Annotated in this window: 446 protein-coding genes, 3 tRNA genes, 3 pseudogenes and 3 riboswitches (2 of these 455 only partly in view); of the genes and pseudogenes, 237 read left to right on the top strand and 215 right to left on the bottom strand. The window is 66.8% G+C overall.

Annotation, left to right across the window (positions count from 1 at the left end; all coding sequences use genetic code 11):
- The 12 genes from ACQY78_RS18205 to leuD (ACQY78_RS18260) form a co-directional block, all read left to right on the top strand.
- Positions 1 to 453: the 3' portion of a DNA translocase FtsK gene (locus ACQY78_RS18205; protein WP_428677341.1), read on the top strand. The gene continues 2421 nt to the left of window position 1, outside the view; only the last 453 of its 2874 coding nucleotides appear in the window; the start codon falls outside the window, past its left edge; it ends in the stop codon at positions 451 to 453.
- A 93-nt stretch (positions 454 to 546) separates the two neighbouring features.
- Positions 547 to 2223, top strand: a complete 1677-nt coding sequence (locus tag ACQY78_RS18210) for an intermembrane transport protein PqiB (protein WP_428677343.1) — start codon at positions 547 to 549, stop codon at positions 2221 to 2223.
- Positions 2220 to 2810 carry a PqiC family protein gene (locus ACQY78_RS18215; RefSeq protein WP_428677345.1) on the top strand — a complete coding sequence of 197 codons (591 nt, stop codon included), beginning with the start codon at positions 2220 to 2222 and terminating at the stop codon, positions 2808 to 2810. The genes ACQY78_RS18210 and ACQY78_RS18215 overlap by 4 nt, the downstream gene beginning before the upstream one ends.
- A 4-nt stretch (positions 2811 to 2814) precedes the next feature.
- Positions 2815 to 4179: a paraquat-inducible protein A gene (locus ACQY78_RS18220; RefSeq protein ID WP_428677347.1), complete on the top strand. Its 1365-nt coding sequence runs from the start codon at positions 2815 to 2817 to the stop codon at positions 4177 to 4179.
- 153 nt (positions 4180 to 4332) lie between these two features.
- Positions 4333 to 5319, top strand: coding sequence for an ABC transporter substrate-binding protein (locus tag ACQY78_RS18225; RefSeq protein WP_428677348.1), 987 nt, complete (start codon positions 4333 to 4335; stop codon positions 5317 to 5319).
- Positions 5316 to 6167 (top strand): ABC transporter ATP-binding protein, encoded by an 852-nt coding sequence (locus ACQY78_RS18230; protein ID WP_428677350.1) that lies wholly within the window; start codon positions 5316 to 5318, stop codon positions 6165 to 6167. Before ACQY78_RS18225 ends, ACQY78_RS18230 begins: the two co-directional genes overlap by 4 nt.
- Entirely contained in the window at positions 6164 to 6913 is a 750-nt protein-coding gene (locus ACQY78_RS18235) for an ABC transporter permease (protein WP_428677352.1), read from the top strand. Before ACQY78_RS18230 ends, ACQY78_RS18235 begins: the two co-directional genes overlap by 4 nt.
- A complete protein-coding gene (locus ACQY78_RS18240; protein ID WP_428677353.1) occupies positions 6910 to 7680 on the top strand; it encodes an ABC transporter permease in 771 nt (256 codons plus the stop codon). Before ACQY78_RS18235 ends, ACQY78_RS18240 begins: the two co-directional genes overlap by 4 nt.
- On the top strand, positions 7677 to 8462 hold the full coding sequence (locus ACQY78_RS18245; protein ID WP_428677355.1) for a GntR family transcriptional regulator: 786 nt from the start codon (positions 7677 to 7679) through the stop codon (positions 8460 to 8462). Before ACQY78_RS18240 ends, ACQY78_RS18245 begins: the two co-directional genes overlap by 4 nt.
- A gap of 9 nt (positions 8463 to 8471) precedes the next feature.
- Entirely contained in the window at positions 8472 to 9341 is an 870-nt protein-coding gene (locus ACQY78_RS18250) for an isocitrate lyase/PEP mutase family protein (protein ID WP_428677357.1), read from the top strand.
- 63 nt (positions 9342 to 9404) lie between these two features.
- A complete protein-coding gene (gene leuC, locus ACQY78_RS18255; protein ID WP_428677358.1) occupies positions 9405 to 10805 on the top strand; it encodes a 3-isopropylmalate dehydratase large subunit in 1401 nt (466 codons plus the stop codon).
- 13 nt (positions 10806 to 10818) lie between these two features.
- Positions 10819 to 11421: a 3-isopropylmalate dehydratase small subunit gene (leuD, locus tag ACQY78_RS18260; protein ID WP_428677360.1), complete on the top strand. Its 603-nt coding sequence runs from the start codon at positions 10819 to 10821 to the stop codon at positions 11419 to 11421.
- 10 nt (positions 11422 to 11431) lie between these two features.
- Here the strand turns inward: leuD (ACQY78_RS18260) and ACQY78_RS18265 are convergent, their stop codons facing one another.
- From ACQY78_RS18265 to ACQY78_RS18305, 9 genes and pseudogenes are all read right to left on the bottom strand, one after another.
- Positions 11432 to 12256 (bottom strand): hypothetical protein, encoded by an 825-nt coding sequence (locus ACQY78_RS18265; RefSeq protein WP_428677361.1) that lies wholly within the window; start codon positions 12254 to 12256, stop codon positions 11432 to 11434.
- Between the two features lie 24 nt (positions 12257 to 12280).
- Positions 12281 to 12922, bottom strand: a complete 642-nt coding sequence (gene hisH, locus ACQY78_RS18270; protein WP_428677363.1) for an imidazole glycerol phosphate synthase subunit HisH — start codon at positions 12920 to 12922, stop codon at positions 12281 to 12283.
- Positions 12923 to 12930: 8 nt separating this feature from the next.
- A complete protein-coding gene (hisB, locus tag ACQY78_RS18275; protein WP_428677365.1) occupies positions 12931 to 13560 on the bottom strand; it encodes an imidazoleglycerol-phosphate dehydratase HisB in 630 nt (209 codons plus the stop codon).
- 8 nt (positions 13561 to 13568) lie between these two features.
- The gene (locus ACQY78_RS18280) at positions 13569 to 14489 is read right to left on the bottom strand and encodes a DMT family transporter (protein WP_428677367.1); all 921 of its coding nucleotides are present in this window, start codon (positions 14487 to 14489) and stop codon (positions 13569 to 13571) included.
- A gap of 144 nt (positions 14490 to 14633) precedes the next feature.
- The gene (locus tag ACQY78_RS18285) at positions 14634 to 15905 is read right to left on the bottom strand and encodes an acyl-CoA dehydrogenase family protein (protein WP_428677369.1); all 1272 of its coding nucleotides are present in this window, start codon (positions 15903 to 15905) and stop codon (positions 14634 to 14636) included.
- A gap of 46 nt (positions 15906 to 15951) precedes the next feature.
- A pseudogene (locus ACQY78_RS18290) lies at positions 15952 to 16203 on the bottom strand (hypothetical protein).
- Position 16204: 1 nt separating this feature from the next.
- Positions 16205 to 17470, bottom strand: a complete 1266-nt coding sequence (locus tag ACQY78_RS18295) for a sensor histidine kinase (protein WP_428677371.1) — start codon at positions 17468 to 17470, stop codon at positions 16205 to 16207.
- A gap of 115 nt (positions 17471 to 17585) precedes the next feature.
- A complete protein-coding gene (locus ACQY78_RS18300) occupies positions 17586 to 18278 on the bottom strand; it encodes a response regulator (protein ID WP_428677373.1) in 693 nt (230 codons plus the stop codon).
- A gap of 70 nt (positions 18279 to 18348) precedes the next feature.
- Entirely contained in the window at positions 18349 to 18816 is a 468-nt protein-coding gene (locus ACQY78_RS18305) for a Spy/CpxP family protein refolding chaperone (protein ID WP_428677375.1), read from the bottom strand.
- 103 nt (positions 18817 to 18919) lie between these two features.
- Between ACQY78_RS18305 and ACQY78_RS18310 the strand changes: the two genes are divergently transcribed.
- On the top strand, positions 18920 to 19468 hold the full coding sequence (locus ACQY78_RS18310) for a GNAT family N-acetyltransferase (RefSeq protein WP_428677377.1): 549 nt from the start codon (positions 18920 to 18922) through the stop codon (positions 19466 to 19468).
- On the opposite strand, the gene hisN is transcribed toward ACQY78_RS18310, so the two are convergent.
- Both hisN and ACQY78_RS18320 read right to left on the bottom strand, forming a co-directional pair.
- Entirely contained in the window at positions 19435 to 20205 is a 771-nt protein-coding gene (gene hisN / locus ACQY78_RS18315) for a histidinol-phosphatase (protein ID WP_428677379.1), read from the bottom strand. The two genes, ACQY78_RS18310 and hisN, sit on opposite strands and share 34 nt — an antisense overlap.
- On the bottom strand, positions 20206 to 20736 hold the full coding sequence (locus ACQY78_RS18320; RefSeq protein WP_428677381.1) for a c-type cytochrome: 531 nt from the start codon (positions 20734 to 20736) through the stop codon (positions 20206 to 20208). It abuts the gene before it with no gap.
- A gap of 174 nt (positions 20737 to 20910) precedes the next feature.
- On the opposite strand from ACQY78_RS18320, the gene ACQY78_RS18325 reads away from it, so the two are divergent.
- The 3 genes from ACQY78_RS18325 to ACQY78_RS18335 are packed head-to-tail and all read left to right on the top strand — an operon-like array spanning position 20911 to position 23412.
- Entirely contained in the window at positions 20911 to 21819 is a 909-nt protein-coding gene (locus tag ACQY78_RS18325; protein ID WP_428677383.1) for a prephenate dehydratase, read from the top strand.
- Between the two features lie 10 nt (positions 21820 to 21829).
- Complete coding sequence (rpe, locus tag ACQY78_RS18330; protein WP_428677385.1) at positions 21830 to 22492, top strand: ribulose-phosphate 3-epimerase; 663 nt, start codon at positions 21830 to 21832, stop codon at positions 22490 to 22492.
- Complete coding sequence (locus ACQY78_RS18335) at positions 22489 to 23412, top strand: glutathione S-transferase family protein (RefSeq protein ID WP_428677387.1); 924 nt, start codon at positions 22489 to 22491, stop codon at positions 23410 to 23412. The genes rpe and ACQY78_RS18335 overlap by 4 nt, the downstream gene beginning before the upstream one ends.
- A gap of 155 nt (positions 23413 to 23567) precedes the next feature.
- Here ACQY78_RS18335 and ACQY78_RS18340 read toward each other — a convergent pair whose 3' ends face one another.
- The gene (locus tag ACQY78_RS18340; protein ID WP_428677389.1) at positions 23568 to 24461 is read right to left on the bottom strand and encodes a sugar phosphate isomerase/epimerase family protein; all 894 of its coding nucleotides are present in this window, start codon (positions 24459 to 24461) and stop codon (positions 23568 to 23570) included.
- Between the two features lie 62 nt (positions 24462 to 24523).
- Between ACQY78_RS18340 and ACQY78_RS18345 the strand changes: the two genes are divergently transcribed.
- A complete protein-coding gene (locus tag ACQY78_RS18345; protein WP_428677391.1) occupies positions 24524 to 26206 on the top strand; it encodes a helicase HerA-like domain-containing protein in 1683 nt (560 codons plus the stop codon).
- 16 nt (positions 26207 to 26222) lie between these two features.
- Here the strand turns inward: ACQY78_RS18345 and ACQY78_RS18350 are convergent, their stop codons facing one another.
- Together ACQY78_RS18350 and ACQY78_RS18355 are read right to left on the bottom strand one after the other, a co-directional pair.
- The gene (locus ACQY78_RS18350) at positions 26223 to 26570 is read right to left on the bottom strand and encodes a cupredoxin domain-containing protein (RefSeq protein ID WP_428677392.1); all 348 of its coding nucleotides are present in this window, start codon (positions 26568 to 26570) and stop codon (positions 26223 to 26225) included.
- 4 nt (positions 26571 to 26574) lie between these two features.
- Positions 26575 to 27447, bottom strand: coding sequence for a metallophosphoesterase family protein (locus ACQY78_RS18355; RefSeq protein ID WP_428677394.1), 873 nt, complete (start codon positions 27445 to 27447; stop codon positions 26575 to 26577).
- Between the two features lie 126 nt (positions 27448 to 27573).
- Here ACQY78_RS18355 and ACQY78_RS18360 point away from each other — a divergent pair, with 126 nt between their 5' ends.
- Together ACQY78_RS18360 and ACQY78_RS18365 are read left to right on the top strand one after the other, a co-directional pair.
- Positions 27574 to 28125, top strand: coding sequence for a sigma-70 family RNA polymerase sigma factor (locus ACQY78_RS18360; RefSeq protein WP_428677395.1), 552 nt, complete (start codon positions 27574 to 27576; stop codon positions 28123 to 28125).
- Positions 28106 to 28864: an anti-sigma factor family protein gene (locus ACQY78_RS18365; protein ID WP_428677397.1), complete on the top strand. Its 759-nt coding sequence runs from the start codon at positions 28106 to 28108 to the stop codon at positions 28862 to 28864. The genes ACQY78_RS18360 and ACQY78_RS18365 overlap by 20 nt, the downstream gene beginning before the upstream one ends.
- A gap of 75 nt (positions 28865 to 28939) precedes the next feature.
- On the opposite strand, the gene leuB is transcribed toward ACQY78_RS18365, so the two are convergent.
- From leuB to ffh, 9 genes are all read right to left on the bottom strand, one after another.
- A complete protein-coding gene (gene leuB, locus ACQY78_RS18370) occupies positions 28940 to 30058 on the bottom strand; it encodes a 3-isopropylmalate dehydrogenase (protein WP_428677399.1) in 1119 nt (372 codons plus the stop codon).
- Positions 30059 to 30092: 34 nt separating this feature from the next.
- Positions 30093 to 30707 (bottom strand): 3-isopropylmalate dehydratase small subunit, encoded by a 615-nt coding sequence (gene leuD / locus ACQY78_RS18375; protein ID WP_428677401.1) that lies wholly within the window; start codon positions 30705 to 30707, stop codon positions 30093 to 30095.
- 61 nt (positions 30708 to 30768) lie between these two features.
- Positions 30769 to 31263, bottom strand: coding sequence for an RDD family protein (locus tag ACQY78_RS18380; protein ID WP_428677403.1), 495 nt, complete (start codon positions 31261 to 31263; stop codon positions 30769 to 30771).
- 124 nt (positions 31264 to 31387) lie between these two features.
- A complete protein-coding gene (gene leuC, locus ACQY78_RS18385; RefSeq protein ID WP_428677405.1) occupies positions 31388 to 32833 on the bottom strand; it encodes a 3-isopropylmalate dehydratase large subunit in 1446 nt (481 codons plus the stop codon).
- Between the two features lie 7 nt (positions 32834 to 32840).
- Positions 32841 to 33326, bottom strand: coding sequence for a 50S ribosomal protein L19 (gene rplS / locus ACQY78_RS18390; protein WP_425069122.1), 486 nt, complete (start codon positions 33324 to 33326; stop codon positions 32841 to 32843).
- A 16-nt stretch (positions 33327 to 33342) separates the two neighbouring features.
- The gene (gene trmD, locus ACQY78_RS18395; RefSeq protein ID WP_428677407.1) at positions 33343 to 34074 is read right to left on the bottom strand and encodes a tRNA (guanosine(37)-N1)-methyltransferase TrmD; all 732 of its coding nucleotides are present in this window, start codon (positions 34072 to 34074) and stop codon (positions 33343 to 33345) included.
- A 1-nt stretch (position 34075) separates the two neighbouring features.
- Entirely contained in the window at positions 34076 to 34615 is a 540-nt protein-coding gene (gene rimM, locus ACQY78_RS18400) for a ribosome maturation factor RimM (RefSeq protein WP_428677409.1), read from the bottom strand.
- A gap of 16 nt (positions 34616 to 34631) precedes the next feature.
- Positions 34632 to 35003 (bottom strand): 30S ribosomal protein S16, encoded by a 372-nt coding sequence (gene rpsP, locus ACQY78_RS18405; RefSeq protein WP_428677411.1) that lies wholly within the window; start codon positions 35001 to 35003, stop codon positions 34632 to 34634.
- 72 nt (positions 35004 to 35075) lie between these two features.
- A complete protein-coding gene (ffh, locus tag ACQY78_RS18410; RefSeq protein WP_298310934.1) occupies positions 35076 to 36479 on the bottom strand; it encodes a signal recognition particle protein in 1404 nt (467 codons plus the stop codon).
- A gap of 167 nt (positions 36480 to 36646) precedes the next feature.
- On the opposite strand from ffh, the gene ACQY78_RS18415 reads away from it, so the two are divergent.
- Positions 36647 to 37282 carry a lysostaphin resistance A-like protein gene (locus tag ACQY78_RS18415; RefSeq protein ID WP_428677412.1) on the top strand — a complete coding sequence of 212 codons (636 nt, stop codon included), beginning with the start codon at positions 36647 to 36649 and terminating at the stop codon, positions 37280 to 37282.
- Positions 37283 to 37294: 12 nt separating this feature from the next.
- On the opposite strand, the gene ACQY78_RS18420 is transcribed toward ACQY78_RS18415, so the two are convergent.
- Entirely contained in the window at positions 37295 to 37897 is a 603-nt protein-coding gene (locus tag ACQY78_RS18420) for a 2-hydroxychromene-2-carboxylate isomerase (RefSeq protein WP_428677414.1), read from the bottom strand.
- Between the two features lie 71 nt (positions 37898 to 37968).
- On the opposite strand from ACQY78_RS18420, the gene ACQY78_RS18425 reads away from it, so the two are divergent.
- From ACQY78_RS18425 to ACQY78_RS18440, 4 genes are read left to right on the top strand one after another with little or no spacing between them, the layout of a single operon-like run.
- Positions 37969 to 38868 (top strand): hypothetical protein, encoded by a 900-nt coding sequence (locus ACQY78_RS18425; protein ID WP_428677416.1) that lies wholly within the window; start codon positions 37969 to 37971, stop codon positions 38866 to 38868.
- A gap of 6 nt (positions 38869 to 38874) precedes the next feature.
- Positions 38875 to 39723, top strand: coding sequence for a diaminopimelate epimerase (dapF, locus tag ACQY78_RS18430; RefSeq protein WP_428677417.1), 849 nt, complete (start codon positions 38875 to 38877; stop codon positions 39721 to 39723).
- A 9-nt stretch (positions 39724 to 39732) separates the two neighbouring features.
- The gene (gene ftsY, locus ACQY78_RS18435; protein WP_428677419.1) at positions 39733 to 40953 is read left to right on the top strand and encodes a signal recognition particle-docking protein FtsY; all 1221 of its coding nucleotides are present in this window, start codon (positions 39733 to 39735) and stop codon (positions 40951 to 40953) included.
- A complete protein-coding gene (locus ACQY78_RS18440) occupies positions 40950 to 41552 on the top strand; it encodes a septation protein A (protein WP_428677420.1) in 603 nt (200 codons plus the stop codon). The genes ftsY and ACQY78_RS18440 overlap by 4 nt, the downstream gene beginning before the upstream one ends.
- Positions 41553 to 41633: 81 nt before the next feature.
- Here the strand turns inward: ACQY78_RS18440 and ACQY78_RS18445 are convergent, their stop codons facing one another.
- Genes ACQY78_RS18445 through hemC form a run of 5 tightly spaced genes read right to left on the bottom strand, consistent with a single transcriptional unit; the run spans position 41634 to position 45499 of the window.
- Positions 41634 to 42248 carry an NUDIX hydrolase gene (locus tag ACQY78_RS18445; protein WP_428677422.1) on the bottom strand — a complete coding sequence of 205 codons (615 nt, stop codon included), beginning with the start codon at positions 42246 to 42248 and terminating at the stop codon, positions 41634 to 41636.
- A gap of 9 nt (positions 42249 to 42257) precedes the next feature.
- Entirely contained in the window at positions 42258 to 43463 is a 1206-nt protein-coding gene (locus ACQY78_RS18450) for a phosphoglycerate kinase (protein ID WP_428677424.1), read from the bottom strand.
- Between the two features lie 29 nt (positions 43464 to 43492).
- Positions 43493 to 43720: a sulfurtransferase TusA family protein gene (locus ACQY78_RS18455; RefSeq protein ID WP_428677426.1), complete on the bottom strand. Its 228-nt coding sequence runs from the start codon at positions 43718 to 43720 to the stop codon at positions 43493 to 43495.
- Positions 43717 to 44529, bottom strand: coding sequence for a M48 family metallopeptidase (locus ACQY78_RS18460; protein WP_428677428.1), 813 nt, complete (start codon positions 44527 to 44529; stop codon positions 43717 to 43719). Before ACQY78_RS18460 ends, ACQY78_RS18455 begins: the two co-directional genes overlap by 4 nt.
- A 43-nt stretch (positions 44530 to 44572) precedes the next feature.
- Positions 44573 to 45499 carry a hydroxymethylbilane synthase gene (gene hemC, locus ACQY78_RS18465; RefSeq protein WP_428677430.1) on the bottom strand — a complete coding sequence of 309 codons (927 nt, stop codon included), beginning with the start codon at positions 45497 to 45499 and terminating at the stop codon, positions 44573 to 44575.
- A gap of 122 nt (positions 45500 to 45621) precedes the next feature.
- On the opposite strand from hemC, the gene ACQY78_RS18470 reads away from it, so the two are divergent.
- From ACQY78_RS18470 to ACQY78_RS18495, 6 genes are all read left to right on the top strand, one after another.
- Positions 45622 to 46269, top strand: a complete 648-nt coding sequence (locus ACQY78_RS18470; RefSeq protein WP_428677431.1) for a TIGR02466 family protein — start codon at positions 45622 to 45624, stop codon at positions 46267 to 46269.
- 189 nt (positions 46270 to 46458) lie between these two features.
- Positions 46459 to 47496, top strand: coding sequence for a tRNA (adenosine(37)-N6)-threonylcarbamoyltransferase complex transferase subunit TsaD (gene tsaD, locus ACQY78_RS18475; RefSeq protein WP_428677433.1), 1038 nt, complete (start codon positions 46459 to 46461; stop codon positions 47494 to 47496).
- Positions 47497 to 47505: 9 nt separating this feature from the next.
- Complete coding sequence (locus tag ACQY78_RS18480) at positions 47506 to 48141, top strand: TIGR02466 family protein (protein WP_428677435.1); 636 nt, start codon at positions 47506 to 47508, stop codon at positions 48139 to 48141.
- A 10-nt stretch (positions 48142 to 48151) separates the two neighbouring features.
- Positions 48152 to 49141: an NAD(P)H-dependent glycerol-3-phosphate dehydrogenase gene (locus tag ACQY78_RS18485; RefSeq protein ID WP_428677437.1), complete on the top strand. Its 990-nt coding sequence runs from the start codon at positions 48152 to 48154 to the stop codon at positions 49139 to 49141.
- Between the two features lie 17 nt (positions 49142 to 49158).
- The gene (locus ACQY78_RS18490) at positions 49159 to 49563 is read left to right on the top strand and encodes an EVE domain-containing protein (protein WP_422033416.1); all 405 of its coding nucleotides are present in this window, start codon (positions 49159 to 49161) and stop codon (positions 49561 to 49563) included.
- Between the two features lie 22 nt (positions 49564 to 49585).
- Positions 49586 to 50446: a DMT family transporter gene (locus ACQY78_RS18495; protein WP_428677440.1), complete on the top strand. Its 861-nt coding sequence runs from the start codon at positions 49586 to 49588 to the stop codon at positions 50444 to 50446.
- Between the two features lie 196 nt (positions 50447 to 50642).
- On the opposite strand, the gene ACQY78_RS18500 is transcribed toward ACQY78_RS18495, so the two are convergent.
- The 4 genes from ACQY78_RS18500 to ACQY78_RS18515 all read right to left on the bottom strand — a co-directional run bounded on the left by ACQY78_RS18500 (position 50643) and on the right by ACQY78_RS18515 (position 53784).
- Positions 50643 to 51386, bottom strand: coding sequence for a creatininase family protein (locus tag ACQY78_RS18500; protein WP_428677442.1), 744 nt, complete (start codon positions 51384 to 51386; stop codon positions 50643 to 50645).
- A gap of 75 nt (positions 51387 to 51461) precedes the next feature.
- Entirely contained in the window at positions 51462 to 52082 is a 621-nt protein-coding gene (locus ACQY78_RS18505; protein ID WP_428677444.1) for a hypothetical protein, read from the bottom strand.
- 81 nt (positions 52083 to 52163) lie between these two features.
- On the bottom strand, positions 52164 to 52586 hold the full coding sequence (locus ACQY78_RS18510; protein ID WP_428677446.1) for a DUF2267 domain-containing protein: 423 nt from the start codon (positions 52584 to 52586) through the stop codon (positions 52164 to 52166).
- A 22-nt stretch (positions 52587 to 52608) separates the two neighbouring features.
- The gene (locus ACQY78_RS18515; RefSeq protein ID WP_428677448.1) at positions 52609 to 53784 is read right to left on the bottom strand and encodes a diaminopropionate ammonia-lyase; all 1176 of its coding nucleotides are present in this window, start codon (positions 53782 to 53784) and stop codon (positions 52609 to 52611) included.
- A 46-nt stretch (positions 53785 to 53830) separates the two neighbouring features.
- On the opposite strand from ACQY78_RS18515, the gene ACQY78_RS18520 reads away from it, so the two are divergent.
- Together ACQY78_RS18520 and ACQY78_RS18525 are read left to right on the top strand one after the other, a co-directional pair.
- On the top strand, positions 53831 to 54097 hold the full coding sequence (locus ACQY78_RS18520) for a DUF6489 family protein (RefSeq protein WP_428677450.1): 267 nt from the start codon (positions 53831 to 53833) through the stop codon (positions 54095 to 54097).
- Positions 54098 to 54104: 7 nt separating this feature from the next.
- Positions 54105 to 54455, top strand: a complete 351-nt coding sequence (locus ACQY78_RS18525) for a (2Fe-2S) ferredoxin domain-containing protein (RefSeq protein ID WP_428677452.1) — start codon at positions 54105 to 54107, stop codon at positions 54453 to 54455.
- 414 nt (positions 54456 to 54869) lie between these two features.
- Here the strand turns inward: ACQY78_RS18525 and ACQY78_RS18530 are convergent, their stop codons facing one another.
- Positions 54870 to 55169, bottom strand: a complete 300-nt coding sequence (locus ACQY78_RS18530; RefSeq protein ID WP_428677454.1) for a hypothetical protein — start codon at positions 55167 to 55169, stop codon at positions 54870 to 54872.
- A gap of 8 nt (positions 55170 to 55177) precedes the next feature.
- A complete protein-coding gene (locus ACQY78_RS18535) occupies positions 55178 to 56068 on the bottom strand; it encodes a class I SAM-dependent methyltransferase (protein WP_428677456.1) in 891 nt (296 codons plus the stop codon).
- Positions 56069 to 56269: 201 nt separating this feature from the next.
- Here ACQY78_RS18535 and ACQY78_RS18540 point away from each other — a divergent pair, with 201 nt between their 5' ends.
- Positions 56270 to 57055 carry an aspartyl/asparaginyl beta-hydroxylase domain-containing protein gene (locus ACQY78_RS18540; protein ID WP_428677458.1) on the top strand — a complete coding sequence of 262 codons (786 nt, stop codon included), beginning with the start codon at positions 56270 to 56272 and terminating at the stop codon, positions 57053 to 57055.
- 55 nt (positions 57056 to 57110) lie between these two features.
- Here the strand turns inward: ACQY78_RS18540 and ACQY78_RS18545 are convergent, their stop codons facing one another.
- Positions 57111 to 57848, bottom strand: a complete 738-nt coding sequence (locus tag ACQY78_RS18545) for an HAD family hydrolase (protein WP_428677460.1) — start codon at positions 57846 to 57848, stop codon at positions 57111 to 57113.
- A gap of 1 nt (position 57849) precedes the next feature.
- Entirely contained in the window at positions 57850 to 58932 is a 1083-nt protein-coding gene (locus ACQY78_RS18550) for a penicillin-binding protein activator (RefSeq protein WP_428677461.1), read from the bottom strand.
- 122 nt (positions 58933 to 59054) lie between these two features.
- On the opposite strand from ACQY78_RS18550, the gene rsmI reads away from it, so the two are divergent.
- The 7 genes from rsmI to fumC are packed head-to-tail and all read left to right on the top strand — an operon-like array spanning position 59055 to position 64605.
- A complete protein-coding gene (gene rsmI / locus ACQY78_RS18555; RefSeq protein WP_428677463.1) occupies positions 59055 to 59948 on the top strand; it encodes a 16S rRNA (cytidine(1402)-2'-O)-methyltransferase in 894 nt (297 codons plus the stop codon).
- The gene (locus ACQY78_RS18560; protein WP_425069155.1) at positions 59945 to 60310 is read left to right on the top strand and encodes a YraN family protein; all 366 of its coding nucleotides are present in this window, start codon (positions 59945 to 59947) and stop codon (positions 60308 to 60310) included. The genes rsmI and ACQY78_RS18560 overlap by 4 nt, the downstream gene beginning before the upstream one ends.
- A gap of 3 nt (positions 60311 to 60313) precedes the next feature.
- Positions 60314 to 61141 (top strand): SirB1 family protein, encoded by an 828-nt coding sequence (locus tag ACQY78_RS18565; protein ID WP_428677465.1) that lies wholly within the window; start codon positions 60314 to 60316, stop codon positions 61139 to 61141.
- Between the two features lie 44 nt (positions 61142 to 61185).
- Complete coding sequence (gshB, locus tag ACQY78_RS18570) at positions 61186 to 62148, top strand: glutathione synthase (protein ID WP_428677467.1); 963 nt, start codon at positions 61186 to 61188, stop codon at positions 62146 to 62148.
- Positions 62145 to 62708: an ankyrin repeat domain-containing protein gene (locus tag ACQY78_RS18575; protein ID WP_428677468.1), complete on the top strand. Its 564-nt coding sequence runs from the start codon at positions 62145 to 62147 to the stop codon at positions 62706 to 62708. Before gshB ends, ACQY78_RS18575 begins: the two co-directional genes overlap by 4 nt.
- Positions 62705 to 63148, top strand: coding sequence for an alternative ribosome rescue aminoacyl-tRNA hydrolase ArfB (gene arfB / locus ACQY78_RS18580; RefSeq protein WP_428677470.1), 444 nt, complete (start codon positions 62705 to 62707; stop codon positions 63146 to 63148). The genes ACQY78_RS18575 and arfB overlap by 4 nt, the downstream gene beginning before the upstream one ends.
- 53 nt (positions 63149 to 63201) lie before the next feature.
- Complete coding sequence (gene fumC, locus ACQY78_RS18585) at positions 63202 to 64605, top strand: class II fumarate hydratase (RefSeq protein WP_428677472.1); 1404 nt, start codon at positions 63202 to 63204, stop codon at positions 64603 to 64605.
- A gap of 319 nt (positions 64606 to 64924) precedes the next feature.
- Here the strand turns inward: fumC and ACQY78_RS18590 are convergent, their stop codons facing one another.
- From ACQY78_RS18590 to ACQY78_RS18600, 3 genes are read right to left on the bottom strand one after another with little or no spacing between them, the layout of a single operon-like run.
- Positions 64925 to 66172 (bottom strand): threonine/serine ThrE exporter family protein, encoded by a 1248-nt coding sequence (locus tag ACQY78_RS18590; RefSeq protein ID WP_428677474.1) that lies wholly within the window; start codon positions 66170 to 66172, stop codon positions 64925 to 64927.
- The gene (gene mqo / locus ACQY78_RS18595; protein ID WP_428677476.1) at positions 66172 to 67665 is read right to left on the bottom strand and encodes a malate dehydrogenase (quinone); all 1494 of its coding nucleotides are present in this window, start codon (positions 67663 to 67665) and stop codon (positions 66172 to 66174) included. Before mqo ends, ACQY78_RS18590 begins: the two co-directional genes overlap by 1 nt.
- A 9-nt stretch (positions 67666 to 67674) precedes the next feature.
- Positions 67675 to 68064 carry a hypothetical protein gene (locus ACQY78_RS18600; RefSeq protein ID WP_428677478.1) on the bottom strand — a complete coding sequence of 130 codons (390 nt, stop codon included), beginning with the start codon at positions 68062 to 68064 and terminating at the stop codon, positions 67675 to 67677.
- Between the two features lie 249 nt (positions 68065 to 68313).
- Between ACQY78_RS18600 and ACQY78_RS18605 the strand changes: the two genes are divergently transcribed.
- From ACQY78_RS18605 to ACQY78_RS18620, 4 genes are all read left to right on the top strand, one after another.
- Positions 68314 to 68901, top strand: a complete 588-nt coding sequence (locus ACQY78_RS18605) for a hemerythrin domain-containing protein (RefSeq protein WP_428677480.1) — start codon at positions 68314 to 68316, stop codon at positions 68899 to 68901.
- 2 nt (positions 68902 to 68903) lie between these two features.
- Entirely contained in the window at positions 68904 to 69944 is a 1041-nt protein-coding gene (locus tag ACQY78_RS18610; RefSeq protein WP_428677482.1) for a patatin-like phospholipase family protein, read from the top strand.
- A gap of 72 nt (positions 69945 to 70016) precedes the next feature.
- Complete coding sequence (locus tag ACQY78_RS18615; protein WP_428677484.1) at positions 70017 to 71186, top strand: zinc-dependent alcohol dehydrogenase; 1170 nt, start codon at positions 70017 to 70019, stop codon at positions 71184 to 71186.
- The gene (locus ACQY78_RS18620; RefSeq protein WP_428677485.1) at positions 71183 to 72016 is read left to right on the top strand and encodes an SDR family NAD(P)-dependent oxidoreductase; all 834 of its coding nucleotides are present in this window, start codon (positions 71183 to 71185) and stop codon (positions 72014 to 72016) included. The genes ACQY78_RS18615 and ACQY78_RS18620 overlap by 4 nt, the downstream gene beginning before the upstream one ends.
- Positions 72017 to 72064: 48 nt before the next feature.
- Here the strand turns inward: ACQY78_RS18620 and ACQY78_RS18625 are convergent, their stop codons facing one another.
- The 3 genes from ACQY78_RS18625 to glgX form a co-directional block, all read right to left on the bottom strand.
- Positions 72065 to 72613: a DUF4142 domain-containing protein gene (locus ACQY78_RS18625; RefSeq protein WP_428677486.1), complete on the bottom strand. Its 549-nt coding sequence runs from the start codon at positions 72611 to 72613 to the stop codon at positions 72065 to 72067.
- Between the two features lie 98 nt (positions 72614 to 72711).
- Positions 72712 to 72909 (bottom strand): hypothetical protein, encoded by a 198-nt coding sequence (locus ACQY78_RS18630; protein ID WP_428677487.1) that lies wholly within the window; start codon positions 72907 to 72909, stop codon positions 72712 to 72714.
- Between the two features lie 87 nt (positions 72910 to 72996).
- Positions 72997 to 75213: a glycogen debranching protein GlgX gene (gene glgX / locus ACQY78_RS18635; protein WP_428677489.1), complete on the bottom strand. Its 2217-nt coding sequence runs from the start codon at positions 75211 to 75213 to the stop codon at positions 72997 to 72999.
- 343 nt (positions 75214 to 75556) lie between these two features.
- Between glgX and ACQY78_RS18640 the strand changes: the two genes are divergently transcribed.
- Positions 75557 to 75877: an alkylphosphonate utilization protein gene (locus ACQY78_RS18640; RefSeq protein ID WP_428677491.1), complete on the top strand. Its 321-nt coding sequence runs from the start codon at positions 75557 to 75559 to the stop codon at positions 75875 to 75877.
- A gap of 714 nt (positions 75878 to 76591) precedes the next feature.
- On the opposite strand, the gene ACQY78_RS18645 is transcribed toward ACQY78_RS18640, so the two are convergent.
- Both ACQY78_RS18645 and ACQY78_RS18650 read right to left on the bottom strand, forming a co-directional pair.
- Positions 76592 to 76795, bottom strand: coding sequence for a cold-shock protein (locus ACQY78_RS18645; RefSeq protein ID WP_428686433.1), 204 nt, complete (start codon positions 76793 to 76795; stop codon positions 76592 to 76594).
- 1407 nt (positions 76796 to 78202) lie between these two features.
- A pseudogene (locus tag ACQY78_RS18650) lies at positions 78203 to 78469 on the bottom strand (glycogen debranching protein GlgX); the annotation flags it as partial.
- Here ACQY78_RS18650 and ACQY78_RS18655 point away from each other — a divergent pair.
- From ACQY78_RS18655 to ACQY78_RS18690, 8 genes are all read left to right on the top strand, one after another.
- Positions 78468 to 78770, top strand: coding sequence for an alkylphosphonate utilization protein (locus ACQY78_RS18655; RefSeq protein ID WP_428677493.1), 303 nt, complete (start codon positions 78468 to 78470; stop codon positions 78768 to 78770). The pseudogene ACQY78_RS18650 and the gene ACQY78_RS18655 sit on opposite strands and share 2 nt — an antisense overlap.
- Positions 78771 to 79054: 284 nt before the next feature.
- Positions 79055 to 79438 carry a hypothetical protein gene (locus tag ACQY78_RS18660; protein ID WP_428677495.1) on the top strand — a complete coding sequence of 128 codons (384 nt, stop codon included), beginning with the start codon at positions 79055 to 79057 and terminating at the stop codon, positions 79436 to 79438.
- Between the two features lie 948 nt (positions 79439 to 80386).
- On the top strand, positions 80387 to 80791 hold the full coding sequence (locus ACQY78_RS18665; protein WP_428677496.1) for a hypothetical protein: 405 nt from the start codon (positions 80387 to 80389) through the stop codon (positions 80789 to 80791).
- Between the two features lie 154 nt (positions 80792 to 80945).
- A tRNA-Arg gene (locus ACQY78_RS18670) sits at positions 80946 to 81022 on the top strand.
- A 263-nt stretch (positions 81023 to 81285) separates the two neighbouring features.
- On the top strand, positions 81286 to 84465 hold the full coding sequence (locus ACQY78_RS18675; RefSeq protein ID WP_428677498.1) for an AsmA family protein: 3180 nt from the start codon (positions 81286 to 81288) through the stop codon (positions 84463 to 84465).
- A 351-nt stretch (positions 84466 to 84816) separates the two neighbouring features.
- Positions 84817 to 85194 carry a response regulator gene (locus tag ACQY78_RS18680; RefSeq protein WP_428677500.1) on the top strand — a complete coding sequence of 126 codons (378 nt, stop codon included), beginning with the start codon at positions 84817 to 84819 and terminating at the stop codon, positions 85192 to 85194.
- Between the two features lie 90 nt (positions 85195 to 85284).
- On the top strand, positions 85285 to 85782 hold the full coding sequence (locus tag ACQY78_RS18685; protein ID WP_428677502.1) for a pyridoxamine 5'-phosphate oxidase family protein: 498 nt from the start codon (positions 85285 to 85287) through the stop codon (positions 85780 to 85782).
- A 2-nt stretch (positions 85783 to 85784) separates the two neighbouring features.
- Positions 85785 to 86237, top strand: a complete 453-nt coding sequence (locus ACQY78_RS18690) for a hypothetical protein (protein WP_428677504.1) — start codon at positions 85785 to 85787, stop codon at positions 86235 to 86237.
- 22 nt (positions 86238 to 86259) lie between these two features.
- On the opposite strand, the gene ACQY78_RS18695 is transcribed toward ACQY78_RS18690, so the two are convergent.
- From ACQY78_RS18695 to ACQY78_RS18715, 5 genes are all read right to left on the bottom strand, one after another.
- Positions 86260 to 89436, bottom strand: a complete 3177-nt coding sequence (locus tag ACQY78_RS18695) for an efflux RND transporter permease subunit (protein ID WP_428677506.1) — start codon at positions 89434 to 89436, stop codon at positions 86260 to 86262.
- A 19-nt stretch (positions 89437 to 89455) separates the two neighbouring features.
- Positions 89456 to 90637: an efflux RND transporter periplasmic adaptor subunit gene (locus ACQY78_RS18700; protein WP_428677507.1), complete on the bottom strand. Its 1182-nt coding sequence runs from the start codon at positions 90635 to 90637 to the stop codon at positions 89456 to 89458.
- Between the two features lie 132 nt (positions 90638 to 90769).
- Positions 90770 to 91363 carry a DUF938 domain-containing protein gene (locus ACQY78_RS18705; RefSeq protein WP_428677509.1) on the bottom strand — a complete coding sequence of 198 codons (594 nt, stop codon included), beginning with the start codon at positions 91361 to 91363 and terminating at the stop codon, positions 90770 to 90772.
- Positions 91360 to 93660, bottom strand: coding sequence for a xanthine dehydrogenase family protein molybdopterin-binding subunit (locus ACQY78_RS18710; protein ID WP_428677511.1), 2301 nt, complete (start codon positions 93658 to 93660; stop codon positions 91360 to 91362). Before ACQY78_RS18710 ends, ACQY78_RS18705 begins: the two co-directional genes overlap by 4 nt.
- Positions 93657 to 94970: an NAD(P)/FAD-dependent oxidoreductase gene (locus ACQY78_RS18715; RefSeq protein WP_428677513.1), complete on the bottom strand. Its 1314-nt coding sequence runs from the start codon at positions 94968 to 94970 to the stop codon at positions 93657 to 93659. The genes ACQY78_RS18710 and ACQY78_RS18715 overlap by 4 nt, the downstream gene beginning before the upstream one ends.
- A 112-nt stretch (positions 94971 to 95082) precedes the next feature.
- Here ACQY78_RS18715 and ACQY78_RS18720 point away from each other — a divergent pair, with 112 nt between their 5' ends.
- The 4 genes from ACQY78_RS18720 (at position 95083) to ACQY78_RS18735 (ending at position 98467) form a co-directional block, all read left to right on the top strand.
- On the top strand, positions 95083 to 96684 hold the full coding sequence (locus ACQY78_RS18720; RefSeq protein WP_428677515.1) for a flavin-containing monooxygenase: 1602 nt from the start codon (positions 95083 to 95085) through the stop codon (positions 96682 to 96684).
- 154 nt (positions 96685 to 96838) lie between these two features.
- Positions 96839 to 97375, top strand: a complete 537-nt coding sequence (locus ACQY78_RS18725) for an SRPBCC family protein (protein ID WP_428677517.1) — start codon at positions 96839 to 96841, stop codon at positions 97373 to 97375.
- Between the two features lie 25 nt (positions 97376 to 97400).
- Positions 97401 to 98033: a YceI family protein gene (locus ACQY78_RS18730; protein WP_428677519.1), complete on the top strand. Its 633-nt coding sequence runs from the start codon at positions 97401 to 97403 to the stop codon at positions 98031 to 98033.
- 14 nt (positions 98034 to 98047) lie between these two features.
- Positions 98048 to 98467, top strand: a complete 420-nt coding sequence (locus ACQY78_RS18735; RefSeq protein ID WP_428677521.1) for a VOC family protein — start codon at positions 98048 to 98050, stop codon at positions 98465 to 98467.
- A 120-nt stretch (positions 98468 to 98587) separates the two neighbouring features.
- On the opposite strand, the gene ACQY78_RS18740 is transcribed toward ACQY78_RS18735, so the two are convergent.
- The 6 genes from ACQY78_RS18740 to ACQY78_RS18765 all read right to left on the bottom strand — a co-directional run bounded on the left by ACQY78_RS18740 (position 98588) and on the right by ACQY78_RS18765 (position 104903).
- On the bottom strand, positions 98588 to 99817 hold the full coding sequence (locus ACQY78_RS18740; protein WP_428677523.1) for a PLP-dependent aminotransferase family protein: 1230 nt from the start codon (positions 99815 to 99817) through the stop codon (positions 98588 to 98590).
- Positions 99818 to 99887: 70 nt separating this feature from the next.
- On the bottom strand, positions 99888 to 101510 hold the full coding sequence (locus ACQY78_RS18745; protein WP_428677525.1) for an FMN-binding glutamate synthase family protein: 1623 nt from the start codon (positions 101508 to 101510) through the stop codon (positions 99888 to 99890).
- A 55-nt stretch (positions 101511 to 101565) separates the two neighbouring features.
- Positions 101566 to 102627, bottom strand: coding sequence for a molybdenum ABC transporter ATP-binding protein (modC, locus tag ACQY78_RS18750; protein ID WP_428677527.1), 1062 nt, complete (start codon positions 102625 to 102627; stop codon positions 101566 to 101568).
- Positions 102624 to 103310 carry a molybdate ABC transporter permease subunit gene (gene modB / locus ACQY78_RS18755; protein ID WP_428677528.1) on the bottom strand — a complete coding sequence of 229 codons (687 nt, stop codon included), beginning with the start codon at positions 103308 to 103310 and terminating at the stop codon, positions 102624 to 102626. The genes modC and modB overlap by 4 nt, the downstream gene beginning before the upstream one ends.
- A 12-nt stretch (positions 103311 to 103322) precedes the next feature.
- The gene (locus ACQY78_RS18760) at positions 103323 to 104174 is read right to left on the bottom strand and encodes a sulfite oxidase heme-binding subunit YedZ (RefSeq protein ID WP_428677530.1); all 852 of its coding nucleotides are present in this window, start codon (positions 104172 to 104174) and stop codon (positions 103323 to 103325) included.
- 48 nt (positions 104175 to 104222) lie between these two features.
- Positions 104223 to 104903 carry a hypothetical protein gene (locus tag ACQY78_RS18765; protein ID WP_428677532.1) on the bottom strand — a complete coding sequence of 227 codons (681 nt, stop codon included), beginning with the start codon at positions 104901 to 104903 and terminating at the stop codon, positions 104223 to 104225.
- Between the two features lie 514 nt (positions 104904 to 105417).
- On the opposite strand from ACQY78_RS18765, the gene ACQY78_RS18770 reads away from it, so the two are divergent.
- A complete protein-coding gene (locus ACQY78_RS18770) occupies positions 105418 to 105702 on the top strand; it encodes an acyl carrier protein (protein ID WP_428677534.1) in 285 nt (94 codons plus the stop codon).
- A 29-nt stretch (positions 105703 to 105731) separates the two neighbouring features.
- Here ACQY78_RS18770 and ACQY78_RS18775 read toward each other — a convergent pair whose 3' ends face one another.
- The gene (locus ACQY78_RS18775) at positions 105732 to 106145 is read right to left on the bottom strand and encodes a hypothetical protein (RefSeq protein ID WP_428677536.1); all 414 of its coding nucleotides are present in this window, start codon (positions 106143 to 106145) and stop codon (positions 105732 to 105734) included.
- Between the two features lie 149 nt (positions 106146 to 106294).
- Here ACQY78_RS18775 and ACQY78_RS18780 point away from each other — a divergent pair, with 149 nt between their 5' ends.
- Together ACQY78_RS18780 and ACQY78_RS18785 are read left to right on the top strand one after the other, a co-directional pair.
- A complete protein-coding gene (locus ACQY78_RS18780) occupies positions 106295 to 106702 on the top strand; it encodes a CopG family transcriptional regulator (RefSeq protein WP_428677538.1) in 408 nt (135 codons plus the stop codon).
- A gap of 54 nt (positions 106703 to 106756) precedes the next feature.
- Entirely contained in the window at positions 106757 to 107860 is a 1104-nt protein-coding gene (locus tag ACQY78_RS18785; RefSeq protein WP_428677540.1) for an extracellular catalytic domain type 1 short-chain-length polyhydroxyalkanoate depolymerase, read from the top strand.
- Positions 107861 to 107881: 21 nt separating this feature from the next.
- Here ACQY78_RS18785 and ACQY78_RS18790 read toward each other — a convergent pair whose 3' ends face one another.
- Both ACQY78_RS18790 and groL read right to left on the bottom strand, forming a co-directional pair.
- Positions 107882 to 108421, bottom strand: coding sequence for a hypothetical protein (locus ACQY78_RS18790; protein ID WP_428677542.1), 540 nt, complete (start codon positions 108419 to 108421; stop codon positions 107882 to 107884).
- Positions 108422 to 108469: 48 nt separating this feature from the next.
- Entirely contained in the window at positions 108470 to 110131 is a 1662-nt protein-coding gene (gene groL / locus ACQY78_RS18795) for a chaperonin GroEL (protein ID WP_428677543.1), read from the bottom strand.
- Positions 110132 to 110310: 179 nt separating this feature from the next.
- On the opposite strand from groL, the gene ACQY78_RS18800 reads away from it, so the two are divergent.
- The 3 genes from ACQY78_RS18800 (at position 110311) to ACQY78_RS18810 (ending at position 113058) form a co-directional block, all read left to right on the top strand.
- Positions 110311 to 110964 carry a Crp/Fnr family transcriptional regulator gene (locus tag ACQY78_RS18800; protein ID WP_428677545.1) on the top strand — a complete coding sequence of 218 codons (654 nt, stop codon included), beginning with the start codon at positions 110311 to 110313 and terminating at the stop codon, positions 110962 to 110964.
- A gap of 124 nt (positions 110965 to 111088) precedes the next feature.
- Complete coding sequence (locus tag ACQY78_RS18805) at positions 111089 to 112183, top strand: sensor histidine kinase (protein ID WP_428677547.1); 1095 nt, start codon at positions 111089 to 111091, stop codon at positions 112181 to 112183.
- Positions 112184 to 112194: 11 nt separating this feature from the next.
- Entirely contained in the window at positions 112195 to 113058 is an 864-nt protein-coding gene (locus ACQY78_RS18810; protein WP_428677549.1) for a transglutaminase family protein, read from the top strand.
- A 24-nt stretch (positions 113059 to 113082) separates the two neighbouring features.
- Here the strand turns inward: ACQY78_RS18810 and ACQY78_RS18815 are convergent, their stop codons facing one another.
- Together ACQY78_RS18815 and ACQY78_RS18820 are read right to left on the bottom strand one after the other, a co-directional pair.
- On the bottom strand, positions 113083 to 114063 hold the full coding sequence (locus ACQY78_RS18815) for a hypothetical protein (RefSeq protein WP_428677550.1): 981 nt from the start codon (positions 114061 to 114063) through the stop codon (positions 113083 to 113085).
- Between the two features lie 173 nt (positions 114064 to 114236).
- Positions 114237 to 114488, bottom strand: coding sequence for a hypothetical protein (locus ACQY78_RS18820; RefSeq protein WP_428677552.1), 252 nt, complete (start codon positions 114486 to 114488; stop codon positions 114237 to 114239).
- 257 nt (positions 114489 to 114745) lie between these two features.
- Here ACQY78_RS18820 and ACQY78_RS18825 point away from each other — a divergent pair, with 257 nt between their 5' ends.
- The 4 genes from ACQY78_RS18825 (at position 114746) to ACQY78_RS18840 (ending at position 120386) form a co-directional block, all read left to right on the top strand.
- Complete coding sequence (locus ACQY78_RS18825) at positions 114746 to 115930, top strand: mandelate racemase/muconate lactonizing enzyme family protein (RefSeq protein WP_428677553.1); 1185 nt, start codon at positions 114746 to 114748, stop codon at positions 115928 to 115930.
- Positions 115931 to 115943: 13 nt separating this feature from the next.
- The gene (locus ACQY78_RS18830) at positions 115944 to 116582 is read left to right on the top strand and encodes an NIPSNAP family protein (RefSeq protein WP_428677555.1); all 639 of its coding nucleotides are present in this window, start codon (positions 115944 to 115946) and stop codon (positions 116580 to 116582) included.
- A gap of 82 nt (positions 116583 to 116664) precedes the next feature.
- Positions 116665 to 118995, top strand: coding sequence for a xanthine dehydrogenase family protein molybdopterin-binding subunit (locus ACQY78_RS18835; protein WP_428677557.1), 2331 nt, complete (start codon positions 116665 to 116667; stop codon positions 118993 to 118995).
- A 107-nt stretch (positions 118996 to 119102) separates the two neighbouring features.
- Positions 119103 to 120386, top strand: coding sequence for an IS1182 family transposase (locus ACQY78_RS18840; protein WP_428677558.1), 1284 nt, complete (start codon positions 119103 to 119105; stop codon positions 120384 to 120386).
- Between the two features lie 153 nt (positions 120387 to 120539).
- Here ACQY78_RS18840 and ACQY78_RS18845 read toward each other — a convergent pair whose 3' ends face one another.
- Entirely contained in the window at positions 120540 to 121106 is a 567-nt protein-coding gene (locus ACQY78_RS18845; RefSeq protein WP_428677560.1) for a glutathione S-transferase family protein, read from the bottom strand.
- A gap of 53 nt (positions 121107 to 121159) precedes the next feature.
- Between ACQY78_RS18845 and ACQY78_RS18850 the strand changes: the two genes are divergently transcribed.
- On the top strand, positions 121160 to 122158 hold the full coding sequence (locus ACQY78_RS18850; RefSeq protein ID WP_428677562.1) for a D-2-hydroxyacid dehydrogenase: 999 nt from the start codon (positions 121160 to 121162) through the stop codon (positions 122156 to 122158).
- On the opposite strand, the gene ACQY78_RS18855 is transcribed toward ACQY78_RS18850, so the two are convergent.
- The 5 genes from ACQY78_RS18855 to ACQY78_RS18875 form a co-directional block, all read right to left on the bottom strand.
- On the bottom strand, positions 122122 to 123081 hold the full coding sequence (locus tag ACQY78_RS18855) for a CobW family GTP-binding protein (protein WP_428677564.1): 960 nt from the start codon (positions 123079 to 123081) through the stop codon (positions 122122 to 122124). The two genes, ACQY78_RS18850 and ACQY78_RS18855, sit on opposite strands and share 37 nt — an antisense overlap.
- Positions 123078 to 124727, bottom strand: coding sequence for an amidohydrolase (locus ACQY78_RS18860; protein WP_428677566.1), 1650 nt, complete (start codon positions 124725 to 124727; stop codon positions 123078 to 123080). The genes ACQY78_RS18855 and ACQY78_RS18860 overlap by 4 nt, the downstream gene beginning before the upstream one ends.
- 88 nt (positions 124728 to 124815) lie before the next feature.
- Positions 124816 to 126072 (bottom strand): acyl-CoA dehydrogenase family protein, encoded by a 1257-nt coding sequence (locus ACQY78_RS18865; RefSeq protein WP_428677568.1) that lies wholly within the window; start codon positions 126070 to 126072, stop codon positions 124816 to 124818.
- 11 nt (positions 126073 to 126083) lie between these two features.
- Positions 126084 to 127214, bottom strand: a complete 1131-nt coding sequence (locus ACQY78_RS18870; RefSeq protein ID WP_428677570.1) for an acyl-CoA dehydrogenase family protein — start codon at positions 127212 to 127214, stop codon at positions 126084 to 126086.
- A gap of 303 nt (positions 127215 to 127517) precedes the next feature.
- On the bottom strand, positions 127518 to 130661 hold the full coding sequence (locus ACQY78_RS18875; RefSeq protein WP_428677572.1) for a Calx-beta domain-containing protein: 3144 nt from the start codon (positions 130659 to 130661) through the stop codon (positions 127518 to 127520).
- A 203-nt stretch (positions 130662 to 130864) separates the two neighbouring features.
- Between ACQY78_RS18875 and ACQY78_RS18880 the strand changes: the two genes are divergently transcribed.
- From ACQY78_RS18880 to ACQY78_RS18890, 3 genes are all read left to right on the top strand, one after another.
- On the top strand, positions 130865 to 131953 hold the full coding sequence (locus ACQY78_RS18880) for a sensor histidine kinase (protein WP_428677574.1): 1089 nt from the start codon (positions 130865 to 130867) through the stop codon (positions 131951 to 131953).
- Complete coding sequence (locus ACQY78_RS18885) at positions 131941 to 132654, top strand: LytR/AlgR family response regulator transcription factor (protein ID WP_428677576.1); 714 nt, start codon at positions 131941 to 131943, stop codon at positions 132652 to 132654. The genes ACQY78_RS18880 and ACQY78_RS18885 overlap by 13 nt, the downstream gene beginning before the upstream one ends.
- A 63-nt stretch (positions 132655 to 132717) precedes the next feature.
- The gene (locus ACQY78_RS18890) at positions 132718 to 133701 is read left to right on the top strand and encodes a quinone oxidoreductase family protein (protein ID WP_428677578.1); all 984 of its coding nucleotides are present in this window, start codon (positions 132718 to 132720) and stop codon (positions 133699 to 133701) included.
- A 40-nt stretch (positions 133702 to 133741) separates the two neighbouring features.
- Here ACQY78_RS18890 and ACQY78_RS18895 read toward each other — a convergent pair whose 3' ends face one another.
- A complete protein-coding gene (locus ACQY78_RS18895; protein WP_428677580.1) occupies positions 133742 to 135331 on the bottom strand; it encodes an ABC transporter substrate-binding protein in 1590 nt (529 codons plus the stop codon).
- Between the two features lie 159 nt (positions 135332 to 135490).
- Between ACQY78_RS18895 and ACQY78_RS18900 the strand changes: the two genes are divergently transcribed.
- From ACQY78_RS18900 to ACQY78_RS18910, 3 genes are all read left to right on the top strand, one after another.
- Positions 135491 to 136357 (top strand): isocitrate lyase/PEP mutase family protein, encoded by an 867-nt coding sequence (locus tag ACQY78_RS18900; RefSeq protein ID WP_428677582.1) that lies wholly within the window; start codon positions 135491 to 135493, stop codon positions 136355 to 136357.
- Positions 136358 to 136432: 75 nt separating this feature from the next.
- Positions 136433 to 136873: an SET domain-containing protein gene (locus ACQY78_RS18905; protein ID WP_428677584.1), complete on the top strand. Its 441-nt coding sequence runs from the start codon at positions 136433 to 136435 to the stop codon at positions 136871 to 136873.
- A 76-nt stretch (positions 136874 to 136949) separates the two neighbouring features.
- Positions 136950 to 137129, top strand: coding sequence for a hypothetical protein (locus ACQY78_RS18910; RefSeq protein WP_428677585.1), 180 nt, complete (start codon positions 136950 to 136952; stop codon positions 137127 to 137129).
- A gap of 102 nt (positions 137130 to 137231) precedes the next feature.
- Here ACQY78_RS18910 and ACQY78_RS18915 read toward each other — a convergent pair whose 3' ends face one another.
- Both ACQY78_RS18915 and ACQY78_RS18920 read right to left on the bottom strand, forming a co-directional pair.
- Complete coding sequence (locus ACQY78_RS18915) at positions 137232 to 137663, bottom strand: DUF3775 domain-containing protein (RefSeq protein ID WP_428677587.1); 432 nt, start codon at positions 137661 to 137663, stop codon at positions 137232 to 137234.
- 83 nt (positions 137664 to 137746) lie between these two features.
- Entirely contained in the window at positions 137747 to 139201 is a 1455-nt protein-coding gene (locus ACQY78_RS18920; RefSeq protein WP_428677589.1) for an FAD-dependent monooxygenase, read from the bottom strand.
- Positions 139202 to 139473: 272 nt separating this feature from the next.
- Between ACQY78_RS18920 and ACQY78_RS18925 the strand changes: the two genes are divergently transcribed.
- A complete protein-coding gene (locus ACQY78_RS18925; protein ID WP_425069255.1) occupies positions 139474 to 139686 on the top strand; it encodes a cold-shock protein in 213 nt (70 codons plus the stop codon).
- 192 nt (positions 139687 to 139878) lie between these two features.
- Positions 139879 to 140094 carry a hypothetical protein gene (locus ACQY78_RS18930; RefSeq protein ID WP_425069256.1) on the top strand — a complete coding sequence of 72 codons (216 nt, stop codon included), beginning with the start codon at positions 139879 to 139881 and terminating at the stop codon, positions 140092 to 140094.
- Positions 140095 to 140114: 20 nt separating this feature from the next.
- On the opposite strand, the gene ACQY78_RS18935 is transcribed toward ACQY78_RS18930, so the two are convergent.
- Entirely contained in the window at positions 140115 to 140792 is a 678-nt protein-coding gene (locus tag ACQY78_RS18935; protein ID WP_428677591.1) for a haloacid dehalogenase type II, read from the bottom strand.
- A gap of 56 nt (positions 140793 to 140848) precedes the next feature.
- Positions 140849 to 141457: a TetR/AcrR family transcriptional regulator gene (locus ACQY78_RS18940; RefSeq protein WP_428677593.1), complete on the bottom strand. Its 609-nt coding sequence runs from the start codon at positions 141455 to 141457 to the stop codon at positions 140849 to 140851.
- 187 nt (positions 141458 to 141644) lie between these two features.
- On the opposite strand from ACQY78_RS18940, the gene ACQY78_RS18945 reads away from it, so the two are divergent.
- Both ACQY78_RS18945 and ACQY78_RS18950 read left to right on the top strand, forming a co-directional pair.
- Positions 141645 to 141797 (top strand): hypothetical protein, encoded by a 153-nt coding sequence (locus ACQY78_RS18945; protein ID WP_298311609.1) that lies wholly within the window; start codon positions 141645 to 141647, stop codon positions 141795 to 141797.
- 30 nt (positions 141798 to 141827) lie between these two features.
- Positions 141828 to 142832: a 2-hydroxyacid dehydrogenase gene (locus ACQY78_RS18950; protein WP_428677595.1), complete on the top strand. Its 1005-nt coding sequence runs from the start codon at positions 141828 to 141830 to the stop codon at positions 142830 to 142832.
- A gap of 43 nt (positions 142833 to 142875) precedes the next feature.
- On the opposite strand, the gene ACQY78_RS18955 is transcribed toward ACQY78_RS18950, so the two are convergent.
- Positions 142876 to 143142, bottom strand: a complete 267-nt coding sequence (locus tag ACQY78_RS18955) for a GlsB/YeaQ/YmgE family stress response membrane protein (RefSeq protein WP_428677597.1) — start codon at positions 143140 to 143142, stop codon at positions 142876 to 142878.
- Between the two features lie 183 nt (positions 143143 to 143325).
- On the opposite strand from ACQY78_RS18955, the gene ACQY78_RS18960 reads away from it, so the two are divergent.
- Positions 143326 to 143601 carry a hypothetical protein gene (locus ACQY78_RS18960; protein ID WP_428677598.1) on the top strand — a complete coding sequence of 92 codons (276 nt, stop codon included), beginning with the start codon at positions 143326 to 143328 and terminating at the stop codon, positions 143599 to 143601.
- Between the two features lie 21 nt (positions 143602 to 143622).
- On the opposite strand, the gene ACQY78_RS18965 is transcribed toward ACQY78_RS18960, so the two are convergent.
- A complete protein-coding gene (locus tag ACQY78_RS18965; RefSeq protein WP_428686435.1) occupies positions 143623 to 144837 on the bottom strand; it encodes an MFS transporter in 1215 nt (404 codons plus the stop codon).
- 52 nt (positions 144838 to 144889) lie between these two features.
- Positions 144890 to 146254 carry an MFS transporter gene (locus tag ACQY78_RS18970; RefSeq protein ID WP_428677600.1) on the bottom strand — a complete coding sequence of 455 codons (1365 nt, stop codon included), beginning with the start codon at positions 146252 to 146254 and terminating at the stop codon, positions 144890 to 144892.
- Between the two features lie 156 nt (positions 146255 to 146410).
- On the opposite strand from ACQY78_RS18970, the gene ACQY78_RS18975 reads away from it, so the two are divergent.
- Both ACQY78_RS18975 and ACQY78_RS18980 read left to right on the top strand, forming a co-directional pair.
- Positions 146411 to 147388 carry a Bug family tripartite tricarboxylate transporter substrate binding protein gene (locus tag ACQY78_RS18975; RefSeq protein ID WP_428677602.1) on the top strand — a complete coding sequence of 326 codons (978 nt, stop codon included), beginning with the start codon at positions 146411 to 146413 and terminating at the stop codon, positions 147386 to 147388.
- Between the two features lie 21 nt (positions 147389 to 147409).
- Positions 147410 to 149170: a flavin-containing monooxygenase gene (locus ACQY78_RS18980; protein ID WP_428677603.1), complete on the top strand. Its 1761-nt coding sequence runs from the start codon at positions 147410 to 147412 to the stop codon at positions 149168 to 149170.
- A gap of 144 nt (positions 149171 to 149314) precedes the next feature.
- Here ACQY78_RS18980 and ACQY78_RS18985 read toward each other — a convergent pair whose 3' ends face one another.
- Both ACQY78_RS18985 and ACQY78_RS18990 read right to left on the bottom strand, forming a co-directional pair.
- Positions 149315 to 150247, bottom strand: a complete 933-nt coding sequence (locus tag ACQY78_RS18985; protein WP_428676352.1) for an IS110 family transposase — start codon at positions 150245 to 150247, stop codon at positions 149315 to 149317.
- 217 nt (positions 150248 to 150464) lie between these two features.
- Positions 150465 to 151655, bottom strand: coding sequence for a hypothetical protein (locus ACQY78_RS18990; RefSeq protein WP_428677604.1), 1191 nt, complete (start codon positions 151653 to 151655; stop codon positions 150465 to 150467).
- On the opposite strand from ACQY78_RS18990, the gene ACQY78_RS18995 reads away from it, so the two are divergent.
- On the top strand, positions 151654 to 152880 hold the full coding sequence (locus ACQY78_RS18995) for a glycoside hydrolase family 5 protein (protein WP_428677606.1): 1227 nt from the start codon (positions 151654 to 151656) through the stop codon (positions 152878 to 152880). The two genes, ACQY78_RS18990 and ACQY78_RS18995, sit on opposite strands and share 2 nt — an antisense overlap.
- Here the strand turns inward: ACQY78_RS18995 and ACQY78_RS19000 are convergent.
- The 3 genes from ACQY78_RS19000 to ACQY78_RS19010 are packed head-to-tail and all read right to left on the bottom strand — an operon-like array spanning position 152863 to position 156042.
- Positions 152863 to 154095 (bottom strand): hypothetical protein, encoded by a 1233-nt coding sequence (locus ACQY78_RS19000; protein WP_428677608.1) that lies wholly within the window; start codon positions 154093 to 154095, stop codon positions 152863 to 152865. The genes ACQY78_RS18995 and ACQY78_RS19000 overlap by 18 nt on opposite strands.
- A complete protein-coding gene (locus ACQY78_RS19005) occupies positions 154092 to 154985 on the bottom strand; it encodes a hypothetical protein (RefSeq protein WP_428677609.1) in 894 nt (297 codons plus the stop codon). Before ACQY78_RS19005 ends, ACQY78_RS19000 begins: the two co-directional genes overlap by 4 nt.
- 22 nt (positions 154986 to 155007) lie before the next feature.
- Positions 155008 to 156042: a glycosyltransferase family 2 protein gene (locus tag ACQY78_RS19010; RefSeq protein ID WP_428677611.1), complete on the bottom strand. Its 1035-nt coding sequence runs from the start codon at positions 156040 to 156042 to the stop codon at positions 155008 to 155010.
- A gap of 279 nt (positions 156043 to 156321) precedes the next feature.
- Here ACQY78_RS19010 and ACQY78_RS19015 point away from each other — a divergent pair, with 279 nt between their 5' ends.
- Together ACQY78_RS19015 and ACQY78_RS19020 are read left to right on the top strand one after the other, a co-directional pair.
- Entirely contained in the window at positions 156322 to 158094 is a 1773-nt protein-coding gene (locus ACQY78_RS19015) for a type I secretion system permease/ATPase (protein ID WP_428677613.1), read from the top strand.
- Positions 158091 to 159401 carry an HlyD family type I secretion periplasmic adaptor subunit gene (locus ACQY78_RS19020; protein WP_428677615.1) on the top strand — a complete coding sequence of 437 codons (1311 nt, stop codon included), beginning with the start codon at positions 158091 to 158093 and terminating at the stop codon, positions 159399 to 159401. Before ACQY78_RS19015 ends, ACQY78_RS19020 begins: the two co-directional genes overlap by 4 nt.
- A gap of 133 nt (positions 159402 to 159534) precedes the next feature.
- Here ACQY78_RS19020 and ACQY78_RS19025 read toward each other — a convergent pair whose 3' ends face one another.
- Positions 159535 to 161124, bottom strand: coding sequence for a GMC family oxidoreductase (locus tag ACQY78_RS19025; RefSeq protein WP_428677617.1), 1590 nt, complete (start codon positions 161122 to 161124; stop codon positions 159535 to 159537).
- Positions 161125 to 161240: 116 nt separating this feature from the next.
- On the opposite strand from ACQY78_RS19025, the gene ACQY78_RS19030 reads away from it, so the two are divergent.
- Positions 161241 to 161684 (top strand): hypothetical protein, encoded by a 444-nt coding sequence (locus ACQY78_RS19030; RefSeq protein ID WP_428677619.1) that lies wholly within the window; start codon positions 161241 to 161243, stop codon positions 161682 to 161684.
- A gap of 11 nt (positions 161685 to 161695) precedes the next feature.
- Entirely contained in the window at positions 161696 to 162499 is an 804-nt protein-coding gene (locus ACQY78_RS19035; RefSeq protein ID WP_428677620.1) for a glycoside hydrolase family 25 protein, read from the top strand.
- A gap of 168 nt (positions 162500 to 162667) precedes the next feature.
- Here the strand turns inward: ACQY78_RS19035 and ACQY78_RS19040 are convergent, their stop codons facing one another.
- Complete coding sequence (locus tag ACQY78_RS19040) at positions 162668 to 163885, bottom strand: aspartate aminotransferase family protein (protein ID WP_428677621.1); 1218 nt, start codon at positions 163883 to 163885, stop codon at positions 162668 to 162670.
- Positions 163886 to 163982: 97 nt separating this feature from the next.
- Here ACQY78_RS19040 and ACQY78_RS19045 point away from each other — a divergent pair, with 97 nt between their 5' ends.
- Complete coding sequence (locus tag ACQY78_RS19045) at positions 163983 to 164732, top strand: SDR family NAD(P)-dependent oxidoreductase (protein WP_428677622.1); 750 nt, start codon at positions 163983 to 163985, stop codon at positions 164730 to 164732.
- Positions 164733 to 164889: 157 nt separating this feature from the next.
- Here ACQY78_RS19045 and ggt read toward each other — a convergent pair whose 3' ends face one another.
- The 6 genes from ggt to ACQY78_RS19075 all read right to left on the bottom strand — a co-directional run bounded on the left by ggt (position 164890) and on the right by ACQY78_RS19075 (position 170179).
- A complete protein-coding gene (gene ggt / locus ACQY78_RS19050; protein ID WP_428677624.1) occupies positions 164890 to 166575 on the bottom strand; it encodes a gamma-glutamyltransferase in 1686 nt (561 codons plus the stop codon).
- Positions 166576 to 166628: 53 nt separating this feature from the next.
- Positions 166629 to 167069 carry a hypothetical protein gene (locus tag ACQY78_RS19055; RefSeq protein WP_428677626.1) on the bottom strand — a complete coding sequence of 147 codons (441 nt, stop codon included), beginning with the start codon at positions 167067 to 167069 and terminating at the stop codon, positions 166629 to 166631.
- A 4-nt stretch (positions 167070 to 167073) separates the two neighbouring features.
- The gene (locus ACQY78_RS19060) at positions 167074 to 168237 is read right to left on the bottom strand and encodes a phytanoyl-CoA dioxygenase family protein (protein ID WP_428677628.1); all 1164 of its coding nucleotides are present in this window, start codon (positions 168235 to 168237) and stop codon (positions 167074 to 167076) included.
- A gap of 204 nt (positions 168238 to 168441) precedes the next feature.
- On the bottom strand, positions 168442 to 168741 hold the full coding sequence (locus ACQY78_RS19065; protein WP_428677630.1) for a GIY-YIG nuclease family protein: 300 nt from the start codon (positions 168739 to 168741) through the stop codon (positions 168442 to 168444).
- Between the two features lie 138 nt (positions 168742 to 168879).
- On the bottom strand, positions 168880 to 169446 hold the full coding sequence (locus ACQY78_RS19070) for a glutathione peroxidase (RefSeq protein ID WP_428677632.1): 567 nt from the start codon (positions 169444 to 169446) through the stop codon (positions 168880 to 168882).
- 25 nt (positions 169447 to 169471) lie between these two features.
- Entirely contained in the window at positions 169472 to 170179 is a 708-nt protein-coding gene (locus ACQY78_RS19075) for a ribonuclease activity regulator RraA (RefSeq protein ID WP_428677633.1), read from the bottom strand.
- A gap of 238 nt (positions 170180 to 170417) precedes the next feature.
- On the opposite strand from ACQY78_RS19075, the gene ACQY78_RS19080 reads away from it, so the two are divergent.
- Positions 170418 to 170960 carry a 6-pyruvoyl trahydropterin synthase family protein gene (locus ACQY78_RS19080; RefSeq protein WP_428677635.1) on the top strand — a complete coding sequence of 181 codons (543 nt, stop codon included), beginning with the start codon at positions 170418 to 170420 and terminating at the stop codon, positions 170958 to 170960.
- The gene (gene queE, locus ACQY78_RS19085; RefSeq protein ID WP_428677637.1) at positions 170957 to 171682 is read left to right on the top strand and encodes a 7-carboxy-7-deazaguanine synthase QueE; all 726 of its coding nucleotides are present in this window, start codon (positions 170957 to 170959) and stop codon (positions 171680 to 171682) included. The genes ACQY78_RS19080 and queE overlap by 4 nt, the downstream gene beginning before the upstream one ends.
- 109 nt (positions 171683 to 171791) lie before the next feature.
- Here the strand turns inward: queE and ACQY78_RS19090 are convergent, their stop codons facing one another.
- Positions 171792 to 172256, bottom strand: a complete 465-nt coding sequence (locus ACQY78_RS19090; RefSeq protein ID WP_428677638.1) for an SRPBCC family protein — start codon at positions 172254 to 172256, stop codon at positions 171792 to 171794.
- A gap of 88 nt (positions 172257 to 172344) precedes the next feature.
- Between ACQY78_RS19090 and ACQY78_RS19095 the strand changes: the two genes are divergently transcribed.
- Positions 172345 to 172536, top strand: a complete 192-nt coding sequence (locus ACQY78_RS19095; RefSeq protein WP_428677640.1) for a hypothetical protein — start codon at positions 172345 to 172347, stop codon at positions 172534 to 172536.
- Here the strand turns inward: ACQY78_RS19095 and ACQY78_RS19100 are convergent.
- The 15 genes from ACQY78_RS19100 to ACQY78_RS19170 all read right to left on the bottom strand — a co-directional run bounded on the left by ACQY78_RS19100 (position 172533) and on the right by ACQY78_RS19170 (position 187265).
- Entirely contained in the window at positions 172533 to 172931 is a 399-nt protein-coding gene (locus ACQY78_RS19100; RefSeq protein ID WP_428677642.1) for a globin family protein, read from the bottom strand. The genes ACQY78_RS19095 and ACQY78_RS19100 overlap by 4 nt on opposite strands.
- A gap of 16 nt (positions 172932 to 172947) precedes the next feature.
- Positions 172948 to 173793, bottom strand: coding sequence for an ABC transporter permease (locus ACQY78_RS19105; RefSeq protein WP_428677644.1), 846 nt, complete (start codon positions 173791 to 173793; stop codon positions 172948 to 172950).
- A complete protein-coding gene (locus tag ACQY78_RS19110; protein WP_428677646.1) occupies positions 173790 to 174542 on the bottom strand; it encodes an ABC transporter permease in 753 nt (250 codons plus the stop codon). Before ACQY78_RS19110 ends, ACQY78_RS19105 begins: the two co-directional genes overlap by 4 nt.
- 22 nt (positions 174543 to 174564) lie before the next feature.
- Positions 174565 to 175434 carry an ABC transporter ATP-binding protein gene (locus ACQY78_RS19115; RefSeq protein WP_428677647.1) on the bottom strand — a complete coding sequence of 290 codons (870 nt, stop codon included), beginning with the start codon at positions 175432 to 175434 and terminating at the stop codon, positions 174565 to 174567.
- A gap of 5 nt (positions 175435 to 175439) precedes the next feature.
- Positions 175440 to 176540, bottom strand: coding sequence for an ABC transporter substrate-binding protein (locus ACQY78_RS19120; RefSeq protein ID WP_428677649.1), 1101 nt, complete (start codon positions 176538 to 176540; stop codon positions 175440 to 175442).
- 21 nt (positions 176541 to 176561) lie between these two features.
- Positions 176562 to 177755, bottom strand: a complete 1194-nt coding sequence (locus tag ACQY78_RS19125; protein WP_428677651.1) for a Rieske 2Fe-2S domain-containing protein — start codon at positions 177753 to 177755, stop codon at positions 176562 to 176564.
- Between the two features lie 14 nt (positions 177756 to 177769).
- Positions 177770 to 179002: an aromatic ring-hydroxylating oxygenase subunit alpha gene (locus tag ACQY78_RS19130; protein ID WP_428677653.1), complete on the bottom strand. Its 1233-nt coding sequence runs from the start codon at positions 179000 to 179002 to the stop codon at positions 177770 to 177772.
- A gap of 354 nt (positions 179003 to 179356) precedes the next feature.
- Positions 179357 to 180094: a GntR family transcriptional regulator gene (locus ACQY78_RS19135; RefSeq protein ID WP_428677655.1), complete on the bottom strand. Its 738-nt coding sequence runs from the start codon at positions 180092 to 180094 to the stop codon at positions 179357 to 179359.
- 142 nt (positions 180095 to 180236) lie between these two features.
- Positions 180237 to 181202, bottom strand: coding sequence for an aldo/keto reductase (locus ACQY78_RS19140; RefSeq protein ID WP_428677657.1), 966 nt, complete (start codon positions 181200 to 181202; stop codon positions 180237 to 180239).
- Between the two features lie 51 nt (positions 181203 to 181253).
- Positions 181254 to 182291, bottom strand: coding sequence for a PIN domain-containing protein (locus ACQY78_RS19145; protein ID WP_428677659.1), 1038 nt, complete (start codon positions 182289 to 182291; stop codon positions 181254 to 181256).
- A gap of 47 nt (positions 182292 to 182338) precedes the next feature.
- The gene (locus ACQY78_RS19150) at positions 182339 to 183052 is read right to left on the bottom strand and encodes an MBL fold metallo-hydrolase (protein ID WP_428677661.1); all 714 of its coding nucleotides are present in this window, start codon (positions 183050 to 183052) and stop codon (positions 182339 to 182341) included.
- A 300-nt stretch (positions 183053 to 183352) separates the two neighbouring features.
- Positions 183353 to 184336, bottom strand: a complete 984-nt coding sequence (locus tag ACQY78_RS19155) for a WD40/YVTN/BNR-like repeat-containing protein (RefSeq protein WP_428677663.1) — start codon at positions 184334 to 184336, stop codon at positions 183353 to 183355.
- Positions 184337 to 184549: 213 nt separating this feature from the next.
- Complete coding sequence (locus ACQY78_RS19160) at positions 184550 to 185314, bottom strand: hypothetical protein (RefSeq protein ID WP_428677665.1); 765 nt, start codon at positions 185312 to 185314, stop codon at positions 184550 to 184552.
- Positions 185311 to 186213: an alpha/beta fold hydrolase gene (locus ACQY78_RS19165; RefSeq protein WP_428677667.1), complete on the bottom strand. Its 903-nt coding sequence runs from the start codon at positions 186211 to 186213 to the stop codon at positions 185311 to 185313. Before ACQY78_RS19165 ends, ACQY78_RS19160 begins: the two co-directional genes overlap by 4 nt.
- Positions 186210 to 187265, bottom strand: a complete 1056-nt coding sequence (locus ACQY78_RS19170) for a serine hydrolase domain-containing protein (protein WP_428677668.1) — start codon at positions 187263 to 187265, stop codon at positions 186210 to 186212. Before ACQY78_RS19170 ends, ACQY78_RS19165 begins: the two co-directional genes overlap by 4 nt.
- 51 nt (positions 187266 to 187316) lie before the next feature.
- Between ACQY78_RS19170 and pyrC the strand changes: the two genes are divergently transcribed.
- The 4 genes from pyrC to ACQY78_RS19190 all read left to right on the top strand — a co-directional run bounded on the left by pyrC (position 187317) and on the right by ACQY78_RS19190 (position 191338).
- The gene (gene pyrC, locus ACQY78_RS19175) at positions 187317 to 188387 is read left to right on the top strand and encodes a dihydroorotase (RefSeq protein ID WP_428677670.1); all 1071 of its coding nucleotides are present in this window, start codon (positions 187317 to 187319) and stop codon (positions 188385 to 188387) included.
- Between the two features lie 188 nt (positions 188388 to 188575).
- A complete protein-coding gene (locus ACQY78_RS19180) occupies positions 188576 to 189373 on the top strand; it encodes an NUDIX hydrolase (RefSeq protein ID WP_428677672.1) in 798 nt (265 codons plus the stop codon).
- Between the two features lie 4 nt (positions 189374 to 189377).
- Positions 189378 to 190724 (top strand): ActS/PrrB/RegB family redox-sensitive histidine kinase, encoded by a 1347-nt coding sequence (locus ACQY78_RS19185; protein ID WP_428677674.1) that lies wholly within the window; start codon positions 189378 to 189380, stop codon positions 190722 to 190724.
- Positions 190725 to 190747: 23 nt separating this feature from the next.
- Positions 190748 to 191338, top strand: a complete 591-nt coding sequence (locus ACQY78_RS19190; protein WP_295133027.1) for an ActR/PrrA/RegA family redox response regulator transcription factor — start codon at positions 190748 to 190750, stop codon at positions 191336 to 191338.
- A 153-nt stretch (positions 191339 to 191491) separates the two neighbouring features.
- On the opposite strand, the gene ACQY78_RS19195 is transcribed toward ACQY78_RS19190, so the two are convergent.
- Together ACQY78_RS19195 and ACQY78_RS19200 are read right to left on the bottom strand one after the other, a co-directional pair.
- Positions 191492 to 192832 (bottom strand): enoyl-CoA hydratase/isomerase family protein, encoded by a 1341-nt coding sequence (locus ACQY78_RS19195; RefSeq protein ID WP_428677677.1) that lies wholly within the window; start codon positions 192830 to 192832, stop codon positions 191492 to 191494.
- Positions 192833 to 192857: 25 nt separating this feature from the next.
- Positions 192858 to 192932: transfer RNA gene (locus ACQY78_RS19200), tRNA-Gly, on the bottom strand.
- Positions 192933 to 192974: 42 nt separating this feature from the next.
- Between ACQY78_RS19200 and ACQY78_RS19205 the strand changes: the two genes are divergently transcribed.
- Complete coding sequence (locus tag ACQY78_RS19205; RefSeq protein ID WP_428677679.1) at positions 192975 to 194150, top strand: acyl-CoA dehydrogenase family protein; 1176 nt, start codon at positions 192975 to 192977, stop codon at positions 194148 to 194150.
- A 102-nt stretch (positions 194151 to 194252) separates the two neighbouring features.
- On the opposite strand, the gene ACQY78_RS19210 is transcribed toward ACQY78_RS19205, so the two are convergent.
- Positions 194253 to 195407, bottom strand: coding sequence for a trans-sulfuration enzyme family protein (locus tag ACQY78_RS19210; protein ID WP_428677681.1), 1155 nt, complete (start codon positions 195405 to 195407; stop codon positions 194253 to 194255).
- A gap of 170 nt (positions 195408 to 195577) precedes the next feature.
- Here ACQY78_RS19210 and ACQY78_RS19215 point away from each other — a divergent pair, with 170 nt between their 5' ends.
- Complete coding sequence (locus ACQY78_RS19215; RefSeq protein WP_428677683.1) at positions 195578 to 196204, top strand: TetR/AcrR family transcriptional regulator; 627 nt, start codon at positions 195578 to 195580, stop codon at positions 196202 to 196204.
- Here the strand turns inward: ACQY78_RS19215 and ACQY78_RS19220 are convergent.
- From ACQY78_RS19220 to ACQY78_RS19235, 4 genes are read right to left on the bottom strand one after another with little or no spacing between them, the layout of a single operon-like run.
- Complete coding sequence (locus ACQY78_RS19220; protein WP_428677685.1) at positions 196201 to 196770, bottom strand: gamma-glutamylcyclotransferase; 570 nt, start codon at positions 196768 to 196770, stop codon at positions 196201 to 196203. The two genes, ACQY78_RS19215 and ACQY78_RS19220, sit on opposite strands and share 4 nt — an antisense overlap.
- 1 nt (position 196771) lies before the next feature.
- Positions 196772 to 197656 carry a prephenate/arogenate dehydrogenase family protein gene (locus ACQY78_RS19225; RefSeq protein ID WP_428677687.1) on the bottom strand — a complete coding sequence of 295 codons (885 nt, stop codon included), beginning with the start codon at positions 197654 to 197656 and terminating at the stop codon, positions 196772 to 196774.
- Complete coding sequence (hisC, locus tag ACQY78_RS19230; protein WP_428677689.1) at positions 197653 to 198741, bottom strand: histidinol-phosphate transaminase; 1089 nt, start codon at positions 198739 to 198741, stop codon at positions 197653 to 197655. Before hisC ends, ACQY78_RS19225 begins: the two co-directional genes overlap by 4 nt.
- Before the next feature lie 24 nt (positions 198742 to 198765).
- Positions 198766 to 199617, bottom strand: coding sequence for a chorismate mutase (locus ACQY78_RS19235; protein ID WP_428677691.1), 852 nt, complete (start codon positions 199615 to 199617; stop codon positions 198766 to 198768).
- Between the two features lie 104 nt (positions 199618 to 199721).
- Positions 199722 to 199797, top strand: a riboswitch (SAM riboswitch).
- Positions 199798 to 199898: 101 nt separating this feature from the next.
- Here ACQY78_RS19235 and metX point away from each other — a divergent pair.
- Positions 199899 to 201011 carry a homoserine O-acetyltransferase MetX gene (gene metX, locus ACQY78_RS19240; RefSeq protein ID WP_428686437.1) on the top strand — a complete coding sequence of 371 codons (1113 nt, stop codon included), beginning with the start codon at positions 199899 to 199901 and terminating at the stop codon, positions 201009 to 201011.
- Positions 201011 to 201616: a methionine biosynthesis protein MetW gene (gene metW, locus ACQY78_RS19245; protein ID WP_422033677.1), complete on the top strand. Its 606-nt coding sequence runs from the start codon at positions 201011 to 201013 to the stop codon at positions 201614 to 201616. Before metX ends, metW begins: the two co-directional genes overlap by 1 nt.
- On the opposite strand, the gene ACQY78_RS19250 is transcribed toward metW, so the two are convergent.
- The 5 genes from ACQY78_RS19250 to ACQY78_RS19270 all read right to left on the bottom strand — a co-directional run bounded on the left by ACQY78_RS19250 (position 201602) and on the right by ACQY78_RS19270 (position 206438).
- Positions 201602 to 202300 carry a hypothetical protein gene (locus ACQY78_RS19250; protein ID WP_428677693.1) on the bottom strand — a complete coding sequence of 233 codons (699 nt, stop codon included), beginning with the start codon at positions 202298 to 202300 and terminating at the stop codon, positions 201602 to 201604. The two genes, metW and ACQY78_RS19250, sit on opposite strands and share 15 nt — an antisense overlap.
- Positions 202301 to 202435: 135 nt before the next feature.
- On the bottom strand, positions 202436 to 204214 hold the full coding sequence (locus ACQY78_RS19255) for a GNAT family N-acetyltransferase (protein WP_428677695.1): 1779 nt from the start codon (positions 204212 to 204214) through the stop codon (positions 202436 to 202438).
- Entirely contained in the window at positions 204207 to 204710 is a 504-nt protein-coding gene (locus ACQY78_RS19260; RefSeq protein WP_428677697.1) for a YbaK/EbsC family protein, read from the bottom strand. The genes ACQY78_RS19255 and ACQY78_RS19260 overlap by 8 nt, the downstream gene beginning before the upstream one ends.
- Complete coding sequence (locus tag ACQY78_RS19265) at positions 204700 to 205632, bottom strand: DUF1932 domain-containing protein (protein ID WP_428677700.1); 933 nt, start codon at positions 205630 to 205632, stop codon at positions 204700 to 204702. The genes ACQY78_RS19260 and ACQY78_RS19265 overlap by 11 nt, the downstream gene beginning before the upstream one ends.
- A gap of 20 nt (positions 205633 to 205652) precedes the next feature.
- A complete protein-coding gene (locus ACQY78_RS19270; RefSeq protein WP_425069313.1) occupies positions 205653 to 206438 on the bottom strand; it encodes a class I SAM-dependent methyltransferase in 786 nt (261 codons plus the stop codon).
- 72 nt (positions 206439 to 206510) lie between these two features.
- Between ACQY78_RS19270 and gloB the strand changes: the two genes are divergently transcribed.
- Positions 206511 to 207287: a hydroxyacylglutathione hydrolase gene (gene gloB, locus ACQY78_RS19275; protein WP_428677702.1), complete on the top strand. Its 777-nt coding sequence runs from the start codon at positions 206511 to 206513 to the stop codon at positions 207285 to 207287.
- Here the strand turns inward: gloB and ACQY78_RS19280 are convergent.
- Genes ACQY78_RS19280 through ACQY78_RS19295 form a run of 4 tightly spaced genes read right to left on the bottom strand, consistent with a single transcriptional unit; the run spans position 207284 to position 210370 of the window.
- Positions 207284 to 207778: an AAA family ATPase gene (locus ACQY78_RS19280; protein ID WP_428677704.1), complete on the bottom strand. Its 495-nt coding sequence runs from the start codon at positions 207776 to 207778 to the stop codon at positions 207284 to 207286. The two genes, gloB and ACQY78_RS19280, sit on opposite strands and share 4 nt — an antisense overlap.
- Positions 207775 to 208221 (bottom strand): MarR family winged helix-turn-helix transcriptional regulator, encoded by a 447-nt coding sequence (locus ACQY78_RS19285; protein ID WP_428677706.1) that lies wholly within the window; start codon positions 208219 to 208221, stop codon positions 207775 to 207777. Before ACQY78_RS19285 ends, ACQY78_RS19280 begins: the two co-directional genes overlap by 4 nt.
- A 60-nt stretch (positions 208222 to 208281) precedes the next feature.
- Entirely contained in the window at positions 208282 to 209406 is a 1125-nt protein-coding gene (locus ACQY78_RS19290; protein WP_428677708.1) for an MFS transporter, read from the bottom strand.
- Between the two features lie 10 nt (positions 209407 to 209416).
- Positions 209417 to 210370: an alpha/beta hydrolase gene (locus ACQY78_RS19295; protein ID WP_428677710.1), complete on the bottom strand. Its 954-nt coding sequence runs from the start codon at positions 210368 to 210370 to the stop codon at positions 209417 to 209419.
- Between the two features lie 83 nt (positions 210371 to 210453).
- On the opposite strand from ACQY78_RS19295, the gene ACQY78_RS19300 reads away from it, so the two are divergent.
- The 6 genes from ACQY78_RS19300 to ACQY78_RS19325 all read left to right on the top strand — a co-directional run bounded on the left by ACQY78_RS19300 (position 210454) and on the right by ACQY78_RS19325 (position 215812).
- Positions 210454 to 211485, top strand: a complete 1032-nt coding sequence (locus ACQY78_RS19300; protein WP_428677712.1) for a DUF2333 family protein — start codon at positions 210454 to 210456, stop codon at positions 211483 to 211485.
- Positions 211486 to 211493: 8 nt separating this feature from the next.
- Positions 211494 to 212420: a sulfite exporter TauE/SafE family protein gene (locus ACQY78_RS19305; RefSeq protein ID WP_428677714.1), complete on the top strand. Its 927-nt coding sequence runs from the start codon at positions 211494 to 211496 to the stop codon at positions 212418 to 212420.
- Complete coding sequence (locus tag ACQY78_RS19310) at positions 212417 to 213262, top strand: TIGR02186 family protein (RefSeq protein WP_428677716.1); 846 nt, start codon at positions 212417 to 212419, stop codon at positions 213260 to 213262. The genes ACQY78_RS19305 and ACQY78_RS19310 overlap by 4 nt, the downstream gene beginning before the upstream one ends.
- An 18-nt stretch (positions 213263 to 213280) precedes the next feature.
- Positions 213281 to 213763, top strand: a complete 483-nt coding sequence (locus ACQY78_RS19315; RefSeq protein WP_428677718.1) for a universal stress protein — start codon at positions 213281 to 213283, stop codon at positions 213761 to 213763.
- A gap of 290 nt (positions 213764 to 214053) precedes the next feature.
- Positions 214054 to 214602, top strand: a complete 549-nt coding sequence (locus ACQY78_RS19320; protein WP_428677720.1) for a NifU family protein — start codon at positions 214054 to 214056, stop codon at positions 214600 to 214602.
- Positions 214603 to 214702: 100 nt separating this feature from the next.
- Positions 214703 to 215812, top strand: a complete 1110-nt coding sequence (locus ACQY78_RS19325; protein WP_428677722.1) for a glucosaminidase domain-containing protein — start codon at positions 214703 to 214705, stop codon at positions 215810 to 215812.
- A 13-nt stretch (positions 215813 to 215825) separates the two neighbouring features.
- Here ACQY78_RS19325 and ddpX read toward each other — a convergent pair whose 3' ends face one another.
- Positions 215826 to 216383 (bottom strand): D-alanyl-D-alanine dipeptidase, encoded by a 558-nt coding sequence (ddpX, locus tag ACQY78_RS19330; protein WP_428677724.1) that lies wholly within the window; start codon positions 216381 to 216383, stop codon positions 215826 to 215828.
- Between the two features lie 57 nt (positions 216384 to 216440).
- Here ddpX and tsaB point away from each other — a divergent pair, with 57 nt between their 5' ends.
- Positions 216441 to 217115: a tRNA (adenosine(37)-N6)-threonylcarbamoyltransferase complex dimerization subunit type 1 TsaB gene (tsaB, locus tag ACQY78_RS19335; protein ID WP_428677726.1), complete on the top strand. Its 675-nt coding sequence runs from the start codon at positions 216441 to 216443 to the stop codon at positions 217113 to 217115.
- Positions 217116 to 217586, top strand: coding sequence for a GNAT family N-acetyltransferase (locus tag ACQY78_RS19340; RefSeq protein WP_428677728.1), 471 nt, complete (start codon positions 217116 to 217118; stop codon positions 217584 to 217586). It abuts the gene before it with no gap.
- Here ACQY78_RS19340 and ACQY78_RS19345 read toward each other — a convergent pair whose 3' ends face one another.
- On the bottom strand, positions 217587 to 217820 hold the full coding sequence (locus ACQY78_RS19345; protein ID WP_428677730.1) for a sulfurtransferase TusA family protein: 234 nt from the start codon (positions 217818 to 217820) through the stop codon (positions 217587 to 217589).
- A 44-nt stretch (positions 217821 to 217864) separates the two neighbouring features.
- Here ACQY78_RS19345 and ACQY78_RS19350 point away from each other — a divergent pair, with 44 nt between their 5' ends.
- The 6 genes from ACQY78_RS19350 (at position 217865) to ybeY (ending at position 223044) form a co-directional block, all read left to right on the top strand.
- Positions 217865 to 218302 carry a Fur family transcriptional regulator gene (locus ACQY78_RS19350; RefSeq protein WP_298314641.1) on the top strand — a complete coding sequence of 146 codons (438 nt, stop codon included), beginning with the start codon at positions 217865 to 217867 and terminating at the stop codon, positions 218300 to 218302.
- A 66-nt stretch (positions 218303 to 218368) separates the two neighbouring features.
- Positions 218369 to 219211: a GNAT family N-acetyltransferase gene (locus ACQY78_RS19355; RefSeq protein ID WP_428677733.1), complete on the top strand. Its 843-nt coding sequence runs from the start codon at positions 218369 to 218371 to the stop codon at positions 219209 to 219211.
- Positions 219212 to 219275: 64 nt separating this feature from the next.
- On the top strand, positions 219276 to 220073 hold the full coding sequence (locus tag ACQY78_RS19360) for a lysophospholipid acyltransferase family protein (protein ID WP_428677735.1): 798 nt from the start codon (positions 219276 to 219278) through the stop codon (positions 220071 to 220073).
- Between the two features lie 61 nt (positions 220074 to 220134).
- Positions 220135 to 221547: a tRNA (N6-isopentenyl adenosine(37)-C2)-methylthiotransferase MiaB gene (gene miaB, locus ACQY78_RS19365; protein WP_428677737.1), complete on the top strand. Its 1413-nt coding sequence runs from the start codon at positions 220135 to 220137 to the stop codon at positions 221545 to 221547.
- A 41-nt stretch (positions 221548 to 221588) separates the two neighbouring features.
- Positions 221589 to 222518 (top strand): PhoH family protein, encoded by a 930-nt coding sequence (locus ACQY78_RS19370; RefSeq protein WP_428686439.1) that lies wholly within the window; start codon positions 221589 to 221591, stop codon positions 222516 to 222518.
- Between the two features lie 25 nt (positions 222519 to 222543).
- The gene (gene ybeY, locus ACQY78_RS19375) at positions 222544 to 223044 is read left to right on the top strand and encodes an rRNA maturation RNase YbeY (protein WP_428677739.1); all 501 of its coding nucleotides are present in this window, start codon (positions 222544 to 222546) and stop codon (positions 223042 to 223044) included.
- A 95-nt stretch (positions 223045 to 223139) separates the two neighbouring features.
- Here ybeY and ACQY78_RS19380 read toward each other — a convergent pair whose 3' ends face one another.
- Positions 223140 to 223970: an aldo/keto reductase gene (locus ACQY78_RS19380; protein ID WP_428677741.1), complete on the bottom strand. Its 831-nt coding sequence runs from the start codon at positions 223968 to 223970 to the stop codon at positions 223140 to 223142.
- 126 nt (positions 223971 to 224096) lie between these two features.
- Here ACQY78_RS19380 and ACQY78_RS19385 point away from each other — a divergent pair, with 126 nt between their 5' ends.
- The 5 genes from ACQY78_RS19385 to ACQY78_RS19405 all read left to right on the top strand — a co-directional run bounded on the left by ACQY78_RS19385 (position 224097) and on the right by ACQY78_RS19405 (position 230936).
- On the top strand, positions 224097 to 224972 hold the full coding sequence (locus tag ACQY78_RS19385) for a hemolysin family protein (RefSeq protein WP_428677743.1): 876 nt from the start codon (positions 224097 to 224099) through the stop codon (positions 224970 to 224972).
- Positions 224973 to 224985: 13 nt separating this feature from the next.
- Positions 224986 to 226506 (top strand): apolipoprotein N-acyltransferase, encoded by a 1521-nt coding sequence (gene lnt / locus ACQY78_RS19390; protein ID WP_428677745.1) that lies wholly within the window; start codon positions 224986 to 224988, stop codon positions 226504 to 226506.
- A 176-nt stretch (positions 226507 to 226682) separates the two neighbouring features.
- Positions 226683 to 227138 (top strand): helix-turn-helix domain-containing protein, encoded by a 456-nt coding sequence (locus ACQY78_RS19395; protein WP_428677747.1) that lies wholly within the window; start codon positions 226683 to 226685, stop codon positions 227136 to 227138.
- Between the two features lie 203 nt (positions 227139 to 227341).
- Positions 227342 to 228628 carry a methionine adenosyltransferase gene (metK, locus tag ACQY78_RS19400; RefSeq protein WP_428677749.1) on the top strand — a complete coding sequence of 429 codons (1287 nt, stop codon included), beginning with the start codon at positions 227342 to 227344 and terminating at the stop codon, positions 228626 to 228628.
- Between the two features lie 187 nt (positions 228629 to 228815).
- The gene (locus ACQY78_RS19405) at positions 228816 to 230936 is read left to right on the top strand and encodes a peptidase domain-containing ABC transporter (protein ID WP_428677751.1); all 2121 of its coding nucleotides are present in this window, start codon (positions 228816 to 228818) and stop codon (positions 230934 to 230936) included.
- Positions 230937 to 230940: 4 nt separating this feature from the next.
- Here ACQY78_RS19405 and ACQY78_RS19410 read toward each other — a convergent pair whose 3' ends face one another.
- The 3 genes from ACQY78_RS19410 to ACQY78_RS19420 are packed head-to-tail and all read right to left on the bottom strand — an operon-like array spanning position 230941 to position 233117.
- Positions 230941 to 231405, bottom strand: a complete 465-nt coding sequence (locus ACQY78_RS19410; RefSeq protein ID WP_428677753.1) for an MmcB family DNA repair protein — start codon at positions 231403 to 231405, stop codon at positions 230941 to 230943.
- 12 nt (positions 231406 to 231417) lie between these two features.
- The gene (locus tag ACQY78_RS19415) at positions 231418 to 232623 is read right to left on the bottom strand and encodes a tetratricopeptide repeat protein (protein WP_428677755.1); all 1206 of its coding nucleotides are present in this window, start codon (positions 232621 to 232623) and stop codon (positions 231418 to 231420) included.
- On the bottom strand, positions 232620 to 233117 hold the full coding sequence (locus tag ACQY78_RS19420) for a hypothetical protein (protein WP_428677756.1): 498 nt from the start codon (positions 233115 to 233117) through the stop codon (positions 232620 to 232622). Before ACQY78_RS19420 ends, ACQY78_RS19415 begins: the two co-directional genes overlap by 4 nt.
- 106 nt (positions 233118 to 233223) lie before the next feature.
- Here ACQY78_RS19420 and ACQY78_RS19425 point away from each other — a divergent pair, with 106 nt between their 5' ends.
- The 3 genes from ACQY78_RS19425 (at position 233224) to ACQY78_RS19435 (ending at position 235636) form a co-directional block, all read left to right on the top strand.
- Positions 233224 to 233604, top strand: coding sequence for a hypothetical protein (locus tag ACQY78_RS19425; RefSeq protein WP_428677758.1), 381 nt, complete (start codon positions 233224 to 233226; stop codon positions 233602 to 233604).
- Complete coding sequence (locus tag ACQY78_RS19430; protein WP_428677760.1) at positions 233601 to 234470, top strand: alpha/beta fold hydrolase; 870 nt, start codon at positions 233601 to 233603, stop codon at positions 234468 to 234470. The genes ACQY78_RS19425 and ACQY78_RS19430 overlap by 4 nt, the downstream gene beginning before the upstream one ends.
- 443 nt (positions 234471 to 234913) lie before the next feature.
- Positions 234914 to 235636, top strand: coding sequence for a TetR/AcrR family transcriptional regulator (locus tag ACQY78_RS19435; protein WP_428677761.1), 723 nt, complete (start codon positions 234914 to 234916; stop codon positions 235634 to 235636).
- Between the two features lie 54 nt (positions 235637 to 235690).
- Here ACQY78_RS19435 and ACQY78_RS19440 read toward each other — a convergent pair whose 3' ends face one another.
- Entirely contained in the window at positions 235691 to 236146 is a 456-nt protein-coding gene (locus ACQY78_RS19440) for a c-type cytochrome (protein WP_428677763.1), read from the bottom strand.
- Positions 236147 to 236342: 196 nt separating this feature from the next.
- On the opposite strand from ACQY78_RS19440, the gene ACQY78_RS19445 reads away from it, so the two are divergent.
- The 18 genes and pseudogenes from ACQY78_RS19445 (at position 236343) to ACQY78_RS19530 (ending at position 250543) form a co-directional block, all read left to right on the top strand.
- The gene (locus tag ACQY78_RS19445; protein ID WP_428677764.1) at positions 236343 to 237038 is read left to right on the top strand and encodes a cytochrome b/b6 domain-containing protein; all 696 of its coding nucleotides are present in this window, start codon (positions 236343 to 236345) and stop codon (positions 237036 to 237038) included.
- 78 nt (positions 237039 to 237116) lie between these two features.
- Entirely contained in the window at positions 237117 to 237965 is an 849-nt protein-coding gene (locus ACQY78_RS19450; protein WP_428677766.1) for an AAA family ATPase, read from the top strand.
- A gap of 22 nt (positions 237966 to 237987) precedes the next feature.
- Positions 237988 to 239169, top strand: coding sequence for a vWA domain-containing protein (locus ACQY78_RS19455; protein ID WP_425069349.1), 1182 nt, complete (start codon positions 237988 to 237990; stop codon positions 239167 to 239169).
- Between the two features lie 109 nt (positions 239170 to 239278).
- Positions 239279 to 240913 carry a thiamine pyrophosphate-requiring protein gene (locus ACQY78_RS19460; protein WP_428677768.1) on the top strand — a complete coding sequence of 545 codons (1635 nt, stop codon included), beginning with the start codon at positions 239279 to 239281 and terminating at the stop codon, positions 240911 to 240913.
- Between the two features lie 19 nt (positions 240914 to 240932).
- Positions 240933 to 241991: a redoxin domain-containing protein gene (locus ACQY78_RS19465; RefSeq protein ID WP_428677769.1), complete on the top strand. Its 1059-nt coding sequence runs from the start codon at positions 240933 to 240935 to the stop codon at positions 241989 to 241991.
- Positions 241992 to 241999: 8 nt separating this feature from the next.
- Positions 242000 to 242419: a hypothetical protein gene (locus tag ACQY78_RS19470; protein WP_428677770.1), complete on the top strand. Its 420-nt coding sequence runs from the start codon at positions 242000 to 242002 to the stop codon at positions 242417 to 242419.
- A gap of 47 nt (positions 242420 to 242466) precedes the next feature.
- Positions 242467 to 242739 (top strand): annotated as a pseudogene (locus ACQY78_RS19475) (dipeptidase); the annotation flags it as partial.
- 103 nt (positions 242740 to 242842) lie between these two features.
- The gene (locus ACQY78_RS19480; RefSeq protein WP_428677771.1) at positions 242843 to 243331 is read left to right on the top strand and encodes a membrane dipeptidase; all 489 of its coding nucleotides are present in this window, start codon (positions 242843 to 242845) and stop codon (positions 243329 to 243331) included.
- Positions 243332 to 243428: 97 nt separating this feature from the next.
- Positions 243429 to 243878: a (2Fe-2S)-binding protein gene (locus ACQY78_RS19485; RefSeq protein WP_428677772.1), complete on the top strand. Its 450-nt coding sequence runs from the start codon at positions 243429 to 243431 to the stop codon at positions 243876 to 243878.
- An 11-nt stretch (positions 243879 to 243889) separates the two neighbouring features.
- A complete protein-coding gene (locus tag ACQY78_RS19490; protein ID WP_428677774.1) occupies positions 243890 to 246061 on the top strand; it encodes a molybdopterin cofactor-binding domain-containing protein in 2172 nt (723 codons plus the stop codon).
- Positions 246061 to 246354 (top strand): c-type cytochrome, encoded by a 294-nt coding sequence (locus tag ACQY78_RS19495; RefSeq protein WP_428677776.1) that lies wholly within the window; start codon positions 246061 to 246063, stop codon positions 246352 to 246354. Before ACQY78_RS19490 ends, ACQY78_RS19495 begins: the two co-directional genes overlap by 1 nt.
- A 13-nt stretch (positions 246355 to 246367) precedes the next feature.
- Positions 246368 to 247624 (top strand): FCSD flavin-binding domain-containing protein, encoded by a 1257-nt coding sequence (locus tag ACQY78_RS19500; RefSeq protein WP_428677777.1) that lies wholly within the window; start codon positions 246368 to 246370, stop codon positions 247622 to 247624.
- A 4-nt stretch (positions 247625 to 247628) separates the two neighbouring features.
- Entirely contained in the window at positions 247629 to 248063 is a 435-nt protein-coding gene (gene soxX, locus ACQY78_RS19505) for a sulfur oxidation c-type cytochrome SoxX (protein WP_428677778.1), read from the top strand.
- Positions 248064 to 248519, top strand: coding sequence for a SoxY-related AACIE arm protein (locus tag ACQY78_RS19510; protein ID WP_428677780.1), 456 nt, complete (start codon positions 248064 to 248066; stop codon positions 248517 to 248519).
- Positions 248519 to 248839: a thiosulfate oxidation carrier complex protein SoxZ gene (gene soxZ, locus ACQY78_RS19515; RefSeq protein WP_428677782.1), complete on the top strand. Its 321-nt coding sequence runs from the start codon at positions 248519 to 248521 to the stop codon at positions 248837 to 248839. The genes ACQY78_RS19510 and soxZ overlap by 1 nt, the downstream gene beginning before the upstream one ends.
- Complete coding sequence (soxA, locus tag ACQY78_RS19520) at positions 248836 to 249612, top strand: sulfur oxidation c-type cytochrome SoxA (protein WP_428677784.1); 777 nt, start codon at positions 248836 to 248838, stop codon at positions 249610 to 249612. The genes soxZ and soxA overlap by 4 nt, the downstream gene beginning before the upstream one ends.
- A gap of 125 nt (positions 249613 to 249737) precedes the next feature.
- Positions 249738 to 250016: a hypothetical protein gene (locus ACQY78_RS19525; protein WP_428677786.1), complete on the top strand. Its 279-nt coding sequence runs from the start codon at positions 249738 to 249740 to the stop codon at positions 250014 to 250016.
- Positions 250017 to 250063: 47 nt separating this feature from the next.
- The gene (locus tag ACQY78_RS19530) at positions 250064 to 250543 is read left to right on the top strand and encodes an Lrp/AsnC family transcriptional regulator (protein WP_428677787.1); all 480 of its coding nucleotides are present in this window, start codon (positions 250064 to 250066) and stop codon (positions 250541 to 250543) included.
- On the opposite strand, the gene ACQY78_RS19535 is transcribed toward ACQY78_RS19530, so the two are convergent.
- Genes ACQY78_RS19535 through ACQY78_RS19550 form a run of 4 tightly spaced genes read right to left on the bottom strand, consistent with a single transcriptional unit; the run spans position 250521 to position 252895 of the window.
- Positions 250521 to 250970 carry a DoxX family protein gene (locus ACQY78_RS19535; RefSeq protein WP_428677788.1) on the bottom strand — a complete coding sequence of 150 codons (450 nt, stop codon included), beginning with the start codon at positions 250968 to 250970 and terminating at the stop codon, positions 250521 to 250523. The two genes, ACQY78_RS19530 and ACQY78_RS19535, sit on opposite strands and share 23 nt — an antisense overlap.
- Positions 250967 to 251737 (bottom strand): DNA-binding domain-containing protein, encoded by a 771-nt coding sequence (locus ACQY78_RS19540; protein ID WP_428677790.1) that lies wholly within the window; start codon positions 251735 to 251737, stop codon positions 250967 to 250969. The genes ACQY78_RS19535 and ACQY78_RS19540 overlap by 4 nt, the downstream gene beginning before the upstream one ends.
- Position 251738: 1 nt before the next feature.
- Positions 251739 to 252593 (bottom strand): DUF692 domain-containing protein, encoded by an 855-nt coding sequence (locus ACQY78_RS19545; RefSeq protein ID WP_428677791.1) that lies wholly within the window; start codon positions 252591 to 252593, stop codon positions 251739 to 251741.
- Between the two features lie 11 nt (positions 252594 to 252604).
- Complete coding sequence (locus ACQY78_RS19550; RefSeq protein WP_428677792.1) at positions 252605 to 252895, bottom strand: DUF2282 domain-containing protein; 291 nt, start codon at positions 252893 to 252895, stop codon at positions 252605 to 252607.
- Between the two features lie 154 nt (positions 252896 to 253049).
- On the opposite strand from ACQY78_RS19550, the gene ACQY78_RS19555 reads away from it, so the two are divergent.
- Positions 253050 to 253598: a sigma-70 family RNA polymerase sigma factor gene (locus ACQY78_RS19555; RefSeq protein ID WP_428677793.1), complete on the top strand. Its 549-nt coding sequence runs from the start codon at positions 253050 to 253052 to the stop codon at positions 253596 to 253598.
- Complete coding sequence (locus ACQY78_RS19560; RefSeq protein WP_428677794.1) at positions 253595 to 254230, top strand: NrsF family protein; 636 nt, start codon at positions 253595 to 253597, stop codon at positions 254228 to 254230. The genes ACQY78_RS19555 and ACQY78_RS19560 overlap by 4 nt, the downstream gene beginning before the upstream one ends.
- Positions 254231 to 254238: 8 nt before the next feature.
- On the opposite strand, the gene ACQY78_RS19565 is transcribed toward ACQY78_RS19560, so the two are convergent.
- Positions 254239 to 255126 carry a LysR substrate-binding domain-containing protein gene (locus tag ACQY78_RS19565; RefSeq protein WP_428677795.1) on the bottom strand — a complete coding sequence of 296 codons (888 nt, stop codon included), beginning with the start codon at positions 255124 to 255126 and terminating at the stop codon, positions 254239 to 254241.
- 89 nt (positions 255127 to 255215) lie between these two features.
- Here ACQY78_RS19565 and ACQY78_RS19570 point away from each other — a divergent pair, with 89 nt between their 5' ends.
- From ACQY78_RS19570 to ACQY78_RS19580, 3 genes are all read left to right on the top strand, one after another.
- Positions 255216 to 255956: a sulfite exporter TauE/SafE family protein gene (locus ACQY78_RS19570; protein WP_428677796.1), complete on the top strand. Its 741-nt coding sequence runs from the start codon at positions 255216 to 255218 to the stop codon at positions 255954 to 255956.
- A gap of 67 nt (positions 255957 to 256023) precedes the next feature.
- Positions 256024 to 256821 (top strand): class II aldolase/adducin family protein, encoded by a 798-nt coding sequence (locus ACQY78_RS19575; protein ID WP_428677798.1) that lies wholly within the window; start codon positions 256024 to 256026, stop codon positions 256819 to 256821.
- Positions 256822 to 258669, top strand: a complete 1848-nt coding sequence (locus ACQY78_RS19580; RefSeq protein WP_428677799.1) for an ABC transporter ATP-binding protein/permease — start codon at positions 256822 to 256824, stop codon at positions 258667 to 258669.
- A 14-nt stretch (positions 258670 to 258683) separates the two neighbouring features.
- On the opposite strand, the gene ACQY78_RS19585 is transcribed toward ACQY78_RS19580, so the two are convergent.
- The 3 genes from ACQY78_RS19585 to ACQY78_RS19595 form a co-directional block, all read right to left on the bottom strand.
- Entirely contained in the window at positions 258684 to 259166 is a 483-nt protein-coding gene (locus ACQY78_RS19585; RefSeq protein ID WP_428677801.1) for a DUF3237 domain-containing protein, read from the bottom strand.
- 4 nt (positions 259167 to 259170) lie between these two features.
- The gene (locus ACQY78_RS19590; protein ID WP_428677803.1) at positions 259171 to 260133 is read right to left on the bottom strand and encodes a hypothetical protein; all 963 of its coding nucleotides are present in this window, start codon (positions 260131 to 260133) and stop codon (positions 259171 to 259173) included.
- A gap of 121 nt (positions 260134 to 260254) precedes the next feature.
- Entirely contained in the window at positions 260255 to 261421 is a 1167-nt protein-coding gene (locus tag ACQY78_RS19595) for an acyl-CoA dehydrogenase family protein (RefSeq protein WP_428677804.1), read from the bottom strand.
- Positions 261422 to 261474: 53 nt separating this feature from the next.
- On the opposite strand from ACQY78_RS19595, the gene ACQY78_RS19600 reads away from it, so the two are divergent.
- Both ACQY78_RS19600 and ACQY78_RS19605 read left to right on the top strand, forming a co-directional pair.
- On the top strand, positions 261475 to 262452 hold the full coding sequence (locus tag ACQY78_RS19600) for a Bug family tripartite tricarboxylate transporter substrate binding protein (protein WP_428677806.1): 978 nt from the start codon (positions 261475 to 261477) through the stop codon (positions 262450 to 262452).
- Between the two features lie 22 nt (positions 262453 to 262474).
- Complete coding sequence (locus tag ACQY78_RS19605; RefSeq protein ID WP_428677808.1) at positions 262475 to 263500, top strand: amino acid ABC transporter substrate-binding protein; 1026 nt, start codon at positions 262475 to 262477, stop codon at positions 263498 to 263500.
- 103 nt (positions 263501 to 263603) lie between these two features.
- Here the strand turns inward: ACQY78_RS19605 and ACQY78_RS19610 are convergent, their stop codons facing one another.
- Positions 263604 to 265196: a GMC family oxidoreductase gene (locus tag ACQY78_RS19610; protein ID WP_428677810.1), complete on the bottom strand. Its 1593-nt coding sequence runs from the start codon at positions 265194 to 265196 to the stop codon at positions 263604 to 263606.
- A 13-nt stretch (positions 265197 to 265209) separates the two neighbouring features.
- A complete protein-coding gene (locus tag ACQY78_RS19615) occupies positions 265210 to 266679 on the bottom strand; it encodes an FAD/NAD(P)-binding protein (RefSeq protein WP_428677811.1) in 1470 nt (489 codons plus the stop codon).
- A gap of 223 nt (positions 266680 to 266902) precedes the next feature.
- Here ACQY78_RS19615 and ACQY78_RS19620 point away from each other — a divergent pair, with 223 nt between their 5' ends.
- Positions 266903 to 268555, top strand: coding sequence for a thiamine pyrophosphate-binding protein (locus ACQY78_RS19620; RefSeq protein WP_428677813.1), 1653 nt, complete (start codon positions 266903 to 266905; stop codon positions 268553 to 268555).
- Positions 268556 to 268619: 64 nt separating this feature from the next.
- Here the strand turns inward: ACQY78_RS19620 and ACQY78_RS19625 are convergent, their stop codons facing one another.
- Entirely contained in the window at positions 268620 to 269405 is a 786-nt protein-coding gene (locus tag ACQY78_RS19625; RefSeq protein ID WP_428677814.1) for an HpcH/HpaI aldolase family protein, read from the bottom strand.
- A 47-nt stretch (positions 269406 to 269452) separates the two neighbouring features.
- On the opposite strand from ACQY78_RS19625, the gene ACQY78_RS19630 reads away from it, so the two are divergent.
- The 8 genes from ACQY78_RS19630 (at position 269453) to ACQY78_RS19665 (ending at position 277521) form a co-directional block, all read left to right on the top strand.
- The gene (locus ACQY78_RS19630) at positions 269453 to 269830 is read left to right on the top strand and encodes a VOC family protein (protein ID WP_428677815.1); all 378 of its coding nucleotides are present in this window, start codon (positions 269453 to 269455) and stop codon (positions 269828 to 269830) included.
- An 87-nt stretch (positions 269831 to 269917) separates the two neighbouring features.
- On the top strand, positions 269918 to 271513 hold the full coding sequence (locus ACQY78_RS19635; protein ID WP_428677817.1) for an ABC transporter substrate-binding protein: 1596 nt from the start codon (positions 269918 to 269920) through the stop codon (positions 271511 to 271513).
- A gap of 29 nt (positions 271514 to 271542) precedes the next feature.
- The gene (locus tag ACQY78_RS19640) at positions 271543 to 272490 is read left to right on the top strand and encodes an ABC transporter permease (RefSeq protein ID WP_425069384.1); all 948 of its coding nucleotides are present in this window, start codon (positions 271543 to 271545) and stop codon (positions 272488 to 272490) included.
- An 8-nt stretch (positions 272491 to 272498) separates the two neighbouring features.
- Positions 272499 to 273392: an ABC transporter permease gene (locus ACQY78_RS19645; protein ID WP_428677819.1), complete on the top strand. Its 894-nt coding sequence runs from the start codon at positions 272499 to 272501 to the stop codon at positions 273390 to 273392.
- The gene (locus ACQY78_RS19650; protein ID WP_428677821.1) at positions 273389 to 274378 is read left to right on the top strand and encodes an ABC transporter ATP-binding protein; all 990 of its coding nucleotides are present in this window, start codon (positions 273389 to 273391) and stop codon (positions 274376 to 274378) included. The genes ACQY78_RS19645 and ACQY78_RS19650 overlap by 4 nt, the downstream gene beginning before the upstream one ends.
- Positions 274371 to 275345: an ABC transporter ATP-binding protein gene (locus tag ACQY78_RS19655; RefSeq protein WP_428677822.1), complete on the top strand. Its 975-nt coding sequence runs from the start codon at positions 274371 to 274373 to the stop codon at positions 275343 to 275345. Before ACQY78_RS19650 ends, ACQY78_RS19655 begins: the two co-directional genes overlap by 8 nt.
- A 104-nt stretch (positions 275346 to 275449) precedes the next feature.
- Positions 275450 to 277066, top strand: coding sequence for a GMC family oxidoreductase (locus ACQY78_RS19660; protein WP_428677823.1), 1617 nt, complete (start codon positions 275450 to 275452; stop codon positions 277064 to 277066).
- Positions 277067 to 277086: 20 nt separating this feature from the next.
- Positions 277087 to 277521 carry a hypothetical protein gene (locus ACQY78_RS19665; RefSeq protein WP_428677825.1) on the top strand — a complete coding sequence of 145 codons (435 nt, stop codon included), beginning with the start codon at positions 277087 to 277089 and terminating at the stop codon, positions 277519 to 277521.
- A gap of 106 nt (positions 277522 to 277627) precedes the next feature.
- Here the strand turns inward: ACQY78_RS19665 and ACQY78_RS19670 are convergent, their stop codons facing one another.
- From ACQY78_RS19670 to ACQY78_RS19725, 12 genes are all read right to left on the bottom strand, one after another.
- The gene (locus ACQY78_RS19670) at positions 277628 to 278236 is read right to left on the bottom strand and encodes an alkylhydroperoxidase domain protein (protein WP_428677827.1); all 609 of its coding nucleotides are present in this window, start codon (positions 278234 to 278236) and stop codon (positions 277628 to 277630) included.
- The gene (locus tag ACQY78_RS19675) at positions 278233 to 278808 is read right to left on the bottom strand and encodes a CMD domain protein (protein WP_428677829.1); all 576 of its coding nucleotides are present in this window, start codon (positions 278806 to 278808) and stop codon (positions 278233 to 278235) included. The genes ACQY78_RS19670 and ACQY78_RS19675 overlap by 4 nt, the downstream gene beginning before the upstream one ends.
- Positions 278805 to 279839 carry a putative FMN-dependent luciferase-like monooxygenase gene (locus ACQY78_RS19680; protein ID WP_428677830.1) on the bottom strand — a complete coding sequence of 345 codons (1035 nt, stop codon included), beginning with the start codon at positions 279837 to 279839 and terminating at the stop codon, positions 278805 to 278807. The genes ACQY78_RS19675 and ACQY78_RS19680 overlap by 4 nt, the downstream gene beginning before the upstream one ends.
- Positions 279836 to 281500: a dipeptide ABC transporter ATP-binding protein gene (locus tag ACQY78_RS19685; protein ID WP_428677832.1), complete on the bottom strand. Its 1665-nt coding sequence runs from the start codon at positions 281498 to 281500 to the stop codon at positions 279836 to 279838. The genes ACQY78_RS19680 and ACQY78_RS19685 overlap by 4 nt, the downstream gene beginning before the upstream one ends.
- On the bottom strand, positions 281497 to 282354 hold the full coding sequence (locus ACQY78_RS19690) for an ABC transporter permease (protein ID WP_428677833.1): 858 nt from the start codon (positions 282352 to 282354) through the stop codon (positions 281497 to 281499). The genes ACQY78_RS19685 and ACQY78_RS19690 overlap by 4 nt, the downstream gene beginning before the upstream one ends.
- A complete protein-coding gene (locus tag ACQY78_RS19695) occupies positions 282351 to 283295 on the bottom strand; it encodes an ABC transporter permease (RefSeq protein WP_428677834.1) in 945 nt (314 codons plus the stop codon). Before ACQY78_RS19695 ends, ACQY78_RS19690 begins: the two co-directional genes overlap by 4 nt.
- A gap of 14 nt (positions 283296 to 283309) precedes the next feature.
- Positions 283310 to 284902 carry a TIGR04028 family ABC transporter substrate-binding protein gene (locus ACQY78_RS19700; RefSeq protein WP_428686441.1) on the bottom strand — a complete coding sequence of 531 codons (1593 nt, stop codon included), beginning with the start codon at positions 284900 to 284902 and terminating at the stop codon, positions 283310 to 283312.
- 223 nt (positions 284903 to 285125) lie between these two features.
- Positions 285126 to 286190, bottom strand: a complete 1065-nt coding sequence (locus tag ACQY78_RS19705) for a ketopantoate reductase family protein (RefSeq protein ID WP_428677836.1) — start codon at positions 286188 to 286190, stop codon at positions 285126 to 285128.
- A gap of 24 nt (positions 286191 to 286214) precedes the next feature.
- Entirely contained in the window at positions 286215 to 288098 is a 1884-nt protein-coding gene (locus ACQY78_RS19710; protein ID WP_428677838.1) for an alpha/beta hydrolase domain-containing protein, read from the bottom strand.
- Positions 288098 to 288523, bottom strand: coding sequence for a VOC family protein (locus tag ACQY78_RS19715; RefSeq protein ID WP_428677840.1), 426 nt, complete (start codon positions 288521 to 288523; stop codon positions 288098 to 288100). The genes ACQY78_RS19710 and ACQY78_RS19715 overlap by 1 nt, the downstream gene beginning before the upstream one ends.
- A gap of 21 nt (positions 288524 to 288544) precedes the next feature.
- Positions 288545 to 289744 carry an acyl-CoA dehydrogenase family protein gene (locus ACQY78_RS19720; protein ID WP_428677842.1) on the bottom strand — a complete coding sequence of 400 codons (1200 nt, stop codon included), beginning with the start codon at positions 289742 to 289744 and terminating at the stop codon, positions 288545 to 288547.
- 28 nt (positions 289745 to 289772) lie between these two features.
- Entirely contained in the window at positions 289773 to 291140 is a 1368-nt protein-coding gene (locus tag ACQY78_RS19725) for an MFS transporter (RefSeq protein WP_428677844.1), read from the bottom strand.
- Between the two features lie 190 nt (positions 291141 to 291330).
- Between ACQY78_RS19725 and ACQY78_RS19730 the strand changes: the two genes are divergently transcribed.
- Positions 291331 to 292191, top strand: a complete 861-nt coding sequence (locus ACQY78_RS19730) for an isocitrate lyase/PEP mutase family protein (RefSeq protein WP_428677846.1) — start codon at positions 291331 to 291333, stop codon at positions 292189 to 292191.
- An 11-nt stretch (positions 292192 to 292202) separates the two neighbouring features.
- On the opposite strand, the gene ACQY78_RS19735 is transcribed toward ACQY78_RS19730, so the two are convergent.
- Genes ACQY78_RS19735 through ACQY78_RS19745 form a run of 3 tightly spaced genes read right to left on the bottom strand, consistent with a single transcriptional unit; the run spans position 292203 to position 299035 of the window.
- Positions 292203 to 293090, bottom strand: a complete 888-nt coding sequence (locus ACQY78_RS19735) for a transglutaminase family protein (RefSeq protein ID WP_428677848.1) — start codon at positions 293088 to 293090, stop codon at positions 292203 to 292205.
- Positions 293091 to 293106: 16 nt separating this feature from the next.
- The gene (locus ACQY78_RS19740; protein ID WP_428677850.1) at positions 293107 to 295605 is read right to left on the bottom strand and encodes a circularly permuted type 2 ATP-grasp protein; all 2499 of its coding nucleotides are present in this window, start codon (positions 295603 to 295605) and stop codon (positions 293107 to 293109) included.
- Between the two features lie 55 nt (positions 295606 to 295660).
- Entirely contained in the window at positions 295661 to 299035 is a 3375-nt protein-coding gene (locus tag ACQY78_RS19745) for a DUF2126 domain-containing protein (RefSeq protein WP_428677852.1), read from the bottom strand.
- Between the two features lie 109 nt (positions 299036 to 299144).
- Here ACQY78_RS19745 and ACQY78_RS19750 point away from each other — a divergent pair, with 109 nt between their 5' ends.
- The 3 genes from ACQY78_RS19750 to ACQY78_RS19760 are packed head-to-tail and all read left to right on the top strand — an operon-like array spanning position 299145 to position 301535.
- Positions 299145 to 299888 carry an SDR family NAD(P)-dependent oxidoreductase gene (locus ACQY78_RS19750; protein ID WP_428677854.1) on the top strand — a complete coding sequence of 248 codons (744 nt, stop codon included), beginning with the start codon at positions 299145 to 299147 and terminating at the stop codon, positions 299886 to 299888.
- A complete protein-coding gene (locus ACQY78_RS19755; protein WP_428677856.1) occupies positions 299885 to 301015 on the top strand; it encodes a zinc-binding dehydrogenase in 1131 nt (376 codons plus the stop codon). The genes ACQY78_RS19750 and ACQY78_RS19755 overlap by 4 nt, the downstream gene beginning before the upstream one ends.
- 31 nt (positions 301016 to 301046) lie before the next feature.
- Positions 301047 to 301535 carry a GNAT family N-acetyltransferase gene (locus tag ACQY78_RS19760; RefSeq protein WP_428677858.1) on the top strand — a complete coding sequence of 163 codons (489 nt, stop codon included), beginning with the start codon at positions 301047 to 301049 and terminating at the stop codon, positions 301533 to 301535.
- Here the strand turns inward: ACQY78_RS19760 and ACQY78_RS19765 are convergent.
- Genes ACQY78_RS19765 through ACQY78_RS19775 form a run of 3 tightly spaced genes read right to left on the bottom strand, consistent with a single transcriptional unit; the run spans position 301484 to position 304589 of the window.
- Entirely contained in the window at positions 301484 to 302491 is a 1008-nt protein-coding gene (locus ACQY78_RS19765) for an Hsp33 family molecular chaperone HslO (RefSeq protein ID WP_428677860.1), read from the bottom strand. The two genes, ACQY78_RS19760 and ACQY78_RS19765, sit on opposite strands and share 52 nt — an antisense overlap.
- Complete coding sequence (gene argF / locus ACQY78_RS19770; RefSeq protein WP_428677862.1) at positions 302479 to 303405, bottom strand: ornithine carbamoyltransferase; 927 nt, start codon at positions 303403 to 303405, stop codon at positions 302479 to 302481. The genes ACQY78_RS19765 and argF overlap by 13 nt, the downstream gene beginning before the upstream one ends.
- 2 nt (positions 303406 to 303407) lie before the next feature.
- Complete coding sequence (locus ACQY78_RS19775; RefSeq protein WP_428677864.1) at positions 303408 to 304589, bottom strand: aspartate aminotransferase family protein; 1182 nt, start codon at positions 304587 to 304589, stop codon at positions 303408 to 303410.
- 197 nt (positions 304590 to 304786) lie between these two features.
- Between ACQY78_RS19775 and ACQY78_RS19780 the strand changes: the two genes are divergently transcribed.
- The 11 genes from ACQY78_RS19780 to ACQY78_RS19830 all read left to right on the top strand — a co-directional run bounded on the left by ACQY78_RS19780 (position 304787) and on the right by ACQY78_RS19830 (position 317846).
- Positions 304787 to 306526 carry a fatty acyl-AMP ligase gene (locus ACQY78_RS19780; protein ID WP_428677866.1) on the top strand — a complete coding sequence of 580 codons (1740 nt, stop codon included), beginning with the start codon at positions 304787 to 304789 and terminating at the stop codon, positions 306524 to 306526.
- A 9-nt stretch (positions 306527 to 306535) separates the two neighbouring features.
- Entirely contained in the window at positions 306536 to 307456 is a 921-nt protein-coding gene (locus tag ACQY78_RS19785) for an NAD-dependent epimerase/dehydratase family protein (protein ID WP_428677868.1), read from the top strand.
- A 134-nt stretch (positions 307457 to 307590) separates the two neighbouring features.
- Positions 307591 to 307872, top strand: coding sequence for an acyl carrier protein (locus ACQY78_RS19790; RefSeq protein ID WP_428677870.1), 282 nt, complete (start codon positions 307591 to 307593; stop codon positions 307870 to 307872).
- A gap of 2 nt (positions 307873 to 307874) precedes the next feature.
- Complete coding sequence (gene spt, locus ACQY78_RS19795) at positions 307875 to 309101, top strand: serine palmitoyltransferase (protein WP_428677872.1); 1227 nt, start codon at positions 307875 to 307877, stop codon at positions 309099 to 309101.
- Between the two features lie 12 nt (positions 309102 to 309113).
- Positions 309114 to 310034 carry a metallophosphoesterase family protein gene (locus ACQY78_RS19800; protein WP_428677875.1) on the top strand — a complete coding sequence of 307 codons (921 nt, stop codon included), beginning with the start codon at positions 309114 to 309116 and terminating at the stop codon, positions 310032 to 310034.
- Between the two features lie 7 nt (positions 310035 to 310041).
- Positions 310042 to 311193 carry a dATP pyrophosphohydrolase gene (locus ACQY78_RS19805; protein WP_428677877.1) on the top strand — a complete coding sequence of 384 codons (1152 nt, stop codon included), beginning with the start codon at positions 310042 to 310044 and terminating at the stop codon, positions 311191 to 311193.
- Positions 311190 to 312440 carry an MFS transporter gene (locus ACQY78_RS19810; protein WP_428677879.1) on the top strand — a complete coding sequence of 417 codons (1251 nt, stop codon included), beginning with the start codon at positions 311190 to 311192 and terminating at the stop codon, positions 312438 to 312440. Before ACQY78_RS19805 ends, ACQY78_RS19810 begins: the two co-directional genes overlap by 4 nt.
- 410 nt (positions 312441 to 312850) lie before the next feature.
- Positions 312851 to 313981, top strand: coding sequence for a type III PLP-dependent enzyme (locus ACQY78_RS19815; RefSeq protein ID WP_428677880.1), 1131 nt, complete (start codon positions 312851 to 312853; stop codon positions 313979 to 313981).
- A 95-nt stretch (positions 313982 to 314076) separates the two neighbouring features.
- Positions 314077 to 315519 (top strand): homospermidine synthase, encoded by a 1443-nt coding sequence (locus tag ACQY78_RS19820; protein WP_428677882.1) that lies wholly within the window; start codon positions 314077 to 314079, stop codon positions 315517 to 315519.
- A gap of 154 nt (positions 315520 to 315673) precedes the next feature.
- Positions 315674 to 316054: a nuclear transport factor 2 family protein gene (locus ACQY78_RS19825; protein WP_428677884.1), complete on the top strand. Its 381-nt coding sequence runs from the start codon at positions 315674 to 315676 to the stop codon at positions 316052 to 316054.
- A 277-nt stretch (positions 316055 to 316331) separates the two neighbouring features.
- A complete protein-coding gene (locus tag ACQY78_RS19830) occupies positions 316332 to 317846 on the top strand; it encodes an ABC transporter substrate-binding protein (RefSeq protein ID WP_428677885.1) in 1515 nt (504 codons plus the stop codon).
- Positions 317847 to 317874: 28 nt separating this feature from the next.
- Here ACQY78_RS19830 and ACQY78_RS19835 read toward each other — a convergent pair whose 3' ends face one another.
- The 3 genes from ACQY78_RS19835 to ACQY78_RS19845 all read right to left on the bottom strand — a co-directional run bounded on the left by ACQY78_RS19835 (position 317875) and on the right by ACQY78_RS19845 (position 321335).
- Positions 317875 to 318972: a TonB family protein gene (locus ACQY78_RS19835; protein ID WP_428677887.1), complete on the bottom strand. Its 1098-nt coding sequence runs from the start codon at positions 318970 to 318972 to the stop codon at positions 317875 to 317877.
- Between the two features lie 180 nt (positions 318973 to 319152).
- Positions 319153 to 320571, bottom strand: a complete 1419-nt coding sequence (locus tag ACQY78_RS19840; protein ID WP_428677889.1) for a sodium:proton antiporter — start codon at positions 320569 to 320571, stop codon at positions 319153 to 319155.
- Positions 320571 to 321335, bottom strand: a complete 765-nt coding sequence (locus tag ACQY78_RS19845; protein WP_428677891.1) for an SDR family oxidoreductase — start codon at positions 321333 to 321335, stop codon at positions 320571 to 320573. Before ACQY78_RS19845 ends, ACQY78_RS19840 begins: the two co-directional genes overlap by 1 nt.
- A gap of 51 nt (positions 321336 to 321386) precedes the next feature.
- On the opposite strand from ACQY78_RS19845, the gene ACQY78_RS19850 reads away from it, so the two are divergent.
- From ACQY78_RS19850 to can, 7 genes are all read left to right on the top strand, one after another.
- On the top strand, positions 321387 to 322079 hold the full coding sequence (locus tag ACQY78_RS19850; RefSeq protein WP_428677893.1) for a glycerophosphodiester phosphodiesterase family protein: 693 nt from the start codon (positions 321387 to 321389) through the stop codon (positions 322077 to 322079).
- A gap of 133 nt (positions 322080 to 322212) precedes the next feature.
- Complete coding sequence (gene ugpB / locus ACQY78_RS19855; protein WP_428677895.1) at positions 322213 to 323532, top strand: sn-glycerol-3-phosphate ABC transporter substrate-binding protein UgpB; 1320 nt, start codon at positions 322213 to 322215, stop codon at positions 323530 to 323532.
- A 92-nt stretch (positions 323533 to 323624) separates the two neighbouring features.
- Positions 323625 to 324506, top strand: coding sequence for a sn-glycerol-3-phosphate ABC transporter permease UgpA (ugpA, locus tag ACQY78_RS19860; protein ID WP_428677897.1), 882 nt, complete (start codon positions 323625 to 323627; stop codon positions 324504 to 324506).
- Positions 324506 to 325354: a sn-glycerol-3-phosphate ABC transporter permease UgpE gene (gene ugpE, locus ACQY78_RS19865; protein ID WP_428677898.1), complete on the top strand. Its 849-nt coding sequence runs from the start codon at positions 324506 to 324508 to the stop codon at positions 325352 to 325354. Before ugpA ends, ugpE begins: the two co-directional genes overlap by 1 nt.
- 21 nt (positions 325355 to 325375) lie before the next feature.
- Positions 325376 to 326467, top strand: coding sequence for a sn-glycerol-3-phosphate import ATP-binding protein UgpC (locus ACQY78_RS19870; RefSeq protein ID WP_428677900.1), 1092 nt, complete (start codon positions 325376 to 325378; stop codon positions 326465 to 326467).
- Positions 326468 to 326475: 8 nt separating this feature from the next.
- A complete protein-coding gene (locus ACQY78_RS19875) occupies positions 326476 to 327243 on the top strand; it encodes a fumarylacetoacetate hydrolase family protein (protein WP_428677901.1) in 768 nt (255 codons plus the stop codon).
- Positions 327244 to 327254: 11 nt separating this feature from the next.
- Positions 327255 to 327935 carry a carbonate dehydratase gene (gene can / locus ACQY78_RS19880; protein WP_428677903.1) on the top strand — a complete coding sequence of 227 codons (681 nt, stop codon included), beginning with the start codon at positions 327255 to 327257 and terminating at the stop codon, positions 327933 to 327935.
- Positions 327936 to 327958: 23 nt separating this feature from the next.
- On the opposite strand, the gene ACQY78_RS19885 is transcribed toward can, so the two are convergent.
- The gene (locus ACQY78_RS19885; RefSeq protein ID WP_422017797.1) at positions 327959 to 328195 is read right to left on the bottom strand and encodes a hypothetical protein; all 237 of its coding nucleotides are present in this window, start codon (positions 328193 to 328195) and stop codon (positions 327959 to 327961) included.
- Between the two features lie 132 nt (positions 328196 to 328327).
- Between ACQY78_RS19885 and ACQY78_RS19890 the strand changes: the two genes are divergently transcribed.
- Positions 328328 to 329179 carry an endonuclease/exonuclease/phosphatase family protein gene (locus ACQY78_RS19890; RefSeq protein WP_428677905.1) on the top strand — a complete coding sequence of 284 codons (852 nt, stop codon included), beginning with the start codon at positions 328328 to 328330 and terminating at the stop codon, positions 329177 to 329179.
- 52 nt (positions 329180 to 329231) lie between these two features.
- Here the strand turns inward: ACQY78_RS19890 and ACQY78_RS19895 are convergent, their stop codons facing one another.
- The gene (locus ACQY78_RS19895) at positions 329232 to 330233 is read right to left on the bottom strand and encodes an HAD family hydrolase (RefSeq protein WP_428677906.1); all 1002 of its coding nucleotides are present in this window, start codon (positions 330231 to 330233) and stop codon (positions 329232 to 329234) included.
- 94 nt (positions 330234 to 330327) lie between these two features.
- On the opposite strand from ACQY78_RS19895, the gene ACQY78_RS19900 reads away from it, so the two are divergent.
- Positions 330328 to 331404, top strand: coding sequence for a PLP-dependent cysteine synthase family protein (locus ACQY78_RS19900; protein WP_428677908.1), 1077 nt, complete (start codon positions 330328 to 330330; stop codon positions 331402 to 331404).
- Positions 331405 to 331536: 132 nt separating this feature from the next.
- On the opposite strand, the gene ACQY78_RS19905 is transcribed toward ACQY78_RS19900, so the two are convergent.
- Entirely contained in the window at positions 331537 to 332625 is a 1089-nt protein-coding gene (locus ACQY78_RS19905) for an ROK family protein (protein ID WP_428677910.1), read from the bottom strand.
- 151 nt (positions 332626 to 332776) lie between these two features.
- Here ACQY78_RS19905 and ACQY78_RS19910 point away from each other — a divergent pair, with 151 nt between their 5' ends.
- Positions 332777 to 333832 (top strand): zinc-binding metallopeptidase family protein, encoded by a 1056-nt coding sequence (locus tag ACQY78_RS19910; protein ID WP_428677912.1) that lies wholly within the window; start codon positions 332777 to 332779, stop codon positions 333830 to 333832.
- A gap of 12 nt (positions 333833 to 333844) precedes the next feature.
- Here ACQY78_RS19910 and ACQY78_RS19915 read toward each other — a convergent pair whose 3' ends face one another.
- Genes ACQY78_RS19915 through ACQY78_RS19930 form a run of 4 tightly spaced genes read right to left on the bottom strand, consistent with a single transcriptional unit; the run spans position 333845 to position 337742 of the window.
- Entirely contained in the window at positions 333845 to 334669 is an 825-nt protein-coding gene (locus ACQY78_RS19915) for a DUF3500 domain-containing protein (protein ID WP_428686443.1), read from the bottom strand.
- Complete coding sequence (locus ACQY78_RS19920) at positions 334670 to 334915, bottom strand: hypothetical protein (protein ID WP_428677913.1); 246 nt, start codon at positions 334913 to 334915, stop codon at positions 334670 to 334672.
- 10 nt (positions 334916 to 334925) lie between these two features.
- Positions 334926 to 335567 carry a redoxin domain-containing protein gene (locus ACQY78_RS19925; RefSeq protein ID WP_428677915.1) on the bottom strand — a complete coding sequence of 214 codons (642 nt, stop codon included), beginning with the start codon at positions 335565 to 335567 and terminating at the stop codon, positions 334926 to 334928.
- A 9-nt stretch (positions 335568 to 335576) separates the two neighbouring features.
- A complete protein-coding gene (locus ACQY78_RS19930; protein ID WP_428677917.1) occupies positions 335577 to 337742 on the bottom strand; it encodes a protein-disulfide reductase DsbD family protein in 2166 nt (721 codons plus the stop codon).
- Positions 337743 to 337858: 116 nt separating this feature from the next.
- Between ACQY78_RS19930 and ACQY78_RS19935 the strand changes: the two genes are divergently transcribed.
- The 5 genes from ACQY78_RS19935 to sugE all read left to right on the top strand — a co-directional run bounded on the left by ACQY78_RS19935 (position 337859) and on the right by sugE (position 342166).
- Positions 337859 to 339091, top strand: coding sequence for a Zn-dependent hydrolase (locus ACQY78_RS19935; RefSeq protein WP_428677919.1), 1233 nt, complete (start codon positions 337859 to 337861; stop codon positions 339089 to 339091).
- 59 nt (positions 339092 to 339150) lie between these two features.
- Positions 339151 to 339876, top strand: coding sequence for a FadR/GntR family transcriptional regulator (locus ACQY78_RS19940; RefSeq protein WP_428677921.1), 726 nt, complete (start codon positions 339151 to 339153; stop codon positions 339874 to 339876).
- The gene (locus tag ACQY78_RS19945; RefSeq protein ID WP_428677923.1) at positions 339863 to 340693 is read left to right on the top strand and encodes an NAD-dependent epimerase/dehydratase family protein; all 831 of its coding nucleotides are present in this window, start codon (positions 339863 to 339865) and stop codon (positions 340691 to 340693) included. Before ACQY78_RS19940 ends, ACQY78_RS19945 begins: the two co-directional genes overlap by 14 nt.
- Positions 340694 to 340721: 28 nt before the next feature.
- Positions 340722 to 341657 (top strand): N-carbamoyl-D-amino-acid hydrolase, encoded by a 936-nt coding sequence (locus ACQY78_RS19950; protein WP_428677924.1) that lies wholly within the window; start codon positions 340722 to 340724, stop codon positions 341655 to 341657.
- 188 nt (positions 341658 to 341845) lie between these two features.
- Positions 341846 to 342166, top strand: a complete 321-nt coding sequence (gene sugE, locus ACQY78_RS19955; RefSeq protein ID WP_428677926.1) for a quaternary ammonium compound efflux SMR transporter SugE — start codon at positions 341846 to 341848, stop codon at positions 342164 to 342166.
- 3 nt (positions 342167 to 342169) lie between these two features.
- On the opposite strand, the gene ACQY78_RS19960 is transcribed toward sugE, so the two are convergent.
- Genes ACQY78_RS19960 through ACQY78_RS19970 form a run of 3 tightly spaced genes read right to left on the bottom strand, consistent with a single transcriptional unit; the run spans position 342170 to position 344240 of the window.
- Complete coding sequence (locus ACQY78_RS19960; protein ID WP_428677928.1) at positions 342170 to 342637, bottom strand: YybH family protein; 468 nt, start codon at positions 342635 to 342637, stop codon at positions 342170 to 342172.
- 12 nt (positions 342638 to 342649) lie between these two features.
- On the bottom strand, positions 342650 to 343537 hold the full coding sequence (locus tag ACQY78_RS19965; RefSeq protein ID WP_428677929.1) for a S49 family peptidase: 888 nt from the start codon (positions 343535 to 343537) through the stop codon (positions 342650 to 342652).
- On the bottom strand, positions 343515 to 344240 hold the full coding sequence (locus ACQY78_RS19970) for a tRNA1(Val) (adenine(37)-N6)-methyltransferase (RefSeq protein ID WP_428677931.1): 726 nt from the start codon (positions 344238 to 344240) through the stop codon (positions 343515 to 343517). The genes ACQY78_RS19965 and ACQY78_RS19970 overlap by 23 nt, the downstream gene beginning before the upstream one ends.
- A gap of 64 nt (positions 344241 to 344304) precedes the next feature.
- On the opposite strand from ACQY78_RS19970, the gene ACQY78_RS19975 reads away from it, so the two are divergent.
- From ACQY78_RS19975 to trpA, 7 genes are all read left to right on the top strand, one after another.
- Positions 344305 to 345324 carry a polyprenyl synthetase family protein gene (locus tag ACQY78_RS19975; RefSeq protein WP_428677933.1) on the top strand — a complete coding sequence of 340 codons (1020 nt, stop codon included), beginning with the start codon at positions 344305 to 344307 and terminating at the stop codon, positions 345322 to 345324.
- 79 nt (positions 345325 to 345403) lie between these two features.
- A complete protein-coding gene (gene glpK / locus ACQY78_RS19980) occupies positions 345404 to 346888 on the top strand; it encodes a glycerol kinase GlpK (RefSeq protein WP_428677935.1) in 1485 nt (494 codons plus the stop codon).
- Between the two features lie 38 nt (positions 346889 to 346926).
- Positions 346927 to 347679 carry an orotidine-5'-phosphate decarboxylase gene (gene pyrF, locus ACQY78_RS19985; RefSeq protein WP_428677937.1) on the top strand — a complete coding sequence of 251 codons (753 nt, stop codon included), beginning with the start codon at positions 346927 to 346929 and terminating at the stop codon, positions 347677 to 347679.
- Positions 347676 to 348314: a phosphoribosylanthranilate isomerase gene (locus ACQY78_RS19990; protein ID WP_428677939.1), complete on the top strand. Its 639-nt coding sequence runs from the start codon at positions 347676 to 347678 to the stop codon at positions 348312 to 348314. Before pyrF ends, ACQY78_RS19990 begins: the two co-directional genes overlap by 4 nt.
- Positions 348315 to 348326: 12 nt before the next feature.
- Positions 348327 to 348902 (top strand): RidA family protein, encoded by a 576-nt coding sequence (locus ACQY78_RS19995; RefSeq protein ID WP_428677940.1) that lies wholly within the window; start codon positions 348327 to 348329, stop codon positions 348900 to 348902.
- Between the two features lie 58 nt (positions 348903 to 348960).
- A complete protein-coding gene (gene trpB, locus ACQY78_RS20000; protein WP_428677942.1) occupies positions 348961 to 350175 on the top strand; it encodes a tryptophan synthase subunit beta in 1215 nt (404 codons plus the stop codon).
- Positions 350176 to 350177: 2 nt separating this feature from the next.
- On the top strand, positions 350178 to 351011 hold the full coding sequence (gene trpA, locus ACQY78_RS20005) for a tryptophan synthase subunit alpha (RefSeq protein ID WP_428677944.1): 834 nt from the start codon (positions 350178 to 350180) through the stop codon (positions 351009 to 351011).
- Between the two features lie 140 nt (positions 351012 to 351151).
- Here trpA and ACQY78_RS20010 read toward each other — a convergent pair whose 3' ends face one another.
- Positions 351152 to 351790 carry an MBL fold metallo-hydrolase gene (locus ACQY78_RS20010; protein ID WP_428677946.1) on the bottom strand — a complete coding sequence of 213 codons (639 nt, stop codon included), beginning with the start codon at positions 351788 to 351790 and terminating at the stop codon, positions 351152 to 351154.
- A gap of 53 nt (positions 351791 to 351843) precedes the next feature.
- Here ACQY78_RS20010 and ACQY78_RS20015 point away from each other — a divergent pair, with 53 nt between their 5' ends.
- Genes ACQY78_RS20015 through ACQY78_RS20025 form a run of 3 tightly spaced genes read left to right on the top strand, consistent with a single transcriptional unit; the run spans position 351844 to position 355316 of the window.
- On the top strand, positions 351844 to 353088 hold the full coding sequence (locus ACQY78_RS20015; RefSeq protein WP_428677948.1) for a D-alanyl-D-alanine carboxypeptidase family protein: 1245 nt from the start codon (positions 351844 to 351846) through the stop codon (positions 353086 to 353088).
- 37 nt (positions 353089 to 353125) lie between these two features.
- The gene (accD, locus tag ACQY78_RS20020; RefSeq protein ID WP_428677949.1) at positions 353126 to 354016 is read left to right on the top strand and encodes an acetyl-CoA carboxylase, carboxyltransferase subunit beta; all 891 of its coding nucleotides are present in this window, start codon (positions 353126 to 353128) and stop codon (positions 354014 to 354016) included.
- A gap of 1 nt (position 354017) precedes the next feature.
- A complete protein-coding gene (locus tag ACQY78_RS20025; protein WP_428677951.1) occupies positions 354018 to 355316 on the top strand; it encodes a bifunctional folylpolyglutamate synthase/dihydrofolate synthase in 1299 nt (432 codons plus the stop codon).
- A gap of 12 nt (positions 355317 to 355328) precedes the next feature.
- Here the strand turns inward: ACQY78_RS20025 and trxA are convergent, their stop codons facing one another.
- The 13 genes from trxA to ACQY78_RS20090 all read right to left on the bottom strand — a co-directional run bounded on the left by trxA (position 355329) and on the right by ACQY78_RS20090 (position 370441).
- Complete coding sequence (gene trxA / locus ACQY78_RS20030) at positions 355329 to 355646, bottom strand: thioredoxin (protein ID WP_295132524.1); 318 nt, start codon at positions 355644 to 355646, stop codon at positions 355329 to 355331.
- Positions 355647 to 355733: 87 nt separating this feature from the next.
- Positions 355734 to 359195 (bottom strand): double-strand break repair helicase AddA, encoded by a 3462-nt coding sequence (addA, locus tag ACQY78_RS20035; RefSeq protein WP_428677953.1) that lies wholly within the window; start codon positions 359193 to 359195, stop codon positions 355734 to 355736.
- Positions 359192 to 362140 carry a double-strand break repair protein AddB gene (gene addB / locus ACQY78_RS20040; protein ID WP_428677955.1) on the bottom strand — a complete coding sequence of 983 codons (2949 nt, stop codon included), beginning with the start codon at positions 362138 to 362140 and terminating at the stop codon, positions 359192 to 359194. Before addB ends, addA begins: the two co-directional genes overlap by 4 nt.
- Entirely contained in the window at positions 362137 to 362829 is a 693-nt protein-coding gene (locus ACQY78_RS20045; protein ID WP_428677957.1) for a nucleotidyltransferase family protein, read from the bottom strand. The genes addB and ACQY78_RS20045 overlap by 4 nt, the downstream gene beginning before the upstream one ends.
- Positions 362826 to 363833 (bottom strand): aminoglycoside phosphotransferase family protein, encoded by a 1008-nt coding sequence (locus tag ACQY78_RS20050; RefSeq protein ID WP_428677959.1) that lies wholly within the window; start codon positions 363831 to 363833, stop codon positions 362826 to 362828. Before ACQY78_RS20050 ends, ACQY78_RS20045 begins: the two co-directional genes overlap by 4 nt.
- Positions 363820 to 364263 carry a tRNA (adenosine(37)-N6)-threonylcarbamoyltransferase complex ATPase subunit type 1 TsaE gene (gene tsaE / locus ACQY78_RS20055; RefSeq protein ID WP_428677961.1) on the bottom strand — a complete coding sequence of 148 codons (444 nt, stop codon included), beginning with the start codon at positions 364261 to 364263 and terminating at the stop codon, positions 363820 to 363822. The genes ACQY78_RS20050 and tsaE overlap by 14 nt, the downstream gene beginning before the upstream one ends.
- A gap of 39 nt (positions 364264 to 364302) precedes the next feature.
- Positions 364303 to 365694: an adenosylhomocysteinase gene (gene ahcY / locus ACQY78_RS20060; protein ID WP_422033817.1), complete on the bottom strand. Its 1392-nt coding sequence runs from the start codon at positions 365692 to 365694 to the stop codon at positions 364303 to 364305.
- A 156-nt stretch (positions 365695 to 365850) separates the two neighbouring features.
- Entirely contained in the window at positions 365851 to 366162 is a 312-nt protein-coding gene (locus ACQY78_RS20065) for an HPr family phosphocarrier protein (RefSeq protein WP_428677964.1), read from the bottom strand.
- Positions 366159 to 366563: a PTS sugar transporter subunit IIA gene (locus tag ACQY78_RS20070; protein WP_295132495.1), complete on the bottom strand. Its 405-nt coding sequence runs from the start codon at positions 366561 to 366563 to the stop codon at positions 366159 to 366161. The genes ACQY78_RS20065 and ACQY78_RS20070 overlap by 4 nt, the downstream gene beginning before the upstream one ends.
- Positions 366564 to 366572: 9 nt before the next feature.
- A complete protein-coding gene (rapZ, locus tag ACQY78_RS20075; RefSeq protein WP_428677965.1) occupies positions 366573 to 367529 on the bottom strand; it encodes an RNase adapter RapZ in 957 nt (318 codons plus the stop codon).
- Positions 367526 to 367981, bottom strand: coding sequence for an HPr kinase/phosphorylase (locus ACQY78_RS20080; RefSeq protein WP_428677967.1), 456 nt, complete (start codon positions 367979 to 367981; stop codon positions 367526 to 367528). The genes rapZ and ACQY78_RS20080 overlap by 4 nt, the downstream gene beginning before the upstream one ends.
- A gap of 8 nt (positions 367982 to 367989) precedes the next feature.
- Positions 367990 to 369777: a stimulus-sensing domain-containing protein gene (locus ACQY78_RS20085; protein ID WP_428677969.1), complete on the bottom strand. Its 1788-nt coding sequence runs from the start codon at positions 369775 to 369777 to the stop codon at positions 367990 to 367992.
- A complete protein-coding gene (locus ACQY78_RS20090; protein ID WP_428677971.1) occupies positions 369746 to 370441 on the bottom strand; it encodes a response regulator transcription factor in 696 nt (231 codons plus the stop codon). Before ACQY78_RS20090 ends, ACQY78_RS20085 begins: the two co-directional genes overlap by 32 nt.
- Before the next feature lie 120 nt (positions 370442 to 370561).
- Between ACQY78_RS20090 and ACQY78_RS20095 the strand changes: the two genes are divergently transcribed.
- From ACQY78_RS20095 to ACQY78_RS20125, 7 genes are all read left to right on the top strand, one after another.
- A complete protein-coding gene (locus ACQY78_RS20095; protein WP_428677973.1) occupies positions 370562 to 371281 on the top strand; it encodes a HugZ family protein in 720 nt (239 codons plus the stop codon).
- Positions 371282 to 371456: 175 nt separating this feature from the next.
- On the top strand, positions 371457 to 373064 hold the full coding sequence (locus tag ACQY78_RS20100; RefSeq protein WP_428677976.1) for a phosphoenolpyruvate carboxykinase: 1608 nt from the start codon (positions 371457 to 371459) through the stop codon (positions 373062 to 373064).
- Between the two features lie 50 nt (positions 373065 to 373114).
- Entirely contained in the window at positions 373115 to 374962 is a 1848-nt protein-coding gene (locus ACQY78_RS20105; protein WP_428677978.1) for an adenylate/guanylate cyclase domain-containing protein, read from the top strand.
- Between the two features lie 134 nt (positions 374963 to 375096).
- Positions 375097 to 376266 carry a DUF3300 domain-containing protein gene (locus ACQY78_RS20110; RefSeq protein WP_428677980.1) on the top strand — a complete coding sequence of 390 codons (1170 nt, stop codon included), beginning with the start codon at positions 375097 to 375099 and terminating at the stop codon, positions 376264 to 376266.
- Positions 376263 to 377180 carry a DUF2950 domain-containing protein gene (locus ACQY78_RS20115; RefSeq protein ID WP_428677982.1) on the top strand — a complete coding sequence of 306 codons (918 nt, stop codon included), beginning with the start codon at positions 376263 to 376265 and terminating at the stop codon, positions 377178 to 377180. The genes ACQY78_RS20110 and ACQY78_RS20115 overlap by 4 nt, the downstream gene beginning before the upstream one ends.
- Before the next feature lie 31 nt (positions 377181 to 377211).
- Entirely contained in the window at positions 377212 to 377433 is a 222-nt protein-coding gene (locus ACQY78_RS20120) for a bacteriocin (protein WP_298309171.1), read from the top strand.
- A gap of 12 nt (positions 377434 to 377445) precedes the next feature.
- On the top strand, positions 377446 to 377796 hold the full coding sequence (locus tag ACQY78_RS20125; RefSeq protein WP_428677984.1) for an HdeA/HdeB family chaperone: 351 nt from the start codon (positions 377446 to 377448) through the stop codon (positions 377794 to 377796).
- A gap of 6 nt (positions 377797 to 377802) precedes the next feature.
- On the opposite strand, the gene ACQY78_RS20130 is transcribed toward ACQY78_RS20125, so the two are convergent.
- Together ACQY78_RS20130 and polA are read right to left on the bottom strand one after the other, a co-directional pair.
- Complete coding sequence (locus tag ACQY78_RS20130; protein ID WP_428677986.1) at positions 377803 to 378420, bottom strand: glutathione S-transferase family protein; 618 nt, start codon at positions 378418 to 378420, stop codon at positions 377803 to 377805.
- Between the two features lie 49 nt (positions 378421 to 378469).
- Positions 378470 to 381388 carry a DNA polymerase I gene (polA, locus tag ACQY78_RS20135; protein WP_428677988.1) on the bottom strand — a complete coding sequence of 973 codons (2919 nt, stop codon included), beginning with the start codon at positions 381386 to 381388 and terminating at the stop codon, positions 378470 to 378472.
- A gap of 58 nt (positions 381389 to 381446) precedes the next feature.
- On the opposite strand from polA, the gene ACQY78_RS20140 reads away from it, so the two are divergent.
- Positions 381447 to 382352, top strand: a complete 906-nt coding sequence (locus ACQY78_RS20140; protein ID WP_428677990.1) for an ABC transporter substrate-binding protein — start codon at positions 381447 to 381449, stop codon at positions 382350 to 382352.
- Positions 382353 to 382362: 10 nt separating this feature from the next.
- Here ACQY78_RS20140 and ACQY78_RS20145 read toward each other — a convergent pair whose 3' ends face one another.
- Positions 382363 to 382902 carry a hypothetical protein gene (locus tag ACQY78_RS20145; RefSeq protein ID WP_428677991.1) on the bottom strand — a complete coding sequence of 180 codons (540 nt, stop codon included), beginning with the start codon at positions 382900 to 382902 and terminating at the stop codon, positions 382363 to 382365.
- A gap of 70 nt (positions 382903 to 382972) precedes the next feature.
- Between ACQY78_RS20145 and ACQY78_RS20150 the strand changes: the two genes are divergently transcribed.
- The 4 genes from ACQY78_RS20150 to ACQY78_RS20165 all read left to right on the top strand — a co-directional run bounded on the left by ACQY78_RS20150 (position 382973) and on the right by ACQY78_RS20165 (position 388765).
- Positions 382973 to 383299, top strand: a complete 327-nt coding sequence (locus ACQY78_RS20150; RefSeq protein WP_428677992.1) for an NIPSNAP family protein — start codon at positions 382973 to 382975, stop codon at positions 383297 to 383299.
- 74 nt (positions 383300 to 383373) lie between these two features.
- A riboswitch (yybP-ykoY riboswitch) is annotated at positions 383374 to 383476 on the top strand.
- A gap of 106 nt (positions 383477 to 383582) precedes the next feature.
- Positions 383583 to 384161, top strand: coding sequence for a TMEM165/GDT1 family protein (locus ACQY78_RS20155; protein ID WP_428677994.1), 579 nt, complete (start codon positions 383583 to 383585; stop codon positions 384159 to 384161).
- Between the two features lie 253 nt (positions 384162 to 384414).
- Complete coding sequence (locus ACQY78_RS20160; protein ID WP_428677996.1) at positions 384415 to 385605, top strand: efflux RND transporter periplasmic adaptor subunit; 1191 nt, start codon at positions 384415 to 384417, stop codon at positions 385603 to 385605.
- Between the two features lie 10 nt (positions 385606 to 385615).
- The gene (locus tag ACQY78_RS20165; protein ID WP_428677998.1) at positions 385616 to 388765 is read left to right on the top strand and encodes a multidrug efflux RND transporter permease subunit; all 3150 of its coding nucleotides are present in this window, start codon (positions 385616 to 385618) and stop codon (positions 388763 to 388765) included.
- Positions 388766 to 388855: 90 nt separating this feature from the next.
- Here the strand turns inward: ACQY78_RS20165 and ACQY78_RS20170 are convergent, their stop codons facing one another.
- Genes ACQY78_RS20170 through ACQY78_RS20180 form a run of 3 tightly spaced genes read right to left on the bottom strand, consistent with a single transcriptional unit; the run spans position 388856 to position 391746 of the window.
- A complete protein-coding gene (locus ACQY78_RS20170; protein ID WP_428678000.1) occupies positions 388856 to 389737 on the bottom strand; it encodes a fumarylacetoacetate hydrolase family protein in 882 nt (293 codons plus the stop codon).
- Positions 389734 to 390900: a CobW family GTP-binding protein gene (locus ACQY78_RS20175; protein ID WP_428678001.1), complete on the bottom strand. Its 1167-nt coding sequence runs from the start codon at positions 390898 to 390900 to the stop codon at positions 389734 to 389736. Before ACQY78_RS20175 ends, ACQY78_RS20170 begins: the two co-directional genes overlap by 4 nt.
- A 21-nt stretch (positions 390901 to 390921) precedes the next feature.
- Positions 390922 to 391746, bottom strand: a complete 825-nt coding sequence (locus ACQY78_RS20180; RefSeq protein WP_428678002.1) for a CHAD domain-containing protein — start codon at positions 391744 to 391746, stop codon at positions 390922 to 390924.
- 238 nt (positions 391747 to 391984) lie between these two features.
- Between ACQY78_RS20180 and ACQY78_RS20185 the strand changes: the two genes are divergently transcribed.
- The 4 genes from ACQY78_RS20185 (at position 391985) to ACQY78_RS20200 (ending at position 395242) form a co-directional block, all read left to right on the top strand.
- A complete protein-coding gene (locus tag ACQY78_RS20185) occupies positions 391985 to 392500 on the top strand; it encodes a flavin reductase family protein (RefSeq protein WP_428678004.1) in 516 nt (171 codons plus the stop codon).
- Positions 392501 to 392563: 63 nt separating this feature from the next.
- Positions 392564 to 392638 (top strand) — tRNA-Gln (locus ACQY78_RS20190).
- A gap of 82 nt (positions 392639 to 392720) precedes the next feature.
- Positions 392721 to 393725, top strand: coding sequence for an SGNH/GDSL hydrolase family protein (locus ACQY78_RS20195; protein ID WP_428678006.1), 1005 nt, complete (start codon positions 392721 to 392723; stop codon positions 393723 to 393725).
- A complete protein-coding gene (locus tag ACQY78_RS20200; RefSeq protein ID WP_428678008.1) occupies positions 393725 to 395242 on the top strand; it encodes a hypothetical protein in 1518 nt (505 codons plus the stop codon). Before ACQY78_RS20195 ends, ACQY78_RS20200 begins: the two co-directional genes overlap by 1 nt.
- A 3-nt stretch (positions 395243 to 395245) precedes the next feature.
- On the opposite strand, the gene ACQY78_RS20205 is transcribed toward ACQY78_RS20200, so the two are convergent.
- Genes ACQY78_RS20205 through ACQY78_RS20215 form a run of 3 tightly spaced genes read right to left on the bottom strand, consistent with a single transcriptional unit; the run spans position 395246 to position 397553 of the window.
- On the bottom strand, positions 395246 to 396109 hold the full coding sequence (locus ACQY78_RS20205) for an alpha/beta fold hydrolase (RefSeq protein ID WP_428678010.1): 864 nt from the start codon (positions 396107 to 396109) through the stop codon (positions 395246 to 395248).
- On the bottom strand, positions 396106 to 396669 hold the full coding sequence (locus ACQY78_RS20210) for a DUF488 family protein (RefSeq protein WP_428678012.1): 564 nt from the start codon (positions 396667 to 396669) through the stop codon (positions 396106 to 396108). Before ACQY78_RS20210 ends, ACQY78_RS20205 begins: the two co-directional genes overlap by 4 nt.
- Complete coding sequence (locus ACQY78_RS20215) at positions 396666 to 397553, bottom strand: LysR family transcriptional regulator (protein WP_428678014.1); 888 nt, start codon at positions 397551 to 397553, stop codon at positions 396666 to 396668. The genes ACQY78_RS20210 and ACQY78_RS20215 overlap by 4 nt, the downstream gene beginning before the upstream one ends.
- 117 nt (positions 397554 to 397670) lie before the next feature.
- On the opposite strand from ACQY78_RS20215, the gene ACQY78_RS20220 reads away from it, so the two are divergent.
- From ACQY78_RS20220 to ACQY78_RS20230, 3 genes are read left to right on the top strand one after another with little or no spacing between them, the layout of a single operon-like run.
- Positions 397671 to 398417, top strand: coding sequence for a TSUP family transporter (locus tag ACQY78_RS20220; protein ID WP_428678016.1), 747 nt, complete (start codon positions 397671 to 397673; stop codon positions 398415 to 398417).
- A gap of 8 nt (positions 398418 to 398425) precedes the next feature.
- Entirely contained in the window at positions 398426 to 398848 is a 423-nt protein-coding gene (locus ACQY78_RS20225; protein ID WP_428678017.1) for a PaaI family thioesterase, read from the top strand.
- 1 nt (position 398849) lies between these two features.
- Positions 398850 to 399353 carry a PaaI family thioesterase gene (locus ACQY78_RS20230; protein ID WP_428678019.1) on the top strand — a complete coding sequence of 168 codons (504 nt, stop codon included), beginning with the start codon at positions 398850 to 398852 and terminating at the stop codon, positions 399351 to 399353.
- Here the strand turns inward: ACQY78_RS20230 and ACQY78_RS20235 are convergent.
- Positions 399328 to 400227, bottom strand: a complete 900-nt coding sequence (locus ACQY78_RS20235) for a LysR family transcriptional regulator (RefSeq protein ID WP_428678021.1) — start codon at positions 400225 to 400227, stop codon at positions 399328 to 399330. The genes ACQY78_RS20230 and ACQY78_RS20235 overlap by 26 nt on opposite strands.
- 70 nt (positions 400228 to 400297) lie before the next feature.
- Here ACQY78_RS20235 and ACQY78_RS20240 point away from each other — a divergent pair, with 70 nt between their 5' ends.
- From ACQY78_RS20240 to ACQY78_RS20250, 3 genes are read left to right on the top strand one after another with little or no spacing between them, the layout of a single operon-like run.
- Positions 400298 to 400936, top strand: a complete 639-nt coding sequence (locus ACQY78_RS20240) for an HAD-IA family hydrolase (protein WP_428678023.1) — start codon at positions 400298 to 400300, stop codon at positions 400934 to 400936.
- Positions 400933 to 401907, top strand: coding sequence for a tripartite tricarboxylate transporter substrate-binding protein (locus ACQY78_RS20245; RefSeq protein WP_428678025.1), 975 nt, complete (start codon positions 400933 to 400935; stop codon positions 401905 to 401907). Before ACQY78_RS20240 ends, ACQY78_RS20245 begins: the two co-directional genes overlap by 4 nt.
- A gap of 20 nt (positions 401908 to 401927) precedes the next feature.
- Positions 401928 to 403052: a DSD1 family PLP-dependent enzyme gene (locus ACQY78_RS20250; RefSeq protein ID WP_428686445.1), complete on the top strand. Its 1125-nt coding sequence runs from the start codon at positions 401928 to 401930 to the stop codon at positions 403050 to 403052.
- A 149-nt stretch (positions 403053 to 403201) separates the two neighbouring features.
- Here the strand turns inward: ACQY78_RS20250 and ACQY78_RS20255 are convergent, their stop codons facing one another.
- The 4 genes from ACQY78_RS20255 to ACQY78_RS20270 all read right to left on the bottom strand — a co-directional run bounded on the left by ACQY78_RS20255 (position 403202) and on the right by ACQY78_RS20270 (position 406825).
- The gene (locus tag ACQY78_RS20255) at positions 403202 to 404485 is read right to left on the bottom strand and encodes an IS1182 family transposase (protein ID WP_428677558.1); all 1284 of its coding nucleotides are present in this window, start codon (positions 404483 to 404485) and stop codon (positions 403202 to 403204) included.
- A gap of 144 nt (positions 404486 to 404629) precedes the next feature.
- Positions 404630 to 405328 (bottom strand): ArsR/SmtB family transcription factor, encoded by a 699-nt coding sequence (locus ACQY78_RS20260; RefSeq protein WP_428678027.1) that lies wholly within the window; start codon positions 405326 to 405328, stop codon positions 404630 to 404632.
- A 109-nt stretch (positions 405329 to 405437) separates the two neighbouring features.
- Positions 405438 to 405797, bottom strand: a complete 360-nt coding sequence (locus ACQY78_RS20265) for a DUF6285 domain-containing protein (protein WP_428678030.1) — start codon at positions 405795 to 405797, stop codon at positions 405438 to 405440.
- A 2-nt stretch (positions 405798 to 405799) separates the two neighbouring features.
- Positions 405800 to 406825 carry a phosphotransferase family protein gene (locus ACQY78_RS20270; RefSeq protein ID WP_428678032.1) on the bottom strand — a complete coding sequence of 342 codons (1026 nt, stop codon included), beginning with the start codon at positions 406823 to 406825 and terminating at the stop codon, positions 405800 to 405802.
- Positions 406826 to 406893: 68 nt separating this feature from the next.
- Here ACQY78_RS20270 and ACQY78_RS20275 point away from each other — a divergent pair, with 68 nt between their 5' ends.
- Both ACQY78_RS20275 and ACQY78_RS20280 read left to right on the top strand, forming a co-directional pair.
- The gene (locus tag ACQY78_RS20275; RefSeq protein WP_298318575.1) at positions 406894 to 407340 is read left to right on the top strand and encodes a MaoC family dehydratase; all 447 of its coding nucleotides are present in this window, start codon (positions 406894 to 406896) and stop codon (positions 407338 to 407340) included.
- A 9-nt stretch (positions 407341 to 407349) separates the two neighbouring features.
- On the top strand, positions 407350 to 408276 hold the full coding sequence (locus ACQY78_RS20280; RefSeq protein WP_428678034.1) for a bifunctional riboflavin kinase/FAD synthetase: 927 nt from the start codon (positions 407350 to 407352) through the stop codon (positions 408274 to 408276).
- Here the strand turns inward: ACQY78_RS20280 and ACQY78_RS20285 are convergent.
- The gene (locus ACQY78_RS20285; RefSeq protein WP_428678036.1) at positions 408260 to 408892 is read right to left on the bottom strand and encodes a TetR/AcrR family transcriptional regulator; all 633 of its coding nucleotides are present in this window, start codon (positions 408890 to 408892) and stop codon (positions 408260 to 408262) included. The two genes, ACQY78_RS20280 and ACQY78_RS20285, sit on opposite strands and share 17 nt — an antisense overlap.
- A 108-nt stretch (positions 408893 to 409000) precedes the next feature.
- On the opposite strand from ACQY78_RS20285, the gene ACQY78_RS20290 reads away from it, so the two are divergent.
- The 11 genes from ACQY78_RS20290 (at position 409001) to ACQY78_RS20340 (ending at position 421419) form a co-directional block, all read left to right on the top strand.
- Positions 409001 to 409612, top strand: a complete 612-nt coding sequence (locus ACQY78_RS20290; RefSeq protein ID WP_428678038.1) for a hypothetical protein — start codon at positions 409001 to 409003, stop codon at positions 409610 to 409612.
- A 70-nt stretch (positions 409613 to 409682) separates the two neighbouring features.
- Positions 409683 to 410489 (top strand): class I SAM-dependent methyltransferase, encoded by an 807-nt coding sequence (locus tag ACQY78_RS20295; RefSeq protein WP_428678040.1) that lies wholly within the window; start codon positions 409683 to 409685, stop codon positions 410487 to 410489.
- A 211-nt stretch (positions 410490 to 410700) separates the two neighbouring features.
- Positions 410701 to 413499, top strand: coding sequence for an isoleucine--tRNA ligase (gene ileS / locus ACQY78_RS20300; RefSeq protein WP_428678042.1), 2799 nt, complete (start codon positions 410701 to 410703; stop codon positions 413497 to 413499).
- On the top strand, positions 413496 to 413978 hold the full coding sequence (gene lspA / locus ACQY78_RS20305; RefSeq protein WP_428678044.1) for a signal peptidase II: 483 nt from the start codon (positions 413496 to 413498) through the stop codon (positions 413976 to 413978). The genes ileS and lspA overlap by 4 nt, the downstream gene beginning before the upstream one ends.
- 45 nt (positions 413979 to 414023) lie before the next feature.
- Positions 414024 to 414608: a DUF3035 domain-containing protein gene (locus tag ACQY78_RS20310; protein ID WP_428678046.1), complete on the top strand. Its 585-nt coding sequence runs from the start codon at positions 414024 to 414026 to the stop codon at positions 414606 to 414608.
- A gap of 128 nt (positions 414609 to 414736) precedes the next feature.
- The gene (locus tag ACQY78_RS20315; RefSeq protein WP_428678048.1) at positions 414737 to 415984 is read left to right on the top strand and encodes a M16 family metallopeptidase; all 1248 of its coding nucleotides are present in this window, start codon (positions 414737 to 414739) and stop codon (positions 415982 to 415984) included.
- Positions 415981 to 417306, top strand: coding sequence for a M16 family metallopeptidase (locus ACQY78_RS20320; protein ID WP_428678050.1), 1326 nt, complete (start codon positions 415981 to 415983; stop codon positions 417304 to 417306). Before ACQY78_RS20315 ends, ACQY78_RS20320 begins: the two co-directional genes overlap by 4 nt.
- Before the next feature lie 16 nt (positions 417307 to 417322).
- Positions 417323 to 418645, top strand: a complete 1323-nt coding sequence (locus ACQY78_RS20325) for a glucose-6-phosphate isomerase (RefSeq protein WP_428678052.1) — start codon at positions 417323 to 417325, stop codon at positions 418643 to 418645.
- Between the two features lie 12 nt (positions 418646 to 418657).
- The gene (gene mutL / locus ACQY78_RS20330; protein WP_428678054.1) at positions 418658 to 420481 is read left to right on the top strand and encodes a DNA mismatch repair endonuclease MutL; all 1824 of its coding nucleotides are present in this window, start codon (positions 418658 to 418660) and stop codon (positions 420479 to 420481) included.
- On the top strand, positions 420478 to 420951 hold the full coding sequence (locus tag ACQY78_RS20335) for a hypothetical protein (protein ID WP_428678056.1): 474 nt from the start codon (positions 420478 to 420480) through the stop codon (positions 420949 to 420951). Before mutL ends, ACQY78_RS20335 begins: the two co-directional genes overlap by 4 nt.
- Before the next feature lie 12 nt (positions 420952 to 420963).
- Entirely contained in the window at positions 420964 to 421419 is a 456-nt protein-coding gene (locus tag ACQY78_RS20340; RefSeq protein ID WP_428678058.1) for an N-acetyltransferase family protein, read from the top strand.
- A 10-nt stretch (positions 421420 to 421429) separates the two neighbouring features.
- Here the strand turns inward: ACQY78_RS20340 and ACQY78_RS20345 are convergent, their stop codons facing one another.
- From ACQY78_RS20345 to ACQY78_RS20355, 3 genes are all read right to left on the bottom strand, one after another.
- Complete coding sequence (locus ACQY78_RS20345) at positions 421430 to 423562, bottom strand: acetate--CoA ligase family protein (protein ID WP_428678060.1); 2133 nt, start codon at positions 423560 to 423562, stop codon at positions 421430 to 421432.
- A 10-nt stretch (positions 423563 to 423572) separates the two neighbouring features.
- Positions 423573 to 425210 (bottom strand): thiamine pyrophosphate-binding protein, encoded by a 1638-nt coding sequence (locus ACQY78_RS20350; protein WP_428686447.1) that lies wholly within the window; start codon positions 425208 to 425210, stop codon positions 423573 to 423575.
- 76 nt (positions 425211 to 425286) lie between these two features.
- On the bottom strand, positions 425287 to 426252 hold the full coding sequence (locus ACQY78_RS20355) for a Bug family tripartite tricarboxylate transporter substrate binding protein (RefSeq protein WP_428678062.1): 966 nt from the start codon (positions 426250 to 426252) through the stop codon (positions 425287 to 425289).
- A gap of 129 nt (positions 426253 to 426381) precedes the next feature.
- On the opposite strand from ACQY78_RS20355, the gene ACQY78_RS20360 reads away from it, so the two are divergent.
- Positions 426382 to 427332, top strand: coding sequence for a LysR family transcriptional regulator (locus ACQY78_RS20360; protein ID WP_428678064.1), 951 nt, complete (start codon positions 426382 to 426384; stop codon positions 427330 to 427332).
- Here the strand turns inward: ACQY78_RS20360 and ACQY78_RS20365 are convergent.
- The 5 genes from ACQY78_RS20365 to ACQY78_RS20385 are packed head-to-tail and all read right to left on the bottom strand — an operon-like array spanning position 427329 to position 431469.
- On the bottom strand, positions 427329 to 428729 hold the full coding sequence (locus ACQY78_RS20365) for an MATE family efflux transporter (RefSeq protein WP_428678066.1): 1401 nt from the start codon (positions 428727 to 428729) through the stop codon (positions 427329 to 427331). The genes ACQY78_RS20360 and ACQY78_RS20365 overlap by 4 nt on opposite strands.
- A gap of 31 nt (positions 428730 to 428760) precedes the next feature.
- Positions 428761 to 429372, bottom strand: coding sequence for a histidine phosphatase family protein (locus ACQY78_RS20370; protein ID WP_428678068.1), 612 nt, complete (start codon positions 429370 to 429372; stop codon positions 428761 to 428763).
- Positions 429369 to 429947 carry a 16S rRNA (guanine(966)-N(2))-methyltransferase RsmD gene (gene rsmD / locus ACQY78_RS20375; RefSeq protein WP_428678070.1) on the bottom strand — a complete coding sequence of 193 codons (579 nt, stop codon included), beginning with the start codon at positions 429945 to 429947 and terminating at the stop codon, positions 429369 to 429371. The genes ACQY78_RS20370 and rsmD overlap by 4 nt, the downstream gene beginning before the upstream one ends.
- A complete protein-coding gene (locus tag ACQY78_RS20380; RefSeq protein WP_428678072.1) occupies positions 429947 to 430756 on the bottom strand; it encodes a pseudouridine synthase in 810 nt (269 codons plus the stop codon). The genes rsmD and ACQY78_RS20380 overlap by 1 nt, the downstream gene beginning before the upstream one ends.
- On the bottom strand, positions 430753 to 431469 hold the full coding sequence (locus ACQY78_RS20385; RefSeq protein ID WP_428678074.1) for a gamma-glutamyl-gamma-aminobutyrate hydrolase family protein: 717 nt from the start codon (positions 431467 to 431469) through the stop codon (positions 430753 to 430755). Before ACQY78_RS20385 ends, ACQY78_RS20380 begins: the two co-directional genes overlap by 4 nt.
- Positions 431470 to 431545: 76 nt before the next feature.
- On the opposite strand from ACQY78_RS20385, the gene ACQY78_RS20390 reads away from it, so the two are divergent.
- Complete coding sequence (locus ACQY78_RS20390; protein ID WP_428686448.1) at positions 431546 to 431977, top strand: nucleoside deaminase; 432 nt, start codon at positions 431546 to 431548, stop codon at positions 431975 to 431977.
- A gap of 94 nt (positions 431978 to 432071) precedes the next feature.
- On the opposite strand, the gene ACQY78_RS20395 is transcribed toward ACQY78_RS20390, so the two are convergent.
- From ACQY78_RS20395 to queF, 3 genes are read right to left on the bottom strand one after another with little or no spacing between them, the layout of a single operon-like run.
- Entirely contained in the window at positions 432072 to 432926 is an 855-nt protein-coding gene (locus ACQY78_RS20395) for a class I SAM-dependent methyltransferase (RefSeq protein WP_428678076.1), read from the bottom strand.
- Positions 432923 to 434110 carry a tRNA epoxyqueuosine(34) reductase QueG gene (gene queG / locus ACQY78_RS20400; RefSeq protein WP_428678078.1) on the bottom strand — a complete coding sequence of 396 codons (1188 nt, stop codon included), beginning with the start codon at positions 434108 to 434110 and terminating at the stop codon, positions 432923 to 432925. Before queG ends, ACQY78_RS20395 begins: the two co-directional genes overlap by 4 nt.
- Entirely contained in the window at positions 434110 to 434568 is a 459-nt protein-coding gene (gene queF / locus ACQY78_RS20405) for a preQ(1) synthase (protein WP_428678080.1), read from the bottom strand. Before queF ends, queG begins: the two co-directional genes overlap by 1 nt.
- 28 nt (positions 434569 to 434596) lie before the next feature.
- On the opposite strand from queF, the gene ACQY78_RS20410 reads away from it, so the two are divergent.
- The 3 genes from ACQY78_RS20410 to ACQY78_RS20420 all read left to right on the top strand — a co-directional run bounded on the left by ACQY78_RS20410 (position 434597) and on the right by ACQY78_RS20420 (position 438196).
- Positions 434597 to 435793: an FAD-dependent oxidoreductase gene (locus tag ACQY78_RS20410; protein ID WP_428678082.1), complete on the top strand. Its 1197-nt coding sequence runs from the start codon at positions 434597 to 434599 to the stop codon at positions 435791 to 435793.
- Positions 435794 to 435893: 100 nt separating this feature from the next.
- A complete protein-coding gene (locus tag ACQY78_RS20415) occupies positions 435894 to 437489 on the top strand; it encodes an ABC transporter substrate-binding protein (RefSeq protein WP_428678084.1) in 1596 nt (531 codons plus the stop codon).
- Between the two features lie 49 nt (positions 437490 to 437538).
- Positions 437539 to 437683, top strand: a riboswitch (FMN riboswitch).
- A 78-nt stretch (positions 437684 to 437761) separates the two neighbouring features.
- Positions 437762 to 438196: a 6,7-dimethyl-8-ribityllumazine synthase gene (locus ACQY78_RS20420; protein WP_428678086.1), complete on the top strand. Its 435-nt coding sequence runs from the start codon at positions 437762 to 437764 to the stop codon at positions 438194 to 438196.
- 227 nt (positions 438197 to 438423) lie between these two features.
- Here the strand turns inward: ACQY78_RS20420 and ACQY78_RS20425 are convergent, their stop codons facing one another.
- The 3 genes from ACQY78_RS20425 to ACQY78_RS20435 form a co-directional block, all read right to left on the bottom strand.
- Positions 438424 to 439512: a TRAP transporter substrate-binding protein gene (locus tag ACQY78_RS20425; RefSeq protein WP_428678088.1), complete on the bottom strand. Its 1089-nt coding sequence runs from the start codon at positions 439510 to 439512 to the stop codon at positions 438424 to 438426.
- 82 nt (positions 439513 to 439594) lie between these two features.
- Positions 439595 to 440377: an SDR family NAD(P)-dependent oxidoreductase gene (locus ACQY78_RS20430; protein ID WP_428678090.1), complete on the bottom strand. Its 783-nt coding sequence runs from the start codon at positions 440375 to 440377 to the stop codon at positions 439595 to 439597.
- Between the two features lie 10 nt (positions 440378 to 440387).
- Positions 440388 to 441413 (bottom strand): LacI family DNA-binding transcriptional regulator, encoded by a 1026-nt coding sequence (locus ACQY78_RS20435; RefSeq protein WP_428678092.1) that lies wholly within the window; start codon positions 441411 to 441413, stop codon positions 440388 to 440390.
- A 106-nt stretch (positions 441414 to 441519) separates the two neighbouring features.
- Between ACQY78_RS20435 and ACQY78_RS20440 the strand changes: the two genes are divergently transcribed.
- Positions 441520 to 442416 (top strand): NAD(P)-dependent oxidoreductase, encoded by an 897-nt coding sequence (locus tag ACQY78_RS20440; protein WP_428678094.1) that lies wholly within the window; start codon positions 441520 to 441522, stop codon positions 442414 to 442416.
- A gap of 15 nt (positions 442417 to 442431) precedes the next feature.
- Here the strand turns inward: ACQY78_RS20440 and ACQY78_RS20445 are convergent, their stop codons facing one another.
- Both ACQY78_RS20445 and ACQY78_RS20450 read right to left on the bottom strand, forming a co-directional pair.
- Positions 442432 to 442968 (bottom strand): dihydrofolate reductase family protein, encoded by a 537-nt coding sequence (locus ACQY78_RS20445; RefSeq protein ID WP_428678096.1) that lies wholly within the window; start codon positions 442966 to 442968, stop codon positions 442432 to 442434.
- 29 nt (positions 442969 to 442997) lie between these two features.
- Positions 442998 to 443813, bottom strand: coding sequence for an N-acyl homoserine lactonase family protein (locus ACQY78_RS20450; RefSeq protein ID WP_422033879.1), 816 nt, complete (start codon positions 443811 to 443813; stop codon positions 442998 to 443000).
- Between the two features lie 176 nt (positions 443814 to 443989).
- On the opposite strand from ACQY78_RS20450, the gene ACQY78_RS20455 reads away from it, so the two are divergent.
- Positions 443990 to 444244 (top strand): hypothetical protein, encoded by a 255-nt coding sequence (locus tag ACQY78_RS20455; protein WP_296332466.1) that lies wholly within the window; start codon positions 443990 to 443992, stop codon positions 444242 to 444244.
- A 111-nt stretch (positions 444245 to 444355) separates the two neighbouring features.
- Here ACQY78_RS20455 and ACQY78_RS20460 read toward each other — a convergent pair whose 3' ends face one another.
- Positions 444356 to 444991 carry the 3' portion of a Bug family tripartite tricarboxylate transporter substrate binding protein gene (locus ACQY78_RS20460; protein WP_428678099.1) on the bottom strand. Its footprint extends 369 nt past the window's final position, so only the last 636 of its 1005 coding nucleotides appear in the window; its start codon lies beyond the right edge, outside the window — the gene reads right to left on this strand; the stop codon is at positions 444356 to 444358.

The raw sequence follows: 444991 nt of genomic DNA on the forward strand, positions 1-444991 counted from the left end.
GACAGCCGCACCATCCTGGGCGAGCAGGGCGGCGAGCAGCTGCTGGGCCAGGGCGACATGCTGTACATGGCCGGCGGCGGCAAGATTGCCCGTGTCCACGGCCCGTTCGTGAGCGACGGCGAGGTCGAGGAGGTGGTCCGCCACCTGCGGGCCCAGAGCGCGCCGGCCTATATCGAATCGGTCACCGACGATCCCGACGGCGAGGGCTCGGGCACCGGGTTGCCCGGCGACGCCGAGGAGGTCGAGAGCGACCAGCTCTACGATCAGGCCATCGCGCTGGTGGCGCGCGAGCGCAAATGCAGCACGTCTTTCATCCAACGTTACCTCCAGATCGGCTATAACAGGGCTGCCCGCATCGTCGAGCGCATGGAGCGCGAGGGCGTGGTCAGCTCCGCCAACCATGTCGGTAAGCGCGAGGTCCTGGCCCGCGACATCGACGACCGGGAGCGCTGAACGGCCGTCTGACCGACGGGCGAACGAGGTACGATGACAGATCAAGCCCCGCCCGGACCGGTTTCCGGGACCCCGGCCGCAAGGAATACTGGCGTGCAAGGCACCGTCGGGGCGGCTTCGGTTCGACGTCGCCGCCGTTTTCCGCTGGTCTGGCTGGTGCCCATCGCAACGGCGCTGATCGCCGGATGGCTGGCCTGGGACGCCTTCTCCAAGCGCGGCCCCCTGATCACCGTGTCGTTCGACACGGCTGCGGGTCTCACGGCCGGTCAGTCCCAGCTCAAGTACCGCAACGTCGTCATGGGGACGGTCAAGACCATCACCATCCCGCCCGACCTGTCGAAGGTGCTGGTCACGATCGAGACGGTGAAGGAAGCCGAGTCGCTGCTCACTGACAAGACGATCTTCTGGGTGGTGAAGCCGCAGCTCTTTGCCGGCAATATCTCCGGCCTCGAGACCATTCTGTCGGGCTCCTATATCGGCATGCGGCCGTCATCCGAGTCGGGCGCCACAAAACGCGATTTCGTCGGCCAGGAGGACCCGCCCATCCTCCAGGCCTCGGTCAAGGGAACGACCTTTCGTCTCGACTCCCGGCGGCTGGGGTCGATCAGCCTCGGCGCACCGATCTTTTTCCGCGACATCGAGGTCGGCACGGTGCTGGGATGGGACCTGCACGATCTCGCAAGCCGGGTCGCCATTCATGCCTTCGTTCGCGCACCGTACGACCGCTACGTGCGCGACGATTCAAACTTCTGGAACGCGTCCGGCCTGTCGATCTCGCTCGGCGCCAACGGCGTCAACATCGAGATGGAATCGCTGCGCGCCATCCTGCTGGGCGGCATCGCCTTCGATACCGCACACGATTCGACCGCCCCGATCAGCCAGGCCGATCATCGCTTCAAGCTCTACGCCAACCTCGAAGAGGCCAAGTCCGCGGGCTTCGGCCAGCAGATCAAACTGATCTCCTATTTCCCGGGTTCGGTCGCCGGCGTGACCGAGGGTTCCGAAGTCAGGTTCCACGGCCTCAAGATCGGCGAGGTGACCCGTGTCGGACTGGTCTACGATCCGAAGAGCGACCGCGTCGTCGCGCCGATCCATTATCGGGTCGAGTCCGGCAGGGTCAGCAATCTCGCAAAGACTCGGGGAATGGAGCCCATCAACGTTGCCGAGGAAATGATCAAGCGCGGGCTGCGCGCGACGCTGCAGGCGCCGAGCCTGATCAGCCCGCAGAAGGTCATATCGCTGGAAGTCTTGCCCGATGCCAAACCGGGCGAGCTCACCGAGGAAGACGGCCACTATGTGATCCCGGCTGCCGAGGTCGGCGGTTTCGACAGCATCACCGCGTCGGCCAGCGAACTGTTGAGCAAGATCAACCGCATCGACTTCGACAAGATCGGCAACAGCCTGGTCAGCGCCGCCGTCGGAATCGACAAGACGGTGAACGGGCCGCAGATCAAGGCGACCCTGGTGGCTCTCGAAAAGGCGATGATCGATGTGCAGGACATCGCCCGCAAGCTCGACGTCGATGGAACGCCCGCCCTGAAACGGCTGCCCGACATCGCGCAGCAGCTGCAGGAGGCCGTCACCAAGGCCAACCGTCTGATCGGCTCGGTCGACAAGGGCTACGGCGACACGTCGAAGTTCAACCGGGAGCTCGATCGCCTGCTCCCGCAGCTCACAGACGCGGCACGCTCGATCCGCTCCCTGGCCGACCTTCTGACGCGTCACCCCGAAGCCCTGATCAAGGGCCGCACCAACACAGGCAAGGAATGACCTCAATTCGTTTCGGCCGCCGCCAGTTCGGCCTCCTCGCCCTCCCGGTGCTTGCTGCACCGGCGCTCCAGGCCTGCAGTTCCTCGCCGGAACCCGTCCTCTACACGCTCGCCGTGCGGCCGGGTCCGGTGCTCGCGCGGGGGCCGCGCATCGTGCAGGTGCGCGATATCGGCCTGCCCGGCTATCTCGACCGCAAGGAGATCGTCCGCTCGACGGACGACTCCAAGCTCGACGTGCGCGCGAACTCCTGGTGGGGCGAGCCGGTCGGCGGAATGCTGGGGCGGACGATCGTCATCGAGCTGTCGCAGCGCCTGCCCAACAGCCAGGTCTACAGCGAGGCCGGCTCGATCACGGCGGATCCCTACGCCACGGTTGGCATCGATTTCCAGCGCTTCGATGCCGACAAGGCCGGCAACGTCATCCTGCTGGCGCAGGTCGCCATCGGGTTCAACCGGCCGACCCGAACCGCCGCGCGCAACTTCTCGATTTCGAAGCCTGTACCGACTCAGGACACGCCGGGCCACGTCGCCGCCATGAGCGACGCGCTCGGCGAGTTGTCGGACGGCATCGCTGCGCTTCTTCAGTAGCGCCATGCTGCGGGCCTTCGCCGTGCGGCGCGACGCGGGGCCTCTGGTGACGCCGCCGCAGCTCCGGGAATGTCACGGCTGCGGCCTGTTCCAGATCGTGCCGGCGATGGCGGCCAACATGCGCTCCGACTGCGAGCGTTGCGGCACGCCGCTGCGGGCCACGCGCGCCGACCCGACCGGCCGTTGCCTGGCGCTCACCTTTGCCTCGCTGGTGCTGTTCGCCATCCTGTGGCTTTCGATGCTGATGAAGGTCTCGACCGCCGGCATCGTGCACGAGACCACCATCCTTTCCGGCCCGTCCGAGCTGGTGCGTCACGGCCTGTGGCCTCTGGCCCTCGCCGTCTCCTTCACCACGGCGTTCGCGCCGCTCATCAAGTTCGCCGGCACGCTCTACGTCCTGGTCGGGCTGCGCATGCGGACCCTGCCGCCCAATCTGCGCGGCATCTTCCTGATCTCCCGGCGCATGGGCACCTGGGCGATGCTCGAGGTGCTGCTGCTGGGCGTGTTTGTGGCCTACACCAAGCTGGGCGATCTCGTGACGATCGAGCTGGGGCCGGCGGTCTATGCGCTGGGCATCCTCACCATTGTGATCGTCTGGGCCGAGTTGTCACTCGACCCGCAGGCGGTATGGGAGGAGATCGAGCGTCGCGGCCAGACCCATGCTCCGATGCCACCGCTCGCGCCGCTCGAATACCGGCCGGGCGCGGCCGGCTGCGAGGACTGCAAGCTCGTCTGCGTGCCCGCCGAACATGACGGGCGTTGTCCACGCTGCGGCTCGCGCGTCCACGAGCGCAAGCCCGACAGCCTCAACCGCACCCTCTCCCTCGCCCTTGCCGGCGCCGTCCTCTACATCCCGGCCAACGTCTATCCGGTGCTGACGGTGATCCAGCTCGGCTCCGGCGCCCCCAGCACCATCATGGGCGGTGTCGAGGAACTGGTCTCGTCCAAGATGTATCCGCTGGCCCTGCTGGTGTTCTTCGCCAGCGTGCTGGTGCCGCTGTTCAAGCTCATCGGGCTGCTCGGCATGATTTCGGTCACGTCGCTGCCTGCCACGGCGGAAACGGCCGGCGTGTTCCTGCGCCAGCGCACGAAGCTCTACTTTATCGTCGCCTGGATCGGCCGCTGGTCGATGGTCGATATCTTCATGGAGTCGTTGCTGGGAGCGCTCGTGCAGTTCGGGCGCGCCGTGACCATCGATCCCGGCATGGGCGCGCTGGCTTTCTGTGCCGTGGTGATCGTCACCATCTTTGCGGCGGAAGCCTTCGATCCGCGGCTCATGTGGGACGCCGCCGCGCGCAATCCCCATCGACAGGGCCGACCGTCCGCAGCCCAACGCGGTGCAGCGGCCGGGGCGCTCCCTGCGGGCTGAACGTCCGGCCAAGGTTCGATTGAGGATTTTTCTGCCCAGCGAATAGCGTCGCAGCCGCCGGATTGACTCGCTCCGGCTCGAATGTCCTAATGTCATAACAATAGAAGAGCCGGTGCCATAAGGTATTGGCCGCAACATCCCTGGGAGGGAACGATGAGGGCTTTCAAGGCCGCCATCCGCGCGTTTGCGTCCGCATCTCTCGGTTTGCTGTCGATCGCGACGGCGCGCGCCGAGGATATCGTCGTCACCCATTACGGCTCGCTGCTCTATGGCGTGCCCTACGCCATCGCGATGGAGAAGGGCTACTTCAAGGAGGCCGGCGTCGACGTCACCGGTATCCTGACCTCGAAAGGCGGCGGGACCAGTGTCCGCAACATGATGGCGGGCGACACGCTGTTCGCCGAAGTGGCCCTGCCGGCGGCGCTGGCCGCCATCAAGGAAGGCTTCAACATCAAGATCATCAGCGGCGGCACCAACGGCCGCAGCTCGTTCTGGGTCACCCGCGTGGGCGAGGCGATCGACAAGCCGGCCGACCTCAAGGGCAAGCGCTTCGTCTATTCGCGGCCGAAGTCGGTGAGCGAGGCGATCACGCTTTCCGCGCTGAAGTCCTGGGACGTCACGGCGGCCGACGTGAAGATGGTCGCCATCGGCGATTTCGGCGCGGGCCTGACGGCGCTCGAACACAACAAGGTCGACGTCGCCATCATTCCCGAGCCGATCTACTCCCAGAAGGAGAAGGCCGGCACGAAGTACAAGACGCTGGGCTGGCTCGACGAGAAGCTGCCGGCCTATGCGCAGACGGTCGGCATCGCGACCGACGAGGCCATCGCCAAGAACGGGCCCAAGCTGAAGGCGGTGATCGAGGCGCGGCGCAAGGGTGTCGAGTTCCTTCATGCCAATCCCAAGGAAGCCGCGCAGATCGTCGCCAAGGCCTACAATCTGCCGCTCGACGTCGTGACCAACGCGATTGCCAACGTCACGAAGATGAACCCGACCTGGTGGAGCCAGGGCGAACTCGCGATGCCGCTGATGCAATCGATGGCCGACGCGCTGGGATCGGTCGGCGCGCTGCAGCTGCCGGTCGACTGGAAGGCCGCCACTGACCCGCAGTTCGCCCCTGCGGCGGCGAAGACCCAATGATCGCGGAGGCGCCGCGTCTGGCGGCGGTCGAAAACGAAGTCGCTCACAAGGTCCATGCGCGTCTCGAGGGCGTGACGCGTGTCTACCCGCCGCGCGCGGGCCATGGCGAAGTCCATGCGCTGGGACCGATTTCCTTCGACCTCAGGGCCGGCGAGTTCTTCAGCGTCGTCGGACCGTCCGGTTGCGGCAAGTCCACCCTTCTCGACGTGCTGTCGGGCCTGGCCGTGCCGTCGGCCGGCACGGTCGAGTTCGAGGGCAAGCCGGTGCGCGGCGAGGTGCCGGACGGCGTCGGGGTCGTATTCCAGGAGGATGCGAGCTTTCCCTGGCTCACCGTCGAGGACAATGTCGCTTTCGGCCTGCGGCGCGCCGGCGTCGACGCGGTGGAGAGCAAGCGGCGCGTCGATTTTGCGGTGGGTTTCATGGGGCTGCGCGACTTTCGCCGCGCCTATCCCAGCCAGCTCTCCGGCGGCATGCGCCAGCGCGTCTGCATCGCGCGCACGCTGGTGCTGCAGCCGCGGCTGATCCTGCTCGACGAGCCGTTCGGCGCGCTCGACCAGCAGACGCGCCTGTTGATGGGCGACGAGTTGCTGCGCCTGTGGCGCGAAACCTCGGCCACTGTGCTGCTGATCACCCATGCGCTCGACGAGGCCAACCTGTTGTCGGACCGTATCGGCGTGATGTCGGCGCGGCCCGGGCGCTTCCTCGACATCGTCGAGACCGGCTGGCCGCGCGACCGCGATTCGCGCCTCGCCGAGCGGGCGGATTTCGGCGCGGTGACCTCGCGCCTCTGGTCCTATCTGAGGGCTGAATCGCTGCGCGCCATGGGGCAAGGGACGGCAGCGCGATGAGCAAGGCGGGCTGGATCCGCACCATTCTTCTGGTCGGCGCCGTCGGCGCCCTCGAGCTGGCCTGCCGGACCGGCGCGATCGCACCGACCATGGTGACCGCGCCGTCGAAGATGGTGACGACGCTCGTCGAGACCCTGCGGTCGGACGAGATCGGCATGCATCTGCGGCACACGCTGTCGGCCGTGGCGATCGCCATGAGCATCGCCATCGTCGGCGGCTTCGTGATCGGCTTCATCCTCAACTGGGTGCCGTTCCTGCGCCGCGCCTTCAGCCCGTTCCTGGCGGCCTACTATGCCATCCCGCACTTTGCCTTCTACCCTCTGCTGATCGTCATCTTCGGTCTCGGCCCGGTGCCGCTGATCGTGCTGGCGACCCTGTTCGCCATGGTCGCGATGATCCTCGCCACGATGGCGGGTCTCGACCGCGTGCCGCGCGTGCTGCTCAGGACGGCGCGCATCCATCGCCTGTCGTTGATCGAGGAGATCTGGCGGGTGCGCCTGCCGGCGGCGGCGCCGCACATCCTGTCGGGCCTCAAGCTCGCCGTCGCCTATTCCTTCATCGGCGTGATCGCCGGCGAGTTCATCTTGTCGACCAGCGGCATCGGCCACGAGATCGCCTTCGCCTACGACAATTTCGACAATCCGCGCATGTACGCACTGATCCTGTTCGTGCTGGGGATCGTCACCCTGTTCAACATGGCGGTGTTCGCCTGGGAGCGTCGCATGCTGCGCCGGCGTGGCGCATGAGCCGCGGCCTGCTTTCGCTGCGCGCCTGGCGCGATCCCATCCTCGTCGCCCTCTCGCTGGTCGCGCTCTGGCAGGTCCTGCATGAGATCGCAGGCGACTCGGCCGTGACGGCGCCGGCCCCGACGCTCGCCCATCTCTGGGAGATGATCGGGCAGGCGCGCTTCCTGCCGCATTTGCGCGAGACGGGCCTCGCCTTCCTGCAGGCGCTGGCCATCGCCTGCGGCGGCGGCGTCCTCATCGGCGTCGTGCTGGGCGGGCACAAGCTCACCGGCGAGGTCGCGGAGCCGATCCTCGTCGCCCTCTACTCGGTGCCGAAGATCACGCTCTATCCCGTGATCCTCCTTCTGTTCGGCCTCGGCATGCCGGCCAAGGTCGCCTTCGGCGCCCTGCACGGCATCATCCCGGTCGTGCTCTTCACCATGAACGCGGTGCGCAACGTCAATCGCACCTATCTGCGGGCGGGCCGCGCCATGCGGCTGACGCCGGCGCAGACCGGCTGGTACGTGCTCGTTCCGGCCACCTTGCCGGAGATCTTCTCGGGCCTGCGCATCGGCTTTTCGCTTACCCTGCTCGGCACGATGCTGGGCGAACTCTTCGCCTCACAGCGCGGGCTGGGCTTCCTGTTGATGACGGCCATCGACCTGCACGATGTGAAGACGATCCTGTCGATCGCGGTGCTGATCTCGACCTTCGCCATTGCGTCCAACGCAGCCCTTCTGGCGATCGACAAGCACCTGCATCGCGGAGAGGCTTCCGAGAAATCATGAACAGGATCGCCGTGGCCCGCGAGATGGGCTCGCCCCTGCATCACCAGATCTATCTGGTGCTGGCCGACGGCATTTCGACCGGGCGCTACGCCGAAGGCGAACCGCTGCCGACCGAGGAACAGCTCACCCGCATGTTCAGCGTATCGCGCATCACAGTCCGTCGCGCGATGGCCAGTCTGCACGACGCCGGCCTGATCGAGCGCGGCGCCGGGCGGCGCACGATCGTGCGGTCCCACATCGGCCAGCCGATGCGCATGCCGGTCTCCTCGGTGATCGAGAACATCTTGTCCTATGGCGCGGAGACCGTCGCGGAGGTCTTCGAGTTCGGCTACGTCGAGGCTCGCGGCTTCGCGCGCGACCGGCTGTGGGGGGCCGACGAGAATCCGGTCCAGCGCGCGGTACGTGTGCGCTCGCAGGACGGCACGCCGGTCATGCATCTGACGAGCTACGTACCCGCGGCGCTTGGCCAGACCTTCACCCGGGCCGACCTCAACAGCATCCCGATGTTCCAGCTCCTGGGGCGGGCGGGCGCCCATATCTGTGGCGCCGAACAGCTCGTCTCGGCGGTGCTGGCCGAACCGCTGGTGGCATCGCGCCTCGGCGTCAAGGTGGGCGCCGCCCTCATCGACCTGCGCAGCCTGATGATCGACCAGAAGGGGCGAGCGGTCGAGTACGTCGAGATGCTGGCCGTTCCGGAGCACCTGAAGCTGCGCTTCACCGTGCATCCAGAGACTCTCAAGCCGCTTCAGCGGCCGTCGTCCACCGAGAAACGCAAACGCTAGAGGAAGAGCATGTCCAACGCAGCCAATCTCCGCAAACTTCTGTCGTCCAGGAAGATGATCGTCGCCCCCGGCGCCATCGACTGCATCACCGGCCGCGCCATCGCCCAGGCGGGCTTCTCCGCCGCCTACATGACGGGCGCCGGCACCTCGGCGACTCTCGGCTATCCGGACTATGGCCTGATCACCATGAGCGAGATGGTGGGCAATGCCAGCCGGATCGCAAACTCGATCGACATCCCGCTGATCAGCGACAGCGACACCGGTTTCGGCAACGAGCTGAACGTGTTCCGCACGGTACAGGAGTTCGAGCGCGCCGGCGTCGCCGCGATCCATATCGAAGATCAGGTGTTTCCGAAGAAGTGCGGCCATCTCGACAACAAGGAACTGGTCAGCCGCGAGGACTTCATCGCCAAGATCCGCGCCGCTGCGGCCGCCCGCAAGTCGAAGGACTTCTGCATCATCGCGCGCACCGACTCGCGCGCCGTCGCAGGCCTCGAGGAGGCAATCGAGCGCGCCAACGCGGCCCTGGCCAACGGCGCCGACGTGGCCTTCGTCGAGGCGCCGCAGACCATGGAAGAGATCGAATCCGTGCCGAAGCGGGTCAACGGCCCGTGCCTGTTGAACGTGGTGCGCGGCGGCAAAACGCCGGAGATCGATCTCGATGTCGCCGAACGCATGGGATACGCCATCGCGATCGTTCCCGGCCTGCTGCTGGGCGGCATCATCCAGACCTGCGATCGCCTGCTGGGCGACCTGAAGCAGGGCAAGTTTCCGCCGGTCACCGGCTCGCCCGGCAAGACCTTCGCCCGCTTCGGCGCCGCCGAATGGGACGAGCGCCGCACGGCGTTCCGAGATCAGGTCAAAGCCGCCGCTGAGTAACACAAACTCATATCCCTCTCCCCCGCTTGGGGGAGAGGAGTATGAACTGAATGGAGGAAGTGCATGGCCGCCGCGCGCACGATGTTCGAGAAGATCTGGCAGCGTCACGTCGTCGTCGATCGCGACGACGGCTACACGCTGCTCTACATCGATCGTCACCTGATGCATGACGGGTCGGCCGCGGGCTTCGCCAAGCTGCGCGAACGCAACATGAAGCTGCGCCGGCCCGATCGCGGCTTCGCGACGCCGGATCACTATGTGCGAAGCGACAGCCGCGACGTGGCGGACATCGTCGATCCGCATCATCGCAAGCTGGTCGAGGTGATCCGCACCAACACCGCCGAAAGCGGCGTCACCCTGTTCGACCTGGGCGACGAGCGCCAGGGCATCGCCCATGTCGTCGGCCCCGAACAGGGAGTCACCCAGCCGGGCCTCACGCTGGTCTGCGGCGACTCGCACACCTCCACGCACGGCGCACTGGGCGCGCTGGCCTTCGGCATCGGCTCGTCCGAGGTGGCGCACGTCATGGCCACGCAATGCCTGTGGCAGCGCAAGCCCAAGGCGATGCGCATCAGCGTCGACGGCACCTTGGGCGCCGGCATTACCGGCAAGGATGTCATCCTGGCCATCATCGCCAGGATCGGCACCGCCGGTGCGGTCGGCCATGTGATCGAATATGCGGGCAGCGCGATCCGCGGCCTGTCGATCGAGGGCCGCCTCACCGTCTGCAACATGTCGATCGAGGCCGGCGGCAAGGCCGGCATGGTGGCGCCCGACGACACCACCATTGCCTATCTGAAGGACCGGCCCTTCGCGCCGAAGGAGGCCGAATGGGACAAGGCGGTTGCCTTCTGGCGCACCGTGCCGAGCGACGAGGGCGCCACCTTCGACCGCGAGGTCAGCCTCGATGCGGCCTCCATCGCGCCGATGGTGACCTGGGGCACCAGCCCCGAGGATGCGCTGTCGATCACTGGCCGTATCCCGGAACCCTCGACGGCTCCGGATGCTGCCAAGAAGGACAGCATGAAGCGCGCGCTCGACTATATGGGCCTGGTGCCCGGCACGCCGCTCGAGCAGGTGCCCGTCGATCGTGTGTTCATCGGCTCCTGCACCAACAGCCGCATCGAGGATCTGCGCGCCGCCGCCAAGGTCGCCAAGGGCCGCAAGGTCGTGATCCCGTCCTGGGTGGTCGCGGGATCGGGCCTGGTAAAGAAGCAGGCCGAGGCGGAGGGGCTGGACAGGATCTTCGTCGAGGCGGGATTCGAATGGCGGGAGCCGGGCTGCTCGATGTGCGTCGGCATGAACGGCGATACCGGCAAGCCGCAGCAGCGCATCGCCTCGACCTCGAACCGCAACTTCATCGGTCGGCAGGGACCGGGGGTGCGGACGCATCTGCTCAGCCCGGCGATGGCCGTGGCCGCCGCCGTCTCCGGCCATTTCGCCGACGTCCGCAAGCTGGCCTAAGGGAGGCATCGCCATGGAAGCTTTCACCACGCTCGACGCGGTCGCCCTGCCGATCGACCAGCCGAACCTCGACACCGACCAGATCATTCCGGCGCGCTTTCTCGGCAAGCCGCGTGACATGCAGGTCAGCGCCCTGTTCCACGACCTGCGCTATGCCCCCGACAAGACGCCACGGGCCGACTTCGTCACCAACATACCGGCCTTTGCCGGCGCGAAGATCGTCGTGGCCGAGCGAAACTTCGCCTGCGGCTCCTCGCGCGAGAACGCCGTGACAGTGATGGTCGACAACGGCCTACGCGCCTTCATTGCGCCGAGCTTCGGCGACATCTTCTTCAACAACTGCTTCCAGAACGGCGCCCTGCCGATCCGCCTCGATGCCGCGCGGGCGGCGGAGCTTCGGGCCATGCTGCATGCTTCGCCGGGCGGGCGGATCAGGATCGATCTGGCGAGCCAGACCGTCGTCGGACCCGACGGCAAGACCGATCGCTTCGAGATCGATTCCTTCCGCAAGGATTGCCTGCTGAAGGGCGCCGACGAGGTCAGCCTGACGCTGAGTTACGACAAGGACATCAAGGCCTTCGAGGCGAAGCAGCGTCAGGAGCTGAGCTGGCTGTAGCGCGGAAGCGCTACTTCGCGGGACCGAACCCCTGCAACGTCCAGACGAGCGGGGCGGGGTCTATGCGGACCTCGCCGCTCTGCGGCCGGTCGATGTCGATGATCAGCACGATGGCGAGTGTCCAGACGCCGAGCAGCAGCACCGAGAGTCCCGGCTGGCGGCTGCCGACCAGGCCGAATCCGTAACCCACGGCGCCTACGGCGAAAATCGAGACTGTCAGCAGGAGCCGCAGGATGTAGGGCGGCACATGACTGGTGAAGTTGCGCCGGTTGGTGAGCGACAGGTCGATCATGTCGTTGAGCGAGGAGAGCAGCAGGCCGGAGATCGGCGTCGGCGAGCGCTCGGCGACGGTGCGCGCCAGCTGCCAGAGTTCGTTCTGGATGGTGTTGGTCCGCTGGTTGAGCCGGTCGACTTCCGCCTGATCGGAACTGCCTCGGACCACGGCGATGCGCGTCTCGGTATAGTCGCGCAGCAGGCGCCGCATCGCGTCGCCCTCTGCGCCGGTCGACACTGTCGCACGCAGCCAGACCGTCCCTATGGCATTGGCTTCGGCCAGGACGGAATCGCGACGCTGCTGGTAACGGTCGGAGGCCATGGAAAGAGAGACCCCCAGCAGGAAGGCCAGCAAGCCCATCATGCCCGCCGTCGCGAAATTGACCGATGATTTCTGGCCGTCGGTGGGAGGGTGACGGCGAGCAATGAACCTGCCGAGCTGGACGCCGATTTCGAGCGACACCATCAGCAGCAGCAGGACGTAGAAGCCGGCGAGGTGGAGGTTGCCCTTGGAGAGACCCTGAAGGGAGTGGAACAGCGCGTCGAAGGGGCCGAGGGACATGCTTCGATGATTCCGGCTTGGCGCTCAGGGCTTCCAGCGCAGGAAATTGGCGATCAGCCGCAATCCAGTCGCCTGGCTCTTCTCGGGATGGAACTGCGTGCCCGCGATATTGTCGCGGCCGACGATCGCGGTGATCGGCCCGCCATAGTCTGTCAGCGCCAGAACCGTCTCCGGCTTGCTGGCCGAGAGCTGGTAGGAGTGCACGAAATAGGCATGGGCGCGCGGGGCGATGCCGTCGAGCAGGGCATGCGGCTTGAGGTCCGTCAGCTCGTTCCAGCCCATGTGCGGGATCTTGAGATGGTCCTTGCCGGGTTCGATGCGCACCACGTCGCCGGCGATCCAGTCGAGGCCGGCATGGATGCCGTATTCGACGCCCCGCGTCGCCATGAGCTGCATGCCGACGCAGATGCCGAGGAAGGGCTTGCCGCGCTCGATGACCTCGCGCTGAAGCGTGTCGACCATGCCCGGCACGCCGTAGAGCCCGGCGCGGCAGTCGGCGAAGGCGCCGACGCCCGGCAGCACGATGCGGTCGGCGGCGGCGACCTCGGCCGGTGACGAGGTCACCAGGACGCGCTCGTCCGTGCCCGCCTCGCGCGCAGCGCGCTCGAAGGCCTTGGCGGCGGAGCGCAGGTTGCCCGACCCGTAATCGACGATGGCGACGGTCATGTTCGAGCCTAGAGCACGCCTTTGGTGCTGGGCACGGCCGTCGTCTGGCGCGGGTCGATCTCGACCGCGACCCTCAGCGCCCGGGCGATGCCCTTGAAGCAGGTCTCGACGATGTGGTGGTTGTTCTCGCCGTAGTGGTTCCACACATGCAGGGTCAGCCCGCCGAGCTGGGCGAAGGCCTGGAACCATTCCTTGAACAGCTCCGTGTCCATGGTGCCGAGCTTGTCCCGGGTGAAATTCACCTTCCAGATCAGGTACGGGCGGTTCGACACGTCGAGCGCAACCTGGGTCAGCGTCTCGTCCATCGGGATGGTGGCGCTGCCGTAACGGCGGATGCCCTTGCGGTCGCCCAGCGCCTTCGACAGGCACTCGCCCAGCACGATGCCGGTGTCTTCCGTCGTGTGGTGGTAGTCGATGTGCAGGTCGCCCTCGGCGCGCAGCGTGATGTCGATCAGGCTGTGGCGCGAGAGCTGCTCGAGCATATGGTCGAGGAAGCCGATGCCGGTCTTGATGTCGTAGACGCCGGTGCCGTCCAGGTTGATGGCGGCGGAGATGCGGGTTTCCTTGGTCGCGCGGTCCACGGACGCGCGTCGTCCGCCGGTGCCGGGCGTTGTCAGGGAGGGCTGGGTCGTTGCCATGGGGAGGTTCATACAGGAACGCGGGCGGCCCGGTCGAGCGCCACACGCGTCAGAATGACGCCGGCCAGCACGACCAGCCCGCCCAGTACGCGGGCCGCGGTCAGCGGATCGCCGAAGAAGGCGGCCGACAGGCCCACGCCGGCGACCGGGATCAGGTACATGTAGATCATGACCCGGCTGACCCCCAGCCGGTCGAGCCCCGCCGTCAGGCCGAGGAAGGCGACGCCCACCGGAAAGATGGCGGTGTAGAGCCAGAAGCCCAGCAGCCGGTCGTCGAGCCGTGCGAATTCACCGAGCGACTCGAAGACGAGGGCGACCGGCACCAGCACCAGCGAGCCGAACAGCGTCGTCCAGGCCATCACCGGGAGCGCCCCCAGCCGCTGATTGTAGGGCGCACAGCGCTCGACATAGAGCGCCCAGGCGAAGGCCGAGAGCATCCAGAGCAGCGTGCCGTCGAGGCTGCCGAAGGACAGGGTGATGGCGTCGAGACTGTTGTTCACCACCAGCAGAACGCCTGCAAAGGCCAGCACGATGCCGGCCCAGCCCAGCGCCGGCAGCCGCCGCCCGCCGAACCAGGCGAGGATCGCGGAGAACGCGGTGGTCGTGGTCATCACGATCGAGCCGACGCTCGGCGCCGTGCGCGTCATGGCGAGGCCCCAGCAGGCCTGGAAGAGCGTGACGCCGATCAGCGACAGCAGGAACAGCGGCAGCCAGTCGCGCCGCGCCAGCCCCAGCGGCCGGCCCATCAGCCTCATCGCGGCGAACAGGAAGAGGCTGGCGACCAGGTAGCGCGAGCCGCTGTAAAGCAGCGGGCTCATGACCTGCAGTACGTCCTTGGCGAAGGGATAGCTCGATCCCATCAGCATGGCCGTGCCGAACATGATGAGGTCGCCGGTGTAGCGGCGTTCCTTGGTCCCCGCCCCCGTCATCCGGGGGAGGGCCCGGGAGGGAGTAAGCAGCGCGCGCGCTCGTCGAACATCTTCATGCTCTCTTAAACCGACAGACGCTTCGACTGTAGCCTTCCCCCTCCGGCCTTTGCAGGCCACCTCCCCCGTATGACGGGGGAGGAGCGATCAGGACTTCGCCACCGCCGACGTTTTCTGCGCGCCCCAGAAGCCGAGCAGGGCGCCGGCGACGCGGCGGATCTGGATCTCCTCCGAACCTTCGGTGATGCGGTAGCGGCGGTGGTGGCGGTAGATGTGCTCGAACGGCGTGTGGCGCGAATAGCCGATGCCGCCATGGACCTGCATGGCGCGGTCGGCGGCGTCGCACACCAGCCGGTTGGCGCGGTAGTTCGACATCGCCACCCATTCGCTGACGTTCATGTGGTGCTCGCGATCGAGATGCCACGCCGTCTTGCGCACCAGGCCGCGCGTCATCTCGGCCTCGGTGTGCAGCTCGGCCAGCGGGAACTGGATCGCCTGGTTGGTCGCCAGCGCCTTGCCGAACACCTTGCGGTTCTTGGCATAGGCCACCGACAGGTCGATGCAGTACTGCGCGGCGCCCAGGCTCGAGGCGGCCTGGCGGATGCGATTCTCGTGCACGAAGGTCTGCGCCACGTCGAGGCCGCGGCCCTCCTCGCCCAGCATGGTCGAGCCCGGCACGGTGACGTTGCTCAGCGACACCTCGGCATGGTCGGACGGCATGTTGAAGGTCCACCACATGTACTCGATCTTGAAGCCGGGGCTCTTCACCGGCACCAGGAAGGCCGAGATGCCGCGCGCGTCGCCGGCCTTGCCGGAAGTGCGCGCGAAGACGAGGTCGACCGTGGCCGTGTGCATGCCGGTGTTGAACCGCTTCATGCCGTTGATCACCCAGTCGGAGCCCTGCTTGACCGCCGTGGTCTCCATGAAGGTGGCGTCGGAGCCGTGCAGCGGTTCGGTGAGGCCGAAGCCGATGCGCTCGGTGCCCTTGAACATGCCCTCGATGTAGCGGTCCTTCTGCTCCTGCGTGCCGAAGCGATGCAGCAGCAGGGCCACCGGGAAGTTGCCGACGATCGAGCTCTCGTTCTGCAGGTCGTTGTGCAGGCCAAGCCCCTTGTGGGCCAGATGCTCGCGGATGATGGCCATGGCGAGGTTGGACCCGTCCTTGCCGCCCAGCGCCTTCGGTAGTCCGAAGCGCAGGTGGCCGGCCTTGTCGGCGCGGCGCTTCATCTCCGCCAGCAGCTCCTCCCACTCATGCCGCGGCTGGCCGTCATTGTCCCAGTCGGTGCGCGCATGCTCGCGGCGATGGTCGAAGAAGCGGATATTGTCGTTCTCGCGCTCCAGCGGCCGGATCTCGCGCTCGATGAACTCGTCGAGCTCAGCGATGTAGGCCGCGATGTCCGCGGGAATGTTGAAATCCATGAATTGTTCCTCCGGTAAACGGCCGTTTACCGAGCATTATTAGCGGTCAGCGACGCGGCAGGTAAGGCCCGACTTTCGCTCCGAGGAGCCGGACCAGCGCCGGGTCCATGAACGTGTACTTGTCGGGAATATCGAGGCAGACGATGCGCTTGCCTTTCAGGTGCGCGCGGAAGCGTTTGGTCATTCGTGTCCTGTGGACACGTTCCATGACAAACACGATGTCGGCTCATTCCAGCAACTCGCCGCTCAGCGGGCCGCGCAGGCGGTTCTGGGAGCAAACGAAGAGCAGGCGTGTCACGTCAGGCGGCCGGCAGGTCGACCCGGAAGCGGCTGCCGCCGCCTTCCGCCGCAAGGCAAACGGCGTCGCCTCCGTGACGGCGCGCGATGTCGAGTACGAGCGCGAGCCCCAAGCCGCTGCCGCGGCCGGTCTCGGCGCCGCCGGCCAGCCGGTAGAAAGGCTCGAAGATGCGCTGCCGTTCGGCCTCGGGCACGCCGGGGCCGCGGTCCGTTACTTCGAGCACGGCACGGTTGCCTGCACGGGTGACCGACACGGAGATCGAGTCCTCGTCCTCCTTGCTGCCACCATAACGCTGCGCATTCTCGACGAGATTGCGCACCAGGCGGCGCAGCAGGGTGCGGTCGCCCGAGACGGTCACCGGCTCCCCGGTCACCTCGACGTCGTAGTGGGAGGCTTCCTCGGCAGCGAGCGCCAGCAGGTCGACCGGCTCGTGCCGCTCCAGCTCGGGGATGGCTTCGAGCCGGCTCGCCAGCAGGATCTGCTCGATGAGCTGGTCGAGTTCGGCCACGTCGCGCTTCAGCGATTCGCGGGTCCTGGGATCGGCGGCGTCGCCCAGCAGCGAGGCGGCGACGGAGATGCGCGTGAGCGGCGTGCGCAGCTCGTGGCTGGCATTGGCCAGCAGCAGCCGATGTGCCGCCACCAACTCCTCGATGCGCTCGGCCGAGCGGTTGAAGCTCGCGGCAAGGGCTGCCAGCTCGTCGCGCCCCTCGACCTTCACGCGCGCACCGAGATCGCCGCCGCCCAGCCGGTCGACGCCGGCCTTTAGCCGCTCCAGCCGCCGGCCGAGTCCCCGCACCACGGGAAACGACCCGACGGCGACGGCGATGGCCACCAGCCCGAGCGCTGCGGCGATCCAGAAGATCGGGTTGGGCCGCTCGCGGACCTGGCGCGCCACCAGCCAGCGGCCATCGGGAAGTTGCAGCACGAAGTTCGGCCCGCCCGGCCCGCGCCGCCAGCCGGTGCGCGCGCGTTTGGGCTCGAAGCGCGGCGGCGGCTTGCCGGCCATGGCGATCATGTCGCCATCGGGTTCGTAGAGCGCGATGTCGAAGCGCAGCTTGCGCTGCAGCCCCTCGATCGCGCGCTGCTGATCGGGCTGCGGCGCCGTCGCGTCCGGCAGCAGCGCGCCGGTCAGTTCGGCGGCGACGTCGAGATATTGCGGGGTGCGATTGTCGTCGTCGGCCACCCGCCACAGCAGCACCGCCGCGCCGACGAACACCGCCAGCACGATGAGGATGGTGACGTAGAACTGCAGGTAGAGGCGCTGCATGGCTATCGGTCGAGGCTGGGGGCGCGCCACTCCGGTGGCGCGTCATGCTGAATGTCGACAGATGATGATCGCGCCACTGGAGTGGCGCGCCCCCAGCGAAGAACAGGCCTCGATCTCATCGATCCTGGTCCTTGGCGAAGACGTAACCCGTGCCGCGCAGGGTGAGGATGCGGCGCGGCTTCTTGGGGTCGTCCTCGATGGCGGCGCGGATGCGGCTGACATGGACGTCGACCGAGCGGTCGAAGGCTTCGAGTTTCTCGCCCTTCAGCACATCCATCAGCGCGTCGCGCGAGAGCACGCGGCCGGCCCGCTCGGCCAGCGCCAGCAGCAGCGCGAACTGGTAGGAGGTGATGGGGCGCTCCTCGCCGTCGACCCGGACGACCCGGGCGCCCTTGTCGATCTCGAGGCGGCCGAAGCGCAGCACGTCCGATTTCGGCCCCGCCGTGCCCTTGCGGCGCAGGATGGCGCGCAGGCGGGCCTGCAGCTCGCGCGGCTCGAACGGCTTGGAGAGATAGTCGTCGGCGCCGAGCTCGAGGCCGACCACGCGATCCATCGGTTCGCCGCGCGCCGTCAACATCAGGATCGGCACGTCGCTCGTGCTGCGCAGGCGGCGGCAGAGATCGAGTCCGTCGGCATCGGGCAGCATCAGGTCGAGGATCACCGCGTCGAAGGTCTCGCGCTTCAGCTGGGCCTCGCCGTCACGGCCGGTGTTGGCCACGGTCACGCGAAAGCCCGCCCCGCCGAGATAGTCGGAAACCATCCCGGCGAGGCGGTCGTCGTCGTCGATCATCAGGATGCGCTCGGCCATTGGCTCAGTATCGGACCGGCGCGGCCCCGATGTCATCTTTCGTCAGCCCTTGTCGCTCAGCCCTTGTCGCTCAGCCCTTCTTGGGGCCGTGCGTGTGATCGCTCCAGGTCTTGAAGAAGGCCTGGCGCTGGTTGGCGTTCAGCACGTTGCCCGCATCCGTCAGCGCCTTGGTGAAGCGCTTGGAGCTCGCGTCCGCGATCTTCATCTGGTCGGCGCGGATCTGCTCGATCTTCGCCGGGTCGATGGTCGGGGCCTCGAGCGCCGCGCGCATGGCGGCACGGTTCTCGGTGCGCTGGGCGTGCAGGGGCTTCATGTCGGCGAAGGCGGCCTGCAGGATGCCGACGATCTGCTTCTTCTGGTCCTGCGTCGCGTCGGTGCCGTTCAGCGCCTTGTCGACGCGCTTCTCGATACCCTGCTGGAACTTGGCCGGATCGACCGACCCGCCGTCCGCCCGGGCAAAAGCCGGCATGCCGGCAGTCGCCGCGAGGCTGCCCGCGAGGAGGGCGGCCATTACCGTCTTGATGCTGAGGTTCGTCATGTCTGTCTCCATCTGGTTCGGGTGCTGTCCCCGTGAAGCCAAGATGGAGGGTCCCGGTTTCGCGCCCATCTCGCGCCGGTAAAGTTGTGTAAAGTGCATCACCATGACGATCGTGACGACCGAGCGCCTCTCGCTCAGGCCCCTGCTGCCGGCCGACGCCGAAGATTACGCGGCCATGCGCTTTCATCCAGAGGTGGCCAAGTGGCTGCCGCCAGCGCCGGGCAAGGTGCAGGAAGGCGATTTCGTGGCGGCAGCCCATGCCGCGATCGAGCGCTTCGCCGTGTCCTGGCAGGAGCGCCGGCTTGGCCCGTGGGGCGTGTTCTGCGAGGGCAGGCTGATCGGCCATGCCGGGCTGAATTTCATCGAGCAGTTCGACGGCGTCGAGGTGCTGTGGTCGCTGCATCCCGATGCCTGGGGCCGAGGCTTTGCAACGGAAGCGGCACGCGCCGCGCTCGCCTACGGCTTCGACACGCTGGAACTCGATTCGATCTTCGCGATCACACTGGAGGAGAACCGCGCGTCGCGCTCGGTGATGGAGCGGATCGGGCTCACCTACCGCAAGAACGTCGACTACAAGGGCTTCACCGACATCGTCTGGTACGACGTCGATCGCGCGACCTATGCGGAGAGGATGTCCAGCGCGGCGCGGTGAACCCCGGGGTCGCCGGCAGCGACGACGGCGCCGTCGGAATGCATGTCGAGGGCGTTGCCCTTCCAGTCCGTGATCGTGCCGCCGGCTCCCGTGATGACCGGGATGAGAGCGGCATAGTCGTAGAGCTTGAGGTCGGCTTCGACGACGAGGTCGACATGACCCGCCGCCAGGAGGCCGTAAGCGTAACAGTCGCCGCCCCAGCGGAAGAGCTTCACCTTCTCGGTGAGCGCCTGATGCGGCTGGGCGTGGCCGCCGGCAAACATGCCCGGCGCCGTCGAGTACATGTAGGCGTTGGCGAGGCTCGCGCAGGCGCGCACCGAGATCGGCTTGCCGTTCAGCGTGGAGCGCTCGCCTTCGACACCCAGCCAGCGTTCCTGCAGGATCGGCTGGTCGATGATGCCGAGCACCGGCTTGCCGCGATGGAAGAGGCCGATCAGCGTGCCGAACAGCGGCAGGCCGGTGATGAAGGCCTTGGTGCCGTCGATCGGATCGAGCACCCAGACATAGTCGGCATCGGTGCGGACCGCGCCATGCTCCTCGCCGAACACGCCATGGTCAGGGACTTCGCGTGTCAGCAAGTCGCGCATCGCCGTCTCCGCTTCGCGGTCGGCGATGGTGACGGGGCTCAGGTCGGACTTGTCGTCGACCGTGACGCCGGTGCGGAAGTAGCGGGCCGCGATCGGCCGGGCAGCGTCGGCCAGCCGATGGGCCAACGCGACGAGATTTGACGGAACCACTTAGGGAAGAGGTGCCGGCGTGTCGGCCATGGTGCGCAGATACGCGATGATGTCGGCGCGATCCTGTTCCTTGGGAAGGCCGGCGAACGCCATCTTCGTGCCGCGCACATAGGCGTTCGGCTTGAACACCATGTGGTCGATGTCCTCGTAGGTCCAGTCGCCGCCCTTGCCGCTCAGCGCCGAGGAGTAGGAGAAGCCGGCATGGCTTGCCTTGGGACGGTTGACCACGCCCCAAAGGTTCGGGCCAACCTTGTTGGCGCCGCCCTTGTCCACCGTATGGCAGGAGAAGCACTGCTTCTGGAACAGGGCCTTGCCGGCATCGACGTTGGCGCTGGCGAGCTTCGGACCGATCGGCGGAATTTCGACGGCGGCCGGCGCGGCGGCTGTCGCCGCCGGCGCCTCGTCGCTGACCGCGAGCGCCGGCTTGTCCAGCTTGTGCGGATGCACGACGGCATTGGAGACCTTGCCGACCACCATCGCGAAGAGGGCGGAAGCCAAAACGCAGCCTGCGATCGTGTTGAAACTGGCCATGTCAAATCCCGAAGCGGCAAATTCTACGGACGCTGCTGTAGCATGCCCGCACCGCCGCCAGTAGTATTCCATCACGTCCGGAGGATCGCGCGGCGGAACGTCGCAAGTGCCGGATATTACGAGGTTTTTCGCCTATCGGTGGGCCTCGGAAAGCGGCACGGGAGAGTTGGGAAAATGGCAAAAGGTCGGGGCGATAAGCGGCAGGGCAAGGCCGCCGCCAGCAATATAATCGCCTTCCAGGGCGAGCCCGGCGCCAATTCCGACATGGCCTGCCGCGCGGCCTTTCCCTACATGACGACCCTGCCCTGTCCGACCTTCGATGCCGCCATGGGCGCCGTCCAGGCCGGCAAGGCGGAGCTCGCCATCATCCCGGTCGAAAATTCGATCGCCGGTCGCGTCGCCGACCTGCACAGCCTGCTGCCGCACACGAAGCTGAAGATCGTGGCCGAGCATTTCCAGCGGGTCGAGCATTGCCTGGTGGCCCTGCCGGGGGCGTCGCTGAAGTCCATCCGGACGGTGAAGAGCCACGTCCAGGCGCTGGCGCAGTGCCGCAACTTCCTGAAGAAGAACAAACTGCAGCCGGTGGTCCATGCCGATACCGCTGGCGCGGCCCGCGAGATCGCCGAGATCGGCGATGCGAGCGTCGGCGCCATTGCCTCTTCGCTGGCCGCCCGGATCTACGATCTCAAGGTGCTTGCCAAGAACATCGAGGACGCCGACCACAATACGACGCGCATGCTGGTCTTCTCGCGCGAGGAGGCCCATCCCGACTGGCGCACGGTGCAGTGCATGACGGCCTTCCTGTTCCGGGTGAAGAGCCGCCCGGCAGCGCTCTACAAGGCGCTGGGCGGGTTCGCGACCAACGGGGTCAACATGGTGAAGCTGGAAAGCTATCTTTCCGGCGCGCGCTTCGAGCAGGCGCTGTTCTATGCCGAGGTCGAAGGCCATCCCGAGCAGCGCAACGTCCTGCTGGCGCTCGAGGAGCTGGGGTTCTTCTCCGACGAGCTGAAGATGCTGGGCTCCTTCCCGACCAATCCCTTCCGGCGCAAGGGCTGGGAAGCCCCGACCCGCCCCGGCACCTGAGGATTATTCCATGCCGCAACAACCCGTCCGCATCGCCCCCTCCATCCTGTCGGCGGATTTCGCCGCCCTGGGACAGGAGATCGACGCCATCACCCGGGCCGGCGCCGACTGGATCCATGTCGACGTGATGGACGGGCATTTCGTGCCCAACCTCACGATCGGCCCGATGGTGGTGAAGGCGCTGCGCAAGCACAGCAAGCAGCCCTTCGACGTCCATCTCATGATCTCGCCGGTCGATCCGCTGGTGCCGGCCTATGTCGAGGCTGGCGCCGACGTGATCTCGTTCCATCCCGAGGCCGGCCCGCACGTCCACCGCACCATCCAGCTCATCAAGAGCCTCGGCCGCAAGGCAGGCGTCGTGCTCAATCCGGCGACGCCGCTCAGCGCCATCGAGCACGTGCTGGGCGACCTCGACCTCGTGCTGGTGATGAGCGTCAATCCGGGATTCGGCGGACAGGCCTTCATCGAGAGCCAGCTCGCCAAGATCGCCGCCCTGCGCAAGGCGATCGACGCGCTGGGCAAGCCGATCGACCTCGAGGTCGATGGCGGCGTCAATGTCGAGACGGCGAAGCGCTGCATCCAGGCCGGTGCAGACGTGCTCGTTGCCGGTACCGCCGTGTTCTCGGGCGGGCCCGACCGCTACGCGGCCAACATCGCGGCGCTGCGCTCATGAGGGACATGATCCTGCACCACTATCCGAACTCGCCCTTTTCGGAGAAGGTGCGCATCGCGTTCGGCCTCAAGCAGGTCGCGTGGAAGTCGGTCGTGATCCCAAACGTGCTGCCCAAGCCGGACCTGATGCCGCTGACCGGCGGCTATCGCAAGACTCCGGTGATGCAGGTCGGCGCCGACATCTACTGCGACACGCAGTTGATCATGCTGGAGATCGAGAAGCGCGCGCCGACGCCGCCGCTCCTGCCCAAGGGCAAGGAAGGCGAGGCGCGGGCGCTCGCCATGTGGATCGACCGCAACATCTTCTGGGCGGCGGTGGGTGTCGTCATGGGCGCGCTCGGCGACGAGCTGCCTGAAGCCTTCCTCAAGGATCGCAGCGCCTTCTCAGGCCGCTCCTTTGATGCGGCCGCGCTGAAGGCCGCCGCACCGATGGCGCTGCAGCAGACCTACGCCCAGCTCGTCATCGCCGAGCAGATGCTGGCCGACGGCCGGCCCTACCTGCTCGGTGCCGCGCCGTGCCTGGCCGATTGCGCGCTCTACAATCCCGTGTGGTTCATCAAGGAACGGCTGGGCGGCGGAAAGCCGGTGCCGCCGTTCGACAGGCTGCCGCTCCTCACGGCCTGGTCCGAACGCCTGAAGGCGGCCGGCAGTGGCAATCCGATGGAGATGACGGCCGCCGATGCGATCGCCGTCGCGAAGGCCGCGACGCCCGAAGCGACGAGCGTCGATGCCGCTGATCCCAGTGGGCTGAAGGCCGGTCAGGCGATCAGCGTCACGCCCGACGACACCGGCAAGGTGCCGGTGAGCGGCGCGTTGGTTGGTCTCACGAGCGACCGCGTGTCGATCAAGCGCCATGACGAGCAGGTCGGCGACGTGGTGGTCCACTTCCCCCGCGCCGGATTCATCATCGCGCCGGTTTGAACTCAAGATTTTGAATCGACCATAACCAGCACCTCATCCTGAGGAGCACGCCAAAGGCGTGCGTCTCGAAGGATGGGCAACAGGTGTGGTGCGCGTGCCCACCCTTCGAGACGCGGTCCTGCGGACCGCTCCTCATGGTGAGGTCGGTGTTGACGCTAAACGACCTCGACGCCGATCTCAGACGCGATCCGGCGCAGCGCGGCGACGGAGCGCGCCGTCGCGTTGCGCGCGTCCTGCGGACAGTGCGTCTCGATGCTGGCGTGGATCTGCGCGATTGGCCTGGGAGCCTTGGCCACCTCGGTCAGCAGCCGTGTGAGTTCCTTGGCCCACGGAATATCGCCGTCGCCCAGGGGCACGGTACGCTTGGCCGACAGGTCGCGATCCTTGAGATGGATGAGGTCGACCAGCGGCGCCAGTACGACGATCTCGGCGTCGGTTGGCGGCGCGCCCATCGACCAGGCATTTCCGATGTCGACCAGAGGCCGCAACTGGCCGGACAAGGGATTGGACTCCAGGGCTTCCTCTAGCGCGGTGAAGAAATCGGCGAGTTCGGCAAGCGAGCCGATGTTGCAGACCGGCTCGTTCTCGATTTCGACGGTCACGGAATAGGTCAGGCTGAGATCGGCCAGGCGCTCGAATCGCCCGATCAGATCGGCCGGCTTGTAGCCGGGATAGCGCAGATGGCTGAACACACGAATCCGTTCGGCGCCCAGCACGGTGGCCATGTCGAAGGCATGCACCAACGGGTCGTCGGCCGGACACTCGGCAGGATCGAAGGCGAAGTCGACCTTGCCGTCGGCGGCTTCTTTGCCGGGGGCCGGCCATTTGAGGAGTGGCGAGACGAAGGTCGGCACGCTGAGCCCTGCGGCCTCGATCCGGCGGGCGATGCTGCCGCCTTCCTGGAGCGACATGCCGAGCAGGTTCCTGCCATCGACCGTGCGCATGTCGAGGCGTCGCACCTGATGCTCGGTGCAGAACGAGATCATTTCGTCGAGAGAGGGGCTGATTTCGTCACCGATGACGGCGAGCGCGAGACGGGGAAGGGACATGCCGCTAACCTACTATGGACGGACTTCTTTGGCTAAAGTCTGGGACGAGCAAGGGAGACGGCATGAGCGACGACGCGGCGATCTTCGTGGGGGCCAGTGCTGCCGACCAGTATCTCCCTCTGAAATATGCCAACCGCCACGGCCTGATCGCCGGCGCGACCGGCACCGGCAAGACCGTCACCCTGCAGACCATCGCCGAAGGCTTCTCGGCCTACGGCGTGCCGGTGTTCATGGCGGATGTGAAGGGCGACCTGTCCGGCGTGAGCCAGGCCGGCGGCAACAATCCACGGGCAGTCGAGCGTGCGCGGCAGCTCGGCATCGACGGCTATACCGGGCGCGCCTTTCCGACGATCTTCTGGGACCTGTTCGGCGAGAAGGGCCATCCCATCCGCACGACGGTGAGCGAAGTTGGGCCGGTGCTGATGGCCCGCCTGCTGCAGCTCAACGAGACGCAGGAAGGCGTGCTCAACATCGTCTTCAGGATCGCCGACCAGCAGGGCCTGCTGCTGCTCGACTTCAAGGACCTGCAGGCGCTGCTGCAATGGGTCGCCGAGAATGCCGGCACGCTGACGACGGAGTTCGGCAATGTCAGCAAGGCGTCGGTCGGCACCATTCAGCGCCAGCTCCTGACGCTCAGCCAGCAGGGCGGCGAGGGATTTTTCGGCGAGCCGGCGCTCGATCTCCACGACATGATGCGCTGCGATCCTGCGGGCTACGGCGCCATCAACATCTTGGCGGCCGACCGGCTGATGCAGAGCCCGCGCCTCTACGCGACCTTTCTGCTGTGGCTGCTGTCGGAGCTGTTCGAATCGTTGCCCGAGGTGGGCGATCTCGACAAGCCGAAGTTCGTCTTCTTCTTTGACGAGGCGCATCTCCTGTTCGACGACGCGCCCAAGGCGCTGCTGTCACGGATCGAGCAGGTCGTGCGCCTGATCCGCTCCAAGGGCGTCGGAGTCTACTTCATCACCCAGAACCCGCTCGACGTGCCGGAGACCGTGCTGGGGCAGCTCGGCAACCGCGTGCAGCATGCGCTCAGGGCCTTCACGCCGCGCGACCAGCGGGCCGTGAAGGTGGCGGCCGAGACGTTCCGGCCGAACAAGGCGTTCGATGCCGCGCAAGCCATCACCGAGTTGGGCGTCGGCGAGGCGCTGCTGTCGTTCCTCGACGCCAAGGGTGTGCCGTTTCCGGTCGAACGCTGCTTCATCGCCCCGCCGCAGGGCCGCCTCGGTCCAGTGACGCCCCAGGAGCGCGCGGCCGTCATGGCGGGGAGCCCGCTGGCCGGCAAATACGACAAGGCCGTCGATCGCCAATCGGCCTATGAAGTTCTCACCGGTCGCGTGACCGCGTCGGCCCATCCTGAAGCGGCTCCGCCGCGCCGTCGCGGTCAGTATGGATCGGTGCCGCCCACCGTTCCGGCGACGACGGGTCCGTGGGGGCCTCGCCCGGCCGAGCCGCCGCCGCCGCAAGTCGAGCAGCCGGTCCCGCCCGAGCCACGTCCTCAACCGCGTCTCAAGACGGCGCAGCCCCAGCCGCAAGCGCCCACGCCCGAGCCGAAGAGGGCGCCCGCCGGCCGCCAGCGCGATTCGGTGGGCGTCGCCGTCGCCAAGGCAGCCGGCCGCAGCATGGCGACCGTCGCCGCGCGCGAGGCGGCGAAGGCCGTGTTCGGCAAGGGCAAGGCCGCGAACATCGGTGCCACCATCGGCGGCGCCGTGTTGCGCGGCGTGCTGGGAAACCTTCTTCGGTAAGATCCGCCGTCGCTGTTCAGGCTTCGACCGTCACGGTGCCGTCCATGTCTTCGTGGCCGTCGCCGCAGAACACGTCGCAGAAGAAGGAGAAGCTGCCGGCTCTCTGCGGCGTCAGTGCCACGCGTGTCTCCTGTCCCGGCACGATGTCGGTGCGGATGCCGAGGTCCGGCATCTTGAAGCCGTGGATGCGGTCTTCCGAGATGAGCACCAGTACCACCGGCTGACCGAGCTTCATCGTCACCTTGTTGGGATGGAACTCGAACTTCCTGGCGCCGATGCGCACCTCCGGCGGCGTCTCGGCCGCAAGGCGTGGCGCTGTGAGGGCCAGCGGCACGCCCAGCATCATCAGGAACCTGCGTTTCATGAGTTCAGCTCCGGGTGACCGGCAGTTCGACGAGGCTCACTTTCGTGCCCACCGTCACGTCGCGGGTCCCGAGATCGGGATGGGCCGGATCGTAGGGCTTGGGCGCGCGCTTGGCCTGCGAGCCCGGCGCCACGATCGGAAAGATCAGCGACTTGGCCGCGTGATGGGCGATGTGGCCCGTCATGTGGTGATGCTCCTGGTGGATGTGGCCATAGAGCACCACGACGTTGCTGTAGGGCATCAGCAGCTCGATCGCCCGGGCGCCGTCGGCCGTCGTCCAGTCCCAGTCGGGCTTCAGGTCGAACAGCGGGCGATGGGTCAGCACGACGATGCGATCGTCGGGTTTGCGCTGCTTCAGATCAGCGGCCAGCCACGAGAGCTGCGCATCGCCCAGCCTGGCGCCGGGATCGCTGACATTGTCGAGGGCGATGAAGTGCACGCCCTTGTGGTCGAACGTGTAGTGCGGCGCGCCAAAGAATTCCCTGTAGGCCTCGCCGGCGTCGAGCGAGGCATCGTGCTCGCCGGGCATGAAGCGCACGTCCTTGACCCGCAGCGCGCCGACGATCTCGCGGAAGCGCTGCATGCGGGCGCGCCGCTCCTTCGGGTCGTCGGTCGTGTGCGTGAGGTCGCCGGTGAAGACGATGAAGTCGGGGGGATTGGCGAGACCGTTCACGGTGACCACCGCCTTGGCCAGCGTGTTCTCGGCATCGGGATTGGCGGCGCCCTTGAAGCCCCAATGCGTGTCCGAGAACTGGACGAAGTGGAAATCGCCTCCCGCCTGCGCCGAAGCCGGTCCGCCCGGGAACAGGCCCGCCGTGAAGGTGACGCCGGCCAATCCGGCGAGCTTGAGAAATTCGCGACGATCCCGTTGCAACATGATCTGCTCCCATCGTTCCGGAGGCGGAACTGCCGGGGACTACCGGGACAAGGGGGTGTCTATTCCCCGGATTCGGGCCCTGGAATAAAATCGACCCTCGACCGGTATTGCTGTCCTATGGGGTGCATGTCCGACGCGCCGAAGCCCGATGGCCGCACGCTCGAGCGTTTTCGCGTCATCGTGCTGCCGCATCTCGATTCCGCCTACGGCTTCGCCCGCTGGCTGACGCGCGATCCCGTGGCGGCCCAGGACCTCGCGCAGGAATCGCTCCTGCGGGCGTTGCGCTACTTCCATGCGTTCCGCGGCGAGGAGGCGCGGCCCTGGTTGCTGCGCATCGTGCGCAACACTTGGACTGATACGCGAGCCGGCAAGGGCGGCGATCCTGTTTCGCTGGTGGCTGCCGACGAACGCGCCACCGAAGCTCCCGATCCGGAGCAGAGTGCGCTGGCAGGGGACCGGCGGCGCCACGTCGCGGCGGCGCTGGCGGCCCTGCCGGTCGATGTCCGCGAGGTCCTCGTACTGCGCGAGATCGAGGACCTTTCCTACAAGCAGATCGCTGCGGTGCTGGATCTTCCGATCGGCACCGTCATGTCCCGCCTAGCGCGGGCGCGCGAGAAACTGGCGGCCGAACTGCGCGGCCGCCTCGGAGGGAGCGAGCATGGACTGCCCGACCTGTGAAGCGTCGGTAGACGCCTATGTCGACGGCGAGCTGTCGGCGCGGGAAAGCGCTGCGTTCGAACAGGCGCTGACTGCCTGCCCGGAGTGCCGTCGCCGGCTGCAGACGGCGCGGACGATCGGTGGCCTGCTGCGCGACCTGCCAGCCGAGCGGGCGCCCGACCTGCTGCGCGCGCGCCTCGAGCGCGACCTGCGCGCGAGCGCAAGCGAGCCTCTGGCGCAGGTGCATCGCTGGAGGCGGCGGTCGGCGATGGCGGCCAGCCTGATCGTGGCGGTGGGCGTCGGTTGGCTGGCGGGAACGCTGACCAGCCAGGGCGGGCGTCAGTCGGACGAGATGATCGCCAGCTACCTGCGCGTCGCGATGGCCGAGACGCCGGTCGAGGTCGCCTCGTCGGACCGCCATACGGTGAAGCCATGGTTCGCCGGTCGCATCGACTATGCGCCGCCGGTCCACGACCTGACCGCGGACGGATTTCCCCTGATGGGCGGGCGGCTCGACGTCGTGGCGGGCCGCAAGGTCGCGGTGCTGGTCTATCGCCGCAACCAGCATCGCGTGGTGCTGAGCCTGTGGCCCGCGAGTGCCGGCGACAATGTCTCGCCGACGGTCACGCAACGCGATGGATTTGCCTTGGCGGAATGGCGCCATGCCGGCTTCGGCATGCGCGCCGTATCGGACATCTCGCCCGGTGAGATGTCCTCGTTTGCGGCGGCGCTGGATCGCGCCGTCGATACCGATCGCTAAGGCTGAGCGTAGCTCAGCCCGTTGAGCGACAGGACATTGCTGGCAATGTCCGGAGCGCCGAAGAACGAGTGAACTCTAGGCGAGGCGGTCGAGTTCCTTGACGATGGCGTCGCCCATTTCCTGGGTGCCGACCTTCTTCACGCCGTCGGTGTTGCCCACCAGAAGATCGCCGGTGCGGTAGCCCGCCTTCAGCACGTTCTCGACGGCCAGCTCGACCATGTCGGCGTCCTTGCCGAGATCGAACGAATAGCGAAGCATCATCGCGTAGCTGAGCGTCTGTGCGATCGGATTGGCCAGGCCCTTGCCCGCGATGTCGGGCGCGCTGCCGTGGATCGGCTCGTACAGCGCCTTGCGGCGGCCGGTCGCGTCGGGGGCACCGAGCGAGGCCGACGGCAGCAGGCCGAGCGAGCCGGTCAGCATCGAGGCTTCGTCGGACAGGATGTCGCCGAACAGGTTGTCGGTGACGATCACATCGAATTCCTTGGGCGCGCGCAGGAGCTGCATGGCGAGCGCGTCGGCATACATGTGATCGAGCTTCACGTCGGAGTACTTCTCATTGTGCAGCTTGGTCGCTTCCTCGCGCCACAGCACGCCGGTGTGCATCACGTTGGCCTTCTCCGAGGAGAGGACCTTGTTCTTGCGCTTGCGGGCCAGCTCGAAGGCGACGGCGCAGACCCGGCGGATCTCGGGGGCCGTGTAACGCTGCGTGTCGTAGGCCTCGACCTCGCCGGCGGCGTTGACGTGGCGGCCGCGCGGCTCGCCGAAATACACGCCGCTGGTCAGCTCGCGGATGATCATGATGTCGAGACCCTTGACGATCTCGGGCTTGAGCGACGAGGCGTCGACCAGCGCGTCGAACACCTTGGCCGGGCGCAGGTTGGCGAAGAGGTCCATCTCCTTGCGCAGGCGCAGCAGGCCGCGCTCGGGCTTCTTGCTGAAGTCGGCGGTATCCCACTTCGGGCCGCCGACCGAGCCGAACAGCACGGCATCGGCTTCCAGCGCGGTCTTCATGGCGTCGTCGCTGAGCGGCACGCCGTGCTTGTCGAGGGCGGCGCCGCCGACGAGGTCTTCCTTGATATCGAAGCCGATCGCGCGCTTCTTGCCCATCCAGGCAATGATCTTGCGGACTTCGTTCATCACCTCGGGGCCGATGCCGTCGCCGGGCAGCACGAGCAGATTGCGATTGGACGCCATTGTCTTGCTTCTCTTCAGGTCGTTGTCGGTGTGATCAGGAGGCGCCGTGCAGCCAGGGCTGCGACTCGCTCTGGCGGCGCTCGAAGTCGTCGATGTCCGACTTCTTCTCCATCGTGAGGCCGATATCGTCGAGGCCTTCCATCAGGCACTTCTTGCGGAAGGGGTCGATCTCGAAGTGGACGGTGCCGCCGTCGGGACCCTTGATCTCCTGCTTCTCTAGATCGACCTCGAGGATGGCGTTGGAGCCGCGGCTGGCATCGTCCATCAGCTTGGCGATGATCTCCTTCGGCATCCTGATCGGCAGGATGCCGTTCTTGAAGCAGTTGTTGTAGAAGATGTCGGCGAAGTCTTCGGAGATGATGCAGCGGATGCCGAAATCCAGCAGCGCCCAGGGCGCATGCTCGCGGCTTGAGCCGCAGCCAAAGTTGGGACCCGCCACGATGATCTTGGCGTTCTGGTAGGCCGGCTGGTCGAGGACGAAGTCCTTCTTCTGGCCGTCTGCCGTCCAGCGCATCTCGTAGAACAGGCCCTCCTTCAGGCCCGTGCGCTTGATGGTCTTGAGGAACTGCTTCGGAATGATCATGTCAGTATCGACATTGACCATGGGCAGCGGCGCAGCGACGCCGCTCAGCGTCGTGAATTTCTCCATGAGACCTCCCGGAAAGGCCGGAATAAACGGGCTTTCCGGGCCGGGGTCAAGCCACCCGATTCTACCGGGTCTTGATGACCAGGGTGTTGGCGATCATGTCGTGCAGGCCGCGCTTGCGATCGGTGAAGGCGACCATGATGTAGCCGATGCAGAAGATCATCCCGGAGAGGATCTTGGCGAAATACCGCCCTGTGGCATTGAGGAAGCTGATTCTCCTGCCGTCGTTGCTCACCACCCGCAGTCCCATCGCCATCTTGCCGACCGTCGCGCCTCTTTCGGAGCTCTCCAGCAGGGCGAAATAGAGCCAGAAGACGAGGATCGAAAGAAGGTTCACCGTCGGGTCATAGTCGCTGAGATCGTCCAGGTTCATGTACTTGAGGCCGAAGACCGACATGATGACGCCGAGGACGAGGCTGACCAGGATGGCATCGATGATGTAGGCCACGACGCGGATCCAGAACCCGCCATAGCCAACCGGCGCGGTGCCCGGCGGCGTCGCATCCCAGACGGGCGGCGGCGGCGGGGCGGCGGGACCTGAATTCGGAACGCTGGCCATGTGTCTCTCCCACGAGGGTCGGCGAAAACGACGCCTCTACATTGGCCATGCCCGTCTTCCACTGCAAATAGAAACGGGCGGCGCCTCGCGGCGCCGCCCGTCATCATCCGCCGGAGGCGGATGTCTACTGGAAGTCGCGAACGTCGGCGAGCGTGCCCCGGATGGCCGCCGCGGCCGCCATGGCCGGGCTCACCAGATGGGTGCGACCGCCGCGGCCCTGACGGCCCTCGAAGTTGCGGTTCGAGGTCGAGGCGCAGCGCTGGCCGGGTTCGATGCGATCGGCGTTCATCGCCAGGCACATCGAGCAGCCCTGCAGGCGCCATTCGAAACCGGCCTCGAGGAAGATCTTGTCGAGACCTTCCTTCTCGGCCTGGGCCTTCACCAGGCCGGAGCCCGGAACGACCATCGCCGACACGGTCGAGGCGACCTTGCGGCCGCGCGCGATCTCGGCAGCGGCGCGCAGGTCTTCGATGCGGCCGTTGGTGCACGAGCCGATGAACACACGGTCGATCGGCACGTCGACGAGGCGCGTGCCCGGCGTCAGGCCCATATAGGCGAGCGACCGGGTCCAGGCCTCGCGGCGGTTCTCGTCCGGCGCATTGGCCGGGTCGGGAACAACGTCGGTGATCGGCAGAGCGTCCTGCGGGCTCGTTCCCCAGGTCACCATCGGCGGAATGTCCGCGGCGTTGAGGTCGAGCTGCACGTCGAAGTGTGCGTCCTTGTCCGACGGCAGGCGGCGCCACTGGCTGAGCGCCAGGTCCCACGCCCCGCCCTTCGGCGCGTACGGACGACCCTGGAGATACTGGAAGGTCGTCTCGTCGGGCGCGATCAGGCCGGCGCGGGCGCCCGCCTCGATCGACATGTTGCAGACCGTCATGCGGCCTTCCATCGTGAGCTCACGGATGGCGCGGCCGGCATACTCGATCACGTAGCCGGTGCCGCCGGCGGTGCCGAGCTTGCCGATGATGGCCAGGATGACGTCCTTGGCGGTCACGCCGAGCGGCAGGCTGCCCTCGACCGAGACGCGCATGTTCTTGGCCGGCTTCTGGATCAGCGTCTGGGTGGCGAGCACGTGCTCGACCTCGGAGGTGCCGATGCCGAAGGCCAGCGCGCCGAACGCGCCGTGCGTCGAGGTGTGGCTGTCGCCGCACACGATCGTCATGCCGGGCAGGGTGAGGCCCTGCTCGGGGCCGATCACGTGCACGATGCCGCGCCGCGGATCGTTCAGGTCGAAGTACGGCACATGGAAGTCGGCGACGTTCTTCTCCAGCGTCTCGACCTGGATGCGCGACTCGTCATCCTCGATGCCCTGGCTGAAGTCCGTCGTCGGCGTGTTGTGGTCGGCGACCGCGATCGTGGCGTCGGGCCGGCGCACCGGCCGTCCCGCCATCCGCAGGCCCTCGAAGGCCTGCGGGCTGGTCACCTCGTGGACGAGATGACGGTCGATGTAGATGACGCACGTCCCGTCGTCCTGGCGATGGACGACGTGACTGTCCCAGATCTTCTCGAACAGGGTCCGCGGAGGCGGCGGCGGGGCCGGCGGGGTGGCCGACTTTTTGCGGAACGCCATGTTGGACCTACTTCTTTCCGCCGCCCTTGGCGTTGCGGACGGACTTCTCTTCCTTGGGCTTTTCCTTCTTGAGCTTCTCGCGGCGCGGACGCTTGAGAGCCTCCTCCGCCTGCACGGCGAGCAGCTCGCGCTGGGCCTCGGTGTCCTCGGCGATACGGCTCGCCTTGCCGCGCAGCTCGCGCAGGTAATACAGCTTGGCGCGCCGCACGATGCCCTTACGGACGACCTCGATCTCCCAGATGCTCGGGCTGTAGAGCGGGAACACGCGCTCCACGCCTTCGCCGAAGCTGATCTTGCGCACGGTGAACGAGGAGTTCACGCCGGCGTTCTTGCGGGCGATGCAGAGGCCTTCGTAGACCTGAAGGCGCTCGCGGCTGCCTTCCTGCACCTTGACGTGCACCTTGAGCGTGTCGCCCGATTCGAAATACGGCACCGGCCGCTCGGCCTGCACCTTGTCGATCGTCGTCTGGCCGATCGCGTCGAGAATATCCATCGTGTCTATCCTTTCGTCACTTCTTATCGTTTCCCGCCGCGGTCCGGCGAGTGGCCCAAAGATCGGGCCGTCGCCTCCGCGTGATCTCTTCCCGCTGCTTCATCCGCCACTCGGCGACCTTGCCGTGATGGCCCGAGACCAGAACCTCCGGCACGCGCCGTTCGATTCCGTCGGGCCCTGCCCAGGTCGCGGGCCGGGTGTAGTGCGGGTACTCCAACAATCCGTCCTCGAAACTCTCCTCGTTCGCCGAATCGGCCGCGCCCATCACCCCGGGCAGCAGCCGCACGCAACAATCCATCATCGCCATGGCCGCGATCTCGCCGCCCGAAAGCACGAAATCGCCGACCGAAATCTCCTCCAGCGCCTGGGCCTCGATGACCCTCTCGTCGACGCCCTCGAACCGCCCGCACACCAGCAACACGCCCGGTCCCGCCGCCAGCTCCCGCCCGCGCGCCTGACTGAACGGCGCGCCGCGCGGCGAGAGCAGAACCTTCGGCACCTCTGCCATCCCCGGCGCCTGCATGACCGCCTCGATCGCGGCCGACAGAACGTCGGGCTTCATCACCATGCCGGCGCCGCCTCCGAAGGGCGCATCGTCCACCGTGCGATGCCGGTCTCCGGCGAACCGCCTGATGTCGACGGCCTCCAGCGACCACACGCCTTCCCTGAGCGCCCGGCCGGCCAGGCTCTCGCCCAGCGGGCCCGGAAACATCTCCGGGAACAGCGTCAGCGCGGTCGCGCGCCACACGTTAGCCCTCCGCCTCCTTCGCCGGTTCGCCCGTCAGCAAACCTGCCGGCGGATTGACCGTAACCTTGCCGCCCTCGACGTCGATCTCGGGCACCGACTCGTCGGTGAAAGGCAGCATCACCGAGTGTCTCGATGCGCTGCCTCCCGACACTTCCATCGTCCGCCCGGCGCCGAAATCGTGGAAGGCCATGACCTTCCCCCAATCCCGGCCGTCCCGGTCGAACGCGGCGAGCCCGATCAGGTCCGCCTCGTACCACTCCCGCTCGCCCGTCTCCGGCAGGCGCTCGCGCTCCACATAGAGCCGCAAACCCCGTACTGCCTCGGCCGCCGTGCGATCGGCTACACCCTCGATCCGGGCAAGGACCGCTCCCTTTACGGAGCTGAGCGCCTCGACCCGGTACTCTTTCGTTCCCTTCTCGTCCGACAGCGCGCCGTAGGAGGCGATCGCCATCGGATCCTCGGTGTAGCTCCTGATGCGCACCAGGCCGCGGACCCCATGAGGTGCCGCAACGACGCCCAGCAGGACGCGGCCCTTGCTCATCGGAACACCTTACCGATCAGGTGGCCGCAGCCTCCGGCGCGGGCGCCGCGGCGGCGGCTGCCGCAGCCTCGGCCTTCATGCGCTCCTGCGCCTTGGCGCGCGGCAGCGGCTTCTTGGTCTGGTCGCGGCGCTCGCGCGGCTTCATCAGCTCGGCCTGCGACAGGAACTTCGCGACGCGATCGGACGGCTGCGCGCCGACCTTCAGCCAGTGCGCGATGCGCTCCTTGTCGAGCGTCAGGCGCTGGGCATGATCGCGCGGCAGAAGCGGGTTGTAGGTGCCGAGCTTCTCGATGAAGCGGCCGTCGCGCGGGCTGCGCGAATCGGCCACGACGATGTGGAAGAACGGGCGCTTCTTGGCACCGTGCCGGGTCATGCGGATTGCGATCATTCTCTCAAGTCCTCTCTTCGATATCGATTCGCGTGATTGTCTGACGTTGATCTTGCTGACTTTGTTGAAACTTCAGCGCGGAAAACCCGGCGGGCCACCCATGCCGCCGAGGCTGCGCATGAATCCCTTCTCACCGAGCTTGTTCACCCGCTTCATCATCTTGAGCATGTCGGCATGCTGCTTGAGCAGCTTGTTGACATCCTGCACCTGCACGCCCGAGCCCTTGGCGATGCGCTTCTTGCGCGAGGCGTGGATCAGGTCGGGGTTGCGGCGCTCCTTCGGCGTCATCGACAGGATGACGGCCTCCTGGCGCTTGAGCTGGCCCTCGTCGATCTTGGCCTTGGACATCGCGGCCTTGGCCTGCATGGCGCCCGGCAGCATGCCCATCAATCCCGACAGGCCGCCCATCTTGCGCAGCTGGCGCAGCTGGTTGAGCAGGTCGTCCATGTCGAACTGGCCCTTGCGGACCTTGGCCGCCAGCTTCTCGGCATCTTCCTTGTCGATCGTCTCGGCGGCGCGCTCGACCAGCGAGACGATGTCGCCCATGCCGAGGATGCGCGACGCAATACGATCGGGATGGAAAGGCTCCAGCGCGTCGAATTTCTCGCCGACGCCGATCAGCTTGACCGGGCGGCCGGTGACGGCGCGCATCGAGAGCGCCGCGCCACCGCGCGCGTCGCCGTCGACGCGGGTCAGCACGATGCCGGTGACGGCCAGCCGCTCGTTGAAGGCCTTGGCCACGTTCACGGCGTCCTGGCCGGTCATGGCGTCGGCGACGAGCAGCGTCTCCTTCGGCTTGGCGAGGTCGCTGATGTCGGCGACCTCCTTCATCAGCTCTTCGTCGATCGAGAGCCGGCCCGCCGTGTCGAGGATGAGGACGTCGAAGCCCTCGCGCTTGGCCGTCTCGAGGGCACGCCGGGTGATGGCGAGCGGCATCTCGAGCGGGACGATCGGCAGCGTCGGAACGCCGGTCTGCTCGCCCAGCACCTTGAGCTGGTGCTGCGCGGCCGGGCGACGCGTGTCGAGCGAGGCCATCATGACCTTGCGACGGGTCGAGAAGCTGCCGCCGAACATTTCGGCCGCCATGCCCTGCGGGCCCTGGCTCAGGCGATAGGCGATTTTGGCCGAGGAGGTGGTCTTGCCCGAACCCTGCAGGCCGACCATCAGGATGACGACCGGCGGGATGGCCCCGAGGTCGAGGTCCGAGACGGTGCCGCCCAGCATCTCGACCAGGTGGTCGTTGACGATCTTGACGACCATCTGGCCCGGCGTGACCGAGCGGATGACATCGGCGCCGATCGCCTTCGGCCGGACCTCGTCGATGAACTGGCGGACGACGGGCAGGGCGACGTCGGCCTCGAGCAGCGCGGTCCGCACCTCGCGCAGGGCCGCGTCGACATCGGCTTCGGAAAGCGCACCACGCCCCCGCAGCTTGTCGAAAACATCGCCCAGACGCTTGCTAAGACCCTCGAACATCGTGCTCCCGTTCGCTCAAAGACGTATCGCGCCGATGCGCGAACCTTCGCGGATCAGCGGAGCTCCCCGAAGGGGGAACCTAGTAAATCGGCACGACCGATTGAGCCGGCGGGGTATAAGGCTTGCCGCGTCAGGAGTCAAAACGCTTGAACGAGCCGGCTAACCCCTTGAACCAACAAGATTCCCGGCGCCTTCCGGGTTGGTCGATGCTGGCCTTCGTGGTCGCGGCGCCGCTGATCGGCCTGCTGGTTTTCTGGCTTTTGCCCGAACGAAGCAACTTGTTGGTGCTCAGCGCCTTCTTCGGAACCTGCCTGCTCGCCCTTTTTGTCGCCGTCCTGCCGCTCGGCCGAAATGCACCGGCGGCCCTGGGCCTGCGCCCGGTGGGCTGGCGGCCCGTGGTCTTCGCGGTCCTCGGCACGACGGTGCTTTCGTTCGCCGTCAGCCAGCTCGGCCCGCAGCCCGAGGGGGTTAAGCAGGTGACGGAGGGCATCCAGGGCACGGCGCGGATCCTGCAGACCCTGGCCGTTCTGGGCCTGCTGGCGCCGATCGTCGAGGAACTCGTCTTCCGCGGGTTGCTCTATGGCTGGCTGGCGGGACGCTGGAGCAATCTGGTGGCCTTCGTGCTCAGCTCGCTGGCCTTCGCCGCCGCCCATACAGAGCCCCTGCACATTCTCTTGGTGCTGCCGCTCGGCTTCTGGTTCGGCTGGCTGCGCTGGCGCACCGGCTCGGTGGTCCCGACGATCGTGGCGCACATCATCAACAACACGATCGCGGTGGCGGCGGCGGCGTTCCTGAGCCCCTGAGCAGGGTCGGCGTCAGGCGGCGAGCTTGCGCTCGACGAAGTCGAGCCGGTCCTGGCCCCAGAAGATCTCGCCGTCGATGACGAAGGAAGGCGCGCCGAACACGCCCTGCGAAATGGCGTGCTTGGTGTAGGCCTCGCGCTTCTCGGCAATGCCCGGCGCTTCGCTGGCCTTCAGGACGGCGGCGCCGTCGAGGCCGCAACCGTCGATGATCGCCTTCAGCGTGTCCAGGTCGCCGCTGTTCTTCTCCTCGGCCCACAGGCCGGTCAGCACCGCGTGCGCGACCTTGATGGCGTCTTCCATGCGGCCCTCTTCGCGCAGCGCGATCACGCACTTGGCGGCCGGCACCTCGTTGGCGGGAAAGAACTTGGGCTCGAGCGTGGTCTTCACGCCGAGATGGTCGCGCCAGCGCTTCAGCTCCATCATGCGATAGGCCTGACGCTGCGGCGCGCGCTTGGGCAGAGGCAAGCCGCCCGAGACCGCGAAGACCGAGCCGAAATCGACCGGCCAGATCGTGACCGTCGCGCCGTGCTTCTTCACCATGGCGTCGAAGCGCCCGGACCCGAGATAGGTCCACGGCGAATTCAGCGAAACGTAGTAGTCGACATGCTTGCCCATGAGTTCCCCCGGAATGGCGTTCGTTGGCGCGGACTGTGGCGCAAAGCCTGTCGATACGCCATCTTCGCGAGGTGAGCAGAAACCCCGATTCTGAACGAGCCATCGCCATCACCGGCGGCGATGCCGCCTATTTCGACCTGATGCGCGACTGCATCGAGTCCTTGCAGGCGACCGAGCAGGGCCGGGCACTGGCGCTGGGTGTCCTGGATTGCGGGCTGACCGAAGAGCAGCGCGACTGGTGCCGCGAACGGGGCGCTACGCTGGTGGTGCCGCAATGGGATTTCGACTTTCCCGGCCGCGACTCGTTGAAGGACGGTTACAAGGCGCTGACGGCGCGGCCGTTCCTGCCGCGCTATTTCCCGGGCTTCGACCTCTATCTCTGGATCGACGGCGATTGCTGGGTGCAGCAGGGCGACGCGGTCGCCTTGTTCCTCGCGGCCGCCCGGACAGGCGCGCTGGCCGTGGCGCCCGAGATCCACCGCTCGATGCGTCACTATCGCCATGCCTGGCAGGAATTCTCGTCGATCAACGGCGCGGCGTTCGAAGCCTGTTTCGACAAGGAAACGGCCGAGCGGCTGATCCGCTATCCGCTCATCAACGCCGGCGTCTTCGCGCTCGCCGCCGATGCGCCCCACTGGCAGGGCTGGGCCGGGCTGCTGGGCGAGGCGCTGCAGCGCTCGACCAACATGACGGACCAGGTCGCCCTCAACGTATTGGTCTACGACCGCGGCTTCTCCTGCGAGCCGCTGCCCAGCCGCTGCAACTGGCCGGTCCATCACGCCACCCCGGCCTGGGATGCGGCCCGCGGCCTGTTCGTCGAGCCGGCCATGCCCTACGAGGCGCTCGGCATCCTGCATCTCACCATCTACACCAAGCGTCTGCCGACCCTCGACGTGCGCGAAATCGCCGGAGCGCAGGCCGGGCAGGTCCGGGCGCGCTCGTTGCGCTGGCCCGGCCGAACCGCCATATAGCGCCGCATGGCCGGAACGCCTTTCCTCAAGATGCACGGGCTGGGCAACGACTTCGTCGTGCTCGACGCGCGCGCGCATGCGCTCGATCTGACGCCGCTGCGCCGCCGCGCCATCGCCGACCGCCGCCTGGGCGTGGGCTGCGACCAGCTCATCGTGCTCGAGCCGCCGACCGAGGCCGACGCCGACATCTTCATGCGCATCTACAATCCCGACGGCAGCGAGGCGCAGGCCTGCGGCAACGCCACGCGCTGCGTCGCCTCGGTGGTGATGGATGAACTCGAGGCCGAGGAAGCGACGATCCAGACGGTCGCCGGCCTGCTCGAATCGCAGAAGGTCGGCCGTGGGTCGAACGGCCTGCCCGTGATCTCCGTCGACATGGGGCTGGTGCGCATGGACTGGCGCGAGATCCCGGTCGCGAAGGCCTGCGACACCCGGCACATGCCGGTCGGACTTGGACCGCTGCAGGATCCGGTCGGCACAAACGTCGGCAATCCGCACGCCACCTTCTTCGTCGACGATCTCGCCGCGATCCCGATCACCGAACTGGGGCCGAAGCTGGAGCACGATCCGTTCTTCCCCGAGCGTGTGAATGTCGGCGTTGCGCAGATCATCGGTGAGAACAAGCTGAAGCTCAGCGTCTGGGAACGCGGCGCGGGGCTGACGCTGGCCTGCGGGTCGGGTGCCTGTGCGGCCGGCGTCGCCGCGGCGCGGCGCGGTCTCACGGGCCGCAAGGTCGACGTCGTGGTCGAGCACGGCACGCTCACCATCGAATGGCTGCGCGACGATCACGTTTCGATGACCGGCGGCATCGCGCTCGCCTACAAGGGCGAACTCGACCGTTCGCTGCTGTCCTGAGGTGGCACGGTGAGCGAGACGGAACCCGAGAAGAAGGGCTGGTTTGCGCGGCTGCGCTCTCGGGTGGCGCCGACCGTCGAGCCGCCGAAGCCGGCCGAACCTGAGGTCGCGCAACCCGAACCGGTAGAGCAGGCCGTCGTAGCCGAGCCCGAGACGCGGGTCGATCCGCCGCCCAGCGAGCCGGTGAGCGAGCCGGTGGCGGTGCCGATGGCGCCCGAGCTGGAGCCCGCGCCGGTCCCTGTCACCGCCCCCGTCGAAGCGGTGGCCGAGAACGAACCGGAGCCCGAGCCCGAGAAGCCCGAGCCCGAGAAGAAAGGCTGGCTGTCGCGTCTGCGCGAGGGCCTCTCGAAGTCGACCAAGAAGGTCGCCGAGAGCATTACCGGCCTCTTCACCAAGAAGAAGCTCGACCAGCAGACGCTCGACGATCTCGAGGATGCGCTGATCCAGGCCGATCTCGGCGTCGCCGTCGCCGCCCGGCTGGTCGGCAAGCTGAGCAAGGAACGCTTCGGCAAGGAAGTCACCGAAGAGGAAGTCCGCGCGGCCTTCGCCGACGACATCGCCGAGATCCTGCAGCCCGTCGCCGTCCCCTTGGTCATCGACGCCGCGCGCAAGCCGCATGTCGTGCTGGTGATCGGCGTGAACGGCAGCGGCAAGACCACGACCATCGCCAAGCTGGCCGGCCGCTACAAGGGCGAGGGCCGCTCGGTGATGCTGGCCGCGGGCGATACGTTCCGCGCCGCCGCCGTCGAACAGCTCAAGGTCTGGGGCGACCGTGCCGGCGTGCCGGTCGTGTCGAAGGCGACCGGCGCCGATGCCGCGGGCCTCGCCTACGAGGCGCTGGAGCGGGCGCGCGCCGAGAAGACCGATGTGCTGCTGATCGACACGGCAGGCCGCCTGCACAACAAGACCAACCTGATGGAAGAGCTTGCCAAGATCGTGCGCGTCATCCGAAAGCTCGATCCCGAGGCGCCGCATTCGTGCCTGCTGGTGCTCGACGCGACCACCGGCCAGAACGCCCATGCCCAGGTCGAGACCTTCAAGACCATGTCGCCGGTCGACGCGCTCGTCCTCACCAAGCTCGATGGCAGTGCCAAGGGCGGCGTGCTGGTGGCGCTGGCCGAGAAGTTCAAGTTGCCGGTCGTGGCCATCGGTGTCGGTGAAGGCATCGACGACCTGCGGCCGTTCGAGGCTCGCGCCTTCGCGCGTGGTTTGATGGGATTGCCGGCATGAGCAGTGAGCGGGACGCAGGCGGCGACAACGGCATGCGCCGGCTCTATGCCACGGCGCTCGAACTAGGGCCGCTGGTCCTGTTCTTCGCAGCCAACGGGCGCTGGGGCATCTACTGGGGCACCGGCATCTTCATCGTCGCCACGGCGATCGCGCTGCCCTGCTATCGCTGGCTTGAGAAGCGCTGGCCGATCATGCCGCTGGTCGGCGGCTTCTTCGTGCTGGTGTTCGGCGGCCTCACCATCTGGCTGCAGGACGATACCTTCATCAAGCTGAAGCCGACCATCGTGAACTGCCTGTTCGGGGTCATCCTGGGCGGCGGCCTCGTGCTGTTCAAGAAGCCGCTGCTGAAGCCTCTGTTCGGCGCGGCCTTCAAGCTGACCGATGAAGGCTGGTCTCAGCTCACGATGCGCTGGACGGTGTTCTTCTTCGTACTGGCCATCGTCAACGAAGTGATGTGGCGCAACTTCACGACCGACACGTGGATCGCCAGCAAGATGTTCCTGAGCTTCCCGCTGACCCTCGTCTTCGCCTTCCTGCAGATCCCGCTGCTCCGGCGCTACTGGGACGGCGACGACAACCCCTTCGCGCGCGGAAGCTGACGTCTTTGGAGCGCGCCACTCCAGTGGCGCTCATGTTCATGATGCGCCACTGGAGTGGCGCGCTCCATTGTGGACGCCTCGTCAAACCCCCTCGGGCTTGCGCGGCGGCCACATGCGGGCAAGGTCGCCGGTCGGGTTGGAGTAGGTCGCGAAGTCGACCTTGTCGCGCGACTCATGGAAGTGGGCGAGCGCCCAGACCACGGTCGGGAAGGCGAGCTGGTCCCACGGGATGTCGGCCCAGTCGACCAGCGCCACTTCCTCGCTTTCGATGCCGCAGGCGATGTCGGCCGTGACCAGCTTCGCGCGATACATGATCTGCACCTGGCCGATGCGCGCCACGCTGTACATGGCGAGCAGCCGGTCGATCTCGATGGTGGCGCAGGCCTCTTCCAGCGCTTCGCGCTGGGCGGCCTGCTCGGTCGTCTCGCCGAGTTCCATGTAGCCGGCCGGCAGGGTCCAGAAGCCCTTGCGCGGCTCGATGGCACGCTTTGCCAGCAGGATCTTGTCCTGCCCCTTGTCATCGCGCCATGTGCACACGGCACCGGCGACGACCTTGGGGTTCTGGTAGTGGATGAATTCGCAGCGCCCGCAGACCAGCCGCTCGCGATTGTCGCCGTCGGGGACCCGCTTCTCGAAATGCTCGGGCGGATCCCACGGCAGGCGCGGGCGATCGGGTGGTGTGGAGGGGGCGCTCATGCGCCGACGCTACGCCGCCCGTATCAGCGCTGCAACGCCGGGCAGCGTCTTGCCTTCCATCCATTCGAGGAAGGCGCCGCCCGCGGTCGAGACGTAGGAGAATTTTTCCTCGACGCCGGCCGCGGCCAGGGCGGCCACCGTGTCGCCGCCGCCGGCCACCGACAGCAGCTTGCCCGTGCCGGTGAGGCGCGCGACTTCCAGCGCCAGCGCCACGGTGCCGGTGTCGAACGGCTTGATCTCGAAGGCGCCGAGCGGGCCGTTCCACACCACGGTCGAGCACTCGGCCAATTCCTTCTGATACAGCGCGATCGTCTTCGGGCCGACATCGAGGATCATCTTGTCGTCGGGACAGGCGTTCGCATCGACCACGACGTGGGCTGCGCCGGCCTTGAACTCGTCCGCCGCCATGACGTCGACCGGCAGCAGCACCTTGCACTTGGCGGCCTTCGCCTTCTCCAGGATATCGAGGGCCATCGGGGCGAGATCTTTCTCGCACAGCGACTTGCCGACAGGGATCCCCTGGGCGTGCATGAACGTATTGGCCATGCCGCCGCCGATGATCAGCTTGTCGACCTTGCCCACCAGATGGCCGAGCAGCTCGAGCTTGGTCGAGACCTTGGCGCCGCCGACGATGGCGCAGACCGGGCGCTTCGGGTTGCCCAGCGCCTTGTCGAGCGCCTCGAGCTCCTCCTGCATCAGGCGGCCCGCGACGGCCGGCAGGCGATTGGCGAGGCCTTCGGTCGAGGCATGCGCGCGGTGCGCGGTCGAGAAGGCGTCGTTCACGTAGACGTCGCCCAGCAGCGACAGCTTGTCGATGAAGCCGGCGTCGTTGGCCTCTTCTTCCTTATGAAAGCGCAGGTTCTCCAGAAGCAGCATGTCGCCTGGCTTCATGTTGCGCACGGCAGCCTCGGCGAGCGGTCCGACGCAGTCCTCGGCGAAGGCGACCGGCTTGCCCAGAACCTTCTCCAGCGGCTCGACCAGCGGGCGCAGCGTCATCTCCGGCACACGCTTGCCGTCGGGCCGGCCGAAATGGCTGAGCACGATCACCTTGGCGCCCTTGGCGGCCAGTTCCTTGATCGTGGGCGCCGCGCGCTCGATACGCGTGGCATCGGTGACCACGCCGTTCTTCATCGGCACGTTGAGATCGACGCGCACCAGCACGCGCTTGCCCGACATGTCCATGGAATCGATCGTCTTGAAGGTCGTTTGCGGCATGATCTCTCTCTTGTCTGTCGGACGGGCGTCTAGCGTTTCCGAATCACGAATACCAGCACCTCGCCCTCGCGCGTGGCGGAGACCAGTTCGTGTCCGGTCTGCCGGCAAAAGGCCGGGAAGTCAGCCTCGGCGGCGGGATCGGTGGCGCGCACCGTGAGCAGCCCGCCGGGCGCCAGTTCGCGCAGCTTGCGATTGGCGCGCAGCACGGGCAGGGGGCAGAGCAGCCCGGTGGCGTCGTATTCCAACGTATCGGTCATCGTGGTTTGTAATACTGCATGGCTTCCGGCAGCCAGCGTCTGATGTCGGCAATGCGCGTGGTGTCCGCAGGATGCGTGCTGAGCCATTCCGCCTGCCGCTTGCCGGAACTGGCGGCGCGCATGCGTTCCCACAGGCCTACTGCTTCGCGTGGATCGTAGCCGGCCATCGCCATCAGCACGAGCCCAATACGGTCGGCCTCCGATTCCTGGGCTCGCGACATCGGCAGGATATAGCCCACCGTGGCGCCGGCGCCGACCGCGGCCATCATGGCCGGCAGATAGGTCCTGCTGCGGCCACTCACCGTCGCCGCCAGGGCTACGGACGCGGCGGCGGTGCCGACCGACGCCACCATCTGGTCGCTCATGCGCTCCGCACCGTGGCGCGCCAGCGCATGCGCAACCTCATGGGCGATCACGACGGCCAGGCCGGCCTCGGTCTTGGTGATCGGCAACAGACCTGTGTAGACCACGATCTTGCCGCCGGGCAGGCAGAAGGCATTCGGCTCGTTCTTGTCGACGGTCTTGAATTCCCAGCGGAAGTGCGGCGCGCGCCACAGTTCCTGCGGCGGCCGCTCGGCGGCGGCGGCGATCCGGCGGCCGACCTTCTCGACCAGCGCGTTGGTCTGCGCGTCCCGCGACAGCGGCTCCTTGTTCAGCACCTCACGATAGGCCTGCACGCCCATCTCGCGCTCCTCGTTCTCGCTCACCAGCATCATCTGCGACCGGCCGGACACCGGCGCCGTCTCGCAGGCAGCGAGCAGGGACGCGAGGCCGCACACGATCAGCAGGGAGCGCAGGATGGAGTGCATGGGCCGAAGTCTAGGGGCCGACCCCGGTGCGGTCGAGTGTGCGTCAGTCGGCGAAGAAGCCGGGTCCGCCACGGCGCTTGAGTTCTTCGCCCGCATCGCGGCCGAGGGCGGCTGCGTCAGCGATCGAACCACGACGCTCCGTCGCGATCACTTCCGATCCGTCGGGCCGGGCGATCAAGCCGCGCAGATGCAGGTCACCGCCCTTCAGGATCGCGTGGCCCGCGATGGGAGTGCGGCAGGATCCGTCGAGCACGACCAGCATCGCATGCTCGGCGCGCACGCAGACCGCGGTGGGCTCGTGATCGATCGCGGCGAGCCAACCACGCGTCTGCGCGTCACTCTCTCGCGCCTCGATGCACACTGCACCCTGGCCGACTGCCGGCAGCATCTCGGCTTCCGGAATAGGGGTGCCGACGCCGGTCTTGCCAAGCCGCTTCAGGCCGGCGAGCGCCAGGATCGTCGCCTGCACGGTGCCGTCGGCGCGCTTGGCGAGGCGCGTGTCGACATTGCCGCGCAGCGTGACGATCCGCAGGTCCGGCCGACAGTGAAGCAGCAGTGCCTTGCGACGCAGCGCCGACGTGCCGACGATGGCGCCCTGCGGCAAATCGTCGATGCGGGCGAGGTCGCCTGCGATCAGTACATCGCGCGCGTCTTCGCGCGGCAGGAACGCTGCAATCGCCAGGCCGGGCGGCTGCGCCGTCGGCATGTCCTTCATGCTGTGGACGGCGGCGTCGATGCGACCCCGCAGCAGGGCTTCCTCGATCTCCTTGACGAACAGCCCCTTGCCGCCGGCTTCGGAGAGCGGCCGGTCCTGGATCACGTCACCCGTGGTCTTGATGGCCACGATCTCGATGGCGCCGGGCGCCGCGAGCGCCGGGACTGCCTTGGCGAGCGCATCGCGCACCAGGCCGGTCTGGGTGAGGGCGAGAGGGCTGCCGCGGGTGCCGAGCCGGAGGAGGGGGGCCGTCATGGCCGCTGCTCTAGCGCAGGGCGCTCCGTCACGCCAGAAGGTGTGGTGCCGACAGGTCGCGCCCGGCGGCAGTTGCGGGACCGGGGGGCCGGAGGCAAGAAGGCGGCGAACAGAGGCCGACCATGAGCCAGGATCTCGAAATCGTACCGTTGTTTGCCACGCCGCTCGTCGTCCACGACGTGCCGGACGCGGCCGCGCTGAATGCTGACCTGCGACGGGTCATCGAGGAGCGCGAGAAGTCCCACCCCGGCACACAGGCTTCCAACGAAGGCGGCTGGCAGTCGACCTGGGACATGGAACGCTGGGGCGGCGTGCCGGCGCTGAAGCTGCTGGCCATCGCCCGCAACACCGCCAATCGCGTGACGATCGACCGGTCGGGCAATGCCGGCGGCCCCCATCCCGGCGTGTTCGCCGTGACGTGGCGCGCCAACATGTGGGCGAACATCAATCGCAGCGGCCATGGCAACCTGCCCCACACCCATCCCGGCGCCTTCTGGTCCGGTGTCTATTACGTCGAGGATGGCGGCATCCCGGCCGATCCCTCGCTGGGCGGCGCGCTGGAATTCCTCGATCCGCGTGGCGCGGCCCCGGTGATGTATGCGCCGCATCTCGGCTTCGCGATGAAGGGCGGCCTGTCGGGCGGCGCCAACGAGGTCCTGCAGCCCAAGGCCGGCCGGATGGTCCTGTTCCCGTCCTGGCTGCTCCACCAGGTCCGCCACTATCGCGGCACGGTCGAACGCATCTCGATCGCGTTCAATCTGAACCTTTAGAGTCGTCCCAACACTATTGCCTCACCCTGAGGAGCGCTCCGCAGGAGCGCGTCTCGAAAGGTGGGAACGCGCAACTTGTCTGTTGCCCATCCTTCGAGACGCGCCGCTTCGCGGCGCTCCTCAGGATGAGGTGGTGCGTCGGCGAGGTGTCGTCTGGCGCCCCGGCGCGTGGGCCGCTAGAAGTCCCGCATGCGTGTGCTGGGCATTGAAACGAGCTGCGACGAGACCGCCGTCGCCGTGGTCGAGGGCGCGGCCGGGACGCAGCCGGTCGGCCGGATTCTGTCCAACACTGTCTACAGCCAGCTCACCGAGCATCGGCGTTTCGGCGGCGTGGTGCCGGAGATCGCGGCGCGTGCGCATCTCGAGCGCATCGACGGGCTGGTCGCCCAGGCGCTCGACGAAGCGGGCGTCGGGCTGGCCGATCTCGACGCCATCGCCGCGACCGGCGGGCCCGGGCTGATCGGCGGCGTGATGGTCGGCGTCATGACCGCCAAGGCGCTCGCCTTCGCGCACGACAAGCCCTTCATCGCGGTCAATCATCTCGAAGGCCACGCTTTGTCGGTGCGCCTGACCGAGCCCGTTTCCTTTCCCTATCTGCTGCTGCTGGTGTCGGGCGGCCATTGCCAGCTCCTCACGGTGCGCGGTCCCGGCGACTTCACGCGGCTCGGGACGACCATCGACGATGCCGCAGGAGAATGTTTCGACAAGACCGCCAAGCTGCTGGGCCTGGGCTTTCCCGGCGGGCCCGCGGTCGAGCGGGCGGCCGAGGGCGGCGACCCGCGCCGCTTCGCGCTGCCGCGCCCGATGTGGCGCAAGCCCGGCTGCGACTTCTCCTTCTCGGGCCTTAAGACCGCGGTGCGCCAGACGGTCGAGAAGCTGCCCGCCGACGATCCGCGCGCCGTCGCCGATCTCTGCGCTTCCTTCCAGCGCACGGTGGGCGACGTCTTCGCCGACCGCTGCGCCAACGCGCTGGCCCGGGCTCCCTCGTCGACGCTCGTGGTGGCCGGCGGCGTTGCGGCCAACGTCTATCTGCGCGGACGGCTCGAAGAAGTCGCGGCGGCGCATGGCGCGAAGCTGGTCGCCCCGCCGGTCAGGCTCTGCACCGACAACGGCGCCATGATCGCCTGGGCGGGCGTCGAACGGCTGCGTCTCGGCCAGGTCGATGCGCTCGATTTCCGGCCCCGGCCGCGCTGGCCGCTCGATCCCGCGGCTGCCAATCGGGTGTAGACTGTCGCCATGAGCCAGGCCCTGCCCGCCTTCGAAACCGTTGCCGCCTTCGCGACACCGATCCTGATCGCCGATCTGCCCGACGGTCCGCAGCTCAATGCCGCGCTGATTCCGGTCCTGGCGAAGCGCGAGGCCGAACAGGCGAACGAGCCGCACAGCACGCTGGGCGGCTGGCAGTCGACCTGGGACCTCGACAAATGGGCGGGCGTTCCGGCGATCAAGCTGCTGGCGAACGCGCGCAACATCGCCAACCGCAGCACCAGCGATCGCCAGGGCAATGCGGTCACGATCGCGTGGAAGTCCAACATCTGGGCCAACATCAACCGCGGCGGCCACGGCAACGAATTCCATTCCCATCCCGGCAGTTACTGGTCGGGCGTCTACTATGTCGACGATGGCGGCATCTCGGCCGATCCGTCGCTGGGCGGCGAACTCGAATTCATGGATCCGCGGGGCCCGGCGCCGGCGATGTATGCGCCCTATCTCGCCTTCAGCCTGCCGGGCGGCCTGTCGGTGGGCACCAACCAGACGATCTCGCCCCGGGCCGGGCGGCTGGTGATGTTCCCGTCCTGGGTGCTGCATCAGGTGCGGCCCTATCGCGGCACCGCGCAACGCATCTCCATCGCCTTCAATCTCAGCCTGTGACGGGGATCGCGTGACGGGCATCGCGCATATCGGCGTCGTCGGCGGCGGCGCCTGGGGAACGGCGCTGGCCTGTCTCGCACGCCGGGCCGGTCGCAAGGTCACGCTCTGGTCGCGCGATCGCAGTGTATCGGCCGCGATCGCGCACGACCGTCGCAATGAGATCTATCTGCCGGGACAATCGCTCGACGCCGGCATCGAAGCGGCAACGGACCTCGCCCAGCTCGCCGACTGCGATGCGATCCTCCTCGTCTGTCCGGCCCAGGCGTTGCGCGTCGTGGCGCACGACCTGCCCGGCAGCGGTCCCGTCGTGATCTGCGCCAAGGGCATCGAAGCCACGAGCGGCCTGCTGATGCCCGAGGTGCTGGCCGAGGTGCTGCCCGACCGGGCCATCGCCATGCTCTCGGGCCCGAGCTTCGCGGAGGAGGCGGTGCAGGGCCTGCCGACGGCGGTCAGCATCGCCACCGCCGATGCCGCCCTCGGCCGCGACCTCGCAGCCTCGCTCGCCGCCGGCATGTTCCGGCCCTACTGGACCGACGATGTCGTGGGCGTGTCGCTGGGCGGCGCGGTGAAGAACGTGCTGGCGATCGCCGCCGGTATCGTCGAGGGCCGCGGCCTCGGCCACAACGCCGCCGCCGCGCTCATCACGCGCGGCTTCGCCGAGATGGCGCGGCTGGGTCTCGCCATGGGTGCCAATCTCGAGACGCTGACGGGCCTGAGCGGGCTCGGCGATCTGGTGCTCACCTGTCAGGGGCCGTTGTCGCGCAATCGCTCGCTCGGTGCCGCGCTCGGCAAGGGCATGTCGTACGACACCTACATGCAGGGCCGGCGGCAGGTGGTCGAAGGCGCGGCGACGGCGCCGGCGGTCCTCGAACGCGCCGCGAAGCTCGGCATCGAGATGCCGATATGCACCGCCGTCGATGCTATCCTGCATCGCGGGGCTGATCTCGACGATTCGATTCGCGCCCTGTTGGCGCGGCCGCTGCGGCGCGAAGGCAAGTAGGAGCAGGGGGAAACGAAATGGCGTACTGGCTCATCAAGTCCGAGCCTTCGGTCTATTCCTGGGCGCAGTTCGTGAAGGACGGCGAGACCTCGTGGACGGGCGTGCGCAACGCCCAGGCTGCGATCAATCTCAAGGCGATGAAGCCCGGCGACCGCTGCTTCTTCTACCATTCCAACGAGGGCAAGGAGATCGTGGGCATCGCCGAGGTCGTGAAGCCCGCCTATCCCGATCCCACCGATGCGGCGGGCAAGGCCGTCACCGTCGACGTGAAGCCGGTCGCGCCGGTGAAGAACTCGGTGACGCTGGCGGCCATCAAGGCCGATCCGAAGCTCGCGGATTTCGGCCTGGTGCGCCAGTCGCGCCTGTCGGTGGTGCCGGTCTCCGCCGAGCAGTGGAAGATGATCGAGAAGATGGCGAAGTAGTCGCTTCGTCAGCAGCCCGGTCATGATCGACAATACCCGCGGCATCGTGGCGATGCTGGCGTCGGTCGTCGTCTTCATCTTCAACGATGCGCTGATCAAGCTCGCCGCCGAGACCGTACCGTCGGTCCAGTCGATCGGCGTGCGCGGCCTCTTCGCCACGCTGTGGTGCGGGCTGGCGCTGCTGGCGACGGGCGCCTGGCGCAAGATGGCCTACGCGGTCCATCCCAAGGTCATGCTGCGCGGCGGGCTGGAAGCGGGCGCGGCCATCATCTACCTGATCGCGCTGTTCCAGATCCCCTTCGCAATCGCCACCGCCGTCAACCTCTCGACGCCGCTCATCCTGACGGTGCTCGCCGTGCTTCTCCTCAAGGAGGATGTCCGCTGGCGGCGATGGACCGCGGTGGGCGTAGGCTTCGCGGGTGTGCTGCTGGTCATCCAGCCGCGGCCCGGCGACATCAACGGCTGGACCTGGGTGGCGCTCACCGGCACCTTTCTCGGCGCCTTTCGCGACGTCATCGCGCGCCACCTGCCGCCGGCCGTGCCGACGCTCGTCGTCTCCTTCACCACGGCGATCACCGTCGCCGTCGTCGGCTGCGCCTGGGCGCTGGTCGAGGGCTGGCAGCCGATCGATGCGCGCGCCCTGGGCTACATCGTGGCCTCGTCGCTGCTGCTCGCGATCGGCTATCAGTTCCTCGTGATCGCGCTGCGCTCGGGCGGCGAGATCTCGGTCATGGGATCGTTCCGCTATTCCTCGATCCTGTGGGCGCTCGCCATCGGCTACGTCGTGTGGGGCGAGGTCCCCAACACCCTGGCGCTTGCCGGCATCGCCGTGATCGTGGGCTCAGGCCTCTACATCCTGCATCGTGAACGGGTATCGCGGTAGCGATCGACCAGGATCATTCCGCTTGAGGTTCGCCCACTAAACCTCATCCTGAGGAGCCGTGCGAAGCGCGGCGTCTCGAAGGATGGGCAACAGGCAAGGTGCGCGTTCCCACCCTTCGAGACGCATCGCTGCGCGATGCTCCTCAGGGTGAGGTGGTTCTTGTGAAGGCCGATGTGATCGTGCCTCAGCCAGAACCCTACCGCGCCACCCAGGCCTCGTAGTCGCGCGCCACGTCCTCGACCGCCTGGTCGTAGAAGCGCTTGCCGTGTTCGGGCGTCGCCTGGCTCGGGTCGGAGCCGATGCGGCCATCCGGGAAGGCGCGGCGATAGTCCTCGGAGTCGGCGAAGGAGCCGTTCGGCGCGATGCGCGGCTCGAGCACGCGGCGGTCCATCGTCTCGGGGTATTTGTACCAGGTCAGCGCCACTTCCGAGGCCGTGGCGTGGCTGCCTTCGCCGGTCGGATAGAGTTCGGCGCTGAGGCGCTTGATGCCCGGGCTGTCCCACCAGTTGCGAAGGGCGCACTTGATCGAGGGTTGGTTGCTCATGCGCTCCATCGAGCGCTCGGCATAGATCTCGGAGAAGGCCGCGGTCACCGTGGCGATGTTGCCGCCGTGGCCGTTCACGAAGAAGAAGCGCGTGAAGCCGTGCTTGGCCAGCGACAGCACGTTGTCGCGCACGACGGCGATCAGGGTCGTGGGCTTGAGCGTGATCGAGCCCGCGAAGTCGAGGTGATGCTGCGCCATGCCGACCGAGATGGTCGGCGCCACCAGCGCGCCCACCTTCTCGCCGACGCCGCGGCCCACCATCTCGGCGGTAAGGGCGTCGGTGCCGATCAGGCCGGTCGGGCCGTGCTGTTCGGTCGAGCCGATGGGGATGATGATGCCCGTCTTGGACTTGAGATAGTCTTCGACGAACTGCCAGGTCTTGAGCTGAAGCTGCACGAACCGAAACTCCTGTGATGTGGCCGCAGGATGCGTCGCTTCGTGCAGCGAGACAAGAACGTCAGCGAATTGACGTCAGGCCGGCACCACCTTCGCGGCCAGCCGGCGGCGGTCGAGATCGGCCAGTGCCTTGTCGCGGGCGTCGGCGATCTGCTTGGCCTCGATCGTGCAGAGTTCGCGGTTCGTCGAGCTGCAGCGAGTGTTTACGAGGTCGATTTCGGCCTTGGCGCCGGCTTCGATGCGCTGGCGGATGCCGGCATAGTGGTCATCCCGCGCGTCGTCGCTCGGGAAACTCGCGGGTGTCAGGATGACCATCACGCGCTCGGGGTACTTGTTGTTGGCGCCGGAGGCCGCATCGATGGCGACGCCGACCAGTCCGCCCAGCAGGATGTTGCCCACCGTGGCACCGGTGAAGCTGGCGACCAGGACCTCGTTCGACTGCTCGTAGCCGTCGAGGGCGCAGCTCAGGATGACGGTTTCCTTGGAACGCGAGAGGGCCACCTTGCCCGGTGTCGGCTTGATGAAGCCGACGGTGGCGCCCTGGCGATTGACCGTGCAGGTGGCACCCTTCGGCTCGCTATCGACGTAGACGTCCTGGGTGGTGCCGCCGACCACCGTCGCACAAGCCGCAGAAGTCGACAGCAGGCCGACAGCAATCATCAGGCGGCCAAGGCCCGCCAGTTTCCCCACGTTCATTCTCTCGTATCTCCCCCTGCCGGATGGTTCGGCGCGATTTGCTACCACAGCGAGCAGAGGGAAGGAAAGGACAACTGCCGGTCAATCGACCTGCCAGAATGCCAAGGCACCGGACGGCAGGCTTGCCAGGACGCGGTCCAGTTCGGCCTGGTCGATGTTCTTGCGGAGCGCGGCGGCAACGTCGTGGATCGAGGTGTGCGGCGCGAAATTGTGGTCAGGGCGCAGCGTCTGCACTTCGCGGGTCATGGTCGCGCGATCCTCGAACGGCCGGCGTGGCTCGTTGAGATCCCAGTCGGCAACGAAGAGCGCCCGCAGCACCGGCGGCAGCACGTTGGCGAACCGGATCGCCTCCTTCACGTCGAGGCGTCGGCGGAAGGCCTGAAACACCCCCTGCACCATCGTGTAGGTCTGGTGCGTTGTCGCGAGGCCGGAAATATCCCGCGCGTCGATCATGAACCGGTCGAAGTCCATCGACGCGCGCTTGTATTCGACGGGGACCGGCATCGTCGTCACTCCACGGGCGGGCTCAGGTCGGCAATGGCTCGCCCAGATTGCCTTCGCTGTTGATCAGCAGCACGCGGGAGGTCGGCCCCAGGCCCAGCGCCTTGAAGGCCTCGGCGTCGGTGCAGACGCGCATCAATCCGGCGAGGCCGGCGCAGCCCGAGGGGCCGGAGATGACGGCCGGATCCTGGCCCAGCGGCGTGGCGTAGAGACGGCGCGCCGGCAGGACGGCGTCCTCCTGGATGGTCATGAACCAGTCGGCCGCCGCGCCGATGATCGGCCAGGTCACGGGGGAGATCTCGCGGCAGGCGAGACCGCCCATCACCGTGTCGGCATTGCCGCTGGCCAGCGTGGGCTTGCCGGCGAGGTTGCTCTGGAACCAGCAATCCGCGCTCTCGGGTTCGACCACGATCGAGACGGGTCGTTCGTCGCACACCGCCCAGAGATAGCCGATCACCGCCGCCGCCAGTCCGCCGACGCCGGCCTGCACGAAGACATGTGTGGGCGCCGCGGCCCATTGCTGGACCGCCGCCTCGTGGACCAGCACGCAATAGCCGCGCATGACGCTGCGCGGCACCGAATCGTAACCCTCCCACGACGTGTCGGAGATGATCGTCCAGCCGTTAGTTTCGGCCTGGCGGCGGCACTCAGCGACGGCGGTGTCGTAATCGCCGTCGACGCGGATCACCTCGGCGCCGCGCGCCCGGATGGCGGCTTCCTTCTCGGCGCTGGTGAACTTCGGCAGGAAGATCACGCAGCGATTGCCGAACAGTTTGGCGCCCGCGGCGACCGAGCGCCCATGATTGCCCGAACTCGCGGCGGTGAAGACGAAGCGGCCCGTGACGTCCTTGTGCTCGCCCTTCATCACGCTCTCGAAGGACACGGACGCATGACGGGCGTCGCCGACCGCGCCGGTCAGCACGTTGGCGACCGCGATCACGCCGCCCAGCGCCTTGAAGGCGCCGAAGCCGAAGCGCTGGCTCTCGTCCTTGACCCGGATCTCGCCCACGCCCAGGCGCGCGGCCAGGGCCGGCAGCTCGTAGAGCGGCGTCGGCTTGTGCGCCGGGCAGGCCTTCAGCTCCTCGCACAGTTCGGGAATCCCGTTGGGATTGATCACGAACTGCTGTTCGCGACCGAATTCGAGGGGGCGCGTGCTGCGCGGATTCTTGGCCAACCAGGGGGCCAACCGGGGGGTCGTCATGCCGGGGTCATAGCATGCTAAGCTGGTTAAAACGGAGTGGCCCATCATGAAGGTGAATGTTGAAGTGACTTGCTCGCCCGAGGAGGCTCGTGCCTTCATGGGCCTGCCGGACATCAAGCCCATGCAGGATCGCATCATGGGTGAAATCGAGGAGCGCTTGCGCTCCAGCCTCGGCGCCATGAACCCCGAGACGATCTTCAAGACCTGGCTGCCGGCCTCCATGCAGGGCATGGACCAGATGCAGCAGATGCAGCAGGTGTTCTGGTCCCAGCTCGCCAACATCGCCACCGGCGGATCGACGAAGAAGGAATAGGCGGATCATGAGCCAGCGCGAGAAGCCAGCCGATCCCAAGCCCTACTACGAAGCCCACGTCTTCTGCTGCACCAACCGCCGCCCGGCCGGCCATCCGCGCGGCTGCTGTGCCGAACGCGGCGGCGAGGCTCTGCGGGACCACATGAAGAGCCGCGCCAAGGCGCTCGGCCTCAAGAACGTGCGTATCAACAACGCCGGATGCCTCGACCGCTGCGAGCTGGGGCCGACCCTCGTGATCTATCCCGAGGGGATCTGGTACCGGGTGCCGACCAAGGAAGACGTCGACGAGGTGCTGGACACGCACCTGGTCAAGGGCGGCCGGGTCGAGCGGCTCATGCTGAAGCCGGAAGACAAATAGCCGGCGTCAGATACCGCGTGCGCGGCGGTGTGCGCGCCACTGCGAGCCGGCGAAGATGATCATGACGACGATGGCGCCCAGCATGGTGTAGCCTCCTGCCCTCCAACGTAGGAGGCCGGGAGGCGTTCCCTGGTGGCGGCTTCCCGGACGCAGCTGATCGCGAGGCGCCGGAAGAGCGAAGCCTCTCGTCAAACGCAGCTACGACGAGTCCTGATCGGTCGTCCCTTCTGGACGGCCCGACGCGCGGACCAGGGCTTCCCCGGTGACGTCGTCAAGGCGCCCAACCGAAATAAACGAAATAAACGAAATAATCGAAGCCAGAGTCGCACCCCTGAAACAGGTATCCAGGTACCGCTGACGGGTCGACGTCGCCCGGTATTTCGCACGGTGTGTGCCGGATGGCCGATCCCGCCGTCAGGTCGTCTCGAGCAGCTCCATCGCGAGGGCCGTCCATTCCTCGCTCAGGGACTGCTGCGGTACCGGGCGGCCCGCCCGACGATACCAGTAGCCGGCATTCGCGAGATCGCCTTCCTGGCGATGGAGATGGGCGTGGACGCTGTCGCAATCCGGCTCGCCCTCGTGCGCCTGGACGCATTCGTGGGCCTTCGCCCAGTCGCCGCGGCGCACCCACCACAGCGCCTGCACCGCCGGACTGGATCCGGCGGGCGGCGCGTCGGCGGTGACGCTGGCGGCGAAGGCGTCGAGGGCGGTCATGTCTGCAGCTAGCGGCGCTTCAGGCGGAAGCGCAGCAGGTGCAGGCGGTGCGAGAAGAACCCCCAGGCGGAGAATTTGAGATAGCGCTCGTAGCGTCGCGTCTGGTCCTTGCCGACCATTTCGAGCGCCTCGGCCCGCCGGTTCTTGAGGTTGGCCGCCCAGATCTCGCAGGTCCGGCCATAGTCGGTGCGGTCGTTGCGAAAGCGCTCGACCTCGAAGAGCCCGTTGGCGGCGGCCAGGATCTCCGGCAGGCGCGGCAGTTCTGATTCGGGAAAGATGTCTTCGACCAAGGGACCCATCGGCACTTTGTCGTCGGGATCGCCATAGGCGATGGTCTGCAGGGTCATGCGCGCATCGGGCGCCAGCATGTCGCGGCAGCGCGTGAAGAAGTGGCGGTAGATCGCGGTCTTGGTGGCCGCATCGTCCTTGGGCTTGGTGAAGTGCTCGAAAGCGCCGACCGAGATGATGGCGCCGTAGGGCTCGGCCGGCTGATGGTCGGCCCAGCTCTCGACCCGGATCTCGACGGGCGGCGAGCCGGCCTCGCGCAGCGCGGCGCGGGCGAGTTCGGCCTGGGCATCGCTCAAGGTCAGGCCGACGCCGCGCGCCAGCGGCGGGGCGCCCGGTGCGCGCGTGGCGACCGCGGCGCGCAACATGCCGCCCCAGCCGCAGCCGATGTCGAGCAACGACGTCGAGCGGTCGGCTCCGGCGTTACGCAGATGCCAGTCGATCTTGCGGCGCTGGGCATCGGCCAGGGAGGCGTCGTCGTTCTCGTCGCGCCACATCGCCGAGGAATAGGTCATCGTCTCGTCGAGCCACAGCCGATAGAAATCGTTGCCTACGTCATAGTGCGAACGAATGGCTTCCGCCGATGCGCCGGCCGCCTGTGTATTTTGTGTCATCGCCTAGCCCTGATTTTCATGACCCCCACCATAGTCCATTCGCGCAGTGTGCGGACCACACGGTTTTTGCGACATTGAGGGGCATTGCATCCGGGAAAAGTTTGTCTCAGAAGTGCGCTTTATGCGAAGCACATGGCGGCAGCTAATCGCGCCATCGATGCAAGAAAATCGGGCATTTGCAGCAGGCAGGATTGCTCCCGCATGACGACGACGACGGATCAGCCTCAGGGCGTCGGCCAGAAGGGCCGCTTCTATCTCACCAAGAACATCTGGGTGCCCCAGGAGCCGCTGGAGAACCTAAATCTCAAGCTGTCGGACTGGATCCTGCGCAACATGCCCAAGCTGCCGCTGTCGGGCGAGGACGCGCTGAGGTCCTTTCCGGTGCTGGACGAGCTCAGGAAGAGCCACGACAAGATCAAGGCCGACCTGGACTATCTGCTCAGCCACCATGAAGCGATCCCGACCCTGCACGAGGTCCATCCGCGGGATCTCTACGTGCCGGGCCGGGCGTGGCGCACGTTCATTCTAAAGATCTACGGCCATGAGATTACGGCGAATACCGCGGCCGTTCCCGACACGATGGCCGCCATCAACCGGCTGCCGGGCGTGCACACCGCGCTGTTCAGCATCCTGGCCGGCCGGGCCGAGATCGAGCCGCATCGCGGCTCTGCGGCCGGCGTGGTCCGCTTCCACTATCCGCTGATCGTGCCCAGCGAGCCGGAGAAGTGCTGGATCGAGATCGGCGGTCACCACTTCTTCTGGGAAGAGGGCGTGCCCCTGGTGTTCGACGACACGCGCGAGCATTGGGTCAAGAACCAGACCGACGAGACTCGCGTCGTGCTGATCATCGACTTCAATGCCGACATGCCGTTTCCGGTGAACCTCTACACCAGCCTGCGCTACGAACTCGGGCGTCGCAGCGCCGAGGTGAAGGCCGTCTACGAACGTGCCGCGATCGGCGTGCCCCCGCGCAACGGCGCGGCGTAAAGTAGTTCCCGTCGTCCTTCGCTCAGGGCGACGGGGAGTTGTTGTCGGGCAAATTCTACTCGATCAGTTCGGCCAGCCGCTTGATGATGCGGGTCGGCTTGGCCGTAGCGTGAGCCGGCACGCCGGCGTCGAACGGATCGTACCAGATGCCGCACATGCCCAGCGCCTGCGGCGCCACGACTTCCCATTCGTAGTTGTCGCCGACCATCCAAGCGTCTTCCGCGGCCACACCCAGCCGCTCCAGCGCGTGACGGTAGACGGCGAGTTCGGGCTTGCCCTGGCCGAACTCGCCCTCGATCTGAATGTGGTGGAACCGATGGGCGAGCTCGAACCGCTCGATCTTGGCGCGTTGGGTCTCGCCCGCGCCGTTCGTCACGAGGGCCAGGCGGACGCCGGCATCGCGCAACGCGTCGACCGTGGCATGGGCGTCGGGATAGAGCCGGTATTCCTTGCGCCTGAGCTCGGTGAAGGAATCGGCGATGCGGTCGGCCAGTTCGTCGTCCTCGCGGCCAAGCTTTGCGAGCCCGCGACGGACCGAGAGCCGACGGGCGCCCGGGATGTCGAGCCGCCACTTCGCGGCCTCGGCCCGGTCGTTCCAGAAGGCCCGGGCCTCTTCCATGACGGCCGTCCGCACGCGCGCGATGGCCGCCTGGTCATGAGCGTCGAGATGGGCGGAAAAGACATGGAGCAGGCGGGTCCACGCCTCCTCCGGCTGCGCGTAGGCACGGATCAGCGTGTCGTCCATGTCGAACAGGATGGCGCGGGGCAGGCCCGCTTTGGGAAGATCGGCCATTTCAGTTCGTCGGCTGGCCCGCGAAGGTCGTGGGGGCGGGGCTGATCACCACGCCGCGGTCGCCCTGGATCTCGATCACCGCCAGCGCCCGCTCGGAGCGGCCATCGGGCAGGAAGCGGAAGATGCCGTCGACGCCGGACCAGCCGTTGGGGTTGGTGATCGCCTCGGCCGAGAAGTCGCCGCCCGGCTTCATCCGTGCGAGTTGGCCGGCCAGCCCCACGCCGTCATAGGCGAGGGTGGCCAGCCGGTGCGGCGGCCGCCCGTAGGTCGAAACGAAGCGGCGCTCGAAGTCGGCGCGCCTGGCCGGATCGGGGGCGGCATACCAGGCGCCGCGCAGCATGGTTTCCGCGCCGACGCCGGGGAAGTCCCACACGCCCGTGCCGATGTACTGGACCGCGCGCCCGTCGAGGCCGTTGGTCGCCAGCGAGGCCAGCGCGGTCGACAGCAGGGGCGGCGCTACCGGTACGAGGACAGCAACCTTGCCGCCGTCGCCCTTGGCCGAGGCGGCAAGCTCGCGGGCCTGGGCGGCGATATTCGAACCATTGGGGTCGAAGAATTCGCGGCCGACCACGGTGCCGCCGCGCGTCGTCACATAGGTCTCGAGCGTGCGCGACATCTGCTCGCCATAGGTCGTCTGTGGCGCGAAGGTCGCGAAGCGGCGGATTCCCGTCTCCAGCGCATGATCGACCACGCGGCGGACCTGCGGCGGGGCGGCGATGCCCATGATCCAGACGCCGCGCTGGGCGACCTGCTCGTCGTTGGAGAAGGCCAACACGTTCATGCCGCCCTGGTTCACCAGCGGCGCCAGGGCGCTGGCCGACGTGCCGTAGAGCGGTCCCAGCACGAGGGCTGCACCATCGAGCCGGGCCTTGCGATAGGCTTCGACGGCGGTTTCCGCGCTTTCACCGCTGTCGTAGGCCGACAAAGCGAGTTCCTTGGAGCTGCTGTCGAACAGCGCCATTTCGGCGGCCTGCTGCATCGCCTGCCCGATCGGGGCGGCGCGTCCGCTGAGCGGCAGGAGCAGGGCGACACGGACCTTGCCGGAGGCGGTCAGCGGCGAACCGGCCTTCGGCTGAACGGTCACCGATTGCGCGGTCCTCGTGCTAGTCTTGGGGGGCTCGCTGCAGGCGCCCAACAGAAGGGCGGCGGTGGCAAGCACGATGAATGACCTACGCATCGGCGCGAAACTCCGGCGATCGGAAGCAAATGGACTTGGACGAACGGCCCCAAGCTACCGGCGGGCAGCCCCCGCGTAAACCGCCGCTCTCCCCGGGGCTGCATATTGTTGCCACACCGATCGGCAACATGCGCGACATCACGCTGCGGGCACTGGACGTGCTTCAGGCAGCCGACCTGATCGCCTGCGAGGACACGAGGGTGTTCGCAAAACTCGCGACCCATTACGGCATTTCCGCCCCGACCGTGTCCTACAGCGACGCCACGCAGGACAAGTCCGAGCCGCGCCTCGTGCGCGCCCTCGCCGCCGGCAAGAGCGTCGCCCTGGTGTCCGACGCCGGCATGCCGCTGATCTCCGATCCCGGCTATCGGCTGGTTCGCGCGGCGGTAGAGGCCGGGCATTCCGTCACGTCGGCGCCCGGCGCCTCCGCCGTTCCCATGGCGCTCGCTTTGTCGGGATTGCCGACCGACCGGTTCTTCTTCGCGGGCTTCCTGCCGGCCCGGCAGACCGAGCGTCGCCGCGCGATCGGCGAAGTGGCCACCATCCCGTCGACCCTGGTGTTCTTCGAGGCGCCGCACCGGCTGCCGGAATCCCTGGCCGATCTGCAGGATCTGCTGGGCGACCGTCCCGCCGCGGTGGCACGCGAGCTCACCAAGCTGTTCGAGGAGGTGCGCCGCGCGCCGCTCGCTCAGCTCGCGGCCCACTATGCCGCCCATCCCGACGTGAAGGGCGAGATCGTCATCGTGGTCGGCGCGCCCTCCGCCGAGAGTGCGCGCAGCGCCGACACGGTCGACGAGGCGCTGCGCGAGGCCATGGCGGGCGCATCGGTCAAGGATGCCGCCGCCGAGGTGGCGGCGCGCTACGGGCTGAAGCGGCGCGACGTCTATGCCCGCGCGCTCGAGCTCAAGCGGAGTGCGGCATGACGACGAAGGCCCGCCAGAAAGCCTATCGCATGGGCCATACGGCCGAGTGGCGGGCGGTCTGGCGGTTGCGGCTCGGCGGCTACACGATCCTGATGCGCCGCTACAAGACCCGGCTGGGCGAGATCGACATCGTCGCGCGTCGCGGCAACGTGCTGGCCTTCGTCGAGGTCAAGGCGCGCGGCGATTTCATCAAGGCCGCCGACGCGCTGGGCGATCGCCAGTTCGGCCGTGTGTCGCGCGCCGCCAGCCTGTTCATCGCCCATCATCCGCGCTACGCCGCCTGCTCGGTGCGCTTCGACGCGGTGCTGGTCGGCGGCATGTGGCCGCGCCATCTGCCCGACGTCTGGCAAGCGCCGGAGTGACCCGTGGCTGACGAACGCGCGGCGGACCTGAAGCGACTGAAGGATGCCTGCGCCGGCGACGGCGAACGCATCGATCTGCTGGAGGCGGGATTGCTGCTGAGCGTGCTCGGTCGCGGCGAGGCGACCGACCTCACGCCCTTCCGCCAGCACGTCACGGCAATGACGGACGAGCTTGCCGATCTGGTTCACCGGCGCGGCGCCTCGCCCGCGTCGCTCTCGGAGGTGATCGCGCGGTCCTATGCCTATCGCGGCGACGGCGAGACCTACGACGACCTGCAGAATGCCGATCTCGTGCGTGTGATCGAGCGCCGCAAGGGCCTGCCGGTGGCGCTGTCGATCCTCTACCTGCACGTCGCCCGCGCGCTGGGATGGCAGGCGGAAGGCCTGGCCTTTCCCGGTCATTTCCTGATCCGCGTCGGCATCGACGGCGCACGCCATGTCGTCGATCCGTTTCACGAGGGCGCCGTGCGCGAGGCCGCCGATCTGCGCAGGCTCCTGCGGCAGGTTCTCGGCCCCGACGCCGAGCTGATGCCGGCGCATTTCGATCCCGTTCCCGACCGCGACGTGCTGCTGCGGCTCGAGAACAACGTGCGCCTGCGTCTGGCCAGGCGCGAGGATTGGCACGGCGTCGCCCGCTCCCTCGACCGCATGCTGGCGATCGCGCCCGACAGGACCGAGCTGTTGTTCGAAGCCGGCCAGCTCAATGCCCGCCTCGACAAGCGCCGGGCGGCGATCGCGGCCTACGAGCGCCTCCTCGAACTCGAGGGCGATACCGATCTCCGGCGAAGCGCCTCGGCGCTGTTGCAGGAACTTCGCCGCGGCCTTAACTGAAAACAGCCGATCCACGTCCCGCGCCGCCAAGTCAGGATACTGTCATGAAGCTCAACGTCGCCATCCAGATGGACCATGTCTCGACGATCGACATCGACGGCGATTCGACCTTCGTGCTCGGGCTGGAAGCCGAGAAGCGCGGTTACACCGTGTGGCACTACACGCCGCCGGACCTGATCTTTCGTGACCGCAAGGTGATGGCCCGTGCGCAGCCGATGAAGCTGCGCCGCGAGAAGGGCAATCATTTCACCCTGGGCGCGCCCGAGATGATCGATCTCTCGACCATCGATGTCGTGCTGCTGCGCCAGGATCCGCCGTTCGACATGTCGTACATCACCACGACGCATCTGCTCGAGCACATCCATCCCAAGACCCTGGTGGTCAACGATCCCGCCAGCGTCCGCAACGCGCCGGAGAAGCTGTTCGTCACGCATTTCGACAATGTGATGCCGCCGACCCTGATCACCGCCGATGCGCGCGCGCTGCGCGAGTTCCGCGAGGAGCACCAGGACATCATCCTCAAGCCGTTGTTCGGCAATGGCGGCGCCGGTGTCTTCCGCGTGCGTCCCGACGACGAGAATTTCGCTTCGCTGCTGGAGATGTTCTCGCAGCGCAGCCGCGAGCCGGTGATCGCCCAGCGCTATCTTCCGGAGGTGCGCAAGGGCGACAAGCGCATCATCCTGATCGACGGCAAGCCGGTCGGCGCCATCGACCGTGTGCCGGCGGCCGGCGAGGCACGCTCCAACATGCATGTCGGCGGCAAGGCGGTGAAGGCCACGCTGACCAAGCGCGACATCGAGCTGTGCGAGACGATCGGGCCGGAGCTTGCGAGGCTTGGAATGATCTTCGTCGGCATCGACGTGATCGGCGACTATCTCACCGAGATCAACGTCACCTCGCCGACCGGCCTGCAGCAGATCAATCGCTTCGACGGCGTCTCGCTGGAGGCGCAAATCTGGGACCGGATCGAGGTCCGCTATCAGGAGACCCGCGGGAGCAAGTCATGATCCGACGCACGTTTCTTTCCTTCTCAATGGTCGCCCTGTCGGGTGCGGTCTTTGCTCAGACATCCAATTCGGACGTGTTCGGCCAGAAGCAGATCGTCAAGGCGGTCATCGAGGGCGACGAGGAGAAGGTGCGGCAGGCCCTTCTGAAGCAGGAGAGCCCGAACCAGACCGCCAACAACGGCCAGCCGCTGCTGGTCGTGGCGGTCCGCGCCGGGCACATTCCGGTGGTCGAGACCCTCCTGAAGGGCGGCGCTCTGCCCGACACCGCGGACCCGGAAGGCTACACGGCGCTGATGCGGGCTGCCGAGAAGGGCGACGTCGAGATCGTCGACATCCTGCTTCGTCGCAACGCGAGCCCGCGCGGCCAGAATCGCCAAGGGCAGACGGCGCTGATGATCGCCTCGGGGCGTGGCTATGCGGAGATCGTTCGGCTTCTCCTCGACAAGAAGGCCGACCCCAACTCGCGCGACTTCACCGGGCGCACGGCGGTGACCTATGCCAAGCAGAACAACCGCGGGTCCATCGAGGCCATGCTGCGCAAGGCCGGCGGCAAGGAATGACCGCGACCGGGGCGGCGCCGATCCGGGTGACTGGCTCGCTGTCGATCGACCCGGATGAGATCCAGGAGAGTTTCGTGCGCGCCGCCGGCCCCGGCGGGCAGCACGTCAACACGACGTCGACAGCGGTGCAGCTGCGCTTCGACGTTCGCAATTCGCCCTCGCTGCCGGACGATGTGCGCCAGCGGCTCGAGCGTCTCGCCGGACGGCGCCTCACGCGGGATGGCGTTCTGGTCCTGGTGGCCCAGGGGCAGCGCAGCCAGTTGCGCAACCGCGAGGAAGCGCTCGCCCGCCTGATCGAGCTGATCCGCGAGGCGACCCACAAGCCGGTGCCGCGGGTGAAGACCAAAGTGAGCCGGTCCGCCAAGCGCCGCCGCGTCGACGACAAGAAGCGCCATGGCGCGGTCAAATCCCTGCGCAAGGCCCGGGCATCGGACGACTGACGGCACGGAGAGGTTGGGGTACTGTCGCGCCGTCAAACCAGATGAGGTGCCGCGTGGCAGACGTTCGCAAGGAAACAGACAGCCTGGGTGAGGTCAGCGTACCGGCCGACAAGCTCTGGGGCGCCCAGACACAGCGGTCGCTCGAGCATTTCAGCATCGGCAAGGACCTGATGCCGCGCGAGATGATCACCGCCTATGCGACCTTGAAGAAGGCCTGCGCCAACGCCAACCATGACGGCAAGCGACTCGACGACCAGGCGCACAAGCTGATCCTCGAGACCTGCGACGAGATCCTCGCCGGCCAGCATCACGACATGTTTCCGCTTCACGTGTGGATGACCGGCAGCGGCACGCAGTTCAACATGAACGTGAACGAGGTGATCTCGAACCGCTGCTGCCAGCTTGCGGGCACGCCGCTCGGCTCGAAGGCGCCGGTGCATCCCAACGACCACGTCAACATGTCGCAATCGTCCAACGATTCGTTTCCGTCGGTCATGTACATCGCCGCCGCGGTCAACACCAAGGAGCGGCTGCTGCCGTCGCTGAAGGCGTTGCACGACTCGATCGATGCCAAGGCGAAGGAATGGGCCGACATCGTGAAGATCGGCCGCACGCACATGCAGGATGCGACGCCGATCACGCTCGGCCAGGAATGGTCGGGCTATGCCGGCATGCTGGCCGACAATATCGAGAGGGTCGAAGATGCGCTGAAGGGCGTCTATCGCCTGGCGCTGGGCGGTACGGCGGTCGGGACCGGTATCAACGCGGCCCCGGGCTTTGCCGAGGCGGCGGCGGCGGAGATCGCCAAGCTGACGGGCCTGCCGTTCGTGACGGCGCCCAACAAGTTCACCGTGCAGGGCGCCCACGATGCGCTGGTCCAGCTCTCGGGCTCGTTCCGGACCCTCGCGGTCTCGCTCTACAAGATCGGCAACGACATCCGCCTGATGTCCTGCGGCCCACGCGCCGGCTTCGCCGAACTGCACATCCCCGAGAACGAGCCGGGCTCCTCGATCATGCCGGGCAAGGTCAATCCGACCCAGGCCGAGGCGCTGACCATGATCGCGGTCCAGGTCATGGCCAACGACGTGGCGGTCGGCTTCGGCGGCGCCAGCGGCTATCTCGAGATGAACGTCTACAAGCCGCTGATGATCTACAACGTCGCGCATTCGATCACGCTGATGACCGACGGCTGCGCCAACTTCCGCAAGTTCCTGGTCGAGGGCACCCAGCCCAACCTCAAGAAGATCAAGGAATATGTCGACCGTTCGCTGATGCTGGTGACGGCGCTGGCGCCGGTGATCGGCTACGACAAGGCCTCCAAGATCGCCCACTACGCGATCGACCACGACCTCACGCTCAAGGAGGCCGCGCTCAAGCTCGAGTATGTGACCGAGGCCGAGTTCGACAAGGTCGTCGATCCGTCGAAGATGGTTCATCCCTACGTCGCGACGGAGTAGGCAATTCGCCTTCCTCTCCATTCAAATGGGGAGGTGTCGGCGAAGCCGACGGAGGGGTCATGACCCCATCGCCCTCGTAAGACGAGGGCACTTCCCCTTTGCAGAGCCCGCAAGGGGAAGAGTTTCGGGTCCTCAAGGCGCTGGGGGCTCTCCGTTTGAAGTCGACCCACACTCCCCTCATTCTGAGGAGCGGCCGCAGGCTGCGTCTCGACGGATGGATAACAGACGGGGTGCTCGTGCCATGCTTCGAGACGCCCTCCCTCGGAGCGCTCTCAGCATGAGGTTGGTGTTGGTGATTTCGATCTGATTCGGAAAGACGCTAGCGCTCGTAGCGCCACTGCCGCTCGGTGAGAAAGCGAGAGGCGATCAGCCCCATCGCCATGCCACCGACCGCGAAGCCGCAGGTCGCGGCGGCCTCGACCGCCGACAGCGATTTCCCCTGGTTCAGGAACACGATCGTCTGGAAGGCGAACAGTCCGGGCGTCATCATGATGATGCTGGGCACCGTTAGCGCGATGCGCGGCGCGTGCAGGCGACCGCGCAGCAGCGAAGCGCCCAGTCCGACCGCCAGCGCGCCGAAGAATGTCGCCTGTGGCAGGGCAAGACCGAGATCGTGCAGTCCGAGGCGCACCTCGTTGCCGACCATCGAGAGCAGCGCGACCGCCAGAACCGTGCGATGCGGGTTGTTGAACAGGATGCCGTAGCCATAGCCGCCGGCGAAGCAGGCGAGTGCCCGTCCTAGCACGGTGAGCGGCTCGATCGCGCCGGGCGGCGGCGCGGCCGGCGCCGCCGCAAGGCCGGCCAGCATCGCCACCACGGACATGCCGCAGGCGGCGCTCAGCGTCAGCAGCACGCCGTAGAACAGACGCGTCATGCCGGCCTTGGTCTGGTGCTGCGTCAGGTCGAGCAGCGCGGCGACCAGGGGGAAGCCCGGCACCAGGAACAGCACCGACGAGATGAAGCCGATCGCGTGGGCGAAGGCAAAGGTACGCACACCGAAGCCGATCACGATCAGACAGTAGAGGCCGGACGCCAGCACGGCGCAAAGCGCGGTCATCGCGAACTGGTTGAAGCCCTGGCGCGATAGCAGGGTCCGGGCCGCCTGGCCGATACCGCCGCTGACCGCCGCCGCACCGGTCGCCAGCAGGTCGCCGCCGTTGAGGTAGGAGAAAGCCGTCGAGGCCACCGCCATCGACAGCGCGACCGGCAGCAGCCCGTGCAAGGGGGCCGCCTTTTCGATCCGGTCGAGTTCGGCTCCGAACTGCACGGTGTGGAGGCCGGGAGCCGCGCGGAGCGACACCGCTTCCAGTGCAGCGATCTTCGAGGCATCGACGCCGGGCGGACCGATCTCGCGTGCCAGAGTCGCGGCCTCGCTTCCGGTCCACGCCGTCGCGGTCAGGCCGACGGTCGACAGCTCGACCTCGAGCCGCTCGATGCCGAGTGCATGGGCCAGGCGACGCATGGCATCGCGCACCCGGAACGCGGTGTCGCCGGCGCGCAGCATCAGCGCGCCGAAGCGCAACAGGACTTCGAGGGTCTCGGTGAGCTGGTCCTGCGGCGCGGTCATCAGACCGTGTGCAGGCCCAGCACTTCAGCCGTATCCTTGCGCACCCGCTCGACCAGCGCTGCGTCGGTCTTGAGGTCCTGGCCATAGGAGGGAATCATCTCCTTCAGCTTGGGCACCCATTGGCCGGCCAGCTCCTCATGGAAGCAGGTCTCCAGCATGTGGACCATGATCCAGACGGCGGTCGAAGCGCCGGGCGAGGCGCCGAGCAGGGCCACGATCGAGGAGTCTGCCGAGTGCACGATCTCGGTCCCGAACTCCAGCTTGCCCGTACGCGCCACGTCCTTCCGGATGATCTGGACGCGCTGGCCGGCGACGTCGAACTCCCAGTCCTTCTCGTCGACGCTCGGGTAGAAGTCGCGCAGCGCATCGAAGCGGTGCCCCTTGGTCTGCAGCACCTGACCGATCAGGTATTCCTCGAGCGGAAGATTGTCGCGGGCCACGGCCAGCAGCTGCAGGAGATTGTCCGGCCGCAGCGACAGCGGCAGGTCGAACATCGAGCCGTGCTTCAGGAACTTGGTCGAGAAGCCGGCGAAGGGTCCGAACAGCAGCCAGCGCTTGCCGTCGACATAGCGGGTGTCGAGGTGCGGCACCGACATCGGCGGCGATCCGCTGGCCGCCATGCCGTAAACCTTGGCCAGGTGGCGCGTCGCGATCTCCTGCTTGCCCGAGCGCAGCCAGATGCCGCTCACCGGGAAGCCGGCGAAGCCGTCGGCTTCGGGGATGCCAGACTTCTGCAGCAGGGTGAGTGCCGCACCGCCCGCGCCCAGGAACACGCGGCGGGCGCCGACCGTCTTCTTCTCGCCGGACTTCTCGTCCTTGACGTCGAGCGTCCAGCCGCCGTCCGCCGCGCGATGAAGGTTGGTCACTTCCTGGTTGAACTGGATCGAGAAGCCTTCCTGGCGCCGCAGGTAGGTCAGCAGGTTGGTCGTCAACGCGCCGTAGTTCACGTCGGAGCCCGTGACCATGTGCGTGGCAGCCACGACCTGGCCGGGATCGCGGCCTTCCATGAGCAGCGGCGCCCATTCGGCGATCTGCTTGTGATCCTCGGAATATTCCATGCCGCGATAGCAGTGATGGGCGCTCATCGTGGCGTGGCGCGTCTTCAGGAAGGCCGCCCGTTCCGCGCCGATCACGAAGCTCATGTGCGGCACCGGGTGAATGAACGAATCGGCGCGCTCGATCGCGCCCTTCTTCACCAGGTACGACCAGAACTGCCGCGACAGGTCGAACTCGACATTGACCTCCAGAGCCTTGGAGATGTCGACGCTGCCGTCGGGCCGCTGCGGTGTGTAGTTCAATTCGCAGTTGGCGGCGTGGCCGGTGCCCGCGTTGTTCCAGGCGGCCGAACTCTCCTGTGCCTCGCCTTCCAGCCGTTCGAGGATCTGGATCTTGAGATGAGGCTGCAGCTCCTTGAGGAACGTGGCCAGCGTCATGCTCATGATGCCAGCGCCGACCAGGACGACGTCGAAGTCGCCGGAATGAGTGTCTGCCATCGGGCTCTCCTAACGGTGGTCTTGGGGGGCGGCGCGCTTGAACGGCACCGGGGCATCCTTGCCCAGCACGACATAGAGGCGCCGCCACGGCTGATCGTCGACGAGCCGCCAGGTGTGGCCGCCGCCGGTCGTATCCTCGGCCAGCAGGATGTCGCCTGGCGCGAGGGTGAAATGCTGCTCGCCACGGGTCTTGAAATCGAGCGTGCCGCTCAGGGTGACGACGAGCTGGCGGACCGGTGCGGTGTGCCAGGCATAGGTGCCGCCGGGCTGGGTCTCCTGCAGGGATGCGCTGGTCACCGCGATCTTGCCGCTGAGCAGGTCACCGTGTGCACCCGTCTCCAGATCAATCCAGCCTTCCTCGACATGCGAATTCTGGTCCTCGCCCGTCCAAATCCGCACGCACCGAATCATGCTTTCGCCCTGCAATTGTCGCACACGGGCGGACCGTAATACGGGCCCCTGCCACTGGCAACAAAGGCTCTAGAGCACCGGTGACATCCTCCGGTCACGGAGGGCTCATTCGCCGGTGGGTGCTCCAGCGCACGCAGCAACGACCTCTGAAACCTGCCGTTGGGCGTTGGAATGGCTCTTTCGAAAACCCGATCGGGCACACCTCGACGGGCGTCCGGCCGACCGTCGGACCGGAGAGTGCCGGCACATCAATTCAAAGCGAAGCGAGAAGGAACTCATATGTCCACCACCCAGGATGCCATCGCCCTGCTCAAAGCCGATCACCGCAACGTCGAGGCGCTCTTCGAGAAGTTCGAGACGACCCGCGACGAGACCAAGAAGGTCGCGCTGGTTCGGGAGATCTGCACCGAGCTTACCGTGCACGCCTCGATCGAGGAGAAAATCTTCTACCCGGCCTGCAACAAGAAGGTCGAGGAAGAGATGCTGGACGAGGCCTATGTCGAACATGACGGCGCAAAGGTGCTGATTGCGGAGCTTTCGCAAGGCTCACCCAAGGACGAGTTCTACGACGCCAAGGTCAAGGTTCTGTCCGAATTGATCAAGCATCACGTGAAGGAAGAAGAGCAGCCGAAGGAAGGCATCTTCGCCCAGGCGCGCGAAGCGGACGTGGATCTGGTGGCTCTGGGCGCCCGGCTCAAGATGCTGAAGGAAGAGCTTTTGGCTGACCTGAAAAACCGCTCCGCACTACCGCCCCCGGAGACGCGCTCTTTTGCGGGTCACAAGATGGTCCAGGGCAAGCCGGTTGCAGACGCGAAGGCCTCCTGAGGATGAATGATCGAAAGACCGCGCTAGTGCTCTCTGGGGGCGTCGCGCTGGGCTCCTATCAGGCGGGGGTTTACGAAGCCCTGGCAGACGCTTCGCAGCTTTCGCCCTGCTGGATCGCCGGCAGTTCCGTCGGCGCGCTGAATGGCGCGCTGATCGTCGGCACGCCGGCCGACAAGCGCTTCGACGTTCTGCGCAGCTACTGGCTGCGCGGCCCGGAAAGCGTGAACGCGCTGTGCTTCTGGGCGACGCGTCACGCGTTGAACTGGGTGAGTGCCGTCCAGTCCAGGCTGTTCGGCGCTCTCGGCCATATTCAGACCTTGGGTCCACGGCTCAAGTTTACCGGCTTCTACGATCTCGCGCCGACGGTCGCCTTCCTGAAGAAGTCGATTGATTTCGGGCGTCTCAACTCCGGCGATCTGCGCTTCACCGTGGCGACCACCGACATCGAGAGCGGCGATGCGGTGATCTTCGACACCGGAAAGGGCGACCGGATCGAGATCGACCACATCCTTGCGAGCTGCGGCTTCCTGCCGGAATTCGCCCCCGTCGAGATCGGCGGCCGGCTGCTGGGCGACGGCGGCCTCTCGATGAACGCGCCGATCGAGCCTGTGCTCGACGAACTGGCCGGCAGCGAGGGCACGCTGATCGTCGCGGATCTCTTCGCCCGTGACGGGGCGCGGCCCGTCGGGTTGCAGGAAGCACTTGCCCGCAAGAATGCGATCCTGTTCGGCAATCAGACCTGGTACCGGCTGGAAGCGTATCGCCGGCTGTGGCAACGCGATCTCGCGGAAGGCCGCGATACGCCGGCCATCCTGTACCTGAGCTACCTTCCCGTTAGCGGCGAGGCCGGCCCCGAAGCCCCGTATGATTTCTCCCTCGCGTCGGCGCGGGACCGTTGGGCCGAGGGCTTTCTCGACGGGCGGCAGGCGGTGGCCCTGGCCGCGCAAGGGAAGGCCCCGGCGGGCGCCACGCTCGCCGTTCGGCGTTCCAAGCCGCCGGAAGGCACGGACGCGGAGCGCCGTCCCACGACCCTGGCGGCCTGACACCGACCAAACCCGCCGGCGATTGCGGGCGGTCCCCCGATTCCCGTTCCTGAGAGACGTAGGAGAGGTCCGATGAAGGCGCTGACCTGGCACGGCAAGAGCGACATACGCTGCGAAACCGTTCCCGATCCCAAGATCCAGCATCCGCGTGATGCAATCATCAAGGTCACCGCCTGCGCGATCTGCGGCTCCGATCTTCACATCTTCAATGGCGTCATGCCCGGCATGGAAGGCGGCGACATTCTCGGCCACGAGACCATGGGCGAGGTCGTCGAGGTCGGTGCGGAAAACAAGGCCCTCAAGGTGGGCGACCGGGTCGTCGTACCCTTCACCATCTCCTGCGGCGAGTGCTTCTTCTGCAAGAAGGGCTTCTTCTCGGGGTGCGAGCGCACCAACCCCGACAAGGAAAAGGCCGAGAAGCTCTGGGGTCACTCTCCGGCTGGGCTTTTCGGTTACACGCATCTTCTGGGCGGCTATGCCGGCGGCCAGGCCGAATATCTGCGTGTGCCGTATGCCGATGTCGGGCCCATCAAAGTCCCCAACGGCCTGACCGACGAGCAGGTGCTGTTTCTCTCCGACATCTTCCCGACGGGCTACATGGCGGCAGACTTCTGCAGCATCCAGCCGGAGGATACGATCGCCATCTGGGGCTGCGGCCCGGTGGGGCAGTTCGCCATCAAGAGCGCCTTCCTGCTGGGCGCCGCCCGCGTCCTGGCCATCGACACGGTGCCGGAACGGCTGGCGATGGCCGCCGCCTCCGGCGCGATCACCATCGATTTCATGAAGGAGGATGTTTACGACCGCATCCAGGACCTGACGCACGGGCGCGGTGCCGATGCCTGCATCGATGCCGTGGGAACCGAACCGAGGACGGGGGCAAGCTTCGACTCGGTGATCGATCGCGTAAAGGTCGCGACCTTCATGGGCACCGATCGACCGCACGTGTTGCGGCAGGCGATCCAGAGCTGTCGCAATTTCGGCACCGTCTCGATCGTCGGCGTTTATGGCGGGTTACTCGACAACATACCGATGGGCTCCGCGATCAATCGCGGGCTCACCTTCCGGATGGCCCAGACGCCGGTGCAGCATTATCTGCCGAAGCTCCTGGACCGGGTCGAACGCGGCGAGATCGATCCGTCCTTCGTGATCACGCACACCGCGAGCCTCGAAGAGGGCCCGGAACTCTACAAGACGTTCCGCGACAAGAAGGACGGCTGCATCAAGGTGGTCCTCAAGCCATGAACACGGAGAACACGGATATGGCGGTCTCCGCCAAGGACAGGAACCGCGCGGCGCGCCCGCTCGCGATCGTGACCGGAGCCTCCTCCGGCATCGGTTACGAACTGGCGAAGCGGTGTGCCGCCGAGGGCTTCGACCTGCTGGTCGCGGCCGACGATCCTCGCATCGAAGAGGCCGCGCGTGCGTTGGCGCAAGCGGGCGGCCGCGTGGAAGCGGTGCAGGTCGATCTTGCGACGCCCGAGGGCGTTGACCGGCTGCTCGCTGCGGTGAAAGACCGGCCGATCGATGCCCTCCTCGCCAATGCGGGCCATGGGCTGGGCAGGGCCTTCCTCGACCAGGACTGGGATGAGATCCGCCATGTGATCGACACCAACGTCACCGGTACGGTTTACTTGCTGCACAAGGTCGGGCGGGAGATGGCCGGCCGCGGACACGGCCGCATCCTGATCACCGGCTCGATCGCAGGCTTCATGCCCGGCACCTATCAGGCCGTCTACAACGGCACGAAGGCGTTTATCGACATGTTCGCGTATGCGCTTCGGGCGGAGGTGCAGGGCCGCGGCGTGACCGTCACCTGCCTGATGCCGGGCGCGACCGAGACCGAGTTCTTCGAACGCGCCGACATGATGGACACCAAGGTCGGCCGCGCGGAGAAGGACGATCCGGCCGATGTGGCGGAGAACGGCTTCAAGGCGATGATGGCGGGTGAGAGCGGCGTGGTCAGCGGCTGGCAGAACAAGCTGCAGGTCGCGCTGGCCAAGGTCCTGCCGGAAACGATGATGGCAGACCAGCACGCCAAGCAGGCCGCCCCGGGCTCCGGAACGAAGAAATAGGCTCGAAAGAGAGAGGCCCCGATCGTTTCTACGTTCGGGGCCTTTTCGCTACTTCTTGACGTCTTCCGCCATCTTCAGATGCATCTGCAGATGCGGCAGGGTCTTGGCGGCGAAGGCCTTCAACTCGGCATTCTCGCCGCTCTTCGAATAGCGCTCGAACAGCGAGACGGCGTCCTTATGGGCCGCGACCTGCATCTCGTCGTACTCCTTGGCAAAGCTCGCGCCGGACAGGCCCTTCAGCTTGTCGATCTTGGATTTATGGGCGGCGTCCATTTCCGTCGGCAACGTGGCCTTCACCTTGCCTCCGGTCACAAGACCCTTCAGCTCGATCGAGGTCTCGGTATGATCCTTGATCATCTTCTCGGCGAAGGCCTTGGTCTTGCCGTCGGTCTTGGTGGCCGCAAGCTTGCTCGACTCGATCTCGGCCATGTCGCTGATCGCGGCCTGGGTGACGAAGTCCTGGGTCGACGGTGCAATGCCCAGGGTGGAGTTTACGCCGGCCCGCTCCGGAACGGAGGGCGTCTGCGCGGCGGTCATCGTCGAGACGCCTACCACCAGAAGCGCGGCCGTCAAACTGCCTAGAACCAATCTCTTCATTTGAATCTCCGTCCAGTGAGTGTCCGGAGCGAACGAACCGAAGCAATGGGAGTTGCGCTACGGAGCTTTCTTCGCCAACGGCAAGTCGACCGCTCTGGCTAGTGAGCCGCCACCTTCTCGCGCCGGCGCAGGGACCAGTTGCTCTGGATGCGGATTTCGGGATTGGGAACGGTCCAGCAGGCGCCGCCCTCGTCGAGGAAGACGACCCACAGAAGGTGGGATTCGGGCCCATAGTCGATGAGGAAATGAGCGAGGCCCGGACCCTTCGGGGTCTCGAGCGGGAGCGGGGGGTCCAATTGGGTGATCATGGTGTCCGAACGGCCTGGAGCGTCTTCGGGTTGCCGCAGGAAGGCACTTCTTGCGGCAACCCCACGTCAGTCTGATCAGTCGAAGCCGAACTGCACGGCCTTGGTCGACGCCTCGTCCATTGCCTGTACGACGCGTTGGAACGAGCGTTCGGCCGCCGTGCTGCGCTGCGGCGTTCGCGTGGGCTGGAGAACGAAGAGGAGCATCGATCTCGCCGTCACGTCGTAGACCTGGCGGAAATCGCGTAGCCCCAGCGGCTCGCCTTCGGGGTCGCTGGTATCGATCAGACGCACCCATCGGCTGCCGCCGACCGCCTCGGGCAAGGTGAACGGCACCGTATCGGTGTGGGCGTTCATCACGATCAGCAACGTCGAATCCGAGCCGACCCGGCGGATGCCGGTTTCCTGGGCGCGGCCGTCGAGCAGAACCCCGAGGCAGCGGGCGTTGCCGTCGTTCCAGTTGTCGTCGGTCATCTCCTCGCCCGCCGGCGTCAACCAGCTCACGTCCTTGACGCCCAGCTCCTCGTCGAAGGCGCCGGTGAGGAAGCGGCCCCGCCGCAGCATCGGCAGGGCATGACGGATCATGATCAGCTTGCGCACGAACTCGGCGAGGTCGCGTTCGGCCGGACCGATGCCTTCCCAGTCGACCCAGGAGATCTCGTTGTCCTGGCAGTAGCTGTTGTTGTTGCCCTTCTGACTGCGCCCGAACTCGTCACCGCCCAGCAGCATCGGCGTGCCGCGCGACAGGATGAGGGTCGCCAGCATGTTGCGCATCTGGCGCAGACGCGTGTCGAGGATGTCGCGGTCGTCGGTCGGTCCCTCGGCGCCGTAATTGTTCGAGAGATTGTGCGAGTGTCCGTCCTTGTTGTCCTCGCCGTTGGCCTCGTTGTGCTTGTCGTTGTAGGCGACGAGATCGCCCAGCGTGAACCCGTCATGGGCGGTGATGAAGTTGATCGATGCCCAGGGCTTGCGCCCGCGCTTGGCGAAGAGATCGGCCGAGGCCGTCAGTCGGGCCGCGAGCGAGGCAACCTTGCCCTCGTCGCCGCGCCAGTAGCCGCGCACCGTGTCGCGGAAGGCATCGTTCCACTCCGCCCATCCCGGCGAGAAGCGACCGACCTGGTAACCGCCGGGCCCCATGTCCCACGGCTCGGCGATCAGCTTGACCTCCGACAGAACGGGATCCTGCCGGCAGGCGTCGAGGAAGCGCCCTTCTTCCTCGAAGCCGTGAGGCTCGCGGCCGAGGATGGTCGCAAGGTCGAAGCGGAAGCCATCGATCCTCATGTCCGTCGCCCAGTAGCGCAGACTGTCCATGACGAGCTGCAGCACCCGGGAATTGCTGAGGTTGACCGTGTTCCCGGTGCCGGTGTCGTTGATGTAGTAGCGCCGGTCCGGCGCGAGCCGATAATACGACGCGTTGTCTATGCCCTTGAAAGAGAGCGTCGGCCCGAGCTGGTTGCCTTCGGCCGTGTGATTGTAGACCACGTCGAGGATGACCTCGAGGCCGGCGGCGTGGAGATGCGCCACCATCTCCTTGAATTCGGCGAAGGCGAAATCCGGATTGGCGGCGTAGCGGCGCGCCGGCGCGAAGAAGCCGATCGTGTTGTAGCCCCAGTAGTTCTTCAGCCCCTTCTCGAGCAGGTTGCTGTCGTCGACGAAGGTGTGGACGGGGAGCAGTTCGACGGCGCTCACGCCGAGCGAGGAGAGATAGTTCGTGATCTCGGCCGACGCGAGCCCGGCATAGGTGCCGCGCAGCGATTCCGGAACGGTCGGATGAAGCTGGGTGAAGCCACGGACATGCGCCTCGTAGACGATCGTATTCTCCCACGAGGTGCGGCGGCGCGGCGCACGGCCCCAGCTGAAGGCGGGGTCGATGACGCAGCTTCGGTAGGTGAAGGGAGCGCTATCGCGATCGTCGAAGGTGAGATCGTCGCCGCTTTCCATCTTGTAGCCGAAGAGGGCCGGGTTCCAGGTCAGCTTGCCGATCACCTGCCTGGCGTAGGGATCGAGCAGCAGCTTGTTCGGGTTGAAGCGATGGCCCGCCGTCGGTTCGTAGGGACCGTGGACGCGATAGCCGTAGACGGTGCCGGGCCGGGCATCGGGAAGATAGCCGTGCCAGACCTCGTCCGTGTATTCCGGCAAGACGATTCGATCGATCTCCCGCTCGCCGCTCGCATCGAACAGGCAGAGTTCGACCTTGGTCGCATTGGCCGAGAAGAGAGCGAAATTGACGCCGAGTCCATCCCAGGTGGCGCCCAGAGGATAGGGGAGGCCCTCGCTCAGGCGAACGGCACTCATGCTTCGGTATCCAAGACCGCAACGGCAGCGGCGCCCGGCGCGAGAACGGCAGTGACTGAAACGGAAATGGTTGTGTCTCCCCTGGTCGACTTTGTTCAACGGCCGGGAGGCACGTTCGTTGCGGCAGTTCCAGCAGCGAGGTCAGCACCGGTGTCCGCATCGCTGCCGGTAGCGTACCGCGCGGAGTCCTGCCTGATCGCTGTTCCAGCAGGGTGGTGGTGCAGGTGGTGCACGGCCCCGATTAACCGGCTCCCGGCTGGCGACCGGGCGGGACAATGCGCGGGGTTGCGACGGCCGTTGTCGGCCTGTAGAGCGCACGCTTTCCTTCAGGAGCCGAACGAAAATGGCCGACAACGACGACCACTATGTCTACGACGAGGCCAGCGGCGAGTGGATACCCGCGGCCGAAGCTGCCGCGAAGAAGGCTGCAGCCGAAGCCGTTGCGGGAGCCGTCGAGGTACGCGATTCGGTCGGCAACCTGCTGGCCGACGGCGACAGCGTCCTCCTGGTCAAGGATCTGAAGGTCAAGGGCTCCAACCAGACCCTGCAGCGCGGCACAGTGATCAAGAGCATCCGCCTGACCGGCGACGCCCAGGAGATCGACTGCCGCCACGACACCATCAAGGGTCTGGTCCTGCGCGCCGAGTTCGTCCGCAAGCGCTGAGGCAACCAAGCCGCTCCGGCGCGGGGCGCACTCATCGCGGGACGGCGACGCTGCACAGTTTCAGTGGGCGTGAACCGGAGGGCGGAGGAAAGGACCGGGCCAGTCGATGGCCCGGCGGCTCGAGCGGACCACCGCGAGAGGGCCCGATCAGTTTGTTCGGCGCCAGGCCTGCCTTCGCTGCAAATCCGGCTGCCAGATGTTCGGCGGAAACCGAAATTCGAGAGCGTCGAGCACCGGCACCACGCGGACTGCGTCTTCTCAACCTGAAACGCGATCCGCGCAGAATGGAGGGACCGATGCGCAGCCGGGTTCTCCTGACGCCCCTCGTCGCCCCTGGCACTCTTGCGGCGACCACAATCGTCGCCTCGCCGTTCCAGCCTGCGGATGCGCAGGCATGGGGTGACAAGGATCGCGATGGCGTTCCCAATGCAGTAATCTGTCCTGGAGCCAGAAAAACGCGGGGCGCTGCGGCGCCCCGCCGGTGGCACGAGCCTTTGTCCGGGGCCGAGGAGCAGCTTGTCGCGTGCGACCATTGCAGGATGCTCCACTACCTGCATATCGGCAAAACCGCCGGCTCGACGATCAAGCAGCCTGAGGGACGGCAGCGACCAGATGATGTTGCTCGCCACAGCAGACGGGGATCGCCGATATCGACATGAGCACGTACCGCGGGCAGGCCCCATGCGACCGCCCAACCAACTTGGCAGACTGCGATCAGTCCTCCAACTTTAGAGCGCTGGCAAAGGTTTTGACGCGATCAGTTTCGAGAACGTAGCTTATCTTCTGACCTTTCTTCAGGTCGGAGAGGGCTGCGCGGTGGACCGCGTCGATGTGGACGAACACGTCATGGCCGCCATCATCCGGATGAATGAAACCGAAACCCTTGGTCGCATCGAACCATTTGACCGTGCCACTCACTCTCGCCTGCGCACCGGCGATCAGGGGGATCGAAAACGCTGCCGCCCACGCGGCAACAAAAGTTCGTCTCTCCATGCTTGCTCCTTTCGGGCAGAAATAGCTGCCCTTTTCGTCGCCAGCGGCGGCAGCGAGGAATAGTGACCTAAATGGAACACAAATGTAACTATCGCAAGGTCGCCAAATGGACGGCGATCATCTTCGCGCTCCCCTGCTCCTTCTTACAAAGCCAAAGGACCTCGCCGTAATTTGAGCCGGCCTGGAAAGCGGGCGAACACCGCAGTTCTTTGCCGCGGCGTTGGGGTTCGTTCTGGCTGTCGTCTTCTTTGCGGCCATTGCAGCAGACCTATAGGCCGGCGTTTCGCCCACCATCAGTGACCTTTAGAAAATCAACGCTGCCGCTTGCCGTTCGGCCGACAACAATACCCTCGATGCGTCTGGTTCCGCGGGGAACGCCGGCCGCACTCCATGCGGTTCGACCGCGCTCTTCCGGCGCATACCGAATGTAGAACCATAAGCCACCGCTGGATGGGCGCCTCTTTATGACGATGGTTCTTTGGAGCTAATGAGGCATCGCTGGAAGTCGAAGCAAGCACTCGAAGACGAGAACGCCAGTTGCAGGGATTTGCGGAGCAGATGAAGCGCACAGCAGGTTCCCTGCGGCAGCAGGCTTTGAAGCTGGGTATAGGCTCGGGGCATCAGCGATAGTCCGGCTTGTGCGAGAGAGATCTCTTTATGAGGCAGCAGGTCATGTGCTTCAGGCTTGAAGATCCGACAGTGCAGAACGTCGATGGTAGACTCTAATGCAGGACTGATAGCTGAGGTGGTGCTCAGGTCTGGACGGCAGAAAACGGCATTCGATTCACGGTGCCTTTAAGCTTCCCAAGATTTCCATTTGATAGTTTGCAAGGAAATCCGCATTTTTCATGTGGCATAATCTCCGTCGATCATGGCGGTGAGCGGCGGCCGGCGCGTCTGGTCGATAGGTGGCATCGGGAGTTTGAGCGATGTTCAAAATGACTACATGGGTCTTCGTGGCCCTCGTCTGTAGTTCGCCCGCCCTCCGCGCGGAACAAGTCCAGCCAGATAAACCCCTTCAGACGGGCGAAGTTGTGCGATACGCAAGGGCTAACCTTGATGAGGCGGCAGCCACCGCGTGGTGCCCGTCCGTATGTCGAGATTCGGCCACCCATTATACTGGGCGGTGGCTTAAAATACCTGACTCGGGCCCAATCGGCGATGGCTGCATTTGCGGCAAGGGTGTTGCGCGGCAGAAATGAGGACACTCCCCCGTTCATAGATGTCACGAATGCGGGGCTCCCCTTGAGCTGAAGCTCAGGCTGGTTGCTTTGATAGCCGGAAAGCCGACGTGGTACGCCTCATCGACCAAACGGTTCCCGGAAGGATGGGGCCGCTTTCCATCTTGTAGCCGAAGAGCGCCGGGTTCCAGGTCAGCTTGCCGATCACCTGCCTGGCGTAGGGATCGAGCAGCAGCTTGTTCGGGTTGAAGCGATGGCGCGCCGTCGGTTCGTAGGGACCGTGGACGCGATAGCCGTAGACGGTGCCGGGCCGGGCATCGGGAAGATAGCCGTGCCAGACCTCGTCCGTGTATTCCGGCAAGACGATTCGATCGATCTCCCGCTCGCCGCTCGCATCGAACAGGCAGAGTTCGACCTTGTATGTCTACGACGAGGCCAGCGGCGAGTGGATACCCGCGGCCGAAGCTGCCGCGAAGAAGGCTGCAGCCGAAGCCGCTGCGGGAGCCGTCGAGGTACGCGATTCGGTCGGCAACCTGCTGGCCGACGGCGACAGCGTCCTCCTGATCAAGGATCTGAAGGTCAAGGGCTCCAACCAGACCCTGCAGCGCGGCACAGTGATCAAGAGCATCCGCCTGACCGGCGACCCTCAGGAGATCGACTGCCGCCACGACACCATCAAGGGTCTGGTCCTGCGCGCCGAGTTCGTCCGCAAGCGCTGAGGCAACCGAAGCGCGCCGGCGCAGAGCGGGAGGCAACGCCGCACAGTTTCAGTGGGCGTGAACCAGAGGACGAAGGAAAGGCCCGAGCCAGTCGCTGACCCGGCGGCTCGAGCGGACCACCGCCCGCGGCCCGACCAGTTCGTTCGGGGCAAGGCCTGCCTTCCCGTCAAATCCGGCTGCCGGATGTTCCGCCGAAACCGAAATTCGAGAGCGTCGAGCAACGGCGCCGCGCGGACTGCGTATTGTCAACAGTGACACGCGATCCGCGCAGAATGGAGGTACCGATGCTCAGCCGGGTTCTTCTCACGACTCTCGTCGCCGCTGGCACTCTAGCGGCGACAACGATCGTCACCTCGCCGTTCCAGCCTGCAGATGCGCAGGCATGGGGTGACAAGGATCGCGATGGCCTTCCCAACGCGGTCGACCCTTACAACAACCGCCCCAATCGGGGTGTGGGCGACAAGGATCACGACGGCGTTCCAAACCGCGTCGACCGTTACGACAACCGCCCGAACCAGGCCTGGGGTGACAGGGATCGAGACGGCGTTCCCAACGCAGTCGACCCTCAGAACAACAACCGCCGTCCCAATCAGGCCTGGGGCGATAAGGATCGCGATGGCGTTCCGAATGCGGTCGACCCGCATAATAACAATCGCCGGTTTCAGTAATCTATAAGCCAAAGAAATGCGGGGCGCTGCGGCGCCCCGCCAATGGCACCAGCGCACGAGACAGTGGGTTCACCTGTTCATTGTCGGTCCGCTGAAGAACCGATTCAGCGACCATCGGCTTGGCTATCTGGCCCAGCTCCAGCGTCTTCCAGCCGGAGACGAAGCGCGTTCAGTCTACCTGACCGACGACGGAGGGCGCCTGGACCTATAACGGGCGGCGCGGCAGGTCGGCCGACCGAGAAATTTTCTTAAACCGTGTGAGGGTGCAACCGCAACGGCAAAGGGTCGTTCGCGTGTGGACCATGCCTCTCATGGGCAGCCCCACGTCTCAGATCTGGCAAAGCTGAGCGCGCAATTCCCAGCAACAATGACGGCCACGTGTGCAATTCGGAACAGACGCCAAAGCGTCTCCGTCCTAGCTGTACGCAAGCCCAGGCGCCCACACCGAGGCTGAACATGATGTTGAAATCAGAGTTGCTACAACAGGCCGGCGCGAGCCGGGGGCTCGCTGCCCAGGGTCGCAGGCTTTCGGGAGCGTTCACTTCCGCGGCCGATCGAGCGCGCACCAAGGAGTACATTGAGGAACTGGAGGCGACAGCCTTGAGGCTGGAGGCGGAAGCGGCGGCGCTGGGATAATCCAACCCAGCCGGAAGGTTTGGCGGATGGCCGCAATTTTCCCGCCGGGGTCCGTCCAGCACCCGACCAACGCCCGTTTCTGGTTTGAGTCCCGGCCTTGCATACCTGACGTGTAAGTTACGCGACAACTGGTCGAGCTATTCTGCGCCGCTCAGGGTGAGGTACTCTTGAGGCTTGGGTCCGGACGGGCGAAGGTCGGTCGTTGGCGCGAGGCTCGGCTGTCCGTGGGAAGACGGTCAAGCGTTCGTTGATCGTCCGCTACTGACGATGTGAGCGCGGGTGGCCTCAGCTGCAAGAGAAGGGTGGGTTGCGATGCCGATTCACGTGGATATATCTGCTCTGAACAGGACCATCCTGATCGTTGCCCGGGGGCACGTCACCGATGACGAGATCATCGGAAGCATAGAGAAGATGAAGCCGCCGGCGATTCGGGGGTATGCGAAGATCGTGGACGTCACAGGCTCGACGTCGTTTACGACAAGGGAGAAGGTGAGCGGTATCGCCAAGGCTCTCCGCGGCGGGCCCGATGCCACCCCGCGCGGTCCTCTCGCTTTCGTGGTCGATCTCGAACGCGAGGGGTTCGCGGAAATATTCGCAGAGGCCACCAATGGCGACCGCCCGATCAAACTGTTCGGGAGCCTCCACCAGGCCCGGCGGTGGCTGGCCGAAAATCTGGTAGATTTCCCGGGGCAGCCCGTGAGACCACACCCGGGGTAAGCGGGGCAACACCTGACGCGGCCAGCGCCCTCCTCAAGAGGATGGAGGGCATCACCTGGACGGCGTGCTCGAGGGCAAGAAGCCGCGAGCGCCTTGGAACCAAGTCCCAAACAAGATTCCCAAACAATCCCGAGATGGGCTAGAAAACCCCCACGTCCCCGTAGCTCAGCCGGATAGAGCAGCGGTTTCCTAAACCGGAGGTCGGAGGTTCGAATCCTCTCGGGGACGCCATCTCCAGCAAGAGCGCCGGACCCTTCTTCAGGGCTTAGTCCGAAGAATAGCACCCACCCAAGTCGGTTTGATCCAAAGCAAGACGTGGCACCGCGTGCGGTGGGATCATGGCCGACCATGACAAGAACTTCCAAAAGCCCAGCCCAGGCGGAGCGACCTGATCTGCCTATCGGGACGAGCGGATCAAGCTTCCGTGCGAGGACAGTTACCGGCCCATCGGGCATGACGGAGCGGTCTTCAGAATAATTGCCGGACATCCACCGATGCCTTCGATCCTCTCATACTTGCTTAAGGCGGTTGCACAGCTTGTGCGGAGGCTGGCTTGGGGCACCGCGTGTCTGGTGGCTTTGCTCGCCGGTCTGCTCATCCTGCCCCGGGCGATCGACTGGGAGCCGCACAAGGCCCGGCTCGCGGGGATACTGGCGGAAGCCACCGGGCGCGAGGTCGTCCTTGGCGGTCCGCTCGAGATCGCCCTGCTGCCGCAGCCTATGCTCGTGGCGCAGCAGTTTCGCCTCGGTAACGCGCCGGGCGCCCTCACGCCGCACATGCTCGAAGCGCGGCGGGTCATGGTCACCCTGTCCTGGTCGGCTCTGCTGCAGGGCCGCATCCAGCTGGCGCAGGTCATTGTCGACGAGCCGCGCCTGGTGCTGGAGCAGGGTGCCGACGGCGAACCCAACTGGCGCCTGCGTCTCCCCGAAGGCTGGGCGGGGCAGGGGGCGACCGCGCCGGGTCTGGCGCTCTCGCGTCTGGAGATCCGGAACGGCCGGATCGTTCATGCGACCGGCCTGTCGGGCCACTCCCTCGAAGCGCAGGCCATCTATCTCTCAGGGTCGCTCGCGCCGGGCGATGGCGTTCTGCACCTGCATGGAACCGCTGTCGTCAACGGCGTCCCGGCGTCGCTCACGCTCGACCTCAAGACAGCCGCGACGGCCGATGCGCCGATCGGCCTGAAGCTCGGCGTGCCGGGCGGTCGCCTCGACTTCGCGGGCTGGTCCGGAGAGCGCACGGCGCGCGATCCGCTGCGCGGCCGCCTGTCGTTCGACGCCGAATTCCTGCCCGAGTTCGTCGAATCGGTCACGACGCTGACCGGCCGCCAGCCTATGCGGGTCAACGAGGCGATCGCCCGCACCCTGGTCGCCTCGGCCGATGTCGAGCTGGTCGACGACCGGTTGTCGATCGACGGTCTGAATCTCACCGTTGCCGGCGAACGGATCCTCGGCCGTCTCGTGGTTGCCGGGGGAGAGGCGCCGCTCGTGAGCGGGCGGCTGGTGGCCGCCCACCTGGACGCAGATCGGTGGGTGGAGCGACTGCAGGGGCAGGCACTGATCGTCGCACCGACCGGCGGTTCGGCGCGGGCCGCCGCCGGACCGGCCGAGCCCGTCGGCGACGACCTGCCGTCGGTGCGGGTGCAATTGACCTGCGAGGTCGACACGGTGCGCTATCGCCGCGACACGGTCCGCGAGGTCGCCGTGACGTTCCGCTACGACAACGACGTCCTGCACCTCCAGGCGCTGAGGGCCGTGCTGCCGGGAGACTTCCGGGTGAATCGTCGGGTCGGCTTCGAAGGTGACGCGACGCACGCGGGATATGACGGCGTCATCGAGATCGAAAGCACGAACCTGCGTCAGACGCTGAAATGGATCGGCATCGATACGACATCGTTGCCGCCTGACCGCCTGCAGACGCTGCGGATATCCGGCAAGACACGGCCCGCAAAGGGATTCGTCCACGTCACCGACGCTACGTTCGAACTCGACGACCAGCAGGGCACGGCGACCGCCGACATCGCCTACGCGATTCCGACCGTCATCACGGGCCGTCTGCATCTGCCGAACCTGAACCTCGATGCCTACCAGCTGAGCCGTGTAGCCCTGCAGGGCATGATGCCGGTTCCCGAGACAAGTCCGGCCTCGCCGCCGGCAAGCACCGAGCCTCCGCCGCCGGTGCTGGATCTGAAGGCCACGATCGACAGAGTGCTCTACCGCGGCGAGACCGCCCACGGTGTCGATGCCCATGCCGTCATTCGCGGCAACGAGCTGAAGCTGAAGCACGTGGGCGTGGACGAACTTCTGGGCTCGCACCTGGAGCTGTTCGGCTCGATCGCCGACTTCGGGACAGACCCGCGCTTCGATCTGGCATACCGGGCCGTCGTTCGCGACGCCGACCGGATGCTCGACTATGCCGCCCTGCCGCGCTTCGTCCACGGCCGCATCGGGCCGGCCCAGGTGGCGGGCCGCGCCGTCGGAACCCTGAAGGAAGCGGTCCTGTCCGACCTGTCGGTGGCAATGCTCGGGGCCACCATTACGGCGGTGGGCCGGCTCTCATTCGAGGCCGACCGTCGCTTCGACTTTCCCCGCTTCTCTCTGGTCAGCCCCGATATCGGTGCGCTCGTTGCGGTGGCCAGCGGCAGCCCGCGCCGGGACCTGGCGGAGGTCGAGGCCAACGGCGCGTTTCACGGCGATGCCGCGCGCGCCACGTTCCGTGGCGATCTCGAGGTCGACGGCATGTCGATTTCCGGCGAGTTGTCCTCCACCCTCGTCGCTCGCCCGCGCGTCGCGATATCCCTGCGTGCGCCCGCCGGGCTGCGGCTGGATCGCTGGTTGCCGCCGGCACCTCGTTTCGGCGAGGAGCGCCCGGGCGGTTCAGGGACGCAGTCTTCGACATCCCTGGAGATTGAACGCCTGACGGCCTCGTTGCGCACGTTCGACGCGACCGTGGCGCTCTCGGTGCCAGGCTTGGCGTGGGGACCTTTCACCGTGGAGACGGTCGACCTCGCCGCCAGCCTGGACGGCGGTGTCATCGAGGTGACGCGCTTGGCCGGCACGCTCGAGGGCGCCGCCCTCGAGTTGACCGCAACGATCGATGCACGCCGCACCGTACCGGTCGTGGAAGTGAGGGGCGGCATCCGCGACATCGACATCTCGCGCCTCATTGCCGTCGCGGGAAGTGCCAACGAGTTTGGTGCCGATCAGTTGGCGGTGGCCCTGGAGGGCAGACTGACTTTGGAAGATCTCGCTTTGAGAGCCGAAGGGGAATCGCTGGAGGAGTTCATCGCGTCGGTGAGGGGGCATGGCCTGTCCAACGGCGAGGTCCGCGCCAGCGTCGTCCGAGGATCCGCGTCGTTCGCCTCCTTCGAGACGGGAGTCGCCAGCCTCTTCAGCACGGAGATGGGCTTCACGTCGGCCGTCATCGATGGATTCGTGGGGAACTGGATCGCGACGAGAGGGGGGGTCAACGTAGAGGGCGGCGTCCTCACCTTCGACGAGCACACGGTGCGCGCACCCCACGCGACGGCCTATGTCAAAAGCCGGTTCGATCTGCGGCAACGAGCCGTAGACGCATTGATCGCCCTCGATACCGGCACGCCGGGCTCGATGGATTATTTGATGTCTGTACGAGGCCCATTGGCGGCGCCGACCTTGCGAGCCGAGCCAATGCGCTGACGCTGAAATGTCAGCTCGATGATGGTCCGTCCCCGTCGGCCGGCTGCCGACAGGCGCACAGTCATCGCTTCGGTCTATGGCGACCGGGTCTATGCGCAGAAGAAGGGGCGGCGGCTTTGCAGTTTTGCCCCGCCGCACTCGCGCGTGACCGGTGTTAACGCCAGAAGAGGGCGAGGAGGATGATGATTGGAATCGGAATGCCGACTAGCCAGAGCAGAATTGAACGACCCATTTGTATCTCCTTCGTGTCAAGGTATTTCCAAACGAGCCACTGGCCTTGAAGGTTGCGCGGGCTAACGCAACGTGGATCATACCGACACGTTCAAGCGAGGCTGACTGGAGTGGCGTTCCTTGGCTCTTCTCGATGGTCGCACGATTCTCATCGTGGAAAACGATCCGGCGATCGGACTGGATCTGCGGGCGACTCTGGTCGCTGCAGGTGCAACACCGGTAGGACCCGCCAATAGCGTCGACAGTGCCTTCGCGCTGATCGCCGATCATGCCATCGATGCCGCGATCCTCGACATCCGCCTCTACAAGGACGAACTGGTCTTTCCCGTCGCCGACACTTTGGAAGCGTTGCGCGTGCCCTATGTGTTCGCGAGCGGCCGGTCGACGGCGCTGATGCCGCTCCGCCATGGCGACAAGCCATTCTTCGACAAGCCCTTCCGCCCCGAGGAGATCGTCCAGGAGCTGGCGAAGATATTGGGCGGAGAGCGCGCGGCCTAGCCCGCTCCCGGGCGGTGGCCCGACGTAGCGCTGCAACGGTCTCCCGGCGCGTGCGTTGGGCAGGCAATCTCAACCGCCTTGCAGGAGCCGATGATGCCCACCCCGAAGGAAATCGAAGAAAAGTTCTGGTCGGCTCTCAAGTCCGACATGACCATGATGCTCGGTCTCGATGGCGTCGAGGACGGTCATGCCCGACCCATGACCGCGCAGCTCGAGGGTGAACGCGGCCCGATCTGGTTCTTCACCAGCCGCGAGAATGGCATCGTCGAGAAGCTCGGCGCCGGTGAGGGCAATCGCGCGATCGCGACCTTCACCTCCAAGGGCCATGACCTGTTCGCGACGGTTCACGGCAGCCTCTCGCTCGACAACAACCCGGCGGTGATCGACCGCCTGTGGAACCGCTACGTTGCGGCCTGGTATGAGGGCGGCAAGACGGATCCCAAGCTGGCGCTCCTCCGTCTCGATGCCGAGCGCGCCGAGATCTGGCTCGATGCGTCGAGCATCGTGGCCGGCATCAAGATGCTGCTCGGTGCCGATCCGAAGCAGGACTACAAGGACAAGGTCGCAACGGTCAGCTTGCGGGGTTGAGGATGGCGGCGAGGATCGGGCGCCTCCCGCCCGACACCCTGCGGGCCGTGGATCGCCGCATCGAAGAGGCGACCGGCGCGCAACTGCGTCGCTGCGCGGGCAACCGGCGACGCATCGATCGACGGTTGCGCGAACTCGACGAGGAGGTCGACCTCGAGAGCCTGCTCGACCGCAATGCCTCCGTCGTCGACTCCCTCGGTGTGCTGGTGGGCGTCTTGGTCAATCGTCGCCTGCCGTCCGTCCCCGTCTCCTGGACGGCATCGCTGGTGCAGCTTGCCGCGAGGGGGTGGTCTCCGCTGGAGCCCCTGCTGCGGCGGATGGGGATCCGGACCTCGCGCGAGATCGAGATCGAGCGTGTAGCGCTGGGGATCCTGCGCGACGATGTGGAGCGGCGTCCCGGTTCCTTGGGAAGCCGTCGCTTTTCCGACAACGGGGTGCGGGTCGTCCGCCACTGAGGCGCGGCGACCCGGGCCGGTTTCAGTCGCCTGCCGCGGCGACGCCTTCGGCCGGCGGCGGTGTCGTCTTGTTCTTCTTGGCCTTGCCGCGTTCTTCGAAGCGCTGCAGCACGGTGAAGAAGGACGGCACGAACAGCACGGCCAGACAGGTCGAGGCGATCATGCCGCTGAACACGCAGAGGCCCAGCGAGATGCGCGAGTTGGCCCCCGCGCCCGTCGCCGTCACCAGCGGAACCACACCCAGGATGAACGCGAACGAGGTCATCAGGATCGGCCGGAAGCGGGTGCGGGCCGCATCGATCGCCGACTCGACGATATCCTTGCCCTCGGCACGGCGCTCGCGCGCCACCTCGACGATCAGGATGGCGTTCTTGGCGCCGAGCGCGATCAGCAGCATCAGGCCGATCTGGGTGTAGATGTTGTTGGCGAGCCCGACCGCGTTGAGGGCGATCGCCGGACCGCTGAGCGCCAGCGGCACGGCCAGGATCACGCCGAGCGGCGCGATCCAGCTCTCGTACTGGCCGGCAAGGCAGAGATAGACGAGCAGGATGGCGAGGGCGAAAACGTACAGCAGCTGGTTGCCGACGACCTCTTCCTGGTAGGCCATGCCGGTCCATTCGTATCCGGTGCCGGCCGGAAGGATCGCCTTGGCGATCTGGTCCATCAGGTCGATACCTTCGCCGGAGCTGAATCCGGTTGCAGGAGAGCCCACGATCGCGGCCGACGGGTAGAGATTGTAGAGGCTGATCAGCGGCGGGCCGAGCGCCGGTTGGAGCTCGGCGATGGCGCCGATCGGCACCATCTGCCCGTCGAGGTTCTTCACCTGCAGCTTCAGGATGTCCTCGGGCCGCGTACGGTATTGCGAGTCTGCCTGGATGTAGACCTGCAGGCTGAGGCCGAACTTGTTGAAGCGGTTCACGAAGGACGAGCCCATGTAGCTCGACAGGGTCGTGAAGACGTCGCCGACCGGCACGCGGAGAGACTCGGCCTTGACGCGATCGACCTCGATGCGGACGTGCGGCGCACCGGAGCGGAACGAGGTGACGAGGTTGGTGAGCGCCGACTGCGTGCTGGCGCTCCTGATCACGGTGTCGGTGATGGCCTGCAGCTTGGCATAGTCGAAGCTGCCGTCCTTCTGCTCGATCTGCATCTGGAAGCCGCCGGCATTGCCGATACCCTGGATGGCGGGCGGCACGATGACGAAGGCGCGACCGTCCTGCAGGACCTTCAGCTTCTCCATGAGGCCGAGCACGATCGAGCGCAGATCCTGGTCCTTGGCCTTCAGGCGCGTGTCCCAATCCTTGAGTATGACGTAGGTTACCGCGGCGTTCGCCAGGGAGGAGTTGCTGTCGAGCACCGACATGCCGCCCAGGGCGACCACGTTCTCGACGCCCGGCGCCGCCATGGCGATCTCGGCGGCCTGACGCAGCGTGGCGCCCGTGCGCTCGAGCGAGGCACCGTCCGGCAGCTGCACGCCGATGATGAGATAGCCCTGGTCCTCGTTGGGAATGAAGGCCGTCGGCAGGCGCGCGACACCCCATCCACCGATGCCGGCCGCGACCAGCGCCAGCAGCACCATCAGCCCGGCGCGGTGGACCATGAAGCCGACCAGCCCCGCATAGGCATCCTCGAGTTTGCCGTAGACCTTGTTGAAGCCGCGGAAGAAGACGTTGCGCTTCTCCGGCGGAGTGGCGGGCCGCAGCCACATCGCGCACTGGGTGGGCTTCAGGGTGGCGGCGTTGACGGCGCTGATCAGGGCCGTGGCGGCGATGACCAGCGCGAACTGCGCGAACATCTGGCCGGTCAGGCCGGGCAGGAAGGCGGCCGGCAGGAACACCGACATCAGCACCAGGGTGATGCCGATCACGGGGCCGAACAGCTCGTCCATCGCCTTGATCGAGGCGTCGTGGGGCGTCATGCCCCGTTCGATGTGATGGGCGACGCCCTCGACGATCACGATGGCGTCGTCGACCACGATGCCGATCGCCAGCACGATGCCGAACATGGTCGTGGTGTTGATCGTGAAGCCCAGCGCGGCCATGGCGGCGAAGGCGCCGATGATCGTCACGGGGATCGTGGTCGCCGGCACCAGCATCGCGCGCCAGTCCTGCAGGAAGATCACGATCACGATCAGGACCAGGATGCCGGCCTCGATCAGGGTCATGAAGACCTCGTGGATCGATGCCTTCACGAAGAGCGTGGTGTCGAACGGCACCTCGTAGGCGAGGCCGGGTGGGAACGACTTCGACAGTTCGGCCATCTTGGCCTTCACGCGATTGGCGACATCGAGCGCATTGGCGTCGGGCAGCTGGTAGATCGCGAGGCCCGAATTGGGCTTGCCGTTGATGTGCGAGGTCTGGGAGTAGGTCTGGGCGCCAAGCTCGACCCGGGCGACGTCGCGCACCCGAACGATCCTGCCACCATTGCCCTGCTCGGCCTTGACGATGATGTTCCCGAATTCCTCGGGCGTGCTGAGGCGTCCGACGACGTCGATCGTGTACTGGAAATCCAGGCCCTTGGGCGCGGGCGGCTGGCCGACCTGACCGGCCGTCACGTCCTGGCTCTGCTGCTGGATGACCTTGCTCACGTCCGACGGGGTGAGGCCGAACGTGTAGAGCTTCTGCGGGTCGAGCCAGACGCGCATCGAGTACTGGCCGACGCCCAGCACGTTGACGTTGCCGACACCGGGCAGGCGCGCGAGCTCGTTGACGAGATTGATGGTGGCGTAGTTGCTGAGGTAGAGGCTGTCGTAGCGCTGGTCGGGGGAGGTCAGCGAGACGATCTGCAGGATCGACGTCGATTTCTTCTGGACGACGAGGCCCTGGGCCTGCACCGGCATGGGCAGCGAGGCCAGCGCCGCGCTGACCTGATTCTGCACCAGCACCTGCGCGAAATTGAGGTCGGTGCCGATCTCGAACGTCACCGTCAGCGTGTAGGTCCCGGAGTCCGTGCTGTAGGACTGCATGTAGATCATCTTCTCGACGCCGTTGACCTGCAGCTCGACCGGCAGGGCAACGTCGTTGACGACGACGGCAGCGCTCGCGCCCGGATAGGTCGTTGTGACCTGGATCGTGGGCGGCACGACGTTGGGATATTGCGCGACCGGCAGGGTGGCGAGCGCCACGCCGCCGATCAGCACGATGACGATGGCGAGGACGTTGGCCAGAACCGGCCGGTTGATGAAGAAGGCGGAAATCATGGCTGCGCTCCCCGGCCGGTCACTTGGGCGCGGCGGGGGACGCGGCAGGAGGCGCGGCGGGAGTGCCGTCGGTCGCCACGGGGATCGTCGTAACCTTGGGAACCACCTTGGCGCCGGGAATCGCGGCGCCGTTGGTGTTGAGCACGACCTGGTCGTCCGGCTTGAGGCCCGTCGAGATCACGCGCAGGCCGCTGGCGAGAAGCTGTCCGGCGGTGATCCGGGTCTGGACCACGACATTGTCCTTGTTGACCGTCATCAGGTATTTGCCGGCCTGGTCCTCCGCGATGACCCGGTTGGGCACCAGCAGCGAGGCCGTCGCCTCCAGCCCCTGAGGCACCTTCACGCGCACGAAGAAGCCTGGAATGAGGGTGCGCGTCGGATTGTTGAAGAGTCCGCGGACCAGGATCGTACCGGTCGTCGCGTCGAGTTCCGGCGACACGTAATTGAGGAAACCCTTGTGGGGAAATCCCTCCTCGTTCATCAGGCCGATTTCCAGCGGAATCTTGCTGAGTTCCTCGGGGTCGAGCCGGCGATCCTTCAGGTTCTGACGGATCTGCAGCACGTTCTGTTCACTCATGGTGAATGTGACGTAGATCGGGTCCAGCTGCACGATCGTGGCGAGCTTGGTGGCGGTCGAGGCGCCGACCAGCTCGCCGACCGAGATCAGATGCTTGCTGACGATGCCGTCGAACGGCGCGAGGACGGTCGTGTAGCCGAGGTTGGTCTGGGCGATCGTGAGATTGCCCTCGGCATTCTCGACATTGGCCCGCGCATTGTCGCGCTTGGCCTTGGCCTGATCGAAGGTGTTCTGGGCCGAGACGTTCTGGCGAAGCAGGATTTCCTGCCGGGTGAACTCGGCTTCGGCTTGCACGAGCGAGGCCTTGGCGCCGTCGAGCTGGGCCTCGGCCTCCTTGACCTTGGCCTTGTACATCGTCTGCTCGATGCCGAAGAGCTTGTCGTCCTTCTTCTTTACGGAGCCGTCGACATAGTCCTGCGAGACCAGGAAGCCCTCGACGCGGGCGACGAGGTCGACGGTCGCGAAGGCCACCGTGTTGCCGGTGAGCACCTCGAAGGGCGCGACCTCCTGCTTCACCGGGACACCGACGCTGACCTCGGCCGGAGGCGGCGGCTGGAATTTGTTTTCTTGCTTGCAGCCGGCCACCAGCCCGGTCAGCGCGATCGCCGCCAGGAAGGGCGCCAAGCCCGCAATCCGCCTTGTGGCTGCAAAAACTACGGCTTCATCGCTACGATTCGACATGTTTCCGACGATGCTCCCCGCGAGGCCGGCGCAAGCGTTAGCGCATCCCCTGCACGATTGCCACAGTCGGGACCTTCACAGCCGATTGAGGAGCAGCGACAGATTGTTCGCCGGCATCTCGACGATCTCCGGGACGGAGAAGCCCTGCGAAGCGGCGAGTTCGGCGACCGCCTCGAGATCGCGCACGCCCCATGCGGAATTGCGCCGTTTGAGGTCACCGTCGAAGGCCTCGTTGCTGGGCGCCGTATGCCGGCCGCCGACGCGATAGGGCCCGTAGAGGAAGAGCAGACCGCCCGGGGGCAGCAGGCGAGCGGCGCCGGCGACCAGCCCCACCGCGGCTTCCCACGGTGCGATGTGGATCATGTTGCAGCAGAGCACGGCATCCGCCCGCTCGACCGGCCATTTCGCCCGGGTGACGTCGATCTCGAGCGCGGGGCGGACGTTGCCCAGGCCCAGGGTCCGCACCCAGTCGTCGACGCTGGCGCGGGCGCCGGCATCTGGATCGCTCGGCTGAAAGGTGAGTTCGGGCCGGGCGGCGGCGTAGTGAACGACATGTTCGCCGGTGCCGCTGGCGATCTCCAGCACGAGACCCTTTGCGGGCAGACGCGGCTGCAGCACGTCGAGAATGGGTTGCCGGTTGCGGGCCGCCGCCGGTGCTTCGCGCTTCATCGTGCCTCCTGGATCGCGTGCCAGATCCGCGCGGGGGTCGCGGGTCCATGGAAGCCTTTCACGCCGAGCGGCGCCAGCGCGTCAAGGATGGCGTTGGCGATGGCGGGGAAGGCCGCGATGGCGCCCGCCTCGCCGCAGCCCTTCACGCCCAGCGGATTGGTCGTGCAGCGTGTGGCATTGAAGCCGAGGTCGAACGACGGCAGATCGTCGGCGCGCGGCAGGGCGTAGTCCATGAAGGACGCCGCCACCATCTGGCCAGAGGTGGCGTCGTAGGCGGCAAGCTCCAGCAGCGCTTGGCCCGCCCCTTGGGCCATGGCGCCGTGCGCCTGGCCGGTCGCGATCATCGGATTGACCAGCACGCCGTAATCGTCGACGGCCGTGTAGCGCGCGAGGTCGACCTGGCCGGTCTCGCGATCGATCTCGACCTCGACGACGTGCGCGCCGTTGGGAAAGGTCATCTGCTCGCGCTTCCAGGCATGGAACGTGTCGAGCGGCGTACCTCTCTCGCGGCCGAGCGCGGCGACCTCGAGCAGGCCAATCGCCCGATCCGTGCCGGAAACGACGAAGCGTCCCTCCTCGAAGCGGATGTCGGCCTCCGAGGCTTCCAAGGCATCCGCCGCCAGTTCCGTTCCCTTGGCGATGATCTCGTCCGAGGCCCGCCAGATCGCCGTGCCGCCCATGTAGGTGGCGCGCGAGCTGCCATGCCCGCCGCCGTACGGGATCGCGTCGGTGTCGCCCTGGACGAGGCGGATGCGTGCATTCGGTACACCCAGCCGTGTGCTGAGGATCTGCGGGAAGGTCGTCTCGTGGCCCTGGCCGATATGCTGCGTGCCGGTGATCAGCGAGATTGTGCCGTCGGCGTCGAAGCGGATGTCGACATTCTCGTCCGGCGGCCCGCCGGTTGCCTTGATGTGATAGGCGAAGCCCAGGCCGCGCAGCCGGCCGCGTCCCTCGCTCTCGCGCCGCCGCGCCTCGAACCCCGCCCGGTCGGCACGGACCAGCGCGAGACCGAGCGATTCGGCGAAGTGGCCGCTGTCGACCTCGAAGCCGAACGCGTTGGTCATCGGCATCGCCTCGGGCGGCACCATGTTCCAGCGCCGGAGGTCGGCCCGATCGAAGCCGGTCTGGCGGGCCGCGGCATCGATCAGCCGTTCGACGATGTTGATCGCCTCGGCGAAGCCCGGCCCGCGCGTCACGCCGATCGGCGCGGTGTTGGTCACGACGGCGACGACGTGCAGCGCGATCGCGGGGATGCGGTACACCGAACCCTGCAGGTGGATGTACTGGTAGGTCTGCACGCCGCCACCGGCGCCGGCCATGTAGGCGCCGAGATTGGCGAGACTCGAGATCCTGAGGGCGAGGAATTTGCCGAGCGCATCGAGCGCCAGCGATGCTTCGGCCCGCATATCGCGGGCGGCATGATCCGACAGGAACACTTCGCTGCGGCTCGCGATCCACTTGACCGGCCGGCCGACCCTGCGCGCCGCCCACAGGATCAGCGCGTGCTCGACATAGGCGAAGTTCTTGGCGCCGAACCCACCGCCCACGTCGGGCGCCACGAACCGCACGTCCTTGGGCTCGACCCCGAGCGAGCGGGCGACGTGGTTGCGGTTGATGTGGATGTTCTGGCTGGAGACGTGGAGGGTATATCGGCCTGTCTCAGGATGGAACGCGCCCACGCCGCCGCGCGGCTCCATCGGGTTCATCACGATGCGATGATTGTCGAGGTCGAGCGAGACGACATGCGCCGCCGTGGCGAAGGCGGCTTCGGCACCCGCCGTGTCGCCGGTATGCCAGTCGAGACAGGTGTTGTTTGGAATCTCGCAGGCAAGCTGCGGCGCGCCCGGTGCGCGGGCGGCCTCTGCCGAGATCACGGCCGGCAGCGTCTCATAGTCCACGACCACCAGCTCCGCGGCATCGAGCGCTTGTGCGAGCGTCTCCGCCACGATCAGCGCGACAGGCTCGCCTGCGAAGCGAACCTTGTCCTGGGCCAGCAACGGCTGGGGCGCGAAGGCGAAGGGCTCACCCGTTTGCACGTTCGCCTCGGCATAGGGGCGCAGCGGCTTCAGCCCGTCGGCCATTGCATCGGTTGCGCTGAGAACGGCGAGGACTCCAGGCGCTGAAAGAGCGGCGGCCGTGTCGATCGACTTGATGAGGGCATGGGCATGCGGCGAGCGCAGAATCACGGCCTGCGCCAGCCACTCGAACTTCAGGTCATCGAGATAGGCGCCGTGTCCGGTGACGAAGCGCGCATCCTCACGTCGTCGCGGCGAATCGCCCATCCGTTGGATCGTCATGTCCGCAACGTCTCCGCATTCTGGGCCTGGCGCTTCTCGTCCCACCAGTCACGCATCTGGAGGCCCCAGTAGGCAAGCTGCGTCGCCGCGCGGCCGGCAGCTCCCCCGGCCCAGCCGGTGCCGAACGGCGCGAACAGGTGGCAGCGCGACGGATCGCCCAGGATGCCGGCCGCAACCGCATCGGCGCCCGCGGCCGTCTGGGCGACGCCATGGCCGCCGAAGGCCGAGCAGATCCAGAGGCCGGGCTCGACCTCGCCCACCTGGGGCATCTTGTGCGGGGCATAGCCCATGATTCCCGGCCAGGCATAAGCGATGTCGATGTGGCCGAGCTGCGGATAGACCGAGATTATGTCGCTCCGCATCATGGCGCGCAGCCGTCGCGGCTCCGTCGTGTCGGTGGTGATGCGGCCGCCCCACAACAGCCGGTCGCCGTCGACGACGCGGTAATAGTCGCCGGCGCGACGCGTGTCGGAGATCGCACCGGTCCACCGGATCGCCTCGCCGAGCCGGGGCCCAAGCTTTCCGGTGACGGCGACGTAGGTCGCCACCGGCAACACCGCGCGCGCGATGCGCGGATGTACGGCGCCGAGATCGGCATTGCCGGCCAGCACGACATGCGGCGCCCTCACGCTGCCACGCTGGGTGCGAAGTTGCCAGGCACCGCCGTCGCGCGCGAGCTCGATCGCCTCAGTGCGGTCGTAGACCTTGCCGCCCCGCCGCTCGATGGCGGCGGCCAGCGCCAGCGCGAAATTCAGCGGATGGATATGGAACGAGGTCGGATCGTGGATCGCCTGATGATAGCGCGTCGTCGCCAGCACCGCGCGCACACGCGAGGTTTCCCACGGCTCGAAGGACGCCCCGAGCTGTTCCGCGAGTTTGCGCGTGCGGTCGGCGAAGCCTGCGCCCTGGTCGGTGCGCGAGACGCTGAGCTTGCCGGTGCCCATCAGGATGTCGGGGCGTCCGAGCTCGGTGATGGCGTTGTGTACGATCGTCACGCCGCGCTGCGACTGGGCGTAGAGCTGGCGCGCGTGATCGAGCCCCAGCCGGTCGATCAGCGCGCCCGACCGCTGGGCGTAGCCCGGACCGACGAAGCCGCCGTTGCGGCCCGACGCGCCCCAGCCGATCCGCCGCCGCTCCAGCAGGACCACGCGCTTTCCCTGCTGCGCCAGCAGCCGTGCCGTGTGCAGGCCCGCGAAGCCGCCGCCCACGACCGCGACATCGGCCTCTTCCCGCGTGGCGAGTGGCGTGCGCGGCTCGTCCGCGTCTCGCGTGGCGGCATACCAGCTCGCCGGATAGTCGACTTCAGCCATGTCTATTCTTCTCCGCGAGAAGAGGTGCCATGGGAAGCCTTGCGCGGCCACCTCCTCTCCCGCACTAATTTTGGCAGGGAATTTCTACCCTTTCCAAAATTCCGGAGGACGCATGTCGATCGATTTCGATGCGGTGATCATCGGCGCAGGCTTTGGCGGCATGTATATGCTGCACAAGCTTCGCCAGAAGGGCTTCACGGCGCGCGTGTTCGAGGCTGGCAAGGGCGTGGGCGGGACGTGGTACTGGAACCGATATCCCGGCGCGCGCTGCGACGTCGAGAGTGTCCAGTATTCCTACCAGTTCGATCCGAAATTGGAGCAGGAATGGGAATGGAGCGAGCGTTACGCCACCCAGCCCGAGCTGCTGCGCTACGCCAACCACGTCGCCGATCGCTATGACCTGCGCCGCGACATCCGCTTCGAGACGCGGGTCAGCAAGGCTATCTTCGACGAGGCCGCGAACCTGTGGCGGGTCGACACCGAGAAGGTCGGGGGCGGCAGCGACAAGGTCACGGCGCGATTCGTGATCACCGCGATGGGCTGCCTGTCCTCGCCCAACACGCCGAAGATTCCCGGCCTCGAGGATTTCAAGGGGCCGACCTATCACACCGGCAACTGGCCGCACGAGGGCGTCGACTTCACCGGCAAGACCGTTGGCGTCATCGGCACCGGCTCCTCGGCCATCCAGTCGATCCCGGTCATGGCGGAGCAGGCGAAGCACCTCACCGTCTTCCAGCGCACCGCCAACTACACCGTGCCGGCGCACAACAAGCCGCTCGACCCCGACTATGTGCGGCAGGTGAAGGCGAGCTATCCCGAGATGCGCAAGCGGGCGAAGACAAAGCCAGCGGGCATCGACTTCACGATCAATCCCGCCTCGGCCGCCGAGACGCCGGAGGAGGAGCGTAACCGTCAGTTCCAGGCGCGCTGGGATTACGGCGGACTGGGCTTCATGGCGTCCTTCTCCGACCTGCTGCTGAACGACGAGTCCAACAAGGTCGCGGCCGATTTCGTGCGGGCCAAGATCGGCGAGGTCGTGAAGGATCCGAAGACCGCCGCGGCGCTGGTGCCGAAGAACATCATCGGCTGCAAGCGGCTGTGCGTCGACACGGGGTACTGGGCGACCTTCAACCGGCCGAACGTGACCCTGGTCGATATCAGCGACGAGCCGATCGAGCGCGTCACGCCGACGGGCCTGCGCGCCAAGGGCGAGGATTACACCTTCGACTGCCTCGTGCTGGCGACCGGCTTCGACGCCATGACCGGCGCGCTTCTCAAGGTCGACATTCGCGGCCGCGACGGCGTGACGCTCAAGGAGCGCTGGAACGAAGGGCCGAAGACCTATCTCGGCCTGACCGTCGTGGGCTTTCCCAACCTGTTCATGATCACCGGCCCGGGCAGCCCCTCGGTGCTGACCAACATGCTCCCCTCGATCGAGCAGCATGTCGATTTCATCGCCGACTGCCTCGAAGCATTGCGCGCCAGGGGCAAGACCGTGATCGAGCCGGTGCCGGAGGCGCAGGAGGAATGGGTCGGCCATGTCGGCGACGTGTCCAACATCACCCTGCGCTCGACCTGCAGCTCCTGGTATGTCGGCGCCAACATTCCCGGCAAGCCGCGCGTGTTCATGCCCTATATCGGCGGCCTGCCGGCCTACATTCAGGCCTGCGAGAAGGTCGTGGCCAACGGCTACAAGGGCTTCGCGCTGGCGTAAGGCACGTCGTCCTGTGCCATACGAAATTCCCTCTCCCCCCGCGTATGACACGGGCGGAGAGGGCGCTTTGGAAGTATGGCCATGGATCATTGACGACAGCTATCGTATCGCCTTAGGGTTAACTTAGTGGTTAACTAATGGTGGTGCGGGCCGAATGCGCAAGATCCTGACGATCGTTGGGGCCGTCGTCCTGGCGACCATTGCGGTGATCCTGGTCTATGCCTGGACGCGGCCCGATGCGTTTCGTGTCGAGCGTTCGACGGCAATGAACGCGCCGGCCGAGAAGATCTTTCCCTACATCGACGGGCTGAAGCGCTGGACCGAATGGTCACCCTACGAGGGCCGCGACCCGGCGATGAAGCGTACCTACAGCGGCGCCGAAAGCGGCAAGGGCGCCGTCTACGAATGGGACGGCAACGACCAAGTCGGCAAGGGCCGCATGGAGATCGTCGATTCGACGCCGCCGCACAGGGTGGTGATCAAGCTCGACTTCCTGAAGCCCTTCGAAGGTCACAACATGGCCGAGCTGACCGTGGAACCGAAGGGCGGCCAGACGATTGTCACCTGGGCGATGTACGGTCCCAGCACTTTCATGACCAAGCTGATCGGCACTTTCATGGACATGGACGACATGATCGGCCGGGATTTCGCGGCAGGACTGGCGAAGCTGAAGACCGTCGTCGAGAAGTGAAGTCACACTTATCGAGGAGGATCACATGAACCGCATGCTGCGCACGCTTGCTGTCGCTCTCGTGATGGGCTCGACGGCCGCGCTGGCCCAGACGCCGGCACCGGGCACCCTGCCGCCCGGAGTCTTCGCCGGCGAGCGCGACATCGCGCTGGCGACGGCCGGCACCTATACGCTCGACGAGCAGCACACCGCAGTCATCGTTCGCGTCTCCCATATCGGCTATTCGCAAAGCGTGTTCCGTTTCGACCGGGCCAAGGGCTCGCTCACCTGGGATCCGGCGTCGACCGAGAAATCGAAGCTCTCCGCCTCCGTCGAGACGGCCTCCATCACGACCAACGTGAAAGGCTTCGCCGAGGAACTGGCGGGCGAGAATTTCCTGAAGTCGAAGGCCTTCCCCGAAGCCACCTTCGTCTCGACGTCGTTCAAGCCCGTCGACAAGACGCGCGGCAAGGTCGAGGGACAGTTCACCTTGATGGGCAAGACCCGGCCCGTCACCTTCGACGTCGAGCTTGGCGGCGCGGGTAAGGGCTTCGAAGGCAAGCCGCGCATCGGCGTTCATGCCGTTGCGACGATCAACCCGCAGGACTACGGCCTGCCGTCGCTGTTCACCGACCCCATCCAGATCCAGATCGATACCGAGTTCGAGAAGAGCCAGTAACCGAGGAGGATGAAATGGCTGTGCAGCCCTATCTGTTTTTCAACGGCCGTTGCGACGAGGCGCTCGCCTTCTATCAGGAGAAGCTCGGCGCCAAGGTCGAGATGTTGATGCGCTTCAAGGAGAATCCCGATACCGCCGCGGCAGAACACGTGAAGGTCGATCCCGAGGCGGTGATGCATGCCAGCCTGCGGATCGGCGAGGCGATGATCATGTGCTCCGACGGCATGGCGAGCGACGGCAAGACGAACTTTCAGGGCTTCTCGCTCGCACTCGATGTCGCGACCGAAGCGGAGGCCGACAAGGCCTTCGCGGCGCTGGCCAAGGAGGGCCAGATCCAGATGCCGATCGGCAAGACGTTCTTCTCGCCACGCTTCGGCTGCGTCGCCGACAAGTTCGGCGTGTCGTGGATGGTGATGGTGCCGCAGGAGATGTGAGGCCTAAGCCTCGCAATGGAGCGCGCCACTCCAGTGGCGCTCAAGCTTCGTCGCTGGACAAAGGATGAGCGCCACTGGAGTTGCGCGCTCCATTGATCGTTTCCGATTACGAAGGAAGAATTACTTCTTCTCGACGTTGGATGAGCGCAGGGGGACGCCGAATTCGCGGCGGCAGACGTCGGCCAGGACCTCGACGCCCTTGCGGATCGTCTCGGGGTCGGGATTGGCGAAGCAGAGCCGCAGGCGCGAGCGGGCATATTCCTTGTTGGTCGACCATTCCGGACCGGGATTGAGCGAGACGCCGGCGGCCAGCGCTGCCTGGGCGAGCTTGGTCGTGTCGACCTGGTCGGGCAGCTTGATCCAGAGGTAGATGCCGCCCTCGGGATCGCCGAACTCGGCGGCGGTGCCGAACTGCTCGGCCAGCGCCTCACGCAGGACCTGCAGCTTGGCCGCCAGGGTCTTGTTGAGCTTCGGCACGTGGTTGGCGAAATGCTGCGTGCAGAACTCCGCCAGCACCATCTGCTCGAGCGCGCCCGAACCCGCGTCCTGCTTGAGGCCGAGGATGCGGCCGAGAATGTCCCACTTGGCCACGATGTAGCCGACCCGCAGCGCCGGCGCGATCGACTTGGAGAAGGAGCCGATGAAGATGACGCCTTCGCCCCTGGCCATGGCGTAGAGCGAGCGCGGGCGCTTGCCGCTCCAGATCAGGTCGGAATAGCACTCGTCCTCGAAGATCATGACGCCGTACTCGGCGGCGATCTTCAGCAGCTCGGCGCGGCGCGCCTCGCCCATGATGGCGCCGGTTGGATTCTGCACCGTCGGGATCGTGTAAATGTACTTGGGCTTGATGCCCTTCTGCTTCAGCTCCTCGAGTTTCTGCTTCAGCACGTCGAGCCGCAGGCCCTCGCCATCGAGCGGGATGCCGATCACGTTGGCGCCGAGCTTGTTCAGCTTGGTGAGCGCGCCGCCATAGGTCTCCTGCTCGATGATGACGGTGTCGCCCCGCGTCACGAGCAGGCTGTTGATCAGGTCGAGGCCCTGCATCGAGCCCGAGGTGATCAGGATCTCGTCCGAGGCGCACTCGATGCCGGCATGGTCCTTGAGCTTGGCCGAGAGGAACTCCCGCAGCGGCTTGTAGCCCAGAGGTCCGCTGTTCAGGCCGTAGGTCGCGAGCGTGGCGCCCTCGCGCTTCAGGACCGCCGTCGCCGCGGCGATCAGCGCGTCCACGGGCACGTTGCCGGCGTCGTTGTGGCCGCCGATGAAGTTGTACTTCGGGAATCCGTTCCACTTGGCGGCGGGTGCGGGTGTGCCGGGCGCCAGCAGCGGCGCAAAATCGAACGGAGCGGTCATGGTCGTTTCCTCTTTTGGTTGGCCAATTGCTGGGCCAACCAACGAGGATTCGCAACAATTTTGCGCCGGGTCAGGCCGTCGCGCGGAACGAATCGGTGTGGGCCATGTCCCAGGCCCGCCGCCACCTCTTGTCGCTGGTGCCCGACACCAGTTCACCCTCTGCCAGCGCCGGATAGAGGTCGGCATAGGTCGCCACGACGCTCGGGGAGACGCGGCGGGAGATATGGATGGGCTTGAAGTCGGTCGGGTGGTCGAGGCCCGCGGCGGCGGTGAGCTCGGCCAGCTCATGCAGGGTGGCGCGGTGGAAATTCACCACGCGCTCCATCTTGTCCGGCACGACCAGCGCGCGCTGGCGCGTCGGGTCCTGCGTCGCCACGCCGGTGGGGCAGCGGTCGGTGTGGCAGGACTGCGACTGGATACAGCCGACGGCGAACATGAAGCCGCGCGCCGAATTGCACCAGTCGGCCCCCAGCGCCATCGCCCGGATGATGTCGAAGGCAGTGATGATCTTGCCGGCGACGCCGATCTTGATCCGATGGCGGGCGCCGATTCCCACCAGGGCGTTGTGTACGAGATGCAGCCCCTGCCGCATCGGCTTGCCGACATGGTCGAGGAACTCCATCGGTGCGGCGCCGGTGCCGCCCTCCTTGCCGTCGACGACGATGAAGTCGGGATAGATGCCGGTCTCCAGCATCGCCTTGCAGATCGCCAGGAATTCCCATTCGTGACCGACGCAGAGCTTGAAGCCGGCCGGCTTGCCGCCCGAGAGGCGGCGCATCTCGGCGATGAACTGCATCATCTCGATGGGGGTCGAGAAGGCGGTGTGGTGCGACGGCGAGATGCAGTCGACGCCGACCGGCACGCCGCGCGTCAGGGCGATCTCCTCGCTGACCTTGGGGGCCGGCAGCACGCCGCCATGGCCGGGCTTGGCGCCCTGGCTGAGCTTCAGCTCGACCATCTTGACCTGCGGGTTGGCCGCTCCGGCGGCGAACCGCTCGGCGGAGAAGGTGCCGTCGGGGTTGCGGGCGCCGAAATAGCCGGAGCCGATCTCCCAGATGATGTCGCCGCCGCCCTCGCGGTGATAGGGGCTGTAGCCGCCCTCACCGGTATCGTGCGCGAAGCCGCCGAGCTTGGCGCCGCCGTTCAGGGCGCGGATGGCGTTGGCGCTGAGCGATCCGAAGCTCATCGCCGAGATGTTGAAGATCGACGCCGAATAGGGCTGGGTGCAGTCGGGCCCGCCGATGGAGATGCGGAACGGCTCCCGGCTGACCGGCGTGGGCGAGATCGAGTGCGTCATCCACTCGTAGCCTTCGGCGTAGACGTCGTAGTTGGTGCCGAAGGGCCGCACGTCCAGCACCAGCTTGGCGCGCTGATAGACGATGGCGCGCCGGTCGCGGGGAAACGGCAGACCGTCCTTCTCGCCCTCGAAGAAATACTGGCGCATCTCGGGCCGGATCGCCTCGAAGATGAAGCGCATGTGCGCCGCGATGGGGTAGTTGCGCAGCACCGCGTGTTTGGTCTGGAAATAGTCGTAGAGGCCGACGAGGGCCATGAAGAGGGCAAGGACGAACCCGACGCCGATCCACCACGAGCGGGGATCGACGGCCCAGGCGATGCCCAGCAGGACGGCGAATGTCGTCGCCAGCGTCCAGGTGATGAATCGCGGCGTAAGCGGCAGCGGCATCGATTTCATTCGGATTCCTCAGGCTTCATTGGCGGGCCGGGTGCCCACCGTCACTCTATCGCACTTAACTGCGTTCGAATGACACGCTCTTGACGACCGCGTAAACCGGTCGCCCGGGGACGAGGGCCAGCCGATCGACCGATTTGGCGGTCAGCCGGGCCACCAGGACGGCGCCGTTGCAGTCCAGGCGAATATCGGCCTGCGCACGGGTCGTCGGGGAAATCGAAGCAATGCGCCCGGCCAGCACGTTCAGCGCGCTGATGTCCACGGGCGGCTGCAGGCTGAGCATCACATCGCGGGAGCGGATATAGGCACGGACCGGCGCGCCGACCGGCGCATCGAGGCGCGGCACCTGCAGCTCGCCCGCGGCGCTTTCCAGCACCGAGAGGTGGAACGTCTCGTCGTGGCGGACGATCCTCGCGTCCAGCACTGCGCCGCCATCGCCGGCGTCGGCCATCGGCAGGATGTCCTGGACCGTCCCGACCGCCGTCACCGCACCCTCGGCCATGATCACCACCGTCGTGGCGAGCCGGGCCACCTCGGCAACCGAGTGGCTGACATAGAGGAGGGGGACTCCGGCTTCGTCGCGCAGCCGCTCGATGTAGGGCAGGATCTCGGCGCGCCGCGCTTCGTCGAGCGAGGCGAGGGGCTCGTCCATCAGGAGCAGCCTCGGCCGCGCGAGCAGGGCCCGGCCGATGGCGACACGCTGCTTCTCGCCGCCCGACAGCGAGTCCGGATGGCGCTCCAGCAGATGGCCGATGCCCAGCAGTTCGACCACCGACCCGAGATCGGCCGTCGCGCCGCCGCTGCCGCGCGCGAACCAGCGCCCATAGAGCAGGTTGCGCCGCACGCTGAGATGCGGGAACAGGCGGCTGTCCTGAAAGACGTAGCCGATGCGCCTTTTGTGCGCGGGCACGAAGAGGCCGCGTTCGGTGTCGACGAGGGTCTGACCGTCGATCGTGACGCGACCGCGATCGGGGCGGATCAGCCCGCCGACGATGCTGACCAGGCTGGTCTTGCCGGAGCCCGAGCGGCCGAACAGGGCCGTCAGTCCCGGCGCGGCCGTGAAGCGGGCCGTGAGCCTGAAGGCGCCGCGCTTGTGGTCGATGTCGACCTCGAGGCTCATACCGTCTGCCGCCGTGCGCCGATACGCTTGGCCAGGAGCTCCGATCCCAGCAGCGCGAGCATGGAGATGGCGATCGACACCAGGGTGAGCCGCATCGCGGCGGCGTCGCCGCCCGGCACCTGGGTCAGGGTGTAGATCAAGGCCGGCAGCGTCTGCGTCTCGCCCGGTATGTTGGACACGAAGGTGATGGTGGCGCCGAACTCACCCATCGACTTGGCAAAGGCCAGGATCGCGCCGGCGATGATGCCGGGCAGGCAGAGCGGCAGCGTGACCGTGGCGAAGACCCAGAGCGGGTTGGCGCCCAGGGTGCCCGCGGCCGCTTCGAGGCGCTGGTCGACCGCCTCGATGGACAGGCGGATGGCGCGCACCAGCAGCGGAAAGCCCATGACGGCGCAGGCCAGCGCCGCCCCGGTCCAGCGGAAGGAGAAGACGATGCCGAACTCCTCGGCGAGGAAGACGCCGATCGGTCCGCGCCGGCCGAAGGACAGGAGCAGCAGGTAGCCGGTGACGACCGGCGGCATGATGAGCGGCAGGTGGACCAGCGTGTCGAGCAGGCTTTTGCCCCAGAAGCGCCCGCGCGCCAGCAGCCAGGCGATGGCGATGCCGAACGGCAGGCTGCAGAGCGTCGCCGTCGTGGCGATCAGGAGGCTCAGCCGTACGGCCGTCCATTCGTCCGGAGTCATGTCCTCTTCCGATCAGGAAGGCGATATAGTCCTTCGGATATAGCGCTGCGTCCAGAGCCCGGTCGCCGCAGCGAGTCCGCGGCGCAGCGCGACCAGCACGATCACCAGCAGGGAGACGGCCAGCACCTTCTGCGCCGGGCGCGGCACCAGCTCGGGATCGAGGTTGGCGGCCAGCACGCGCATCGGATCGATCTTGTTTACCAGCCCGTACCAGGACGCCTCGAAGCCGGCCGTGACCAGCGTGGCGGCGGCGGCCAGGAGGAACAGGCCCGCGAAGCCCGTGCGCAGCCGCACGGGCAGCACGCGCCACAGCATCAGCCAGACGAACAGGCCGGCGGCGAAGGCGGCCTCGCCGATCTTGACCTTGGACTGGATGAAGAAATGCAGAAGCGCCAGCGCGACGGCCGGATAGACCAGCCAGTGCAGGCGCTTCCAGTTGCGCTTCAGCCGCTTCTGCCAGCCATTGGTCGAGGTGATCGCCAGCGCCACCAAAGCGAGGAGGGCCACGAAACCGATGGTCAGATAGAAGCGCTTCACGATCTCCGTGGCGACGACGATCAGGTTCCATTTCTGGTCGAGCACGTAGATCAGAAGATGGGCGACGGCATAGAGCGCGGCCGCGACGCCGACCCTGCGCCGGACATGGATCAGCGGCAACCAGTCGAAGACCGCGCGCGCCGGCGTCAGCGCCAGCGAGACCAGGAGGAACGCGACCGCCCAGTCGCCGGTGGCATGCGTGGCGAGCGTCACGGGGCGTGGATCGAGATCGGCGGTGTACCAGCGCCAGGCCAGATCCACGGCGGGCAGGCAGAGGGCGACCAGCGTCGCGAGCCTCAGCCAGAAGATGATACGCTGATTGGACACGCGAGCGACCCTATTCGATTGCGCGATCAACAGCGGGTCAAAGATACGTCATCGCTGGTTGCCGAACAGGAATCGCCAGGTGGCGATCGCGGGCGCCGCCTCGACCCCGAACGGCCGGAGCCGCGACGTCGTGAACAGGGAGCGCGCGGCCGCGCCGACGGCTGCAGGGTCGGCGCCCTCGATCAGAACGACCCATTCGGACTCGTCGGCCCTGGGATGATCCATGCTCTTGTCCTGTAGAGGCGCGTGCATCACCTCGAGGTCGTTCTCGCCGACCGCCGCGCCCAGCACGCCCGGCCGCGCGATCAGCTTCGGCAGGACCTGCGTGGACAGGAAGTCGACCAGCGCCTTGCGGCGGCGCGGATCGGGCACGAAGCGCACCGTCGCCAGCGCGGCGCCCACGCCATGCGTCTGGTCGACCTGGATGCGCAGCGTCAGCCGCTTGAAATGGGTGAAGCGCGCCATCACCGACTGGCTCCACGGCGTCTGGTTGTCCAGCGTCTGCAGATAGTTCGGCGTGCCCAGGATGGCGACGGTGTCGCATTCGTAGACGGCGAGATACCTCGGCGTGCCGCGCACCGCGGCGTAGCGCCGGCCGCGATGGAATCCCGGCAGGTTCACACGATCGTCGATATGTTCGCGATTGTACCATTCGTTGTAGTCGCGCTCGTCCCGCGCCGACACGTCGGTGAACGTGAGCAGCATTCCCTTGCCGAGGAGAGGCATCATAATTCCTGTCGTGGAGGCTCCAGACGCCCACGAAATGTAGCACTTTGCCGAGACGCAGTTATCTCTTTCATGGCCATTCGCACGGTCCCCGGGAGAGGGGGAGCCATGGCCAAACGCTTTCTCGACACTGATCGGTACGGCGTGTAAGCAGGGCTACCATCGCCCACTTATACTCTGGCCCGCGATGGCTGAGAGAGGCATGTGCTCCCGCCCTCACCGGAGGAGCGCACTCATGAATCACTGGTACGATCCGCCTTTTTTGCTGCCCGTCATGCTTGCGGTTCTGATCGTCTCTTACGCCCTGCTGCGGACACCCGCGGGCGTTTCCTGACACGAAGCACTGGGCGACTGGCTATTTGCCCCATGGACCCTGGAAGATTGCAGCGGAATTAGTCGGCATTTTTCTGGCTGCCGCTGCAGCCGATGCGAGCGGAGCCCGTTGAGCGTCTTGCATAGTTCTTGGCGTGATCGCGTTGCGCATTGCCCCGCCAGCTGAACCAACTTGAGGTTCGCCATGATGATCTCCGGAACACAAACTCCTGCAGTCCACACGCCCGGACCCGAAGCCCTGCCGGCTCAGGTACGCGAGATCGTCGGGAGTATCCTCGGCATCTCGCCCGACAAGGCGCGCGGCGATGTCGCCCTGGTCGCCGACCTCGGGGCGACCAGCCTCGACTTCGTCGAACTGGTGATGGCGGTCGAGGACAGGTTCGGTGTCGAAATCTCCGACACGGAAGCCGACAGGCTGGTCACCGTCGACGACGTCGTCGCTCTCGTCGACCGGACTCGAACGAAGTAGGCACTCCCGCGGGCGCCCACCAGGCGTCTTCAGGCGCGATGTCTCAAATAGTTCAGCGCGACCAGCGCGAGCACGAGACCCCCGGCTGCCCAGAACCGCCAGCTCAGGAAGATCCGGGACCCAAGAGGCGGCGGTGCGCGATGGTTCAGCGGCGGCAGTGTGTCGACGATGCGCCGGGCAGCGCCCGCGGCGTCGCCGAGGGCCCAGCGCGTGTCGGGCAGGTTGACGAAGGTCGCCGCCAGGGATTGGGCCGCCTCGGCGCGCGGTAGCACCGCCAGGCGCGCCGCCTCCTCCCACGGATCGATTCCAATGCGGGTCAATGCCGTGAGGACGGTGATGTCCTCCCCGCTGTTCTGGGCGTCGCGCGTTTCGGTGCCGACGATGGTGAAGAGAAAGGCCGTATAGCGGGCCCGGCTCAGCGCATAGTCGGGGCGAACGGTCATGGGCTCCTGGGGCGGTAGGGAGCGCAAGGGCAGCGTGCGCTCGCCCTACATGGGGATGGGCGACCCGCCAGGCCACGTTTTTGTGGGCCTTGTAACGCGCCTCCCTGCCATCCATATACCATCCACCTGGATGGTGCATGGATGTCAAAATGAGCGGCGCTGGAAGCAAGCCCCCCGAAACCGAGAAAATCACGACGAACCTCGGTTTGGTCGATCTGGGCCAAATCGATCTTCTGGTGCGCGAAGGCTTCTATTCGAACCGGACCGATTTCATCCGCACAGCCATTCGCGGCCAGCTCGACCGTCATGGCGATGCGGTGAAGCAGCTCGTCAGCCGGCGGAAGCTCGAACTGGGATTGCGGACCTACAGCCGGCAGGAGCTGGAAGCGGTCCGTGACGCCGGCGAACGACTGGACATCCAGGTCCTGGGCCTGGCGGTCATCGCCCCCGACGTATCGGTTGACCTGGCGAGGGCCACCATCGGCTCGCTCCAGATCCTCGGAGCGCTCCACGCGAGCGACGAAGTGAAGAAAGCCCTCGAAGACCGCATGCGCTAGCTGCACGACCTTCTCCAAGAGTCCTTTTGCTCAAAGCGTAAGAGAGTACCCCCTATGACCTCACATCGTGCCGACATGTTCGAGGCGCTGCGCCTCACCCGCGAAGGCAAGCTCGTCGAAGCGATGACCGTCCTGAGGGGAGGTTCTCCCGAGGCCAGCCCCGCAGACATCCAGAGACAGCAAGGCCACCGCGCCGCGCCGCCCCGCGCGCCGTTTGTCGATCTCGTCCCGCCTTCCGATTCGATGGGGGCATGGAGCAACGCCGCCGCCCCCGAAAGCGACATCCGCACGGCAAAGCCCGCCGGAACGTCGTCCTTCCGGTATCACGCCGTTCGGGATGCGGCCGGCAGCCGCCGTTTCAAACTCTACAGTCCGGCGGGCTATACGGGGCAACCCCTGCCATTGATCGTGATGCTTCACGGATGCACGCAGTCACCGGATGACTTCGCCGCGGGCACGCGCATGAATGCGCTGGCCGAGCAGCAGAAGTTCTTCGTGGCCTATCCGGAGCAGCCCAGGTCGGCGAACCCGAACAAGTGCTGGAACTGGTTCAATGAAGGCGACCAGCGCCGTGACGCGGGAGAGCCTCTCCTGATCGCCGCGCTCACGCGGCAGATCCTGCGCGACCACGCCGTCGACGAGGAGAGGGTCTACGTGGCGGGCCTGTCCGCGGGCGGCGCGGCGGCGGCGATCCTGGGTGCCACCTATCCCGACCTCTATGCCGCCGTCGGCATTCACTCGGGACTGGCCTGCGGCGCGGCGCGCGACATGCCCGGCGCCTTCGCGGCGATGCGGCAGGGAGCGCCCGCAGCCCAACGCCTCGCCCGCAACGAACGAGTGGTTCCGACCATCGTCTTTCACGGCGATCGCGACACGACCGTCAGTCCCGTCAACGGCGATCAGGCGATCGAACAGGCCTCGGGCGGGGCCGGTGTTCGCACGCGCGTGTCACGCGGAGAGACCGCGACCGGCATCGCCTTCACCCGCACGACGAGACACGATGGCCAGGATCGCTGCATCGGCGAGCAATGGGTCCTGCAGGGAATCGGTCACGCCTGGTCGGGCGGAAGCGGAGACGGTTCCTTCACCGATCCGAGGGGCCCCGACGCCAGCGCCGAGTTCGTGCGGTTCTTCCTGCAGCATCGACTGTCGGCGTGAGGCGCCTCGAACCTTCCGCCCTCAGGAGCCCTGCTGGGTCTCGCGTCCCTCGGATTCGAGGTTCCGGGTGGGCGTGAGCTGCACGATCAGGAAATAGAACACGAGGGCGAGTGCGCCCCATACCAGCCAGGTCCAGGGACTGGCCTTGGCTTTCGGGATGGCGACACGTGCCGCTTTCGCGGCTGTGCCGCTCTCCGGTGTCTCAGCCTTCCGGTTCGCCTTCGTCCCGGCGAGCGAGGCGACGCGGGCCTCTTTGGTCTGCGGGATGTCGGCGACGGCGCCCTCTGGCAGAAGCGACACCAGGCGGGCGGCGCTCTCCGCCGCCTCGCTTGCCGGGGCCGTCCGGTCGGGCAGCCGCAGGATGGTAGCCGCCAGCGCCTCGGCCGCGGCACCGCGCGGCAGGGCCGCCAGACGCGCCGCCTCCTGCCACGGATCGATGCCAAGCCGCGACAGGGCCGAGAGCACGGTGACCTCGGTCCCCGACGCATCCGGGCCCAGCGAGCCGAACAGGAACTCGTTGTAGGCGGAGTGGCCGAGTGAATATTCCGGACGCAGGGTCATCGGGCCTCCGGGCCAGGGGGTCTTTGTTCGTGAGCGCGAGAGCACGGGCTAGAAGCCCATGCCCCCCATGCCGCCGCCACCCATTCCACCCATGCCGCCGCCGCCCATGCCACCGGCACCGCCGCCCGCATCGGGCAACTCGGCGATCATGGCCTCGGTGGTGACGAGCAGGCCGGCTACGGACGCGGCGCCCTGCAGCGCGGTGCGGACGATCTTCACCGGGTCGATGATACCGGCCTTGATCATGTCGCCATACTCGCCCTTCTGAGCGTCGAAGCCGAAGTTGGCGTCCTTCTGCTCGAGCATGTGGCCGGCGATTACCGCGCCGTCATGCCCGGCATTCTGGGCGATCTGGCGTACCGGCGCCTGCAGCGCGCGGCGCACGATGTCGATGCCGGCCTGCTGGTCGGGATTGGCGCCGCGACAGTCCTTGAGCGCGCGGGTGGCGTAGAGCAGCGCAGCGCCGCCGCCGGCGACCACGCCCTCTTCGACCGCCGCCTTGGTCGCGTGCATGGCGTCGTCGACGCGATCCTTCTTCTCCTTGACCGCGAACTCCGAGCCGCCGCCCACCTTGATGATGGCGACGCCGCCCGCGAGCTTGGCCAGCCGCTCCTGCAGCTTCTCACGGTCGTAGTCGGACTCGACCTTGTCGACCTGGGCACGAATCTGCGCCACGCGGGATTCGATGTCCTTCTTCTTGCCGGCGCCGTCGATGATGGTGGTGTTGTCCTTGTCGATGTGGACGCGCTTGGCGGTGCCCAGCATCGCCAGCGTCACGCCCTCGAGCTTGGTGCCGAGATCCTCGGAGATCTCCTGCGCCGCCGTGAGGATCGCGATGTCGCCCAGCATGTCCTTGCGCCGGTCGCCGAAGCCCGGTGCCTTGACGGCCGCGACCTTGAGACCGCCGCGCAGCTTGTTGACCACCAGGGTGGCCAGCACCTCGGCGTCGATGTCTTCGGCGATGATCAGCAGCGGCCTGCCCGACTGCGCCACCAGCTCGAGCAGCGGCAGCACGGTCGAGAGGCCCGAAAGCTTCTTGTCGTGGATCAGGATGTAGGGGTTCTCGAGCTCGCAGCTCATCTTGGCGGCATTGGTCACGAAGTAGGGCGAGAGGTAGCCGCGGTCGAACTGCATGCCCTCGACGATCTCGAGCTCGGAGTGGAGCGTCGTGGCCTCCTCGATGGTGATCACGCCCTCGTTGCCCACCTTCTTCATGGCCTCGGCGATCATCTTGCCGATGGTCTTGTCGCCGTTCGCCGACACGGTGCCGACCTGCGCGATCTCCTCGCTGGTCGAGACCTTGCGGGCGCGACGCTTCAGCTCCTCGATCACCCAGTCGGCAGCGAGGTCAATGCCGCGCTTGAGGTCCATCGGGCTCATGCCGGCGGCGACCGATCTCAGGCCTTCGCGTGCGATCGCCTGCGCGAGCACGGTGGCGGTGGTGGTGCCGTCGCCCGCCGAATCCGAGGTGCGGGTGGCGACCTCGCGGACGAGTTGTGCGCCCATGTTCTCGAAGCGGTCGGTGAACTCGATCTCCTTGGCGACGGTGACGCCGTCCTTGGTGATTCGCGGCGCGCCGTAGGATTTGGCCAGCACGACGTTGCGGCCCTTGGGGCCGAGCGTCACCTTCACGGAATCGGCCAGCATGTCGACCCCGCGCATCATGCGCGTGCGCGCGTCGCCGCCGAAGCGGACTTCCTTAGCGGACATGGCGTATCGCCCCCGAGAGGTGTTCTGAAATGGTCGGTCTGACGGCAGACCTGAGGGCCGCGGTGCGGCGCTCCCTCCTAGATGGGGTCGTTGGGCTGCAATAGCCAGCGATTAATCGGACAGGCTATGTCTGAAAGACTACATATGACGGCCGGGGGGGCCACGAAACAGGAGGCTCCATGGCCCGCAAAGCCGCAGACCGATTCGATCCCAAGGCCTTCCTGGCGACGGTGAGCCGCGGCCGGACGGTGAACGAGCATCGCAAGAATGGCGTGATCTTCCGGCAGGCCATGCCGTCCGATGCGGTGTTCTATGTACTGCGCGGCCGGGTGAAGCTGGTCGTCACCTCCAAGCAGGGCAAGGAGGCGGTGGTCGGGATAATGGGGCCCGGCGAGTTCTTCGGCGAAGGCTCCCTGATCGGGCAGCCGCTCAGGCTCGCGACGGCCAAGGCACTGGTCGACTGCGAAGTCACGCGGGTCGACAAGAACGAGATGCTGCGCGTGCTGCACGACGAGCCGGCCTTCGGCGAACTTTTCATGAAGCATCTGCTGACGCGCAACAGCCGGGTCGAGGAAGACCTGGTCGACCAGCTCTTCAACTCCAGCGAGAAGCGGCTGGCCCGGACGCTGTTGCTGCTGGCGAATTTCGGCAAGGACGGCGGGCCACAGCCGATCATCACCAGGATCAGCCAGGAGACGCTGGCCGAGATCATCGGCACGACCCGTCCGCGGGTCAGCCATTTCATGAACAAGTTCAGGAAGCTGGGCTTCATCTCCTACAACGGCCATCTGCAGGTCCACAGCTCGCTGCTCAGCGTGCTGCTGCAGGAGTAGGCAGCGGGCGCGGGCCATCGCCGACTGGTCACTATTGGACAGACTCCCGCTGCAGCGCAGCATAGGGTGCGACGGTATCGCGGCAGGGGATTTTTCCCGCGATGCTCGCCGGGGGGCGCATTTCATGCTGCATCTCGTCCCGCCCACACAGGGCCCAACATCGCAAGACCCGTCTCTGGTTCCGGCGCGCCGTCCGGACATCGAAGCTGCGCGGCTCGCCGCGCTGGAGGCCTACGGCATCCTCGACACCGTGGCGGAGCCCGCCTTCGACCGGATCACGGAGATGGCCGCAGACCTCTTCAACGCGCCGATCGCGCTGCTGGGCTTCACCGGCCATTCCAACGTCTTCTTCAAGTCGCATCACGGGCTGACGGCAAGCCATGCGCCGCGCGGGGCGGACCCGTCCCAGCCGGCGCTGGCGCCGTGGATTCGCAGCGAATTCAGGCAAGGCTTCCATGTCGAGGTGCCGCTGTACAGTTCCGATGGCTACGAAATCGGAATGCTGTGCGTGATCGACCGCCGGCCGCGTCGGATCGAGGAGCCGCAGGTCCGCCGGCTGCGCGCGCTGGGCGGCGTCGTGACCGACCTGCTGGCGCAGCGGCTCGCCGCGCGGCGCGCGCTGGCCCAGGCGGAGATCACCACCAGCGAGGTCGATCACCGCGCGATGAACAGTCTTCAGTTCGTGGCGAGCCTGCTGCAGCTGCAGAGCCGTGCGTCGAACTCGCCCGAGGTGACGCAGCAGCTGCGCGCTGCCGCCAACCGCGTGCTCGCTGTGGCGCGCGTGCACCGGACCTTCTCGACCCAGGAAACCGCCGGTCGCGTGCCGATCGTGGCCCATCTCCGCCGGCTCTGCGAGGAGCTGTCGACCAGCGTCGGCAGCGAGATCAAGCTCGAGGGCGCCGACGAAGTCGACGTGCCGAAGGAGCAGGTGCTGCCGATCGGCCTGATCGTCAACGAGCTGGCCACCAATGCGCGCAAGCATGCCGGCGACCCGATCACGATCACTTTCCACGGGCTGGCAGAAGGAGCCTACGAGCTCTGCGTGCTCGACGAGGGGCCAGGCCTGCCCGCGGGCTTCGATGTCGCGGCGCCGTCAGGTCTCGGCCTCGGTATGAAGGTCGTGAACGCGCTGGTGGGCCAGTTGCAGGGCAGGCTCACGGCGTATGCCAATCCGGTCGGCCGTGGCTCATGCTTCAAGGTCACGTTCCCGGTCGGCTGACGAAGGTTCATTTGCTCACCCTCAGGATTCGCCACCGCACCACCTATCTCTATCACGCGCCCGTCCGGCTGGGACCGCACCGGCTGATGTTGCGGCCGCGCGAGAGCCGTGAGCTGCGGCTGGTGTCGCACGAGGTCACGGTGACGCCGGCGGCCAGCGTCACCTGGGCGCATGACGTGTTCGGCAATGCCGTGGCGACGGCGGGCTTCGAGGGTCTCACCGACCGGCTGGTGGTCGACAGCGAGGCGGCGCTCACGCTGGGCGTCGATCCTTGGCCGGTGTTCGACATCGCCGCCGTCGCGGTCAGATACCCCTTCGCCTATACCAGCGCCGACTGGACGGACCTCGGCGCGCTGGTGGTGCCGCAATATGCCGATCCGGATCGCAAACTGTTGGCCTGGGCGAAGGGGTTCGTGCGCAGCGATCCGACCGACACGCTGTCGCTCCTGAAGGACCTCAGCTCGGGCGTTGCCGAGCAGATCCGGTACCAGAGCCGCGAGACCGAGGGCACGCAATCTCCGCTCGAAACCCTGGCGCGCGGGCTGGGCTCCTGCCGCGACCTCGCCGTGCTGTTCGTCGAGGCGGCACGCTGCCTGCGCTTCGGCGCGCGGCTCTGCTCGGGCTATCTGTTCAGGCCGGACCGCGCGACCGGCAACTATGAGGCCGACTCCACCCATGCCTGGGCCGAGGTCTATGTGCCGGGCGCCGGCTGGATCACCTTCGATCCCACCAACCGCAGCGTCGGCGGGAGCAACCTGATCCCGGTCGCGGTGGCGCGCGAGATCTGGCAGGTGACGCCGGTGTCGGGCGACTTCATCGGTGCCAGCGATTCCTATCGTGGCCTCTGGGTCGATCTCAGCGTGACGCCTCTCTGAAGGTGGCGTCGCGCGAGGCCGCGATCAGGGCGCCTTGCGCGCCTTCTCGCCGACGACGATGCGGATGGCGGCGTCGGTCGGGCTGGGGGTCTGCGGACCGTTGAGCGTGCCGCGAAACCGGCCCCAGTTCGCCGGCCAGTCTCCCTTGCTGGCGCTGAAGCCGGCGGCACCCAGGGCGTCCACCAGGGCGGCGGCGGCTTCATGCGTGGCCGGGTCGCTGCCATCCCGGACCAGCACGACGACGCCGAAAATCCCGGCCACCCCGCCCCACGTCCAGGTTTCCGGCAACCAGCCGGCCTGGCCGAGATCGGCGGAAATCGTCGCGCCGATGGCAGGTGCGTCGGATATCTGGCCCAGCAGGAACAGGGCGGCCTTGGTCCCGGCGTAGCGTTGAAGGCTCGCGACGAAGGGCGACGGCGGTGGCGGGGCCGGCTCTGCGGGCGCGGGAGGATGCGCTTCCGTTGCCTTCTGGGGCTGTGGCTCCTCGACCGCCTCCGGCGCGCGCGTCGTCGCATCCCTGACGAGCTTGCCCAGGTCGGCGAGGCGACGCCGGATCTCGGCGGCATCGAACAGCGGGTTCCGCGAGGTCTCGGGGGCGGGGGCGCTCTCGCGCGGCAACCGGGCGGCTCGCTCGGTCGCCTCCCGCGCGGCCTGCTCGAACGCCGCGGCCCGCTCCCGCGCCGCTGTCACCTCCTGCTCGAGCGTCGCCGTCCGACCCTGCGCCGTGGCGATTTCGCGTTCGAGGGTGGCCAGCTTTTCGCGCGCCGCCGATGCTTCGCGCTCGTGCTCGGCGGCCTGGCTTTCCAGGCCTCTGTAGCGATCGAGTGCCGACTGTTCGTGAGCGCGCACGGCGCCGCTGTAGCGGAAAGACAGGAAGGTCGTGATGCCCAGCGCCGACACGGCCAGGAGGGTGGCGACAAGGCTCACGATCATGGCCTTGTCCATGATCGAGGCCCATCCCCGAAGCTGATCGATGTCCATGTTCACCGGCTTGTTGGAGCGCATGCCAAGCCCGTGCCCTTCTCGCCCTCGATTAACAATCGGCGAATCGCCGCCCGGCGGTGAATTGCCGTGACAAATCGGAGGCATAGCCCGCGCCTGCCTTATCCATGCTCCGGGCTCTTCCGGCGGACGCAGGCGGCGTGTGGCGTTGCTCTTCGGACGGCAGAGCTGCCTGTCTAGCCGCGCCGGCCCTGGAGGACGGCAGCCCGGCCTTCTTCCTTGAGCCGAACCGTATCAGCGGCGAGCTGTGTCCATCCACGTCGCACGCAATCCTTGGCGATCGCCTCCACCTCGAAGAAGCCGAGACGCATGCGTGACGCGACGGTATCGAGCATCCGCCAGGCGCCGGGCACCATGCCGGACGTTTCTTCCGCGAGAGCGGCGCAGAAGTCCCGCGCACGGTTGTCCGGAACGGAAGGCGTAGACATGGACCACTCCTGGGCTGCTCACGACGGCTGCGGTTTTCAGCGCCCGGATGCGTTCGGCTTCGTGGGGCGCTGCGTCACCCTATGTCAGATCGGAGAGACTGCCGTCGACACTCTTCCTCGCGATATCCACATCACTTGTCGCCGGCGATGTCGCGGCCTGCCTGCGGGAGCCGGACAGGTGGAATTCGCGAAGATCAGGATACTCCGAAGGCGCAGCGGCCTGGTCTATGCTCGGGACTCTTCGGGAGGAAAAAATCATGAAAATTGCCAGGATCGAAGATCTTCACTGCGACGCCGGCTGGCGCGACTTCTCCTTTCTCAAGGTCACGACCGATGACGGGCTGGTCGGCTGGTCCGAGTACAATGAAGGCTATGGCAGCGCCGGCCTCACCGCCGTGATCCGGCGCATGGCGCAGGGGCTGATCGGCCAGGATCCGCGTCCCATCGAGCGCATCATGTCGACGCTCTATGCCGTCACCCGCCAGGCGCCGGGCGGCATCAACCAGCAGGCGATGGCCGCCATCGAGAATGCGCTGATCGACGTGAAGGCCAAGGCGCTGGGCATCCCCGTCTGCGAGCTGTTTGGCGGGCCGGTGCGCGATCGCCTACCGCTCTACTGGTCGCATTGCGGCAGCTACCGGTTCCGCAATGCCGAGGTCATGGGTGTCGAACCGGTGCGCTCGCTCGACGATCTGGTGAAGCTCGGCAAGCATGTGAAGGAGCGGGGCTTCAAGGCGCTGAAGACCAACATCTTCCGCTTCGATCTCGATCCGCCGAACATGTACCAGCCGGGCTTCGGGCGCAGTCCCGGCGGGCCGGAGCTGAACGCCGACGGCGCCGTGCTGGGCGCGATCTCCGACGGGCTGGCGGCCTTCCGCCAGGGCGCCGGTCACGAGATGGGCATCCTTCTCGACACCAACTTCAACTTCAAGACCGAGGGCTACATCAAGGTCGCGCGGGCCTGCGAGCCCTACAATCTCTTCTGGATGGAGATCGATTCCTACGATCCCGAGGGGCTGCGCCTGATCCGCGACCGCGCCTCGATGCCGATCGCCTCCTGCGAATCGCTGTTCGGACGGCGCCAGTTCCGGCCCTTCTTCGAGAACCGCTCGATCGACGTGTCGATCATCGACGTGCCGTGGAACGGGCTCGCGGAGTCTCTGAAGATCGCGTCCATGGCCGAGGCCTATGAGATCAACTGCGCGCCGCACAATTTTTACGGTCAGATGTCGACCCTGATGAGCGCCCATCTCTGCGCCGCCATGCCCAACTTCCGCATCATGGAAATCGATATCGACGACGTGCCGTGGAAGGACGATCTGGTGACTCACCCGCCGGTGATCCAGAATGGCGAACTGATCGTGCCCACCCGGCCCGGCTGGGGTGCCGACATCAACGAGGAGGCGGTCAAGGCGCATCCGCCGAAGAACCCGCCTCCCTGAGAGGACTGAAGACATGGTCTACGAGTTTCGCACCTACACGCTGGCGCCCGGCAAGATGCCGGAATATCTCAAGGCCGCCGAGACGATCGGCCGCCCGGCCCGCGGCAACAATTACGGCGTCAACCACGGCTACTGGACGTCGGAGTTCGGCGCGCTGAACCAGATCTGGCATCTGTGGAAGTACGACAGCTTCGAGGAGCGCACGCGCCTGCGCACCGAGCTGCAGAAGAACAAGGACTGGACCGAGAAGTACCTGCCGATCGTGCGGACCTGCGTGGTCCGTCAGGACCTGCGCCTGATGAACCCCGTGGTCGACATCAAGCCGGACGACGGCACCACCGGCAACATCTACGAGCTGCGCATCTACCGCTGCGGCCTGGGTGGCGCGGTGCAGTACGGCAAGGACTTCAAGGAAGTCCAGGCGGCGCGCGAGAAGTACTCGCCGATCTGGGGCGCCTGGACGGGCGAGTTCCCGCAGCCCAACGAGTGGATCCATCTCTGGCGCTACAAGAACCTGCAGGAGCGCTTCGAGGCCCGCGCCGCGGCCATGAAGGATCCGGCGTGGCAGGCCTATCTCGCCAAGGGCCCGGCCAAGCTGCAGGAGATGCATTCCACCCTGCTGCTGCCGACCAACTACTCGCCGCTGAAGTAGAACAAACGAAACAAACGAAACGACCTCAGCCCGGGGAGCGATCCCCGGGCTGATGTGGCTTGGAAATTGCGAGGATCGGCGCATGGACACGTTCGACGACAGTCTTGCCTTCGTGAAGTTCGGCGTCGGCCAGCCAGTGACGCGCAAGGAGGATCCGATCCTCCTGCGCGGCGAGGGCCGCTACACCGACGACATCAATCTGCCGGGCCAGGCTTATGCGGTGATGGTGCGCAGCCGTAACGCGCATGGCCTGCTGAAGGGCATCGACACGTCCGAGGCCAAGAGCCTGCCGGGCGTGCTGATGATCCTCACCGCCGCCGATCTCGACGAGGCGGGCTTCGGCCCGCTGGTGTGTCCGCTCAACATCCCGCAGCGCGACGGTACGCCGATGAAGACGCCGCCGCGCTGGTCGCTGGCGAAGGACAAGGTGCGTTTCGTCGGCGAGGTCGTGGCGATGGTCGTCGCGGAAACGGCGGTCCAGGCCAAGGATGCCGCGGAAGCCGTGATGCTCGACATCGAGGAACTGCCGGCCGTAACCAGCCCCGAAGCGGCGCTGGCCGATGGCGCGCCGCAAATCCATGACGATGCGCCGGGCAACCTCGTGCTCGATTTCCATTTCGGCAATGCCGAGGCCGTTGCCAAGGGCTTCGCCGAAGCCGCGCACGTCACGCGGCTCGAGATCGATTCCCAGCGCATCGTCGTCAACGCCATGGAGCCGCGCTCGGCGATCGGCTCCTACGATACCGCGAAGGACCGCTGGGTGCTGAACGTCGGCTGCCAGGGCGTGTTCGGGCTGCGCGGCGGCCTCGCCAAGGATGTGCTCAAGGTCACGCCGGACAAGCTGCATGTGCTCACCGGCAATGTCGGCGGTTCGTTCGGCATGAAGGCGCCGCCCTATCCGGAATATGGGCCGCTGCTGCTGGCGGCGAAGAAGCTCGGCCGTCCGGTGAAGTGGACCGACGAGCGTTCCGAGAGCTTCCTGTCGGATCATCATGGTCGCGATCACGAGCGCGTCGCCGAGCTGGCGCTCGACAAGGACGGAAAGTTCCTCGCGGTGCGGCTCACCGGCTACGGCAATGCCGGCGCCTACATCTATCCGCCGATGCCGGCCACGACGAATGCGGTGAAGAACCTGATCGACGTCTATAGGACGCCGGCCATGGAGGTGAATTCCAAGATCGTCTTCACCAACTGCACACCGATCGCGGCCTATCGCGGCGCCGGCCGTCCCGAAGGCAACTATTTCATGGAGCGCCTGATCGACACGGCCGCCCGCGAGATGGGCATCGACGGCATCGAGTTGCGGCGGCGCAATCACATCGCGCCGGAGCAGATGCCGTACAAGTCGCCAGCCAACAATCTCTACGATTCGGGAGAGTTCCGCGCCATCCTCGACGAGACGCTGCAGATCTCCGACTGGGACGGCTTTGCGACCCGCAAGGAAGAGAGTGCCAAGCGCGGCAAGCTGCGCGGCCGCGGCGTCGGCAGCTATCTCGAAGTGACGGCGCCGGCCGGCAAGGAACATGGCGGCATCCGCTTCGAGCCCGATGGTTCCGTCACCATGCTGAGCGGCACGCTCGACTACGGCCAGGGCCATGCCTCTTCCTTCGCCCAGGTGCTGACCGGCCTGCTGGGCATTCCCTTCGAACGTTTCAAGTTGCTGCAGGGCGACAGCGACCAGCTCAAGGCGGGCGGCGGCACCGGCGGTTCGCGCTCGGCACTGGTGGGCGCGGAAGCTTTCCTCGAGGCCAGCCGCAAGGTGATCGACCAGGGCAAGCAGATCGCCGCGCATGTGCTCGAAGCGTCGGTCGCCGACATGGAATTCGACAAGGGCCGCTTCAAGATCGCCGGCACCGATCGCAGCATCGGCATCCTCGAGCTGGCGCAGAAGCTGCGCGACGGCCTCGCGCTGCCGGATGACGTGCCGCAGACGCTCGATGTCGCGCATGTCTCCGACACGCCGCCTTCGTCGTTCCCCAACGGCTGTCACGTCTGCGAGGTCGAGATCGATCCCGAGACGGGCACGATCGAGCTGGTGCGCTACTTCATGGTCAACGACTTCGGCACGGTCATCAATCCGCTGCTGGTCGAGGGCCAGGCCCATGGCGGCGTCGTGCAGGGGCTCGGCCAGGCCATCATGGAGCGCACCGTCTACGACGAGCAGGGTCAGCTGCTGACCGGCTCCTTCACCGACTATGCCCTGCCGCGGGCGCAGGACGCGCCGAGCTTCACGATCCAGAGCCATCCCGTACCGGCCAAGACCAATACGCTCGGCGTCAAAGGCTGCGGCGAGGCGGGCTGCGCGGGCGCGCTGCCGTCGATCATGAACGCCATCGTCGATGCGCTGGGCGGGAAGCACATCGACATGCCGGCCACGCCGGAGAAGGTGTGGCGGGCGCTGAACGGCGGTTAGCGACGAAGCCGCTCAACGGAGCGCGCCACTGGAGAGCGTGTGAAGAAATCTCTGGCGGCGGTGGTCGATTTTTGATTCGCTGAAGGCCTCCTTAGAGGGAGGGTTGGATGGCGAAGGGCAGGCCGGCGGGGTTGCGTCTGGAGACGGCGGAGCGGGGGCAGGTGGAGTTCCGGCAGGGTTGTCTGGACGACCTTCTGTCGCTGGATCACCGTGCGCGGCAGGTTTGGGACTATGTCGAGGGTCTGGACCTGTCGCGGTTGTACGCCCGCGTGCAGACGACGGTGTCGTCGAGCGGCCGTCCTGCGATCGATCCGGCGATCCTGGTGTCGTTATGGCTTTACGCGACGCTCGAAGGTGTGGGCAGCGCGCGGTTGTTGGACCGTCTGTGCCAGTCGGATGCGGCCTATCGGTGGCTGCTCGGCGGGGTGACGGTGAACTACCACACCTTGTCGGACTTCCGGGCCGGTGCGGGTCCGGTGCTGAACAGGCTTCTGTCGAGTTCGATGGCGGGGCTGATCTCCTCGGGTGCGGTGCAGGTCGACACGCTGGCGGTCGACGGCATGAAGCTTCAGGCGGCGGCGAACCGCGGCACGTTCCGCCGCAGCGAGCGTCTGGCGATGCTGGAGAGGGCGGCGTACGAAGTGCTCGAGCGAATGGCGGTAGAGGTCGACGAAGACCCCGTGGCGGCGCAGCGCCGGACGCTGGCCCGCCGCCTGTCGGCGGCGCAGGAGCGGGTCCGGCGGCTTGCGAAGGCTCGCGAGGCGCAAGCCGAGATCGAGCGCCAGCGTGAGGAGCAAAGGCAGAAGCAGCGCCGCAAGGAGAGGCCCCAGGACCCCGATAAGGAGGCTCGCGCCTCGACCGTCGATCCCGAGGCGCGGCTCATGAAGATGGCCGACGGCAGCGTGCGGCTGGCCTACAACGTGCAGTTCACGACGGCGGCCAAGGGCGCTCACATCGTCGGCGTCCGTGTCACCGACCGAGGTTCCGATTATGGCCTGCTGGAGCCGGCCCTGAACGAGATCGAGCAGCGCTATGGCGTGAAACCAACGCGATTGCTGGCCGACGGCGGCTACACGAGCAAGAGCGACATCGAGAAGGTGCATGCGCTGGGCGTCGAGCTGTTCAGTCCGCTCCCGAAAAGCAAGGGCGATCCGGCGGCCCCGAAGCGGGGCGACGAGGCGGGGACCATCGCCTGGAGGCGGCGCATGGCCAGCGACGAGGCGATGGCGATCTATCGAAGGCGCTTTGCCACCGAGCGGCCTCATGCCCACATGCGCAACCACGGCCTGCGACAGTTGCTGGTGCGCGGCAGGGAGAAGGTCGAGGCGATCGTGCTCTGGCACGTCCATGCCTTCAACTTCCTCCAGCTCAAATGCCCCCGGAGTGCCTAAGCAAGGCGCTTCGAAGGCCTGCTGCCCTCAACCACGCCTCGGGCTGATCCAGAAACCGACCAACGCCACGGCGCCATACCCTCAAATACTGATCCCCAGCATCCAGAGAGAATAACTTCACACTCTCTGGAGTGGCGCGCTCCAAAGAGGCGCTTAGCCCTTCGCCTCGACCTCGATCGTCTTCTTGACGGCGGGGCGCTCCAGCATGCGGGCGTGGTGGGCTTCGAGTGCGGGGAACTCGCCCGGCTTGCGCTCGAGCTGGTCGCGGAAGCGCCAGTAGACGCGGAACAGATGGATGTCGGCGATCGAATAGCGATCGCCCAGGATCCACGTCCGGTCGCCCAGGCGCTTGTCGGCCACGGCATAGAGGTCGCGGGCTTCCGCGACGCCCTGGCGGATCGCCGGATGGATCGTCGAGGCGACATAGGACATCCATGAGATGACCTGCGCCTCTGCTTCGATGTCGCTCGCCGGCAGCAGCCCGGCCGCAGGATAGGTGCGCGCGAGGTAGTAAAGAATGCCGGCCACCTCGGTGAGCGGACGACCGTCGATCATCAGCACAGGAACCTTGCCCGCCGGATTGACGGCAAGGAATTTGGCTTCGCGCGTTTCCTTGCGCGGCACCGAGACCGCGTGCTTGTCGAACGGGGCGCCCACTTCATGAAGGGCGATGTGGGCGGCCATGGAGCTGGAGCCGGGCGAGTAAAACAGGGTGAGCATGGTGAACCGTAGCACGGCTGTCATCTCGGTCGAAGGTTGGTTATCCTGCCGTCATGATCACTCTTCTGCTGTCGTCCCACGCGCAGCGTATCTGGGGCGAGCGCATCGCGGCCGCCGTGCCGCCGGGCACGCTCTCCTTCCTCACCGCCGAGGAGGCGCTGGCGGCCGAAGGGCCAAGTGCCGCCGACATCGCCTTCATGACTCGCGAAGTGACGGGCAAATCCAGCCCGAGCAACCTGACGCCCGAGCTACAGGGCTTCGACGCGGTGGTGCTTAAGTCGCCGAACCTTAAATGGCTGCAGATCCATCCGGCCGGCGCGGAGCGGCCGATCTATCGCGAGCTGCGGGCGCGGGGCGTGAAGGTGACGACCGCCTCGGGCGCCACGGCGGTGACCGTGGCGCACAGCACGCTCGGCGCCGTGATCGCGATCAACCGCCGTTTCCCGCTGCTCGCGGACGCGCAGCGCCGTCATGCCTGGGAGCCGCGGCTGGCTGAGCGCTCGCCGCGCGACCTCGCGGGCCAGTGCGCCGTCATCGTCGGTATGGGCCCGATCGGCCGCAACATCGCCTCGCTGCTCACGATGCTGGGGATGCGCACGATCGGCGTGCGCCGGACCGCCGAGCCGGTGGAGCCGTGCGAAAGGGTCGTCGCCTACGAGCAGTTGCACGAGGTGCTGCCGCAGGCCGACTGGCTGATCCTGTGCTGCCCGGCCTCGCCGGTGACGCGCGGCATCGCCAATGCAGCAGCCTTTGCCGCGATGCCCGGGGGCTCCCACCTGATCAACGTGGCGCGCGGTGAAATCGCGGTCGAGAAGGACGTCCTTGCGGCGCTGCAGGGCGGTAAGCTGGCCGGCGCCTATCTCGACGTGTTCGAGCGCGAGCCGCTCGATGCGGCGTCGCCGCTGTGGGATCTGCCCAACGTGCTGGTGTCGCCGCACACCGCCAGCCATTCGCTGGGTCAGAACGAGGCGATCTTCGGTATCTTCCTCGACAACCTGGCGCGCTTCCGCGCTGGTCAGGCGCTGCGCAACGACGTCGACAATCTCGGCTGAAGCGCCTGCTCCACGGCGTGCCGATCCAGGCGCGCCCGCAGCCCGATCACGACCAGCTTGCCCGGTCTCGCGCCGGCCGGGGCCTCGTCGATCTCGAAGCGCCGCCCGACGACATGCAACGCGACGGGACGGCCGTCGGGCTGAAGCAGGATGCCCTTGGCGCGCAGCACGCCGGTCGTGGACGCCGTGAGCCGCTGGCCTAGCGCCACGACGTCGATGTCGGCGGGCACGTCCAGTTCCAGCGACTCGTAGAGCGACGCCGCGTCCGGCGCCCCCGGGGTCGTGAGCGTATTGGACAGGCGCGGGGTCGCGTCGTCGCGCAGGCCAAGCAGCAGCTCCGGCGCGATCTCGGCCCGTGTCGCGGGGATGATTCGCGCCGCCTGGCTGTGCGCGCCGAGCCAGGTGAGCGTCTCCTCGAGAGATGTCGCGTCGACGAGATCGCAGCGATTGGCGATGACGAGATCGGCGGCGCTGAGCTGGCGCGTGATCGTGTCGCCGAGATAGGCGTCGTCCGCCTGGGTGCGCACCGTCTCGACATCGGCCATCACCACGATGCCGTCGATGCGATAGGGCAGCAGAAGCGTGACGGCGCTGGCCACCATGCCGGGCAGGGCGACGCCGCTGGTCTCCAGTACCACACGCTCGATGTCCGGCCGCTGCGCGGGCAGCGTCATCAGCACGTCCATCAGGTCCGAGCCGTAGCTGCAGCACACGCAGCCGCCGGAGATTTCCAGCGTGTCACCGCTCGACGACACGATCAGGTCGCGGTCGATCGGCGTCGCACCGAAATCGTTGACCAGGACTGCGAGTCGCTGGCCGTCGGCGGCACGCAGCAGGCGGTTGACCAGCGTCGTCTTGCCGGTGCCGAGATAGCCGCCGATCACCGTGACCGGCAGCCGTCCACGCGGTCGCGTCTCGCTCACGCTCCGTTGGCGGGGAAGAGGCGGCCGCCCTGCACGGTGCCCCAGATGCGCACGTCCTTGAGCTTGTCCGGGGCGATCTCCAGCGGATCGTCCTCCAGCACCGCGAAGTCGGCGCGCTTGCCGCACTCGATCGAGCCGACTTCTCCGTCGAGCTTCAGCGTCCAGGCGGCGCCCAGGGTGATCGTCCGCAGCGCGTCGGCCACTGAGATGCACTCGGTGGTGCCCAGCACGCGGCCGCTGGCGGTGCGGCGGTTGACGGCGCCCCACGCGGTGAAGAGCGGGCCGAGCGGCGTCACCGGCGCATCGGAATGGATGGCGAGCGGCACGCCGCTGGCCAGCGCCGTCGCGCAGGCGTTCATGCGCATCGCCCGTTCCGGGCCGACCGTCGTCTCGTAATGCTGGTCGCCCCAGTAGAAATGATGGTTGGGGAAGAGGTTGGCGCACATGCCGAGCCGGGCCATGCGCCGGAACTGGGCGGCATCGGCCAGCTGGCAATGCTGCAAGGTGAAGCGATGGTCGCGGGCCGGCTGGTCGAGCAGGGCGCCTTCCAGGCAATCGAGTGCCATCTCGGTCGCCTGGTCGCCGTTGGTGTGGCTGTGCACCAGCACGCCCTTCTGAAGGGCGAGCTTGTAGAGGCCGGCGATCGCCTCGGGCGGCGTGTACCACAGGCCGTTGGGCGCGCCGTTATAGTAGCCGGGCCAGCGCAGCCGCGCCGAGAAGCCCTGGATCGAGCCGTCGACGAACAGCTTGATGGCGCCCAGCCGCAACCGGTCCGTCGATTTGGCCTTCAGCTTCACGGCCATGTCGACCACCTGCTCGGGCGTCAGCGCTTGGAAGCGGCGGAACGACATGATGCGCACGGGGAAGCCTGCTTCGCCGGTCACGCGGGCCATCATCGATACGGCGTCGTCCGGCAGCAGGTTCGCGAGATCGGTCGCGGTGGTGACGCCCTGTCGCACGCAGAGCTTGGCGAAGCGCCGTAAGCCGGCCTCGTCGTTGGCGAGCGCCTCGCGGTCGAAGCCGACATGGGCGCCGACAATCGTCATCGCCTCTGGCCCTTTCAGCTCGCCGGTCGGCAGGCCGTCGTCGCCGAGGGGAATGCCGGGATGGTTCACGCCCGGCCGCAGCAGCCCGGCCAGTTCCAGCGCGCGGGTGTTCACGTTGAAGATGTGGCCGCTCGCATGCATCACGCCGACCGCGCGCGTCGTCGACACGCGGTCGAAGTCGGCACGCACGACGCGGCGGTCGCCGTAGTAGATCGGATCGAGGCCCCAGCCGGCGAGCGATTCCGTGGGCGAGCCGAGCTGGCGTTCGGCTTCCTGCAGGCGCGTCACCACGTCCTCGATGGACTGGGCACCGGGCCACACCTTGCCCTCGGGATCCATGCGGTCGAAGCGTCCGAGATAGGTGTAGCGCCAGAAGGTGCCTTCGGCGGCGTGGCTGTGGCCCTCGACGAAGCCCGGCATCAGCACCTTGTCGGCGAATGTGTCGTCGAGCGTGTAGGTGCCCCAGCCGGCCAGCTCCTCCAGCGGGCCGACGCCCAGGATGCGGCCGTCCCGGACCGCGACGTGCGTGGCCTCCGGACGGGCGGGGTTCATGGTGAGGATGCGGCGGGCGCGGAAGATCGTGATTGGGCTCGGTGTCATGCACCGGACAGTAGCGGTCACGCGGCGCGAGGCCAATCGGTAGTCAGAAAAGCGACGGCGGTATCGGATGACACCGCCGTCCGTCGCCTTATCTGACCGTGTTCCGCGGCACGTCGCGGAACGGCTTGGTGGTGTCGATGCTCGGCTCCTTGGGCATCTTGAGGACGCGCTCGGAGATGATGTTGCGCTGGATCTCGTCGGTGCCGCCGGCGATCGACGTCGCCGGGACCGAGACCAGGATCTCGGCGATGACGCCGTTCATCGGGCTATCGGAGCCGGACAACAAGGCATCGGCACCGGAGAGCTGGGTGTGCACGCGCGCGGCGGCGCGGGCGACATGGCTGGAGACCAGCTTGCCGAGTGAGCCTTCGGGACCCTGCGGCTTGCCCTGCTGGGCGGCGGCGCGGGCCCGACGGGCGGTCCATTCGGCGGCCTTCGACATGACCAGCAGCCGGGCGATCTCCTGGCGCACCACCGGATCCTCGAAGTGGCCGGTTTCCTTGGCCCGCTCGAGGATGAGATCAACCCGTCCGGCGCGCTGCGGATACCACTTGTAGGGCTCCATCGTGGTCGCGATCTCGGCGCGTTCCTCGTCATAGGCACGGCCCTTGCGGTCCGAACCCATGGCCCAGCTGCGCAAGCCATCGGCGCCGCGCCGCTCGTGCATCAGGGTCGTCGTCGTCACGGCCCAGCCGTCACCCACATTGGAGACCAGGAATTCCGGCTCGACCACGGCGTCGGTCAGGAACACCTGGTTGAACGAGGCATGGCCGTTCATCTGCTTCAGCGGCTGCACGTTCACGCCGGGCTGGTGCATGTCGATGATGAAATAGGAGAGACCCTTGTGCTTGGTCTGATCCCAGTCGGTGCGGGCCAGCAGCAGGCCCCAGTGCGCGTGATGGGCCGAGGTCGTCCAGACCTTCTGGCCGTTCACGATCCACTTGTTGCCCTGCATCTCGGCGCGCGTGACGGCGCCGGCCACGTCGGAGCCGGAACCCGGCTCGCTGAACAGCTGGCACCACGTATCCTCGCCGGTGAGGATGCGGCGCAGGTACTTCTCCTTATGGAGGTCCGTGCCGTGCGCCAGGATGGTCGCGGCGGCCAGGGTGCGGATGCCGGCCTTGGCGACGCCGATCGCGCCGATGCGCGCGAATTCCTCGTCGACCACAGGCACGAGGCCGGCCGGCAGGTCGCGGCCATACCATTCCTTCGGCCAGCCGGGGACGCCCCAGCCGGAATCGGCCAGCTTGTTGCGCCATTCGACGAGGCCGAGTTCGGGATTCCAGTTGGCTTCCAGCCAGGCGCGGACTTCGGCGCGGACGGAGTCTTCGGTGAGTTCGCTCATCTTCCTGCTCCTCAGGCGGCCCAGTGCTGCATCATCTGTTCGCGGTGGTGATGGGCATCGCCCAGCAGCACCTCCGAACTCTTGGCGCGCTTGAACCAGAGATGGGTGTCGTTGTCCCAGGTGAAGCCGATGCCGCCATGGATCTGGATCGCATGGACGGCGGTCTGCAGGGCGGCCTCGCTGGCCGCAGCCTTGGCGATCGATGCGACGGCTGCGATGTCCTCGTCGCCCTCGTCGAGCGCCGCGGCGGCGTAATAGGCGGCCGACTTCGCGAGTTCCACGTCGACCAGCATGTCGGCATGCTTGTGCTTCATCGACTGGAAGGAGGCGATCGGCCGGCCGAACTGCATGCGCATCTGCGCATAGGCCAGCGCATCCTCGCGCAGTCGCTCCGAGACGCCGGCCATCTCGTTGGCGAGGCAGACCGAAGCTTCGACCATGGTGCGGGCGAACGGCGCCGCTGCGGCACCGGCTTCACCCAGCAGCGTCGCCTCGACGCCCTTGAAATCCAGCCGCGCCAGCTTGCGCGTCGGGTCCATCACCTTGAGGTTCCGCCGCTCCAGTCCCTTGGCGTCACCCTTGACGGTGAACAGCGAGAGGCCCGCCTCGCCCGAGGTTCCGGCCGTGCGCGCCAGCACGACGATAAGATCGGCGGTGTGGCCATCCAGCACGTAGCTCTTGTGGCCATCGAGCGTCCAGGTGCCGCCGGTTTGCGTGGCCGTCATCCGGGTCGCTGCGCCCTCCCAATGGGCGGGGTCCTCGACCCAGGCCAGCGTGGCGATCGTGTCGCCCGCGGCAATGCCCGGCAGCAGCGCTTGCTTCTCGGCCTCGCTGCCGGCGTTCAGGATCGCGCCCGTCGCAAGTACGGCCGTCGAGAAGAAGGGCGCGCAGAGCAGCGCCCGGCCCATCTCCTCCAGCACGATACCGAGTTCGCCGAAGCCGAAACCCTGTCCGCCATATTCCTCCGGAATGCGCACCGCGGTCAGGCCGAGCTCGGTGTTGAGCTTGCACCAGGCGGCGGGCTCGAAACCGGCATCGGTTTCCATCAGGCGCCGCACCTCCTTGGTCGGCGAGCGCTCGCCGAGGAACCGGCGCAGGCTGGTCCTGAATTCTTCCTGCTCGCTGGAGAAGCTGAACTTCATCGAAAATCCTCCCAGCGCCGATTTTAGGCACTGGGAGGGATGATCGGAAGCTCCCGGGAAGCGTCGGGAACTGCAGGGCGAGACTTCGCCGGATTTAGAGTCTCTCCGGCGGAGAAAGAACCAGCTGTTCGAAAAAACCTCACCCTGAGGCGCGCTCCGCAGGAGCGCGTCTCGAAGGGTGAGCACGCGCACCGCATTTGTTGCCCATCCTTCGAGACGGCCACTTCGTGGCTTCCTCAGGATGAGGTTGGTGGCTCAATCCGAGACAAGAGGCCTTGGCAGCGTCACCTCTGAAGTTCGATCTCAGACGTGGAGCAAATCTATGTGAACTGTCGATGGATCCTGTGCGCCCGTGGCCACGAAACCGAAGCTCGTCTCGCTGTCATGGGCGATTGTCCCGTTGTACGAGGCGTTGCCGATGACATATCCGCTCGCGTCATGCGACACGATGACGGCATTCCAGATGTCCGTGATCTGGTTGCTCGTCTCGATCTTGATCTGCCAGCTGGTGACGTCGCTGGTCCCATCGTTCTCGAGCGTCACGTTGGCGTTGAAGCCGCCGGACCACGAGTTCGCGATCGCGAACACGGCATCGACATCTCCGGAGCTGGCCGGCGGCGTTGGGGTGGGAGTTGCGGGTGGCGTCGCCGCCGCATCGTCGTCGACGATGGTGGCCGTGCCGGTGCCGCGCGAGATGGTGGCGCCCACCGCATTGGTGAGCACGACACCGAAATGTTCGTTGCCTTCGACCAACTTGTCGGGCGAGATCTCGATCGTGATCGTCTTGCTCTGCTCGCCGACCGCGAAGGTGACGTGGCCGTTGCTGGCAATGAAGTCGGCCGCGCCGGCCTCGCCGTAGACCGTCTGGTAGTCCACCGTTACTTCCTGCGTCGCGGCCTCGGAGAGCGTGAGCACGAAGCTTGCCGTCGGACCGCTCGGCGTACCGCCATCGCCCGGCGCATCCTCGTGGAACTGGTATTCGATGGGCGTCAGGTAGCCCATCTTGGTCTGGTTCACGCCGCTCCAGTTGTCGGTCAGGATGCCGCCGGTATCACCGGAATTCGGATTCCACGACCAGAAAGTCCAGCTCGGCCCCTTCTGCCCGGCCGCCAGGTCGGACGTGCCGTCATTGTTGAAGTCGCCGCCGAGATAGGAGGTGATCGCCTCCAGCCACGGCGCGTCCTTCGGGTCGACCAGCTTGGTGCCGAACTCGCCGATCCACACGGGCGCGATGCCCTCCTTGTAGATGTAGCCCCACATCTGGTCGAACTTGGCGGGCAGGTTGGCCGGAAAGTCGGCGCCCTGGAACCACGGCTGCTTGTAGACCGAGTTGGGATAGTCGTGCGCCGAATAGACCAGCTTGTCGTCGAGCGCGAGATCGATCGGCCGGTCGCGCACGCCCATCAGATTGCCGCCCCACCAGTAGCTCTCGCCCTTGTAGGTGCCGACACCCTCGACGAAGATCAGCCAGTTGGCGTTGACGGTGCCGATGGCGTTGCCGGCGGTTTCGGCCGCCAGCGCCCAGTCGTTGGCGCCGCCGCCGCCCCAGGTGCCATTGTAGGGCTCGTTGTGCAGGTCCGCGCCGATGACCGCCGGGTCGTCGGCATAGCGCGCCGCCAGCATCTTCCAGTCGTTGACCCAGGCGGCCTGCGTGTACTGGCTGTCGTACCACAGGCCATTGTCGGACGTTCCGGCGCCGGCGTTGCTGCGATGATGGTCGAGGATGATCTTGAGGCCGACCTGGCCGGCATAGTCGACGATCTTGTCCATGATCTGCAGCGCCGACAGGCCCTGCAGGTCGGGATTCTTGTTGAAGTCGATGCCGTTGGGCGCCGCACTGGTGTGCAGCATCTCGCTCGAGAAGGGCAGGCGGATGGTGTTGAAGCCGAGATCGACCATCTGGTCCATCATGTCCTTGTAGCCGCGCGTCCAAAGGCCGTGCGGCGCGAAGGTCGACGATTCGAAGCCGAACCAGTTCACGCCGGCGATCTGCACCGTGTGGCCGGCCGAGTCGATGATCTGGTTGCCCGAGGTGCTGAGCCAGCCCGGCGCCGCGCCGGTGCCGGGATTGCCCTCGATCACCGAGGCATCGGAGATGCTGAGAGTCGGCAGGCTCGGCGTCGAGCTATCGTCGTTGACGATCGTGCCGATGGCGCCGCCATCCTGGATCGTCGCGCCAGTCGGCGCCGACAAAGTGAGCTTGAGTGTCTCGTTGGCCTCGACCGCGGTGTCGCCGGTGACCTGGACGTTGATGACCTTCGATGTCTCGCCGGCGGCGAAGGTCAGGGTCCCGGTCTGGGCAGTGTAGTCCTGGCCGGCCTTGGCCGACCCGTTGCTCGTGGCATAGTCGACCGTGACCGGCCCGGACGCCGCGGCCGACAGCGTGACGGTGAAGGCGAGGCTGCTGGTGCCGTTGCTTCCTTCCGTGACGGTGGCATCGGCGACGGAAATCCTCGCATCGTCGTTGACGATCGTGCCGACCGCGGCGGCATCGGCGATCTTGGCGCCTGCGGGCGTCGTCAGATTGATCTTCAGCGTCTCGTTGCGCTCGATCACCGTGTCGCCCATCACTGTGACGTTGATCACCTTGGAGGTTTCGCCCGCTGCGAAGGTGAGCGTGCCGGTCCGGGCGATGTAATCCTCGCCGGCCTTGGCGCTGCCGTCCGCGGTGGCATAGGTCACCGTGACCGGGCCGTTGCTGGCTTCCGAGAGGCTGACGGTGAAGGCGAGATTGCGGGTGCCGTTGTCGCCTTCCTTTACGGTGGCGTCGGCGATGGTGATCCGGGGCACGATGACGTCGTCGGTGAGGATCGTACCGACAGCCGCGCCGTCGGCGAGGGTCGCGCCGCTCGGTGAAGACAGGTTCAGCGTCAGGCTTTCGTCGAGTTCGCCCACCTTGTCGCCGTTGATCGTGACGCTGACGGTCTTCTGCGTCTCGCCGGTGGCGAAGGTGATCGTGCCGGACTTGGCCACGTAATCCTGGCCGGCCGTCGCGGTGCCGTTGGCGGTCGCGTAATTGACCGTCACCGGTCCGGTCGCCGCCTGGGAGAGGCTGACCGTGAAGACCATCTGCTTGGTGCCGCTGTTGCCTTCGACGAGCGACGCGTCGCCGACCGAGAGGGTCGGCAGGACCGGCGGCGGCACGCTACCGTCTCCGTTCAACGACAGGCCGGTCGCCGCCGTGCCGCCGGTAGCGCCCGGGGTCGCCTGGAAACCGAAGGTGACGTTGCCGCCCGACGGGACGTCCCCGTTGTAGGAGGCGTTGCGCAGCACATAGTGGGTGCCGACATGGCTGACGATCTCGGCGCCCCAGATGTTCGTGATGGCGAAGCCGGCGTCGAACTCGATCGTCCAGCCATGGGTCCCGGACGCGCCGCCGTCGACCGTCATGTTGCCGATGAAGCCCGAGCCCCAATTGTCCTTGATCGCGTACTTCACCGTCGCCATTGCCTGCCTCCACTCCCGTGCACGGATGCAAGGTTGCCATCGACTCTCTGACAGTAAATCTGCGGCCGCCGCCCTAGTCGGTGAACGCGGCAGGAAACTCGGCGAACGGCGCGGCCCGCGGCGGGAAGGGTGGCGCTTGCCTCGCCTCGCCAAATGCCCAATCTTCCGCCGGACGTCCGCTGCGTCCTCCGGAGTTTACGATCTTGTCCGCTTTCCTGCTTGCCCGGTGGAACGGCCTGCCCCTGTTCTGGCGGGCCCAGCTTGCGGGATGGGGCCTTTTCGCCCTCGTCAATGTCATGGCGCAGCGCGTGGCTTTCCACAGCTACGGCGTTGCCTTCGCCCGCACGGGGCTCATCCTTCTTTGCCTGATCGCGATCTCGACGGCGATGCACGCCGTTTACGTCTCGCGACCTTTCAGGGCCCGCGTGTCGCTCGGCGCCATGGCGCTGATCGGCCTGCTTTCGCTTCTCGGCGCACTGGCGACGGCAACCGCGATCGTGGTCGCCCACGAGGCCCTTCCCTGGCTCGTGACGCCCGACCGGCGCGGGGCCGAGGAGTTCCTCGTCCCGCTCGTGCATTATTTCTTCGTCCTGGCGGGATGGAGCCTCGCCTATTTCTGGCTGCGCGCCGAACTGGCGGAGCAGGCGGAGCACCGCAAGGCGATGCGCGCGCAGGCCGAGGCGCTGCGTGCCGAGCTCGAGCAACTGCGACTCCAGCTCGACCCGCACTTTCTCTTCAATGCCCTGAACGGGATCGCAGAAGAGATTCCCGAGCATCCGGCCGCGGCGCTGGAGATGCTGCGCAATCTCACCGCCTATCTCCGGCATTCGCTCGACGGCATCGATCACACGGTCGTAACCGTTTCGAACGAGGTTGCCGGCCTGATGGCCTATCTCGGCGTCCAGAGGGCGAGGTTCGGCAACCGCTTGCACACGCGTCTCGACGTGATGCCCGAGGCCGCGAAGTGGCGCATCGCGAGCTTCCTGCTGCAGCCGCTCGTGGAGAATGCCGTGAAGCACGGCCGGCGCGACGATGGCCTCGACCTCAGCGTCGCGATCCGGCTCTCGGGCGATACGCTCCATGTCGAGATCGAGAACAACGGCACGCTCGATACGACGCAGCGCTCGGCACGCCGCCGGCGCCCCGGCATCGGGGTGGAGAACGTGCGCCGTCGCTTGGCGCTGCACTATCCGGACCGGCATGCCTTCAGCTTAACCGAGATCGGCGAGCATGCCGGAAACAAGAAAGTGATCGCGACGCTCGAACTCAGGGGCGAGCCGTGCGGGTCCTGATCGTCGACGACGAGCCGCTGGCGCGCAACGCCCTGCGGCGGCTGCTGGCGGCCCATCCCGAGGTGGAGATCGTCGGTGAGGCCGACAGCACCGAGGCCGCCCGTGCTCTGGTCGCGAGCACAAAGCCCGACCTCGTCCTCCTCGACATCGAGTTGGGCGGAGGCCGCGACGGCTTCGACCTTCTCGACTCGCTGGAACGCCCGCCCATCGTGGTCTTCGTGACGGCTTATGCCGAACACGCGGTCGATGCCTTCGCGGTCGAAGCCGTCGATTTCCTGCTCAAGCCGGTGGAGCCGGCCCGCCTGGAGCGGGCGCTGGCGCGCGCGGTGCGGCAGCTCGCCCTGCAGGCGCTACCACCCGGCCCCGGGACGATCGAGCTCAGGACGCCGCGCCGGACCCTGCTCGTCGCGCCGGCCGAGATCGTGGCGCTCTGCGCCGACGGCGACTTCGTGCGCGTGTTCGTGGCCGGTCAGCCGCCGCTGATGATCCTGCGCACGCTGGCGCATTTCGAAGACGTGCTGCCGTCGGGCTCGTTCGTGCGATTGGGCCGCTCGGTGATGATCAATCGCGACCGGTTGCGCCGCGTCGATGCGCCGACGCGATCGACCAGCCGCCTCGTCCTCGAGGGCATGACCGACCCACTCGCCATCGGCCGCGCCGCGACCGCCCGCCTGCGCGAGGTGCTGGCGGAGAAGGGCTGACCGCCCGAGCGGTCTGGCACCGAAGCTGCAAGGCTCCTGCCGCAAACGTCGCGGGAGGACCTCATGAAGGCCGTCGTCATCCATGCCACCGGAGGCCCCGAGCAACTCGTGCTCGCCGATCTGCCCGATCCCGTGGCCGGCCCGGGCGAGGTCCTGATCGATGTCGCCTATGCCGGCTGTAACTGGGCCGACACGCAGGTTCGCATGGGCATCTATCCGCATCCCATGACCTATCCGATGGTCCTTGGCTTCGAGGTCTCGGGGACGGTGGCCGAGCTGGGACCGGGCGTGACGGGCGTGGCGGTGGGCGATCGCGTCGCGACCTTCCCCGACAAGGGCGGCGCCTATGCCGAGAAATGCGTCGCGTCGGCGAAAGGACTGATCAAACTGCCCGATGCGGTCGGTCTCGACGTGGGCGCGGCCTTTCCGATCCAGGCGCTGACGGCCTGGCACATGATGTGGACGATCTACGGCGGTATCGGGCCGGGCGATACGGTGCTGGTGAATGCGATCGGCGGCGGGGTCGGGCTGATGTGCACCCAGCTCGCGGTCCATGCCGGGGCGCGAGTCATTGGCACGACCGGCACGCCGGGCAAGGAGGCCAGGGCCCTGGCCTATGGCGCGTCGCGGGTCGTGGTGACCTCGCAGGAGGATTTCGAGCGTGCGGTGCTCGACTTCACCGGCGGCAAGGGCGTCGACCTGGCGATCGATTCCTACGGCGCCACGATGCTCGACCGCACGTTCGGTGTCGTGAAGATGCTGGGCCACATCATCAGCATCGGCGAAGCGGAGGGGCAGCCATTCAAGAACATCCGCGAGCGAATCCTGCCGCGCTCCCAGACCTTCACCCGCCTGCATCTCGGCCATATCGACCAGTCGTCGGCCGAGTGGCGGCAGGGTGTCGACCAGGTGGTGGCAGGCCTCGTCGAGGGCTGGCTGAAAGTGCCGATCGAGGGCGTGTTTCCGCTCAGCCAGGCGGCAGAGATGCACCGCCGCCTCGAAGGCCGGGGCGTGGCCGGCAAGCTGCTGCTGAAGGCGGGCGGCTAAAATTCTTCTCCTCCCCCGTCTGACGGGGGAGGAATTCGATCTACCGATCCAGCCAGACGTCCTCGAAACGCCAGTTGTTGTAGATGCTGTTGATGTGCAGCGTCACGTTCTTGACGTGCGGCTGCCAGCACCCGGCGATGCGGCCGTGACCGATGATCGGCCGGGCCACATCCTCCTGCAGCTTGCGGTCGATCGCCCAGACCAATTCCTGTCGCTTCTTGCGGTCGGTCTCGCGCGACTGTTCCTCGAAGAGTTTTGTCATCTCCGGGTCGCAGTAGTTGTTGTAGTTGCGCAGCGAGCCGCAGGCGTAGCCCTCGAACAGGGTCACGTCCGGATCGTCGACCGCGCTGCCGGTGAGGTTGAGCGCGACGACATAGTCCTTCTTGAAGACGCGATTGTAGTAGATCGTCGTGTCGATGATCTCGAGCTCGGCATCGATCCAGATCTGCTTGAGCTGGTCGATGAGGATCACCGCCGGGTCCTTGTAGGTGGCGATGTTGCGGGTGCTGACCTTGAGCTTCAGCCGCTTGTCGGGCCCGTAGCCGGCTTCCTTCATCAGCGCCCGGGCTTCTTCGCGGGCCTTCTCCACGTCTCCATAGCCGATCAGGCCCTGGAGCTTCTCCGGAGGCAGGCCCCAGACGCCGTCCGGCGGCGGCAGCAGGGCGCCGGCCATCTTGCCTTCGCCCTCGCTCAGGATCCTGATGAAGGCCTCGCGGTCGAGCGTCAGCGCCATGGCGCGGCGGATCCTTGGATCGTCGAAGGGCGCGACTTCGCGATTGACGATCAGGTTGGTGCTGACGCCGCTCTCGCGCATCGTGCACTGCGCCTGGGGCGCGTCGCGCTTGATGTTCTTGAGCAGCGGCACGGTGACGTCGGCCGGGAAGGTCATGTCGAACTTGCCGGCGACGAAGGACAGCATTCGCGTCGAGCGATCGGGGATGATCGAGAACTCGATGGCATCGAGATAGGGGCGGCCCGGCTTCCAGTAGTCCGGATTCTTCACCAGCTTGATGCCTTCGTTCATCCTGAAGTCGGCCAGCTTGAACGGGCCGGTGCCGACCGGCTTGCGCCGCATGTCGGCGGCCGGGATGTGGCAGGGATAGATCGGCGTGTAGCCGGAGGCGAGCAGCGCCAGCAGCGAAGGCTGTGGCTGCTTCAGGTGGAAGGTCACCTCGGATGGACCGTCCGCGGTCACCTTCTCGACGTTGCTGTACCAGGCGGTGCGCGGATTGCGGCGCAACTTGTCGGGCGTGAGGATGAGATCGAAGGTGCAGGCGACGTCGGCCGCCGAGAACGGCTTGCCGTCGTGCCATTTCACGCCGTCGCGAGTCTTGAAGACGAGCTTGCGGCCATCGTCCTTCGTCTCCCAGCCCGTGGCGAGATCGGGGACGATGGTGTCGAGACTGTTCTTCGGGGCGTTCTGGTCGAAGACGACCAGGTTGTTGTAGATCGCCATGAAGGGGACGGCGACCGAGACGGTCGACTCCTCATGGATGGAGGCGCTGGGCGGGGTGTCCATATGCTGTATGCGCAGCGTGCCGCCGCTTTTCTGCGCCCAACCGGCGCCAGCCCACCCGATGACTCCTGCGGCAATGAGGATCGAAGCGAAACGCGTCTTGTCGACTTTCATTTTGGTTTCCTCCCGACATTGTCGTGCTGTTGGTGCTTTTGGATCTCCGTTCGATTGCAGTGCGGCTGAAACCCTAGACCGCGTGCACGCGATGTGTCGACCGGCAGCAGGGGTCTGCTATCGTCCGCCGCCCGTTCTGAGAAACTCGAGGAGATCCAAGTGACAACAGCCCCCCAGCGTCTGCGCGCCCTGCTGGCCGAACCCGGCCTCGTCGTCATGCCGGCCGTGTGGGATGGGCTGACCGCCAAGCTGACCTATGGCGAGGGCTTCAAGACCGCCTTCCTCTCCGGCTCCTGTGTGGCCGCCAGCCGCCTGGGCGGTCCCGACCTCGATCTCGTCTCGTTCGGCGAGATGTTCGATTCCTTCAACATGGTGCACAGCGCGGCCCCCGACCTGCTGGTCCTGGCCGACGGCGATCACGGCTACGGCAATGCGATGAACGTGCAGCGCACGGTCAGTGCCTATGGTCGCGCCGGCGCCGCCGCGGTGCTCATCGAGGACAAGATCACGCCGCGCGCCCTCACGGCCGCCGGCAAGCCCTGCCTGCCGCGCGAGGAAGCGCGCATGAAGATCCGCGCCGCGGTCCAGGCCGCCAAGGAGTCCGGCATCCTGGTGCTGGCGCGTACCGACTGCCGGCCGACGCAGGGCATCGACGAGGCGGTGGCGCGCATCGAGATGTATGTCGAGGAAGGCGCCGATATCCTGTTCCTCGACTCGCCGGCCGACGACGAGGAGATCAGGCGCGGCATCGCCGCCGCCAAGGGCCGGCCGTCCTTCGCCGTGCTGTCGCCCGGCGCGCCGCGCGCCACGCCGTCGCAGACGGAGGCCGCCAAGCTCGGCTTCAAGATCGGCACCTATCCGACCGGCATGCTGTCGCCGGCCGCCGCTGGCATGAAGGCCGGGTTGGCCGCACTCAAGGCCGGCGAGGCGGAGAGCAAGAGCGCCCTGTCGCCGGCCGATCTGCGCACGACGCTGGGCTATGCCGACTACGACACCGCCGCCAAGCCGTTCATCGTGAAGGCCTGACGTCTGCCGCATTGCTCTGCCGGTCGGGCCCGGAGTATTCCACCGGGCCCGCCCGCGTCCTCGAGAGTGTTCAGCATGAAGCGCAAGACCAGCAAGGCGTTCGTCTATCTCGGTGCCTCCTCGATCCACGGTCTCGGCTGCTTTGCCGACATCGACATCAAGAAGGACGAGTTGGTCCGCGTCTGGGACGGCAAGGACAGCCGCTTCATTCCTCTCGCCAGGGCGCAGGCCTCGCCGCAGGTCCAGCTCATCAAGCGCTTCGGCATCCGAACGCGCCGCGGTTACTGGACGCCGCTCGATTTCCTGCGCATTTCGACCGGCTGGTACATGAACCACGACGCCGATCCCAACATCGCCTCCGACGATGGCGACGTGACCTATTACGCCCTGCGCGACATCAAGGCGGGCGAAGAACTCACCATGGACTACCGGCTCATGGACGAGGACCACGACAATCTCGACCGTGACGAGGTCGTCCCGGCCTCTTCGCGGGCAAAATCGCGCCGCCGCCGCTGAGAGAGACGTCGCTTAGAGATACGGGTTCGGCAACCCGGTGCGCGTCGCGTCGTTCGTCCTTTGAAGGAGGACCGACATGACCCAGGATCCCGACCCCAAGCCCCGCGACCGTCAGAATGTCGATATCGAGCGTGGCCCCGATGTCGAGGAGCGTGTGCCTCGGCGGGACGGCGAGACGTCCCGTACCGTGGGCCCCGAGGACGAGGATCGGCGCGTGAGGCCGGGAGAGAAGCGGCCCCACGGGACGATGCCGTGAGGTAGACGTTCGTTCGTCCTTCGGCGCTCTCGGACATTGCTCGCTTAGCGGCTTGTAACCAAGCCGCAGCCTGTCGCTTAAGGGGCTGAGCTTCGCTCAGCCCTAAAGGTGGTCCTTCTCGAAATCCTCGCAGGACAGGCCGAAGGCCGAAAGCCCGTCGGCCAGGTGGTCGGCGAGCAGGGGCTGGCCGAGCAGATAGACCGAGGTCCGCTCGTTGCGGGAGTCCCGTGCCTGAGACTTCAGATCTTCCCAATCCTCCAGGTCGCCGTCGCCGCGGCCGAGCCACAGCAGGGCGACCAGATCCACTTGTTCGTCCTCGTCGAGCGCCTCGATGAAGGCGATCAGCTCGGCCTCTGTCGGATCATCTTCATGCTCCTCCAGGACCGAGATCCCGCCATCGTCGGCGGCATTCGAGCCCGAATCGGGATCCGTCTCGACGTCCTGCCCATCGAATTCACGGGCTTTCACGATGATGTGGCAGACCATGTCGGTCGCGATCGCGAGGGCGGGCGGGTCCACGGTGGCGTCGGACATGACTTTTCTCCAGAGGGGCGGCGGGTCAGGCCCCTAACGGTACGGGCTCGCATACGTTGCTGGGGCCGTGCGCGGCCTTCGCTCTACAGCGCCAGCGCCGCCAGATAGGCTTCGGCGCGGGCGCCGTCCGTCGGCCCTCCGGCGAATCCGACATAGCCATCAGGCCGGATGAGCCGCAGCGTGTCCTGCGCCGGCGACGCCATGACGAGTTTGGGAAACCTCGCCGCCAGGGCCCTGACGAGTTCAGCCGGACCCAGCGCGGTATACATCCTGCCGCCTGCCCCTTCGGGAAGCGGGTGTGGCCAGCGTTCGCCCGGCTTCGGGCCGTGCGCGACAGTGCCGGGTTTCGCCGTGAGGGGACTGTCCGGGTAGCCGATGTCCATCTCGGCAAGTTGGTCGGCGACCTTGTGCCGGAACTGGGGGAAGCCGGCGGCGAAGCGCAGGATCGTGTTCCGCATGTCCTGCAGCAGTGGATTTCTCAGCGTCGCCGCCTCGGTCATCAGGCCGGCGTTTCTCAGGACACGGTCGCCGACGGCGCTTCGTTCGCGCGAGTAACTGTCGAGCAGCGAAGGCTTCGCCGCGCCCTCGATGACGAGCGCCAGCTTCCACGCGAGATTGAAGGCGTCCTGCATGCCGGTGTTCATGCCTTGCCCGCCCGCCGGGCTGTGGATGTGCGCCGCGTCGCCGGCCAGGAACACGCGGCCTTTGGCATAGTCCTTCACCTTGCGCTCGTTGATGCGGAAGGCGGCGAGCCAGACCGGATCCGACATGACGATGCCGGGCGACCCGCGGCGCGCCATCAACGCGTTGATCTGTTCGAGCGTCGGATCGGGATGTGTCTCGCCGTCCTTGGCCGGCCCCAGATCGGCGATCACCCGCCAGCGGTCGCCGGCGATGGGAAAGAAGGCCAGGATGCCGTCACGATGCCAGAAAATGTGGAGATGATCGGCGGGATCGAGCCCGGCTATATGCCCGTCGGCCAGTGCCCAGTGGGACTGCAGGGTCGAGCCTTCGAACGCGAAGCCCAGCCCATGCCGCACCGCCGAATGGGCGCCGTCGCAGCCGACCAGCCAATCGACGTCGAGCGTCTCGCTTTCCCCGCTGCTCTTCGTGAGGGTGGCCTCGACCGACGCCCCCGTGTCGCCGAAGCGGGTCAGCTCGACCGTTCGCTCGACCGTCACGCCGGTAGCGGCCAGCCGCTCCTCGAGCACACGTTCGGTCTCACTTTGCGCGATCATCAGCGCGTAGTCGAAACGACTGTCGATCAGGTCGAACGAGACTTCGGCCACGACGTCCTTACCGGTCGAGATCCGGGCGCCGCGCGCTTTCGTGCCGGCCGACAGGAAGGCCGTTGCGTAGCCGGCATCGTCGAACAGTTCGAGCGTACGGCTCCACAGGACGAGCGCCTTGGACTTGTCGGTGCGCTGCGCCGCCTTGTCGACGATGCGAACGGGAATCCCGAGGCGGACGAGTTCGTTGGCGAGCGTGAGACCGACCGGGCCCGCGCCCGCGATGAGCACTTTCGGTTTGTTCGCCATCCAACGCTCCTTGGCCCGTTCCGGCAGAAGCTTAGCTGCCCCTCCGGGCCGCGGCCAATCGGGCCTTGCAAAAGCCCGGTTAAAAGGCCATATGCAGCCAGTCGATAGACGGACAGACGATTTGGTCCGCGTTTCCGGCCTCGCCGGCAGCCCGCTCCACGAACTTTGATCCCGAAAACCAGTGCGAATTCGACGGCCGGCTGCGCGTTCCCTTAGTTTTTATGTGGGACGGCGCGCGGGTCAGCATATCTAAAGTAGTGAAAGGGTTACCCATGGCGACGGGAACCGTGAAGTGGTTCAATATTCAGAAGGGCTTCGGCTTCATCCAGCCGGACAACGGCGGTGCCGATGCCTTCGTGCATATCAGCGCCGTCGAGCGCGCTGGCATGAGCACGCTCAACGAAGGTCAGAAGGTCGAGTACGAACTCGTCTCCGATCGTCGCAGCGGCAAGATGTCGGCTGACAATCTGAAGGCTGCCGGCTGATCACGCGGCTGCCGGTGACGGCGGCCACGTAACAGCGACACGAGATAGCCCCGCACCCTCTGGGTGCGGGGTTTTTCGTTGGCTTGCGGCGAGTTTGCCTGCAGGTCGACACGCTTCTTGTACGCGTTCCCGACGGGGAAAGCGCATATGCCCCCTCATAGTCGACGGACCGGAACCGATGTGGAGGCCCCCATGGGCAAGAAATCCAGCAAGCGTACCGAGTACGTGCTGTTCAACGTCACCTACGAAGACGGCAGCCAGCGCTCCAATCGCCGCGTACCGCTCGAGGCCCTCGAAGGGCTCGAGAAGGATCTGCCCGCCCGCGAAATCATCGCGGAGCAGGATCGTGAAGTCGCCGAGAAGTCCGGCAAGCCTGCGCTCGTCATCAAGACGCTCGTGCGCGCCTGAGCGTCAGCCGTGAATCGCCCTCACCGGAGGATCGACACGGCTGCCTCAGCCACGTCCCTCACCTCGGTGAAGGGCAGCCATTGCGGGTCCATCGTCTCGGCCCGCCGATTGACCCAATAGGCGCGGATACCCAGCGCCTTGCACACCGCCATGTCGAGGGGCTGGCTCGCCGCGACATGCACCGTTTGCTGCGGCGTCACACCCAGCACGTCGTGAGCATAACGGAACAGGCGGAGGTCGGGTTTGTAGGCGCGCGCCTGCTGGGCGGTGATCACCGCGTCCAGGTCGAGTCCAAGGCTCGGCAGGCTGCCTGCGATCAGGTCGTCGTCGGTGTTGGAGATCGCCGCGAGACGCCAGCCGCCGGCCCGCAAGGCGGCGAGGGCGGCCGGCACATCGCCATGCGCCGGCAGTCGTGACAGTCCGGTGATCAGACCGTCGACATCCGCGTTCGCCATCGCCATCCCGCCGTCCTTCAGCGCGAAACGCAGGCTCTCGCGCAGCACGTCGCGATAGGGCCGCCAGGGTGGCGTGTCGCGCAGCCTGCGTCCCTCGCCATGGAAAGCGTGGATGAGAGGGCCCAGATTCTTCGCCGGCTGGCCGTGGCGCCTGACGATGTCGCGAAAGCACGCTTCGACGCCTTCATGCCACTGAACGAGTGTGCCGTAGAAGTCGAAGGTGACGGTTCGCGTACTCTCCATCCGCTGTTCCCTCACTTCGTGCCCGATCCGGTACAATGCGCTCAAAGACAATGTACTCAAACGCGCGCCGGTTCCGCTTCTTGTGGCGGGGTCTGCGGCAGCAGTCGGTCGATCGCCATGATCCAGACATCGCGCGCCTCTTCGACCGACAGGCCGTGGCGTTCACGCATGCGGGCCCAGCTTTCGAAGTCGGTGAGCTGCTCCAGCGCGATCTGCAGCATCTTGCGCTCGAACTCCGGAAGGGAAGCCAATTCGACACCGTAGATCAGCGCCAGGCGCGTCCACATGGCGTCGCGAATCCGGCCGATCCTCGCGCTCACCAGTTCCGATTCGTTCTGATGGTTCTGCAGCACCCGCCAGAGCGGGAGCCAGCGCTCGAAAAGATCGGAGCGCCTCTCGACCATGCCCCGCAGGCGCCTGGCGCGACTGCCGCCCGCGTGGCGATGCACGTCTCGGGAAAGCCCTTCGGCGAAGGCGTAGTCGGCGGCCGCGACGGTCAGCGCCAGCATGTCGTCGAACCGCCCGAAGACCGATCGCACGGAATATCCGGCACGCTTGGCGATCTGTGACGCCGTCGGCATTTCCGGACTCTCGTCCAGCAGGGCCAGATAAGCTTCGATGATGAGCTGTTTGGTCCGTTCGCTGCGGAGCGCGCGGCCGTCCATGCGGCGGGGCTTTGAGGGGCTCTCCGCGTACTGAACTGAAAGGGGCTTTTGCTCGCTGTTCGGCACCGTCTGCACCGCTTATCGGCCGCGGCCAGACGCCGAGGGTAGCCCGATTGTGCCCCCGTTGATGCCGCTTCGCCAGTGCGCGCGGCATGCAACTTCGCCGCGGTGCGGGCGTTGATCCGTGATGAGCAAAACCGTCCAGCGCACCCCCAACGACCGCCAGCACCAGGCGGCCCTCCGTGTGTCGACCAAGCAGATCGCCAAGGACGCGGTGCGCGGGGGCCCGAAGTCGGTGAAGAAGGACAAGCGACCGACCGGCCAGGGACAGAAGGGCTAGAGGAGCGCCGGAGGCAACCCGAGCCGAGCCGTGCGCGTCGCGGTCTTCAGCACCAAGCCCTACGACCGGCATTTCCTGGATGCCGCCAACGCCTCCGCTCGCCATGAGTTGGCCTATCTCGAACCTCGCCTGACGGTCGAAACCGCTGCCCTGGCGCAGGGCGTCTCGGCCGTTTGCGCCTTCGTGAACGATTCGCTTCCGGCGGGGGTTCTGGAAGCGCTCGCCCGACACGGCGTCCGCCTCGTGGCGTTGCGCTGTACCGGTTTCAACAATGTCGACCTCGTCGCCGCCAGGAAGCTCGGCATCACCGTCGCGCGCGTGCCCGAATATTCACCGCATGCGGTCGCCGAACATGCGGTCACGCTCGTTATGGCGCTGAACCGCCGCATCCACCGCGCCTATGCCCGTGTCCGTGAGGGCAACTTCGCGCTGGAGGGGCTGCTGGGGTTCGACATGAAGGGGCGGACGGTGGGAGTCGTCGGCACCGGACGGATCGGCGCCACCTTCGCGCGCATCCTGGCGGGCTTCGGCTGCACGATCCTTGCCGTCGATCCGGCGCCCGACCCGGCCTGCATCGCTGCGGGCGTGCGCTATGTCGATCTGCCCGAACTGCTCGCCGCCTCCGATATCATTTCGCTCCATTGCCCGCTGACGCCCGGAACCCGTCACCTGATCGATGCGGCTGCGCTTGCCCGCATGCGCCCGGGTGCGATGCTGATCAACACCAGCCGCGGCGCGGTGATCGATACGCCGGCGGTGATCGCGGCGCTGAAGGACGGCCGCCTCGGCCATCTCGGCCTCGACGTCTATGAGGAGGAGGCCGACCTCTTCTTCGAAGATCTGTCCGACAAGGTGATCCAGGACGATGTCTTCGCCCGGCTCCTGTCCTTTCCCAACGTTCTCATCACCGGGCATCAGGCGTTCTTCACCGCCGATGCTCTGCAGGGCATCGCCGGCACCACGATCGCCAACATCACGGGCTTCGAACGCGACGGCCGCGCCATCCACGAGATTTCGGTCGAGAAGCTCGCCTGACGCCCCCTGACGCCCCGAAGGGCGCAGGGAAGCGAGCGGGAGCCTAGGCCCGCCGCCCGCGCACCAGTCCGACGATCAGCAGCAGGATGATCGCACCCAGCGCCGCGAACAGGATTTCGCTGAGGAGTCCGCCGCCCAAGGTGAGCCCCAGACGAGGAAACAGCAGGCCCGCGAACAGCGCGCCGGCGATGCCGACCAGAAGGTCGCCCACCAGCCCGAAGCCCGTCCCCCGGACCACCTTGCCGGCCAACCAGCCGGCCACGATGCCTACGACGAGAATGACGAGAATGCTTTCGGCCGACATATTCATGGTGAGATCCCCTGGCCGTCCCGCGGACCCGCAGCACATCGGCTCAGGGTGAACGCGCTGTGACTCCGCGCGTTGCGTGCTGGTGTCCGGTCGCCGCAATTGCGCCGTCGCAGGGGTCTATGGCCCGGCTTGGCGGAGTCGCTATATTGCGGCCCGCAACCAGCCTTCGAGGAATACCAGTTCATGCGCCGCATCCTTCTGCCCCTGCTCTGCCTGTCCTTCCTGCCGGCCGTCGCCCAGGCCGCCGATCAGGCCGCCGCCTCGGCGTGTTCCGCGCAGCTCTCCAAGGACGGCCAGCTCCTCTACGGCAAGGTGGCGCCGACCATGACGCCCCAGACCGACATCAAGGACGCCCTCACCAGCGTCGCCCGTCCGATGGTGATGGGTGGCTCGATGTCGCGCGACACCGCCCGCGCCGCCGCCGAAGCAGCCGGTGAGTGCCTGAAGTTCCTGAAGTGACGCCTCGGCCGTAAGGTCACGTCACAACCCTGGCGGCGCTGGCTTTCTCCGTAAAGCCAGCACCATCGCTCCCGTGAGGGCGAGGCCTGTTGCCGCCATTACGACGATCGCCCCTCGCGAGCCGAGTGGGCTTGAAAGCGCACCGGCCGCGAGCTGGCCGAGCGGGCCGGTGCCGATGCACACGGTGACGACGCCCATCAGCCGGGACCGCATCTCGGGCGGTGCTTCGGTCAGCATCAGGGTCGATTGCATGTTGCTGAAGCCCGCCGTGCCGAAGCCGCCCATGATCAGCAGAGCCAGCGCCAGCCAGTAGGATGGCGACAGCGCCATGAAGATGAGCGCCACCATGAACAGCGCCGCGCCGCCGGCGAAGGCGAGGCGCCTGTCCAGGCGCAGGAGACCCGCCGCGATCAGCGCGCCGCCCATCAGGGCGCCCAGCGGCTCGCCGGCCGCCAGCAGGCCGACCAGCGCCGGCGAGACGTGGAATTCTCCCTGGCCAAGCGGCGCCACCAGGCCTGAATAGGCGAACGCAAAAGCATTGGTGACGATGGTGACGCCGAACACCAGCAGGATGGTGGGCCGCGTCCAGGCGAAGCGCAGCCCTTCGGCGATGTCGTGCGGAATGCGCACGAGGTCGAGCCGTCGGGTCAGTTGGGCATGCGCGAGGCCCGCGATGGCGAAGGCGCCGGCGAATTGCACGAGGGCGGTGACGGTGTAGGCGCCCTTCATGCCCAGCCATTCGAAGGCGATGCCGCCCAGCAGCGGGCCGACCGCGCGGGTCGCCGCCGAGGTGACGCTGTCGAGGGCGATGGCGTTGACGATGCGGTGCGGCCCCGCGACCTCGCCGACCATGCGCCGACGCGTCGACATTTCGGTGGACCACATGATGCCGGAGACGAGGTTGCCGAGCGCCACGTGCCAGACCGCGAGATGGCCGGTGACCGCAAGCGTCGCCAGCAAGGTCGAGATCAGCGCCGGGATGACCAGCGCCAGCATGAAGATCAGCTTGCGGTTCAGCGCCTCGGAGATGGCGCCCGCGAAAGCGCCGAACAGGAGCTGCGGGATCTGTCGCAGGGCGACGACGACGGTGACGGCAAAGGCGGAGTGTGTGACTTCCCAGGCGAACAGGCCCGACGCCAGCAGCTCCAGCCAGCGCATCGCGTTGGCGAAGGCGCCGACCAGCCACAGTCGCAGGAAGTCGGGTGAGCGCAACAGCTCCCGGATCGGCGAGTCCATTGCGGCCAAGGTACCCGCCGTTCGCCTCCAGGCGAAGCCCGGCGGGAGAATTTTACCGCCCGATCTCCTCCAGATTGACGCCTGCCGTCTCGATGCGGAACCACCAGGTGATCAGCGCGCCGAGAAGGGAGGTGAAGACGAGGGCGGTCAGCAGCACGTCGGTGCCGGTGTCGGCCAGGACCACCGGGAAGATGAAGGCCGTCAGCACGGCCCCCATCTTGGCAAAGGCGGCGGCGAAGCCCGCGCCCTTGGCGCGGATATGGGTCGGGAAGACCTCGCCGGCCAGCAGATAGGTCTGCGCGTTGGGCCCGAGGTTGGTCATGAAATTGAAAAGCATGAAGCCGCCGAACAGCAGCATCGTGCGCGCCGGCTCCTCGACATGGGATTGCAGCGCCGCCATCGCCAAACCGGCCGCGCACCCGAGAAACCCCAGAACCTGCAGCCGGATGCGGCCGACCCTGTCGGACATCAGCACGGCGGCGAGGATGCCCACGATCAGCAGCGTGTCGACCAGCGCTGCCCCCTTCGCGCCCTGGAGGTCGCGGGCGATCAGCGCCGACACGTTGTGGGCGTTGGTGATCTCGTGACCTATCGTGTGGGCGAGGATCGTCGGCGTGAAGATGCCGATGCCATAGGTCCCGAGGTCCTGCAGGAACCACGGCACGGAGGCGAGGATGGTTGCCCGCCGGTTCTTGCTGTCGAAGAGATCGCTCCAGCGGCCGCGCCGGTGATGGCTGCGATGGGGGGACTCCGCCAACTCGGCCAGTCGCACCTGCTTGGGATATTGCGGCTCGCGCTTCAGCAGGCGCCGAAGCTCGTGCTCGGCCTCGGCGCGGCGGCCGCGGCTCATCAGCCACTGGCCGCTGTCGCTCACGAACAGGCGGGCGCACACCACGAACGCGGCCGGGACGATGACCATGGCATACATCCAGCGCCAGGCGCCGAGTGAGGGTTCCAAAGTCAGGATCACGCAGCCCAGCGCCGTGCCGGCCAGCGCGCCGATCGCCTGGAAGGCGAAGGCGCCCAGCACGAGCTTGCCGCGGTCGCGGCTGGGAATGCTCTCCGAGATCACGAGATGCGCGGTGGGATAGTCGCAGCCCAGCGCCACGCCGACGCCGAACAGGAAGACGACCAGCCAGCCGAAGCTCGGCGCGACGGTCAGTCCGGCCAGGAAGATGAGGAAGACCAGCATCTCGATCACGAACATGCGGCGGCGGCCGTAGACGTCGGCCAGCCCGCCCAGGGCCACGGCACCGACCATGATCCCCGCCAGGGTCGCGGCGCTCACGATGCCCTTGCCCGCGGGCGACAGGCCGAACTCCTCGACGATCAGCGGCAGGGCGACGCCGGTCATGAACACGACCATGCCTTCGAAGAACTTGCCGGCGGTCGCAAGCGTCCAGATACGCCATTGCATCTGGGTCATCGGTACGCTGGGGGTGGGGGTGCCGTCGGGCCAGGACGGGGTCTGATCGATATACGCCTGTACGCTTTTCGGCTCTCTCATCTGGACAGAGTAGCGGATGCCGCTACGCTCCGTGTTCATAAAACAAGAAATGAACGAGGAAACACCATGAAGAGACGGTTACTGCTGGCCGCTGCGCTGGCCGTTCCATCGGTTGCTGCGCCGTCGATCGTGCGGGCGCAGGGAACATGGCCCGCCAAGACCGTGAAGTTCATCTGCCCCTTCGCGCCCGGCGGCGGCACCGACACGGTGAGCCGGCTGATGTGCGACCAGCTCTCGAAGGCCTTCGGACAAACCTTCGTCGTCGACAACAAGGGCGGCGCCGGCGGCAACATCGGCACGGTCGAACTCGCGCGCGCAACGCCCGACGGATACACGCTGGGCCTCATCTCGGTGGCGAGCCATACGCTGAACCCGATGCTCTATTCCAGACTGCCCTACAATCCGGACAAGGACATCGTGGCGATCTCGCGCGTCGCGATCCTCGCCAACCTGCTGGGCGTTACGCCCTCACTGCCGGCCAACAACGTCGCGGAGCTGATCGCGCTCTGCAAGAAGGAGCCGGGCAAGTATTCCTTCGCGTCGTCGGGCCCCGGCACGTCGCTGCACCTGAGCGGCGAGCTGTTCAAGAAGATGGCCGGCGTCGACATCATCCATGTTCCCTACAAGGGCGCCGGTCCGGTCTATTCCGATCTCATGGCGGGCGTGGTGAACATGATGTTTGCCAACATGCCCTCGATGCTGCCGCAGGTCCGCGGCGGCAAGCTGAAGGGTCTTGGCGTCACCTCGGCCCAGCGCTCGAAGGCGGCGCCCGACATCCCGGCGATCGCCGAGACCGTGCCGGGCTATGTCGCCACCTCCTGGTACGGAATCGGCGCGCCAGCCGGCACGCCCGAGCCGATCCTCGCGAGACTGGAGACAGCTATCGCCGAGGCGTTGAAGTCGCCCGAGATCCAGAAGCGCTGGAACGACGATCTCGGCCTCGATCTGCCGCCGCCCGGCCGCGCCGGCTTCGACCAGTTCCTGGCCGAGGACCGCAAGCTCTGGGAGCCCGCGGTCAAGGCCTCGGGCGTGAAGCTCGACTGACCCTCTTCGGGAGTAGATTTGATGTCCGTACAATTTGCAGAAGTCCCGGACGAAGCCGGAGAGATTGCCGCGCGCTGGCTCGATTCGTTCGGGGCCGCGCTTCAGACGCAGGATGCCGCGGCGATCGCCGCGACATTCCTGCCCGACGGGCATTGGCGTGACGTGCTGGCCTTCACCTGGGACGTCGTCACCCATTCCGGGCGGGCGGCGATCGAGATGGCGCTGGCGCCGGTGCTGGCGCGCACCGCCCCGACGGATGTGGCTGTTCCCGACAGGCGCACGCCGCCGCGCCGCGTGAAACGGGCCGGCATCGGCTGCATCGAGGCGATCTTCGAATTCGAGACCGCCTTCGGCCATGCCAACGCCGTGGTGCGCCTCGTCGACGAGGGCGGGACGTGGCAGGCCTGGTCGCTGCTCACCACCCTCGAGGAGCTGCACGGCTGGCCCGACGGCAAGCCGCGCGAATTGAGCGATGCCGAGCGCTACAGCCGCGACTTCGGTGGCGACAACTGGCTCGACCAGCGGCTGAAGGCGCAGGCCTATGAGGATCGCGACCCGGCCGTGCTGGTCGTCGGCGGCGGCCAGGCGGGTCTCGCCACCGCGGCGCGCCTGCGGGCGCTGGGCGTCGATACGCTGATCGTCGATCGCCATCCGCGCATCGGCGACAACTGGCGGCGGCGCTATCACTCGCTCACCCTGCACAACGAGGTGCACGTCAATCACCTGCCGCTGATGCCGTTCCCCTCGACCTTTCCGGTGTTCATTCCCAAGGACAAGCTGGCGAACTGGTTCGAGTCCTATGTCGAGAATCTCGACCTCAACTACTGGACCGACACGCAGCTCACCGCGGGCCGCTACGATGAGGCGACGCAACGCTGGACCGTGACCTTGAAGCGGGGCGACGGGACGGAGAGGACGCTGCATCCGCGCCATGTCGTCTTCGCCACGGGCGTCAGCGCCATTCCGATCAAGCCGTCGCTGCCGGGCCTCGATGCCTTCGCCGGCACGGTGATGCATTCCGGCGCCTACACAAACGGCGCGGCGTGGAAGGGGCGCAAGGCGATCGTCGTGGGTACCGGCAACAGCGGCCACGACGTGGCGCAGGATCTTTGCGCCAGCGGCGCCGACGTGACCCTGGTGCAGCGCAGCCCGACCTATGTCGTGTCGATCCGCGAGGCGCAGAAGGTCTATGCGATCTACACCGAAGGCCTGCCGTTCGAGGATTGCGACCTGCTGGCTGCGGCCTCGCCCTATGCGGTGCTTCAGCGCGCCTACCAGCTCTCGACCGCCGAGATGCGCCGGGTCGACCGCGATCTCCTGTCGGGGCTGGAGAAGCGCGGCTTCCGCCTGACCTATGGCGAGGACGATACCGGCTTCCAGATGATGTATCTGCGCCGCGGCGGCGGCTACTACTTCAACGTCGGCTGCTCCGACATGATCGTCGACGGCCGCATCAAGCTGCTGCAGTACGACGACATCTCAGGGTTCGAAGCCGGCGGCGTGCGCCTGAAGGACGGCACCTTGCGCGAGGCCGAGCTGGTGGTGGTCGCCACCGGCTACGAGAACCAGCAGGAAACGGTCCGCGCCTTCCTGGGCGACGCGGTGGCCGACCGGATCGGCCCGGTCTGGGGCTTCGATGCCGGCGGCGAACTCGCCAACATGTTCAAGCCGACGCCGCAGCCCGGCCTGTGGTTCATCGCCGGCAGCCTGGCCCAGTGCCGCATCTATTCCCGCTACCTCGCCCTGCAGATCAAGGCGCGCGAGGAGGGGCTGTTGCCGTAGAATCTTTCCGTTCTGAATTGCGCCCCTTACCTCATCCTGAGGAGCCCGAAGGGCCGTCTCGAAGGATGGGCAATAGACGCGGTGCTTGTGCCCACCCTTCGAGACGTGCTCCTGTGGAGCGCTCCTCAGCGACTGTGTCTGAGGTCAAGCGTTTTGCCATGGTGTCCTGTCTCTGAGGATGGCGTTGAGGATGACAAGAAGTTTGCGGGCGACGGCGATGGTGGCGACCATCTTGGTCTTACCGGCGGCGATGAGGCGCTCGTAGAAGGTTTTCAAGGGTGGGTTCCAGCGCTTGGCGACTTGGGCGCCAATGAAGAGGGCCGTTCGGACCACCGCCCGTCCGCCCCCGATGCGGGCCTTGCCCTTCCAGAGACCGGACTGGCGTGTGTAGGGAGCCAGGCCGGCAAGCGCTGCAATTTTTTTATGATCGAGCCGCCCCAACTCGGGCAGTTCGGCCAGCAAGGTCCTGGCGATGATCGAGCCAATGCCTGGCACCGATGCCAGCAGGTCTTCCTTCTCCCGCCACAGCGGTGAACCGCGCACGGCGCCATCGATGTCATGGTCGATAGTGCCGAGTTCGCGCTCAAGAGCCTTCAACAATCGCTCGATGCTCTTGCGCACGCGCGGCGGCTCGGTGCGATACAGGCGCTGACGTTCGGACGCAATCATCTCGACGATCTGGCGCCGGCGCGCCATCAGATCGGAAAGCAGGCGAGCGGCCCCATCGGGCAGCAGCCGGATCTGGGGCCGGGTGGCCTCGGCGAAGCGGGCGATGACCGACGCGTCGATCGGATCGGTCTTGGCACGCTGTCCCAGCGCCTGGGCAAAGGCCCGGACCTGTGCCGGATTGACGATCACCACAGGCATGCCGTGGTCCGAGAGGGTCGCGGCGACGAGGGTCTCGTAGCCGCCAGTGGCTTCGACCGCCACGAGGTCCACCGTGTCGCCCAGGCGGCGGCACAGCTCGACGAGGCCTGTTGCGTCGCGGGAAACCGCAAAGGCCTCCTGCGACGGCAGGACATGCACATCCAGTCGGTCCTTCGACACGTCGATGCCGACAATGCGACGGTGTTCCATGGCAACCCTTCCTTGCGAAAGCGAGCTCGCGATGCGGCCCACGCGACTGTTCGGGTTCGCTGGAACGACGGACGGGCGACCTTGCTGAGGAACGAGCTTCGACGCCCCGGGGTGAGTCGGTCTACCCGCCGCCACCGCGCCGGCTAGTCTAGCCGATCCGGCAGACGCCGACTTACAAGGGTGAGGCCGGTGTTGGAAAGGTGAGGTCGAAGACCCTCTAAACGAACTGGCGGATCGCCGCGATCACCACCAGGGCGCCGATCGCCATGACGGCGCTGCCCATCGAGATCACGTAGAGCGCACGACCGGGCGAGAGCCGGCCCATATGGGCGGCGATCCAGAAGAACGGGTCGTTGACGTGGCAGATCGCCATCGAGCCGGCGCCGACGGCCGCCGCCGCGATGGCCCGGCCGGAGGCGCTGTCGAGGCCCAGTGCCGGAAGCATCGGTTCGACCATGCCCGAGGCGGTGAGCACGGCGGTGAGCGAGTTGCCCTGCATCGTCTTCACGATGGCGGCCACCAGGAACGGCGTCAGCACGCCGTAGCGTGGCTGCAGGGCGTATTCCGCGAGCAGCTCCGACATGCCGGTCTCGTCGAACACCCGGGCCAGGCCACCCGCCGCGCCGACGGCCAGCAGGAGCGGCGCCCACGACCGGCCGGCCAGGACCGACGGCTCCCAGCGGCGGGCGAACACGATCGCCAAAGTGACGGCGATCGCGGTCAGCATCAGCGGCTTGGAGATGCCGACATAGAATTCGCGCGCCCCGCCCTTGCCCAGGGGCTCGCTGGGCATCTGCGCCACCGACTGCAGGACCAGCAGCACGAGCGGGATGCCGATGCACAGCCACGCCCAGGAGAGCTCTCCCTCCGCCGGCTGCGACGGGACCTGTCGCGCCACGTGCCACCAGCCGAGCGCCACGGCGACCGCCGCGACCGGCAGGGCGATCATGAATGCGGTGGGGATGTCGGCTTTCATGACCGAGGCCGCGGCGACGGCGAGCGGCGAGGGCGCCATGAGGGCCGCGACCGCGAGCAGCGTGAGGGCCAGGCCCAGCGCGCGCCGCGGGGCGTCCTGCCCGGCGGGCTGCAGCAGCGCCAGCCCGCCGGAGGCGGAGGCTCCCAGTCCTGCCAGCAGCCCCGCTGCGGCGGACGTGCCGGTGCCGAGCGGCGTGCGCAGCACGAGGCCGCTGACCAGGGCGCCCGCGATGACCAGCAGTCCGGTCTGCTCCAGCGCCGTCGTGAAGCCCAGCCCGAACGCCTTGCCGACCGACTGGAAGGTCATGTCGGCGGCGATGCCGTAGACCACGACGGTGGCCATGATCGCGAGAAAGACTGGCAGGCGGACGCGCTGGACCAGGAACACGATGGCAGCGACGGCCATCGGCAGCAGGAGCGAGGCAAGAATCATGACAGGACGAACCTTAGTGTCCTGCTACAGTCCCGTCATGCGCCTCCTCGTCGCTCTCCTGCTGCTGCTCGGTCTCGCGGCACCCGTGCACGCCGAGGCGCTGGTGCGCATCGAAGGCAGGAATTTCGTCGAGCCCGACGGCCGCGTCCTGCGCCTCAAGGGAATCAGCCTGGGCAACTGGCTGATGCCCGAAGGCTACATGTTCAAGTTCGAGGTCGCGAAATCGCCGCGCCAGATCTACGGCGCCTTCGACCGACTGCTGGGACCGGAGCGTGCCGCAGATTTCTGGCGCCGGTATCGTGACAGCTACGTGACCGAGGACGATATCCGCTTCATCAAGTCGGTCGGCTTCAACATGGTGCGGGTGCCGCTGCACTGGCGGCTGTTCATGAACGCCGAGGGCGAGATCGGCGGCGAGGGCTGGTCGCTGCTCGACCGGGTCGTCGGCTGGGCCGCTGCCGCGGGACTTTACGTGATCCCCGACCTGCATGCCGCGCCTGGCGGCCAGACCGGCATCAACCACGATGACGGACCCGGCTACCCGCTGATGTTCTATGTGCGGCGCGATCGCGATCTCACGGTCAAGCTGTGGCGGGCGGTTGCGCAGCGCTATCGCGGCAATCCCGCGATCCTGGGCTACGACATCCTGAACGAGCCGATTGCGCCCTATCACGACGTGGCGACGCTGAACGCGCGGCTGGAGCCGTTCTACAAGCGCGCGACGGCGGCGATTCGCGATGTCGATCCCGAGCGCATCGTGATCCTGGCCGGCGGCCAGTGGAGTTCGAGCTTCGCGATGTTCGGCCCGCCCTTCGCGAGGAACCTCGCCTACACCTACCATTCGTTCTGGGCGTCGACGAAGCGCGACTCGATCCAGCGGCACCTGAACTTCGCCAATCTCTACGACGTGCCGCTGTTCCTCGGCGAGACCGGCGAACTCACCGACGAATGGAACGCAGAGTTCCGCCGCCTGCACGAGACGCACGGGATCGGCTGGTCGTTCTGGACCTACAAGAATCTCGATACGCCGTCGACCATCGTATCCATCTCGCGCCCCGACGGATGGAACGAGATCGTGGCCTACGCCGACGGCGCCCGAAAGGACAAGCCATCGCAGGAGCTGGTGGACCGGGCCATCGGGCAATATCTCGAGGGCATCCGCTTCACCAGTGGCACGGTGCACTGGTCCTACCTGGCGTCGCTCGGCTTAAGAAGCGAACCCTAACAGGCGGCGAATCGGGGCGGCGGTACCGTGGCGCGCGCGCGCGGCCTCGACGGTGGCTTCCAGAATGCCCTCCAGCGGATCCCTGGTCATGGTGGCAACGACCCACGCCTGGGATTTCAGGGTATCCAGCCGGCCGAGAGCGTCGACCGCCGCCTCAGCGAGGCCATGCGGGCTGTAGCGGGACATGGCAACGCCCCAACCCTCGTGAAAGGCTGGCCAGGCGAAGGCGCAATCGGCGGGCGCCACGATGGGAATACCCATCCGCCGTGCCTCGTGGGACATCGCTGAGCCACGCGCCCTGTAGGACCCGGGATCATAGGGAAGCAGCAGCAGGTCGGTGTGCGACAGCAGGGCGACATAGTCTTCGTCGGATAGCACGCCTCTGCGTACATCCACGCGTGGCCCCAGCCTCTCGAGATCGTCGAAGATCCAGCTGTCGTCCTCGCCATCCGATCCGGAGACGATGCCATGAACGGTAAAGCTCGACGTGGCGTGACGTTCCAGCAGCCGCGGGATCGCCTCGGGCAGCAGGCGATAGCCCTTCGAGCGATTGGCGAAGCCGGCGACCGTCAAACGGGGATGGTCGCTGGTGTCCGAATGCGCGTCCCCTGCGGAGGGCAGGGCGATGCCGGCACCCGGTGCGACGCCTATGTCGAAGGGCAGCAGCTTGCGATAGAAGGCGGCCATTGCTTCGGTCTCGCTGTAGGCAACGAGGCGCCGCGGGTGCCCAACTGCCCTGAGAAGCGCGGTGAAGGCGCGACGAGTTTCCGTGTGGAAAGGTATGGCGGCGGGATTGTCCGGCGCGAGCCGGTAGTCGGGACCGTAGAGCAGCCACATCAGCACCTGCGGTGCAGGCTTCATCGGATGGCGCCTCAGCACGCGTGCCACCGAGGCGGCCAGTACCTGGTCGCAGCAGGGCAGGATGAGGATGTCGGGCCATGCGCCCAGACGCTTCAGAGCGCGCGACAGTTCGCGGCTCGTCTGGTCGACGCGGACCTCGAATTCCCTGGGACTGGCGTAGGCGCGACCATAGACGGGGCTGGTGAAAGCGGGCCAGCAGCAGAGGCTGCGCACGACGTCGGGCGCGGCGGAGGTCGAACCGAGGCAGGGCGCGTCGATTCCCAGCCGCGAGAGGTCGGCCTGCAGCCGATCGATCGCGGCGTAGTGATGACCGCCGCGCGAATGAATGGCCGGGTCGATGATGAGCGTATTCATTGGTGGCCGGGCAATGTACGCCAGGCAGGGCGATAGTGTTCAATGGTATCTCGTAGCCACATCGCAGCGCGCCACCGGAAGTCGAACTCGGCGGCGTTGTAGAGGTGTTGTTGTGGTGCCCTGACCTGAAGTTCGGGAAAGACATATAGGCGGCCGCCGGCATGCCCGATCGCTTCGTTGAAGGCGACATGCTCGGAAACCTCACGCCCCTGGGCGTCGAGACCGACATATCTCGAATTCAGGGCGTACGACATGCGGTAGAGGCCCAATCCTCCGAAAGCCGAGCGGACTTCGATCGGTCGCATTTGCCTCGGCAAGGCGATCTGGCGGGCGAACACCTCTCGGAATTTTGCCGCCTCGAACGACTGTGAGGCCGGGCGTTCCCATATCCGGTGCCAGCAGTCGTGCGGGCTCCAGGTCGGATGCCTCAGTGCCCAAATGTCATAGTATCGCGGCGCGGCACTGGCGAAAATTGCGGCGCGGTCCGGCGCCTCGTCGAGCCAGGCGGAGCCCCGCGCGAAGGCATCGACGTCAAGCGGCACTGCCAGGACATCGTCCATGTCCGCGACCACCAGGCGGCTGTATTCTCCCCATGGTGAGCGCCGAGCCTCGTCCAGGTAGGCGTTGCGGGCATAGGCAATCCGCTCGGTCCGCAGCTTGAGCCGCGCAGCGAGTTGCCCAAGCTCGACCACCTTTCCTGCCCTGTCCTTGCCCATCCACTCGCGCAACAGCCCCGCCGTGGAATCGGTTGCGTCGCTGACGGCGAAGACGAAGGCCGTGCGGTCGTACAGGCTCTCCAGTCGCGCGAAATTGTTCAGGACGTCCGGCAGCCAGCGGGCGCAGTCGCGGGCCGTGCCGACGAAGACAGCGCTGTGGCGGCTCCGTCTCACACCGGTTGACGCGTTCGAGGAGTCATCGTCGTCCGGTCAGGACCGAACGGCCGCGGCTGAGCACGGTCTGCATCTTTGCCGAAAGCGAGTCGACGCTGCGGATCCACGCGCCCCTGCTGCCGGGCGCCCGGGCATCGAGGGCCCGCTTCACCAGCGCCTTCGAGTTCGAGTGACGCCAGTCTCCGAAGGCGCCCCGGATGGCGGGGGCTTCCTCGTCGAGAATGCGTTGGACCAGCTGGAGAATGTGATTGCTGATCGGTCCCCAGTCCTTGGTCGACGAATTGTAGGTTCCGCCCATGACGGTCGCGTTCGAGTGCTTGTTGGAACCATGCATCCGATAGGCATAGAGCGCATCGTGAATGGCGATGGATCCCGTCAGCAGTCCGGCGAAGGTCGACAGGTAATAGTCGAGATAGAGTCTGAGGTCGCTGTCGGGGACGACGAGCACGAGATCCACGAAGCTGCGACGGAACATCATGCTCGCCATGCTGTTCGTGGCGCTCAGCGCCGTCCAGTGGGGATGGAAGGTCAGCCGGCCATTCGGGGGAAAGCGAAATTCGCCAGTCGCTGCGTCGATCGCCGGCACGACAGCCGATTCGAAAGCATTGTTCGCCGTGCCGACATGCTCGAACCACCAGGCGGTGCCAGCCAGAAGATGGTCGTCCGCATTGACGATATGGGAGTCACAGTAGGTGAGGGCGACGGGGAAGTCGGCGTTCATGTGAACACACAAGTGCCGCTCTATGAAATTTTCGTACCACATGTCATCGGAATCGAGGAAGCCGACGAAGGGCGTATCGAGTTGCGCAAGGCCGCGCTTGATCGCACCGGTCTGTCCGAGATTGGTTTCCAGGCGAATATAGTCGAACCTCGAATCACCGAGGCGCGACAGGCAGCTGCGGATTTCTTCGTGAGAATTGTCGGTCGACGCGTCGTCGACGACGATGGTGCGCAGGTTGCGGCAGGACTGGCGGGCGACCGATTCGATCGCGCGTCCCACGAAGGCGCCATTGTTGTAGTTGGCAATGACCACTCCGACTGGAGGCGCTGAAGGCATGCTGACCGTTTCCGTCTGCTTAGTTTGAACTCTTGGGGCGATCGCACGGAATATGCGGCGGCCTGAAGATGGGCGACGTTCGGGTGCACTGCAACCTCAAGCCACCAACCCTAGGGTAGGGTCTGCCATTCCCTATGTGTAAAGTCCGCGAATTCCCAGTCAAAAGCGGTTTTCGGGGGGCGAAAGGGAGAGACAGCCGTGGTTTGTCGATGCTAGTGGGTCTCACGTGCCCGCCGTTCGAGGACGGCAGGGCGGCGTACGAGGGGTAAGACAAGCAGCATGACGCGGGCCCCATTTCCTGCATCGGGATCGCCACGGACCGAGCTGGCGGAGGCGATACGGTCATGCCGTACGTCCTATCTGGGCGTGGCGGTGTTCACGGCCGTCCTCAACGTTCTCTATCTCACCGGCTCGTTCTTTATGCTCCAGGTGTATGATCGGGTGCTGCCGAGCCGCAGTGTTCCCACCCTGGTCGCGCTCTGCTTGCTGGCTCTCGGCCTCTACGGCTTCCAGGCGATCCTGGACATCGTCCGCAACCGTGTCCTCATCCGGATCGCCGGCGGATTTGCCGAGACGATGGACCGGCGAATTTACCACCTGCTGGTCAAACTGCCGCTGCGGGCGCCGCAGATGAATGGCTTCGAGCCGGTCCGCGACCTCGACCAGATCCGCGGTTTCATGTCCGGCCCTGGCCCTGCGGCGCTGTTCGACCTGCCCTGGATGCCGCTCTATCTCGGCATCTGCTACCTGTTCCATCCCCTGATCGGACTGACGGCAACCGTCGGCGCCCTGATCCTGGTCGCCATCACCTTCGTCACCGAGGTCAAGGTCCGCCAGCCGTCGATCGAGGTCTCGTCCCTCTCCAGCCGCCGCACCAGCCTCGCCGAGTCCAGCCGCCGCAATTCGGAGGTCCTGCATGCCATGGGCATGGTCGGGCGTTTCGCCCACCAGTGGGCGGACTACGGACGTCGTTACGTCAGCGCCCACCAGCGGGCGGGCGACATCACCGGCGGCATGGGAAGCTTCTCGCGCGCGCTGCGCATGGCGCTTCAGTCGGCGGTGCTGGCGGTCGGCGCCTATCTGGTGATCAAGCAGCAGGCCACGGCCGGCATCATCATCGCCGGCTCCATTCTCTCGGCCCGTGCCCTTGCGCCGATCGAGCAGGTGATCGCGCAGTGGCGCGTCTTCGTCTCGGCCCGCCAGAGCTGGCACCGGCTCAACAATCTGCTCGCCCGGATTCCCGAGGATCGGGACGTCATGCAGCTGCCCAAGCCGAAGGCGTCGCTGTCGGTCGAGATGGTCAGCGTGGCGCCGCCGGGCGTGAACACGCTGGTCGCCCGTGACATCGCCTTCGGCCTGAAGGCAGGCCAGGGGGTGGGCATCATCGGCCCCAGCGCCTCGGGCAAGTCGTCGCTCGTCCGTGCGCTCGTGGGTGTGTGGCGGCCCGTCAACGGCAAGGTCCGGATCGACGGCGCCACGCTGGACCAGTGGTCTTCCGAAGCGCTGGGCGAGCATATCGGCTACCTGCCCCAGGACATGGAGCTGTTCGCCGGCACGGTCGCGCAGAACATCGCGCGGCTGGAGCCCGAACCCGACGCCGCGAAGGTGATTGCGGCAGCGCAGGCCGCCGGTGTGCACGAGCTGATCCTCGGCCTGCCCAACGGATACGAAACCGAGATGGGCGAGGGCGGCACCGCCCTGTCGGCCGGACAGCGCCAACGCGTCGGGCTGGCGCGCGCGCTCTATGGCGATCCGTTCCTCGTGGTGCTGGACGAGCCCAATTCGAGCCTCGACCATGAGGGCGAGGAGGCCCTGACCCGGGCGATCATGTCCGTGCGGGCGCGCGGCGGCATTGCCATCGTCGTCGCCCACCGGCCGAGTGCCCTGGCCGCGGTCGACCAGCTCCTGGTGATGCGGGGCGGCCGGCAGCAGGCGTTCGGTCCCAAGGATGCCGTCCTGCGCGAGACCCTGAAGGCCGCCGCGCCGCCGCCGGCTGCGCCCCAGCCGACGCCCCTGCGCGCGCCGGTGGTTCGCGCGCGAGAGCCATCATGAAGCAGGACCGGCCCGCATCCATTCAAGGCGCCACCCGCAAGCCTCTCCTGATCGGTGTGACGGCCTGCTTCCTCCTCGTCTTCGGGATCGGCGGCTGGGCTGCCACGACGCAACTGTCCGGCGCGGTGATCGCGTCCGGCAAGCTGGTCGTCGACACCAACGTCAAGAAGATCCAGCACCCGACCGGCGGTGTCATCGGCGAGCTCCTCGTCAAGGAAGGCGACCGGGTGAAGCAGGGCGACGTGGTCGTCCGGCTCGATGGGACGCAGGCCAAGGCGAATCTCGGGATCGTGACCAAGTCGCTCGAGGAGATGGCGGCGCGGCAGGCACGCTTCGAGGCGGAGCGCGACAATGCCACGGCTGTCGAGTTTCCGTCCGACCTGACGGCGCGGGCCAGCGACCCCGAGATCGCCCGCCTGATGACCGGCGAGCAGAGACTGTTCGAGATGCGCCGCACGGCGCGCGACGGCCAGAAGGCGCAGCTGCGCGAGCAGATCAAGCAGCTCAATCTGCAGATCGAGGGCACGGAGGCGCAGGAAGCCGCCAAGGGCAAGGAACTGAAGCTTCTGGCGCAGGAACTGGACGGCGTTCGCGTGCTCTGGAAGCAGAATCTCGTGCCGATCAGCCGCGTCACCACGCTCGAGCGCGATTCCGCCCGCATGGAAGGCGAGCGATCCGCCCTGATCGCCTCCCTGGCGCAAAGCCGCGGCCGCATCGCCGAGCTGGAACTCAAGATCCACCAGATCGATCAGGATCTTGCCACCGACGTGGGCAAGGAACTGGCCGAAATCCGCGCCAAGAAATCGGAGATGACCGAACGCCGCATCTCGGCCGACGATCAGCTGAAGCGTATCGATCTCGTGTCGCCGCAGGACGGCAGGGTGTTCCAGCGAAACGTCCATACGGTCGGCGGCGTCGTCCAGGCCGGCGAGCCTCTCATGCTGATCGTGCCCGATTCGGAATCGCTGATCGTCGATGCCAAGGTGCCGCCACAGGATATCGACCAGATCCATATCGGCCAGCACGCCGTCCTGCGTTTCGCGGCGTTCAACCAGCGCACGACGCCAGAGGTCGACGGCGAGGTGATCCATATCGGCGCCGACGTTTCGCAGGAAGACAAGACGACCGAGCCTTATTACTCCGTGCGCATCCGCGTTTCCGAAGGCGAACTCTCCCGTCTCGAGGGATTGCAACTGCTGGCCGGCATGCCGGTCGAGGCCTTCATCGAGACCACGCCGCGCACCGTGGCGTCGTTCCTGGTGAAGCCGCTCAGCGACCAGATCACACGCGCCTTCCGGGGACGGTGACTCCTTCGCCTCCCCATGCAGATGGGGAGGTGTCGCGTCTTACGCGACGGAGGGGTCATGAGTGGTCGTTCTTTCTTCGGCGCTCCCGGACATCGCACAGCGATGTCCTGACGCTCCCAGGGCTGAGCTACGCTCAGCCCTCCAACACCATGTCCGCTGCCTTCTCGCCGATCATGATCGAGGGCGCGTTGGTGTTGCCCGAGGTCAGGGTCGGCATGATCGAGGCGTCGGCGATCCTCAGCCCCTCGATGCCGTGCACGCGCAGCCGCGCATCGACCACGGCCATCGCATCCGAGCCCATCTTGCAGGTGCCCACCGGGTGATAGGTCGTCTCGGCGGCGCGGCGCACCCAGTCGAGGATCTCGTCGTCGCTGTTGCCGCCCGGTCCCGGCGCGATCTCGGCGACCTGCAGCGGCGCCATGGCCGGGGCGGTCATGATGGCGCGGGCGATGCGCACGGCGCGCACGGTCAGTTCGCCGTCGACCGGCGCCGACAGGAAATTGTAGCGGATCTCCGGCGGCCGCTTCGGATCGGCCGACACGATATGGATGTGGCCCTTGCTCTCCGGCCGCATCGGATGGGCGTAGCAGGAGATGCCCGACTGGCGCGCGATGCGCGGCCCGCGCGGCCCCGCCTCGGTGAACATCGGCACCCAGCCCAGCAGCAGGTCGGGCGCGTCGAGCCCGTCGCGCGAGCGCACGAAGGCGCGCAGCGGGGCGCCGACCATGGACAGGAGGCTGTCGCGGTTCAGCGCCCAGCGCAGCGCCTGGTGAACCAGGCCGAGCCCGCGGCCGCGATCGTTGAAGGTGACGCCGCGCTGGCCGATGGTCCATCGCGTGCGCGGCGCATAGTGCTCGCGCAAGTTCTCGCCGACGCCCGGCAACGCATGCCGCACCTCGATGCCGAGCGCGCGCAGCCGGTCCGGCTGGCCGATGCCTGACAGTTCGAGGAGCTGCGGCGAGTTGATCGATCCGCCGCTCACCACGACGGCGCGGGCCGCCCGGGCCTCGCGCGACTCGCCACCGACCGAATAGCGCACGCCGGTGCAGCGCTGGCCGTCGAGCAGCAGCCGTTCGGCGAGCGCACCGGTCTCGATCCGCAGGTTGGGGCGCCGCTTCGCCGGATCGAGGTAGCAGCGGGCCGTGCTCATGCGCCAGCCCGCGGCGATCGTGGCCTGGCTCATGGCGATGCCGTCCTGCTTCGCGCCGTTGTAGTCGGGATTGTGCGGGATCCCGACTTCGCCGGCGGCCTTGATCACCGCGGCATAGAGCGGATGGGCCGGCGCGGGATTGGTGACCTTCAGCGGGCCGGAACGGCCACGAAAGCGCTCGTCGCCTTCGTCGTAGCTCTCCAGGCGCTTGAAGAAGGGGAGGACGTCCTCGTAGGCCCAGCCCTGGTTGCCCATCTGGGCCCAGGTGTCGAAGTCCTGCGCCTGGCCGCGCACGAAGGCGAGGCCGTTGATGGCGCTGGAGCCGCCGAGCAGTTTTCCCCGCGGTACCGGGATGCGGCGGCCGTTGGTGCTGGGCTCGGGCTCGGAACTGTAGAGCCAGTTGACGGAAGAGTTGGTGATCAACCGCGAATAGCCGACGGGAATGCGCGTCCAGGGATGGCCGGCGGGCCCGGCTTCCAGCAGCAGCACCTTGTGGCGCGGGTCGGCCGACAGCCGGTTGGCGACGACGGCGCCCGCCGAACCGGCGCCGACGACGATAAAGTCGTATTCCATTGCGGCCAGTATCCCGCGACGTGCCCCGCCTGTCGATTGCCGCGACGATGGCCCGGCTTTACGCGGGCCGATGTTTGGGCATGATGCGGCCCCCGACAACCTCGAAGGAAAAAGCCATGCGTGGTGTCTCCCTCCTGCTTCCCCTCGGCCTTTCCCTCGCCTGTGCCGCCGGCATCGCGGTCGCCCAGCCGGCCGGGCCGGACATGACGGGCACGTGGACGGGAACCAACAAGAGCATCGTGAGCGGCCTGCCGGCTCACTTTCCGGTGACCGCGCCGTCCACCATCGTCGACGGCAACCGCCTGGTCGAGTTGAAGATCACGGTGCGGATCGACGGCCAGGACGAAGGCCGCTTCTGGGGAACGCTGTCCTCGGAATCGAAGGCCGAGCCGATCATCGGCGTCATCGGGTCGGACGGAAAGCGCGTGCGCATGATCGGGCAGGGCGGTTCGGCCATCGAAGGCACCTTGCTGGACGACGGCACGCTCGAACTCTTCTATACCGAGAACCGTGCCGGCGTTTCGGTCGCCGCCACCAACGTGCTGACGAAAGCGAAATAGGACTCCCTTCGATGATCTCACGGAGAAGCATGCTGGCAGGCGGTCTCGCCCTGCCGGCGCTGGCCGGCTGCGGTGGCCAGCCGACGTCCCAGTCGACGGCCTATGCCCCGGGCCAGACGCGGCCCGGCCTCGATGCGGTGATCGACATCAGCCACAACGTGACGGTCACCAGCTTCGCCGCGGTCCGCCGCAGCAACATCCTGGCCATCATCCACAAGGTGACCGAGGGCGGCGACTGGTTCGACCCGTCCTACACGCCGCGACGGCGTCAGGCGGAGGCGGCGGGACTCCTGTGGGGCGGCTACCATTTCGGCACGCGCCAGTATTCGGGCGAACAGCAGGCCGCCTCGTTCCTGTCGGCCTGCCAGCCCGGCCCGCAGACCGTGATGGCGCTCGACCTCGAACCGAACGACGCCAACCCGCGCAACACGATGCGGCTCGACCAGGCTGAGGCCTTCGTCCTCGCGGTGCAGAAGGCCACCGGCCGGTTGCCGATGCTCTACAGCCATCCGGCCTGGGCCGATGGCGAGATCTACGGCCGCCGCCGCATCAGCCTCGGCGCCAGCGTGCGGCCGGGCTCGATCCTGGCGCGCTGTGACCTGTGGCTGGCCGACTATCGCGAGGAGCCGCGGCTTCCCGTCGCCTGGGCGAGCCGCGGCTGGAAGCTCTGGCAGTATGTCGCCGACGAGACCTCGCAGAACTTCGCCTATGGCAGCGAACCCCGCCACGTCGAGGGCGTCGGCCACTGCGACCGCAACATGTACAACGGCGACGCCGCCAGCCTGAACCGCTGGTGGAAGAACGGCGGACGGTAGGCCGAGCTTCGCTCGGCCTCCTGAGCGTCAGGACATCGCGGAGCGATGTCCGGGAGCGCCGAAGGAAGAGCGATCACACGAAGCTCATGACCCCTCCGTCGGCTAAGCGGCTTGGCTACAAGCCGCGAGACGCCGCCACCTCCCATTTGAATGGGGAGGAAGCCGATTCTACCGCGCCGCCAGCGCCGCGAACGCCTTGCGGGTCGCGTCCAGCGCGAAGTCGATGTCGGCCTCGGTGTGGGCGGTCGACAGGAACATGTTGTGGCGCGGGTGCAGGTAGGCGCCGTGCTTCAGCGCCTCCAGGGTGAAGAAGTTGCCCTTCTCGGTGTCGGGATCGTTGTCGAACAGCATCGTCGGCATCTGCGGTGGCCCGCTCTGGCGCACGCCGATGCCGAACTCGGCCGACTGGGCGGCGATGCCGTCGCGCAGCCGCTGTCCCATCTCGCGCATCCGCGTCGGCCCGTCGACGCTCTCCAGCACGTCGAGCGTCGCCAGTGCCGCGGCCATCGACACGGCGCTGCACCAGAACGAACCCGTGACGTAAAGCTTGGACGCGGCCTCGCGATAGCGGTCGTTGCCGGTGACGGCGGCCAGCGCGTAGCCGTTGGCGATCGCCTTGCTCCAGGCGCTGAGGTCGGGCTGCACGCCCACCAGGTCCCAGCTGCCGCGCAGGGTGAGGCGGAAGCCGGCGCGCACGTCGTCGACGATCAGCGCGGCATCGCTGGCGTCGCACAGCTCGCGCGCGCGGCGGGCGAAGGCCGCGTCCGGCATCTCCTGGTCCTTGCCGAAATCGTGCTTGAAGGCCGAGACGATGATGCCCGCCAGGTCGTCGCCGGCGCGCTGCACGGCGCTCTCGAGGCTGCCGGTGTCGTTGTACTTGTAGGTCAGCATGTGGGCGCGATCTTCCGGCGTCACGCCGTACGGGTTCGGCGAGCACCACGGGATGGCGCCGTGATAGGCGCCCTCGGCCACCAGGATCTTGCGCTTGCCCGAGGCGGCGCGCGCCAGCGTCACGCAGGTCGTCGTCGCATCGGTGCCGTTCTTGCCGAACAGCGCCCAGTCGGCATGGGGGATCAGGCCGACCAGCCGCTCGGCCAGCTCGACCAGCCGCTCCGACGGGCCGTTCAGGCAATCGCCCGCCGCGGTCTGGCGCGCGACGGCTTCGGCCACCACCGGATTGCCGTGGCCGACCACGATCGGGCCCCAGCTGCACATGAAGTCGACGTAGCGCTTGCCGTTCACGTCCCACAGGTGACAGCCCTCGCCGCGCGCGAAGAACTGCGGATAGCCCTCGGGCAGCCGGTCGCTGCGCAGGTGCCCGTACATGCCGCCGGGAATGACCTGCTGGGCGCGCTGCCTGAGTTTCTGGTCGGCTGTGAGAGACATTGAAGAGGCTCCGCTACGCTGTGAACTGGCCTATATATACCGCACCAAGATGAGCCTGTACCCGGCACGGGTCGCAAGGCAGCCAGGGGGGAAACGGATGGATCTCAAGGGGAAGGTTGCCGTCGTCACCGGCGGCAATGGCGGGCTGGGCCAGCGCATCTGTCACGCGCTGGCGGCAGAGGGCTGCCACATCGCCGTCGTCTACGCCCGCAGCAAGGACCAGGCCGAGGGCGTGGCGCGCGATCTCGAACGCCACCAGGTGACCGCCGCGACCTTCGCCTGCGACGTCACGCAGCGCGACCAGGTCGACCGGCTGGTCGACGACGTGGTGAAGCGCTTCGGCCGGCTCGACATCCTCGTGAACGACGCGGCCTACAACAAGTCGATCCCCTTCACCGATCTCGACGGCCTCACTTACGAGGAATGGACGAAGATCATCGACATCAACCTGACCGGCCCGATGCTGCTCACCAAGGCCGTCGGCCCGCTCATGAAGCGCCAGGGCGAAGGCCGCATCGTCAACATCGCCTCGGTCGCGGGGCTGGGCCCCACCGGCTCCTCGATCGCCTACGCCGTCTCGAAGGCGGGCCTCATCCATCTCACCAAATGCATGGCCGTGGCACTCGCGCCCGAGGTGCTGGTGAACTGCGTGGCGCCGGGCCTGCTCGAAGGCACCCGCGCGACGGCGAACCTGCGCCCCGAAGTCGTCGCGAAGAACGCCAGCGCGTCGCTGCTGGGCAAGCCCGCCGACAAGGACGACTGCGCCGACCAGGTCGTCACGATGTGCCGGACCAACAGCACGACGGGTCAGACGCTGGTGATCGATTCGGGGCGGGTGTTTCATTGAGCGACGAGTGATCAAACTCTTCCCCTTTGCGGGCTCCGCAAAGGGGAAGTGCCCTCGTCTTACGAGGGCGATGGGGTCATGACCCCTCCGTCGCGTAAGACGCGACACCTCCCCATTTGAATGGGGAGGCGATCGATTCAACTCTCCTGGCGAGCCCCTAAGCGGGCAACACGAATCTCACCCCCGCTCTTGCCAACCCACCACCCAGCGCCGCCGCGGTGCCGTCGGCGCGCCAGCAGGCGGCGCCGGTCATCGTGCCGTCGTCGTGGAACTGGATGGCGTTCATGCCGCCGGCCACGGTCGGCATGATCTTGAGCGTGTGGCCGCGGGCTTCGAGGCCCTGGCGCACCGGGGCGGGGATGCCGTGCTCGACTTCCAGGACGGGACCCTCGGTCCAGATGCGCGGCGCCTCGACGGCTTCCTGCAGCTCCATCCCGTGGTCGATCAGGTTGAGCAGCGCCTGCAGCGCCGAGGGGAAGATCTTGCGGCCGCCGGGCAGGCCCAGCGCATAGCGCACCTTGCCGTCGTGCAGCGCCATCATCGGCGACATCGAGGTCGTCACGCGCTTGCCCGGCGCGATCGACAGCGCGTTGCCGCGGCGCGGGTCGTAGTTGTTCATGTAGTTGTTGGGGATCATGCCGGTGCCGGGCACGATGAAGCGCGCGCCGAACAGGCTGTTGATGGTCTGCGTCGTGCTGACCACGTTGCCCTTGCCGTCGGCCACGGTGAGGTGGGTCGTGTCCTGGCCCTCGGCCGCCTGCAGTCCACCCGTCCATTGCGTGGCGCGGGCGATGTCCAAGAGCTTGCGGCGCTGGTCGGCATAGTCGCGGCTCACGATGCGCTCGACCGGCACCTTCACGAAGTCGGGATCGCCGCTCGCCTCGGCGCGGTCGGCGAAGGCGATCTTCAGCACTTCGGCCAGCAGGTGCAGCGTGTCGACGGTGCCGAAGCCCATCTTGGCGATGTCGTAGGCTTCGAGGATGTTCAGCATCTGGGCGATGTGCACGCCCGAGGCGGCGGGCGGCGGCGGGCCCAGGATCTCCCAGCCGCGATAGTGGCCGCGGATCGGCGCGCGCTCTTCGACCTTGTAGCCGGTGAGGTCGTCGCGGCGCACGAAGCCGCCGGTCTTCTCCATGCATTCGACGAGGAGGTCGCCCAGCGGCCCGCCATGCAGCGCCTTCTCGCCCTGCTGCGAGACCAGGGTCAGCGCCTCGGCGTATTGCGCCTGCACCAGCCGCTCGCCCGCCTTCAGCGGCGTGCCATTGGGCAGGAGCAGCGCGGCGGCGAGCTTGTCCTTCGAAAGGTCGGCGCCGGCATCCTTGATGCAGTCCGAGAGGTAGGGCGTCACCGCGAAGCCGCGCGCGGCGTGGCGGATCGCGGGCTGCATCACGTCGGCGAGACTCATCGTGCCGAAGCGCTCCAGCGCCATACACCAGGCGCGCAGCGAGCCCGGCGTCGCGACCGACTTCGGCCCGACGAGGTTCTCCTGTCCCTCGACGTCGTAGACTTCGGGCGCGGCGCCGGGCACCGGTCTGTACATGTCGGGATGGCCCATCTGCGGCACGGCGCTCATGCCGTCGAGGATGCGATGGCTGCCGTCGGCCAGGCGGATGTGGCAGGTCGTGCCGCCGATCAGCCCGACCATCATCGGCTCGACCACGGTCAGCGCGAACTGCATGGCCACGGCCGCATCGACCGCATTGCCGCCGGCCGCCAGCATTTCCAGGCCCGCGGCCGAGGCCAGCGGATGGTTGGAGACCGCCATGCCCGCGGGCCCGTGCGCCGGCTGCTTCTCGCAGGTGAATTGCGTGCCCGCGCGCTCGCGCCATGTCGACTTGGTCATCCGTGTCCTCGTAAATCTGTGGTCCGAAATCTCGCACGCGACACCGGTGGCGACTACTGCCCCACACGCTGCTCTGCTTCCACGCAACGCTGCAGCCGTTCGCAGGCGGGCTCGTCGCGGTTGCCCTTGGGGTTGAAGCAGCGGGCGGCGTCGGTCGAGCCGTCGGCCACGATCTGGGTGAGGCGGGCGCGCGACTCGGCCGGGCGCTCGATGTCTAGAAGGCCCTTGTGCGTCAGTATGTTGGCGAAGCGGATGACCAGCCGTTCGCGCGCCCGCATCGCCTCGGGCGCCGAGGCCTTGGCCTGGCGGCACCATTCCATCGCCGCCGCCTTGCCGCAGCCCCAGAGCTGCATCTGGCGGAAGCGCTCGGCGAGCTGGCGGTTCACGCCCAGGCAGTAGGCGGTCAGATCGTCGTCGCTGGTGAGGGTCTCGGCGTCCTGCGCCTTCACCGGGAAGGCGGCGATCACGAGCAGCAGGACGAGACCGACCCGCATCCCGTCAGATGAACATGTCGAGCTGGTTATAGTTCTTCAGCACCGTGTCGCGCATCGCCTCGCTCCAGCGGTTCTCCTCCTGCCGGTCGGCGAGCGGGCGATAGACGTGGCTCTTCTCGTGCGGGAAGCGCTGGCGGCGCGCGTCGATCGCCAGCAGCAGGATGCGCAGCCGCTGGTCGATGCGCTCGCCGTCATAGGTCACGACCTCGCCGTTCAGCCGCTTCGTCGTGACGCCCAGCACGCGCTTGCGCGGAAAGAAGCCGGCATTGAGCGTCACGCGGCGGTCGGGCGAGGAGTTGGCGAAGGAGCCGTGCAGCAGCTGCCGGTTGGTGACGATCGTGTCGCCGGCGCCGGCCAGCATCGGCACCGCGCCTGCGATCCGGTCGGAGCCGCTCTCGGCCACCAGCGTGCGGATGTCGGCCTTGCCGTGGCGATGGCTGCCCGGCAGCACCCAGACGCAGTTGCCCGCCGTGCTGGGATAGAGCTGGGTCATGAAGTTGAAGCCGTGGGCGCCCATGTCCCAGTCGGCGGCGTCCCAATGGGTCGTGCCGTCCTGGTGCCAGGCGACCGAGGGGCCGAGGCCCGCTTCCTTGATGAAGGTCACCTCATTGTAGGGCACGAAATCCTCGCCGAGGATCGATGCGGCCGCCGCCAGCAGGCCGGGATGGCCGTAGAGCCGGAACGCGGCGTTCATCAGGTAGAGGTTGCCGTCGAGCAGCTCGACCGTCCAGGCGGGCGCGTCGGCCGCCAGGGTCGGCTGGCTCATCGCCACCGGATGGCGGCCGTTGTTCTTCGTGGTGCCGCCGAGCGGATCGCTCAACGGCCTGGCCCAGCGATAGGGCGGCTTCAGCACGCCCTCGCCGAAGGCCGGGCGGCCGTTGCGGTCGACCGCGGCGCCGGGCTCGACCGGGGCGCGCTCGAGGATTGCATCGACGTCGGCCCGCAGCTCGGCCAGCTCCTGCGGTCCCGCCACGCCTTCGAAGACGTAGAAGCCGTGCGTCCAGTAGGCGTCGAGAATGTCCTGGGCCAGCCGGCCGTTCGCATCGAGCCGGATCGGCCCGCGATTGCCCAGCGCCCGCGCGCGGGCTTCGCCGGCGCGGCTGTACTCGGCCATCGTGCGCGCGTGGTCTTGCGCGGTGAGGGGGGCTGCGGCTTCGGCCATCGCCATCGGGACGTCTCCATTATTTTCTTAGGCGACGACGATAGCGCGGGCGTTCGCCTGCGGCCAAACCCTGCCGCGCGACCGGCCCGCTCTGCGGTTCAAATAACAACCTCATGCTGAGCGGTTATGAATTGAAGCGATTCAAACACTTACCTCATCCTGAGGAGCGCCGCGAAGCGGCGCGTCTCGAAGGATGGGCAACGGGCCAAGTCATTCGCCACCTCTTTTCGCGAGCACCCGAAGCGCCCCGAAATCGCCCCTGATCAGGGCCTCCTTCTTGGCTCGCGACCAGCCTTTGACTTGCCTTTCGACCGCGATCGCATCGGTGATGTTTGGAAAATGCTCCGACCAAACGATGACCACCGGCAGACGTTTGGCGGTATAGCCGCCGTAAGTACCGTTATTGTGCTCCGAAAGACGCCGCTCCAGGCCACGACGCGCCGAGCCGACATAGTAGCTGCCGTCTGAACAGCGAAGCATGTAGACGTGCGCTCCGTCTTCATTGTCCATGGTTCCAGCGAGCTCGACCTTTGCCCATCCTTCGAGACGCGGCCTGCGGCCGCTCCTCAGGATGAGGTAATTGTTTGAACCAATTCAGCTGATTTTCGGCCAGCCTCTCAGGATGAGGGGGGCGTTGAACCGAGCCGCTCAACCCTTCGACGCCAGCGCCGCCTCGATCGCGCGTTCGAGCTTCGACCCCGTGCCGCTCACGGCGGTGAACCAGTCGATCACCCGTCCGTCGCGGCCGATCAGGATCTTGTGGAAGTTCCAGCTCGGCGTGCCGATGGTGCCGGTCTGCGCCGCGGCCCAGCGGTAGAGCGGATGGGCGTTGGCGCCGGTCACGATCTGCTTGTCGGCCAGCGGGAAGGTGACGTCGAAGCTCGCCTCGCAGAAGCGCTTGATCTCTTCGTTGCTGCCGGGCTCCTGGCCGCCGAAATCGTTCGACGGCACGCCCAGCACGACCAGGCCCTTGTCCTTGTAGCGCCGCCACAGCTCCTCCAGCCCCTTGTACTGGCCGGTGAAGCCGCAGAGGGAGGCCATGTTGACCAGCAGCACGACCTTGCCGGCATAGGCAGGCGTGGGCAGCGGCCCGCCGCCGATCGATTCGAGCGACACGGAGGCCCAGTCGACCGGCTGGCGGCCGGCCTGCGACCAGGCCGCGGCCGACAACAGTGCGCCCGCGACGGCGAAGGCCAGCATGCGAACGACCTTCATGAGGCTGGCCTCCGCTGCCCGTGCTCTACTTCTTGGTCGCGGCGTAGCGCGCCTTGGCTTCGTCGTTCGGCGGATAGAGGCCGGGGAGGGCCACGCCGCGCTCGACCTCCGACATGATCCAGCCTTCGAGCCGCTCCTGCTCGGTGCCTTCCTTGGCGACCGCCTCGACCAGCGCCTGGGGGATCAGCACCGCGCCGTCATCGTCGACCACGACCACGTCGTTGGGAAACACCGCCACGCCGCCGCAGCCGATCGGCTCCTGCCAGCTGACGAAGGTGAGGCCGGCGACCGAGGGCGGCGCCGCGCAGCCCTGGCACCAGACCGGCAGGCCGGTGCCCAGCACGCCCGCGATGTCGCGCACCACGCCGTCGGTGATCAGGCCGGCGATGTTCTTCTTGACCATGCGCGCGCACAGGATGTCGCCGAAGATGCCGGCATCGGTGATGCCCATCGCGTCGGCGACGACGAGCGCGTCTTCCGGCATCGCCTCGATGGCGGCGCGGGTCGAGATCGGCGACGACCAGCTTTCCGGCGTGGCCAGATCCTCGCGGGCCGGCACGAAGCGCAGGGTGAAGGCGCGTCCCACGAGACGGCCCTGGCCCGGCTTGATCGGCCGCGTGCCGCGCATCCAGACGTTGCGCAGCCCCTTCTTCAGCAGGATCGTCGTGATGCTGGCCGTGGTGATCTTCGACAGGGTGTCCTTGAGCTCTTTCGAAAGGGGCTTCGTCTGCACGGTGTCTCCGTTTGTCTGGGGAATTCGCGGGTCGGGCGGAGAATAGGCGAGGGGCCGGCGCGATACCACACGGACCGTTGCAGGAGGGGGCCACCATGCCGCGTCCGGGGCGGCTTCCCCTGGCCGCCGGGCTGGGGCAGAAGAGCCGCGTCGGCGCCCCGCGCCGTCCCGGTCGCAGACCCACCCGGTCAAAACAGGAGTTCCAGATGATCGTCCCAGTGCCGGGCGCACGCGGCTGATGTTCAGCCTCGTCTTCACCCGGCGGTACAGCATGGCGCACCGGCTGATCGCCGATCCCGCCGGCAAATGCGCCATTCCCCACGGTCACAACGAACAGGTGATCGCCCGTCTCCAGCCGGTCGCGCCGCAGCGTCTCGACGGCGGCGCCAACATGGTCGTGCCCTTCGACCGCGCCAAGGCGCGCTGGCACCGCTTCATCGACGACCAGGTCGACCACGCCTTCCAGCTCGGTGCGCGCGATCCGATGATCGACTGGTTCCGCGCGCGCGAGCCCCAGCGGCTCGGCCGCCTGCTGGTGACGCCGGGCGATCCGACGACGGAGATGCTGGCGGCCTGCCTCATGGCCAAGCTCAACGCCTTCCTCGCCGCCGACGGCAACGGGCTGCGCTGCGTCGAGCTCACGGTCGAGGAGACGCCGACCAACGCGGTGACGCTCACCGGCGATCCGGCCGATGTGCTGCCCGCGCGCGAGAACTGCGGCTGGTGGAGCCGCGCCGACGACAGCATCAACGATCTTGATCTGGTCGGCGGGCGGCCATGAGCGCGATCCGCATCTCCGAGATCTTCGGGCCCACGGTGCAGGGCGAGGGCGCGCTGATCGGCAAGCCCACCGTCTTCGTGCGCACCGGCGGCTGCGACTATCGCTGCAGCTGGTGCGACACGCTCTATGCCGTGCTGCCGGAATACCGCCACGACTGGCGGCCGAGGACGCCGGAAGAGATCCTCGCGAAGGTCGACGAGCTGACCGGCGGCGTGCCGGTGCTGGTGACGATCTCCGGCGGCAATCCCGCGATCCAGCCGCTGGCGCCGCTGATCGAGCAGGGCCACGCGCGCGGCCATCGCTTCGCGATGGAGACCCAGGGCAGCGTCGCCGCCGCCTGGTTCGCCGCGCTCGACCATCTCGTCCTCTCGCCCAAGCCGCCGTCCTCCGGCATGGACACCGACTGGAGCGCCTTCGACGCCTGCCTCGCCGCCGCGAACGGCGGGCCGCAGATCGTGCTCAAGGTCGCGGTGTTCGACGAGGCCGACTACGCCTTTGCCCGCACTGCCGCCGCGCGCCATCCGTCGCTGCCGGTCTATCTCTCCGTCGGCAACCACACGCCGGGCGAGCCCAACGAGGCCGGCCGCGACGGCGTCGACCAGAAGGGCCTCATGGCCCGCTTCCGCTGGCTGGTGGATCGCGTGGGCCAGGACCGCTGGTTCGCCGCGACGGTGCTGCCGCAACTGCACGTGCTGGTCTGGGGCAATGAGCGCGGGGTGTAGGGAAGCGAAAGGTCCCTCGCTACGCTCGGGATGACAACGATTTCTGCATCGACGCACGGCGCCAATCCCAACAAAATTGTCATCCCGAGCGTAGCGAGGGACCTTTAACTCACCCCGGAATCTCCGGCTGCACCAGCTGCGCCAGCAGGGTCAGCGATTCCTGCCAGCCGAGATAGCAGGCCTCGGTCGGAATGACGGCGGGGATGCCCTCCTGCACGATCTCGATCTCGGTGCCGACCATCACCTTGCGCAGGGTGATCGTGGTCTGCATCTCGCCGGGCAGGTTGGGATCGTCGAACGTGTCGGTGTGGCGGATGCGCTGGTTGGGCACCAGCTCGACGAAGGTGCCGCCGAAGGAATGGCTGTTGCCCGACGAGAAGTTGGTGAAGGTCATGCGGTAGCCGCCGCCCTCGCGCGCGTCCATTTCATGGACGTGGCCGGTGAAGCCGTGCGGCGGCAGCCACTTGGCCAGGGCGTGGGCGTCGAGGAAGGCGCGGTAGATGCGCTCGGGCGGGGCGGTCAGCACGCGGTGCAGGCGGACGGTTCCGGTCTCGGTCGTGGACTCGGTCGACATGGGGTCTGCTCCTCCTTGGGCGCGCAGTCTCCCCCGGGCGGCGACCGCCTTCAAAATAGGTTCACTATTGGCTGGCATTAGTTCCGTCGTGCCGACCAAGCAAATCGACGTCTTCCTGCGCGACGAATATCTCCGCTCCTATTCGATCGTGCTCGGTTTCGTGAACGCCCCGATCTTCGACCAGGATTACGTCGATCGCGCCCGCACCCAGATGCAGGCCGACGGCTGGTCGGCGGAGGAAGTCCGGCAGGCCCGCTTCGTGGTGCGCGAGGACGACTAGGCCGAGGTCATGACGCCCGCGAGCGCGGTGTAGGTTTCGGTCCAGGCTTCCTTCACGTCGGGCGTGAAGTCTGGGCCGAGGCCCTGTTCCAGGGTCCACAGCAGCGCCGCGCCGACCGGCGCATAGTGCGCGGCGGTCACGCCATAGCCCTTGTGGCGCTCGCCCAGCGCCTTCACGGCCGGCAGGATCTCGTCGAGCTTGTGCAGGTTGGTGACGGCGGTGCCCAGCATCGACATGAGCTTCACCTTCTGCTCCTTCATGTCCGCCGGGAACATCGGCCGCACCTCGGGCGCGATCTCGAACAGGCGGCCATAGAACAGGTCGGCAGCGGCGCCGGCGATCGGCACGACCTTCTTGAAGCTCGTCTGGACCAGTTCGATCTGGTGCGGTGTCATCAGCGGAGTCCCCCGTTCAGGTAAAACCTTCGGTTGCAAAAGGTGCGCCATACCAGCGTTGCGCCAGGAATTCGGCCAGGACGACGGCGCCGTAGACGGAGAGGCCGACGAGGCAGAGCAATCCAAGGGCTGCAAAAGTGAGGGCGCTGTCGGCGTTCGAGGCGGCGAACATGATGATGTAGCCCAGCCCCTGCTGGCCGGTTACGAACTCGCCCACGATCGTGCCGATCAGGGCCATGGTCATGCCCATCTTCAGCCCGGCGAACAGCGAGGGGATGGCGAAGGGCACGCGCACGGAGACGAAGGTGCGCCAGCGACTGGCGGTCAGCGCGGCGCAGAGGCGCAGCGCCTCGGGCCGAGTGCGTGCCAGTCCGCCCGCGGTCGCGGCGGCGATCGGGAAGAAAGCGAGGAACAGCGCGAAGACCAGGCGCGATTCGCCGCCGACGCCGAACCAGATGACGAACAGCGGCGCCAGCGCGATCTTCGGCACGATCTGGAACAGCACGAGATGCGGGAACAGGGCCTGTTCGAGACGGCGCGACAAAGTGAGCACCGCACCCAGCGCCACGCCGATCACGGCGGCGAGGGCGAAGCCCATCACCGCCTCGCGCGCCGTCGACAGGAGCTGCGGCAACAGCAGCGGCATGCTGCTGCCCAGAATCGCGCCGATGTCGGACGGCGAGGAGAGCAGCGAGCGCATCTGCGGGAAGCGCTGGACGCCGCCCTGCCAGGCGCCGAGCAGGATCGCGAGCAACAGCAGCGGCAGCACGATCGGCCGCAGCTTCGACCAGCGCAGCCATTGCCGCCACGCGCGGGACGGTGCGTCGAGGGTCGCGTCGTCGGCGAAGGGCAGCGCCGTCATCCGCGGTACCAGCGGATCGCCAGCTTCTCGAGGCCGGCCACGAGCCCGTAGAGCGCAAGGCCCAGTCCGCAGAGCACACCAATGGCCGCGAAGGCGCCGGCCGTCTGCGAGCGCGCGCCGGCCGCGAGGATGGCGAAGCCCAGCCCTTCCCGGGCGCTGATGAACTCGGCAATGACCACACCGGTGACGGCCATGGTCGAGCTGATGCGCACGCCGCTGAAGAAGTGCGGCAGCGCAAAGGGCACGCGCACCGACCAGAAGGTCCGCCACGGCGAGGCGCCGAGCGAGCGGCAGAGCCGCAGCGCGCTCTGGTCGGTGTGTTGCAGGCCGACCGACGTCGAGATCAGCACCGGGAAGAAACTCAGGAGTGCGGCGAAGACGATGCGCGCCTCGTGGTCGATGCCGAGGAAGATCACGAACAGCGGCGCCAGTGCCACTTTCGGGATGAGCTGCAGGGTCACGATGAAGGGATAGAGAATCTCGCGCAGGATCTTCGAGCTGCTGATCGCGGCCGCGCCGGCGAAGCCCGCGATCACCGCCAGCAGGAACGCGGCCAGCGCCTCGCGGCCCGTCACCACGGCCTGGTGAAGCAGCGACGGCAGGGTGCGGAAGAGGTTCTCGAGGATGTCGGTCGGCGCGGGCAGGATCAGTTCGCGGATGCCGCCCACGCGCACCGTGACCTGCCACGCCACCGCGATCGCAATCGCGCTGGCCAGGGGCAGGACGATCGAGAGCGTGCGGTCGTTCATCGAACGCTCATGCCTCGCCGCCTCATGCCTCGCCCCCATGACGGCCGGGCTGCAGCACCGGCCCGTCGCCCGGCCGGCGGTCGCGCCGCGTGCCGCCATGCTCGATCATGCCGCGCAGTTCGCTGCAGAGGCGCGCGAACTCGGGCGTCTCGGTGACCGAGATGTCGCGCGGCCGGCCGAACGGGACGCGGATGTCGGCCACGACCGTCGCCGGCCGTCGCGTCATCACCAGCACCCGGTCGGCCAGCAGCACGGCCTCGCGGATCGAATGGGTGACGAAGAGCGCGGTCTTGCCGTACTCGCGCCAGATGTCGAGCAGCGCCTCGTTCATCTCGTCGCGCGTGATGGCGTCGAGGGCGCTGAACGGCTCGTCCATCAGCAATATGTCGGGATCGTTCAGCAGCGCGCGGCAGATCGCGACCCGCTGGCGCATGCCGCCGCTCAGCTCGTGCGGCCGCTTGTTCTCGAAGCCGTGCAGGCCGACCATGTCGACCAGCCGCTGCGCGCGGTCGCGATACTCCGCGTCGGGCTTTCCCAGGATGTGCGCCGGGAACATCACGTTCTGCAGCACCGTCTTCCACGGCAGCAGGGTCGGATCCTGGAACATGATGCCGATGCTGGTGCGCGGCCCGGTCATCGGGCTGCCGGCGACCTCGATGGTGCCGCCGGTCACCGATTCGAGCCCGCCGCACATCATCAGCAGGGTGCTCTTGCCGCAGCCGCTCGGTCCCAGGATCGCGATGAACTCGCCCTTGGCCACGTCGAAACTGACGTCGCTCAGCGCCTCGACCGACTTGTCGCCCGAGGCATAGACCTTGCGCGCCTGGCGGACCTGGATGAATCCGGAGTCCGTGCCGGCGGCCGCGGCGAAGGGCAGGGCGAGCGTGTCCATCAGCCTCAGCTCAGGACGGCCTTGAACTCCGTCACCGCCGACTCGGCCTTCGCCCACTCGGCATCGCTGAGCTTCAGCTTGCCCGTGAAGCGGTTGGTCAGGATCGCGTCGAGCTCGGGCTTCTTGTCCTTGGGATCCGTCGCGATGTTCTGCATCACGAGGTCGATCATCGTGGCGTAGTCCTTGGGATCGCCGTAGCCCAGGCCGTTGGTGCGGGCCGGCGCATACATCGCCTGGTACATCCAGATGCCGAGGCCGACCCACAGGCGTTCCTTGGCCTGCTGGACCATGGCCATCTCGGGCACTTCCTTGAAGAAGATGTCCTGCGCGGCCTGCGGATCGAGCAGGGTGAACTTCATCGCCTCGACGAGGCCGTCGACCATCGCCTCGCACTGGCCGGGGTCCTTCGCGAGGCGCGCCGGCTGGGTCATGAGGCAGTTGTGATAGAGCGGCAGATCGTACTTGCTGTAGAGCATGAAGCGCGGCTTCTGGCCGGCGGCGTAGAGGATCGGCGCCATGCTGATGGCGAAGCCCGATAGCGCGTCGACCTTCTTGTCGAGCAGCAGGCGCTCGCGCACCTTGGGATCGACCAGCACCGGCTTGATCTTCGATTCATCGACGCCGGCGCGCTTCAGGAAGATCGGCCGGAACGGATAGTCGCCCGAGGTCACCACCGAGGCGATCGTCTTGCCCTCGAGATCCTTGGGCGTGCGGATGGGCGAATCCTCCAGCACCGCGATGCACATGGTGGCGTCGTAGCCGGTGGTCGCGAGCTGCACGAGCGGCAGGCCCTTGGCCGCGATCTCGATGCCCGAGGTCGCGACCGACATGCCGAAGTCGAACTTGCCCGCCCCGATTGCCTCGGCGGCGGGCGTCGAGCCGAAGCCGCGCGACACGGTGACGTTGAGCCCGTTCTTGGCCCAGAAGCCCTTGGACCTGGCGACGTAGGCGATCAGGTTGCTGCCTTCGGCCAGCCACGGCAGCGTGAAGGTGAGATCGGTCGCGGCCCTGGCCACGAACGGCGTGGCGAGGCCGGAGGCGAGGGCGGCCGCGCCGGCGGTGGCCTTGAGCGCGGTGCGGCGGGTGAGGGTCGGTCGGCTGGACATGGATCGGTCTCCTCGTTCTGGCTATTCGGCGGCGGCGCGATGAGCGGCGTCCTGGCCCGTTTCCCGGGCGGACGGCGGGCGCCGTGCATGGTCCGCCACGAAGCGGCGCCAGGCCGAGACACCGGCATCGGTGCGCGACAGGGTCTCGCGCTGGGTCTTCACCTTCTCCAGCACGCGCTTGTCCTGGTCGGAGAACAGCCAGTCGTGGGTCCACGACAGCCAGAAGATCCATTGCAGCTTCTGCAGCATCGTCGACACCGCGCCCTGCCGGCGGTAGCGGCTGAACGTGTAGAAGAGCGTCGTCTTCTCATCGATCGGCACGACCCAGCGGCACATGAAATAGTTGCCGCTCGGCCGGCCGATCAGGGTGATGCCGGGCAGCAGCGAACTCTGGCGGTGCAGGTAGCCGTACTTCACGACGGCCGGCGACTTGGTCGGATCGATGTCCTTGCCGCGGCCGGTCGGCTTGAGGCGCCGGTACCAGCTCTCGCGGGCCGGCGGGAACTGGCCCAGCCCCGGATAGTCAGCCTTGTTGATGCCGCCGCGCGCCTTGTAGCCGATGCCGCGGCCGTCGGCGGTCGGCTCGGCGGCGAGCTGCACGGCGTGCGGGAAGACCGGCTGCAGTATCAGCTCGGGCGCGTTCCTGTGCAGGAACGGCGCGTGCAGGTCGTGGCAGAGATTGTCCTTCAGGACGCGCCAGTTGCAGTGATAGGTGCGCCACGTCGAGAAGCCGTGCCATTCGGCGTCCTTTGCCAGGCACTCGGGCTGGTCGTCGGACAGGGGGACGGCTTCCATGTCGCCGACGAACAGCCAGATGACGCCGAGATGCTCCTTCACCGGATAGGTCTTCACGCCGGTGCCGGGCGCGATGACGGCCTCGGGCCCTTCCATCAGCTTGGCGACGCAGTTCCCGCTTTCGCCGGAGAAGGTCCAGCCGTGATAGGGGCAGGTCAGCGTGCCGCTGCCGGGATACATGCAGCTTCCCTGGCTGAGCTGGGCGCCGCGGTGCGGGCAGCGATCCTGCAGCGCGTGGATCTTGCCGGCATCGCGGAACAGCACGATGTCCTCGTTCAGAATCTTCACCGCCCTGGGTTTCTTGCCCAGACGCCAGCCGGCCAGCACCGGGTACCAGTAGTTACGCAGGCCGGTCTCCGGCACGCCGGTCCGGGCGTAGACGTCGGGGCTCGTGATCGGTGTCGACATCGGAGCATTCATCGAAACCTCCGCGCTCAGGGGGACGGGACGGCGGCGCGATAGGCGCGCAGCAGCCAGGCATTGAACTGGATCAGCGTCGTCTCGAGGGGCACGTAGTGCGCATCGGGCGGCGTGAAGCGCGATTTCTTGCCGGCCTGGATGCCGAGATTGACCGGGATGTCCTGCAGCCAGATCTTCTTGGCGCCCTCGCGCACCGTGGCGGCGCGGTCGGCGAAGTCGTTGCGCTCGCGCGTCGAGCGCGGCAGCAGCCAGCCGCCGGCCGTCACGCGGTCGTTGGAGGCCAGCGTCGCTTCGGCGCCGACCGGCGTGATGAGCTGATAGGCGACGGCGCCGGGCGCGAAGATGAGCGTCATGCTGGGCGGGATCAGCACGAAGGTGAGCCGCTTGCGCTGCTCGGGCGACAGCGTCTCGATCGCCGGGAAGGCGGCCTCGGGACCCCAGCCGGCATTGGTCATGCCGCCATCGGCCTGCATCAGCGGCACGATGCGCACGATCGCATTGTCGACGCCGCTCATCGGCGTGAACACGACGCCGCCCTCGTCATGGACGCTGGGCGCGAAGTCGTGCGTGCCGCGATGCACGAACTCGGGGTGATAGGCGTCGGTGAAATTCTCGGCGTGGACCTTCCAGTTCCACGGCAGCGGCGTGTCGCCGGGCGTCGGCGGGACGGCCACGAGGTCGGCGTCCTCGTAGTTGGCCCAGAACGGCTCGACCTTGGCGAGGCTGGGCGCCAGCGGCGCGGCGTCGGGATCGAGATTGACGAACAGGAAGCCGTGCCAGTTCTCCAGCCGGACCTCCGGCAGCTTGGCGCTCTTGCGCAGGCATTCGAGGTCGTCGCGGCTCTCGAGATAGGGCGCGCCCATGAAGTTGCCGTGCAGGTCGAAGGTCCAGTAGTGCAACGGACAGCGGAAGGCCTTGCCGGTCGAGCCGGCCTCGCTCGCGATGACGAGGCCGCGATGCCGGCAGATCGCGCTCATCGCGCCGATCGTCCCGTCGGCCCGGCGCACGACCAGCAAAGGCTCGATGCCGATGGTCGGCGCCAGGAAGTCGCCGGTGTTCGGGATCTGCTCCTCGCGGCCGACGCACACCCAGGAGCGCGGGAAGACGACCGTGCGCTCGAACTCGAAGAACTCGGGCGAGGTGTAGCACTCGCGCGGCAGCATCGGCGCGGCGGCTTCGTGCGCGCCCGGATCGGGCAGCGCTTCGAGGATCTTGCGAATGGTGGGGGAGAGTTCCGAATACTGCATCTGCATCCTCGATGGGGCGTCGCAACGGCGTCTCATCCTCAGAGGTGCAGAAGCTGTGCCAGCGCGGATAAGCGCTGATTCCACGGGATTGCAGGCGATTCGCTCCCCGGGAGCGGCGGCAGAATCTATAGATTCTTCGCAAGCTGGGCAGGTGGCGCGGGAACGGGGCAGTCCATGGATCCGCACTCATCCACCCACCTCGTCGTGGTGCGTGTAGCCCATGCTTCGAGACGGCTGTGGAGTTTACCCCGAGGTACTCGAGGGGCAGCCTCCTCAGCATGAGGTCGGGGGTGGGGCGGACAATCACACCTCATCCTGAGGAGCGACCCGCAGGGTCGCGTCTCGAAGGATGGGCTACAGGCGTGGCGCTCGTGCCTTAGTGTCGAAGCTGATGTTCTCCTCGATCAGCCGGTTCGACTCGACGAGGTGGCGCTGGAGCAGCGCCTTGCAGCTCTCGCGATCGCGCCGGTGGGCGGCCTTGCTGATCTCGAAGTGATCGTCGCTGATGCCGCCCATGTAGGACTTGGTCGGCAGCGCGATGCGGCGATAGCGGTGGATGCGGTCGTGGATCTGGCTGCAGAGGCGCATCAGCGTCGGCGAGGCGCAGGCCCCCAGCAGCGTCATGTGCAGCTCGCGGTGCGCCTCCTCCCACTCGGCGGTGATCGGCGTGTCCTCGCCGACCCGCGCCTTGATATGGATGAACGCTGCGTGCGCCACCTTCATGCGCCGGTCCCAGTCGGCATCGGCGCGATCGAAGGCGAGATCGAGCGCCATCAGCTCGACCCGCAGGCGTATGTCGCAGACGTCGCGAAGGTCCTCGCGCGAGACCGGCGCCACGCGAAAGCCCTTCTGGCTTTCCATGACGACCAGCCCGTCGCCCGCGAGCTGGCCCAGCGCGTCGCGCAGCGGCGTGATGCCGATGCCGTATTGCCGGGCCAGGTGATGCAGCGCGAGCTTGGAGCCGGGGGCGAGGTCGGTGCTGAGGATGTCGGCGCGCAGACGCAACAGCATCGCCTCGCCGAGGGAATGCGCGTCCCCGACGCCACGGTCCGATCCGGCCGGCACGTCGCGATGCCCGATCATCCAACCCATGCCCACACTCCGCAGAGGATGAAGCAAGAGTCACGCCACGCGCTGCATTGGGGACCCACATCACCTCATCCTGAGGAGGGCGCGCAGCGCCCGTCTCGAAGGATGGGCTACAGACGGGGTGAGGCCGCTGTTGGAAAGGGCGCTACGCCTTGACCGGCCCCGGCAAATCCAGCCCGACGCCGCTCAGGTGCCCGAAGGTCCGGTGCAGCCGCTCGATCACCGGGGCCGGCAGAGGCGGCCGCAGGATCGACTCGATGTTGGCCTTCACATGCGCCTTGTTGCCGGTGCCGAACAGGATGACGTCGGCGCCCTGCTCGTGGCGCGCATAGCGATAGGCCGCATCGGTGATGCTCGCCGCGCCGCCCTCGGCGACGAGGAAGCCGAGCGGGTCGCCGTCCGCGCTCCCCTGGGACAGCACCGAAGGGTCGAGCAGCCCGTCGTCGACCAGCTTGCCGAACACGGCGCGGCGGTAGGCGTCGTTGCTGAAGATGTTGCGCACGACGAACATCAGCAGCGTGCCGATGCCGCGCCGCACGGTCACCGGGAACACCTTGGTGCGCGCGCCCTGGTTCACCAGGCTGTAGGCCAGCATGATGACCTCCCACGGCGCCTCCAGGGCGGCGCGCGTGAGCATCGCCTGCTCCGGGTCGCGCGGCCCCGTCTCGGTGAGGCCGACATGGCGCACCTTGCCCTGCTCCTTGAGCCGCAGCAGCGCGGGCGCCAGCACGTCGCGATGATGCTCGTAGGCGGCGGGGCCGACCGCGTGGAAATGGAAGATGTCGACATGGTCGAGCCCGAGCCGCTTCAGCGACGCCTCGACCTTCTGCGTCACCGTCTCCGCCGTGTCCTCGGTCTTGAACAGCGCCTTGGTCGAGATCACGAGCTTGTCGCGGTCATAGGCTTTCACCGCTGCGCCCACGATCTCCTCGGTCCCGTAGACCTCGGCCGTGTCGAGGAAGTTGACCCCCAGATCGATCGCCGCCCGCGCGACCCCCACGCACTCGTCGAAACTCGCCCCGCGCCCCAGCCCGAGCCGGCTGTTGCCGCCGCAGCCGAGCCCGGCAACGGAGACGGTGAGGCCGGTGGTTCCGAGGGGGTGGTAATCCAATACGTGCTCCTGTCAGCGCGGGGCGATAGGTCGAGAGGAAGGCATCGATAGTCAGGGATAAAAGTCCTCAATCATCTCATCAAGGTTGATGGTCTCCTCTTCAACTGTGACGGACTCGATGTCGAAGAGAGACCCAGAATATCGGAGTTGCACTTCAGCTGTGCAACGCTCGGCGACATCGAGAGTAGACCTAGAGAATTCGTGGCTGCCCAACGCGCTAACGTCCGTAATCTCCAAATCAAGAGTAAGCACTGCCTCGAATTCAAGGGCACATGTATAGAAAGGCTGCTTGGCATCGATCACGTTAATCGTATCTATCTTTTCAATTCGTGCCGTGATCACTCTTCCTTCAGCAGAGATTGGACTGGGTGCATAGTATTTTGACGCAGCAGAGGTCTCTGCGTATCGACCAATCAACTCCTGTTCCAGAAGATGCTCTAATTGATTGCTAACTCTAATGCGTTCGACGATTGCTCGGTGCGTTTCTTCTGAAACACTAGCATGAGTAAGTAGCTCCGCTACGCTGTCTAGTTTGTGCAGCTCTTGAGCAGTGGCGCAGATCCCGTCGAAGTCCTTGTCTCCAGACACGACATAGGCAGAACATTTTTTGTCAGCGCACCAATGCCGAAGAGATGCCGCAACTATCGCGTCCGGAAATTCACTTTGCTTTTTGTCTGAGAACGGTGGGCGTCGACTGAAGTAATCGTCAACTATCGACTCAAGGTTGGCCTTTAGCGGCACTGTCATGGCACGCGTCGCAATTCGAAACCTATCGAAAGCCGCCTCGGAACTTCTTATCGCGTCCTGCGCAGGTGCTGGCGTTCCTGGTTGCATGCCCGCCTGAGTCAGGATGTGATGATCTTTCTTGGCGGTCTCCAATGCTGCGCGGACGCGCGCCTCCAAGTGTCTGAGGACCTCGCGACGAGTCACATCGGTTATCAAAACACGAACTAGGCCCGCTCTGCCGTATTCGGCGAGTTTTCCTAAGTGCCCCTTGGTAAAATCAAATCGACAGCGGATGTAGGCTTCCGTGTCCAGAAATGCGAACTCCGTGAGGAGGTGTTGCTGCGGTATCACTTCGGTTTTCACGTCGGCAGATTGCAAGGATGAAAAGACGCTTCCGGGCGCAGTAGGCACTATTTATTATACTTTGAGTAGTGCTCAGCCAACCCCTCCAATGCCGCCGCCCCATCGCCCTTGAACGTCGGCCCGTGCATCAGCGCGATCGTCGTCGGCTTCAGCGCCGCCAGCCTTCGTAGCGTCGGCTCCGCCATCGGCGTCGGCGGCATGAACGGCAGGCGCTCGGCGACCGCGATGGCGGGGGCGACGATGTCGCTTTCGGTGGTGGGATCGGCGGGGCCGGTCTGGGTGAAGAGGTCGCTGCTGAACAGCGTGCCGGTCGTCTCCTCGTAGATCAGGCCGGCGTCCCAGTTGTGCGGCACGTGCGGCGTGTCGAGCCAGCGCACCCGCTTGCCGCCGAGGTCGAGCACCTCGTTGTCCTTGAGCGCGCGCGGCGGGCGGTCGGCCATGTCGGCCAGCCAGATGTTGCAGCCGAGCTGGCCGTGCGCCGGCTGGGCGTTGGGCGCGGCGGCGAGCCACTGATTGAGCGCGCCGCTTTCGTCGCCCTCGACATGGGAGCAGGTCGTCCAGCGCAGCTTGGCGAGCGGGATCACGGTCTTCACCGCCTCGACGATCAGCGGGAAGAGGCTGCGCTGGCCGTAGTGGAAGAGCAGCGGCTCGTCGGCGTCGATCAGGAACTGGTTGAAGGTGAAGCCGGTCGGTCCGACGGCGTTCACGAAGGTCGAGAGGCGGTAGATGCTCGGCGCGATCTCGGCGACGGTGGTTTTCATCGCGGGCTCCTGTGGCGGGTCGTTGGAAAGCTGAGATCTGGCGAATAATCGAAACAAACGAAATAAACGAAACAGTCGAAATGGGAGTCGCACCCCCTACTTGATAACCGTTCGCGAAACAATATTGCGCGCCGGGGCCTCTAAAAACACCTTACCCTGAGGAGCGAACGCAGTGAGCGTCTCGAAGGGTGGGAACGAGCACTGCGTTTGTTGCCCATCCTTCGAGACGCGCCGCTCCGCGGCGCTCCTCAGGATGAGGGGGGCGGTGGGCTCGGGCGTGGTGCGTCTGCGTCTGGGTATTCAGGGTAGCGGCTGCCAGATCGTGCTGCGGACCTCGCCGAACTCGCGCGGGAGCTTGGTCCAGGTCTCGCCGCCGTCGGTCGAGCGGAAGAGCTGGCCGAGGTTGGAGCAGACGAAGATCAGCTTCGGGTTCGAGGGATGCGTCGCCACCGTCCACGGCGTCGAGTTGAGCTCGCCGGGCAGGTTGGCGTCCTGCCAGTGCGCGCCATGGTCGGTGCTGCGCAGCAGCCGGCCGGTCGAGCCCGGCGGGCCGTTGCCGTTGGTCAGGAACACCGTCGCGTCGCCGTCGGCGCGGGGCACGATGGTGCGGGTGTACTGCCAGGGCGAGTCGAGTTCCTGGAAGGCGAAGGTCTCGCCATTGTCGCGGCTGAGGTTCAGGCCGCGGTTGGTCGTGGCATAGACCAGCTTCGATCCGTTGCGGATCCCCTCTTGTCTGATGATCGCGAGGCCATGGATGTCCTCGGAGTTGATGCCCTGGCCCACCTTCTTCCAGGTGCGGCCGCGATCGGTCGAACGGTGCACGCCGTCGATCTCGACGCCGGCCCACAGCGTGTCCTTGTCGACCGGATCGAAGATGATCTGCGTCACGCGGGGCTTGCCCACGAAGATGCAGGCGTCGGCGAACGAGCCCTGCGCGGGCGTGAAGCTCTTGCCGCCGTCGGTCGAGACGAAGATGGCCGCGGGCTGGGTGCCGACCACGATTGTGTCGGGATCGTCCGGCGCCTGCGCCATCGCCCAGATGTCGTAACCGTCCAGCACCGAGGGCAGGTGCGTCCATTTCTGGTCGCCCTCGTTCCAGCGATAGAGGCCGGAGTCGGTGCCGGCCAGCACTTCGCCCGGCCGCTTCGGGTGCGCCGACAGCGCCCAGACGCGGGCCTCGAGATAGAGGCCGGATTCGATATAGGGCCGGATCCAGGTCTCGCCGTCGTCGCGGCTGAACCACACCGACATGCCGGCGGTGCCGACGCAGAGCAGGTTGGGCATTCGTTTCCTCCGTTCGGGCGCCCTCTTTTGGGTGGGGCTGCCGCATTGATTAAGGGTCCCTCGCTGCGCTCGGGATGACAACGGGTGTCGGGATCGGCGCACTGCGTCGATCCGAACAAAATTGTCATCCCGAGCGTAAGCGAGGGACCTTTCCCGATCATTGAAGGCCGATGCGCGCGCGCAGGCAACCCGTTCCGCGCCCGACATCCCCGTTCAGGGGTTGCGGCCCGGCGGGAACTGGATGTTGAAGCCGGCGAAGATCTGGAAGCTCGGCTGCCCGGGGCCGCTCTGCACCACCGAGTATTGCGGCTCGAGATACATGTTGAGCACGTTGCCGTCGTCGAGGCGCCGGACCCGGCCGAGGCCGAGCCCGACCGGCACGACCGCGCGCTGGCGGCCGAAATCGATCGCCGTGATGCCGCTTGAGCGCAGGTAGAAGCCGTCGGTGAGATTGTAGAACAGGAAGGGCTGGATGGTGAGCGAGCGCGCGCTGCCGTCGAAGGCCTGCTGGTAGGCGACCAGCGCGGCAAGGAGGCCCCAGTCGTAGGGGGCGCTCACGACGGCCTGCGCGCCGGCCTGCCACTTGCGCTCGCCCAGCGCCGGGCTGGTGGCGGTGGGCAGGATCAGGAGCGGCCCGATTCCCAGCTTGGCATTGGCGAACTGGAAGAGCGGCACGTCGAACAGCGTGAGGTCGCCCAGGCCGCTCTCGGTGCCGGCCGGTCCCCAGACCGTCGTGCCGGTGGCCAGCGACGCGCGCAGGAGCTGCGGCCAGCCGAACGTGTCGTGCGGCAGGATCCCGCGCAGGAAGGGCTGGTCGGCGCCGCTGCCCGGCCGGCCGCTCATCACCGGCTGCAGGTAGTTCTGCACCTGGATGGCCGGAATGTCGGTCAGCGGATTGTTGGCGACGTTCTGCTGCGCCGCGGCCGGAGCCACGACCAGAGCCAGCAGGACGGCGGCGGCCGATCGGGCGTTCGTCACTTCGCGAGGACGCGGAGCAGGACCTCGTTGAAAGCCTCGGCCGCTTCATAGGCCACCCAGTGGCCGGCGCCGGGAATGACGTTCATCTCGAAGTCGGGCTGCAGCGCGCGGAAGAGATCGATGCGCTCCTGGATGTGCGGATAGGTCGTCGAATCGAACTCGCCCCAGATGCCGGTGAGCGGCGTCTTCACCCGCGGCAGCACTTCGCTGAGCTTGAAGGCCTGGCCCATGATGCGGCTGCGCGTCTTGGCCCGCGTCGTGTTGAGGATCTGCATGTGGATCGCCACGCCGTCGACCTTCTTAGGGTCGTGCAGCATCAGGATCTCGAGATTGCGCCGCGCCTCGGCCGCCAGCGTCCTGGGCGGCATCTCGGCCAAAAGCTTGTGCAGCTTCGGGCCGGGCTTGCGCGTGGCCTTGAGGCCGCCGGCGCCGACCAGCGCGATGCGGGTCAGCCGGTCCTCGAACAGAGTGGCGATGTGGCCGGAGACCATGCCGCCGAAGGAGAAGCCCGCGATGGCGAACGGCTGGTGCCGGGGCAGCAGCGCCTCCATCGCGTGCTGCACGCAGTGCGTCACCGACCAGATGTCGTCCACGTCGTCGGGCGGGTCGCTGTCGCCCAGCCCCGGCAGGTCGGCGGCGTAGACGGTGAAATGCGCGCTGAGCGGCAGCACGTTGCGGATCCAGTGGATCCACGAGCCCGAGCCGCCGTGGAACAGCAGCAGGATCGGCTTACGCGAGTCGGCGCCGAACACGCGCCACATCATCGTGCCTGTGCCGCCGACGCTTCGGGGGCCCATGGGCACGCGGACCGCCTGCGAGAAGGCGGCGACGGCATCGATATGTTCGGCGGCGGTGCGGCCGTCCGGCAATGTCGGGACGGCGGAGAAATCGAGGCTCATGCTTTGATCGCACCCAAGAGACGTTCGACGAATTCCGGCGCCTTCTTGCGGTCGATCCAGCGCAGCACCGTGACGAGGTCGTTCTCGGGATCGATCCAGACGATGTGGCTGCCCCAGCCCAGCGCGAAGAAGCTGCTCTCGGAGGCGGCGGCGAACTGCCTGCGGCCGGTGTTGAGCCACCACATCAACCCGTAGAAGGGCGCGACGGGGCAGGGCTTCACCAGCTCACTTGTCCAGCCCTCGGGCAGGATCCGCTTGCCGTCCCAGACGCCGCCCTGCGCGACGAGCCGTCCCATCAGCGAGAGGTCGCGCGCCGAGATGACGATGCCGCCGCCCCAGTGGCCGCCGCCCGGCACCGACAGCATCTGCTTGCCGTCGATCGTGTCGTGGGAGTTGCGATAGCCGTCCCACGTCCAGCCCTGCGAGCCGCCGATCGGATCCATGATGCGGCGCTTCAGCACCTGCGGCAGCGGCTCGCGGAAGACCTGCAGCAGCGAGCGCGACAGCCTGTTCACGCGCACGTCGTTGTATTCGTAGAACGTCCCCGGCTTCTTCATCGCGCGGCGCGTGCCCTTGGGCGCATCGGCGACGGCGACGCCGACCACGCGATTATGGTCGATGCGGTCTTCCTTGCCGAAGACGGTGCCCTCCCATTCGCTGGTCTGGGTCAGCAGGTGGCGCCAGGTGATGTCGCGGTTCTGCTCGCTGGTGAATCCGTCATCGAGCGCATAGTCGGCGACCTTGTCGTCGAGGCTTTTGATCAGCCCATCGCCCAGCGCCAGGCCCGCGAGCAGGGCCAGGTAGCTCTTGGCGACGCTGAAGGTCATGTCGGCGCGGTCGGCGTCGCCCCATTCGGCGATCTTGTGGCCGCCGCGATAGATCAGGCCCGCCGGCCCGCCGCGCGGCGTGACCGGCCCCAGCACCTCGTTGTCCGGGGCCTTCTCGCCCGAATCGTAGGTCATCACGAACTGCCCGTCGGGCATGTACATGCTGGCGGGCCAGTTGGACTGGGCGGCCAGGGCGAAGGCGACGGCGTCATTCAGGTCGTTCATGCACGCAATCAACATTGGAGCCCGTCCGGGAGCAAGCGTAGAAAGCGCATCATGGCCTCTGCACATCCGACTCCCACATCTGCGAACCCCGCTTCCATCACGATCCGCCGTCCCGACGACTGGCACGTCCACCTGCGCGACGGCGCGATGCTGGCGGCCTGCGCCGTGCACACCGCCCGCCAGTTCGGCCGCGCCATCATCATGCCGAACCTGGTGCCACCGGTGACGAAGGTCGCCGAGGCCAGCGCCTATCGCGAGCGCATCCGCGCCGCGGTGCCGGCGGCGCTGAACTTCGAGCCGCTGATGACCTGCTACCTGACCGACGGCGCCGACCCGGCCGAGCTCGCGCGCGGCAAGGAAGAGGGCGTCTGGGTCGCGGCCAAGCTCTACCCGGCGCATGCCACGACCAACTCGGCGCACGGCGTGACCTCGATGGACCAGGTCGCGAAAGGGCTGGAGGCCATGGAGAAGGCCGGCATGCCGCTGCTGGTCCATGGCGAAGTGACCGATCCCGAGGTCGACATCTTCGACCGCGAGGCGGTGTTTCTGGACAAGGTGCTGGCGCCGCTGCTGAAGCGCCACGAGGGCCTCAAGATCGTGCTGGAGCACATCACGACCCGCGAGGGCGTGGCCTTCGTCGAGGCCAATCCCGGCCGGATGGGCGGCACGATCACGCCGCATCACCTCAGCTACAACCGCAATGCGATCTTCAAGGGCGGCATCCGTCCGCACTTCTATTGCCTGCCGATCGCCAAGCGCGAGGAGCATCGTCTCGCTCTGCGACGGGCGGCGACTTCAGGCGGTACGCAGTTCTTCCTCGGCACCGACACCGCGCCGCACACGACCGACACCAAGGAATGCGCCTGCGGCTGCGCGGGTGTGTTCAACGCGCCGGTGGCGATGCAGGTCTACACCCAGGTCTTCGCCGAAGAGGGCGCGCTCGCCCATCTCGAAGGCTTCGCCTCCCTGAACGGCCCGCGCTTCTACGGCCTGCCGGCGAACGAGGAGACCGTGACCCTGCACGCCAGGCCGCTGGACATCCCCGACCGCGTAGCGGTTCCCGGCGGCGGCAAGGACATCACCGTCTTCCGCCCCGACACGCCGGTGGATTGGAGCTTTTGATTCAAGGGTCCCTCACTTCGTTCGGGATGACAGCTTTTCTTGCATCGGCGTACTGCGCTAGTTCGAACAATATTGTCATCCCGAACGAAGTGAGGGACCTTTCGCTTGCCTCGCGTGGCGCGCTCCATTGAGCAACCCCGCTCAAAGATCGCTCGCGTTGGGCTGAATGACCCTTTAACTTTGCTGTCATGAGCAAAAGAGGCATTCCCGAAGGCGCCGTGGTTCGCGGCACCGACAAAGGCTACGACGAAGCCCCCAAGGTCCCCCTGAAGCCCGGCAGCGAACGGCCGGTCGAGCAGATCGACAAGGTCTATCCCTACCTGCGGCCACGCGATGCCGCGACGCTGATCCTCGTGCGCATGAAGGGCGACACGCCGGAAGTGCTGATGGGCTGCCGCGCCGCCGCTCACGCCTTCATGCCCAACCGCTACGTGTTCCCGGGCGGCAAGGTCGATCCCGACGATGCGCGCGTGCCGGTCGCGACCTCGCTCGATCCCTTCGTCAACGAGCGCCTGATGCGCGCGGCCTCGGCGCAGCGCGCGCGGGCACTGGCCGTCGCCGCCGTGCGCGAGACCTTCGAGGAGAGCGGCCTGATGCTGGGCAAGCCGCTCGAGGGCGGCGCTCCGAAGAAAGACTATGGCGAGCACTGGAAGGGCTTCCTCGACCAGGGCATGGCGCCGGCGCTCGACTGTCTCGACCTGATCGCGCGCGCGGTGACGCCGCCCGGCCGGCCGCGCCGCTTCAATGCGCGCTTCTTCATGGCGCGGGCCGAGGATGCGTCCGGCGAGATCCGTCATTCGAGCGAGATGGGCGACATCCGCTGGGTGCGCCTCGACGAGGCGCGCGAGTTGCCGCTGCCGACCATCACCGGGCTGATCCTGGGCGAGATCGGCCGGCTGGTGAAGGAACCGCCGGACCGCAAGGTCCAGCGCAAGATCCCGCTCTTCACCACGGTGCATCGCAAGCATCTCATGATCGAGGAATAGGATCGTGGCGGTGCGTGACGACGACGCGCGCCCGTCCACAGAGACCCCGCTGGCCGCTCCCCGGCGATCCGGCGCCGTGCCCGTGCTGCGCGGCGGCGTGCGCCTGCGCACCCTGGTCTTCATCCGCTGGGGTGCCGTCGCGGGCCAGGCCTTCACCGCCGCCGTCGTGCACTGGGGGCTGGGCTTCGGCATGCCGGTCCTGGCGGTCGGTGGCACGATCGCGCTCTCGGGCCTGCTCAATCTGACCGTCAGCATCGGCCGGCCGGGCTCGGCGCGCATCGACGACCGCGAGGCGGCAATCTTCCTCGCCTTCGACATCCTGCAGCTCGCCGTGCTGCTCTATCTGACGGGCGGTCTCGGCAATCCGTTCTCGCTGCTGCTGCTGGCGCCGGTCGCCATCGGCGCCACCATCCTGTCGCTGGCGAGCAATGTGGCACTCACCCTGCTCACGATCGCGAGCATCGCGGTGCTGGGCCTGTTCTATCAGCCGCTGCCCTGGCGGGGCCCGCCGCCCGACCTGCCCGACATCTACCAGGTCGGCGTCTGGGCCGGCCTCTCGCTCACCACCCTGCTGATCACGCTCTACGGCTGGCGGACGGCGGAGGAGGCGCGCCAGATGGCCGATGCGCTGGCCGCCGCGCAGGCAGCCCTCGCGCGCGAGCAGCAGCTCTCGGCGCTCGGCGCGCTGGCGGCCGCCGCAGCCCACGAGCTGGGCTCGCCGCTCTCGACCATCGCCGTGATCACCAAGGAGATGCAGCGCGAGATCGAGTTCGACGATCCCCTGCGCGAGGATGTCGAACTGCTGGCCGCCGAATCGGAGCGCTGCCGCGCCATCCTGGCGCGGCTCTCGACCGATCCCGCGGGCGACGTTTCGGACTCCTACACGCTGGTCCCGCTGCCGGCCCTGATCGAGGCGGCCGCGCAGAATTACGCGCGCGAGGAGATCGCCATTGCCTTCGAGGCCGGTCCGGTCGGCGAGGGCGTGCCGAAGACGGCGCCGATCCAGTTGCGCAGCCCGGAGATCATGCAGGGTATCGGAAACATCGTGCAGAACGCCGTCTCCTTCGCCCGCCGCGAGGTCCGCGTCGCCACCCGGTGGACCCGGGAATGGTCGGAAGTCGAGGTCGTCGACGACGGGCCGGGCTTCTCCGAGGCGCTGCTCGATGAGCTCGGTACGCCGTTCATTTCGACCCGGCAGGGCCAGGAGGGGCACATGGGTCTGGGCGTCTTCATCGCCAAGACTCTGCTCGAGCGCACGGGCGCCAACGTGACCTTCGGCAACCGCAGCGCCACGGGCGGCGGGGCCGCCGTTTCGGTGCGCTGGCCAAATCCCGTCTTCAAGGCTACATAGCGGCCGATGTCGAAGGAGTCGCCATGACCCAGGACAGCGGCGCCCCGCGCCCCTTGTCGCCTGTGATCGCCGGCACGACGAACAACAAGGACCGTACCTTGCTGATCGCCGACGATGATGCAGCTTTCCGCAACCGTATTGCGCGTGCACTCGAGCAACGCGGTTTCATCGTCACCGCCGTGGGCTCCGTGGCCGAAGCGCTGGCCCAGACCGCCCGGCCGCCCGCCTTTGCCGTGCTCGACCTGCGGCTGGCCGACGGCAACGGGCTGGAACTCGTCGGGCCGCTGCGCCAGGCGCGTCCCGATATCCGGATCGTCGTCCTGACCGGCTACGGCAACATCGCGACCGCGGTGGCCGCCGTGAAGGAAGGCGCTGTCGATTATCTCGCCAAGCCGGCCGACGCCGACGCCATCGAGCAGGCGCTGACCGCGCACGGCCGGAAGCTGCCGCCGCCGCCCAGCAATCCGATGTCGGCCGACCGCGTGCGCTGGGAGCATATCCAGCGGGTGTTCGAGCAATGCGACCGCAACGTCTCGGAGACGGCGCGCCGCCTCAACATGCATCGCCGTACTTTGCAGCGCATTCTCGGCAAGCACGCCCCGCGCGAGCACTGAGGTTTCTGTCCGGCGTTAACCACCCACCTCATCCTGAGGAGGCCGCAAAGCGGCCGTCTCGAAGGATGGGCAACAACGTGGTGCGCGTTCCCATCCTTCGAGACGCGGTCCTGCGGACCGCTCCTCAGGATGAGGTTATTCGTGGAATGACCACTAGGCCCGCCGGCTCGCGGCGTTCCAGTACTGTTCGAGATTCGAGATCAGCGCCGGGCTGAAATGGCAGTAGGCCTGCTCGCGCGCGTAGAGCGCGGCGTAGCGGCGGAACGTGTCGAGCGGCTCGACGCCGAGACGCAGCGCGCGGCGGTTGCCGATGGCGCCGACCGCGCCCGATCCGGTCAGCCGGTCGATGACGCGCCCGATGGTGGCGTCGATCTCGTCGGGCGCCACGACCTCGTCGCAGATCATGCGGCCGACCTCGGAATCGCACTCGATGCGGCGCTCGTACATGATCGCCTGGCGCGCCAGCCGGTCGCCCACGAAGCGTGACAGGCGCAGGTTCGCCATGGCCGGGATGATGCCTTCCTTGCGTGCCGGCAGGGTCATGTAGGCATCGCGGCCGGCGATGTTGAAGTCGGAGGCCAGCAGGATCTGGCAGCCGCCGCCGATGGCGAAGGTCTCGACCGCCGAGATCCAGAGCTTCTCGATCGAATCGCCCGCGACTTCATCAGGTGGCACGTCCGGCCGGGCGAGGCCGCGGAACATCTTGTTCACGAACCCCATGTCGCGGATCAGGAACCACAGGAACGGGATCTTGCCGTAGTAGAGGTGCGTGAGATTGATGCCGGCATTGTAGACGCGGCGGCCGGCATACTTGCCGTCGGGCACCACGTCGCCGCGCAGCACCGCGACCTCGCTCTGGCGGTCGAGGATGCAGACGTCGGCGCCGATCTCGGTCGCGGCCTGGGTCGCATTGTCCTCCGAGTTGAGGAAACGCCGGTTGGACAGCAGCAGCACCGCCGCCTTGCCCTGGCGCTCGACCTTGGCGCAGCCGAGATCGAGGCTGCCGTCGCGCTGGAACTTCGCGAGCGCGTCCGCCGACTCCTCACGCGGCAAAAGCATCGCGTGGCAGAGATGCAGGCCGCACTCGGGATCGGCGAGGAACTGGTTGCAGAGGATGCCCTGGTCGATCTCCACGCCGTCCTTCTCGGACTGGCGCAGCTCGGCTTCGGCCGCGACCTGGGCGTGCGTCGGCGCGAGGCCGGGCACGAGGGCCGCCGCGTCGTAGACCAGTCGCTCGATGCGCACGAACGTGGTGCGATTGTCGGTCAGCTTTTCGTAGAGCGTGCGCGCATGGCGGCGCAGGAAGGCGAAGCGGGCCTCGCGCGCGGCCTGCTTCAGGGACTCGGCCTGATCGTAGGCGGCAGCATCGCGGTTCGGCTTGGCGGGCAGACGGGAGAGACTCTCCGCGCTGTCACGCCAATAGGCCGAGAAGGCGGCCGTATCGGCGGCGAAGTCGCCGCTGGGCGCGACCGGCGCCGGTGCCTCACCACCCATCACGACGTTCCTGCCCGAAAAATTATGGAGCGGGCGACGGGATTCGAACCCGCGACCTACGGCTTGGGAAGCCGACGCTCTACCACTGAGCTACACCCGCATTGCGCCCATACTAGCCTGCCGTTGCGCCGGAGGTCCAATCGTGTATCTCAGGCATATGCTCGATGAAGTCCTCACTCCCGAAGAGCGCGCCGTCGTGGCGCGCGCCCAGGCGTTCGCCGAAGAACAGGTCGCGCCCAACGCCGCCCGCTGGGAATGGGAGCGTCGCTATCCGCTCGAGACTATCCAGGCGGCCTGTGCCCTCGGGCTCAACACGATCGAACTGGCGACGAAGCATGGCGGGCAGGGGCTGTCCTTCTCCTGCAAGCTGCGCGCTTTCGAGGAGATCGCGCGGCATGACTTCGCTTTCGCCTTCGCGCTGATCAACCATCACAATGCCTGTGCGCGCTTCGCCCGCGATGGCCAGCCGGCCCAGGTCGCGCGGCTGCTGCCGCGCATGCTGACCGGCGAGCTAATCGGCTGCGCCGGTCTCAGCGAACCCGGTGTCGGCAGCGACTTCGGCGGCCTCGAAATGGAAGCTGTGCGCGTCGAGGGTGGCTGGAAAGTGAACGGCGCCAAGGCCTGGATCACCAATGCCGCCGTCGCGGGTCTTTCGGTGGCCTATGCGCAGACCGACAGGTCGCAGGGTTATCGCGGCATCATCTGCCTCGCGATCGAGGCCGAGCGGCCGGGCTTCCATCGCGACAAGCCGTTCGAGCTGCATGGCGGCCACGCGATCGGCGTCGGCGGCTTCCGGCTGGTCGACTATTTCGCGCCCGACGAGGCGGTGCTGCATCCGCCGGGCAAGGCCTTCAAGGCCGCACTTGCCGGCATCAATGGCGCCCGCGCCTATGTCGCGGCCATGTGCTGCGGCATGCTGCAGGCCTCGCTGGAGACGGCGGTGCGCTACACGCAGCAGCGCCAGACCTTCGGCCAGCCGGTGATCGAGCATCAGGGCGTGCGCTGGAAGCTGGTCGATGCCGCGACCGATCTCGAAGCCGCGCGGCTGCTCTGCTATCGCGCCGCGCGCCTGATCGACGAGGGCGCCGACGCCGTGCTGCCGACCGCCCATGCCAAGAAGTTCGCGACCGACATGGCCGTGCAGCGCATCGCCGACTGTATCCAGGCGATGGGCGCCAACGGCCTGCGCGCCGACTATCCGCTCGCCCGCCATCTCGCGGGCGCCAAGATCGCGGCTTACACCGACGGCTCGATCGAGATGATGAACGAGCGCATCGGCGCGGGGCTGGCTTCGGTGTTCGGTACGACGGCGTCGTAGCCGGAAGGACGATCAAGGGAGCGCGCCACTCCAGTTGCGCTCATACCCTTCCTGTCGACGAAGCTTGAGCGCCACTGGAGTGGCGCGCTCCAACGAGGCCCGTTAAGCGTTGTGGGCGCGCTTCAGGGCCTGGTCGAGATCGTCGAACAGGTCGCTGCTCTCTTCGACGCCGACCGACAGTCGCAAAAGATCCGGTGGGCAGGGCGTGCCCGGTCCCTCAATGCTGGCGCGATGTTCGATCAGGCTCTCGACGCCGCCCAGCGACGTGGCGCGCTTCCACAGGTCGACGCGCGCCGCCGTGGCGATGGCCGCGCGCTCGCCGCCCTTGACGCGCACCGACAGCATGCCACCGAAGCCGCCCGTCATCTGCTTGGCCGCCGCCGCGTGACCGGCGAAGGAGGGCAGGCCGGGATAGAGGACATGCTCCACCATCGGATGCTCGGCGAACTTTTCGGCGAGACTCTGCGCCGACTTGCAGGCCCAGGCGACGCGCGGGAACAGGGTGCGCATGCCGCGCATCAGCAGCCATGCCTCGGTCTGGCCGAGAATGGTGCCGAGCTGCGCGCGGATGGTGCGCAGCTTCGCCCAGTAGGCATCGTCGCGCGCGCCGGTGAGAGCGCCGGCGATGATGTCGGAATGCCCGTTGAGGTACTTGGTCGCCGAATGCATCACGATGTCGGCGCCATGCTCGATCGGTCGTGTCAGCACCGGCGTGGCGACCGTCGAATCGACGCCCAGCAGCGCGCCGGCCTTGTGGGCGATCTCGGCGATCGCGGCAATGTCGGACACGCTCCAGGTCGGGTTGGCCGGCGTCTCGATCCAGACGAGTTTGGTGACGCCGGGCTTCACCGCCGCTGCCACCTCGTCGGTCTTGTCGGTGTCGACGAACTCGACCTTCAGGCCCCAGTGCGTCGCGAAAGTCATCAGCCAGTTGCGCAGTGCCCAGTACATGACTTTCGAAGTCACGACATGATCACCGGGCGAGAGAGCGAGGAAGCAGGCGGTGGCGGCGCTCATGCCCGAGGAGAAGATCAGCGACTTTGCGCCACCTTCGAGCGCCGTGAGTGTTGCTTCTGCCTGGTCGAACGTGGGATTGTCGGCGCGCGCATAGATGCGTCCCGAACGATAGCCGTTGTCCTCGTCGCGAAGATACGTGCTCGCCATATGGATCGGTGGCACGACGGCCTTGGTGACCGGGTCGATCCATCCCATCGCCTGGGCGGCGAGGGAGGCGGGAGCAAAGACTTTCTCGGACATCGGGGCCCCGTCGGCTTACATAAATCTTACGTCGATCGCGCCCTTATAGCGCATCGCAGCACTTGAAATGACGATGCAGTAGTAGCTTCATATATAGTGATTTGCTTGCGTCATCTTCAGGATCGGCAAGGTTGCCGACAAGACGGCAAACACTCGCTCGGGAGTCAGGAATGGACGGTCAGACCCTGTACACGAAGCCGCTTCCCACAGCCGGTCGCGGCGACCGCGTTGCCCGTACGCGCGAATCGATCGTCGCCTCGGCCCTGGCCCTCGCGGCTGCGGGGCAGGTCGCGCCGATCGTGCGCGACATCGCCCAGATGGCGGGCGTCTCGGCGCGAACCGTCTTCCAGCACTTTGCCGACACAGCCGAACTCTACGTCGCCGTCCTCGGCCGCGTCCTGGCCGCCCTGGTCGGGGAAGCGCCGGAGCTTGCGGCCGCCGGCCCGGTCGAGCAGCGCGTGACCAGCCTGATCAATCAGTGCGCCGACCGCTACGAGCAGCTCCGCCCGATGTGGACCTTCGTCGAGACACTGCAGCGCCGCTCGCCGGAAGCCGCCGACATGATCTCGCAGATTTACAGCGCCAACACCGCGCACCTCTCGCAGGCCTTCGGTCCCGAGCTGGCCGCTCTGCCGGTGGAGTCGCGTCAGCGGACCCTGACCGCCCTGGCCCTGGCCATCGCGCCGGAAAGCTGGGTCGTCCTGCGCCAGCGCCTCGGCCTGTCGGTCGAGCAGGCACGCGAAGAACTTGGCTTCGTCGTGCAGTCGGTGTTCGCGACCGAGGCCGCGCGCCGCTAGCGGCTCGCAGGTCCTGCGTCGCCGGCGGCGGCGCGGGCCAGCCTCTCGAGCGAGCGGTCGCTGAGACCGAGCTCGCCGAGATGGGTGACGGTATTCAGCACGTAGTCGAGGCTGCTGCCGGTGGCGCCATGGCCCTGGCGGATCAGCCTGAGCGCTTCGTTCTCCGGCAGCTTGCCGGCGAACTGCCGGTGCGAGCGGTCGGCAAGATAGACCAGAGAAGGCACGATTCGCCCGTCATCGAGACGGAGCGGTCGAACCGTTTCGACGTAGACGCCGTCATTGTCGATCTCGCGATGGATCAGGTAGCGCCGCACCTCGTCGTAGGTGGCGGCGGGCAGCCGGTGCGCCAGGCCGCGGCAGGAGCCGCCCGGCAGCAGGCCGAGCATGAGGCCCGGTTTCTCGGGCGTGCCGCGATAGTGTTCCGAATAGATGCAGAAGGCGCGGTGCCAGCCCTGAAGTCGCGCCGCCTGCGTCTCCGGCGTGGCGAAGCCCGGGTTCCACATCAGCGAGCCATAGCCGAAGACCCACTCGGGCCGGGTCGAGGACTCTGCCGCCGGCGCGCCCAACCTAGGCCTGGTTGAGGTGGATCAGGGCGCGGCGGATTTCGCGCGTGCGCGTGAACAGGTCGAACAGCTTATCGCCCTCGCCCCAGCGGATGGCACGCTGCAGGTAGAACAGATCCTCCTGGAAGCGCTGCAGCACTTCGAGAACGGCCTCGCGGTTGTTCATGAACACGTCGCGCCACATGGTGGGATCGGAGGCGGCGATGCGCGTGAAGTCGCGGAAGCCGCCGGCGGCGAACTTCAGGACCTCGCTGTTGAGATGGCCGCCGAGATCGTCGGCCGTGCCGACGATCGTATAGGCGATCAGGTGCGGCAGATGCGAGGTGATGGCCAGGATCCGGTCATGGTCCTTGGGGTCGATGCACTCGACCTGGCTGCCGAGACCCTTCCAGAAGGCTTCGAGCTTGGCGACGGCGGCTTTGTCGCTGTCGGGCAGCGGCGTCAGGATGCACCAGCGGCCCTGGAACAGATCAAGCAGCGCGGCTTCGGGGCCGGAATTCTCGGTGCCGGCGACCGGATGGGCCGGCACGAAATGCACGCCCTTGGGAATGTGCGGCGCCATATCGGCGATCACGGTCTGCTTCACCGAGCCCACGTCGGAGACGATGCAGCCCGGCTTCAGGCTCGACGCGATGGCCTGGGCGGCCGGTCCGCAGGCACCGACCGGCGTGCAGACGATCACCAGGTCGGCATCCTTGCAGGCTTCCGCGAGATCGGTGCCGCAATGGTCGGCGAGCTTCAGCTTGTTGGCGAGGGCTGCCGTCTCGGGGCTGCGCGTGGCGGCCACGATCGTCCTGGCCAGCCCGCGCTTGCGGGCCTCCAGTGCGATCGATCCGCCGATCAGGCCGATGCCGATCAGCGCGATCTTGTCGAACAGGGGTTCGCTCATTTCGCGGCCACGAAGCGGGCCAGCGAGGCCTGGACGGCCTTCACCTCGGCCTCGGTCCCGACCGTGATGCGCAGATGCGCGGGCAGGCCGTAGCCCGCGACCAGGCGCGGAATCAGGCCGTCGTTCATCAGCCAGTCGTTGGCCGCGACGGCGCGCTCCTTCGAGCCGAAGCCGATCAGCAGGAAGTTGCCGACGCTCGGCACCGGCTCCAGGCCGAGCTTCGTGAGTTCGGTGCTGAGCCACGGCAGCCAGATGTCGTTGTTGGTGCGGCTGGCGTCGGTGTGGGCAATGTCGTCGAGCGCCGCGATGCCCGCGATCTGTGCCGCCGCGTTGACGTTGAACGGCTGGCGCAGCCGGCTCATCACGTCGACGATCCCGGCCGGTCCGTACATCCAGCCGAGACGCAATCCGCCGAGGCCGTAGATCTTCGAGAAGGTGCGGGTCATCACCACGTTCTCGGCCTGGTCGACCAGCTCGACGCCCGAATCGTAGTCGTTCTTGCTGACATACTCGGCATAGGCCGCGTCGATGATCAGCAGCACGTTCTTCGGCAGGCCGGCATGCAGGCGGCGCACATCGTCCTTGGTGACGTAGGTGCCGGTCGGGTTGTTCGGATTGGCGAGGCAGACGATCCGGGTCTTGTCCGTCACCGCCGCCAGCAGCGCATCGATGTCGCTGCCATACTCACGGGCCGGCGCCGCGACCGGGGTCGCGCCGACGCCCAGCGCGTTGATCGCGTACATCAGGAAGCCGTACTGACTGTAGAGCAGCTCGTCGCCGGGACCGCAGTAGGCCCGGACCAGCAGGTTCAGGATCTCGTCGGAGCCCGCGCCGCAGACGATGCGAGCCGGATCGAGACCGTAGTGCCGGCCCAGCGCCTTGCGCAGGTTCGCGGTGTCGCCGTCGGGATAACGATGCAGGTCGGCTGCCGCCTTGGCGTAGGCCGCCATCGCCTTGGGCGAGGGGCCGAGCGCGCCTTCGTTGGACGACAGCTTGGCAATCGTCTCCTTGCCGTCGATCGAATCCTTGCCCGGCACATAGGGCGCGATCTTCATGATGCCCGGACGCGGGGTGAGCGCGCTCATGCCAGTCTCCTGTGAAAGTTCAGATCACGGCTTGGCGTCGATCGGCACGGCATAGGCGCCGATGGCCGCCGCGCAGCCTTTTTCCAGGCCCAGGGCCATTTCGAGATCGCGCAGGCGCGGATCGTCGTCGGCGATCATGCCCGGTACCTCGACGAGATAGTGATGCACCCCGGCCATGACCTGGTCCAGCGCCGAGGTGAAGGCCGGCAGGCCCGCCTTGGCCAGCGCCGCGGCGATGCGGTCGCGGCTCAGTCCGTTCTTCGCCTCGATGGCCACCAGGCCGCGATCCAAGCCGCTCGGCTCGGCATCGATGCGGGCCAGCACGAAGGCCGAGATGCCGCGCGCGCGCGCGTTCGGCATGGCGAGGAAGGGCAGGCGGGCGATCACGGTCGGGAGGGTCGTGTCCTTGCCGGCAAGCAGGGGCCACCACGGTGTCGAGTCGGCCTCGAGCGGGGCGGGCACGACGCCGAGGGTCGTCGTGCTGGCGCGCACCGCCGACAGCACGCCGGCCGGCGTGTCGTGGGCGACGAACGGGATCTGGCAGCCGAAATGGTCGCGGGCGAGGTCCCAGTAGCCCGGCTGGTCGTCCGGCCGGCAGATCGCGATCTTGAGGCCGGGGGTCTGGATCAGCGTGAAGGCGCTCATCATCTCGCGCCACATGCGATAGACGGCGCCCGACGGGAACCGGCCGTCGTGCGTCGCCAGCCGTTTGCGCAGGACCTGCGCCTCACGGCCCGGACGCAAGGCGAGGCCGCCCGCCGGCTTGGTTGCGGAGATAAGCCCGACGACCTCCGCGCGACGGCGGATCAGGCCGTGCAAGTCGGTATCGATGGCGTCGATTTCCTGCCGCAAGCTGTCGAGACTGGGAGCGTCCATTAGGCCGTTTTTTCCTGTGCGCAGCGGCGATACTACGTCCGGACGGCCCACGTAAAGGCAAACAAGTCGCAAGGGGCTTGCCTCCCGCCATACGCGACCGTATAGAGCCTCTCCGTGGAATTTGAGCCGACCGGCTTGCGGCCACGTTAAACACCGCTAAAAGGTCGGAGTGCTCGAAAAAGCCCCCGCCCTTCCGGTCGGGGGCTTTTTCGTTGGAGTGGGTAGTGCTCGACGACCTCACCGATGCCGAACGCAAGGCGCTCGCCCAGTGCCGCCACGCGATCCTGGGCGTGGACCGGCCATTGCGCCTCGACTGCGGCGTCGATCTCGGCCCCTACCGGGTGGCCTACCAGACCTACGGCACGCTGAACGACGTGAAGTCGAACGCCGTGCTGGTCTGCCATCCCCTGACCTGCGACCAGTTCGTCGCCGATCGTCATCCCGTCACCGGCAAGGACGGCTGGTGGGAGAGCCTGATCGGGGCGGGCAAGATCCTCGATCCCGACCGCTATTTCATCATCTGCATCAACGTGCTCGGCCATTGCATGGGCACCACCGGCCCGCAGGCCCGCGATCCCGCGACCGGCCAGCCGTGGAACCTTCATTTCCCGGTCGTGACCATCGGCGACATGGTGCGGGCTCAGGCGGCGCTGCTCGACCATCTCGGCATTCCCGATCTCTTCTGCGTGATCGGCGGCTCGATGGGCGGCATGCAGGTGCTCGAATGGGCGGCCAGCTATCCCAAGCGCGTCTTCTCGGCCGTGCCGATCGCCTGCGCCGCGCATCATTCGGCGCAGAACATCGCGTTCCACGAGGTCGGCCGCCAGGCGATCATGGCCGATCCGGAGTGGAAGGGCGGCGACTATCGGCTGCACCAGACCAATCCGGCGCGCGGCCTCGCGGTTGCCCGCATGACGGCGCACATCACCTACCTCTCGGAGCAGGCGCTTCAGCGCAAGTTCGGCCGCTCCCTGCAGAACCGCAATGCGCTGGGCTTCGGCTTCGATGCGGATTTCCAGGTCGAGAGCTACCTGCGCCACCAGGGCTCGACCTTCGTCGATCGCTTCGATGCGAACAGCTACCTCTACATCACGCGGGCGATGGACTATTTCGACCTCGCGGGCGCGCATGGCGGCGTGCTGGCCAACGCCTTCAAGGGCACGGCCACCCGCTTCTGCCTGATGTCCTTCACCAGCGACTGGCTGTTCCCGACGCGCGAGAGCCGCGCGGTCGTGCATGCGCTCAACGCCGCCGCCGCCAACGTGTCGTTCGTCGAGGTCGACAGCGACAAGGGGCATGACGCCTTCCTGCTCGACGAGCCCGAAATGTTCCGCACCCTCTCGGGCTTCCTGAAGGGCGCCGCCACGGCGCGCGGCCTCCGGAGTGCCCACTGATGAACGCCCCGATTCGCGTCGACCTGCAGCTCATCGCCGACATGGTCGAGCCCGGCACCCGTGCTCTCGACGTCGGCTGCGGCGACGGCGCGCTGCTGGCCTATCTGATGAACGCCAAGAGGGTCGATGCCCGCGGCATGGAACTCAGCCAGGCCGGCGTGAACGCCTGCGTGGCCAACGGCCTGTCGGTCATCCAGGGCGACGCCGATGCCGACCTGCGCGACTATCCCGACGATGCGTTCGACTATGTGATCCTGAGCCAGACGCTGCAGGCCACGCGCGAGCCGCGCCGGGTGCTGGAGCAGATGCTGCGCGTCGGCAAGCGCGCCATCGTCTCCTTTCCCAACTTCGCGCACTGGCAGGTGCGGCTGCGGCTGGTGTTCGGCGGCCGCATGCCCGAAACCGCGTCGCTGCCCCACAAGTGGTACGACACGCCCAACATCCATCTCTGCAGCATCGACGATTTCCGCGCGCTCTGCCGCACCATGGGCGTGCGCATCGAGCGCGGCATCGTGCTCAACAGCAAGAGCCGCCGCATCAGCCTGCCGCCGCTGCTCGCCAACCTGATCGGCGAGCAGGCGGTGTTCATGCTACGGCGGGATTGAGTCCTCGACCCAGGCGCCATCGCGCAGGTGAAGAGTGACCGGAGGGCGATCCCGGTAGTTTATGACGAGCCTTGCGGGGCCATGAAACGCGGCGTCGGTCGCATCGCTCAACCTTTTGCGAGGGCTCAGATCGGGATCACGACTGTTCCAGAGGCTCACAGCCGGCTCGAGCCCCATGTCCCACTCGACGATGGCAAGCCAATGGCTGTCGGGCGACTCGCGGAGTTTCTGGCCGCCGTCGATTTCCGCCTTCGCGCCATCGTGCAGGCGAAAGAGGTAGAGGCCGTTCGTTTCCTTGGCATGGTGGCCGACGGCGAGGATCCCGCTGACAGGGAAGTAAGCTCGGATGCGGTGCTGACGGCCGCTGGCGTCCCAGTTATGGGCAGCACACACATCGGTGTTGTCCCTGAGGTCGACGCCCCCGGCTTGGTCAACGGCGATCAAAAGTCTGGGGCCTACTCGGCGTACCATCGGATACAGCTTGTTGGCTGCAATCAACCGTCCATCGGCCTCCCATCCGTCGACGAGCGCGCGGTAGAAGTCCAGCGCGCCACTCTTGCCGGCTGAGCAGATCGCGCTTTGCTCCGCCGTGATGTCGAACTCAGAGGCCGGGCGGCTCGGCTGAGCTGCCGCGGGCAGACAGATCGCCAGATTGAGCGACAGGATGGCAAGTACCAGACGCACCCGCGTCTCCTGCAGGTTGGATGTTGAGATCGTCAGGCCGGAGCTTGACCATTGCAAGGCGTGCTGGAGGAGCTGGCGCAGCTCACCGATCTGTTCGTCGAGCAGGGGGTGTTCGTGCTGAGGCGGGTTTAGCCCTTACGGGTCGAAAGTCGCCGCTGAGACCGCGAGTTCGCGGCCGAGGAAGGCGCGGTCGCCCGGGCCTTGCTGACCGTGGCCGACACTCCAATCGTCCAGCCGGTCCAGGCGCTCGGCGCCCCAGGCGGAGGCGGCCGACAGCGATGACCAAGGTCCATCGCCAGACAGACGGTACAGCAGGCCACCCGGCCCCATGCCGGGATGGACTAGTAGCTGGATGTCAAATGGCGCATCCGCGGTCACGGAGGGTCCGAGCCAATAGTGAGGGCTGCGGCCGGGCTCCGGTTCCAGAATCACTGTCAGGCGTTGCGCCGGCCCGCTGAGGCCGACCCAGAAGGGCGCGCGGCGGCCGGGGCGGGAGGCCGAGAGCAACGTCTGGGCGGTGCTCGTTCCCGTGGGAGCGGCGTGGCCGGTGAAGCGGAAGGCGGCGATCCTGTCCCTGCCGAAGCGCGCTTCCTCCAGACCCCGCCAGTGCTCGACCGACGGCACCTCAAGTGGCCAAGACAGGCTCTCGCGGACCACGCCGTCGGCATCGAGTACCTGATAGCGCAGGCCACCGTCATCCAACGCAGCCTGAACGGCATGGAGATATTCGATGCCCTCGGGCATGCGGTGGGCGGTGCCGGCGCCCGCCGTGCAAATCTGCAGCACGCCGCGATGGGCCTGCACGTCGAACGCCAGGATGTGGCCGCACAGGTAGGCCAGCACGCCGCCCTCGACCAAGACGTCCCAGAATGCCGTGGCGTGCTCGGGGCCGACGTCGCGTTGATAGGCGCCGGCGAAGCCGTTGACCGGATGGACCGGATGGTGGCCGGCAACGAGCTTATGGCGCGCATCGGCATGCTGGCGCAGGACGGCGCGGAGCCAATTCGTCTCGACATGACCTTCGCCGCCCAAGCCGGTCCACAGCGTATGGACGAACACCATCAGCAGGTCGCCGCGGCGCACCCAGTACGACAGGCCTTCCTGCCCGGGAGGACCATTGTGCGGCAGGTGATCGTGCACCTCGCGGAACACGTCCTCACTCATCGTGTCGTAGGTCGCGTGGTTGCTGGTCGTATGCCACATCGGCGTCGCGCGCCGATCGAGCCAGGCCATCTCCGCGTCGAGCCAATGCCGCCATTGTCCGCGGAGCGCCTCGGCATCGGCGGTGTAGCCCGCGATCTCGTCGCCCAGGAACAGGATGAACTCGGGCGAGGGCACAAGGCGTCGCACCGCCGCGTTGACGCCGGCGAAGGTGCGTTCGTGCGGGGCGCCGGCGACGCCGGAGCAGGCGTCGCCGTAGAAGACGAACTGGTGGCCCGGACCGCGCGGCAGCAGCGCGGCAATGGAGCGGCTCGGCGCGGGCCTTTCATAGAAGCCCTCGATCTCGTCTTCCTTCAGTTTCACGAAGCCGTGGCGCAGGTAGAGCCGGTCGGCCTTGCTGCCGTTCAAGACTTCGAGACGCACCGGCAGGCCGGCGGCATCGGCTTCGGCCAGCAGCGCCTTCAGGATTGTCGTGCCGAGGCCGGACCCGTGCAGGCGGCGGTCGAGATAGAAAGAGTCGATGCGGATTTCCTGGTCGCTTCGGCGAAAGCCGACGCAGCCGACGCGGATACCTTTCTGAAGGATCAGTCGTGTGCCGGGCTCGTCGAAATGCGTGCGGAACGTGCGGCGCGACCGTTCGGGCGTGTAGCGGCCGACCCGTTCGAGATGCTCGCGCATCACATCGGTGCGCAGGGCCAGAAGCGGTTCGAAGTCAGTCTCGGAAACGGGACCGAAGCTCCAGGTCTCAGTCACGAACGGCAATCCGGGCGAGGCGCGGCCTGGCGAGCGCAAGCCAATCCTTCGTGTCGAGTTCCATCGAGCGGTCGAGCCGGCCGGCGTTGAAGAACAGCGTCTCGTTGGCCAGCAGGTCTTCCTCGACCACGATCGAGAGCGCGGGATTGAGCGCGAAGGGCGGGACCGCGCCCATGACGCAGCCGGTCAGTTCCTGCGCCGTGTCCGGCGAAGCGAAGCCGCACTTGCGCGCCTCGAACAGGGCGGCAACGGCGGCGAAGTCGAGCTTGCGGCTGCCCGGCAGGATCGCGAGCACATGACGCTTGCCGCCGCCACCGCCGCGCACGTCGAGCACCATGGCCTTGGCGGCCTGGTCGGGACGGTTGCCGCGAATGGCGCTGATGGCTTCGGACTTGCCTTCGTGGGTGTGCTCGATGATGCGGAACTTCGCGTTGGCCTCGGTGAGGAGCGTCACCAGCCGGTCGAAGACTTTGCCGGTCTTGATCTCAGCGTCCACCGATCACCCGCTCCGAGAGAATCTTCAGCGCCTCCTCGAGGCTCGGCACCTGGCCGTCGGGCGGCGCGATCTGGGCGTCGACCGTGCGGCGATGGCTCTTCTCGATGACTTCCGTCATCAGCGGATCGACGCCGGTCTCGCGCAGCGTCTGCGCGACCAGTCCCATCTCTTCCCAGCGGCGATGGGCATGAACGACATGCGTCTGCACCAGCATGGTGATGAAGCCGGCGAGCCCCATCGAATCGGCATCGCCCAGGCAACCCAGGACCTCGTCGAGAATGCCCTGGCGCTGCGCGGCGACCAGCGCCTCGACGCCCAGCGCCTCGATGCCCTTCACCAGCGTGCTGCGCAGCATCTTCACCGACGAGGCGCTGCCGGGCTTGGGCCCCAGCAAGGTGGCGACGAAGCCGTTGGCGTTCATCCAGGCAACGGCGTCGGCGGCATCCTCGCCCGCCACCAGCATCGGCGCCTTGATGCCCTGCTTGAAGAAGCCGCCCATGACGGCAACGTCGACGTAACGTCCCGCGCCCTTTTCGATCTCGGCGCGATCCTCGTCCGACATCCTGCCGGTGACGGTGCAGAGGTCGAGATAGTGCGCGCCCTTCTTCAGGAGCGGCGCGGCCGATCGGGCGGCCGAGAGCGCATGCTCGCCCTGCACGGCAGAGATCACGAGATCGGCTTCGCTCAGCGCCTCGGTGTAGCCGTCGGCGATCACGACATCGAGGGACCGCGCGGTCTTGCCCAGGGCCGTGCCACGCGGATCCTTGTCGAGCGCGGTGTCGATGGCGATGACGCGACGCGGTGCATTGTCACCGGGTTTCGAAGGGCCGCGCCAGCCGCCTTCCGCTGCAAGACCGCGGGCGATGGCCGATCCCGCCTCGCCAAAACCCAGCAGCGCGATCACGCGCGGAGAAAAAGCCATGTCGTTCTTTCTTCTTTGATTCAGGAGGCGGGCTTGTCGCCGTCCTCGGTCGTGCGCGCGGCTCCGGCGACCTGCGGCGTGTCACGCGAGCTGGCGATACGCAGCTTGGGGCGCACGGCGACGGCTTGCGGCTGGCTGCGTTCGGCGATGCCGGCAAAGAGTTGCTTGCCCGACTCGATGACATTGACGCCGCCGAAGCGGCCGAGCCAGCGCTGGCCGAACCGCTCGAGGGTCGGGGCCATGCGCATCATGAGCCGCGACCGGGTCGGCGGCATGTAGAGCGCGCGCGTCTGGCGCAGCGGCGCGAACATGTTGGCGCGCAGCAGCGCGTTGAGCTGTCCCGCCGAATAGGGATGGCCCTGATAGAAAGGCGAGCGGTCGACCTGTGACCAGAAGCCGGTGCGCGTCGGCGCAACGACGACCATGCGGCCGCCATCGGCCATCACGCGCCAGATCTCGCGCAGCATCGGGCGAAGCTGTTCGGTGCATTCGACGGCATGGACCAGGACCACGCGGTCGACCGAGCGGTCGGGCAGCGGCAGGTCGAGCTCGTCGACCAGGGTGGCGAGGTTGCGGCCTTCGCGCGGCCAGCGCGTGACGCCCTGCTGGGCCGGCATGAAGGCCAGCGTGCGGCCGGCTTCTTCCATGAACGGACGCAGCAACGGTTGTGCGAAGCCGAGCCCCAGCACCGTCTCGCCGCGCACGTTCGGCCAGACCTCGCGCAGGCGGGCGCGCAGCAGCCGCTGGGTCATCTGACCGAGCGTGCTGCCGTAGAATTCCTCAAGGTCGAGGACATTGCTCCACATGGCTGCAAGTGTAGCAGAAAGCGCCGCCGGCGGACCATGGCCGGCGCAAGCCAGCTCTGCTAGCCTTGCATCATGAGCACAACGCTAGACATTGTCCGTATCCCGGTCCTGAACGACAATTACGTGTGGTTGATGCGGGAGCCGCAGAGCGGCGCCGTCGCCGTCGTCGATCCCGCCGTGGCCGGCCCCGTGCTTGCAGAGGCCGAGAAGCGCCGCTGGAAGATCACCCACATCCTCAACACCCACCACCACGGCGACCATGTGGGCGGCAACCTCGAGATCAAGCAGGCGACCGGCTGCACGATCGTCGGGCTGCGCCAGGACCGCGCGCGCATCCCCGGCATCGACGTCGAGGTCGACGACGGCGACCGCTACCGGGTCGGCGAGGCCGAGGCCGAGATCTTCTTCGTGCCGGGCCATACCAGCGGCCACATCGCCTATGCCTTCCGCGACCAGACGGCGCTGTTTTGCGGCGACACGCTGTTCGCCCTGGGCTGCGGCCGCATGTTCGAGGGCACGCCGCAGCAGTTCTGGACCTCGCTCAGCCGGCTGCGGGCGCTGCCCGACGACATGCGGGTCTATTGCGCCCACGAATATACCCAGTCGAACGCCCGCTTCGCGCTGACCGTCGAGACCGGCAACCAGCAGCTCAAGGCGCGCTCGGCCGCGATCGATGCCGCGCGTGCCAAGGGCGAGGCCACCGTGCCCTCGCTGCTCGGCGAGGAGAAGGCCACCAACCCGTTCCTGCGTGTCGACGTGCCGGCGGTCCAGGCGGCGGTCGGCCTTGCCGGCGGCGATCCCGTCGCGGTGTTTGCCGAGGTGCGTCACCGTAAGGACGTGTTCCGCTAGGCCGCGATGCGCACGCCGTCGAGGGCCGACATTTCGTCGGCCGTCGGTGGCTGCCAGATCGTTTCGATGAAATCGAACATCGGGCGCGTCACCTTCAGCCGGAAGGTTTCGCCCTGCTCCTCGTTGCGCGCCTGGACGCGGCGCCAGCGTTCGTCGGCCTCGACGTCGAGGAAGTGTAGTCGCACGCGGATTCCGGCCGACACCACCTGCTCGGCAACGCGCCGGCGTTGATCGGCACGCTGGAGCCCGAGATCGAGGATCGACGGCAGGCCGGCGCGGCCAAGCTGCAACGCCGTCGCCAGCATCTGCCGCTCGCAGCGCAGCGCCCGTTCCTCGATCCAGGACCAGCTGCCCTGCGAAGGCGTGTCGGCTGCGAACAGGGTCACCATCCAGTCGTCGATCGACAGATGCAGGGCGCCGAGCTGCTGGCGCAGTCTGTTCGCGTAGGTCGTCTTGCCGGCGCCGGTGGAGCCGCAGACCAGGTGGATCATGCGAGGTCTCCCGGCTGGCCGGCGGTGAGCCGGCCCAGCAGGTCGGCCAGGGTGGCGATCTCCGCCTTGGCCCAGCGGTCGCGGAACAGGTCGGCGGCCATGCGCTCCAGCGTGGCCCGCGCCTCGCCGACCAGGCGCTGGCCCGCTTCGGTGAGGACGACATAGGAGAGGCGCGCGTCACGTGGGTCGGCCTCGCGACCGACGCAGCCCAGTTTTTCGAGAGGACTGGTCATGCGGGTCACGGTCGAGGGGCTGACATGCAGCCGCTTGGCGAGGTCGATGCGGCTCAGCCGCTTCAGGGGCGCCCGCTCGAGATGCATCAGCAGCAGCACCTCCTTGAGGGCGAGCCCGTGCACGGAGCCGAGCTCGCCGGCAAAGCGCTCCTCGAGGCGCGCGGTGGCGCGAAGCAGGTTCAGGGTGGCGGAAAAGGAGGGGCTGGTCATCGGCGCGATATAAGCCGATATGTTTCCATATGCAAGCATATGGGAATCAATTGGAGCGCTTCAGCGCCTCACCAGGCAGAAATAGCCGCTCAGGCCGAGCGCCAGGGCGAGGGCCGCATAAAGCGGCGCCTGCGAGACGTTGAGGAAGAGCCAGGGGGCGGTCAGCGGCCCGACGGCGGCGCCGAAGTCGCGCCAGGTCGAATAGCTCGCCTGGCTGGAGAGGACCGTGCCGTGGCCACGCTCGATCACCAGGACGGGGATCAGCGTGTTGAACATGCCCCGTGTCATCACGATCATCAGGGCACCCAGCAGCTCGTGGTCTGCCGCGATCAGCACGAAGCCGCCGACCAGAAGGGCTGCATTCGCGATCGCGATGCGCCGCGCGCCGAATCGGTCGCCGATCCAACCGCCGATCGGCCCGGTCGTGACCTCGACCAGCCAGCGCAGCGCCAGCAGCATCGCCGTCGCCATTACGGCGGCCACCGAGGTGATCGAGTCCTTCATCAGGAAGGCCAGCGTCAGCAGGAAAACGCCGTCGCCCGCGAAGCCCATGACGAAGCCCCAGACCTCGAGGCGATGGGGAATCGGCAGCTTGAAGCCCTTCTTCGAGGCCGGTTCGGGTGGCAGGCGCGGCAGCATGATCGCCGCGCCGAGCGCGATCAGCGTGAGCGCCCCGTAGATCAGGAACACCGATCGGGCGCCGAGCTCGAGCACGATCCAGGCGCCGCCGACCAGCGACATCGCCTGCACGAGGCCGATGGCGGCGCGGCTGGTGCCGACCCTCTTGCCGGCATTGGCGCGGTCGCTCACGGCATAGGCGAGCGTCGAGAGATTGAGCGAGGCGTAGGAGATGCCCCAGAGGATGCGCGCCAGGACCTGCGCCGTTGGATTTTCGACCAGCCCGTAGATGGTCGTCGAGACGGCCGATCCGAGCGCGGCGGCGATCATCAGCGCATGCGGGCCGAGGCGCTCGCCGAGATGGGCGACGCCGGAATTGGCGAGGAGACGAATCCAGCGGTTGAGCGACAAGAGCACGCCGACCATCGCCAGCGAGAGGCCGAACTGCTCATGATAGAGGGGCAGCACGGCATAGAGCAGCGTGTCGCCGATCATGCAGACGGCGATCACCAGTCCCGGCAGCGCCATGCCGACGGGCGCGCCGCCGCGGGCGACGGCGCTGGTCATGCTCTGGTCGTCACTGGGCGCGCAGCACCAGCGCCTCACGCAGGGCCGCGGCGCAGATCGTCGTGCCGCGCCGGGCGCCGTGCAGCAGCATCGGTGAGCTCAGGAACCCGTGCAGCATGCCGCCGAACTCGACCAGGTCGGCCTGCGTGCCTTCCTGCTGGAGGCGCCAGGCATAGGCCCGGCCTTCGTCGCGCAGCGGATCGTAGCCGGCGGTGACGACCAGGGCCGGCGGCAGGCCGGCCAGCGACGCCGCGCGCAGCGGCGAGAGGCGCCAGTCGCCGCGGCTCGCTTTGTCGGGCGTGTAGTGGTCGAAGAACCACTCCATCGTCACCGCGTTCAGCCCGTAGCCGTCCTCGAAATGCCGGTAGGATTCGGCGCGGGCCACGGCGTCGGTCACCGGGTAGGCGAGCAGCTGCATCAGGAGCTTCGGTCCGCCATGGTCGCGCGCCCAGATCGACGCGGCCGCGGCGAGATTGCCGCCGGCGCTGTCGCCGCCGATGGCGAGGCGCGTGGGGTCGATTCCGACCGAGGCGCCGTTGGCAGCCACCCATTGCAGCGCCGCCACGACATCGTCGAAGGCGCCGGGAAAGCGGGCCTCGGGCGCCAGACGATAGTCGACATGGAACACCGCGATGCCGGCCTCGAGGGCGAGCTGGGCGCAGAGCACGTCATGGCTGTCGAGATTGCCGAACACCCAGCCGCCGCCATGCGCATAGACCAGCGCCGGCAGCAGGGCGTCGGCGGCGGCCGATGCCGGACGATAGAGGCGGGCGGACAATTCGCCTGCCGGGCCGGGGATGGTTCGATCCACGACCTTCACGTCGGCAGGGCGCGGACCCTGCGCGCCGGGGCGCAGGGAAAGATAGAGATCGCGGGCGGCTTGCGGGCTCAGCGTGTTCCAGGCCGGTCGATTCGCGGCCGCCATCAGGTCGATCAGCCGCTGGGATTCCGGATCGAGAGCCATTCCACCCACTCCATTGAAAACATTCCGCACACTCTAGCAGGCTGCGCCCCTGTTTCGTCACGAGGCGAATGGTAAGGTGTGCCATGACATTCGAACCGGACTACAGCGCACCTTCGTCGGCCAAGCCTGCCTGGTGGCGGCGAAGCTGGGATCGCGTGCGGGGATGGCGCCCGGGTCGTTCGCCGTCCGCCCCTTCGTCAGGCGGTCGCACCGCCTGGAAGTGGACGTGGCGCATCGTCCTCGCGCTGCTCATCCTCTACTACCCGATCGGCGCGCTGGTGACGGAGGATATCGACGACGATCCGCAGTTCGCGGCGCGCAGCGTTGCACCTGGCGAAAGCAAGGCCGTCGCCACCGCGGCCGATCTCGTCAATCGCGAGGTCGATGTCCACACCTGGACGCCGATGATGCCGTTCTTCACGCCGGCGGGGCTGCTCGACAACATGCCGAATTTCCAGCGAGGCATCATGTCGGCGCTGGGCCGGTTCAGTACCGAACTGATGGATCAGCTCGGCCGTACGCGCGGCTCGAGCCAGACCGACCGGGACCTCGAGCAGGCGCGCGGCTTCCTGAACGAACAGCCCAATATCTGGCTCTGGCAGCCCAGCGTCTCGCTGTTGCCGTCCACAACCTCGGCCCAGAAATATCGTGCCGGCCGCGACAAATTGATGGCCTACAACAAGCGGCTGGGTGCCGGTCAGGCGGTGTTCGAGCGGAGGGCCGACAATCTGCAGGCGCTGCTCGACCGCATCGCCAGCGATCTCGGCTCGGACTCGGCGGCGATCGACCAGCACGTCATCGAGAAGGCCGGCGACCTGTTCGATGCCAGGTGCGACGACATCTTCTATTTCAACAAGGGTCGCCTCTACGTCTACTATCTGCTGCTGCGCGACCTCGGGGCAGACTTCCAGAATGTGATCCGCGACCGCGAGCTCACCAGTGCCTGGAACGGCACGGTCGATACCTTCCGCATCGCCGCACAGCTCGACCCTTGGGTGGTCTGGAACGGCTATCCCGACGCGCTGCTCATTCCCAATCACCTGCTCGCGCAGGGCTTCTATCTGCTGCGCGCCCGCACGCAGCTGCGCGAGATCACCAACATCCTGCTGAAATAGGCGCCGGCGTGGAGATCTATCTGCCCATCGCCGAGCAATCGATGAACGTGTTCATCCTGCTCGGCCTGGGCGCCGCCGCCGGATTGCTGTCGGGCATGTTCGGTGTCGGCGGCGGCTTCCTGGCCACGCCGCTCCTGATCTTCGTCGGCATTCCGCCGGCGGTGGCCGTCGCCAGCCAGGCCAACCAGGTCGTCGCCAACTCGATCTCCTCGCTGCAGGTCCAGTGGCGGCGCGGCAACGTCGATCTCCGCATGGGACTGGTCCTGCTGGCGGGCGGCATGTTGGGTTCGTCGGCCGGCGTGTGGCTGTTCACCTACCTGAAGCGCATCGGCCAGATCGATTTCGTCATCGCGGTGCTCTACGTCGTGATGCTTTCCACGATCGGCCTGCTCATGCTGGCGGAAAGCCTGAGCACCTATTTCAAGCGCAAGCGCAATCCCGACGGGCCGCGCGGCAAGCTCCACAGTCACTATATGGTGCACCGGCTGCCGCTGAAGCTGCGCTTCTACAAGTCCAAGCTCTATATCAGCGCCCTGCTGCCGCTCGGACTGGGCGTCATCATCGGCGTGTTGTCGGCAATCCTCGGCGTCGGCGGCGGCTTCGTACTGGTGCCGGCGATGATCTACCTGCTCGGCATGCCGACGGCGGTGGTGATCGGCACGTCGAACTTCCAGATCCTGTTCGTCGCGGCCAACGTCACCTTCCTGCAAGCCGCAACCAACGGGACCGTCGACGTCGTGCTGGCGCTGCTGCTGATCCTGGGCGGCGTCGTCGGTGCGCCGATCGGCGCGCGGCTCGCGGCCAAGCTGCCCGGTGTCGCCCTGCGGGCGCTGATGTCGGTGCTGATCCTCGCCGTGGCCGCCGAACTGCTGACCGAACTGCTGCGCACGCCGAGCTCGCTCTATTCGCTGGGCAGCCGCGAGGTGCTGCCGTGAGGTGGCCCGTCCTCCTCGCCTGCCTTGCGCTCCTTGCCGGCGCGACAAATGCCGGGGCGCAAAGCCCGCGCCTGGAGCCGGCGCCGGGCGGGCTGCCGGCGCCGAGTCTGGGCGCGCCTCCCGACGGCACCGTGCCGCCCTCCGTGCCGACCGAGCCCACGACGCCCGACCTGATCGTGGACCTTTCGCTCGCCCGCGTGTCCATCACCTCGGCCTTCCAGGGCGAGAGTATCCTGCTGTTCGGCATGTTCGATCCGCCCGGCGAGATCGTCGTCGTCGTGGCCGGCCCGGCCGCCCGCGAGACCGTTATGCGCAAGCAGAGGTTCCTGGGGATTTGGCTCAATACCGGACGGCAGGGCTTCGACGATGTGCCGGCCTATTATGCCATCGCCGCCAGCCAGCCGTTGCAGCGCCTGCTGGCGCGGGGCGCCGGCGGCGAGATCCTGTCGCTGGAGGACAGGCTCTCCACCCTGAAGCCGGCGACGCCGCGCGATGCGGCTGAGCTGGCGCGTTTCCGCGCCGGCCTCGTCGAGGTGAAGCGGCGGGAGGGTCTCTACCCCGCAGCCATCGGCCAGGTGACGGTCCAGGCGGGCAGGCTCTTCCGCGTGGACCTGCCCTTTCCGTCGCGGCTACCGGAAGGCGTCTACGACATCCGCGTCTATCTGCTGCGCGAGGGGAAGATCGTCGCGGCGATCTCGCGCCCGTTGCCGGTCGGCAAGGTCGGCTTCAGCGCCCAGCTCGCGGGCTGGTCGGCCCATGACGGAGCATTGTATGGCTTGGGGGCCATCCTGATGGCGCTGCTGGTCGGCTGGCTGGGCGGCGCGGTCATGCGGCGTCTCTAGAAGAAGGGGGGAGAGGTCATGAGCGAGCAGCCCAAGTCCGGCGAGCGCGTCTTTCTCGTCGTGGTCGACGAGAGCCCGGAAATGCGCAATGCGCTGCGCTATGCCTGCCGCCGCGCCAAGCGCACCGGCGGCCGGGTCGCCATGCTGTACGTCATGGATCCGCCCGAGGGGCAGCAATGGGGTTCGGTGGTCGAGCTGATGCGCGAGGAAGCGCGCCAGCAGGCCGAGATCGTCGTGGCCCGGCACGCCGATGAGGCGGTCTCCATGACCGGCCAGCCGCCCTCGATCTACATCCGCGAGGGCAAGAGCCGCGACGAGCTCGCCAAGCTCCTCGCCGAAGACCGCTCGATCTCGGTTCTGGTGCTGGGCAGTGCCTCTGGCAGCGACGGGCCGGGCCCGCTGGTGACGGCCTTTACCGGGAAGGCGGGAGGTCAGCTTCGCATCCCGCTGACGATCGTTCCGGGCGCACTCTCCGAGGCTGAGATCGACGCAATTTCTTGAGCCGTGCGTGAATCGGGTCGTCCTTCTGCGGCGATCTGCGCCAAGATCTTCTTTGCGTACAATTGAAGCATTTAGGTTGCACGGGGAATTTGGCACTGTTGTCTTTTGTTAAGTAACGATAATCTTTCTATATTCCATAATATTTATACAGTGGTTCATAAGAATCATCTTGATCGACTTGCCACCGGTTCCTACGTCCGAAGTCATCGAGTGGGGATGGAGACGTCCTGATCCCCAGCCTGAGCGATGCCGAAGGGGTCCGCCCTGAAGCATTCGAACCGGAGGTAGGTTTGTTTATCCAGACCGAGCAGACGCCCAATCCGTCGACTCTCAAGTTTCTTCCTGGCCGGGTGGTCATGGAGAAGGGGACGGCGGATTTCGCCAACATCGAGGCCGCTACGCCCTCACCGCTTGCCAAGAGGCTGTTCGCGGTGGAAGGGGTCGAGCGCGTGTTCTTCGGCTCCGACTTCGTGACCGTCACCAAGACGGCCGATCGGGATTGGCAAATCATGAAGCCGTCGATCCTCGGCGGCATCATGGAGCATTACACGTCGGGCGAGCCCGTGATCGCCGACAGCGACGCCGCTGCGTCGGTCGCGGCGGAAGATGACGAGGTCGTCGCCCAGATCAAGGAATTGCTCGACACCCGCGTCCGGCCCGCCGTGGCCCAGGATGGCGGCGATATCGTATTTCACGATTTTCGCGATGGCATCGTCTACCTGCACATGCAGGGCTCCTGCTCGGGTTGCCCGAGCTCGACTGCCACGCTGAAGATGGGAATCGAGAATCTTCTGAAGCACTACGTGCCAGAAGTCGTGGAAGTTCAGGCGGCCCAGTAGGGCTGATTTCGCTCAAGCGTACGCGTTGGGATGGCGCTCGCGGCCCTTATGGGCCGCGTGAAGGGCTGTCTGTGCGACAAACGATCATGAAGAGTGTGGTATGCGATTAACGATACGGCCCGCGATCGAGCGCGGGCGCAACTATGCTTTTCCCGCCGCCTGGGTGGCGGTCCTTGCGACGGGCGTAGGCTTCTACAAGCCGCTGCCCTCCAACGACGCCATGCCCTATCTCTCCCTGGTCGGCGTGAGCAGTGCCTATGCGCAGGAGGCGGAGCCGGCGCCCTTGCAGATGATGGACGTCGAACCCGCGGCAATCTTGTTCGTGCGGCACGAGGTGAGCGAGCCCGACGACGTCGCCCATCGTTCGACCCGCGACAGCGCGGGCGGTCACGGGCGCTTCGCGGCGCCGGGCAACGCGGTTCGCCGTCAGGTTCAGGTGCGTGCCATCAGCCCGCGCACGGCCGACGAACTCGCCGGCTTCTTCCGCGACGTTTCCTATACCCTGACCGACATACGCCAGGGCGAAGCGGTGCCGCCGGTCAAGGTCGACCGCGTCCCCTCCGATCTCGGCACCAAGGACGGCAGCGAGCGTAAGATGCTCTTCATCACGGCGCTGCTGCCCGTGATCCTGGAGGTCAACCAGCGCGTCCTCGCCGATCGCGAACAGCTGCTTTATCTGCGCGACAAGCTCGGCTCGAGCCCGCAGATGCTGACGGCGATCGAGCGCATCTGGCTCGAAGATCTCGCCGAGCGTTACGACACGCCAGTCGAGAAGATCGACGAGCTGGTTCGTCGCGTCGACATCGTTCCGCCCTCCATGGCGATCGCGCAGGGCGGTGTGGAATCCGGCTGGGGCACGTCGTTCGCCGCGCGCAACGGCAATGCCCTGTACGGTCAGATCCAGTCGGTCGGCCGCCACAGCGTCTCGGCGCCGTGGAAGCCGGGCGCCGGCATGCCGCAGCCCTTCACGGACGTGGGCGAGGCGACCGAAGCCTACATCACCAACCTCAATACCCATCCCGCCTACGCCGGCTTTCGCAGCCAGCGGGCGGCGATGCGCGAGCGCGGCGAGGATCCGGACGGCTTCCGGCTGATCGGTGCGCTTCTGCGTTACTCCGAGCGCGGCCAGGACTATGTCCAGTTCGTGCGGCAGATCATGCGCGAGAACGATCTGCGAGATTTCGACAAGGCGAAGTTGTCGGGCTTCTAGAAGAGCCCGGCGCCTACATCATGGGCCGCGGCAGGTCGGCATCCGCGACCAGCGGAAAACGCCGCGCGTCGAACAGTTGATAGTGCCACCATTCGTTGCGGTAGAAATCCCAGCCGGCGGCCGTCATCAGCCCCATCAGCAAGTGTCGGTTGCGCTGGGCCTCGACCGAGATGTCGGTGCGCCCGTGATGCGACAGCGGCGTGAAGGCGTCGAACGCCGTGCCCATGTCGAGTTCGTTTCCCTGCGTGTCGAGGAGGTTGAGGTCGACCGCCACGCCGCGCGAATGCGGCGAGCCGCGACGGGGATCGGCAATGAATTCCGGATCGGGATTGACGTTCCAGAGCGCCCACTGCGCTTCCACCGGCCGCAGGGCGTCGAAGATGCGCAGTCGCAGGCCGAGCGGCCGGGCGAGCGCAATGGCGGCGGCGAGCTTTTCGGCCGCTTCGCGATGCAGCCAGCATTCGGCATTTCTGTAGACCGGCCGTCCCGTTAGATTTGCCGGCGTCGCATAAGCCAGCGTGACGTCGACGTCGAAATCGGGCGGCGCGATCGCTACAAGGTCGAGCTTCATGACTCCACAATGCCCAGCCGCTCCTCTCAATGCCAGTGCCCGCCGCGCGGGGCGGGCGTGAGCACCGTCCTCGCCTTCGACTGCGCCGTGAGCGGGCAGGGCATCGCGATCGTGCGGGACGGCGAGGCCCTGGCCTGTCTCTTCGAAGAGGGACGCGACCAGGCCGCGCGTCTGCTGCCGGCCATCGTGGCGGCGCTGGAGGCGGCCCAGGTGGCGAAGGCGGAGCTCGACCTGATTGCCGTCACGACCGGTCCTGGCAGCTTCACCGGCGTGCGGGTCGGTCTGTCGGCGGCGCGTGGGCTGGCGGTCGGCCTCGAAATTCCCCTCGCCGGTATCGCCACGACCGCGGTGCTGCGCGCGCAGGCACCGCAGACGGATCGGCTGGTGGTGGCGGCCATCGACACCAAGCTCGGCGACTGGTTCTGCGCGATCGGCGACGAGCCCGCGCCCTTCGCGTCGACCGCCGAAGATCTTGTGGCGCGCCTTCGTGGGCAAAGGAGCCTGATCGTCGGCAAGGACGTGGCGCCGCTCCTGCAGTCGCTGCAGGCTGCTTGCATCGATGCGATCGCACAGGAGGGGCCGCCGGATCCGGTCGTGCTTGGTCGCCTGGCCCTGGACTGCGGCGTCGAGGCGTGGACCGCGCGAAATCGCGCTGAAGGCCTGCCGCGGCCGCTTTACCTGCGGGGCGTGAACATCACCCTGCCGGACGGCGCCCGTCGCACGGTGGAATAAATGAGCGGAGGGTTCCTTCTCCATTCAGTGCGGGCCATCGATCTCGACAGGGCGGCGCGTCTCCATGGCGAGGCCTTCGAGCCGATGGGCGAGCGCGGCTGGACCCGGGCCGACCTTGCCGGCCTGCTTGCATCGCCCGGCACCGTCGGCCTCCTGCTGACCGAGGCCGGTTCGGACATCGGCATGGCGATCTGCCGCGTCGTTGGCGAAGAGGCTGAACTCCTCGCCATCGCCGTGGACCGCGGCCATCGTCGTCGCGGCGCCGCGCGCAGGTTGCTCGATGCCGTGGTCGAGAGGGCGCGCGCCGATGGCGCGGGAACGCTTTTCCTTGAAGTCGGCGCGGATAATCCCGGCGCCCTCGCCCTCTACGGCTCGACCGGCTTCGAGGCCGTGGGGCGCCGCGCCGGCTACTATCCGCGTCCCGGCCGGCCGGCTGCCGATGCCCTCGTCATGCGTCTCACTCTCAGCTGATCAAAGGCGGCGGATGGTCACGATGTGGATATCCCCGTCGGTTTCGATGCCCAGGACGGTGTGTCCCTCGTCCCTCGCGGCCCGTGGGACATTGCGCAAGGGCTCCTCGCCGCGCAGGCGCACTGCGAGGGTTTCTCCCGGATTCAGGCGCTCGAGCCTGAGCTTCGTGCGAACGAAGGTCATGGGGCAGACCTCGCCGGTAATGTCGATGTCATGGTCAGCGCGTAGGGACATGTCCAACTATACCGAGAACGCTGGCCGGTGTAGGGTATGACGGCATGCCAGACAGGAAATCAAAGCTCGAACTCCTATGCGCAGAGCGCGGCCTCAAAATGACCGACCAGCGACGCGTAATCGCGCGCGTCCTGTCGGATGCGTCGGATCACCCCGACGTGGAGGCCGTGCACCGTCGCGCGACGGCGATCGATCCCAATATCTCGATTGCCACGGTGTACCGGACGGTGCGGCTGTTCGAAGAGGCCGGCATTCTCGCCAAGCACGATTTCGGCGATGGCCGGGCGCGCTACGAGGAGACGCCGGACGAGCACCACGATCACCTGATCGATATCCAGAGCGGCAAGGTCGTGGAATTCCACAACGACGAGATCGAGGAGCTGCAGCGCAAGATTGCCGAGAAGGCCGGGTACCGGCTCGTCGGTCATCGCCTCGAGCTCTATGGCGTTCCCCTGGATGGAAAATCCGACCGCCAAAAATAAGTGGACGAGCCCATCGCCAGCCCGATAATGGGCTCATGATCGGGGCGGCCCCCTTGCGGATGACACATGCGCATTGACCGCGTTGACAGCGAAGCTGAGCTTCTTGGACCGCCCGTCTCCAATCGGGAGATCGTGCAGGTCGTCGCCGGCGACTTCGAGGTTCGCCTCGCGCAGACGGCCGCCGAGATCGAGGCGGCGCAGGTTCTGCGTTACCGCGTCTTCTACGAAGAAATGTCGGCGCAGCCCTCGCCGCAGATGAAGGCGCTCGGCCGGGATTTCGACCCTTTCGACGAAGTCTGCGATCACCTGCTGGTGCTCGACCGACGGCGCGGCGAGGGGCCGGAGGGCATCGTCGGGACCTACCGCCTGATCCGCCGGTCCGCGGCGGCGAAGATGGGCCGGTTCTATTCGTCGGCCGAGTATGACATCCAGAAGATGCTCGACTATCCGGGCGAGGTTCTGGAACTCGGCCGCTCCTGCATCGCCCGTGACGCGCGCAACACCGCGACCATGCAGATGCTGTGGCGCGGCATCGCGCTCTACGCCTATCACTACAACATTCAGGTCATGTTCGGCTGCGCGAGCATCCCGGGCATCGATCCGGCCCAGCACGCGCAGGCGCTGTCCTATCTCCATCATCACCATCTCGCGCCGCCGGAGATCCGCGTACGGGCCCTGCCGCACCGCTACGTGAAGATGGATATGCTCGAGGCCGGCAGTTACGACCCGCGCAAGGCAATGGCGCGCGTGCCGCCGCTGATCAAGGGCTACCTGCGGCTCGGTGGCTTCGTCGGCGATGGCGCCGTGATCGACCATGAGTTCAACAGCACCGATGTCTTCATCATCGTGAAGACCGAGTTGGTGACGGAGAAGTACATCCGCCACTACGAACGCGGGATGCGTGAGTAGCGCGGCGGAAGTTCCTGCTGCCGCGACCTGGATCGGCTCGCCCCTGAGGGGCGTATTTCGGCTCGTGAGCTACCTGCTGCTCACGCTGGTGATGCTGCCGTTCCATCTTCTGGCGCTCGCGTTTCGCATCACGCCTGTCATTCGCTGGCTGCCGGTCATGTATCACCGGACGGTGTGCCTGATCCTCGGCATCAGGGTGAAGGTGAATGGCGAGCGCTCGACGGTCACGCCGACCCTCTTCGTCTGCAATCACGTCTCCTATCTCGACATCGAGGTGCTGGGCGGCCTCATTCCCGGCTGCTTCGTGGCCAAGGCCGAGGTGGCGACCTGGCCGTTCTTCAGCACGCTGGCCAAGGCACAGCGCACGATTTTCGTCGAACGGCGCTCGAACAAGACCAGCGACAGCCGAGACGAGATGATGAAGCGGCTGAACACCGGCGACAATCTGATGTTGTTCCCCGAAGGCACCAGCAGCGACGGCACGCGCGTGCTGCCGTTTCGCAGCGCCCTGTTCGGCGTGGCGCAGCTCAGGCGCGACGACCGGCCGATCGTCGTGCAGCCGGTGGCGATCGCCTACACCCGTCTCGACGGCATTCCGCTCGGCCGCTACTGGCGCCCCTTGTTCGCCTGGTTCGGCGATCTCGATCTGGTCCCCCATCTCTGGCAGATGGTCTGCCTCGGCGAGACGGAGGCGGTCGTGACCTTCTTCCCGCCGATCGACATCGAGCGCCTGGGTGACCGCAAGAAGCTTGCGGAATACTGCTTCCGTCAGGTCTCTGCCGGCGTTCAGGCGGCGAACTCCGGCCGGGCTGAGCTGATGCCGTCCCTGGTCGAGCCGGCATCGACGGGGAGTCGCCCCTGAGGCCCCCTCGACCCTGGGAGGCGCCGGTGATAGAAACCGCCCGTTCCAGCACCGGAGACCGATGAAGGACGTCCGCACCGACGGGCAGCCCAAGCGCGTGTTCATCCGCACCTATGGCTGCCAGATGAATGTCTACGATTCCGACCGCATGGCCGACGTCCTGCGGCCTCTGGGCTATGCCTTGGCCGAAGCGCCCGAGCAGGCCGATCTGGTCGTGCTCAACACCTGCCACATCCGCGAGCATGCCTCGGAGAAGGTCTATTCCGAGCTGGGCCGCCTGCGCGACGTCAAGACCGAGCGCCGGGCGGAGGGCCGCGACCTGACCATCGCCGTCGCCGGCTGCGTGGCCCAGGCCGAGGGCGAGGAGATCATCCGCCGCCAGCCGGCGGTCGACATCGTCGTGGGCTCGCAGGCCTATCACCGGTTTCCCGAATTGCTGGCGCAGGTCGCGCGCAAGGCCGCCGGCGCCGAGCCCGGGAAGCGTCAGCCGGGTGCCGGAGTCCTCGACACGGAATTTCCGGCCGAGAGCAAGTTCGACCACATGCCGTCGCCGCAGGGCATCCGCGCGGGCTCGGCCTTCCTCTCCATCCAGGAGGGTTGCGACAAGTTCTGCACCTTCTGCGTGGTGCCCTATACGCGCGGTATGGAGTATTCGCGGCCGGTTGCCGCGGTGCTCGCCGAAGCACGCATGCTGATCGAAGCGGGCGCGCTCGAACTCACGCTGCTCGGTCAGAACGTCAACGCCTATCACGGCGAAGGTCCGGACGGCTCGGCCTGGTCGCTCGCGCGCCTGGTGCGGGCGATCGGCGAGACCCCGGGCCTGGCGCGCCTGCGCTACATGACCTCCCATCCGCGCGACATGGACGACGACCTGATCGCCGCGCATGGCGACGTGCCGCAGCTCATGCCGTACCTGCACCTGCCGGTACAGTCGGGATCCGACCGCATCCTCGAAGCGATGAATCGCCGCCACGACCGCGATCTCTACCTGCGCATCGTCGAGCGACTGCGCAACGCCCGCGCCGACCTCGCGTTGTCCGCCGACTTCATCGTTGGCTTTCCAGGGGAAAGCGATGCCGATTTCGACGATACGATGCGGCTGATCGAGCAGGTCGGCTTTGCCTCGGCCTATGCCTTCCGTTACAGCCGCCGGCCGGGCACGCCCGGGGCGGCGCTGACCGATCAGGTGCCCGAAAACGTGAAGGTGGCGCGTCTTGCGGCGCTTCAGGCCCTTGTCGGGAAACAGGCGCGTGACTTCAACGAATCGAAGGCCGGTAGCATCGTGCCGGTGCTGTTTGCAGAGGCGGGGCGCAAGCCCGGCCAGATCATCGGCAAGACGCCGTGGCTGCAGTCGGTCTACGCCCAGGGAAATCCGCGGCTGTTCGGCCACATCGTCGATGTCCGCCTGATCGAGGGTTACGCCAACAGTCTTTCCGGTGAGATCGTCGTCGGTCCGTATGAGGCCGCCGCGTGAGCGACCCGGTCGCCGGTACGCGTGCCGCCGATGTCCGGCGCATGACCTTCGACAACAATGCGCTGTTGGCCGTTCTCTACGGCAACCACGACCGCAACCTGGTGCGGATCGAGCAGCTCGCCAACGTGCAGCTGAGCGCTCGCGGCAACCAGCTCGCCATCTCCGGCACGCCCGACGACGCGGCCATCGCGCAGAAGGCGATCTCCGGCCTCTACGAGCGGCTGAAGCGTGGCCTCTCCATCGAAGGCGCCGACATCGACGCGGCCGTCCGCTTCGCCCGCAGCGGCGCCGAAGGCGGTGACACTGAGAGCATCCGCACCCGCAAACGCACCATCCAGGCGCGCACCCCCGGTCAGCGGGGTTATCTCGCGGCGCTGCGCGAGCGCGACATGGTGTTTGCGCTGGGGCCGGCCGGCAGCGGCAAGACCTACATCGCGGTCGCCATGGGCGTCATGCTGCTGCTCGCCGGCAAGGTCGAGCGCATCGTGCTGTCGCGGCCGGCCGTCGAGGCCGGCGAGCGGCTGGGCTTCCTGCCCGGCGACATGAAGGAAAAGATCGATCCCTACCTGCGGCCGCTCTACGACGCGCTGCACGACATGATCCCGCCCGAGCAGATCGCCCATCGCATGGAGTCCGGCGAGATCGAGATCGCACCGCTCGCCTTCATGCGCGGCCGCACCCTGGCGCACTGCTATGTCATCCTCGACGAGGCGCAGAACACCACGCCCATGCAAATGCGCATGTTCCTCACCCGCCTCGGCGAAGGCTCGCGCATGGTCATCACCGGCGATCCCAGCCAGACCGACCTGCCGAACAACCAGAAATCGGGACTGAACGACGCGGTCGAGACGCTGGCGGACGTCGAAGGCGTGCGCTTCGTGCGGCTCACCTCCCAAGACGTCGTGCGGCACGACCTCGTGACCCGCATCGTCAACGCCTACGATGCCCGCGACAAGAAAGCCAAGGCCTAAGCCGGCGCTCCGCTGCACGGTCGTCGTGCTGGACGAGGGCTGGACCGAGGCATTGCCGAATGCCGAGCGGCTTGCGAAGCGCGCGGCGGGGGCGGCCTTCGCCGGCGCGCGCCGCAGCGGCCGCCGTTCGCTCAACGTCGCACTGGATGACGACAAAGGGGTGCGTGCCCTCAATGCGCGCGACCGCAAGAAGGACAAGCCGACCAACGTCCTCTCCTATCCCTCCGGCGAGCTAGATTTCCTGGGCGACATGGTGCTGGCGCGTCAGACGGTGTGGCGGGAGGCGCGCGAGCAGCGCAAGTCGGCGGCCGACCATTTCACGCATCTCGTCGTGCACGGGACCCTGCATCTGCTGGGCTACGATCACGAGACGGGCGAGGCCGATGCCGAACGCATGGAGGCGTTGGAGCGTCGCATCCTGGCGAAACTCGGGATCGCCGATCCCTATGCCCTGGATGAGCAGGCCGTCGAAAAAGTCCGAAGCCGGGCAGATAAACGAAATAACCGAAATAATCGAAACAAATGAAGCCGGAGTCGCACCCCCTGATTCCAGGTCGTGATGACCATTGACGGATCGAAGTCGCCCGTCGGTCCTTCTGAAAAACCCGCTTCACGAGCCTCTCAGAGCATCTCGAGCGGCTGCTTTGTCCGGGGCGGCGGGAAGGCGCGATCGAGTTCGGCCAAGACCTTCGGGGTGAGTTTCACCTGGAGCGCCGCAAAATTCTCTTTCACGCGCTCGCGCGTGGACGACTTGGGAATCGTCACGACGCCGGGCTGCGCGAACAGCCAGGCCAACGCCAGCTGGGCCGGCGTGCAGCCCACCTCGTCGGCAATCTTTCTAAGCGGCGCCTTGCGCAGCAGCGCGCCTTGGTCGAGCGGCGAATAGGCCATCAGCGGGATCGAGCGTTTCCGCATCCAGGGCAGCAGGTCGAACTCCGGCCCGCGACGCGACAGGCAGTAGAGGACCTGGTTGGTGCCTGTCAGTCCTTTGTCGAGACCGGCGGCTTCTTCCATGTCGTCCCGGTCAAAGTTGCTGACGCCGAAATCGCCGATCTTTCCGGCGTCCTTCAGCTTGTGAAACGCCTCGAACGTCTCCTCGATCGGCGCACCCCCGCGCCAATGCAGCAGATAGAGATCGATGCGCTCCAGCCGCAGCCGCTTCAGGCTGCGCTCGCAGGCGGCGATCGTGCCGGCGCGCGAGGCGTTGTGCGGGTAGACCTTGCTCACGATGTACGGCCGGGTGCTGCGACCTGCGAGCGCATCGCCCACGATTTCCTCGGCGCCGCCTTCACCGTACATTTCGGCGGTATCGATCATCGGGTAGCCGAGATCGAGGCCGTATTTCAGGGCGTCGAGCTCTTCACCTCGCCGGCGCGCGTTCTCGCCCATGCGCCAGGTGCCGAGGCCCAGCACAGGCATTTCCGCTCCGGACGGCAGTTTGCAGGAACGCATCGGGAACTTCCATGGATTGCAACACGGGGCCGATAGCCTATCTTACGAACCATGCCTGACTCCACAGCGCACAGTACCAGGCCGGGCTTCAGCCCGGCTTCGTCGACTGAGCTTCTTGCCACCCCGGTGACATCGCCGGTTCCCGATGTCCCCTCGAGCGGCGGGCTGCTGCGCGCCATCCTGCGGCGCCTCCGCCGCAAGGAAAAGAACGAGGCGGTTCGTGAAGCCATCGAGGAGCTGATCGAGGAGACTCCCGAGAGCGACACCCCGATCAGCGAGGACCAGCGGGTCCTGCTCGCCAACATCCTGAAGCTGCGCGACAAGACGGTCGCCGACGTCATGGTGCCGCGGGTCGACATCGTGGGCATCGCCGCCGACACGCCGCTCGACGAGGTCGTGCGGCTGATCCAGGCCGAGGCCCATTCGCGCTATCCGATCTACCGCGAGTCGCTCGACGACGTGATCGGCATGATTCACATCAAGGACGTGCTGGCCTACTGGGGCACCTCCAAGAAGTTCAATCTTCGCGACATTTTGCGGCGCGTGGTGTTCGTGGCGCCGACCCTTCCGGTGCTCGACATGCTGCTCGATATGCGGCGCTCGCGTACGCACATGGCGCTGGTGGTCGACGAATTCGGCGGCACCGACGGGCTCCTGACCATCGAAGATCTTGTCGAGGAGATCGTGGGCGAGATCGAGGACGAGCACGATGTCGCGCAGACCCCGACCGTCGCCCGTCGCGTCGACGGGACGATCGACGTCAATGGCCGCACGCCGATCGAGCTTCTCGAGGAGGAGATCGGCAAGGTCCTGTCGGAGGACGAGCGGCGAGAGATCGACACGGTGGGCGGCTTGATCTTCTCGCTGCTGGGCCGCATTCCCGAGCGCGGCGAGGTGGTCCGCCATCCGTCCGGCGTGGAATTCGAGATCCTCGACGTCGATCCCAGGCGGATCCGCCGCCTGCGGGTCCGGCCGCCGACGACGGCCCCCGCCGCCAAATAACCGATCGGATGCGATGACCCTCACGAGCTGGCGCGCCGCGGGCGTCGCGTTTCTGGCCGGTGCCCTTGCTGCGCTCGCGATGCCGCCGCTGTACTGGCTGCCGCTCGCGGTGCTGGGCATCGTGGCCTTCGTCTGGTTGTGGGATACCGCACCGGGCCCCAGGAGTGCCCTGCTGCGCGGATGGGCGTGGGGGACGGGCCATTTCGCCGTCGGATCCTACTGGATCGTGGAAGCCTTCTTCGTGCCGCCGGCGGACTATGCGCTGCTCGGTCCGCCGATCGTCATCGGTCTGGCGGCACTCCTCGGTTTCTTCCCGGCGATGGCTGCCGGCGCCGCGAAATGGGTCGCCCTGCGATGGCCTTCGGTGGGTGGCCGATATTGCCGTCTGCTGCTGCTGGCCATTGCGTGGACGATCGCGGAGTGGCTGCGCGGTCATCTCTTCACCGGCTATTCGTGGAATCCGCTCGGCCATGTCTGGGCCTTCGCGACGCCGCTGCTGCAGGGCGCCGCACTGTTCGGTGTCTATGGCCTTGGGCTGCTGACGTTCCTGATCCTGGCCGCGCCGGCCGCGGGATGGCGGGCATCGTTGCTGGCACTCGTGGTCGCCGGCGCCGCGGGCTTTGCGGGCCAGTCGGCAATGACGCCGATCGATACGCCGGACGGGCCGCTGGTGCGCCTCGTCCAGCCCAACACGCTGCAGGCGGAAAAGTGGCGGCCGGAACTGCGCATGCAGCACATGGCCAAGCTCGTGGAGATGAGCCGCCGCCCGGGCTTCGATGGGCTGGCGGCCGTGATCTGGCCCGAGACGGCGCCGCCCTTCATCGTCGAACCGGGATCGTCGGCTCTCGAATACATGGCGACGGCTGTGCCGCCGGGCGGCTATCTCCTCACCGGCGCGGCGCGCGGCACCCGCAACCGCGAGGATGGTGTCTGGAACTCGTTGCTGGTCATCGATGCCGCCGGCGCGATCGTCGCGACCTACGACAAGGTCCATCTCGTCCCCTTGGGCGAGTACATTCCGTTCCACAAGCAGCTCGCTCCCGTTTCCGGGTTCATCGGCCGCGGTTCGTTCGAGGTGGGGGAGTCGCGCGTGACGCTCGATCTGCCACGCCTGCCGTCCTTTTCGCCGATCATTTGCTACGAGGTGATCTTCCCGGCGGCCGTGACCGGGCCGGGCGCCCGGCCGCGCTGGCTCCTGAACGTGACCAATGACGCCTGGTTCGGCCTTTCGAGCGGCCCCTACCAGCACCTGGCCAGCGCCCGCCTGCGGGCCGTCGAAGAAGGTCTGCCGATGCTCCGAGCCGCCAACACCGGCGTCACGGCGGTGATCGATGCCTATGGCCGGATCCTGGCAGCGCTCGACATGCAGCAGGAGGGCGTCCTCGACCATCGGATTCCCCCGGCGCGCGAACCTACGCCGTACGGGCGCTGGGGCGACGCCACTCTGATTTTTCTCCTGCTCTTCGCAGTGACGGCCCTCGTCGCATTATCTCGTTTCACAATTGATGAAAAAACAAGGAATTCAAAGCGTTAACCGCTGTGTCTAGGCTTGCATTCGCTTCGGGGGGGCAGTAGGTAATATGCAGCCTGCGCGTGTAGATATGCATTTTTGCACATGTGGTCTGGCAGCAGTCGCTGCACGCCTTTCAGCCATTATTTGGCCCTATCGGCGTTCATCGGAGATTGAGTTTGGAAGGAGAAGGGGGACCCATGGCGAGATCGCATCCCGTTGATGTCCATGTCGGAGCGCGCATGCGCCAGCGGCGCACCCTCCTCGGCATGAGCCAGGAGAAGCTTGGGACGGCGGTCGGCCTCACCTTCCAGCAGATCCAGAAGTACGAGCGCGGGTCCAACCGGATCGGCTCCAGCCGCCTGTTCGAGTTCGCCAAGGTGCTGGACGTTCCCGTGTCTTATTTCTTCGACGAGATGCCCTCGAACGCGCTGGCGGGCCGGCCGATGTCCGGTCGGGGTCGCAAGGGCTTCGGAGAAGCCGGCACGCCGTTCGAGCAGGAGAAGGACCCGCTGATCAAGCGGGAGACCCTCGAGCTCGTGCGGGCCTACTACAAGATTCGCGAGAGCAAGGTGCGCAAGCGCATCTTCGAAATGGTGAAGGCCGTCGGCGTGGCGAGCCACGCCGAGGCGGCCGTCACCCGCAAGGGCCGCTAGCGCTGGGACAAGATGCGCGGGGCGATCACTCTGCGATCTGCTTGCTTTCCACCGCCATTTGAGGTTTTAACGGGGCGCGGCTCCGATGGTCGGCGCCGCCGCGGACGGATTTGGACGACTTGCCACCGCGCAAACAAAGGCTAAGCCGGACGTTGGCGGAATCACCGCCCTGCCCGGGGTCCAGTGCACTTTGGGAGGGATCGTTGGCGCTCAAGGACTATATCTTCACCAGTGAATCGGTTTCGGAAGGTCATCCGGACAAGGTCGCGGACCAGATTTCGGACGCGATCCTCGACGCGTTCATCGCCAATGACGTGAAGCTCGGCCATGCCGACGACAGCCACGCCAATACGCGCCTCGGCTGCGAGACACTGGTCACCACCAACAAGATCGTGATTGCCGGCGAAGGCCGCGCCTCCGAGCCGTACATGAAGAAGTACGGCAAGAACACGATCGTCAATCGTGAGGCGATCACCGAGATCGCGCGCGATGTCGTGCGCGACATCGGCTACGATCAGGACGGCTTCTCCTTCCACGGCGCCGACGTCGAGGTGCTGCTGCACGGCCAGTCGCCCGACATCGCGATGGGCGTCGATGCCAAGAAGAAGGGCGGCAATCTCGGCGAACAGGAAGGCGCGGGCGACCAGGGCCTGATGTTCGGCTTCGCCTGCCGCGACAGCGAGGAATACGAGAAGGGCTCGTTCATGCCCGCTCCGATCTTCTTCTCGCACAAGATTCTCGAAGTGCTGAGCAAGGCCCGCCGCTCGGGTGAACTCGGCGATCTGCAGCCCGACGCCAAGAGCCAGGTGACGGTGCGTTACGTCGACGGCAAGGCCGTCGGCGCCACCAAGGTGGTGGTGTCCACGCAGCATCGCGAGGCGACTGCCAAGGGCAAGAAGTACAACTCCGCCATGATCCGCGAGATGATCGCGGGCCATGTCGAGAAGTCGCTGCCCAAGGGCTGGATGCCCAAGAAGGCCTCCGACTTCTTCGTCAACCCGACCGGCAACTTCGTCGTCGGCGGTCCCGATGGCGATTGCGGTCTCACCGGCCGCAAGATCATCGTCGACACCTACGGTGGCTACGCCCCGCACGGCGGCGGTGCCTTCTCCGGCAAGGACCCGACCAAGGTCGATCGTTCGGCAGCCTATGCCGCGCGCTACCTCGCCAAGAACGTCGTGGCCGCCGGTCTCGCGGACCGCTGCCTGATCCAGGTCGCCTATGCGATCGGTGTCGCCGATCCGATGTCGCTCTATGTGAACACCGACGGCACCGGCAAGGTCGACGAGCGCAAGCTCGAGAAGGTCCTGTCGGAACTCTTCCCGCTGCGCCCGACCAACATTCGCCGGTCGCTGCAGCTCAACAAGCCGATCTACCAGCGCACGGCCGCCTACGGCCATTTCGGCCGCAAGCCGGAGAAGGACGGCGGCTTCTCCTGGGAACGCACCGACCTCGTAGCCGAGCTGAAGCGCGCGTTCGGCGCCCGCTAGACCTTCCGAATGGCACGAACGAGGGGCGCGCAACGCGAGTTGCGCGCCCTTTGCTTTAGGATATACCCCTAAATAATTGAATTCAGGGGTGTTTCTGGTACCCTTGGCCATGGCTCCCCTCGAGAACGGAGGCTTCCAACAGCAGTCCGCATGGGACGAGGCCGGCCGTCACCGCGTCGATTCCCTGATGAGGGCCCTGCTCTACATTGCCCAGCAGGTGGGGCGGCCCGTCAGCGAGGCCGATATCCGACGGCTGACCGCCGTGCCTGCGACTGGCCTCGACGAAGCGGCCTTTCTGGCGGCAGGGGGACGGCTCGGTCTCGAGAGCGAGGCGATCGACCTCGCATCGCGTTCGCTCGACGAACTCCCTCTTCCTTTCGCGCTCCTCGCCGCCGACGGTCGAGTCAACGTCGTGGTCTCGGGGCGCGCGGACACCTGGACCATTCTCGATGTCGACGTGGGCCGCGTCTGGCAGGTGGCGGCCAAGAACGTCGGCACGCTCGGTTCGCGCGCTCTGTTGCTTCGCCAACCGCTGGGGCCGCTTGCGTCCGGGCAATGGTATGCGCCGCTCTGGGCGCGCGTGCGCCCGGTCGTGTTCAAGCTCGCCGCGGCGTCGTTCGCGATCAACCTGCTCGGGCTCCTCACGCCACTTTTCATGATGCTGGTCGTGAACCTGGTGATCGGGCGCGATCCGCCGGACCGCCTGTCGTCGGTGATGTTGACGCTCTGCGCGGGCATGTTTCTCGCCTATGCCGCCGATTTCGGTCTGCGCGTCGCGCGCGGTTGGCTGTCGGCCAGGACCGGGGCGCGACTAGACGCGCTGATGAGCGCCGAGGTGCTCCATCATCTGATGGCCTTGCCCTACCGGCATTTCGAACGCACGCCGTCGGGCGTCATCGCCGAGCGGCTGCGCCAGCTCGACGTGCTGCGGGGCTTTTTCACCGGACAGATGCCGGTGCTGGCGATCGATCTGCTGTTCGTCGCGCTGTTCCTGATCGCCACCTTCGTGATCAGCACGACACTGGGCTTGATCACCGCCCTCGCCATTCCAGTGCTGGTCGGTGTGTCGCTCGCCAGCCACCGGGCGCAACGGCGCCTGGCCGACGAGACCTTCCAGGCATTGGCCGCGAAGAGTTCGACGCTGACGGAGACGGTGGCCAACGCCGCCACCATCAAGGCGCTGGGACTGGAGGCCGAGGTCGAAAAGCGCTGGCAAGTCCGGGTCGAGCAGTCGGCCCGAAGCAGCCTGCGCGCCAACAACCTCGCCAGCATTGCCGCGAGCGCTTCGGGCACGCTCCAGCTCGTGGCATCGCTGTTCATTGTGATGGTCGGAGTCGCCGAGATCGCCGATCAGCGCCTGACCATCGGTGCCCTCATCGCCGCCAATATGCTGGCGGCGCGGGCGCTCCAGCCGATGCGCCAGCTGGCGAGCGCCTGGCATCAGTTGCAGGCGGTGAGCGCCGCCTTCAAGCGGGTCGACGAGTTGATGCGTGAGACGCCCGAAGCGGCGCCGGGCGAGTTCGCGCCGATCCCGGCGCTGTCCGGCGAGATCACGCTCGAGCGCGTGACCTACCGCGCCCATGACCGCGGCCCGCCGACCCTGCGCGAGGCCGATCTGACGATTGCGGCAGGAGAGATCGTCGGCATCGTGGGCCCTTCGGGTTCGGGCAAGACCACCATCGCCAATCTGGTGCAGGGTCTCGTCAGCCCCGCGGATGGCCGCGTCCTGGTCGACGGCACCGACATTGCCCATATCTCGCCGGCACAGCTTCGGGCGCAGATCGGCGCTGTACCCCAGGACGTTCAACTCTTCACCGGGACGGTGCGCGAGAACATCGCGATGGGCGTCGTGGACAAGGATCCCGGTCGTGTCGTTGCCGTGGCGAAGTTCGTCGGCGCGCACGACTTCATCCAGCGCCTGCCGCAAGGCTACAACACCGTGCTGGGCGAGCGCGGGCAGGGCCTGTCAACGGGCCAGCGCCAACTCCTCTGCATCGCCCGCGCGCTGATCCGCAATCCCCGCATCCTCATCCTCGACGAGGCGACCAGCGCGCTCGATCCTGCCACCGAGGAGCAGCTCCTGCGCCAGCTCAAGGCCAACACGCGCGGGCGTACCGTCATCATGATCACCCATCGGCTGGCGCCGCTTGCCATCGCCGATCGCGTCGCGCTGGTGATGGAAGGCCGGGTCGAGCGCATCGGACCGCCGACGGAGGTGATGGCCTATGCCCGCATTCGCATGGCGGAGGCCAGCCGCGGCCAGACCCTGGCGGGCGCCGTGAGCACCGGCCGCTCGACGCCAGGCTGAAGGCTCAGAGGAAGTCGACGAACTCGGGATCTTCCAGGCGCGCCAAGCGCTCGGCGGAGAGGCGCGCGCAGTCGATGAGGAGCGACTTGCGCCGCGCGGCGGCGACCGGGCGGCGCGGCGGATGGCGCAGAATGTCGCCGCCATAGGCGTCGGCAACGATCAGGCCGACTTCTTCGGCGATCAGCGCCTGCGGGAAGTCGACCGGGACGGCGAAGTAGAGGAGGTCGCACCAGGCCAGATAGTCGGGCCATTTCTGGTCGACACGCCAATCCTCGATCGACGACTTCACCTCGACGATGGTGAGCTCGCCATTTCCGCCGATCGCCATGATGTCGGCGCGTCGCCCGTCCGGCAGCGGCAGCTCGCGCAGGACGGCCCGGCCCGACTGGCGCATGAGCCGGCAGGCGCCGCGGCAGACCGCGAGAGTGATGTCAGGGCGCGTCTGGCGCGCGGCGTCCGACAGCTGCATCGTCGACGGCGCTCAGCGGCGAACCGGCACGAGGCGCGGCAGGGTCTCGTCGCGCGGCAGTTCCGAGGTCGGCTTGAAGGCCTGGGCCAGCGCCTCGCCGCGCTTGCGGTCGCGATCCGGCACCTTGTCGCCCACCTTCTCGCGAACGGCGCGGGCTTCCGGATGGCCGCCGCGTTCGGCCAGGTACAGCCATTTGAAGGCCTCGACCGGGTCGATCGTGCCGGCGGTGCCGGTCAGCAGCATGACGCCCAGCGCCTGTTGCGCCTCCGCCAATCCCTGTTGGGCGGCGCGTGAATACCAGAGTTGGGCCTGCACGGGATCGCGAGCGACGCCGGAACCTGCGAGGTAGGCATTGGCGAGCTTGAACTGGCCCGAAGGCACACCGGCTCCCGCCGCGGCCTCGTACCAGCTGATCGCCGATTTCAGGATCTTTTCGTTGGCCGCCTTGTCACGCGTCGCCGGCGTGCGGACCGCCATGTCACCCAAGGCGAGCGCAGCTTCGGGCACGCCGTTCTGCTGCGCCTGGATCAGCCAGCGCTGTGCGGCGGCAGGGTCCTGCTTGACGCCCGACCCTTCGGCAAGCGCCAGCCCATAACGGAGGGCTGCCAGCGTGTGGCCCTTCTCGGCGGCCCTGCGGAAGAGGTCTGCGGCCCGGGTCGAATCGGCCGATGCCTGTCCCGCGCTTTCGGACATGGCGCGCCCCAGCGCGTAGGTGGCGTATACGTCGCCGTCGAGGGCCGCCTGCTCCAGCCAGGCCCGAGCCTGAATGAGGTCGCGCGGCACCCCTTGGCCGCGGAAATAGAGCGTGCCGAGGTTGAGCTGCGCACGGCGGTGGCCCTGTGCCGCCGCTTTCTCGAAGAGCTGGATCGCCTGAGCCGGATTACGGGCGACGCCGGCGTCACCATTGATGAACACCAGCGCCAGACGGTGCTGGCCTTCGGCGGAACCCGCATCGGCGGCCCGCTGGATCAGCCTCAGACCCTCGGCCTTGTTGCCTCGGTCGAGCAGAACGGCGCCAAGCCAGGCATCGGAATCGGCGGTCGGAGCGCCCAGGGAGCGCAGGGTCCGCTCGGCGGTGGCGGTATCGCCCTGGCGATAGGCCGTTACCGCGGGACGAAGCGACGGGGCTACGTCCGAGGCGTCGGATGGCTGCTGGGCGTGCGCGACGGCGCTTGCGACCAATAAGGCCGCGGCGAGCACCGCTCGCGCCGCGATCATTTCGTCTTGAAAGTGAAAGCGGCCGCAGCCGCCTTGGCCTTCTCGATCTCGCCGGGCGGCAGTTCGCGCGCGGCCTGTTCAAGCGCCAGATTGGCGTTGGGAACGTTCCAGTGGTCGGCGATCGCGCACCACTTGTAAGCTTCGAAGAGGCTCTTCGGCACGCCCTTGCCTTCGGCATAGGCGCCCGCCAGCGGGATCATTGCCGGGAGGTAGCCGCGCTCCGATGCGTCGAGCAGGAGGGGGGTCGCCTTGTTGATGTCGAACAACTTGGATTCGGCATTGCCGTAGACATAGAGCCCAAGCACGAATTGGGCACGCGGATCGCGCTCCTTCGCGAGAAGCTGTAGCTCCTTCTCCGCCGTAACGGTGTCGCCTGCCTGGAGGGCCTTGACCCCTTCCTCCATGCCGGCAGCGGCCGGCTGGACGGCAGCGGTGAGCAACAGGGCGGCCCCGGTGAGGGGGAGGAGGGCGCGAACGGAACGAACGAAGTGCACGGAAAAGCTCCCGGAAGGCGCGGCCGATACTGGCGGAATGGAGAATCGTCTAGCATGGAATTGAGGCCGAAACACGAAACGCGGCCTGGAGAGGGAGGGGGAGGGGATGCTCGAACAACTTGCTGATCTCGTGAACGGCGACACGGCCCTCGTGAGGCGCGGCCAGCATTTCACGGGGGCTTTCCTGGTGGAAGCCCGTCCGCGCGTGTGGCTGGTCCATGTTCTGAGGGGACGGATCGACAAGGTTGAAACGGGCCCCCTCGTCATGCCGTCCTGGCGCTTCGCCCTTCGCGCCGACGAGGTGAGCTGGCAGCGCTTCTGGCGGCCGCGGCCGGCACCGGGCGATCACGATCTGCTCGCCTTGGTCCGCCGCGGGCTCATGAAATTCGAAGGCGACCTGCAGCCGCTGATGGCGAACCTGCTCTACATCAAGGGCGTGCTCGAAACGCTCCGTGCGGCGCAGGTGACGAACGGAGCGACGCGATGACCGCCGCCCGTCTCGAGCCGATCGTCGGCCGCTACCTGTCGCTTGAGTTCGAAGGGGAACGCTATCGCCTCTATTTCGAGGAGGCAGGCGACGGAATTCCACTGATCTGCCTGCACACGGCAGGCGCCGATGGAAGGCAATATCGCGGCGTGCTGAACGACCCGGAGATCACCAGGCGCTTTCGAGTCATCGCCTTCGACATGCCCTGGCATGGCAAATCCTCGCCTCCTGCCGGCTTCGAACGCACGGAATACCGGCTGACGCGGGATTTCTACACCGCCTTCATCGTGGCCTTCGGCGAGGCGCTCTCGCTGGAGCGGCCGGTGGTGATGGGCTGTTCGATCGGCGGCCGCGTCGTGCTCAATCTGGCGGCGACTCATGCCGAGCGCTTTCGGGCCTTGATCGGCCTGCAGGCTTCGGCGCATGTCGCGCCCTATTACGACACCGAGTGGCTGCATCATTCGGACGTCCATGGGGGCGAAGTGTGCGCCGGCATCGTTTCTGGCCTCGTCGGTCCAGATGCGCCGAGCGCCCATCGCTGGGAGACCCTGTGGCACTACATGCAAGGAGGCCCCGGTGTCTTCAAAGGCGATCTCCATTTCTACAAGGTCGATGGCGATCTTCGCGAACGCATCGCGGCGATCGATACCCGGCGCTGTCCGCTGTACCTGCTGACGGGGGAGTACGATTACTCATGCTCGCCCGCGGAGACTGAGGAAGTTTCTGCGATGGTGCCGGGCGCCACCTGTACGATCATGCCTGGTCTCGGTCATTTTCCGATGAGCGAGGATCCAGATCGCTTTCTCGAGCATCTGCGGCCCGTCCTCGCCGCCATCGCAGATGATCCGTCGGGGCGTGTGTCGTGAGGCGATACATGCACGCCGCATGAGTTGCCATTCCCGACTAACTCATCGGCAGCAGATGCTCCAATTGCTGGACAATCGCGGGATCGCCCGGCGGCAGATATGCATTCTTGCAAGTGCCGTCGCTTACGGACTGAGGTAGAGTATCGCCATAGACAAAGCCCGCCGGCGGCCCCCCAAGCCGCTTTTCGAAGCCGTTCCCACACACCCAAGGGCTTCGATCAACCCACACCCAGGCGGGCTCATAGGAAGGCCGATCGTCCCCAAGCGATCGGCCTTTCGTATTTCTGGATAATGCTGCGTGGCAACTGGACGCTCTGCCGGATGCGCTTGCTGAAGCGTGTCGATATTGCCTTGTCACTGCAACTGTAGATGACCAAAAACGCTTATCACAGAATGGGATAATGCAGTAAATACAGGTATAGTAGTCGGCAAGATATGCATTTTTGCAAGTTACTCTGAAAATGTCGACTGGTAGAGTCAGAAACCCGCGTAAAAAACCTCCATCGGTTCCAATGAAAATTGTCGGATTCGCCATTGATGTGTCGAACGTGCAGGACGAACGCATCATCCGGGGGCTGCGCGTTCGACGATCTCTCATCCAGGCGACCCTGGATCTCTTCCATGCAGGCGATGCCGAGCCGACAGCCGGGGCGATCGCGACCATCGCCGGCCTTTCGAGCCGCACGCTCTCCCAGCACTTCCCCGACCTGAGCGACCTTTATGCGGCTGCCTTCGATCTCGCCGTCGGCCGTGCGTTCAGTGCCGATCGGCCGGTGGATCCTGCGGCACCGCTGGCCAGCCGCATCACGCTGCTGGTCTCCGACCGTGCGCAACTCTTCGAGGAGTGGCTTCCGTTGTGGAGCTTCGCCGAGCGTGTGCGCCGCGTGTCGCCGGCGATCGGAGCTGCCATGGCGCGTCTGCGCGAGGTCCTGCGCCAGCGGATCGCCGTTTGGTTTGCCGCCGAACTCGAAGCTCTCGATCCGCAGGCGCGCAGTCTCGGGCTCGATTCGCTCGACCGGGCCTTTGGCTTCGAGAATTGGATGAACATGCGCGAGCGCCAGCGCCTGTCGCCCATGCGTGCATCGAGGACGTGGCGTTTCGCGGCCGAGGCGATCGTGCAGCAGGCCCTTGCTGGTCCGGTTCGAGCATCGACGGCGGCGGCCTGAGGCCAAACGAAAGGGCGACGGAAAGACCGTCGCCCTCATGTCTCTCTTATGGATTTAGTTGGCCTTCGCCTGGAACTTCTGGTGGCAGGCGCCGCAGGTCTTGCCGGTGTCGGCGAATGCCGTCGCCAGCGCCTCGGCATTGCCCGAGCCGGCCGCCGTCGCAAGCTTGTCATAGGCCGCGTCGGCAGCCTTGCTGGCCGCTTCGAAGCCGGCCCAGTCAGTCCAGATCGCTGGCAGGGCTCGGGTTTCGCCCTTGTCAGAGCCGGCCGGGAACATCTTCACAAAAGACGCCTCGAGCGTCTTCAGCTTCGCGGCCTGCTCAACGGCGCCAGCGGTCGGCCCCTTGGCATCGACGATCGCCTTGATGGCGCGCATCGCGGCTGCCGTCTGCTTGCGATTGTCCTTGCGCTGGGCGATCACGTCGCCCTGGGCCATCGCGATCGTCGCGCCGCCCACCATTGCGCCGGCGGCGAGCGCGCCGACCACCGCAAGAACCAAACTCTTCCTCATAGACCCATCCCCTTTGGCTGATTTGGCTGGCTGTTTATACCTCGCCAAGGAAGCATTTGTTGCAGAGCCCGGCGCGGAAGCGAACGGTCCGCTGAAACAAGACCCATCACGACTGCGTGTAGTGGTCGCGGTCTGGTCCTTGCCTACAGCCCCAATGACTCGACTATTCTGTCCCCTCGCAAGGAGATGACGACCGATGGCCGGCAAGAACGACAAGATCCTCGTCTGGGACGTGCCCGTCCGGCTGTTCCACTGGTTGCTGGTCGCCCTGATGGCGACCTCGTATTTCAGCGGGCGAGCCGGCGGGGATTGGATGCAACTCCATTTCTGGTCGGGCTATGCCATCCTGACCTTACTGCTCTTCCGCCTCGCCTGGGGCTTCGTCGGCAGCACCACCGCGCGCTTCTCCAGTTTCCTCAAGGGCCCCCGGGCTGCGTTCGCGCATATTGCACATCTGTTCCGCAAGGAGGGCCCGTGCGATGCCGGGCACAATCCGGTGGGCGGCGCCATGGTGCTCGTGCTGATCTTCGCCGTACTGGCCCAGGTCGTGGCCGGTCTGTTCAGCGCCGACACCGACACCGGCATGGTGAACGGACCTCTCGCGCTCAAGGTCGCCGACAAGTGGGTCGAGCGGGCGACCGATTTTCATGCGTGGTGGATCAACGTGCTGCTCGTTCTGGTGGCGATCCATGTCTTCGCCGTCGCGCTCTACCTCGTCTGGAAGCGGCACAATCTGGTCGGCCCCATGATCACCGGGCGAAAGCGGATCGATCAGGCGGTCGAACCGGGCGCACCCGCACCGCGGCTTGCCTTCGCGTCGAGCCGCCTTGCGATGTCTGTCCTGCTCGCCTGTGCCGCTTTGGTCTATTTCATCGTCCGCGCGGGCGGCTGACCTGTTCGCGCGGCCTTGCTGGCCTGAAACCGCCCCTCTAGGGTGGCTTTAACCACAGTGAAATTTGGATTTTGCACCATGAAATTTACCGGTACCGACTCCTACGTTGCCAGCGACGACCTGCGCGTGGCGGTGAACGCGGCGATCGCGCTGCAGCGTCCGCTGCTCATCAAGGGCGAGCCCGGCACCGGCAAGACCGTCCTGGCGCATGAAGTGGCCAAGGCGCTGAACGCCCCGATCATCGAGTGGCACATCAAGTCGACCACCAAGGCTCAGCAGGGCCTCTACGAGTATGACGCGGTCTCGCGCCTGCGCGACAGCCAGCTCGGCGACGAGCGCGTGAAGGACATCGGCAACTACATCAAGAAGGGCAAGCTGTGGGAGGGCTTCACCGCCCCGGTCCGCCCAATCTTGCTGATCGACGAGATCGACAAGGCCGACATCGAGTTCCCCAACGATCTGCTGCAGGAACTCGATCGCATGGAATTCTACGTCTACGAGACGCAGCAGACCATCAAGGCGACCGAGCGCCCGATCGTGATGATCACCTCGAACAACGAGAAGGAACTGCCGGACGCCTTCCTGCGCCGCTGCTTCTTCCACTACATCCGCTTCCCCGATCGCGAGACGATGACGCAGATCGTCGACGTGCACTACCCCGACCTGCAGCGCAACCTGCTGCGCGAGGCGCTGAACGTGTTCTACGACATCCGCGAAGTGCCGGGTCTGAAGAAGAAGCCGTCGACCTCCGAACTGCTCGACTGGCTGAAGCTGCTGATGGTCGAGGACATGTCGCCGGAGTCGCTGCGCTCCAAGGACTCCAAGCAGCTCATTCCGCCGCTGCACGGCGCACTGCTGAAGAACGAGCAGGACGTGCACCTGTTCGAGCGTCTGGCCTTCATGGCGCGGCGGGAGCAGCGCCAGTAATTACCGCTGAGAGGAGAACGCGATGTTCATCAACTTCTTCCTCGAGCTGCGCAACGCCAAGCTGCCGGTCTCCATCAAGGAATATCTTTCCCTGATGGACGCGATGGACAAGGGGGTCGCCGACTACAGCGTCGACGATTTCTACTATCTGTCGCGCGCCGCGCTGGTGAAGGACGAGCGCAACCTCGATAAGTTCGACCGCGTGTTCGGCACTGTCTTCAAGGGGCTTGAGGCGCTGCCTCCCGAGGGCGTCGCCGCCGAGATCCCCGAGGAATGGCTGCGCAAGCTGGCCGAGAAGCTTCTCACCGAAGAGGAGAAGAAGCAGATCGAGTCGATGGGCGGCTGGGAGAAGCTCATGGAGACGCTTAAGAAGCGTCTCGAGGAGCAGCAGAAGCGGCACCAGGGCGGCAACAAGTGGATCGGCACGGCCGGCACCTCGCCGTTCGGGGCCTACGGCTTCAATCCCGAGGGCGTGCGCATCGGCCAGGACAAGGGCCGCGAGGGCCGCGCCGTCAAGGTGTGGGACAAGCGCGAGTACAAGAACCTCGACGACACGGTCGAGATCGGCACGCGCAACATCAAGATCGCGCTGCGCCGCCTGCGCAAGTTCGCACGCGAGGGTGCCGAGGTCGAGCTCGACATGCCCGACACGATCCGCTCGACGGCGCGCAATGCCGGCTATCTCGACATCAAGATGGTCCCGGAGCGGCGCAACAAGGTGAAGCTGCTGATCCTGTTCGACATCGGCGGCTCGATGGACGCGCATATCCGGGTCTGCGAGGAGCTGTTCTCGGCGGCCCGCTCGGAATTCAAGCACCTCGAGTTCTTCTACTTCCACAACTGCCTCTACGAGAAGCTGTGGAAGGACAATCGCCGCCGTCACGTCGACACCTTCTCGACGGCGCAGATGCTCCATACCTATCCGCCGGACTACAAGGTACTGTTCGTGGGTGACGCCTCGATGAGCCCCTACGAGATCGCCTATCCCGGCGGCTCGGTGGAGCATTGGAACGAGGAAGCGGGCCAGGTCTGGATCCAGCGCGTGGCCGACACCTATCGCAGCATGGCGTGGCTCAATCCCGTGCCGGAGCGGCACTGGAGTTACACACCGTCGATCCAGCTGCTGCAGCAGCTGACGAGCAATCGCATGTTCCCGCTTACCCTGGGCGGTCTCGACAGCGCGATGAAGGAATTGAACAAGTAGGACCTCGTCTGAGGCCCACCCCCTCCCTGCCTCCCCCGTCTGACGGGGGAGGTGCCCGAAGGGCGGAGGGGAGAGCCACTGTAAGGCTCCACCGTAGGGAGAAACGAAGATGAAGACCGGCCCGGCAGTCGCGGAAATCCTGAAGCGCGAAGGGGTCGAGTATCTCTTCGCCTATCCCGTCAACCATCTGATCGAGCACTGCGCCGCGATCGACATCCGTCCGATCATCGTGCGCCAGGAGCGTATCGGCCTTCACATGGCCGACGCCATGTCGCGCATGACCAAGGGCCGCAAGATGGGCGTGTTCTGCATGCAGAGCGGTCCGGGCTCGGAGAACGCCTATGGCGGCGTGGCCCAGGCCTACGGCGAATCGGTGCCGCTGCTGGTCATCCCGGCGGGCTATCCGCGCCGCATCGCGCACGTGCCGCCGAATTTCAACTCGACCATCACCATGGCGCATGTCGCCAAACATGCCGAGCCGATCACTTCGGGCGCCGACATCGAGAACGTCATGCGCCGGGCCTTCAGCCTGCTGCGCAACGGCCGCGGCTCGCCGGTCATTATCGAGTTCCCGGCCGAAGCCAATGGCGAGGACGCGCCCGATCCGCTGACCTACGAGCCGATCAAGCCGACGCGCTACGGTCCCGATCCGGCCGCCGTGACGGAAGCCGCGAAGGTGCTGGTCGAGGCCAAGCGTCCCGTCATCTATGCCGGTCACGGCGTGCACTGGGCCGAGGCCTATGACGAGCTGAAGGAGCTGGCCGAACTGCTGGCGATTCCCGTCTGTACCTCGCTGCAGGGCAAGAGCAGCTTCGACGAGACCCATCCGCTGTCGCTGGGCTCGGGCGGACGCGCCTATCCGAGGCAGGTCCGCCACTTCCTCGACAAGTGCGACGTGCTGTTCGGCATCGGCTGCTCCTTCACCGAGACCAACTTCGGCATCTCGATGCCGAAGGGCAAGACGGTGATCCACACCACGCTCGATCCCAACCATCTGAACAAGGACGTGCGCTGCCAGTACGGCCTGATCGGCGATGCCAAGCTCGCACTCCGCGCCATGATCGACGAGTGCAGCAAGCTGGTCGGGGGCAAGAAGCGCGATGCCGCGCCTGTCGTGGCGGAGATCAAGCCGATCGCCGACGCGTGGCTCGACGAGTGGATGCCCAAGCTCACCAACAACGAGGCGCCGCTCAATCCCTACCGCGTCCTCTGGGACCTGCAGCACACGGTCGACAAGGCCAACACGATCATCACCCACGATGCCGGCAGCCCGCGCGACCAGCTCTCGCCGTTTTGGAAGACCACCGCGCCGCACACCTATATCGGCTGGGGCAAGACCACGCAGCTGGGCTACGGGCTCGGCCTCGCCATGGGCGCCAAGCTCGCCTGCCCCGACAAGCTGTGCATCAACGTCTGGGGCGATGCCGCCATCGGCTTCACCGGCATGGACTTCGAGACCGCGGTGCGCGAGCGCATTCCGATCATGTCGATCCTGCTCAACAACTTCTCGATGGCGATCGAACTGCACATCATGAAGGTGTCGACCGAGAAGTATCGCTCGACCGACATCTCGGGCGACTATGCCGCCATGGCGCGGGCCTTCGGCGGTTATGGCGAGCGCGTGACGAGGCCGGAGGACATCATCCCGGCGATCAAGCGCGGCATCGAGCAGACCCAAAAGGGCGTGCCCGTGCTGCTGGAGTTCATCACCTCGAAGGAAGTGACGATCTCGACACCTAAGTGATTTGGAACGGGAGGCCGCGATGACGAAGATCCTCACGCCCACGGGCGAGTACGACGTCGGCGCGCATGACGGGCTCTGGGTGAGTCCCGTCGATGCCGAGCGTGTCACCGGCTGGACGTTGAAGCCCGAAGGCATGTGCCAGGCCGATCTGTGCGTGCCGTTGCCGGCGTCTGCGCTCGCGCCCAACGAAGTCGACCTCGAAGCCTTCTGGAAGAAGCTGGGTGGCCCCGTCGTCGGAAGCGAAACGCGCGACGTCTGGGCATTGGGTGCACCGGCCGAAGAGCGCAACGCCGCGCTCGAGGGGCTCGAGGCACCCAGCTTCACCCTGCCGGATGTCGACGGCGTGCCGCGTTCGCTGTCGCAGCTTCGCGGCCGCAAGGTCTTCCTCGCCACCTGGGCGAGTTGGTGAGGCTGCCGCTTTGACTTGCCCGTGTGGCAGGCCCTCTACGAAGAACTGAAGGACAAGGGGTTCATGGTCGTGGCCGTGGCGCAGGAGAGCCGTGGCGCCGAGCATGCCCGTCCATGGATCGAACAGGCGAAGTCGTCCTACTGGCAGCTGATCGACACCGATCATCGCCTCGAGGACCTCTATAATCTCGTGAACGTGCCGCAGGCGATCTGGATCGACGAGCAGGGCCGGATCGCCCGCCCGCCCGAAACCGCGGGCTCGACCGACCATTTCCGGCGCATGGATCTCGCGACGCGCACGATGACCCCGGAGGACCAGGCCGAGCGCCTGGCCGTGCGGCAAGCCTATCTCGACGCGGTGCGTGCCTGGGTCACGACCGGCGCGCATGCGCTGCCGGCCGAAGTGGCGCGTGCAAGCCTGCCGAAGGTCACGCCCGAAATCGCCGAGGCGCGGGCGCGTTTCCGCCTCGGGGTCTGGCTGCGCGCCAACGGCCGCGCCGCCGAAGGCGACCGGCAGATGGCTGAAGCGAGCCGCCTGCATCCCAACTCGTGGAGCCTGTGGCGCCAGGCGGCCGATCTCGACGAGGTCGGCAAGGCATCGGGCCCGGAGTTCTGGAAGCGGGTGCAGGCGCTCGGCGATCGCCCCTATTATCCGCCGGCCAAACTGTAGAGGAGCCGATGCGTCTCTCGTGGCGCGACCTCGGGACAGCGCGGGCTGACAAGGCCGATGGCAAGCGCGTCGAGATCGTGGGCTTTGCCCTCCCGTCGCAGCCGAGGGGCGCCGCCGAGGCATTCCTGCTCATGGCAGAGCCCGGTTGCTGCGTAGGCTGCGCGCCCAACAATCCGTCGGCGGTCGTCGAGGTCTTTGCCGAGCGGCCGCTGAAGACCCCGACTGGGGCGCTGCGTGTCAGCGGCGTCTGGTGCGTGTCGGCCTACACGGACGGCTGGCGCTATCAGGTGCGCGAGGCCGAGGTCGCGCGAATGGTCAAGCGTCGGACGTTGATGCTGCGAGCCCGCTCTTCTGTCTTCCGGTCCCGGCGGTGGCGCAGGCAGCGGACGGTCTGGCGGTCGATATTCACAGTCACGCCGGCAACCTGACGCGAATGAGCTACGGCCGCGGTGGCTTCTCTGCCGTCGCGGATCCGATGCGCCAGGGCGGCCTTTCGGCGATCTCGCTGGCGGTCGTTTCCGATTCACCAATCATCCAGCTCACCAATGGGCGTCTGCGGCCAGCCCGCGAGCCCAGGCCCGGCGAACTCTATGCGTTCAGCCAGCACTCGTTCCCGGCCCTGCACGCGCTGGCGCGTGAGCAGGGGATGCCGATCGTCAGGACCGCGGCGGAGTTGCGGGCTGCCCGCTCCGGCAAGCCTTCCCTCATCGTGGCGTCGGAAGGCGCCGACTTCCTCGAGGGCGAGATCGAGCGCCTCGACGAGGCGTACCAGCGCTGGGCGTTGCGCCACCTTCAGCTCACGCACTACCGGCCCAACGAGCTGGGCGACATCCAGACCGAGCCCAGCGTGCATGACGGGTTTGACGCCGTTCGGCGCCGAGGTGATCCGTCGTTGCAGCGCGCTGGGCATCATTGTCGACGTGGCGCACGCCACTTTCGAGGGCGTCAAGAAGGCCGCGGCCGTCACGACGAAACCGCTTGTTCTCTCGCACACCTCGCTCATCACCCGGCCTGCCGCCTGGACGCGCCGCATCCTGCCGGATCATGCGAAGGCGGTCGCCGCAACGGGCGGCGTTGTCGGTATCTGGCCGGTCGCCGACTATTTTCCCAATATCGTTGTCTACGCGACCGACGGCTTCGCGCGGATGGTCGATGTCGTCGGCATCGATCACGTCGGCCTCGGCACCGACCAGATGGGGCTCGTGGGCGGGAGTGCAATGCCGAGTTACACCGATCTGCCACAATTGGCGGCCGCTCTGCGTACACGATTCAACGCAGAAGAAACGGCAAAACTCCTGGGCGGTAATTACCGGCGGGTATTCGAGGTCTGCGTCGGCTGACAGCATCACACCTCCGTGAATGCAGCACGTCTGCCAAGCGGTCGAGCCCTCGCTGGGCTACGCTATTTCAATAGTTCCTGAACAACGGGAGACTGGGATGGCTGTCCTCAACGTCAACGGCAAGTCGGTCGACTACACTGCCGATCCGGATACTCCACTCCTCTGGGTGCTGCGCGAACAACTGGGCCTCACCGGCACCAAGTATGGCTGCGGCATCGCGCAATGCGGCTCCTGCACGGTCCATATCGACGGTGCACCGGTGCGTTCCTGCAGCATCCCCGTGAATGCCGTGGGAACGCAGAAGGTCGTCACCATCGAAGCGGTCGCCGAGAACGGTGTGCTGAACAAGATCCAGAAGGCCTGGGTCGAGCTCGACGTGCCCCAGTGTGGCTACTGCCAGAGCGGCATGGTGATGGCTGCGACGGCGCTGCTCGCCGCCAAGCCCAATCCGACCGATGCCGACATCGACGAGGCGATGACCAACATCTGCCGCTGCGGCACCTACCAGCAGGTTCGCGCGGCCATCCATGCCGCGGCGAAGGCCTAAGGGGACGCATCATGACGATCCAGACCTCTCTCGGCCGTCGCGGCTTCCTGGTCAGCGGCGCCGCCGTTGCCGGCGGCTTCTCGCTCGGCTTCCATCTGCCCTTCGACGAAAACGTGGCGCACGCCCAGACCGTCAGGGAGCTGAATGCCTGGGTGGTCATCCACCCAGACGACAAGGTCGTGATCCGCATCGCCCGTTCCGAGATGGGGCAGGGCACGCTCACCGGCCTCTGCCAACTCGTGGCCGAGGAGCTGGACTGCGACTGGAACAAGGTCACCTGGGAATATCCGACGCCCGGCGAGAACCTGAAGCGCAACCGAGTTTGGAAGAACTTCTCGACCGGCGGCAGCCGCGGCATCCGCGAAAGCCAGCAATATGTCCGCGAAGGCGGCGCCATCGCGCGCGAGATGCTGATCGCGGCGGCGGCCAAGCAGTGGAACGTGCCGGCCGCGGACTGCAGCGCGGCGAACAGCACCATCACACACAAGGCGTCGGGCAAGACTCTGACCTACGGAGCCGTCGCTGCCGCGGCGGCCGAACTCGAGCCGCCCAAGGACGTGAAGCTCAAGGACCCGAAGGATTGGAAGATCGCGGGCAAGCCGCTGAAGCGGCTCGACACGGTCGAGAAGGTCACGGGCAAGCAGCTCTACGGCATGGATTACGCGATGCCGGGGATGCTCAACGCGACCGTGCGCGCCTGCCCGGTGATCGGCGGCAAGCTCAAGGACTTCGACGCCAGCAAGGCCGAGAAGATGCCGGGCGTGAAGAAGATCTTCGCCATCGACGGGGACGCCGTCGTGGTCGTGGCCGACACCTACTGGCAGGCCAAGACGGCGCTCGACGCCGTCACGACGAACTGGAACGTCGGTGATCTAGGCAAGGTCTCGACCGAGACCATCAAGGCCACGCTGAAGGAGGGCCTCGACGCCAAGGAAGCCTTCGTCGGCAACAAGGCGGGCGACGCGCAGAAGGCGATCGAGGGCGCCGCCAAGAAGGTCGAGGCCGTCTACAGCTTCCCCTACCAGCACCATGTCACCATGGAGCCGATGAACGCCACGGCGCGCTTCACACCGGAGAAGTGCGAGGTCTGGTGCGGCACGCAGAACGGCGAGGCGGCTCTGGCCGCGGCGTCGGAAGCGGCCGGCCTGCCGATCGCCAAATGCGAGGTCTACAAGCTCATGCTGGGCGGCGGCTTCGGCCGGCGCGGTCGCTCGGATTATGTGCGTCAGGCCGTGCTCGCGGCCAAGGAGATGCCCGGCACGCCGATCAAGCTCATCTGGTCGCGCGAAGAGGACATGACGCACTGCCAGTACCATCCCACGACGATGGCCAAGATGACGGCCGGGCTCGACGCCCAGGGCAACCTGGTCGGCCTGCACGTGCGCATCTCCGGCCAGTCGATCCTGGCCTCGCTGCTGCCGCAGAACCTCGTGAACGGCATGGATCCAGCTACCTTCCAGGGGCTCATGCAGAGCGGTGTCGAGGCGGCCTATGGCTACGACATCCCCAACCTCATGATCGATCATGCCATGCGCAACCCGCACATCCCGGCGGGCTTCTGGCGGGGCGTGAACGTGAACCAGAACGCCGTCTACATGGAATGCTTCATGGACGAGCTGGCGGCGGCGGCGGGCCAGGATCCGCTCGCCTATCGCCTGAAGTACCTGAAGCCGAAATGGGCGGCGGTGCTCAAGGCCGCCTGCGACAAGGCGGGCTATGGCAAGCCGCTGCCGGAGGGCCGCTACCACGGCATCTCGCAGGTCATGGGCTACGGTAGCTACGTCGCCGGCGTCGCCGAGGTCTCGGTGAGCCCCGATGGGCAGCTCAAGATCCACAAGATCACGGCGGCCACCAATCCCGGTCACGTAGTCAATCCGGCGCAGATCGACCGCCAGGTCGCAGGCTCGTTCGTTTACGGCCTGTCGGCTGCCCTGTACGGCGAGATCACGGTGAAGGACGGCGCGGTCGAGCAGACTAACTTCGACAGCTATAACGTGATGCGCATCGACGAGATGCCCGACGTCGAGACGGTCCTGGTGCCGACCCACGATTTCTGGGGCGGCGTCGGCGAGCCGACCATCGCGGTCGCGGCGCCTGCCGTGCTGAACGCGATCGCCAAGGCGACGGGCAAGAGGGTGCGCAACCTACCGCTGGCGAACAACGACCTGAAGAAGGGCGCCTGATGCATCGAACGCTGCTGCCGGGCCTGGTCAGCATGATCCTGCTGGCCGGTCCGGCAACGGCGGCCGACGCGCCGCCGGGCGCCAGCTCCTGCACCGGCTGCCACGCGCCCAAGACGGTCGCGGATTCGGTGATTCCGCACATCGCGGGCCGCAAGGCCCAGGACATCGTCACCTTCATGCGCGAGTATCGCAGCGGCGCTTGGCCGTCGAGCGTGATGGGCCGCATCGCCAAGGGTTTCGACGACCAGCAGACCGAGGCCATCGCGGCCTGGTTCGCGGTGCAACCGGAGTAGGGACACAGCAGGCATGGCGACGCGCCGTCATTTCCTGAAGCTCACCGCCGCGGCGGGGCTCGCACCTTCCGTCGTGTCCGCGCAGGGCAAGGCCAACGTCGTCGTGATCGGCGGCGGCTTCGGTGGCGCCACGGCGGCGCGCACGCTGAAGGGGCTGCAGCCAGCGCTCGACGTCACCCTGGTCGAGCCCAATCCCGTCTACACGTCCTGTCCGTTCAGCAACTCCGTGCTCGCCAACCTGCGCGAGATGGACCAGCAGCAGTTCCGCTACGACGGCATCAAGGGCGCCGGCGTCACCGTCGCCGAGACCAGCGCGACTTCGGTCGATGCCGAGTCGAAGACCGTCACGCTAGCCGACGGCAACAAGCTTTCCTACGACCGCCTGGTCATGTCCCCCGGTATCGATTTCAACTGGGGCGCCATCCCCGGCTACGACGAGGCCGCTGCCGAGAAGATGCCGCATGCCTGGAAGGCGGGGGCGCAGACCGTGCTGCTGCGCCGGCAGTTGCAGGGGATGGACGATGGCGGGCTGGTCGTGATGTCGGCGCCCGCCAATCCCTTCCGCTGTCCGCCCGGTCCCTATGAACGCGCCAGCCTGATCGCCTACTGGCTCAATATCTGGAAGCCGAAGTCGAAGCTGTTGCTGCTCGACTCGAAGGATGCCTTCTCCAAGCAGCGCCTGTTCCAGAACGGCTGGGCCGAACTCTATCAGGGCATGATCGAATGGGTGCCGCTCAGCCAGGGCGGCAAGGTGACCTCGGTCGATCCCGCGACGCTCACCCTCACGACCGAGTTCGGTGCCCACAAGGCATCGGTTGCCAACGTGATCCCGCAGCAGAAGGCCGGCGCCATCGCCGCGCAGGCCGGCGTCGCCGATCGTACCGGCTGGTGCCCGGTCGAACCGGTCGCCTTCGAATCGACCTTGCGGCCCAACATCCATGTGCTGGGCGACGCGGCGATCATGGGCAGCATGCCCAAATCGGCCTTCGCCGCCAATGCCCAGGCCAAGGTCTGTGCCGCCGCCCTGGTGAAGCTACTGGCCGGTGACAAGCCGCAGGATCCGGTCGTGATCAACACCTGCTACAGCCTGGTCGCGGCCGACTACGGCATCTCGATCGCCGGCGTCTATCGTCCCGACAAGGGCCAGCTCACCGACATTCCCGGTGCCGGCGGCACCAGCCCGCTCGTGGCCGTGGGCGGCCTGCGCGGACAGGAAGCGCTCTACGCATCGAGCTGGTTCCGCACCATCACCGCCGAGACGTTCGGGTGATGCGATGCGGGCCGTGCTCGTCCTCGTCCTCGTGCTCGTTGCCGGTCCCGTGGCGGCCCAGCAGGTCACGCCCCAGATCGTCGACGATTCGATTCCCCGCTCGCTCACCGGCCAGCCGGGCGATGCCGCGCGCGGGCGCGCGATCGTCGCCAACCGCAGCGTGGGCCTGTGCCTGCTCTGCCATTCCGGCCCGATCGCCGAGGAGCGCTTTCAGGGGGACCTGGCGCCGAGTCTCGCCGGCGCCGGCTCGCGCTGGTCGGAGGGACAATTGCGTCTGCGCATCGTCGACGGGTCGCGTCTCAATGCCGACACGATCATGCCGGCCTACTATCGCACCGAGGGCCTGCACCGGGTCGCTCGCAGCTTCGACGGCAAGACGATCCTCACGGCCGCGCAGGTCGAGGACGTCGTGGCCTACCTCGTCACGTTGAAGGATTGAATGGACCGACGTCGTTTCCTGGCCGGCACAGTCGCCACCACTGCTGCCATCGTCATCGTGCCACTCGCCCCCGCGGCGGCGACGCCTGAAGCCATGGCCGAAGCGATCAAGAAGGTCGTCGGCGCGGCGACGCCAACGCAAGGCCGCGTGAAGCTCGACGTGCCGCCGCTGGTCGAGAACGGCAGCACCGTGCCGCTCACCGTGTCGGTCGACAGTCCGATGACCGCTGCCGACCACGTCAAGGCGATCCATGTCTTCAACGAGAAGAACCCGCAGCCCAATGTCTTCTCCGCGCGCCTCGGGCCGCACAACGGCAAGGCCATCGTCGGAACCCGCATCAAACTCGGCGACAGCCAGCGGATCATCGCTATCGCCGAGACCAGCGACGGCAAATTCTGGAGTGCCGGTGCCGACGTGATCGTGACTCTCGCCGCCTGCCTCGAGGAGGCGACCTGATGTCGAACATCCTGGTGAACGCCCCGAAGACCGCCAAGCGCGGCGACGTCATCGAGATCAAGGCCCTGATCCTGCATCCGATGGAGACCGGGTTCCGGCCCGGTCCCAACGGCCGCATCATTCCGCGCAACATCATCGAGCGCTTCACTGCCACCTGGAACGGCAGCGAGATCTTCACGATGGACATGTCGCCCGCGATCGCCGCCAATCCCTTCGTCTCCTTCTTCGCCAAGGCGAACGAGAGCGGCACGGTGGTCCTGCGCTGGACAGGCGACGAGGACTTTGCCGCCGAGCATCGGGTCGACATCGCCGTCGAATGACCAGGCGACTGCTCGTCATTGGCCTTGGCCTGATATTCGCCGCGTCCTATGCGGCGGCCCAGGCGGGGGGCGACAAGCGGCGTTCCGGCTACCAGGACATGGGCGAGGCCCTGCAGACGATGCAGGACGACGACACCTCCAATCCCGGCATGCTGTTCGTTCAACTCGGCGGCCAACTCTGGGCCAGGCGAGCGGGCGTCGCGGAAAAATCCTGCGCCGACTGCCATGGCGTCGCTGCCGCCAGCATGAAGGGCGTGGCTGTGCGCTATCCTGCCATCCCGCAAGGCGGCGACCGTCCGGTCGATCTCGAAGGCCGAATCAATCTCTGCCGCACCGAACATCAAAAGGCCGAGCCTCTGCCGGCCGAGAACCGTGACCTCCTGGCGCTCACCGCCTATGTCGCGCACCAGTCGCGCGGTCTGCCCATCGCGCCGCCCGACGACCCGCGCCTCGAAGCCTTTCGCGCACAAGGAGCGGAGATCTATCGCCGCCGTCAGGGCCAGCTCAATCTGTCCTGCGCGATCTGCCATGACGACAATGCCGGCAAGAAGCTTGCGGGCATCGCCATTCCGGAGGCGCATCCCACGGGCTATCCCATCTATCGGTTGGAGTGGCAGGCGCTGGGCTCTCTCAAGCGGCGGTTGCGCAACTGCCTCGTCGGTATCCGCGCCGAGGCGTGGCCGCTCGATGCTCCGGAATATACCGCCCTGGAGTTCTACCTGATGGAGCGGGCGAAGGGGCTGAAACTGGAGACACCGGCCGTCCGGCCCTGAGCGAGGCCCTATCGGGAGAATATTCTCCCGCGGACGGGTGCCGGAGTTATTCCTGCCGTCGCGGCCGTCCGATTCGACCGACCGTTTCATTGCTGCAGTAGCGAAGGCGCCCGTACAGTTCCGGCATGCTCAGTTTTGCCAGCACCCTCGTCGCCCGGGCGGCGCGCCTGTTCCAGGCGGCCTACGAAGAGCCCGCTCTCTGGACGATTTCCGCGCAGGGGCGCGTCGTGGGTACGCTGATGTGCGAGGCCGGCGCGTGGCGCCTGTCCTGGTTCGACGGGGCGCCGCCCCGGCTCGTGAACTATGCCGGACGGGTGGATGTGGATGGCGACGCCGAGGCGCTCGCCATCGTGCTCTCCGAGCGGTTGGGCGCGCCGGTGCGCCTGGAGTCTCTTCCGGTCTAGACTACCGAATTGAGTGGGGCGGCCCGCCGCATATGGATATTCGAATCATGGATGCCATCGACAAGAAGATCGTGGCGCTCCTCCAGGAGGATGCGAGCCTTTCGCTGGCGCAGATCGCGCATCGTGTGGGTCTCTCGCAGAGCCCCTGCTGGAAGCGCATCCAGCGGCTGGAGAAGTCCGGCGTCATCCTGAAGCGGGTGGCACTGATCTCGCCCGAGTCGATCGGCATGGGGCTGACCGTCTTCGTGTCGATCGAGACCGGCGACCATTCCTCGGCCTGGCTCTCCAAGTTCGCCAGCACAGTCACGGCCATGCCCGAGGTGATGGAGTTCCATCGCATGGCCGGCGACATCGACTACATGCTGCGCGTCGCGGTTCCCGACATGCAGGCCTATGATCTGTTCTACAAGAAGCTGATCGACACCATGCCGCTCAAGAACGTCACCTCGCGCTTCTCGATGGAGCGCGTGAAGTCGACCACGGCCTATCCGATCGCTTCCGATCTCAAGCCCGTCCGTAAGCGCTAGGCGCTGCCGACGTGAACAGGAGGCGGTCGAGCGCGAGACGGCCCGGCCCGAACTTGGCGAGATAGAGCAGTGCCACAGCCCAGACGCCGTGCGTGTCGAAGGCGTTGGGATAGACGAAGATCTCGATCACCAGGGTCATGCCCAGCAGCGCGAGCGCGGCGGGCCGCGTGAACAGGCCGAGAAACAACAGGATCGGCAGACTGAGCTCCGCCCCCGTCGCGAGGTAGGACGCCAGCTCGGGCGACAGGAGCGGCAACATGTACTCCTCGCGAAACAGCGCGAGGGTCGTACCGCCGGCCCACCCGTCGAGCTTCAGCAGACCCGAGCGCAGGAAGATCGTGCCGACGGAAAGGCGTGCGAGGAGGGCCAGCACCTCGTGCGGGATCTGCGCCAGAAGCGAGTCGAGGCGATGGAGCAGCGCGGTCATGCGGATGGGTCTCCGTAAAGGCCGGCAATGGCGCCGGCGCTGAAGAGCAAAGCGAGCGCGGTCGACAGGTCGAAGCCGTCCGGCACCCTGGCGGTGGCCTCGCCTAGCGGGGTGCCCTCCGCGAGAGCCGTGACCAAGCGGTCGGCGCCCTGCGGCAACAGATGGAGGAAGACTTCCTGGTCCGGCCGGGTGATCAGCGCGATCTCACCGGGAGCGTCCGGGCCGATCCGCCGGACCTCGGCGTCGAGCGTGTTGGTCGTCCAGATCGAGACGATCGGCCAGGGCGAGGCAACGACTAGAGCCGCTGGATGCAGGATCAGCCGCACCGACCCGAGGTCGTCTGCCGCAAGCGCGGCGAGACTGGCGATGGATGACGCCGCCGCATCGGCGGCATGGAAGGCTTCGTGTCGCGCCCATTCGAGACGCGCCACGTCGAGGAGATAGGGCAGATCGGCGGCGGGCTCGAATGTCCCGAGGAAATCGGGGAGGTCGGCGCCGTAGTCCGCGAGGACGGGCGAGCGCGGTGGATGGCGTTCGACGAAGACAAGAGCGGTTGCTTCGAAGAAATCCTCGCCGACTAATCTCTGGATGACGGGGAACTTCGCGGCCAGTGTTGCGACCAGGCTCGCCTTCACGTTGTTGCGATGGACGGCGAAGCGCCGTTCGCGCGTCGGCCCGGCCCTCTCAGCCACCGCCGAGGGCACTTGCAGCTCGGAGTGCAGCAGCGCGTGGGCGAAGGTCTGCTGCGTGCGGGGAAGCGGGAGCATGTCAGGCCGCCCGGACACGAACTTCGTCGGCTGCGCGCAGCAGCGCCTCCGCGCGCGCCACTTCCGCTGCGAGGATCGGCCAGGCCGGCACGCTGGAATCCCACTCGATGAGCGTCGGCAGGGGGCCGAGCCGTGTGATCAGCCGGTGATAGAGGTCCCAGACTTCAGGCGGGACGGGGCGGTCGTGCGTATCGACCAGCAGGGGTTCCTCGGGATCCCCCAGCACGGCATAACCGGCAAGATGGATCTCACCGACATGTTCGACCGGAAACGTGGCGAGATAGGACCGCGGATCGAAGCCGTGATTGGCGGCGGAGACGACGACGTTGTTGACGTCGAGCAGCAGACCGCAGCCGCTGCGTCGTGCGAGTGCCCGCAGGAAATCCGTCTCCGGCATTTCATCCTCGTCGAAGCGGAGATAGGTCGACGGATTCTCGATGAGGATGCGTCGCCCGAGCAACGTCTGGGCCTCGTCGACATGGCGCGTCACCAGCGACAGCGTGGCCTCCGTATAGGGCAGGGGCAGCAGATCGTTCAGGAAGATCCCGTCATGCGTCGACCAGGCGAGATGTTCCGACACGATGAAAGGCTGATAGCGGTCGACCACCGACTTCAGGCGGGCGAGATGGCCGGAGGCCATGCCGCCGGCCGATCCGATCGACAGGCCCACGCCATGCACCGACACGGGATAGAGCGCGCGTACGCGCTCCAGGAAGTGATGCGGCGGACCGCCGGCCCCCATGTGATTTTCGGCATGCACCTCGAACCAGCCGATATCGGGCCGGGCTTCGAGGATGTGCCGCTGGTGTTCGGGCTTCAGCCCGGCACCGGCACGAAGGAGGCAGTCCGCCGTCACGACGAGGCTCTTTACATGGGGGTCAGGGTGCCCTTGCGCTTCATGCCGTCCTTCAGGGTGACGTCCATGGTCGCGCAAGAGCCCTTGGCGACGTACTTCCAGGCCTTGGCGTCGTAATCGGCCTTGGACTGGCCGGCACAGGAATTGTTGCCGGTGGCGGCGCAGTCATTCTTGCCCGCCATCGAAATGCCGTAGCACTTTTCCTTGTCGGTGTTGGCGGTCTGGGCGTTGGCGCCGGACGACATCAGGGCCGCGGCAGCGACGGCGGCGGCAAGGGCGGCAGTGGTGGTACGATTGATCATGGACAAATCCTCCAGGGCTCTCGAGCCAATCTCGGCTCGCAAGAGATCATTCGGGCGTAGCCGCGTCCGCGTTACAGGCGTGCCGCTTTCTTTTTTGTCCAAAGCGCCTGTAATGTTTCGGTCATCCAACACGAATGCGTGAAGAGTGGGCCCGTTGTCCGATCCGGAAGATCTCTCCGCACTCATGCGGGCGGCCCGGAAAGGGGATGACGAGGCCTATCGGCGCCTGCTGCTCCTCGTCGCTTCCTGGTTGCGCGCCGTGGCGTCGCGCGGCCTGGCGGCAGCCGGCCGGCCGAATGCCGATTGCGAGGACATCGTCCAGGAGACTTTGCTGGCCATGCATCTGAAGCGCGACACGTGGGACGAGAGCCAGCCGCTGCAGCCCTGGCTGCGTGCGATCGCGCGCCACAAGCTGGTCGATCATCTACGCCGCCGCGGCTTTACCGATCATGTCGATATCGACGACCATTCCGAAACGCTCGCCGCGCTTGCGGCGGCAGAGGAGGGAAGCGCCCTCGATGCACGACAGATGCTGTCCAGCCTGCCCGAGCGCCAGCGGCGGATCGTGGAAGGAATTTCCATCGAGGGGCAGAGCGCGCGGGACGTGGGTGTACGGATGGGCATGAGCGAAGGCGCCGTCCGGGTCACGCTGCATCGTGCCCTTCGCGCCCTGGCCAATGCCTATCGCAAGGACAGGACATGAAGACCGAGCAGCTCGTGACATCCCTGGTCGCCGACCGCGCCGGTTCGACGAGGCCGCTTGGACGCGCCGTGGGCCGGGCCGTCGTGGCGGGCGCGCTGGTGTCGCTCGTGATCTTCGCGATCGAGTTCGGAACGCGCGTCGACCTGGCAGCTGCCTTCGCGACCTGGCGCTTCGACTTCAAGCTCGTGCTGGTGCTGGCGGCCCTGATGGCTGCTTGCAGCGCCTGCCTTGCGCTGGCGCGGCCGGTCGCCACCGCGCGATGGCGGTGGGCCGTGCTGCCGGTCCTGCTCGTCGCGGCGGTGGCGCTCGGGACCGAACTCGCCGTGCTGCCCGCCAACGCCTGGAAGGCGCGCCTTGTCGGCAGCAATGCGCTCGTGTGCCTGACGGCCATCCCGCTCTTTGCACTCGCGCCCCTGGTGGCCCTGCTGCTGGCGCTACGGCGGGCTGCACCTGCCTCCCCCGCTCTTGCCGGCGCGGCTGCGGGCGCGCTCGCGGCCGCCACCGCGGCGGTCATCTATGCCTTCCACTGTTTCGACGATTCGCCCCTGTTCGTGCTCACCTGGTATTCGCTGGCGGCGATCCCGGTGGTCTTGCTCGGGGCCGCCCTAGGGCGCCGCCTGCTGCGCTGGTAGCAGGCCTCTCACCCGGACTTGCGCAGGGACTCGAAGAGCCGTCGCGCCGGCTTGGGCAGGCGCCGTGCGTCCCGTACATACAGAGCGAGCTCGCGCAGCGACCAGGCCTCTGTAAGACGCAGCGTGGCGAGCGGCAGGGCGCGACGCTGCCGCAAGGCGGTCGCCTCCGGCACGATTCCAATCCCAACGCCCGCCGCCACCATGGCGCAGACTGTATCGAGGCTGCTGACCCGGACACGCAGCCGCAGGGCGCGGCCGAGGCGGGCGGCCTGCATGGCGAGATGCTCGTCGAGCGCGGTGCCGCGCGGCAGGCCGACGAAGTCGAGGTCGAGGAGATCGACAAAGCCGGTCTGTCGCTTGCCCGCCAGCCGATGCCCGGCCGGTACGGCCAGCACCAGCCGATCGGTCCGGAAGGGATGGCTCTCGAGTCCTGGCACCAGCGCGGCCTGCGAACCGATGCCTATATCGGCATCGCCCGCGGCGATGGCGGCGCCGATCACCGGACTCTCGCGATCCTCGAGGTCGATGTCGATCGTCGGATGGGCGGCGAGGAAGGTCGCCAGCAGCGGCGGCAGATGCTCGGAGAGAGCCGACGTATTGGCGAGGATGCGGATGCTGCCCTTCAGGCCGCGCGAATAGGCGCCGAGGTCGCCGCGCATCGTCTCGATCTGCTGCAGCACGATTCGGGCATGGTCGAGCAGGCTGCGGCCTGCGTCGGTCGGCTCGACACCGCGGCGTCCACGCTTCAGCAGGGGGACGCCGAGCAGTTCCTCCATGCCGCGGATGCGCGCACTTGCCGACGCCAAGGCCAGGTGTGCGCGCTCGGCACCGCGCGTGATGCTGCCGGTTTGAGTCACCTGAACGAACAGCCGCAGGTCGGTGAAATCGAAGCGCATGACATTGCTCCATCAGCCTCCGTTTAATCCGAAGGCATATCGCGTATTCTCCGCATTGCGAAGTTCGTCGCGGGTGGCGAGGGTGGCCCATGGAGTTCTCGATCTTCGCCTACATCCTCGCCGTCTTCTTAGTGGCCGGCCTCACCAAGGGTGTCATCGGCCTGGGGCTTCCCACGATTTCGATGGGCCTGCTGGCGATCGTCTTGTCGCCGGTCGAGGCGGCGGCGTTGCTGATCCTGCCGTCGCTGGTCACCAATGTCTGGCAGATGGTGGACGGGCCGCATCTCAAGCCTCTGCTGCGACGGCTCTGGCCGCTGAACCTCGGGGTCTGCCTCGGCACGTGGGCGGGGGCGGCCTTCCTGTCGGGGCTCGGCGGCCCGTATGGTGCGCCGGCGCTCGGGATCGCGCTGATCGCCTATGCGCTGTCGGGTCTGGCCGCGTTGCGGCTTGTCGTGCCGGCCGGTGCGGAAAGGTGGCTGGGACCGGTCGCCGGGGCCAGCACGGGCGCGATCACGGCGGCTACCGGTGTCTTCGTCGTTCCGGCCGTGCCCTACCTTCAGGCCATGGGTCTCACAAAGGATGAACTGGTACAGGCGCTGGGCCTGTCCTTCACCGTCTCGACCGTGGCTCTCGCGGTGACCCTGGCGGGTAGCAACGTCATCGGTCTGGGGCTGGCCTGGCCATCGGTCGCGGGTGTCGCCGTGGCACTTGTGGGCATGAGGTTGGGGCAGACGGTGCGCGCCCGGTTGTCACCTCAGAGCTTCCGCTTGTGGTTCTTCGCCGGGCTTCTGGGGCTCGGCGCCTATCTCGCAGCGCGCGGGCTGCTCTGAGCCGCCGATGGACGATCGAGGAGGCCGGGTCTAGCTTCCGGAACCGTTTAATTCCTGGAGCGTTTCCATGGCCGTGCACGCCCTCAAAACTTCAAAAGTTGCCAACCTCCGGTCCAACGTCTCGCCCGAGGAGTGGCAGGCGCGCGTCGACTTGGCGGCCTGTTACCGGTTGGTCGACCTGTACGGCATGTCCGACCTGATCGCGAACCACATCTCGGTGCGGGTACCGGGCGAGCATGACGCCTTCCTCATTAACGCCTATGGACTGCTTTACGAAGAGATCACGGCGTCGAGCCTCCTGAAGATCGACCACGAGGGCAACATCCTGGCGAAGCCGGAGTTCGACGGCGGCCTGGAGTACGGCGTCAACCGCGCCGGCTTCGTGATCCACAGCGCCATCCACATGGGTAAGCCGGATGTCGGCTGCGTGCTCCACACCCATACCTGGCCGGGCATGGCGGTCTCGACCATGGAATGCGGCCTGCTGCCCAACACGCAGACCTCGATGCGCTTCGCCAAGATCAGCTATCACGATTTCGACGGCGTCGTCCTCGACCTTGCGGCGCGCGAGGCGCTGGTGAAGAGCCTGGGCGACAACAATGCGATGATTCTGCGCAACCACGGCCTGCTGACGACCGGTGCCACGATTCCCGAGGCGTTCAACGCCATGCATCGGCTGGAGCTGAGCTGCAAGACGCAGCTCGCGGCCATGTCGTGCAACACCAAGCTGATCGACGTCCCGGCCGAGGTGGTCGAGGCGACCTACATGAACTACCAGCCGAAGACCCGGCGGCCGTTCGGCCTGCTGGACTGGCCGGCTCTCCTTCGGAAGCTCGACCGGATCGATCCGGGCTTCCGCGACTGATTGGATACGCCGCACAGCTCCGTACGCGCCTTCGCCGCCGTTGCCAGTGGATACTGGACGGCGCCGGGTTATCGCGCCGTTGCCTGGATGCTCACCGGCGGCCTGCTGCTCCTGGGCGTCGCCAATGTCGGCATCGCGCTTTGGCTGAACATCTGGAACCGTGATTTCTTCAACGCGCTCGACAAACGCGACGTCGTGGAACTCATGCGGCTGCTGTGGGTGCTGGCCGCCATCGTCGTTTCCGCGGGCGTGGCGGTGGCGATCCAGCTCCACGTCAAGCGGCGGCTGCAGATCAATTGGCGCTCCTGGCTGTCGCACGTCACGGTGCTGCGCTGGCTGCACGCCGGCCGCCAGTACCAGCTCGGCATGCTGGCCGACGAAGTCGACAATCCCGATGGGCGTATCGCCGAAGATATCCGCGTCTCGACCGAACTCGCCGTCGAGTTCGCGCAGAGCATCCTGCAGTGCGTGCTGCAGCTGGTCACCTTCCTCAGCGTGCTGTGGGTCCTGTCGGGCACGATGCCGATCAGGCTGTTTGGCCTGGAGTTCGACCTTCCCGGCTACATGGTGTGGGCCGCCGTGGCTTATGCGCTCGTCGGCTCGCTGCTCACCTATTTCCTCGGGCGTGGCCTGATCCATGCCGGCAACATCCGCCAGAGTCGCGAGGCCGATTTCCGGTCCGGGCTGACGCGGGCCCGCGAGCATGCCGAAGGCATCGCCCTGATGCGCGGCGAAAACGACGAGCGCGAGCGGCTGCGCAGCTCGCTCTTCGACCTGCGCACGGCCTGGAACGTCCAGACGCGCGGGCAGGGCAATCTCTCCCTGCTCACCAGCTCGCTCGCCTATCTCGCCCCGATCGTGCCGTTGATCGTTGCGCTGCCACGCTACCTTGGCGGTGAGATCGCGCTGGGCGGCCTGATGCAGACGGCGCAAGCCTTCTCCAGCGTGCAGTGGGCGCTGTCCTGGCTGATCGACAACTTCCCGAAGTTCGCCGAGTGGCGCGCTTCGACCGATCGTGTCGTGCATCTCCATGTGGCGCTGACCGATCTCGAGGAAAGCAGCGAGGCGCCCGACGACGCGCGAATCGTGGTCCATCCCGCAGGCGAGTCGGACCGCCTCGTCATGCGTGAGCTGGGCGTGTCCCGCCCCAACGGCCAGATGCTTGTCGCGGAGGCAGAGGTCGAGATCCAGCGCGCCGAACGGGTTCTGATCCGCGGCAAGTCGGGCAGCGGCAAGAGCACGATCATGCGGGCGGTCGCCGGAGTGTGGCCGTGGGGGCGGGGCGCCATCCACCTGCCCACGGGTGCGATCACGTTCATGCCGCAGAAGCCCTATTTCCCGCTGGGCACCCTGCGTGACGCGATGCTCTATCCGGCCGAGCCCGAGGGCGGAATCAGTGACGACGTGCTGAAGGACATGCTGCACGAGGTGGGCCTCGATCATCTCCGCGATCGCCTCGACGAAACCGAGCGCTGGGACCACATCCTGTCCGGCGGCGAACAGCAGCGCGTGGCCTTTGCCCGCGTGCTGGTCCACAAGCCCGACTGGATCTTCATGGACGAAGCCACCTCTGCGCTTGACGAGGCCGGCCAGGAAAACGTCATGAAGCTCCTGATCGAAAAGCTGCCGGAGACGTCGGTCGTCAGCATCGGGCATCGCCCCGGACTCGAAGTCTTCCATACGCGGGAACTGACCCTCGAGGCCGGTGCCGACGGCACCACGCTCCGCGCCGATGCCAGCAAGCGGTCGCTGGGCGACCTCTACCGCAAGATGGCGGCGGTCAGCCGCACTGTGCCGCGCGACCCTGGATTCTGGGCCAACGTACGGTCCAATCTGCTGGGCCGCTGACGCAGGGCCTTCCGCTAGAGTACTTCGTGGAAGCCGATCGCGATCCGCTCGGGCGCGCGCGTGGCGACGCCGACGAAGGTCGCCTGCTCCAGCCATTTGAGCGTCGGCTCCGCCGTTTCGAAGCGTGGCGCCGTCCGGAAGTGATAGCTGCCGGGAGGCGGCAACTCTCCCTGGGCCATGCGTGCGAGAATCTCCGGGCTTGCCACGCGCAGCCCTTCGTTCTGCACATAGACGAGGGCGCCCGAGGTGCTGCGGATCGTGTAGCGCGCCACGACTTCGATCGTGCCGTCGAGCCGGACGATCTGCCAGTCGGCGCCGCCGGGCAGGATCTCGCCCGCGAGCCGCGGGCCGTGCACTTCACCGCCCAGGATGTCGATGATGCGCCGATGGCCGCGTGCCGTGTGGCCGAGATCCTGGACCGGACCCACCTTCGCCTTGATGGCGAAGGCGAAGCTGAGCACCGGCGGCGTTGCAATGAAGCTGTCGACGTCGTGCATCGCCTCACCTGACCGAGTAGACGAACGAGCCGCCGGTCGAGCGGCCGCTTCCCGTGGCGGAGGGAATGCTCATGGCTTCATAGACGAACAGGATGAAATCGCTGAAGGCCTTGCGCCCATCGAAGGGGGCCTGCCCCGGAACGGCAGGGCATCTGCCTCCGGCGACGCCGCACACGTAGAAGGTCGTTGTCTCATACGAGCCGACCTTGACCAGGTCGCCGGTTTTTTCGTCCGCCGAGCGGATGAAATGGTACTTCAGGTTCGGATTGACGTAGGGACGAAGGTTGGACGCATTGAGATCGTCGATGCACACGATGCAGTTGGGACCCTGGGTGAACGTCGGGTCCGCGTGAATCACACGGGTGCGCGAGGGGCCGGCATGATTGTCCCGGCAGCCATACAACTTGAAGATCACGTTGCCTGACTGCGGCGAGACCGCCTGCGCCTGGAGCGGATACTCGCAGAGGAACTGTTTCTCCGCCTCCTCCTGGCTGAGGGCGGTGTTCGGGTCACTGTGCGGCAAGGTGCCCGTGGCATACTGGTAGAGCGTCCGCAGGCGGCCCAGCTGGTTCGACGAATTGGCTGGAACCATCGTCCAGCTCTGGTTCCAGGCGTCGGTCACCTGGAGACCCAGCGAGGGACTGGCGGCGCCCAGCGTGCTCGTGGACTGGACGTTCGGGCGGGTTCCGCTTGTGACCCTCGTGGCGGTGGCCAGGGAAGGGCCCAGAGGCACGCTGATCGTGGGCGATACCGAATTGGCCGTTTGCGCGACGCCGATCGAAATCGTCACCTGCGAGGGAACGAATTCCGGATCGGCGATCGCCTGCGAGAGATTGAAAAAGATCTGTCTCTTCTGCAGGGAGTTCAGCGAGGAGGCGAGATCCGCCGTATTGTAGTTCAGCTGGGTGCTGGCGCAGGCGGAAGCCAGCAGACACATCCCGACGCAAACGATGTGTCGAATTGACACGATGCCCCCCAACATGCACGCCCCCGCGGCAAACGCTCTTGAAAGTCATTCAAGTCTAGAAGGTCAGGCGCGCGCCATCCAGTTGAATGGCGCGCGTCGTCGCAATCTATTGGAGTTCGACTCACCCCGCGTTGGACTTCCCCAGCAGGTGATCGGAGATGATGCGCTGCTGGATCTCCGACGTGCCTTCGAAGATCTTGGTGAGACGCGCATCGCGCCAATAGCGCTCGACCGCGTGCAGCGTGGTGTAGCCCGCCCCGCCGAACACCTGCAGTGCTTCCGACGTCACCCGCTCGGCCATCTCGGACGCGAAGAACTTCACCATCGCTGCTTCCTTGTCGCAGCGGCGCTTCTGATCGATCTCGTCGCAGACGAAGTACATGAGCTGGCGCGCTGCCTCGATCTCGGTCGCCATGCGGGCGAGACGAAAGCGCGTGTTCTGGAAGTCGCCGATCGCCTGGCCGAACTGCCGCCGTTCCTGGGCATAGGCAGTGGCGTCCTCGAGCGCGCCGCGGGCGAGGCCGATGGCTCGGGCGGCCGTATGGGCGCGGGCACGTTCGAGGCCTGCCGAGATATAATAGAAGGCACGGCCTTCCTCGCCGATCAGCGCCGAGCCGGGCAGCCGGCACTCGTCGAAGGCCAGCTCCCAGGTCTTCCAGCCGAAATAGCCGATCTTGGGAATCGGCGCGCCCTTTACGCCCGGCGGCAGCGTGCCCCTGGGCTTCTCGATCAAAAAGGAGGAGAGACCGACATGCTTGCGCTTGGGATCGGGCGGGTCGGAGGTGCGGGCCACCAGCATGATGTAGTCGGCCCCGTCGGCGAAGGTGCACCAGTATTTGTTGCCGGTGATCACCCAGTCGTCGCCGTCCCTGCGCGCGCGGCAGGCGATGCTGCCCAGATCCGAGCCGACATTGGGTTCGGACATGGCCGCGGCGCCCAGAAATTCACCGCGGGCGGCGCGGGGCAAGAAGACCTCGCGCTGGGCGTCGGTCATGCCGCGGCCGGCGCTGAGCCCGTTGCCGCGGGCGATGATGGAGGCGACACTCATCCAGCCGCGCGCCAGTTCCTCGGTGATCAGGCAATATTCGAAGACGCCGAGGCCCAGCCCGCCATACTGTTCGGGGATGACGATGCCGAAATATCCCATGTCGGCCAGCTTCTGGATCAGCTCCGGCGGGATGTCGCCCTTCTCCGGGTCGAGCCTGTTGGCCACCGGCAGCACTTCCTTCATGACGAAGGCGCGCGCCGTCTCCTGGATCATGCGGCGCTCGTCGGTCATGTAACCCATGTCATTTCCCCGTTTCTTGCATCGGCATCGTAGCGAACTTCGAGGAGATCACAGTGCGCAGAATCATGCTCGGCGCTACGGCGCTTTTTCTCTATGCGGCATCGGCCGTTTTCCCGGCGGCGGCACAGGATTGGCCGACCCGGCCGATCACCATCGTCATGGGCTTCCCGCCGGGTTCCGGCACCGACGTGGTCGCGCGCATTCTGCAGCCTCTGCTCGACAAGGCGCTCGGCCAGCGCATCGTGATCGATTACAAGGCAGGGGCCGGCGGCAACGTTGCGTCCGACTTCGTCGCGAAGGCCAAACCTGACGGCTACACCTTCCTGCTGGGGACGGCCGGTACGCACGGCATCAATGCCGCCCTCTACAGCAAGCTTCCGTTCGAGGTCGAAAAGGACTTCACGCCAATCTCGACCCTGGTCGACGTCTCGAACGTGCTGGCGATCAATCCCAAGGCGATCGACGCCAAGGACGTGAAGGATTTCATCGCCAAGGTTAAGGCCGCGCCCGGCAAGTACAACTATGCCTCGACCGGCAATGGCGCAGGTACGCACCTGGCCTTTGCCGAATTCGTCGCCAAGGCTGGGCTCGACATGGTGCATGTGCCGTACAAGGGCTCGCCCGACGCCATCCAGTCGGTGCTGAACGGCGACACCTGCTGCATCTTCGCCCAGGTGCAGATCGCGATGCCGCAGGCGGCGGCGGGCAAGATGAGACTGCTGGGCGTCTCGACCAAGCAGCGCGTGCCGGCCATTCCCGACGTGCCGACGATCGACGAGGCGGGACTGCCGGGCTTCGACAGCTACACCTGGTTCGGCGTCTTCGGACCGAAGGGCCTCGATCCGGCGATCGCGCAGAAAATGAACCTGGCGATCAAGGCGGCGCTGGCCGATCCCGATGCCCAGAAGAAGCTGATCGAGCTCGGCAACACGCCGCGCTATGAAACGATCGAGCAGTTCCAGGCGACGGTGTCGCGCGACCGCGCCAAGTGGGCCGATGTCGTGAAGACAGTGGGCGCCAAGGTCGAGTGATCCGGAGACGAGGAGACGATCGATGCGAAGGATGATTCTTTCAATGGCGCTTGGTGCAGCCATGGTTCTCCAGTCGGGCCATGCCATGGCCGGCAAGGACCTCGATGCCGTCCGGGCGCGCGGCCAGCTCGTCTGCGGCGTGGCCGTGGGCGGCATTGCCGGCTTCATGACGGTCGACAACCAGGGCAAATGGACGGGCATGAATGTCGACATCTGCCGCGCCGTCTCCGCCGCGCTCTTCGGCGAGTCCGAGAAGGTGAAGTACGTGCCGCTGTCGGGCCAGCAGCGCTTCACGGCCTTGCAGGCGGGCGAAGTCGACCTCCTGTCGAACAACTCGACCTGGACCCTGACGCGCGATACCGCGCTCGGCCTCGATTTCGTGGGCGTGACCTACTATGACGGGCAGGGCTTCATGGTGCCGAAGAAGCTCGGCGTCAAAAGCGCCAAGGAACTGAACGGCGCCTCGATCTGCGTCCTGACCGGCAGCACGTCCGAGCTCAACATCGCCGACTACTTTCGCACCAATAAGATGAGCTTCAAGCCGGTCCTCTTCGAGGATCCCGACCAGAGCCGCAGTGCCTTCTTCAGCGGCCGGTGCGACGCCTATTCGGGCGACCAGGCTCGCCTCTACGCGACGCGCGTCGCCAACGCGCCGAATCCCGATGATTACATCGTGCTGCCGGAGGTCATCTCGAAGGAGCCGCTCGGACCGGTCGTGCGCCACGGCGACAATCAGTTCGAGGATATCGTGCGCTGGACGCAGTTTGCGATGGTCGAGGCAGAGGAATACGGCATCACCTCGAAGAACGTCGACGAGATGCTGAAGAGCGACAACCCCACGATCAAGCGCATCCTCGGCGTCACGCCCGGCATGGGCAAGGCGCTCGGCGTCGACGAGAAGTGGGTCTACAACATCATCAAGCAGGTCGGGAATTACGGCGAGAGTTTCGAGCGCAATGTCGGCTCGGGCTCACTCCTCAAGATCCCGCGCGGCCAGAACGCCCTGTGGACCCAGGGCGGCCTGCAGTACGCGCCGCCCATTCGATAGAGCCAAAGGGGTCCCGTAGTCTCTTCACTCTGCACCTTCGGTGCTCCGGTCGAGACGACGGAGTTCGTTCTCCGCTCGACCCGTAAGTCATCCACTCAAAGCCTCAGTGGGCGTCCTCGCGGATCATCGCCGCGCCCTTTTCGCCGATCATGATGGTCGGCGCGTTGGTGTTGCCGGTCGTCAGCGTCGGCATCACCGAGGCGTCGATGACCCGCAGCCCCTGGATCCCGTTCACGCGCAGGCGCGAATCGACGACCGCGCGCGGGTCTTCGCCCATCTTGCAGGTGCCAACCGGGTGATAGAGTGTGTTGCCGGCGCGCCGGGCATAGGCCAGTAGGTCGGCATCGGTCTTCACATCGGGACCGGGCTGGATCTCGCCGCTGCTGTGCTGGGTGAGAGCGGGCGCGGCGAAGATGCTGCGCACATGACGGAAGCCGCCCAGCAGCGCCAGCTCGTCGGTATGCGTGGTGAGATAGTTCGGCTTGATCTGCGGTCGCGCGAAAGGATCGGCCGAGGCCGCCATGATCGTGCCGCGGCTGTCGGGCTTCACGACGCAGACGACGCAGCTCATGCCGGGCTGCTCGTCGAGCTGGCCGAACTTCAGCGGATGCGAGCTGCCCGGTGTGAACAGGAGCTGCAGGTCTGGCGAGGCGAGGCCTTCGCGGCTGTCGCAGAAGACCTGCGCCGTCGTCACGCCGAAGGTGAGGGCGCCTCGACCGGTGAAGGCGAAGCGCAGGATCTCCGGCAGCACCCGCGGGAAACGCGAGACCTCGTTGACCGTTTCGAGACCCTTAACGCGATGCACGACGCGCACGACATAGTGGTCGATCAGGTTGGCGCCGACGCCGGGCAGGTCTTGCACGACCGGGATGCCGAGCGACTGCAGGTGCGACGCCGGGCCAACGCCGGAAATCTGCAGGATGTGCGGTGAGTTGACGGCGCCACCGGAGACGATGACCTCGCGGTTGGCCCGCACTTCGGTCAGGTTGCCGCCGCGCTGGAAGGTGACGCCGACGCAGCGCTTGCCCTCGAACATGAGCTTGCCGCCCTGGGCATTCGTCTCGACCCGCAGGTTGGGCCGGCTGCGCGCTTCGCGGAGATAGGTCTGGGCCGTCGAGCCACGCCAGCGGCCACGCCGGGTCATCTGCGAATAGCCGACACCCTGGCGGGTCTTGCCGTTGAGATCGGGATTGAACGGGAAGCCAGCCTGCTGCGCGCCTTCGACGAAGCGATGGGTGAGGGGCAGGATGGTGCGGTAGTCCTCGACCTTGAGGGGGCCGTCCTGGCCACGCACCTCCTTGTCGCCACCCTGCACGTACTGCTCGGACTTCATGAAGTAGGGCAGGACGTCGTCGTAGCTCCAGCCGCGGCAGCCCATCTGCGCCCAGTTGTCGAAGTCGGCCGGGGCGCCGCGTACATAGAGCATTCCGTTGATCGAACTCGAGCCGCCTAGCGTTCGCCCGCGCGGCCACTCGATACGGCGATCGCCCGAACCCTTCTCCGGCTCGGTCGTATAGTTCCAGTTCACGAGCGGATTGCGGATCAGCGAGCGGATGCCGGCCGGTATGTGGATCATCGGGTGCCAGTCGCTCGGACCGGCCTCGAGCAGGATCACCGACGCGCCGGTCTCGCTCAGTCGCGCCGCGACCGTGCAGCCGGCTGATCCCGCGCCGACGACGACATAATCCGCCTGCATGTCTCTTCCCCCTTCAGAGCGTGCCGGATCTTTTGTCGCGTGGCACGAAATAGTCGGTCGGTGCGAGTTCCGGGTCTTCCTGCGCGAACATGTTCTGCACGTGCCGTTCGACATCCTCGCGGAACAACGCATGCGAGATCGCCTGCATGAGGCGCGTCGCGCCGACGAAGAGTCCGGGAATATCGCCCGCGAGCGCGCCGTGGCTCAGGATGCTGCCCCAGTTGAAGAGGTGGATGTCGCCCATGTGCGGCGTGCCGCCCGGCACCCTCTCGATCAGCTCGAAGCCCGGGCCCAGATAGGGATAGCGCGCGGCCTCGGCGTTGGCCTGTGCCTCTCCGGGCGTGCGTCGATCGGCCCACAAGGTGACGTTGGCGGCAAATGAGGCGAGTTCGGGGCGGCGTGAAAGATCGATGTCGAAGCCGGTGCCGATCAGCACCGCGTCGAAGCGTTCCGTGGCTTTCGCGGTCTTCACCGTGACGCCGTCCGCGTCGATGACCATGTCGAGCCACGGTTCGGCGAATCGGAAGGCGAAGCCCGGTAGCCTCTGTGCCCGCAGCACCGATTCGTGCGGTGGCGGCGAGCCGGCGGCCAGCATGTAAGTGTAGATCTTCCAGCGCCAGTCGTCGTCCAGCATGCCCTGGCCGCGCTGGAATCCGGGAAAGGACACGCCCTTCGACTTGTTGACCTGCGGCAGGTGCGGCCGCCGCGCGTAGCAGATCGCCTCGCGCGCGCCCGCTTCCAGAGCCGTGCAGGCATTGTCGATCGCCGTCGCCAGCACGCCCAGAATGCCGAGACGCTTGCCCTTGAGTTTGGTGAAGTCGATGTCTTCCAGCGTGTGATAGACGCGGCCGGCGCGGGCGGGGGCGGCCGGGTCGAACGACGGGAAAGACGGCCAGCGAAAGCCGCCCGATCCGTCGCGGCCGTTGGCCAGCACGATCTTGCGCACGAGAATCGTCTCGCCGGTCGACAGGCTCGCCTGCAGGAGGTCGCCGGCGGCTTCCACCTTGAGCAGTGACACGCCGTTCTCGACCTTCAGGTCAACGACCTTTCGGACCCACAGGAGATAGGAGAGCCAGTCGAGGCGCGGGATCTTGTAGAGCTTCTCCCAGCCCTCGGCACCGTGCTGCGCTTCGTACCAGGCGCGGAAGGTCAGGGACGGCACGCCGAGATCGGGCCCGGTGAGATGCTTGGGCGAGCGCAGGGTCGGCATGCGCGCCGTCGTGTTCCACGGCCCTTCCTGGCCGTGGCGGTTGCGCTCGATCACGCGGATGTTGCGGATGCCCTCGCGCATCAGGCCCCAGCCGACGCTCTGGCCGCACATGCCGGCGCCGACGATCAGGACATCCAGCACGCGGCGGCCGTCTGGGCCGGTCTTTTCCGGCACCCAGTTGGCCGACGGATAGTTCAACCGTGCCAGGTCGTGGCGCGCGACCTTCTCGAGTTCATCCAGGCCCGCCGACTGCCGCTCGACAACGCTGTCCATGCCGTGCTTCCGACCCTCCACGCATTTCATTAGCAGGGCCGCCCCGACGATTGAACTGCCGTGCCTCTGCGGCCTGTCGTATCACGGGGAGAAATTGGACGGCCGACGGTGCCAACTCCGGATGCCACTGGCGCCTCGGCCCCGGTACTATTCAGGCAGATCGCCGATCCGGACCGAGACGAACGCCCGGCCGGAGCAGGAAAAGTCACAGGGAGAGTATGGGATGCGCGGACGTCAGGTTCTGTTGGAGACGCTGATCAATCACGGGGTCGATCGGATATTCGGCAACCCCGGCACGACCGAGAGCCCGCTGCTCGATTCGCTGCCCGACTATCCGCAGCTCGACTACATCGTCCATCTCCACGAGGGCGTCGCCACCGGTGCGGCCAACTTCTACGCCCAGGCCAGCGGCAAGACCGCTTTCGTGAACCTCCACGTGGCGCCGGGCCTCGGCAACGCGATCGGCGCGATCTACAGCGCCCTTAAGAACAATTCGCCGATGGTGGTGACGGCCGGCCAGCAGGACACGCGGATGCGCCTGCGCGATCCCGTGCTCGGCCACGATCTAGCGTCCATCGCCGCGCCCGTGACCAAGTGGAGCGTCCAGGTCGAGCGCGCCGATGAGTTGGGTCCGATCCTCCAGCGCGCCTTCAAGATCGCCAACGAGGCCCCGGCCGGCCCGGTGTTCGTGGCGCTGCCGATCGACGTGATGGAGCAGGAGACCTCCATCCCGCCCGGCAAGCCTGGCCATTCCTACACCGCGACCCGTCCCGATCCGGCGGGCATCGCCGCCATGGCGAAGCTGCTGGCGGCCGCGAAGAGTCCGGCCATCGTGGCGGGAGACGACATCGCCCGCGCCGGCGCCGACAAGGTGCTGGTCAAGCTCGTCGAGAAGCTGGGGGCTTCGGTATGGTTCGAGGGCCTGCGAGGGCAGAATGCCTTCCCCACGGATCATCCGGCCTATCGCGGCACGCTGGCCTTCGATGCGCCGGGCGTGGCCAAACAGCTGGCTGACAACGATGTCGTGCTGATGGTGGGCGGGCCGTTCTTCGAGGAAGTCTGGTACGCACCGGGTTCGCCTTTCGCGGCCGGCACCAAGCTGCTGCAAATCGAGGCGGGAGCCTCGCGGCTCGCCTACAATTTCGCGCTCGATGCCGGCGTGGTGGCGAATGCCGGGGCGGCACTCGAGGCGCTCGAGGCAGCGCTGACGGGCGTCGATGCCGCGGCTGCGGCGAAGCGCAACGAGGCGATGAAGGCGCGCAAGATGGACGACGATGCTGCGCAGAAGGCGCGCGTCGAAAAGGCCTGGGCGCGCACGCCGACCTCGATGGCGCGCGCCATGGCGGAAATTCGCGCCGGCTCGCCGAAGGACGTCGTGGTGGTCGACGAGACGATCACGGCCAATCTCGACCTGTTCAAGACGTTCAGCTTCAAGGGACCAGGCGACTATTACAGCGGTCGCGGCGGCGGCATCGGCCAGGGCCTCGCGGGTGCCATCGGCGTCGCGGTCGCCCAGACCAGACGGCCGATCCTCTGCGTGTCGGGCGACGGCTCGTCGATGTACTCGATCCAGGCGCTGTGGACGGCGGCGCATCATGAGCTGCCGATCGTGTTCGTCATCCTGGCGAACCGCGAGTACCGCGTGCTCAAGCACAATATCGATGCGTATCGCCAGCGCTTCGACGTGAAGTCGAACAAGCCCTACATGCACATGGACCTGACGGGCCCGACCATGGGCTTCGTCGATCTGGCCAAGGGCATGGGCGTCGCCGGCACCTACGTCGCCAAGGCCGACGACATCAAGGCCGCCGTCGAGGCCGCCTTCAAGTCCGGCAAGCCGCACCTCGTCGAGGTCGAGATCGAGGGGAAGCGTTAAGAAGCCGGGGGCGCGCCACTGCGAGCGGAGTAACCTCCGCTCGCAGTGGCGCGCCCCCGGCAGTTCATTTCTGAAACGCGCGCACCTTGGCCTGGTGCGCACGGGCAGCGCCGGTCAGCATCGGCAGGTCGTTGCCCGACAGCAGGAACTTCATGCCCTTGTCGGTGTAGAGCTTGAGCAGCTCCTCGGTATAGGCGCCGCCCATGCCGGGCCACTTGCCGTGCTTGCGGCAGGCGGCGATGACCTTGTCGACGGCGGCCTGGACCTTCGGATTGCCGGTGTCGCCGGGGATGCCCATTTCCATCGACAGATCGCTCGAGCCCACGAGCAGGCAATCGATGCCCGGCACCGCCGCGATCGCCTCGGCATTTTCAACCGCCTTGGGCGTCTCGATCATCACCACGATCAGCGTGTTCTCGTCCGACTTCGCCGTCATCTCGCCCAGCGGCATCGGCTCGTAGTCGAATTGCGCCTGGCCGCCGCCGACCGAGCGATGGCCGCGCGGAGGATAGCGCAGCTTGTCGGCGATCTCCTTCGCTTCCTCCGCCGTATCGACATGTGGGACGACGATGCCCAGCGCGCCGCCGTCGAGCACGCGCGTCGCCATCGTGAGTTCGCCATACGGTACGCGCACAATCGGCGCGATGCCGGAATCCTGCGCAGCGATTGCGATCTCGCACGCCGTCTCGATCGACATCGATCCGTGCTCGAGGTCGATGAACAGCCAGTCGAAGCCGGCCGCCTTCATCACCTTCACGATGTCGACGTTGCGGACCAGCCGGATGCCGATGCCGATCGACAGCTCATTCTTCTTCAGGCGCGCCTTGGCGGCATTGACTGCGAACGCCATTGTCTTCTCCATAGAGTTCGTTCTTTTCCGAAAGCAGGCTATTCGCCATGACCTTCAAAGTCGAACGGATCGACCATGTCGTTCTGCGCGTGCGCGATCTGGCCGGCATGGTGCGTTTCTACGAAGAGGCGCTGGGGTTCAACGAGGAGCGGCGTATCGACACGCTGAGTCTTGTGCAGATGCGAGCAGGCGCTTCCCTGCTCGACCTCGTCGCCAACGATGCGCACGTGACGTCGCGAAACATGGACCATTTGTGCTTCCGCATTGAGCCTTTCGATCGTGACGCCATCGTCATGCGGCTCGCGCCATTGGGCATATCGGTCGGCGAAACGGTGGAGCGTTACGGTGCGGAAGGCAACGGACCGTCTGTCTATTTCCATGATCCGGAAGGCAATCAGATAGAACTTAAGGGACCGGCACTTTAAGGCTTGGCCATCTCACATGGTGTGATAGCCTGCCGGGCAACGGGGAAGAAAGAACACGCCAACGAGCGTGCCTCTGGGAGGATAACAATGCGTAATCGCCTGGCAGTCATTGCCGGTGGCCTCGCGGCTGCCGTCGTCATATCTGCTCCTGCCTTCGCACAGAAGCAGGGCGGAACACTTCGTGTGTCTCATCGCGACAATCCGCCGAGCGCGTCGATTCATGAGGAAGCGACCATCTCGACGAACATGCCGTTCATGGCCGTCTTCAATAACCTCGTGATGTTCGACCCGAAGGAGAAGATCAACAGCCCCGACAAGATCGTGCCCGAGCTGGCCGAAAGCTGGTCGTGGAACGACGACAAGACGAAGCTCACCTTCAAACTGCACAGCGGCGTGAAGTGGCACGACGGCAAGCCCTTCTCGTCCAAGGATGTGAAGTGCACATGGGACGCCCTGCGTGGTGACGAGAAGCAGGAGATCATCCGCAAGAACCCGCGCAAGGTCTGGTACAAGAACCTGAAGGACGTCACGACCAACGGCGACAACGAGGTGACGTTCACGCTCGAACGCCAGCAGCCGTCGTTCCTTTCGATGCTGGCGGCCGGCTATTCGCCGGTCTATCCGTGTCACGTCGAGGCACGGGTAATGCGATCCAAGCCGATCGGCACCGGCCCGTTCAAGGTCGCGGACTTCAAGCGCAACGAGGCCATCAAGCTGGTGCGCAATCCCGACTACTGGAAGAAGGGACGGCCCTATCTCGACGCCATCGAATTCAAGATCGTGCCGAACCGCAGCACTCGCGTGCTGGGCTTCGTCGCGGGCGAATACGATCTCACCTTCGATTCCGACATCACCTTCCCGCTGTTGAAGGACGTGAAGGGGCAGAAGGCGGACGCGATCTGCGAGGCCCGGCCGACCAACGTCCACACCAACCTGCTGGTCAACCGCGATGCTCCGCCGTTCGACAATCCCAAGCTGCGCGAGGCGCTCGTCTATTCGCTCGACCGCAAGCCGTTCAGCGACATCCTCACCCAGGGCAACGACCTGCAGGGAGCGACCATGCTGCCCCCGCCGGCCGGTGTCTGGGGCATGACGGAAGAGGAACTGCAGAAGCTTCCCGGCTTCGGGCCTGACGCGGACAAGAACCGCGAAGTCGCGCGCGGCATCATGAAGGAACTGGGCTACGGCCCCGACAAGCCGCTCAAGATCAAGGTGGCGACCCGAAACATCGCGATCTATCGCGATCCGGCCGTCATCCTCATCGACCAGCTCAAGCAGATCTATATCGATGCCGAGCTGGAGCCGATCGACACGACGATCTGGTACAACAAGATCCAGCAGAAGAACTATCAGGTCGGCCTCAACCTGACCGGCGCCGGCCTCGACGATCCGGACGGCGTGTTCTACGAGAATTTCTACAGCACGTCGGACCGCAACTACACGGGGTACAAGAATCCCGAGATCGACAAGATGATCGATGAGCAGTCCGCCGAGACCGACCTGAACAAGCGCAAGGCCATGGTAACGAAGATCGAGCAGGCTCTGCTCAAGGACGCGGCGCGTCCGCCGATCTCGCATGGCGTCGCGAACACCTGCTGGGCGCCGGCCGTCAAGAACCTCGTCCTGCAGCACAACAGCATCTACAACGGCTGGCGTCTCGAAGACGTCTGGCTCGACAAGTAACGCTTAAGCGTACGGAGGCACGACGAAGGATGGGAGCGTATCTTACCCGCCGCGTACTGTTGATGGTTCTGACTCTCTTCGGGATGTCGGTGCTCATCTTCGTCATGCTGCGCCTGGTGCCGGGCAACATTGCCGACATCCTGGTGGATTCGGCGGGCATCGCCGATCCCAAGGAGAAGGCCAAGATCGCAGCCGAGCTTGGCCTCGACCGGCCGATCTTCGATCAATACCTGCAGTGGATCGGCGGTCTGGCGCGTGGCGACCTGGGCTTTGCCTATGTGTCGGAGCGCCCGGCCCTCGAGGAGATCGCGCCGCGTATCCCGATCAGCGCCAAGCTGGCGGGATTGGCGCTCTTCTTCTCGATCATCCTCGGCGTACCTCTCGGCGTCGTCAGCGCCGTCCGGCAGAATTCCGCGATCGACTATCTGCTGCGCATCATCAGCCTGAGCGGGCTCTCGCTGCCCTCTTTCTGGCTCGGCCTGCTGATCCTGATGGCATCGGTCCAGTGGTTCGGCATGATCCCGATCTATACGAACGAACCGCGAAGTTTCATCGACGAGATGCTGTTGCTCAGCATTCCGGCCGCGGCCGTCGGGTTCCGAAGCTCGGCTCTGATCATGCGCCTGACCAGATCGTCCATGCTCGAAGTGCTGCGGCAGGACTATATCCGCACGGCGCGCTCGAAAGGCGCGTCCCAGACCACGGTCAACTATGTGCATGCGCTTCGCAACGCACTGCTGCCGGTCGTCACCATCATCGGCATCGAGGCGGCATTCCTCGTCGGCGGCCTGATCGTGACGGAGACGGTGTTCAATATCCCGGGCGTGGCCCGCTTCCTCGTCGAAGCCATCCTGTGGCGCGACTACCCGATCGTGCAGAACCTGGTGATGCTGATCGCCTTCTGCGTGGTCGTCGTCAATTTCCTGGTCGACATGGCCTATATGGCGCTCGACCCTCGCATCAAGTACGCGGACTGAGGGCACACATGGCTGTCATCGACCATGATGCCGCGCTGGCCAAGGCCGGCGCCAACGTATCGGGCTTCTGGGGCCAGGCCGGCTTCCTGGCCCGGCGCTATCCGCTCGGCGCGGTGGGAGCGGTTCTCGTGCTGCTCTTCGTCCTGACGGCGTTGTTTGCCAACGTCATCGCGCCGCACGATCCTCTGTCCACGAACTCGCGGGCCTCGCTGGCCGCACCGAGCAGCACCTACTTGCTGGGCGCGGACTTCATGGGGCGCGACATGTTCAGCCGCATTGTCTACGGCGCGCGCATCTCGCTCGCCGTCGCCGTGGGAGCCACCCTGCTGGGCGGCATCCTGGGCGTGCTGATCGGCCTGATCTCCGGCTTCATCGGCGGCTGGCTCGATCTCGCGACCCAGCGCCTGATGGACATCATGCAGTCGCTGCCGCTGCTGGTGATGGCGCTGGTCATGGCCGCGTCGCTGGGGCCGTCGCTCGAGAATACGATCATCGCGATCGCGATCCCTCTTGTGCCGAGCGTGGCGCGCGTCGTGCGGTCGAGCACCCTCTCGCTGCGCGAGCAACCCTTCGTCGAGGCCGCCCGGGCCATCGGTATGGGCGAGATGCGCATCGCCATCCGGCACGTCCTGCCCAACACGCTGGCGCCGCTGATCGTGCTCGGCACAGCCCAGCTCGGCTCGGCCATCCTGACCGAAGCGTCGCTTTCGTTCCTGGGCCTCGGCATTCCGGAGCCCTATCCGTCATGGGGCCGCATGCTCTCGGAGTCGGCGGCGGAGTATGTCCGCACGGCGCCATGGCTTGTGATCTTTCCCGGTGTCGCCATCAGCCTCACGGTGTTCGGCACCAACCTGCTGGGCGATGCCCTGCGTGACATCCTCGATCCGAGACAGCGTACATGAGTTCTCTTCTGGAAGTGTCCGATCTAGGCACGTGGTTCTATACGCGCCAGGGAATCGTCAAGGCGGTCGATGGCGTCGATTTCGAGGTCGCCGCCGGCGAGACCCTGGCCATCGTCGGTGAATCCGGCTGCGGCAAGAGTATGACCGCGCTCTCGCTGATGCGACTGATCCCAGAACCCCCGGGGCGTATCGTGTCGGGCTCGATCAAGCTGGCCGGCCGCGACCTGCTCAAGATCTCCGAAGAGGAGATGCGCGACGTGCGCGGCAACGAGATCTCGATGATCTTCCAGGAGCCGATGACGTCGCTCAATCCGGTGATGACGATCGGCAAGCAGATCTCCGAGGCGCTCATCCTGCACCGCGACATGGACCGCAAGCAGGCGATGAAGCGGGCGATCGAGATGCTGGAGCTGGTCCGCATCCCCGAGCCGACGCAACGCGCCAAGGAGTATCCGCACCAGCTGTCGGGCGGCATGCGCCAGCGCGCGATGATCGCCATGGCGCTGGCCTGCAATCCCAAGGTGCTGATCGCCGACGAGCCGACGACCGCACTCGACGTCACCATCCAGGCTCAGATCCTTGAGCTGATCGTCGAGCTGCAGCGCGAATTCAGTGCAGCGGTCCTCCTGATCACGCACGATCTCGGCGTCGTGGCCGAGACTGCACACCGGGTCATCGTCATGTATGCCGGCCGCAAGGTCGAGGAAGCGACCGTGGGCGAGCTGTTCGCAAGGCCGCTTCACCCCTACACGGTCGGCCTCATGAACTCGATCCCGCGCCTCGACCTGATGCGCGGGCAGACCGATCGCTCGAACGAGCGTCTGCAGGAAATTCCCGGCATCGTTCCGCCGCTGTTCGACCTGCCGCCCGGCTGCGCCTTCGCGCCCCGGTGCAACAGGGCGGACGAGAAGTGTCGCACCGAACGTCCGGCTTACGAGGAGAAGCAGCCCGGTCACTGGGCCGCCTGCTGGCACACACATGGTTAGCGCAAATCCCCCCGTCATCGAGGTCAAGGACCTCAAGAAGCACTTCCCGGTGAAGAAGGGCCTGCTGCGCCGCACAGTCGGCCAGGTCTATGCCGTGGATGGTGTCACCTTCACCGTACGCGCCGGCGAGACGCTAGGACTCGTGGGCGAGTCCGGCTGCGGCAAGACCACGGCCGGTCGCGCCGCCATGCGCCTGGTGGAGCCGACCTCCGGCTCGATCAAGGTCGAGGGCAAGGAAATCATGGGCCTGTCGAAGGCCGAGTTGCGCCCTTACCGGCGGGAGATGCAGATCATCTTCCAGGATCCGTTCTCGTCCCTCAACCCGCGCATGACGGCGGGCGACATCGTGGGCGAGCCGCTGCTGGTCCATGGCGTCGCCAATGCCAAGGAGCGCCAGGAGCAGGTGTCCGCGCTGTTCGCGCGGGTCGGCCTGCGCCCGGCCCAGATGAAGAACTACCCGCACCAGTTCTCGGGCGGGCAGCGGCAGCGCATCGGCATCGCCCGCGCGCTGGCGCTGGGACCGAAGCTGATCGTGGGCGACGAGCCTGTATCGGCGCTCGACGTTTCGATTCAGGCGCAGGTCATCAACCTCCTGATGGAGCTGCAGGCGGAGCGCCGGCTCTCCTACCTGTTCATCTCGCACAACCTCGCGGTGGTTGAGCATATCAGCCACCAGATCGCGGTCATGTATCTCGGCCGCATCGTCGAATATGCCGACACGCGGTCGATCTTCACCAACGCCCAGCACCCCTATACGGAAGCCCTGCTGGCCGCCGTTCCGGTGCCGGATCCGGCGATCAAGCGGAAGAAGATCGTGCTTCAGGGCGACGTGCCCAGCCCCGTGAAGCCACCGTCGGGTTGCCATTTCCACACGCGCTGCCCCTATGCCGTGGAGCGCTGCAAAGTGGACGTTCCTTCGCTGCGCGAAATCGCGCCGGGGCATCAGGTTTCCTGCCATCTGCGCTAGAGGAAATCCCCTCTCCCCCGCGTAGCGGGGGAGAGGGGCATGAACTGGGGTCGCGCCGGGTTACAGACGCGCTACACTGTCTCCAAAGGGAGAGAGGAAGCGTCATGGCCATTTGGGATTACATCATCGTGGGTGCCGGCTCGGCCGGCTGCGTTCTGGCCAACCGGCTGACCGAGGATGCCAACGTCAAGGTGCTGCTGCTGGAAGCCGGTCCGCGCGACAAGTCGATGTGGATCGACATCCCGGCCGGCTTCACCAAACTGCTGAACCACGAGAAGTTCAACTGGAACTTCCAGATGGAGGCGGAGGAGGGCATGGCCAACCGTCGTATTCCCTGCCCGCGAGGCCGGGCGCTCGGCGGCTCGAGCTCGATCAACGGCATGCTCTACGTGCGCGGCCAACCGCTCGACTACGACACGTGGGGGCAGCTCGGCAATCGGGGTTGGTCCTACGAGCGCATCCTGCCGTACTTCAAGAAGTCCGAGAATTACGAGCCCGGTGGCGACGACAGCCGCGGCAAGGGCGGCCCGCTGAACGTCGCGGAGATGCGCGAGACCAACGAGCTCTGCGATGCCTTCATCGATGCGGCCGAAGCCAGCGGTTACCCGAAGAACAAGGACTACAACAACGGCAACCAGGAAGGCTTCGGCTATTTCCAGGTGACGATGAAGAACGGCAAGCGCTGGTCGACGGCACGCGCCTTCCTCGACCCGATCCGCAACCGCCCGAACCTCCAGATCGTGACCGATGCGCTGGTCGATCACGTCATCCTCGAAGGCAAGCGCTGCGTCGGCGTCGCTTACTCGGTGCACGGCCAGAAGCAGGAGGCGCGCTGCGGCCGCGAGGTGATCGTCTCGGCCGGCGCCGTGCAGTCGCCGGGCGTGCTCGAACATTCCGGCATTGGCCAGCCCGAGCTGCTGCGCCGCTACGGCATCGAGGTGAAGCACGAGCTGAAGGGCGTCGGCGAGAACTACGGCGATCACTTCGCGCCGCGCATGAACTGGCGGGTCAAGCTGCCGATCACGCTCAACGAGCGGACGCGTGGCGTGAACCTCGTGAAGGAAGTGCTCAAGTACTATGCGACGGGTCGCGGCGCTCTCAGCCTGACCGCCGGCGTCGTCTATGGCTTCGTGCGCACGCGGCCGGGCCTCGAATCGCCCGACATGCAGTTCCACATGGCGCACGCCAGCTACGACACGGCGCAGAAACGCGACCTGGAGCGCGAGCCCGGCATGACCGTGGTGATCGGCCAATGCCGCCCCGACTCGCGCGGCTCGATCCACATCAAGTCGGCGACGCCGGGTGCCGAGCCCGCGATCCGTCCGAACTTCCTGTCGGCCCAGACCGACCGCGACGCCACCGTTGCCGGCATGCAGATCGCCCGCAAGATCGTCTCCCATCCGTCGCTCTCGAGGTACATCGCCTTCGAGAACACGCCCGGCGACAAGGTGCAGAGCTACGACGAGTGGCTGAGCTTCGCCCGCGGCAACGGCCAGACGACCTATCACGTCATCGGCACCTGCAAGATGGGCTCGGATCCGATGGCCGTGGTCGACGACCGGCTGCGGGTCCACGGGATCGCCGGCCTCCGAGTGATCGACGCCTCGATCATGCCGACCGTGCCGTCCGGCAACACCAACGCCCCCACGATCATGGTTGCCGAGAAGGGCGCGGACATGATCAAAGAGGATGCAAAGGCGGGCCTTCGGGCCGCCGCCTGAGGGAAACAATGGGGGACGTGATGAAGCCTGTGAGGTCCATTCTCGCCATCCTGGCGATCGGAGGGCTGTTGGCGGCCTGTCACGGCTACGATCCGAAGACCGAATCGAAGCGCGACATGCTGGCCGATTCCGGTTTCAAGGTCGTGTCGCTGAAGACGCCGGGTCAGGCCGCTTCGTTCAAGAAGCTGCCGCCGCACAAGCTCGCCCGCAAGACCTACAACGGCAAGCCGATCTGGGTGTACGCCGACCCGACCATGTGCGGCTGCCTCTACATGGGCAACCAGGACAACTACAACGCCTACATCAAGGAGGCGTCGAAGCAGATGATGACGACGGCGATGCGCGCCAACTTCGCCGACGATCCCTACAGCCCGACCGGCATGGACAACGCCGTCGACAGCGACTGGGATTGGGGCGAGTGGGGCAATCCCGGCTACTACGGCCTGAATTACTGAGGGCAGACCGACATCGAAACGCCCGGCGGATTACTCCGCCGGGCGTTTTTCTTTGTGAACCGTACCGCCTCATCCTGCGGAGCGCTCCCCAGGGTGAGGTCATTGCCTACTTAGGCTGCGTGGCTGGCACGCCGAGGGAAAGCATCAGGCGGTTGGCCCAGTTGAAGAACGAGGCCGCGCCGATGAGGTCGGCGATGGCCGCATCGTCGAGGCCGACGGCGCGCAGGCGCTCGACATGCTCCTTGCCGAAGGTCAGCGGCAGGGCGGTCAGCGCGACCGAGGCGGCGACGATTGCCTCCCAGCGCTCGTCCAGCTTGGCCTCGACGCCTTCGTCGAGCAGGCGCTGCACGTCGTCCACGCGCTTGGAATAGGTCGCGGCGAAGCGGGAATGGACCGAGGCGCAGTAGATGCACCCGTTCAACCGCGACGTCGCCGCCGCCGCCAGCTCACGCTCGGCGCGCGGCAGCCCGGCCTCGGGATTGTAGAAGATGTCCTTGTCCGTCCGCGTGCGGGCCTCCAGCACGTCGGGATCGCGCGCCAGCAGCCGGAAGTACGGCGACTTCACGCGCGCTGCGTCGACCAGGCTCTTGATGTGGTGCTCGGTCATGTCGGCTTCCGCCATCGGCTCGAGCCAGGGCAGCCAGTCGAGCATGTCGCGGGTGAAGACCACCGGCTCGGTGTGCGGCGGCGGCATCAGGGTCTTGTCGGTGCTCATAGGGTGCTCGCGAGGACGCCCAGGCCGGACACGACCCGGATCTGGTAGGACAGGAAGGAGACGAGCTGGGAGACCGTCACGATGTCGTTGGTCGACCAGCCGGCGTCGAGCAGGGACTGTAACGCCGCCGCCGATGAATCGCGCGGATGGAACACCAGCATGTGCGTGTGCTCGAAGGCGGCGGCGAGGCGGGGCCCCAGCGCCGAACGTCCGGCATCGCTCACCTTCCAGGTCGGACCGGGTGCATCCTCGACCGAAAGCGGGCCCTTGGGAAAGTGGCCGTAAGGTCCCTTGGTCCTCGCGGTCGCTGCCTCAGCGGTGACGGCGCTGCGCAAGGCAGCCGGCAGCTTGGCGGCATAGAAAGCATCCGTCTTGGGCTCGCCGTGCAGGCCCGCGACGAACGACGCTATGGCGTGGCGTTCGTCGGCGCTGACGCCGCCCAGTTCCTTCGGCTCGAACAGCGAAGTGTAACTCGCCTGCGCGTGCTTGCGCGCCTCGGAGCGCTGGGCACGGATCGCATCCAGCTTGGAGCCCGGCGCGATACCCACCAGGCTGTCGATCACATCGGTCATGCGACTTGTCTCGTCCCCGCTTTGACTTCCGGCGCCCAGCCCAATGCGGGCGCCACCTTTCCGGCGAACAGCTCGATCGACCGCAGAATATACGGGTGCGGCGGATCGATCGAGTGAACCTGCATCGTGAGATCTGTCGAACGCTGCAGGGTCGAGTCGGCCTGCAACGAGGCGATCACCTCGTCGGGCGTCCCGATATGCACGTCCATGGCCCTGATCAGGTCGCCGACCAGGCTGCCCGAGCTGAAGTTGCCGGTGGCGGCCAGCCGGTGGCGCATGCGCGACAGGCCGGCCTCGGCCAGGCGCATCGCCTCGTTGCGGTCGTCCGCGATGAAGATGGTGCGCGAGGCGAGGATGCGCGGTTCCACGCCCTTGGGCAGCGCCTCCAGATAGGCATCGAGCATCGGGTTCTGGATGTCGGCCAGCGAGGCCTGCGGCGCCTCCGGAGAGCGCGGCTGGGTGCGCGACAGCATCAGGCCGTCGCCCGCCAGTCCGGCGCGGCGGGCCCCCGAAACGGTGAAAGTCGCCTGCCAGATGCGGTCGACCAGGGTCGGGTTCGACGGATAGAGCTTGTCGCCGCCGGGCAGCGGGTCCCCTGACCAGGCGGCCCTCAGCATGGCGAGGTTGTGATCGAACAGCGCATGCCGCTGGTCGCTTTCGAGGCCGAAGGCGGTGAAAGCCGTCATGTTGCCACCCGGTCCGACGCCGACTTCGAGGCGGCCGCCGCTCATCAGGTCGGTGACGACGGCATCCTCGGCGACGCGGATCGGCAGTTCCAGGGGCAGGGTGACGATGCCGGTGCCCAGCCGGATTCGCGACGTGTGGGCTGCGACATGGGACAGGAACACGAAGGGGGCGGGCAATCCGCCTTCGCCCTCATGGAAATGGTGCTGGGCGATCCAGGCCGAATCGAATCCGCATTTCTCGGCATGCCGGATCTGCTCGGTGGCGAGGCGGTAGCGCTCGGCCGCATCGACCTGGTCGAGAAGGCGGGTGAAGAAGCCGAGGCGCTTGATCGGAAACTTGGTCATGGGCTCAACCTTGGGGGAAGTTCGGGCGGCCCGGCAAGGACGGGCACATCGAGGACCGGCAGGGCGCGGCCCGGGATGGCATCGATCAGCTCGCGCGTATAGGCGCTGTCGGGCTGCCCGAAGACGGTCTCGATCGGACCGCCGTCGACCTGCCGGCCTTTGTGCATGACCGACACGGTGTCCGAGATCTGCCGGACCACGGCGAGGTCGTGGGAAACGAACAGGTAGGTGAGGCCCAGCGTCTTCTGCAGCTCGTCGAGCAGGGACAGGATCTGCGCCTGCACGGTGACGTCGAGGGCGGACACCGCCTCGTCGAGCACCAGCACGCGCGGATCGAGGACGAGGGCACGGGCGATGGCGACCCTCTGCCGCTGACCGCCCGACAAAGCGCGCGGATGGCGTTCGAGGAAACCCTCGGAGAGACCGACGCGGGCCAGCATGTCTCGCACCTTGCGGGCACGATCGGCGGCAGGGATGGGCTCGAAATTGAGCAGCGGTTCCTCGACGATGCGGGCGATGGTCTGGCGTGGATCGAGGGAGCCGAAGGGATTCTGGTAGACGAGCTGGATGTGCTTTCGGAACTGCCGCAGCTTCTCGCCCTTCAGGGTGGTGAGATCGACTCCGTCGACCAGGATGCGTCCGGCCGTCGGCTTGATGAAGCCGACGACGCTGCGGATCGCGGTCGTCTTGCCCGAACCCGATTCGCCCACGATCGCATGGGTGGTGCCGCGGCGGACCTTGAAGGACAGGTTGTCGACGGCGCGGAACGACTTGGCCTCGCCACCGCTCACCGGGAAATCGTGCGTGAGGCCCGTCACCTCGATGGCGAAGTCCTGGCCGTCGGTGGCCGGCCGGGACGGCCGCGGTTTGCCGAGCGACGGCGCATCGGCCAGCAGACGGCGCGTATAGGCGCTGCGCGGGGCTGCCAGAACGTCCTTCACGGGCCCCTGTTCCTGGATGCGGCCGTTCTGTAGCACGACGAGACGGTCGGCTCGGTCGGCGGCGACGCCGAGATCGTGTGTCACCAGCAGCACCGCCGTGCCGCTCTCGCGACGCAGCTCGTCGATCAGGTCGAGGATGCGCCGTTGCACCGTGACATCGAGCGCGCTGGTCGGCTCGTCGGCCACGATCAGCGCCGGACTGAGGGCGACGGCGATCGCGATCAGCACGCGCTGCTTCATGCCGCCGGAGAGTTCGTGCGGGTACTGGCGCGCGCGCATCTCGGCCGGCGTCAGGCCCACGCGCTCCAATAGTTCGATGACCCGCGCATGGATCGCCTTGCGGTCGCCGCGCTTGTGGATCTGCAGCACCTCGGCGAGCTGCGAGCCGATGGTTCGGACCGGGTTGAGCGAGCTGCCGGGATCCTGCGGGATCAGGCTGACGACGGCGCCGCGGATGGAATCCAGCCGCTTCTGCGACCAGTGCGTGATGTCGGTGCCGTTCAGGCGGATGATGCCGCTCTCGACCCGGCCGTTGCCGGCCAGCAGCCCGAGTGTCGCCTGGGCCGTCGTGGTCTTGCCGGAACCGGATTCACCCACCAGCGCCACAACTTCGCCCGGGGCGACGCTGAAGGAGACGCCGTGCACGACGCGTTGTTCGCGGTCCCCCGTCTTGTAGGCAATCGCCAGGTCCTCGACCTGGAGGAGGGGCGTGACGGTCATGGTGCGGTACTGCCCAGTGCCTTGCTGATGCGATCTGCGGAGAGCACGACCAGCACGACCACGAGGCCCGGCGCCGCGGTGAGCCACCAGGCGCGCGACAGGTAATTGCGGCCTTCCGCGATCAGCAGGCCCCATTCGGGGGTCGGCGGCGGTGCGCCGTAGCCCAGGAAGCCCAGCGTCGAGATGGCGAGAATGGCCGAGCCGAACTGTAGGGCCGCCAATGCGATGACCGAGGTCAGCGAATTGGGCAGGACATGGCGGTAGAGCACGGCCCAGAAGGTGCCGCCGCTGCCGTACGCCGCCTCGACATACTCGCTGCGCCGCACGCGCACGACTTCCGAGCGCGCAAGCCTGGCGAAGCGTGCGACCGAGACGGCACCAACGGCGATCGCGACATTGATGGTGCCGAAGCCCAGCAGGACGATGATGCTGAGCGAAAGCAGCAGGGAGGGCACGGCGAGCATCGAATCGACCAGCCGCATGATCACCGCGTCGATCCAGCCGCCCCGCGCGCCGGCAATCAGGCCGAGCAGGGTGCCCAGAATCAATCCCACGGTGACGGCGACGAAGGCGCCGGACAGCGAGTGCCGCGCGCCGTAGACGATGCGGGCATAGACGTCGCGGCCCAGCCCGTCGGTCCCCAGCACGTGCTCCGCGCTGGGCGGGCGGAGTTGCTCGCCCGGCACGCCTTCGGTGCCGCTGTAGCCGGTGAAGAGCGACGGCAGCGCGGCCCAGGCGAGCACGATGAACACGACGACCCAGGCGAGGGCCAACGTGACCGGCACGCGCTTGAACCGGGTGGTCCAGCGGGCGGGAGCGTCGGCCATCGAGCCGCTTGCGGTTTCTGCGGTCATGTCGCGGCTCCCGCCTTGGTGCCAAGCCGGGGGTCGAGCACCGGATAGAGCAGGTCGACGATCAGGTTGATCGTGACGAACGCGAGCGCCGAGATCACGACGATGGCCTGCAGCACCGCCGTGTCGTGGTTACCCACGGCCTGGTAGGTGAGACCGCCCAGGCCGCTGAGGCCAAACACCGCCTCGGTGACGACGGCACCGGCCAGCAACTCGCCGAACAGCACGCCGGCGATGGTGAGCGTCGGCATGATGGCGTTGCGCGCCACGTGCCGCCACAGGACCCAGTTGCGCGAGGCACCCTTGGCGCGGGCGACGGCGACGAAGGGCTGTGCCAGCACCTGGTCGATGTTGCGCATCAGGATCTGCGCAAGCGGCGCGGAGATCGGGATGGCGAGGGTCAGGACGGGCAGGATCAGCCGTTCGACCGGGCCGGGGCTGATGACCGAGACCAGCCCGAGCTGAAACGAGAAGATCTGGATCAGCATGATGCCGAGCCAGAAGACCGGCACGGAGATGAACAGCGAGGGCAGGGCCTGCAGCCCGGCGCGCAGCCACTCCATGCCCACCATGTTCGAGACGGTGGCAAGGATGATCGTCAGGATCAGGGCCGCGGCGAAGGCGAGCGACGCGAGCAGCAGGGTCGGCGGCAGGTTGGTCGCAAGCTGCTGGCTGACGGGCACGCCCGCCTGGATCGAGATGCCGAAATTGCCGGTGAGGAAGTTGCCAACGGTTGCGAAATACCGCTCCCACAGCGGACGATCCGCGCCGTAGGAGGCGCGGATCTCGGCGATCTGGTCGGCCGAGAGTCCCATGTCGGGGCTCATGAACTTGATCATGATCGCGTCGCCCGGCAGCACCTGCAGCAGCAGGAAGGCCGCGGTGAAGGTCAGGGCCAGCACGGCCAGGGCCTGGCCGACCCTGCCGAGGAGATAACGCGCCATGGTTGCCTCGGCGCCTACTTGGGCGCGATCCAGGTCGTGTAGAAGCTCGGGCGGCCCACCGCCTCGAAGGTGAAGTCCTTGACCTTCGGCGAAGCGGCGAAGGCCTGGGGCTCCTCGAAGATCGGGATCGTGTAGCCCTGGTCGATCACATAGGCCTGCACTTCGCCCACCAGGGCGATGCGCTTCACCGGATCGGTGGCGGCGGCGATCTCTTCAAGCAGTCCGTTCAGTTTCTCGTCAACGAAGCTCTGGACCTTGTTGCTGACGCCGCCCTTCTGCAGCAGCACGTTGCGCGTCGTCGGATAGTACTGGCTGCGGATCACGTCGGGATCGGCGCGGCCGACCATCGCCGGCGCGACGGGCGTCTTCGCCGGGTCAAGGCTGTCGGCGACGCGGCTGCCGGCATCGCCCGCCAGCACGTTCAGCTTCACGCCGACCTTGGCCCATTGCTGGGCGACGAGCTGCAGCGTCTCCTTGTTCTGCGGCTGCGGCGGCGATTCATAGGCCTGCAACACGAGCTCCTTGCCGTCCTTCTGGCGCAGGCCCTTCGGGCCGATCGTCCAGCCGGCTTCGTCGAGGAGCTTGGCCGCGAGCGCCGGGTCGTATGCGAGCTTGGCCGACTGGTCGACATAGCCCTGCGCGGTCGAGGCGATGATCGACTTGGCCTGCGGATAGTTGGCCGAGAACAGCGTCGCCACGATCTCCTTGGCGTTGGTCGCGTGCAGCAGCGCCTTGCGCACGCGGATGTCGGAGACCAGGGGATTGTCGGGCCGGAACACGACTGTGTTGTTCACGCCGCGCGTCGATGCGGCGTAGACGATGAAGCCCTTCGACTGGACCTGCTTCTCGTCATAGGCCTGGACCTGGCGGATTACGTTGGCCTGGCCGGCCAGCAGCGCGCCGATGCGCACGCTGTCTTCGGGCGTCACGACGTACTTGATGCCGTCGAGGTTGGCGCGGCCCTGATGGGCGAGCTTGGCCGGACCCCATTTGTAGTCCTTGCGGGCCTCCATCACGAGTTCGCGGCCGAGCACCTCGCTCTTCACCACGAACGGGCCGGAGCCGATGATCTTGGTGGCATCGCCCAGCGCGTCGAACGGCAGGGCCAGCGTTTTCAGCGACACCAGCCCCGAGCCGATCACCGATGTGCCCTGCAGGAAGCCGACCGACGGCTTGGTGAAGAAGAACTTAACGGTCAGCGGATCGATGACCTCGCTGCCCTTGTAGTTGGTGATGACCTCGGAGACGGGCTGCTTCAGCTCCTTGTTACCGAGCCCGTACGTGTCGAAGTTCTTGGCGACGGCGGCGGCATCGACCGGCGTGCCGTCGGAGAAGGTGACGCCGGGGCAGATCTTGAACGTGTATTCGGTCGCGTCGGCGTTGACCGTCCAGCTCTCGGCGATCCATGGCTCGATCTCGAGTGTCTTCGGATTCTGGTAGGTGAGCTTGTCGGTGATCTGATTGAGGACGCCGCCGTTGGGATAGAAGCCCCCGGCCGGCGGGTACAGGTTGGTGTGCGGCTGCTGCTCCAGGTAGATCAGCGTCCCGCCCTTGGTGACCGCCGTCTGCGATGCGGCGCCTCCCGCGAGGACGGCGATGGACGCCAGCGACGCGAACGCGCCGGCCAGAAACCGCTGGTACTTCACCTGAATCACGACAACCCCCTCGAGCCTTTAGGGCACGGGAGACGCCATGCAGAATTTGGGCCGAATCTCGCCGTGCGAGAGGGATATATGGCCGCGCGGTTCCGGCAATTACACAGAGCAGATTGTCAAAATAGGCGGCCCGGCGAAGCAGGTCTTGCTCCCTGCTTCGCCGGCAGAAGGAAAATTATCCTCCGAGAAGAGCGGCGGACGGCGCCAGCTCCTTGCGCTCGACCTTCTTCACGATCTCGGTGAGCCTGGCGTGGGTCGGTGCCTTCACGCCGATGAAGTCGCCGCGCTCGGCGATATAGCCGTTCATGAACTCGATCTCGGTGCGGCGGCCCTTGATGATATCCTGTGCCATCGAGGGGCGCTGGATGTCCGCGCGCGGATTGGGATTGGTGTTCGAACCCGGGCGCAGGATCGCCTCGACTTCGTCCAGCGCGGCCCTGTCGTCTTCCGCGGCGCGCGCCAGCAGTTCGGGCTCGAACTTGCCGATCTTCTCGATGTGATAGCCCAGCGCCTGGCCGACGCGTACCGCCTCGCCGCCCAGCTTGATCGAGAAGCGGCGCACGGCGTCGTTGCGGTCGCAGTCGGTGCCGGTCATGCCGGTGGCGGCCGAGACGCCGTTCTTCATGCCGTTCTGGCAGAGCTTGGACCAGCGCTCGCCCCACAGGTTGGTCGTGGTCTTGGCGCTGTCGATCATGCCGACCATCTCGCGCAGTTCCTCGACCCGCTTGGTGATGCGGCCATGGACCTCGCCGACGCGGAAGACCGTGTGCTTGTCGCCGCCCTTGGAGACGGTGCGTCGGATCTTGCCGGCTTCGTACATGTCGACCGAGATCAGCGACGCGACCATGCCGACCGTCTTGCCCCAGCCGACGACGCCCGCGATGCGCTCTTCGTTAAGGCAGTTCTGCAGCGACACGACGTAGCCGTCCGGCGCCAGATACTGCTTGATCAGCGCCGTCGCCCATTCGGTGTCGTAGGACTTCATCGACACGAAGGCGATGTCGATCGGCTTCTGGCGCGACAGGTCCTGCATCTCGGTGAGATGCATGGTCTTCGCCTTGGTGACCGTGAACTTCTCTTCCGGCGTCACGCCGTCGAGCTCGAGGCCACGTTTGCGGATGATCTCGATGTTCTCCGGCCAGAAGTCGATCAGCGTGACGTCGTGGCCGGCATGCGCGAGATAGCCGCCGACATAACCCCCCAATGCTCCCGTGCCGACGACGGCGATTCGCTTACTCATCCTGATCTCCCGTTAGGCTGATTGTTAAGGTGCGACGCGCGGCTCTTTGCGCGCGCGGTCGAGATAGCGTTCGGCGTCCTCGGCCAGCAGCAGCCGGTCGGCCATCAGTTGCGTGACGACCGCCTGGACCCTGGCCACGTAGTCGGTGCCGCTCCTGTAGCGTTCGGCAATCGAGGGCCGTGGATCGCCCGCGGCTTCGCGCGCGGCCTTGTCGAGCGGCAGCGGCAGGTAGCTGCCGTCACGGTCGGCGATCTCGCCGGCGGGGTAGGGCGGCTTGTACTCGTTCCAGCCGGTGTAAGTGGCCAGCGGTACGGCGATGTCGGGCAGGCGGATGCCCGCGACCTCGTTGCCGTCGGCGTCAACCTTGCTCACCAGGGTGCGATAGCTCTTGTCGGAAACGACGGGCTTTACCCAGTCGCCGGGAGGCGCCACGACGTTGGTGGTGCGCACGATCGCGGCACCGGGCACGGCGGGGAAGCCGGTCTTGTCGGGCTCGACCAATGTGCCGGCCGCCAGCGTCGGCACGCGGCTGGGCGGCGGCGCCTTGCCCGACACGATCCATTCGTCGAGCGCGACCAGCAGGGCGCGGACCGCCGGCATCGGATTGTGCGGGTTGCGCGGATTGAGGTTCGGACCGGGATCGGTCGTGGCGCCGGCGCGTCCGCCATGCTGCGTGCCCGCGATCATGTAGACACGGGAATTCTCCGGCAGGGTCACGTCTACGGTGCCGAGCGGATCGGTGTGCAGGAGCGAGGCGCCCTTCTGCCAATACTCGGTCGAGGTGTTGGTCTCGATCAGCAACGGGTCGGAGCCGTCCCCCCGGAACAGCGAGCCGCTCTTGCCGGTCAGCGGATCGCCAAGCGTCGCCGTCGAGAATGGAAACTCGTTCTCGGGGAAGCCGTGATCCTCGTGCTGGGTGTTGGTGCGCGCCGGCTGGGCGAAGGGCGTATTGAAGAACACGCGGCCGACGCCCGCGATATGGCTATGGATTCCGTCGAACACGCGGCGTCCCTGTTCGTCGCGGTTGAAGCCTTCGGAGATGTGATTGCGCAGGTAGCGGCCGGCCTGGGAGAAGCCGATGGCTAGCGCATGCGTCATGGGCCCGCCGGTGGCCTTCACCGAATCGGGCGAGTGGCGCAACCAGCTCACCACGTCGCGCGTCGCGGCGAAGCCCAGACCCTGGATTTTGGGATCCTTCGCTTCGTAGTGGAATTCGTAAAGGAAGCCGGGCTTCGCCTGCGTGCCCTCGCGCAGCCTGATCGAGCGGGCGTCGACGAAGGACCACTGGTTCAGCGGCAGTTCGCGCGGCTCGTCGTCGGCGCGCTCGCGCACGGTGAGGCGCGCCCGCGGCTGTTCGAGCGTCGCGGCCTCGTGGGACAGCTTGAACGTCTCCAGCACGCCGACTCGCGTGCCCGAGACCCATTCCTCGCGGACCGTCTGCACGATCGGCTGGCCGTTGTTCGTTGCCACCGGCGCCGTCAAGGCGAGGCCCATGTTGGCGCGCGGTGCGTCGGGGTCCCAGCCCGACCAGACGATCGTGTAGCCCAGCCGCAACGGGAAGGCGTTGCCGAGATCCGCCAGCGTCCTGGGATCGTTCACGCCCTGCGGGCCGTCGGCGATGTTGCCGAACAGCATCTTGCGGCCGCGATTGTTCACCTCGTAGAGGATGCGTCCATTGCCGCGCGTAGAGTCCTTGGGGCGAAGGATGAAGACGCTGGTCGCGTACTCGACCTTGCCGGCGGCATTGCGCGGCGCCTTGTCGATCAGGGCGATGCCGCTGTTGGCGGGCAGCTTGGGATCGACCTCGCCTTTGGCGACGGCGATGACGCGCTCGTATGCACCCACCTCGCCGAAGGAGGCGCCGTCGGCGAGGGGTTCGACCTTCTCGATCTCGAGGGAGAGGAGCACTAGGTCCTGGCTTCCGCCTGGACCTCTTCGGCCGGAAAGTTCAGCTCCACGCCGACGCCGTCAGGGTCATAGAGGAAGATCTGCGCGGCGCCGGTGCGCGGCACGATCTGCTCGCGGAACCTCACATTCTTAGACTGCAGGCGCTTGCGGACGCCGGGCAGGTCGCTGGCCGCGAAGGCGATATGATCGAACCGGCCGGTGTCGTCGAACTTCTTTTCGGTGCCGCGCACCACGATGCCCTCGCGCGGCTTGCGCTCGCCCAGCAGGTGCACGGTGGCGACGCCGCCGGAATAGAGCCAGTAGCCGGGGAAGCCGAGCGGCGGCCGGTCGCCGTTCTCGAGCCCCAGGACGTCGCAATAGAAGTCCTTGGTCGCTTCGAGGTCGGAAGGTTCGATCGTGTAGTGCTGAAGGGGGCCAAGCGGCATGGTCGGTCTCCGGGGATCAGGTCAGACGAAGGTAAGATCGGCGTCGGCGCCCATCATCCAGGCGCCGACGGTCTCGAAATGGGAAAGCCGGCCCTGCAGTTGCTGGGTCACGGTGTGGATGTCGCGGAAGCGGCGTTGCAGCGGATGGCTCTCGAAGATCGCCGTGGCTCCCGCCGCATTGTAGGCGAAGTCGACGGCGTCCTTGGCCTTGTGGATCGCGTTGGTCGCGGCCATGCGGACGGTGATGCGCTGCTCGACGGTGATCTTGTTGCCGGCCGAGAGGTCCTTCCAGATGCCGGCCATCGACTGCAGCACGAAGGCGCGCGCGGCGCGGAGATTGACCTCGGCCTGCGCCAGATTGGACTGCACCACGGCATTGTCGCGCAGCGGGCTCTTGAGGCCGCGCGGGACCTTGTTGCGCGCGACGTCGAGGAAGCAGTCGAGTGCACCGCGGGCGATGCCGCAGGCCACGCCCGCGAAGCCGACCTGATAGCAGGTGCCGGCACCCATCCTGTAGAGCGGGCCGGCCTCGCGGCATTCGAGTTCGAAGTCGCGGGTGATCGAATGGTCGGCGCGCACGAAGAAATCGTCGAGCGCGAACTGGTCGCTCGCCGTGCCGCGCAGGCCCACCGTGTTCCAGATGTCGGTCCAGACCACGTCGCCGGTGCGCACCAGCATGGTGCGTTCCTGCTGCCGGCCGTTTTCGTCGAGCCGCGGCGAGCCGTCGGCCTTGAAGATCGGGCAGTGGGCGCCCAGCCAGGTGGCGTGGCGGCCGCCGGACGCGAAGGCCCAGACACCGGTTACGCGGTAGCCGCCTTCGCATTCGACGGCCCTGACTTTGGGACCTGGGCCCCAGGCCAGCACGGCACGGGGATCGTCGCCGAAGATCGCGCGGGCGACCGGCAGGTCGAGATAGGCCGCCGACATGGCGCAGCCGCCGGCCTGGCTCAGGCACCAGGCCGCGGAGGCGTCACCGCGGGCGATCGTCTCGATGATATGGAAGAAGGTCACGGGATCGGTCTCGATCCCGTTCGACGATCTCGGCAACAGCAGCCGGAACAGCTGTGCCTCGTGAAGCTTGTCGAGCAGCGCCGGCGGCAGCCGGCGCGTCTCCTCGATCTCGTTGGAAGCGGCCTCGACGGCCGGCCGGATGGCTTCGGCACGGGAGATCAGGCCAGGGTTGCCGGCGAGTTCGGCGGCGGACGGGATCAGCGTATCCACGATCATCCTCTTCGAAAATGCGTGTGCATCAGGCAGGAGCCAGTTCCCGGTCGATCTGCGCGATCGACTTCCCCTTGGTTTCCATCCCAAAGAAATAATAGACCACGCCGGCCATCAGGAACCAGCAGCCGAGATAGAGAAAGGCCGTGGGTATCTGCGGCAGCGGGACGTCGGGTTTCAGGTAGTTGTTCGATCCGACGATCAGGGCCAGGCCGAGCGGTCCGATGATCTTGCCGATGCCGCCGAAGCCATAGGCCGAGCCCATGCCGGTGGTGCGCAGATGCGAGGGCCAGACTTCGGCGGCGTAGGGGCCCACGATCGCGAAGCCGCCATCGGCGAAGAAGAAGGCGAGCGCCAGCAGCAGCCACAGGGCCGAGAGCCCCATGATCGTGGTGTTGTAGTTGTACCCTGCTACGATGATCAGCACGCCGGCGCCCAGTCCGATCAGGCCGCCACCGGCTCGCCGTCCGATCTTGTCCGACAGGTAGGAGAAGGACAGGCGGCCGAGGAACCCCATGACGGTGAGCAGGATCATCATCTTGGCGGCTTCCTGCGGCGTCACCTTCAGGAGCAGCACGAACAGGGAGGGCGCCCACAGGGTGACGCCGTACACGCCTGTCTGCGCCCCGGCATTGCCGAGCCAGGAGACCAGCACGCTGCGCGGATACTTGAAGAGGTCGAACCAGCTCACCTTGGGCGGCTCGACCACCGGCGCCCGCGGCAGCGGCAGCTCCTCGGGCTTCATCTGCAGCGCCCAGGCCAGCGACGTACGGGCTTCTTCGTAGCGGCCCTGGCGCACGAGCCAGACCGGCGATTCCGGCACCCACAGGCGAACCACCAGGACCATGAGAGACGGCAGCACACCGATCGCGAACAGCAGGCGCCATTGGTCGGCGCCCATGAAGGCGCCCAGCACCGCACCGAGGCCGACGCCGAGCGGGATAACGCAGGTCACGAGGCCACCGACCCAGCCACGCTTGCGCGCCGGCACGAATTCCTGGACCAGCGGAAGATCGACGCAATAGAGGCCGCCGACACCGAAGCCCACGAAGAAGCGCATGATGGTGATGTAGATCCAGCCGTTCTCCGGCGTGAAATAGAGCAGGCCGGTGGCGATCGAGAAGTTGAGGACGGTGCCGATGAAAACCTTGCGGCGGCCGATGCGGTCGGCGAGCCAGCCCCAAATATAGGCGCCGAGGATGGCGCCCACGCCGGACGACAGCAGCACGATGGCCGACTGTCCGAACGTGAGCTTCCACGGCCCGATCAGGAACGCAAGAACGAAGCCGATGAGAAAGTAATCGAAGAATTCGAGTGCGTCGCCGATCACCGCCGCGGCGATGATCTTCTTCTGGTTGCCGGTCAGCTTGGTCTGCCGGTCGAGAACGTCGAACATGGCATTTCCCCCGTGCGCTTTTGTTTCGGACGGATGCCGCGCACTTCATCGCGTCCTGGCTGTAACGCTACGCCCGCCGGCGAGCGACCGGCAAGACGCGGCCGGTCCCCTGTTTGCCCGTCGAAATGCATCGCTGCATGGCAGCCCCCTCCTTTGCTAAAGAGGAGGGGCATTGGGGGAGATGATCGTCATGCATTGGACCGACCGTCGGAAACGTTTCCGGGCACTGCTCGCGGGCGACCGCTGTCTCCATCCGGGCTCGGTGTTCGATCCGATCTCCGCCCGCATCGCCGAGGACCTGGGTTTCGAGATCGGCATGTTCGCCGGCTCGGTCGCCTCCATGACCGTGCTGGGCGCGCCCGACCTGATCGTCCTGACCTTGAGCGAGTTTGCCGGCCAAGCCTATCGCATAAATCGGGCCGGCAACCTGCCGCTCATGGTCGATGCCGATCATGGCTACGGCAACGCGCTGAACGCCCGCCGCACCGTCGAGGAACTCGAGACCGCCGGCGTCTGCGGCCTCAGCCTCGAGGATACTGATCTGCCGACGCCGTACGGCACCACCACGCCCCGGCTGATCTCGATCGACGAGGGTGTGGCCAAGATGAAGGCCGCCCTCGGCGGTCGGCAGGACCCGGCGCTCTGCATCGCCGGCCGCACCAGCGCGATCACCATCACGGGGTTGGACGACGCGATTGCCCGCGGCAAGGCCTACGAGGCGGCGGGTGTCGACGCGCTGTTCTTCGTGGGGGTGCGCACCCGCGCCGAGCTCGACGCCATTTCCGCTGCGACGACGCTGCCAATCATCCTGGGTGGCGTGTCGGGCGATCTCACCGACCTGGCCTATCTCAGCGCGCGCCGCGTCCGCATTGCGTTGCAGGGCCACCAGCCCTTCGCTGCGGCCGTGAAGGCCGTGTACGATACGCTGAAGGCCCTGCGCGACGGAACGCAGCCGTCGAAGCTGCAGGGCGTGGCGAGCCCCGAGTTCATGAAGAAGGTCACGCGCGACGCCGACTATGCGCGCTGGACGAAGGACTTCCTGGGCGGCTGATTTTCAGCCTATCAGTTTGTCAAACGCGTCGGTATCAACGATACGGCGACTCCGTACGAGTGGGAGTCGCCGCCCAGGATGACGCCGCGCAACGGGCTCACGTCGGAGAAGTCGCGGCCCCAGGCCACGACGACATGGTCCTCGTGTGCGACCAAGTCGTTGGTCGGGTCGAGATGGACCCAGCCGGCAGCCTCGCCGCACCACACGGCCACCCAGGCGTGGCTGGCGTCGGCACCGCGCAGCGCGATGTCGTCCTTGGAATTGATCGTGCGGATGTATCCCGAGACGTAGCCCGCCGCGAGACCGTGGGAGCGCAGCGCCGCGATCTCGACATGGGCGAAGTCCTGGCAGACGCCGGCCTTGCCCGCAAAGACGTCGGCGAGCGGCGTCGATATATCGGTCGCGCCGGGGTGATATTCAAAGTCCGTCCTGATGCGCGAGGTCAGCTCGCGCGCCGCTTCGAGGATGGGGCGTCCGGCCGTGAAGGATTGGGCGCCGTAGACCCGAAGCGCTTCGACACTCGGCACCAGCGGTGAATCGTAGATGAATTCGCTCGCTTCCACCGGATGGGGAAATCCGTCGCCCTGAAGAGATGCCCTGATGTCCTCCCATGGCGGTGTCGAGGCGGCGGCAGGCGGTTCGGGAAAGCGAACGTCGATTTCCGCCCGCACTTCGATATCGAAGCGCGTGTGCGGCTTGTCGATCCTGTAGATGTCGATGTGGTTGCCGAAATGATCTAGATGCTGGACGGCCAGGGCCGGCACCGGGCTTGTGTTGACGCTGATCGAGCTGACCTTCTGGCCCGGAAAATTGCGGGCTCGCAGGTGTGCGATATGGTGCGCCGAGTCCACCGTGCTGGCGTAGGTGTAGGTCGTGCGGTGCGAGAGCAGGTAATGCACGGTCAGCCTCTGCCGATCAGTCGCCGGAGGAGCCGACGGCCTGCGCCGCGGGCACGTGGGAGAAATAGGCGCGTGTGATCGCCTCCGACAGCCTGTCGAGCTGCTGCTCGGTGTCGGAGGTGACATCGCGCAGCATGGCCAGCGCCAGTCCTTCGTGGCGCCATGCCTGTTCATCGCCGCCGAACTGGCGGACCACCGCTTCGAGATCCTTCTCCAGCGAGTCCGGCAGCGCGGGAACCCTGAAGCCCGATGCACGCGCCAGATAGTCGAGATGGCCCTTGATGGTGCGAAGCTGGAACACCAGCCCGCGCGGATTGGCATCATCGAGGATCACGAGGTCGAGCACCGGCGCGGGTTGGAGCTGCCCGAGATAGCGCGTGCGGTAGGTGATGGTGCTGTCGCAAAGTTCGAGCGCCAGGCGCATCGCGGCGTCCCAGTCGATCGGCGAAAGGGTGAAGGGGCCGAGTGCGGCATTGATGACGTGCAACCCGCGTTCGATGCGGCGCCCGAGATCGAGGAAGCGCCAGCCGGTGCCGCGCGTCATGTTTTCCTGCGCCAGGCCCGACAGGGTGGCGACGAAGCGCACGATCTCGTCGAGCGCGGCCAGCAGGGGATCGAGGTTGCCGCGGGCCGCCAGCAGGCGCTTGCGCACTTCGACCATCTCGGGGCCGGCGGCGGTCGTCATGTCGACGGAGAAGCGGTCGCGCATGGTCGCGGTGAGGCGCTGGATGCCGTCGAGCACGATGGCGAGGCCGCGATCGTCGGCCGCGACGGCGGACAGGCCCTGCTGGAACAGCGCGCTTTCGGGGGGGGCCAGCGCCGACATGTGATCCATCAGATTGGCCTGGTCGAGCAGCCGGCCGAGCAGCCTGAGCTCGACCGCGTCGCGCGGCCCGACGGCGCCTTGCGCAACGCGCGACGCCGTCGTGCGCAACAGACGCGCATCGTTGTCGAGGCGCTCGATATAGCGGCCGAGCCAGAAGAGATTGTCGGCGACGCGGCTCTGCAGGTCGGCGGTGCCCCGTTCGACGGCGAGCTGGTGGAAGCGCCGGGTGGTCGGCAGCTGGACGTCGGCTGCATCCTCGGCCAGCACCCATACGTCCTTCAAGGTGCCGTGCAGGCGACCCAACGCGCGCAACGCGGTGTCGCCGTCGGGCTCGCGGGCGAGGCCGCCCGGCAGCACATGATAGGTATCGTGGTCGGCCACCACGAAGGCGCGCAGCACGACGGCGGATGGCACCAGTGCCTGCCCGTCCCACTTGGGCGTGAGCGACGGCGTCATGGGATATTGCGCCACATACTGGCCGGGCTGGGCGCGGATGCGCTCAACCAGCGCCTTGCGGTCGGCCGGCTCCAGCATGCCGACGACGATCGGCTCGCGGTCCTGGCCGAGGCAGGGACGCACGATCATGAGGTCGAGATTGGCCAGGGCAAAGCTGAGCGCCGCCGGCTCGCCCAGCCACCACACGTCGAGCGACGGGAGCCGGAGCTTCTCGCCCAGCAGGTGTTCGCTCAGCCCCTCGAGAAACGGCATGATGGCAGGTGTTTCGACGACGCCCGATCCCAGCGCGTTGGCGAGCGAGATGTTGCCGCTGCGCGTGGCCTCCACCAGTCCGGTGACGCCGAGCGCGGAATCGGCGCGCATTTCCAGGGGATCGGCGAAGGCGCTGTCGAGTCGCCGCAGCAACACGTGCACGGGCCGGAGCCCCGCCAAGGTCTTGATCGAGACCTGGCCATCGCGCGCCACCATATCGCCGCCCTCTACCAGCGGGACCCCCAGCGCGCGCGAAAGATAGACGTGCTCGAAGTAGGTGGCCGACAGCGAACCCGGCGTCAGCACCGCCATGTTCGGCTGGTCCACGGAGGGAGGCGCCATCGAGCGCAGCGATTCGTGCCAGCGGTCGACGAAAGGCCGGAGATGACGGACGGGAATGGAGCGAAACGCTTCGGGCAGGCTGCGCGCCAGCACGCGGCGCATCTCGAGGGCATAGCCGACGCCCGCAGGAAGCTCGGTATGATCGGCCAGGACGTGCCAGCGTCCGTTGCTCAGCCGGACCAGGTCGACGGCATAGTTGCCGAGATAGGCCTGCGGCGCGGCGCCGTCGGTGACCTGGGCAGGGCGCAGGAAATGCCGGTTGGCATGGACCAGCATCGGCGGCAGCAACTGCTTCTTCAGCAGCGTCTGCGGGCCGTAGATATCGGCCAGAACCCTGTCGAGGAGGCGCGCACGCTGGATCAGGCCGGCCTCGAGACCGGCCCATTCGTCAGGCGCGATGACCACCGGCAGTGGGTCGAAGCTCCAGCGTGCCGAGCCGCGATCGTCGAGCAGGTTGACGGTCGCGCCCGATTCCGCGAGTTGCCGGCGAGCACTCTCCACGCGTTCGCCCAACCCGCCCGGAAGCGAGCGGATGACGCTCAGGATGCCTTGCCAGTGGTAGCGGATCGACTTCTGGCCGGTGACCAGTTCGTCGTACGCGCTCGCCGGCGAGGATGAGAGGCCGCGCAACGACTCCATGGGCCCGGAAACAAAAGAGGAAACGAACGGTCGAACTGCCTGTGAGGCGGGCGAACTATAGGCCCTGGGCCCGCCGCAGGTCGAGCGTCAGCGGATGCTCGGGATTGTCCAGTGGACGGGGTTCCGGCGACATTCCGCCGGTATGTCCGATGGCGAAGAAACGGGCACGCCGCCGCGCCTCGGCCTCGTTGGCATTGACCGGCACGCGGTCGTAGTTTCGGCCACCCGGGTGAGCCACGTGGTAGGTGCAGCCGCCGATCGAACGGCCGCTCCACGAATCGTGGATGTCGAAGGTGAGCGGCGCGTGCACACCGATGGTCGGATGCAGCGAGTTCGCGGCCTGCCAGGCGCGATAGCGCACGCCTGCAACGTATTCTCCGGCCGTTCCGGTGGCGCGCAGCGGCAGCTTCCAGCCGTTGCAGGCAATGACGTGACGCTGGTCGTTCAGCCCGGCGACCTTGACCTGGAGGCGCTCAACGGTCGAATCGACGTAGCGCACCGTGCCGCCGCCGCCCGGCTCCTCGCCCAGCACGTGCCACGGCTCCAGCGCGTGACGCAGTTCGAGTTCGAGGCCGCGCTGCGCCACTTCGCCGAGCCGCGGGAAGCGGAATTCGAAATGCGGTGCGAACCATTCCGGCTCGAAAGCGTAGCCCGCCTCGCCGAGGTCGGAGAGGACCTCGTTGAAGTCCTGCCACACGAAGTGCGGCAGCATGAAATCGTCATGCAGGCGCGTGCCCCAGCGGCTGAGCGGTCGTTCGTAGGGGCGGTCCCAGAACTTGGCGACGAGGCCGCGCAGCAGCGCCTGCTGCGCCACGCTCATGCGCCAGTGCGGGGGCATCTCGAAGGCGCGCAGCTCAAGCAGGCCGCGCCGGCCGGCTGCAGCGTCGGGCGTGAAGAGCTTGTCGATGCAGAACTCGGTTCGATGAGCATTGCCTGTCGCATCGACCAGCAGATTGCGGAACACGCGATCGACCAGCCAGGGTGGCGTCTGCCGGCCGGGTGCGATCTGGCGGAAGGCGATCTCCAGCTCGTGCAGCGCGTCGTTGCGGGCCTCATCCACGCGCGGATGCTGGCTGGTCGGCCCGATGAACAGGCCGGAGAAGAGATAGGAGAGCGAGGGGTGGTTGAGCCAGTATCCCAGCAGGCTCTTCAGCAGGTCGGGCCGTCGCAGCATCGGCGAGTCGGCGGCCGACGGTCCGCCCAGCACGAAATGATTGCCGCCGCCGGTGCCGGTGTGGCGCCCGTCGATCATGAATTTCTGCGCGCCGAGCCGGGTCGTACGCGCTTCCTCGTAAACGATCTCCGTGCGTTCAACGAGATCGGTCCAGGTCGCCGAGGGATGAATGTTGACCTCGATCACGCCGGGATCGGGCGTGACGCTGAAGTTCAGGACGCGCGGATCGTTGGGCGGGGTGTAGCCTTCGAGGAAGATCGGCTGGCCCAGCTCCTCGGCCGTGTCCTCGAGCGCCGTCACGAGGTCGAGATAATCCTCCATGCGCTCGGTCGGCGGCATGAAGACGTGGAGATGCCCATCGCGCGGCTCGAAGGCCATCGCGGTGCGCACGATGCCGGCGGCCGAAGCGCCGACGGCGGGCCCGAGGCCCGTGTTGGGCGCAAGCGCGCGCCGCCACGCCTCGCGGCGCGCTTCGGCGTCACCAGCCGTAGCGGCGGCGAGGCTCGGCTCCTGGCGGCGCAGCACCGGCGCGCGCCGGAACGCATCGAGTGGCGGCAGGTCGGGATGCGGCGCCATCGGATCGGGCTGCACGATGATGTCGGTGTCGCCGGGTGCGGCCCAGGGCAGCGAATCGAGCGGCAGGCGGTAGCCGATCGCTGAGTCGCCGGGGATCAGGTAGCACTTCTCGGAGCGCAGGAACCATGGACCGCTCTTCCAACGGGGTGCATGCCCGTTGCCGCGCCCGTTTTGATCCCGAATAACTGGCAGCACGTAGCCGACCGAGCTTTCGAGCCCCTTCTCGAACACGCGCGCCAGACGCTCTCGCTCCAGAGGGTCCTTGACCTTGGCTTCGTCGACGAGAACGTTGCTGGGCAGCCGCCGTTCGCGCCACAGATAGTACCAGGTGTCCTCGTAGGCCGGGAAAAGATAGTCGGGGTCGAGCTGGAGACGCTGCGCGAAGGCGAGCGCAAAGCGGTGCGCGGCCTCGACGGTGGCGCCGACCGGCTTGGACTCCAGCGCATAGAGCTGCGGATTGCGCCAGATCGGCTCGCCGTCCTTGCGCCAGTAGCAGCCGAGCGCCCAGCGCGGCAGCTGCTCGCCGGGATACCATTTGCCCTGACCGAAATGCAGCAGCGGCCCCGTCGCGAAACGGTGCGCGAGCTTGCGGAACAGCACGCCCGCCAGCCGCCGCTTCTCGGGGCCGAGCGCCAGCGTGTTCCATTCCGGCCCGTCCATGTCGTCGACCGACACGAAGGTCGGCTCGCCGCCCATGGTGAGGCGCACGTCGTGTTTGCCGATGTCGCGCTCGATCGCTTCGCCCACTTTGAGCAGCGTGGCCCACTGCTCCTCGGTGTAGGGCTTGGTGGTGCGCGGCGTCTCGCGCACGCGCGCAACGGTCATCGCGTGCTCGAATTCGACTTCGGCCTTCTCGATCGCGCCTTCGATCGGCGCCGCACTCGACGGCTCGGGCGTGCAGGCGAGCGGAATATGTCCTTCCCCGGTCAGCAGGCCGGAAGTCGGGTCGAGGCCGATCCAGCCGGCCCCTGGCAGATAGACTTCGCACCAGGCATGGAGGTCGGTGAAATCGTGCGTCGGGCCTTCGGGGCCTTCGAGCGGCTTCTCGTCGGCAACGAGCTGGATCAGATAACCCGAGGCGAACCGCGCGGCAAAGCCCAGGTGGCGCATGATCATGACCAGCAGCCAGCCGGTATCACGGCACGACCCCTTGGCGCTGGCGAGCGTCTCCTCGCAGCTCTGCACGCCCGGCTCCATGCGGACGATGTAGCCGATCTCGCTTTGCAGGCGGGCGTTCAGGCCGACGATGAAATCGATGGTGCGCTGTTCCTTGCGGTCGACCGTGGCGAGCCAGGCCGACAATTTCGGCCCCAGCGGTTCCAGCTTGCGGAACGGCGCGATCTCCTCGGCGAGCGAGGCGTCGTAGGCGAAGGGCCATGTCTCGGCCGAGGGTTCGAGGAAGAAATCGAACGGGTTGATGACCGACATGTCGGCCACCAGGTCGACCGTGACCTCGAACAGGTCGGTCTTCTCGGGAAATACCAGCCGGGCAAGGTGATTTCCCTGCGGATCCTGCTGCCAGTTGATGAAATGCTGGGCCGGGGTGACCTTCAGCGAATAGGAAATGACGGGGGTCCGGCTGTGGGGGGCCGGACGAAGACGCACGATCTGAGGACCCAGCTCGATGGGCCGGTCGTACCGATAGGTCGTCCGATGATGCAGCGCGACGTGGATGCTCATGACGGCCTGCTGTTTCGCTCCGAAGACAGACTAAGCAAGTGACATGCCACTAAGCAAGGAAGTCACGCTATGCTTCGGTCATGATCCTTTTTTGACTGGGCCTCCCATCATGACCAACCATTTCGACCTCACGGGCAAGGTTGCCCTCGTTACCGGCGGCAGTCGCGGGCTGGGCTACCAGATGGTGAAGGCCTTCGCCGAGCACGGTGCCGACGTCTTCATCACCAGCCGTAAGCTGGAAACCTGCGACAAAGTCGCGGCCGAGGTGCGGGCGATGGGCCGCAAGGCGGCAACCTATGCCTGCAACGTCGCCAACTGGCAGGAACTCGACGGCCTGGTGGAGGCTGCCTACGCCGCCTTCGGGAAGATCGACATCCTGGTCAACAATGCCGGCTCCTCGCCGCTCGCGCCCTCGTCGCTGGAGACCTCGGAGCAACTCTTCGACCGCATCGTGTCGCTGAACTTCAAGGCGCCGTTCCGCCTGATGTCGCTGGTCGGTAGCCGGATGGCGGCGGGCGAGGGCGGTTCGATCATCAACGTCTCGAGCGCCGGGGCGCTGCGCCCGCGGCCGCAGATCGCGCCTTACGCCGGCGCCAAGGCGGCGCTCAATGCCCTCACCGAGGCCTTCGCCTTCGAATACGGGCCGAAGGTGAGGGTGAACACCATTTCGCCGGGCCGTTTCCTGACCGACGTGTCCAAGGCGTGGCCGGAGGAGCACAAGGCCAACCCGACGGCGGCGCTGAAGCGCAGCGGCCAGCCGGCGGAAATCGTGACGGCCGCGCTCTATCTCGCGTCGAGCAAATCGAGTTTCACCACCGGATCGCTGGTCCGGGTCGATGGAGGAATCGCATGAAGATGAAAGCCGGCGTTCTCACGGTCTGCGGCGCGCCCCGCCCCTTCGCCAAGTCGAACCCCATCCAGGTCGTCGAAGTCGACCTCGATCCGCCGGGCGAAGGCGAAGTCTTGGTCAAGGTGGGCGGCGGCGGCCTCTGCCATTCCGACCTGTCGCTGATCAATGGCGACCGGCCGCGTCCCGTCCCGATCGTGCTGGGCCATGAAGGCTCGGGCGAGATCGTCGAGGTGGGCGCGGGGGTGCACGACGTGAAAGTCGGCGACCATGTCTGCTTCACCTTCAACGTGAGCTGCGGCCGTTGCCGGCGTTGCCTCGAAGGCCGGCCCTATATCTGCGAGCGCTCGATCACGCCGCGCGCCGCGGGCCAGCTTCTCTCCGGCCATCACCGCCTGCACATGGACGGCAAGCCGGTGAATCATCATTCCGGCGTTTCCTGCTACGCCGAATATGCCGTGGTCGACCGCGGCTCGATCGTCGTCATCGACCGCAGCCTGCCGCTCGACGTGGCCGCTTTGTTCGGCTGTGCCGTCGTCACGGGCGTGGGCGCGGTCGTGAATACCGGCAAGATCGAGCCCGGCAGCTCGGTGGCCATTGTCGGCCTGGGCGGGGTGGGTTTGAGCGGCCTGATGGGCGCGGTGCTCGCGGGCGCCGGCCGCATCGTGGCCATCGATCTTTCGGACGAGAAGCTCGGTCTCGCGCGTCAACTCGGCGCGACCGACACGGTGAATGCCAAGGACGTCGACCATGTCACGCAGGTGCGCGATCTCACCAATGGCGGCGTCGACTACGCCTTCGATCTCGCCGGCACCATCAAGGCGATGGAGACGGCCTATCTGGTGACGCGCTGGGGCGGCACCACCGTGACGGCCGGCCTCTCACCGATCGCCGCCGACTTCTCGTTCAAGCAGAGCGGCCTCGTCAGCGAGGAGAAGACCATCAAGGGCTCCTACATGGGAAGCTGCGTGCCGGTGCGCGACATCCCGCGCTTCATCGCGCTCTACCAGCAGGGCAAGCTGCCGGTCGACCGCATGGTCAGCCAGCGAATCGGCTTCGACCAACTCAACGAGGGCTTCGACCGCCTGCAGGATGTCGCGACCGTGCGGCAGGTGCTGATGCCGAACGGCTAATTGTCGTCAGAAGAGAAGGCGCCGAGCTTCCATGTCCTTCACGATCGCCGTTGAAACGCCGCTACAGGACGAAGTCCGAACACTCGTCGCCGAGCTGAACGCGGTCCTGCTGGAGCTGACGCCGCCCGAGCACTGCCATCATTTGACCGTCGAGCAGATGGCCGATGAAGACACTACCGTCTTCATCGCACGAGAAGGCGGCGTGGCAGTGGCCTGCGGGGCGCTGAAGCGGCACGGCGACGGCATCGGCGAGGTGAAGCGCATGTACACGAGGCCGAGCCATCGCGGCCGAAGGATCGGCGAGCAGATCGTGGCACGCGTCGAGGCGATGGCGCGCGCCGAGGGGCTGAAGCGTCTCGTGCTCGAGACCGGCGACCGTCACTACGCGGCCTGGAAAGTTTATGAACGTTCCGGCTTCACACGCTGCGGTCCGGTTCTCGACTACGCCGACGTCACGTGGTCGGTGTTCTACGACAAGCCGCTCTTCGACGGATCGGCTTCCTCGGCGGCTGGCGCATAGACGCGGTCGAGGTCGCTGTCGTCGTAGGTGTATTCGGTCGAGCAGAACTCGCATTTCACCGAGACGCGGCCGGTCTTGTCACGCAGATCGCCAAGTTCCTCGCGCCGAATGGAGCGTAGTACGTTGTCGATGCGCTCGCGGCTGCAGCGGCAGCGGGCCGCGAAGGGGCGGCGCTCGAATACGCGGGGCTGTTCCTGATGGAACAGACGGTGGAGCAGGGTGGTGCCGGGCAGCGCCGGATCGAGCATTTCCTTCTCGGTGGCCGAGGCCATCAGGATCACGGCCTTGCGCCAGTCGTCCTCACGCTGCTCGGCATCCACGTCCATCCGGCCGGCGTCGAATTCGGGCATCTGCTGCACCATGAGGGAGGCAGCATGCCAGCGATGCCCGCCGCCCGTGTCGTCGCGGCGTGCCGTGATCTTGATGCCGGTCGGCAGCTGCTCGGACTGGCGGAAATAGGTGTGGGCGCAGTCCGCGAGCGTCGCACCCTCGAGCGGCACGACGCCCTGGTAGCGCTCCGTATACTGGCCCTGGTCGACGGTGAAGGTGAGGCGGCCCTGGCCGAACAGTTTGGGGATATAGCCGTCGGGAACGTCCTCGTTGCCGCTGCCCAGCGCGATCGCGAGCTTCCACGAATCGAACTGCGCGTAGCCGCGCAGCGCCCCGTCGCTGGTTAGGTCGGTGACGAGCAGGCGGATCGGTCCGTCGCCCGTGAGCTGCAGAGTGAAGATACCGTCGTATTTCAGCGAGGTCGCGAGCGTGGCGCACAGCACCATCGACTCGGCGAGCGGCCGCGCCACGGCCAAGGGATAGCCGTGGCGTTCGATCACTTCGTCAAGGACGGGGCCCAGCCGGACCAGCCGGCCGCGCACGCCGAGCGCGTCCAGCTGAAAAGGAAGGACGCGGTCCCAGTCATCGGAAGGAGGCCCTCCCGATGGCGAACTCAAGACAGGCACCAGGCCAGGATGCTCTTCTGGGCGTGCAGCCGGTTCTCGGCCTCGTCGAACACGACCGACTGCGGGCCGTCGATCACCTCGGCGGTCACTTCCTCGCCGCGATGCGCGGGCAGGCAGTGCATGAAGATCGCGTCCTTCTTGGCCTGCTTCATCAGGTGCTTGTCGACCTGATACGAGCGCAGCAGGTTGTGGCGTCGCGCGGCGCTCGGGCTGTCGGGATCCTCGTCGCCCATCGATACCCAGGTGTCGGTGACGACGCAGTCGGCATCCTTCACCAGCTTCTCGGGGTCATGGCCGATCGAGATGCGGCCGTTCGACTTCTCCGCCCACTGCACCACGTCGGCCGGCGGCGTCAGCTCGGCCGGGCAGGCGATGCGCAGCTCGAAGTCGAACTGCACGGCCGCATGGATCCACGAGGTCGCCATGTTGTTGCCGTCGCCCGACCAGACCACCGACTTGCCCTGGATGGGACCGCGATGCTCCTCGAAGGTCATGACGTCGGCCATCAACTGACAGGGATGCGTCTTGTCGGTAAGGCCGTTGATCACCGGCACGGTCGCGTATTTCGCCATCTCGAGGAGTTTGTCCTCGACGGTGGTGCGCATCATGATGACGTCGACGTAGCGGCTGAGCACGCGCGCGGTGTCGGCGATGGTCTCGCCACGGCCGAGCTGGGTGTCCGTGCGGCCCAGCATTATGGTCTGGCCACCAAGCTCGCGCATGCCGACCTCGAACGACACGCGGGTGCGCGTCGAGGGCTTCTCGAAGATCATGGCGAGCGTCTTGCCCGCCAGCGGCTGGTCGTGCCCGCCGTTGGACCGCGCCTTTTTCATCGCTTTGCCGTGATCGAGGATCTGGCGAAGCGTCTTGGGATCGACCTGGTCCAGGTCGAGGAAATGCTTGGGAGTCGACATGGCTACTCGGCGGCCTTCGCCGCCGCCTCGAACGACTCCGCTGCCTGGCCGAGAATGGCGATGCCCTCGTCGAGCGCGGCCTTGTCGGCGATCAGCGCCGGGAAGATGCGAACCACGTTCTCGCCGGCCGGCGGGACCAGAAGTCCCAGCGACTGCAGCTTGTTCACCATGTCGCCCACGGGGACCGACGGCGCGCACTGCAGGCCCTGCAGGAAACCCATGCCGCGCTGCTCGACGAACACCTTGGGGTGCTTCTTGCAGAGGTCCTCGAGCTTGCCCTTCAGGTACTCGCCCTTCTCGCGCACGTCCTCGATGAAGCCGGGCGCCAGCAGGATATCGAGCACCGCATTGGCCACGCCGGTGGCCAGCGGGTTGCCGCCATAGGTCGAGCCGTGCGTGCCCGGGACCATGCCGACCGCCGCCTTCTCGGTCGCCATGAAGGCGCCGATCGGGAAGCCGCCGCCCATGCCCTTGGCGATCGCGGCGACATCGGGCTTCACGCCCGACCAGTCGTAGCCCCACAATTTGCCGGTCCGGCCGAAACCCGTGTGGATTTCGTCGTAGAATAGCAGCAGGCCGAACTCGTCGCAGATGGCGCGCAAGTCCTTCAGGAACTGCGTGGTGGTGGCGCGGATGCCGCCTTCGCCCTGGATCGGTTCGACCAGGATGCCGGCGGTCTCGTCGTCGACCATGTCCCGGACGACGTTGGTATTGTTCAGTGGCGCATGGCGATAGCCGGGGGCCGGTGGGCCGAAGCCTTCGAGATACTTCTCGTTGCCGGTGGCGGCGAGCGCGTTCAGCAGGCGGCCGTGGAACGCCGCCTGGAAGGCGATGATCTTGTACCGCTGGGGCTGGCCGTTCATGTACTGATACTTGCGGATCAGTTTGATGCCGCCCTCGATCGCTTCCGCACCGGAGTTGCAGAAGAACATCGTGTCTGCGAACGAGTTTTCGACCAGCCGCTTGGCCAGCTTCTCACCGTTGCCGACCCGGAACAGGTTAGACGTGTGCCAGAGCTTGGAGCCCTGCTCGGTCAGCGCCTTGACCAGATAGGGATGGCAGTGACCCAGCGCGTTCACGGCGATACCGGACGTGAAGTCCAAGTAACGTCGCCCGTCCACCGCGTAGAGATAGTTTCCCTCTCCGCGTTCGAACACGACGTCCTTGCGACCGTACGTCGGCATCACAGCCGTAATCACAGCGAGCCTCCCTCAAAATCAAAAAACCCCCGCCGATCCGACGATTCCGGGATGGAAACTCCGGGTTTTGGCGAGGGGCCGGCACTATCTTACCGGGGTCCGGGTGTGTCAACTTGGGGCGGCCGGCCGGAAGCGCCCGTCTTGAGGGGCCTCGACCCCTCTGCTAGGAGACCCGCCTTCCGATGAAACTGCTGCCCACTCGCAATTCAAAGCTCCCCCTGCATCGCGCTGGCTTCGCTTCCGTGCCGGCGATGCTCGACCATGCGGCGAAGGGCGAGACGGGCGTGACCTTTTATAATGCCAAGGGTGAGCAGCTCTCGGCCTTGCCGTGGCGCGACATCCGCGACCGGGCGCAGGTCGTTGCCCGCAAGCTGATTGGCGCCGGCTTCGCACGCGGCGAGCGCATCCTGATCACGGCTGATACCTGGCCGGGCTTCTTCGACTCCTTTTTCGGCGCCCAGTATGCGGGCCTGCTGCCCGTCCCGGTCTCCATTCCGGTCGGAATCGGCGGCAAGGACGCCTATCTCGACCAGCTACGCCGCCAGTTCGCGGCGTCCGGTGCCGTCGCCGCGGTGGGTCTCGACGATCTGGCGGGCTATCTGGCCGATGCCGCGCGGGAATTCCCCGCCATCCGCCTCCACGGCGGCATGGACGTGCTCCATTCGCTCCCCGAGAAGCCGGTCGACCTGCGGCCGCTCGACGCCGGCGATCTCTGCTACATCCAGTTTTCATCGGGCAGCACGCGCCATCCGCACGGCGTGCAGATCACCCAGCGCGCCCTGATGGCCAATCTCGCGGGCATGGTCGGCCCTGCCGGCCTCGACGTCGTCGAAGGCGATCGCGCCGTGAGCTGGTTGCCGCTCTATCACGACATGGGGCTGATCGGGTTCCTGATGGGGCCGCTGTCGAGCCAGCTCTCGATCGACTATCTGACGCCGCGGGACTTTGCGCGCCGGCCGATGCAGTGGCTGAACCTGATCTCGCGCAACCGCTGCACCATCTCCTACAGCCCGAGCTTCGGCTACGACCTCGCCGTGCGGCGCGGTGCGGCCCAGGTGCCGCCCGATCTCGATCTGCGCTGCTGGCGGCATGCCGGCATCGGCGGCGACATGGTGCGGGCCGACGTACTGGAGCGCTTCGCCACGACCTTCCAGCCGTTCGGCTTCGATGCCACCGCGTTCATTCCCAGCTACGGCATGGCCGAGGTCTGCCTCGCCATCACTTTCTGCCCGCATGACACGGGCGTGCGCACCGATGCGGTTGACCGCAGCGCGTTGGCAGAAATCCAGCGCGCGGTGCCGGCGGCGGACCCCGCCGACCATCACCGGGCGCGCCGCTTCGTGATCTGCGGCCGCGTGCTGCCGGGCCACCGCCTCGAAGTGCGTGGGCCCGACGGCGCGGTGCTGGCCGATCGCGAGGTCGGGCGCATTTTCGTGTCGGGACCCAGCATCATGCCCGGCTACTACGGCGAGCCCGAGGCGAGCCGGGAGGTCCTGGTGGACGGCTGGCTCGATACCGGCGACCTCGGTTACATGCTGGACGGCGAGGTCGTCGTCACCGGCCGCGCCAAGGACCTGATCATCGTCAACGGCCGAAACGTCTGGCCGCAGGACATCGAGTGGGCGATCGAGGCCAAGCGGGTCGTCAAGAGCGGCGACGCAGCGGCCTTCTCCATCGATACCGGCGAGGGCGAGCGCGTGGTCGTGGCGGTGCTGGCCCGCGTCTCGGGGGAACAGGGGCGGAGCGATTTGGCCCGCGACGTCGCCGGCGCCGTGCGCGAGGCGATCGCCGTCGACTGCGACGTGGCCCTCGTGCCGCCGACCATGGGCCTGCCGACCACCTCGTCCGGCAAGCTGTCGCGAGCCCGGACCAAGGCCAACTATCTCGCCGGCCTGTACGCGCCGAAACCCGAGGCGGCCTGACCGCTCGCCATGGGCAGGCTGGTCGCCGTCACCGGGGCCACCGGCTTTGTCGGCCCCCATCTCGTCGCGGCCCTGGCGCGCCGCGGCTGGCGATTGCGCCTGCTGGTCCGCCGCTGGTCGCCCCTGCCGTCGCTGGCCGGCGTCGATGCCGATCTCGTTCTGGGCGATCTCTCCTCCGAGTCCGCGCTGCGCCAGCTTGTCGACGGGGCGGACGCGGTGGTCCATGCCGCCGGGCTGATCAAGGCGAAGGCGGACCGGGACTTCCTGCCGGTCAACCGGGACAGTGCGGCCCTCCTGTCGGCGCTGGCGCCCGACGCCCATCTGGTCCTGCTGTCCTCGCTCGCCGCCCGCGAGCCGCAGCTTTCTGCCTACGGCGCGAGCAAGCGCGCGGGAGAGGCAGTCGTCGCGACCCGCAGCGGTCCGTGGACGATCGTGCGGGCGCCGGCGGTCTACGGACCAGGCGACCGCGAAACCTTGGCTTATTTCCGAGCAATCAACTTGGGTATTGCGCCGCAGCCGCGGGTCTCGGCGGCCCGTCTGTCGCTCATCCATGTCTCGGACCTGGCAGAGGCGCTGGCACTGACCGTAGAGCGCGCGCCCTCGAACTCGGCCTACGAGATCGATGATGGCCGGACCTACACCTATGCCGACATGGCCGCGGCGGCGGGCACGGCGCTGGGCCGGCGGCCGTGGCGCCTCTCCGTTCCCCGGGGGGTCATGGCCGGCATTGCCCGCTGGAACGAGCTGCGGCAGGCGGTCGGCGCGGACGCCCAGATACTGACCCGGGGAAAGGTGAACGAGATCTTCCATCCCGACTGGTCGGCTGCCGACCGGCGGCTCGCCGCAGCGATCGGCTTCCAGCCGCGTTACGACCTCACGACCGGCTTCCGGGACACGATCTTGTGGTACCGCGCGAAGCACTGGCTATAGGACGTGTGAAATACGGCGTAACAATTTGTCATTTCACTAGGAATCGCTGTTTCTGGCACAAGGTGACCGCCCACCCCCGGGCGCTGGAGAGCGTTTTGCGCACTGCCCATCAAATGATCGTCGAAACCGACGGCATGACCGACACCCTCGAACTGCCGCGCGTCAGCGGGCATTCGCGCGCCGAGGTCATTGGAGAGATCTGCCATCACCTGGCGCCGTTTCAGACCGGCGAGCGGCCGATCACGGGCGACACGGTGATCGCCAAGGACCTGACCATCGACTCGCTCGCCATCATGGACATGGTGATGGAGCTCGAGGATCATTTCGACATCTCGATTCCCATGAACGTGGTCGCCGAGATCCATACCGTCGACCAGCTTGCGGACACCATCCAGAAGCTCTGCGCCCGGCGTTAGCCATGGGCCTGTTCGATCGCTTTGAAGGCCTGCTCGAGGCCTATCGCGACGTTCGGACCACAGGATACGACCCCTTCCAGATCCGGATGGAACGCGTCCTGTCGCCGACCGAGGCGATCATCAACGGGCGCAAGACGCTGCTCGTTGGTACCAACAATTATTTCGGCCTGACCTTCGATCCGAGCTGCATGGAAGCCGCCATCGAGGCGATCCGTGCCGAAGGGACCGGCACGACCGGCTCGCGCATCGCCAACGGCAGCTATACCGAGCACGTGGCGCTCGAGCAGGAAATCGCCGAGTTCTACGGCAAGAAGCACTGCATGGTCTTCACGACCGGCTACCAGGCCAATCTTGGCCTGATCTCGACCCTGGCGGGCGAGGGCGACCAGCTTCTGATCGACGCCGACAGCCATGCCTCGATCTACGACGCCTGCAAGATGACGCAGGCCGAGGTCGTGCGCTTCAAGCACAACGACCCGTCCAGCCTCGAAGCGCGCCTGCGCCGGCTGGGCGATCGTCCGGGCAATCGCGTGGTTGTGCTGGAAGGCATCTATTCGATGCTGGGGGACAGCGCGCCGCTGCGCGAGTTCATTGACGTCTGCAAGAAGTACAAGGCGTACGTGATCGTCGACGAGGCCCATTCGCTGGGCGCGCTTGGCGACAATGGGCGCGGTCTCTGCGAATCGACGGGCGTGATCGACGACTGCCACTTCATCGTCGGCACCTTCTCCAAGACTCTGGGCGCCATCGGCGGCTACTGCGTCTCGGACGATCCGGACTTCGACATCCTGCGTGTCACCGTGCGCTCTTACATGTTCACGGCGTCGCTGCCGCCGTCAATCGTGGCCTCGGTACGCCAGGCGCTGAAGGTGGTGAAGGCCAAGCCCGAGTTGCGCACGCAGCTCTGGTCTAACGTCGCCACGCTCTACGAAGGTCTGGCCGCCAGGGGCTTCAAGCTCGGTCCCGAGCACGGGCCGGTGGTCGGCGTGCATCTGCCCGACCGCATGACCGCCATCGGGTTCTGGCGCGCGATGCTCGATGCCGGCATCTACGTCAACGTTGCCGTGCCGCCCGCGACGCCCAACGGCGTCTCGCTGCTGCGCTGCTCCGTCTGCGCGGTGCACACGCCGGAACAGCTCCAGCACATGATCGAGGTCATGACGGGCATCGGCCGCCAGCTCGGTGTCCTCGACGACCGCACGCTGCGCGTGGTGGGCGGCGCCCGCTAGGGCGCATCCGCCATGTTCACCCTCGCCCATTTGTCCGATCCGCATCTGCCGATGCCGCAGGCGCGCGTCGTCGATCTTCTGGGCAAGCGCGCCACCGGCTACTTCAACTGGTGGCGCAATCGCGTGCAGCTCCATCGCCCCGAGGCGCTGGCCGGCCTCGTGGCCGACATCAGGAAACAGGCGCCCGATCATATCGTGCTGACCGGCGACCTGGTGAACGTTTCCCTGCCCGACGAATTTGCCCGCGCCTCGAAATGGCTGACAGGCCTCGGGACGCCCGACCGTGTCACGATCGTTCCCGGCAACCATGACGTCTACGTCGCCACGCAGTGGCGGCAGAGCCTCGGCCAGTGGGGCGCCTACATCGCGGGCGACGGCCAGCCGCCCGCGGCCGACTTCAACGTGTTTCCTACGCTGCGCCGGCGCGGGCCAGTGGCGCTGGTCGGGCTGAACAGCGGTCTGCCGAAGCCGCCGTTTTTCGCGACCGGCACCCTGGGCGACGCGCAGATCGCCGCCACCGGGAAGCTGCTCGAGGATCTCGGCCGGGAAGGCCTGTGCCGCGTCCTGATGATCCATCATCCGCCGCTTACGACCGAGTCGCGCTTCAAGCGGCTGACCGATGCCGCCGCCTTCCAGGCGATGATCCGCAGGGTCGGCTGCGAGATCGTGCTGCACGGCCATAATCATCGTAGCGAAGTCTCGCGCATCATGGGCCCGCAGGGGGCCATCCCGGTGGTCGGCGTCACCTCGGCATCGGCGGCGCCGGGAAGCAAGTACGGCCGCGCGCGGTATCACCTGATCGGCATCGAGCGCGAGACTGCGGGCTGGCGGATCGCCGTCGACATCCGCGCGCTCGCCGCCGACGGCACGGGCTGCGAGCCCGATGGCCGCATCGTGTTCAACAGCGGCGCCCCCGCCGCGCAGGCAGCTTGAGGCGGCAATGGCTTCGTCCGACATCGTCGTCAGCCCGGTCGAGTCCAAGGCCGACCTGAACGCCTTCATCGCGCTGCCGAGGCGCCTCTATGCCGGCCACAAGGGCTATATCGCGCCGCTCGACCTCGAGCGCCGGGAAGCCTTCACGCCGGGCAAGAACCCGCTGTTCGAGCATGTCGAGGTGCGCTTCTTCCTGGCGCGGCGGAGCGGCAAGGTGGTCGGCCGCATTTCGGCACAGATCGACCTCGCCCATCTCGAGCGCTACGCCGACAGCACCGGGAACTTCGGCTGCCTGGTGGCGGAGGACGAACCGGCGATCTTCGCGGCCCTCTTCAGTGCGGCCGAGGCATGGCTCCTGGGCAAGGGCATGAAGCGGGCGACCGGCCCGTTCAGCCTTTCGGTCAACGAGGAGGTGGGCCTGCTGATCCACGGCTTCGACAGCCGGCCGGTCCTGATGGTGCCCTACGACCCGCCCTATGCTGGACCCCGGGTCGAGGCCTGCGGCTACGTGAAGGCCAAGGACGTCTTCTCCTACGACTACGACGTCCAGAACGCGCCCGAGACGATCGGCGCCAAGCTGCTGGCGCGCGGCGGCCTGGAAGGCCGGGTCAAGGTGCGCACGGCCAACATGAAAATGTTCGACGCCGAGGTGCGCACGCTCGTCTCCATCTTCAACGACGCCTGGAGCGACAATTGGGGCTTCGTACCCTTCACGCAGGCCGAGATCGACCATGCCTCCAAGGCTTTTGGCCCGGTGATCGTGCCCGAGCTTGCGGTGTTCGTGGATGTCGACGACGAGACCGTGGCCTTCATCGTGGCGCTCACCAACCTCTACGAGGCGATCGAGGAATTCGACGGCAAGCTCGGGCCCCTCAAGCTCGCCAAGCTGCTGTGGCGCCTGAAGATCGCCGGTGTCGGCAGCACGCGCGTGCCGCTGATGGGCGTGAAGAAGAAGTTCCGGAACCATCCGCTGCTGGGCGCTGGCCTCGCCATGATCGCGATCGATCATCTCCGGCAGAACGGCAAGCGGCTGGGCAAGACCTCGGCCGAACTGGGCTGGATCCTCGAGGACAACAAGGCGACCAACAACATCATCCGCTCGGTCGGCGGGGTCCACTATAAGACCCATCGCATCTACGAGAAGGTGCTGGCAGGGTGAACGCGTCGGCGCCCTCGCGGCCGCCGAAGCCGCCCTCTGCCTTCGCCCCCCTCGCCAACCGCTCGTTCCTGGCGATGTGGATCGCCAACCTGATGTCCAACGTCGGCGGCTGGATGCAGACCACGGGTGCGGCGTGGGAAATGACCAGCCTGACGCAGGAACCGATCTTCGTGGCCCTGCTGGCCGCCGCCGGCACTCTGCCGATGTTCCTGTTCTGCTTCTTCGCCGGCATCCTGGCCGACCGCTTCGACCGCCGCCGCTACATCATGTGCTGCCAGGTCTGGATGATGGGCGTGGCCGCGACCCTGGCCGTGCTGGCCTTCCTCGGCCAGCTCAACCACTGGAACCTGTTGGCGCTGTCCTTCTGCATGGGGCTGGGTAACGCCATGAACGCGCCGGCCTGGCACGCCGTGGTGCCCGAGATCGTAACCGGACCGCAGCTCCGACCGGCCATCGCGCTGAACAGCGCCGGCTTCAATCTCGCCCGCACCATTGGCCCTGTCATCGGCCAGCTCCTGCTGGGCCTGGTCGGCGTGTTCCTGCTCTTCGCCATCAACGCCTTCACCTATGTGGGCGTGATCCTCGCCATGCGCGCCTGGAAACGGCCGGCCGAGGCCCGCGCTGCCCAGCGCCGCGAGACCCTGGGCGAGGCGGCGCGCGCCGGCATCGCCTTCGTCCGCGGCTCGGCGGAACTCCGGGCGATCTTCGCCCGCGGTCTCTGTTTCTTCGTGCCGGGCATCGCCATGGGCACCCTGCTGCCGGTGATCGGTCGCTTCGAGCTTGGCCTCGACGAGTTCACCTTCGGCATCCTGTACGGCGTATTCGGCATCGGCGCCGTCGCCGCGGCCTTCGCGCTGCCGATGGTGAACCGCCTGCTCGGGGCCGATCGCGCCAACATCTGGGCGATGGGCGTCTCGGCCGCCGCAACTTTGGTCGCGGCGCTGGCCATGACGCCGGTCGTCGTCGGCGCCGTCGTTGCCATCAATGGCGCCTGCTGGATCACCGTCATCGCCAACAACGGCGCTTCCGTGCAGATGATCCTGCCCAACTACATGCGCGCGCGCGGCATGGCGGTGCATCAGATGGTGTTCTTCGGCGCGATGGTGCTGGGCGCGCTGCTGTGGGGGAAGATCGCCAACTTCTTCGACGTCCGCACCGCGCTGATCTGCTCGGTGGTGATGCTGGTGCCGCTCACCGTACTGGCCGCGTCGATCAAGCTCCCGGGGTCGTCGGTGCCGCGCGTCTGACGCGGTTCTGTAGTCCCAGCGTCACGAGCGCAGCGAAAGTTTCGGGGCGGGACAGATTCCGCTTGTAACCATGTCGATTAGTTGTAGATAGCACCCATACAAGACGCCCAACGCACGTGCCGCTGGCCCTCTGTGGTTACGCAACGACGGAAAGTGTTCTTTTTGGCAGTGCCGGTTTCGAGCCGGGTCCGGGAAGGAGCTTCTGAGATGGTTGCATACCGCGCGGGGCGCGTTCCCCGCTATTATGTCATTTGCCCGACCCTCGCTCGGGCCTCCTTCCTCGCTCAGCCGCATAAACGGATCTTAGCTCAGTCGAGTATCGGCTGACGTATCGCGCCACGCTTGGCGCCGTACGTCGTCGTTCGATCTCTTCCGACAAGCTGACTATCCAGACGGGGAACCCCCCAGCGATGACCGAGCGTATTTTCCGTTATCTCCGCGAGCAGCAGCCCGAGACGCCGTGCCTCGTGATCGACCTCGACGTGGTCGAGAACAATTTCCGCCGCATGCGCGAGCTGCTGCCGACGGCGCACATCTTCTACGCCGTGAAGGCCAATCCGGCCGCACAGGTGCTGGCTCGTCTGGCCACGGCGGGGTCCAAGTTCGACACGGCGAGCCGTGGCGAGATCGAGATGATCCAGGCGACCGGCGTCTCGATGGACCGCGTCTCCTTCGGCAACACGATCAAGAAGGAAAAGGATATCGCCTGGGCCTACCAGCAGGGCGTGCGCCTGTTCGCCTTCGACAGCGAGGCGGAGCTGCAGAAGCTTGCCCGCGTGGCGCCGGGCGCCCGCGTGTTCTGCCGCGTGCTGGTGGATTGCGGCGGTGCCGAATGGCCGCTCAGCAAGAAGTTCGGCTGCGCGCCGGAGATGGCGAAAGACCTGCTGCGCAAGGCCAAGGACTGGGGCCTCGACGCCTACGGCATCTCCTTCCATGTCGGCAGCCAGCAGACCGACCTCGACCAGTGGGACAGGGCGCTGGGCCAGGTCTCGCAGATGTTCTTCGCCCTCGCCGAAGCGGGCGTGGACCTGCGCATGGTCAATCTGGGCGGCGGCTTCCCGGCGCGCTATCGCTCCGAGGTGAGCGGCATCGAGGCTTATTGCGATGCCGTCACCCGCGCGCTGGTGCGCCACTTCGGCAACCGCATGCCCGAGGTCATCATCGAGCCGGGCCGTTCCATGGTGGGCGATGCCGGTGTGATCCAGAGCGAGGTCGTACTGGTCTCGCGCAAGGCAGCCGGCGACCGCAAGCGCTGGGTCTACCTCGACATAGGCAAGTTCTCGGGCCTTGCCGAGACGATGGACGAGAGCATCAAGTACCGCCTGCGCACGCCCGGCGAGGGCACGCGCATGGGCCCCGTGGTGCTTGCCGGCCCGACCTGCGATTCGGCCGATATCCTCTATGAAAAGACGGAGTACAAAATGCCTCTGTCCCTGAAGCCGGGCGACAAGGTCGAGATTCTCTCGACCGGCGCCTACACGACGACCTACTCCTCGGTCGCGTTCAACGGCTTCGCGCCGCTCAAGGCGGTCTGCATCTGAACTGACACAATTCGGGCGTACGGAACGACGGGGCCTTGAGAAAGGCCCCGTTGCTGTTTTTACTGACTGCTCAACAAAGGAACGGGGACGCTGAAATGGCGAAGAAGACTGCGCGCAAGCCCTCGACGAAGAAGTACCTCGATTTCCATGGCCGTCTGGTCATGGTGGGCTTCGGCTCGATCGGCCAGGGCGTGCTGCCTCTGATCCTCCGTCATATCGGCATCAAGCCCGAGCAGATCACCATCATCACCGACGACATGCGCGGCGGCGAGGACGAGGCCGAGCGCTTTGGCGTCGAGTTCGTCGAGAAGCGCCTGACCGAGTCCAACGTCCGCTCGACCTTGGACAACCGACTGGGCCAGGGCGATTTCCTGCTCAATCTCTCGGTCGAGGTCGCCTCGACGGCGCTGATCGAGCTTTGCCAGAAGAAAGGCGTGCTCTACCTCGACACCTGCATCGAGCCCTGGCCGGGCGGCTATTCCGATCCCAACCTGTCGGTCTCGCGCCGCTCGAACTACGCGCTGCGCGACACGATGATGAAGCTCAAGTCGCGCCACAAGGGCGGGACGACGGCCGTGGTCGCGCATGGCGCCAATCCGGGCCTGGTCTCGCACTTCGCCAAGCAGGCGCTGGTGAACGTCGCCCGCGACACCGGCCTGAAGACGGCCGTGCCGACCACGCGCGAGGGCTGGGGCAAGCTCGCCCAGCGCCTGGGCGTGAAGGTGATCCACATCGCCGAGCGCGACACACAGGTCTCGCCCAAGCCGAAGGAAGTGGGCGAGTTCGTCAACACCTGGTCGATCGACGGCTTCGTCTCCGAAGGCGGCCAGCCCGCCGAGATGGGCTGGGGCACGCACGAGAAGACGCTGCCGCCCGACGGCAAGCGTCACACGTTCGGCTGCGACGCCGCGATCTACCTCAACCGTCCGGGCCTGCTCACCCAGGTGCGTACCTGGACGCCGATCGAGGGCCCGTTCCACGGCTACATCATCACGCACAACGAATCGATCTCGATCGCCGACTACCTGACGGTGCATGACGGCAAGAAGGCCGTCTATCGCCCGACGGTGCACTACGCCTATCACCCGTGCGACCAGGCGATCATGTCGATGCACGAACTGGCGGGTAAGAATCTGACGCAGCAGAAGCGTCAGCGCCTGATCGTCGACGAAGTGACCTCGGGCCGCGACGAGCTCGGCGTGCTGCTGATGGGCCACAAGAAGGGTGCCTACTGGTACGGCTCGCAGATCGACATCAACGAGGCGCGCAAGCTCGCGCCCTACAACAACGCGACCTCGATCCAGGTCGTGGCGCCGGTGCTCTCGGGCATCATCTGGGCGCTCGAGAACCCGAACGAGGGCATCGTCGAGGCCGACGAGATGGACTTCCAGCGCAACCTCGAGATCTGCATGCCCTATCTCGGCCCGGTCGTCGGGAAGTACAGCGACTGGACCCCATTGCAGGGCCGCGGCGACCTCTTCCCCGAGGACCTCGACAAGTCCGACCCCTGGCAGTTCAAGAACTTCCGGGTGGTGTGACCGAGCGTTTCATGGGCGCTCGACTCTGGGTGACGAGGCGTCTCGCCAACTCGCCTGCCAGGACGAACTTTCAGGTCGTGTCGTTATGCAGGGCACATATCTTGCTCGATATTTCCGACAGGACCTGCGGACCGAGATGCGAGGGCGGGAGACAATGAGCGACGCACAAAAAGTCGACTACGAATTCCTGCTGCGTTCCAATCTTGAGCGCGTTTTCAGCGAGCGTGACGCTTCGAAGCGCGCGGCTGCCGTCGCGGAGCTCTTCGTTGCGGAGCCGGTGATGTACGAACCTGATAACGTGGTGATCGGGCGCGCGGCAATCTCCGATGTGGCGGGCAAGCTGCTGGAGCAATTCGGGCCCACGTTCAGCTTCGCGGCTTCTGCGCCGGCCGTTGGACATCACGGAATGGGAACCCTGCGTTGGCAAGCGGGACCCAAGGATGGCCCTGTTACCGTGACGGGGACAGACGTCGCGGAAATCGAAAACGGCAAGATCTCTCGGCTTTGGGTCTTGCTCGATCCGCCAACGACATGACCGCCTGGCCTGATCCGATCGCACCTTAGTCCAAGCGCCCGTTTCCGCTGCGTCCCGGCGCTCTTCGCCGGCTTGCTCCGCGCCTCCGGAAGCATGGCCTCCTGTCATCGTGATGCGCCGTCCGTCCCGCACGGCACGCGCATTGCATTGCCTGTGAGGGGAACTGGCAGCCTGTCGGCGCGGTCTGCGACAGGCGGAGGGGTAAATCATGGCCCATTTGCACAGGTTTGCGGCGGTTGCGGCGTTAGCGTTGGGATGGTCGGCGGGAACAGCGGGTATGGCAGCTGCCCAGACGACGCTCAGGATGGTCTCTCACGCCGACATCAAGATCCTCGATCCGATCTGGACGACGGCGAATATCAGCCGCAACCACGGTTACATGATCTACGACGTCCTGTTCGCCACGGACGCAGATTTCAAGATACAGCCGCAGATGGCGGAGAAGTACACCGTCTCCGACGACAAGCTCACCTACACGATCACCCTGCGCGACGGCCTTGAATGGCATGACGGCAAGCCCGTCACCTCCGAGGATTGCATTGCCTCGATCAAGCGCTGGGGCGCCCGCGATGGATATGGCCAGGTGCTGATGAAAGCGATGGCCGACATGAAGGCTGTCGACGACAAGACCTTCACCCTCACCTTGAAGGAGCCGTTCGGCCTCGTCCTCGAGGCGCTGGGCAAGGTGGGATCGAGCGTACCCTTCATGATGCCCAAGCGTGTCGCCGACACCGATCCCAACAAGCAGATCGAGGATTATACCGGCTCGGGTCCCTTCATCTTCAAGAAGGACGAGTGGAAGGCCGGCGAGAGGGTCGTCTACGTCAAGAACACCAGATACAAGCCGCGCGCCGAGCCGCCCTCGATGCTGGCCGGCGGCAAGGTGGTGAAGGTCGACAGGGTCGAATGGCTCGCCATCCCCGATCCCAGTACGGCGGCCAATGCGTTGATCGCGGGCGAGATCGACCTCATCGAGACTCCGCCGCCCGATCTCTTTCCGCTGCTCAGGGCCAACAAGAACGTCGCTCTGTACGGTTGGAACGCGATCGGCTCGCAAGCCCTGATGCGCTTCAACCACCTGCAACCGCCGTTCAACAATCCGAAGGCGCGTCAGGCCGCGATTTATGCCTTGGCGCAGGAGGACCTGCTGCGGGCGCAATACGGCGAGCCCGAGATCTACAAGGTATGCAACGCGCCGTTCATCTGCGGCACCATGTACGGCAAGGAGTACGGCGACCTCGTGATCAAGCCCAACCTGGAGAAGGCACGGGCGCTGCTGAAGGAGTCGGGTTACGACGGCACGCCGATCACGATGCTCCATCAAACCGATCTCGCCTCGTCCAACCAGTTCCCGCCGGTCGCCAAGCAACAGCTCGAGCGCGCCGGCTTCAAGGTCGACGTCCTGGCGATGGACTGGCAGAGCGTGATCTCGCGCCGCGCCCGCAAGGAGCCGCCGGCCCAGGGCGGCTGGAACATCTTCTTCACCACCAACATCACCATCGACGTCGACAATCCCGGCACCAGCAACTTCGCCGCCGCGACCTGCGAGAAGGCATGGTTCGGCTGGCCGTGCGATCCCGAGATCGAGAAGCTGCGCAGCGCGTTCCTCAAGGAGGGTGACCCGGCCAGGCGTAAGGAGATCGGCTTCGCGATCTCTGATCGCGTGATGGAGCAGGGCGTCTACGTTCCGATCGGCCAGTACAAGGCTTTCGGCGCCTATCGCAAGGACCGGCTGGAAGGATGGCTGCCCGGGCCGGTGGCCATGACCTGGAACATCAGCAAGAAGAACTGAGAGGCGGCTCCTTCGGCGCAAATCTCCCTCAGCGCCTGATCGACACCAGCGGCAGATCGAAGGGCGCGCTGGCGCCCTTGATGTTGTCCGGCAGCGGTGAGTAGGGCGAGCCGGCACGGACGCCGGCCAGCACGCCCTCGTCGAACTCCGGTTCGCCGCTCGAGCTGATGACGGTGGCGCCGAGCAGGCGGCCGTCGCGGGCGATGACGATTCGCACGACCGTCAAGCCCTGCCGCTTCTGGGTGCTCGACGTGTAGCGGTAACCCACGATCTTGCGCAGAACCTCGGAGAGATAGTTGTCGGCGACTTTGGCGCGCGCATAGGTGTCCGACGGATTGACGAAACGATGCTGCGTCGGCGGCTCGGCGGAGGAGGCGGAGGGTGGCCGCTGTGCCGGCGCGGTCGAGAGCGGCGAGGGTTTCAGTTCGGGCTTCGGTGCGGGCGGTGGCGGCCGGGGCGGGGCCGCGAGCGCTTGCTGCTGCGGCATGGCCTTCGGCGTCGGGACGGGCTCGGCCGGCTTCACCGGCGACTCGGGCGACGGCGATGCCTGCTGGGCGGGCGGCGGCGGGGTCGGCGCCTTCTTCAGCCCCTGCTCCGTCGGGGGCTCCGGTGTGGGCCTGGCGGCCGGTGTCGGCGCGGGGGCCGGAGTCCGGGCTGGTGCAGGCGGTGGCTCGACCCGCGCCTCGACCGGGGGCGTGGGCGTTGGCGGCACGACTTCCGGCTGCGGTAGCAGACTGGGCTCCTCCTTGCTCTCGGGCGGCGGCGGCGGCGCCGGCGGTTCCTTCGAGACCTGGTCGGTCGGGGGTGCCTGGGTCGGACGGTCCCCCGTGACGGGCGCCGGCGGGCGCACGCCGAGATTGATGGGCGGCAACGTCTGGGGCAGCGGAACCTGCTTTGGCTGCGCCGCGGGTGGCTTCGGCGGCGGCTCGGGCGGGGGCGGATCCGGCGGCTTGGGCTGCTCGAACGAGACGTTGATCGCTTCCTCGACCGGCGGCACCGGCGGCTTCTGCTGCGCCATCCACCACAGCGCCGCCGCCACGAGGGCATGCAGCAGGATCGCCAGCGCGAGCGCGACGGGCGACATGCGGTCGGATCTGTAGGAAAAGGCGCTTACGGCGTGGGCCACGAGGCGGTTCTAGAGCTTGTCGCCCCGATGCTTGGCGTCCTCGGAGCGGGAGGGCGAGCCTTGGGGTTTACCTGAGGCCGGGGCAGACGTGAACCTGCAGGAAAGGCGCCAAGCCGATCCTGCGATGTCTTGTCCGTTCTATCGTTGCGAATACGGGCGATTTTACGGGGGTCCGGCGTTTCAGCGAAAGAAAATGAAGGTCAGCGCCACGAACAGCGGCACGAGAATGCCGCACGACCAGGCCATGTAGCCGAAGAAGCTCGGCATGCGGATGCCGCTCTCCTCGACCACCGCCTTGACCATGAAATTGGGCGCGTTGCCGATATAGGAGTTGGCGCCCATGAACACCGCGCCGCAGGAGATCGCCGCCAGGGTGCTGGCGAGGGTCCCCATCAGCAGGTTCGCATCGCCACCGGCCAGATTGAAGAAGACGAGGTAGGTCGGCGCATTGTCGAGGAAGCTCGACAGGATGCCCGTCAGCCAGAAATACCAGATGTCGTTGGGATGCCCGTCCGGGCCGGTCACCAGCGCGACCAGTGGCGCCAGGACACCGTCCTTCCCGGCCCGGAGGATGGCAAGGGCCGGCGCGATGGTGATGAAGATGCCGGCGAACAGCTTGGCCACTTCCAGCATCGGCCCCCAGCTGAAGCCGTTGTCGAGGCGAGATGCGCGCGAGGTCAGGCGCAGCGAGAGGAAACAGATCGCCACCAGCGCCAGATCGCGCAGGACGTTCTGCAGTTCCAGCGTCACGTGGAAGACAGTGAAATGGATGCCGGGATTCCAGGCGCCGCTGGCCAGCACCGCCCCCACGATGGCTGCCAGCAGGATGACGTTGACGCCGCCTTCGATCCGCACCGGCGTCTCGGGCGTCGGGTCGGGTTTCTTGCGGCCTTCCTTGCGATACCAATAGCTGTCGATCACGTAGAACAGCGCCAGCAGGACGATGGCGCAGACCAGCATCTCCCCGAACAGGTGCTCCGTCGTCCAGAAGAAGCTGACGCCCTTCAGGAAGCCCAGGAACAGCGGCGGATCGCCGAGAGGCGTCAGCGCGCCGCCGATGTTCGACACCAGGAAGATGAAGAACACGAACACGTGGATCTTGTGCCGGCGATCGTCGTTGGCGCGGATCATGGGGCGGATCAGCAGCATCGATGCCCCGGTCGTGCCCATCCAGCCCGCGAGCACCGTGCCGATCGCCAGCAGGGCCGTGTTCATCGACGGCGAGCCGTGGATGTTGCCCTTTATGTGGATGCCGCCAGTCACGGTGAACAGCGCCGTCAGCAGAACGATGAAGGGGATGTAGTCGAGCAGCAGCAGGTGGATGATTTCGTAGACGGCGCTCGGCACGCTGTGAATTACCGCGAACGGCACGATGATCATCGCGGCCCAGGCGGCGGAAACCTTGCCGAAATGGTGATGCCAGAAGCTCGGCGTTGCGAGGGGCAGGATCGCGATCGACAGGAGGATGCCGACGAACGGGATCATCCAGGCGAGGCCGAGATGACGTCCGTCGATCGCGGGGGCGTCGGTACCTGCTGCCCAGGCCGGCAGTGCAAAGGTGAGCGTGAGCAGGCCGGGGAGGAGTCGTCGGAGCTTCATCAGCCCACGTAGGTTGCCGTGACGCCGCCGTCGACGGTGAGGGTATGGCCGTTGACGTAGCTCGCGGCGGGAGAGGCGAGGAAGATCGCCGCGCCGGCGATTTCCGACGGATCGGCCCAGCGTTTGGCCGGGCAGCGCAGGCGCAGCCGTTCCCCGGCCGGGGAGTCGATCAGCGCCTCGTTGGTTTCGGTCGCGAAGAAGCCGGGCGAGAGGGCGTTGGAGGTGACGCCGGTGGCGCCGAGTTCGGCAGCCAGCGCGCGGGCGAGCGCTTCGAGGCCCGCCTTGGCGGCGATGTAGGACGAGGCCCCGGGGGCGGCGAGCGTGGCAGCGATCGAGGTGACGAGGATGAGACGTCCCCATCCGCGTTCGACCATGCCCGGCACGACCAGCCGGATCAGTGCCTGACCCGCCGAAAGGTCGGTATCGACCAGCTGGGCGAAATCGTCGGACTCGATCTCGGTGAACGGGCGACGGTCGCGCTCGCCGACATTGTGGATCAGGATATCGATCGGGCCGGCATCGGTCAGGGCCAGCTTCATGGCGGTGCGGTCGGCCATCCCGAACACCACCCCATCGGTCGCCCGGCCGGCCGCGCGCAACTCCGCCAGCCGCGGCGCCAGCCTCTCATGCGAGCGGCCATGCAGGAGCACCCGGGCGCCGGCTTCCGCCAGCCCCTTGGCCATCTCCCAGCCCAGGCCACGGGCCGATCCGGTGATCAGCGCGGTGCGGCCGTCGAGGCGAAACTTCTCCGGAAAGGTCGACATGTATCGGGACATTCGGCTATTGCGACAGCCGACTTAGCTTTGGATTCGCAAATGCTGCAACTGCCTAAAGTGATCGGCCATCGCGGCGCCATGGCCTATGCCCCCGAAAACACGCTGGAATCGTTCCGCGAAGCCCACCTCCGTGGCGCGACCTGGGTCGAGATCGACGTCAAGCTGACGGCCGACGGCGTGCCCATCGTGATGCACGATTCGTCGCTGAAGCGGACGACCGGAGTCGACCGGCTGGCGTCCGAGATGCGCGCGTCCGAGCTGCCGCCCTCGGTGCCGACCTTCGAGCAGGCGATCGCCTGCTTCGGCGAGCTGGGCCTGGGCTGCAATGTCGAGATCAAACCGTGCGAGGGCCGCGAGGTCGAGACCGCGCGGGTCACCGTCGACACACTGCGCCGACTGTGGCCGGCCTCGCTGCCGGCGCCGCTGCTGTCGAGCTTCAGGGACCAGTCCCTCGCCGCCGCCCGCGAGGCCGCACCGGAATTTGCGCGGGCGCTGCTGATCGACGAATTGAAGGACGACTGGCAAGGGCGCGCCGAGGCGGTGTCGGCCGCCGGCATCAACACCAATGGCAAGCGCCTGACGGCGGTCCGCGCGGTCGAGATCCGCAAGGCCGGTTATGTGCTCAGCGTCTACACGATCAACGACGGCGACGTGGCCCGGGCACTGGTCGGCATGGGCGTGCAGTGCGTCATCAGCGACGCGCCGGACGTGATCCTGGCCGCCCTCCCGTAGGTTCGACCATTTGGGGGTTGCGCTCGCTGCGCAGTCTTGGTGTTCTGTCATCAGACCGCAACAAAACCGACACATCACAGTCGTGCGGCCCGTCGATACATCGCCGGGGATTTTTCTGGGAGGTTTGTTCGATATGACACGGATTCTGCTGACTTCCGTCGCGGCCGCGGCGGTTCTCGCGAGCGCGTCGACCGCGTTCGCACAAACTGAAATTCAGTTCTGGCATGCGATGGGCGGCAATCTGGGCGACACGGTCAACGCGCTGGCCGACGGCTTCAACAAGTCGCAAAGCGAATACAAGGTGAACCCGGTCTACAAGGGCTCCTACACCGAGACGCTGACGGCCGCGATCGCCGCCTTCCGCGCCAAGCAGGCGCCGCACATCGTGCAGGTCTTCGAAGTCGGCACCGCCAACATGATGGCGGCCAAGGGCGCCGTCTATCCGGTCTATCAGCTCATGGCCGACGCCAAGGAGCCGTTCGACCCGAAGGCCTATATCGGCCCGGTCTATGGTTACTATTCGACGCCGGACGGCAAGCTGCTGTCGATGCCGTTCAACTCCTCGACGCCGGTCCTGTACTGGAACAAGGAGCTGATGCAGAAGGCGGGCCTCGACCCCGAGAAGCCGCCGAAGACCTGGCCGGAGCTCGGCGAGATGGCCAAGAAGGCCGTCGCCGCCGGCGCCAAGTGCGGGTTCACGCCGCAGTGGCAGACCTGGACGATGATCGAGAATTACGGCGCCTGGCACAATCTGCCGTATGCGACCAAGGACAACGGCTTTGGCGGCATCGACATCGAGCTGAAGTTCAACGACCCGGCCCGCGTGAAGTTCATCCAGATGCTGGCCGACTGGACCAAGGACAAGACGTTCGTCTATGGCGGCCGCGAGGGCAAGTCGACGGCGCTGTTCACGGCCGGCGACTGCGTGTTCCACATCGCCTCGTCCGGCTCGGCGGCGGCGATCGACAAGGGCCTCGGCGGTCCGACCAAGTACGGCATCGGCATGATGCCCTACTCGCCCGACGTGGCGCCCAAGCCCCAGAACTCGATCATCGGCGGCGCCACCCTTTGGGTCCTGCAGGGCCGGCCGGCCGCCGAGTACAAGGGCGTCGCCAAGTTCATGAGCTACCTCGCCAGCACGCCGGTGCAGGCGAAGTGGCACCAGGAGACGGGCTACGTGCCGATCACCCTCGCCGCCGCCGAGGCGACCGAGAAGGAAGGCTTCTACAAGAAGTTCCCGGGCCGCGAAGTGGCCGTCCAGGAGCTGACGCTCAATCCTCCGACGGCCAACTCCAAGGGCCTGCGTATCGGCAACTTCGTGCAGATCCGCGACATCGTCGACGGCGAGCTCGAGAACGTATGGTCGGGCAAGAAGGACGCGAAGACTGCACTCGACGACGCCGTCAAGGCGGGCAACGATCAGCTCAAGCGCTTCGAAGCGGCCAATAAGTAAAGCCTTGCTGTTGCTTTCCCCCTCCGGTCCTTCGGACCACCTCCCCCGCAAGGCGGGGGAGGCTGGGAGGGGGAGGGCCACGGTCTAGCTCGATGGAAAAACGCGTCACCTTCAACGACCGCTGGCTGCCCTATCTTCTGTTGGGGCCGCAGATGATCATCACGCTGGTCTTCTTCTTCTGGCCGTCGGGCCAGGCGATCTACCAGTCGGTGCTGATCGAGGATGTCTTCGGCGGCAATTCCAAGTTCGTCTGGTTCGAGAACTTCGCCCAGCTCTTCAGAGACAATAGCTACGCCCACTCGGCGCAGATCACTGTGGTCTTCAGCTTCCTGGTGGCGGCCATCGGGCTCGGTGTCTCGCTGCTGCTGGCCGTCATGGCCGATCGCGTGATCCGCGGGGCCACCGCCTACAAGACCTTTCTCGTCTGGCCCTACGCGGTGGCACCAGCCGTCGCCGGCGTCCTCTGGGGATTCCTGTTCAATCCCTCGGTCGGCATCATCGCCTGGATGCTCCAGGGCATCGGCATCGAATTCAACTATGTGGTCAACGGCAACCAGGCCCTGTTGCTGGTGGTGATCGCCGCGGTGTGGAACCAGATCAGCTACAATTTCCTGTTCTTCCTGGCGGGCCTGCAGTCGATCCCGAAATCGCTGATAGAGGCGGCGGCGATCGACGGCGCGGGCCCCGGCCGGCGGTTCTGGGACATCATCTTCCCACTGCTCTCGCCCGTCGGCTTCTTCCTGCTCGTCGTCAACATCATCTATGCCTTCTTCGGGACCTTCGGCGTGGTCGATTCGCTGACCAAGGGCGGACCGGGTAAGTCCACGGAAATCCTGGTGTTCAAGGTCTTCAACGACGGCTTCCGCGGCCAGGATCTCGGCGGCTCCTCGGCGCAGTCGGTGATCCTGATGGTCGTGGTCATCGCGCTCACCTTCGTGCAGTTCCGCTTCATCGAGCGCCGGGTGCACTACTGATGGTCGAGAACCGGCCCTTCCTGACGTTGCTGAGCCACGTCGTCGTGTTGCTCGGCGTGGTCATCATCGCCTTCCCGGTGTGGATGACGTTCGTTGCCTCGACGCACGACCAGCAGACCATGCTGCAGTCGCCCATACCTGTATTGCCCGGCTCGCATCTGATCGAGAACTACACGAAAGTGCTGACCGAGGGGTATGGCCGCGTCGGCAGCACGCCCGTCCTGATGACGCTGACCAACAGCATGATCATGGCGTTGGGCGTGGCCATCGGGAAGATCGCGATCTCGATCACCTCGGCCTTCGCCATCGTCTATTTCCGCTTCCCCGGCCGGATGTACTTCTTCTGGGCGATCTTCGTGACGCTGATGCTGCCGGTCGAGGTGCGCATCGTGCCGACCTACGGGGTCGTCGCCTCGCTCGGCATGCTCGATTCCTATCCGGGCCTCATCATTCCGTTGATCGCCTCGGCAACGGCGACATTCCTGTTCCGCCAGTTCTTCCTGAGTGTGCCCGACGAACTCACCGAGGCCGCGCGGGTCGATGGCGCGAGCCCGATGCGCTTCTTCTGGGACATTTTGCTCCCGATGAGCCGGACCTCGATCGCGGCGCTGTTCGTGATCCAGTTCATCTATGGCTGGAACCAGTATCTCTGGCCGCTGCTGATCACGACCAAGGAAAGCTATTACACCGTCGTCATGACGGTCTCACGCCAGGCCAACGTGGTCGACGGGGTGCCGAGCTGGAACCTGCTGATGGCCATGGCGATGCTCGCCATGCTGCCGCCGGTCCTGGTCGTCGTGTTCATGCAGCGCCAGTTCGTGCGCGGCCTGGTCGAAACCGAGAAGTAGGCGAGACGGAGAAGCAGGGCCATGGCGCAAGTCCACCTCCGCGGTGTGAGGAAGAGCTACGAAAAGCTCGAGGTCATTCACGGCGTCGACATCGAGATCGCCGACGGCGAATTCGTCGTGATCGTCGGCCCCTCGGGCTGCGGCAAGTCCACCCTGCTGCGCATGGTGGCGGGGCTGGAGCGCATCACCGGCGGCACGATCGCGATCGGCGATCGCGTGGTCAACGAGCTGGAGCCCAAGGATCGCGACATCGCGATGGTGTTCCAGAACTACGCGCTCTATCCGCATTTCAGCGTCTACGAGAACATGGCCTATGGCCTCAAGATCCGCGGCCTCTCCAAGGCCGAGATCGACCAGAGGGTGCAGAAGGCCGCCAAGATCCTCGAGCTGGGCACGTTCCTCCAGCGCAAGCCGCGCCAGCTTTCGGGCGGCCAGCGTCAGCGCGTCGCTATGGGGCGCGCCATCGTGCGCGAGCCGGCGGTGTTCCTGTTCGACGAGCCGCTGTCCAACCTCGATGCCAAGCTGCGCGTGCAGATGCGGCTCGAGATCAAGCGCCTGCAGCGCGAGCTCGACGTCACCTCGATCTACGTCACGCACGACCAGGTCGAGGCGATGACGCTCGCCGACCGGCTGATCGTCATGAACGCCGGCGTCGCCGATCAGATCGGCACGCCGATGGACGTCTACGAACGGCCGGCTTCCGTCTTCGTCGCGGGGTTCATCGGCTCGCCGGCCATGAACTTCCTGGCCGGCAAGGTGGTCGAAGGCAGCCGCGCGATCGAGCTGGCCGGCACGGGGGCCGTGCGCATCACCTTGCCGATTGGCCTTGCGACCACGGCGGCGGCGGGAACACCGGTCGCGGTCGGCATCCGGCCCGAGCATCTGCACCCGGCGGCCGACGGTCCGCTGGAATTCGAGATCGAGCTGGCCGAGCCGTTGGGGGCCGACACCCTGCTGCACGGCCGCTTCGGTGAGGCGCGCGAGCTGGTCACGGTGCGGCAGGGCGGCCATGTGCTGGCCAAGCCCGGCGAGAAGCGGCGCTTCAAGGCCGATCCCGGACATCTCCATCTGTTCGATTCGCAGACCGGCAAGCGTATCCCCGACGCGGCATGACAAGCGGCATGACACTCTGGGCCCGCATCGAGCATGCCGGGCGTGCGCATATCGGCACCGTCGACGGTGATGTCGTTCGCCTGCACGAAGGCACGATCTTCGATCCCGGCCCGGCAACGGGCGAAGAGGTGGCGGCCGCCGACGCGCGCTGGCTGACGCCGACCGAGCCCACCAAGATGGTGGCGCTGTGGAACAATTTTCGTGCCGCCGCCGAGAAGAACGGCTGGGCGATCCCGGCCGAGCCGCTCACCTTCCTGAAGGCGCCGAACAGCTTCGCCGCCCACGGCCAGGCGATCCCCGTGCCGAAATCCTACGACGGCCGCGTCGCCTACGAGGGCGAGTTGGGCATCGTGATCGGCAGGAACTGCTCGGCCGTCTCGGTCGAGGAGGCCGCGAACAATATCCTCGGCTACACCTGCGTGAACGACGTCACGGCGATGGAGCTGCTGCAGCGCGATCCCTCCTTCGCGCAATGGACGCGCGCTAAGAATTTCGACGGGTTCGGCGTCTTCGGACCGGTCGTCGCGACCGGCCTCGATCCCGCGTCGCTCACGGTCCGCACTCTGGTCAACGGCCGGGAGCGCCAGAACTACCGGGTCGACGACATGATCTTCCCGCCGGCCGAACTGGTCAGCCGCATCTCGCAGGACATGACCCTCATGCCGGGTGACATTATCGCCTGCGGCACGTCGCTGGGCGTGCTGCCGATGAAGGCCGGGACCGTGGTGGAGATCGCGATCGACGGAATCGGCATACTGCGCAACCAGTACGGCTGAGAGGCTCGTTCATGCCTGAGACCGAAGAACAAGCCTTTCTCGAAGGGCTATTCGACAACAATCGGGCGTGGGCAAAGCGCATCGAGGAGCAGAATCCAGGTTTCTTCGACCGATTGGCCAGGCAGCAAGCGCCGCGTGTGCTCTGGATCGGCTGCTCCGACAGCCGCGTCCCGGCGAACGAGATCATCGGCATGCTGCCGGGCGAGGTGTTCGTTCATCGCAACGTTGCCAACCAGGTCATGCTGGTCGACTTCAATTGCCTCGCGGTCCTGCAATATGCCGTCGAGGCGTTGCGCGTTCGCCATGTCATCGTGTGCGGCCACTATGGCTGCGGCGGCGTAAAGGCGTCTCTCAAGAACCACGAACTCGGGCTGCTCGACAACTGGCTGCATGACATCGCCGCACTCGGTCGCCGCTACGAGGAGATGATCGTCGCCCAGCCGCACAAGGCGCAGCAGGTCGATGCCCTGTGCGAGATCAATGTCATCGAGCAGGTCCGCAACGTCTGCGAGACGTCGATCGTCAGACAGGCCTGGCGGCGTGGACAGGAGCTGTCGATCCATGGCTGGATCTACGGCATCCAGGACGGGCTGCTGCACGACCTGCACGTCTCCGTGAGCGAGGTCAAAGTGGTGGAAAAGACCCTGGCCGATGCGATTGCTGCACCGCGCCTCAAGAACAAGGAACGCTGAGGGACGGCATCACTGCTTCAATGTCACGCCTTCGTGAGGCGGCGGCCGGCGTTGGTCAGGCAGGCGCCGCGAAGCTCCTTGAGTTCCAGCCAGCCGTTCGACGTCGCATGGCTGAACGCCGCCTCGGTGGCCGCGTCTTCCTTCAGGTCCAGGCGGCGCATGACCGTGTCCATGGGCACCCAGTGCATGGGGCGGCCACGGGTATAGATATGCATGTCCTGGACGATCTTGCGGGCGAGCGACGCTGCGGAGTTGAGCATCCGCTTACTGTGACAGGTCGGGTCGGCTGCCGCATCCGCCAAGTGGGGACGGGGTACGCCCCTCTCCGTCACGCCAAGGGTACAAATCTCCTCGTTCGGTGTAATTCCCTGCAATCAACTGTGTAGAGTGTCATGCTGTTCTGTACCTATAACATTCATTACGGCGTTGGCGCTGACGGCAAGTACGACGTGGCCCGAATCGCCGACACGGTCGCCGAGGCCGACATCGTCTGTATCCAGGAAGCCGTCTCCGGCTGGCCGCAGAATGCTTTCGCCGACCAGACCGCCGAGATCGCCGGTCGCCTCAACCGCTATCACTGGTACCATGGCGCCATGGAGTCCGACGCCAGCGAGGTCGGCGCCGACGGGCGGATCTCCAACCGCCGCCGCAGCTTCGGCAATGCCGTGATCTCGCGCTGGCCGATCACCTGGGCGCGCGGCCATCTCCTGCCCAAGACTCAGCTCGTCGACCGCTTCGACCTGCAACGCGGCTTCGTCGAGGCCTCGATCGAGACGCCCGCGGGACCGTTGCGCGTCTACAGCGTCCATCTCAGCCATGTCGGCCCGCAGCAGCGCCTGCCGCAGGTCCGCGCCCTGATGGAGACGGTCCTCAATGCCGAGCGCATCGGTGCAACCTGGGACGGTGCCGCCGGCTCCACCTTCATGTTCCAGGAGCGCCGGCCCGACATGGCGCGCTCCGCCATCCTCGCGGGCGATTTCAACTTCACGCCGGCGCATCCGGAATATCCGCTGGTCTGCGGCGACATGAGCTACTATGGGCGGCTGGGCACCACCATGCATCTTGCCGATGCCTGGGCCGCCGCCGGCAACAGCGAGGAGGAGGTCGATTCGTTCCCGCGCGAGGGACGCATCGACCATGTCTTCGTAACGCACGACCTGTCGCCCAAGGTGAAGAAGGCGTGGATCGGCTACGGTATCGTGGCCTCCGACCACTGGCCGGTCTTCGTCGAGTTCGATCTCTAGGCGCCTTCGCGCGCCACGCATCTGAAGCTGAGCGGTCCCTGTTCTTCGGACATCAGCGCAGCTCGAAGGGGTAGATCACCTTCCAGTCGTTCTTCATGTCGACGATGGTCCAGTGGCGGCGCAGCGCTTCGTCCCACGCCTTGTCGAGTTGGCCGATCGGGGAGGGGCGATCATAGGCGTACTCGCGGACGGCGTCGGTGTGGTGCACGAGGCCCATGAAGCGCGCGCCGCTGCCCGCCGCCGTCCATTCGAGCATCTGCTGGTCGCCGTCGGAGTTTCCGAAAGCGAAGACGGGGCGCCGGCCGATGAACTGGTTGATGCCTTCCGGCTTGCCAGGGCCGTCGTCGATGAACTGGATCCTGGGCTCCTTCAGCAGGACCGGCGTGCCGTCCGGCCTCAGCTCGTACCGGGTCACGCCCGACGAGCCCACGACCTGCTCCGGCGGGATGCCGTAGATGCGCTCCGTCCACGGTCGCATGAACTCGATGCCGCCGCCGGAGACGATGAAGGTCTTGAACTGATGGGCGCGCAGCAGGGCGAGCAGTTCGAGCATCGGCTGGTAGACGAGGTCGGTGTAGGGGCGCTTGAATCGCGGATGGCGGGCGGTCGCCATCCAGTCGGTCACTGCCTTCGCGAAGGCCTCGGTCGTCTGGCCGGTATGCGTCGCCGCGATGATCTCGAGGAAGCCTTTTTCGCCCAGCGTTGCCAGCGTGGCCTGATCATCGGCCAGCACCGACCGGAACGGCTCCTGGGTGCGCCATTCGGGATGCTGCGGCGCCATCGCCTTCAAGCGATCGACGGCGAAGGCGATCTGGACGTAGATCGGCTGCTCCGTCCACAGCGTGCCGTCATTGTCGAAGCAGGCGATGCGCTCGGGCACCGGGATCCGGTCCGGCCCGCCCAAGGCCGTCGTGCGAGCAATGAAGTCGAGGATCGAGCGCTTCACCGGCCCATCGTTCCAGGAGGGCAGCGAGTCCGCCTGCGCAAGGCCCGGCCCGGCCGTTGCCAGAAGCGCCACAGCGCCCATGCCCGCCAATAAAGTTCGGCGTCTCATCGCTTGTTCTCCCCCGAATCCGCGTCATCCTACTCCGGTTTCGCGTTGCCGCTGAACCGGCGTAGAATTCGCCTCCACGCACAGGGAGATGAAAATGGGCACCAAGATCCGGACCACTGCGGGACGCGGTCGGCTTTACGACAACGTGCTCGACACGATCGGCGACACACCCTGCATCCGCATCAATGCCCTGGCGCCCAAGGGCGTCACGATCTACGTCAAGGTCGAGGCCTTCAATCCCGGAGGCTCGGTGAAGGACCGCCTGGCCGTCAACATCATCGAGGCGGCCGAGCGCAAAGGCACGCTGAAGCCAGGCCAGACCGTGGTCGAGGCGACCAGCGGCAATACCGGTATCGGGCTCGCCATGGTCTGCGCGCAGAAGGGCTATCCGCTGGTGGTCACCATGGCCGACAGCTTCTCGATCGAGCGGCGCAAGCTGATGCGCATGCTGGGCGCCAAGGTCGTGCTGACGCCGCGTGCCCAGAAGGGGCTGGGCATGTACCAGAAGGCGGTCGAGCTCGCGAAGGCCAATGGCTGGTTCCTGGCCCACCAGTTCGAAACCGACGCCAACGCCGAAATCCACGAAGCCACCACGGCGCGCGAGATCCTGGCCGACTTCGCCGGCGGCCGGCTCGACTATTTCGTGAGTGGCTACGGCACCGGTGGCACCGTGACCGGCGTGGCGCGCGTGCTGCGCAAGGAGCGGCCGGAGACGAAGATCGTTCTCACCGAACCGGCAAATGCCCAGCTGCTCGGCAGCGGCAAGGCCCAGGAGCGGGCGGCGGACGGCTCACCCTCGGTCAGCCACCCCGCCTTCGAGCCGCATCCGATCCAGGGCTGGACGCCGGATTTCATCCCGCTCGTGCTGCAGGAGTCGATCGACAAGAAGTATTACGACGAGCTGTTGCCGGTCGTCGGGGCCGATGGCATCAAATGCGCCAAGGCGCTGGCGCAGAAGGAAGGCATCTTCACCGGCATTTCCGGCGGCTCGACCTTCGCCATCGCGCTTCAGGTGGCGGCGAAGGCGCCCGCTGGCTCGGTCATCCTCTGCATGCTGCCCGATACCGGCGAACGCTATCTCACCACGCCGTTGTTCGAGGGCATCATCGACGACATGGACGCAGAGGAGACCGCCATCTCGAAATCGACGCCCGGCTATCAGATGGGATAGGAGCAAAGACAAAGGCCCATCGCTCACGCTCGGGATGACAACATTCCTGCATCGCCGCACTGCGTCGATCCCGGTCCAATTGTCATCCTGAGCGAAGCGAAGGACCTTTAGGCTCTTTCGGTTGGACCCGAGTCACTCCCGGTTCGTGAACCGCGCGTTGCCGAGCCCGGTGCCGATCGTCATGACGCCCCAATGCTCGATGTCCTTCATGTGCGGGACTTCGCTCAGTCCCTGAACCACCGCGTCGTTGTGGATCTGGATGAAGATGTCGTGGCCGTCGATCTTGGGAAGATGCGCGGAGAGGGCGGCGGCGAGGTTGAACGACTTGCCTTCCCAGTTGCCCGGCAGGTTCTGTCCACCCTTCAGGATGGAGCCCTGCTCGTCGATGAGGCCGGGACAGCCGATGCCCATGAACGGCGCGAGCTTGATCTTCTCGTGAGTGGCACGGTCGATCAGCTTGTTCAGCATCGCGGCGATCTTCTCGATGGCTTCGTCGCGATCGGGTTCGTCGTCGGCGTGGCGCCACACCTGGCGCTTCCAGACATCGGCTTCCTCGACATCGCCCCGCTTGCCCGAATTGAGTTCGACCACGCCCACCCGCACGTTGGTGCCGCCGATATCGACGGCGAGGATGGCATCGTGTCCCGCCATAACCCAGCTCGGGGCCAGGTGGACGGCGCCGATCAGCCCCGCCTCGTCGGGATCGTTCTGGATGGCCGCGAGTTCGATCTTGATGCCGTCGGCCGCCAGCATGATGCTGGTCCGGCCCATCGCCAGTTCGCCGATCCGGCTGCCGATCATGCCGCCGCCGATCACGATGCGCTGCGTGTCCTTCCACGTGTCGAGCCGCAGGAACCGACGGATCACGGTCGCCAGTTCGCCGGCGAACTCCTCGACGACGGTATGGACCAGGCCGGCGGAGACGGGGTCGCCGGCGTTCAGCATCTTGTCGAGCTTCGACTTCGAGATTTCTTCCATCGGGATGTCGCCGAACGGATCCTCTCCGCGCTCCTTCAGGCGGTCCCGCCAGTCGGCCAGGATGGCGTGGAAAGCCCGGCGGCTGGCGCGGTCGCCCACGAAGCCTTCGTCGTCGCGCAATTCTTCGTTGTAAGTGTCGACGGTGACGGAAGGCAGGACACGGCCGCCGTGGACGAACACGGAAGGAGTCTCGGGGGGCTTGGTGGCAGATGTCGCATTTTCGGTTCCGGTCCGGGCGCTCATGCGCATCTCCCTGTAAGGCCTGATGAACGGCCGAAACCGGGGGAAAGTTCCTCGACGATCTTGATGCTCTGACTGCCTGCGGCAGGACGACATGGCAACATCGCGACGCTCTGTGCGTTGTGAGCGCGACGAAACTCTTCAAGTGTCCGCGATGAAACTCTTCAAGTGCCAGAGCTGCCAGCAGATCCTGTATTTCGAGAACGATGTCTGTGTGAAATGCGGACACAAGCTCGGATACGTGCCCGAAGTCGCGACCCTCTCGGCAGTCGAGCCGGAAGGCGAGTTGTGGCGCGCGCTGGCCTCGCGAGACCTGCTTTACCGTTTTTGTGCCAACGCCCAGCATGCCGGATGCAACTGGCTGGTGGAGTCCGATTCGTCGGATACCTATTGCGTCTCCTGCCGGCACAATAGGACGATCCCGGACCTCACGATCGTCGACAACCTGATCAACTGGCAGAAAATGGAAATTGCCAAGCACCGGATGTTCTATTCGTTGCTTCGGCTCAAGCTCAGGATGCCGACCCAGATCGAATCACCCGCCGAGGGGCTGGCCTTCGACTTTCTCGCCGACCTGCCGCATCCGAATGCGCCCCGGGTCATGACGGGGCACGAGAACGGATTGATCACCATCGCGCTCGCCGAGGCCGACGATGCCTACCGGGAGCAAAATCGGGTGGCGATGCACGAGCCCTACCGCACGCTGCTCGGCCACTTCCGGCACGAGATCGGGCACTATTTCTGGGATCGCCTGGTGCGCGACGGCGGTCAGCTCGACGCGTGCCGGCAACTCTTCGGCGACGACAGCCAGGACTACGGTCAGGCCTTGCAAGCCTACTACGGCAACGGCGCACCGCCGGACTGGCAGTCGAACTTCGTCAGCCAGTACGCGACGTCGCATCCCTGGGAGGACTTTGCCGAGACCTGGGCACACTATCTACACATCGTCGATACGCTCGAGATCGCGCGGGCGTTCGGCCTGTCGACGCAGCCGCGACTTGCCAAGGGCGAGGAACTGGATGCGAGCGTCGATTTCGACCCGTATCGCGCGGGCGAGATCGGTCAGCTCATTGACAGCTGGCTGCCTCTGTCGCTGGCGCTGAACAGCCTCAACCGCGCCATGGGGCAGCCCGACCTCTATCCCTTCGTTCTGTCACCGCCCGCCATCGAAAAGCTGGGCTTCATCCACCGGCTGGTGCATCCCGCCTGATCGGCTACCCGCTCAGCGGTGCTTCTGCTGGCCGTAGTGGTCGGCAAGTGCATCGCGGCCGAAATCGGCTGCGAGGTCGCGCCACACCGCATGGATGTGGTTGGCGCCGTTCTGGGTATTGTCGTGCTCGATCAACGTCGCGGGTCCGTGGACCCTGAAGTAGTGCGCCTCGCCGGGCGTCAGTGAGCCCGCCCATGCAAAGCGGAACGTCGCAAGACCCTGTTCCAGAACTCGCTGCTTTTGCTGGGCCATCAGGTCGGCAGCGAGGGTGCCGAGGAAACGGTCCATCAGCGCCTCGACCAACATGCGTTGCCCATTGCTCATCTCGCCCAGCAGCAGGCCGCGCGGGTTACCGAGCTCCTGCTCTCGCTGTGGACTCGCCACGATCTCGCCGAACGAGCGGTTGGCGATGGTTGCCGTCTGGCGTTGCCGTTCGTCGAGGTCCGCCATGATCTGACGTGCGATGTCTTCTGAGGCGCCCAATAGACGAAACCCGCGATCGGGCCCGTCGCGTACCGTGGCGGGATGGGCACCGGCGAAGAACGGCGTCACGGCGATGTGTCCGGCGGCAGGCAGCGCCACGTTCAGGGACAGGTGATGACCCTCGAAGCGCCAACCCCAGGGAAAGCGGCCGGGCGCGCCGAACACCGAGACATAGTAGCGGCTGGGATCGCGAAAGCTTCCCTGCTGCTCGCGCAGCACGCCTTCGAGCAGGCGCACGCCGTCGAGCAGGTCGAGGCCACGCCGGTTCAGCACCGAGGCGAATAGCGCACGGGCCGCGTCGGCCTGGTTGGGCCGCATCTCGCCCAAGGTCAGGCCCGAGCGGTTGCGCGGGATTTAATGCCAGTCGAGGCGATTGCTCGACTCGAAGGCGATCATCGCCTTCTGGCGCTGGCCATCGTCGAGGGAGCTGAGGAAGCGGGTGGCGGCATCGGCGACGCGCTGGACGGCATCGACCGTCTGGGCGCTCGCCGCTCCGAACGGCAATAGCGCCGCGGCCGCCAGCACGGTCCGCCGGGTCGGCGGGCCGTGGTGATGGTGGTGGTCGGACTCGTCGTGGGGATGCCAGCCGTCGTGCGGCATGGCCGGCCCGTCAGGTCGAGGTCTTGGGGTATTTCAGCGTGCAGCCATAGGCGCGGGTCGAGGAATCGGCTACCGGCTTGCCTGACAGAACCTGATCCAGACCCACGCGCACATATTGCGTCGCCTTGGGAATGTCCCCGACGCTCGACGAGGGGATCGAGTCGATGCCGCCTTTGTAGACCAGGATGCCGTTGGCATCGATGATGTACATGTGCGGAGTCACGGTGGTGCCATAGGCGCGCGCAACCTTGCTCTGCGGGTCGAGCAGCACGGCGGCCGGCGCGGCGTTGCGGCTCCTGGTGAGGTCGTTTGCCTGTTGCGCGGTCACGTGGCCCTGCTCGCCGCTGGCGGAGGAGGCGACCGTTAGCCAGACGACGCCCTTGGCCGCGGCTTCGCGCTGCTGGTCCTGCATGTTGTTGGACGTGTAGTGCTTGCGCACGTAGGGGCAGTCGTGATTCGTCGTCTCGAGCACGACGACCTTGCCCTTGAGGTCGGCCAGCGACCAGGTCTTGCCGTTGCTGTCGACCGCGGTGAACTGCGGCGCGGGCTTGCCGATATCGGGGCTCGAGGAGGCGAAGGCTGCGACGGGGGACAGGGCGAGCGCGGCGCCACCGATCATCACTGAACGACGGGGAACATTCAGCTTCGACATGAGTGCCTCCTAACGCTTGGCTTGCTGGATTGACGACAACTCCGACAGGATCAGCGACTCGGTGAGGACCTGCGGCAGGATCTTCGGCCGGTCCGCCCCCGGCGCCCAGAACAGGTAGAGTGGAACGCCGGCGCGACCGAGTTCCTTCAGGACGCCGCTGATTTCGGCATCGCGATTGGTCCAGTCACCCTTGAGCTTGACGACGCCCGCCTGCTCGAACGCCTTGCGGGTGGCCGGCGTTTCCAGTGCGACCTTCTCGTTCACCAGGCAAGTGATGCACCAGGCGGCCGTGAAGTCGACGAAGACCGGCTTACCCGCGGCGACGGCCTCGGCCATGCGGGCGCGCGAGAAGCGTTCCCAGCCCTCGAAGCTGACGCCGGCATTCGGACCGCCGGACGCCGAGGCAGCGGTCGCGGGACTGTCGTCGAGCTTGAGGGTCGCACCAAAGGCCAGGAGCACGGCGCCGGCGGCAAGGCCGCGGCGCACCCAGGTGCCGGCCGACACGACGCCGCCAATCCGCAGCAGCCAGATCGCGAAGGCGATCAGGATCATGCCGCCCAGCGCATAGAGCACCCCATCGGCGCCGGTCTGCTGGGTCAGGACCCAGATCATCCAGACGGCGGAGGCGTACATCGGGAAGGCGAGGAACTGGCGCAGCCGGTCCATCCACGGGCCCGGCCGCGGCATCAGCCGCTGCAGCGCGGGCGTCATCGCCAGAGCGAGGTAGGGAAGGGCGAGGCCGAGACCCATGGCCAGCAGGACCGCGACCGTGGCGGGTGCGGGCTGGCTCAGCGCAAAGCCCAACGCCGCGGCCATGAACGGCGCGGTGCAGGGCGTCGCCACGATCACCGCCAGCACGCCCGTGAAGAAGGCGCCCGTCGTGCCGCCGCGGGAGACCAGGCCCTGGCCGACGCCGGCCAGACGGTTGCCGACCTCGAACACGCCCGAGAGGTTGAGGCCGACCACGAAGAACAGATAGGCGATCAGCAGCGAGAAGACCGGCGACTGGAACTGGAACCCCCAGTTCACCTCGCCGACGCTCGAGCGGATCGCGATCACGATGCCCGCCATCGCGGCGAAGGAGGCGAGGACTCCGGCGGTATAGGCGAGCCCGTCGCGGCGCATCTCGCTGCGCTCATGGCCGGCAAGGCGCGCGAAGGCTGCGGCTTTCATGGCGAGGACCGGAAAGACGCAGGGCATCAGGTTCAGGATCAATCCGCCCAGCAGCGCGAACAGCAGCGCCTGCACCAACGAAAGATCCTCGGCGCCGACCGCATTCGCGAGCGACGCGGTGGCGGCCGGCACGAACGCCGGATCGAGCTTTGCCGAGAGGTCGAAGGCCTGCTTCACGTTGCCGTCGGCCGTCTTCTCGGTAAGCACCAGGGTCCCGGCCAGCGTTGCGGGCATGGCGCTCTTGGCGTCGCCCTTCTTCAGGGGGATGAGAATGCCCTCGGGCGTCACCGTGGCGCTCTGTTTGGCCATGGTGGCGACGGGGCCCCACTCGGACGGGAAGAAATAGACGTCGCTCACCGCGTCGGGCTTCAGGCCCTTGGCTTCGACCAGCAGGGTCGGGTCACCTGTCTTGGACAGGCCATAGCGAGCGGGCCACGGGCTGGCCGTCGGGATCGCACGACGTGCCTGCTCGAACAGGGTGCGCGTGGCCGGCGGTGCCGGGGTTACGGCCGCGCCCGAGGGCAGCACCAGCTCGAACTTGCCCTCTTCGGGGATGCAGACATCCTCGCAGACCAGCCAATTGGCTTCGGCGGCGAGGGTCAGCGGTCCCGCGAGATCGGCCGGCGGCGTGATGCGCACCAGCAGCATGGACTCGTCCTTGAAGCCGTAATTGATGACGCCGCCGATATCGAACAGGATCGGGGCCGGCCACACGATGGGGTCGGCCTTGGCGCCCTCCGGCAGCTTCCAGGTAATTTCGGTCGGCAGGCCGGATTCGCCCGGATTCTTCCAGTAGGTATGCCACTTCGGCCGCAGGGTCTGGCGCAGCCCGACCCAGAACGGCTCGCCGGGCTTGACCGTCGCCACCTCGGACACGAGTTCGGACCGCACATTGTCGGTCGTCACGACCGCCATCTGTGCAGGCACAGGCTGCGCAAGAGTCGACTGCGCAAAAACCGGGCCTGCCATGAGCACGAGCAGAAGGGCGAGGAAGCGTGCCATCGTCTTCCTAAGTGACCTCCGGCCGTGGCGCTTGCAAGGCAATCCCGATCAAGCCGGCGTGATATTTTGCCCGACCTCGCGTGAGCGACTAAGCTCTTGGTCCAACTGGAGAATTCATGTTGCGACTGGATGAAAGGCGCCTTCTCGGTGCTCTCGACGAGCTGGCTTCCCTCGGCGCCATCGAGGGCGGCGGCTGTGCCCGGCTGGCGCTTACCGACGAGGACAAGGCCGGCCGAGACCTGGTCGTGGGCTGGATGAAGGCGCTGGGCCTCGCTGTGACGGTCGATGCCATCGGCAACGTGATCGGCGTGCGCGCCGGCACCGAGAATCTCGCACCGGTCATGACCGGCAGCCATATCGACACGGTGCGTACCGGCGGGCGCTACGACGGAAATTACGGCGTGCTCGCCGGATTGGAGGTCGTGCGGGCGCTGAACGAGGCCGGGGTGACGACGCATCGCCCACTCGCGGTCGCCGTCTTCACCAACGAGGAGGGCGCACGCTTCCAGCCCGACATGATGGGCAGCCTGGTCTATGTCGGCGGCCTCGGCCTCAACGAGGCCTATGCCGCTGCCGACAAGGACGGCGCCTCGGTCGGCGACGAGCTGCGGCGCATCGGCTATCTCGGGCCCACAAAGCCCGGCGCCGTGAAGCCGCACGCCTTCGTCGAGCTGCATATCGAGCAGGGCCCGATCCTCGACGAGGAGAAGGTCCAGATCGGCGTCGTCGAGAGCGTGCAGGGCATCTCATGGACGGAATACACCGTGACCGGCGTCTCCAACCATGCCGGCACGACCCCGATGCGCCTGCGCCGCGACGCCGGCTATCTCGCGGCCTCGGTCAATCTCTTCGCCCGCAAGCTCGCCTGGGAGATGGGCGGCGACCAGGTGGCCACGGTGGGCTCGCTGGCGCTGCGGCCCAACCTCATCAACGTCGTGCCGAACCGCGCGGTCTTCTCGGTCGACCTGCGCAACACCGACGAGGCGAAGCTCAAGGAAGCCGAAGCGCGCGTTGCCGCACATATCGCCGAAGTCGCGAAGGCCGAGCGGGTCGAGGTCGAGGCGAAGGTGCTGGCGCGCTTCGAGCCGGTGATCTTCGATGCGGGCCTGGTCGACAGGGTCGAGCATCATGCCAAAGCGCTGTCGCTCAGCACGCGACGCATGCCCTCGGGCGCCGGTCATGATGCCCAGATGATGCAGCGGCTCTGCCCGACGGCCATGATCTTCGTGCCGTCGGTGGCGGGCCTCAGCCACAATGTGAAGGAGCACACCGAGGCCGCCGACCTCGCGGCCGGCGCGCAGGTGCTGCTGAACCTGATGCTGGAGCTGGCCGATGAAGAGGCTGGCTGAGCCTCGTGCGCGCCCATCTCCAGTTGTCTGACAACTTGGCCGCCGCTAGCATCGCTCCGATGGCCGACAAGCAATCCGCGAACAATCTCGCCGAGCAGGTGATGGCCCGGCTGAGCGCCGACATTCGCGGCGGCCGGCTGGCGCCCGGTGCACGGCTGCCGACCGAGCAGGCGTTGACCGCGGCGTTCGGCGTCAGTCGCACCGTGGTGCGCGAAGCGGTGGCGGCCTTGCGCGCCGACGGGCTGGTGGTGACGCGGCGGGGGTCCGGCGCCTATGTCGCCGACCCTGCGGCCGGACCGTTCCGCATCGTGCCGCCGCGCGACACGTCGCTGGCCGATATCCTGAATGTCATGGAGCTGCGTCTGGCGGTCGAGGTCCAGGCGGCAGGGCTCGCCGCCGAGCGCGCCGGCCGTCGCCAGCTTGTGCCGATCCGCAGCGCATGGCGCGCCATAGACGCTGCCCTCCAGCGCGGCGAGGGCGCCATCGCCGAGGATTTCGCCTTTCACCGCGCCATCGCCGAAGCGACCGGCAACGACCAGTTCCCGGGCTTCCTGGCCTATCTCGGCAGTCACGTGATCCCGCGCCAGAGCGTGCGACTGGACATCGATACGCCGGCCGAACGCCGTCTCTATCTCGAAGGCATCCAGGCCGAGCATACGCGCATCGTGACGGCCATCGCCGACAGGGAGCCGGGCGAGGCCCGGCGCGCCATGCGCGACCATCTCACGCGCTCGCTCGATCGCTATCGCACCCTGGCAGGAGGAAACAAGAATGGCCGACGCTAAGAACACGCGCCGCATCGTCTTCACCGGCGCCGCAGGCGGAATCGGCACCATGACGCGACCGCTGTTGGCCAAGCTCTATCCCGGGCTGGTGCTGAGCGATCGCGTGAAGCCAAAGGATCTGCAGCCGGGCGAGACCTTCGTCGCGGCCGATCTCACCAGGCCGGAGGAGGTCGCGGCGGTGCTGAAAGGCGCCGACAGCGTCATCCATCTCGGCGGCCATTCGGTCGAGGGCACGTGGGACCAGATCCTGCAGGCCAATATCATCGGCTGCTACAACGTCTTCGAGGCGGCGCGCGAAGCCGGCGTGAAGCGCGTGATCTTCGCCTCGTCCAATCATGCGATCGGCTTCTATCCGCGCAAGAAGCGCATCGGCACCAATCTTACGGTGAAGCCCGACAGCCGCTACGGCGTCAGCAAGGTGTTCGGCGAGGCGCTGGGCTCACTCTATTCCGACAAGCATGGGATCGGCGTGACATGTCTGCGTATCGGCAATGTCGGCCCGATGCCGCTCGATGTGCGGCGGCTCTCCATCTGGATCTCGCCGCGCGATCTCGTGCAGCTCTTCCGGATCGGCCTCGATCACCCCGACCTCCGCTACGAGATCTTCTATGGTGCGTCGGACAATGCGGCAGGCTGGTGGGACAATTCGCGGGCACAGCAGCTCGGCTATCGCCCGCAGGACAAGTCCGAGGATCATCGCGCCCACGCCGAGGCCGAGCAGGCAAAGATCGGACCAGATCCGGTCGGCGATCTCTTCCAGGGCGGCGGTTTTTGCTCGGCAGAGTTCACCAACGACGTGAAGCGCGCGGGGCCTTAGGCGCTATACTCGTCGCCGAGAGGTGACGATGACGCGTTTTCTGACTGTCGGTGCGGCGCAGATGGGTCCCATCCAGCGCAGCCATTCCCGTCGTGACGTGGTGGAGCGGCTGATCGCCCATCTGCGCGAGGCCAGGCGCATGGGTTGCGAGCTCGTGGTGTTTCCCGAACTCACGCTCACGACGTTCTTTCCGCGCTGGTGGATGCAGGATCAGGCCGAGGTCGATTCCTTCTTCGAGCAGGAGATGCCGTCCAACGAGACGGCGGCGCTGTTCACAGAGGCCAAGCGCCTCTCGATGGGCTTCTGCCTCGGCTATGCGGAGCTGGCCAACGAAGACGGCCGCACCCGGCGTTTCAATACGTCGATCCTGGTCGAGCGCGACGGCAGCATCGTGTCCAAGTATCGCAAGGTCCATCTGCCGGGCCATGCCGAGCACGAGCCCGAGCGGCCGTTCCAGCATCTCGAGAAGCGTTACTTCGAGGTCGGCAATCTCGGCTTTCCCGTGGTGAAGGCGTTCGGCGGCAACATGGGCATGTGCATTTGCAACGACCGCCGCTGGCCCGAGACCTATCGCGTGATGGGTCTGCAGAATGTCGAGATGGTGCTGCTGGGGTACAACACGCCTCTGCACAACGCGCCGTCGCCCGACCATGACGAGCATTCCTGGTTCCACAACCAGCTCTCCATGCAGGCCGGCGCCTACCAGAACGGCACCTGGGTGGTCGGCGTTGCCAAGGGCGGCACTGAGGAGGGCGTGCCGTCACTGGCCGACAGCATGATCGTGGCCCCTTCGGGCAAGGTCCTCGCGCGCGCGGGCGGCGACGGTGACGAGCTGATCGTCCATCGCTGCGATCTCGATGCCGGCAGGAGCTACAAGACGACGACCTTCAACTTCGCCGTCCATCGCCAGCCCGATCAATACCGCATGATCGTCGAGCGCAAGGGCGCGCAGAATCCGGCGTGATCCTCTGACTCAAAGGCCCTCACGGAGTGAGGGACCTTTCCCATCTCCGTTGGGCGGAAAGTTACGCCGCCGTAACGTCTTGCGGCGACTTCGCGATTTGACTAAGTGAGCTTGCGCCCGGCGGGGACGACCCCGCCTTTCAGGGGCAAGTGTCGGGACGGCCCGGCGTCTTGCAAAGGGTGCGTCCCATGGCTTGGTTCATTCTTCTGATCGCCGGTCTCTGCGAGATCGGCTGGGCGACAGGTCTCAAATACACTGAAGGATTCACGCGCCTCGTGCCGACGGCGCTCACCGCCGTCTCGATGCTCGTGAGCGTCATCCTTTTGGGCCTTGCGCTGAAGACGCTGCCGGTCGGCACCGGTTATGCCGTGTGGACCGGCATCGGCGCCGTCGGCACGGCGATTCTCGGAATCTTCCTGTTCGGCGAATCCGCCGACCTGCCGCGCCTCGCCTCGATGGGCCTGATCGTGGCGGGTATCATCGGGCTCAAGCTCACCAGCGCGGTCTGACGCTCAGACGACTTCGCTCTTGGCGAAGTTCCCGTAAGAGCGCTCCGGCGTGCCGCGGAACAGCGACATGTGGGTGTGGGTGGCCACGAACGGGTCGCCCACTGCTTTGCGTCCCAGTACGACCGTCGTGCGGCCCGGCCGGTCGAAGCGGTCGCCGTTGGGATGAAAGCCGTAGGACTGCCACACACCCATGCCGACGGCGGTCAGCCGGTCGGCGGAGACGATGGCCTCGATCTTGTCGAGGTCGTAGCGGAACTCGCGGATCGTACCCCAGACGTTGCGCCACTGCTTCTGCTCGGCCAGGTCGCGACCGATCATGAAGTCGGTGAAGGTGCCGAAGGCGATCATGTCGTCGGCGAAGATCGGCCGCGCGCCTTCGTAATCGACGGCGCGGCAATGCTTCGACAGCGTGTCGAACCATTGGCGCACGGCGGCGAGGTCGTCGGCGGTGACGGGGGTCCGAAGGTTCATCGCAAGTCTCTCCTAGAGTCCGAAACGCTGCCAGAGCGCGCGCTCCTCGAGCGCGGCCAGGGTGGCCGGTCCGATATTGTCGATCCCGCCGCCGATCCCGGTCTGCAGACCGAATCGCGACAGCAGACGTCGACGCGGACCGATGACGGGCAGGCGGACCTTGTCGCCATAGCGGGCCTGCAGGGTGGCGCGCAATTCGCCAAACCCGTCGATCAGGCCGAAGTCGATGCCGCGCCGCGCCGTCCAGAACTCGCCAGTGAACAGGACGGACTCGTCGCCCTTCAGCAGCTTGCCGCGCCGCTGACGGATCCAGTCCTTGAAACCGTCATGGATCTCCGCCTGCAGCCGCTTCAGGCGCTCGACGTCTTCGGGCTGCTCGGGCCGAAAGGGATCGAGCATCGACTTGTTCTCGCCCGACGTATGGACGCGGCGCTCCACGCCGATGCGCGCGATCAGATCCTGGAAGCCGAAGCCCGAGCTGATGACGCCGATAGAACCCACGATCGAACTCGGATCGGCGATGATCTCGTCGGCGGCGCAGGCCAACCAGTAGCCGCCCGAGGCGGCGACATCCTCGACGAAGGCGATGACGGGCAGGCCCTTCTCGGCGGCATGCAGGCGGATGCGCTGGGCGATCAGCGCGGATTGCACGGGAGAGCCGCCCGGCGAGTTGAGCGATAGGGCGACGGCCTTGGCCCCGCGCGTCTCGAATGCCCGCTTCAGCAAGGGCGCGACGGACTCCATCGACAGGCTGCGGCCGCCCAGCAGGCCGCCGGAGGCGATGACGCCGGAGAGGCGAACGACGGGCACGACCGGCCCGCGGTGAAAACGATCCCTGAACCAATTCAACATGCCGGGCACTGTCGCGGGCGTGCCCTTAGAAGGCAAGCGGCTGGCCATGGCGCAGGATGGCTTCGGCCTCATCGGTGTAACCGCCACCCGGCCGATGCAGCACCAGCGGCGCCGCGTCCCGGCGGCGCAGCTCGCTTGCAGGGCGCGCGCGAACGAGCACGCGGGCTGCAGGCGGCAGGCGCTTGATTGTGACGTCGCCCCAGCCGAGGCGCGCCAGCGTGACCAGGATCTCTTCAAGGCGATCGCTGCGATGGATCACGAGCAGCGTCCCTGCAGGTTTCAGCGCGCCCGTCGCCACGGTCAGCCATCGCGCGAGATTTGCGCTCGATTCGACGGTGGCCAGCGCCTTGCTGGGATCGGGTGAGGGGTCGGCAACGGCCGCCGAAAGATAGGGCGGATTGGTCGCCACGTGGTCGAAAGGTCCGAGCGCGGGCGGTAGAGGGTGGGCCAGATCGTGAACCAGGGTGCGGACGCGGTCCGCCGCGTCGTTCAGCACGGCATTGCGCTCGGCGAGCGCTGCCAGCGCGGGTTGCAGCTCGATACCCGTGATGTCGCAGCCGGGTACGCGTGCACCGATGCAAAGGCCGACGGCGCCGACACCCGCGCCGAGATCGAGCACGCTCTCGCCGGGCCTTGCGTCGACCGCAGCAGCCAACAGCACCGCGTCCACAGCGATTCGATATCCGCGTCGGGGCTGCAAGAGCTTCACGCGGCCGCCCATTACGGTGTTTTCGGTCGGCGCGGATTCCATGCTAGTCATCTCGTACGGCATCACGTCGCAATAACACGCTCCACCGGAGAGTTGGCCTCCCGTCATGGCAACCGTCGTCTCTCTCGAAGGCAAGCGCAAGTCGCCCAGCCTCGAACCTCTTCTGGCGCTCTGTACCGACGACATGGAGCGGGTCGATCGCGAGATCGTGGTCCGCATGCGTTCGCCGGTCGCGCTGATCCCCGAACTGGCGAACCATCTCGTCGGCGCGGGTGGCAAGCGCATGCGTCCGCTGCTCACGGTCGCGGCGGCGCGGCTGTGCGGCTACAGCGACGGCAGCGATCGCCACATCAAGCTCGCGACCTGCGTCGAGTTCATTCATTCCGCCACGCTGCTGCACGACGATGTCGTCGACGTGAGCGCGCTGCGCCGCGGCAAGCCGACCGCCAACACCGTATGGGGCGACAAGGCCTCGGTGCTGGTCGGCGATTTCCTGTTCACGCGCTCATTCGAGCTGATGGTCGAGGTCGGCTCGCTCGACATCCTCGGCGTGCTCTCGAATGCCTCCTCGACGATCGCCGAAGGCGAGGTGCTGCAGCTGGTGAGCCAGCGCGACATGAGCACACCCGAGGCGACCTATCTCGAGATCATCAAGGCCAAGACCGCCAAGCTGTTCGCCGCGGCCGCCGAGGTCGGCGCCATGGTGGCCGGCCGCAATGGACCCGAGCGCGTGGCGCTGCAGAGTTTCGGTATGAATCTCGGTATCGCCTTCCAGCTGGTCGACGACGCTCTCGATTACTCCGGCCGCGAAGCCAAGCTCGGCAAGTCTGTCGGCGACGACTTCCGCGAGGGAAAGATCACCCTTCCGGTGATCCTGGCCTTCCTGCGGGGGGGCGCCGTCGATCGCGAGTTCTGGAAGCGTACCATCGAGAAGCTCGACCAGCGTCCCGACGATCTCGAGCAGGCGCACAGCCTGATCGAACGGCATGGCGCCTTGTCCGACACGCTGGAGCGGGCGCGCCACTACGGCGCCATGGCGCGCGACGCGCTGGGCCTGTTTCCCAGCACGCCGCTCAAGTCGGCACTGCTCGAGGCGGTCGACTTCGCCATCGATCGCGCCCACTGACGCGCCTGCAGCAAAGCGAAAGCGCACAGAACAGAAAAGACGAAGATGCTGGCCAAAAGCTGGTGTGCTCTAATCTGGCATGTCTGTCCGCCACATCCTCGCCATAGACCAGGGCACCACCAGCACCCGAGCCATCGTCTTCGATGCGACGGGACGCCCTGTGGCTTCCGCGCAAAAGGAACTGCCGCAGATATTTCCCAAGCCCGGCTGGGTCGAGCACGATCCTGAAGAGATCTGGTCGGCGACCGTCGAGGTCTGCCGCGGCGCGCTCACCAGGGCGAAACTCGATGCCACGGATCTCGCCGGCATCGGCATCACCAACCAGCGCGAGACCACGGTCGTGTGGGATCGTGCAACCGGCAAGCCGATCCACAACGCCATCGTCTGGCAGGATCGGCGCACCGCCGACCGCTGCGCCGCGCTCAAGAAGGAAGGGCACGAGAAGCTCTTCACCGATCGCACCGGCCTGCTGCTCGATCCTTATTTCTCGGGCACCAAGATCGCGTGGATCCTCGATCATGTCGCCGGCGCCCGCGCCGCCGCGGACAAGGGCGCGCTAGCAGCCGGCACGATCGAGTGCTTCTTGCTGTGGCGTTTGACCGGCGGCACGGTGCACGCGAGCGACGCCACGAATGCCAGCCGCTCGCTGCTGCTCGACATACGCACGGGTCGCTGGGATCCCGAGCTTATGAAGATCCTGGGTGTGCCGGCCTCGATGCTGCCCAAGGTCGTCGACTGTTCCGGCGAACTGGGCGTCGCCACCAAGGACGTACTGGGCGGCCCCGTGCCCATCCTCGGCATGGCCGGTGACCAGCAGGCGGCCACCGTGGGACAGGCCTGCATCAAGCCTGGCATGGTGAAGGCGACCTATGGCACGGGGTGCTTCGCGCTGCTCAACACCGGCAGCATGGCGGTGCATTCCCGCCACCGCCTGCTGACGACCATAGCCTACCAGCTCGACGGACGGCGCACCTATGCGCTCGAAGGCAGCATCTTTATCGCCGGGGCCGCCGTGCAATGGCTGCGCGACGGGCTGAAGCTGATCGAGAAATCCTCCGACGTGGAGAAGGTCGCGGCCGGCGCCAAGGACGGGCACGGCGTCTATATGGTGCCCGCTTTCGTGGGTCTGGGGGCGCCGCATTGGGATCCGGAGGCGCGCGCGGCCATTCTTGGCCTGACGCGCGATTCGGGGCCCGGCGAGATCGCCGCCGCGACCCTGGATTCGGTCTGCTACCAGACCCGCGACCTGCTCGAGGCGATGCGCGGCGATGGCGCCCAGATCGACGAAGTCCGCGTCGACGGCGGCATGGTGGTGAACGACTCATTGATGCAGCGGCTGGCCGACACGACGGGCACGCCGGTCGAGCGGCCGGAGGTGACCGAGACGACCGCGCTGGGCGCCGCCTTCCTGGCCGGGCTGAAAGCGGGTCTCTGGCCGTCGCTGGAGGCTCTCTCGAAGACATGGGCGCTCGACCGGGCTTTCAAGCCGGCCGAGGACAGCGCCTCGCGCGACCGCCGCTATGCCGGCTGGCAGGACGCGGTCCGCCGGGTGCGCAGTTCCTGATTGCTGGTGAGGGGCGCGGCCATTAGGTTGCGCCCGCCATGAAAGCCCGCGCCAATCCCGTCTATTCGAGCATCGACACGATCGATCTCGCCCTCGCCACGAAGCTCATCCAGAGCGTTGCCGGAGGGCCGAAGCCGGCGGTCGGCGGCATCAAGCTCGGGCTGGAGTTCTTCCTGGCCCATGGCGCGCCGGGCGTGCGCTACGCCTTTCCGACCCCGGTGCGGGCGACCGGCGTAGGCTTCTTCCTCGATCTCAAGCTGCACGACATTCCCAACACGGTGGCCGGTGGCATCCGCGCGGTGGTCGACCTCACGCCCACCTTCATCACGATCCATGCGAGCGGTGGCCGCGAGATGATGAAGGCGGCGGTCGAAGAGGCCGGTTCGCAGGCGGCGAAGCTGAACGTCGCGCGGCCGAAGCTGCTCGGCGTCACCGTGCTCACCTCGCTCGACCGGGCCGATCTCGAATCGACCGGTATCAATGCCGATCCGTCGGACCAGGTGCTGCGGCTTGCGGCGCTGGCGCATGAAAGCGGCCTCGACGGCGTGATCTGCTCGCCGCACGAGATCGCGGCCCTGCGCAAGCAATGTGGTCCCGACTTCGTGCTGATGGTGCCGGGCATCCGTCCGGTCGGCAGCGCCGCCAACGACCAGAAGCGGGCGATGACGCCGCGCCAGGCCGTCGATCTTGGCGCCACGAATCTCGTCGTCGGGCGGCCGATCTATCAGGCGGCCGATCCGCGCGCCGCCGCCGAGGCGATCGCGCGCGAGGCCGGCGTCAACGACCTATGACCGTTGAAGCCAAAATCTGCGGTCTGTCGACGCCGGAGACTGTCGATGCCGCGGTGGAAGCCGGCGCGGGCTTCGTGGGCTTCGTGACCTTTCCGCGCTCGCCGCGTCACGTCGGGTCGCTCGATCTGCTCAAGGCTTTGGGCGCGCGTGTCCCGTCGAGGGTGATCCGGGTCGGCCTGTTCGTCGATGCCGATGATGCGCTGATCGACGAGCGTGTGGCGACCGGCGCGATCGACATGCTGCAGCTTCATGGTGCCGAGACGCCGGAGCGGCTCGCTGCACTCAAGGCACGGACCGGCAAGCCGGTGATGAAAGCGATCAAGGTCGCGGCGCCTGCCGATGTCGAACGCGGTATTGCGGCCTATAGCGGCGTTGCCGATCGGCTGATGTTCGATGCCGCCGACGGCACGCTGCCGGGCGGCAATGCGAAGGCCTTCGACTGGACCTTTCTGTCGGGCCGGACCGTGCGGCTGCCATGGTTCCTCGCCGGTGGACTCAATCCCGGAAATGTCGCCGAGGCGGTCCGCGTCACCGGCGCGCGCGCCGTCGACGTCTCTTCTGGTGTAGAAGCGACGCGCGGAGTGAAATCCACTGAATTGATCCGCGCCTTTCTGGGCGCCGTACGAGTGCTTTGAGGAGCAGAGGGCATGAAAGTCGAAGAGCGGCTGAAGGAGCTCCGCATCGAGCTTCCCGAGGCGACCACGCCGATGGGAAGCTACGTCAATGCCGTGCGTACCGGCAACCTGCTCTACATGGCCGGCAAGGGGCCGGGCCTGCCCGGCAAGCCGCTGCCCGTGGGCAAGGTGGGACGTGATTTCTCGCTCGAGCAGGCCAATCGCCTCGCACGCGACACCGGTCTCAGCATTCTCGGCGCCCTCAAGGCCGAGCTGGGCGATCTCGATCGCGTGAAGCGCATCGTCAAGGTGCTGGGTATGGTCAACGCCACGTCGGAATACGGCAGCCATCCGGAAGTGATCAACGGCTGCTCGGATCTCTTCGTCGAGGTGTTCGGCGAGAAGGGCCGCCATGCCCGCTCTGCGGTCGGCATGGGCTCGCTGCCGCGCGGCATCCCGGTCGAGATCGAGGTGATCGTCGAGCTCGAGGACGACGCGCCGCCCCCGGCGCCCGCCGTTGCGGCCAAGCCGGCCGCTGCCAGGCGCAAGGCTGCGCCCGCCCCGAAGGCGGCGCCCAAGGCGAAAGCGGCCAAGAAGAAGAAAAACTAGGGCTTTTGACCGACCCCCGCCGGGACTGCTAATCCGGCCCGTCCCGATAGGAAGAGCAATGCCCAGCGCACCCAACAGTTTCCGCACCGGCCCTGACGAGCGTGGGCACTTCGGCATTTTCGGCGGCCGCTACGTCGCCGAGACACTGATGCCGCTGATTCTCGACCTGGAGAAGGCCTACAACGAGGCCAAGGCCGATCCGTCGTTCCAGAACGAGCTCGACTATCTGCTGGAGCACTATGCCGGTCGCCCCAGCCCGCTCTATTTCGCCAAGCGCCTGACCGAGAAGCTGGGCGGCGCAAAAATCTACTTCAAGCGGGATGAGCTGAACCACACGGGCAGCCACAAGATCAACAACGTGCTGGGCCAGGTTCTGATGGCCAAGCGCATGGGCAAGACGCGGGTCATTGCCGAGACCGGCGCCGGCCAGCACGGCGTCGCCACCGCCACCGCCTGCGCGTTGTTCGATATTCCCTGCGTGGTCTTCATGGGGGCCGTGGACGTCGAACGTCAGGCGCCCAACGTCGTGCGCATGAACATGCTGGGCGCCGAGGTGCGCGCCGTGACGGCGGGATCGGCCACGCTCAAGGACGCCATGAACGAGGCGCTGCGCGACTGGGTCGCGACCTGCGAGAATACGTTCTACTGCATCGGCACCGTGGCGGGCCCGCATCCCTATCCGGCGATGGTGCGCGACTTCCAGTGCGTCATCGGCAACGAGACGCGCGTGCAGATGATGAAGGCCGAGGGCCGTCTGCCCGACACTCTGGTGGCGTGCATCGGCGGCGGCTCGAATGCGATGGGTCTGTTCCATCCGTTCCTCGACGACAAGGGCGTGCGCCTCGTCGGCGTCGAGGCGGGCGGCAAGGGTGTGGAGACCGGTGAGCATGCCGCGTCGCTCACGGGGGGGCGCCCGGGCGTGCTGCATGGCAACCGCACTTACCTCCTGCAGGACAAGGAAGGCCAGATCACCGAGGCGCATTCGATCTCCGCCGGCCTCGATTACCCCGGCATCGGGCCCGAGCATTCCTGGCTGAAGGAGATGGGCCGCATCGAGTACGTGTCGGCCACCGACGATGAGGCACTCGCGGCCTTCCAGATGCTGTGCAAGCTGGAGGGGATCATCCCGGCGCTCGAGCCGGCCCACGCTCTGGGGCATGTGATCAAGCTCGCGCCCACCTTGCCGAAGGACAATCTGCTGGTGATGAATCTCTGCGGACGCGGCGACAAGGATGTCTTTGCCGTAGCCGAACGCCTGGGGATGAAGATCTGACCATGAGCCGCATCGCCAAGCGCTTCGCCCGACTCAAGGCCGACAAACGTGCCGGTCTCGTCACCTACGTCACAGCCGGCGATCCCAACCTGGACGTCAGCTACCAGATCCTGAAGGGCCTGCCGGCGGCCGGCGCCGATCTCATCGAACTCGGCATGCCCTTCACCGACCCCATGGCCGACGGCCCGTCGATCCAGCTCGCGGGTCAACGTGCGCTGAAGGCCGGTATCACCGTCGATGCGACCTTCGACATGGTGCGTCGCTTTCGCAAGGAAACCGGCGACAACGACACGCCGATCCTGCTGATGGGCTACTACAATCTCGTCTACCAGCGCGGCCCCGAGCGCTTCTGCAAGGATGCCGCCGCCGCCGGCGTCGACGGGTTCATCCTGGTCGACCTGCCGCCGGAAGAGGCCGACGAACTGAAGCCCTATGCGGTCGCGGCCGGCATCGACACCGTGCTGTTGACGGCCCCCACCACCAACGACGAGCGCCTGCCGGCGGTGCTGAAGTACTCGTCAGGTTTCGTCTATTTCGTCTCCGTGCTCGGTATCACCGGCACCAGTTCGGCGACTGAGGAAGCCGTGCGCACCCATGTCGAGCGCATCAAGCGTCACACCGAATTGCCGATCGGCGTGGGCTTCGGTATCCGCACGCCCGATCAGGCTGCGGCCATCGCCCGTCACGCCGATGCCGCGGTCGTGGGCTCCGCCATCGTCGAGCGCGTGAAGGCCGGCCTGGACGACCACGGCAAGGCCAAGCCCGACCTCGTGCCGGGCGTCTTCGCCTACATCAAGGCGCTCGCCGACGGCGTCAGGGGCGTGCGCAAGGCTTAAGTCTTCCCGGCAAGCTAACTTTTGACCTCATCCTGAGGAGCGCCCGCAGGGCGCGTCTCGAAGGATGGGCTACAGGCGCGGTGCGCGTGTCCATGCTTCGAGACGGCTACTGCGCAGCCTCCTCAGCATGAGGTTGCCTCTCAATCTTCGAAGTTCAGGTCCGCGACGTACGGGTTGGTCTTGCGTTCCCAGCCGAAGGTCGAGGTCTGGCCGTGGCCGGGGACGAAGGTGATGTCGTCGCCGAACGGCCACAGGCGATGGCGGATCGAATCGAGGAGCTGATCGTGATTGCCGCGCGGGAAATCCGTGCGGCCGATCGAACCCCGGAACAGCACGTCTCCCACGAACGCCACCTTTGCGGGCTTGTTCACGAACACGACATGGCCCGGCGTATGGCCGGGGCAGTGCACCACGTCGAAGGTCGCATTGCCGAGGCTCACCGTCTCGCCATGGGTCAGCCAGCGGTCGGGCACGAACGGCTTGTAGACGGGGAAATTGTACTTCTTGCCCGAGTCCGGCAGGCCCTCGATCAGGAACAGGTCGTCCTCGTGCGGTCCCTCGATCTTGACGCCGTAGTGCTCGGCCATGGTGCCGGCGGCCGAGGCATGGTCGACATGGCCGTGGGTCAGCAGCACCTTGGTGACCTTGATGCCCTGCTGGTCGATCGCCTGCTTGAGCATGTCGAAGTCGCCGCCCGGATCGACGGCGGTTCCCTCCATGGTCTCGTCGCACCAGACGATGGAGCAGTTCTGCTGAAACGGGGTGACGGGAGCGATCATGACCTTGAGCATCTCTCCGATCTAATGCCTCCCGCGGGCGGTTGGAAGGGCGTATGCTGCCGACCCCTCCGGCATCGATGGCAATGAACGTGCGTCTTCTGCTGTGCATTTTGGGCTTGTTTGCCCTGTCGTTGGTCCCGGCGCGGGCCCAGATCGCCCCCGTGGCCTCGCCCTCCGGACCCGTTCCGGCGGGCCCGTATGTCGTGGTCGACGTGGCGACCGGCGAGGCCCTGCTGGACCGCAATGCCGGAACGCTCTGGTATCCCGCGTCGCTCACCAAGATGATGACGCTCTATATCGTCTTCGAGGAACTCAAGGCCGGGCGCCTCCAACTCAACGCAACGCTTTCGTTCACGGAGAATGCCCGCACCAAGCCGTCTTCCCACTTGGGCTTGGCGCAGGGTCGGACCATCACGGTCGAGCAGGGGATACAGGCGCTGGTCGCACGGTCGGCAAACGACGTGGCGACGGCTTTCGGCGAGCGCCTCTCGGGCTCGGAGCCGGCCTTCGGCCAGCGCATGACCGAGACGGCGCAGCGGCTGGGTATGACGGCCACGACCTTCCGCAACGCCAACGGACTGCCGGATCCGGCACAGACCACGACCGCGCGCGACATGGCCATCCTCGCCCTCGCGATCATCAAGGACTTCCCGCAGTACTACGGCTACTTCCGCACCAAGGAGTTCATGCTGGGCAACCAGCTGATCGGGCCGGGCATCAAGTTCCTCGATCTCTATTCGCCCTATGCCGACGGCTTCAAGACCGGCTTCATCTGCGCCTCGGGATTCAACATCGTGGGCAGCGCGGTGCGCGACGGAAGGCGGCTGGTCGCCGTAGCCTTCGGCTTCCGCCGCGGCGACCTGCGCGACGAATTCCTGGTTCGCCTGTTCGACGAGGCCTATGCGCTCAAGACCGGCGGCAACCGCCAGAAGGTCTGGCAGCTGCGCAACGGCGAGGGCGGCCCGGTGACGGTCTTGCCCTACGGCGAATGCGGCGGCATCCGCTACGACATGCCGGGCGATGCGGTCTGGCTCGGCACCTTCGGCGACTGGCGAACGGCGAAGAATGTGTTCGATGCCGGACAGGCGAGCCTGATGGCCATGGGCGTGTCGCACCCCGGCAAGGAGTACATCCTGCCTGTCACCTCCAACAAAGTGACGAAACAGGCCGCTATTATCGCCGACCTCGAGCCGGCGACGGCGCAGAGACTGTGCGCCGAATACCAGGCCCGGAAATCCTTCTGCGTCGTGAAGAAACCTTCGGACTTCTCGGCCCCCTATAGCGGGTTCTGGCGCTGACCTTGGCCCATCCGCTCATTCGTGGCATACCGCGCCCATGAACTGGCTGACCAATTTCGTCCGCCCCAAGTTGCGCGCGCTGGTCGCCCGCAAGGAAGTGCCGGACAATCTCTGGGTGAAGTGCCCCAAGTGCGAACAGATGCTGTTCACGCGCGACTGGGAGGCCAACCAGGAGGTCTGCAGTCACTGCGGCCATCACATGCGGCTGCGTCCGATGAAGCGGCTGCCGTTCCTGTTCGACGAGGGCAAGTACGAGCTGCATCCGCTGCCGCGGGTGAATGCCGATCCGCTCAAGTTTCGCGACACCAAGCGCTATGACGCGCGCCTGAAGGAGGCCCAGGCCAAGGCCGAGGGCACGACCGATGCGCTGGTCGTGGCGAGCGGCCTGATGGGCAGCCGCCTGTCCGTCGTGGCGCTGCTCGACTTCGGCTTCATGGGCGGCTCGATGGGCACCGCCGTGGGCGAGGGGCTGGTCATGGCCGCCGACCTCGCCGTCGCCCGCGGGGCGCCGCTGATCATCTTCTCGGCCTCGGGCGGCGCGCGCATGCAGGAAGGCATCCTCTCGCTGATGCAGCTCACGCGCACGACGATCGCGGTGCGCAAGGTCAAGCAGGCGGGGCTGCCCTATATCGTGGTGCTGACCGATCCGACCACCGGCGGCGTCTCGGCTTCGTTCGCCATGCTGGGCGACGTCCACATCGCCGAGCCCGACGCCATCATCGGCTTCGCCGGCCCGCGCGTGATCCAGGACACGATCCGCCAGGAGCTGCCCGAGGGTTTTCAACGTTCGGAGTATCTGCTGGAGCACGGCATGGTCGATGCCGTCGTCCACCGTCACAAGCTGCGCGAGACCCTGATCCGCATGGTCTCCCTGTTCATGGATCCGCTAGTCGTCGAGAGCCGCGCCCTCGCGGAGACCGGTCGCTGACGTGACCGCGAACGATCCGATCGTTCAACGCCTGATGAGCCATCATCCGAGGGTCATCACCCTCGGGCTGGAGCGCATCGAGCGCCTGCTGCAGCGCCTGGGATCGCCGGAAAAGAAGCTGCCGCCGCTGATCCATGTCGCCGGCACCAACGGCAAGGGCTCGCTGGTCGCCTATCTGCGCGCCATGGCCGAAGCCGCGGGATATCGCGTCCATGTCTACACCTCGCCACATCTCGTGCGCTTCAACGAGCGCATTCGTATCGCCGGCCAGTTGATCGAGGACGATCTGCTCGACTCGATGCTGACCGAATGCGAGGAGGCGAATGGCGAGACCCCGATCGCCTTTTTCGAGATCACGACGGCGCTGGCCTATTTGGCTTTCTCGCGCGTGCCGGCCGACCTAGGCATCATCGAGGTCGGTATGGGCGGCCGCTTCGACGCCACCAACGTGATCGATCCCATCCTTTCGGCCATCACGCCGGTCGGCTATGACCATACCGGCTTCATGGGCGACAAGCTCGAAGGCATCGCCTGGGAGAAGGCGGGCATCCTGAAGCGCGCGACCCCGGGCGTGATCGGTCGTCAGCGCGATGTGAGTGCGCAGGTGATCGAGACCGAGGCGGCCAAGCTCGCGGCACCCCTGTTCCGCATGGGCCGCGAATGGCAGGTGATGCCAAAGGACTCAGGCTTTCGCTACGAAAGCGATCTCCTGACGCTCGACCTTCCCAATCCTGCGCTGGCGGGGGCACACCAGATCGACAACGCCGCGACCGCCGTCGCCTGCATCGAGCGCCTGCGGGCGGCGCGGCTCGACATCGGCGATGCCGCGATCCGCAAGGGTCTCGCATCTGTGGAATGGCCGGCGCGCCTGCAACGTCTCACCAAGGGACCGCTGCCGAGTTCGCTGCCGGTGGGTTGCGAACTCTGGCTCGACGGCGGCCACAACGAGGATTGCGGTATCGTGCTCGGCCGCATGGCGGCGGAGTGGGCGAGGGAGCCGGCGCCGCTGCCGCTTTATCTCGTCTTCGCCATGCAGACGACGAAGGACGCTTCGGGCTTCCTGCGGCCGCTGGCGCCCCATGCCACTGCGGCGCGTGCGGTACCGTTTCCCGAAGGTCACGCCGCCTACACCCCGCAGGAAGCCTGCGCGCGGGCGGCCGATGTCGGGCTCGAGTGCGCGCCCGCAAACGACATCGGCGCGGCACTGGAAGACCTTATGGCCACCCAGCCCGCGCCGATGCGCATTCTCATCTGCGGCTCGCTCTACCTTGCGGGCGAGGTCCTCGTCCGCAACGGCTGAGCCTGGATCGGATCAAACGACGGTGTTGATCCAGCTCACCAGCTTCTGCTTCGGCTCGGCGCCGATCTTGGTGGCGGCGACCTGGCCGTTCTTGAACAGCAGCAGGGTCGGGATCGACCGCACGCCGTAGCGCGTCGGGGCCATCGGGTTCTCGTCGATGTTGATCTTCACGACCTTGAGCTTGCCGTCCATCTCCTTGGAGATGTCCTCGAGCGAGGGACCGATCATGCGGCAGGGGCCGCACCACTCGGCCCAGAAGTCGACGAGGACGGGCGTGTCGGACTTCAGGACTTCCTCTTCGAAGGAAGCATCGGTTGCTTTAACGGTCATCGCGGGTTCTCCCAAAAACACTTACAGGCCGGTCGATGGGACCGGCGCCGCCCTTGGCCCAGAAGCTAGGAACGCACGCCCCCCGAGTCAAGATGCGGTGGCATAAGGCATTGATTTATCTAGGGTTTCTTCGGCGATCTCCATGAGCCGGGGGGCCGCCGTCCAGAGTAGGAAGGCTCGCACCCTCCGGCCGGGATAAATGCGCTGGAGCAGGGCGCGATAGAGCGCGAGCTGGCGGCGATAGACCAGCGCCACGCCCTCGGCCGAGTCCGGCGGGGGCCGGTTGGTCTTGTAGTCGACGATCAGGACTTCCGTGTCCGACACGGCCAGCCGGTCGACCTGGCCGCTGACTGTGAAGGTGCCGCGCGGCGTCAGAAGGGTACCGATCAAAGGCACTTCCGCGCGCGATCCCGGAGCGAACAGCGCGGCATGCGCCGGCGCTTCGGTGACGGAAAGCGCTTCGCCGCCCCATTGCTCGATGTCCTGCGACGAGAGCCCGTGCGCCGGCTGCGCGAGGTACCGGCGGGCGGCGTCGGCCCGCTCCGCCGGCGGCAGGCCGGGGAGATGGCGCAGCAGATCGTGCAACAGCAGGCCGCGCTGCCAGCGCCGGGGATCGTCGGCGATCAGTGGACTGTAGGCCCGTGGCCCGCCAGCGGCCTCGTCCGGCAGAGGCTGCGAGGGCGCGAGGGGGGTCGGCGGATCGGGTTCGCCCGGCGCGGGCTCGGTCCACCAGTGGGGCAGCGGCGCCTCGTCGGCGATCGGCAGCTCGGGCTGCTCGGCCTCGACGATATGGCCTTCGTTCGCGAGTTCGAAGCCGTCGCCCGACCAGCCCTCGTCCGGCAGAAGCGGCATAAAGTCGAAGGTCTTGGCGACGGCGCGGACGCGGGGCGGCGCGTCGTCCGGCATCGCGGCCTCGGTGCTGGCGCGCAGGCCGGCTTCGATCCGCTCGTACCAGCAGCCGCGATCGGCCTTGCGGGTGCCGGTCCAGCCGCCGACATAGAGCCGGTCCTCGGCCCGCGTCATGGCGACGTACAGGAGCCGGTTCTGCTCCTCCAGGGCGCGGCCGTGGATCTCACCCCGCCAGGTGCGCGCAGCCTCGTTGGCGTCGTCGGTGCGCGGCAGCCAGAGCCGGGCTTCGTCGTCAGTGCCGGCCAGCAGACGCTCGCGGTTCTGCGGCACCCTGGTCGTGTCGGGCAGGTAGACGATCGGCGCCTGCAGGCCCTTCGAGGCATGCACGGTCAGGATGCGCAGCTCACGCCGCCGGTTCTGGTCGAGGTCGCGCTTGATCTCGCCGCCCCCCGTCTCGAACCAGCGCAGGAAACCCTGCAGCGAACCGCCTTCGATCCCCTGGTATTGCAGCGCCCGCGCCAGCAGCTCGTCGATTGGATCGGAGGCCTCGCGGCCGAGCCGCTCCAGCAGCCGCCGCCGGCCGCCCTGCGGGCCGAGCGCGCGGGCGAAGAAGTCGAACGGCGTGTCGTAGTCGGCGCGCCGGAGCCAGTCGGCCAGGGTCGCGTAAGCCGCGGCAAACGGCGCCTCGGCCGCGCGCTCGCGCAACGCGCGCCACAGATGGCCGGGGCGCTTCCAGGCCAGGCTGAAGAGCTGGTCCTCGTCGAGCCCGACCAGCGGCGACTTCAGCAGGGCCGCGAGATTGAGATCGTCCTGCGGCAACAGGACGAAGCGCGCCATCGCCAGCAGGTCCTGAATCGCGAGTTCCTGGCCGAGGTTCAGACGGTCGACGCCCGCGACCTCGACGCCCTCGCGCTTCAACGCCCGTACCAGCGCGCTCACGAAATCGTTGCGCCGTCTCACCAGCACCATGAAGTGGCCGGCATGCAGTTTCTCGCCGTCGCGCGCGCGGCGCTCGGTGCCGATCAACTGCTTGGCGTGCGCGGCGATCAATCGCGCCAGCCGTTCGTGCGGCAACCCCTGGGCCGCGCCACTGCCGATGCGCTCGACATCCGTGGTGTCGACCTCGTCGTCGCTGCCGCCGACCAGCGGCCAGAGCTCGACCCGTCCCGGCTCGTTCTTGCGGCTGGGCACGTGCCGGACCTTGCCGGCCTCGCCGACGCCGCGCGCGGTGTCGGTCTCGCCGAACACCCAGTCGACGGCATCGAGCACGGCCGGTGTCGAGCGGAACGAGACGTTCAGACCGACCGGCACGAACATCCGGTCGGCGATGCGGCTGCGCTCGTCGAACCACTGGCGCATCTCTTCGAGCTTGCGCGGGTCTGCGCGCTGGAAACCGAAGATCGACTGCTTGGTGTCGCCGACGGCGAAGATGGTGCGGCTGCGCCCGACCGCGCCCTCGCCCACGAAGAACTCCTCAGTGAGACGGCGGATCACTTCCCACTGGTCGGGATTGGTGTCCTGCGCCTCGTCGACCAGTACATGATCGATGCCGCCGTCGAGCTTGAAGAGCACCCAGGCGGCGCTTTCCGCGGTCTCCAACAGGCGGCGCGTCGCCACGATCAGGTCGTCGTAGTCGAGCACGGCGCGGCGGCGCTTGGCGCGCGTGTAGCGGTCGGCGACGTCGAGGCCGAGCCGCAGCAGGGCCTGGGTCAGTTCGACCAGCGCCTGCCCTCGCGCGCATTCCAGACGATCGGCCTCGGCCTCGAGAATGTCGACGATGCCGGGCAGGCGCTTCTGCGCCGCCTTGGTCGCCAGCGTCTTGCGCGGCTGTCCTTCGCTGGTGAAGAACACGCCGCGATAGGCGGGACTGAGATCGTTGCGGTCGTCGGCCAGCCAGGTCGCGATCTTCTGGCCGTTCGGCGCGTCGGTCTTGCCGCCGGCCTCGATCAACGCCCGGGCCGCCTCGCGCAGGGCGGCTTCGTCGAGCGGCACCGCGCCTTCGCATTTCAGCTGCCTGCGCAGCCGTGCACCCAGCTTCGCGAGACCGGCTTCATCGACGACATGCGCCAGCAGCCAGGCGCGCTCGCTCAGCAGCCGCGTCATCAGCTCCGCGTATTCGGCGATCGAGACCTTGGCGGCAACGCTGGCGAGGGCGGCGGCCAGCGCAGGCGGCGCGTCGCTGCGCGCCAGGGCTTCCATCTGCTCGTCCTGAACGCGACGCAGGATTGTCTGCGCCTCGGCTTCGTCGAGAATGTCGAAGCCCGGCGCGACGCCCGCCTCGAGCGGGAAACGCTTGAGCAGCGCCTGGCAGAAAGCATGGATGGTCAGGATGTTGATGCCGCCCGGCGCATCGAGCACGCGCGCGAACAGGCGGCGTGCCACGACGCGCTGCGCTGGATCGGGCGCCTTGTCGATCAGCCGGGTGATGGCGTCGTCGAGCTTCGCTTCGTCGGCCAGTGCCCAGCGGCCAAGCTGGTGGGCGAGGCGGTTGCGCATTTCGGCGGCCGCCGCCTTGGTGAAGGTGAGGCAGAGGATGCGTTCGGGCTTGACGCCGTCGAGCAACAGCCGGGTCACGCGGTCGGTGAGGACCTTCGTCTTGCCCGTGCCGGCATTGGCCACGACCCAGGCCGAATGATCGGGTGTCGTGGCGCGCCGCTGCGCTTCGGTCGCAAGGGCGATGGCGTCGAGTACGTCGCTCATTCCTCGCTGCCTCCCGCCGTCGACCATTCGGCGATCCGCTCGAGATGGGCATAGTCGTTGAAATAGGGGCCGTAGGCCGGCCAGGGCAGCGCGGGATAGGGAGTGTCCGGCTTGGCGAAGTGATGGGCCATCCGCTCGACCAGCGCGATCATCTCCGTCACCAGACTGTCGCTGTCCTTGATCTCGGACACCTTGCCGCCGTCGCCGAGGCCGTTGGCCTGCCAGTAGGAGAGGCGTACCGTCTTCGCCTTGCCGTCGATCTTCTCGAAGCCGCCGCGCTCGGCCATTGCCGCTTCGAGAAGGAGCTGCGGCGCGAACAAGGCCTCGAGTTCGTCCTTGGTCGGTACGCGGCCGGTCTTGTAGTCGATGATTTCCCAGGCCCCGCGCTCCAGCTCGTCGACCCGGTCGGCCCGCGCCTCGATGCGGAGCGGTCGCGCAGCCGGTCCGACGGTGATTGCACCCTCCGTCTCGCTGTCCAGCAACCTGGCGCCGGTGGCACGGCGCGTGTTTTCCTGGGCGACGAACCAGCGCGCGAGGCGCTGGAAGCGCGGCCACCAGAAGGCGCGTTCTGCCGGCGCCGTCAGCAGATCACGGAGATGTCTCTCACCCATCGTCTCGAATTCCCGCACGGCGTCGGGCGGCAGCACGCCGGAGGGATGCGCCCGCATGAACTCGTCGAGCGCGTCGTGCAGGGCGTTGCCGCGATCGGCTGCGCCCAGTTCTTCTTCCAGCGATTTCAGCGCCTTCAGATCGAGGATGCGCCGCGCGTAGAGACCGTAGGGATCGCGCCGCCACTGCTCGATGCTCGAGACCGAGAGCCGTGTCGGCCGCGCCTCGACTGGCGGTCGCGGCTCGGGCCGCGGCCACGGCTCATAGGTGTCGGGCCGGTCGATCGCCTCGGCCCAGGCGACGAAGCTGCGCCGGCCGCGCTGGATATACTCCGGCACCGGCGCGTTGCCGCCCGGGTCGTACCCGAACAGCGCATCGAGGCGCGCCAGCCAGCGCGACGGAACGGTGGGCGCGCCACCCTCGCGTTCGGCACGCGTCAGCAACACCCGTTCGGCGCCGAGGGCGGCCACGAAATCGTGCGCCGAGAGGCCGATCCGGCGCTCGGGCTGCTGCAGGCCGAGTTCGGCGCGCATCGGGCGGTTGATCCACGGGCCGGTCTCGACGGCCGGCGGCCAGGTGCCTTCGTTGAGGCCGCCGAGCACCAGAAGGTCGGCGCGTTGCAGGCGGGCCTCGAGCGGTCCCCAGATCGACAGGCGCGGGTGACGTCCGAAGGACGGGCGGATCGTCTCCGGTTCCAGCATCGCGGCGAACAGGCCGGGCCATTCGCCCGAGGCGATCGCGGGCCGGTTCGCCCAGGCTGTGCGCAGCCGTCCCAGCACGTCGGCCAGCGCGCTGCCGGTTTCACCCGACCACAGCGTCTCGGGCGGCGCGATTTTCTCCGCCGCGGCGATCGTGGCGGCAAGCAGGGCATCGGGCTCGGCGTTGCCGTGCATCAGCTCGACGAGCGGCCCGGCCGCCTCGTCGAGCCGGTCGAGCAGCGTCTTGAGGGCAGCGCGGTCGGCGGGATCGCCGAATTTCGATTCGTCCACGCGGGCGCGGATCGATGCCAGGCCCGGCGCGGGCTTGAGGCCGCGCAGGCACTTGCGGTCGAGACGCCGCGTCGCGTCGAGCACGAAGGCGCGGTCGAGGTCCAGGGTGCAGAGAGGGTGCTTGAGCAGCGCCAGCAACTCGACCGGCGCAAAGCCCGCATCGACCGCCGCGATCAGCGCATGCAGCAGCGCCACGGATGGCGTGTCGGCGAGCGGCGTCCCGGCGGAATCGTCGATGTCGATCTGCCAGCGCTTCAGTTCGGCGGTGACGCGCCGCGCCAACTCTCGGTCGGGCGTCACCAGCGCGGCGGTGCGCGACGGCGTGTCGAGAACGCTGCGGAGCGCCAGCGCGACGACCAGCGCTTCCTGATGCGGCGTGGCGCAATCGGCGCGGGTCACGTGCTCCAGCGAGGCGAGTTCCGGCCTGACCCAGGCATCGCTGGTCTCCGCCGGCCGCATCAACTCGGTGATGAGGAAGTGGCGGGCAGAATCGATCGCGGCGCCGGGCCATTCCTGGACGTCGGCGCGTGCGCGGTCCAGCGCGGCCAGCAGTTCACGCAGGCCATATTGCGGATGCGACGGATCGAGGGCGTTCCAGCTCGCCTCGTCCATGTCACGATCGAGGCCCGGCAGAACGACCGCGCCCTGCGGCAGTTCGGCGATCGCTGCGAGGAGGTCGCGCGTCGCCGGTTGCGAGCCGGTCGAGCCCGCTGCGATCACGGGCGTTCCGGGCGGCTGGGCGCGCCAGCGGGCGGCCTGGTTGCGGATGGCCCGCGTGCGCCGCTCGATGGCATCGATCTGTCCGCGCCCGGCCAGCATTTGCGGCCAGTGTTCACCCACGATGGCGAGGAACTTCAGCGTGCGCTGCCAGTGGCTCGCGAAGTTGCCTTCGACCAGCCCTTCGAGTTGTGAGAACGACACGCCTTCGATGGCAAGCTCGTCGAGCAGGCGGCCGAGTTCGCGCGCGAGTTTCAGCGCCTGCGCGGCCGATTGCGCGATGGGATGACCCTGGTCGTCGGTGAAGGCCGCCACGAGCTGCGTCAGCAGCGCCTCGCGCTCGGCGGGATCGATCGCGGGCGGCAGGGTGAGCGCATCGCCGTCGCCCGAGGCGATCTCCCATTCGCCGTCGTCTACATCGCCCAGCGGCGCCATGCGCGGCAGGATCGTGGGCGTGCCGTCGGCGGCGCGCAGGAAGGCTTCGCGCAGGGCGCGCACGGAGCGCCGCGTCGGCACGAGGATCAGCACATCGGCAAGGGCCAGCGGATCACCGCCATGCTCGGCCAGCACCACACGCGCCAGCTCGTCGGCGAAACGGCGCTCCGTGGCGATGGTGAAGACGCCTTTCATCCCAGCACGCGTTCCGCCTCGGCGAGCGCCGATGGCGTGCCGATGTGGAACCAGTCGCCGTCATGCACGAGGCCATGCAGTCGACCCGCCTGTTCGGCGCGGTTCCACAGCTTCAGGAGCGAGAAGGGGCCCTCGGGCGAGCCGTTGAACAGGCGCGAATCGCAGACGGAGACGCTGGCGAACATGTAGGGTGCCGTCTCGGCCGTGCCGCGATGGCGGACGCGGCCATCGGGCTCGAGATAGTAGTCGCCACGATCCTTCTCCTCGCAGCCGAAAGCGGTGGCGCGCGGATGAAGCAACAGCAGCGCGTCCATGCGTTCGGGATTCCAGGCGGCGGCGAGGCGTCCCAGCATCGACTCCGGCCCGTCGCGCCACAGCCCGTCGCCGTTCAGCACGAAGAACGGCGCGTTGCCCAGCAGGGGCAGCGCATTGCGGACGCTGCCGCCGGTTTCGAGCAGCCGGTCCTCGTGGAGGATGCGGGCCTGGCCGCGCAGCCGGTCGGCGATCTGGTTGCCGAGATGGTGGACGTTCACGACGATGTTCTGCACGCCGTTGCGCTGCAGGCGATCCATCGCCCGCTCCAGCATCGAGCGGCCGGCCACGGGGATCAGCGGCTTGGGCGTCGAATCGGTGAGGGGCCGCATGCGCTCGCCGCGGCCCGCCGCCAGGATCATCCCGCTGCGGATCACGGCGTTGCGCCGATGCGCCGCAGCTCCGGCGGCAGGGTGCGGTCGACCCAGGCGCGCAGCGGCGACAGCGCCTCATGCTGCAGGGCGCGCTCGAACATGCGCCAGACGCGCGGCAGGTGGCGCAGATAGTCGGGCTTGCCGTCACGCCGCAGCAGGCGAACGAACAGCCCGATGATGCGGGCGTGGCGTTGCGCGGCCATCAGGGCGAAGCCGGTCCGGAAGCCGGCCGCGTCGGCAATCCCCGCCTCTCCGACATAGCGGTCGAGGCAGGCGGCATGGACGGCGGGCGCCACGTCGCGGCGTGCATCCTCGATCAGCGATACGAGATCGTAGGAAGGATGGCCGCGCTGGGCGTCCTGGAAGTCGAGCAGGCCGCAGGCCTTCACGCCCGCCCGCGCCGGCAGCCACAGGAGATTATCCTGATGATAGTCGCGCAGCAGCAGCGTCTCGCCCGTGGTGGGAAGCGCGGCCAGGCATTCGCGCCACGCCGCGACGTAGCGCGCGATTTCCTCGGGCGGCGTGGGCGTGCCGGTCGCTTCCGACAGGTACCATTCCGGCAGCAGCATCGCGGCCTCGATCAGCGCGTCGCCCGCATAGGCGCCGAGGCCAGGCAGCAGGCTGCGCTCGCCGGCGCGATGGATCTGGACCAGCACGTCGGTCGCCCGGCCGTAGAGCTCGCCCTCGTCGCCGCCCGCCGCCAGCACGCGCGCATAGGTGTCGTCGCCGAAATCCTCCAGCAGCAGGAAACCGTTGTCGGCATCCTCGGCGAGGATCTCCGGTGCGCTGAGGCCGAGTGCGATCAGGTGTTTGCCGATCTGCACGAAGGGCCGCACGTCTTCCTGCGGCGGCGGGGCGTCCATGACGACCGCCGATCCGCGCGGCCGGCTCAGGCGGAAATATTTGCGGAACGAGGCGTCACCCGCCAGCAGCCGTTCGCCGGCATCGCCCCAGCCGGCGCGGCTCACGAACTCGGCACGCAGCTGGTCGCGTTCAGATTTCGCCAAAGCGGGAGTCTCCTTCCAGGATTGCGCGTCGGCCGTCGCCCTCGACCGACAGGCTGACGGTGAGCCGCTCGCGCGGCAGCAGCGGGCCCAGCCGCTCGGCCCATTCGACCAGGACCACGCCGTCGATGCGCGCCTCTTCCCAGCCCAGTTCGAAGACCTGTTCGGGCTCTTCCAGGCGATAGAGGTCGAAATGCCAGAAACTGCCGCGGCGGGTTTCGTAGACTTCGACCAGCGTGAAGGTGGGGCTGGGCACGATCAACGCCGGATCGCCGGCGGCGGCGCGCAGCAGGGCGCGCGCGAGGGTCGTCTTGCCGGCGCCGAGGCTGCCCTCCAGCGCCACGACGTCGCGCGGCCTCAGGCGGGCGGCCAGAACTGCGCCCAGCCGCTCGGTCGCGGCCTCATCGGGAAGGGGCAAAGAAAAAGTCGGCATCTTTCGATGCCGACTTTTAGCATGCGCCCCTGTGGGCGATTAGTACCGGTAGAGGTCGCCCTTGAACGGGCCGGTCTCGGGCACGCCGATATACTTGGCCTGGTCGGGGCGGAGTTTGGTCAGCTTGGCGCCGACCTTCTCGAGGTGGAGTGCCGCGACCTTCTCGTCGAGGAACTTCGGCAGCGTGTAGACCTGCTTCTCGTACTTGCCGGGATTGGTCCACAGCTCGATCTGGGCCAGCGTCTGGTTCGAGAAGGAAGCCGACATCACGAAGCTCGGATGACCGGTGGCGTTGCCCAGGTTCACCAGGCGACCTTCCGACAGAACGATGATGCGCTTGCCGTCGGCGAATTCGACCTCGTCGACCTGCGGCTTCACGTTGTGCCACTTGAAGTTACGCAAGGAGGCGATCTGGATCTCGCTGTCGAAGTGGCCGATGTTGCAGATGATGGCGCGGTGCTTCATCGCCTTCATGTGCTCGAGCGTCAGCACGTCGACGTTGCCGGTGGCGGTCACGAAGATGTCGGCCTTGGGGGCCGCTTCTTCCATGGTGACGACCTCGTAGCCTTCCATCGCCGCCTGCAGGGCGCAGATCGGATCGACTTCGGAGACCATCACGCGGCAGCCGGCCTGGCGCAGCGAGGCGGCCGAGCCCTTGCCCACGTCGCCGAAGCCCGCGACCATCGCGACCTTGCCCGACATCATGACGTCGGTGCCGCGGCGGATGCCGTCGACCAGCGATTCACGGCAGCCGTAGAGATTGTCGAACTTCGACTTGGTCACCGAGTCGTTGACGTTGATGGCCGGCCACAGGAGCTTGCCTTCCTTCGCCATGTTGTAGAGGCGATGGACGCCCGTGGTCGTCTCCTCGGTGACGCCCTTGATCGAGGCGCCGAGCTTGGCGTACCAGCCGGGCTTCTCCTTGTTGGTCTTGAGGATCGCCTTGTAGAGGACTTCCTCTTCCTCGTTGGTCGGGTTGGCGACCAGCGAGGGGTCCTTCTCTGCGCGGGCGCCGAGATGTACCAGCAGGGTGGCGTCGCCACCGTCGTCGAGGATCATGTTCGGCTCGCCGCCGTCATGCCACTCGAAGATCTTGTGGGTGTAATCCCAGTATTCCTCGAGGCTCTCGCCCTTGATGGCGAAGACCGGCGTGCCGGCCTTGGCGATCGCCGCGGCGGCATGGTCCTGCGTCGAGTAGATGTTGCACGAGGCCCAGCGCACGTCGGCGCCCAGCGCCTTCAGCGTCTCGATCAGCACGCCCGTCTGGATGGTCATGTGCAGCGAGCCGGCGATGCGCGCGCCCTTCAGCGGCTTCTTCGGGCCGTATTCCTTGCGGATCGACATCAGGCCCGGCATCTCGGTCTCGGCCATGTCGAGTTCCTTGCGACCCCAGTCGGCGAGCCCGATATCCTTGACGATGTAGTCGGCCATGTGGCGCTCCTTGGTGTGCCGGCGTCGGCAGGCGGAAAATTGTGGAAAGCGGGCGTGTCATAACAGCGGTCCGGGACCGCCTCAACGCGCCGGATCAACATATAAGCAAGAATTTATGTCGGTATGCGCGCGCCTTTATACGCGGCCGCAAATCGATCAATCTTCGCCGAATTTGCCTTCAACCAGCGCGGAGATCGCCGTCATCGCGTCCTTGGCCTGCTTGCCCGAACAGGCCACCTCGATCGAGCTGCCGATGCCGGCGGCCAGCATCATGAGGCCCATGATCGACAAGCCCGAGACTTCCTGACCCTTGTAGGAAACACGGATGATCGCGTCGAACTGGCCGGCGGTACGCACGAACTTGGCGGCGGCGCGGGCATGCAGGCCACGCTTGTTGGCGATGGCGAGGCTGCGCTTCAGGGTGCCGATGCCGGCTTCCGCGCTCGAATTCGCGGCGATGTCGCTCACGAGGCTTCCTTGGCCAGGATACGCGAGGCGACGGTGATGTATTTGCGGCCGGCCTCCTGCGCCATGCGCACCGCCTCCGCGATCGGCCGTGTGCGGACACTGGCGAGCTTCACCAGCATCGGCAGATTGACGCCGGCCAGCACCTCGACCCGGGCCTGCTCCATGATGGAGATCGCCAAGTTGGAGGGGGTACCGCCGAACATGTCGGTGAGGACGATGACGCCCTCGCCGGTTTCACAGGCCCGGACCCTCTCCAGAATTTCGCCGCGGCGTTTTTCCATGTCGTCGTCGGCACCTATGCAGACGGTCGACATGCATTGCTGCGGTCCGACCACATGCTCCAGCGCGGCTTTGAATTCCTGCGCCAGATTGCCGTGAGTCACGAGTACGATACCAATCATGCGTTCGCTCTACCCTGCGCCATCGGCCTCCCCGGCCGCCGCGACGTCCCGGTGGGAGAGAGTGACGGAGCGGCCGACGCTTCGCAACCAGTCTGCAAGCTCCTCGGCAAGGGCGACCGACCGGTGCTTGCCGCCGGTGCAGCCGACGGCGATGGTCAGATAGCTCTTGCCCTCCGCATCGAACCGGGGCAGCAGCGGCCCGATCAGGGCCTGCAACCTGTCCACGAACGGGCGGTAGTCGGGATCGGTTGCGATGAAGGCCGCGACGGCCGGGTCGCGACCCGTGAGCGGCTTCAGGGCGGCATTGTAATGCGGGTTCTTCAGGAAGCGGACGTCGAACACCAGGTCGGCCTCGCGCGGCAGGCCGCGACGAAACGAGAACGACATCACGGAAATGCGCGTGCCGGCCGTGCGGCCGAGACCGAAGTGCCCGGTCAGGATCTGCTTCAGACGGTGCGGCGACAGCGACGTGGTGTCGATGGTGAGGTCGGCCACGTCACCCATCCAGCCGATCTGCCGGCGCTCCTCACTGATGCCGTCGGCCACGGGACGATCGGGCGCCAGCGGATGGGGACGACGCGTTTCGGTGTAGCGCCGTTGCAGTGTCTCGGTGTCGGCCTCGAGAAAGAGGAGCCTCGCGGCAAGGCCGGGACGGTTCCGCAGCTCGTGGATGCGGGCAGCCAGTTCGCGCGCGTCGAAGCCGAAGGTGCGGGTGTCGATGCCGAGGGCCAGGGGCTGGGCACTTGCGCCCGCTTCGCCGCCGGTCGACCGCATCAGGTCGTCGAGCAGCGGCAGCGGAACATTGTCGACGGCGACATAACCCAGGTCGTCTAGGACATTCAGGGCGGTCCCCCGGCCGGCGCCGGACAGGCCGGTGACCACGACGAACGGCCGGCGTGTGCCGTCTGTGGTATCGGAAGCGGAAGGACTGGGATTGTCTGGCATGAGCGGCGCGCGCCGGATCATGCCGCCGTGTTTCGCGCGAGGGCAAGGCGCAACTTCGTCGGGGCGGAAGCCTCGAAGGGTGTCAGCGCCAGCACCGGCAGATCGACGTCCAGCAGGGTCTCGCGCACCCGATCGGGCAGGCGTTCGATGTGGTCCGGCGGCACGAGATCCACCAGCAGGGCGATCGTCGCCCGAGCGAGAAGCTGGGCGCGGCCGAGCTTCGCGATGCCGACGCCGCGCACTTCCAGCAGGCCTGCAAGCGTGGCAGGCGGCGTGGCGATTAGGCTGTGGCCCTGCCGGACCAGCGCCGTCTGATCGTCGGCCACCAGCCGCCCGCCTGCCTCGACGAGACGAAGCGCCAGGTCGGATTTGCCGGCGCCCGATGGCCCGCGCAGCAGGATGCCGCGCCAGCTCCTGCCGGCCGGCAAAGCGACGCAGGTCGCATGGACGAAGGTCGTGACCCGGATTGCCACTCAGGGCGTCACTTGCGGCCACTGGCCGCGGGCAGCCGCACCGTGAAGCGCGCGCCCAGCACCTTGCCGTCGGGGCCGTGCCGATTGGTGGCCGCGATCGTGCCGCCATAGGTTTCGACGATCTGCCGGCAGATCGACAGACCGAGACCGGAATGCTGGCCGAAATGCTCGGTCGGACGCTCCGAGTAGAAGCGCTGGAAGATCGATTCGAGATTGTCCTCGGGAATGCCCTTTCCCTCGTCGTCGATGGTGACGACGAAGGGGCCGTTCCGCGATTCGCGGCCGAGTTCGACGAGGATGCGCGAGCCCGACGGCGCAAAGGACAGCGCATTGTCGATGACGTTGCGGAACACCTGGCCGTAGCGGCCGTCGTGCCCGTGCGCCATGAAAGGCGGGTTGGCTGCGACCCGGAATTCGACCTCGACGCCGGACTTCTGATTGGCCGTTGCGGCATAGTGATGGACCATGTCGCGCAGCAGCTTGTCGAGGTCGACCGGCTTCACCTCGCCGCGCATCAGTTCGGCATCGAGCCGCGAGGCGTCGGAGATGTCGGAGATCAGCCGGTTGAGCCGGTTGATATCGTCCATCACGATCGCCATCAGCTTGGCGCGGCGTTCGGCATCCAGGTTGGGATGCCCCGCCATCTCGATGGCCGAGCGCAGCGACGTCAGCGGATTCTTGAGCTCGTGGGCGACGTCGGCGGCGAAACTCTCGATCGTGTTGATGCGCAGCCACAGCGCCTCGGTCATCGAGCGCAGCGCCTCGTTGAGGTCGCCGATCTCGTCCCCGCGCTTGCCGAGGTCGGGAATTTCCGGCCGGCTCTCGCGCGCCAGCCGGACCTCGTCGGCGGCACGCGCCAGCCGCACGATCGGCTGGGTGATGGTGCCGGCCAGGTAAAGCGACAGCAGCACGGTGATGCCCAGTGCCGCCGCGGCGATGGTCAGCATGTCGTAGCGGACCTCGCGCAGCGAGGCGGCGATGGCGCGGTTGTCGCGCGTCAGGAGAATGGCGCCCAGCACCTGCTTGTAGCGCTGGACCGGGACTGCGGCGCTCAGCAGCAGCCGTCCCTGACCGGCGCTGCGCACCGCCGACGCGTTGAAGCCGCGCAGGGCGCTGGCCGCCTCCGGAAAATCGCGCAGGGTCGGAACCGGCTTCTCGACATATTCGGGATAGTGGTCGACGCGCGACAGCTGGCGCGCGATCCAGTCGCTGACGCGCTCGCCGATGCTGTACTCGGGTTCAGCTTCGACGGGCACCTCGGGGGGCGGTAGCGGCACGACGTGGATGCGGCCCAGATCGTTCAGCATCGCCGAATCGGCCAGGAGCTCGCCGGTCTCGCTGAACAGGCGCGCCCGCACGCCGGTCGGCCGCACCAGCCGTGTGAGGAGCTGGCGTGCGGCGTCGGCGTCCATGCGATTGACCGTGGACTCGCCGCCGACCACCGCGACCTCGCCGATGCCGGCAGCCACCATCTCGCCCTGCACCAGCAACGAGGCGAGCTCGCTGTCGATCAGCTCTTCTTCGTAGTCGCTGAGATAGACGGCGCCCAGGGTCAGCAGCGCCACCGGAATGAGATTGAGCAGCAGGATACGCCGCGTGAGCGGGGAGTAGCCGCGGCTCACGCTGCGGCGACGGCGCAGGAGCGAGGGCGAGTCGGCGACAGCCGACGCCGGTCCCTTGCGTACCGCGCGCGGGAACAGCCGGCCGAGAGCCGCGGCAATCCGGGAGCTTAGCGTCTTCTGCCCGAGCGGATGCGCGCCGGGCTCAGGAGTCGCGGTATCGATATCCGATGCCATACAGCGTTTCGATCTGCTCGAACTCGCCATCGACCTCGCGGAACTTGCGGCGGACGCGCTTGATGTGGCTGTCGATGGTGCGGTCGTCGACGTAGATCGTCTCGCCGTAGGCCGCGTCCATCAGCTGGTCGCGGTTCTTCACGTGGCCAGGCCGCTCGGCGAGCGACTTGAGGAGCAGGAACTCGGTGACCGTGAGATGCACCTCCTTGCCCTTCCACGTGCATTGATGGCGGCTTGGGTCGAGGATCAGCTCGCCCCGCACGATGCGCTCGGCCGCGGCCTCGCCTTTGGCGCCGCCGACATCGGCGCGACGCAGCACGGCGCGGATGCGTTCGAGCAATAGGCGCTGTGAGAAAGGCTTGCGGATGAAATCGTCGGCGCCCATGCGCAGGCCCAGCACCTCGTCGATCTCTTCGTCCTTGGAGGTGAGGAAGATGACCGGGAACTGCTGCGTCTTGCGAATGCGGTTCAGGAGTTCCATGCCGTCCATGCGGGGCATCTTGATGTCGAAGATGCCGAGATCGGGAGGCGACTGGTTGAGGCCTTCCAGAGCCGATGCACCGTCATTATAGGTCTTGATCTGAAACCCTTCGGCTTCGAGCAGCATCGACACCGAGGTGAGGATGTTGCGGTCGTCGTCAACGAGGGCGATGTTCTTGCGCACGGCTTGGCTTCTCCTGCAGCGGACAACGGCTTTTATATCATGCTATCATAGACCGGGCCGCCGCCGCCGCCTTCCGGTCCACGATATTCAACGAACAATTGCGGCTTTTTTGATCCGAAAATGACCCAGGACGATATGCCCCGCACCGTGCGCACCTTGCTGCGCGCTCTCGACCGGGCTTCTCTCGCCACTCTCTTGCCAGACGAACCGGCCGGCTGGCCCTATGTCTCCCTGGTGCTGGTGGCGGTCGATCACGACCTCTCGCCGATCCTTCTGCTGAGCGATATGGCTGAACACACCAGGGCAATCAAGGCGGACGGTCGCGTCTCCCTGCTGTTCGACGGGACCGGCGGGCTCGACCAGCCGCTGACGGGCCCGCGGGCGACCGTGCTGGGACGCGCCGAGCGGACCCCCGACGAACGGCTGAAGGCGCGCTTCCTTGCGCGCCATCCGGACGCCGCGCTCTATGCGGGATTCCGGGATTTCAACTTCTATCGCGTCACGGTGGAGCGGGCCCATCTGGTGGGCGGCTTCGGCAAGATCCGCTGGATCGATGCGGCCGAACTCGCTCCGCCGTTCGCTCCGGGCCTTGCCGAGGCCGAGGCGGGCATCGTCGACCATATGAATGCCGATCACTCGGATGCCATCCAGCTTTATGCCGGAAAGTTGATCGGCCGGGCCGGCGACGGCTGGAAGATGACGGGGATCGATCCCGAGGGCATCGATCTGCGGCGCGCCGGGGACGTGGCCCGCCTCGCCTTCGATGCGCCGCTGCAATCCGCCGGCGAGGCGCGAAAGAGTCTGGTCGGCTTGGTCGGCAAGGCGCGCGCAATGCCCTGATCGACCGCTATCGGTTTCGCGTCGCAGCATTCTTCTCGCGAGTGCGAAGGCCGATCCACACGTGTGGCGATACTAACTTGTCGCAAGGGACTTGCCTCATCGCGGCCCTGCCAGTAGCGCAATAGTATCGAAACACCTTTGCCATTCGGATCGGCCGGAAAGCAGGAGAAACGCTGTGCATCAGGCGGGCTTCATCGTACCCAAGTTTGGACTGGAAGCGCTCGGTCTCAAGAACCTGAGCAATGTCTACTGGAACCTCCAGGTTCCGGCGCTCTACCAGGAAGCCATTCGCCGGCATGAAGGCGTCGTGGCGGATGGCGGCGCGCTGGTGGTTCGTACCGGCATCCATACCGGTCGTTCGCCCAACGACAAATTCATCGTCGAGGATTCCGAGAGCAAGGGCCGCATCGACTGGGGCAAGACCAACAAGCCCATCACGCCCGACCGCTATCGCGCTCTCTACAACCGCATGATCGCCTATGCGCAGCGCCGCGACCTGTTCGTGCGCGACTGCTGGGCCGGCGCCGATCCCGCCCATCGCATCGGCGTGCGCGTGGTCAACGAGACCGCGTGGCACAATCTCTTCGCCCGCAACATGTTCCTGCGCCCGAAGCCCGAGGAACTCGAGGGCTTCAAGCCGGAATTCACCATCCTGAACCTGCCGGGCTTCCAGGCCGATCCGAAGCTGGACGGCACGGCGTCGGACTGCGCCATCCTGGTGAACTTCACCGAACGTGTCGTGGCCATCTGCGGCACCTGGTATGCCGGCGAGATCAAGAAGTCGGTGTTCACGATCCTGAACTACCTGCTGCCGGACAAGAACGTTCTGCCGATGCACGCCTCCGCCAACATCGGTCCGAAGGGCGACGTCGCGGTCTTTTTCGGCCTTTCGGGCACCGGCAAAACCACGCTGTCGGCCGATCCGACGCGCACGCTGATCGGCGACGACGAGCATGGCTGGGCCGAGGACAGCCTCTTCAATTTCGAAGGTGGCTGCTACGCCAAGGTGATCAAGCTCAGCCGCGAGGCCGAGCCCGAGATCTATGCCACCACCGGCCGCTTCGGCACGGTGCTGGAGAACGTCGTGATCGATCCGGCGACCGGCCGCCTCAACCTCGACGACGGCGCCCATACCGAGAACACCCGCGCCTGCTATCCGCTCGACTTCATCCCGAACGCGTCGACCTCCGGCATCGCCGGCACGCCCGAGAACATCGTGATGCTGACGGCCGATGCGTTCGGCGTGTTGCCGCCGATCTCGCGCCTGTCGCCGGAGCAGGCGATGTACCACTTCCTCTCGGGCTACACCGCGCGCGTCGCCGGCACCGAGAAGGGGGTGACCGAACCGCAGGCGACCTTCTCGACCTGCTTCGGCGCGCCGTTCATGCCGCGTCATCCGACCGTCTACGCCAAGATGCTGGGCGAGAAGATGGCCCGCCAGAACGTGAAGTGCTGGCTGGTCAACACCGGCTGGTCGGGCGGCGGGTTCGGCGTCGGCGAGCGCATGTCGATCCGACATACCCGCGCCATGGTGCGGGCGGCGCTCGACGGCACGCTGGCGTCCGTCTCTTCCTCGACCGATCCGCACTTCGGCATGCAGGTGCCGAGCGCCTGCCCCGACGTGCCAGGCGAGGTGCTGAACCCGAAGAACACCTGGAAGGACAAGAAGGCCTACGACAGCGCCGCGCGCGACGTCGCCCAGCGTTTCGAGAAGAACTTCCAGCAGTTCGAGAGCCACGTCGACGACAAGGTCAACAAGTCGGCCATCCGCGCCGCCGCGTAACCTAACGCGACATCGCTTCCGCGCGGCGGACATCCTATGATGCCCGCCGCGTGAGCCAGATTTCCGAAACGTCCCCTGCGAAAGCCGCCGTGCGCCGCCCCTGGCGGCTGCCGATGGTCGCCGCGCTGGCGCTTGCCTTCGTTTCGCTCTCGCTCATTTCCGGCGTCGCCTACATCGTCGTGCTGGCCGGCGCGACCGGCACCGCAGATCGGCTGCTGGTCGATCGTGCGGCCCGCGTGGTCGATGCCCAGGTGGCGCTGGTCCGCAGCCGACTCGATCCGGTGAGCGAGCAGCTCGAGCTGATCGCGGCCCTCGCCGCGGGCGGCCGCATCGACATCGAATCGCCGGTCGCAGTGCGTGAGCTTCTGGCGGTCATGATGCAGCAGGTGCCCGCCGTCTCGGCGGTCGGCTTCGCCACGCTCGATCTCAAGCTTCATCGCGCCGTGCGCGAGCCCGACGGCACGATCGAGCGCGAAACGCTCTCGCTGGTCGACCAGCCGCAGGGCATGGAGCGCTTTCGTCAGCTCCAGACGGCGCAACGCACATTCTGGGGCGCGCTGTTCTGGAGCGAGACCATCAAGCAGCCGGTGGTCAATGTGCGCACGCCGGTGCGGCGCATCGACAATGCCTTCATCGGCGGCCTGATCGCCACGGTGGCCGTCGGCGATCTCTCCTATCTCATTGGCGATCCGGTGCGCGGCGGCGACGGGCGCTATTTCATCCTCGTCGGCCGCGACCATGTGCTGGCCGCGCGCCGGCTCATCGATCCCCGCGGGCTCGGCCTCTCCGAGACGCGGCCCCTGCCCACCATCAAGGAGGTGGACGATCCGGTCCTCGCCAAGATCTGGGACCCGCCCGTGCGGTCGCCGCAGATCGACCGCGCCTTGGGATCGCTGGGTCACGTCGTCGAGCAGGGCGGTCGGCGCTGGGTGTTCGTCTATCGCGAGCTCAGGCGGTTCGGGCCGGAGCCCTGGCTGGTCGGGCAGTATTTCCCGATCGAGGACGCGACCGGCGACCTCGACCGGTTGACCAACGGGGCCATCGTCGGCGGAATCACGCTGGCCGTCGCCGCGCTGCTGGCGCTGGTGATGGGGCTCAGTATGGCGCGGTCCATCCGCACCCTGACCTCGGCCGCGGAGCTGATCGAGCAGCTCAAGTTCGACGAGCCGTTCCATCGCAAGTCACGGCTGCGCGAGATCGACGATGCCGGCCACAGCCTCGACAAGGCGCGCGGGGCGCTGAAATGGTTCGGCGCCTATGTGCCGCGCCGTCTCGTGTTCGGATTGATGGAACTGGGCGAGGATGCGGTGGCGTCGCGCCGGCGGGTCGTCACCGTGATGTTCACCGACATCGTGGGCTTCACGCCCCAGGCCGAGGAGCTGCCGGAGCAGGAAACGGCCGACATGCTCAACCATCATTTCGCCCTGCTGGGCAGCTGCATCGAGAACGATCAGGGCGTGATCGACAAGTATATCGGCGACTGCGTGATGGCGGTGTGGGGCGGTCTTTCGACGATGGAGGATCATGCCGATCACGCGGTTCATGCCGCCCTCGAGATGGGGCGCGTCGTGCATGAGGACAATCTTCAGCGCATCGCGGCCGGCCACAAGGCCGTCCGCCTGCGCGTCGGCATACATTCGGGGCCGGTGATCGTGGGCAATATCGGCGCGCCGGGGCGGGTCAACTACACCGTGGTCGGCGACACCGTGAACGTGGCGCAGCGTTTCGAACAGCTCGGCAAGGAGTTCATGACCGACGACGATGATGTGATCGTCCTGGTGAGCGGCGACACGATCGCGGCGATGAAGCACCCCGAAGTGCTGGGCGATCTGCCCAAGCCGGAGCTGCGGCACGTGAAGGGCCGGGACGAGCCGGAGCAGGTCTATCGTCTCATGTAGAGGGCGTCTCATGTAGGGGGCGTCTCGTGCAGGGGGCGCCTGATGCGACGGGCGGTGCGCTGGACGGGATATGGTCTTCGCCGGTAATGTGCCGACGTCCTCTCAGTTGGCAATTTTCAAGGAACGAGCCGCACATGGAACGACGCAAACTTCTTGCATTGTCGACGGCCGCGCTCGCTCTTGTCCCCTTCCACGGACTGCACGCGCAGGACTCCAACAAGCCCTTCACGACCGAACAGCTCGACCAGATGCTGGCGCCGATCGCCCTCTATCCCGACGCGCTGCTGTCGCAGGTGCTGATGGCCGCGACCTATCCGCTCGAGGTCGTCGAGGCGGCGCGCTGGTCGCAGGCCAACCCCAACCTCAAGGGCGACGCCGCCGTCGCGGCGGTGAAGGACAAGAGCTGGGACGTCAGCGTGAAGTCGCTGGTCGCGTTTCCGCAGACGCTGCAGATGATGAGCAACCAGCTCGACTGGACCCAGAAGCTGGGTGACGCGATGATCGGCCAGCAGAAGGACGTCGCGACCGCGGTCCAGCGCCTGCGCGCCAAGGCGGAGGCCGCCGGCAATCTGAAGTCGACGTCGCAGCAGAAGGTGACGACGCAGTCGAGCGGCGGCGCCAACGCGATCGTCATCGAGCCGGCCAATCCCGAAGTTCTCTACGTTCCCTACTACAACCCGGCCTGGGCCTACGGCGCTTGGCCCTATCCGGCCTATCCGCCCCCGTATTATCCGCCGCCGCCCAACTACGGCGCGGCGCTGATGAGCGGCATGATGTTCGGTCTGGGCGTTGCCGCGGGTGCGGCGATGTTCGGCGGCTGGCACTGGGGGTATGGCGGCGGCGGCTGGGGCAACAGCTACACGACGGTTAACGTCAACCGGGCGACCAGCATCACCAACAATTTCAACGCAGACCGCTATCGCAACGGCCAGTGGAACCACGATCCGTCGCATCGCGACGGCGTGCCCTACCGCACGCCCGCCGAGCGGCAGGAATTCGGCCAGCATCGCCCCGATTCGGCAGCACAGCGCGAACAGTTCCGCGGCCAGCTCGACGGGCGCGGCGCGGCAGGCGCGCAAAATCGCGGCGCCGAGGCCCGGCCTGCCGAGAATCGGCCGGCGGAAAATCGCAGCTTCGAGAATCGGACAGCCGGCGACCGCGGCGCGTTCGGCGACATCAACCGCGGCGGCAGCGGCGCCAGCCGCGACTTCGACCGCGGCAGCCAATCCTGGGGCAACCGCAGCTGGGGTGGCGGTGGCGACCGTGGCGGTGGTGGTGAAAGGTTTGGCGGAGGACGGCGATGAGCGGCACGATGTTCCGGCGCGGCCTCCTCACACTGGCCGTTTTCGTCGGCTTAGCTGGCGGCGCGATCGCCCAGCAGGCGACGAAGGTTCAGGGTTTCCCGACGGCCGATGCGGCCGCCAATGCCTTCACCGATGCGGTCCGCAAGGGCGACCAGAAAGCTCTGGGCACCCTGCTGGGACCCCAATGGGGTGAGTTCGTTCCGACGACGTCCGAGCAGCGCGAGGAGCGCCGGAAGGCCTATCTCACCGCTTGGGACGAAAGCCACGAGGTCAAGGTCTCGGGCGACAAGGCGACCATCATGGCCGGCAAGGCTGGCTGGACGCTGCCCATCCCGCTCGTGAAGGACGGCGCGGAATGGCGCTTCGATCCGGTCGCCGGCTGGCGTGAGATGCGCCTGCGCCAGATCGGCCATGACGAGGCCTCCGTGGTGCAGACGATGCTGGCCATCGTCGATGCGCAGCGTGACTACGCAGCGATGGATCCGATGAAGACCGGCTCGCCGGTCTACGCACGGCGCCTGCTCAGCAGCCCCGGCCGCAAGGACGGGCTCTACTGGGAAGCCAAGCCGGGCGAGCCGCAGAGCCCGCTCGGGCCGGCAGTTGCCCGCGCCCAGGCTGATGGCAATTCCCCCGACGGCCACTACGGTTACTATTTCCGTCTGCTCTACGCTCAGGGCGCTGCGGCCCCGGGCGGCTCCCGCGACTACATCGTCAACGGCCGCATGATGGGCGGCTTCGGCGCCATCGCCTGGCCGGTGCGCTACGGCGTGACCGGGGTGATGACCTTCATCGTCGACTACAAGGGCGAGGTCTATCAGCAGGATCTCGGACCCGAGACGGCGCAAAAGGCCGGCATGATCAACACCTTCAATCCTGATAAGGGTTGGGTGAAGGCGGACATGACGCCTCCGTAACGGAAGCGTCGTCATGAAGGGGAGAGGTATGATGAAGACGAAGATCCTGACGCTGGTGGTGGCCGCAGGCTTCCTCGGTGGCTGCAACACCAGCAACCTGTCGGACGGCCAGACCGGCGCGCTGGTCGGCGCCGCGGCCGGCACCGGCATCGGCCTGGCGACCGGCGGCAGCTTCGGCGCGGTGGTCGGCGCCGGGCTGATCGGCGGCGCGGTCGGCTATATCGGTGGCACCGCCATTGGCAACAGCAAGTAAGGGGAGATCCATATGACCTCCAGGTTTCTCCTCGCGCTGGGTGCCCTCTCGGTCGGCAGCGCCATCGCCGTCTCGGCGTCCGCCCAGCAGGCCGCCATGCCGCCGCTCAATTTCGACCAGGCGGCCTACATCACCTGCCGGGAAGCGCATGCCATGAATCCGGAAGCCCGCAAGGCGCTGGCGGTGTTCCTCGCGGAGCATTCGGCACGGGTACGCGGCGTCATGATTCCCGATGGCGAGCAGGGCGCCCAGCTCGCCCATCTGGTGCGCGGCGGCTGTACCCTGTCGCCGGACGCCTACCTGTTCACGGTGGTCGACCGCGCCGTCGTGGCCGAGAGCTCGAAGCTCCCTAAGCGCAAGTAGCGGCCCTCAGGTCAGCTTGATCATGACGTGCTTGGCATAGGCCGGGCGCGTCGTGAGCCGCTCGTACCACGCCCGGACGTTCTTCAGGTCCGGGCGTTCGATTTCCAGCGCATACCAGCGATGGACGAAGCAGCCGACCGGGATGTCGCCCATCGTGAACTGGTCGCCCGCGACGTAGCGCTTGCCCGCGAGCCAGCCGTCGAGCCGGCCGAACAGCTTGCCCGCCTCTGCGGCGGCTTTCCCGATTGCCGCCATGTCGCGCTTCTCCGGCGGCGTGCGGATCAGGCCCCAGAAGGCGAGGCGCATCGGCTCGCCGATGGTGCTGAGCTGCCAGTCCATCCAGCGGTCGGCCTCGCTGCGCAGGCCGGGATCGGTGGGCCATAGCGTGCCCGCGGCGTGCTTGGCCGCGAGATAGCGCACCGCCGAATTGCTTTCCCAGATGATCCGCCCGCCCGCGTCGATGGTCGGCACGACCCCGTTGGGATTCATGTCGAGGTACCATTTCTGGTCGTTGCCGCCGAACGCCCCGCCGACGTCGGTGCGCTCGTACTTGAGTCCGCACTCGTCGGCGCACCACAGCACCTTCATCACGTTGATCGAATTGGCACGGCCCCAGATTTTCATGGCATTCCTCTCAATGGCTCGACGACGAGTATTTCGCTGACGAATCCTGTCAGTGCGCCGCCGCCCAGTTGTCGCCGACGCCGGTGTCGACGACGAGCGGCACCGTGAGCGAAGCGGCGCTTTCCATGATCTTGCGGGTCACGTCCTTGGTCTTGTCGAGTTCCTTCTCGGGCACCTCGAACAGCAGTTCGTCGTGGACCTGCAGGAGCATCCTCGCCTTGAGCTTGGCCGCGGTGAGAGCGCCGGGTAGGCGGATCATGGCGCGCTTGATGATGTCGGCGCCGCCGCCCTGAAGCGGCGCGTTGATCGCCGCACGCTCGGCGAAGGCGCGCATGCCCTGGCTCTTGTCGTGGATGAACCGGAGGTGGATCTTGCGGCCGAACGGCGTCAGCACGTAGCCGTGCTTGCGCGCGAAGTCCTTGGTCCGCTCCATGTAGTCGCGGATGCCGGGATAGCGCTGGAAGTATTTGGCGATGTACTCCTTGGCCTCCTGCTGGCCGATGCCGAGCTGGTTTGCGAGGCCGAAGGCCGAGATGCCGTAGATGATGCCGAAGTTGATCGCCTTGGCGCGCCGCCGCACCAGCGGGTCCATGCCCTTCACCGGCACGCCGAACATGTCGGAGGCGGTGATGGCGTGGATGTCGTCGCCGCGCGCGAAGGCCTCCTTCAGGGACGGAATGTCGGCGACATGTGCTAGCAGGCGCAGCTCGATCTGCGAATAATCGGCGCTGAGCAGCTTGTGGCCGGTCTCGGCGATGAAGGCCTGGCGGATCTTGCGCCCTTCCTCGCTGCGCACCGGAATGTTCTGCAGGTTGGGATCGGTCGAGGCGAGTCGTCCCGTCGCAGCGCCGGTCATGTGATACGAGGTGTGGACGCGGCCGGTCTTGGCATCGACCTGGCGCACCAGCGCGTCGGTGTAGGTGCCCTTGAGCTTGGCGAGCTGGCGGTGCTCCAGGATCTTCACCGGCAGCGGATGGCCCTGCGTCGCGAGGTCCTCCAGCACCGAGGCGTCTGTCGCCCAGGAGCCATTCTTGTTGCGCTTGCCGCCGGGCAGCTTCTGTTCGTCGAACAGGATTTCGCCGAGCTGCTTGGGCGAGCCGACATTGAACTCGCGGCCGGCGATCTTGTGGATCTCGCCTTCGAGTTCGGCCAGCCGCTTCTCGAAGTCGGCGCTCAGCCCCTTGAGCGTCAGCGCATCGACCTTGATGCCGGCGGCTTCCATCGACAGCAGCACCGGGATCAGCGGTCGCTCGATCGTCTCGTACATCGAGGTGACGCGCTCAGGGACGAGGCGCGGCTTCAGGCGCGCCCACAGCTGCATGGTGACGTCGGCGTCCTCGGCGGCATAGTCGCGCGCCTTGTCGAGCGGCACCTTGTCGAAGGTCACCTGTTTGGAGCCGCTGCCGGCCACGTCGGAGAACTTGATGGTCTTCTGGCCGAGATGCAGCTCGGCCAGCTCGTCCATGCCGTGGTTGTTCTTGCCGGCGTCGAGGACGAACGAGATCAGCATGGTGTCGTCGACCGGGCCGATCTCGACGCCATGCCGGCGGAAGACTGCCATGTCGTACTTGATGTTCTGGCCGACCTTCAGCACCGCCGGGTCTTCCAGGAGCGGCTTCAGCTTTTCGATCGCGGTCTTGAAGGTGATCTGTCCCTCGAGCAGTTTGCCCGCATCCTTGTCGCCGCCATCGCCTAAAAGATCGAGCGCGCCCTGCGCGGCTGCGCCGGGGACGCGATGCATCAGCGGCAGGTAGGCGGCGCGCCGGCGCGTCGAGTTGACGTCGCCCCACGGGCCTTCGAGCAGGGCCAACGACACGCCGACCAGGCCGGCATTGTTGGAATCGAGCCCGTCGGTCTCACAGTCGAACGCGACCGTGCCAGCCCGGGTCGCCTCGGCGATCCATTCGTCGAGCAGCTTCTCGTCCTGGATCATCTCGTAGTCGGCCGCCGTGAAGTCCCGATTGGGCTTCTTCGAGGAAGAAGCGGCGGGGGCGGGCGTGGGGTCGGCCTTCTTCACCGGCGCGGACGCGGAGGCGGGCGCAACCGGCGCGCTCGCCTCGCCCAGTTCGCTGGTGAATCGCTGCAGCAAGGTCCTGAACCCCTGCTGCTCCAGCCACGGCAGGAGCACGTTGGGATCGGGCTTGCGCTTGTCGAAGGCCTCGGGCTCGGCGGGCGTCGGCACGTCGTCGCGCAAGGTCACGAGCTGCTTGGAGATGCGGATCAGCTCGGAATTGTTCTCGAGCGATTCGCGCCGCTTGGGCTGCTTGATCTCCTTGGTGCGCTCCAGCAGCGCTTCGAGGTTGCCGTACTCGTTGATGAGCTGGGCGGCGGTCTTGATGCCGATGCCGGGGGCGCCCGGCACGTTGTCGGTCGAATCGCCGGCCAGCGCCTGTACGTCGACGACCTTGTCGGGCGTCACGCCGAACTTCTCGAACACCGCTTCGGGCCCGAGCTTGACCTTCTTGATCGGGTCCATCAGCTCGACGCCCGGCCGCACCAGCTGCATCAGGTCCTTGTCGGAGGACACGATCGTGCAGGTGCCGCCGGCCTCGACGGCCATGCGGGCGTAGGTCGCGATCAGGTCGTCGGCCTCGTAGCCCTCGAGTTCGCACACCGTGACGTTGAAGGCACGCGCGGCCTCGCGGATCAGCGGGAATTGCGGGATCAGGTCTTCCGGCGGATCGGGCCGGTTGGCCTTGTACTTGTCGTAGATCTGGTTGCGGAAGGTGACGCTGCCGGCGTCGAGGATCATCGCGATATGGTCGATCTCGGGATTGTCCAGCAGGTCGGCCACCAGCATGCGGCAGAAGCCGAACACGGCGTTGATCGGCGTCCCGTCGGGCCGGTTCATCGGCGGCAGGGCGTGATAGGCGCGGAACAGATAGCCCGAACCGTCGATCAGGTAGAGGTGGCGGAGCGGCTTGTCGCCGTCTGCCGGGGTCGTCGCGGGAGCCTTGGATTTCGCCATGCCCAAGGCCTAGCACGCTGGGCCGTGCGGCGGGAGATGGCTGTGTTACGATCGGTGCATGACCATCATCCTGTCCGAGAATTTCCGCGCGCTTTTCTACGCCCCCTTCTATGCCGCCCATGCCAGCGGTGCTTTCAAGCGCGCCGGGGTCGAGGTCGAGCTGCGGCCTTCGTCCGACCCGCTGGAGGCCGCGCGGGCGCTGCGCGCCGGCGAGGTCGACGTAATGTGGGGCGGGCCGTTGCGCGTCCTGATCGCGCGCGACAAGGACCCGGGCTCGGATCTCGTCTGCTTCTGCGACGTGGTGGCGCGCGATCCGTTCTTCGTGGTGGGTGCGACGCCGCGCCCGGATTTCAAGTTCGCCGATCTCCTGTCGATGAAGCTTGCGACGGTCTCGGAAGTGCCGACGCCGTGGGTCTGCCTGCAGGATGACCTGCGCCGCGCCGGCGTCGATCCCGCGAAGGTCGACCGGGTCACCGACAAGGACATGGCCGAGAACGAGGCTGCCCTGCGCGAAGGCAGGCTCGATGCCGTGCAGGTGTTCCAGCCCTACGCCGAGAATCTCGTTTCCACGGGCGCCGGTCATATCTGGAACGCCGCCGCGGGCCGCGGCCTCACCGCCTATACGACCCTCGTCACGCGGCGCGGCATCCTCGCCGATCGCGCCGAGGAGCTGGCGTGCATGATCCGCGGCATGGATGCGACCCTGAAATGGTTCGCCGTCACGCCGTCGCTGGAAATCGTGGACGTCGTGCAGTCGTTCTTTCCCGATGTCCCGCGCGACCTGTTCGCCGCCTGCATCGACCGTTATCGCGCGCTCGAACTGTGGGGCCGCGATCCGGTCGTCCGGCGCGAAGGCTACGACCGGCTGCACGCCGCCATGCGCTCCTCGGGGATCCTGTCGCGCGACATCGCCTTCGAGGATGTGATCAACACGAAGCTGGCCCGTCACGCGATCGGCGCGTGAAGAAGCGGCTTCAGCCGATTGCCTTCAGGTAGCGCTCGACCGGCGCCAGCGCCTCGAGACGTGGCATGCCGTGCACGACCTCGTCGGGCCGGCACCAGGGATAGGGCAGGTCGGTGATCCAGCCCATGACGCTACCGAGGTCGGTGGCCGGAAGGACTTCCATCACATCGATGGTGATAATCAGCTTCTCGACCAGGCATCTGGCGTCGGACGAGAACTGCCACTCGTAGCGTCCGCTCCCGACCCGGAGCGCGCCTTCGCTTCTCGCCGACATGGCGACGAGCCAGGGGCAGGCGAAGTGGCGTCGGTCGGACTCCGCGGGCAGCCTCAGGCCGAACGAATGGACGTTCTCGAAATCGGTCGCAATGCGTCGAACGAGGACTTCCTCGAGTTCGGGCAATCCGCGGGCTGTACCGGGGAAGGAAATGGCGTCGGTCTTCACCACCATTTCCAGCCGGGCATCTTCGGCAAAGGCGCGGCGCATCAGGAAGGGACGGTTCCCATCCTTCGCATGAAAGTACGTGCTGACGGCGTCAAGGGGGCTGGGCATGGGGGATCAGCCTAGATCGTGACGCAGGCGCTTGTCATGCTGACGGCGGAGAACATCAGGGGAGATCGGAATGTCGCTCTATGAACTGAGGACCTACACGCTTTATGTCGGCAAGATGGGCGAAGCGGTGAAACTCTATCAGGAGTTCGGCTTCCCGGCGCTCGACAAAGGCGGTCACGCGAGGAACCTCGTCGGCTACTTCCAGGGCGACACGGGCACCATCAACCAGATCGTCCATCTCTGGAAATTCGACGACGACGCCCACCGGCGCAGCCACTGGGCTGCCGTCTTCGCCGACCCCGCCTTCATCGACGGCTTCGCGGTGAAGTTCCGCCCCCTGGTGATGAGCCAGGAAGTGAAGCTGCTGAACGCGGCGCCGTGGGGTCCGCACCCCTGAGCGACCGCCTGCGGGGCGTTCGCAACATCCGCGACGTTCCGGGGCTTGCGATGAGCGGAGCGGGAGACTATCAGCATCGCGTCATCGGGGAGTAGCCGGCCTCACCCCAGAGGCGGATGCATCAACAGACTTGGGTCCTTCGGGAGCCATGGTGCATTCGGCGACCGACGGTCCTTCACGGATCGCGCTTGGCGAGACCTTTGGCTTTCCAGCATCTTCACCCGCGGGATCGGGCGGTGCGGGAAGCCATAGGTTCGTGCTCGGTCCCGCTATGTGATTCGCCGTGGAAGCTTTTCTCGTCTCTTCAGGAATCGTTGCTGTCGCCGAGATCGGAGACAAGACGCAACTCCTGGCCATGATCCTCGCCACCCGCTACCGCCGCCCCATTCCCATCATCCTGGGCATCCTGGTCGCCACCCTGGCCAACCACGCGCTCGCCGCCTGGGCCGGCGCCGCCGTCGCCGCCTGGCTGGGCCCCGACGCTATGCGCTGGATCCTGGGCATCCTGTTTCTGGCGATGGCCGTGTGGTGCCTGATCCCCGACAAGGCCGACGAAGGCCCGAAGGTCGCGGGCGCGGCCGGTGCGTTCGTGGCGACGGCGATCGCCTTCTTCCTGGTCGAGATCGGCGACAAGACCCAGATCGCCACCGTGGCGCTGTCGGCGCGCTTCAACGATCTGTTTGCCGTCACGGCGGGCACGACCTTCGGCATGATGATCGCCAACGTGCCCGCGGTGCTGTTCGGCGACGTGCTGTCGCGCAAGGTGTCGCTCACGCTCGTGCGCTCGCTCGCGGCCGCATCCTTCGTCGTGCTGGGCCTGCTCGCCCTGCTGAAGCTCGACATGGGCTTGATGGGAGGCTGAGCGGGTCACGGCGGGCTCGTGTCCTCGCACGATCGTGATATCGCTTCTCATGCACATCGTCGTTTTGTCGCCACACTCCTTGGCGAATTTCACACCATGCGAAGCGACCAAGAAGGCAGCCCTTAAGAGCCATCCATGACGGCTAAGGTCGCTTAGGGATCCGAAACGCTCGAGAAAAAATGCATCCGCACGGGAACGCGCCGCGCGGAAAAGAGTTTGTGCGCCTCGGGCGCATCGTCCGGTGGAGAACATAATGCTTGCGCGAAATCCTTGGAAACTGGCGGCCCTTCTCTTGGTCGCGTGGGCGCCGGCGCTCGCGGGCTGTAAGGAGTCCACGGCGTCGGCCGAACCGGAGGCGGCTCCTCCCGAGGTCGGTGTGCTCACCGTCACGCCGCAGCCGCGCACGATCGTGCGCGAGTTGCCGGGGCGCATCGCGCCGACCCGCGTTGCCGATGTCCGCCCGCGTGTTTCCGGCATCGTGATCGCACGCCTGTTCAACCAGGGCAGCGACGTGAAGCTGGGCGACGCGCTCTATCAGATCGATCCCAAGCCGTTCGAAGTCGAGCTGCAGGCGGCCGAGGCGGCGCTCGACAAGGCGAAGGCCGCGCTCGACCTCGCGGTGCCGCAGGCCACGCGCTCGACGGCGCTTGCCAGGACGCAGGCCATCTCAACGGCCCAGCACGAGATCGCCGTCGCCACGGTGGCGCAGGCGAGGGCCGAGGTCGCCGCCCGCGAGGCCGACGTGGCGCGTGCCCGTCTCAATCTCGACTATGCGACGGTCCGCGCGCCGATCAACGGGCGCATCGGCGCCGCACGGGTCAGCGAAGGCGCGCTCGTCGTCCAGAACGACGCCACCAACCTCGCCACGATCCAGCAGCTCGATCCGATCTACGCCGACTTCACGCAGTCGGTCGGCGAGCTCAACAAGCTGCGCCGTGCGCTCCAGTCCGGCGAACTGGAGCGTATAGAGCCCGACGCGACCAAGGTCCGCCTGTTGCTCGATGATGGCACCATCTATCCCTACAGCGGAAAGTTGCTGTTCTCCGAAGCTCGGGTCGATGCTTCCACCGGCCAGGTCACTCTGCGCGGCACCTTCCTCAATCCCGATCGCGAGCTGCTGTCGGGCATGTATGTGCGGGTCCTGATCGAACAGGGCGTCGACAGCGATGCGATCAGCCTTCCCGAGCAGGCGATCCAGCGCAACGGCGGCGGCGGCAGCGAGGTGTTCGTCGTCAAAGACGACAACCGGGTCGCCGTGCAGCCGGTACGGCTCGGCCCGGCGCAGGCCGGCCACTGGCTGGTGCTGGACGGGTTGAAGTCGGGCGACCGGGTCATCGTCGACGGCTTCCAGAAGTTCGCCGCGGGTGACGTCGTCACTCCGCGCACGATCAGCGCGGAGGCCCCACCGGAAAGTCCGGCGGCGCCCGTCATCGCGACGCGGTGAGCCGCGCCCCATGCCGAGCTTCTTCATCGATCGCCCGATCTTTGCCTGGGTCATTTCGCTCTTCATCTGCCTGATCGGCACGATCTCGATCCCGCTACTGGCGATCGCGCAATATCCGATCATCGCGCCGCCTTCGATCTCGATCAGCACGAGCTATCCCGGCGCGTCGCCCGAGAACCTCTACAACAGCGTCACGCGTCTGATCGAGGAGGAGCTGAACGGCGCCTCCGGCATCCTGAACTTCGAATCGGCCAGCGATTCGCTGGGCCAGGTTGAGATCATCGCGAACTTCGAGCCCGGCACCGATCCGAGCCTGGCCTCGGTCGAGGTGCAGAACCGCATCAAGAGGGTCGAGGCGCGTCTTCCGCGGGCGGTGATCCAGCAGGGCATCCTGATCGAGGAAGCCTCGAGCGCGGTGCTGCAGATCATCACGCTGAACTCGACCGACGGCAGCCTCGACGAGGTCGGCCTCGGCGACTTCATGGTGCGCAACGTGCTGGGCGAGATCCGCCGCATTCCCGGTGTCGGCCGCGCGACCCTCTACTCGACCGAGCGGTCGCTGCGCATCTGGATCGATCCGGCAAAGCTGGTCGGCTACAACCTGACCTCGGACGACGTCACGCGAGCCATCAACGCCCAGAACGCGCAGGTCGCCTCCGGCAGCCTCGGCGCCGAGCCGAGCCCGGCCCATCAGAAGATTTCGACCCTGGTGCTGGTGAAGGGCCAGCTCAGCTCGCCCGAGGAGTTCGGCGCCATCGTTCTGCGCGCCAATCCCGACGGCTCGACCGTGCGACTGCGCGACGTGGCGCGTATCGAGGTCGGCGGCATGGGCTATCAGTTCAACACCCGCCTCAACGGCAAGCCGACGGCCGGCCTGTCGGTGCTGCTGGCGCCGACCGGCAACGCGCTGGCGACCGCCAGCGCCGTCGAGGCGAAGATGAAGGAGCTGTCGCGCTTCTTCCCGGCCAACATCACCTATTCGATCCCCTACAACATCACGCCGGTCGTCGAGGCCTCCATCCAGAAGGTCCTCATGACCCTGGCCGAGGCCGTCGTGCTGGTCTTCGTCGTGATGTTCCTGTTCCTGCAGAACATCCGCTACACGATCATCCCGACCATCGTGGTACCGGTGGCGCTGCTCGGGACCTGCGCAACGCTGCTGGCCGTCGGCTACTCCATCAATATGCTGACCCTGTTCAGTATGGTGCTGGCGATCGGCATCCTGGTCGACGACGCGATCGTCGTCGTCGAGAACGTCGAGCGCATCATGGCGGAGGAGGGGCTGTCGCCCCGGGACGCCACGCGCAAGGCGATGAAGCAGATCACCAGCGCCATCATCGGCATCACGCTGGTGCTGGTCGCGGTGTTCCTGCCGATGGCGTTCTTTCCCGGCTCGGTCGGCATCATCTATCGCCAGTTCTCGGTGACCATGGTGGCGGCGATCGGCTTCTCGGCCCTGCTCGCCCTCTCGCTGACGCCGGCTCTGTGCGCCACCCTGCTGAAGCCCATTCCGGCCGGCCATGCGCACGAGAAGCGCGGTTTCTTCGGCTGGTTCAACCGCAAACTCGACGGTGTCCGCGACCGCTATGTCGGCACGGTGGGATGGTCGCTGAAGCGGACGGGACGGATGATGGCGATCTACGCCGCGCTCCTCATCTGCCTGTCCTGGGCGTTCGTGCGCCTTCCCGGCGGCTTCCTGCCGATCGACGACCAGGGCTTCATCACGACCGACGTGCAGGCGCCGTCCGACGCCTCCTACAATCGCACCAAGGCGGCGGTCGAGGCCGTGGAACGCTACTTGGCCAGCCGCGACGGCGTCGACAACGTGACCTTCCTGACCGGCTACAGCTTCCTCGGCCAGGGCGTGAACACGGCGCAGGCCTTCATCACCCTGAAGGACTGGTCCGAGCGCGGCGCCAACGAGTCCGCTGCGGCCATCGTCGACGACATCAACCGCAACATGGCATCGATCCGCGACGCCGAGATCTCGGCGCTCCAGCCACCGCCGATCGACAATCTCGGCAACTCCGCGGGCTTCAGCTTCCGTCTGCAGGATCGCGGACAGAAGGGCTATCCCGCGCTCATGGCCGCCACCCAGCAGCTCATCGCCGCGGCCAATGCGAGCCCGGTGTTGCGCAACGTCTTCGTCGAGGGACTTCCCGAGGCGCCGCTGGTCAACCTGGTCATCGACCGCGAGAAGGCGAGCGCCTTCGGCGTGACCTTCGAGGACATCAACAACACCATCTCGACCAACCTGGGCTCGGCCTACGTCAACGACTTCCCCAATCGCGGACGCATGCAGCGCGTGATCGTGCAGAGCGATGCCGCGGGCCGCATGACCGCCGACGATATCCTCGCCTACAACGTCAAGAACGCGCAGGGCCAGCTCGTGCCCTTCTCGGCCTTCGCCAAGGTCGAATGGTCGAAGGGCCCGACGCAGATCGTGGGCTTCAACTACTATCCCTCGGTCCGCATCAGCGGCGAGGCCAAGCCCGGCTATACCAGCGGCGATGCCATCGCCGAGATGGAGAAGCTGGCCGGCCGGCTGCCGCGCGGCTTCGGCTACGAATGGACGGGACAGTCGCTGCAGGAGAAGCTCGCCGGTTCGCTGGCGCCGTTGCTGCTCGGACTGTCGGCGCTGCTGGTCTTCCTCTGCCTGGCGGCGCTCTACGAGAGCTGGACGATCCCGCTCGCGGTGCTGCTCACGGTGCCGCTCGGCATCACCGGCGCGGTCGTCGCCGCCACCCTGCGCGGGCTGCCCAACGACGTCTACTTCACGGTGGGCCTGGTCACGATCATCGGTCTCGCCGCCAAGGACGCGATCCTGATCATCGAGTTCGCGAAGGAGCTGCGGTCGCAGGGCAAGCCGCTGGTCGAGGCGACGCTGGAGGCGTGCAAGCTGCGCTTCCGGCCGATTCTGATGACCGGCTTCGCCTTCGTCTGCGGCGTGCTGCCGATGGCGATCGCCGTCGGCGCGGGCGCCAAGAGCCAGCAGGCGCTGGGCACCGGCGTCATGGGCGGCATGATCGCCGTCGTCATCCTCGCCCTGCTGATGGTGCCGGTCTTCTTCGTCGTGGTGCAGCGCGTGCTGGCGCGCGATCGCGAGAAGGTCGTCGAGGCGCCCCAAGCACCGGCTCACGCGTCGACCCGGCCGACATAGGGGCTCAAGGGAGCGCGCCACTCCAGTGGCGCTCATGCCTGTCCATCGACCGAGCTTGAGCGCCACCGGAGTGGCGCGCTCCCTTGAGTCTTACGCGACCTTGTTCGACAGCCGGCCGAGTCCGTCGATCTCGATCGTGACCCGGTCGCCGCGCTTCAGGAACTTCGGCGGCGTGAAGCCGATGCCAACGCCGACCGGCGTGCCGGTGGCGATGACGTCGCCCGGCCGAAGGGTGATGCCGGCGGAGATCGTCGCGATCAGGGTCGGGATGTCGAAGATGAGGTCGCGCGTGTTGGCGTTCTGGCGCAGCTCGTCGTTCACCCAGCACTTCACGCCGAGGTTTTCCGGATCGACCTCGTCGGCGGTCACCAGCCACGGGCCCATCGGGCAGAACGTGTCGAGCGATTTGCCGAGGAACCACTGCTTGTGCTTGCCCTGCAGGTCGCGCGCCGTCACGTCGTTGATGATCGTGTAGCCGCAGATATGGCTGTAGGCCTCGTCCTTGGAGATGCCGCGCCCGCCGCGTCCAATGACCAGGCCGAGCTCCGCCTCGTAGTCGACAGAGTCGCTGACGCCCTCGGGATAGCGGATGTCGGCGCCGTCGGCGATCACGCATTCCGGCGCCTTGGTGAAGATGATCGGCGCTGTCGGGATGGCGTCGGCCGCGGAGCTGGCGCTGCTGTCGAAGCCGCTGCGCGTGAACTCCTTCGCATGCTCGTGATAGTTCTTGCCGACGCACATGACGTTGCGCGCCGGCCGCGGGATCGGCGCCTCGATCTTCACGGACGCTAGCGGCAGGCCCGGGCCGGCCGGCTTGATCTTCGCCTTGAGCGTGTCGAGCTCGCCCACGATGGCGCCGAGATCGGGAGCGGCACGGCCCAGCATCTCCTCCAGCGGCCAGAAGGTCTTGCCGTCCGGGCTGACGAGAGCGGCCTTAGGCACGCCGCCGTGTGTGATCGTGGCGAGCTTCATTGCGCTTTGCCCTGGTCGCCGGCGTTGCCCCAGCCTTTCTTCTCGGCATCGAAGAAGGAGGCGAAGACCTTGCGGATCGTGCTCTCGCCGATGTCGCGCGTGATGAACACGACGCGGCTCTTGCGGTCGTCGCCCTCCGGCCAGGCGTCGAGCGTGGCGGGCGGGTGGAAGACGTGCTGCACGCCGTGGATCACCACGGGCTTGTCGGTGTCCTTGACGTTCAGGATGCCCTTCATGCGCAAGAGGTCGGGGCCGCGATAGGTCACCAGCGCGTCGAAGGCGGCGGCCACGGTCGACCAGCTCATCGGCTCGTCAAAGGTCATGCAGAAGGAGCGGATACGGTCGTCGTGGCGGTTCACGTCGTGCGGATCCTGCTCGCCGTGACCATGCCCATGGTCGTGGGAATGGCCGTGATCGTGACCATGATCATGTCCGTGATGATGGCCGTGACCATGGTCATGGCTGCCTTCATAAGCCTCTGCCTGCAGCCACTTCTTCACGTCGGCGCTCTTGGTCTCGGGATTGTAGAGGCCGGCATTGAGGATCTGGTTGGGATCGATCTCGCCCGTTGCCACCGTATGGAACGGCGCACCCGGATTGAGGTGGTGCAGCCGGTGCTTCAGCTCGGCGAGCTTGGGCGCGTCGGCGATGTCGACCTTGGTCAGCAGGATGCGGTCAGCGACGGCGGCCTGCTTCACGGCCTCCTCGTGATTGTCGAGCGTGCTGGCGCCGTTGACGCCGTCGACCGTCGTTACCACGCCGTCGAGGCGGTAGCGCGAGGCCAGCAGCGGGTCGGTCATCAGCGTGTGCAGGATGGGGGCGGGGTCGGCGAGGCCCGTGGTCTCGACCACCATGCGCTTGAACGGCGAGACCTCGCCGCGCGAGCGCTTGAGGAACAGTTCGCTCATGGTGCGCACCAGGTCGCCGCGCACCGTACAGCACAGGCAGCCCGAGTTCAGCGTCACCATGCCCTCGTCGTCGGATTTCTCGACCAGCAGGTGGTCGAGGCCGATCTCGCCGAACTCGTTGATGATGACGGCGGTGTCCGCCAGCTCGGGCCGGCGCAACAGCTTGTTGAGCAGGGTCGTCTTGCCGCTGCCGAGGAAGCCCGTCAGCACAGTGACGGGGATGCGCTGCTCGGCAGCGTTCTGCGTGTCGCTCATCGAATCATCCTTGTTCGGGGATCACGCCCGCCAGAAGCGCTCGACCTTCCTGAACTCCTTCCAGGCCCGCTCCAGTTTGCGGCGTCGGCGCTTCTCGCCGGTTGCCGCCTGCCTGGCGAGGACCTTGAGGGCCGAGGCCGTGTCCTCGGTGGGACGGGAGGCCGTCGCGATATCGGCCAGCATGCGAGCCGCCGTCGCGCGATCGTTCAAGGCGCCGAGCGCGCCCTGCAGGCGCACCGTTGCCTCGATATAGGGCTTGGCTGCGGGCGAGGCAAAGGCGGGGCTGAGGTAGGTCGCGGCATAGCGCAGCTTCTTGATGCCGATGCGCAGCTGATGGAGCTGCTCCTCGCTCAGCCGGGCGAACAGGCGGCCTCGGCGGACCACCTTGGCATGGCGGGAATCGAGGATGTGACGGCCGAATTCGTCGAGGCGCAGCTCGCCCCGGACCTCTTCCGAGGCCGGATGCGCGGCAAAGGTGGCGAGCCGCTCGTCGAAAGCCTCGTAGCGGGCGCTGCCGAGGGCGGCACGGGCGCGCTCCAGGTGGCTGGCGGCCAGCCGCGCGCCGACGCGTTTCACGACCGGGGGAACGTCGGCAACGCTTTCGGTGAGGAATACATGCAGGTCACGTGCGGGCCCGCATTCGCTCGCCAGCCACTTGGCTTCGGCCGAAAGAGCGCGCACTTCCGGGCCATCGACCGCAGGGCGAAACACGCTGAACGCCGCGCGCAGGCGGCGCAGCGCCACCCGGGCCTGATGGATGCCAATCGGCCGACGGCTCTGGAGAACGATGTCCCGATACTTCGAAAGATCGGCCCGGCAGGAGCCGGCGATCGTTCTGAGTGCCATTTCGGCAGGGGTTGCAGGGGTAAGCTTTGGCCCGGAAGCTGACATTGCCTCCGACCGTAGCGGCGCCCGGCGAAGGGGCAACCGCAAAGAGCGACAGTCCGATGAAGCTTTTATGTCATCGGGGAGACTGATCCGATCCCTCCGCTTCGCGGATTTCACTGGCCAGACCCGCGCTGGCAGTCGCTTTTACCCGTCTTTGCAGTGGCGGCGGCAGGCCCGCGTGGCTTAGAATCGTTCCATGAGTATCGATGCGGCGGCCTTCAAGAAGGGCATGCGCCACCTGGCGGCAAGCGTAACCCTGATCACCACCCGGGTCGGGGACCAGCGGGGCGGGCTCACCGCCACGGCGGTCTGTTCGGTTTCGGCCCAACCGCCGCAGATCCTGGTCTGCGTCAACAAGACCGCGAGCGCCCACGACCCGATCGGCGAAGCGGGTTTCTTCTGCGTCAACATCCTGAGCCCGGAGCATCGCAAGCTTGCGGAGCGCTTCGCCGGCATGGACGGCACCGAGGGCGACGAACGGTTCCGGGATATGGGCGAGTGGAGCACGCTCACCACCGGCGCACCGGTGCTGAAAGGGTGTCCCGTGTCGTTCGACTGCAAGCTGGTCACCGAACTCTCGGCCGGTACCCACACGATCTACATCGGCGAGATCGTCGACGTAGCCCTGCACGACAGTGCTGCACCGCTTCTCTACGCCGACGGCGCCTTCGTGCATGGCGACGCCCTGAAGAAGGCTGCCCAGGCAGCCTGAACGAGCGGGGTTGCGCCCCGGCACCAACCCACTATGTTCCCGCCCGCCCGAACGGGCGCCTGCTGGGGCGTCGCCAAGCGGTAAGGCAGAGGATTTTGATTCCTCCATTCCCAGGTTCGAATCCTGGCGCCCCAGCCAATGCGCCCCCTTCGAGGGCTCCGAGGTCCGTCTGCTGTCCTGTGTCTGCTGCCCTGGATGAACCGCTCGAGCGACAAGGTCTATGAACTTTCTGAAAAACACGCTTCTGGTCGTCGTTCTCACCGCTGTTTGCGCGCTTTGCCTCGAGGGCATGACCCGGCTCTTCCTCGACACCGGCATGCTCTACGAAGTCGAAATGTGGCGCTACGCGCGCGACGTGAAGGTGCGGGACATGCGGCCCGACCTCGGACATCGGCACCGCCCCAATGCCGAGGCGCAGCTGATGGGCGTCAAGGTGACGACCGACAGCCACGGTTTCCGGTCCTCTGAGATTCCCGAGAAGGCGCCGCCGGGCGTGGCGCGCATCGCCTTCGCGGGCGATTCGACGACCCTCGGCTGGGGCGTCGCGCAGAACGAGACCGCCGCCGCCCGGGTGACGGCTGCGCTGGTCGCCGAGGGCCGCAAGGTCGACAGCTACAATCTCGGCGTCGGCAATCACAACACGTTGCAGGAGCTCACGCTGTTCCGCGACACGGCAGCGAAACTGAAGCCCGACATCATCGTGTTGAGCTATTTCATCAACGATGCCGAGCCGATGCCGACCTATGGGCAGACCTCGTGGCTCGACGAGCATTCGGCCGCCTGGGTCGTCTTCAAGTATCGCCTCGACTCGCTGATGCGCCAGTTCGGCGAGGCGCCCGACTGGAAGCGGTACTATCGCGAACTCTACAAGGATGACGCCGCCGGTTGGCAGCAGACCCGCAAGGCCCTGCAGGGGTTCGCGACGACGGCACGCGAAATGGGCGTCAAGCTGGTCGTGTTCAACATTCCCGAGCTGCGCGAGCTGAAGCCTTATCCGTTCACCGACGTCACCGCCAAGGTGAAGGCGGACGTCGAGGGGCTGGGCGTTCCCTTTTTCGACATGCTGCCGACCGTCCAGGATCTCGATCCGCCGAGTCTTTGGGTGACGGTCCCCGATCCGCATCCCAACGGCGCTGCGATGGCGGCCTTCACGAAGATGATGGTGCCCGAGCTCAACACCCTGTTGGACGGGCTGTGCCGCGACCAGGGCAAGGGTTGCAAGTGATGCGCTTCCTCAAGGACACCCTGCTGGTCGTGGTTTCGCTCGCCTTGAGCGTCGTCGTGGCCGAAGGCGTCGTCCGGTACATCGACGGCTATCCGATCCTGCTCACACCGCTCGGCGAACCGATGGGGCTCGCCAGCGTGAAGCAGGACTCGGTCGACAAGGTCTCGAGAGCCGCCGGCGTCGAACGTGACTGGTTCTTCGTCGAACCGTCGCCGCTGCCCAACAAGCGCGCCATTCCCGACGACTGGGAGCGCCTCTATCGCTTCGTCGAGGCCAATCCCGTCGGCGGCATGGCGTTCCGCCCCTCCGATGCCTTCAAGGTCTGGAACACCAGTTTCTCCGGCGATCCCTGCAAGCACTGGTTCCTGCGTCATGCTCCCGGTCAGCTCTTCCTCTACGATGGGCCCGATGGCCAGCCGCGTCCGCCCTACCGGTTCCTGCCCGACGTCACGATCCCGAGCGGGTTGACCACCAACCAGATCGGCTGGCGCGGTCCTCCGATCGAGAATCCGAGACCCGAGAAGACGGTGCGCATTGTCTTCGTCGGCTCCTCGACCGTCGTCGAGGCGCATCATCTGCCCTACTCCTGGCCGGAATATGTAAACCACTGGATGAACGTCTGGTCCCGCGCCAAGGGGCTCGGCATCCGGTTCGAGGTCCTGAATGCGGGCCGCGAAAGCATCAGTTCCACGGACATCGCCGCCGTCGTGCGGACGGAAGTGATTCCCCTCAGGCCCGACCTCGTGGTCTATCACGAGGGTGGCAACCAGTTCCGGCCGGCCTCGATCGTCGAGAAGGTGCCGCAGGATCCGGTCACCCGGCCCGTGAGCGCGCAGGAACCGGCCGCCGTGAAGTTGCTGAAGGAGGCCGCGCGCTACTCCGCCCTGATCGGCCGCATCCAGGCGGCGTTCGCCATGGCCGGTTCGGCTGCAGGCGACAATAGCGGCGCGGAGTGGCCCAAGCCCGACTACAAGGTCGTCTGGCCAGAGGGGCTCGACGAGATGAATCCCAATCTCGACTTCGCCAACCTGCCGGTGAACCTGAACCTCATCCAGAAGGACCTCGACCAGATCCGCGCCGACCTCGCGACGGTCGACGCCGACATGGCGCTCACCTCGTTCTTCTGGATGGTGAAGGACGGGCTGGTCGTCGATCCGGTGCGGCACAAATTCATCATCGAGCAGCTCAATGCCGCTAACTGGCCGTACCGCTATCGCGACCTCGAACGGCTGGCGAAGTTCCAGAACCGCCTGTTCGCCAAGTACGCCGCGGTCCACGGGCTCGCTTTCCTCGATCTCGTCGGCAACACGCCGTTTGATCCGGACCTGTTCGTCGATGCCGTGCACACGTCCTATGCCGGGACGCGCATTCGCGGCTGGGCGGCTTTCAACCTGCTGGTGCCGCTGGTCGAGAAAAAGCTGGCCGACAAGGCCTGGCCGCGCGCCTGGCCGGCGGGCGCGTCGACGGCGCTTCCCACCTTCTCGCCGCGCCTGACCAAGCTCGATTGCAAACCCTGAGGATCACTCCGCGTAGCGGTGGAGATGCTCGAGCAACAATTCGTTCACCCGCTCGGGCATCTGGTCGGCGGCATAATGACCGACGCCGGGCAGCACCTCGAAACGGTAGGGCGCGGCGATGAACTCGCCCGTGCCTTCGGCGGCGGCGCGGCCCACCGTGTCGTCGGCATCCCCCCAGAGGTAGAGCGTCGGCACCTTGATGGGGCCGAGCGGCATCCGCTCGCCGCGGGCGCGATACCAGGCGAGCGCGGCTTCCATGGCCGGTGCGGATCCGAGCACGGACAGATGAAGGTCGATCGCCTCCTTCGGCACGCCCTCCTTGGTGTGCCGCGTGCGCAGCCAGGCGCAGTCGTTCGCCAGCACCTTCGGCACGGCATCGGGCTCGAGGAATGCCTGATGATGGCCGGAGCGGCGCTTCTGCTCACCGTCCGGCATCGCCAGCGCCCGCGCGAACGACATGGGATGGGGGCGTGACAGGATGGTGAGGGAACGCAGCTTCTCGGGATGACGGAAGGCGATGGCCCAGGCGAGACTCGCGCCCCAATCGTGGCCGACGAGATGGAAGCGTCTGTCGCCATGGCCCACCGCGGAGACGAGGTCGAGCGCATCGGCCGTCAGTTTATCGAAGCGGTAGGAGTCGAGGTTACTGGGATCGGGCCGGGCGCCCGCCGAATAGCCGCGCTGGTTCGGCGCCACCGCGAAGTAGCCGGCCTCTCCCAGCATCGGGACCTGCGCCTTCCAGAAATGCCGCGACACGCCGAACCCGTGCAGCATCAGCACCAGCGGGGCCGAGTCGTCGCCGGCCACGGAGGCGTCGAACACCAGGCCGGGCGCGGTTTCCATGTTGCGGACTTCCATCTCGGTCATTCTCCTTCGCCGGTCCCGGCGCGGCCCCACTTCGCTTCGAGACGACGCCAGGCGCGGGTAAGTCGCGCGGCGCGATCCTCGAACAGGTCGGGGGCGACGTCCTTGCCCAGCACTGTTTCCTCGACCTCATGATGGGGCCGCGTGCCGCCATCGGCCAACAGGTGCTCGACGGCGACGCCGCGCTCTGCGAGACGCCGCGACACCAGCACCGTGCGATGGCAGTCGAGCGGCTCCTTCTCGGCGCACATCAGGCAAAGCACTGTCTCCTGTGCTTCGTCGATCACGCGATCCAGCGCCGCCGTGAATTCCGGACGCGCGGCGAGGTGGTCGTAGCTGCCACCCGCTTGCGGCTTGCCGCCGAGGGCGGCGCCTTCATGGACATAGTCAATGCCGGCCTCGGCCAGCGACCGTGCGAGGTTCTTCTGGCCGAACTGCGGATGGCGGCGCGACCACGGCGTGGAGCGTACGTCGACCAGCCGTTCGACGCCGCCCGCCTTCAGCAACGCCACGAAGCGTTCGATCGGATGGTTGGAGTGGCCGATGGTCTTGACTGGCTTCATGCGAGGCGGCGCACCTGGTCGATGAAGGCCTGCGTGGCGGCGGAAGGATCGTCGCGGCGGCAGGCGAGGTTGAGCGGCACCTTGATCGCGGGCCGCCCGGTGAGGGGGCGATACGTTACACCCTCGAGCGGCAACCTGCTGAGCGACGCCGGCACGATGGTGATACCGAGACCGGCGGCCACGAGGTTGAGGGTCGAGACGATGCGCGGCGCCTCCTGGCTCACGTGGGGGCTGAAGCCCGCGGCGCTACAGGCCGCGATGATGACGTCGTAGAGCCCGCGCCCTTCGGCCCGGCGATAGAGGATGAAATCCTCGGTCGCGAGGTCCTTCAGGGTGAGCTTCGGCCGGCGTGCGAGCCGGTGACGCGCTGGCAGGGCGACCGACATCTCCTCGTGCAGCAGCTCGTACAGGTGAAGCCCCTGCGGCTCGACGAGGCCGGAACGGATGAAGGCGATGTCGAGCCGCTCGTCGCGCAGCGCGGCCAGCAGGTCGCCCGAGCTGTTCTCCTCCAGCACGAAGGAAATGTCGGGGCGGTCGCGGCGGAACTCGCGGATGGCGCGGGCCACCAGCGGATGGAAGGGCGCCGAGGTGGTGAAACCCACGGCGATCCGGCCGGTCTCGCCGCGCGCCGTGCGCCGCGCCTTCACCGTGGCGCGTTCGACGGCGGCGAGGATCGCCTCGGCGTCGGCCAGGAACGAGCGGCCGGCATCGGTCAGGCTGACGCCGCGCGGATGACGCAGCAGCAGCGGCGCGCCGATCTCCCGCTCGAGCGCGCGGATCTGCTGGCTGAGCGGAGGCTGCTGCATGTGCAGCTTCTCGGCGGCGCGCGTGACATGGCCTTCGTGCGCCACGGCGACGAAATAGCGGAGGTGCCGCAGTTCCATAATCATATCCAGAAAGTATGGAGATAGAAGTTATCATATATTTGAACACTGCATAGTCCGGCCCTAGACAAGCCCTCGTCCTCACTCTTGGGGAGCTCTGGGATCGGCGAGGGCAAGATGACGATAACGATGGCCCTGGGGCTCGGCGTCCTGATGGTGTTCACCGCCTTCCTGTCTGGCATCTTCGGGATGGCGGGCGGGATGGTGCTGATCGGCGTGCTGCTGTTCCTGCTGCCGTTGCCCATGGCCATGGTGCTGCATGCGGTGACGCAGATGGCGTCGAACGGCTGGCGCGCGCTGCTGTGGCGGCGGCATATCCAGTGGCGCATCACGGTTTTCTACGTGGTGGGCTGCTTCATCGCTGTCGGGATCTGGTCGCTGACCCTCTACGTGCCCGAGAAGGCCGTCGCCTTGCTGATGCTCGGCCTCTCGCCTTTCGTGCTGCGGGTCGTGCCGACGCGGTGGATGCCGGCGACGCTCGGACCCCTGCAGGCGCTGGGCGGCGGCATCGCCTGCATGGCGCTGATGCTGCTGACCGGCGTGACCGGTCCGCTGGTCGACCAGCTGTTCCTGCGCTCGCCGATGAACCGCCAGCAGATCGTCGCCACCAAGGCCTCGTGCCAGGTGTTCGGTCACGGCTCGAAGCTGCTTTATTTCGGCGCGCTGATCGAGGGGGCGGGCTCGGTCGAGCCTTGGGTGCTGGTGATGGCGGTAGGTGCCTCGATGCTCGGCACCTCGCTCGGCAAGCAGATCCTCGAACGCCTGTCGGATGCTCAGTTTCGCACCTGGGCGGGACGCCTCATCACCGTGCTGGGTCTCTACTATGTCGGCTATGGCTTGGTGCTGTTGACCGGGATTGCGTAAGATGGCGCGTGGACATTCCAGAAGGCTTTCGAGAACTCACTGAGGCGACCGGATTCACCGCGGCCAACGGACCGTGGTTCGAGAAGGTCGAGGGAAACAGGGTCTGGCGCGGCTTCATGCCCGGCCCGCAACATGCCAATGCGCTGGGCATCGTGCATGGCGGCATGCTCGCGGCCTTCATCGATGCCGCGCTGGGCTCTGTTGTCTATCGCGCCATCGACCGGCGCTGCGTCACCCTGAAGCTCACGCTCGACTATCTGACCCCGGCGCGGGTCGGCGACTGGCTCGAGGCCACGGGCGAGCTGCTGGGCCACGACGAGCATGTGGCGCAGGTGAGGGGCCGTCTCTATGGTCCGCGCCACGATGTGCTGGCCGGGCTGGGCGACTTCGCGCTGCTGCGGCCGGGACGCCCCCTGAAAGTCCGGAGTTAGAGTGTCTTCCTACGAAATACCCGACGATCCGCCCGAAGGTTTCAGTCTCGTCGATTTCGCTCGCGGCCGACCCGAGCCGAACTTCAATACCCATGCCGGCAACATGTACGCCAAGCGCGGCGAGAAGGGTACGCGCGACGAGTTCGTGCTGGCGATCCGCGTGCAACAGAACATGTGCAACCCGGCGGGCGGCCTGCATGGCGGCATGATGATGACGGTGGCCGACCTCGTGGGCACGATGGGCGGCGGCTATCTCGCCGGTCTGCGCAAGTTCCTGCCGACCGTCAGCATGACCTTCGATTTCGTGGCGCCGGCGCGCGTAGGCGACTGGGTCGAGGGCCGTGCCGAACTGATCCGTCAGACGCGCACGCTGCTGTTCACCAACATCTATCTGACCGTGGGCGACCAGAAGATCCTGCGCGCCTCGTCGATCGCCAAGATCTCGTCCGGCGACGGGCTGGGTTACACGAAGACCGGCGCTAACGCCCCGGCGGCCGCGACCTGAGGGAGGATTTCAGGAAGTCGACGAAGGAGGTGACGCGGGCCGAGATGCCGCGTCGCGCCGGCACCAGTGCCAGGATGTCGGCGCCCTCGAACGACCACGGCGCCAGCACGCGCCTGAGTTCGCCGCGCTTCACGAAGGGGCCGGCGTCCCACTGCGAGCGCAGCATCAGGCCGAGCCCGGCCAGCGCCCAGTTGCGCACGACCTCGCCGTCGTTGCTGGTCAGCGTCGGCGTCACGCGCACGGCGCCGGCGCGGCTGCCGCGGCGGTGGCGCCACAGCGTCACATCCTCGTTGTTCTCGCGCACGCAGAGGCACTCGTGCGCCAGCAGGTCGCGCGGATCGGCCGGCGTGCCGCGCCGGTCGAGATAGGCGGGCGCGGCGCAGACCCAGCGGTCGTTGCGCGCCAGCACGTGCGCCACCCAGGTCGAATCGCGGACCGCGCCGATATGAACCACGACATCGGCATCCTCGCTGTCGGTCCAGGGGCGTTCGGAGAGATCGAGCGTCACGCGGATCGCCTCGTGCCGTTGGGCGAAGCGGGCGACGAGCGGGGCCACGTGCAGCCGGCCGAAGCCGAAGGGCGCGACCACCCGCAATGGCCCTGCGAGGCTGCCACCCTCCTTGCCGAGCAGGTCGGTGAGCGCGCCCATGCGGGCCAGCATCGCCTGCGCCTCGCTCACCAGGTGCTCGCCTTCGCCGGTGAACCGCAGGCGGCGCGAGCTGCGCACGACCAGGCTGACGCCGAGCGTCCGTTCAAGCTTCTTGAGGCGCAGCGACAGGGCCGGCGGCGTGACGTTGAGCGACCGCGCCGCGCCGCTCAGCGAGCCAGTGCGCGCCAGCGCTTCCATGAACTGCAGGTCGGCCAGTGTGATCATTCAGTTTTATTTAACTGAACTGTTCGTCGGATTTAAGCACCAACGGCCTGCGGCTTGCTACGTTGGGCGCATGACGACGACCTTTCCCAAAGCCGTGCTGTTCGACCTGCTGACGGCGCTCCTCGACTCCTGGACCCTGTGGAACGACGTGGCGGGCTCGGCCGAACGCGGCCGCGCCTGGCGGGCCGAGTATCTGCGGCTGACCTATGGTTGCGGCAGCTACGTGCCCTACGAACAGCTCGTGCGCGAGGCCGCCGTGGCAACCGGCCTGGCCGAGGGCGCGGCGGACGCGCTGGAGACGCGATGGCTGGAACTGCCGCCCTGGAGCGGTGCGCAGGCGACCCTGGATGCGCTGGCGGGCCGCACGAAACTCGGCGTTGTCACCAACTGTTCGATCCGGCTCGGCCGGCAGGCGGCGGGGCGGCTGCAGACGAACTGGGACTGCATCGTCACCTCCGAGGAAGCTGGATACTACAAGCCCGACCCGCGCCCCTATCGCCGGGCACTGGAAGCCTTGGGCGTCGCGCCGCAGGAAGCGGCCTTCGTCGCGGGCTCGGGCTACGACCTGTTCGGTACCTCTGCGGTCGGCCTCAGGACCTACTGGCACAACCGCGTCGGTCTCGCGCGCCCCGACGGCGCGCCGCCCGCCGGCCTCGAGCGGCCGACGCTCGACGATCTTCTCCCCTGGCTGGAAGGACGTTTGTCATGATCTTGCGCCGACTTCTGCTCACCCTCGCGCCGCTCCTGCTGGCGGCCGGCACGGCCACCGCCCAGAGCTTTCCCACCAAGCCGCTCACCCTGATCGTGCCGTTCCCGGCCGGCGGTCCCAGCGACGCGCTGGCCCGCGCGCTCGCGCAGGGCATGGCGGCGGATCTGAAGCAGACCGTTGTGGTCGAGAACATCGGCGGCGCCAGCGGCACGATCGGATTGACGAAGCTCGCGAACGCCGCACCCGATGGCTACACGATCGGGTTCGGCACGATCGGCACCCACGTCGCCAACGCCGCCCTGTTCAAAAAGCTGCCCTACGATCCGCTGACCGGCTTCGAGCCGATCGGCCTCGCCGGCACGGCGCCGCTGCTGCTGGTCGCCAAGGCTGGCCTGCCGGTCTCGAACCTCAAGCAGTTCATCGCCTATGCCGAGAAGCACAAGGCGGACATGACCTATGGCAGCGCGGGCGTCGGCTCGATCTCCCACTATGCCTGCGTCGTGCTGCTGTCGGCGCTCAAGCTCAACATCACCCATGTGCCCTATCGGGGCGTGGCACCGGCGATGAACGACCTAATGGGTGGCCATATCGATTTCATGTGCGACCAGACGACGACGGCGCTGCCGCAGATCGCCGGCGGCAAGATCAAGCCGCTTGCCGTGCTGAGCGACCAGCCTCTGCCGCAGCTTCCGGGAGTCGCCACGGCGGCCAGCCAGGGCTTCGACGTCAACCTGCGCTCGTGGAACGCGCTGTTCGCGCCCAAGGGCACGCCGCAACCGGTCATGGCGCGACTCAACGAGGCGCTGCGGGCGGCCGTGGCCGATCCTGCGCTGGTCAAGCAAATGACGGCGGTCGGTGTCGATCTGCCGTCGCGGGAGGCGCTGCAGCCCGCTACCGTGACGGCCCTGATCGCGCGGGGGCTGGAAAAGGACGTGCCGGCGCTGAAGGCGCGCGGAGAGTATCTCGACTGAAGGGTGAACACTTGAAGCTGATGGACATCGAGACCCCGGCGGCGCTGATCGACGAGCGCCGCATGGCGGGTAACATCGCGCGCATGCAGGATCATCTCTCGGCGCTCCGCGTTCGCCTGCGGCCGCACGTGAAGACCTCGAAATGCATCGAGGTCGCGCGCGCCCAGCACGACGCGGGCGCCGTCGGCATCACCGTCTCGACCCTGAAGGAGGCCGAACAGTTCTTTGCCGCGGGCTTCGCCGACGTGCTCTATGCGGTCTGCATCGTGCCCGACAAGCTCGACCGCGCACTGGCGCTCATCCGTCAAGGCTGCGCGCTGACCCTGCTGGTCGATTCGGTGGCGGCGGCCGAGGCCGTCGTGGCCAAGGGTAAAGCCACGAGCCAAGTCTTCGAAGTGATGATCGAGATCGATTCCGACGGCCATCGCTCGGGCGTGCAGCCCGAGGCGCCGGAGCTGATCGCGATCGGCCAGGTGTTGCAGGCGGGCGGCGCGACGGTGAAGGGCGTGCTCACCCATGCCGGCAGTTCCTACGATCTCGACACGCCGGAGGCGCTGCAGGCGCTGGCCGAGCAGGAGCGGGCCCTGTGCGTGCGCGCCGCCGAGCGTCTGCGCGCCGCCGGCATCGCCTGCCCGGAAGTCAGCATCGGCTCGACACCGACGGCGATCGCCGTGCAGCATCTCGAAGGCGTCACCGAGGTGCGCGCCGGCGTCTACGTCTTCTTCGATCTCGTGATGTCCAATGTCGGCGTCTGCACGCCGCAGGACGTGGCGCTCTCCGTGCTGACCGAGGTGATCGGCCACCAGCCCGATAAGGGCTGGGTGATCGTCGATGCCGGCTGGATGGCGATGAGCCGCGACCGCGGCACCCAGCGCCAGAAGATCGACTATGGCTACGGCGCCGTGTGCGACGTCGAGGGCAACGTGATCGACGGGCTGATCGTGTCGGGCGCCAACCAGGAACACGGCATCGTCGCGCGCCGCGACGGCACGGCCGATACGGGCCTCGTCGAACGCTTCCCGATCGGCGCGCGACTGCGCATCCTGCCCAACCACGCCTGCGCCACCGGCGCGCAGTATCCGTCCTACCTCGCCGTGACGCCGGCCGGCGACGCCACGACCTGGCCGCGCTTCCAAGGCTGGTGAGTCAATGGAGCGCGCAACTCCAGAGAGTGTGAAGTTATTCTCTCTGGATGCTGGGGATCAGTATTTGAGGGTATGGCGCCGTGGCGTTGGTCGGTTTCTGGATCAGCCCGAGGCGTGGTTGAGGGCAGCAGGCCTTCGAAGCGCCTTGCTTAGGCACTCCGGGGGCATTTGAGCTGGAGGAAGTTGAAGGCATGGACGTGCCAGAGCACGATCGCCTCGACCTTCTCCCTGCCGCGCACCAGCAACTGTCGCAGGCCGTGGTTGCGCATGTGGGCATGAGGCCGCTCGGTGGCAAAGCGCCTTCGATAGATCGCCATCGCCTCGTCGCTGGCCATGCGCCGCCTCCAGGCGATGGTCCCCGCCTCGTCGCCCCGCTTCGGGGCCGCCGGATCGCCCTTGCTTTTCGGGAGCGGACTGAACAGCTCGACGCCCAGCGCATGCACCTTCTCGATGTCGCTCTTGCTCGTGTAGCCGCCGTCGGCCAGCAATCGCGTTGGTTTCACGCCATAGCGCTGCTCGATCTCGTTCAGGGCCGGCTCCAGCAGGCCATAATCGGAACCTCGGTCGGTGACACGGACGCCGACGATGTGAGCGCCCTTGGCCGCCGTCGTGAACTGCACGTTGTAGGCCAGCCGCACGCTGCCGTCGGCCATCTTCATGAGCCGCGCCTCGGGATCGACGGTCGAGGCGCGAGCCTCCTTATCGGGGTCCTGGGGCCTCTCCTTGCGGCGCTGCTTCTGCCTTTGCTCCTCACGCTGGCGCTCGATCTCGGCTTGCGCCTCGCGAGCCTTCGCAAGCCGCCGGACCCGCTCCTGCGCCGCCGACAGGCGGCGGGCCAGCGTCCGGCGCTGCGCCGCCACGGGGTCTTCGTCGACCTCTACCGCCATTCGCTCGAGCACTTCGTACGCCGCCCTCTCCAGCATCGCCAGACGCTCGCTGCGGCGGAACGTGCCGCGGTTCGCCGCCGCCTGAAGCTTCATGCCGTCGACCGCCAGCGTGTCGACCTGCACCGCACCCGAGGAGATCAGCCCCGCCATCGAACTCGACAGAAGCCTGTTCAGCACCGGACCCGCACCGGCCCGGAAGTCCGACAAGGTGTGGTAGTTCACCGTCACCCCGCCGAGCAGCCACCGATAGGCCGCATCCGACTGGCACAGACGGTCCAACAACCGCGCGCTGCCCACACCTTCGAGCGTCGCGTAAAGCCATAACGACACCAGGATCGCCGGATCGATCGCAGGACGGCCGCTCGACGACACCGTCGTCTGCACGCGGGCGTACAACCGCGACAGGTCCAGACCCTCGACATAGTCCCAAACCTGCCGCGCACGGTGATCCAGCGACAGAAGGTCGTCCAGACAACCCTGCCGGAACTCCACCTGCCCCCGCTCCGCCGTCTCCAGACGCAACCCCGCCGGCCTGCCCTTCGCCATCCAACCCTCCCTCTAAGGAGGCCTTCAGCGAATCAAAAATCGACCACCGCCGCCAGAGATTTCTTCACACGCTCTCCAGTTGCGCTCATATCTCGCCGATCGACGAAGCTTGAGCGCAACTGGAGTTGCGCGCTCCAATGAGGCTTAGACCGTCGCGCCGAAATGGCTGCCCAGCGCGCGGCGGCCGGAATCCGTGAGGCGCACGGTGCGGCTGCGGCGCAGGCGCTCGGCCCAGCCGCGCCTGAAGAAGGTGTCGGCGATGGCCGCGCCCAGCGCGCCCGAGATGTGCGGCCGGCGCTCGCTCCAGTCGAGGCACTGGCGCGCGAAGTGACGCGTGCTCGCCTGGCGCGCCGTGCCGAGATCGACTCCCAGTTTTCCGCAGAATAGCTCGCCCGACGGTGTGAGCTGCCAGTCGCGTGGCCCCTTGGGTTCGAGATGGCCATGCCGGGTCAGCGAGTCGGTGACGGCGATGCCGACCTGTCCGGCGAGATGATCGTAGCAGGTGCGGCAGAAGCGGAGATCCGGGTCGCGCCGCCACGCCGCGCTCTTCGACGCCGGCGTCGCCCGTGCACCGGCCAGCGCCATCAGCGATTCGATGGCGTGCGCCACCTCGGGCGACGCCAGGCGATAGAAGCGGTTGCGGCCCTGGGCGCGGGCGGCCAGCAGGTTCGCCTCCACCATGCGCGCGAGATGACCACTCGCTGTCTGCGCGGTGATGCCGGCATTGTGTGCGAGGTCCGACGCCGTATGGGCACGGCCGTCCATCAGCAGCGACAGCATCGAGGCGCGGGCCGGATCGCCCATCAGGGCGGCGATCTCGGAAAGGGCATTCACGGTGGTCATGGGCGAAGTCTAGGGCCGGCCGTCCGCGGTCGCCACGGTCAATCGTTCGGTGGAGGCCGAAGTATCATAGACATGCCTCCCCCGTATGACGGGGGAGGAGCAAGTGCAGCTACCGCCACTTTGGATTGGCGATGGCGATCTTGTCGGCGATGGTCGCTTCGAGATGGGCCATCAGCGCGGCGTCGGTCTCGTCGCGTTTGCCGCTGCGCAGCTCACGCGCGAGTTCGTGGTTCAGCTCGTCGAGCGGGGCGTCGCGGCCGAGCAGTTCGACCAGACGCTTGTGCTCACGTGCATCGGCGGAGGGTCCGAGGCGCACCTCGCGTTCGAGGATGGCGAGCGAGTTCACGGCGACCCGCATCTGGAAGCCGAGCCGCGGCTCGGTGCGGTCGAGAGCCGGCGTCGCCTCCTCTCGCAGGAAGTCGGCGATGGCGGCCAGAAGTTCGGCGGCGGTGGGACGGTCCTGGGCCACGATCAGGCTCCCTGCTTCAGGAGTTGCAACAGGTCGACTTCGGTCTCGACGGCACGCCGGCCGATCGAGGCATGTTCCATCGACTTGATCGAACCGGAGAGGTGCTTCCAGGCCTGGTTGAGGCAGATGATGCCCCAGTGCGCGGTGCCGAAGACTTCCCACCAGTGAGCACGAACCGGATCGACCGTGCCGCCGCCCGCGCGCTCGTAGGCCGCCCACAATTCCTCGCGGCTGCCGAAGCCGCCGGCCGGCTTGTCGATCGCACCGAAGCGCCAGCTCTTGACGCACAGCCAGCCGAGATCCTCCACCGGGTCGCCGAGATGGGCGAGCTCCCAGTCGAGGATGGTCGTCACGCCGGTCTCATCGACCAGATAGTTGCCGGTGCGGTAGTCGCCATGCACCAGCACCGGCCGCTCGAGCGGCGCGGGCTTGCGGCGGTCGAGCCAGGTGAGGGCCAGCTCGAAGACCGGTTGCGGCTGGCCCAGCGCATCGAGGGAGCGGCGCAGCTCGGCGATATGGTCGGCGGCCTCGCGGCGCGGCAGCGGCGGCAGGGTGGCTGGATCGGTCGCATGGATACGGGCCAGGATTTCGCCGAGCTGGCCCGCGATCTTTCCGCGCGCGGCCTCGTAGGGCGGATCGCGCAGCAGCTTGCGGGCGATGGCGATGCCGCCGACCCGGCGCATGACATAGGCGTCGCCCAGCCCATCCTGCGGTGTGAGTTCGAACAACGGCTCGGGGGAACGGACGTCGGCCTCATGGGCGGCGCGCAGCACGCGGAACTCGGTGGCGCGATCGATCGCGACCGCGCGTTCGCGCTCGGTCTTGCCTTGAGCCGGCGGATCGCGGCGCAGGATCAGCGCGTGGCGCTCGCCCTTCACCACGGCGTCGAAGCTCCAGGTCTGGCGCGAGGCGCCGCCGGACTGGCGGGACAGGGCTTCGATGGCGGCGGGCGCGCCGAAATGGCGATGGGTCGCCTCGGCGAGGATGCGGGCGACGGTTTCAATTTCAGTCGACGTGTGAACGTTCATTTACCGGGACTGTGGCACAGGCTTCGCCGCATGGTAAGAGGACCGCGCCAACTGGGGAGATCAGCAAAGTGTCGAGTGCCTTCGCCGCGATGAACGGCCTGTACCTGGAAGACCTCAAGCCCGGCATGTCGGCGATGTTCGGCAAGACCGTGACCGATGCCGACATCGTGGCCTTCGCCGGGGTTTCCGGGGACACCAACCCGATCCACCTGCATGACGGGTTCGCCCGCACCACCCGCTTCGGCCAGCGCATCGCGCACGGCATGCTGAGCGGCAGCTTCATCTCGACGGTGATCGGCACCAAGCTGCCGGGACCGGGCGCGGTCTATATTTCCCAGACCATGAATTTCATGGCGCCGGTCCTCATCGGCGAGACGATCACGGCCGTCGCGACCATCACCGCTATCGACGAGAAGCGCCGCCGCGTCACGCTCAAGACCCAGTGCCTGAACGGCGACAAGGTGGTGATCGACGGCGAAGCGGTCGTGCTGGTGCCGCGGCGCGACGCGGCCTGAGGCGGCGGCATGGTTCCGGTGTTCGACGACTGGCATTCGGTGCCGCCCGAGTGGACGGGCGGCGTGGTGGCGCTCGGTAATTTCGACGGAGTGCATCACGGCCACCAGGCGCTTCTCGCGCATGCGCGGGAGAAGGCCGCGGCGCTCGGCGCACCGCTGCTAGCCTTCACCTTCGAGCCGCATCCGCGCGGCTTCTTCGTGCCCGACACGGGACCGTTCCGGCTGACGCTCGCGCCGGCCAAGACGCGGCTGCTCGCCGAACACGGCGTGAAGGCGGTGCTGGCCCAGCACTTCGATGCGGCGTTCGCGGCCCTTGCGGCGGCGTCGTTCGTCGAGGACGTGCTCGTGAAAGGGCTGGGCGCGCGCCATGTCGTCTGCGGCTACGACTTCACCTTCGGCGCCCGGCGTAGCGGAAACGTCGAGATGCTGCGGGCTGAAGGCAAGGCGCGCAGCTTCGACGTCTCGGTGCTCGATCCGGTGACGCACGAAGGCGAGATCTATTCCTCGACCCGCATTCGCGAGGCGCTGCGGCACGGCTGGGCACGCGAGGCCGCCGGGCTGCTGGGACATCAATGGGAGATCGAGGGTCAGGTCGAGCTGGGCGATCAGCGCGGCCGCACGATCGGGTTTCCGACGGCGAATGTGGCGCTGGGCGAACATCTGCGTCCCCGCTTTGGCGTCTATGCCGTCCGCGCCCTGGTCGACGGCGAATGGCGCAACGGCGTCGCGAACCTCGGCAAGCGCCCGACCTTCGGCAAGCTGCAGGAGAATTTCGAGGTCCACCTGTTCGACTTCGCGGGCGACCTCTACGGCAAGGTGCTGCGGGTCGCGCTGATCGACTTCATCCGCGCCGAAATGAAATTCACCGGCCTCGACCAGCTCAAGGCGCAGATCGCGGCCGACGGGGAGCGCGCGCGCGCTATCCTCGCAGCCTGAGCAGACCTTCGAGAAAGAGATCGAGCGCGGCGTCCATCGCCGTGAGGGCTTCCTGCGAAGACGCGACGCCCCATTGCGGCAGGTGGCCGTCGACGCGCATGCGCGCCAGTCCATAGACGAAGGCGCGCCCGGCGAGCTTTGCGCCGGCGGGTGCGCCTGCCGCATCGAGCAGGCGGCCCATCAGTGTCTGGATGTCCTCGTTCTCGCGCTGCATCGACGGCGAGCTCTCATAGTCGATCAGGCCGCGGTTGGAGACGACGGCGAAATGGGTCGGATTCTCGGAGGCCCACTGGAGATAGGCGCGGCCGATCGCCCTGAGCTGGACGAGCGGCGGCTGGTCGGCAAGCGGCTCGACCGCAGCCAGGACTGCCGCATGCAGCCGGTGCGTCGCCTCCTCGGCCACGGCCGTCATGAGCACGGTTCGGTTGGGGAAATGGCGGAACGGCGCGCCCGATGAGACTCCGGCGCGTCGTGCTGCTTCGCGCACGGTAACGGCCTCCGGCCCGCCTTCCTCGACCAGCCCCAGAGTCGCTTCGATCAACGCCGCGCGCAGCGTGCCATGGTGATAGGTGCGGCTGGGCTTCTTCTTCGCTTTGGCAAGGGGGCGTTGGGCCATCGCGGCCAAGGCTAGCATCACGGGCATGTGAATGTAAGCAGTGCGTACACTGCATTGACCCATGTCCCCGCCGTAAAGTAAGCAATGCTTACATTGCGGAGGGATGCCATGACGAAGACCCGATTGTTCGAAGGCTGGCCCTTGCTGGGCCTGTTGTCCCTGTCCCTGTTGGGCATTTCCGCTCTCTGCCTCGCGGGCCATGCTTACGAGGTCACCGGCGTGAGGATCGTGATCCGGATCACCGCGCGCACCTCGCTGGTCCTGTTCGCCCTGGCCTTCGGCGCGCAGGCGATGCTGACGCTGTGGCCCTCTGCGCTGACGCGCTGGCAACGCCGCAACCGCCGTCAACTCGGCCTCGCCTTCGCCGTCTCGCACACGATCCACGCCGCGGCGATCCTGGCCTTCGCCCGGATGGACCCGCAGGGATTCCACGAGCATGCGATGCCGGGGACGCTGGTGAGCGGGGGCATCGCCTATGCCTTCATCATCGCGATGGCGGCGACATCGTTCGATCGAACGGCCGCCTGGGTGGGGCCGGTAGCGTGGCGGATGCTGCATTGGCTGGGCGGCTATTATCTCTGGGTGTCGTTCATCGTGACCAACGGCAAGCGGATCGGTCAGAGCCCGTTCTATGCCCTGCCGGCGGTACTGATGCTGGTCCTCCTGGGATTGAGGATTGCCGCGCGGCGCCGGACGAGGTTGCGATCGACCCCGGCCTGACGATGCGGGGACGGCAGACTGGCGGTCGCTCGTGAGGTATTGAAGCCCGTCACCTGATGGGAGAAGGCGGATGAAGGCGTCCGAAGCGGGAGCGTTCTGGGAACGCAACGCCGAGACATGGACGCGTCACGTGCGCGCCGGCTACGACATCTACCGCGACGCGCTCAACTCTCCGACCTTCCTCGACGCGCTGCCACCCGTTGATGGCCGGCGCGGCCTCGACATGGGATGCGGCGAGGGCGCCAATACGCGTCATCTCGCCCGGCGCGGCGCCCGCATGGACGGCATCGACATCGCGCCGACCTTCATCCGTCATGCGCGAGCTGCCGAATCCGCCGCGCCGCTCGGCATCTCCTATGCCGTGGCCGACGGCACGTCGCTGCCCTTTGCCGCTTCGAGCGTCGACTTCGTCACCGCCTTCATGTCGCTGATGGACATGCCCGACATTGACGGCGTGCTGGCGGAGGCGTGGCGCATCGTCAGGCCGGGCGGCTTCCTGCAGTTCTCCATCCTGCATCCGTGCTTCTCGCCGCCGCACCGCAAGGTGCTGCGCGATGCCAGGGGCGAGACGAGGGCGGTCGAGGTCGCGGACTATTTCAACGGCCGGCACGGCGACATCGAACGATGGGGCTTCGGAAGTGCTCCGCCGGCGGAGAAGGCCACCAGCCCGCTCTTCGAGGTGCCGCGCTTCCACCGCACCCTGTCGCAATGGGTCGATGCTCTCGTCGGTGCCGGTTTCGTCCTGGAACGTATGGTCGAGCCTTGCGCCAGCGCGGAACTGGCGGCGGCCCAGCCGGTGGTCGCCGACACGCGCGTCGTGCCGCAGGCGCTGATCGTGCGGGTCAGGCGCCCGTGGGGGCCGTCGGGCGCTCCTTGACCCCCCCGACCCCCATCCCTAGATTGCGCGCCCTATGTTCACCAGGGCTTTCCAGGAGCGAATTACCCGCCCGGTCCGCTGACCGCGGCCGGGTCGTCTTGCCTGCCAGTGGCCACCTGACGTGTGGCCGGAATTTGCTCCCTCCTGCGCCGAGTTTCTTGTGACAACTGACTATAAATCCAGCGTTTTCCTACCCAAGACCGACTTTCCCATGCGCGGCGGCCTGCCCAAGAAGGAGCCGGAGCTCCTGAAGCGATGGGCGGAGATGAATCTCTGGGAACGGATTCGCAGCGAGAGCCGGGGCCGCCCGAAGTTCGTGCTCCACGACGGGCCTCCCTATGCCAACGGTCACCTCCATATCGGCCATGCGCTCAACAAGATCCTGAAGGATCTCGTCAGTCGCACCCAGCAGATGATGGGCAAGGACAGCCACTACGTGCCGGGCTGGGACTGCCACGGTCTCCCGATCGAATGGAAGATCGAGGAGCAGTATCGCGCCAAGAAGCAGGACAAGGACCAGGTTCCGATCGTCGAGTTCCGGCGCGAGTGCCGGGCCTTCGCCGATCACTGGATCACCGTGCAGCGCGAGGAGTTCAAGCGCCTCGGCGTCGACGGTGACTGGGACAATTATTACTCGACGATGAAGTACGAGTCCGAGGCCGTCATCGTCCAGGAACTCGGGAAGTTTCTGCTGAACGGCGGCCTCTACAAAGGCTCGAAGGCGGTGCTCTGGTCGGTGGTCGAGAAGACTGCCCTGGCCGAGGCCGAGATCGAGTATCACGACCACACGTCGGACACGATCCATGTGCGCTTCCCGGTCGTGCAGTCGAAGGGTGGCAAGCTCGACGGCGCCTCGATCGTGATCTGGACGACCACGCCCTGGACCATGCCGGGCAATCGTGCGCTGGCCTACGGCGAGGACATCGCCTACGCGCTGGTCGAGGTCGCTGCCGTCGCCGAGGGCAGCAAGGCCAAGGTCGGCGAGCGGCTGGTGCTGGCGCGTGACCTGGTCGACGCGGTCGCCGCGGAAGCGAAGTTCACGCCGACGATCGTGGCCGAGGTTTCGGCCGAGGATCTCGAGGGGCTGCTCGCCGCCCATCCGTTCCGCGGCCAGGGCTACGAGTTCGACGTGCGCCTGCTGCCGGGCGGGTTCGTGACCGCCGATGCCGGTACTGGCTTCGTGCATATCGCGCCGGGTCATGGTGCCGACGACTACGAGCTGGGCGTCGCCAACGGTGTCGAGGTGCCGGACACGGTTGCCGAGGACGGCACCTACTATCCGCACGTCCCGCTGTTCACCGGCAAGCGCGTCTACACGCAGGACGGCAAGAAGGGCGACGCCAACCGCACCGCCATCGCGCTGCTCGACGAGGCGGGCAAGCTGCTGGCCTCGGGGCGCATCACGCATTCCTATCCGCATTCCTGGCGCTCCAAGGCGCCGGTCATCTTCCGCAACGCGCCGCAATGGTTCATCGCCATGGACAGGCCGATCCCCGAGATCGGCGGCACCTTGCGCGAGAAGGCGCTGGCGGCAATCGACGTGACGCGCTTCGTGCCGCGCGCCGGCTACAACCGCCTGCGCTCAATGATCGAGACCCGTCCCGACTGGAACGTCTCGCGCCAGCGCGCCTGGGGCGTGCCGATCGCAGTGTTCGTCGACAAGAAGACCGGCGAGCCGCTGCGCGACGCGCAGGTGATGGCCCGCATCGTCGAAGCCTTCCGTGCCGAGGGCGCGGACGCCTGGTTCGAGAGCCCGCCCGAGCGCTTCCTCGGCGACAAGTACGACGCCGCCGAATTCGAACAGGTGACCGACATCCTCGACGTCTGGTTCGACTCCGGCTGCACGCACGCCTTCACGCTCGAAGGCAACGAGCGGCTGAAATGGCCGGCCGACCTCTATCTCGAAGGCTCCGACCAGCATCGCGGCTGGTTCCATTCCTCGCTGCTGGAGAGCTGCGGCACGCGCGGTCGCGCGCCCTATGACGGCGTGCTGACGCACGGCTTCACGCTCGACGAGCAGGGCCGCAAGATGTCGAAGTCGCTGGGCAACATCACGGCGCCCCAGACGGTCTGCGACCAGTACGGCGCCGACATCCTGCGTCTGTGGGTGGTCGGCACCGACTATACCGAGGACCAGCGCATCGGGCCGGAGATCCTGAAGCACCAGGCCGAGGCCTATCGCCGCCTGCGCAACACGCTGCGCTATCTGTTGGGCAGTCTCGAAAGCTACTCGTCCGACGAGACGATGGCTTTCGCCGAGATGCCCGAGCTGGAGCGCTGGGTGCTGCATCGCCTGGCCGAGCTGGACGCGGTGATGCGCCGCGCGGTCGACGATTACGACTTCCATACGATTGCGACGGAGCTGCACAATTTCTGCGCCGTCGATCTTTCGGCCTTCTACTTCGACATCCGCAAGGACTCGATCTACTGCGATGCCGCCGACACGCCTCGCCGCCGCGCGGCGCGCACCGTGATGGCCGAGGTGTTCTCGTTCCTGACGGCCTGGCTGGCGCCGATCACCTGCTTCACGGCCGAGGAGGCCTGGCTCGCGCGGCCGGGCGACATGCCGGACGGCAAGGCCGAGAGCGTTCACCTGCGTCTCTATCCCATCATCCCCTCGGCCTGGCTCGATGCCGCACTCGGCGAGAAGTGGAAGACCGTGCGGGCGCTGCGCCGCGTCGTGACCGGTGCCCTCGAACTCGAGCGCGCCGAGAAGCGCATCGGGTCGAGCCTCCAGGCCGCACCGGTGGTCTATGCCACGCCGGAATATTTGAAGGCTTTCGAGGGGCTCGATCTGCGGGATTACTGCATCACCTCGGGCGGCAGCCTGGTGTCGGGCGAAGGGCCGGCCGGTGCCTTCACGCTGCCCGACGTGCCCGGTGTCGCCGTGGTGCCGACACTTGCCGAAGGCACCAAGTGCGCGCGGTGCTGGCAGGTGCTGGAGGAGGTCGGCAAGTCGCCGGCCCATCCGCTGCTCTGCCTGCGTTGCGAGGAGGCGGTGTCTGCATGAGACGGATCGACCGCCAGGCGATGGCCCTGCTCGTCGTCACCCTGGTGGCCGATCAGGTCTCCAAGCAGCTCCTGCTGTCCTTTCTGGTCAAGGCCGGCGCCATCGTGACAGTGATCGACGGGTTCTTCCGGCTGGTCATCGTCTGGAATCGTGGTGTCAGCTTCGGTCTGCTGGGCGGTGACCAGGCGTTGCCGCCCTGGGTACTCTCGGGCGTGGCGATCGCCGTCTGCGTCGGACTATTCCTGTGGCTGCGACGAACCGACCGCCCCCTCACCGGATGGGGCATCGGCCTTGTCATGGGGGGAGCCATCGGCAATGTTATCGACCGTGCCCGTTGGGGGGCGGTGTTCGATTTCGCCGATTTCCACATTGGACATTGGCACTGGCCGGCATTCAATGTCGCCGATGCGGCAATCGTCGTCGGTGTGGGGCTCATGCTCATCGACTCGCTGCTGGGCGAAAAGAAACCGTCGCCCTGAAGCGGCCATGATCGGCGGACAAAAGCCTACTACCAAGGACGGACGATGAAACCGACTCTGCTCCCGATTCCATTGGCACTTCTGGCCTGCGGCACCCTCGCGTTGGGCGGCTGCAGCGCCTTCGAGAATCTCGGCGGCAACAAGAAAGTGTCGCCCGACGAGTTCAAGATCGTCTCGCATTCGCCGCTGACGATGCCTCCGAATGCCGAGCTGCGGCCGCCGCGGCCGGGCGAGCCCCGTCCGCAGGAAGTCACGCCTGCCGATCAGGCCAAGGAAGCGCTGTCGCCGGCGCTCGCCGGTCGCACCCAGGCCCGCGTCAATGCCGGACCCGATGCGCCGCGCTCGGGCAGCAGCGCCGAGCAGTCGCTGGTCGCTCGCGCCGGCAAAGGCGGCATCGACCCCAACATCAGGGGCCAGGTCAACACCGACACCAAGACCCTGGCCGAGAGCGACAAGTCGTTCATCGATGGCCTGATCTTCTGGCAGAGCTCGCCGCCAGCGGGCGTACTGGTCGATCCGGCCAAGGAGCAGCAGCGCATCCAGGATGCCCAGGCTGCCGGTCAGCCGGCCGCCGGCCCGACGCCGACGATCACCCGTCGCAAGCGCGGCCTGCTCGAAGGCATCTTCTGAGTTCCGTTCCGCTCCCCGGCCGCCGCGCTCTGCTCGGCGGCCTCCTGGCGGGTGCGGCCGTCTCGCCGTCCGGTCCGGCGCTCGCGAAGCTGTTTGCCGTCGAGAAGCGCAACGCCGAGACCTTCACCTTGGCCAACGGCCTAGAGGTCATCGTGCTGCCGTCGAGGCGCGCGCCGATCGTGACCCAGGTCGTCGTCTACAAGGTCGGCAGCGCCGACGAGACGTTCGGCCATACCGGCGCCGCGCATTTTCTCGAGCACATGATGTTCAAGGGCACCGACCAGGTGCCGGCCGGCGAATTTTCGCGCATCGTCTCGCGCAACGGCGGGCGCGACAACGCCTACACGACCTTCGACTCCACGGGCTACCACCAGACCATCGCGGCCGAGCAGCTCGAGCTGGTGATGCGCATGGAAGCCGACCGCATGACCAACGTGCATCTCACCGAGCGCGAGATCGTGCCCGAGCGGCAGGTCATCCTCGAGGAACGCCGCATGCGCACCGACAACGTCCCGGCATCGCTGCTCGACGAGGCGGTGCGCGAGCAGCTCTTCGGCCTTCACAAGCCCTATGCCATGCCGGTGATCGGCTATCCCGACGACATCCGGAGCCTCAGCGTCGACGACCTCGCGAGCTTCTATCGTCGCCACTATGCGCCCAACAACGCGATCCTGATCGTGGCCGGCGACATCACGACCGAACGGGTGCGTGAACTCGGCGAGAGATATTACGGGCCGATCGCCCGCCGCGAGATCGGGCCGCGTCTGCGTCCCTCGCAGGGCGGCACCGACCTGCCGCAGAAGGTGGTCCGCGCCGATGCGCGCGTCGCGGAGCCGCGCTGGTCGCGCCTGTGGCTGGGGCCGTCCTACCGTGTCGGCGAGACGAAATACGCCTATGCGCTCCAGGTGCTGGCCCGCCTGTTCGGCGGCAGCGAGACCAGCCGCCTGTCGCGCGTCCTGGTGGAGGAACGCAGGATCGGCCTGTCGGCCTGGGCGTCCTACGGCCCCTCGAGCCTCGGCCTCACCTCGTTCGACATCGGTGTGCATCCCGCGAAGTCGCGCAGCATGGAGGACGTCGAGGAGGCGGTGACCGCCGAAATGAAGAAGCTGCTCGACGGCGGCGTCACCACCGAGGAAGTCGTGCGCGCGCAGAATCAGCTGCTGGCCGCCGCCATCTATTCTCAGGACTCGCTGGCGAGCGGTCCGCGCATCTACGCCTCGGCGCTCAGCACCGGCGGCACGGTGGCCGACGTCGATGCCTGGCCGCAGCGCATCTCCGCCGTCACGCCGGACGAGGTGCTGGCGGCCGCCCGGCATGTCTGGCGCGACGACGGCGCCGTCACGGCGCTGCTGACCCCGGCCGCGAGGGGCGGATGAAGCAATTGCGCATGCTTGCGGCCGCGCTCGCCGGCCTGTTGGTCGTCCTGCCCGCCGCCGCGGGCGCGATCGAGATCCGGGAGATCACGACACCGCTCGGCATCAAGGCCTGGCTGGTGGAGGACAAGAGCACGCCCGTCGTGTCGCTCTCCTTTTCGTTCTCGGGCGGCACCGCCACCGATCCGGCCGGGCAGGCCGGCATCACCGATCTCATGGCGGGCCTGCTGACCGACGGCGCCGGATCGATGGAGGCGCAGGCCTTCCGCCAGCGCCAGGAAGATGCCGCCGCGTCGCTCGGGTTCAACGCCTCGCTCGACCGGTTGACGGGCTCGCTGCGTGTTCTGTCGGCCAATCGCGACGAGGGCTTCGAGCTGCTGCGGCTGGCACTCACCCAGCCGCGCTTCGACCCCGACATGGTGGCCCAGCGCCGCGCGCAGACCATCGCGAGCATCAACCAGGCGGCCCAGCGGCCGGGCTCGGTGGCGGGCCGGACGCTGATGGAAACGCTGTTCGCGGGACATGCCTACGCTGCCGATCCCGACGGCACGCCGGAAGGGCTGGCGGCCGCCACGCCGGACCTCCTGAAGAAGCGGGCGGCGGAGCTTCTGTTGCGCAACGGCCTGATCGTCTCGGCGGTCGGCGACATCGGCGAGGCCGAACTGGCGCGCCAGCTCGACCGCTCGTTCGGTGTCCTGCCCACCGGCACGCCGCCGTCGCTGCCGCCGCAATGGGTGCCGCCCACCAAGCCGCGTGTCGTCGTCGTCGAACGGCCGGTGCCGCAGAGCTCGGCGCTGCTGGCGCTGCCCGGCATCGCGCGCGACGATCCCGCCTGGTACGCCGCGCTGGTGATGAACCACGTGCTGGGTGGCGGCGGGCAGCAGTCGCGACTGTTCAACGAGGTGCGCGAGAAGCGCGGCCTTGCCTACAGCGTGTCGAGCGGGCTGCGCACCTACAAGCGCGCCTCGCTGCTGCTCATGTCCACGGGCAGCGCCAACGAGCGCGTCGCCGAGGCGCTCGAAGTGATCCGTGCCGAGATGGGACGGATGCGCAACGACGGCGTCACCGACGCCGAGCTGTCTGACGCCAAGACCTATCTCAGCGGCGCGCTCGCCCTGTCGCTCGATTCGTCGGCCTCGATCGCGGGACTGCTGCATTCCATGCAGATCGACGGCCTGTCGCCCGATCACCTGACGCGGCGCGCGGCACTGATCGCCGCGGTTACGCTCGACGACGTTCGCAAGGTCGCGCGGCACCTCCTGCGCGATGACGCGTTGACCACCGTGGTGGTCGGCAAGCCGGTCGGCGTCACGCCCGAACCCTGAGGAGATCAGCTTCCCCATGTTCTACAGCCACGTGATCGACGACGCGCTCGAAAGCAAGGTCGGCAAGCATGGATTGCATCGCGCCGCGCTCGACCGCGAACTCGCGAACGCCAGCAAGGCGCTCGACAAGTTCCGGCAGTGGAAGGCCGACGGCACGCTGCCGCTGCTCAGCCTGCCGGGCACGCGCGACGATCTTGCTCTGCTGAAGCCGCATGCCGAGCGCTTCGCGAAGTTCGAGCATGTGATCGTGCTCGGCACTGGCGGGTCGAGCCTCGGTGGCCAGACGCTGGTCGCCCTCAAGGACCAGGGATTCGGGCCCCAGAACGGGCGGCCGAAACTGTGGTTCATGGACAATGTCGATCCCTCGACCTTCACCGAACTGGCGGCTCGCCTGCCGCTCGCCCGCACGGGTCTGATCGTGATTTCCAAGTCCGGCACCACGGCCGAGACGCTGACCCAGTTCCTGACCCTGCTGCCGGAGTTCGAGGCCAAGGTGGGCAAGGACAAGCTCGCCGAGCATGTCATCGCCATCACCGAGCCGAGCGACAATGCGCTCAGCCGCCTGGCCGGGCGCATCGGCTGCCCGATCCTCGATCACGATCCCAAGGTGGGCGGGCGCTTCTCCGTGCTGTCGCTGGTCGGCCTGCTGCCGGCCATGATCGCCGGCCTCGACGTCGGCGCGGTGCGCGAGGGCGCGGCCAGCGTGCTCGATCCGGTCCTGGAGGCCAGCGACGCCGGCGATCTGCCGCCGGCCGTCGGCGCGGCGCTGTCGATCGGGCTCGCCAAGGAACGCGGCATCGGCACCACGGTGCTGATGCCCTATTGCGACCGGCTGGGCTATTTCGGCTTCTGGTATCGCCAGCTCTGGGCCGAGAGCCTGGGCAAGGGCGGCCACGGCACCACGCCGGTGCGCGCCATGGGCACCGTCGACCAGCACAGTCAGCTCCAGCTCTATCTCGGCGGCCCGGCGGACAAGATGTTCACCGTGCTGATCCTCGACACCGCCGGCAAGGGCAAGCCGATCGCGCCAGCCGCATTGGGCGGCGACAAGTCGCTGGCCTATCTAGAGAATCATTCTCTGGGCGACCTTCTGCTGGCCGAAGCCGAAGCCACCGCCGCGACGCTCGTCAAGAACGGCCGGCCGACGCGCGTCATGCGCATCACCACACTCGACGAAAGGGTGATGGGCGCGCTGATGATGCACTACATGCTGGAGACGATGTTTGCCGCCCATTTGCTGGGGGTCGACGCCTTCGACCAGCCGGCGGTCGAGGAGGGCAAGATCCTGACCCGCCAGTATCTCGCCGCCCGCGTATCTTCCACAGGCCATCGGCCCTAAAATGACGGCGCCATGAGCGCCATCCGTACCCTTCGTCGTCTGCCTTCGACGCTCGTCAACCGCATCGCCGCCGGCGAGGTGGTCGAGCGTCCGGCCAGCGCCGTGAAGGAGCTGGTCGAGAACGCGCTCGATGCCGGCGCGCGGCGCATCGCGGTCACCCTGAAGGAGGGCGGTCGCACATTCCTCTCGGTGGTCGACGACGGTGTCGGCATGTCGGCCGACGAGCTGCGGCTCGCGGTCGAGCGGCACTGTACCTCCAAGCTGCCGGATGACGACCTGACCGATATCCGCACGCTCGGCTTCCGTGGCGAGGCGCTGCCCTCGATCGCCTCGGTCAGCCGCTTCACGATCACCTCGCGGCCTGCCGGTGCCGATACGGCCTGGAGTCTCGAGATCGACGGTGGCACCAAGGGCGAGCCGCGTCCGGCTGCGCATCCGCAGGGCACGAGGGTGGAAGTCCGCGAGCTGTTCTTCGCGACGCCGGCGCGGCTCAAGTTCCTGAAGGAATCGCGTACCGAATCGAGCCATGTCGCCGATGCGATGCGCCGGCTGGCCATGGCCCATCCCGAGGTCGCCTTCCGGCTGGAGAGCGAAGAGCGGGCGCTGATCGACCTCGCCGCCGCCAACGGCTCGCTGCTGTCGGGCGATGCAGCGCGGCTGGAGCGGCTGGCCGCCATCATGGGCCGCGAGTTCGCGGAAAATGCCGTGGCGATCGACGCCAACCGCGAGGGCTTCCGGCTCACCGGCTTCGCGGGCCTGCCGACGCTCAACCGGCCGACCAGCCAGCACCAGTATCTCTTCGTCAACGGCCGCCCGGTGCGCGACAAGCTGCTGGCTGGCGCGGTGCGCGGCGCCTACCAGGATTTTCTGGCGCGCGACCGTCATCCCATGGTGGCGCTGTTCCTCGAAGCGCCGACCGAGATGGTCGACGTCAACGTCCACCCGGCCAAGACCGAGGTCCGCTTCCGCGATGCCGGCATCGTACGCGGCATGATCGTGGGTGCGCTGCGTACGGCGCTGTCGGCGGCGGGCCATCGCGCCAGTACGACCGTGTCCGATGCCGCACTCGGCGCCTTCCGCCCGCATACGGGCTTCTCCACGCCCTTGCCTATGGGCGGAGGAAGTGGTGGCGGGTACGGCGGCGGCTATTCGTCGGTGCCGCGTGGCCTCGCGGAGGCGGCGATGCAGTTCATGGCGCCGCTCGATGGACTGTCGGCGCGGGTCGAGGAGCAGCCTGCGAACATCGCGCCCGGCAACTATCCGCTGGGCGTGGCGCGCGCGCAGCTCCACGAAACCTACATCGTCGCCCAGACCGACCGGGGCGTGGTGATCGTTGACCAGCATGCCGCGCACGAGAGGCTGGTCCATGAGCGGCTGAAGAACCAGCTCGAGGCCGAGGGCGTGAAGCGGCAGGCGCTGCTGCTGCCGGAGGTCGTCGAGATCGGCGAGGACGGCGCACGCCGCCTCACCCAACGCGCCGCCGAGCTGGCCGACATGGGCCTGGTGCTGGAGCCGTTTGGCCTGGGCGCCGTCATGGTGCGCGAGACGCCGGCCGTGCTGGGCGAACTCGACATTCAGGGACTGGTGCGCGACCTGGCCGACGAGCTTTCCGAGATGGGCGATCACCTGTCGCTCAAGGAGAAGGTCGAGGAAGTCTGCGGCACGCTTGCCTGCCACACCTCGGTGCGGGCCGGCCGGCGGCTGACCGTCGAGGAAATGAATGCACTGCTGCGACAGATGGAGGCGACACCGCACTCCGGCCAGTGCAATCATGGCCGCCCGACCTATGTCGAACTCAAACTGGCCGACATCGAGCGGCTGTTCGGAAGACGATGAAGAAGTTTCTCGCGTTGCTCCTGATCGCCTGTGCCGCCGCTTCGGGCGCCTCGGCCCAGACGCGTGCACCGGCGCCTTCCACTGCCCCGCCGCCCGGTGTGACGCCGACCCCCGCGCCGGCCTCGCCGCTCGACGGCACGTGGCGCGGCACCAGCGATGGCGGCTCCTGCAATGCGCCGCTCGACTACCTGCTCACCATCGAATCGGGCTTCGTCGACGGCTCGGCCTACGACACCACGGCGCGCGGGCCGGTGCCAAATCCCAACAAGTCGGCGCCGCCGCCGCCCGGCCCCGGCCTGTGGCAGGTCCACGGCGTGGCCAAGGTGGGCGCGCCGTTCAATCTCCTGAGCCTCGCCTCGGTGAAGGGCCCCGAACACCGCCGTATTCAGCTCACCGCTCGTGGTGACGCCTCCGGCCTGATCGTCACCGAGAACGGCGGCTGCCGACGGACGGCGCGCCTCTCCCGTTAGCGGCGCGATCGAATGCCCGCGATCATCGTGCGTGACGCCGCGCCGGCCGACCGCTCCGCCTGGGGCGGGATGTGGGCTGCCAATTACACTTACCACGGCGCAACGATGGGCGAAGCCGAGGTCGACGAGTTGTGGCGCCGGGTCCTGCATCCCGACCATCCCGTCTGTGCGCTGGTCTCTGCCGCAGCGGACGATCGGGACCTGCTCGGCTTTGCGCACTACGTGGTGCACCCCCACACGTTCACCAGCCGCACGGTCTGCTATCTCGAGGACCTATGGGTCGAACCCGCCGCGCGCGGCACCGGGGTCGGGCGCCGGCTCATCGAAGCACTCGTCGATCGCGGCCGTGCGCTTGGCTGGCGACGGCTCTATTGGCACACCGAGACCGACAACGAAGCCGCGCGCCGCCTCTACGACCGGGTGGCCAAGCTGACGGACTACGTTCGCTACGACGTGGATCTGCCGTGAGGCTGGAGTCTCAGCCCAGAAGCATGCGCGCGTCGACGATGGTGTAGCCGTCGGCGTTCACGATCACCGGGTTGAGATCGATCTCGCTGATCTCCGGATGCGCCAGCGCCAGGCGCGACACGTCGAGGAGCAGGGAGACGAGCTTCTCGCGATCGACCGGGGCGCTGCCGCGGACGCCGTCGAGCAGGGCCTTGCCGCGGATCTCTTCCAGCATCAGGCCGGCCTCGCGCCGGTCGACCGGCAGGGTGCGGAAGACCACGTCCTTCAGCACTTCGACGAAGACGCCGCCCATGCCGAACATCAGCACCCGTCCGAATTGCGGGTCGCTGGTCACGCCGATGATCACTTCGACGCCCTTGGCGGCCATCGGCGCGACGAGTACGCCGGCAATGTCGGCGGACGGCACGGTCTTGCCGATATGGGCGCGGAGCGCCGCGCTCTGGGCCTCGATCTCCGCCGTGCCGGCGATGCCGAGCTTCACGCCGCCGACGTCGGATTTGTGCAGGATGTCCTTCGACACGATCTTCAGCGCCACCGGCGCCGCGGCGAGCGCGGCCGGCAAGGTCTTCACGTCATCGGTTGCGCGCAGCAGGGCGAAGGGCGGCACCGTGATTCCCTCGGACGCCAGCAGTTCGAGCGCTTCCGGCTCGAGCAGGCTCTGGCGGCCCTCGACGCGGGCGGCGGCCACCAGCCGGGCCGATGCTTGGCTGGCGTGCGGCGCGGCCGTGGCCGGCTTCGTCTCGCGGGCTGCGATGGCGATGCGATGGAATTCCTCGGCGCCGGCGAGGCACGCCGCGGCGATCTCGATCGAGCGCACGACCGTGATGTCGGCGGCGCGCAGGATGTCGATCGCCTCGGTCTGGAACTCGGCATAGTGGCACTGCACGATCACCGGCTTGCCGGCCTCTTTGGCGAAGGCCGCGAGCTTGACGGCGGCCTCGTTCTCGGCCTCGGCGAGCGGTGTGCCGTAGCGAACCTGATAGCCACCGAAATAGCCCACGATCAGCAGCGCATCGACGGCGGGATCGGCCAGGATGGCCTCGCCGCAGGCCGGCATGTAGCGCGGATGCGGATCGGTGCCGCCCCCTGCATCGACCGGGTTGTTGAGCTGCGTGGCGTTGGGCGTGATCTTCTTGAGGCGCGCCTCGGTTTCGGCGGACAGGACGGGCAGGTCGAGGCCGCGCTCGGCCAGTGCATCGACGGCCTGCGAGATCGGGCCGCCGCCTTCCGACAGGATGGCGACGCGGCGGGTCGGCCGGCCGGCGGTGCGCGAGACCATGTCGGCGACCGCGAACATCTCGTCGGAGCGTTCGACTAGGATGGCGCCGGCCTGGCGCAGCGCCGCGCGCGCGACGGCGTAGTTGCCGGCCAGCGAGCCGGAATGCGAGCGTGCCGCGCCCTCGCCCTTATCGGTGCGGCCGGCCTTGTAGAGGACGACCGGCTTGCGCGCGGAGACGTCGCGCAAAGCTTCGAGGAAGGCCGGGCCGTCCTTGAAGCCCTCGACATAGACGATGACCGCGCCGGTGTTGGGATCGTCGCCGTAGAAGCGGAGATATTCGTGGAAGCGGATATCGCCCTCGTTGCCGACGCCCACGAAGGTGGTGAAGCCGGCATGGCCGTTCTTGTGGCTCTGCGCCAGCAAGGCGATGGCGACGTTGCCCGACTGGCAGAGCGCGCCCAGCTTGCCGGCATAGACGCCGGGCCAGCCGACCAGGTTGCAGCCGGTATAGGCGTCGAAGATGCCGGCGGTGTTCGGACCGATCACGCGCACGGTACCTTCGCGGGCGGCCTCCATGCTGCGGGCTTCGAGCGCCGCGCCGTCCGGCCCGGCTTCGCTGAAGCCACCGGCCAGCACCAGGGCCGCGCGCACGCCGCGCTCGCCGCACAGGCGGATCACGTCGGGCAGGGCGGCGGCCGGCGTGCAGACCAGCGCGAGATCGATCTCGCCCGGCGCGGAAGCCAGGTCGGGGTAGCAGGCGAGGCCCAGGATTTCGCTTTCCTTGGGATTGATCGGCAGGATGCGGCCCTTGTAGCCGTCGCCCAGCAGGGTCTTGATTGCGCGGTGTCCGCGCTTCACGGGATCGCGCGAGGCGCCGATGACCGCGACCGAGCGCGGCTTCAGGAAGTCCATCGAGGAGGTCATGGTCTCTGGCTCAGGTCATGGTCTTGGTGAAGCGCACGGTCTGCGCCTGGGCATCGGCATCGGTGCGCACGTTCACGAGCGCCGTCCGGCCGGCCTTGACCGCGGCCGCCGCGCGCTCGAGAGCGGGGCGGATATCCTCGGGCTTCTCGACATATTCGCCGACGCAGCCCAGCGATTCCGCCAGCTCGTGGAAGCGCGTGTAGCCGAGGTCGCGGCCGGGTTTCATGCGCTTGGGATCGGCCGTCCAGCCGCCATTGAGGCTGATGACGACCAGCACCGGCAGCTTGTGGCGGACAGCGGTGTCGAGTTCCATGCCATTCAGCCCAAACGATCCGTCGCCATGCAGCACCATCACGAAGGCGTCCGGCTTGGCGGCCTTGGCGCCCAGCCCGAACGGCAGGCCCACGCCCATCGTGCCGAAGGTGCCGGAGTTGAGGCGATGCCCGAAGACGTGGGTGGGAATCGTCTGGCGTCCGAAGTTCAGGATCTCCTGCCCGTCGACCGAAAGGATCGCGTCGCGCGGCAGGAAATCTCGGATCTCCTTGCACAGGCGCAACGGATGGATCGGCGTCTGGTCGGTCGAGATCTGCGCCTCGAACTTGGCCGCCTTGTCGGTCTCGATGGCTGCGAGCCGCTCCCGCCAGGCACCGTAGCGCTTGGCCGCTACGCGCTCGCCGGCCGCCGCGGTCATCTGCTCCAGAACGGTGCGCGCATCGCCCACGATCCCGATCTCGACCTGCGACGTCGAGGCGATTTCGGCCGCGTCGATGTCGATGCGGATCAGCCGGGCATTCTTGGCGAAACGCGGCGCCTGGCCGTGACCGAACACATAGTTCAGCCGCGTGCCGACCACGAGGACCACGTCGGCCTCGCGCAGCGCCGTCGAGCGGGCGTTGGGGAAGGTGTGCGGTCCGTCCTCCGGCACGACGCCGCGTCCCTGCGGCGTGGTGTAGAGCGGCATGCCGGTCTGTTCGACCCAGCGCGCCAGGGCCGCGGCCGCGTCGGACCACAGCACGCCACTGCCTGAGATGGCGACGGGCCGTTCGGCCTTGGACAGCAGGTCCAGCGCCTTCTCGATCGCGGCGGGATCGCCCGCCGGCCGGGCGCGCAGGGCTTCGGCCGGTTCGGTCGGCCACACCACCGTTGCCTCGTCGATCTCGGCGTAGAGTACGTCACTGGGGCAATCGAGATAGACCGGGCCCGGCTTGCCCGCGAGGGCCTGGCGGAAAGCGAGGTTCACCATCTCGGGGATGCGCCGCGCCTCGAGGATGCGGTCGGCCCACTTGGTCAGCGGCTTCATCGCGGCGAGCTGATCGAATTCCTGGAAGGCGCCGCGGCCGAACTCGCCGATCGGGCTCGCTCCGCCCAGCGCCACCACCGGCACGCAATCCATCAGCGCGTTGGCGAGGCCGGTGCCGAAGTTCAGCGTGCCAGGGCCGGAGCAGGCCATGCAGACGCCGGGGCGGTTGCGCAGGCGCGCATAGGCATGGGCCATCATGGCCGCGGCCTGCTCGTGGCGCACGTCGATCCCGCGGATGCCGAGATCGATCGCAGCCTTCTCGGCCGACGACATGGGCGCGCCCATGATGAAGAAGAACGTGTCGACACCTTGCTGCTGGAGCGCGCGCGCCAGCAGTTCATAGCCCATCACAGTCACGGCGTTACCTCTGCTTTTCTTGCTGTCTCTTGGCGATGCAAACGTCCGGGCAAACGTCCGGCGCGTCCTATTCCACGGGAATCTTCGCGTCGGTGATCAGCGTGTGAAAGTCCTTCACCTCGCTGGCGATGAAGCTCGAGAACTGCGCAGGCGTGGAAACCTTCACCTGGAGCCCGAGGTCGGTCAGCCTCTTCGTCACGTCCGGAAGGGCGATCACCTTGTGGATCGCGCCATTCAGCCGGTCGACCATCGGCTGCGGCGTGCCGGCGGGGGCGGCAACGCCCAGCCAGCCACGTGAGATGACGCCCGTGACGGTTTCCTGCACGGTCGGCACGTCGGGCAATTGCGCGGAGCGCTCCTCGGTCGTCACCGCGATGGCGCGAAGCTGGCCTGACCGGACATAGGACATCGAGCTCGGGATGGTCTCGAACATCAGCTGGATGCGGCCGCCGACCAGATCGGCCATGGCCGGTCCGCCGCCCTTGTAGGGAACATGGACCATGTCGACGCCGGTGCGGCTCTTGAACAGCTCGCCGGCGAGATGCTGGGAGGCGCCGATGCCGGAGGAGCCGAAATTCAGCTTGCCGGGGTTGGCCTTGGCATAGGCGATCAGTTCGGGAACCGTCTTCACCGGCAGCGAGGGATGGACCATCAGGACGTTGGGCTGGATCGCGACCAGCGAAACCGGCGCGAAGTCCTTCAGCGGGTCGTAGCCGATGGTGCGGTACAGGCTGACATTCACCGCCAGGTTCGAGCTGGCCATCAGCAGCGTGTAGCCGTCGGGTTTGGCGTGGGCGACGGCTTCGAAGCCGATATTGCCGCCGGCCCCGGCGCGGTTCTCGACGACGATCGACTGTTTCAGCTCCTCCCCCAGCGCCTGGGCCAGGATGCGGCCGACGATGTCGACGCTGCCGCCGGGCGCGAACGGGATCACGAGCTTGATTGGTTTGTCGGGATAGGGCTGCGCCCCGGCTCCGAGTCCCGTCAGAAGCACCATGAGAAAGGTGCCGATGGCGCCGAGTACCTTGCCCATTCGCCGTGCCTCCGAACCGTCCTGAATTCGAAGGCAACGCTAGGAGTGGGCCTTTCTCATATCAATAAGCTTCTGATAAGAGCAATTGATGCGAGTTCCGCATATATATTTTACAAGTTTGTGAAGCATATGAAGCGTCCGCCTTCCCCGATCCCCAATCTCTCTGTCCGGCAGCTGCGGGCCGTGGCGGCGGTCGCGCGCTATTCGAGTTTCATCGCCGCCGCCGCCGAGCTGGAGCTGTCGCAGCCCGGCCTCTCGCGCATGATCCGGTCGGCGGAGGAGGAGTTGGGAACCTCGCTGTTCGAACGCACGACCCGGCACGTCACTCTGACGAGTGCGGGCGTGGAGTTCGTGCCGCTGGCGGAACGCATCCTTCACGACCTCGAACTCAGTTCGGGCGTCCTGCGCGAACTCAAGCAACAGGCGCGCGGCCATCTCGCCATCTCCTGTCCGATGGCCTTCGCGACCAACATGCTCGCGGAGCTGATCATCAAGTACAAGCGCTCGCGGCCCAATGTCGTCGTGAACGTCCACGAGGGCATCCAGAACAGTTCGATCGGTCTGGTCCGCTCGGGGCATGTCGATTTCGGCATCGGCGCGCCCACCGAACCGCACGACGACCTGGTGATCGAGGAGCTGTGCAAGACCACCTATCACGCGGTCTTCCACAAGGATCATCGCTTCGCCGCGCGCGACCGGCTTCACCTTTCCGATCTTCGCGGCGAAGCGCTGGTCTCGATGCCGCCCGCTTCGAACATGCGACGGATCATGGACGGTGCGGCGGCAAAGGCAGGCTTCCGCCTCGACTATACGATCACCCTCAATACCTACAGCGCGCTCGCCCAGTTCGTCCGCCGCAAGATGGGCGTGACCATTCTCGTGAACACGTCGCTGCCCAACGATCCCTTGCTGCGCTCGCTACCCATCGACCCGCGGGAATTTCATGGCACGCTGGCGCTGATGCGGCTGAAGGGGCGACCCATGTCGGAGGCGGCGCTGGGTTTTCAGGAGGTCATCCGGGCGCACTTCTCCAGGTTCGCCGCCGCGGAGAAGGCGCGGCCGCGCCCCCGCAGAGGTTAACGGCCCGGCGCCATCAGCCCCAACCGCTCGCGCCTGAGCCAGCGGACGAGCAGCAGGATCGCCACGACGGTGAGGCCGGTGGCGAGGCCGATCCACAGGCCGAAGCCGGCCAGCCCGCCCTGGAAGGCAAGCGCCACGCCCAGCAGCAGTCCGATGCCCCAGTAGCCGATGCCGGCGTAGACCATGGGCACGCGCGTATCGTGCAGGCCGCGCAGCATGCCGGCCGCCACCGCCTGGCCGCCATCCGCCACCTGGAAGAGCGCGGCGACCATCAGGAAGCTCACTGCCAGGTCGATCACGGGCAGATTGGCCGGCGTGTCGAGATCGAGGAAAAGCCCGACGAGGGTGCGTGGGACGAGGACCATCGCCAGCGCCGTCAGCGCCATGAAGCCGACGCCCATCGCGTACGCCGTCCAGCCGGCGCGTCGGATGCCCTCCTTGTCATGCGCGCCGAAGGCGCGGCCGACCCGCACGGTCGCGGCCTGGGCGAGCCCGAGCGGCACCATGAAGGAGAGCGAGGCCAGCTGCATGGCGATCGAGTGGGCCGCCAGCGCCTCGGCGCCGATCAGGCCCATCAGGAACGTGGCGCCGTTGAAGACGGCGACCTCGAACACCAGGGTCGCGCCGATCGGCAGGCCGAGATGCCACAGCTCGCGGAATCGCGGCCAGTCGGCACGCCAGAAGCGGCCGAACAGGTGATAGCGACGGAACTTGCGGTCGGTGAGGATGACGGCCGCGAGCAGCACGAACATCAGCGTGTCGGCGAAGGTGGTCGCATAGCCGGCGCCGACCAGCCCGAGCTTGGGAAAGCCGAGATGGCCGAAGATCAGGCACCATGCTGCCGCGGCATTGACGATCACGCCGACCACGCCCGCGGCGAGCGCCCACAGGGGCCGCTCCAGCGCCGAGACGAACGAGCGCAGCACGAGGAAGAGGAAGAACGGCAGGAGCGACCATTGCAGGGCGCGCACATACTGGGCCGCGGCCTTGGCGAGCGCGGGCTCCTGTCCCATCGCCAGCAGGATCGCCTCGCTCTGCCACAGCACGATCCAGATCGGCACCGTCGCGCCGGCCGCCATCCACATGCCCTGACGCACCGTGCGGCGCACGTCGCGCACCGAATGGCGCTTGCGCCCGAGTTCGCGCGCGATCATCGGCGCGGTCGCCGTCGTGAGGCCGAGGCCGAAGATCATGGTCGCGAAATAGAGGTTGGCGCCCAGCGCGCCGGCGGCCAGCGCATCGGGGCCGAGCCAGCCCATCATTACCACGTCGGTCGCGGTCATCAGGGTCTGTGCGACATTGGTCAGGATGAGCGGCCAGGCGAGCCCGAGCGTCGCGCGGGCTTCCTCCGCCCACGTCATCCGGCCCGCCGCCGCGGTCTGCGCTTCCTCTTTCATGCCGGCGCTTATAGCCGGCACCCTGTTACGATCACAGGTCGCAGGTGATCCGGTGCTCGCTGCCGTCGAGGAGGCGGAAGAAGGCGTCCTGCGGCTTCTCCAGCACGAACATGGCGCGGGCATCCAGCCCGAGATGAAGCCCGCGCATCACCGCGCCGCTGACGCCGTGGCTCACCACGACGGTGCGCGTATCGGCAGCGGCGATCTCCGCCAGCATGGTCTCGCAGCGCAGGCGAAGATCGGCATGGGTCTCGCCGCCCGGCGGGCAGTAGCCGTGCGGATCGGCGCGCCAGTCGGCGAGTGCCGTTGGATGATCGATCTCGATCTCGGCCCACGAGAAGCCTTCCCACGTGCCGTAGGAGAGTTCCGCCAGCCTGATATCCTCGTGCCAGTCGGCGGCGGAAAGCCCCAGCTCCTGGCCGATGATCTCCGAGGTCTCGCGCGTGCGCCCCAGCGGACTGCGCAGGAAGATCGTCGGGCTGGGCGCGCGCTCGAGTTCGCGCCGGAGCGTGCGGCCCATCGCCAGCGCCTGGACTCGGCCACGCGCGGTCAGGTCGGAGTTCTTGCTGCCCTGCATGCGGCGTTCGGTGTTCCAGGCGGTCTCGCCGTGCCGCAGCATGTAGAGAGGCGCGGTGAGCTTCATGCCGTCCGTTTGAGGATCACGATCTTCGCCGCGCCGTAGCGGCGCTCGTCGATCGCCTCGAAGCCGTGAGGCGGTGCGATATCCTCGTTGTACGCCAGTTCGACGGTGACGACCGCGCCCGGTGCCATCCAGCCGGCGTTGGCCAGCGCCGTGATCGCCGCCACCGCCTCGCCCGAACGATAGGGCGGATCGAGGAAGACGAGGTCGCACGGCTCGCGTGCGGGCGGCGGTCGCGTCGCATCGGCGCGCACGACCTTGGCCGCGCCGGTCTCGCCGAGCTTGCGCAGGTTATCGCCGATCGACTTGATCGCGGCGGCATCCTTGTCGAGGAAGGTAACGTGGGCCGCGCCGCGCGACAGGGCCTCGAGGCCCAGCGCGCCGGAACCGGCATAGGCATCGAGCACGCGCGCGTCGATCAGCGGCGAGGTGCCGCCGTCCTCGTCCTCGCGCCAGTTCGCATGCATCAGGATGTTGAACAGCGCCTCGCGCGCGCGGTTGGAGGTGGGGCGCGTGGCCTCGCCAACCGGTGTTTCGAGCATGCGGCCGCGATGCTTGCCGCCGATGATACGGATCATCAGTGCCTCCGGCGCTTGGCGTGGGGCGGCGCGGGCTTCGGTTTGGGCTTGGCCCAGCCTTCCTTGCGCGGCGGACGCTTCACGCCCAGCAGGTTCTCGAGCGCCTGCGGCGGGATCTCGTCGACATGGCCGCGTTCGACCTCGCCGAGATGGAACGGCCCGAAGGCCACGCGGATCAGGCGCACCACCGGCAGGTCGAGATGGGCCAGCACGCGGCGGACTTCGCGGTTCTTGCCCTCGGCCAGCGCGATGTCGATCCAGGCATTGGAGCGCTGCTGGCGGTCGAGGCTCGCCTGGATGGGACCGTAGCGCACGCCCTCGATGGTGATGCCGTTGGCCAGTTCCGCGAGCTTCGCCTCGTCGACGGCGCCATGCACGCGGGCGCGATAGCGGCGCGTCCAGCCATTGGCCGGCAGTTCGAGCTGGCGCGCCAGCCCGCCATCGTTGGTCAGCAGCAGCAGCCCTTCCGAGAAGTAGTCGAGGCGGCCGATCGTGACGACCCTCGGCATGCCCTTGGGCAGCGAGTCGAAGATGGTGCGGCGTCCCTCGGGATCGCGGGCCGTCACCATCTCGCTCGGCGGCTTGTGATAGCGCCACATGCGCGCCCGGTCGGCGGTGGGCAACGGCTTGCCGTCGACCTCGATGACGCTCTTGTCGGTGACGACGCAGGCCGGCGTCTCCAGTACCTTGCCGTCGACCTTGACCCGGCCTTCCTCGATCCAGCGTTCGGCATCGCGGCGCGAGCACAGGCCCGCGCGCGCCAGGCGCTTGGCGATGCGCTCGCCTTCCTTGACAGGTTGTTCGTTCACTTTGTGCCCGCCGCTCCCAGGAAGGCGCGGAACAATTTCGCGTCGCCTTCGGAGATCAAGAATTCAGGATGCCACTGCACGCCAATGCAGAAACGGTAGGCGGGGGCCTCGATGCCCTCGATCACGCCGTCCGGCGCCGTGGCGTTCACCACGATACCTTGCGGCGAATCGGCGGCGGCCTGGTGATGGGCGCTATTCACCTGCAGCTCCTCGGCGCCGACGATGCCGTGGAGCTGCGTGCCCCTGGCCACCTTCACGACGTGGCCGGGCTCGTCGCGCGGGTTGGGCTGCTCGTGCGCCAGCGCATCTTCGATGGCGTCGGGAATGTGCTGGATCAGCTTGCCGCCCAGCACGACGTGCAGCAGCTGCTGGCCGCCGCAGATGCCCAGCACGGGCTTGTTCTGGGCGAGTGCGCCCTTGGTCACGCCGAACTCGAAGGCGGTGCGGCGGTCCTTGGTGACCACCGTCGAATGCTTCGCGCCGCCGCCGTAGTAGGACGGGTCGACGTCGAAGGCGCCGCCGGTCACCACCAGCGCGTCGATGCGCTCCAGATAGTCGGCGACCCGGTCGGGCTCGTGCGGCAGCGCAATGGCCAGACCACCCGCCGCGTCGATCGCGTCGAGGTAGTTCTGGCGCAGCGCATACCAGGGAAACTTGGAGTATCCGCCTGGCTTTTCAGCATCCAGGGTGACTCCGATCAGGGGACGGGGCATGTGCGCCAAGATACGCGCGCGCGCCGCCGCGCGCTATAGTGGGGCCGCGATGCCCGAACCCGCCAAGTCGACGCCCATGGACAGAGCCCTCGCCGCCGCCCGCGCGGCCGGCGCGCGCGGCGAGGTGCCGATCGGCTGCGTGATCTTAGGCCCTGACGGCGCTGTGTTGGCCGAGGCCGGCAACCGCACCGAGGAGCTGAAGGACCCGACCGCCCATGCCGAATTGCTGGCGATCCGCGCTGCCGCGACCGTGCTCGGGTCGCCGCGCCTGGTCGGGTGCGACCTCTACGTGACGCTGGAACCGTGTCCCATGTGCGCCCAGGCGATTTCCTTCGCGCGCTTGCGGCGGGTCTACTGGGGTGCCGCCGATCCCAAGGGCGGCGGCATCGAGCAGGGCCCGCGCATCTTCGACCAGCCGACCTGCCACCACCGCCCCGAGCTCTATCCGGGCGTCGGCGAACGCGACGCGGGCGAGCTGCTGCGCTCGTTCTTCAAAGAGCGGCGCTAGCGTGCGTTCGACGTACGAAAATCGCAATGGAGCGCGCCACTCCAGTGGCGCAATCATGGATCTTGAGCGCCACTGGAGTGGCGCGCTCCAATGACTAGGGCTTCACGAACTTCAGGACGAACTCGTCCTTGGGCTGCGGCGGGTCGGGCGTGTTCTTGTCGCGCGGGTCGTTGGGATTGCGCAGGAAGGTGCCCTCGGCGACGAACTTGAAGCCGGCGGCCTCGACTTCCTTGCGCAGGAAGCCCTCCTCAATGCGGTGCAGGGTACCGGACTCGGAGATGCCCGTCCCCGGGCGGCCCGCATGGTCGGCGATGACATAGAAGCCGCCGGACTTCAGCGCCTTGAAGGCCGCCGCGTTCATCTTCGCGCGGTCGACGCCCAGGAAACCCAGGTCGTGATAGTTGAACATCAGGGTCACGAGGTCGAGGCGGCCGTCGGCCAGCACCGGATCTTCGAAGGGGCGGGACAGCGCCGTGATCGGCGCGGCGGCGACGCCGGCCGCCTTCATCTTCTCGCTGCGATCGGCCAGCGCGACGGGCGAGGGGCGCGGCGGGGCGGGCGGTGTCGCCGGTGCGGCCACGGGCGCGGCGGTCGGGTTGGCATTGCCTTCCGGCGCGGCCGGACGCGGCGCCGGCTGGCTCGGGTCGCGCGGCGGCCGGCTCTGGCCGTAGACGGCGCCGCCCGGCCCGATCGAGCGGGCGAGCAGTTCCGTCGTGTAGCCGCCGCCCGCACTGAGATCGAGCGCGGTGATGCCCGGCACGATGGCGATGAAGCCCAGCATCTCCGCGGGCTTGCGGCGCTGGTCGTTGGTGCGATCGGCGGCGCTGCGGTCGGGGCTGGCCAGGATCTCGGCGATGCGCGCCGACGAATTGGGCTGCTGCGCCGTGGCCGGGCCGGTGGCGAGAAGCAGGGCCGCGCCCGCGATCATCGCCCGTCTCTTGAAGGTCATTGTTTCGCTCCCTGCCGGAGCGCCTCCGCCCATTCGGCGCGGACACCGGCATCGCAGTCATCGGTCGTTTGCCCGCGCCGCGCAACCTCGGCCGGCGCGAGCTGCGACAGGGCCCAAACCGCGGCGCCGCGCACCAGGGGCGAGGCATCCGTCAGCAGCCGCTCGACCGCGGGCAGGGCCGTGGTGGGCGCATCGCTGTTGCCCAGCGCATAGGCGACGTTGCGCAGGAAGCGGTCGCGGCCGATGCGCTTCACCGCCGTGCCCGAGAAGCGCGTGCGGAACGTGGCGTCGTCGAGGCCCGCGAGTTCGGCCAGCAGCGGTGCCTGCAGCTCGGCGCGCGGCGTGAAGGCAGCTTCGCGCGATTCACGGGCAAACTTGTTCCACGGGCAGGCGGCGAGACAGTCGTCGCAGCCATAGATGCGGTTGCCCAGCGCCGTCCGGAATTCGCGATCGATCGGGCCGGCATGTTCGATGGTGAGATAGGAGATGCAGCGCCGCGCATCGAGCTGATAGGGCGCGGGGAACGCATTGGTCGGGCAGGAATCGAGGCAGGCGCGGCACTGGCCGCAGTGATCGGTCTCCGGCTCGTCGGGCGGCAGTTCGATCGACAGCAGCAGTTCGCCCAGGAACAGCCAGGAGCCGAAGCGGCGCGACACGAGGTTGGTGTGCTTGCCCTGCCAGCCATGGCCCGCCTGCTGCGCGGCAAGCTTCTCCATCAGCGGCGCGGTGTCGACGAAGACCTTCAGACTCTCGTGATAGGTGTCCCAGATGAAGCGGCCGAGCTGCTTCAACCGGCTCTTCATCACGTCGTGATAGTCGCGGCCCTGCGCATAGACGGACACCGCGCCGCGCTCGCGCTCCTCGAGGGTGAAGCGCGGGTCACCGGCCGGCCCGTAATTGAGCGCAACGGAGACAACCGTGCGCGCCTCGGGCCACAGGGTCGACGGATCGATGCGCTGCTCGGCGCGGTCGACCAGCCATCCCATGTCGCCCTGGAAGCCGCGCGCCAGGAACTCGGACATCCGCTCCATGCGCAGCTGCCGCGACTCGGGCGAGAGCTGCGCCGGCGCGAAGGCCACGGCGTCGAAGCCCAGCTCCAGCGCCTTGGCGGCGATCGCATCGCGCAGCTCGCGCGGCGTCGCCGGCTTCGGGGGCCGCTTCGGACGGGGCGGCAGCTTGGCCATCAACCCCGGCCGCGATAGGGCGCCACGCCGGTCTCGGGAAGCCACAGGCCCTTGGGCGGCGCGGCGGTCTGCCAGAACACGTCGATCGGCATGCCGCCGCGCGGATACCAGTAGCCCGCGATGCGCAGCCAGCGCGGTGCCAGCGCCTTCACCAGCCGCTTGCCGATGCCCACGGTGCAATCCTCGTGGAAGGCGGCCTCGTTGCGGAAGCTGTTGAGATAGAGCTTCAGCGACTTGCTCTCGACCAGCTTGGCGCGCGGCACATAGTCGATCACGAGATGCGCGAAATCGGGCTGGCCGGTCACCGGGCAGAGCGAGGTGAATTCCGGCTGCGTGAAGCGCGCGAGATAGAGCGTGCCCGGATGCGGGTTGGGCACCGTCTCGAGGACGGCTTCGGCGGGGGAGGCGGGCAGGGCGGTGGCCTGCCCGAGCTGACGGAGTTTTGCGTATTTAGCCATGCCCCCATCATATGCTAAGCGGGCCGCCATGACTCACAGGGTTGCCATCGTCGGCGCCGGCCCGTCCGGCTTCTATGCCGCGGACGGACTGCTGCGCGGCCGTCCCGACCTTCGCATCGACATAATCGACCGCCTGCCGACGCCGTTCGGCCTGGTGCGGGCGGGTGTCGCGCCCGACCACCAGGGCACCAAAGCCGTGGTCCGCCAATTCGACCGGCTGCTCGCCCAGCCCGACCTGCGCTTCGCGGGCAACATCGAGATCGGCCGCGACCTGACCTGGGACGAGGTCATCCAGTCCTATGACGCGGTCGTGGTCGCCACCGGCATGGTGGTCGATCGCAAGCTGGGCATTCCCGGCGAGGATCTACCGCATGTCTGGGGCTCGTGGCGCTTCGTCGCCTGGCTGAACGGCCATCCCGACTTCCGCGGCGGTCCCGATCTCTCGGGCGTGAAATCCGTGGCGGTGATCGGCAACGGCAACGTCGCGCTCGACGTGGCGCGGCTGCTGGCCAAGACCCCGGACGAGATGACCAAGTCCGACATCGTCCCCGAGGCGGCGGCTGCGATCGCGGCGGCGCCGATCGCCGACATCCACGTGATCGGCCGCCGTGGCGCCGGGGAGGCCTCCTTCACCACCAACGAGCTGGCCGAGATGGGCCGGCTGGCGCGCGCCGTCTCGGTCGCCGATGCCAGCGTGCTGACCGCCGAGGCGCCGGCCGCCGATCCGACGCCGGAGCGGCTGCGCAAGGCCAAGAACATCGAGACACTGAAGCGCTTCGCCGCGCAGACGCCGGCCGAGAAGCCGGTGACGGTGCATTTCCGTTTCCATGCCGTGCCAACGGCGATCCGCCCCGGAGAGATCGAACTCTCGACCAGCCAGACCACCGAACGCCTCGCCGCCGACCTGGTCGTCACCTGCATCGGCTATACCGGCGAGCCCTTCCCGCAGGCCGAGAGCGTCTTCCCGGTCGGCTGGGCGCGCCGCGGTCCCAGCGGCACCATCCCGACCAATCGCGCCGACAGCCATGCCGTGGCCAAGGAAGTGATCGACTTCCTCGAGGACCGCGATCCCAAGAGCGGCCCCGACATCCTGCCGCTCTGCGTCGACGCCGAGGGCTGGCGCCGCATCGACAAGGCCGAGGTCGCGGCCGGCACCGCCCAGGGACGGCCGAGGGTGAAGCTGGTCGACTGGCAGGCGCTGCTCGACATCGCGCAGGGCGACTGATCGGTCGTCGCGGGGCGCGGGCATTTCGCCTGTCGCGCGCGCGCCTCTGCGGCTCTATACCTTGCGCCTTACGGGGAAGGCCAAGAGTACAGGAGTTTCCATGCTGAAGTTACGTCGTCGTTTCATGGGCGCGCTCGCCGCCGCCGCCGCGGTGATGCCGCTGGCCGCGCCCGCGCCCGCCTCGGCGCAATCCGCGCCCTCCACACTCAAGGTCGCGCTGCATTCGGATCTCAAGATCATCGATCCGATCTGGACCTCGGCGCTGATCACCACCAACCACGGCTACATGATCTACGACACGCTGTTCGCGGTCGACGACAAGCTCGAGGTCAAGCCGCAGATGGTCGACAAGTGGGAGGTCTCGCCCGACAAGCTGACCTACACGATGACCTTGCGCGACGGGCTGGAATGGCATGACGGCAAGCCGGTCACGGCCGAGGATTGCGTCGCCTCGATCAAGCGCTGGGGCGCGCGCGACGCGATGGGCCAGAAGCTGATGGCGGTGACGTCGGAACTGACGGCGCCGGACGACAAGACCATCAAGTTCGTGCTGAAGCAGCCCTATGGCCTTCTGCTCTATTCGCTGGGCAAGCCGGGCTCGAACGTGCCGTTCATGATGCCGAAGTCGGTCGCCTCGACCGATCCCAACAGCCAGATCACCGACACCACCGGCTCCGGCCCGTTCATCTTCAAGAAGGACGAGTGGAAGCCCGGCGAGAAGGCGGTCTACGTCAAGAACCCGAAGTACAAGCCGCGGCCTGAGCCGGCGTCGGGCTTTGCCGGCGGCAAGGTGCCCAAGGCCGACCGCATCGAGTGGGTGTGGATCCCCGATACGCAGACCCAGGTCAATGCGCTGCTGAGCGGCGAGATCGACCTCGTGGAAATGGTGCCGGCCGACCTGCTGCCGCTGCTCAAGAAGGACAAGAACGTCACCGTGTTCGTCGGCAACAAGGCCGGCCGCCAGTACACGATGCGGTTCAACGTGCTGCACAAGCCGTTCGACAATCCCAAGATCCGCCTCGCCGCGCTCTATGCGCTCGACCAGAAGGAAATCCTCGACGCCAATGTCGGCGACCCGGAATACTACAAGGCCTGCAACTCGCTGTTCCCCTGCGGCTCGCCGCTCGAGTCGACCAAGGGCTGGGAGGACAAGCTCTCCGGTAATGCTGCCAAGGCCAAGCAGCTCCTGCAGGAGGCGGGCTATGACGGCACGCCGATCGTGATGCTCCACCAGACGGACGTGGCCGGCCACAACAACCTGGCGACCGTGGCCAAGCAGCAGCTCGAGAAGGCCGGCTTCAAGGTCGACCTGCAGCCGATGGACTGGCAGACGCTGGTCGCGCGCCGCGCCAAGAAGGATGCGCCCAGCGCCGGCGGCTGGAACGTCTTCTTCACCTCTTGGGGCGCGGTCGACGTGGTCAACCCGGCCGCCGCCGCCTTCCTCAACGCGTCCTGCGACAAGGCGACCTTCGGCTGGCCGTGCGATGCCGAGCTCGAGAAGCTGCGCGATGCCTATGCCGCCGAATCCGATCCGGCGAAGCAGAAGGCCATCGCCGAGCAGGTCCAGCTGCGCGTGCTCGAGTACCCGACGCATGCACCGCTCGGCCAGTTCACCTCGCCGACCGCCGTGCGCTCGAACGTGAGCGGCATGGTCTTCGCCCCGACGCTCGCCATGTGGGGCCTGGAGAAGAAATAGCGCGATCCGTTCGGATCGTTGCAAGCTCCCGACCCTGCCCTTATGGTTTCTGTGTTCTCAGGGCAGGGTGAAACTCCCTACCGGCGGTATGCGGCGCGAGCCGCGAGCCCGCGAGCGCCTTCCGCAAGGAAGGGTCAGCAGATCAGGTGCGAGGCCTGAGCCGACGGTCATAGTCCGGATGAAAGAGAACGTGTGTCCTGCTGCTCATGCGGAGCAGCAGGCCCGCGCGTGATCGCCTTGGGTGATGTGTCTGTTCGCCAAAGGAGATTGCCATGACACAAGCCCGCTACGCCTTCGTCAAAGCCAGGTGGCACGCCGACATCGTCGACCGTGCGCTCGACGGATTCCTCGAACTGATTCCCGCCGAGCAGGTCGACGTGTTCGACGTGCCGGGCGCCTTCGAGCTGCCGCTGTTCTCGCGCGACCTCGCCGCGACCGGGAAGTATGCCGCGGTCGCCGCTGCCGCCTTCGTGGTCGATGGCGGAATCTACCGTCACGACTTCGTCGCCCAGGCCGTGGTCGACGGGCTGATGCGCGCCGGGATGGACACCGGCGTGCCGGTCCTGTCGGTGTCGCTGACGCCGCACCACTATCAGGAGACCGACCACCACAACGGCATCTTCCGCGCGCACTTCGTCGAGAAGGGCCGCGAAGCCGCCCGCGCGGCGCTGATGATCGGCAAGGCCCGCGCCGCGATCGCGGCGTAGAGTCTTTCCGACGTGATTTGAACCGCCGGAGTTCGCCATCAATCGCTTCCCCATTCAGATGGGGAAGTGACCCGTCATACGGGGCGATGGGGTATGCTCGTCGTCACCGCCGTCTTGACCCCTCCGTCGTCGTGAGACGCCGACACCTCCCCATTTGAATGGGGAGGATGGCGATTGGCGGCGCCGCGCAAAGGTCCCTCACTTCGTTCGGGATGACAAAGTGCGCGTCAGCGGTCGCTGCGATAGACCGCGAACTCGGCGCGGGTGTCGGCGATCGAGAACCAGCGATGCTGGTTGGCGCGGAACGCGCGCCAGTTGGCCAGGATCTTCTTGAACTGCTCGTTCTGCGCGGCCTCTTCGTCGAGCACGGTTTCCAGCGCGACGCGCAGCGCCTTGATCACCTCGTCGGGCAGCACCGAGAGCTGGGTGCCGGCGGCGACCAGGCGGGCGATGGCCACGGCGTTCTTGGCGTCGTAGGAGGCCAGCATCTCGGTCATCGAGTAGTCGCAGGCGTATTTCAGGATCGCCTGGTAGCGCGGCGGCAGGGATGCCCAGGCCGCCTTGCCGATCATCAGCTGGTTGACCGCCTCCAGCTCCATGACGCCCGGCGTGTAGTAGTACTTGGCGACCTTGTTGAAGCCGAGTTTCTCGTCGTCGTAGGGGCCGACCCATTCGCAGGCGTCGAGCGTGCCGCGTTCCATTGCCGGATAGATGTCGCCGCCGGCGATCTGCTGCGGCACGGCGCCGAGCTTGGCGAAGACCTTGCCGCCGAACCCGGCGGTGCGGATCTTGAGGCCGGCGAAATCGGCCGGCGTCTTCAGCTCCTTGCGGAACCAGCCGAACATCTGGCCGCCGGTCTGTCCGGCCGGCAGAGCCACGACGTTGAAGCCGTCATAGACCTCGTCCATCAGCTTGCGGCCGTCGCCGAACATCATCCAGGCATTGTGCATGCGTGGCGTCAGGCCGAACGGCACCGAGCCGTCGAACACGAAGCTCGGATTCTTGCCGATGTAGTAGCCGGTGTAGGTATGGCCGCATTCGACCGTGCCGTTCGACACCGCGTCCAGCACCTGCAGGCCGGGCACGATCTCACCGGCGGCGAAGGGTGTGAGCGTGAACTTGCCATCGGTCATCTCGCCCACGACCCGCGCGATCGTCGCCGAGGCGCCGTAGAGCGTGTCGAGGCTCTTGGGGAAGCTGGAGGTGAGACGCCATTTCACCACCTCGCTGGTCTGTTGCCCGAAGGCCGGTGAAGCCGCCGCGACCGCTGCCAGGGAGGCTGCGACGGGGCCGAACTGTCGACGCGTGACGCTCATGGGTTTCCTCCTGTTTTTGCCTTGTTGTGCAAATTCTAGGAGGGAGTTGCTGGTACCGCTACCACAAAAAGCCGAAAGCCGGTCAGCTCGCGCTCCAGCCGCCGTCGACCGGCAGGGCCGCCCCGGTGATGTCGGCGGCGCCGGGGCCGCACAGGAAGGCGGCCAGCGCGGCCACGCTCTCCATGGCCACGAACCGGCCCGAGGGCTGGCGCCCGGCCATGAACTTCTCCACCGCCGCGTCGCGCGCCAGGCCCTCGGCCGCCATGAACGCCTCCAGCCGCTGCTCGATCGCCGGGCTGGGCGAGGAGCCGGGGCAGATGGCGTTGCACGTGATGTTGTCGCGCGCCGTCTCCAGCGCCACGGCTCGCGTGAAGCCGATCAGCGCCGTCTTGGTGGTGATGTAGTCGACGCGGTTCACGCCGCCGAACAGGCCGTAGACCGACGAGATGTTGAGGATGCGGCCGAAGCCGCGTTCGCGCATGCCCGCGAGCACGAGGCGGGTCGTGTGGAACGCGGCCGACAGGTTCACCGCCAGCGTCCGGTCCCAGTCCTCCGGCCGGAACGTCTCGACCGGCGCGAAGTGACGAACGACGGCGTTGTTGATCAGGATGTCGACGCCGCCGAACTCACGCACGGCCGTCTCGATCAGGTCGTCGATCTGGCGCGGCTCGGCGAGGTCGGCGCCATGATGCAGCGCGCGGACGCCATGTTCTTCCTCGAGCGCGCGGCGCCGCGACTCGATCTCCGCTGCATCACCGAAGCCGTTCAGCACGATGTTGCAGCCCTCGGCGGCGAGCCGCCGCGCCATCGCCTGGCCCAGCCCCTGCGTCGAGCCGGTGATGAGCGCGCATCTGCCCTTCAGCATGCCTGTGTCCTCAGCTACTCTCGCGTTGCACGATCTCGAATCCGAGATCGACCTTGAGCCTTTCGGCCGGCGCGCCCTGCAGGCGGCCGACCAGCAGCTCGGCGCTGCGCCTGCCGATCTCCTGCCGTGGAATGCGCAGCGTCGTCACGCTCGGAACCGCATGACGCAGCAGATCCACGTCGTCGAAGCTCGCGATGGCGATGCGTCCCGGCACCGCCCAGCCGCGGCGCTGGCATTCGAACAGCGCCCCCACCGCCAGCACCTCGCCCGCGAAGAAACCCGCGTCGAGATCGGGATGCGCCTTCACCAGCCGCACCAGCGCATCGGCGCCCTCGCTGAAGCCGCCGGCCGCTTCGAGCACGAGGCTCTCATCGGCCGGCCGGCCGAGTTCGGCCAGGGCCGCGAAGTAGCCGCGGCGGCGCTCCTCGGAACGGTCGTTGTTGCGCACCGGCAGGGTGACGAAGCCGATCCGGCGGTAGCCGAGCCGCGCCAGGTGGAGCGTCATGGCGCGGGCGGCCTCGAAGTTCGAATAGCTGACGGCCATGTCGAGTGGATCGTCGGGCAGGTTGCCGGTCTCGATGACCGGCACGCCACTCGCCTCGACGAGCTTGCGCACGCGCTTGCTGTGGATCGTGTTGTGCAGGATCAGGCCGCAGACGCGCTGTGCCAGGAAGGCCGAGACCAGCGCCTCCTCGTCCTCCAGCCTATGGCCGCTGTCGGCGATCATCAGGTGCAGCCCGTTGGCGCGCAGCACGTCGGACGCCGACTGGATCATGCTGGCGTAGAGCGAGTTGCGGATGCTGGGGACGACCAGCCCGACCACGTTGGAGCGGTTCGACGACAGGCTGCCGGCGATGCGGTTGGGCACGTAGCCGAACTCGCGCACCGCGGCATCGACCTTGCGCCGCATCTCCTCCGACACCGCCGACGGTTCGCGCAGCGCCCGCGACACCGTCATCGGCGACACGCCGGCATGGCGGGCGATGTCGCGCATCTTCAGGGTTCCGCCCTCGCTCTGCCGCGCCTTGCCGCTCATTCCGCCTGCCCGTTGATGCCCGCCGTTGATGCTCTCACGCCGCGATCATATGCTGGTAGCGATACCAGAAAAACGAAAGAGTGGCGCAAAGCCGGAGGAAATGAGCATGACGGGTCAATTGCTGGGCTTCGTGGGCGTCGGCCGCATGGGCGGGCCGATGGCGCACCGCCTGCTCGATGCGGGCTACCGGCTCTGCGTCTACGACGTGTCGGAGGAGGCGACCAGGCCGCTGGTCGCGCGCGGGGCACAGCTTGCCCAGTCGCCGGCCGACGTGGCCTCGATCGCCGAGACCGTGCTGATCAGCCTGCCGACGCCCGCCATCGTGCGCGAGGTCGTGCTGGGCGGGAACGCGGGCATCATCAACGGCTCGTCGATCCGCACGCTGATCGATCTCTCAACCACCGGCCCCGGTGTCGCGAGCGAGGTCGCGGCAAAACTGGCCGAACGCGACATCGGCTGGGTCGATGCGCCGGTGAGCGGCGGCGTCACGGGCGCCCAGGCGGGAACGCTCGCGGTCATGGTGTCGTGTCCGATGCCGACCTATCAGGCGCTGCAGCCGGTGCTCAAGACCTTCGGCAAGCTCTTCCACACCGGTGAGAAGCCCGGCCTCGCGCAGACCGCCAAGCTCGCCAACAACATGTTGGCGGCGACGGCGCTGGTCGCCACGTCCGAGGCGATGGCGATGGGCGTGAAGGCGGGCCTCGATGCGAAGGTGCTGATCGACATCATCAACGTGTCGAGCGGTCGCAACAGTGCCAGCCAGGACAAGTTCCCGCGCGCCGTGCTGCCGCGCACGTTCGACTTCGGCTTCGCCACCGCGCTGTCGCACAAGGACGTGCGGCTCTGCCTCGACGAGGCGCAGAACATGGGCGTGCCCATGCTGGTGGGCGCGGCGGTGCTGGAAATGCTCGCCGTCACCAAGGCGCGGTTCGGTCCCGACTCCGACTTCACCATGGTGGCGAAGGTGCTGGAGGAGTGGGCCGGCGTCGAGATCAAGGGCTGACGGGCGGCGGCGTTTTCAGGATCGGGCGGGGACGTAGCTCAAACGGATTACGTCCTCGCCGATCCGGTCGTGGCTCACGAGGCGGAGCGGCGGGCGCGGGCCGGCGAAGTAGGGCGTGCCGTGGCCCAGCACGACGGGGTGCAGGTAGATCCGGTACTCGTCGATCAGGCCCAGCTCGGTAAGGCTTTTAGCCAGGGTCGGACCGGCAACTTCGATCTCGCCGTCACGCTCGGCCTTCAGCTTGCGGATCGCGCTCTCGAGATCGTCCTTGATGAGCGTGGCGTTGGGGCCCACCGACTCCCGCGAGCGCGAGACGACCCATTTCGGCTGCCGCCGCCAGGCCGCGGCGAAGGCGTGGCGCTCGTCATCCCAGTCGGGCTGATCGTCGTCCCAGTACCGCATCAGCTCGTACACGTGCCGGCCATACACGCTGCCCGCCTGCTCCTGCGCCTCCTGGATGAAGTGGCGGAAGAGCGCGGGGCTCGGCCCGAACGACATGTGATCGACGTAACCGTCGAGCGACTGGTTCATGCCGAAGACGAGCCTGGCCAAGCGGTTTCCTTTCCTGGCCTGCGAGCCGGTCAGTCGAGCCGGACGCTGACGCCTTCCAGTCCCTTGCCCGAAGCCGGATAGCGCACCATCACCTCGGCATCGTGGCCGGGGATCACCATCTCGACGCGGCCGTCGGCCAGCTTCTTGAGCTTGTCGTAGCCCGCCAGCATGTCGGCGACCGAGTAGACGATCGAGAACAGCTTGTCGTTGTTCACGCCCCAGAAATAGTGGCTGGCATCGGAAGCGAGCACGAGCCAGCCGTTGCGCGTGTTGATGCGTACCGACTGGATGCCCGCCGTGTGGCCGCCGATCAGGTGCAGCGAGATGCCGGGCTGCAGCTCCTCGTCGCCGTCGTGGAACACCAGGCGGCCGCCGTAGAGCGCGCGCACCATGCCCACGATGTCCTCGCACTCGTAGGCGTGGCGGAACGGTCCCTTGCACATATGCCGGCCGGTCGCGAAGTTCATCTCCTTGTCCTGGAGATGGAAGCGCGCCTTGGGGAAGCGGTCCCAGTTGCCGATATGGTCGTAATGGAGGTGGGTGACGATGACGTCCTCGACCTCCTTGGCGTCGATGCCGATCTCGCTCAGCAGGTCGGCGGGATTCTTCTTCACCTCGCGGCCGCGCTGCTTGCCCACGGTGGCGTTGAAGCCGGTATCGATGACGATCGGCTTGCCGCCGATCGTGCGGTGGCCGCTCTCGTCGAGCGGGATGGCGACCCAGACGAAATAGTCCATCGGGAAGTCCGCGTCGTGCGGGTCGGGGTTAATCTGCACTTCCCATGCCTTGCGCGGCAGGTGGGCATACTTGACCGCATGCACCTCGTAGATGGGCGTCGAACGCATTCTTGTTTCCTTCCCGGCGGATTCGTTGCCGGGACCCTAGCGCGCCCGCGGGCTCCCGCGCTACACTGGTGCCATGGCCCGCACGGACCTCCTTGGACGGCGAATTAGCACCACGGTTTGCACTGCAAACCGTTGCGTTGCCGCGTTCGCCTGTCTTTCGTCCAAGGAATCGTCCGATGTCTGCCGTTCTCTCCCTCAAGCGTAACAATTCCGCCGTCCGCTACTGTTTCGAGGCCGACGCCGAGCCCGGCGTGCTGCCGCGCGCGCTCGAACTGATCGCCAAGCGCGGCCTCGTCCCCGCCCGCGTCTTCGCCCAGGCCGACGGCGACGGTCTCAACGTCGAGATCGAGGTCGAAGGGCTGGAGCCGGCGGTGGCCGAACATGTCGGCCGCTCGCTCGGCCAGATCGTCGGCGTGCGGCACGTGTTCTGACCGACGCGAAAGGTCCCTCGCTACGCTCGGGATGACAGCGTTTTCTGCATTGGCGCACTGCGCCGATTTCACAAAAATTGTCATCCCGAGCGTAGCGAGGGACCTTTTGATTCACTCCGCAAACGTGATCTTGTTGTCGCGGATCACCTTGCCCCAGGTCTCGACCTCGCCCTTGGCGAAGCTGTCCATCTGGGCCGCGGGCCAGTCCTTCAGCACGGTGCCGAGCTGGTTGGCGCGGGCGACGACGGCTTCCATCTTGCCGACCTTGCGCATCGCGGCGTTGAGCTTGTCGACGATCGGCTGCGGCGTGCCGGCGGGCGCGAACAGCGCGAACCAGCCGTCGAGGATGAAGCCCGGCAGGCCGGCTTCCGCCGTCGTCGGAATCTCGGGGAAGGAGGGCAGGCGGTTCTCGCTGGCCAGCGCCAGCGCCTTCACGTTGCCGTTGCGGATGTGGCCGGAGACGGCGGGTGGCGTCACGATCAGGACCTCGACCTGGCCCGCCACGATGTCGGCGGTCGCCGGCCCCGACCCCTTGTAGGGCACGTGCACCATGTCGAGTCCGGCCGCCTTGTTCAGCAGCACGCCGCCGAGATGCGGCACCGAACCGGCGCCCACCGAGGCGTAGTTCAGCTTGCCGGGATTGGCCTTGGCGTAGGCGATGAAGCTCTTGAGATCGTCGACCGGCACCTTCTTGGCGACCACGATGACGTGCGGCGCCATCGCGCCCATGGCGACGCCCACGAAATC

It is taken from the genome of Reyranella sp., assembly GCF_965279625.1.
GTDB lineage: Bacteria > Pseudomonadota > Alphaproteobacteria > Reyranellales > Reyranellaceae > Reyranella.

Excerpts from the sequence above, each read along its gene's own strand:
- ACQY78_RS19605 (WP_428677808.1), top strand. The coding sequence starts at position 262,475 with ATGCGAAGGATGATTCTTTCAATGGCGCTTGGTGCAGCCATGGTTCTC.
- ACQY78_RS19100 (WP_428677642.1), bottom strand. The coding sequence starts at position 172,931 with ATGACACCGCACCAGATCGAACTGGTCCAGACGAGCTTCAAGAAGGTC.
- queF (WP_428678080.1), bottom strand. The coding sequence starts at position 434,568 with ATGGCTAAATACGCAAAACTCCGTCAGCTCGGGCAGGCCACCGCCCTG.
- ACQY78_RS19415 (WP_428677755.1), bottom strand. The coding sequence starts at position 232,623 with ATGATCGCGGCGCGAGCGGTGCTCGCCGCGGCCTTATTGGTCGCAAGC.
- rsmD (WP_428678070.1), bottom strand. The coding sequence starts at position 429,947 with ATGATCCGTATCATCGGCGGCAAGCATCGCGGCCGCATGCTCGAAACA.
- ACQY78_RS18985 (WP_428676352.1), bottom strand. The coding sequence starts at position 150,247 with ATGGAACACCGTCGCATTGTCGGCATCGACGTGTCGAAGGACCGACTG.
- ACQY78_RS18970 (WP_428677600.1), bottom strand. The coding sequence starts at position 146,254 with ATGCAATGGCGTATCTGGACGCTTGCGACCGCCGGCAAGTTCTTCGAA.
- ACQY78_RS18825 (WP_428677553.1), top strand. The coding sequence starts at position 114,746 with ATGAAAATTGCCAGGATCGAAGATCTTCACTGCGACGCCGGCTGGCGC.
- ACQY78_RS18995 (WP_428677606.1), top strand. The coding sequence starts at position 151,654 with ATGACAGGACGAACCTTAGTGTCCTGCTACAGTCCCGTCATGCGCCTC.
- ACQY78_RS19345 (WP_428677730.1), bottom strand. The coding sequence starts at position 217,820 with ATGTCCCTACGCGCTGACCATGACATCGACATTACCGGCGAGGTCTGC.
- ACQY78_RS20170 (WP_428678000.1), bottom strand. The coding sequence starts at position 389,737 with ATGAAGCTCGCCACGATCACACACGGCGGCGTGCCTAAGGCCGCTCTC.
- ACQY78_RS20150 (WP_428677992.1), top strand. The coding sequence starts at position 382,973 with ATGTCGCTCTATGAACTGAGGACCTACACGCTTTATGTCGGCAAGATG.
- ACQY78_RS18675 (WP_428677498.1), top strand. The coding sequence starts at position 81,286 with ATGCCTTCGATCCTCTCATACTTGCTTAAGGCGGTTGCACAGCTTGTG.
- ACQY78_RS20240 (WP_428678023.1), top strand. The coding sequence starts at position 400,298 with ATGACGACGACCTTTCCCAAAGCCGTGCTGTTCGACCTGCTGACGGCG.
- ACQY78_RS20210 (WP_428678012.1), bottom strand. The coding sequence starts at position 396,669 with ATGAAGCCAGTCAAGACCATCGGCCACTCCAACCATCCGATCGAACGC.
- ACQY78_RS18530 (WP_428677454.1), bottom strand. The coding sequence starts at position 55,169 with ATGACCGCCCTCGACGCCTTCGCCGCCAGCGTCACCGCCGACGCGCCG.
- ACQY78_RS20165 (WP_428677998.1), top strand. The coding sequence starts at position 385,616 with ATGCCGAGCTTCTTCATCGATCGCCCGATCTTTGCCTGGGTCATTTCG.
- modC (WP_428677527.1), bottom strand. The coding sequence starts at position 102,627 with ATGAGCCTCGAGGTCGACATCGACCACAAGCGCGGCGCCTTCAGGCTC.
- ACQY78_RS19270 (WP_425069313.1), bottom strand. The coding sequence starts at position 206,438 with ATGTGGAGCAATGTCCTCGACCTTGAGGAATTCTACGGCAGCACGCTC.
- ACQY78_RS20180 (WP_428678002.1), bottom strand. The coding sequence starts at position 391,746 with ATGGCACTCAGAACGATCGCCGGCTCCTGCCGGGCCGATCTTTCGAAG.
- ACQY78_RS18335 (WP_428677387.1), top strand. The coding sequence starts at position 22,489 with ATGAGGGACATGATCCTGCACCACTATCCGAACTCGCCCTTTTCGGAG.
- ACQY78_RS20325 (WP_428678052.1), top strand. The coding sequence starts at position 417,323 with ATGTTCTACAGCCACGTGATCGACGACGCGCTCGAAAGCAAGGTCGGC.
- ugpE (WP_428677898.1), top strand. The coding sequence starts at position 324,506 with ATGGTCGAGAACCGGCCCTTCCTGACGTTGCTGAGCCACGTCGTCGTG.
- ugpB (WP_428677895.1), top strand. The coding sequence starts at position 322,213 with ATGACACGGATTCTGCTGACTTCCGTCGCGGCCGCGGCGGTTCTCGCG.
- ACQY78_RS18870 (WP_428677570.1), bottom strand. The coding sequence starts at position 127,214 with ATGAAGTTCAGCTTCTCCAGCGAGCAGGAAGAATTCAGGACCAGCCTG.
- ACQY78_RS19290 (WP_428677708.1), bottom strand. The coding sequence starts at position 209,406 with ATGACCAGCGCCGTCGCCCGCGGCGGCGCGCCCGTCGGCATGGCGCTG.
- ACQY78_RS18455 (WP_428677426.1), bottom strand. The coding sequence starts at position 43,720 with ATGACCGATACGTTGGAATACGACGCCACCGGGCTGCTCTGCCCCCTG.
- ACQY78_RS18840 (WP_428677558.1), top strand. The coding sequence starts at position 119,103 with ATGGCGAAGGGCAGGCCGGCGGGGTTGCGTCTGGAGACGGCGGAGCGG.
- ACQY78_RS18925 (WP_425069255.1), top strand. The coding sequence starts at position 139,474 with ATGGCGACGGGAACCGTGAAGTGGTTCAATATTCAGAAGGGCTTCGGC.
- ACQY78_RS20110 (WP_428677980.1), top strand. The coding sequence starts at position 375,097 with ATGGAACGACGCAAACTTCTTGCATTGTCGACGGCCGCGCTCGCTCTT.
- ACQY78_RS19625 (WP_428677814.1), bottom strand. The coding sequence starts at position 269,405 with ATGGCGTTCGCAGTCAATGCCGCCAAGGCGCGCCTGAAGAAGAATGAG.
- ACQY78_RS19190 (WP_295133027.1), top strand. The coding sequence starts at position 190,748 with ATGACCCAGGACAGCGGCGCCCCGCGCCCCTTGTCGCCTGTGATCGCC.
- ACQY78_RS19180 (WP_428677672.1), top strand. The coding sequence starts at position 188,576 with ATGAGCAAAAGAGGCATTCCCGAAGGCGCCGTGGTTCGCGGCACCGAC.
- ACQY78_RS18480 (WP_428677435.1), top strand. The coding sequence starts at position 47,506 with ATGAGCCAGGCCCTGCCCGCCTTCGAAACCGTTGCCGCCTTCGCGACA.
- hisC (WP_428677689.1), bottom strand. The coding sequence starts at position 198,741 with ATGAGCGCGCTCACCCCGCGTCCGGGCATCATGAAGATCGCGCCCTAT.
- ACQY78_RS18310 (WP_428677377.1), top strand. The coding sequence starts at position 18,920 with ATGACGATCGTGACGACCGAGCGCCTCTCGCTCAGGCCCCTGCTGCCG.
- ACQY78_RS18865 (WP_428677568.1), bottom strand. The coding sequence starts at position 126,072 with ATGAGCGAACTCACCGAAGACTCCGTCCGCGCCGAAGTCCGCGCCTGG.
- rimM (WP_428677409.1), bottom strand. The coding sequence starts at position 34,615 with ATGAGCAAGGGCCGCGTCCTGCTGGGCGTCGTTGCGGCACCTCATGGG.
- ACQY78_RS18295 (WP_428677371.1), bottom strand. The coding sequence starts at position 17,470 with ATGCAGCGCCTCTACCTGCAGTTCTACGTCACCATCCTCATCGTGCTG.
- ACQY78_RS19410 (WP_428677753.1), bottom strand. The coding sequence starts at position 231,405 with ATGCAGCTGTCGGACGCCGCGCGCCAGACGCGCCCTGACATCACTCTC.
- dapF (WP_428677417.1), top strand. The coding sequence starts at position 38,875 with ATGGCCGGAACGCCTTTCCTCAAGATGCACGGGCTGGGCAACGACTTC.
- ACQY78_RS19910 (WP_428677912.1), top strand. The coding sequence starts at position 332,777 with ATGAAACTCTTCAAGTGCCAGAGCTGCCAGCAGATCCTGTATTTCGAG.
- ACQY78_RS19105 (WP_428677644.1), bottom strand. The coding sequence starts at position 173,793 with ATGACGGCGCTGCCCTTCGCCGACGACGCGACCCTCGACGCACCGTCC.
- ACQY78_RS19395 (WP_428677747.1), top strand. The coding sequence starts at position 226,683 with ATGGCGAGATCGCATCCCGTTGATGTCCATGTCGGAGCGCGCATGCGC.
- ACQY78_RS18705 (WP_428677509.1), bottom strand. The coding sequence starts at position 91,363 with ATGAAGCGCGAAGCACCGGCGGCGGCCCGCAACCGGCAACCCATTCTC.
- ACQY78_RS19840 (WP_428677889.1), bottom strand. The coding sequence starts at position 320,571 with ATGAAGCTCCGACGACTCCTCCCCGGCCTGCTCACGCTCACCTTTGCA.
- ACQY78_RS18935 (WP_428677591.1), bottom strand. The coding sequence starts at position 140,792 with ATGGAGAGTACGCGAACCGTCACCTTCGACTTCTACGGCACACTCGTT.
- ACQY78_RS18895 (WP_428677580.1), bottom strand. The coding sequence starts at position 135,331 with ATGAAAGTCGACAAGACGCGTTTCGCTTCGATCCTCATTGCCGCAGGA.
- ACQY78_RS19090 (WP_428677638.1), bottom strand. The coding sequence starts at position 172,256 with ATGTCGACCGAGTCCACGACCGAGACCGGAACCGTCCGCCTGCACCGC.
- ACQY78_RS19455 (WP_425069349.1), top strand. The coding sequence starts at position 237,988 with ATGTTCATCAACTTCTTCCTCGAGCTGCGCAACGCCAAGCTGCCGGTC.
- ACQY78_RS18590 (WP_428677474.1), bottom strand. The coding sequence starts at position 66,172 with ATGACCGCGCCGCAGGACCAGCTCACCGAGACCCTCGAAGTCCTGTTG.
- ACQY78_RS20340 (WP_428678058.1), top strand. The coding sequence starts at position 420,964 with ATGCCCGCGATCATCGTGCGTGACGCCGCGCCGGCCGACCGCTCCGCC.
- soxZ (WP_428677782.1), top strand. The coding sequence starts at position 248,519 with ATGTCGAACATCCTGGTGAACGCCCCGAAGACCGCCAAGCGCGGCGAC.
- ACQY78_RS19195 (WP_428677677.1), bottom strand. The coding sequence starts at position 192,832 with ATGGGTGGTGAGGCACCGGCGCCGGTCGCGCCCAGCGGCGACTTCGCC.
- ACQY78_RS19995 (WP_428677940.1), top strand. The coding sequence starts at position 348,327 with ATGAAAGTCGAAGAGCGGCTGAAGGAGCTCCGCATCGAGCTTCCCGAG.
- ACQY78_RS19585 (WP_428677801.1), bottom strand. The coding sequence starts at position 259,166 with ATGCACGACGTCGACAGCTTCATTGCAACGCCGCCGGTGCTCAGCTTC.
- ACQY78_RS19170 (WP_428677668.1), bottom strand. The coding sequence starts at position 187,265 with ATGAACGACCTGAATGACGCCGTCGCCTTCGCCCTGGCCGCCCAGTCC.
- ACQY78_RS20450 (WP_422033879.1), bottom strand. The coding sequence starts at position 443,813 with ATGCGTTCGACGCCCATCTACGAGGTGCATGCGGTCAAGTATGCCCAC.
- ACQY78_RS20085 (WP_428677969.1), bottom strand. The coding sequence starts at position 369,777 with ATGGCATCGGATATCGATACCGCGACTCCTGAGCCCGGCGCGCATCCG.
- ACQY78_RS19920 (WP_428677913.1), bottom strand. The coding sequence starts at position 334,915 with ATGCCGCACGACGGCTGGCATCCCCACGACGAGTCCGACCACCACCAT.
- ACQY78_RS19990 (WP_428677939.1), top strand. The coding sequence starts at position 347,676 with ATGACCGTTGAAGCCAAAATCTGCGGTCTGTCGACGCCGGAGACTGTC.
- ACQY78_RS18615 (WP_428677484.1), top strand. The coding sequence starts at position 70,017 with ATGAAGGCGCTGACCTGGCACGGCAAGAGCGACATACGCTGCGAAACC.
- ACQY78_RS19370 (WP_428686439.1), top strand. The coding sequence starts at position 221,589 with ATGACCTTCGACAACAATGCGCTGTTGGCCGTTCTCTACGGCAACCAC.
- ACQY78_RS18240 (WP_428677353.1), top strand. The coding sequence starts at position 6,910 with ATGAGCCGCGGCCTGCTTTCGCTGCGCGCCTGGCGCGATCCCATCCTC.
- ACQY78_RS18875 (WP_428677572.1), bottom strand. The coding sequence starts at position 130,661 with ATGGCGACGGTGAAGTACGCGATCAAGGACAATTGGGGCTCGGGCTTC.
- ACQY78_RS18940 (WP_428677593.1), bottom strand. The coding sequence starts at position 141,457 with ATGGACGGCCGCGCGCTCCGCAGCGAACGGACCAAACAGCTCATCATC.
- ACQY78_RS18640 (WP_428677491.1), top strand. The coding sequence starts at position 75,557 with ATGGCCGACAACGACGACCACTATGTCTACGACGAGGCCAGCGGCGAG.
- addA (WP_428677953.1), bottom strand. The coding sequence starts at position 359,195 with ATGAGCGACGTACTCGACGCCATCGCCCTTGCGACCGAAGCGCAGCGG.
- pyrF (WP_428677937.1), top strand. The coding sequence starts at position 346,927 with ATGAAAGCCCGCGCCAATCCCGTCTATTCGAGCATCGACACGATCGAT.
- ACQY78_RS19080 (WP_428677635.1), top strand. The coding sequence starts at position 170,418 with ATGTTCAGCCTCGTCTTCACCCGGCGGTACAGCATGGCGCACCGGCTG.
- soxA (WP_428677784.1), top strand. The coding sequence starts at position 248,836 with ATGACCAGGCGACTGCTCGTCATTGGCCTTGGCCTGATATTCGCCGCG.
- ACQY78_RS19445 (WP_428677764.1), top strand. The coding sequence starts at position 236,343 with ATGGCCGGCAAGAACGACAAGATCCTCGTCTGGGACGTGCCCGTCCGG.
- ACQY78_RS18340 (WP_428677389.1), bottom strand. The coding sequence starts at position 24,461 with ATGTCCCTTCCCCGTCTCGCGCTCGCCGTCATCGGTGACGAAATCAGC.
- ACQY78_RS19490 (WP_428677774.1), top strand. The coding sequence starts at position 243,890 with ATGACGATCCAGACCTCTCTCGGCCGTCGCGGCTTCCTGGTCAGCGGC.
- ACQY78_RS20130 (WP_428677986.1), bottom strand. The coding sequence starts at position 378,420 with ATGAAAATCTGGGGCCGTGCCAATTCGATCAACGTGATGAAGGTGCTG.
- ACQY78_RS18665 (WP_428677496.1), top strand. The coding sequence starts at position 80,387 with ATGCCGATTCACGTGGATATATCTGCTCTGAACAGGACCATCCTGATC.
- ACQY78_RS18250 (WP_428677357.1), top strand. The coding sequence starts at position 8,472 with ATGTCCAACGCAGCCAATCTCCGCAAACTTCTGTCGTCCAGGAAGATG.
- gloB (WP_428677702.1), top strand. The coding sequence starts at position 206,511 with ATGAGCACAACGCTAGACATTGTCCGTATCCCGGTCCTGAACGACAAT.
- ACQY78_RS20335 (WP_428678056.1), top strand. The coding sequence starts at position 420,478 with ATGAAGAAGTTTCTCGCGTTGCTCCTGATCGCCTGTGCCGCCGCTTCG.
- ACQY78_RS19775 (WP_428677864.1), bottom strand. The coding sequence starts at position 304,589 with ATGCCGACGTACGGTCGCAAGGACGTCGTGTTCGAACGCGGAGAGGGA.
- ACQY78_RS18990 (WP_428677604.1), bottom strand. The coding sequence starts at position 151,655 with ATGATTCTTGCCTCGCTCCTGCTGCCGATGGCCGTCGCTGCCATCGTG.
- ACQY78_RS18300 (WP_428677373.1), bottom strand. The coding sequence starts at position 18,278 with ATGGCCGAGCGCATCCTGATGATCGACGACGACGACCGCCTCGCCGGG.
- ACQY78_RS18720 (WP_428677515.1), top strand. The coding sequence starts at position 95,083 with ATGTCGATCGATTTCGATGCGGTGATCATCGGCGCAGGCTTTGGCGGC.
- can (WP_428677903.1), top strand. The coding sequence starts at position 327,255 with ATGCCTGAGACCGAAGAACAAGCCTTTCTCGAAGGGCTATTCGACAAC.
- ACQY78_RS20175 (WP_428678001.1), bottom strand. The coding sequence starts at position 390,900 with ATGAGCGACACGCAGAACGCTGCCGAGCAGCGCATCCCCGTCACTGTG.
- ACQY78_RS19680 (WP_428677830.1), bottom strand. The coding sequence starts at position 279,839 with ATGACCAAGTTTCCGATCAAGCGCCTCGGCTTCTTCACCCGCCTTCTC.
- ACQY78_RS19930 (WP_428677917.1), bottom strand. The coding sequence starts at position 337,742 with ATGGCACGCTTCCTCGCCCTTCTGCTCGTGCTCATGGCAGGCCCGGTT.
- ACQY78_RS19115 (WP_428677647.1), bottom strand. The coding sequence starts at position 175,434 with ATGGACACGCTCGCCCTGCCCTTCGCCGCGGCCGCCGGCACGGACTCC.
- ACQY78_RS18220 (WP_428677347.1), top strand. The coding sequence starts at position 2,815 with ATGCTGCGGGCCTTCGCCGTGCGGCGCGACGCGGGGCCTCTGGTGACG.
- ACQY78_RS18305 (WP_428677375.1), bottom strand. The coding sequence starts at position 18,816 with ATGACGAACCTCAGCATCAAGACGGTAATGGCCGCCCTCCTCGCGGGC.
- ACQY78_RS18850 (WP_428677562.1), top strand. The coding sequence starts at position 121,160 with ATGATCACTCTTCTGCTGTCGTCCCACGCGCAGCGTATCTGGGGCGAG.
- ACQY78_RS18620 (WP_428677485.1), top strand. The coding sequence starts at position 71,183 with ATGAACACGGAGAACACGGATATGGCGGTCTCCGCCAAGGACAGGAAC.
- ACQY78_RS20280 (WP_428678034.1), top strand. The coding sequence starts at position 407,350 with ATGGTTCCGGTGTTCGACGACTGGCATTCGGTGCCGCCCGAGTGGACG.
- ACQY78_RS20385 (WP_428678074.1), bottom strand. The coding sequence starts at position 431,469 with ATGCCCCGTCCCCTGATCGGAGTCACCCTGGATGCTGAAAAGCCAGGC.
- ACQY78_RS19210 (WP_428677681.1), bottom strand. The coding sequence starts at position 195,407 with ATGTCCGAGAAAGTCTTTGCTCCCGCCTCCCTCGCCGCCCAGGCGATG.
- rpsP (WP_428677411.1), bottom strand. The coding sequence starts at position 35,003 with ATGATCGCAATCCGCATGACCCGGCACGGTGCCAAGAAGCGCCCGTTC.
- ACQY78_RS18780 (WP_428677538.1), top strand. The coding sequence starts at position 106,295 with ATGAGCGGCGCTGGAAGCAAGCCCCCCGAAACCGAGAAAATCACGACG.
- ACQY78_RS19215 (WP_428677683.1), top strand. The coding sequence starts at position 195,578 with ATGGACGGTCAGACCCTGTACACGAAGCCGCTTCCCACAGCCGGTCGC.
- ACQY78_RS19655 (WP_428677822.1), top strand. The coding sequence starts at position 274,371 with ATGGTTAGCGCAAATCCCCCCGTCATCGAGGTCAAGGACCTCAAGAAG.
- tsaE (WP_428677961.1), bottom strand. The coding sequence starts at position 364,263 with ATGCCGACTTTTTCTTTGCCCCTTCCCGATGAGGCCGCGACCGAGCGG.
- ACQY78_RS19570 (WP_428677796.1), top strand. The coding sequence starts at position 255,216 with ATGGAGTTCTCGATCTTCGCCTACATCCTCGCCGTCTTCTTAGTGGCC.
- ACQY78_RS18535 (WP_428677456.1), bottom strand. The coding sequence starts at position 56,068 with ATGACACAAAATACACAGGCGGCCGGCGCATCGGCGGAAGCCATTCGT.
- ACQY78_RS18380 (WP_428677403.1), bottom strand. The coding sequence starts at position 31,263 with ATGGCCAGCGTTCCGAATTCAGGTCCCGCCGCCCCGCCGCCGCCGCCC.
- ACQY78_RS19125 (WP_428677651.1), bottom strand. The coding sequence starts at position 177,755 with ATGAATGCTCCGATGTCGACACCGATCACGAGCCCCGACGTCTACGCC.
- ACQY78_RS19225 (WP_428677687.1), bottom strand. The coding sequence starts at position 197,656 with ATGAGCGAACCCCTGTTCGACAAGATCGCGCTGATCGGCATCGGCCTG.
- ACQY78_RS19000 (WP_428677608.1), bottom strand. The coding sequence starts at position 154,095 with ATGAATACGCTCATCATCGACCCGGCCATTCATTCGCGCGGCGGTCAT.
- ACQY78_RS18860 (WP_428677566.1), bottom strand. The coding sequence starts at position 124,727 with ATGACACCGAGCCCAATCACGATCTTCCGCGCCCGCCGCATCCTCACC.
- ACQY78_RS20410 (WP_428678082.1), top strand. The coding sequence starts at position 434,597 with ATGACTCACAGGGTTGCCATCGTCGGCGCCGGCCCGTCCGGCTTCTAT.
- ACQY78_RS19715 (WP_428677840.1), bottom strand. The coding sequence starts at position 288,523 with ATGCCGCTTGGCCCCCTTCAGCACTACACGATCGAACCTTCCGACCTC.
- ACQY78_RS19790 (WP_428677870.1), top strand. The coding sequence starts at position 307,591 with ATGACCGACACCCTCGAACTGCCGCGCGTCAGCGGGCATTCGCGCGCC.
- ACQY78_RS19965 (WP_428677929.1), bottom strand. The coding sequence starts at position 343,537 with ATGGCCAGCCGCTTGCCTTCTAAGGGCACGCCCGCGACAGTGCCCGGC.
- ACQY78_RS19300 (WP_428677712.1), top strand. The coding sequence starts at position 210,454 with ATGACATTCGAACCGGACTACAGCGCACCTTCGTCGGCCAAGCCTGCC.
- ACQY78_RS19575 (WP_428677798.1), top strand. The coding sequence starts at position 256,024 with ATGGCCGTGCACGCCCTCAAAACTTCAAAAGTTGCCAACCTCCGGTCC.
- ACQY78_RS19150 (WP_428677661.1), bottom strand. The coding sequence starts at position 183,052 with ATGAAAACCACCGTCGCCGAGATCGCGCCGAGCATCTACCGCCTCTCG.
- ACQY78_RS19165 (WP_428677667.1), bottom strand. The coding sequence starts at position 186,213 with ATGAGCCTCGATTTCTCCGCCGTCCCGACATTGCCGGACGGCCGCACC.
- ACQY78_RS19380 (WP_428677741.1), bottom strand. The coding sequence starts at position 223,970 with ATGCGTTCCTGCAAACTGCCGTCCGGAGCGGAAATGCCTGTGCTGGGC.
- ACQY78_RS20215 (WP_428678014.1), bottom strand. The coding sequence starts at position 397,553 with ATGGAACTGCGGCACCTCCGCTATTTCGTCGCCGTGGCGCACGAAGGC.
- ACQY78_RS19450 (WP_428677766.1), top strand. The coding sequence starts at position 237,117 with ATGAAATTTACCGGTACCGACTCCTACGTTGCCAGCGACGACCTGCGC.
- ACQY78_RS18975 (WP_428677602.1), top strand. The coding sequence starts at position 146,411 with ATGAAGAGACGGTTACTGCTGGCCGCTGCGCTGGCCGTTCCATCGGTT.
- ACQY78_RS19065 (WP_428677630.1), bottom strand. The coding sequence starts at position 168,741 with ATGGACAATGAAGACGGAGCGCACGTCTACATGCTTCGCTGTTCAGAC.
- ACQY78_RS18470 (WP_428677431.1), top strand. The coding sequence starts at position 45,622 with ATGAGCCAGGATCTCGAAATCGTACCGTTGTTTGCCACGCCGCTCGTC.
- leuD (WP_428677360.1), top strand. The coding sequence starts at position 10,819 with ATGGAAGCTTTCACCACGCTCGACGCGGTCGCCCTGCCGATCGACCAG.
- ACQY78_RS18460 (WP_428677428.1), bottom strand. The coding sequence starts at position 44,529 with ATGCACTCCATCCTGCGCTCCCTGCTGATCGTGTGCGGCCTCGCGTCC.
- ACQY78_RS19870 (WP_428677900.1), top strand. The coding sequence starts at position 325,376 with ATGGCGCAAGTCCACCTCCGCGGTGTGAGGAAGAGCTACGAAAAGCTC.
- ACQY78_RS19630 (WP_428677815.1), top strand. The coding sequence starts at position 269,453 with ATGACCTTCAAAGTCGAACGGATCGACCATGTCGTTCTGCGCGTGCGC.
- ggt (WP_428677624.1), bottom strand. The coding sequence starts at position 166,575 with ATGACCAAGTCGACATGGCGCGAGCGCGCGGGCACGCAATTCACCTGC.
- ACQY78_RS18440 (WP_428677420.1), top strand. The coding sequence starts at position 40,950 with ATGAGCAGTGAGCGGGACGCAGGCGGCGACAACGGCATGCGCCGGCTC.
- ACQY78_RS19070 (WP_428677632.1), bottom strand. The coding sequence starts at position 169,446 with ATGAAGGTCGTTCGCATGCTGGCCTTCGCCGTCGCGGGCGCACTGTTG.
- ACQY78_RS19530 (WP_428677787.1), top strand. The coding sequence starts at position 250,064 with ATGGATGCCATCGACAAGAAGATCGTGGCGCTCCTCCAGGAGGATGCG.
- ACQY78_RS19670 (WP_428677827.1), bottom strand. The coding sequence starts at position 278,236 with ATGAGCACCGACAAGACCCTGATGCCGCCGCCGCACACCGAGCCGGTG.
- ACQY78_RS18965 (WP_428686435.1), bottom strand. The coding sequence starts at position 144,837 with ATGGACTCGCCGATCCGGGAGCTGTTGCGCTCACCCGACTTCCTGCGA.
- ACQY78_RS18225 (WP_428677348.1), top strand. The coding sequence starts at position 4,333 with ATGAGGGCTTTCAAGGCCGCCATCCGCGCGTTTGCGTCCGCATCTCTC.
- ACQY78_RS19820 (WP_428677882.1), top strand. The coding sequence starts at position 314,077 with ATGGCGAAGAAGACTGCGCGCAAGCCCTCGACGAAGAAGTACCTCGAT.
- ACQY78_RS19960 (WP_428677928.1), bottom strand. The coding sequence starts at position 342,637 with ATGAACCTTCGGACCCCCGTCACCGCCGACGACCTCGCCGCCGTGCGC.
- ACQY78_RS18820 (WP_428677552.1), bottom strand. The coding sequence starts at position 114,488 with ATGTCTACGCCTTCCGTTCCGGACAACCGTGCGCGGGACTTCTGCGCC.
- ACQY78_RS19440 (WP_428677763.1), bottom strand. The coding sequence starts at position 236,146 with ATGAGGAAGAGTTTGGTTCTTGCGGTGGTCGGCGCGCTCGCCGCCGGC.
- ACQY78_RS20205 (WP_428678010.1), bottom strand. The coding sequence starts at position 396,109 with ATGACCGAGATGGAAGTCCGCAACATGGAAACCGCGCCCGGCCTGGTG.
- ACQY78_RS19285 (WP_428677706.1), bottom strand. The coding sequence starts at position 208,221 with ATGACCAGCCCCTCCTTTTCCGCCACCCTGAACCTGCTTCGCGCCACC.
- ACQY78_RS20220 (WP_428678016.1), top strand. The coding sequence starts at position 397,671 with ATGACGATAACGATGGCCCTGGGGCTCGGCGTCCTGATGGTGTTCACC.
- ACQY78_RS19615 (WP_428677811.1), bottom strand. The coding sequence starts at position 266,679 with ATGGACAGCGTTGTCGAGCGGCAGTCGGCGGGCCTGGATGAACTCGAG.
- ACQY78_RS19025 (WP_428677617.1), bottom strand. The coding sequence starts at position 161,124 with ATGGAATACGACTTTATCGTCGTCGGCGCCGGTTCGGCGGGCGCCGTC.
- trpB (WP_428677942.1), top strand. The coding sequence starts at position 348,961 with ATGCCCAGCGCACCCAACAGTTTCCGCACCGGCCCTGACGAGCGTGGG.
- ACQY78_RS18980 (WP_428677603.1), top strand. The coding sequence starts at position 147,410 with ATGTCCGTACAATTTGCAGAAGTCCCGGACGAAGCCGGAGAGATTGCC.
- ACQY78_RS18235 (WP_428677352.1), top strand. The coding sequence starts at position 6,164 with ATGAGCAAGGCGGGCTGGATCCGCACCATTCTTCTGGTCGGCGCCGTC.
- ACQY78_RS19485 (WP_428677772.1), top strand. The coding sequence starts at position 243,429 with ATGGCTGTCCTCAACGTCAACGGCAAGTCGGTCGACTACACTGCCGAT.
- ACQY78_RS18945 (WP_298311609.1), top strand. The coding sequence starts at position 141,645 with ATGAGCAAAACCGTCCAGCGCACCCCCAACGACCGCCAGCACCAGGCG.
- ACQY78_RS19355 (WP_428677733.1), top strand. The coding sequence starts at position 218,369 with ATGCGCATTGACCGCGTTGACAGCGAAGCTGAGCTTCTTGGACCGCCC.
- spt (WP_428677872.1), top strand. The coding sequence starts at position 307,875 with ATGGGCCTGTTCGATCGCTTTGAAGGCCTGCTCGAGGCCTATCGCGAC.
- ACQY78_RS19525 (WP_428677786.1), top strand. The coding sequence starts at position 249,738 with ATGCTCAGTTTTGCCAGCACCCTCGTCGCCCGGGCGGCGCGCCTGTTC.
- ACQY78_RS20115 (WP_428677982.1), top strand. The coding sequence starts at position 376,263 with ATGAGCGGCACGATGTTCCGGCGCGGCCTCCTCACACTGGCCGTTTTC.
- ACQY78_RS20395 (WP_428678076.1), bottom strand. The coding sequence starts at position 432,926 with ATGACCTTCAAGAGACGGGCGATGATCGCGGGCGCGGCCCTGCTTCTC.
- ACQY78_RS18540 (WP_428677458.1), top strand. The coding sequence starts at position 56,270 with ATGACGACGACGACGGATCAGCCTCAGGGCGTCGGCCAGAAGGGCCGC.
- ACQY78_RS20440 (WP_428678094.1), top strand. The coding sequence starts at position 441,520 with ATGACGGGTCAATTGCTGGGCTTCGTGGGCGTCGGCCGCATGGGCGGG.
- ACQY78_RS18955 (WP_428677597.1), bottom strand. The coding sequence starts at position 143,142 with ATGAATATGTCGGCCGAAAGCATTCTCGTCATTCTCGTCGTAGGCATC.
- ACQY78_RS18890 (WP_428677578.1), top strand. The coding sequence starts at position 132,718 with ATGAAGGCCGTCGTCATCCATGCCACCGGAGGCCCCGAGCAACTCGTG.
- ACQY78_RS18525 (WP_428677452.1), top strand. The coding sequence starts at position 54,105 with ATGAGCCAGCGCGAGAAGCCAGCCGATCCCAAGCCCTACTACGAAGCC.
- ACQY78_RS20235 (WP_428678021.1), bottom strand. The coding sequence starts at position 400,227 with ATGATCACACTGGCCGACCTGCAGTTCATGGAAGCGCTGGCGCGCACT.
- ileS (WP_428678042.1), top strand. The coding sequence starts at position 410,701 with ATGCGCGGCGGCCTGCCCAAGAAGGAGCCGGAGCTCCTGAAGCGATGG.
- ACQY78_RS19110 (WP_428677646.1), bottom strand. The coding sequence starts at position 174,542 with ATGAACGACCGCACGCTCTCGATCGTCCTGCCCCTGGCCAGCGCGATT.
- ACQY78_RS20345 (WP_428678060.1), bottom strand. The coding sequence starts at position 423,562 with ATGACCTCCTCGATGGACTTCCTGAAGCCGCGCTCGGTCGCGGTCATC.
- hisH (WP_428677363.1), bottom strand. The coding sequence starts at position 12,922 with ATGACCGTCGCCATCGTCGATTACGGGTCGGGCAACCTGCGCTCCGCC.
- ACQY78_RS18775 (WP_428677536.1), bottom strand. The coding sequence starts at position 106,145 with ATGACCGTTCGCCCCGACTATGCGCTGAGCCGGGCCCGCTATACGGCC.
- ACQY78_RS19040 (WP_428677621.1), bottom strand. The coding sequence starts at position 163,885 with ATGTCTCTCACAGCCGACCAGAAACTCAGGCAGCGCGCCCAGCAGGTC.
- rplS (WP_425069122.1), bottom strand. The coding sequence starts at position 33,326 with ATGGATATTCTCGACGCGATCGGCCAGACGACGATCGACAAGGTGCAG.
- ACQY78_RS18520 (WP_428677450.1), top strand. The coding sequence starts at position 53,831 with ATGAAGGTGAATGTTGAAGTGACTTGCTCGCCCGAGGAGGCTCGTGCC.
- ACQY78_RS20285 (WP_428678036.1), bottom strand. The coding sequence starts at position 408,892 with ATGGCCCAACGCCCCCTTGCCAAAGCGAAGAAGAAGCCCAGCCGCACC.
- ACQY78_RS20455 (WP_296332466.1), top strand. The coding sequence starts at position 443,990 with ATGTCTGCCGTTCTCTCCCTCAAGCGTAACAATTCCGCCGTCCGCTAC.
- ACQY78_RS18325 (WP_428677383.1), top strand. The coding sequence starts at position 20,911 with ATGGCAAAAGGTCGGGGCGATAAGCGGCAGGGCAAGGCCGCCGCCAGC.
- ACQY78_RS18625 (WP_428677486.1), bottom strand. The coding sequence starts at position 72,613 with ATGAAGAGATTGGTTCTAGGCAGTTTGACGGCCGCGCTTCTGGTGGTA.
- ACQY78_RS19815 (WP_428677880.1), top strand. The coding sequence starts at position 312,851 with ATGACCGAGCGTATTTTCCGTTATCTCCGCGAGCAGCAGCCCGAGACG.
- ACQY78_RS18355 (WP_428677394.1), bottom strand. The coding sequence starts at position 27,447 with ATGTTGCAACGGGATCGTCGCGAATTTCTCAAGCTCGCCGGATTGGCC.
- ACQY78_RS19540 (WP_428677790.1), bottom strand. The coding sequence starts at position 251,737 with ATGCTCCCGCTTCCCCGCACGCAGCAGACCTTCGCCCACGCGCTGCTG.
- ACQY78_RS19705 (WP_428677836.1), bottom strand. The coding sequence starts at position 286,190 with ATGAGTAAGCGAATCGCCGTCGTCGGCACGGGAGCATTGGGGGGTTAT.
- ACQY78_RS18770 (WP_428677534.1), top strand. The coding sequence starts at position 105,418 with ATGATGATCTCCGGAACACAAACTCCTGCAGTCCACACGCCCGGACCC.
- ACQY78_RS18740 (WP_428677523.1), bottom strand. The coding sequence starts at position 99,817 with ATGACCGCTCCGTTCGATTTTGCGCCGCTGCTGGCGCCCGGCACACCC.
- pyrC (WP_428677670.1), top strand. The coding sequence starts at position 187,317 with ATGGCCTCTGCACATCCGACTCCCACATCTGCGAACCCCGCTTCCATC.
- ACQY78_RS19750 (WP_428677854.1), top strand. The coding sequence starts at position 299,145 with ATGACCAACCATTTCGACCTCACGGGCAAGGTTGCCCTCGTTACCGGC.
- ACQY78_RS19495 (WP_428677776.1), top strand. The coding sequence starts at position 246,061 with ATGCATCGAACGCTGCTGCCGGGCCTGGTCAGCATGATCCTGCTGGCC.
- ACQY78_RS19685 (WP_428677832.1), bottom strand. The coding sequence starts at position 281,500 with ATGACCGTCACGCCCCTCCTCCAGGTCGAGGACCTGGCGATTGCCTAC.
- ACQY78_RS20290 (WP_428678038.1), top strand. The coding sequence starts at position 409,001 with ATGACGAAGACCCGATTGTTCGAAGGCTGGCCCTTGCTGGGCCTGTTG.
- ACQY78_RS19280 (WP_428677704.1), bottom strand. The coding sequence starts at position 207,778 with ATGATCCACCTGGTCTGCGGCTCCACCGGCGCCGGCAAGACGACCTAC.
- ACQY78_RS18450 (WP_428677424.1), bottom strand. The coding sequence starts at position 43,463 with ATGCCGCAAACGACCTTCAAGACGATCGATTCCATGGACATGTCGGGC.
- ACQY78_RS20355 (WP_428678062.1), bottom strand. The coding sequence starts at position 426,252 with ATGGGCAAGGTACTCGGCGCCATCGGCACCTTTCTCATGGTGCTTCTG.
- mqo (WP_428677476.1), bottom strand. The coding sequence starts at position 67,665 with ATGGCAGACACTCATTCCGGCGACTTCGACGTCGTCCTGGTCGGCGCT.
- ACQY78_RS19565 (WP_428677795.1), bottom strand. The coding sequence starts at position 255,126 with ATGCGCTTCGATTTCACCGACCTGCGGCTGTTCGTTCAGGTGACTCAA.
- ACQY78_RS18660 (WP_428677495.1), top strand. The coding sequence starts at position 79,055 with ATGCTCAGCCGGGTTCTTCTCACGACTCTCGTCGCCGCTGGCACTCTA.
- arfB (WP_428677470.1), top strand. The coding sequence starts at position 62,705 with ATGACCGCGACCGGGGCGGCGCCGATCCGGGTGACTGGCTCGCTGTCG.
- ACQY78_RS18265 (WP_428677361.1), bottom strand. The coding sequence starts at position 12,256 with ATGTCCCTCGGCCCCTTCGACGCGCTGTTCCACTCCCTTCAGGGTCTC.
- ACQY78_RS18745 (WP_428677525.1), bottom strand. The coding sequence starts at position 101,510 with ATGAAATCGATGCCGCTGCCGCTTACGCCGCGATTCATCACCTGGACG.
- ACQY78_RS18490 (WP_422033416.1), top strand. The coding sequence starts at position 49,159 with ATGGCGTACTGGCTCATCAAGTCCGAGCCTTCGGTCTATTCCTGGGCG.
- ACQY78_RS19850 (WP_428677893.1), top strand. The coding sequence starts at position 321,387 with ATGCTGCAACTGCCTAAAGTGATCGGCCATCGCGGCGCCATGGCCTAT.
- ACQY78_RS20015 (WP_428677948.1), top strand. The coding sequence starts at position 351,844 with ATGCTGCCGACCCCTCCGGCATCGATGGCAATGAACGTGCGTCTTCTG.
- rapZ (WP_428677965.1), bottom strand. The coding sequence starts at position 367,529 with ATGATCCGGCGCGCGCCGCTCATGCCAGACAATCCCAGTCCTTCCGCT.
- tsaD (WP_428677433.1), top strand. The coding sequence starts at position 46,459 with ATGCGTGTGCTGGGCATTGAAACGAGCTGCGACGAGACCGCCGTCGCC.
- ACQY78_RS19430 (WP_428677760.1), top strand. The coding sequence starts at position 233,601 with ATGACCGCCGCCCGTCTCGAGCCGATCGTCGGCCGCTACCTGTCGCTT.
- ACQY78_RS18765 (WP_428677532.1), bottom strand. The coding sequence starts at position 104,903 with ATGATGCCTCTCCTCGGCAAGGGAATGCTGCTCACGTTCACCGACGTG.
- ACQY78_RS18695 (WP_428677506.1), bottom strand. The coding sequence starts at position 89,436 with ATGATTTCCGCCTTCTTCATCAACCGGCCGGTTCTGGCCAACGTCCTC.
- ACQY78_RS19800 (WP_428677875.1), top strand. The coding sequence starts at position 309,114 with ATGTTCACCCTCGCCCATTTGTCCGATCCGCATCTGCCGATGCCGCAG.
- ACQY78_RS18245 (WP_428677355.1), top strand. The coding sequence starts at position 7,677 with ATGAACAGGATCGCCGTGGCCCGCGAGATGGGCTCGCCCCTGCATCAC.
- ACQY78_RS20430 (WP_428678090.1), bottom strand. The coding sequence starts at position 440,377 with ATGCTGAAGGGCAGATGCGCGCTCATCACCGGCTCGACGCAGGGGCTG.
- ACQY78_RS18495 (WP_428677440.1), top strand. The coding sequence starts at position 49,586 with ATGATCGACAATACCCGCGGCATCGTGGCGATGCTGGCGTCGGTCGTC.
- ACQY78_RS19350 (WP_298314641.1), top strand. The coding sequence starts at position 217,865 with ATGCCAGACAGGAAATCAAAGCTCGAACTCCTATGCGCAGAGCGCGGC.
- ACQY78_RS19900 (WP_428677908.1), top strand. The coding sequence starts at position 330,328 with ATGGGCACCAAGATCCGGACCACTGCGGGACGCGGTCGGCTTTACGAC.
- ACQY78_RS18930 (WP_425069256.1), top strand. The coding sequence starts at position 139,879 with ATGGGCAAGAAATCCAGCAAGCGTACCGAGTACGTGCTGTTCAACGTC.
- ACQY78_RS18560 (WP_425069155.1), top strand. The coding sequence starts at position 59,945 with ATGACGACGAAGGCCCGCCAGAAAGCCTATCGCATGGGCCATACGGCC.
- ACQY78_RS19925 (WP_428677915.1), bottom strand. The coding sequence starts at position 335,567 with ATGTCGAAGCTGAATGTTCCCCGTCGTTCAGTGATGATCGGTGGCGCC.
- ACQY78_RS18345 (WP_428677391.1), top strand. The coding sequence starts at position 24,524 with ATGAGCGACGACGCGGCGATCTTCGTGGGGGCCAGTGCTGCCGACCAG.
- ACQY78_RS18835 (WP_428677557.1), top strand. The coding sequence starts at position 116,665 with ATGGACACGTTCGACGACAGTCTTGCCTTCGTGAAGTTCGGCGTCGGC.
- accD (WP_428677949.1), top strand. The coding sequence starts at position 353,126 with ATGAACTGGCTGACCAATTTCGTCCGCCCCAAGTTGCGCGCGCTGGTC.
- ACQY78_RS19610 (WP_428677810.1), bottom strand. The coding sequence starts at position 265,196 with ATGCAGGCGGATTATGTCGTCGTCGGCGCGGGATCAGCCGGCTGCACG.
- ACQY78_RS18790 (WP_428677542.1), bottom strand. The coding sequence starts at position 108,421 with ATGACCCTGCGTCCGGAATATTCACTCGGCCACTCCGCCTACAACGAG.
- ACQY78_RS19875 (WP_428677901.1), top strand. The coding sequence starts at position 326,476 with ATGACACTCTGGGCCCGCATCGAGCATGCCGGGCGTGCGCATATCGGC.
- ACQY78_RS19425 (WP_428677758.1), top strand. The coding sequence starts at position 233,224 with ATGCTCGAACAACTTGCTGATCTCGTGAACGGCGACACGGCCCTCGTG.
- ACQY78_RS19060 (WP_428677628.1), bottom strand. The coding sequence starts at position 168,237 with ATGGCGATGGCCGAAGCCGCAGCCCCCCTCACCGCGCAAGACCACGCG.
- soxX (WP_428677778.1), top strand. The coding sequence starts at position 247,629 with ATGCGGGCCGTGCTCGTCCTCGTCCTCGTGCTCGTTGCCGGTCCCGTG.
- ACQY78_RS20245 (WP_428678025.1), top strand. The coding sequence starts at position 400,933 with ATGATCTTGCGCCGACTTCTGCTCACCCTCGCGCCGCTCCTGCTGGCG.
- ACQY78_RS20320 (WP_428678050.1), top strand. The coding sequence starts at position 415,981 with ATGAAGCAATTGCGCATGCTTGCGGCCGCGCTCGCCGGCCTGTTGGTC.
- sugE (WP_428677926.1), top strand. The coding sequence starts at position 341,846 with ATGGCTTGGTTCATTCTTCTGATCGCCGGTCTCTGCGAGATCGGCTGG.
- ACQY78_RS19560 (WP_428677794.1), top strand. The coding sequence starts at position 253,595 with ATGAAGACCGAGCAGCTCGTGACATCCCTGGTCGCCGACCGCGCCGGT.
- addB (WP_428677955.1), bottom strand. The coding sequence starts at position 362,140 with ATGAAAGGCGTCTTCACCATCGCCACGGAGCGCCGTTTCGCCGACGAG.
- modB (WP_428677528.1), bottom strand. The coding sequence starts at position 103,310 with ATGACTCCGGACGAATGGACGGCCGTACGGCTGAGCCTCCTGATCGCC.
- ACQY78_RS19620 (WP_428677813.1), top strand. The coding sequence starts at position 266,903 with ATGCGCGGACGTCAGGTTCTGTTGGAGACGCTGATCAATCACGGGGTC.
- groL (WP_428677543.1), bottom strand. The coding sequence starts at position 110,131 with ATGTCCGCTAAGGAAGTCCGCTTCGGCGGCGACGCGCGCACGCGCATG.
- ACQY78_RS18800 (WP_428677545.1), top strand. The coding sequence starts at position 110,311 with ATGGCCCGCAAAGCCGCAGACCGATTCGATCCCAAGGCCTTCCTGGCG.
- ACQY78_RS19405 (WP_428677751.1), top strand. The coding sequence starts at position 228,816 with ATGAGGGCCCTGCTCTACATTGCCCAGCAGGTGGGGCGGCCCGTCAGC.
- ACQY78_RS20260 (WP_428678027.1), bottom strand. The coding sequence starts at position 405,328 with ATGACCACCGTGAATGCCCTTTCCGAGATCGCCGCCCTGATGGGCGAT.
- ACQY78_RS20295 (WP_428678040.1), top strand. The coding sequence starts at position 409,683 with ATGAAGGCGTCCGAAGCGGGAGCGTTCTGGGAACGCAACGCCGAGACA.
- ACQY78_RS19645 (WP_428677819.1), top strand. The coding sequence starts at position 272,499 with ATGGCTGTCATCGACCATGATGCCGCGCTGGCCAAGGCCGGCGCCAAC.
- ACQY78_RS19760 (WP_428677858.1), top strand. The coding sequence starts at position 301,047 with ATGTCCTTCACGATCGCCGTTGAAACGCCGCTACAGGACGAAGTCCGA.
- ACQY78_RS19945 (WP_428677923.1), top strand. The coding sequence starts at position 339,863 with ATGGCCGACGCTAAGAACACGCGCCGCATCGTCTTCACCGGCGCCGCA.
- ACQY78_RS18715 (WP_428677513.1), bottom strand. The coding sequence starts at position 94,970 with ATGGCTGAAGTCGACTATCCGGCGAGCTGGTATGCCGCCACGCGAGAC.
- miaB (WP_428677737.1), top strand. The coding sequence starts at position 220,135 with ATGAAGGACGTCCGCACCGACGGGCAGCCCAAGCGCGTGTTCATCCGC.
- ACQY78_RS19845 (WP_428677891.1), bottom strand. The coding sequence starts at position 321,335 with ATGTCGACCTTTCCGGAGAAGTTTCGCCTCGACGGCCGCACCGCGCTG.
- ACQY78_RS19460 (WP_428677768.1), top strand. The coding sequence starts at position 239,279 with ATGAAGACCGGCCCGGCAGTCGCGGAAATCCTGAAGCGCGAAGGGGTC.
- ACQY78_RS18215 (WP_428677345.1), top strand. The coding sequence starts at position 2,220 with ATGACCTCAATTCGTTTCGGCCGCCGCCAGTTCGGCCTCCTCGCCCTC.
- ACQY78_RS20360 (WP_428678064.1), top strand. The coding sequence starts at position 426,382 with ATGAAGCGTCCGCCTTCCCCGATCCCCAATCTCTCTGTCCGGCAGCTG.
- ACQY78_RS18280 (WP_428677367.1), bottom strand. The coding sequence starts at position 14,489 with ATGACGGGGGCGGGGACCAAGGAACGCCGCTACACCGGCGACCTCATC.
- ACQY78_RS19020 (WP_428677615.1), top strand. The coding sequence starts at position 158,091 with ATGAAGCAGGACCGGCCCGCATCCATTCAAGGCGCCACCCGCAAGCCT.
- gshB (WP_428677467.1), top strand. The coding sequence starts at position 61,186 with ATGAAGCTCAACGTCGCCATCCAGATGGACCATGTCTCGACGATCGAC.
- lnt (WP_428677745.1), top strand. The coding sequence starts at position 224,986 with ATGACCCTCACGAGCTGGCGCGCCGCGGGCGTCGCGTTTCTGGCCGGT.
- ACQY78_RS18910 (WP_428677585.1), top strand. The coding sequence starts at position 136,950 with ATGACCCAGGATCCCGACCCCAAGCCCCGCGACCGTCAGAATGTCGAT.
- ACQY78_RS18510 (WP_428677446.1), bottom strand. The coding sequence starts at position 52,586 with ATGCCGGTCCCCGTCGAATACAAGCGCGCGTCGATGGACTTCGACCGG.
- glpK (WP_428677935.1), top strand. The coding sequence starts at position 345,404 with ATGTCTGTCCGCCACATCCTCGCCATAGACCAGGGCACCACCAGCACC.
- ACQY78_RS19950 (WP_428677924.1), top strand. The coding sequence starts at position 340,722 with ATGACGCGTTTTCTGACTGTCGGTGCGGCGCAGATGGGTCCCATCCAG.
- ACQY78_RS19740 (WP_428677850.1), bottom strand. The coding sequence starts at position 295,605 with ATGGAGTCGTTGCGCGGCCTCTCATCCTCGCCGGCGAGCGCGTACGAC.
- ACQY78_RS20370 (WP_428678068.1), bottom strand. The coding sequence starts at position 429,372 with ATGAAGCTCACCGCGCCTCTCTACATGCTGCGGCACGGCGAGACCGCC.
- ACQY78_RS18350 (WP_428677392.1), bottom strand. The coding sequence starts at position 26,570 with ATGAAACGCAGGTTCCTGATGATGCTGGGCGTGCCGCTGGCCCTCACA.
- ACQY78_RS18690 (WP_428677504.1), top strand. The coding sequence starts at position 85,785 with ATGGCGGCGAGGATCGGGCGCCTCCCGCCCGACACCCTGCGGGCCGTG.
- ACQY78_RS20195 (WP_428678006.1), top strand. The coding sequence starts at position 392,721 with ATGAACTTTCTGAAAAACACGCTTCTGGTCGTCGTTCTCACCGCTGTT.
- queE (WP_428677637.1), top strand. The coding sequence starts at position 170,957 with ATGAGCGCGATCCGCATCTCCGAGATCTTCGGGCCCACGGTGCAGGGC.
- mutL (WP_428678054.1), top strand. The coding sequence starts at position 418,658 with ATGAGCGCCATCCGTACCCTTCGTCGTCTGCCTTCGACGCTCGTCAAC.
- ACQY78_RS19640 (WP_425069384.1), top strand. The coding sequence starts at position 271,543 with ATGGGAGCGTATCTTACCCGCCGCGTACTGTTGATGGTTCTGACTCTC.
- polA (WP_428677988.1), bottom strand. The coding sequence starts at position 381,388 with ATGGCGAAATCCAAGGCTCCCGCGACGACCCCGGCAGACGGCGACAAG.
- trpA (WP_428677944.1), top strand. The coding sequence starts at position 350,178 with ATGAGCCGCATCGCCAAGCGCTTCGCCCGACTCAAGGCCGACAAACGT.
- ACQY78_RS18685 (WP_428677502.1), top strand. The coding sequence starts at position 85,285 with ATGATGCCCACCCCGAAGGAAATCGAAGAAAAGTTCTGGTCGGCTCTC.
- ACQY78_RS19805 (WP_428677877.1), top strand. The coding sequence starts at position 310,042 with ATGGCTTCGTCCGACATCGTCGTCAGCCCGGTCGAGTCCAAGGCCGAC.
- ACQY78_RS20160 (WP_428677996.1), top strand. The coding sequence starts at position 384,415 with ATGCTTGCGCGAAATCCTTGGAAACTGGCGGCCCTTCTCTTGGTCGCG.
- ACQY78_RS18815 (WP_428677550.1), bottom strand. The coding sequence starts at position 114,063 with ATGCGCTCCAACAAGCCGGTGAACATGGACATCGATCAGCTTCGGGGA.
- ACQY78_RS19745 (WP_428677852.1), bottom strand. The coding sequence starts at position 299,035 with ATGAGCATCCACGTCGCGCTGCATCATCGGACGACCTATCGGTACGAC.
- ACQY78_RS18320 (WP_428677381.1), bottom strand. The coding sequence starts at position 20,736 with ATGGCCAGTTTCAACACGATCGCAGGCTGCGTTTTGGCTTCCGCCCTC.
- ahcY (WP_422033817.1), bottom strand. The coding sequence starts at position 365,694 with ATGGCCGACTACATCGTCAAGGATATCGGGCTCGCCGACTGGGGTCGC.
- ugpA (WP_428677897.1), top strand. The coding sequence starts at position 323,625 with ATGGAAAAACGCGTCACCTTCAACGACCGCTGGCTGCCCTATCTTCTG.
- ACQY78_RS18365 (WP_428677397.1), top strand. The coding sequence starts at position 28,106 with ATGGACTGCCCGACCTGTGAAGCGTCGGTAGACGCCTATGTCGACGGC.
- leuD (WP_428677401.1), bottom strand. The coding sequence starts at position 30,707 with ATGGAGAAATTCACGACGCTGAGCGGCGTCGCTGCGCCGCTGCCCATG.
- ACQY78_RS18785 (WP_428677540.1), top strand. The coding sequence starts at position 106,757 with ATGACCTCACATCGTGCCGACATGTTCGAGGCGCTGCGCCTCACCCGC.
- ddpX (WP_428677724.1), bottom strand. The coding sequence starts at position 216,383 with ATGAAGCTCGACCTTGTAGCGATCGCGCCGCCCGATTTCGACGTCGAC.
- ACQY78_RS19675 (WP_428677829.1), bottom strand. The coding sequence starts at position 278,808 with ATGACCGATGTGATCGACAGCCTGGTGGGTATCGCGCCGGGCTCCAAG.
- ACQY78_RS19785 (WP_428677868.1), top strand. The coding sequence starts at position 306,536 with ATGGGCAGGCTGGTCGCCGTCACCGGGGCCACCGGCTTTGTCGGCCCC.
- ACQY78_RS19905 (WP_428677910.1), bottom strand. The coding sequence starts at position 332,625 with ATGAGCGCCCGGACCGGAACCGAAAATGCGACATCTGCCACCAAGCCC.
- ACQY78_RS20095 (WP_428677973.1), top strand. The coding sequence starts at position 370,562 with ATGACCCAGGACGATATGCCCCGCACCGTGCGCACCTTGCTGCGCGCT.
- ACQY78_RS19975 (WP_428677933.1), top strand. The coding sequence starts at position 344,305 with ATGGCAACCGTCGTCTCTCTCGAAGGCAAGCGCAAGTCGCCCAGCCTC.
- metW (WP_422033677.1), top strand. The coding sequence starts at position 201,011 with ATGAACGCCCCGATTCGCGTCGACCTGCAGCTCATCGCCGACATGGTC.
- ACQY78_RS19940 (WP_428677921.1), top strand. The coding sequence starts at position 339,151 with ATGGCCGACAAGCAATCCGCGAACAATCTCGCCGAGCAGGTGATGGCC.
- ACQY78_RS18830 (WP_428677555.1), top strand. The coding sequence starts at position 115,944 with ATGGTCTACGAGTTTCGCACCTACACGCTGGCGCCCGGCAAGATGCCG.
- ACQY78_RS19660 (WP_428677823.1), top strand. The coding sequence starts at position 275,450 with ATGGCCATTTGGGATTACATCATCGTGGGTGCCGGCTCGGCCGGCTGC.
- ACQY78_RS20365 (WP_428678066.1), bottom strand. The coding sequence starts at position 428,729 with ATGAAAGAGGAAGCGCAGACCGCGGCGGCGGGCCGGATGACGTGGGCG.
- ACQY78_RS20140 (WP_428677990.1), top strand. The coding sequence starts at position 381,447 with ATGACCATCATCCTGTCCGAGAATTTCCGCGCGCTTTTCTACGCCCCC.
- ACQY78_RS20250 (WP_428686445.1), top strand. The coding sequence starts at position 401,928 with ATGGACATCGAGACCCCGGCGGCGCTGATCGACGAGCGCCGCATGGCG.
- ACQY78_RS19155 (WP_428677663.1), bottom strand. The coding sequence starts at position 184,336 with ATGCCCAACCTGCTCTGCGTCGGCACCGCCGGCATGTCGGTGTGGTTC.
- ACQY78_RS20390 (WP_428686448.1), top strand. The coding sequence starts at position 431,546 with ATGGACAGAGCCCTCGCCGCCGCCCGCGCGGCCGGCGCGCGCGGCGAG.
- ACQY78_RS19695 (WP_428677834.1), bottom strand. The coding sequence starts at position 283,295 with ATGGCGCGTTATCTCCTCGGCAGGGTCGGCCAGGCCCTGGCCGTGCTG.
- ACQY78_RS18445 (WP_428677422.1), bottom strand. The coding sequence starts at position 42,248 with ATGAGCGCCCCCTCCACACCACCCGATCGCCCGCGCCTGCCGTGGGAT.
- rpe (WP_428677385.1), top strand. The coding sequence starts at position 21,830 with ATGCCGCAACAACCCGTCCGCATCGCCCCCTCCATCCTGTCGGCGGAT.
- ACQY78_RS18610 (WP_428677482.1), top strand. The coding sequence starts at position 68,904 with ATGAATGATCGAAAGACCGCGCTAGTGCTCTCTGGGGGCGTCGCGCTG.
- ACQY78_RS19480 (WP_428677771.1), top strand. The coding sequence starts at position 242,843 with ATGACGGGTTTGACGCCGTTCGGCGCCGAGGTGATCCGTCGTTGCAGC.
- ACQY78_RS20145 (WP_428677991.1), bottom strand. The coding sequence starts at position 382,902 with ATGCCCAGCCCCCTTGACGCCGTCAGCACGTACTTTCATGCGAAGGAT.
- ACQY78_RS19235 (WP_428677691.1), bottom strand. The coding sequence starts at position 199,617 with ATGGACGCTCCCAGTCTCGACAGCTTGCGGCAGGAAATCGACGCCATC.
- ACQY78_RS19730 (WP_428677846.1), top strand. The coding sequence starts at position 291,331 with ATGCATTGGACCGACCGTCGGAAACGTTTCCGGGCACTGCTCGCGGGC.
- ACQY78_RS19045 (WP_428677622.1), top strand. The coding sequence starts at position 163,983 with ATGGATCTCAAGGGGAAGGTTGCCGTCGTCACCGGCGGCAATGGCGGG.
- ACQY78_RS19035 (WP_428677620.1), top strand. The coding sequence starts at position 161,696 with ATGATCTCACGGAGAAGCATGCTGGCAGGCGGTCTCGCCCTGCCGGCG.
- trxA (WP_295132524.1), bottom strand. The coding sequence starts at position 355,646 with ATGACCGTTAAAGCAACCGATGCTTCCTTCGAAGAGGAAGTCCTGAAG.
- hemC (WP_428677430.1), bottom strand. The coding sequence starts at position 45,499 with ATGACGGCCCCCCTCCTCCGGCTCGGCACCCGCGGCAGCCCTCTCGCC.
- ACQY78_RS19550 (WP_428677792.1), bottom strand. The coding sequence starts at position 252,895 with ATGATCAATCGTACCACCACTGCCGCCCTTGCCGCCGCCGTCGCTGCC.
- ACQY78_RS20270 (WP_428678032.1), bottom strand. The coding sequence starts at position 406,825 with ATGAACGTTCACACGTCGACTGAAATTGAAACCGTCGCCCGCATCCTC.
- ACQY78_RS20435 (WP_428678092.1), bottom strand. The coding sequence starts at position 441,413 with ATGAGCGGCAAGGCGCGGCAGAGCGAGGGCGGAACCCTGAAGATGCGC.
- ACQY78_RS19595 (WP_428677804.1), bottom strand. The coding sequence starts at position 261,421 with ATGGGTTACATGACCGACGAGCGCCGCATGATCCAGGAGACGGCGCGC.
- ACQY78_RS19010 (WP_428677611.1), bottom strand. The coding sequence starts at position 156,042 with ATGCCTTCAGCGCCTCCAGTCGGAGTGGTCATTGCCAACTACAACAAT.
- ACQY78_RS18805 (WP_428677547.1), top strand. The coding sequence starts at position 111,089 with ATGCTGCATCTCGTCCCGCCCACACAGGGCCCAACATCGCAAGACCCG.
- ACQY78_RS19510 (WP_428677780.1), top strand. The coding sequence starts at position 248,064 with ATGGACCGACGTCGTTTCCTGGCCGGCACAGTCGCCACCACTGCTGCC.
- ACQY78_RS19825 (WP_428677884.1), top strand. The coding sequence starts at position 315,674 with ATGAGCGACGCACAAAAAGTCGACTACGAATTCCTGCTGCGTTCCAAT.
- queG (WP_428678078.1), bottom strand. The coding sequence starts at position 434,110 with ATGGCCAAGCTGCCGCCCCGTCCGAAGCGGCCCCCGAAGCCGGCGACG.
- ACQY78_RS19500 (WP_428677777.1), top strand. The coding sequence starts at position 246,368 with ATGGCGACGCGCCGTCATTTCCTGAAGCTCACCGCCGCGGCGGGGCTC.
- ACQY78_RS20120 (WP_298309171.1), top strand. The coding sequence starts at position 377,212 with ATGAAGACGAAGATCCTGACGCTGGTGGTGGCCGCAGGCTTCCTCGGT.
- ACQY78_RS19755 (WP_428677856.1), top strand. The coding sequence starts at position 299,885 with ATGAAGATGAAAGCCGGCGTTCTCACGGTCTGCGGCGCGCCCCGCCCC.
- ACQY78_RS19120 (WP_428677649.1), bottom strand. The coding sequence starts at position 176,540 with ATGTCCAGCCGACCGACCCTCACCCGCCGCACCGCGCTCAAGGCCACC.
- ACQY78_RS18960 (WP_428677598.1), top strand. The coding sequence starts at position 143,326 with ATGCGCCGCATCCTTCTGCCCCTGCTCTGCCTGTCCTTCCTGCCGGCC.
- ACQY78_RS19315 (WP_428677718.1), top strand. The coding sequence starts at position 213,281 with ATGAGCGAGCAGCCCAAGTCCGGCGAGCGCGTCTTTCTCGTCGTGGTC.
- ACQY78_RS19135 (WP_428677655.1), bottom strand. The coding sequence starts at position 180,094 with ATGGGTTGGATGATCGGGCATCGCGACGTGCCGGCCGGATCGGACCGT.
- ACQY78_RS19895 (WP_428677906.1), bottom strand. The coding sequence starts at position 330,233 with ATGAGACGCCGAACTTTATTGGCGGGCATGGGCGCTGTGGCGCTTCTG.
- ACQY78_RS18915 (WP_428677587.1), bottom strand. The coding sequence starts at position 137,663 with ATGTCCGACGCCACCGTGGACCCGCCCGCCCTCGCGATCGCGACCGAC.
- ACQY78_RS19030 (WP_428677619.1), top strand. The coding sequence starts at position 161,241 with ATGCGTGGTGTCTCCCTCCTGCTTCCCCTCGGCCTTTCCCTCGCCTGT.
- ACQY78_RS18285 (WP_428677369.1), bottom strand. The coding sequence starts at position 15,905 with ATGGATTTCAACATTCCCGCGGACATCGCGGCCTACATCGCTGAGCTC.
- ACQY78_RS19830 (WP_428677885.1), top strand. The coding sequence starts at position 316,332 with ATGGCAGCTGCCCAGACGACGCTCAGGATGGTCTCTCACGCCGACATC.
- ACQY78_RS20425 (WP_428678088.1), bottom strand. The coding sequence starts at position 439,512 with ATGAGCGTCACGCGTCGACAGTTCGGCCCCGTCGCAGCCTCCCTGGCA.
- ACQY78_RS18505 (WP_428677444.1), bottom strand. The coding sequence starts at position 52,082 with ATGAACGTGGGGAAACTGGCGGGCCTTGGCCGCCTGATGATTGCTGTC.
- ACQY78_RS18730 (WP_428677519.1), top strand. The coding sequence starts at position 97,401 with ATGAACCGCATGCTGCGCACGCTTGCTGTCGCTCTCGTGATGGGCTCG.
- ACQY78_RS18845 (WP_428677560.1), bottom strand. The coding sequence starts at position 121,106 with ATGCTCACCCTGTTTTACTCGCCCGGCTCCAGCTCCATGGCCGCCCAC.
- ACQY78_RS18905 (WP_428677584.1), top strand. The coding sequence starts at position 136,433 with ATGAAGCGCAAGACCAGCAAGGCGTTCGTCTATCTCGGTGCCTCCTCG.
- ACQY78_RS20125 (WP_428677984.1), top strand. The coding sequence starts at position 377,446 with ATGACCTCCAGGTTTCTCCTCGCGCTGGGTGCCCTCTCGGTCGGCAGC.
- ACQY78_RS20350 (WP_428686447.1), bottom strand. The coding sequence starts at position 425,210 with ATGGGCTATGAACTGCTGGCGCGCGCGCTCCAGCAGCAAGGTGTCGAC.
- ACQY78_RS19890 (WP_428677905.1), top strand. The coding sequence starts at position 328,328 with ATGCTGTTCTGTACCTATAACATTCATTACGGCGTTGGCGCTGACGGC.
- argF (WP_428677862.1), bottom strand. The coding sequence starts at position 303,405 with ATGTCGACTCCCAAGCATTTCCTCGACCTGGACCAGGTCGATCCCAAG.
- ACQY78_RS19015 (WP_428677613.1), top strand. The coding sequence starts at position 156,322 with ATGACGCGGGCCCCATTTCCTGCATCGGGATCGCCACGGACCGAGCTG.
- ACQY78_RS19780 (WP_428677866.1), top strand. The coding sequence starts at position 304,787 with ATGAAACTGCTGCCCACTCGCAATTCAAAGCTCCCCCTGCATCGCGCT.
- ACQY78_RS20185 (WP_428678004.1), top strand. The coding sequence starts at position 391,985 with ATGAGTATCGATGCGGCGGCCTTCAAGAAGGGCATGCGCCACCTGGCG.
- ACQY78_RS20415 (WP_428678084.1), top strand. The coding sequence starts at position 435,894 with ATGCTGAAGTTACGTCGTCGTTTCATGGGCGCGCTCGCCGCCGCCGCC.
- ACQY78_RS19635 (WP_428677817.1), top strand. The coding sequence starts at position 269,918 with ATGCGTAATCGCCTGGCAGTCATTGCCGGTGGCCTCGCGGCTGCCGTC.
- ACQY78_RS19470 (WP_428677770.1), top strand. The coding sequence starts at position 242,000 with ATGCGTCTCTCGTGGCGCGACCTCGGGACAGCGCGGGCTGACAAGGCC.
- ACQY78_RS20310 (WP_428678046.1), top strand. The coding sequence starts at position 414,024 with ATGAAACCGACTCTGCTCCCGATTCCATTGGCACTTCTGGCCTGCGGC.
- ACQY78_RS18515 (WP_428677448.1), bottom strand. The coding sequence starts at position 53,784 with ATGACGACCCCCCGGTTGGCCCCCTGGTTGGCCAAGAATCCGCGCAGC.
- ACQY78_RS20200 (WP_428678008.1), top strand. The coding sequence starts at position 393,725 with ATGCGCTTCCTCAAGGACACCCTGCTGGTCGTGGTTTCGCTCGCCTTG.
- ACQY78_RS19885 (WP_422017797.1), bottom strand. The coding sequence starts at position 328,195 with ATGCTCAACTCCGCAGCGTCGCTCGCCCGCAAGATCGTCCAGGACATG.
- ACQY78_RS19665 (WP_428677825.1), top strand. The coding sequence starts at position 277,087 with ATGAAGCCTGTGAGGTCCATTCTCGCCATCCTGGCGATCGGAGGGCTG.
- ACQY78_RS18725 (WP_428677517.1), top strand. The coding sequence starts at position 96,839 with ATGCGCAAGATCCTGACGATCGTTGGGGCCGTCGTCCTGGCGACCATT.
- leuC (WP_428677405.1), bottom strand. The coding sequence starts at position 32,833 with ATGGCGTTCCGCAAAAAGTCGGCCACCCCGCCGGCCCCGCCGCCGCCT.
- ACQY78_RS18420 (WP_428677414.1), bottom strand. The coding sequence starts at position 37,897 with ATGGGCAAGCATGTCGACTACTACGTTTCGCTGAATTCGCCGTGGACC.
- ACQY78_RS18735 (WP_428677521.1), top strand. The coding sequence starts at position 98,048 with ATGGCTGTGCAGCCCTATCTGTTTTTCAACGGCCGTTGCGACGAGGCG.
- ACQY78_RS18710 (WP_428677511.1), bottom strand. The coding sequence starts at position 93,660 with ATGACGATCCAACGGATGGGCGATTCGCCGCGACGACGTGAGGATGCG.
- leuC (WP_428677358.1), top strand. The coding sequence starts at position 9,405 with ATGGCCGCCGCGCGCACGATGTTCGAGAAGATCTGGCAGCGTCACGTC.
- ACQY78_RS19130 (WP_428677653.1), bottom strand. The coding sequence starts at position 179,002 with ATGCAGTATTCGGAACTCTCCCCCACCATTCGCAAGATCCTCGAAGCG.
- ACQY78_RS19725 (WP_428677844.1), bottom strand. The coding sequence starts at position 291,140 with ATGTTCGACGTTCTCGACCGGCAGACCAAGCTGACCGGCAACCAGAAG.
- ffh (WP_298310934.1), bottom strand. The coding sequence starts at position 36,479 with ATGTTCGAGGGTCTTAGCAAGCGTCTGGGCGATGTTTTCGACAAGCTG.
- ACQY78_RS19690 (WP_428677833.1), bottom strand. The coding sequence starts at position 282,354 with ATGACCGCAGAAACCGCAAGCGGCTCGATGGCCGACGCTCCCGCCCGC.
- ACQY78_RS20010 (WP_428677946.1), bottom strand. The coding sequence starts at position 351,790 with ATGATCGCTCCCGTCACCCCGTTTCAGCAGAACTGCTCCATCGTCTGG.
- leuB (WP_428677399.1), bottom strand. The coding sequence starts at position 30,058 with ATGGCGTCCAATCGCAATCTGCTCGTGCTGCCCGGCGACGGCATCGGC.
- rsmI (WP_428677463.1), top strand. The coding sequence starts at position 59,055 with ATGGACTTGGACGAACGGCCCCAAGCTACCGGCGGGCAGCCCCCGCGT.
- ACQY78_RS19650 (WP_428677821.1), top strand. The coding sequence starts at position 273,389 with ATGAGTTCTCTTCTGGAAGTGTCCGATCTAGGCACGTGGTTCTATACG.
- ACQY78_RS19265 (WP_428677700.1), bottom strand. The coding sequence starts at position 205,632 with ATGGCTTTTTCTCCGCGCGTGATCGCGCTGCTGGGTTTTGGCGAGGCG.
- ACQY78_RS20070 (WP_295132495.1), bottom strand. The coding sequence starts at position 366,563 with ATGATTGGTATCGTACTCGTGACTCACGGCAATCTGGCGCAGGAATTC.
- ACQY78_RS19325 (WP_428677722.1), top strand. The coding sequence starts at position 214,703 with ATGCGATTAACGATACGGCCCGCGATCGAGCGCGGGCGCAACTATGCT.
- lspA (WP_428678044.1), top strand. The coding sequence starts at position 413,496 with ATGAGACGGATCGACCGCCAGGCGATGGCCCTGCTCGTCGTCACCCTG.
- ACQY78_RS18230 (WP_428677350.1), top strand. The coding sequence starts at position 5,316 with ATGATCGCGGAGGCGCCGCGTCTGGCGGCGGTCGAAAACGAAGTCGCT.
- ACQY78_RS20420 (WP_428678086.1), top strand. The coding sequence starts at position 437,762 with ATGACACAAGCCCGCTACGCCTTCGTCAAAGCCAGGTGGCACGCCGAC.
- ACQY78_RS19295 (WP_428677710.1), bottom strand. The coding sequence starts at position 210,370 with ATGGCTCTCGATCCGGAATCCCAGCGGCTGATCGACCTGATGGCGGCC.
- ACQY78_RS18545 (WP_428677460.1), bottom strand. The coding sequence starts at position 57,848 with ATGGCCGATCTTCCCAAAGCGGGCCTGCCCCGCGCCATCCTGTTCGAC.
- ACQY78_RS18920 (WP_428677589.1), bottom strand. The coding sequence starts at position 139,201 with ATGGCGAACAAACCGAAAGTGCTCATCGCGGGCGCGGGCCCGGTCGGT.
- glgX (WP_428677489.1), bottom strand. The coding sequence starts at position 75,213 with ATGAGTGCCGTTCGCCTGAGCGAGGGCCTCCCCTATCCTCTGGGCGCC.
- ACQY78_RS18360 (WP_428677395.1), top strand. The coding sequence starts at position 27,574 with ATGTCCGACGCGCCGAAGCCCGATGGCCGCACGCTCGAGCGTTTTCGC.
- ACQY78_RS18575 (WP_428677468.1), top strand. The coding sequence starts at position 62,145 with ATGATCCGACGCACGTTTCTTTCCTTCTCAATGGTCGCCCTGTCGGGT.
- ACQY78_RS19055 (WP_428677626.1), bottom strand. The coding sequence starts at position 167,069 with ATGCGGGTCGGTCTCGTCCTGCTGCTCGTGATCGCCGCCTTCCCGGTG.
- ACQY78_RS19340 (WP_428677728.1), top strand. The coding sequence starts at position 217,116 with ATGAGCGGAGGGTTCCTTCTCCATTCAGTGCGGGCCATCGATCTCGAC.
- ACQY78_RS19535 (WP_428677788.1), bottom strand. The coding sequence starts at position 250,970 with ATGACCGCGCTGCTCCATCGCCTCGACTCGCTTCTGGCGCAGATCCCG.
- ACQY78_RS19935 (WP_428677919.1), top strand. The coding sequence starts at position 337,859 with ATGTTGCGACTGGATGAAAGGCGCCTTCTCGGTGCTCTCGACGAGCTG.
- ACQY78_RS19970 (WP_428677931.1), bottom strand. The coding sequence starts at position 344,240 with ATGGAATCCGCGCCGACCGAAAACACCGTAATGGGCGGCCGCGTGAAG.
- ACQY78_RS20255 (WP_428677558.1), bottom strand. The coding sequence starts at position 404,485 with ATGGCGAAGGGCAGGCCGGCGGGGTTGCGTCTGGAGACGGCGGAGCGG.
- hisB (WP_428677365.1), bottom strand. The coding sequence starts at position 13,560 with ATGGCAACGACCCAGCCCTCCCTGACAACGCCCGGCACCGGCGGACGA.